This is a genomic window from Rhodococcus sp. IEGM 1241, from assembly GCF_033142365.1.
Taxonomy (GTDB): Bacteria; Actinomycetota; Actinomycetes; order Mycobacteriales; family Mycobacteriaceae; genus Rhodococcus_F; species Rhodococcus_F erythropolis.
The window spans coordinates 115343-480570 of the sequence record NZ_JAWLSE010000001.1; the positions used below are offsets into that span (position 1 = coordinate 115343).

The following is a 365228-nucleotide window of genomic DNA, read 5'->3' on the forward strand; positions in this document are numbered from 1 at the left end:
TTCAGGCTTCGTCCGTCGGGCGCGAACGGTGCACCGCCGCATCTGGCCTTGTTGAAATAGCCCAGCGCCATCGTCAGCCCGCACAATCCGACGACCAACGCCAGGATCGACGCCGGGGTCTTGCGGTCTGTTCGCATGATTCTCACCCTAGGGGGCGCAGTGGCTCGCGGGGTGATGCGTCTGCACCACGCGTCGCGCATCGACCTGGTGGTCTTCCCGGAGGGCCGGGACGATTTCCCTGGTCAAGGCCCCTCGTGTAACCTACGAGGGTTGCTGACGCAACGACCCTCCTGCCACGGATAGTCCGTGGCCGTTTTCACTTAGTCCACAGGAGGTGATGAGGTCTTATGCGTCATTACGAATTGATGGTCATCCTTGACCCCAGCCTGGACGAGCGCACTGTCGCTCCTTCACTGGATACGTTCCTCAATGTTGTGCGCCAGCACGGCGGCACGATCGACAAGGTCGATGTCTGGGGTAAGCGTCGTCTCGCCTACGAGATCCTGAAGCATGCTGAAGGTATCTACGCGGTGATCGACATCAACGCCACTCCCGCCACCGTCGCTGAGCTCGATCGTCAGCTCGGTCTGAACGAGTCGGTTTTGCGCACGAAGGTTCTGCGCCACAACAAGTAATTACTGTCGGTAGCGAGCTCTACTCTCGCGCCCAACGGTCTTACATCAATGCAGGAGGAACCACATGGCTGGCGACACCATCATCACCGTCATCGGAAACCTGACGGCTGATCCTGAACTTCGTTTCACCCCGGCGGGTGCCGCGGTTGCAAACTTCACGGTTGCTTCCACGCCCCGCACCTTCGACCGTAATTCCAATGAATGGAAAGACGGCGATGCGCTGTTCATGCGTTGCAACATCTGGCGCGAAGCAGCCGAGAACGTCGCGGAGAGCTTGACCCGTGGTTCACGAGTAATCGTGAGCGGCCGGCTCAAGCAGCGTTCGTACGAAACTCGCGAGGGCGAAAAGCGAACTGTCGTCGAGCTCGAAGTCGATGAAATCGGTCCTTCACTGAAGTACGCCACGGCAAAGGTCAACAAGGCCAACCGTGGTGGCAGCGGTGGAGGCGGCAACTTCGGCGGTTCCTCCGGCGGATCGGGTGGCGGACGTCCGAGCGCTGCACCTTCGGGTGGAGACGATCCTTGGGGCAGTGCGCCTCAGGCTTCGGGCTCCTTCGGTGGTGCGGGCAGCGACGAACCGCCCTTCTGATCCGTACCTGATCAGGAACATCCAGAAAAGAGCAAAGACATGCCGAAGCCGCCCTTGCGCGACAAGGTTATGAAGAAGAAGGTCTGCACCTTCTGTAAAGAGAAGAACACGCAGATCAACTACAAGGACACGACGTTGCTTCGTAAGTACGTCAGCGATCGCGGAAAGATCCGTGCTCGCCGTGTCACCGGCAATTGCGTCCAGCACCAGCGCGACGTTGCCATTGCCGTCAAGAACTCACGTGAGGTAGCACTGCTGCCTTACGCCACCGTGGCTCGCTAAGGAAAGGGAGGAAAGAACATGAAGCTCATCCTCACCGCTGACGTGGACAACCTCGGTGCGCCTGGCGACACCGTGGAGGTCAAGGACGGCTACGGCCGTAACTACCTGCTCCCCCGCGGACTGGCAATCGTCGCCACCCGTGGCGCCGAGAAGCAGGTCGAGGGCATCCGTCGTGCACAGGAAGCGCGCGCTGTGCGCGGCCTGGATCACGCCAAGGAGCTCAAGGCAGCTATCGAGGGCCTCGAGTCCGTAACGCTGACGGTCAAGACCGCCGGTGGCTCGGGCAAGCTCTTCGGTTCGGTTACCGTCGCTGACGTCGCTGCTGCGATCAAGGCTGCCGGTGGACCGGTTGTCGACAAGCGCTCCATCGTGTTGCCGAAGGCTCACATCAAGAACACGGGCAAGCACGCCGTGGTCGTGAACCTGCACCCCGATGTGGTTGCCAAGTTCAACCTGAACGTCGTCGGCGCATAGTCGACTGTTCGTCTCGTCGGGCCCCGCACACTTCGGTGTGCGGGGCCCGACGTTTTGTTTCGGGGTGCGGTGTGCCGCCTGTCAGCGTCCCGAATCGGACCTGGGGATAACTCTCACACTGTGATGTTCGACTTGGTGATCAGTGACGAATCGGGCGAGGCAACACGCCCGACACGCCGACGCGCCGACTGTGGAAAAACTATTTTCATCAACAGGCCTGTGAAATTGTGGATAGCCATCTACCTGGCCTTTTGTACTAACTATGCAAAGTAGTCCCCAAATGCTCCACAGGCGGTGCACACCGTGGGGCGGGAGTTTCCACAAAACATCCACAGGTTTATCCACAGTCCGGTTTGTATGCGGACCTACTAGTCCCTAACGTCATCTCGGCGTCTATCTACAGCCCGGCCGTCAGCGGCTAGGGGATGTCGGTGGGTGCAGGTACAAATGATGAGGGCGCTGCGGTTTCTGGCAGTGTCGTCGAGTGTTTTACGGGAAGGTCTCGCTTGTGGCTGTTGTAGATGATCGAGGACCTTCCGACTTCTCGGGGCCGGACTACCCGGGCCCTCCCGAGGCCGAGCCCGACCAGGAGTTCGGACGCCAGCCACCTCAGGACATGACTGCCGAGCAGTCGGTGCTCGGCGGCATGCTGCTGAGCAAGGACGCCATCGCTGACGTCCTCGAGGTACTGCGTCCAGGTGACTTCTACCGGCCCGCCCACCAGTCCGTCTACGACGTGATCCTGGACCTCTACAGCCGTGGCGAGCCCGCCGACCCGGTGACGGTCTCCGCCGAGCTCGACCGTCGAGGTGAGCTCCGCCGTATCGGCGGTGCCGCCTACCTGGTGACGCTGACCCAGACAGTGCCCACTGCCGCCAACGCTGCCTTCTATGCCGAGATCGTGGCCGAGAAGTCCGTGCTGCGTCGTCTCGTCGACGCCGGTACTCGCATCGTCCAGTACGGCTACGCCGGCACCGAGGGCCAGGACGTGGCCGAGGTCGTCGACCGCGCGCAGGCCGAGATCTTCGAGGTCACCGAGCGTCGAACCACCGAGGACTTCGTACCCCTCACCGAGCTCCTCCAGCCCACGATGGACGAGATCGACTCCATCGCCAGCCGCGGCGGAATTTCCCTCGGTGTGCCCACCGGGTTCAAGGATCTCGACGAGATCACCAACGGCCTTCACGCTGGTCAGATGATTATCGTCGCGGCTAGACCTGGTGTGGGCAAATCGACCCTTGGAATGGATTTTTTGCGTTCCTGCTCCATCACGCACGGCATGGCCAGCGTCATGTTCTCGTTGGAGATGAGCAAAACCGAGATCGTCATGCGTCTGCTGTCCGCAGAGGCAAAGATCAAGCTCGGCGACATGCGCTCCGGAAAGATGACCGACGACGACTGGACCAAGCTCGCGCGTCGCATGAGTGAGATCAGTGAGGCGCCGCTATTCATCGACGACTCCCCCAACCTCACCATGATGGAAATTCGCGCAAAAGCGCGGCGGCTCAAGCAGAAACACGACATTCGCCTGATCGTCATCGACTACCTCCAGCTGATGAGCTCGGGTAAAAAGGTCGAGTCCCGTCAGCAGGAAGTCTCCGAATTCTCCCGTAGCCTAAAGCTTTTGGCGAAGGAGCTCGAAGTTCCGGTTGTCGCGATCTGTCAGCTCAACCGTGGTCCCGAGCAGCGAACCGACAAGCGTCCGCAGGTCGCCGACCTTCGTGAGTCCGGATCGCTCGAGCAGGACGCCGACATGGTGATTCTGCTGTACCGCCCCGACGCGACCGAGCGAGACGATCCCCGTGGCGGTGAAGCCGACCTGATTCTGGGTAAGCACCGTAACGGCCCGACCGCGACAATCACTGTGGCGCACCAGCTTCACCTGTCCAAGTTTGTGGACATGGCCCGGGGATAGTGGCTGCCGCCATCGCCTGAAGGTGGGACGGATTTCAGATCTTGTGAGATCCTGCTACAAGCACCAATTCGATTCCACTAGTGCAAAATTCGGTTTGTCTACAGGTGGGGTAGTGCTGCAGTGAGGAAGACTGCGCCGAAGGCGATTCCGGCAATGCCGGTGAGGATCCCGACCACGCCGGCGGTGTTGTCCCCCGGATCGTGTCCGGGGGTGTCGGGTCGGCGCGCTGCCAGTGCGGTTCCGATGGCGGCGGCACCGAGGAGGATGCCGAGGCCGAACATCCAGAACGTCAGTATCGAGAGTGCACCGAGCATCAGCGCCATGTCGCTGTATTCGTCGCTGGTGATCGGACGGTGGTGATCCCACCAATCGGGTGGAGTGTGCGGGCGGGATTCGGTGTTGTCGGTGTTGTCGGATTGTTCGTGCGGGGGGATGGTGGATGCAGTCATGGCAGCTAAAGGGTTCTCGCGCTGATTCTTTCGTGTGGTGGATGGGCCGATCGGCCATACGGGTGCAGAGGGGATCGAACGGCGGTGGGGATCGAAAGGGCGGTGGGGTGAGCCCCGAGCACGCATCGTGTGTCTTCGGAACCCACCCCACCGTGGGAACGCTCGTCCGGCCAGCAGGATCAGGCTTCGACCTGCACCTGCTTTGTCGCTTCGATGGTTTCGGTACGTGAGGGCGGTCCGGAGGAAACCTCGATCCGCCGCGGTTTCGCCTTCTCCGCGATCGGCAACGTCACCGTCAACACACCGTTGTCGTACGAGGCGACGATCTGTTCGGCGTCGATGTCGTCGCTGATGGACAGCTGCCGTCTGTATGTTCCAGCGAAACGCTCACTCGCCAGCCAACTCACACCCTCTTCGGAGAGGGCCGTGCGATGCGCGGTCAACGTCAGGGTCGAGCCGTCGATGTGAACGTCCACCGAGCCTGGATCGACGCCGGGAAGATCGGCGTGCAGGACGTACTGGTCCTCGACCTTGTAGAGGTCCATCGGCATGAACCGTGGACTGCGTCCGTTGCCGGTTCCCCCGGCGAGGACGGACTTGGTGATCGCATCGATGTCGGTGAAAGGATCGAAACGAAGCACAGCAACACACCTCCCATGTCGTGAAACGAAAGGCCCCGCCACTGTGGCGGTCGACCGAACTCACTGTGCGAGAACATGATAACCACACGAATTAGCACTCTGCAACTGAGAGTGCCAGACTTTTTTAAGGAGTGTCTCGGTCGCGAACAAGGCGGCATCGGAGCAGGAACAACGGCGGTTGCCAACCCCATGTGGTTGGGGCGAGACGGGAATTGCCGGTGTCGAGATGCTGTCAGCTGCCGGTCGAGTTCGTGCGGGCTTAAGACTGCCGCTGCGCCCAGCAAGTTCGAGGTTCGCGTACAACGGCGATTGCTTCAAACCCGTATTCTTGCAATGTGTTTCGATTCCAAAACTGCCGCGTCTCGTAGATTTCGAGCAGACAGGCGCGTTCTTCCACGGTGAGTTTGCGCTGACAGCCCTAAACTGCGGAAACGGCGGGGGTGGCTGACTTTGATGCGTGGTCAGCCACCGCCCCGTTTTGCCCGGAGCCTGTCGTGATGAACGCGTATCGCCGATTTCGGGAGTGCTTTGTAGTTGTGTTCGGGGCGGTCTCGCCCTGCTCGGTTCTTCGCGGGACACGAAGCAATGCAGAGGCTGTTTTCTCTCGCCCTCCTCAGGCGGATACGAAGGTCAGTTAATTCCGACGACTTCCTGGGCGATCGCCGCAAGTCTTGCCTGTGCAGCGGATACGACGCCGTGTCGGTTCTTGTGCGCTTCCTCGTACGCAACGATGTCTCGTACCTGTGCGGCGTCGGTCAGTTCCTTGACCGCGGAGACGGCCTGGGCGACGTTGAGTTCGTCGAAGTCTTCGATGGGAAGTTCAGCGGGGTCGAGTAACCCACTCGACTTCCGTACCGAACGGAAGACATTCGCGGCACCGTCAGCACCTTCTCGGCGAGTGACTTTCTCAGCCGTGGCGATGGCCGCATCCCTACTGGCCGACAGTGTTTTCACAGTCACGTCACCGGCATATGCGCCCCAGCTGATCAGCTCACCCAATACCGGCGGCGAGGTGCGAACAGCGTCGATGGCACGGTCGAGACTGCGGGTGGACCAGGAGACCGGAACGTTGACCAGTCGAATGGCTGCTCCGGTGGCCGCTTGGAAGGGAGTGCGACGCAAAGCTGCCGGCCCGCCGAGTGCCTCCTCGGCAAGGACGGTGGTCAGCCAGTCCACAGTCGCGGAGTGTGCAGTGATGAGGCGGTCGGCCAACGCCGCGACGGTCTGATCGCCGCCGGCAGTGGCCAGGGCCTTGAGGTATCGGGAGCGGTCGAGGAGTTGATGTTCGAGCGCAAGGTCTCCCAGTACAGCTTCGTCGAAGGGCTGGGCCTGTTCGACCATCGCTTTCACTCCTGCTGTCGCTCGTCCGAGGAACGGACCGACCGATTCCGGAACGCCACCCAGATCGCGAATCGTGGACTCGATGGAACTGGCCCTTTCTCGACCGTTCTCTGCGTTTTCCGTGAGTTCGCGTCGAACCGCTTCGGTTCTGGCCTGAGCGACGCGTGTTTCGGCGACCTGGATCTCGGCATGTGTCAGACCGAGGATGATGCGCAGCTGGTTGATCAAGGTGGACGTGGTTTCGGAGTTGCTCATATCGGGGTCGTCCCTTCGTCGGTGCGTGCTTTACATGATGTTCAGCTTGTGCTCGACGAGTGCTCCGCGGACCGCGGATCCACCGCCGATACGCGGGCTACCCCGACCTACCTCCTAATAACCACCGCAACTTCGCTGCGGATGTCGAACCGCATCGACGAGTAATTGGGGCAAGGGTGTCGGGGCCGATTTCATGGTGGGGCGGCCTGATTCGTCCGCGAGGATCTCGCAGTCCCTGTACCACCGCGTGTGTAGGTCGTTGGATACCGCGGACCAACATTCCGGATTCGCCGTGCGGCGGACGGGGTACCTCCAATGCGTCGTGACCCCGCAACTGATATGTCGGCGAAACAGGCTGCCGAGCAACCCGTTCGAGTGTCGGCAGGTTGCCTGAAGCGACGACCGGTCGGTGTCGATGCAGAGAGTGGGATACCAGTGAACGTGGAAAGTTCCGGGCACGTTGATGCCGGCCAAGAGGGTACGACTGGATCCGGAGCGAGTCCGGACACCGCTGACGGGGCGAAAGAACTCGCGGACGAGATGGACAAAAGATACGAGCCTGGATCAAGAGAGACGGTCACGGTGCCCGGGACCGGCGGCACAGTCGCCGGGACAGCTTTCGCCGACCACGTCACGGAGATGTCGGACGAGAAGGTCGAAAACCTCGACGAACAGTTCTCGGAATTCCAGGCTCGTGCTGACGACAAGCATCATGAGGACTGACCCGGGGTCCATGCTCCGGTGTGCCAGATGGAATCGTGCGGAAACCCGACAGTCCAGGCGTCGCCGAATGCGGCGTTGATCAGATTGCCCGCCTTGATCTGGCTCGCGACGACCGTCTCGTGGTGGTCGAGAATGACTCCGACGTAACCGTTTCCCGATACCGGAGTCGCCGCCGAGGCAGATCCTGCGCCGGCAACCGCCACAGCTCCAGCAGCCGCTGGGATGGCCAGAGCGGCAACGAACTTGAGTGCACGTGTCATCGAAAGGGCCTTTCTTCGTTCGGATCTAGTCAGGAGCCGAATCCGGTGTCTCGAAACCAAAATAGGTGGAGGGGGCGTGCCAGTGAACGCCATTTGGCAAATAATCGGCAACCCTATGGGTTTACTTGGGAGTCAGATCACATCGGTGGGATTGTTTCGCCGCGGTCGGGGTGCCGGTTTTCGGTCGACCGGGTGTAGGACCTTGAGTCCGTGTGGGCGTCTTCCGGCTGCTTTCGGAGATACGTAGTGCGGCAGCCAGATTCGACAACAGTTCAAGTGAGGTTGCCGAGAGTCCGTTCGCGGCCCGGAGCAACTGTCTCAGTTCCTGGTCGGCGAGATGATCGACTATCTCCGCGTCCTCGTCGTGAACGCGCGCGCGATCGCCGGACCAGGGGATGGTGAAGAAATAGCCGGGAGGGACATCGAAGTAGTCGGCCAACGCCGACACCACCTCATCCGATGGGCTCGAGCGGACGCCGTGTCGAAGCTGGGAGAGATACGGTGTCGAGATTCGGTAGCCCCGTGCGAGAAGGCCGTTAGCCACAGCGACGTTCGTCAGGCGCCGATCGGAGCCGGAGAAAAGCTCGTTCAACCGGAGTTGAAAGACGTTCTCGTCCGTCGCACGGCCTACCATCACCGCTACCTCAATTCCCTCGTTCCTATCCTGTGCTTGCCGAAGCGGTGCAGGCTTAGCAGATGAGCCAGTGGCCACTGGTGGAGGTCAACGACACGACCTTGCCGATCGAGGTCTCCGGAGCGTCATCCAGATGTCCGCGTACGGTCGCTGTGGCTGTCGATCCTTGGAGGGTGACGTACGCGACTGCATCGAGTGTGGTTGCCGGCAAGACCTTTCCAGTGGTGGTGGTTGATACCTGCTTCTCGGCGCAGACGGTGGCAGCAGCGCTCTCGGTCGAGCCGGTACGGAGGGCATCGAGGTGAGATCGGATCACCGTGGTGATCTGCTCGGAGTCGGTGGGCATCTTCGACGACTGCCTGCCTTCGGTAGTGGGGTCTGCTGAACTGATCGTGCATCCCGAGAGCAGCAGTGCTGCAACGACACCGCCGAGGAGGATCGATTTCACCGATCGCCGGCGGTAGTGGTTTATGGGTGGATTCACCGAAACTCCTTCATTCGTGAACATGTTGCGCCCGGAAAGTCATCCAGCCGTCGGTCAGAAGACGAACGCGGCGGACAGCAGAGCAAGGCTGAGGACCGCGGTGGCATTGGCGGCGCGAACAAAGACGTACCGCTCCACATCCTCGGCGCCGAGACACAGCGCGGTCAGCTGCAAGGCCAGCGACAACATCCCGGTACCGAGCGCGCCGAGGGCGAACAATTGTCGTGCATCCATCAGCGGTATCCAATCCCGTTGCGGTCCAACGGCACAACGAGCAGGTCACATACGCGACCGTGAACTCGGCGAGAGTTCTCCGCACCAGCGGCCGAACTCCTGAACCGAGGATGCAGTCGAGAAGCTGCAGGGGGAGATTTCAGCATCTGGTGAGGACTCCCCGGCAAAATGCGACACAAAACGTCGCTACTTCAGGTGGTTGGGCCGAATCGCAATCCGCGGAGCAGTCGGCGGTAGGAGAAGCGGTCGTCCCAAATGCGAAGCAGGCCGTTTGCGAATGTGTAGTGGCCGTCTACGTCGAGGTGCATGGCAAACCATCCGATGCGGATGATCTCTCTTCGCCGGGAGGACACGGTGTTGTGGTCGGTGGTCATCGTGAGCACTTCCACGACCTCGTACCTGGTGATCAGGCGAGAGACGATCGTGAGCGCCCGTTCGACGCGTTTGCTTCCACGCACGCTGGGCAGGCCGGTGTTGCGCCATTCGATGTCGGGATCGACGAGTGCGCGCACGGCATCGGCGTCCATTTCCTCCAGTGCGATCATCAGGTCCACCACCCGCGATGTCAGTTGATCGTCGTTCAACAGGTACTCCGGTCGTCTGGAATTGTGTTTTCTCATCGGTGGATTCATGTGGTGACCGTCAGGCAGGGACTGTTGCTCCGCGAAACGCACAGGAGCATCTTGCCGGCGGCGCGCTCGGCTGGGCTCAACGAATTGTCACGATGATCGACGTCGCCGTCGCTGACGTGGACCATGCAGGTGCCGCAGAAGCCCTGACGACATGAATAGGGGGCTTTCGGGTTCACACGCAGGACCGCGTCCAGTGCGGTCTGGTCGGCGGCGACATCGATGACCTGACCGGTGCGAGCCAGTTGGATGCGGAAGGGTCGTCCATCGACGACCGGTGCGGCGGAGAAGCGTTCGGCGTGCACTTCCACACCGGGCTCGTTGCGCACACAAGCTGTGATCAGGTCCATCATCGGGACCGGACCGCAACAGTAGATCGCGTCGCCGCTGCGGACATTCGGCGGGAGAAGATCGTTCGCTGCGGGTAGGCCGTATTCGTCGTCGGTGCGGATGGTGACCCGATCACCAAACGGCGACAATTCCTCGAGGAACGGTAGTGTGCGGCGCTCGCGACCGACGTACATCAGCGACCAATCCAGGCCCATGCGCTCCGCCTCGCGGACCATCGGCAGTATCGGTGTGATGCCGATGCCACCCGCCACGAAGTGAACGCGCTTCGCGCGCTCGATTCGCCCGGGTTCGACGAACCCGAACGCGTTGCGTGGACCGCGAACGCCGACGACGGTACCGACTGGCAACTCGTCGTGCACCTCGTTCGATCCGCCGCCACCATCAGGAATCCGGCGTACCGCGATCCGGTAGCAGCGTCGATCGGCGGGATCGCCGCACAGCGAGTACTGACGTATCCGTCCCGAGGGCAGGTACAGGTCGAGGTGTGCCCCGGGATACCACCGTTCGAGGTCGCTGCCGTCAGGTGCTCGCAGTTCGAGACTGACCACGTCGTTGTCGGTGGCCACCGTCGTGCGCTCCGACACCGTGAGCGTTGTCTTGTACTCGTCGATCCGGTTTTCCGGTGGCTCGTCGCGATGAATCAAGACCGCCAACTTGACCTGCGTGGAGACCAGGACATCCAGAATGCGCAGAATCGAGTCGCGGCGCTTGCCGCGGCATAGGTCGACCGGGATCTCGTGGGGGGCCTGCCACCGCTGTGTGAGTTCGGGCGCGTCGGGTGTCATGTGTTGACCCGCTTGGCCGCTGGCGATTGCGCGACGTAGGCGAGGGCCTGGGCGGTGGACCCCACACTGTCGGGGTGAAATCCCGGCACGAACGTCGACACACCGCTCCAGAACCATTTCGATACACCAGGCACCAGTCCGCGGCGTCCGGCGCGGACGAATTCCAGTAGCAATCGCGGATAACCGATGTTCGGCGTGTTGGGGTCGTTGCGGCTCAGATACATCGCAGCACGGAGCAACCACCCCAAAAAGATTGGCCACGTGATGATCATGGAGATACAGCGGCGAAAGTAGCCGACTCCGAAGTACGTGGCGACCTCGTGTGCCACGGCACGATGCTCGACCTCTTCGGCCCCATGCCACCGATAGAGGTCAAGCATCTGCGGATCCGCGCCGAATTTCTCCAAGTCCGCGTTCAACGCCCAGTCGCCCACGAACGCGAACATATGCTCCGAAGACGCGCAAATCCCGAGACGCTCGATCAGGCGCTGCCGGATGGCCTGTGGATCGGAGTCGTCACCGATGCCCAAAGTTCTACGGAAGAAATACTGCATCTGGCGGTTGAACGGGGCCGGGTCGATCCCGTGCCGTGTGAACACCTGATTCATGACCTCGTCATGCGCCTCTGCGTGCAGCAATTCTTGGCCCATGAAACCGAGCATGTCCTCGCGAAGCTTCTCGTCGTGCACGTCCGGGAGAGCCTGCTCGAAGGCCTGGATCATCATCCGTTCGCCCTCCGGGATGACGAGGTTCATCGAGCCGAGGAGGTATGAGGCGATCGGCTCGTTCGGCAACCACACCAAAGGCGCTTTCTCCCAGTCGAAATCGACTCGCCGCGGACGGATCGCTACCCGGCCGGGCGGTGCGATCGGACGCTGTGTCAGTCCACTCGTAATTCGCATGACCACTCCTCTTTCATAAGTACGCAGCAGTACTTATGGGAGAGCATGGCGATCTACCCGTGGCTTGTCAACACCGGACTACGAAGGGTCGGACGAGAGATCCAGTACCCGTTCAAGGAAGGACATGATCGGCGCATGAAGATTCATGTACGAATTCGACCCGTCAACCACCTGGCGGTAGAACAACTCGTTGCAACCGCCGATCGCCGCGAGAAACACTTCACGCCCCGGGGCTTCTGAAGACTTGGACGAGTAGCCGACGAGCAATGCATCGGCGAGCAGTTCCACGTACTCGTTGCGCTTCGCCACCCCTGCCGGGCCGGCCACAGGTAGGTCCACCACCCAGGCTCGCACGAACTCCGGTTCGGACGAACACGTCTCGAGATACTTCTCGATTACAGCCGAAAGCTGTTCGTGTAGAGATAAATTGGCGGTCGAGCTTTGTGTCGAGGTGATGTTGGAGACGATCACCTCGATGCCGGCGTCGATCGCCGCGATCAAGCACGCTTCTTTGCTCTCGAACTGCTTGTAGAAAGCTTGACGAGACACCCTGGCACGCCCGACGACATCGGCGATCGTGGTCGAGGCGATCCCCTTCTCCGCCGTCGACGAGATCATCGCACGCAGAATGCGATCGCGTTGCGCGTCTTGGACCTCGTCCACAGCCAGTCGGCCGCGGCCACGCGGCAACCCGGGGAGGTCACGATCGAACGATCCAGCCAGCCTGCGCATACCGAAATCGTAGCCCGCCTGGCGCCATCGGTTCTCTCGCTCACCACGTCTGTGGACCAACAGCCATGCGAGTGGACCGATGTCGAGTGGAATTGCCCCCGAGGTGCTCTGAGGCAATCTCCCATCGCGACACGGTTGCGTCCAGTTCGTCGTTTCTCCGTGGTGGGGCTGCTCCCTGTGACGAGTCCAGCCGTGGTGCGGCGGAGGGCATCGAAAAGCCTCCTGCATCGACGAAGGCCGTCCGCTGTATTGCATGGTCGTGGAGTGTTGCCTCGTGGAGTGTGAGCACGGGTGTGACACAAGCGTTCAGGCCGTCGAAGACCTCGACCCAGGCGTCGCGATCGTGTGTGGCGAAGGTTCTGCCGAAGCGTTCGGACAAGTCGTCCCAGTTCGATTGGTCCCAGCGATTCGGCAACGAGGCGGGATCCAATCCGAGTCCGAACACGAAGCGGTCGTAGTACACGTCTTCGAGGGCCCCTACCGCCATGTACCTGTGGTCTGCGCACTCGTACGCGCGGTAGAACGGGGCAGATCCGTCGAGGAGGTTGGTTCCACGACGGGCTGACCAGCGGCCGGCGTGCTGCCACGATCGGACGAGCGCAGTCAACGAACTGGCGCCGTCGACCATCGCTGTATCCACCACCTGGCCTCGGCCAGTGCGTTCTCTTTCGTGCAGCGCGGCAAGTACTCCTACGAGCAGGAACATCGATCCGCCGCCGAAGTTCCCGACGTAGTTCAGCGGCGGTGACGGCGGCCCGGAAGCCGGTCCGAGCTGTTCGAGCGCGCCCGAAAGCGCAAGGTAGTTCAGGTCGTGCCCGGCTTCTCGGGCCATCGGTCCCTTCTGGCCCCAGCCACTCATTCGGCCGTAGATCAGCCGCGGATTGTCCTGCAGGCAGATCTCGGAGCCCAGGCCGAGCTTCTCCATCGTGCCGGGCCGAGAGCCCTCCATCAGGACGTCCGCTCGGCCGATCAGCCTGCGCACCTTGGCGAGATCTTCGGTCTTGGTCAGATCTGCAGTGAGTTCGGTCCGCCCTCGGAGCATCCCCGCATTCGCATCGTCGATTCCGTCATCTGCTCCCATCGAGATGGGGCGCACGATGCGCACGACATCGGCGCCAAGATCTGCCAACATCAGACCGGCGTGCAGTAGCGGCCCTATGGCCTCCATTTCAATGACCCGGATACCCGACAGCGGCCCGCCGTGCACGCCGCCGGTGGCTTCGTCCTGCATGATCACCCTCGCGCGGTCGGAGTCGGGACCGACTCGGAGCGTGCCGGCTCGGTACGAAAATCTGCCGGGTCGACTCGGTAGGTCATGGCCCAGTAGTCGTTGATCCGCCACGGAAGGACCGACACGACGCGACCGTCCGGGTTTCGGTACCAGTTCTCCATTGCCGGATGGGTCCAGACCATCCGTGCGTGCTGTCGGTCGACGGCCTCGTTGTATCGATTGTTGACCTCGGCCCGGCACTCCATCGCGCCGAGGTTTTCCGATTGCATCAACTTCAAGGCATCCATGATGTAGCGGACCTGACATTCCAGGATCGTGATGAAGCTCCCCCCATGTCCCAGGCCGGTGTTCGGTCCGGTCATGACGAAGAAATTGGGGAAGTCAGGAACTGTGATCCCCAGGTAGGCGCGCGCGTCGTGCTCGCCCCAGATTTCTCCGGTGGACCGGCCGGATCGACCGACGATGTCCATCGGGTAAAGAACGCGCACACTGTGGAAACCCGTCGCCATGACAATGACGTCCAGCTGGTGCTCGACGCCGTTCGTGTCGACGAGTCCAGAAGGTGTCAGGGCGTCGACTCCGTGGGGCACCAGTGTGACGTCGGGCTTACGAAGCATCGTGAACCAGCCATTGTCCAGCAGCATTCGCTTACCAAAGGGTGGATAGTCCGGAAGAGATGCCTCGATCAGATCTGTTCGATCACCCAGCTGATCGCGGAGATAGCGTTCGTAGAACTTGCGATGACCATGGTTGGTCGCATTGATCGAGGCGCTCGGCTCTGGCCAGTCGGGGTCGACCTGGAGGGACGAGTACACCTTGTCGTTGAAGATCCACGACAGACGCGCCCGGTACCACTCGCGATAGCCGGGGATGTTGTCCATCAGCCAATGGACGCCGTCGTCGATGGTCGTGAAGTAGTCGTCGTTCGGTGCGATCCACTGTGGTGAGCGCTGGAAGATCGTCAGCGATCCGACACGATCCGCGATGGCCGGGCCGATCTGCATAGCACTGGCTCCGGTACCGACGATGCCCACTCGCTTTCCGCGGAGCGACTCGGGATCGTCGAGCTCGCTCGGCCACTCGGCGGAGTGGAAGAGGCGACCACGGAAGGTCTCGATTCCCGGTAGATGTGGGATCTTCGGACGATTGAGCAGACCGACCGCGCTGATCAGGATGGGAGCCTCGAGGGTCTCCGGCGACTCGCCCGGTCGCTGGACGGACACACGCCAACTCTGTTTCGACTCCTCGAACTCGGCGCGCGTCACCTCATGACGGAAGCGGACATTGCGCCGGATGTCGTTGGCCTCCGCAAAGTCCTCGAGATATCCCTGAACCTCGTCGCGCTTGCCGAAGTGGGTCGACCAGTTACGAGGGAACGACGAGATCGAGTAAAGGTGGCTCGGTGTATCAACTCCGGCGCCCGGATAGCGGTTCTCCCACCATGATCCGCCGACGTCCTCGTTCTTCTCCAGGATCACGTGAGGGATCCCAGCGCGGGTGAGCTCGACGGAGGCCAGCATCCCCGCGATGCCGGCTCCGATCACGATGGCGTGGAGTCGCTCGTCGCACTTGGCGGTGGCAGGCTTGATCTGCGGACCATTGACTATCTCCGCCATCATCGGCGCGAAGTCCGGCGGTACGGTCTCGCTGCAGGTGAAGTTGAGGATTCGCTCTACTTCCGAGCTGTCCAGCGTCCGCCGGGACGGCTCGTCCAGCGTCCACCAGCGTTCCACTGCGTCGATCAACGCGCTTCGGATTTCGGACTGAACCTCGTCCGGAAGTCCTCCCGTGGAATTGTCATCCATGCCCCGACTGCGCGTGGGTTGATAGCGGGGTGCCACCCACCGCTCGTCGGCGGTCAGCTCCAGCAACACGGCGAGCATGGTCGGAACATTGCCCCGTAACACCGCCGAACGCAGGTGGTCACGGTCCAGGTCAGTGACGATAGTCATGCCATGCAGGCTAACAGTCGTTAGCAACACAGCCAAGTGCGATTTTAATATTCCAATTGTTGCTTGAAAACTTCGCTTGACCCGGGGTGATGCCGATGACAGTATGAGCCACATCATACTAACCGCGGTAAGCATTCAGGAAGTTGAGGAACCATGGATCTGTCGACAAGTGTCGAATCGGATGCCACTGATATGCGACGGAGTTCAGGTCCGCTTGTCCGATCCCTCACAGCGACCCAGTCGTCACCGCTAGGGCGAGCGACGTTGGGCGACCAGCTACGCCGCCACTCGCAGAGTCGATACTCGAAGCCGGCGATCGTGTCGTATGCCCCAGGTGGTCGACGCACCGTGACCACCTACGGTGCGCTCAATCAGGATGCCAACCGGGCATCCCACATGTTCCTCGGACTCGGTGTTTCCCGCGGTGACCGGGTCGCCGTGATGGCCCGCAATCGTGTGGAGTCGATAGTCGCCTACTACGGTGCTCTCAAAATAGGGGCGGTGTACTCCGGCATCAATGTCCTTTTCGGACCGAACGAAGTGACTCAACAGATCGGGCACCTCGAGCCCGCGGTTGTGGTCGTGGCCGCGGAATTCCTGCCGGTACTGGAAGAAGCGCTGGCGGGACTCGGTACCCGCCCCGAAATCGTTGTTCTCGACAGCACGGACGAGTTCGGCGGCCACTGCTTCGATCAACTCCTCGAGTCCTCGTCGCCGACAGAGCCGGATTGTGATGTGGACGAGCACGATCTCGCAATGATCGTGTACACCAGTGGAACCGAGGCGGCTCCGAAGGGCGTCATGCTGCCGCATCGCAACTACCTGGTCTCCACCGCACCCGCGTACACATGGGGACTGCGATGCCTGGACGATGACGTCTGGCTCTACGTCATGCCATTCCACACTATTGCCGGAATCGGCTCCCTGACCTCGCTCCTGCTATTGGGAGCGACGCTCGTGCTCCCGGCCAGCCTCGCGCCTGCCGACGCTTTGCACATGATCAAAACGGAGCAGATCACCGTCCTGGCTCAAACCCCGACCTTCTTCATCTCGCTCGCAGATCATCCTGACTTCGGTCCTGAGACTGTCGGGACCATCCAACGCTGCCTGACCTACGGAGGTCAGGTCTCGCCGCGAACGGTGGACGCATGGCACCACGCGGCGCCCGCATCGGTGTGGGGCACCTACTGGGGTCAGTCCGAGTTGACGCAGTTGGGCTCCGTCGGCTGGTTCAAGCGACTCGAGGACATTCCCGATCAGGATCCGACCTGGATCGGCAAGCCTGTAGGCCATCTCGAGGTCAAGGTGGTCGATGCCGACGGAAATGAAGCAGAGCGAGGTGAACTCCTCTGTCGCACGCCGTCGGTGATGCTGGGTTACTACAAGGATCCCGAGAAGACCGCCGCTGTCCTCGACGGTGGTTGGGTCCACACCGGCGACATCGTACGTCGCGATTCGGAGGGCAACATGTTCTTCCTCGATCGCAGCAAGGACATGATCAAGACGGGCGGCTACAACGTGTCCTCGCAGGAGGTCGAGCGAGTACTACAAGCCCACCCCGAGGTGTCGCGCGCCGCCGTCGTGGGACTTCCGGACGCCTACTGGTCCGAGGCGGTCACCGGCTTCGTCATCGTCGTAGACGGCAGCGATCTCACCGGCCAGGAGTTGCGAGACCACTGCAAGGCCGTGCTCGCAGGCTATAAGGTTCCAAAGGCGATCACGATTGTGGACGAGCTGCCCACGGACCCTCAGGGGAAGCTGCTCAAGAGAGAACTACGCCGCCTGTATGCAAAGGACTGAAACGCTGAACATCGATCCTGCCAGCAGCGCGACACCCGGATCCGGTCGACCACGGCTTGAAGGTCTTCCAAGCAGACGTGACGACATACTGGCCGCGGCGGCCGAATACTTCGCTGATCAGGGCTACCACTCGGCCGGTATGCGTGGCATCGCAGATTCGGTGGGAATCAAGGGCGCGAGCCTCTACAACCACTTCACCTCGAAAGAGGAGATCCTCTACGCGATCGCGCTCAAGATGACCCGGGACCCGGTCGACGAGCATTTACTCGTCCTCGACGAACCTGGAACACCGGCCGAGCGTCTCACCTCGCTGATCGATGTTCATCTGCGGCATCTAGCGATGAACAGGGTCGAGCATCTGGTCAGCCTACGAGAGATCTCGGCGCTTACCGACGAACACCGTATGAGGGTGCTCGAGTACCGCAAGTACTACCAGAGGCGTGTGCGCGATGTGATTGCTGCCGGTGTCCGCGCCGGAGAGTTCGAAATCGCCGACCCACAACGTGCGGCTGTTGCGGTGCTCGACCTCATGAATGGTGTGAGCTGGTGGCTTCGAGACGACCACGATATCGAGGCGCTGGTGGCAACCTACGTGGATTACATCGTCGTCGGAATTCTCCGTCACCGTCCCGGAACGCAGAGTGGTAACGGCGGTACGCCCAGCTGACGGTGACGGCCGTTCAGCTCGAAAACAGGTGATCCCCCTCCACCCGACGTGGAGGGGGATCACTTGTTTTCGGGCTCGATCAGAGTGCCCGCCGCAACAAAGGAACCAAAGCGTCCGGATTCGCAATGGGGTTCGGGTTGGTCCCGCACCAGATGTCCTTGAACGTGTACGTAGCCAGACTGGGGAGGTCGTTTTCGGTCAGCCCGACTTCTCCCAGCGATCTCGGCATGCCGAGCCGCCGGATGAGCGAGTCCGCCAACTCGTGAGCGGGCGTTTGCGGCGCACCCAAGGACGCACTGATCAGCGCCTGGCGATGCTCGTTGACCTCGCGGTTGTACTCGAGTGCGAAAGGCGCCATGACACACGAGGTGTACCCGTGCGGGACGTTGAACGAGCCGCCGAGTGCATGCCCGACGGCATGGCTGACGCCCATGTCGAGGCCTGCGACGATCGCGACCATTGACGACCATGCACCGACCTGGCACATCAGCCGCGCATCCACGTCGTCGGTGTTCTCCTTCACTCGGACGAGTCCTTCGGAGAGCAGTCGTATGGCGTTCATCGCCATCCCGTCGTAGTACCCGTTCGATTCGAGCGAGCCCAGGGTCTCGAAGGCGTGGTCCAGTGCGCGAACCCCGGTCGACAGCCACAGCCACTCCGGCGTGTGCAGCGTGAGTGCAGGATCGAGGATGACAGCCTTCGGGGTCATCGCCGGATGCAAGTAACCCTCTTTGACGTTGCTCTTCTCATCCGTCGACCCGGCCAACGCGTTGAACTCACCTCCCGCCAGGGTCGTGGGCGCCACCACTACCGGGATCTTCGGGGCGGAGAAGGTGGGGGCGGTCACCGATGTGTCGGGATTGACCTGCAGGTGGTAGGCGTCCATTTGCGATGCCTCGCGAACTCCGTGCTCCAGAGTGATTGCAAGGATCTTCGCCAGGTCCGTCGCCGATCCGCCGCCCACGCACAACAGCATGTCCGGATCGGCGTCGGCAGCAACTCGGGTGGCAGCAATGACGTCTTCGCGCGGTACATGGGGTCGAACCGCATCGAACAGTCCCACGAATCGATCACCCAGTGCCTCGATCACCCGAGCGATCTCGTCGGTCTGCGAGTTGAGCGTCCCGCTACATACGACGAAGACGCGGGTCGCCCCGAGCAATTCTGCTTCCTGGGCTGCGGCCTCCGCGACCGGAGCGCCAATGCGGACTCTCTCCATGGACGGCAGAGAGACAAGTGATGACTGCACGGCAATACCATCTTTCTTTCTTGATCCTCAATCCACCACGACGTCGTCAAGAGCGCTCAGCTCTCCCTCGGTCTGTTCAGGAGTGGGATAGAGCGTGGATCCGGCGCTGGGAAATGTCTCGCACCCCGTCGCAGGCTAACAGTGGTTACCCTATAGGAGATTTGTGGCGCACGCCACAATCGATTGTGTGCTTGGCTGGCGAAACCATGGGGCGAGGTGAGTTCAGGGGAGACATTGCAGGCTTGATCTGCACCTATCTATCAATCCCCACGGCTTAGATGAAGAGCGCTGTTGCATCTCCAGTGCCAGACAAGGATCGGTTACGGTGGATTCGATCCGCAAATTATCGAACTACCTAACCGCTGGTTGTCTGTTTCTGGAACCAGTTGCGTGATGGCGCGAGGGTTGAGTACTGGGATGATGTAGCCATCACTGACACTCTGGTGACGGACGCCGAATCCAGTGCGGCACCCTTCCCAACACTCAGGTGCATGGTGTCGACGGCGCGACATGCATCGACTTCGCCGTGGAGAAGCGCCTCGAACTTTCCTTGGTCGGAACAGCGGCACTGAGGTGAACAATTATCGCGAGGCGTGCCGCGGGTCGATCCGGCTGCAAAGGGACTTGGCATATCGGGGACGAAGGTTTCTTCTTCCGAGATTCACTCCGCCGAAGCTGACCATTGCAGTCGGTCCGGCAAAGTTAGTCGAGACCCTCGGCTTCTGCTGGGGCTTCGAGACTGGGCATACTCACGGTAAATCCGCTGCCGCCGCACGACGCGAACTGTTTCTTCGACTGGATGGACCGTCAGCTAGAGGACATGATTTTCGGGGTTCGATTACGTCCGTATCGAAAGGAGGTGCTGCGTTGTCTGCGTGAGCAAGGGGGCACCGAAGAGCAGAGCACGATGATGTTGCGTCACTTCGGTTCTAAGAGCGCGGTGCCACATCGGCAACCGCCCTTCTGCTTGCCGCGCCACACTCGCCGGAGGCTCTGGTTGTGTCACTCGCCCTCGATCAATGGATCTTCCAGTTCGAGAAGCGCGACCTCGTCCGGATGCAAGTTCTCGTTCGGATCCACGGATCGGGTCAACCGGTCGTTCGGACCCAATTCGTCTGGCACCTGGATGATCTGAAGACCTCGTGCCAAGATCTCGACTCGTCCACGGTTCTCGTTGCTCGTGATATCTGCTGCGAAAGCAGCAGCTACGGCGTCGCGTGCCAGAGCCTCCGCCAGGTCCCAATCATGGATGTAATCCTCGACCGAAAGGTTCGCTTCTCGCCGGCTCAGCGCGGCCGAAGTGCATCCTTGAAAGTAGAGAGCGACCAACTCCTGAGCGCCGTCCCACTCCGCCTCCAGGCCGAGGGCTACCGTGTTCTCCCGCAACGCGGATCGAAGGTCGAGCGCGTCAGCTGCTCTCATCGGGGGTGACGCGCGCACCTTGCTCACGTACTCCTCGAACCCGATCGCGGCGACAGTCCCGACGACATCGATTACTGCGGGCCAATTCGGCCCCAGATGGCTGGCGAGGTCGACGTCCGTGATGGTTGTCGACTCGATGTGCCGGACAAGCGAATCGAGCGAACGATCTGCGTCGTCGTAGAGTCCATCTCGTTGCGCCTGACGAAGCCACTCCGCTTCTGCGACTATCGCATCTCCGGGAATCGAACCGGCGTTCTCGAAAGCTTCATCAATGGATAGCTCAGTACCGACAGCGACTTGGGGCCCCCAAGCCGCTCCGTTGACTCGCAAGAGCTGCGCAGCAGTCTGTACCACGTTCGTCAAACGAACCGACGCGTCAGAAGAGCGACGCAACGTAGCTACATCGGGCCTCGACGGGATGGGTTCACACGCTGGATTGTGCCGTCCACGTTCCGCTTTCGTGATGGTCTCTTCGATATTCGCAGAGGATGGGCGTGCAGCGAAGATCTTCGATACACCGATAGCACCAGCAGTAGCCACAGCGATGATCAATCCCGCTGCAACGAATTTCGCCCTCCGGGTCGGTACCGCATGCATGCTCTTGATTCCCCTTCTGTGTGCCCCGGACGATGCGAGCGAAATATCGGATTCTATCGCGAACGCTATCGGGCGCGTGAGACTTCAGTGTTCGGTCAAGCGCAAGATTGTTGCGGGGATCGGGGCGCCATAGGGAGTAGGTGCCTTGAAAGGGTTGCCAGACGACTTCGACGATCGCACAGTCGGGACGGGCACGCCGGGCTCTCGTCCTTGCTGTAAGTCGAAGCCAAGAAATGTCGGTGGACGTAATGGGGGAGCTGCTGCGGGCCGACGGTGATGTTTTGGTAGCCCCATGGCCACAACGTCGAGTAGATCGTGTTCGGTGCCGATCGAAATCCTTGCGGTCGTCACTCTGATGACCCCAAGCAATTCGGAGTACACCTCCTTTCCTCGTCCTGGCGTCAATGATCGTCGGGATGCATCCGAAACGATCGAGCGGCGATGGCAAGCCGCGAGGCGATCTGGAAGAGCTCACCGTCACCGCACGACGCATCGAGGACGAGGTATCGGCGGCACGCGGGTCGACGAGCGCAACGGCAGGGGCATTCGCGAAGAACTGGCCGACGGTAGCGCCCAGTGGGTTCGGACGTAGTCAGGCGCTGACAGGATCCAGGAGGCCGGTAAGCCGTCCGGCAATCAGTGCTTCGGCCTCTGTGACAATTCGTTCCACCAATTCACCCACAGTGGGGACGTCGTGAATCAGTCCTTGCACAGTCCCCGCCGTCCAGATGCCAGCCTCCGGGTCGCCGCTGTCGAACACCGCTCTGCCCCGCGCACCGGCAACAAGATGTCGAACGTCTTCGAAATTGCCGCCACTGGAGAGAATTTCGATAACTTCTAGGCTGATGCTGTTGCGTGCTACGCGAGCGGTATTGCGCAGTGACCTGAAAATCAGTTCCGTGTCGACCTCCGAGGCAGCGACTATCGCCTGCTTGATGTTGTGGTGAATCGGGGACTCCTCGGTACACATGAACCGAGTGCCCATGTTGATGCCGTCGGCGCCGAGCGCGAGGGCCGCCACTAATCCTCGCCCATCGGCAAATCCACCGGACGCGATCATGGGAATGCTGATCCGCTCTGCTGCTGCAGCGATGAGGACGAGACCCGGTACGTCGTCTTCCCCTGGATGCCCGGCACATTCGAACCCGTCGATGCTGATGCCGTCGACGCCGAGGGCTTGGGCTTTGACCGCGTGGCGGACGCTGGTGCACTTGTGGAGAACCTTGATGCCGGCGGCGTGAAAGTGCGGCAGATGGGGTGCGGGAGATGATCCGGCTGTCTCGACAACTTTGACTCCGCAGTCGATGATCACGTTGCGATACTCATCGTAGGGCGGAGGTGTGATCGTCGGGAGGATGGTGAGGTTGACCCCGAAAGGTTGATCGGTGAGCTCGCGCGTTCGGGATATTTCTCGGGCAAGATCGTCAGGTGTCGGCTGTGTCAGAGCAGTGAGCATGCCGAGCGCGCCGGCGTTTGCAACTGCCGCTACGAGTTCTGCTCTCCCCACCCACTGCATGCCGCCCTGGACGATGGGGTGACGAACTCCGAACGTCTCGGTAAATGCGGTTGTCAGCACTGGACATCTCCTCGATGATGCATGGATATCGGTTTGTCAGTTACGTTGTTGCCAAGTGGTTTTCGGCCAGAGTGACGCATTCAGCCCATCGACGACGCCCACTCGTTCAAGGCCGGGACCTGCGAGGGACCAGTTCGTGCCATCGGAGGTTCGGCGCGATAGGGCATGGCAGGCGTCAAATATTGTTCGCCATGTTCGTTGGTGCCGGGGATGAAGGAACGGTTCGCAACCACGTCGTCGGCGCAGATCACCTGGTCGTAGTCACGCACAAGTGCGGCAACCACTCCGGCCGCAGTGAGATGCTCTACCGCTTCCGCGGCGCTACGGTGGCACAGCTGCTTCTCGATCGTGGCGACGAGGTCAACACGGTTTTCCACGCGCAGCGCGTTGGTGGTGAACCTCGGGTCGTCGGCCAACTCCGGCAGGTCGATTGCCTTGCACAGTTCGATCCAGGCTCGCGGTTGGTAGCCGCTGATCACCAGCTCGCCATCGACGGCACGAAAGACGTCTGCGGCAGGTGCGACGCTTGGTTGTCCGTTCCCTTTGCGGCTCATAGCCTTTCCAGACACTTGCCACTCGATCCAGTTGGCGGTCTGCAAGTGGATCGCAACGTCGAGCAGGGAAACTCGGACGGAGGAGCCCTTGCCGGTGCGATCGCGCCGCAGTAGCGCTGCCAGTACCGCTTGGGCGACGACGTAGCTCGTTGCATGATCTATGACCGGTGCGCCCACACGCTGTGGCGGGCCATCCGCCTCACCCGTCACCGACATCAGTCCGCTCTCTGCTTGCGCAGCGATGTCGAGCCCGGCGCGGGTGGCGGACGGGCCCTCCGCCCCGTACCCGCTCACCGATACGCTGATGATTTCCGGTCGCAGACGTTGGAGTTCGGCAGAGGAGAATCCCAGTCGATCAAGCGTTCCCGGGCGCAGATTGTGCAGCAGGATGTCGCTCGACGCGATCAGATCCCGAGCCCGCTGCAGATCGGCGGAGTCTTTGAGGTCGAGGCAGATTGAACGCTTTCCACGGTTGTACCCGTAGAAGATGCCGCGCGCGTAATCGGCGTCGATTTGTCGGGCCGGTTCACCGCCAGGGGGCTCGAGCTTGATGACCTCGGCGCCGAGATCGGACAACTGCTGCCCGGCGCTGGGTATTGCGATCAGTTGACCGATCTCCACTACTCGGACACCTGCCAACGGCAGGTCTACTTCGTCGGTCATCGAATGATCTCCACATGAGGCGAAGTGACATCCTCAGCGGGCTCCAGGCAGCGCGCCAACAGGATGCCTTCGGTGTGGTTGCAGGGGTTCAATCGATTTCTGTCACCTTCTGCTCCCCCGATTCGGATTGTCACGGTTCCATCGTCATTGCGCTCGAAGTGTGCGTCGTTGAGGTTGACGGTGTGGTCGCGGTACTCGAAGGACTCGAACCAGTGGTTGTACAGCATCACTCCGAAGTAGGTGCAGTCCGGGAGAGTGAATGTAATATCCACGGCAGTAGCGTCTTTCAGTGACCACCAGCCGGCAATGTATTGGTTGGAGCTGGTGCCGTAGAAGTCTCCCCACCCTCGTTGCTCCGAGGTCACGCGAATCTCGTTGGGAGACTGACTGAGTGTTTCGATGAGCTGAAGACTGCGTCGAAGGCTCACGTCCATGCCACGAGCAAGTTTCGTGAGGCGCTGGGCCAGCCACGCCGTGTCGAGATCGGGGCGTGCACCAGGCGGCGGACCGAGGCGCTCGATGTGGAGAACGGGATCGATCTCCGCGTTACGCGTCTTGTGATACACACGCACTACTACGTCGAAGCAGCGCTCATCCAGCCGAATGCCGCTGCGCCCCTCCAGCTCTTGTGCGACGAAGATCTCGAAGTTGCCGTCCGCGTCACACACCTTGTCGTCGATGACGATGTTGTCGGCGACCCGATCGGTCCCAGACGCGCCGACGCGATTGGCGAGGACGGCGACGTACGGCACTGTGCCACGGTTACCGTGAATACGGTATGTCTCGTTGGGGTCGATCATCGCAGTCCAGTAGTCGACGTCGATGCCGTCTCCCCAGAACTTTCGCATCGGTGACATCAGAGTGAAGAGTTCAGGTCGGAGCACGTCTTGGCGTTCGATATTCATCTCGGCGAGGTATCCGAACAGGCGAAGTGCGTGCCGTACGCCTTCGGCGCTGTCCAGCGGCGATCCGGTAGCGGCAGCGGTCGAACCGAATGTCGCAAGACTGTCGGTGACTGCAGACCAAGCCTCGGTGAGCTGCCGGCGATCGTGCTGGGACTCGGATTGTGTTGACTGGTCAGCGAGTTGTGTCATCGTTTCTTCTCTTTCGTAGTAGACGAACTGGATTGTGTATGGGGGGGGCGTTGGTCAGCAGAGGGGGTCGAAAGGGACGTCTGCGTCGGACTTGCCCGAGGTCTGGTTGTTCACCCATGCGACGTTCTGGGTCCATCGGTCGGCTGAAATCTCGACCGGCCAGAGGGTCTTCTGCGAAGCCCACACCTGGTTGGCTTTGTCAGCAGGAACATTCATTCGCTCGGTGAGAAGTTGAGCTCCTGCTTGCTCGTTCGCGGGATCGGCTATCCACCCTGCTGCGGCCTCGAGCGCCGCACAAACGGGGGCAGCAGCATCGGATTCAGCGAATGTGGCTGTCGTGACGAGCACCGTGCCCAGGCCGTATGAACTCACGCCGTCAGAGCCCACCGGGTCCACTTCTGTAATCGCCGTCATCGGAATTCCTTGAGCATCGAATACGGCTTGGCTGGCAGCGGTGAGAACGGCGGCATCTATGTCGCCCTTTCGTGCGAGTGGTATCTGACTCGCGGTGGGTGCCGCTGCGATGAATTGCACCGTGGAGGCGTCGATGTTTCGTTCTGCGAGAAGCTGATTGACGAATTGCTCGGCTGCGCCGCCACGTGACGGTATGGCGATCCGCTTGCCGGGCAAATTCTCGATGGTGGTGATGCCGCTGTCTTTCGTCACGGCGATGGCAAGATCGATCGACCCGTACGGGGACAGTGGCCGCAGACTCTGCCCTTGCTCTATGGCCGGCACGACGGTTCCGGGTGCACCGACCGCGAGATCTGTTGTACCGCCGATGAGACCGCTGATGAGTTCGGGCCCGTTCTTTCCGTCGATGAGCTCGACGTGGAGGCCTTCCTTGTCGAACATTCCTTGTTGGACGGCGACGTAGACAGGTAGGGACAAAGCACTCGCAGGGTAGACCCCGATGGCGACGCTACCGTCGTTCGGACGCCCTCCCCCTCCACACGCGGAAAGCAGTAGGGACGCTGCAATGACTGTGCCGACAAAAGGTCGAAGTTTCATGGGATTCCTGTTCCTTGATGGCTGGGCGCATCAGAAATCAAGCTGAGTTGGCTGGGCACATCAGTAATCAAGCTGAGTTGGCTGGGCACATCAGTGGTCGAGCTGACCACGCAGCCGGTTGAAGATTTCGATGTATCGAGGTTCGGCGGTGAGGGTTTCGAGTTCGCGGGGGCGCTCGATGTCAATGCTGACGTCGTCGATCACCTGGCCGGCCCCGAGCAGCAGAACGCGGTCGGAGAGACAGATGGCTTCGCCGAGGTCGTGGGTTACGAAGATGACCGTCCGGCCTACCTGGGATTGCCAAAGCTCGAGGAATTCTCGCTGTACTTCGACTCGGGTCTGCGCATCGAGGGCGGCAAACGGTTCGTCCATCAACAAGATGTCCGGATCCAGAGCCCACGTTCGGGCCAACGCGACACGCTGGCGCATCCCTTGGGAGAGTTGCCAAGTCCACAGCCGTGACGCCTCGGACATTTGAACGGCCGCAAGCCAGCGCGCGGATTGAGTTCGTCTCTCCGCCTTGGGTACTCCCCTCAATTCGAGACCGTACTCCACGTTCTTCTGCGCTGTTCGCCACGGGAACAGCGCATCTCGGGCCATCATGAAGCCCATCCGAGAACGAGCGTCGAATGGCGTTGTGCCGAGGACCTCGGTCTTCCCTTCTGTTGCGTCCACCAATCCAGCGAGCGCGTTGAGCAGAGTGGTCTTTCCGCAACCGCTCCTGCCGACCAGGCTGACGAACTGTCCGCGAGGGATTGTGAGGTCGAGATTATCGACCACAGTTTTCGCCGACCCGTCGGGCGAGGGGAAGGATATCGTCAGTCCGTCGAGTTGCACTGCGGGTGTAATCACATTGGTATCCATGATGATTCCTGTCATCGTCGAGCCGGCGGCTGCCACCGAAGGAGGTAACGCTCAGCGAAGTTCATGGCCTGGTTGAGGACGACTGCGACGATTGCGAGAAGTATGAGGATCGCGTAGACCGCTTCCATCCGGAACTGGGCCGAGTAGATCGACACAAGCTGGCCCAGCCCGTCCCGTGACGAGATCAGTTCAGAACCCACGACGCCAAGCAGTGAATAGATCAGCCCCAACCGAAGACCGGCAAAAATGCCAGGTGTCGCGACGGGGAGGAGAATGTGCCAGAACACCTGTGTCTTACTGGCATTCAGGACAGTGGAAAGTCGGAGCCATTCGTCGTCCACTGACTTCACACCGGCTCGTGCACTCGAGCAGACGATGAAGAATACGAGTGTGAACGCGAGAGCGACCTTCGCCGTCATCGTGATCCCGAAGATGACGATAAGCAGAGGTGCCAGCGCAAGACGTGGCATGGCATTCGCCGCATCCAGAAACGGACTCATGATGCGTTCGAGGGTCGGAAGCAGTCCGAGGGAGAGCCCTACCGCCACCCCGACTGCGCTTGCGAGGATCCACGCGATCACGACGGCAGTCATCGTGGCACGCAAGTTCGTCGAAATCTCCCCCGACTGCACTGCTGCGGTGAAGTAGTTCCAGGCTTCGCCTGGCGTTTTGGCCAGAACTGGCTCGATCCAACCTTGCGATGCGACGAGCTGCCACGCTCCGAGTAGGACCAAAAGCAGTGCGGCCTGGGCCAGTCGTACCCCGATGGTGCGTCGTGTACCGGATCGACGCTGTCGAGCGGGCTTCGGCTCAGAGCGTGCCCGCCTCGCGGAACGGGGTGACGTAGCGCCGGATGGCGAACTAGCGGTGATGGTTTCGGTCATTTCGGCGCCTTCTCCGTAGTGCTCACAGGCGGCGATAGGTGCTCGACAAAAGCAGACGGGTGCGTCTGGTCGAAGCTCCCCGGGTTGTTGCTCACTGCGTTCATATGTGAAGCAGATCACGGGATTCTTCTTCCCGTCTACGCCACATTCGAGAGGTATGCCATAGGGTTTACCTATGGCTGACGGGCGCAGAATCGGGCGCGCACGCGGACTTCCATGAGAAGGGAATCCCAATGGACCGGCGTCATCTGGAATACTTTCTCGCCCTTGCTGATCGGGGCAGCATTTCCGCTGCTGCTCGCGGACTGGGGGTCAGCCAGCCGACAATCTCGGAGGCTCTGGCCAGAATGGAGAAAGAGTGCGGCCTGACGCTCGTCCGCCGTGGCTCGCGGGGAGTCACCCTGACCGACGCTGGACGCGATCTCACAGGTCCGGCGGCCCAAGTACTTCGGGCATACCGGGATTTGGATCACGCTTTGCATCCATTGAACGTCGTGCAGCGGGGTCGGCTGACGGTCGTATGTCCGCGAACATTGGCGCGTGATCCGGCGGCCACGGCCCTCGGTGCGTTCAAAAGCAAGTTTCCCAATGTTGCGGTGACGATGCTCAGCAACGACACCGACGGAATCGGAACGGTGGTCGCCTCGGGTCAGGCTGATATCGGCCTCGGGGTGGACGAGGTGTTCGACGAGGGTGTTGAACGTATCCTTCTCGGCCGGCAACAAATCGTTGCGCTGGTGCCCGCCGCACGAAGTGAAGGCGAGGGGGTAGCGGCGTTGACGGATCTGTTGCGAATCGGATTGATCACCAGCCCGCGTGACGATGTCACTCGGCGACTGTTGGCGGAACGCCTGGGCGAAGGCACTGTGGACGGGGCGGTGGTTGCGGAGACTATCTCTGTGGCCTCGATGATCCCACTTGTACGCGCGGGAGTCGGCGTCGCCTTCCTTCCCGAATCTGTCGCCGATACAGTCGGAGAAGGTGTGGTGCTGTGTCGTACTCGGCCCCCGCTCACTCGTGATATCTGGATGTTCCACGGTTCGACGCCATCGCCTGCGGCACAAGCGTTTATCGAGACGACCAGCCGATTACGTGACGAAGGTGGAATGGGGAACGCCCGATGAGCAACTTCGGAGAGTCCGCGCCCCCGCGAATCGATCCGCGGCAGCTACAAGACTTCCTCGCGGTCGTCGAACACGGCAGTATCACGGCAGCAGCGGCAAACCAGTTCACAGGAACATCGAGCGTCTCTCAATCAATTGCGCGACTCGAAAGACGCGTCGGAGGACGACTTTTCAATCGGGGCCGGGCCGGCGCGACGCTGACTGCGCGCGGACGGAATCTCATCGATCCAGCACGCGAAGCGCTGGCCGCGCTCGACCGATTAGTGGTCGAGCGCGAGTTCTTACTGTCAGCAGTCCCCCACCTCAGTGTTGCCACGACAGCGAGCCTTGCGGACGATCCCACAGCGGTGCTGCTCGGAGCGCTGCGCTCGGAGGTGCCGAACCTGAGAATCACCATCTCGGTTCCGCCGGGGTCATCTGTGGCCGATGCGATTCACCCGGTCATGGCCGGCACCGCTGACGTGGCAATAATGGAGTCGCCGCCCACCGGCGTTCCCGGGACTCGAATGGTGCGCCTTCCGGACCACAAGTTGCGCCTTGTCTGCCCGCCCGGCACCCCGCCACCGGTGGGCGGGGTATTCATCGGCGAGGACCTCATGCGCATCGGCTTGGTCGTCGCACCGCGGTTCGAAACTTCCGATGTCTATCGCCATCTGCGTTCGATCGAACCGCGAATCGACCACGCCTTCGTGATGAGGTCACAGCATCGCGATGCCTTCGCGGATTTCGCATACGAAGGGATCGGTGCTGTCATCCTCGAACTCTCCAGTGCCGAGCGAGCATCCGAACGCGGCTGCACTGTGGGCGAGATACTCGAACTGCCGCCACGGAAGATCGCAGCCGTGGCAAAGGACGGCCAGAACACGCAGGTCGTCGAACATTTCCTACGGCTGTGTGCCGAGCAATCCGCGCGGAAGCCGTAGGCCGAGGCGATCTCGACTTCGCGCCCTGGGTGTTTGCGTCGGCCGGTCATTCGCCGAGAACGATGATTTTTGTCTACAGACACAACACTTCTGGGATAGTCCATTTCCTCGAACAAAGCCGACGGGTCACCCTGCCGTGAATATGTAATACACGTCACTCCGGATCAACTTCGAAAGGTTGACTTTCATGCGAAAGTCTCTGAAACATTTCGTGAATGCTGCAGCGGCGGTTGCGTTGTGCGCGACGCTAGGACTCACGGGCGCAACCGGAACAGCGGCTGCCGATACGCCCGGCATCCCGAGCGTCGGGCACGACTGGGCGAGTGCAGGGCCGTACACGCCGAATGTCTCGATCGGGCTGGTGCACACTCTGTACTACCCGCGCCAGCTCGGCGCGCGCGGCGAGAAGCACCCTGTTGTGATCTGGGGGAACGGGACCGGTGTGCTCCCCGGTGCGTACACCTCCTTGTTGCGCCACTACGCCAGCCACGGATTCATCGTGGTCGCCGCCAATACACCGGCAAGCAACTTCGCCATCACCATGCGGTCGGGAATCGACCTCATCGCGGACAAGGCGGCCAGCCCGTCGAGTGTCTTCTACGGCAAAGTCGACCTGGAACACATTGGTGCGGTGGGGCACTCGCAGGGCGGGTCTGCGGCGATCAATGCTGCGATCGACGACCGCGTCGACACTGCCGTCGCGATCCAGCCAGGCCCGCTCAATGATGTCGACCTCATCGACGAGCCGGTTCTGTATCTGGCCGGCCAGGCCGACGCAATCGTTTGGCCGGCGATCGTGCGGGCGATGTACGAGGACGCCGACCACGTACCGGCCGAGTATCTGGAACTGCGCGGCGCCACGCACTTCGGTACGGCGATCAACGGCGGCGATATGCGCGGGCCGAGCACGGCGTGGCTGCGGTACTGGCTACTCGACGATCCGAACGCCCGCACCGAGTTCTTCGGAGCGAGCTGCGGATACTGCACTGACACCCAGCAGTTCTCCGACTTCGACCGCAACGATCTGGCCATGCAGATCCCGGGGTGACGGTAAGTCGGGAGTTGTCAAAGACGGACGGCCTGTCCGTTCAGATCGGCGGAATTGAGAAGCTCAAATGACGACGTAGCCATACATCCGTTCGCCCTGAGCCACAGCTCTGGTCGCTAGTTCGGCGAAGGCGGTCAGGAACGGCACTGAGTCCTCCGACGGTTCACTCGTCTCGTCGATTGCCCAGGCCGCCGCAGCGGCGGCGACATCGTCAGCGTTCAATTCCGCTAGTGCATCGCGTAATTCGTCGGTAACCGTGAGCACGAGGGTGTCGCCGTCGTCGCTCATTGCGACGAGTTTCCCGCAGCGTGGACCTTTTGCGACCTCGTTGTAGGGGCGAGCGGTGAGGGCTGCCTCCAGTCGGCCGAGCGCGACAACTGGATCGACGCCTTTCGCCTGCAGAACTGGAGTCCCACCCGCAGCCAACTGAACCCGCGGGCGAGAGGCATCGTTCGCCTCGATCACCGCTGGTTCCAAGTCGACGAGTCCCTCGAGGGCGGAGGTGGCGTGCTCATCCGTGCGCGCGGTGAAGTAGTCGGTGATCGCAGACATGGCGCGATCATCCCACACACGATGCATTCCCACGTCCCGGAGTCCTTCCGCGACTTGGCTGATCGCCGTCAGGCGGGGCAGGAGTGTGCTTCCTCGATCGCCTTCGCGAAAACGCGGAGTCGTGGGCTTTCGAGATCGGTACGCCACACGAGGCCCAAAGCAGATTCGGGTAATCCGTTGATCGGTACGAATGTGATGTCCGAGCGCTGGCTGTATGCAGCGGTTGCCGCGCACAGGATGAGGCCGACCTGACTGAATGCGACCTGCGACAGGCCTTCCTGAACGGTGCTCGCCCCGCCCTGCGTGGGAATCGTGGCTCCGCCCGGCGTCGTGCTCGGGGAATTCACACGCTGCCAATAGTCGGGGGCGGGGCCGGTGATGGGTACCAGACAGATCTGCGCCAACTGCTCGGCGTCGATCACGTCCAGTTCACTGAACGGGTGATGGACTGAGACGGCCAGGGTCTGGGGCTGTCGAGAAAAGACGAGCCCGGTTGTCAGCTCGGGCTCATCTACGGGGAGAAGTGCCACTGCCGCATCGATTCGCCCGGCGAGTACATCACTGAACGGATCACCCAGGGGTAATTCTTTGATGGTCACGCAAGTTTGCGGATGTTGTATCTCGAAGCGAGAGACAGCAGCCGCGATCGAATCGTAAATTGCTCCTTGGAAACCCACCCGAAGCGGCGTCGGCATGTTCCGTGCTCTTGACTGAGCGTCCTCGATTACTCCGACAAGCGCACGATGCGCGGGAGCCAACGACGCAAGAAAATCGGCACCGAATTCAGTCAGGTGCACGCGGCGACTGGTGCGCGCCACCAGGCTGGTGCCGATACGGCGCTCCAACCCGCTGATCAGCTGACTGACTCGGCTCTGGGAGATGAACAGTCGTTCGCCGGTGCGACCGAAGTGCAGTTCTTCAGCGAGAACGAGGAAACACTCGATCTCACGCATCGGAGGCTCCGACATTTTCACTCCGACCCTCGACTCATTCGACCACTCCATCATGGCTCATCGATGAATTGAGCTAATGGTTGGATGAGCGATTCGCCGTTGATCCTTGGGCGTGCGGGAGCTTCTCTGGTTACATGCCACATTCCGCGCCCGGGCAGAACAGCCCAGCGCCCACGTCCTCAACCCACGCACACACCATCGAGAACCACTGGGCTGCGGTCGCCCTGATCGCAGCGTCCACCTTCATCGTTGTCGCGGCAGAGATGATGCCGGTCGGGCTACTCACCCCGATCGGTGCTGACCTGGTGGAAAGCGAAGGGACCATCGGGCTCTCACTGGCCATTACCGGATTGGTGGCAGCGGCCACTGCCCCGTTCGTGCCCATCGTGACCCGGCGCTTCGATCGTCGGTCGACGCTTATCGTTCTGATGCTTGTAGTCGCAGCGGCGAACGCCCTCACGGCTCTCGCACCAAGCTTCGCTGTTCTCGCTGGTGCTCGCGTCCTACTCGGTGTGAGCATGGGCGGAGTCTGGGCACTCGCCGCTAGCCTGGCACCCAAATTGGTGGGTTCCAGATCCGTCGGGTTGGCGACCACGATCATCTTCAGCGGAATCGCGGTTGCCTCAGTTCTCGGTGTCCCTGCGGGGACGTATATCGGAGCAGCGGCCGGGTGGAGCGTGGCATTCTGGACTCTCAGCTGCGCCGCGACGCTGATCGCGCTCGCCATGTTCGCTGTCCTACCCGTGATGCCAGCTGATCAAGCTTTGTCGCTCGGCAGTCTCGTGGTGGCTTTTCGGAACCCGGGAGTCCGGGTCGGAATCGCGATTACCGCGCTCATCGTCACCGCTCATTTCGCGGCGTACACCTATGTGCGTCCGGGGCTGGAGTTCTTCGCAGGATTGCACCCTGCGCAGATCGGCACGATGCTCTTGATCTACGGGGTTCTGGGCGTTGTCGGCAACTTCATAGCCGGGCCATCTGCCACCAAGTCTCCGAAGACTGTGGTCGTCATCCTCAGCGCGGGAGTAGCGATCACCCTTGCCCTGTTCCCGATCTCGGCTACCACCTTGATCACAGCTGCTCTGCTCATGGCGGCTTGGGGCCTCTTCTACGGTGGTGTATCGGTGAGTACTCAAACATGGATCGCACAAGCAGCTCCCGTTCACCGAGAGGCCGCTGCGGCTCTGTGGGTTGCAGTCTTCAATGCAAGCATCGCCCTCGGCGCGTTCGCGGGTGGACGCATTCATGACCACTCCGGTTCCGAAACGGTCTTCTGGACAGCCGCGGGAATCGCCACTCTCGCAATGCTGCTCGCCACATTCCGCAATCCCGTCGTGGCAAAGCACGAACTGACAACCTAGCCGCCGACACAAAACCTACATAGAGGCAGGACAACAGATATGCGCCAGACACCCGTTTCGACATTCATAGATGTGACCGAGATGCTCGAACGCTACCGGGACAAATCGCTGTCTCCGGTGGAAGTGCTCGAGTCCACCATCGAACGTATCGAGGCGCTCAACCCGACCTTGAATGCAGTGGGACACACTTTCTTCGATACTGCACGGGCACAGGCGAAGTCAGCGGAACGCCACTACGCCCGCGGCTCGGATGCCAGCCTCCCGCTCGCCGGTGTTCCCGTTGTGGTGAAAGAGGATGAACCGGTACAAGGCCAACCGTGGACTCAAGGGTCCAAGGTCTATGAGGACTTGATCGCCACCCACACTTCGGCTTTCGTGCAGCGGATCGTCGACGCCGGTGCCATCGTCCACGCGCGATCGACGGCGCCCGAATTCTCCTCGGCCGCGTTCACACAGTCCGAGTTGTGGGGCGTCACTCGCAATCCGTGGAACACGAAATACTCCTCCGGCGGGTCTTCCGGTGGATCGGCAGTCGCACTTGCCACCGGTATGACGCACTTGGCTACCGGTTCCGATGTTGCAGGATCGATCCGAACTCCGTCGTCACTCAACGGAATTGTCGGGTTCAAGCCACCGCATGGCCGTGTCCCCGTCGATCCGCCCTTCAATCTCGATCGCTACTGCCACTGCGGTCCGATGGCTCGCACCGTAAGTGATTGCCTCACAATGCAGTCGGTCATCGCGGGACCGACTTCCACTGACATTGCCTCGCATGTGCCGGCATCGCCGCTGCCCGGCCTCGCAACGCATTCGTGCGCAGGAATGCGTATCGCCGTGATCCCCGCGTTGGGTGACTGGCCGGTTGATCCGGACGTTGCCGCCAACACCGCCAAGTTGGTGGACACCCTCACTGCGCTGGGCGCACGCGCGGAGATCATCGAAGTCGACCTGTCACGCGCTGCAATCATGCGTGCGGCCGCCATTCACTACGATCACGTGTTCGGTGCATCGATCTCCGCCGAAGCGTCCGCGCACCCCGACAAAGTCACCGAGTACGCGAAGGAATTCGCGCGATGGGCACGCCGCACCCGTGGTGACGCGACTTTCCTCGACGGACTCGCGATCGAAGCCGAACTTTATTCGTCGATCGGATCCCTGTTCGACACCTATGACGCGTTGATCACTCCGGCAGTGGTGACCGACGGCTTTCTTGCCGGCGATGACTACGTCGGGCACGGAATCAATGTGGCTGGAACAGAATTGGGATTCTATCTTGAGGCCGTACCGGCCATCACCTTCAACATCCTGAGCAGCTGCCCGGTGCTGACAATCCCCACCGGTTTCGCTCGGAACGGAATCCCCACCGGTACACAGATAGTCACGCGGCCGTACGACGACCACACGGCCTTTGCCATAGGGCTCGCCCTCGAGGAGGTTCTGCCCTATCCCGGCAATCACCCGGACTGCCAGGCGGCCCCGCAGAAATTGTTCGGCGTTTGAAGCTAGCTCTGGTGAAGGGTTGACCAGAATATAGTTAGGTGCCATATTAGTTGCATGGCAGTGGACGGAACCGATCACGACTCACCCACGTTGGATCAGGCGCGGCGGCAGTTGGAGCATTACGGCCTCGGGTCCGATCCGCAGGCGGTGCTGGTTGCGGTGCGGCTGATTTCGGCGGGCGCGCGGCTCGGTCGAGCAACCGAGGTTCACTTCGCGAGGTATGGACTGTCGACCGGCCGTTACCGATTGCTTGCGGATCTGGAAGACCATGACGGGGAGAAATCTCCCTCGCGACTGGCCGCTGATCTCGGCGTCTCGCGAGCCACGGTGACCGGGCTGGTCGACGGCCTCGAGCAGGAGGGTTTGGTCGCTCGGCGTCCGTCCGCGGAGGACGGGCGTGGTGCGGTGGTCGTCCTGACTGCTCGCGGCGCTCAGCGTTTGCGTGACATGGCGCCCGAACACTTTGCTCGTCTCGAGGAAATGGTCGACGAGCTCACTGTCGACGAGCGTGCGGTTTTTCTGGATCTGCTCTCGCGGGTCGTTCGCGGTATCGGTGCGCTGACTGCGGAGTAGTCGGCTGGGATTCCAGGCATTCGTGTAGCGATTCTAATCGTCGTCAATTCTCGACAAAGGCTTCTCGCTCCATGCCCAAATAGTTAGCCACCTAATTATAAATGGAAAGTTGGTCTCCTTCATGTCCGGACTCACCCCGCCGATCCGTCGCGAAAACAAAAGGGAGATAACCGATTCCAATCGACGCCTCCCGGTTGCCGATCGTCGCGTCGCACGACCTTTCACCCTGTGGAGAGAGGTGCTGGTCGCCTACCTTGCCCCTGCGCTGATGGCGGGTGCGGGCGGAGTCGCATCCGGCCAATCGGGCCTCACGACGGCGGCATTTACGTCCATTGCGGGTACGTCGGCAGTGGTGGCGTTGCTGATCGGCTCCTGGCTGCAGCGTCGCGGGAGGTCACGGCCGTGGACCACGGCCCTGCCTCGCGTCATGGTGGCGGCAATTCTTGCCGTCGGAGCCGCTGTGATTGCTGGTCTCGTCGGGTGGTTCGGCTCCCGTTGGCTACCAGCTCACACGAGTGTGGTCGACACCGCTCGGCTTGCTCGCCTGCAACTCGATCTACCGATATCTGCCGCTGTGGCTGCCGTCATCGTCAGCTGGCGATGGCGCCGTCAGAATCCCTGACAGACAACACATGTCAAAGATCCCCGGCTTCGCGGGGAAGACCGAAAGGAACACGATGATCGTCATCATGGGAGCGTCCGGAACCACAGGCGGCGCGTTGCTACGCAGTCTCGCATCCTCGGGTGTGCCGAGCCGAGCGCTGTCCCGCGCCCCGGACAGGCTGCGCGCCCACCTCGGCGATTTGGCCGACGGTTTGGTCGAAGTAGTGCCGGCCGATGCCGCAGACCCAACTTCGCTACGCGCGGCTTTCGAAGGGGCCGAACAGCTTTTCCTCGCCATGGCCAACGGCCTCGAACAGGTCGAGTTCGAAACGCGTGTGATCGACATAGCCGCCGAGAGCGGCGTCGAACACATCGTCAAGATCTCCGACCCCGCCGCCGCGGCCGACTCCCCCATCGCGCTCTCCCGTGGCCACCACGCCGTTGGTGAACACCTGCGCGCATCCGGGATCCGCCACACTCTGCTCCGCCCCTATGCGTTCATGCAGAATCTGTTGCTCCTGGCTCCGGCGGTGGCTGCGCAAGGGGTGATTCTGGGCGCGATGCGGGACGCGCCGTGCAACTGGATCGACTGCCGAGATATCGGTGACGTCGCCGCGGCCGTGCTCACACGCGCCGACCTCGCCGGCGGTACCTACGTCCTGACGGGTAGCGAGGCAGTCGGCTACGGCGGCATCGCCGATTCTCTGACCCGCATGCTCGATCGCCCCGTCCAATATATCGACCTGCCACCGCACGAACTGCGGCAAAACCTCGTCGATCATGCCCACATGCCTCCGTGGCTGGCCGAGCACATTCTGGAGATCCAGCAACTTGCCGTCTCGCGCCCGGAGTCACCCACCAACACGGTGGCACGTGTCCTGGGGCGTGAGCCACGAAGCCTGGATGCGTTCCTGCGTGAGCATCTGGACCGTTTCCGCTGATTCACGCTGCGATAGCATTTGAAAGACCCCGCGACGATGGTGCCGGCCCCGCTGGCCGAGCAGTACAAGTGCTTAAAAGCAGTCACCGAAAGGGAACCTGTCCGATGTCAGTAGTTTCGGGCCGCCAGGTGCCATTCCACGCGCTAAACAAGCCTCGACGTCAAGTCCTATGATGACCGTTTCACATCTCCCGCAGATCGCCGACACCATGCAGTCGGGTTCAGAGACGGTCTCGCTACGCTGTCCAGTGCGGCGCAGACCTATGGGCGACCTTCGGCGGAGAAATCCCAAGTACTGGCGGAGCGAAATAGTGCCAAGGGAGAACTTTCTGCTGGTTAGGTTGATTGCGGGAGGGATTTGGGCTGGGCGGTGGGTGTGTCTTCGAGGCGTTCGGCGTCACGAAGAGACCATTGTTTTGCCATGACTTCGGGGCCGACGCCGTAGAAGCGGAACATGAGTTCGAAGCCTTGGGAGTCGCCGGTCTCGATGAAGTTCGCTTCGCGGCCTGGTAGGGCGTGCGGTCCGAAGTAGATGTCGACGGTGCCGTCGTCGTTGGTGATCAGTCCCGGGGTTTGCGATGACACGGAGTATTTGGTGTTGCCGCGGATGAAGCCGTGCGTTTGGGCGTCGTACATCGTGACCGACCAGTACTGCGAGACCGGGACGTCGGCGGGGACCGGCATGCGATAGGTGTTGGCAGAGTTGAAGAATGACCTGTCTTTGTCACGGAGATTGATGAGGTAGAACTGGCCGACACCGAGGTGTTTGAGACCGATGAACGCCATGTGGTAGACCACCGCACGGCTGGTGTACGGGTATACCTGGTCGTGGGCGGTGAACCCGTCGCGCTGTGCTTCGAGAAAGTCTTGGTTTGCGGGGAAGAACCACTGGGTGCCCGCGAAAAAGGGTTCGAAGGACTGTTCGTAGCTGGCGCGGATCCAGGTGTGTGCTTCGGCTACCGCGTCTTCGAGGATTTTGACGTGTCCGGGGTCGGGGTCGAAGGTTTTGCCTTTTTCGATGCCGATTCCGGCGAGCATTTCGGCAAATGCCCGATCACGCGCGAGCCATGGTTCGTCTTGGATGGCGCGGTGCAGCAGTTCGAAGTATCGGATGTCATACGGGATGGTCGTGTCGACGATCTCACCGTTGAGATCTCGCGCCCTTGTTTCGGGTGGGTTGTCCGCCTGTGTCAGGGGGTAGACGCGGATCCGTCGGCACAGTTCCAGTCCGCGGTCGAGCGCGTCTTGAGTCCTTTCGTCGAGCACCGATCGTAGGAGCGCGTAGGTGCGGTACGTTTCGGAGGGCAGGGTGATGTAGCCGTCGGGGATCGGGTTGTCCCAGTCGGGCGGCAGGATGAGATATTTTCCGCCGCGGCCCTGGTCGACACCGAAATGGCCGACATCTTCGAGAGGGATCTGCCACAGATTACAGATCGAGCCGTTGAGTGCCTGCCCTTCGTGTTCGGCGGGGATTTCGACAACGACGGGGCCGTCGTGGGTGTCGAAGAACGCGATGTAGTAGATGAGATCGGGGTTCGGGGTGAGCGTCTGGTTGCGCCAGTCGAGAAGACGTGACCAGTAGACGAATTCGTTGGAGTTCCCTCCTGCCAGCACTTCCCGCATCAGTTCGAAGTTCACAGCCGCCATGCCCCAGACTGCGGACTCCACCGCGCGTCTGTGGATGCCGCGGCTGATTATGTCGATCCCCGAATCGGTGGTCATCGCTACCCCTGTTCTGTTGCGAGGTCGAAATTGCCTGGCTTCCAACTGTTGTCGAATGCTTCTTCGGTCGGGCCGTAGATGCGGAAGTACACGAACCAGCCCGCGCCCGGGATCGTTTGGATCCACGGCGCATCCGCATCTGTGGGGGCGGAAGGAGCGAAATGCACGGTGACAGTTTCGCCGTCGAGGTGTTCGCGCAGTTCGAAAAGCGAGCGCAGTGCCGCATGTCCCTGTCCGGTGTCGATCTGGCTGCGTGTGCGGGCGTCGTAGGCGGTGATGCTCCAGAACAGGTGCGCCGGCACGGGGAGCGGCAGCGTCAGTGAGTAACTCTGTCCTCCATCGAGGTAGTGTCCGGCGCCGTCGCGGGCGCAGAACCAGTAGAGAGAGCCGCCGCCAGCCTTGCGTCGGAACATGGCCGGGGATGCGGCGATGGCTTGGTAGAACCAGGTTTCGCGGGCGGTGACGTCGAGCATTCCGTCTTTTTCGAATGCCGCGTTTTCTGGCCGCAGGCTGACCCATTCCCACGTCCGATCTGCCCACGCGATCCGATCGTCGCGGCGGTCGGCGAGTGACTGGACCCGCATCTGCGTATCGGCTTCGGCGGCGGCGCGTGCAAGGACGGAGAGGGTGTCGGGTTCGGTGGGCATCGGTTCGCCGGCCCGGATGCCGAGTACTGCCAGTTCGGCGACATACGCCGGGTCGAGGGCGGTGGTGCCCTCGTCGGTGAGATAGCTGTGCAGGCACTCCCAGAATTCTGGTGTTCCCTGTATCGAGTTCGGGCTGGTGTCCTGGGGGTGGCCGGTCAGGTCGATCCATGTCGGCTCCGCCCACGGCACCGACGGGTCGAGCGGGGAGACGCGGGTGTGCCGCAGTAGGTCGACAGCTTTGTCCAGGTCGCCGCCGAGCGGCACGGCGCGCAACGCGGTCAGTACGTGCCGCGTCGATGCGCGGACGGTGATCGCGTCCGCGATTTCGATGTCGTCGTGCTCGCGCGGCAGGACGAGGTAGCGGCCACCTTCTCCGTGATCTGCTCCTGGAATGCCGACGTCGGCGATCCAGGACTGATCGGCGTTCAGGATCGCGCCGAGTATCGGGCCCGCCGGGATCTCGACGATCATCGGCCCGAGCGCAAGATCGAGAACGACTGGTGCATACGGTGTGTCGGAGTTCAGTGTCAGGCCGACTTGTCCGGGCCGGGTGTCCATTGTTCCGAAGACTCGATTCGGCACGATTCCTACCGCTGCGCTCCCGCGGAGGATCATCATTCCGGAGGCGGCGGGAAAGAAGTGTTTGTAGCATGTGACGGCCCGCGCGAGGTCGGATGCTTCGTATGCTGCCTGGATGGTTTCCGCGGTGGGAAATCCGTCGAGGATCTTGCCCGCTGAGTCCTGCATGCACGTCTCCCTTGAAGAGGTAAGCACACCGTACCGTCGTATTATCGTCGGGTGCGCAGCTTTTCGCTGGACTGGCTGTCAGTGGTGGTGCGAGAGATTCCGCACTTAGGCTAAACCGGGGGCACGGTCAATCCGGGGAGGCGGGTCCGAGGCAGATGGACAAACCCGACAAATAGCGACTATGCGCCCCGCCTTCTCATGCTCGGTGACGCATGGAGCTTGGGGAAGCACTGATGATCGACGCGCAGACGTTTCGGTCTTCGCGCGCGATCCCTATGTCACGTGTTGTGAGGGGGATAAGCGATGGCTTTATCGGCGTTGCCATCGTGGAGCAGTTCACCCACTCGTGAGGCCATTGTGTATTTCGTCGAGGCAACTAACCAAGGGCAGCGCCTGTGCCGGTTGCCGACCGGGTGGCCGTGTTCGACAACGACGGCACGTTGTGGCCCAAAAGCCGATGCCGGTCCAGGTCCAGGTCCATTTCATCGTCGAGTATCGGCGCGAGCAAGCTGCATCCGACACCGCGCTTGCCGAGATCGAGCCCTGCCGCAGCGCAGTCGAGGGGGCTACGACTGGCTGGCACAGGCACGGGAGAAGCGAGCTGCGGGCGATGACGCCGATCTGCGGATCGTGATCGGTGCGATCACTCACTCCTTCGATCGGCTCAGTGTCACTGACTACGCGGCAGCCGTTGCCGAATTCACCCATACGGCACAGTATCTGACGTTGCGTCGACCCTACCTGCTGACCACGTACAAGCCTGTGGTCGAGTTGCTTCGCTTTCTGGAGGACAACGGTTTCAGCTGTCACATTGTCTCCGGCGGAGACCGGGACTTCATGCGTCCTATCGTTCAGCGTTGCTACGGGATACCACCTGAACGAGTCATCGGTTCAGCCCTTGGGGTGAGATACGAGAGCACCATCGGCGATGTGCGATATGGATCGTCCTTTGAGTTCATGGACAACGGTCCCGAGAAGCCGGCACGTATTTGGTGCAGGATCGGACGTTGCCCCCTGTTCACGGCAGGCAATTCCGACGGCGACGCGCAGATGCTGGATACCTACTCGCGGGGCACCGGCCAGGATTCGCCCTCGTCGTCCACCACGACGATCGCATCCGCGACGCCGCGTCTAACGACATCGGTGCGCATACGGTCCTCGGCGAGGCGTCTAGCCGCGGTTACACCGTGGCGAGCGTTCAACACGACTGGGCAACAGTCTTCGGCGCACCGGACCAACCCGGCCAACGCATGCACTATCACCTAGGACTTCGGAAATAACTACCGCGCGGATCGTGAAGACGTCCGCGCTGACGGAGTGTGCGTCGAAGGGATAACGGGTGAGCAACAAATCCTGCGATCAAGACTCTCGTGGCATCCAAAAGCGGGGGTGAGACGTGTTGGGAGATTGCAGTCTGCCCCGTGGGGGCTTCCCGTGCTCGTTACGCCAACTACCAGTGGGTAGCGTCCATGGGACGGTCACCCACCGATCTGACTCGTTGTTCTAGGCGTTGGAAACGAAGAAACTCGACCAGATTTCCCGGCGTCGGCCAGTTTGACGGTTGTCAGCTAGTTGCGTTCGAGTGGTCACGGAAAGTGTCGGGAAGAGAACGAGGCTCCCTTCCGAGCACCTCGTACACACCGTTTGAAATGTAGTCGTCACGACCCTTGGATATCGCCACGAACAAGTTGGACAACGACTTCACGAAGGTTTCTGGAATTCCTGCGCGCGTAGCCTCAGCTTGCCATTCGTCAACAGAAATCGGTTCGAATTTCCCTGCACCCGTGCCGGTTACATCGGCCAGGACCCGGAGGGCTTCCTCGAATGCGTAGGACTTCGGCCCCGACAACGGCAACGGCCCGCTCGGTGACGGGTCGTCCATTGCAAGGATGGACGACGCCACTTCTGCGATGTCTCGATAGTCGATGAACGGCTCCGAGCCGGTACCCGTTGGGAGCCTCAATGTGCCGGTGGCCTGAAGTTGTCCCGCAAACATACCCGTCGTGAAATTCTGCGCGAACCAACTCGGCTGGAGGAAAGTGCTCTTCACAACAGACTGAGCAAACGCGAATTCGGCTCCGACCGCTATTGCGTCACCACTGACGGAAGGGTTCCGAGCCGTCAGAACGACGGCATATTCCACTCCGCAGGTCTCCAACAGGTCGACGAAGGCCTCGAAATCCACCAACCTTTCGGGCAATACCACGTACACGCGCGAGACGCCTTCGACTGCTTGCCGCCACGTATCCGGACTGAACCAGTCGAAGGGCGTGGACGCAGACGAACGAGAGGCACGTCGCACTGTGTGTCTTTCGCGCTCCAGCGAATCCGCGACTATTCGACCGGTTTGGCCAGTGCTTCCAAGTACCAGAATCTCTCTACTTTGTGCCATGAACGAACAGTAATTTCGTCACCAGTCAGCTCACCATGCTCGCGGATTCAGGATTCATGTGATTGCGTTTCGCCCGACCAACTCTCCGTTGCCTAGAATCAGAAGATGCTCAGCCCCGTAGACAGCGCACTCTCTGCATTTCGAATTGTGAACTTCAGTGTCGCGAACTCCGGAACCGCGAACTCCGGCCCAGCCGACTTCAGCACTGTTGTGTCATCGTCGACATTGGATACGAGATCTTCGCGAAAGTTCCTGATTTTCAGCAACACTCAAGTATCGCTTGAGATCACATCTAGCGCTTCACACGAGGAAGTTAGAGCGCTCGGCGCGGGCGAGGTCGGCATCTTGTGTCTGGCAGACGAAGGTAACTTTCGATTGTCCGAATCGCATGATCATTCTGACCGAGCGAAAAAGTCGAGTCACCCACCCGTTCTCGTAATTTCCTTCAAGTCTGCGGGAAATCTGTATTCGATTCTGGAGCATCACCTTCCGAATCTACTGACATCGAAAAAATCGGAGGTGAGCACGGTTTCCCGTGCGCTGCAGTCGCTTGCTCGGGAACACGACAACTGGACCGATGGGAGAGGTTTTCCGTCCACGGCAGTCAGACTTCTCGAATCGATTATCTGCTTGATGCTCGCAGAGTGGTCCGCCGATTGGAGTGTGGGAAACCTGTCGCACGATCCCCGTCAATCGATCAGCGCCGTATTACGCGAGGTCTACTCGAACCCCGAGAAGAAATGGACTCTGCCGGCGATGAGCGCTATCGCCGGCATGTCTCGATCCATGTTCGTCTCCGAATTCAAGAGCTCCGTAGGTGAACCCCCGATACAACATCTGCGACGGTGGAGGCTGGCACTGGTCGCAGATTCGCTGATCGTGGATCCGACGCTCACGCTGGATCGTTTGGCGAAGAAGACCGGGTATTCGGATGCGTTCAACCTCAGTACCGCGTTCAAGACGTATTACGGAGTATCTCCGTCACAGTACTCGTCGCGCGTTCGAGCCGGATAGTCCCCAAACCGCACGTCACCCGCTGCGAACGAGTCGCGAGGTACCGAGACCTTCAGGCTGTGGAAAGCGTGGACGCACCAGATGTTGGTTATTGGCTATCGGAACCACCGTCGGGCTACTGCTGCCAACGACCATCTCATCTCCTCCGGTCATGTTGGAGGGTGCGCCGCAGGCGGCACGCGCTTCTCAACTCTCGTGACGAACTACTTCACGGAATTATTTTCTGTCGACTGTAGTGCCAGATGCAGCTCGCCTGTTCGACGTATTCGCGGGCTGTCGGCGTAGACGAGTCGGCGCGGACACGCCGTTCCAGCGCACTGAAACTACCTCTCAACGAAAACACGAACACGGCAAACCCTTTTGACGACCATAAGACCCCGATCATCTTCAGGACATCGCGCCGGGACATGGAATGTACAGGCCGCTATGTTCTTGCCGGTTACGTGCAGCGAGGGTGGCAGCCATGCAGTGCACCGGTGTCCGGTGCAGCCCCGGTCGATGGAGGTCGTCGCCCTCTTGAATCTAGGTTTACGCACATGGCACGAGGTGGAACCAGGAGTTCGCCGTCAAAGCACTGAGGAGCGTTCGGCTTAGTCAGCTCGATGATGCTTCAGTAACCCTTACGCATCCGGGAGATCGGGCTGCTGAGCCTAATTCAGCTGATCAGCTGGGCCGTTGCGTTTGACGTCGATGAAAGCTTGGTCACTCGCCAGACCCCATCTAGGACCGACGAAGACGGCGTCAGCTTCCGGGTTTCCGCCGACGAGGTGCTCGAGCCATGCCATGGACAAACTCGCGGCTGGATTATTCGGCAGATCGTCGTTGATGCTCAGGTGGGTGCCGTTCACCATGGGTGCGCTGTAGGCGGGCGCCTGGAACATGGTGGCGTAGGCCCAGTACGGCCACAGGAACGGTGGGGTGACCCAATCCCGGGTCCCTGTGATCGTGAGAGTAGGCACCGTGATGGCGGCTCCGATGGGGGCTTGGATTCCGGTATCGACGCTCAGCGCGCCGACGATACGTAGGCGAGGGTCGAGCAGTTGTTGAACCGGCGGGAGGTATGACGCCGCGTAGATGAGGGAACCTGCGCCCCCGGAATGACCACCCAGGATCACGCGGGAGAGATCGACCTTCCCGTGCAAAGGTGAGTCGGGGCGGTCTTCTTCTTGGATCAGTGCTTGTGTGCCCCAAAGGTGTTCAGTCGTGGTGGAATTGATGAAGTTGTACGGGATCGCAACGATGAATCCGCGGCTTGCCCACAGCCGCGCGGCGTCGTCGTACTGGCCGGCGTCGCCGTCAATGCCCGGTACCCAGACCAACGTCGGCGCCGGTGCCATTTCTTGCAGATCTGTGGGGTAGTAGTACAGGACACCGATTGGTGAATCGGGGCCGTGTGGGAATGCGTCGGTGCATCGCAACTGCTCCGGATCCTTCATTCCCACCACTGGCGCGAGCAGCTTTTGCAAACCTCCGTAGAGGTCGTTGCACGGTGTCAGTTGTTGCGAGACGGTCACATCGTGCGCACCAGGTACCGCAAATTTCTGGTGTATCGCGCCTTGGACGGTTGCCGGGTACACCGCTCCGAGAACGGGCCCGGGGCCCGGGACGGGTTGCTGTCCCGGAACGTCATTCGGCTCGCCGGATGCAATTCCGGCACCGGAGAGCGCCAGAGTCAAGCCGAGCGCCACTCCCAAGATCAATTTACGCATCGAGTGTCTCCCAATTTGTGTCGTCATCGTTCTCTCTCAACTTCTCTCAGCGTGGCCCGTGGGCGATGGCCGCCACTGCGGCCGCGATCTGGGCGCTGGCATCCACGACCGTGTTGGCCAGGTCCTCTGGTAGAGGCTTTCCGTTGCACCACAGAAGATTGCAGCCGGTATCGGCGTAATCCCCGGTGCCGAGCAGGATGGCCAGCACGTTGGCTGGGTCCGACCAGTACAGGACGTCTGCCGGCTCTCGGAACAGTGGGCCGGTCGCGTCGTTGTAGCGGTACGGATCATCGACCTGCACCGGCGGTAGATCTCGCACACTGGCAGTGATCTTGCGGACCAACTCCTGATTGTCAGGGTTGCCGGTGCCAACGAGGTTGGCACCCAAATTGTTCGGATCGATGCTGACCGGGATGCCTTGGCGGACGATAACCATGTCCCTGCTCGGCACTACCACAATGAGTTGTCCGAGCGCCCCTGAGAACGCATAAGTATCACGGGGGGAACCCGGCAGGATCGGGTGGTCGATGCGGCTCGCCGAGCGGCCCGAGAACGAAGGCCAATGAGTGTCACCGACATTGGTCCAGAGCAAGAATCCATAGCCGCCGTTCGCGTCCGTCGGTTGGGAAGCGTCGTGGACATAGGCGGGATCGATGAGGTGGTTCCCGTTCCAGCTTCCGTTCTGCAACATCAGTCGTCCCAGTCGAGCCAGGTCGTCTGCGCGCATCGCCAATCCGCCGCTGACCACGGTATTGCCGCTGCGGTCGCGCAGCCACACCCAGCTGTCGCGGCTGATGCCCACCGGGTCGAATACCTCGCGTTGCACAAAGTCCTGGAAATCCGATTGCGCGGTGATCTCGATGATCTTCGGCAGAAGCGCCAACGTGTTCTGCGCATACTGAAACTTCGTGTCAGCAGGGAAATCAACTGGTGCACTGAGCGTTTGGAGTATCTGATCGGTGCCGATGCCCGCACCCTCGGCCAGCCAGCTGAAATGCAGGCCTGTCGTCTGGGTGAGGATCTGGCGGATCGTGAGGGCGCCGTGGGCTTCGTCGGCTTGAGGGAAGAACTTACGGAGTGGGTCGTCGAGTTCGAAGAGGCCCATCGTGATCGCACGGCCGACCGCCACCGAGGCGACACCTTTGGTAGTGCTGGCCAACGGTATCGGAAGGTTTCCCGTTCCGGTGCGGTCTCCAGCGAGGCAGCCGTGCCGGTAAACCTGGATAGTGGCGCCGCCCTTCGCTTGCCCGAAATTCAGAGCCTCGTCCAAGGCCGCCGCATCGAACCCCAGCGCCTCCGGATTCTGGCGGGCGGCGAGTTGGCCGGGCGCAGGCTCCGTGCAGGCGGCAGATTGGTCCGCGGCGGGCGCGGCGCCGGCGGGGAAGGTGGCAAAGGTCGCCATCACGAGCGCGGCGCAGGAGGCCACAAGTGCCGTACGCCTGTGTTCCGGTACGCGCCCGAAACGTATGTTGCCCGACTGACGCGTCGGCACTTTCGCGGCCAGGGTCAACGATCGCCCACTCTTCACTGATCCTCCATAGCAGAATTCTAATCTTAGACACTTGCGTCTTACTTTGTAAGTTAGCTCACATTTACATTTCAGGCAATAGCTCGAACGGTCCTTCTTGTCGATGACTCGCTCCATGGTTCGCCGAATCGTCATCGCATCGCGGGGATCAAAGACTGATCGCGACACTCGTTCACGATGGCATTAATAGCATTATGGCTCAACACTATTCACTGTAATCGTGAGCTCCCCTTTTAGTGTCGCGCGCGAACGGAAGGACATGTCTTGTGGCTTGATCAACATGGACAGCAGGGTGTGTAGATCGGCAGGCTGAGTGGATGAAATCACCGATGGCCTTCGGGACCCTGACGGCCCCGAACAGCGCAACGCGAACCCCCAGCAGAATGTCGGATGCTTCCGAGCGCGGTGAGCCGTCGAGGATTCATCCGCGAGTGAATCGGCGCACGCTGTTTGCAGGGGCGGCGGCCCTCGCAGCCGCAGTCGCGGCCCCTGCAACTGCTAACGCCGGCGTTTCGTCAGCTTCCCCCGCGCGACCGGATTACCTTCTCGTACACGGTGGCAGCCATGGAGGTTGGTGTTGGCGCAAACTCGCGCCGATGTTGCAACGGGGTGAGAACCGAGTGATCACTCCGACCATCACCGGCGTAGGGGACCGATCCCACCTCCTCCACGCAGCGTTGAGCTACGAAGACGCTGTCAACGACATCGTTCGGACTATCGAAGCAGAGGAGCTCACAGACTTCGTGCTGGTCGGCCACAGCATCGGTGGCGCATACATAACCTCGGTGGCTGACCGGATGCCCGAGAAGATCCGTCGATTGGTCTACCTCGACGCTGTGGTCATCGAAAACGGCGAAACAGTACTCTCCACAATGCCACTCGGCAGCCAGGAGATACTTCGAACGCTTGTCACCGCCAACGGCGGGTACGCCGTCCCCGCACCGACAGATCCCACAATGTTCGGTCTGACCGATCGAAATGACATCGAATGGGCGAAACGGCAACTCACTGCGCACCCATGGTCGACCTGGAGTGACACAGTCACTCTCGCCGGTCCGGCTGGGGCTGGACTTCCACGGCATTACATCGACTTCACGGAACCCGCCTTCCCCGATATCCAGTCCTCGAAGCAGCGGGTACTCGACAACTCGAGCCAGTGGCAACTCGATCAAATCAATACCGGACACGACGGGATGATCTCCGCTCCCCGAGCGGTCGCAAAACAGATCCTGTCCTACGACCGCTGATTCGACCAGCGGCGAAACGTTGACAATTCAGATTGGAGACAGCACGCCATGCAGCGCGAAAACATCGCCCCACAACTCATTGTGGGAAGGTTCGGATACAACTCCGCAGTCAGAATCAGCGCACCTTCGGAATTTCTCTTCGTATCGGGTCATGAGGGACGCGGCAGCGTGGATGCGCACGGAGGCGCCGGCGACTTCAGAGCCCAAGTTGCAACGACCTTTGCAAATATCAACCACACCCTCGAAGTTGCAGGCTTCAGCTTCCGAGACGTGGTACAGATCCGCATCTTTGTCAGAGACATTGCTGCTGCAACCTCGAACTACGATGTCGTGCTTGATGCCCTTGAAACCTACCAATGCTCACCAGCCAGCTTGATGGCTGAGACCACCGGGCTCTCCGACCCGGCGATGCTGGTCGAGATCGAAGCCGTGGCAGCACGCTAGGGTGCCCGGATGAAATCGATGTCTTGCCACCCGATTCTCCTGAGTAGAGGCATATTCGGTATGCCAGATTCGACATAGCTTGCGCGTCTTCTGGCATTGGTTCGACGTTCGATTCAACGATAGATTCGGGGCCGGTAGACGGGAAAATCCCGATCGCTAATCATCTTCTCGTCTGCGAGACCTTTGCGGATGAAATTCCGTTCGGCGAGTGAACTTACGTGGTGGAGGAATAGTCGTGGCGAAGCAATACACTTTCGTTCTCGTGCATGGAGCTTGGCATACGGGGGAGCATTGGGCACCTGTGGCGGAACACCTGCTTGCGGCTGGCCATCGCGTGTACACACCTACGGTCGCGGGGTTCGGGGAATCGCAGGCCCGCGTCCGCCACTCGGACGGCGTCGATTCGATCGTTCAGTACATCACCGAGCGAGATATCACGGATTTCATTCTGGTGGGACACAGCTTCGGCGGCACGGTCATCTCCAAGGTCGCAGAGGTATTCCCTGACCGCATTCGGCGACTTGTCTATTGGAATGCCTTTGTTCCAATGAATGGCAACAGCATCAACGACGAGTCCCCGGCTCACTATCGAGAGATGGTGCGCGAAGGAGCGGTGGATGGAATGTTCTCCTTGCCTTGGAACGTGTGGAGGGAAGCGTTTTTGAACGACGCCGATCACGAGACAGCCATGAGCGCCTATGAGTCTCTATGTCCGACACCGGTCACTATGTTGGAAGACAAACTTGATCTCACGAAGTTCTACGAACTCGTCAACTCCGGGACGATGAGGACTTCCTACCTGAACTGCACGGAAGACACCGCAATGCCGCACGGCGAGTTCGCTTGGCATCCAAGATTTTCCAGTCGGCTCGGCCTGTGCAGGATCGTTCAGATGGCAGGAAGCCACGAAGCGATTTTCACTACACCAGCGACCCTTGCTGAAAAGCTGGTCGAAGCCGGGCGCGACTGACTCGTTCTGTGGGGGCCGATGTGCCGCTCTGGGACTACGGAGCGGCACCAACTACGGCGCCCACCAATGACGCAGCGGGATCCGAAGTCTCCGTCATCAAAGCAGTGCATATCTCCGCTAGCCGGTCTACGAGGTCAACACGGCGCCGAACGCTTCCGATACGGATAGCGTTGCCGATCAACGTCATTACTGCACTCACGGTGAACTTCGCCTCGGTCGCATCCAAGCCGGGGCGAACTTCGCTGAGCGCTCGAACCCACAACTCCAGGTAGTCCCGCTGAGCTTGGACACAGGCCTTTCGGGTGTTGTCGGGAAGCTCGGCGAGTTCCGTCGCCATCAAACCGATGAGGTGTCCGTCCTCCAAGGCAAACGCGATATGAACACCCAAGAGAATGTCGAGCGTCTCGCTCGAATCGCCTACTTGCGACAGTGCCTGCCTCACCGCAAGGTCACGTCGGTCGAAACCACGGGTGATTGCCGTGGACAGAATGTCGAGCTTTGTGTCGAAGTGGTTGTACACGTTCTGGCCTGTCGTGCCACAGGCAGCACCGATGTCCTCGTTGCTGACCGTTCGATACCCTCGTTCGTCGAATAGTTGAATCGCCGCGGTCAGTAGTTGTTCGCGTCGCGAAACGGGTATGGAGATGGCCTCTGTGCGCGCAGCGGGAACATTGGGGTCTGCAGATCCGATGGAGGACAGGGCAACACGCGCCGAAAGGTCGAACAGCAGTGCCTCCATCTGACGGGGTGGCATCGAGATTCGGTGACTCGACGAACTGCTGAACACCGCAAGGATCGAGTACGCCAGCAGTCGACTGTCGGAGTCGGAAAGGTCAGATCTGTGCACTTTCACCAACTTGGAGATACGAGAGGTGCTGAGTCGCAACTTCTTACGCAGCATCTCTCGTTGGTCGTCGTCCAGGTACCTGGCTTCACGCTGCCACAACAGCGGCAGCCCGCGGCGCTCGACCGACGTTGTCGACAGCGTAGTCAGTAACGTGTACAGATCCGTTGCGCTGCCGACAGATTCATTGAGAGACTCGATCCCGGCCAGAACCGCGTGGTAGAGCAGGCTGTTCTTATTTCGATAATGGCGGTAGAGCGCCGACGTGGTGATGTCCACCCGACCGGTCACATCCGAAACAGAAATGTTGTGATATCCGTGCTCCCGGAACAGCTCACTTGCTGCTGCCAATATCTGTTGCTTACGGTCGCGGGGTCGACGGACGGCAGTCATCGGTTCCCTTTCACGTGGCACGCCGTCATCCTATCGTCGATTCGGTCATTGCGTCAGATTCACAAAGCGAGTGTACTCGCACGAAGACGGCTCATTGCCATAAAAGTCGAGTTACCCACAATTCTTCTCCTTCGGGAGCGTCACGCAGCTACGTTCGACTCGTGGCTTTCCAGACGATCTCCTTGTCACGCTCGGGGTTGGCGAAAATCAAGGTTCCGAAAGCGAACAGGACCGCAACCAATCCGAAGGCCTGGAACGCAGTGGCATACCCGGCAGCCGGAGTATCGGCAGCGTCGACGATCCGCCCGGTCACGTAGGGGCCGATCAAACCCCCGATTCCCATCATCGCCATGAAAACTCCCAGCGTTCCGGCTGTCTGCCGGGGCGGACATATTTCAGAGATCGTGGCGATGATCAGCGGATAGCCGGACGCCAGGAACCCATATCCGACCGAAACGATCGCGACCGCCAGCGCAGGGGCCGATACGTAGGGCAAGAACACCATGATCATTCCGCTGACGAGCACACCCACCGAGGGAACGATGATTCGAATCAAGCGGGAGGTGGCGCCGCGTGAAGTCAGACGATCTCCGGACGAGGAGAGGATCAACATCAAGATCAGGCCCGCAATACTGGGGAACGCGAACATCGAACCAGCCTGCAGTCGGGTGTATCCCAAGCCCACTTCGAAGTACGACGGAAGCCAGGTCAGCACAACCGCGACGATGGCGTATATCGCCATCACCAGCATTGTGCAGCTGATGAACGTCCGCGTTCGGAAGATGCGTATCCACGGCACCGCCGGCTCGTCAGTCTCGGCTGCACTGACTCCCGCCTCTTCTCGACGCTTTCCACTACGGATGTAGGGGCCCTGCGACCACAGGGGCAGCCAGAGCACGCACCACAACACGCCGAGCACCGCCATGCAGACCACCGCCGCACGCCACCCCCACGTGACCGTCACGAAGGCAAGCGCCGGTGCCACGGCAATCTTCGCCAGCGAGGCCGACCCGGCGAGAAGCGCGCCTGGAAGCCCACGCCTCGCCGGCGGATGCCAGGAGAACGCGGCGGTGTGCGTCAAGGGCCCGCTCGGCCCCTCAGCCAAACCCAACAGCATGCGACTGACCACCAGCACAGCAAAACTCGCCGTGATGACCATCGGGAGCATTGCCGCCGACCAGAGCAAGGCCAACACTGCCAGCGCCCATCTCAGTGTCGTTATTCGGGCAATCGCGCCGGAAAAGAAGCCGCCGATCGTGAAGGTGAGGAAGAACAAGCTACCCACGAGACCGATCTGGGATGCTGTCAACCCCAGCTCCTTGGACAACGGTTGGGCAATGATGCCCAACACCGCCTTGTCCCCCCAGTTGATGACGGTCAGGAAAACCAGCAGCGAGGTCAAACCCCAAGCACGGCGACGTGATTCGGGAGCTTCAGGCACTGCTGTGCCCGAAGATGCTTGTTGGTGTGTTGCCACTTGACGAGGCGTTGCCTTGGGTGTTGTCCGGGGTGTTGTCACTGTCGGATCCTTCGAGGAGACGGTTTGATCAACGGGCACTGCCAGCGCAGTGCAGGGCAGACTTGCCGCTTGGTTTGGTGACACTTCGAGTTCACATCGATATTCGGGATCGAGATCCATCACGCTCCGCTTCTGTGGAGAGGACGCGTCAGTTTGGCCATTCTTTGAGAGCGAACCACCGAATAGCACTGCCAGATAAGCAAAAGCACACAGTTGGATGCCCCGCCTCCCTCAGGTTGACTTCTTCAGTTCAGCCGTCCGTGCGCGGGCATTCTCGTGCGATGTCTCTTCAAGGAATTACTTGATATTCACTTTGAGCTATTTTCTCCACTGTGTCAAGGGTCACTTCGAAACGCCGACGACACTGGTGACCTTGCCGAAAGGCCAGTTCCCCCGAATCTCACCCGCGCAATGCCCCAGCTCGTGCGGTGGCAATCGACAGCTTCCGGCGCCCGAGAGTGTCCGTCACTCGCCACCGGCGCCCCATCCGGTCAGGTTCGTACACCACTGTGAATGCAATGGAACAGCATCTGACCAGCAGCAACTGTGAAGATGCTTGACATACATACTTTTAGGGCCTAAAAGTGAATCATCAGTAATTGCGAATGAAGCTCCCGGAGCCACGACGCCTCGGGACATCGCAGCGTCGGAGCAACCGCCGGTCTGGAATACCGCCAATTACGTTTCGTTACAACACTCTTCACTCGAAAGGGAACACCGTGGGAAATGGGATCGCGGGAACTGGGACCGTGGGTAACCTGGAGGGAAAGGTCGCCCTCGTATCCGGGTCGGGCCGTGGGATCGGCCGAGAAATCGCACTCAAATTCGCCCGCGAGGGTGCAGTGGTGACAATCAACGACTTGGATCCCGAGGCTGCTGCCCAGACCGAGCACGACATCAAGGCGGCCGGCGGACAAGCAGTCAGCGTAGTGGGTTCAGTGTCCGAGGACGGTTTCGCGGAGCGGTTCGTCAGCACTGCGGTCGAGACCTTCGGCGGTCTGGACATCATCGTCAACAACGCCGGATATACCTGGGACTCGGTGATTCAGAAGATGACCGACGAGCAGTGGGACACCATCGTCGACGTGAATCTCAAAGCGCCGTTCCGCATCCTGCGTGCGGCGCAACCTTTCATCAAAGCCAATCCGACCGACTACCACCGCAAGGTGGTGAACGTGTCGTCGGTGTCGGGGTACTACGGGAACGCCGGCCAATCCAACTACGGCGCCGCCAAAGCCGGACTGATCGGACTGACCAAGACTCTTGCCAAGGAATGGGGTCGGTACAGGGTCAACGTCAACGCAGTGGCATTCGGACTGATCATCACGAGAATGACCGAGGTGTCCGCGGACGCGAACGCGACGTTGACGATCGACGGCCGCGAGATTCGCGTCGGCGTCAACCCTGACCGCTTGGCCGCCGCGTCGAAGATGATCCCATTCGGCCGAGGCGGCACTCCCGTGGAAGCCGCGGGGGCGGTGTACCTGCTGTGCACGCCCGAATCGGACTACATCAACAGTCAGTGCCTCGTCGTCGACGCCGGACGAGTCTGACCTGAAACACGTCATCTCATCACAGATTGTCAGGAGCGAATCATGAAACGTACCGTCTATGCCCCCGAGCACGAGGCATTCCGCGAGACCATCCGGACCTTCATCGCAAAGCAGGTTACGCCGAACTACCCGGAGTGGGAGAGCGCGAACCAGGTACCGCGTGAGCTGTTCAACCAGCTTGCAGAACTCGGCGCAACGAGTTTCGACATCCCCGAGGAGTTCGGTGGCGCCGGGCCCACCAGCTTCAAATTCCAAGCTGTCATGCAAGAGGAGACAGCCCGTGCAGCAGTAAGTTTCGGACACTACGGCGTGAGCATCGGCATCGTGCTGCCGTACCTGTTGCGCCTGGCCAACGACGAACAGAAGCAACGGTGGCTTCCGGGAGTGGCGAGCGGCGAGACCATGCTCTGCATCGCCATGACCGAGCCGGGGACCGGATCGGATCTAGCGGGCATCAAGACCACAGCGCGCTTGTCCGAAGACGGCACCCACTACATCCTCAACGGCGCCAAGACCTTCATCACCGGTGCCCGCAACTCGGAACTCTGCGTCGTAGCCGCTCGAACCTCCGCACCGTCCGAGAAAGACCGACGCTTCGGACTCAGCCTGCTGGTGGTTCCCACCGACAGTGTCGGCTTCAATTTCGGACGCAAGCTCGACAAGATCGGCATGAAGTCTTCCGACACCAACGAACTGTCGTTCACCGACGTTCGAGTTCCGGTCGAGAATCTCCTCGGCGAGCAGGACAAGGGCTTCTCCTACCTCGGCCAAAACCTTCCCCGCGAGAGACTTTCCATCGGTGTCGGCCAGACCGCCTGTGCGGCCTCGGCGATCGAGTACGCGTCGGAGTACGTCCGCCAGCGCCAAGTCTTCGGTAAGCCTGTTGCATCCTTCCAGAACACCAAATTCGTTCTTGCCGAATGCGCTACAGAAGTCGCGGCCGCACAGGCACTGGTGGACAAGGGACTAGATCTCGACGACTCCGGAGAGCTCACCGCCGCCGATGCTGCACGCATCAAGCTGTTCTGCACCGAGATGGCCGGCCGCGTGATCGACAAGTGCCTACAACTGCACGGTGGCTACGGGTACATCCTCGAATATCCGATCGCACGGTTGTACGCAGACACGAGAGTGTCGCGAATCTACGGCGGCACCAGCGAAGTCATGAAGACGATCATCGCCAAAGATATCGGTCTCTGATCTCTCACCGACTCGGACACAGGAGTTTTCATGCGTGATGCAGTTATCGTCGACGCGGTACGGACACCGGTCGGCAAACGTGGTGGTGGGTTGTCCACCACGCACGCAGTCAATCTGTCAGCGCACGTTCTGCGCACGCTGGCAGAGCGAACCGGGCTGGACCCCGCAATTGTCGACGACGTGATCTGGGGTTGCGTCGGAACCCTCGGCATGCAGGCCGGCTGCATCGCCCGGTCAGCAGTACTCGGTGCAGGATGGCCCGAACATGTCCCTGGCGTGACCGTCGACCGCCAATGCGGCTCTTCGCAGCAGGCCGTACACCAGGCGGCAGCCGGCGTGATCTCGGGCCAGTACGACGTCGCAGTCGCCGGCGGAGTCGAGATGATGAGCGTCATCCCCCTCGGCGCGGCTGCCCGTGCCGGTGACTACGGTCCGATGCACGGCCCACTCGTACTGGGGCGCTACAACATCGAGCGATTCAACCAAGGTCTCGGCGCTCAGATGATCGCCGACGAGTACGGCATCAGTCGCACCGACATGGACCGGCACGGCCTCGACTCGCATGCCCGCGCTGCTGCCGCTGTCGATGCCGGTCGTTTCTCCGGCCAGATCGCACCGGTCACGGTCACCGATGCCGAAGGTGGCACCCGGATCATCGAGGCGGACGAAGGTATCCGTCGCGGCGGGAACATGGAACGCCTCGCCGAGCTGCCGGTGGCGTTCGAGGGAACCGAGATCACCGCAGGAAACGCCTCCCAGGTTTCCGACGGGTCCGCCGCTCTCCTCGTGACGACCAGTGACATTGCGCGTGAACACGGTTGGACGCCGATCGCCCGCATTCATACTGCAGTGGTGACCGGTACCGATCCGGTGAGCATCCTCAAGGGCCCGATCCCGGCAACGGCGTTGGCGCTGAAGAAGTCCGGGTTGACGCTCTCCGACATCGGCACGTTCGAGATCAACGAAGCATTCGCCGCCGTGTCCCTGGCCTGGTTGCGCGAGACCGGAGCCGACTATTCGCTGATGAACCCCAATGGCGGCGCCATGGCCATCGGGCATCCCGTTGGAGGCTCTGGCGCGCGGTTGATGACCACGATGGTGCATCACATGCGTGACGAGGGAATCCGTTACGGCTTGCAGTCGATGTGTGAGGGCGGCGGCATGGCCAATGCCACCATCCTCGAGTTGCTCTGAATACGCCTCACACACAACGAATCAACCACCAAAGCACGAAGACCAGTAATCACAAGGGAGCACCGATGAGTCGCAAAGTACTAGTCGCCGGGGTCGGAATGATCCCGTTCACGAAGCCAGGGCGCAGCGAGCACTACTACGAGATGGGCGCGAAGGCCATTGTCAACGCGCTCGCGGACGCAGGAATCGGATTCGAGAAGATCGGGCAGGCTTACGCCGGCTACGTGTACGGGGATTCGACGAGTGGCCAACGCGCCATCTACGGCGCGGGTATGACCGGAATTCCGGTTGTCAACGTCAACAACAACTGTGCGAGTGGCTCGTCCGCGCTGTGGTTGGCCAGGCAGGCCGTCGAGTCCGGCGTCGTCGAATGCGCACTCGCCGTTGGCTTCGAGCAGATGCAGCCCGGGGCTTTGGTCAACCATTGGGGCGACCGCCCGGCTCCGATGGAGCGGCACGCCGAAGTCCTCGACCGCACCTACGGCATCGACCCCGCCAACCCGTCCATGGCGATGCAGTACTTCGGTGCCGCCGCGCAGGAGTACTCCAAGCGGTACGGGGTTTCGCCGGATTTGTTCGCGAAGATCTCGGTCAAATCCCGCAAGCATGCTGCCAACAACCCGTACGCGGTTTTCCGCGAGCCGGTCACCGAGCAGGAAGTGCTCGAATCAAAGGCACTGTACGGCGGGCTGACTCGTTTGCAGGCCTGCCCGCCCACCTGCGGAGCCGGCGCCGCCATCATCTGCAGCGAAGATTTCGCGCGTGCCCACGGCCTCACACCGGGTGTGGCGATCGCGGCTCAAGAGCTGGTCACCGACTTTCCCAGCGTCTTCACCGACGACGACGTATTCAAAGTCGTCGGCGCGGACATCACTCGAGTTGCTTCGCAACGGATTTACGAAAAGGCCGGAGTGGATCCGCGCGACATCCAGGTCGTGGAACTGCACGATTGCTTCTCGGTCAACGAAGTGCTCTCGTACGAGGCCCTCGGATTGGTAGAAGAAGGGTGCTCCGAGAAGTTCATCCTCGACGGCGACAACACCTACGGTGGCCGCGTTGTGGTCAATCCCAGCGGTGGCCTGCTGTCCAAGGGACATCCGCTCGGCGCCACCGGCTTGGCTCAGTGCGCCGAACTGGTGTGGCAGTTGCGCGGCACCGCCGACGCACGACAGGTCGACGGAGCAAAGCTCGCATTGCAGCACAACCTCGGTCTCGGCGGCGCCGGTGTCATCACGCTCTACGAAAAGGTTGCGTAGCAACCACTTCCACGAACACTTCAACACTGCAGCGCTGTAGCTCGGCGCGAAGAACGAAAGGAAACATCATGGGACAACTCGACGGACGCGTTGCCATCGTCACTGGGGCCGGCGCAGGTCTCGGCCGCGAACACGCACTACTCATGGCAGCCGAAGGCGCCAGCATCGTGGTCAACGACCTGCGCGGAGCGCAACAGGTGGCAGACGAAATCGTCGCTGCCGGCGGCTCGGCCATTGCGGTGGAGGGTTCGATCGCGGAGATGGCCGTCGGCGAGAAGCTCACCGAGGCAGCAGTATCCACCTTCGGCAACTTGCACTCGGTGGTCAACAACGCCGGCATCATCCGCGACGCGATGCTGTGGAACATGACCGAGGAAGAGTTCGACTCGGTCATCGCTGTGCACCTCAAGGGAACCTTCTCGGCTACGCGTGCCGCCGTACGGTACTGGCGCGACCAGTCGAAGGCAGGCGTGCAAGAGGCACGCAACCTGGTCAACACCAGTTCCGGATCCGGTCTGCACGGTAACTACGGACAGTGGAATTACTCCGCCGCCAAGGCCGGTCTGGCCATCCAGGCAGTCAATGCCGCTCGCGAATTCGAGCGATTCGGCGTCAAGGCCAATGCCATCGCTCCCGTCGCGCGCACCGAACCTGTCAAGGCCACGCCCGGCATCAAGGATTTGGTCGGTGAGCCCGTCGACGAGTCTGTCTTCGACCGCTACAACCCCGCCAACTGCTCGTCGCTGGTGGCATATCTGTCGAGCGCCGAATGCGCTTTCAACGGACAGGTTTTTGCCGTCTACGGCGGCTATGTGGGTCTCTACGGCGGCTACTCGATCGCCGACGAAATTCGTGAGGACCGACCGCTCGACATCGGTGAACTGACCAAGCTTCTCGGCGACGACACCTTCCTCAAGTCGGTCGAGACCCGGCGCGCCGGCATCCCGAAGATCGAAGGAGAAACCAAGTGAGTTACACGTTCCCGCTCGACTACAGCAAGGTCCAGGAATTCGTCCGGGCCGTGAAGGCAAACCCCGAACAGCATGCCGGTGAGAATGCGGTGATCCCGCCGACCATGCTCACCAGCGGCCGAATGATCTGGGAGCCCGCAGATCAATCCGGTTTCGCCAAGCTCGGATTTGACCGTCGTCGCATCCTCCACGGCGAGGAGGAGTACATCTTCCACGGCCCACTTCCACGAGCCGGCCAGAAGCTGACCGCCGAAACCACTGTCGGTGACCGCTTCGAAAAGCCCGGAAAACGCGGGGGCGTGATGACCTTCGCGAAGATGATCACCGAGTTCCGTGACGAGTCCGGAGAACTGATCGCGACGCAGAACAGCACGATCATCGAGACCGCCACAACGGGCGGCAAGGAGGAGGGGAAATGACCACCACGACCGAAACCGTCGTAGCCGGACAGCAGGCCGAGAGCAAGACCTTCCCTCCGCTGACACGCACCGACTTCGTCAAGTACCAGGGGGCCTCGGGTGATTTCCATCCCTTGCACCACGACGACACGTTCGCCCGTGAGACCGGCTTCCCGTCCGTGTTCTCCGTCGGCATGCTTCAGGCAGGCATGCTGGCCAGCTACGTCACCGACTGGCTGGGTGTCGAGAACCTGCGTCGGTTCAAGATTCGATTCGCCGACAAGGTCTGGCCCGGTGACGAACTCACCTGCTCGGCTGTCATCGTCGACACCTACGAGGCCGACGACGGCCGACGTGCTCGTGTCGAACTTGTCTGCGCTCGCCAGAACGGCGTCAACGCCCTCGTGGGAGACGCGGAATTCCTGATCGATTAACTCGTCGGGGTGTCGATTCGTCGACGCCCCGACCATCCGCCGTCTGCACCACCCGACTCGAGGAGCACGCGAGCCCATGCATCTGACCCACCTTCTGCACAGGGCGGTTCAACAACAGCCGCACCGACCCTTGACCGTCTGCGAGCATCGCGAGCGTACCGCTCCACAGATCGTTAACCGAGTGTCCAGACTCGCCGGAGCCCTGCGAGAGCGTGGCGTCGGTCCGGGTGACCGGGTCAGCATCCTGGCGTTCAACTCCGACCGCTACTTCGAGTCGTTGATGGCGACGTGGTGGATCGGCGCTGCCGTCAATCTCGTCAACCGCCACGGTTCCGTCCGTGAGGTCACCGACGCGGTCACCGGAGTCGGTAGCGTGTTTGTCCTCGTCGACGAGGAATGCCGGCTGCTGGTGACCGGACTCGACGCCACGGTCACACTCGTCTACTTGGGCGACGAGCCGTCTCCCGCCGGAATGGTGGGTTTCGAGGACCTGATCGTCGAAGGCCCCGAGGTTGGCGATGTGCGTGCCGGCGGCGACACTTTGGCCGCGTTGATCTACACCGGCGGAACCACCGGTACTCCCAAAGCCGTCATGCACTCTCATCGCAGTCTCTCGACCGCATTGCTGGGCGCTACTGGCTTCGCGCGGTCCTGCGAGATCGGTGGGATCACTCTGGTGATGGCTCCTTTGTTCCACATTGCCGCCCTGCTCGGCATGATGGCCCAGACCGTGGTCGGCGGCACAGTGGTGTTCGCCAACCGCTTCGACGCCGGCGACGTGCTCGACCTGATCTCGGGCCGAGGGGTGACCACCATGACCTCGATCCCGAGCATGTTGCAGATGCTCTACAACCATCCAGCCTTCCCGGACACGGACGTCACCAGCGTCAGATCGATTGTCTACGGAGCCGCCCCGATGCCCGCGGCCATCCTGGAACGCGCGATGTCGAGCTTCCCCAACGCGAACTTCGTTCAGGGATACGGCATGACGGAGACCGCGGTCATCGTCTCCCTGCTCGGCTCGGACCACCGGGCCGGTGGTCCTCGCCTGCGCTCGGCGGGCCGTGCAAGCCTGCACGCCGAAATCATTATCGTCGACCGAGAAGGCAACGAGGTCCCACGGGGGACCGTCGGGGAGATCGCTACCCGCGGCGAGCACATCATGCTCGGATACTGGAACCGCCCGGAAGAGACCGCCGAAGCGCTACGCGGGGGCTGGCTGCACACCGGAGACCTCGCGTACATGGACGACGAGGGGTACATCTTCATCGTCGATCGCGCCAAGGACATGATCATCACCGGCGGCGAGAACGTCTATTCGGCCGAGGTGGAGGACGCCGTCACCAACCACCCCGCAGTGTTGCGCTGCGCCGTCGTCGGTCTGCCCGACGCTCAGTGGGGCGAGCGCGTACATGCAGTGGTGGTCCTCAACCCACAACTGCATGCCACCGCCGAAGAAATTCGCGATCACGTCAAAACCCAAATCGCAGGGTACAAAGCACCGCGCACAGTTGCCTTCGTCGAAGCACTGACGACCACGGCCACCGGTAAGACCGACAAACGGTCACTGCGCGGCCTCTACACCTAGCCAACCCCGCGTCGTCCGCGGAACAAGGAGACTTCCCATGAAGCGCACAATCTTCGACGATCAGCACGATGCCTTTCGCGAGGTGTTCCGGGCCTTTCTACACAAGGAGGTCGTCCCGGAGTTCGCGAAGTGGGAGGAACAGGGCTACGCACCACGCGAGTTCTACCGCAAGCTCGGCGAATTGGGAGTCATGGGCTTCGACATCCCGGAGGAGTACGGCGGCGTGGGGCCGACGAGCTATCGCTACCTGATGATCATCGGAGAGGAAGCTGCGCTGGCCGGTGTCTCATTGGGCAACTACCACGCGAGCGCCGGAATCGTTCTGCCCTACTTGCTCACTCTCGCGAACGAGGATCAGAAGAAGCGCTGGTTGCCCGCCTGTGCGAGTGGGCAGGCCGTGCTTGCCGTGGCGATGACCGAGCCGGGTACGGGTTCGGATCTGGCCGCCATCCGCACCACCGCGAAGCTCTCCGACGACGGAGAAAGCTACATCCTCAACGGAGCAAAGACCTTCATCACCAACGCTTCTCAGGCAACACACATGGTTGTGGTCGCCCGTACCGGCGACCCAGGTGAGAATCGCCGGGGCGGGCTCTCGCTGTTTGTCGTCGACACGAAATCCGCAGGCTTCGACGTTGGTCGCCGGTTGGACAAGATCGGTTTGAAATTCAGCGATACCTGCGAGGTCTCCTTCACCAACGTCCGAGTGCCGGTCGCCGATGTACTCGGCGAGGAAGGAGCGGCCTTCGGCTACCTCGGAAAGAACCTGCCCCGTGAACGCCTCGCCATGGCGGCCGGAGGGTGCGCCACCGCGGCCGCTGCCATCGCCCACGCGGTTTCCTACACCAGCGACCGACACGTCTTCGGGAAACCGGTCGCGGACTTCCAGAACACCAAATTCGTTCTTGCCGACTGCGCTACGGATCTCGCAGCAGGTCAGACACTTGTCGATCACGCCGTCGCACTAGAGGACGACGGCGAGTTGAGTGCTGTCGATGCTGCAATCTGCAAGCTCTTCTGCACCGAGATGGCAGGGCGCGTGATCGACAAGTGTCTACAACTGCACGGCGGCTATGGGTACATCCTCGAATATCCGATCGCGCGGTTGTACGCCGACACCAGGGTGTCACGAATCTACGGAGGCACCAGCGAAGTCATGAAGACGATCATCGCGAAATCCATGAGCCGGTAGGAGACCCTATGGACGACCTGTTGCAGCTCACTCACGCCGGCAAGGCATTGGACGGGGCACCTGAATTTCGCGGAACCTGCTGTGCCGGTGGCCCAGATCGCGCCTACGGCGGTCACGTTGTCGCGCAGGCACTGCTCGCCGCCCAGCGCACCGTCGACCCTGCACGGTTCGTGAACTCGCTTCACGCGTATTTCCTGTCCATGGGTCGGCCAGGCACCGAGGTGCAGTATCAAGTGCGGATCCTCCGAGACGGTGGCACCTATGCACTACGGCAGGTGACCGCCTTCCAGGGCGGCAATGCGTTGCTCTCACTGACCGCATCCTTCAAGAAGGTTGAATCCGGTCCCGATCACCAAATCGCGATGCCCCACGTTCCCATGCCGGAATCGGTTCCAGCACAAGGTGAACTCGTGGATCGATTTTGGTCGGGTATCACGTCTTCGGTCATTCGCCAATCAGTGGAGGTGCGCCCGATAAGCAGCAATTCGGCCGACGAGAACGCGGCCGACCACGGCGGCGGCAGGGATCGCTGCATGTGGATTCGAATCACAGGAGGCGTGTCGAGCGATCATGGGATGCACTCCGCAGCACTTGCATTCTGCTCGGACCTCGCGCTGGCTCGAACCGTTGCCCTCGGTCATCTCGACCGCCAGGTCGGAGGAAAGCCGCACCAGAAGCTTTTTCTCACTTCACTCGACCACGCTGTGTGGTTTCACCGACCGTGCCGAACCGACGACTGGTTGCTGTTCGTTCAACGCAGCCCCACCTCGGGAGGCGGACGTGGTCTGGCCAATGGTGAATTCTGGACTCGCACCGGAGTTTTGGTTGCTACGGTCGCTCAAGAAGTTCTTGTCCGCGAGAAGCAGGCACTAACTGCCGACGCGCGGCCGATTCCCGCCGCGACCATGCAGGCTCGCTAACGACGTCAGGAGTAAATGTGCACGGAATGCCTTTCATGCCCGTATCTCTCGATTATCCGGACGTTGCGTTCGACGCAATTCTCGCCGGCTCGGCCCGTGCCTACGGAAGCCGTGTTGCTCTACGTGACGGTGACGATGCTCTTACTTTCACCGAACTCTACGACCACGCCCTCCGCATAGCGCAGGGATTGTCGGACAGGGGCGTTCAACCTGGTGACCGCGTCGTTCTCCTGATGCCCAATTCCTTGTGGTACCCGGTCGTCTACTTCGGAATTCTGTGTTCGGGCGCGGTGGCATGCCCGATCAACCACACTCAGCCGACGGACACACTGCGAGAATTGTTGGCTGAGTTTTCTCCTCGCGCCGCGGTGGTTCACCCGACCAGTGTGGCGGCATTCCGTGCGGCACAGAACTCGGACCTCGAACTCACCGTCATCGTCCCGCCGACCGCGGCCGCCCCGGAGAACTGCCCGTCGCAAGTCGGCGCAACCGGGGACGTCGATCTCACTCAGCTTCTCGAGTCGCCGGCCCTCACCCGAAGATTAACGAGTTCGCAAGGCGTCGCGCATCTTCAACTCACTGGCGGCACCACCGGCCGCTCGAAGGGCGTTCAGGTTCTTCATCGCAATCTGGTGGCCAGTACGATTCAAACAACCGCGTGGCGTAGCTCGTCTCTTCCGGAACGAGACGAAGGCGGTGGCATTCGTATGGTTCCGGTACCCGCTGCTGTACACGAGAATTCGGAACGAATGGGCGAAGGGGTCGTTGCCGTCGTCGCACCGTACTTTCACGGGTTGGCTCTCGTCGGACAGTGCAATCACGTACTTGCCGGTACTACTACTCTCGTGCTGGGCAGGTTCGATCCAGTCGAGTACCTCGCGACCATCGAGCGCTACAAGGTCGACAGATTGATCGGAGCCCCGGCGTTCTACCATCTGCTCCTCGAGGCCTCGACCAAGTCAGCTCACGATTTGGGTTCGGTGCGTTCGGTATTCTCAGGTGCTGCACCCATCGACACGACCACGTTGCGTCGTATGGGCGAGATCTTCGCGAACGCAAAGGTCATCGAAGGTTACGGGCTCAGTGAGGCTACAACCATTCTCACCAATCAGCTGAACAACCCAGATGCGCGATCACCGATCGGCAGCGTAGGGCTACCGGTCTTCGATACACGAATTTCACTGCGAGACATGGCAACCGAAGAAGAAGTCGCGACCGGCGAAGTGGGCGAGATCTGGGCGAGCGGACCGCAAGTCACTGCCGGGTACTTCGCCGCACCCGAACTGACAGCGCTCCAATTTCGTGACGGTTGGCTCAGAACCGGAGACTTGGGCAGATTCGACAGCGAAGGAAATCTGTTTGTCGTCGGCCGGAGCAAAGACATGATCATCTACAAGGGGTACAACGTATATCCGGTTCAGCTCGAGGAGATACTGTGCTCCCACCCCGGGGTTGCCCAGAGTGCAGTAATCGGAAGGTCGAATCCCGAGGTCGGGGAAATTCCGATGGCTTTTATCGTCAGATCAACTGATACAAAACAGGTTTCGGCCTCTGAACTGGTGGAGTATGTGAGTGAGAAGGTGGCCCCCTATCAGCGCATCCATACAGTCGAGTTCATCGAAGCGTTGCCCCTGACTGCGACGGGAAAGGTGCAGAAATCGCAACTGAAAGCTATGCAGTTCGATTCATGATTCTGACGGATGAGCAAGTGCTCTCACGACGTCCGAAAATGATCGATTTAGCATTGTTCCGCAACGAAAGTCGGCGGTTGAGCGCGTGCATGACAGTGCCGGCATGCAGTCCGAATTATCGGTTCAGTGAGCTTTTAGTGCGCACGCGCCGCCGTCTGCGAAGAGTTCACATCGAATCAGTGCTTCGGATCGAGGCGAGTGGGTGAAGCGAAAAGCCCAGCCATACCGCCTTTGGTAACTGTCTTGCTGCTACCTAATTGATCAGAAGGTTCCAATGTTCGCGAGCGATTCCGCCCCTCGCAGTAGGCCCAAAAATCGCAAACACCAGATCGTGTGTGCGGCGCGAGGTCGTATCGTTGCGGCTGGATATCGAAATGTCTCCATGACGCAGGTCGCCGGCGATGTAGGAATTACGGCGGGTGCCCTGTACCGTCACTTTCCCAGCAAATCGATGCTGCTGGTTGCAGTCATAGAGTCGAGTTTCGATTCTGTCGACCCGATGTTCGAGGGCTCTGACTCGCTCACAACAGCCTTGACCAAAGTATGCTCTTACGTCGCGCATCGACGCGATGTGGGAGTGTTGTGGTGGCGAGAGTTGCATCACGCTCCAGCTGAATTACACGGGGAGCTTCGCACACGTCTGCGTCGAATGGCCTCGGGTTTGGCCGAAGCGCTATTGAAGGAACGAAGCGATCTTCTGGCCTCAGAAGCGGAACAACTAGCGTGGGGCATACATGCTGTGTTGGTGAGCGCTAGTTGGCATTCCACCAGTATCGGTGCGACTGAACTCGCCGCACTCCTTCACAGCGCCTCTCAAGCGCTCGCTGCTGCGGAAATTCCCTCCGCGCGAAGTCTGCGCCGAGAATCGAGATTCGAACTGACCTCGAAACGCGAAAAAGTCTTGGCGCAAGCCATCGGGATCTTCGGCAGCGATGGTTTCGACATAGCAATGTCCGGCGCGGCATCGAAAGTGACTGGGGCGAATTTATTCAGCTATTTTCCAACCAAGGACGATTTGGCTCGTGCGGTCACGGAGCGGGTGATGCACACGCTATGGACGCTTCTCCATTCAGCCCTGGACAACGCTCACAGCCCCGCCCAGGCAGTGTGCACCTTGGTGGATGGCTATGTGTGCCTTGCGCTAGACAGAAAAATTCTCACTACACTACTTCTGGACGGCCCGCCCTCGATGAGTGCACGGGATCAACAGCAACAAACGGAGTTTTTCGCCGAATGGAGCGCCCTACTTACTGCTGCAAACCCTGAGATGACCGTCCGTTGTGCCCAACGGGCGTTGCAAACGACATTGGGATTTGTTCACACTGCCGTTCTTGTCGACCGTGTGGGTTTGTGCACTATTTCTCGGGAGGTGCTGGTCGCATTGACCCTGGCCGTACTCGCCAATGCTTGATCTGCCGGTTCAATTGGGGGCCGCTGCCTGTGGTGCTCGTGATTTACGGTTGGCGCGCCCAGTCTGCAGCTGCGCGATATGTCTGTGGATTCAGCGGCGGGCGATATCCATCTCAGACGGCGTGGTCTCGGTTCCCCTGTTCTGTAACTACACGTGATTGGTTGGATCCCAAAATCTTGTCCGCGGTAGCGCTGCCCGGCCGCAGCGGTGGAAGGACCTGAATCAGCGCTAGCACGATGATTGGGATGGCCGAAGATGTGTCACTCGTCGGGGGCGATCGTGATCGGGATGGCGCTCGACAAAGTGAGATACTCACGTCTAACATTGTTCGAACTCGGCGGGGAGACTGCCATCGAGCTGCTCCTCGAAGGGGATCGACAGACATGCGCGCTTTCAATTCATCAGTCACATTGACTGTGCCCAGTCGGATATCATTGGCTGATAGCGTATTTCGCTATGCCGACGAGTCGCCGGGCTTCGTCGCTTTCAGGAAACGCGGCGAGGACGGGCAGTGGGCCGATGTCACTGCGGAAGAATTCGCGGAGCAGGTCGCAGCTGTTGCTGGCGGGTTGATTGCCTCGGGTATCTCCCCGGGGGATCGCGTGGCGATCATGGCGTCGACGCGTTACGAGTGGGTGCTTCTCGACTACGCGATCTGGACCGTAGGCGCATGCACTGTCACCGTCTACGAGACCTCGTCCGCCGAGCAGGTGTCGTGGATCCTCAACGATTCCGGGGCCGTCCTTCTCGTCGTCGAGACCCCCGCTCACCGCGAACTCGTGCACACGATCGAAAACTCCTTGGGCAAGCTCGGCGAAACGCTACAGATCGATGCGGGCGCTATCGATGAACTAATGCGGCGAGGGAAGCTGACAGACCGAAAAGAAGTCGTCGCCAGACGCCGAACGGTGAGCGCTTCGACGCCCGCCACCCTGGTGTACACATCCGGGACAACCGGGCGCCCCAAAGGGGTTGTCTTGACGCACGGCAATCTGTTCGCCGAATCCATGGCTGCACGAAATGCACTGTCCGCGGCCCTGCGAGACGGAAGGCGCACACTCATGTTTCTCCCGCTGGCACACATCTTCGCGCGAGTGGTCTCGCTCAGTGCCTTCGATGCAAAAGTCACCGTCGGACACACTTCAGACTGGGCCACCTTGGTTGACCAATTCGCCGAATTCAAACCGCATTTCGTCCTGTCCGTGCCGCGCGTCTTCGAGAAGATCTACAACGGTGCCAGGCAGAATGCGCAGGACGCAGGGCGAGGGAACATCTTCGACGCAGCGGCAGATGTGGCTATCGAATGGAGCCGCTGCCGTCAGTCGTCTGCGCGCGTGGGGCCAGGGCTGGCGCTCAAACACCGGATCTTCTCCTGGGTCGTCTACCGGAGAATCAAGACAGTGCTCGGTGGTCAGTGCACCCACGTCGTCTCAGGCGGCGCACCACTAGGGGCACGCCTCGGGCATTACTTCAACGGCATCGGCGTCCCCGTACTCGAGGGCTACGGATTGACGGAAACCAGCGCCGCGATCACCTTGAACACGCCGAGCCATCACAAGATCGGTTCAGTGGGAAGACCTTTCGACGGTCATTCGGCAAAAGTTGCCGAGGACGGAGAACTCCTCGTCAAAGGTCCCGTCGTCTTCGACCAGTACTGGCGCAACGACGACGCCACTGCGGAGGCCTTTGACGACGGATGGTTCCGGACCGGAGACTTCGGGACCATCGACGAGCAGGGCTACGTCTTCATCACCGGCCGCAAGAAGGAAATACTGGTCACTGCTGCGGGAAAGAATGTCTCACCGGCGCCACTCGAGGACGCCCTCCGTGCCCACCCCCTGATCAATCAGGCAATGGTGCTCGGCGACGCACGGCCATTCATCAGTGCGCTGATCACGCTCGATTCCACGGCACTTCGGGCGTGGCGGGAGCGGAGAGGCCTGGGCTCGCAAGTATCCGTCTCCGACCTCGAACTCGTTCACGGTTTGCACGCCGAAATCGACAGCGCCGTATCGGAAACCAACAAATTGGTCTCGAAGGCGGAGCAGATCAAACAGTTCCGCATCCTCGACACCGAATGGTCTCAGAGTGCCGGTGAACTGACGCCGAAGTTATCGCTCAAACGTGACGTCATCCTCGCAAATTACGCGTTCGACGTAGAGGCGATCTACGCCTGAGGTCTCTGCGGCGCCCGCCGAGCCAGGGGACTACCATGAACGACGTGCAGGAGGTCAGTGGCGAGACTCGAAACTACGGCGGTCGACCCGTGTCGGCCCGACGTGCCGAAAGGCGACTGCAGTTTATTTGGGCTGCGCTGGCAGTCTTCTCGGACAAGGGCTACGCGTCGAGTTCTGTCGCGGACATCTGCACGGCCGCGAGCCTTGCACGACGACAGTTCTACGACGAGTTCGACAGCCGCGAAGATCTGTTGATCGCACTGTACGACCAGATTCAAAGCGACGCGCGGGACGCAATGCTGACTGCGATCGCCTCCGAAAACCCTGTGACGCTTGCCGATCTCGCAGAGACGGCGATGACAGCGTTCGTCGAGTCGATCGGCCACGATCCTCGGCGCGCCCAGATCTCGTACGTAGACATCGTCGGGGTCAGCCCGCGAGTGGAAGCACATCGAGTTGAACGGCGCACAGAATGGGCCGCGTTCTTCAAAACGACAGTTCAGAGTGCCGTGGGTGAGGATTTTGTTCCCCCCGGCGGATACGAAATGGCGTCGACGGCATTCATCGGCGCACTCATGGCTCTCGTGCATCAGTGGAGCACGGCACCCGCCCGTCCGCCCGTCGACGGCCTTGTCAAAGTCATGTCCACTATTCTGAGCGCTCTGATCGGTACGGACGTCTCGGTCAGTTAATTCGCGGTGGGCCTTCCGGTGCAGTGCCGGATCGAATTCGTATTCCGCGCCTCTTTCCCTTCCTCGGACCCCCTCTGTGTTCGGGCGCTTCTCCGCAGGCCGAGCATCTTCCTCGGCACTAGCTCGCCATGCAGGCACCCCTACGGACGCCAACTGTGGCGAATGCCGAGACGCGACCACCATTGCGAGTCCCGTCACAAATGCGCTACTTTGAAGGAAAGTTAGACAACAATGTCTTACACGGATGATCTGAGAAGAAATGCGCAAAGCTGCACTACTCCGTCTCGCGGCAGCGGGCATACTCGCTGCAGGAGCTGTTTCCATGACTCCTGCTCTCGCACAAGCGGAATCGCAGGACTTTTATCAACCACCCACGACGCTGCCGGAAGGGGAGGGCACGATGATCAAATCCGAGCCCGCCTCTCTGCTCGGCCAGATACCGGGCATCCCTGGCACATGGCCAGGCAATGCCGAGAAGATCATGTACACCTCCACGCTCGTGGACGGAACTCCCGTGGCCACCACGGGTGCAGCCATCACGCCGGCGTTTCCCTGGCGCGGTCCCGGTGAACGACCTACCGTCGTTGTTGCTCCGGGTACGTTCGGCCAGGGCGATCAGTGCGCCAGTTCGAAGAACCTTACGTGGGGCTTCAATGTTCAGGTCAGTCCTCAGTTGAGTTTGCCAGTGAACTACTCTCTCGCGGATGCGGATCTGCTGCTCACTGCAGGATTTCGCGTGGTCATGCCCGACTACATCGGGCTCGGCACCCCTGGGATTCACACCTACGTCAACAGAGTCGAGCAGGGCAACGCCGTCGTCGACGCCGCACGCGCCTCCAATCAACTGTGGAATCTGCCCGACTCCACACCGATCGCGTTCTGGGGCTACTCCCAAGGCGGCGGCGCCAGCGCATCCGCGGCGGAAATCGTCGGTGAACGCGCGCCGGAGCTGAACATGCTCGGAACGTACGCTGGAGCTCCTGATCCCGACCTACGCGAAGTCCTCCGCAAGGCAGATGGGTCACTGCTCACCGGAGCGGTCGGATACACCGTCAACAGCCTGTTGGCGCGGTATCCCGAACTGGGGCCGGTTCTTGACCGCCGTCTCAACGACAAGGGAAAGCAATGGCTGACGACCAGCGCGACACAATGCGTGCCGGACACCGGGCTGACATCGCTGGGCACCCGTACTACCGACTACACGGTCGACGGTAAATCCTTTTCACAGATCCTCTCGGAAGAGCCGGTACTCGCAGCCACTGTCGACGATCAGCAAATCGGACACACGGCCCCCTCTGCGCCGGTATACCTGCACACATCTACCAACGACGACATCGTTCCCGCGGATTCCGTTGCAGCGCTGAGGGATAGATGGTGCGCTTTGGGGGCGGCGGTTGAATACACACAAGACGACATGACACCCCCGCTGCTGCCGGGATCAACGCTCAGTCACGATTTCGGGACGGCAACCGGGATGCCTCTTGCGGCGAAATTCTTGTGGGACCGAATCAACAAGGTACCCGTCAACTCCGCGTGCGGTGTGTAACGGCCTGATCGACAATGGCGGTGGCACAGCTACTGCCAAGCATGAAGAACACCAACCGAAGGGAACGACATGAGTGACGTGACTGTTGTTTTGGTACACGGTTTTTGGGGTGGCGCGGCCCACTGGGGCAAAGTCATCGTAGATCTGCACGCCAGGGGATATTCGAATCTCCGCGCCGTCGAACTGCCTCTGACATCACTCGCTGACGATGCCGAACGCACACGCAAGATGGTCAAGCAAATTAATGGCCCAGTTCTGCTGGTCGGGCACTCCTACGGCGGCGCCGTCATCACCGAAATGGGGGACCTCCCCAACATCGTCGGACTGGTGTACATCGCAGCGTTCGCACCCGACGCCGGCGAAAGCCCTGGCGGTATCACCGAACAAAACCCGCCTGCCGCTGCCGCAAATCTGGCACCGGACTCCGACGGATACCTTTGGATCCTTCAGGAAAAGTACCGCGAAAGCTTCTGCCAGGATCTCGACGTCAGCGATTCACTGATCATGGCAGTAACCCAAAAAGCACCCTTGGCAAGTACTTTCGGTGACACGGTTACCACACCAGCGTGGAAGGTCAAGCCGAGCTGGTACCAGATCTCCAGTGAGGACCGGATGATCCATCCCGACAACGAACGAATGATGGCTGAGCGAATGAACCCCCGCAAACTTGTCGAACTGTCGGCTGGACACGCGTCCTTGGCGTCGCAGCCATCTGCAGTTACCGATTTGATCGTCGACGCGCTCGGCGAACTTCAAGTCTGACCCTTTCGATTGCTCATTTCCCCGAGCAGACGATTCGTCCGCTCGGGGGAATGTGTCAGAATCGCAACGCAGCACGGAGAAAAAGTAGATGCTGAACGAGGACGGATATGGCGTCTTCGGTACGAGATTGAACGCACTGTTCGACAGTCACCGACCCAGATTGACCAATGCTCAAGCCTGCGAAGCCCTTCGCAGGCAGGGCTACCCCATCTCGTTGCCCTATCTGTCACAGCTTCGCTCCGGCGTTCGCCGTGCCCCGTCAGCCCAGGTCATACACGCACTTGCAGTGCTTTTCGACGTCCCGCCCGACTACTTCTACGACCTCCGCTACGGTCTCGAATCAGACCAGGGGAAGCGGGACGATGCCCGGTATATCGAGCGGCTATCTCTTGAGGGGCCGCGCCGTCTACTGGGAATCACCAACGGACTCTCCCCGGCCTCTCAAGAGGTGCTGGTCAAGATGGCTGATCATTTGAGGAACGCCGAGGATGCGAATATCCGGCGACGCCGTCGTGGGCTGCCACTGCATCGACCGGAAGCTATTTGAACGTAAGGCAAGTCAAAGAACCGGTCGAGGGAGAATCGGCAGGCAGGCTCCCACTAGGTGCCGGTCTGACAGCGGTCTGACTGCGCACCGGTACCTAAGGCGTGTCTGACAAATGACGGGTCCAGGCGTGGTCGGGTGAGCAGCTCCTCACCGAGCTGTATCGAACGCGCCCCACCACCGAGGATGTCATCGTTTGCCATGGCGATCTGTGTCCGGGCAACGTGCTGCTCGACCCGTTGACGTGGCAGGTGACCGGGTTGATCGATGTGGGTCGATTGGGACGTGCGGACAGGCATCTCGACCTTGCTCTGACAGTGCGTCAGTTGAGGATTGAGGATGACCCTTGGTTCGGTCCCAGATATGTGCACCGGTTCAGAGAACGCTACGGCTCGGATAGGATCGACACCGAGAAGATCGCCTTCTACAGGCTGTTCGATGAGTTTTTCTGAAATGGTGCCCCATGGAAGGCAGGCCATCTACGGTGAACACGGTCGACCATCGCAGGCAATGTGGTCGAACCCGGGTTCTGCTACCAGAAGCAGTGGCGCAGGTTACCCGTCCTCAACGAGCTCGCCATCGGCTACCGAGCTGATACCGGCGTGAACATGTCATCGCCGGGCCCCGACATTTGTCAGGCACGCCCTAGATCTAGTTCGATAACTGTGCCACCCAGCTCAATTCTGATCGATGACTCTGTAATGCGCCACAGTGTCGCTAGGCCGTAGACAAGAGTTAAGCCCCCGCCGAGCCAAGTCACGTAACTGTCACGTCCCAGCATCGCCCCGGCGAAGGCGGTGATCACACCTGCGGCGGCCGGGAGAAGTGCGTTTCTCCGAAGCATGCGAGCACGCATATTCTCGAATTTCGGTGAATGCCCAAGCCGATATACAAAGTTCTCGAGACTTCTCGCCCACCTACCCGAGATGGCTACCATGAGGGCCGCGAGGACGATCAGAAGCGCTGCCAAAACGGTCACTGGATACCCTTCCCTCAATACGAGGATACCGTTCCTCGGCAATCGGAAATTCACAGTGACAGCGAAATACGGCGCGACCCGCAGACGATTAATGGAAATCCTCTGCCGCCAGCACTCTCACCACCCTTCGAATCGCCACATCGGTCAAGCGCACCTCGTGGATTGCGCACCAAGACAGCCTATTCGGAAGCCGAGATACGAGTCGGTTCGCTCTGCGAACACCGTCGGACCGAATGTAAAAACCGCGTACTCGCGATCGTCGAAAGTGAACTCAGCGGCTTCGTCCATTTCGTAATGCCGGCGCTTGCGAGTGATTCGCATTCGCCGCCTCTACGAACGTCGACCCGAGGTTGTACTCGCGACGTGGTCTCGACATAGCGACTCCAGCAATCCCATACTGTCGCGGATGCGGACGCCTCAAGGGACCGCAGCGGCAGAACATGTGGTCATCGTGTGATGAGGCACAGGGACCGGTGGTCTGGCTTGTGATTGAGCCTCTGTCCTTGGCATTTCCTAACTGGCAAGGTTAGGCAACGCAGTACGGAGCGCACGCGGCGGTTGGATCGAAGGCGAACTTTCATGACTGCTGCCACGTGTGTTCCAGGCATGTGCCGCCTCTATCGCATGACGCGGCGACGAATTCTGCGGATCCAACGACAAGGAATTACGTAAATGGTCCCCTCGAGCACTACCAAACCTCACTTCGATCGGTCGCGGGATCCGATAACTGCCGCTGCGGCGGTCGGCGCCGGCGTCTTCGAGTTGGGTATGCGCGCCTACCTCTGGGGGTATCCAGCGGTGATCACTGCCCGAACCAGGGATTATGCGACCGACCCGACGCGCGAAGACTCGTATCGACCGAACACGTTCTCGCACAGCAGCAAGCTCTTCGACCACCGTGAGCACATCATCGTCAAGCCCAACAACGACACCCTTTACTCCTGGGCTTGGTTGAACCTTGTGGATGGTCCGGTCACACTCACCGTTCCTCCAGTTTCCCGCTATCACAGCTTCCAGTTCATGGACGCCTACACGAACACTTGGGCCTACGTCGGAAGCCGGTCAACCGGCTCCGACGGCGGGACCTACGTGCTGATCGGCCCTGGGGGCGAAGCACCCGCCAGTGCCGATGTGCAGGTCTTCCGCGCCCCCACCGACCACGTGTGGCTGCTGGGGCGCACCTTGGTCGACGGCCCGGAAGACCTCGCTTCAGCTATCGAGATCAGTAATAGCTATACGCTCAGCGGTCCCGACTCCGTGACGTCCACCCGTCATGTGCCGGCGCTGTCGCCGCACACCATTCCCGAGTCTGGGCTTGGGTTCTTCGACGAACTGGCTGCGGTAGTGGCGTCCGATCCGCCTCCCGCCGAGGACAAGCCACTGTTGGACGAGCTCGCCGCGCTCGGTGTGGGACCGGGATGTGTACCGTCCGAGGAGATCACCGACCCGGTCGTCCGAACCGCGCTCCGCGCAGCGGTCGGTGCAGCGCACGGGTGGCTCGAGACATATGGCGGTGCAAAGAGGTCGGGGTGGACATATGGCACCCGCCTCGGCGCCTACGGCCGAAATCATCTGCTCCGCGCAGCGATCGCCCTGCGCGGTCTCGGCGCGCTCACCGCAGACGAGGCGATCTACCCGACGTCCAGGTTCGACGCCGACGGTAACCGACTGACGGGCGAGGAAACTTACCTCCTGCGGTTTCGCCCGAATGAGCTCCCGCCGCTGCGGAAAGATTTCGGATTCTGGTCGATCACGATGTATGACGAACGAAACTTCTTGGTGGACAACCCGATCGAGAGGTACTCGATCGGCGATCGCACGTCGGGCATCCGGTATGAAGAAGACGGTTCACTGGAGATCGTGATCTCGCACGTACGGCAGGGGAGCGCTGTGAACTGGCTTCCGGCGCCAAAGGGTCCTTTCGAAGTGACACTGCGCTGCTATTTGCCTACCGGCGCACTGCGCTCTGGTGAGTACGTGGTGCCACCGCTACGCAGGATTTGACCACCGTCAAGTAGCTGGTGTCTCCGACCAGCCCAGTGCCGGGTCCACCGCGATCGCGACGGTAATCAGATCGGCCGCGCGGTGGACGTCGAGGCCGGTGAGTGCGTTGATCCGCGCGAGCCGATTGTCCACGGTGTTCGGGTGCACGCCCAGCACGTCGGCGGTGATACGGCGGTCCATCGCATTGCCCAGATAGGTGCGGATAGTCTCGACCAGTTCTGCACGCACGAGCAATGGTGCGCACTTGGTGAGGAGAGTCGGCAGACCTGAGCTCGGGTGAGTCAGGTGCAACGACAGCGCGACCTCATTGATGCTTACCGCACCGGCCTGTCGCCCTATGCGTATCGCGGTGCGCAACACATCGCCGGCAACTGTTGCAGCCCTTGGAATGTCGGCTACCGTCTCTGCCGCTACGAACGCTAGAACGACGGGCCCGTCAGCGACCCTCTCGAGCTCTGCAGCCTTCTGGTCCCAGTCGAATCCTGTGGGATGCGCGATCAGTCGGGCTGTATCGGTACGTATGTCCATCAGACATACCGCAGGCATCTCCCGCGCGATGTATCCCCGTAGACGCCGCACTTTTCGCCGTGCCGCTAGTACGCGTGCCTCCGAGTCGAGGGCACTGGCCTCCGCGGCACACGCACCGATGTCGGCAATTGCCACGATAGGGCGGCTGGGTGCCTCCGCGGCTTCCGAAACAGTTGGTTGACCCGCGAACAAGCGGTCGATTACCTCCGAGTCCCGATCCGTGTTCGCTGCAGCAAGTGCCGTGGCGTACTGGATGTAAGCCGCTGCGCTGTCCCGTATCACCTCATCATGGACGCCGCGCAGTGAGCTGAGAACCCGCGTCAGATCTGGATCGGAATCTGGGATGCGTTGCCGCACGGCCTCGTCAAGCACCGCCGCCGCCACCTGCCAGCACCGCAGGTAGTCGCGAACAGGCAGCCCCTCGGCGGCCCGTTCACCGCTTCGTTCCAACACATCTGCCATCGTCGCCGGGAGATCCGCTTGCTCGCCACCAGCCAGACGCAAGGCCACGTCGATCATCACCCGAATGCTATGCGCACTGTCCCGGAACAGATGATCCGGAAGATCCACACCCGCGTACAGCGGTGAGCTTGCCACGTAGCGACTCATCGTCTCGTTACTCAGTTTCGGAGTGATTCGGCGCAGGCCTCGCAGAGTCTCGTACGTGCGGGCCGACAACGGCACCATTCCACTTTCCTTGTCTGAGTCGCTGCCAACCTGATTGTTTTTCGTGTCCTGAGGTGATGGCGTCGATTTGGTGCCTGACCTGTGGTCAGCGAGTAGCGGGGTCTTCGATCAGGATGGACTGTCCGGCTCAAGCTGGCTGCGTCTATGGTGCACCGGCCAGAACAGCCATTCTGACACGGGTGCTCGAACTCCCGGACAAACGCGTCGCGCCGCGCTGCCGAGTTAGACCCGTCGGACTGATGGAACCGTGTACTCCCCGTCGCGGATCGGTCGCTCGGGCAAGTAGAACCTGAGTGTGAGTTGGAATGGCCCGGCGGGCGCAGGGAGCCAGTTGGCGGTTGACGCCGGCGGCTCATGCGATATCTGGATCTCCAACGATCCGTCCGCCCCGTATCGCAGTCCCTCGGTCCGGTCCCCAATGGCAAATCGTTGGATCGGGTTCGCCGTCAAGAAGTCCTCCGAGTCGTACATCGTCAGCGACCAGAATCCGTCCACGGGCGGAAGTTCATTCACGGCGAATCGAAGGACATACCGGTTATGGCCGTCGAACCCGTTCCCGTCGCCGTCACAGCCGGCGTTCGCATAGACCGCCTCCTCAGCAGTGAGTGCGCCGAGCGCGTTCAAGGCCACAACCGCGCGCAAAAGATGGTCCCCGTCGTACCGGCCGATGTTGAGGTCGTAGCGCCAGTCGCCGCCACCGGCTGAGAGCCCGCGATCGCTGGCGACCAGGCAGGCATGCGCCGCCGTCACCGAAGCAGTAAGGACAGCGAGGACCAACGGATCCGTAATCTCGCTGCTTGGTACGTGGCCGACACCGATTCCTGCCGCGGCGAGACGCGCGACCAGTTCGGCGTCGGCAGCAGGGGGTGGGTTGGCCACTAACGCCGCACCCAATTCATCGAAGAAACCGATACCAGCGTCCTTCACCGTGTGCGGCGAGAGGGCTCGCGTTGGTGCAGAAGCCAGAATCCGCGGCGCGGTGAGATGGAACGAGTCAGCGATTCGCTTTGCTTCCTCCAGATCATCGGGACCCTCCACGAGAACCCGGCCGAGAACCCAGACAGTATTAGTCGGTGCGGTCAGAACGGTAGCACCGCCGGGTGCTCTCCCCGTCCACTCCGGACCCACGATGGTGTACCGACCCGCCTGCGATCCAGTGGCTCGGGTACCCACATATGCCCATGTTTCGGTGTAGTGGTCGAGCAGTTGGAAACTGTAGTACCGAGATACCTCTGGCACAGTCAGGGTGACGGGGCCGGCACGGAGGTCGAGCCACCCGTTCACGTAAATGGTGTCGTTGTTCGGCTTGACCACCTCGCGATCCCGGTCGGTCAGCAGTCGCGGAACAACGCGGAGCTCGTTGAGTCGACAAGGGTGCCTACGATTCGGATCGGTGAGCACGTTCCGAGTCCGCGCCATAAGAACCAGCGGGTATGCCCACAGGTACGCCTCAAAACCGAGACGAAAAGTGTCGGCTACGGTGGCGACCAAGCGATCGGTGCACTCGGTCCGACCTGTGCGCGCGTTCGTCGGTTCGTTCATTCAATTTGTCCCTTCCCGCTACGGTCGGTTCCTTGCGCCGTTCTGATCGAAGGCCCTTGGTCTCGATTCGCAAGATCGCCCTGTGTCACAGTCCTTTTGGCTTCGGAAGACCCTGAGACGCGAGCTTCACGACGACCTACACGCCGTATCGCTCACGATGATCACCCTGTACCCGACGACTCCAGCACGCTCGCCCCTCCTCAATGCTTCGCGAGACCACGAGCACCCAAACAAGCGTCAACTTGTCTGGCATCCTTTGTGAGAGCCGGCCGGGTTCGACGTGTACGCGGAAGAAGCATCCAACATTCGCGACACCACCAACAGTGCTGTCTGCCACATCCGGCTCGACGCGAGTCTGTGACCGATCACAAGAAGAACATTGGGAAAACCCTAAATCCACCTATTCCAGCAATGGTTTCGCGGCAAGCGATGGATACCCAGACGTGTACCACCTCATCAGCATCCGACAGAGTGCCCGCCGAGGATCATTTCCGCCCGACCCAAACGCCTCGCGCAGCGATGACACCGTTTCGAGATCGCAATAACCTGACCGACAAGCGTTGTCGAAGGCGAATTCGGTCCATCCGTCGCGGAATGCCGTGTCGCAGAACACACCCCGGTCGTCCGTCGGATCAACGAGCTCAAACCCATCCACCGAGTGGACCATCTGCTCGAACCTGTTCGGGATCAGGCCGATGCCCGGCTTCACGTCGAGATCCTGCAGCGTATTCGGCATGTATGCCTGCAGTCGCCGCTCAGCCACTCAATTGAGAGGTCACGTCCTAGTCGGTCCGCTTTGCGAACGCCGACGGTTCGAACGTGAAGACCGCGTACTCCCGGTCGTCGATAGTGAAGTGGGCCGCTTCGGTCATGCCATAGTGCCGGTGCACCGCAAGTGATTTCGCATTGGTCACCTCGACGAACGCCGAGCCGAGGTCGTAGTCGTCGACCAGGTCTCGGCACAGCGACTTCAGCAGTGCCGTCATCACACCACGGCCCTGGAACCGCCTGTCGACCGCGACCGGCCCATAAAGAAAGAATCGGGAATCGTCCGGCGCTAGTGCGCTGACCGCGTCGACAGTCTCCTTGGCCGGACCGGAGGTAAACAGCACCGGCGAAGAGGTCACCGCGAAGCCAGCGAATGACCCGTCCTCCTCGGCGACGAACACCCCCGAGCCTTCCTGGAGACCGGCAAGCATCGCCTCGTCCATCCGGCCCTGGACAAACCCGCGCTCGGCCTTCTCCTCATGCGAGAGTCCCTCACCGCGGGCCTCCTGCATCAGGGCAAGGATTGCGCCGAGGTCTGTGGTTCCGGATCTGCGAACGGTGATTGTCATGTTACTAATATTCCAGTTTCAAGAGGACCACCGGTGTCTGAGTTGGCCGGTGTCTGATTTTAAGATTTCGCGACCAACGGGGTGCGTTTTCTGGCGTATGCGAGCATACGCAGCAAACGCACCCCGTCTGGCGAGAGTGTTACGCGGCAGCTGCCGGGGCAGCAGATCCCGAAGCGGCTTGCTGTAGCAATTCCGCAAAGATCTTAACGATGCTGATGCTGTCGCTGATCGATCCCAAGGCACCCATGATGTCTCCTCGCTGTTGATTGTTTTTAGAGCATTTCGGCTCAGTACCTGGACCAGACTAGGACGGACATCGGAACATCGCTGGACCTCCATAATCCTGGCTGACCTTGATTTTCTGCTGCTGAGCAGTAGCGAAATCCGTCAATCCTTCTCATGATCCACGTAAATTGCAGTGCTGGAAGAGTGCTGCCAAACATGGGATTTCAAGGGATAAGTGAGCGAAAACACGGACACGATCGTCCGTATTTGATAGCTGTTTTCCTAAACGACGTTCGCTGTTCGCATAGGTTGCGGCTTCCATGGAAGCGGATGCGCAGTGACATCCGAAGTTGAATGTGGCCTGAATATCACTGGACTGCGTTGGACCGCGTGATCGGTTCGTGGCTCCTACGTCAGTGCGACCTGGTTGCCGCCGCCGCACGGGGAATGAAGGGCCTGCTCCCGGACAGAATCGCTGTCGTGAATGCCAGCCGAAATATTTCGTCGATAACTTTTTGTGCGCCTAAATATCTGCGCTGCAACAATGTTCGGCGGTTCACATCGGGACGGATTCAGGCGGGGCCGAATCTCTCCGGTGAGCCTGGTCGAGTTTTGCTTCGAGCTCAGTGGTCGGGTTGCTTCGGCGGGAGATCAACGAGCCCACCGAATCCTGATCGGACCTCGTACGGATTCCGGGTCGACGACTTCGCCGCCTTGGGTGATCTGCACTTCGCCGTGGGCCACCATGTGGCGGGCAGCCTCTCGGACGGGGTCCATCAGCGGACGCCAATTGTCGGGTGCCGCTGCGCGGGCCACGTCGGAGGGGCAGATGCTCGACTCGGCCGATCGGGCACTGAGTAGTTCGCGGATCTTCGCCGCCAGTTCTTTCTCTTCCACCGTATGACCTCAGTTTTCGGTCGTGACCGTAGGCCTTCAACAGAGTATGAACCTTCGGTTCGGCGAGTTGTGGCGAAGGAATGGTGCACATCGATAATTATTGACGGCGTGGAGAATTCGAGTGCAACGCGCCGCGACGTAGTCCGAAAGTCGTATTCGGCCAGATCCCAGGAGTACACGGACCTCTTCGGCTCGATGGATTCGACGCACATATCTGATCGGGACCTGGTGACCAGCTGGGCCGCCACTTTGACCGGCCCCGTGCTCGACGCCGGGTGCGGGCCGGGGCAGTGGACAGACTTCCTGGCCCAGAGCGGGCTGGCTGTGAGCGGGATCGATCTCGTGCCCGAGTTCGTCGAACGAGCCCGCAACCAATACCCGGATCTCTCCTTCGAGGTCGGGGGCTTCGAGGCATTGGACGCGAAAACGAATTCACTGGGCGGCGTGCTGTCCTGGTACTCGCTCATTCACCATCACCCGCAAGATATCGAGGCACCGCTCGCTGAATTCGCGCGCGTGATCCGCCCAGGTGGTGGGTTGCTGGTGGGCTTCTTCGAAGGCGTGACCGTAGAGCCTTTTGATCACGCCGCGACGACTGGTTATCGATGGCCGGTGACCGAACTTGCCGAGGTGCTGGTCACAGCGGGCTTCGACGTGATCGAGACCCATACCCGGACGGGGAGCGGCTACAGGCCGCACGGCGCAATCACTGCCAGCCGGCGCGGCGGCGAATAGCGGATCGAGACAGAGCTAGCAATCCTCTTTCATTCATTTCGTGTCAGTGGTGTGCTGGATGAGTCACTCCCCGGCTTTTTCAGCACCGGATCATCCACAGTTGAAAGAAGGCGCCATGACCACGATCCATCTTCACAAGACGACCACTGCGACGCCCGAACAGGTCCTTGCCGGCCTGACCGACTTCGGCCCGGGCCGTGAGGAAATCTTCGGCCGCAGTGCGGACAGCTACCTGAAAGTGCACCAACAAGGACCCCACGATGCTGATGTCACCGAGGGCTCCAGTGGTATCTGGGAGCGTCTGCACTACGACTGGACCGACCCGCACCGCGTCGTGATGACAACCACCGACTCCAACCTGTGGGGCGGGGCGTCGAGCCATACCTACACGCTGACCCGGCAGCCAACGGGTCTGACCGATGTCGACGCCGTCGTGGTCCGGGACGGCAAGAACCTCAAGGGAAAGCTCCTGGCGTCGGTACTCGGACTCGTCGGCACCCAAGTGCTGGGAAAGTCGTTCACGAAGTCCATCGATGCCATCGAAGCTCGCAACGGTGGCGCGAGCGGCGGCAACACACAGTGACAAGAACCTGACGGACTTGTCAGAGCGCTTCGAGGGCTTCCGTCATCTTCTTCACCGTCTCTGGTGCCACTTTGGCTTCGAATCCCGCCTTCAGGAGAGGCGACGCAATCTTGGCGGCACCGTTGAACTCGACGTTCGCGTGATATTCGATCTCGGTCGAGTTCGGACCCACCGAAGTCAAGGTGATGTCGTCGGTACTGGTGGCAGTCTTGTTCTTTCCTTCGAGAACAACGTGATTCAGCTCGTCGGTCACCAGCGTGTACGTCAGTTCCGTGGTGACGCCGAATAGCTTGGACACGTTGTGCCACTGGGTTCCGACGCCGACAGGACCGTCGGAGATCTGCGTGCAGCTCTCGGTGCCCGGATCCCACGTCGGCGCATTGGCGAAGTCGCGGAGAAACGCCGCAGCCTTTTCGATCGGTACCTCGGCGGTGAATTTGCGGGTGACGTCAACCATGCGGTGGGCCTTTCGGTTCATTTTTCGGCGGTAGTGCCGCGGTGAGAGTTCGTTCCGACGCCCGGGCTACCCAAACTCGACAAACGGTAACCGTCTTCAGAGGACTGCGCGGTCCAGTGGACGCGGAAGCGGATCGAGTGCGCCGGTCTCGCGCAGGCGCTCGTACGCCCGAACGACCCCATCGACAGCCCCGATCTGTAGCAACACGCCGCCGCCCGGTAACGCGGCAACGCCTGCTGCCAGGTCATCCGGGATCGCGTCAGCGCGAGCGGACGAGAGGTAACCGACTCGGCCGATCACGGGATCACCGACGCGATAGTCGGACTCGTCTTCGAGAGCATCGAGGATGTTGTCGTCGGTGACGTCTCCGAAGTCCGGTTCCCACTCCGCGGCGAGCATCCGAAGTAGGTCTGTCTCAGGAACTTCGGCGGTGTCCGGCGCGCTGACGGCAAGAATCATCGACTGAAGGACAATCTCCGGTTCGCCGCCCGCCAACCCGGAGAGTTCGAGCCCCCATTCGGGCCCTCCACTGGATGCGAGCCTCAATCCGATTCCCAGACGATCCGACCAGTCTTCGGCGGCCTGCGCGTTCTCGAGGACCTGTGCCAACTGGTCGACGGTCACGGCAGTAGCAGGTCCAGCGGAATGGATCTGTTGCCACGACCCGCCGACCACCTCGGGCAACAGGGATTCGACTTGTTCCAACGTCCGACGCCACCGGGAGGCCACGGCCTGCACCGATTCCGGCCGTCGTCCCCAGAAAACTCGAATAGCGCGTCGTGTCATCGAGTCCTCCGGTAAGGATCGTCCATGGGCAGCCATATTCCGTCTTCGTGGATTTCGAGATCAGTGACGCCGCGGGTGAGAGCGTCGACGGACGCGAGAACTGCAGGGCGCGTTTCGTTCTCACGGCACAGGAGTGACCACGTCCAGATCGCCGCGGGGTCGATCACCGGACGTGCAGTGAGATCGCTTGGCAGCGTGATGGTCTGCCCTTTGGGCGAGTTGACGACCGGACGGCCGACGGCACGGACGTGATCGAAGAATGCCGGACCGGTGATACCACCGTCGTTGATGCGCAGGATCTGTGCGCCGGTATCGCGAGCGAATTCTTCGGCGTAGACGTTCCACGAATACCAGGAGGTGGTGTCGTCGTCGACGAGTACGACGACGTCGCGTGCCCGCACCGGTGTGGTGTCCTCTCCGGTGGAGACCGCGTACAGCCGATCCGCACCGAGCAGTCTTGCGCTCAGAGCATGTTGGGCGACATCGGTTTTCCGCACCCAGGCGATCGCCAGGTCGAGGCTGCCGTCCGCTACCCGCGCGGCCTGCGCGTGCGAAGGCACCACCCAGGCGTCGACGTGCAGTTGCGCGACCCCTGAAGTGCGCGCGATCAGATCCGTGGGGAGCCAATTGACGTAGCCGATCCGGACGGGCTCCGCTCCGGACAGACGCTCCGCGCGGCGTCGCAGATTCTCGGCACTCTCGAGTAGCGCACGGACATCAGGGAGCAGGGCCGCGCCGGCTGGCGTCAGAGCGACGGAACGGCGGTCGCGGACGAACAGCTTGACGCCGAGGTCGCGTTCGAGTGCCATGATCTGCTGCGACAATGACGGCCCGGCTATCAGTAGCCGTGCCGCGGCTCGGCCGAAGTGCAGTTCCTCGGCGACGACCTCGAAATATCTCAGCTGACGCAGCTCCACGATCATTCATGCTACGTGCGGTGGGAGGTTGTGCCTATCAGTCAGGAGCAAAGCGGTCGTGGCGGTCCGGCGCGGCCGGGGCACACGATAAGACCATGACCACAGTCCACAACGGCGTCTCCCCGCGAGCGCACGCTGTCCAAGCTGCCGCTGCGCTGGCGGCGAGCATGGGAATCGGTCGATTCGTCTACACACCGATTCTGCCGTTGATGCACACGCAGGCCGGTCTGTCCGCCTCGCTCGGCGCCACCCTGGCGACGGCCAACTACATCGGGTACCTGATCGGCGCGCTCGCGGGAATCCTCATTCCCGGCGTGGTGCGCTCGGCAGCGGTGATGCGTACGTCGTTGGTGGTCCTCATCGCGACTTTGGCGCTCATGCCCACTACCCACGACGGATCCATCTGGTTCGCCCTGCGGCTCGTCGCAGGCATTGCCAGTGCCCTCGTCTTCATGATCGCCGTCAGCGCTTTGCACGCGCACCTTCGGGGGCAGTCCCAATTCCCGGCCGGATGGGGATTCGGCGGAGTTGGGTTGGGTATCGCCCTGTCCGGGGTCCTCGTGTTCGTCGTCCGCTTCGTCGGCACCTGGAGCACTGCCTGGCTGGCATCTGCGGCCCTTGCAGTGGTGTGTGCGGTCGCAGCCTGGGGATTGACGCCGGAACCGCGTCCGGTCATCACACCGGACGCGCCGGGAACTCCCAGTTCCCAACGCGGGTTCACTGCCTTGTTCATCAGTTATTTCCTGGAAGGCATCGGCTACATCATCGCGGGCACGTTCCTTGTTGCCGCAATCGATCTCGCCGCTCCAGAATGGGTCGGCAGCGGCGCTTGGATAGTGGTCGGTCTGGCCGCATTTCCCTCGTGCGCCCTGTGGGCTTGGCTCAGCCTGCGTTGGTCGAGGCCGACTCTGCTTCTCGTTGCCCTGTTGATTCAGGCGGTGGGCATAGCGCTTCCTGCTGTGATCGGAGGCGTCGGCCCCGCACTGATTTCAGCTTTCCTGTTCGGTGTCACCTTCCTTGGTATTGGGTCAATTGTGTTGGCAATCGGCGCGCACCTGCAGTTCCCACGCGCCGTGGCGTTGCTGACCGCTGGATACAGCGTCGGTCAGATTCTCGGCCCACTCGTTGTCACTCCGTTGCTGCGAGACGGGTATCGCGACGCTCTGCTGTTGGGTGCGGCCGTCGTTCTGGGCGCAGCAGTGGCCGCCGCGGTTTTGCGGTTCCGATTCCCTTCCGATCTCGATGCGGACCCTCGGACGGCCACCTCGACTGAGGAGGTAGTTTTTGATGTCAGATGACGAAACCGCCGGAGCACTACCCGACGTAGGACTGGAGATGTTCGAATGAGCGCACTCACAACCGATCTCGACCTGAAGGTCCCTGTCATCGCAGCCCCCATGGCCGGCGGCGCTTCCACACCGGCACTTGTTGCTGCTGCCTCTCGCGCAGGCGGTCTCGGATTCCTCGCCGCCGGGTACAAGACGCCTCAGGCTCTGTCCGACCAGATCGACACCGTGCGCGCCGAGGGAGTGTCGTTCGGTGTCAACGTCTTTGCGCCCAACCCGGTGCCTGTCGACGTCGATGCCTACCGTGCCTATGCCAGGGCGATCCAGGTCGAGGCGGATCGCTATGACATCACATTGGCTGACGGTGAGCCGGTCGAAGACGACGACTACTTCTCGGACAAGATCGATCTGCTCCTGGCCAGCCCGGTTCCGGTGGTCAGCTTCACCTTCGGCTTTCCCACACCCGGCGTCATCAAGGCGCTGCGCATTGCCGGTTCACTTGTCGTCCTCACTGTGACTTCGGAGGCAGAGGCACTTCTTGCCGTCGACGCCGGTGCCGATCTGCTTGTCGTGCAATCTTCGGCTGCGGGCGGCCACTCCGGAACGCTCACTCCCCTCCAGGTTCCGGCAGAAACACCGATTACCGAACTGATCGCTCAGATCCGTCACCGCACGTCGGTTCCGCTATTGGCGGCAGGTGGACTGGCGACCTCAGCGGATGTCGCAGCAGCCTTGCGTGCTGGAGCCGAAGCCGCGGTAGTCGGCACCGTACTGCTGCGCACCGAGGAGAGCGGCGCTTCGGCTCCGCACAAGGCAGCTCTGGCCGAGACGTCGCGTGGAAGCACCGTCGTCACAAGAGCTTTCACGGGACGTCCTGCACGAGCACTTCGGAACGAGTTCACCGATCGCTACGACGCGCAAGCACCCATCGGGTATCCGGCCATCCATCACCTGACCAACCCGATGCGCAAAGCCGCTGTTGCGCAGGCAGATCCCGAGCGAATGCACCTGTGGGCCGGCACTGGCTATCGCCACGCGACGGAGGAACCAGCCGGGGTAGTGCTTTCGCGATTGGCTAACCTGTGACGGCGCGGACACCGGAAGCCGGATTGCCGGAAGTAGTGACATACGACGGGTTGCCCGGGTCCGCCGGTGGTGCACACTCGCTTCGAGTCAAGCGTCCCGATGTTGCATTTCAGCGGCTGCAGACGTTCCTGGAATCCTGCACCGAACCAGTGTCGTTGCCGTCGTGGACGTTCGAGATCTACCAGAGTGGGCCATCCGAGCCGACCGCGCAGTTGTCATCGTTCGCTACCGAGCTCTTCGGTGGGCCCCGCTACAAAGCGCAAACCCATACCGAATGGAACGTCCCACCTGGTTCTGTCAACGAAGCGCTCGATGCCCTCGTTGGTTGCGATGCGGTCACAACCCACGGACGTTCTGTGGCGGCGCTGACCTGCAGCGCGCCCGTACGCCTGATCGACCCCAACACCCGCGCGCCGTACCCCGACATCACCCCCGACACGTTCGGCCGTTTTGCCGTGGATGGATACGGCCGGATTCTCGGCGAGTCAGGCATACGCGCAACCCTCGGCAACGCCGCATCCTCACTGTCCCTGTGGCTCAACCTGCCTGCAGACGAACGGTTGTCGTCCGGTGCTCGTCACCTACAAGACCATCTCCCGTTCCGGTTGTCCGCGAAACACTGGCGTCTCTGGCGGCCGAACCGGAGCGGAGACTCGTATCGTTCCAACAAGATTCCGTCGCCGGTTCACGACCACGTTTGAATCACGCAGCAAGCATTTTCATCTCGGGCAGAGTTCGCCGATCTCGGAGACAATGCGATCAGCGCTGCGAACCACCCATACCGCGCGTCCGCCACGCAATGTCGGCATCAAGAGTCGGTCCTTCTCGATGGGCCAGTGCACAAAGGGAAATCCGCCGGCCAGCTCGTCCTGGACTTCGCCGGCGATCAGGGCCGTCAACTCCTGTACAGGCTGTTCGATGTGCGGCCCGACGACCCTGACGCCGATCAGGGGACTGGTTCCTGCACTCTTGCCCTTTGGCCGTGGTCCAGCGTCGAGCGCGAGGTGGCACTGACCGTCATCGAGCATCGACACCGTCCACACGCAGTTCTGCATGTACGTATCAGGGCTGCTTTCACTATGGCACGTTGTCAGAATGCGTCTTCCTCGAGTTCCATGATCTCGTTGTCGAGGGAACCCAGGATTTCTTTCGTCGACGCCAGGATAGGCAGGATGTTCTTGGCGAAGTACGACGCGATGACCACCTTGCCCCGATAGAACGACCGGTCCTTTGCCGACGCGTCACGGTCCAAGGCCGCCAACGCGACTTCCGCTTGCACCAACAGGCGCCATCCGATGAGCAGGTCGCCTACCGCGTACAGAAAGCGCACCGAGCCGAGGCCTATCTTGTACAACTCGGAGGGTTGGTCCTGGGAAGCCATCAGATACCCGGTGAGCGTCCCGGCCATCTCCTGCACGTCGGTCAAGGCGGTCTCGAGTAGGACTCGCTCGGCCTTGAGGCGACCGTTCCCGGCCTCACTGTCGATGAACTCTCGTATGCGACCGGCTACGTGAGCGAGTGCAACGCCGCGGTCGCGTGCGATCTTTCGAAAGAAGAAGTCCTGCGCCTGGATCGCCGTGGTGCCCTCGTACAGGGTGTCGATCTTGGCATCGCGGATGTACTGCTCGATGGGGTAGTCCTGAAGATAACCGGAGCCGCCCAGGGTCTGCAGGCTCTCGGTGAGCAGTTCGTAGGCCTTCTCGGAGCCGACGCCCTTGACGATCGGCAGCAGCAGATCGTTGACCCGCGCCGCCAATTCGGCATCCGCACCCGAAACCAACTCGGCGACATCAGCATTCTGGTGTGCAGCGGTGTAGAGGTAGACCGCTCGGAGGCCTTCGGCGTAGGCCTTCTGCATCGCCAGGCTGCGTCGGACGTCGGGGTGGTGCGTAATGGCCACACGGGGCGCGGTCTTGTTTGTCAGCTCGGTGAGGTCTGCGCCTTGAATTCGTTCTTTTGCGTACTCGAGGGCGTTGAGATAGCCGGTGGACAGTGTTCCGGTCGCCTTGGTGCCCACCATCATTCGAGCATTCTCGATGACCTGGAACATCTGGGCGATACCGTTGTGGACATCACCCACGAGCCAGCCGACGGCAGGAACGTCCGTCGCTCCGAAGGTGAGCTCGCAAGTTGGGGAAGACTTGAGGCCCATCTTGTGCTCGACGCCGGTGACGTACACACCGTTGCGCTCTCCCAGTTCAAGTGTGTCCGAGTTGAAATGGGACTTCGGAACGTAGAACAGGCTCAAACCTTTGGTTCCTGGACCGGCGCCCTCGGGCCGGGCAAGCACCAAGTGGAAGAGGTTCTCGGCCGTGTCTCCGACGTCACCGCCGGAGATGAACCGCTTGACGCCCTCGATGTGCCAGGTGCCGTCGTCCTGCGCGATTGCCTTTGTTCGGCCTGCGCCTACATCGGATCCGGCGTCTGGTTCGGTGAGCACCATCGTTCCGGCCCATCCGCGCTCGAATCCTTCTTTGGCCCAGTGTTTTTGCTGTTCGTTTCCGATGGTGTAGAGCACGCTCGCCATCAGTGGACCCATGTTGAAAAAGCTTGCGGATCCGTTTGCCGCGACCAACATTTCGCCGATCGCCCAGACCAACGGCGCCGGAGCAGGAACACCACCCATGCCTTCTGGTAGGCCGAGTCGCGACCAACCGGCCTCGTTCACCGCCTCGACAGTCTTGCGTAGAGGTTCCGGGACCACAACTGCGTGATTGGGTGCGTCGAATTCGACAGGGTTCCGATCCGCGTCGGCGAAGGACGCGGCGACCGGGCCTTCTGCCAGTCTCGCTACTTCCGCAAGAATGTTGCGCACAGTGTCGGTGTCGAGGTCCCCGTATGCGCCGGCATCCAACAGTTCGCCGATCCCGAGCACCTCGAACAGATTGAACTCGATATCACGCACGTTGCTTTTGTAGTGACCCATTGTTCTCCGACCTTGGTTCGTCAGCAATACGATTCGTCAGCAGATACGGCTCGTCAGCAGTACACAAGAAAGCCTGCCCCACAAGGAATTCAGTACGCAACCGTAGGTAGAGACGGGTTTCGTTGCTGCAAAGTAGCGTCGAGCGGCTCTCATTGAAACATTCACTCGTACAATCGGTTTCCGCTGGTGGGGGTGCATATCAGTCGCGTAGCATCCTCTTGGGTCAAAGCAGCTGCGCACCAATCGAAGTGCCCATCCTCACCTTCGGTGTCAAACGCATTCGCAGTGATCAGTGAACATGCTGCTCGGTAAACCAAGAGTGCCTCTCGTTGGTAGCCGAGACGTTCCTCGATCGGCGTGTAGAGCCCAGTTCTGTCTCGTGAGCCTTTGGTATCGGTCAGAGGGTGAGTAGCACTTTGGTGGCGCGCCGCTCGTCCATCGCCTGGTAGCCGGCGGCGGCGTCCTCCAACGGGAGAGTGAGGTCGAAGACGATGCCCGGGTCGATCTGGTCGGTCATGATGAGCTCGATCAGTTCGGGTAGGAATCGCCTGACCGGCGCGGGACCGCCGAGCAGGCTCACCGTCGCGAAGAACAGGTTCATGCCGTCGAGCTCGACGCCGTGGGATACCCCGACGTAGCCGACATGTCCGCCGGGGCGGGTAGCTCCGATAGCCTGCATCATCGATTCTTGGGTGCCTACGGCTTCGACGGTCGAGTGGGCGCCGTAGCCGCCGGTGAGTTCCTTGATCTTCGCGATGCCCGCGTCGCCCCGCTCTTCGACGATGTCGGTGGCGCCGAATTGCGTGGCGAGTGCCTGCCGGTCGGCGTGGCGTGACATGGCGATGATCCGCTCGGCGCCGAGTTGTCTGGCAGCGAGGATCGCCAGGAGTCCGACTGCGCCGTCGCCGACGACGGCGACTGTTTTGCCAGGTCCGGCTTCCGCAGCTACGGCGGCGAACCAACCGGTGCCGAGTACGTCGGAGGCTGCAAGGAGGCTGCGGGCCTGCCGCTCGGTCGGCTCTCCGTGGACAGGGACGAGGGTGCCGTCCGCGAGCGGGATGCGAGCGTATTCGGATTGGGTGCCGACCGAGCCCATCATGACCTGGTGGATACAGCGAGACTGAAAGCCCGCCTCGCAGATTTCGCAGGTGTTGTCCGACGCGACGAACGAGCCCACGACGAAGTCTCCAACTTCGATGTCTTTGACCTCGGGGCCGACCTGTTCGACGACGCCCACGTATTCGTGTCCCATCGGCGTCGGGCCATTCAGCTTTTCGATGCCGCGATAAGGCCAGAGGTCGGAACCGCAGACGCAGGTGGCTGTAACGCGAATGATCGCGTCGGTCGGTTCGACGATCACCGGTGCATCGATCTCTTCGACCCGGACATCGCCGGGGGCATGCATGACGACAGCGCGCATGACGTGGCTCCTCACCATCGGTTTCTTCGTGTCACTTCAACCTGATCACGATTTGGCGGCGTGCGGGAGTCCCGCGCGATCTCCGACCACTGCGGCGACTGCCCAGAATGCGCCCGTCGCCACGGCTGTGAGGAAGCGGGCGCCGAGAATGAGTCCGAAGTTGGACGAGAGCGCGACGATGACGTGTCCGATCGCGAAAACAACCAGCGCCGAGCTCAAGGTCACGCGTCGAGGAACCCTGAGTGTCAAGATCGCCATCGCCGGCGTGCCGACGATCATTCCGATCGCGAAGACGGTGATCATCAGGCCGACGTTCGCGATCGACGTACCGAGGTCACCCGCGATTTCGGGAAGAATGCCGGCGACGACGAATTCGGTTGTGCCCATCAAGAAAACTCCGACGGCCAGCACGTAGATCACGAGCGGCAGGCGGCCGGTTTCTTCGACGGTCGGGGCGGAAATCATGAGGTGGTCAGTTCTCTTTCTGTTGACGACGCGCATGTCGTGGCGCACCCGTCCAGGGCATCACGCCCGTCGCCTGCGAGGGAGTCCCGGTCGTTGGGGGTACTCGAAGGGACTCCCGGTGTGGCCGATTGCGCGCTACCGTCGGCGCAAAGACTGCCTGAACCCGGGAGACGCGCCCATGACACGACGACAGATCCGAGGACTGGGCGCCGCCGTGCTCGTCTCGGCCTTCCTGACGGCCTGCGGTAGCGAGGATCCTGAAGGGCCCCGTCCGCAGGCAAGCACGACAACACGATTGGCGCCCGCCGCGGCCTTCGGTGAACCCGAGACCGTCGCCGACGGCTTGGACGCGCCCTGGTCGATCGCATTCCACGGCGACACACCACTTGTCAGTGAGCGCGACAGCGCGCGAATCCTCGAACTCGACGCCGGCGGAAACAGCCGCGAGGTGGGAGTCGTCGACGGCGTCAGCCCCAGAGGTGAGGGCGGTTTACTAGGGATCGCAGTACGTGAAAACCGCCTGTATGTGTACTTCACCGCGAACGGGGAGAACCGGATCGAACGCTTCGACATCATCGGTGCTCCGGGGGAATTCGCGCTCGGGCCGGCCGAGACGATTCTCGACGGGCTCGCTTCGGCCAACTACCACAACGGTGGTCGCATCGCGTTCGGCCCGGACGGGATGCTGTACGTGACCGTCGGTGATGCCGGTAGTCGAGACAGAGCTCAGGACCTCGACTCGATGTCCGGGAAAATCCTTCGAATGACTCCGGATGGCGATGTGCCGCTAGATAATCCATTTCCGAACTCGTTTGTCTACAGCTACGGCCACCGCAACTCCCAGGGCATTGCCTGGACCGAGGACGGCACGATGTACGCCAGCGAGTTCGGGCAGGACACCTGGGACGAGCTCAACAAGATCGAAGCAGGCGGAAACTACGGGTGGCCCGAGGTCGAAGGGATTGCGGGTGAAGACGGATTCATCGACCCGCTCCAACAATGGTCACCTGACGATGCCAGCCCCAGCGGAATCGCCATCCACGACGGCACGATCTACATCGCCAATCTTCGTGGTGAGCGACTCCGCACGGTGCCCTTGACCGATCCCGCGACCGCCGACGAGCAATTCGTCGACGAATACGGGCGCCTCCGTGATGTTGTAGTCGCACCGGACGGGTCGCTGTGGATACTGACGAACAACACCGACGGACGCGGCGACCCCAACCCCGGTGATGACCGCATCATTCGCGTGCCGTTGCGCTGATGTCGATTTCCGGCGAACGCAGTACTTCCAGCCCGAGGATCCTCGCCGAAGCCGGTGATTCACTAATATCGTTACGACAGATGACGCGGGTACGGATCGGAGAGACAGCATGGGGACTTGGGGTTCAGGACCTTTCGACAACGACGTAGCGGGCGACCTGCTCAGCGCGGTACAGGCGGGTGACTACGATATCGACGATTACGCACTCCACCCCGACGACGGCTACCTCGATGCCGATGATGCTCAAACAGCTATTGCCGTCGCCGAGATCCTTGCGGTTGCGCACGGGGTTGCGCCGGCGCCTGTGCAGCTGGCCGAGATTGATGCCGCCGGGTACGCCGGAACCTTGAGTCCGGAGCAGAAGGCATGGGTCCTCACCGCACTCGAGCGTGCCGTCGCAGACAGCGACACGTCGGAGTTGTACGAGTTGTGGGAAGAAAACGGTCCGGAAGACCTCGCGGCTTGGCGGGCACCGATCCTGGGCAGATTGGCGAGTCTCAAAACGGTGGGATGAGTGTCACTCGTCAACAGTCCCTTGGTTACTCGGATTTCGACGACGACAGACTCCCCTTGACATACCGGGTGGTGTCGTCGGCGAGGATCTCTGCCAGCCCACGTTCGATGCCGTCCAGGGCCTGCGCCGCGACATCGGCCGGATCGATCTTCTGTTCGGCCGGTACGCCCGCAGCCATGTCGGTATCCATGTATGCAACGTGCAGTGCCGAGACGGCGATTCCCCGCGGCGCCAGTTCTTCTCGAACGGCGTCGGTCATCGCCCACGCCGCTGCCTTCGATGACGCGTAAGACCCGAGCGCAGCCGGATGGAACCAGGACAGCACCGAAAGAACGTTGAGTACTGTTCCGCCTCCGTTGTTTTCGACGACCGGAGCAAACGCCCGGGTCACGGCAAGCGGGCCGTAGAAATTGACGTCCATCTCGCGGCGAACGTCATCGATGTCGCCCCCGATCAAGGGCGCCGAGGTAGAGATTCCGGCGTTGTTGACCACCAAGGTCACATCCGATGCGATTTGCGCTGCGGCGGTGATCGATTCGGCATCCGTCACGTCCAACCTCAGGGGGATGACGCCGGGCAGATCGACAGTTTCCGGATTGCGGGCAGCCGCGTACACCTTTGCGCCGCGCTCGACGAGCCCTGCTGCCAGATGGCGGCCGAGTCCGCGATTGGCTCCGGTGACGACCGCAACCGTCTTGTTCAGGTCCATGATTCTCCCAGGGTTGTGACTGTCGATGACATTTAGATTATGAATCAAATCTAAGTGTGAGCTAGGATAGATGTCAAGTGAAATCCAAACTGGAAGGCGTTGTGATGGGCCGCGTATCGCAGCAACAAGCGGAAGAGAACCGTCGGCGCGTCGTGGAAACCGCAGCTCGTCTGTTCCGAGAGAAGGGCACTCACCTCAGTGTCGCCGACTTGATGAAGGCGTCGGGGCTGACCCACGGTGGTTTCTACAAGCAGTTCGCGTCCAAGGACGCGCTCATCGACGAAGCGACCACTCATGCCTTCGCCGAACTGGCGCAGCTGCACGCAGCAGGTCTCGAAAGGCATGCAGGGCAGCGTGACGAGGCTCGACAAGCCCTGATCGACAACTACCTCTCCGTGGAGCATCGCGACAATCCGGCAGACGGATGTCCCGCCGCTGCCCTCGCCGCCGACATGGCACGCGAGCCTGCAGACAGTGAGGCCCGTCGGGTGTACGTCGAGGGGGTCGGTGATTTTGCCAAGGCGCTCGCGGATGAGGAGCATGACGGGCTCGTGCGTCTCTCGACCATGATCGGCGCTCTGGTCCTCTCGCGAGCCACCAAGGGATCGTCCCTCTCCGAGGAAGTCCTTGTCGCTGCTCGTGACGAGCTCACCGGGTAGTCCAGGATGATCCGCGTACGGCCCGCTGACCCGGCCATGCATACTGGCTGAGGTCTCTGTCAGCGATACCTTCGATTGCTTCGAGATCTGCAACTTCACTACCCGATGGCCGCAGGGAGAAGCGAGAGATGTTCACACCCAGAGAATTTGGCAAAGTCTCAGTGCTGGTACCAGAGAACGGTGGGACCGTCCCCTTCGGAAACACCGTGGTCGTGCACGGATCCGAACGCACGCTGGTGATCGACCCGTCCCTCTCCCTCGACCGAGATCCCGTGGGCGCAGACCTCGTCTTCATCAGTCACGGCCACGAGGACCACGTTGCCGGTCTCCGGCATTTTCAAGCACCGACGTACGCGCACAACCTCGACGCGCCGTCGGTCGCCTCCCTTGACACGATGCTCACAAATTACGGCCTCCGCCCCGAGGAGCGAGCTGAGGTCGAACATTCAATAGCAGCGCAGTACGGCATTCCCCCGACGCACGATGACGTTTCCGGGATCGCCGACGGCCACGTCTTCGACCTCGGAGACCGCACGGCGACGGTCATTCACCTACCTGGTCACACTCCCGGACATTGTGGCCTCCTCATCGAGCCCGACGGCTTCTTCTATGTCGCCGACATCGATCTCACCTCCTTCGGCCCGATGTACGGCGACCTGGGCAGTAGCGTCGACGACTTCCTCGCCTCCATCGACCGCGCCGCGGGCATCGACGCTCGGTGGTACGGCACCTTCCATCAAAAGGGCGTCGTCGAAGGCAGCGACGAGTTCCGTCGCCGGCTGACCGCCTACCGCGACAAACTGCTCAGCCGCGAAGAAAGACTCGTCCAATTTCTCGGTGAACCAAGGCAGTTGGAAGACATCGTCGCGCATCGCCTCGTCTACCGTCCGCACGTCAACGCGCCGTACGTCGATGCAGTCGAACGACGAACTGCGCAGCTGCACCTTCAGCGGCTCGTTGCGGCCGGTGCCGTTGTCACGCTCGAGGGCAACGTATTTCGGCGTGCATGAATGTGTCGTGTCATCCATTGGATGTGAACAGAGCGGGCAGAAGGGTGCAATTGTGGCGAGGGTAGTTATTGTCGGCGCGAGCCGGGGACTTGGTCGTGCATTGATCGAGGGCTTGAGGAGCGATGGTCACGACGTTGTCGGTATTTCTCGTCGGCGCCCTGACGGGTTCGACGTCTCCGAGTGGATCGAAGCAGATCTGACCGACCCTGTTGCGGCAGCGAACTCGATCGACCAGGAGCTTGTCGGAGGTGTAGACACCATGATTTGCAACGTCGGAATCTGGGAAGGGGACGCCTTCACTTCCGATTATGCGTTCACAGATCAATCCGACGTCGAAATGCTGGAAATGATCAACGCCAACATCACCGGCACGATCCTTTTGTCGAAGCGCCTGATCCCACGGATGATCGGGCGTCCTCGGCCTCGGATTTTCTTGACCGGTTCTACCTCGGGGCTCCCGCGAAGCGGTAGGCCGGAAGTTGCGTTCGGCGCATCGAAGTCCGCGATCAACGGCATTGCCGACGCGTTGAGAGAGGGCTACCGGAAGGACCGACTCGCAGTGACGGTCCTTCACCTCGGATATCTCAACACGGAAGATGGACTCGATGTGCCCCGAGACATCGCTGCTGCCCGCGGAGATGGGTCTCTGGTTCCCGTGCACGACGTCGTGGATACCGTGCGCTCCATCTCGAATCTGTCGTCTTCGTCATCGGTTCGAGAAGTGGTCCTTACTGCCATCGACGACACACGATTCTGAACGACAGCTACCGCTTCGGTCTGTGAATCCGATTGCCGAACAGATGTATTCAGAGAATATTGCCCTCGATAAAGATGAAGGCTCCCGCCAGGTACACCAGGGTGAGCCCCGTCAGGAGCCACGCCATGTACGGCCGGATGTAGAGGCGCCGCAGACGGTGCAATCGCAGGGAGGCTCGCAAGAACGCGCCTACGGAGCCGAGTAGCAGCATGAGGCTCGGGACGAAGACGGCCAGTCGGCGATCTTTCTGTGAGCACAGCAAGGTGTCGGTACCGAAGCATTCGCCCCGCCGGGAGCCCAACCACACGATCGCGACAACCAGTGCCGCGGTAGCCAGAACGACGGACAGGCCGTACGTCAGGGTTCGCCTGTTGATCTTTCGCTCTCGACGCTGAATTACATCTGGTGTATCAGAACTGTCGGTCATCACACCCCCTTTCGAACATCGCACCTTACTTCGTGGATCGACGGCGGGAGAGGGCGTACAGCACTACTCCGACCGCCAAGAGTAATGATGCGCGCAACCACGTTGCGGCGCTCTGCTGGGTGAGCAACGCAACGCACGTACCGAGGGCGAGGATCGGAAAGATGATCGGTGTCCGGAAATGGCTGTGTTGCACTGCGTCACGACGCAGAACCAGGACCGCGATGTTGGTGCTGATGAATACGAAAAGCAGCAGGAGTACCACCGTCTCTGCCAGGGCTGACAACGATCCGGTGACGCAGAGAGCCATGGCAACGGCTGTGGTTGCGATGATCGCCACCCAGGGGGTCCGGCGCCGCGGCAGCACGCGCGCGAATGCGCTGGGGAGCAACCCTTCCGACGCCATTCCGTACGTCAGCCTGCTTGCCATGATCATTGTCAGCAGTGCGCCGTTGGCGACGGCTACCAGAGCGATCAGGCTGAACAGGCGAGGCGGAACACCGATGTCGGCGGCTGACACCACTGCCAGTAAGGGGCCGGAGGACGCGGCGAGCTCGTCGGCGGGCAGCACCACCGAGACAGCCAGGCCGACAAGGACATAGGCGGCGCCCGCGGTCAACAGGGCTCCGAACAGTGCGCGTGGGTAGACCTTGCTCACGTTCTTCACTTCTTCGGCGACGTTCGCCGACGTTTCGAAGCCGACGAACGAGTAGTACGCGAGGAGCGCCGCTGCCAACACGGCGAGTGCAGGCGATCGACTGTCGTCGAACTCCACGACACGGCTCAAGGTTCCGTCGCCGTGCCCGAGAACTACGCAGGCGAGGACGACAACCATGACGAGGCCGGTGACCTCCACGACTGTCATGACGACATTTGCGCGCATCGACTCCTTGATGCCTCTGGCATTGAGAAGCCCCACCAGGAGGAGGAAGACGAGCGCGGCTGGAACGGTCGGGACGTCGATGAAGGCTTTGAGATAGTCACCCGAGAATGCGAGGGCGAGTCCTGCTGCACTCGTGACACCGGCCGCCAGCATCGAGAAGCCGACGAGGAATGAGATCAGCGGTTTCCGATACGCCCGTTGGGCGAATACTGCTGCACCGCCCGCTCGCGGATATTTGGTGACCAGTTCGGCATACGACGTTGCTGTCAGCAATGCCATGACGAGCGCTACGAGCAGTGGTACCCAGACGGCTCCACCAACTTCACCGGCGATGACGCCCACCAATGCGTAGATACCGGCGCCCAGGACGTCTCCGAGGATGAACACGAAAAGGAGTGGGCCGGTTATAGCCCGAGTGAGAACATTCTTACTGCCGCCTTCATCTCCGCCTGCGGTTTCGTCCACGTTCTCGGCACCCGCGGCGCGTCGCATATGCAAGGTTCGTCCTGTCTTCATGGTGACGTGCCGCCACCTCAGGAGCAGACATGTACCCATTGGTCGAAGTTTCAAACACGGGTCGGACGTGGATGCGTCGACGCGTGCCGTCCCGTGCTTTCCTTGTAGGTGACTTGCAGTAGGTGACTTGCCAGTAGGTGAATCGCAGAAGTAGTGACTGGAGGACGACGTGGCTGAATCGACGGTTGCCGCGGTGATGGACGAGTTGGCTGCGCTCGAGGATCCGAAGGTGCGCGCAGTGAACGAGAAGCACGGTGACGATCACGGTGTGAACCTGACAAAACTGCGGGCAGTCGCGAAGCGACTGAAGACTCAGCAGGAACTTGCACAACAACTTTGGGCGACGGGCGATACTGCAGCGAGGCTGCTTGCCCTCTTGATCTGTCGCCCGAAGGCGTTCGGGCGTGACGAGTTGGACGTCATGTTGCGTGAGGCTCGTACTCCCAAGGTGCATGACTGGCTCGTCAACTACGTGGTGAAGAAGAACCCGCACGCGGAGGATTTGCGGGTGGCCTGGACCGCCGACTCCGATCCCGTGGTTGCGAGCGCCGGTTGGGCCCTGACTACCGAGCGCGTAGCGAAGAAGCCCGAGGGCCTTGATCTTTCAGGATTGCTCGACGTCATCGAGGCGGAGATGAAGGATGCCCCTGATCGCCTGCAATGGGCGATGAACCACTGCCTGGCCCAGATCGGGATCGAACATGCCGAGTACCGGGCCCGCGCAATCGACATCGGTGAACGTCTGCGGGTGCTCGAGGACTACCCGACTCCCCCGAACTGCACCTCGCCGTTTGCGCCGATCTGGATCTCGGAGATGGTGCGTCGACAGAGCGAGAAGTAGGTCAGCTAGCGCGACGTTCGAAACTGCGTCCGGTATCGCTGTGGACTGGTGCCGACCAAGTCTCGGAAGCGTTCGCGGAACGTGGTGACGGCATTGAATCCGACTTGTCCCGCAACACGTTCGATGGAGTGGTCGGTGGTCTCGAGCAGAAATTGCGCTTGACGGAGCCGCGCGTGATGGAGCCACTGCAACGGCGTCGTACCGATTTGTTCCTGGAAGCGGCGGTTGAGCGTGCGAGTGCTCATCGTTGCCTTGGCTGCGATTGTCGTGATGTCGAGTTGCTCCCCGAGGTTCTCTTCCATCCAGTTCAGTAGCGGCCGAAGGGTTGTCCCGCTGGGCACGGGAGGTTCGTGGACGATGAATTGTGCTTGCCCTCCGGCACGTTCGAGCGGCATCACGCTCAGCCGCGCCGTGTCGGCGGCGACCGCGGACCCGTAGTCCTGACGGACCATGTACAGACACAGGTCGAGTGCGGCCGCGGCGCCGGCGGAAGTCAGGACGTGCCCGTTGTCTACGTAGAGAACAGCGGCATCGACGTCGATGGCCGGGTGCCGACGCGCCAACTCCGACGCAGCCGCCCAGTGCGTCGTCGCGCGAAGTCCGTCGAGCAAGCCTGTGTCGGCGAGTGTGAATGCACCGACGCACAGTGAGGCGATGCGCGTGCCGCGATCCGCGGCAGTTCTGAGGGCGTCGATGATCTCGGGGTCGATCGGCACGTCGAGATCGGCGGTGCCCGGGATGATGATCGTGCTTGCCTGGGCGAGACGTGACAGTCCGTGCGGTACTCGCATCGTGAACGTTCCGGTCTCCACCTCCTCGGTGAGCGCGCACACGGAGGTCCGGTACGCCGGTGCACCCGAGGGGAGCCTGCATCGTCCGAAGACTTCGAGGGGTGCCGCCAGGTCCATCGGCACCACCCCGGGCAACGCGAGAACTGCAACGTCATGCATGTCTGAAACGTAGCGTATGTGGCGCGAGATTCGGTGATCTCGTGTCTTGAAATATCCTCTCAACTGGTATTTCACAGAATGTGTGAGGTTGGCTGAAAGCCGTCGAAGGTTGGCTTTCAGCCGTCGCCATAGAGGTCAACTTCCTCCTACTGTCGTGGGAACAGCGACGTGCACAGGAGCGCGTCGCACAAAATCGGAGGTTGCAGTGCACGCGCAGATCGTGTTGTTCGACGGATTCGATCCCATGGATGTCGTGGGTCCGTACGAGGTGCTTTACGCCGGGGGTCTCGCCAGCGGTGGGGCGTTGAGTGTCGAACTCGTCAGCGCGGAGGGGCCTCGGACCGTCGTGAGCGGAAGTGGTGAACTCGAGATGACCGCCACTGCAACCCTCGATGTCGAACACGCGGATCTGATCGTCGTTCCCGGAGCATCGGGTCTCTTCGAACCCAATGCGGACCAGCCGGGTTCCAGCTTGCCGGAAAGGCTCGCGGCCACAACGGAAACCGAACTGCCTGTCATGATGCGCCGTGCACTCGACGATCCTGGTGTTCTCGTTGCGACCGTCTGTGGAGGATCATTGGCGCTGGCGATGGCGGGGCTTCTCGAAGGGCGTCGCGCCGTGACGCACCATCTTGCCGTGGACGCATTGGCGGCCGGCGGTGTAATTCCGATCCAGGCGCGAATCGTCGACGACGGTGACCTGATCACCGCCGGTGGTGTGACATCCGGTCTCGACCTGGGCCTGTATCTGCTGGAACGATGCCTCGGGCCCCGGATAAGTCTCGAGGTCGAAGCGCTCTTCGACTACGAGCGTCGTGGAACGGTGTGGTCGGCCAAGGGCGCCGAGCCTGTAATCACCTTCGCCCCGGACGCCGCGTGAATACGCTTGAGCGTACCGAAACGCGAGAAATCCCATGACCGGAATCCTGCTGTCCCTCCATGTGATTGCGGCGATTCTTGCCATCGGCCCCGTCGCTGTGGCAGCGAGTATGTTCCCGGTGGCGAGCCGCGCCGCGCTCGCCGATCCGGACAGCGCCAGTGTTGCGACGACGGGCATGCTGCATCGCATCGTTCGGGTGTATGCCACGATCGGCATTGTCGTTCCGATGCTCGGTGTCGCCACCGCCGTCAATCTCGGAGTGCTCGGTGACCTGTGGATCCTCACCTCGATCGCACTCACCGTCGTTGCCGCCGTGATACTCACCGCGGTGGTGCTTCCCGCCCAACGGCTGACAATGGCGGCGATCGAAGGAACCGGGTCCGTTGTGGACGTCGCAACGCGGCTCACCCGTCGGCTGGGCACCGCGACGGGAATCTTCAATCTGCTCTGGGTCGTTGTCGTCGTGCTGATGATCTTTCGGCCAGGATCGACAACCGGCGTGTGATCCGAGGCGACATTTCACGTGTCGGAGGCAGTGACGCTTGACCTTGACACAGTGACAAGGGTTCCACTGGTCGGTGAAGGAGGTGGTTGTCGTGAACACAACCAACCACGGTGGGCAGAATGCCCACCTCGTCGACGCCTTGGCCGCAGCCGATCCCTCGGTTCGACTGCGCGCCGCGCTTGCGGTCGGCACACGCCCGGATCCTCAGTTGACGGATGCCCTGATCGATCGGTGCGCCGTCGAGCCGGACTTCTTCGTCCGCGACATGCTGACCTGGGCGTTGTGCCGCTTGCCGGCTGAAATCACGGTGCCGAGGCTGATCCGTGAGCTCGGGTCCGATGGCTCGCAAGCCCGCAGTCAGGCGCTCCACACTTTGTCCAAGATCGGCGATCCGATCGCGTGGCCCGAGGTCTCTGCGCTGGTCCACGACCAGGACGACGAGGTTGCGCGCAGTGCGTGGCGCGCGGCTGTGGCTCTCGTGCCGGCGGGAGACGAGGGCGCACTCGCGGCCGATCTGGCCACAGAGCTCGGGCGGGGTGAACTGCAGATGCAGCTCAGTCTGAGCCGCGCCCTGACCGGGCTCGGCGAGGCCGTCCTCCCGGTGCTCGACGCGGCCGGTACGAGCCCGATTCCGCGTGTCCGAGCGCATGCTGATGCTACAAAGCAACTCTGGCACGACCCCGACGGTGGATTCGCTCTCTCACACGAGTTGGCGAAGCGCGTCGCGGCAATCGGCCCGGACGCGTAGGAAGGGGAGACGGATGTTGATCGGCGAGGTGTCGCGGCGTTGTGGTGTCAGCACACGGATGCTGCGTCACTACGACACTTTGGGGCTGGTGAAGCCGACGGGCCGCACGTCCGGTGGCTACCGCGAGTACTCCGCTGACGACATCCGTCGCCTCTTCCACGTCGAGAGCTTGAGGACATTGGGGCTCTCGTTGAACGAGGCCAAGCGTGCCCTCGACGAACCAGACTTCGCACCGGCCGATTTGGTGGGTGAACTCATGCAACACACTCGGCAACGGATCGCGGCGGAGGAGGAATTGCTGACCAAACTCGAAAGGGTCGACGCCACCGCCCCTTCGGAGTGGGACGACGTCCTGCGCATGGTCTCGCTGTTGCGTGCACTCGAATCCGAGTTCGCCGCCCACCGTCAGCAAGCGATTCTGTCGCAGGACGCAAATGCGGCATTGCCGGTCGACGCACTCGTCGAGGCCATCCTGTCGGAGAGGGATGCCAACGTGACGGGAGCATTGCAGTGGGCGTTGGCGAGGACCGAAGGTGCGGGCCTTGCAGGTCTGACGAAGGGGCTCGAATCGGAGGACGTCGAGGTTCGACGCCGCGCGACGTCGGCCATATCCGGGATCAACACCGAGGAAGCAACTCGGTCTCTGAAGCGAGCTCTCGATGATTCGGACGCGATAGTCCGCGCCGACGCCGCTCTCGCCCTCGGATCTCGCGGAGAGGCTGTCTCGATGCCAGCTCTCCTCGAGATGGTCGCAGACGGGCGGCGCGACGTCGAGGCAGGCGAGGTGCTCGGTCTTCTCGCTGAGCACTCACCTACAAGCGGCGAGGTCGTCGATGCCGTGCAGGCAAGGCTCGACGGCACTGACGACGCCCCGACGAGGTTGCGAATTACGCAGGCGCTCGCCGAGATTCCCGGCGCGGCAGCACGCGAAGCGCTCGCCAGGATCACCCACGACGACGACAAGACGGTCGCGTCCACGGCAGCAGCGATTCTCGAGATGCGCGATCGAGGACCACGTCGGCGCGAACGACCGCGCATCGGGGACTGACAACGGCGCAGCTAGTGCGGATCGCCCACGCAGAAAAGGTTTCCCGGCGGATCCGCCAGCACGTCCCAGGATGATCCACGCCTCATGCGCTCGAGATCGAAGTCGAGATGAAGTGTATTCCTCACTCGCGCTGCAGAATCGGTCCGACCACCACGTGGCAAGCGATGGTGATCAACGGATAGGGTTCTTACGTGGTGGATCAACGGCGACAGAGTTTGAGACGCAAGTACCTGAGCCTCGGCCTCGGCGAACTGGCCGCCGCGGCCGTATTTGCCGCTGTGGCGGTCGGTGTCGTGATGCCCCGGCTCGAAGGTTCGCGAGACTCCGCGGCGTTGTGGTCGGCGCTGGCCCCACTGCTTGTGATCCTCGTGCAAGCAGGTGTCTATTGGCTGCTTGCGCGGGGCTGGGTCGAGTTGGAGCCGATGCCGGCCCGCCTCGCAGCGCTTTACCGCGTGTTTCGGGTCCTCGATGTTCTCTTGTTGGCGATAGCTCTTCTCGGCGTTGTCATCTGGTTACCAGATCACTCCGGCGCGGCGGTGGGCGTCGTGGCGGTGTGGGCTTTCGGCGTCGTCGAGTACGTCAATTACTTCGTGGCTCGTCTCGCCTATCCGCTGCGGCGGTGGCCTTTCGAGGTCGGCAAGTGGCGGAGACCCCAACTTGTGCGCGACCTGAACTCGGCACGCTGACACCGGCAACCAAGTTGTCTTTGCTGTAACGGCAAAATTTGATGCGGGATCGGAGTGAGTTCGGAAGGATCGGTTCTGCCCATCCAGGAATGAAGCCTCTTCATCGTTCTTCGCCGAGGAAGGAGAATCACCATGGCAACCTCGCGTCGCAGCCGCCGAGATGCCCCACCACCCCCGGACAGGGAATAGCGAGGCAGCCACACTACGAGCGTTTCTCGACTACCTCCGTGATTCGATTGCCGCCAAGGTCGAAGGTGCTCCGGAACCTCAGGTGCGCAACACAATTGTTCCGTCGGGAACAACCTTGCTCGGGCTGGCCAATCATCTGACCTTTGTCGAACGATCGATGTTCCTTGCAGAAAACGTGACGGATTGGAAAGCGACGTTTCAACCGTCATCGGAAGACAGCGTGGACGGTGTCGTCAGTCGCTATCGCGAGACGGTCGAGCGCGCCAACGCAGTTCTCGACGGATGCACAGATCTTGCCGCGCCCATCCCGCGACCGGGGGCGAAACGACCCGCTCCCAGTGTCCGCTGGGCGCTCGTGCACATGATCGAAGAGACCGGACGCCATGCCGGGCACGCTGACATCCTCCGCGAATTGATCGACGGTTCGACCGGACGCTGACGCTGCAACGTGTTCGCCGATGCTTCCGCGCTTTCACCGAGGCGAATGTCCACGGCTGATCTCTGGGCCCACGAGTACAGCGTCGACAGTTCCGTCGGGAGTCGTTACTTCCCAGGGTAGTTCGGTGGCGGTCGAGGGAATGAGCCCGTCGATCCATTTGGCCACGACACCGACGATCACTTTCTCGAGTTCCACACGTGACCACTTTCGCGGTCGATGCGGAACCGGCGGTTCCCAGCCCTCCTCGCCCCAGATCACGCCGAATAGCTCTCTCTCGTAACCGATCTGCTGATTCAGACTGAATGCGTCGGGACCCTCGTATCGTGCCCAGACGCCGAATGTTCCCTCGCCGTCTTGGTCGAGCGAGACGTCGATGACGATCCCTTCGGTGCGCGGGGTTGCCGCGTTGTGGATCGCAGCCAGTCGATCGCTCACTACCCCCGACGCGGTATCGAGGACAGATCTCAATTCGTCACGGTATTCGGTAGGTTCCACGAGCTCAGCATATCGAAGGTATCACCCTGCAGGTCTTGCATCGATGAAGCTGGTTTCCTGAATTCGTCTGTAGCGGATAAGTTTCTACCCTGAGCGTCAGAGATGTCGTGCGACGAACTTTGCCAGCTTTTCGAGTGCCGTGTCGGTGGGCTCTCTCGGCTGAAATGGCAAGTCCCGCCCCCGTCCGGAGACGGGAGCGGGACTCGGGTATCAGCGAACTCGGCAGCGCGTCAGACAGCTTCCTTTGTTGCCTGCGCTGCAAGGGTGAGTGCGATGTCGACGATCATGTCCTCCTGGCCACCCACCAGACGGCGGCGTCCGGCTTCGAGAAGCAGTGTGCGAACGTCGATTCCGTAGCGCTCCGAAGCAGCCTCGGCGTGGCGCAGGAAGCTCGAGTACACGCCGGCATAGCCGAGCGTGAGGGTCTCTCGATCGACGCGGACCGGCCGATCCTGCAGCGGACGGACGATGTCGTCGGCGGCATCCTGTAAGGCGAACAGGTCGCAGCCGTGCTCCCACTCCTCGATGTTCGCGACGGCGATGAAGGCTTCGAGGGGGCAGTTACCGGCGCCGGCACCGTGACCGGCAAGCGAAGCATCGACGCGGGTGACGCCGTTCTGCACTGCGACAACGGAATTGGCAACCGAGAGCGACAGGTTCTCATGCGCGTGGATACCGATTTCGGTGCCGTCGTCGAGGATGTCGCGGTATGCGCGAACACGATCCGCGACGTCGTTCATCACCAGACGTCCACCCGAGTCGGTGACGTAGACGCAGTGCGCGCCGTACGACTCCATCAGCTTGGCCTGCTTCGCCAGTTCTTCGGCCGGCGCCATGTGGCTCATCATCAGGAAGCCCGAGACGTCCATGCCGATCTCGCGGGCGGTTTCGATGTGCTGCGCGGAGACGTCGGCCTCGGTGCAGTGCGTGGCAACGCGAACCGAGCGAACACCGAGGTCGTAAGCATGCTTGAGTTCACTGATCGTGCCGACACCCGGAAGCAGCAGCGTGGTGAGACGAGCGTGCTCGAGTACCTCGGCCGCTGCTTCGATCCATTCCCAGTCGGTGTTCGAGCCGGGGCCGTAGTTGAGCGAGCCGCCGGCGAGGCCGTCACCGTGTGCAACTTCGATCGCGTCGACGCCGGCAGCATCGAGAGCTGTGACGATCCGCTTGACGTCGGTGGGCGAAATACGGTGGCGGACAGCGTGCATGCCGTCGCGAAGGGTGACGTCCTGGACGAAGATCTTGCGGTTGCTCACTTGGTTGCTTCCTTCTGCTGGGCGATGCGCTCCGCGATCTGCATTCCGGCGGACGTCATGATGTCGAGATTGCCGGCGTACGCAGGCAGGTAGTGTGCAGCACCCTCGACCTCGAGGAACACCGACACCTGATGGGTGGGGCGATTGCCGTCGACGAGCAACGTCTCGACGGGCTGGTCGGCCGGGATCTCGGTGATCTGGACTTCCTGCTTGAGGCGGTAGCCCGGAACATAGGCGGAGACGTCGCCGACCATCTTCTCGATGGACTGACGGATCTCCTCGTGAACAGCCGGGTCCGGGGCGTCGACGAGGCAGAACACCGTGTCGCGCATGATGAGCGGCGGCTCAGCGGGGTTGAGGATGATGATGGCCTTGCCGCGGCGGGCGCCGCCGACAGCAACGATCGCCTCGGATGTGGTCTCGGTGAACTCGTCGATGTTGGCGCGCGTTCCGGGACCTGCAGACTTCGAGGCGATGGACGCGACGATCTCCGCATACGCCACCGGGACGACCCGAGAAACAGCCGCAACCATCGGGATCGTGGCCTGGCCACCACACGTCACCATGTTGACGTTGGGTGCGTCCAGGTGCTCGTCTGCGTTGACGGCCGGCACGACGTACGGGCCGATGGCGGCAGGCGTCAGGTCGATCATGCGCTTGCCGAGGGGAGCCAGCCGCGCGTTGTTGGCGACGTGAGCCTTTGCCGAGGTGGCGTCGAAGACGATCTCGATCTCGTCGAAGTTCGGCAGACCGATCAAACCCTCGACACCTTCAGCCGTGATCGGCACGTTCAGACGCGCTGCGCGGGCGAGGCCGTCCGACGCCGGGTCGATGCCGACCATCGCGCCCATCTCCAGGTAGTCGGAGTTGCGCAGCACCTTGATCATCAGATCCGTGCCGATGTTGCCCGATCCGATGATCGCGACCTTGACCTTGCTCATGCGTTGTCCTCTTCGCTGGAAAAACTGGTGGTGACGGAACCGAACCCGGAGACGGTCACGGTGACTTCGTTGCCTGCGGTGACCGGTGCCATGGGGCCGAGTGCGCCGGACAGGATCACCTGGCCTGCAGTCAGCGGCTGCCCCAACTCGCGTGCCGTGCGGGCGAGCCAGACGACTGCTTCGATCGGATCGCCCAGGCAAGCGGTTCCGACGCCGGTGGACACCTCGGTGCCGTCGACGGACATCGACATGACGACGCCGGCGGGTTCCACCTCGTCGAGGGTGCGGCGTTCGGTTCCCAGGACGTACACGCCCGAGGACGCATTGTCGGCGACGGTGTCACCGAATTTGATGTCCCACGACGCGATGCGGCTGTCACAGATCTCGATCGCTGCGACGGCGTAGTCGATCGCCTCGCGCACCTGCGCACTGTCCAGCGGTCCGTCCACGAGGTCGGCACCGAGCACGAAGGCAACTTCCGCTTCGACCTTGGGCTGGATCAAACGACTCATGGGGATGGTGCCGCCGGCGGGGAACTCCATGTCGGCGTACAGAACGCCGAGGTCGGGCTGGTCGACGCCCAGCTGTTGCTGGACTGCCACCGAGGTCAGGCCGATCTTGCGGCCTACGACGACGGCACCCGCCTGCCGACGGATTTCATCGACGCGGCGCTGGACAGCGTAGGCAGCGACGAGGTCGTCGGCGCCGATCAGATCGCGCACCGGTGCGCAGGGAGTACCGCTCGCGATGGCGGCTGCGAGGCGGTCAGCAGCAGCTGAGATGTCCGTCTCGCTCGCTGTACTGGTATTCGTGGGCTGGCTCATGGCCATTACTTTCGCCGTGGCGCCGAGATTGCGCCAGGGAACTGTCTCACTCAGCGATACGCTGGGCAGGTGACTGGCGGCGCAAACCTCGACACCGTGCTCGGCAAGGCGGTGACGATCCTGCGTGCCTTCCGGGCTGACGACCACGTGTTGCCTCTCGCCACCCTGGTCCAACGGACCGGACTGCACAAGGCAACGGTGCACCGCCTGGCCAACGAACTGGTCGCGAACCGGCTACTCGACCGAATCGACGGTGGCTACCGGCTCAGCGGCGGCCTCTTCGAACTCGGCATGCTCGCCTCCCTCGAACGCAGCCTCCTGGAGATGGCGATGCCGTTCCTCCAAGACTTGTACGAGCGGACCCACGAGACAGTTCACCTGGGGGTCCGCGACGGCCACGACGTCGTATACGTCGCGAAGATCGGCGGACACCGGCAAGCCAACTCGCCGTCCCGGACCGGTGGCCGGATACCGCTGTATTGCACCGCAATCGGCAAGGCACTCCTGGCATTCTCCGACAACGAGTTTCGTCGCGAGGTGCTGTCGGAACCGATGACGCGCCGAACCCCGCACACAATTGTTGCGCCCGGCATTCTCAATACCCAACTGAACCGAGTGGTCGAGACCGGTATTGCGTTCGAGCGCGAGGAATCAGCGCCGGGTCTCGCGTGCGTTGCGGCGCCGGTATTCGGGACCAACGACAAACCCGTCGCCGCCATCAGCGTCACCGGTCCCACCAGTCGCTTCGTTCCCGAGAGCCAAGTGCCTTACGTTCGCGCCGCTGCCGAAGGCCTACACAGCACCATCGCTCGCCGCGAACGATTGCGGTGATGTGGCCGTTCCGGCCCGGACGAGCCCGGTCAAGGCCTGCGGCAACGGCCCCTCGTGTAAGACGCCGAGACGTTGGGTTGCGCGGGTGAGGGCGACATAGAGTTCCGACGCGCCGCGTGGGCGGTCGGCGATGATTCGCTCCGGTTCCACGACGAGCACGGCATCGAACTCCAGCCCCTTCGTTTCCGAAACAGGCACAGCGCCCGGCACGTCCGCAGGTCCGATGACGATGCTCGTACCCTCGCGCCCGGCCTCGTCCTGATTGAATTCGCCGATGGCGGAGGCTAGTTCGTCGGCGAATATTTGTCTGGACCACGGCGCGATCCCGCAGGCGCGGACGGACTCGGGTGGCTGCACGTCCGGCGCGAACTCGGCGAGCAGGGCGGCGGCGACGCTCATGATCTCGGCGGGGGTGCGATAGTTCACCGACAGGGATCGGTAGATCCAGCGGCCGGGAACGTACGGCTCCATCATCGTCGCCCACGAGCGGGCACCTGCGGGTGAACGGCGTTGCGCGAGATCACCTACCACCGTGAAAGACCGGTCCGGGCAACGGCGCATCAGGACTCGCCAGTCCATCTCGGACAGCTCTTGGGCCTCGTCGACCACGATATGCCGGTACGTCCAGTCTCGGTCAGCGGCAGCACGTTCGGCGAGTTCCCGGGTATCGCGTTCGACGAAACGATCCGCCAGGTCCTCGGCGTACAGCATGTCCTGGGCGAGAAGGTGGTCCTCGTCGTCCATCAGATCCTCGCGGCTGATCATCATGTCCAGCACGCCCGCTGCATACGCGGCCTCGTCGCGGCGTTCACGTTCGGCACTCTGGTCTACGGGCTTGTCCCGGCCGAGCATGTCCACCAACTCGTCGAGTAACGGAACGTCCGAGACAGTCCAGGCGTCACCGTCCTGGCGAAGCAGCTTCTCGTCCGCGCCTGCCGCGCGTAGTCGCGCGGGAGAAGTAAACAGCTGTGTCAGTAGCTCTTTCGGAGTCAGGATCGGCCAGAGCGTGTCGAGCGCCGCGGTAAATGCGCTGCTTTCCACCAGCTCTGCGGTCAGGTCCGTCCGCACTTGCTCCCAGGCTTCACGGTCACTGCGTGTCAACCACCCCTTGCCGATCCGCGCTATCGCCCGTTCGGTCAGCGCCCAGGTGAGGATTTCGGTGAACACAGTGCGTGCGTCGTTGTGGGGGAGTCCGCTCGAACGGGCTTCTTCTCGGGCCCACTCCGCGGTTTCGGCGTCGATCCGCACCGTGACGTCCGCCAATTCGATCAACAGTGGGTTCTCGGGCAATTGCTGGTGATCGGCAATCGCTGCGCCGAGAACGTCCAGGATCTTCAGCGAACCTTTGAGCCCAGCGGCCTCCGGAGTGTCCTCGGAGGTGACGCGTAGACCGGGAACGAGATCACCGGTGGTCATGAACACCACGTCGGACTCTCCCAGCGAGGGCAGTACGCGGCCGATGTGGTTCAGGAACGCCGGGTTCGGCCCGACCACGAGAACGCCGTGACGTTCCATCCGCTCTCGCTGGGTGTAGAGCAGGTAGGCGACGCGGTGCAAGGCGACGACGGTTTTCCCGGTACCTGGGCCACCTTCGATCACCAGCACCCCGGGGTGTTCGAGTCGGACGATGTCGTCCTGTTCGGCCTGGATGGTTGCCACGATGTCCCGCATTCCCTCACCGCGGGGTGCGTTGACTGCCGCGAGCAGGGCGGAATCGCTGTGCGTGTCGTGTTCTACGCCGTCGGGGCGCCCGAGTACCTCGTCGGTGAAATCGACCACGCGTCGACTCCGGGTGCGGAACTGACGGCGTCGACGCATGTTCTCCGGGTTGGCAGCGGTGGCAACGTAGAACGCGCGAGACGCCGGCGCCCGCCAATCGAGCAGCACCGGTTCGTAGTCGTTGTCCGCATCGAGAAGGCCGATCCGGCCGATGTAGGAGGTCTCGCCCGAAAGCGAGTCCAACCGGCCGAAACACAGTCCGTTGTCGGCTACGTCCAGCCTTTTCACCTCTTTGGCAAGCGCGCGCACCTCGGCGTCGCGTTCCATGAGTGCATCGCCGTTTCCGCGCAGAGCGGTGTTGTACCTGCCTTTGACTCGGGCGCGCTCCGCATCGAGGCGCGCGTAGAGCCCCTCCACATAGTTCCGCTCGGATCGCAGTTCTTCTTCGTATCCCTGGGTTGGCACGTGCCCTCACTTCCGCTGGCTGTTCCGATCCCGTAGTCGGTCGTGCGGGATCGGAAGAGCCATTCTGCGGCACTACCCGGGCCTTGCCGCAAGGCCCCCAGTGGGATATATATTGATAGTGGAAGGGAGTGTCGATCCTCCCTCACAGTTCCTTTAACAGATCCCCCAGACTGACGTATGGCTCCCAGCCTGGTCGATGTTTGGACCCTGAACGCCACGGGTACAAATCTAGTGGCCGGTGTTCCAAAATCGGTTGCCCTCATGAACTTACGTGGATCGAGGGATTGTGAAGGCGATACTGGCAACGGCCGCAAGCATCCTTCTGGTGGTTGCCTTGGCCGTTGCCATCTTGCTTTTCCTTTCCGGATCTCCGCGCGAAGGCACCTCACACGAGCTTGCCGATACGGTGCACACGATCGGCGGAAAGCCGACCACCTGCAGCGAGTTGTTCGGCGAAACGTGCAGCTTCGCTTTGCAGTCGGACTACAACCAGTGGGGACAAGACCTCGACAGTTTCGTCAATGCGGGAACTCTCGGTCCCTTCGCCCGCAGCATCGGCTTCGTGGCGGAGGCAAAGCTGAGCTTGCAAGCATGCGAGATCAGCGCCGCAGCTGGTCGGACGATTCTCGATTTCTACACTCTCGCCGAGATCGACCACCCCACGGCAACAACCACCGACCTCTTCCCCTTCTGGAACGAGTCCCGCCAATTCCTGTGCCCGGTAAACAGTTTCTGAGAACGGTTGATCGCTACTTGAGGAACGACCTCGTCGTTCGGCTACGACGAGTCATGGTCTGCGCCTGGTCGGTGCACGGATGTTTATGCGAATTTCGACGGGGTAGGGCCTTCTGTGTGGGAGTCCTGCCTGTGTGGGAGCCCTGAGCGAGAATCCGAAACGTATTGGAGGGTCGACGTGCCAGATGACAAGAGCGGTCCCAGCGAGGGAATCAAAGGCGTAGTAGAGGACGTCAAGGGTAAGGCCAAGGAGGCCGTTGGTGCGGTTTCCGGAAACGACAGTTTGACCCGAGAGGGCCGCGCCCAGCAGGACAAGGCCGAAAGCCAGCGAGAAGTCGCGAAGAAAGAGGCGGAAGCCGAGAAGGCTCGCGCCGAAGCGGCCGCAGACGAAGCGCGACAGAAGTCCGAGCAATAGCCCTGACGCACTCGTCACCCTCGGCCTGGGATTGATCCCAGCCCGAGGGTGAGTCGTGGCTCCGCGTTCAGTTTGAAATCTCTACTTACTTAGGGCGTAACAAGATTCGTGCGCCCAGCATGACGATCAAGAGGAGCTGTTCGATGCCTTCATCTCAGTCCGTCCCAGGTGCACCGGCCCCGAAAGCGCCGGACCTGAAAGAATCGGTCAAGCCTCGACAGCCGTTGCCGCCCAAGGACGACCAGCGGCAGCCGGAGGTGCGTACCGTCGCGGGTGCCGAAGAGAAGGTGAAGGGAAATGGACGTGGCCAGCGGGGGGAGTACCTCACCACCGCCACCGGTACACGGCTTTACGAGACTGACCACTCACTGACCGCCGGCGAGCGGGGCCCGACTCTTCTGCAGGATCACCATCTGCGTGAGAAGATCACACACTTCGATCACGAGCGAATTCCGGAGCGTGTCGTCCACGCCCGCGGGGCGGCCGCGCACGGCACGTTCCTGGCGAATGGCGCAGCCGAAAACATCTGTAAAGCCTCGTTGTTCGCTTCAGGTGCCAGAACCCCGGTATTCGTACGCTTCTCGACAGTTCTGGGTTCACGCGGTTCGGCGGATACCGTCCGAGACACACGCGGCTTCGCCACCAAGTTCTACACCGACGAAGGTGTATTCGATTTGGTGGGCAACAACATCCCGGTGTTCTTCATCCAGGACGGAATCAAGTTCCCAGACATCATCCATGCCGCGAAACCCCACCCGGACCGGGAGATTCCGCAGGCGCAGAGCGCGCACGACACGTTCTGGGATTTCGTGTCGCTGCACACCGAAGCCACCGCGCACACATTGTGGAACATGTCCGATCGAGGCATCCCGCGCTCCTATCGCATGATGGAAGGCTTCGGCATTCACACGTTCAGGCTCGTGAATGCCGACGGCGAGACGAATCTGGTGAAATTCCACTGGAAGCCGGCCGCCGGAGTGCATTCACTCGTGTGGGAGGAAGCGCAGATCGCCGGCGGTGTGGATCCGGATTTCCATCGACGCGATCTTGCCGACGCCATCGAGGCGGGCGCATATCCGTCCTGGGATCTGGGCGTGCAGGTGTTCCCTGATACCGAAGACGAAATGTTCGAAGGCATAGATCTATTGGATCCCACCAAGATCGTGCCCGAAGAACTCGCGCCGGTTCAGGTCATCGGAACGATGACACTCGACGCCAATCCGACGAACTTTTTCGCCGAGACCGAGCAGGTTGCATTCCATCCGGGCCACTTGGTTCCGGGCGTCGACATCACCAACGATCGTCTCTTGCAGGCGCGTTTGTTCTCGTACCTCGACACCCAGATCACGCGACTCGGTGGCCCCAACTTCGACCAGATTCCGATCAACCGTCCTCACGCGCCTGTCAACGACATGCTTCGCGACGGCTTCCATCAGGACGGTGTGCATACCGGAGTCGCGCCGTACCATCCCAATTCGTTGGACGGTGGGTGCCCGTTCATGGCCTCGGCGGACAGCGCGGCCTATATCGAGGTGCCCGAGGAAGTTTCAGGGCGAAAGGTGAGGCAGGCGCCGGCATCGTTCGACGATCACTTCTCGCAAGCTCGACTCTTCTACCGCAGTCTCTCCCCTGTCGAACAGGAGCACGTTGCGCAGGCGTATACCTTCGAATTGGGCAAGTGCTACGAGGAGAACATCAAGACCCGGAATCTGGGCATCTTGGCGAACATCGACGCGGGCCTCGTGTCGATTGTCGCAGGAGGGCTTGGCCTTCCGGTTCCCGAACCGACGGAGCCGTTGAGTGATCCGGAGCTCAGCCCTGCACTGTCTCAGGTTGGAGCGGAATGGCCGGTAGACGGAAGGATCATCGCGCTACTGGTCGATGAGAACTCCGACCTCGACACCGTGGTCGCCATTCGAGACAAGATCTTCGACGCCGGCATGGTGCCGCTGATCCTCGGCCCGCACGGCGGAACCATCGGGGACGGTGACGACGCGGTGACGGTGCAGCGAACGTACCTCACAGCTCGTTCGATCGAATTCGATGCAATCCTGCTGAGCGGCGACGTTTCTCGGATCGGCGAGGGCAAGTTGGATCCACGGGTGGAGACTCTGCTGAACGAAATGTATCGTCACAGCAAGGCAATTGGTGGTTGGGGTGAGAGCATGAGTGCGCTGGCTGCCGCCGGCATCGACGAGTCTGCATTGGGAGTCGTCGTCGATGCTGACGCGGAAGGAGCCCTCGCCTCACTCGCTCAGCTTCTGAAGACACACCGCGTGTGGGGGCGTTTCGAGGTGCCGCCCACATCCTGAGTGCCGGCCACACCGTCGGAGTGAAGACGAGTGAAGGGACGAAAACAGTGGCTCGCAAGGACTCACAACCTCAACTCAAGGATCAAGAACTCTACGAAGAGCTACGTGAGAAGGGCGATTCCAAGGAGAAGGCGGCTCGAATCTCCAATGCGGCCGCCAATCGAGGGCAGTCGACTGTCGCCAAGTCCGGCGGACAATCTTCGCCGTACGAGGAGTGGACGGTCGACGATCTGAAGAAACGCGCCAAGGAACTCGATCTGCGCGGGTACTCGAAACTGAACAAGGGTGAGCTGATCGAGAAACTCCGCGATCACTGAGCCGGATTCTGCTCGAGTTGTATTCTGCTTGTGCAGAATACAACTCGAGCGTTCGGTTCAGTGCCCTTCTTGATCGAAGAGTTCCTGACCTTCCAGTCGCTTGACCCGACGGTGTTCCATCAAGATGGCCAGTGTTCCGACGACGAAGGACACGACGCACACCGCGCCGGCGATGACTGCCCATCCGCGAAATCCGTAACCTGCTGCCACCAAGGCCAATCCGAGTGTTGCCAGACCCAGCCCGATCAGCAGGTATCCGGGATAGTTGCGCCCGTCGCTGATTGCCTCCCCGACGTGCGATCGATTGGTGTGTTCGTCATTTACCGGTGAACTCCCGCTCATGTTGGTCACGGCGCACTCCATCCTTCGCTCATGAAGACTTGCGATTCTTCGCTCGTCGTCGGTTCACAGGGCAACTACCCGATCGATGGGTGAATGAAACAGATGGAGTAGTGCCGAAGTGCGGAGAAAGCCGTACGCTCGAAGTATCGGGTGTGGAGGAAAACCGGTGCGAGGAAGGCCTATGAATGGGAAGCCGACTCCTGACCTATTCTCGGTAGGTACACCGACTCTCGGTGTCGAGGAGGAGTTTTTGCTCTGCGATCCGCAGACTGGGCGTCCCAGTCTGCGCAACTCCGAGGTTGCTGCTGCCGGGCGAGAACTCGGTATCTCGTTGCAACTCGAACTCACACGTTGTCAGGTGGAGACTTCCACTTCGATCGGCAGCCACATTCGTGACCTTCGTGACCAACTCTGTGAGTCTCGTGCCCTCACCGCCGATGCCGCTGCCCGCGTGGGATGTCAACTCATCGCTGTCGGAACGCCTTTCTACGATCCACCGGTCGGCGAGATCACGCAGAAGTCGCGGTACCAACGGATGGCCGGTCAATTCGGTGCAATCACCGAAGGTGTGATGTGCGGTTGCCACATTCACGTGGGTGTCGAAGATCGAGAACGATCGGTCCAGATCATCAATCATCTGCGTCCATGGTTACCAACTTTGTTGGCATTGACGGCGAACTCCCCGATCAGCGGGGGACGCGATACCGGTTATGCGAGTTGGCGTTACGTTCTGTTCGGCAGATGGCCCAGTTCGGGTCCGCCGCCCTTCTTCGAGTCCGTGGGGCACTACGAAGATGCCGTTGCAGCGATGCTGGAGACAGGGGTCATTCTCGATCCGCACATGGTCTATTGGGACGTGCGCATGTCGGATCACCTTCCCACCGTGGAGATTCGGATCAGCGATGTGCCCGCCACCGTGGAGGAGACGATGACTCTGGCCACACTGGTGCAGGCACTCGTCGGCACCGCATCCGCTGCGATCACCAAAGGTGAGGTTGCGCCTGCCGTCGATCAGGAGCTACTCCGCGCGGCTTGCTGGCGTGCAGCACGCGACGGACTCGACGGCAGGTCGCTGGACGTGGAATCCGTGCGCTTGCTGACTGCACACCAGGCGGTTCGGCGGTTGGTGGATCATGTCGAACCTGCTCTGACCGCATTCGGAGAGTTCGAGCAGGTCACGGCTTCCTTGGACAAGGTCTTCAGCAACGGAAACGGGGCGATCGTGCAGCGCCGGCAACTCGCACGCCGGTCACGGGTGGCTGATGTGATCGACGAGTGCGCCCGACGCACTTTCGAAGGGTGCAGTTCACAAGGTGGCAGTGAGCTGTAGGGCACGGTCGGAATTGGCATTCCAAGACTTCCAATTTCTTATCGAGGTCACCGATCGGACAGCAGGAGGAGCAACATATGAATGGCGATCCACGACCCGAGCTTCCGTCGGACAAGGATCTCGACGATATGTGCAGGCAGTTGGCCGCAGTAGTAGAGGAACACGGTCTGTCGGTGGCGACGGCGGAATCGTTGACCGCCGGGAACATCGCCGCACATCTAGGAAAGGCGCCGAACGCCGGTTCCTGGTTTTGTGGCGGGATCGTCGCATATACCCGAGCGGTCAAGCATTCCGTTCTTCATGTTCCTGACGGCCCAGTCGTCTGCGAGGACGCTGCTCGGGTCATGGCACACAGCACTGCCACACTGTTCGGCGCGACGTTGGCACTGGCCGTCACCGGCGAAGCCGGTCCGGATACCCAGGAGAACGTCCCACCGGGAACTGTGTGGTTCGGAGTCGTCGACCACGGGACCGCTGAAACAGAGAAGCAGGTTTTCTCAGGTGACCCCGAAGCCGTCCTGGGGGCGACCGTCGAGCATGCGATCGGTCTACTTTTGCGTCACGCGTCCGGTCGTCGCACACCAAGTTCGACAGGCGTGGTGTAGTCGAGAATTCAACTGTTCGAACGATTCTTGTGATGTCCCTTGTGTTTCGCAGGAGCCTGAGCAGTAGGAATCAGACGGCCGTCGGCCGTGTATTTCTCGACTACAAGGTGCTTGCTGACGCCTCGATTGGCATCCACGGCGCACGCGATTGCTTCCTTGTCGGAGTCGAAAGGTTCCTCGGTCGAGGAGCCGTCGGGCATCGTGATCTTGTACCGATCCATACATCGACTATTGCGGGTAGATCCGCCTCCGACAACCTTTGCTCACGGAAATGTCGGCCAGGAGAACAGAAGGTCAGCGGGTCCAATAGTCTTCGGGCCTTCGACCTGAACGGAATCCGTAGTGTTCGAGCATCGCTGTCGATTCCGGGAAGTTCGCCGCCAGAGCTTCGGGCACATGGGCATCGCTTCCGAATGTCACCGCTTTGCCTCCCTCTTCGCTCCACCACTGGGGTATCCAGGACCACAGCCGTCGGGTGTTCATCTCGAGCGCCCGACCGCTTTCGGCGATGGCGCGCATCCCATTTCGGAATCCGTCCTCGAATCGGCGGGGATCGAAAGGTCCGGCGATTTCGGTCGGCCATGCACGCACTGCGTAGTCGATATGGGTGAACACCTCGAAGGTCTGAGAGCCAGCCACCATACGCGGGATCTCTTCGAGGTAAGCCCCCATCACTTCGTCGGCGCCCCACTTTCGAAACAGGGTGTTCGGTTCACTCCGATCGTCGCCGACTTCGAGCGTGTGCAAGGACCCCAATACCCGGTCGATCACACCGAGATCAAGGAGGTGCGACGCCTGCGCTTCGTGCAGGTGCGGTTGTCCGAACTCGACTCCGGTGAGAATCCGCAATTCAGGAAAACGGTGTCGACATCGTTCGATGCTGTCGAGATAGCCGTCGAGGTCGAGGATGGGTGCGCGGACGTAGCCGTCGGTGCTCAGCAGGTGATGTTGATGGGGCATCAGATCTGCGGCGGTTGTGCGCCACCGAGCATCGAAGTCGAGATGCTCGGTGAACACCAACGCGGGCAATCCGATTGCTTCGGCACGTGCGCAAGTCTGTTGCATTCGCCCGGAAGCGTCGGACTGTGGCCCGCCGGTATCCCACGACCACTCGCTGTGAACATGACTGTCCGCGGGTAGTTGCATGTTCAGTTCGTACCAGCTCGGGAGATATCAGTTCAAACCTTTTTGGTTTGGCCGAGGAATCGAACTCCTCGCGGCAACGTGGGCAGGGAGTTGAGGCCTACCCAGAAGGGCTTGTTGCTACCTTCGTGCGCCGTCGACACGGCACGCTCGTCGACATGTCTCGCTAGTTGACTCGAGAGGTTGTTTCGCGAGTTTGTTGCAGGGGGAACAGGTATGGCCGTAGAAAACCTAGGGTTCGTCGGGACGGATCGCGCGTTCCATTTGGACTTCAGAGAGTGCAAACCGAGAAGGACGGAATCCTGTCGGTGGGGTCATCTAGGATGCAATCCAAATACCGATGCTCATGTCGGGAGACGGAATATCGATTCGGGTGGCAGTCGGAATTAGGAATGCATCGTTTGTTGGCGGTTGGTTAGTCATAGTGATTGTCCGTCAGTGCAGAACTTCGGTTCCCGCATTGCGTCAGCTATTCGAACCGAATCCAAGCGAACTGCAATGCGGAGTTCCGGATGCCTTTCCGATAGGAAGAACAACCCGCGAAAGGGTCAGGAATGGTCGATGCTGGAGTGGCGCTGCAACACGCAGTGGAACGAGCCGTCGGTAGTGGCAATCGAGAATTGGAAGAACTCGACGCCTTGATCAGCTCTCTGGTCGAACAGTTTGCACTGCCTGCCGGAGCACATTCCGCGGCCACATCGGGAGCAGTTCTCAGCCCTGAGCTTGCCGAAATCGCAGACGGGTTCGAGCGCAGCCTTCGCACTCACTTAGCTGACCAGCGCCGTGTGTTATCGACATTCAACATTGCATTTTTCGGCAGAACCGGAGCTGGAAAGAGCACGTTGCTCTCAGCGTTCGGTGGGCTCGATGGTGGCTATGTCTCACCTGGTGAAAGCGATTGGACCACCGACGTCACAGAGATCGCATGGAATAGCTGCCGGTTATGGGATACGCCCGGGATAAATGGATGGGGGCGCACTCAGTCGAGGGTTGATCTCGAGGAAACCGCAAGGCGAGCCGTCGAGATTGCAGACGTGGTTCTCTTGTGCTTCGACAGCCAGAGTCAGCAAGATTCTGAGTTCACGAAAGTCGCTCAGTGGGTGCGTGCGTACGGAAAGCCAGCCGTGGCGGTATTGAACGTTCGCAACCTCCGCTGGCGACACCCCGCCAAGGTAGCGAGCCAATCTGCGCGCCAATCGCTGTCTCGCGCAGTTCGAGAGCATGTCGATTCGATCGCAACAGAGTTGGCCAAGATTGATCTTCCATTCGCCCCGATCGTTGCAGTTCAAAGCCGCCGGGCATTGTTCGGTCGCGCGAGTACTCCGTTCAAAGGCCCTGCGGGACGGAATTTTCTGTCGGATCGTGAGCAATTTGGCGTGGAATACCTCACCCACTGGTCGAACTTCGGGGTGCTGGAAGAACTACTCGCTGCGTCGATAGTCGAGGGTGGTGCCGAGCTACGGCAAACCTCGCTGCGCGAGGGCTTCCGTGGTGTGCTTGACCTGACGGCCGACAGGCTCGAGCGAATGATTGCGGGCATAGAACCAAGAGTTGCTGCCGCGGAGCGCCAGATCGACCAACTCCTGGACGTCTTGGGGTATATAGACGGCGATGAGCGAGCAAAGTATCTCGGCCGTGATGATGGTCTGGATCTCCTGTCCGCTTTGGAAGACACGCGTGGACAGACGTTCACAGCAACTCCCGAAGGCGCGCTCGATCGACATATGAGCCACCTGATCAAATCGCACCTGTCGGGACTTCGTGAAGCTTCTATCGCGAAATCAGACGAACTGGCAGCCACTGTTTTCGAGAGTGGCAACTCAATCGACGACGAATTGTTCAGTAATACAGTTTTCGCGATGAACGACATCCAAGCGGCAGTTGTGACGGTTTGGAACTCGAAGGCAGCATTCCTGATGAGGGAACTGAAGCTGGCGAGCATCGACGAGGCGCCCGACATCACCGAATCGTCGACCGATTCGGCGACCTTGGATGGCCATGCAGGTCGGATGAAGTCGAACCTGGCCAGGTCCATGAAGATCGCCGGGATGGCCGCCGGTGGTGCGGCGGGTGCCATCTTCGTTCCAGCCGTCGCGAACGTCTGGAATCCTGTTGGTTGGGCGGGGGCGGCCGTTGCAGTCGGGTTGGGTGGCGCATCCCAAGCCGGTCGCTACATCGGCGAACGGGTCGCCGCAAGCACTGAAAAGCAGGGCGCTCTGGCAAGATTCGATTTCGGGCGGCAATCCAGATCTGCAGTTCATCGGACTTACGATCGGATCGCGCAGGAACTGCGCGAGCATGGACGAGATCTGTCTTGGCAAGTGGCAGAGCCCGTTCTGTCAGAACTGCTGGGCGAAGCACTTGCGTTGCGAAAGGATCGGAAGGACGCAGCTCATCTGGCAGCTCGCCTCCGTCAGGCATCGGAGTCGCTTCCGCTGGCGATAGATGCAAAATCGGTTTTGGAACGTGCGCAAGCACGCGTCCTGGCCGACCATTCGGCGCTGCCGCCGGGCGAGGGTGGGGCTTCCGGAGCAGATGCGAGGGGCTCCGTATCCGGACGTAAAGTCTGGTTGGGTGAAGATTGGTTCGAGTCCGGATCCCTGGACAAGAATGCGGTTGAGACGGAACGACTTCCGGTCTTCGTAGAACGGGACAACGTGGATCTGTCGAACCTGAAGCAGGCACTTTTGAAAGCATGGGACCTACCCTCTGATTCGTCTGTCGCCGAACTGATCCGAGAGATCGAGGACGCGACCGTCCTTGATGCGCAGATGCCGGGTGCTTCGCACAGCCAGGTAGCAATCAAGCCGGCCATCGTCGTGCTGGGTGACTACAGTTCGGGGAAGTCCAGTCTGATCAAACGTTTGTTGGTGGAGATGAGCGGTCAGGTTCCTGCGAACCTCCGTGTACGGGGTGGTGCGGCGACAAGTGCGGTTGAGCGTTACGACCTCGGACATATCCAGTTGCTCGATACGCCAGGGTTTCAGAGTGGCAATCGCGAACACGACGCCTTGGCGTTGAAATCTGCCGGCGAGGCTGCGCTTGTACTCGTCGTATTGCACGTCAACTTGCTCATCGGCGACATGACCCTTCTCCAAGGGATTGTCGAAGGGACACACGAGACTGTTGCCAAAGGTACTCGAACGATCTACCTGATCAATCGATCTGATGAGTTGGGCGTCGATCCCACCGCCGCACCGGAGGACTTCCTTCTGCTGAAGGATCGCAAGAAGGCGGAACTCATTGCGGCGTTGGGTTCATGTGGGATCGAGGTGAACGCGAACCAGGTTCACGTTCTCTCCGGTGATCCGTTCGGAGAGATCGGCGCACGGACGGACGTGAGCCGCGAAGATTACGCGCAGCACCGCGACTGGGACGGTGTCGAACCACTCGTAAGGATGCTCGACTCTTACTCGAGAAAATCGGGGAGTGCCGGTGTGAGCGGAGCACAGCTCGATACAGCGTTGAATATGATGCTGCAGGGGCGCAATCGAATTGAGCAGAAGGTTGCAGAGGTGCGGGGTGAAGAGACGGCCCGAACCTCGCTGGAACAGTCAATTCGAAACTGCGAGCAGGATTCTGAGCTACTGGAGAAGTCGCTTCGGCAGGATGCGCATCGAGTCGTCGAGCCCTATGCGAATCGGTACACGGTTTATGCGGTTGAACAGGATCGTGGGGGTGTCGAGGACATTCCTGCCGCATTGAACGCGTTGTGGGCGAACAGCGACCTCGACTCTGATATCGATCAGTTCATGATCAAAGCTCAACAAGAAATCGAGACTTGGTTCCGTACGCACGCGTCGACAATCGGGCGTGAAATGGATGCGCTTGCCTTTACGACGGTGAGGCACCGAGCCGAGGATCCCGAATCAGAATTTATGGTGGTGGATGCGGGGAACATAGCTGCGGGGGCGGCCAAGGGCGGTTCTGCATTTGTGAGAGCGATCGCGAATCGCGACACGATTTACGCCATCGGCAAGGGCATCGGGGTGAAGTTCAAGCCTTGGGGAGCTGTGAAAGCCGCCGGCAGGGTCGCGAAGGTTGCCCCGATCCTGGCCGCAGCCGGAGTGGCTGCCGATGCACACGCGATGGTAAAGGGCGAACTCTCAACGAATGCTCGTGAGGAGCAAAGGCGTGAGGCGGCGGGGGTTATCGACGAGGCCGCAGCCGATCTCGTGCATCAAGTACTGAACGGCGTAGAAGAGGACGGGCCGATACCGCTCATTCGTGCCTCTGCAGCCTCTTTATCCGAATATACGAAGTTGCTCGAGAGTCAGCGACTAGTCGCGGCCGACGAAGAACGCGCGCTGATGGATACGCTCTCGAAGGTCGAACGGTTACTGTCCCAGGCTGAAAATCTGCGTGCATGCGAACGGAGCGGTGAATGAACGACATCGATGTGCTGAAGGTCAACGAATGGCTGGCGAGCCTGCCGGGTGGTTCACTCGCAGAGAACTATGCCGAACAATGGCAGCAATTCGCCTCGATCGATGCGCCTGTGATTACGATTCTCGGATCGTATGACACCGGCAAGAGCTCGCTTCTCCGACGTCTGTTGGTGGATAGTGAAGTGAGGGTGCCAGATTGGCTGACAATCAGCGCTCGGCACGAGACATTCGATGTCAATAGTGTAGAGCTGGCAGGCGTCGTTTTGAGGGACACCCCGGGTCTGGCAATTGGGGCGAAAGATGCGCGGGGCGTGATGAACACGCAGCGTGCAACCGAGGCGATAGACTTAACCGATATTGCAATTATCACCGTCACAACGCAATTGGCAACCGGCGAACATCAGGCTCTTCGTGAGATCGTCGGAAGTGGATGGACCTCCGATAGCCTTTGGTTCTCAATCTCCAGGTTCGACGAAGCAGGGATCGATCCGGATGATGATCTCGCGGGGTACAGGCAACTGGCGTCTCGAAAGACCGTGGAACTATCGGAATCGTTGGAGTTGTCGGCCGCGTATCCCATTTTTGTTGTCGCCCAAGATTTTGCTCAGATGGCGGGATCGACGAGGGACGTCGATGCTGAGGTTTGGGACGACTCACGTCAGTGGGACGGCATGGATGCTCTCTCTGCGGCGATCAAGAGAGTCGCGGCATCTGACTTTGCTGCGCTGAGAGCGTCGACGGAGCGACGGTACTGGCGCCAAACGGTTGTCAGAATTGTCGCTGAGCTGAGAACTCAGCTGGATGCTTGTGCACCGCTTGCTGCTCAGGCCGACGCGACAGCGGGTCGTCGTCGTCAATCACTTGTCGCACTCGAAAGTGCCGACTCCGCAGCCAAAGACGACCTACGCGGTGCGTTGGGTGAAGCTACCCGAAGGGTCGTAGAAAGCGGAGTGCTGGACCAATCGGAAGTGGTTGCGGCCCTAAGGCCCACGCTTGTCGATTGGTTCGGTAAACACCAACGCGAACTGGATCGATTGCGTCAGGACGTCGGGAAATCGGCGGAGCGCCAACGAAATCAGCCGTCTTGGGGGAAGCTTGAAGGGCTCGTGGCGAAGATCGCCGACAACAAGGAGCCCGCTGCTGCGATCCAACTCACCGCTTTTGCCCCCCATGTCAGCATGGTTGGAGCGTTGTTGATCAGACGCTTGCGCGACTTCGAGCGAGTCCAAAAGGGAGCATCTTTCGGGAAAGGCACAAATCGTGGCTCGGCCGGTCGACGCTCTGAGCCGAATGCGTGGTCGTTGAGCGACGGCGCCGATATTGCTGCCTTCCTGTTGCCGATAGTTGTTCAAATCGCCGCTTGGATTGACGAAGTTCGCATGAATCGGGCAGTTGCTTCGCAGGAGCAGAAGTCACGGGACGAGCAGCGGAGTAAGTTGACCGCCGCGGTGAGCGCAATTGCACTCGATTCGTGGAGTGAAGCTATTTCCGAAGTTCGGAACGAAATCGACGATGCCGGTGCGCATGCAGAACTATCTGAAGGGCTTCGTGATTCGATCGCAAAGTTGGAGTCCGCGATATCCGAGGGTGAGGGCTTGTTGTAGGCGAATCCACCTCGAGACGAGCAGCTAGCGGGCGCGGCAATCTCTTCGGCGGGTTCTAGGTCGAGCTACATGTTGGGTAGGACCACGACGAAGAACCAACCGCTCAGGGCAAGACCGATGACGCCGGTGAAGAGGCCGACTATTGCATCCCACGGCAGCTGGCGGGCATTCGAGAGCAGATGCCCGCCAGACTTCTTCGGGCGACGTCGGAGCGCAAAGATTCCTGTTGTAATCGCGCCCGCACCCAGAAGGATGCCGAAGCCGAAAGCCCAGAACAGGAGTACTGACAGCGCGCCGAGCATCTCCGACCTCTCACTCCAGCGTGCGACGCGCTGTGTTTCGGTCGGGGGAGGCCATTTGTGAGAAGGCGACAGAGCTGCACCGAAACGGCGGGTGTGATGACGAATTGACTGGTCGCTGAGAAACATTGTCCACCACGCCTGGAGTTGAGTCGATGTGCCGCCGGTATCTACTCGTCTACCCCTTCTCCGTGGATATATGCCGCTGAAGTCGGGGCTAGCTGGTTGCGTCGCGCAGCGGAATCTCGATCAGAAGCTCACTGGAACCCCGTACCTCTCGGTCGATTGATTCTCATAGGCGTGCAACAGCTCTCGCGGTTTCGAATTGCAGGAATGTCATTCGATGTGAACAAGACCTTCCAGGGCGTCGAGGACCCGGTCCAGCCCGAATTTCCACGCTGCCTCGGGGCTGTACGGGGTGTTCTTGGCTTCGCCGGCCGCTCCTCCGACTCGCTGCGCCAGCGGGAAGTTGTCGCCGAGATAGGCAGCCAGACGCTGGTTCCAGGACGACCACACCTCGGCCATGTCGGCCGCTCGGGGGTCGGGGCGCCGTGCTTGCGCCGAGGACCGGGCGAAGTCGGCGACAAACGTCAGCGCGGAATCCCGCTCGATGTCGCTCAGCCCGGTGCCGTCGAACGCGTGTAGTTCGTGGTCGTACTTCGCGATAGTTCCCGGACCCAACGCGGAGCGCTGATCGGTGATGTCCAGGAGCCACCAGTGCTCCGAGTAGAGGGCAAGTTCCTCCTCGGCTACCCGGCGCACGCGCTTGCGCCACGTCATGTTCCCGTACGACAGGCGCGGACTGTTGCTGCGCACGGTGTCGACCATGAGCACCAGGAGATCGTCACGGGACCCGACGTGGGTGTACACCGCCATGCCGGAGATTCCGAGTTCGGCGGCCAATCGGCGCACCGTTACCGCGTCCAGCCCTTCCGTGTCCGCGAGGGCGAGAGCGACGTCGACCGCCTGTGAGGTGGTGACCTTCGCGCGAGGGCCGCGGGCCCCGCCCTTCGGTGCGAGGGGGTGATCGCGCCACAGTAGGTCGATCAGTTCGCGTGCCATCTGCCGTCTCCAGAAATCGGGAATACCTCAACAGTGGTATACCTTATACGGTGCATACTGTATGCACTGCACAAGGTTTATGATCATGGAGGCCACGATGAAAATCACCAGCACTGCTCTGTCCTTGAACGTTGCCGACACGGACGCGTCGGCCCACTTCGCGAAAACCCATTTCGGCTTCACCGAGGCCATGTCCGACGATGGATTCGTTTCTCTGAATCATCCGGATGCCGGGGTCAACGTGGTCTTCCTGCGCACCGGTCTCGGTACGTTCAAGCCGGACTTCGTCGCAGGTTCGGCCGGGCAAGGCATGCTCATCGCATTCGTGGTCGATGACATCGACGCCGAGTTCGCCCGCATCGCTGCCGAAGGTGCCTCCGTCGTCACAGAGCCGGAGACCGAACCGTGGGGCGAGCGCTACTGCCAGTTCGTCGATCCCAACGGCATTGTGTGGCAGCTCGTTCAGTGGGTGTGAAGAACCCGAGCGCTCGGCTCGGCGGCGCGCGGCACAGAACGTAACCAGAGGGCGCGTTCGACGGACTGAGCTTGGAAGCGCTGCGGTGAGATCCCGTGCGCAGTGCGAAACGCTCGGCTGAATGCGGGCAGGTGCGCGTAACCCAGGTTCCTCGACACAGTGCCGGGTGCAACCCCGAGTTGGAGTTGGGTGCGTGCCTGGGTCATCCGTGAAAGCGATCGCCATTGCGGATACGTAATGCCGGTCTCGATACGGAACTCCCGGCGCAGCCTGGCCGCGTCGGTACCGAACTCTTGCGCCCACTCGTCCAGAGTGCGAGGGTCGGCCGGCCGGGCGGCGATTGTCGCTGCCAGTCGTGTGGCAATCGAATCGGTGGCAGACCCGTTCGAAACCGATTGTGCGAGAGGGCCGGTGGCGATGATGTCGAATGCTGTGGCGCTGTCGTGGCCGCGCGGGCGCAAGGGTGTGTAGGCGGCGACGAAAGTGTGCAGCAATGCCAATTCGTCATCGGGGGAGAACTGCACGGTCTCGAGGGCGTCGGCAGATACGGTCGACCCGTTCGAGGAGCGGAAGCCGAGCGGTAGCAGCAGTGAACCCGTCGGAACCGTGACGGTATTGAGGACGCCTGCAGGCAGAATCATGGCCTCGCCGGTGCGCAGTTCCCAGCTGCGGTCCGCGACGTTCACCCGGGCTTGGCCTCGGTAAACCCACACTGCGACGTGGGCGCCGTTGACGCGCGGCCACGTCGCGTTGGCCGGTATCGGCGGCGCAGTTTCTCCGGGCTGCCTGGGCTCTGCGAGCATGCGGACCAATGCTTGATCGTTGTCGGTGTCCACGCTGCGATCGGTTGGACCGGAGAGGGCCCGTCGACGGTAGTCGCTCGGGCTCTCTCCCATCTGGGCCCGGAACGCGCGGGTGAATCCGCTTCCTGTTTCGAAGCCGACTTCGTTTGCAATCCAGCCGATCTCGCGGTCCTGCTTCAGATACTCCAGCGAGGCGGCGATCCGAGTTCGTAGCCGCCAGCGCGTGAAGGTGAGGCCGGTTTCTTCCACGAAGTACCGCTGGAGCGTTCGAATGCTGATCCCGGCACGCTTCGCGAATTGTCCCTCGGTGTCGTCGGTGCCAGGCGTTCGCAAAAGGGCGTGCGCGATCTCGAACGCTTCCCGTGACTGCGGCAATCGCGGCAGCGAGGTGGCCCCGTCGTCAGCCCGGGCGATCATCTCGAACAAGGACGACGGGTGTGCAGCGTCGCCGCGCAGATAGCCCAGGTTGTGAACGAACTCGTGGATCAGTCTGTCTTCCCATCCGGGCGGAACGCGCAGGCGCGTCACGGTAGCCGGCCCGGCGCTGACGCCGTTCGAAGGCGGAAGCAGGATGGGAAACGCGACGGAATCCGAGTCCGTCTCCATTGCGTATCGCGCACCCGCCGGGATCCACAGCGATTCGCCAGCTGGTATCTCGTGGACCGTCGATCCGACTCTGACGCGTCCGCTGCCTGCAAGAACCCAGAACAACAGCGGCGAGCGGGCGGTGCTGGGCTCGGTGGCGCTCGCACGGACCGGCGCCAAACCGATCGCGTCCGGCTCTGATAGTGGTAACACGTTGGCGCTCCTGGACAACCCTTGCTACTTAAGTATGGCTAACTTTACCTCTGCTGTCTGCGTTCGCAGCGGCGCACTCTCGTACCTTCAGAAAGCCATACTCATGCGCAGATCACTTCGCCCGACGGCGGCAATACTCGCCGCGGTCGTCGCCCTCGCTCTTGCCGGCTGCTCCAGCTCGTCAGATAGCGATACCGGAACCGAGGACACCCAGAAAACCTCAGGTTCTGCCGAGGGATGGCCGCGCACCGTCGATCACGGCGACCGCAGTACCGAGATCACCTCGAAGCCGACCCGAATCGTGTCCACCTCGCCGTCGTTGACCGGCACGCTGCTTGCAATCGGTGCGCCGGTCGTCGCCAGCGCGGCAACAACGCCGTCGGGAATGACCGATGACCAGGGGTTCTTCTCCCAGTGGTCGGAGGTGGCAGCTGATCGTGGAGTCGAGGTTCTCTACCGAAATCTCGAGCTGAACCTCGACGCGATCGAGATGTTCGAACCCGATCTGATCATCGGGTCCGCCAACGGAGGTGACTCGACGCTCGACGCCTACGCGCAGCTGAGCGACATCGCACCCACCGTTCTTCTCGACTACGGCGCCAGCTCCTGGGAGGAGCTCGCAGATCAGCTGGGGACTGTCACCGGACTCGAGAGCGAGGCAGACAAGACCGTCGACGAGTACGACAGCTGGGTGACGACGCAGGCCGGGAAGATCAAACTTCCCGAGCAGCCGGTGACGGCGCTGGTCTACATGGGTGCCGACGGTGTCTGGACGTTCCGAGCCGACAGCCCACAGGGCAATCTGCTGACCTCGCTCGGCTTTACCTATGCCGAGCCCGCTGAGCAGTTTGTCGCCCCGGACAAGCGGGGCGCCTCCGGCGTCGCGATCGTCAGCTCCGAGAACATGTCTGCCGCACTCGACGGCTCGCAGACGCTGTTTGCCGTCTCGATGGGACCCAAGGATGTGGAGAAGCAACTTGCTGCCGATCCGCTTCTCGCGAATCAACCTGCTGTCAAGGGTGATCGGGTCTACGCGATGGGAACGGCGGCTTTCCGCCTCGACTACTTCAGTGCCAAGCAGACAGTCGAGTCGCTGGTGTCCACGTTCGGTGGATGACGGCGTGAGCGCTTCTCCACAGTTCCGGACCGAAGCACCGCTGCGGTCCGGGACAGCCGCGCGTGCGGGGTTGTTGGTCGTGGCCTCCGTGGTCGTGATCGTGCTGGCGTCCGTCGGTGGGCTTGTCCTCGGCTCTCGCAACATCCCCGTCGCCACCGTGCTCGATGCGATCCTTTCCTACGACACCGGCAACAACGAACACCTCGTGGTGATCGGATCACGCTTGCCCCGAACAATTCTCGGCCTGGTGATCGGGGCTGCGCTCGGGCTGGCCGGCGCGCTGATGCAGTCGATCACCCGCAACCCACTGGCCGATCCGGGGCTACTGGGTGTGAACGCCGGAGCATCAGCGGCAGTCGTGATTGCGATTGCCTATCTGGGGGTGACTTCGGTCGGCGGTTATCTGTGGTTCGCGCTCGCCGGCGCGGCCGTTGCCTCGGTGGGTGTGTACATGTTGGGGTCTGCGCATCGCAGCGCCGCGACCCCAGCGCGCATGGCGCTCGCCGGTGCCGCTGTGGCAACGGCGATCACGGCGCTCACCAGCATGGTTCTCATCAGCAATGAGGCTGCCTTCAATCAGTTTCGATTCTGGGCAGTGGGTTCGTTGCAGGGGCGCGGCGGAGACGTGATCGTCACCGTTCTTCCCTTCATCGCGATCGGTATCGTGTTGTCGTTGTTGCTGATTCGTCCACTCAATGCGATTGCTCTTGGTGAGGACGTCGCCAAAGGGCTCGGCGCCCGCACTGGTCCCGCCCGGGCCGGATCCGCTGTAGCAGTCATCCTGCTCGCGGGGGCGGCCACCGCGGCGGCAGGCCCACTCGGATTCGTGGGGCTGGCTGCGCCGCACATCGTGCGCAGCGTCGTCGGACCGGATCTGCGTCTTCTTCTGCCGTGCGTGCTCGTCGTCGCGCCGGCGTTTCTGCTCTTGGCCGACGTGCTCGGTCGCGTTGTCACCGCGCCGGGAGATCTGCAGACGGGGATCGCGGTGGCTGTGCTCGGCGGACCGTTGTTTGTCGCGCTCGTTCGTTCACGGCGGGTGGCGTCACTGTGAACATGATTGCAGCGCAGCCGGTCCCACCGCTCTTTCGCGGTTGGGTGGTTCGAATCGGGTCGTGGTCGTGGCGAATAGTCCCGCGAGCGCTGTTCGTTGCCATATCAATCAGCGCGGCATTGGCGGCGCTCTCGTTTGCCACGCTGATGTACGGAACCTTGGACCTGTCCTTGGGCGAGGTGTGGCGCGCTCTGAACGGCGAAGGCACCCCAGCGGCGGTTCGGTCCGTCCAGAATCGCCGTCTTCCACGGCTGATCACCGCGATCGGGGTGGGTGGAAGCCTCGGTGTGGCCGGCGCGGTTTTCCAGACGCTTTCGCGCAATGTTCTCGGCTCGCCGGACATCATCGGTTTCACCACCGGCGCTGCGACGGCGGCGGTGGTCCAGATCGTGTTCTTCGGCGGCGGGGTACTGCAGACCGCGGGCGCTGCTGTTCTCGGCGGCATGCTGACCGCATTGCTCGTGTACGCGCTGGCACGCAAAGACGGAGTCAGCGGCGGTCTTCGACTCGTCCTGGTCGGCATCGGAGTTGGGGCGATGCTGAGCGCCGTGATGTCGTTCCTGGTGGTACGCGCGGATATCGACGACGCCACCGTGGTGCAGCAGTGGACGGCCGGTTCGCTGACCGGGCGCGGTTGGCCACACGCGATCAGCGTTGCGATCGCCGTCGGTGTTCTCGTTCCTGCTCTCGTCGTGGTGTCCAGGCGCGTCACCATGATGGAAATGGGCGACGACGCAGCGTCTTCGCTCGGAATCTCCGTGGAGCGATACCGATTCGCCGGCATCCTGCTTGCGGTCGCGCTCACCGGAGCAGCAACTGCAGCTACCGGTCCCATCGCCTTTGTGGCGCTCGCAGCTCCCCAGATCGCACGACGGTTGGCTCGGCGCAGCGGTGTTCTTGTCGCGACCTCCTTCCTGCTCGGCGCGGTTCTGTTGGCGGGCGCCGACTTGATTGCCCAAGCGGTCGAGGTCGGTCTCCGAACTCCGGTCGGTCTTGTCACCAGTCTGCTCGGCGGTGCCTATCTGATCTGGCTGCTGGCCCGTCAGGCCTGAAAACCTTGCTACGAAAGAGATTCATGACTACAGCTACTCCGGTATCGCGGCTACAGGCCGAGAAGATCGAGCTCCGGTACGCCGATCGAACCATCGTGGATGAGTTGAGTCTCGAGATCCCCGACGGCGGTTTCACCGTGGTCGTCGGGCCGAACGGGTGCGGCAAGTCGACGTTGTTGCGTGCGCTCGGCAGAATGCTCGCGCCGCGATCGGGTCGGGTTCTGCTCGACGGTAACGACATTCGGTCCTATCGCACCAAGGTAGTGGCTCGGCGCATCGCTCTGCTGCCGCAGTCTCCGCTCTCACCCGGAGCGATCACCGTGGCAGACCTCGTGGCTCGCGGCCGATACCCGTACCAGAGCATGCTGCGCCAATGGTCACCCGAAGACGAGCGTGTTGTCGCCGAAGCGCTCACTGAGGTCGGAATGCGCGATGCAGCAGATCAATTGGTGGACGAACTGAGCGGTGGACAACGGCAGCGGGTATGGATCGCCATGACACTCGCGCAGCGCACCCCGGTGTTGTTGCTCGACGAACCGACCACCTTTCTCGACATCGCCCACCAGATCGAGGTTCTCGACCTGTGTTCCCAACTGCACCAGTCTGGTCGAACGTTGGTCGCGGTCCTGCACGACCTGAACCTCGCGGCTCGATATGCCACGCACGTAGTTGCCATGCGGTCCGGAAAAATCGTCATGCAGGGCAGTGCCTCGGACGTCTTCACCCCTGAGTTGCTGCGTGAAGTGTTCGACCTCGAGGCTCTGGTCCTCGAAGACCCCGAAACCGGACGGCCACTTGTTGTTCCGCGTGATCGAAGACCTGCCAGCCAGCTACCCGTCCACAACTGAACCATCGATCAGGAGATATCAATGACTACCGCATCTCGACCTGAAGAAACTGAAACCTCTGCGTCGGCAAAGGCGCCACGCGGCGAAGATCACGACCGCGGTCTCAACGACGTGGTTGCCGTCGTCGAAAGCGTCGAACGTCCGACCGAGAGCATCTTGCGCATCACCGCCCAGCTGACTTCGTCGGCGGACGACCCGAATTGGTTGCGTCCCAACGTCGCATTCCGCATCCAGTTGGGCCCGCAGTACGACGACGTCTCGCGTGTCTACACGGTGCGCACCTTCGATGCGTCGAGCGGTTCGATGACCTTCGACGTCGTGCTGCACGGTCACACCAGCCCGATGATGCGGTGGGCCGACGACCGTCGTGTGGGTGACACGTTCTCGCTCACCGGCCCTCGCCCGCACTTCCTCGTTCCCGAGATCGCTGGTCGCCGCGTCGCACTGTTTGCCGACGACACTGCGATACCTGCCCTCTATTCGATTCTGCTTCAGTGGCCCGAGGGTGTGACCGGTGTCGGTTGGGTCGCCACCGGTGACGCCGAGGCTTTCGCGGAACTGCCCGTGATCCCCGGCCTCGAATTGCATCATGTCGAGGATCGCCTTGCCGAGTATGCCCTCGAGCTCGAGAACCCAGGAGACTACGCGGTGTGGGGTGCCGGGGAACGGGACGAGATGCGAGCCATTCGAGCGCATTTCCGTAAGACAGTCGGCCTGGCGAAGGACGATGTAGTTGTCTTCGGGTACTGGAAGCGCGGGGTCAGCACTACCGAGATAGATCAGAACAGACTTCGGAACTACACGAGCATCCTCGAAAACGGCGGCACGCTCGCAGACATCGACGATCTCGCCATCGGGATCTGACCCGGCGGTTGGATACTTCAACTCGCCGCGTGTTCTTCCGGCGCCAGTGAATTGCCCGGTGCGATGTTCGAGCAGTTGTTCGGCGCCGGATTCCCGTTGAAACGGTCGTTGAGCCAGGTGATGGCGCCGGGGAGCCAAAGCGCGCCACCGGGAACGTGACTGATGGTGTCGTACTGGTCGTACTGGATCGACAAACCTGCGTCGCAATAACGAGTGGCGAGTGTGCGGACGTCCCCGGCAACCATGACTCCGTCGCCAGGGCCGACGCCGGGTCCACCTGGCTGGGTGCCCTCGAGGGCTCCGTTTGCGGCTTGAGCGATGAACATAGGGATGGTGGGTATCGGCGCGTTGCCCATGTTGATTTTGTTGGCGACGTCGACGTACTCGGGCACCGAGTTGGGGTTCGCATACTCTGGTTTGGCAAGGTCCTGCCAGGTCACCCCCGGGTACTGCAGGATGACGTTCCCGATCGAGGCATCCTCGATGCGAGGTAGGAGTTCGCGTCCGCGATCGCCGAGATACGGATCGAAATCTATGTCGTAGGCACGGGCAAGTCCGACGACTGCCATCCCGACAACGCCTGCCCAGCCGATGCTTCCGTTTGCGTACCGGAGGTTGTTCGCCGGGTTGACCAACAGTCCACCCTGGGCGGCGCCGATCAGGTCCTCGTTGATGTCCGGGGCGTAGTCCGGAGCGAGGATGGACGCCCAGCTGGTGGCGATTGCTCCGCCCGAGTATCCCATCAGGCCGATCTCGGCTGAGTCGGCAATACCTGTCTCGGGAGTGTTACGGGCGGCGCGAAGAGAGTCGAGAGTCATCATTCCGTATTCGGGTCCCGCCGCGAAGTCTGCGTTCGGCCCTTCGGTGTCGGGAATGACGACGGTGTAGCCCAGTGCCAGTAGGGGACCGAACATGGCAGCTTCGCCGGAAGCGAGAGTCCCGCCGAAGGCGACGTTCCGTCCGCTGGCGGTCAGGCTGCCGATCGGGGTGTCCCCCGCAACAGCTCGTGACGGACCGTCTTCCGGGTTCAGCGAATCGTAGGCCGACTGGAACGAGACAACTTTGTCCGGCTGGGCATTGGGTGGTCGAAGAATCGATGTGACATTCGCAGACGGCCGGCCGAGAGCGTCGGTCGACCGGTACAACACCTGCACGGCTTGCAACGGGGTCGGAATGTTGACGACGTGATAGGGCAAGGTCCTCGTTTTGAGAACGGCCCCAGGCTGATACGACGACAGCGGTGCCGAACCGTCGTACTGATAGAAGGAATCCGCCGACGGTTGCGCGGCGACAGTAGGTGCTGTGATGCCTGTGAGTGCAATGGCTGTCAGCGCCACCGCTCCCTGAAAGAGAATCCTCGATGCCACGATCGACCCTTCGGTTTCGTATGTCTCTCGGTACTTGACGGGCTGGTGTGATGACGACCACACGCTATCTTACTTTTGAGTAATAAACGAGAGGCTTGCGCTGGTTGTTTGAATCATGCGCGGACGCAATCAGATTGGGCTTGTTGTTGTGACCATGCTGATTCGGTCCAGGGCGCCATGTGTACGATACGACTAGTAGCTATCGCGACAAGTTGCTGCCTTGGGCTGTGCCGGGTCCTCCGATGCCGGGAAATGCTCTGTGCTGCAAGGTCTTGAAGGACTAAGGAGTGGACATGGGTAAGCGCGCTCCCGACGACGGCGTGTTTCGGGGATCGGGTGATGCCGAGACGGGATTGCTGACTCCTCCGAGCGGTGCACGTAGTGAGGCGGCCCACGAGAAGGCCCTTAGATCAGCAGAAGCTCTTCTGAAATCCGGTGGAATGAAGGCCGCGACCATCGATGCGATCTCCGAACAATCCGGTGTCAGCAAGGTGACTCTGTATCGGCACTGGCCGTCGCGGCAAGCTATCGCTGCTGAAGCATTCGGCGTGCTCATGGCTCGTCATCTGACATTTCCCGAGACCGATAGTGCGCAAGCCGATTTGAACGACTATCTAGGTGACATCGGAAAGTTCTACCGAGGTCCACTCGGGTCGATCTTTGCCGAACTTGTCGGCGCGTGTGCCAACGATCCGACGACGGCGGCATACTTCCGCACTTTCTTCCTCGACGAACGTCGTCGGGGTTTCGCCGCACTGATTCGGCGGTGTGTGGATTCCGGCTACTTTCGCGAAGACATCGACACCGAGGAAGCGATCGATCTGTTCTTCGGGCCGTTGATCTACCGGATGTTGGTCGGGCACGCGGGTATCGATGACAACACTGTGCGCTCGATCATCGATCACGCAGTTCGTGGACTCCGCAGTGGTGCATAAACGGGTTCTCCGTTGAGAATCCGCAGCGAAGGGGAGGGCGAATTGCCCTCCCCGCACTGCGATGTGCCTCAACACTCGGGTGTCAGCTGAGCATCTTCAGTACTAGCTGGTACTCACCGTTGATCTCGGCATTGCGAAGCGGCTTGGCGGCGTCGACCACGATTTCCGTGGCGTCGTCGTGCGCCTTCAGTAGGCCGATGGTCTCGGCAATGTAGTCATCAAGTGGCAGAGCTGATTCCGAGTTCTCCTGACCCATCAGCGTGGTGCGGACTCCTGGTGGGATGAGTTCGATGCACTGGATCGAGGTATCGGCGAGTTGTACGCGCATGCTCTCGGTGAAGAGATGAACCGCCGCCTTTGTCGCGTTGTACGTGGGCGTGACGGGCAGCGGGACGAAGCCGACGGCGGATGAGACGGTGATGATGGTGGCATTGGGCTTCGTCATCAGATGCGGGATGAACTGGCCGGCCAAGCGAATTGTTCCGAGAAGGTTTGTCGTGACGGTTCTCTCGGCGACGTCGAGGAAGTCCGGGTTCTTCAAGTCTTCCGGGTACATGATTCCCGACATCGTCACGAGGACGTTCAGATCGGGAAATGCCTCGGTGACGGATTCATGCGCCGTTCGAATGGATTTCGGGTCGTCCACGTCGATAACGACCGTGCTGATGCCCGGGTACTTGTCCGAGATCTCTTGCAGCAGAGCGGATCGACGCCCTCCGACGATTACCTTGTTCCCCTCGTTCTGCAATCCCACTGCAAGTGCGAGGCCGATACCGGAAGTTCCGCCGGCAATGAAGATGGTATTTCCCGAGATTTTCAATTTGTGCTTCCTTGGTTTGTCGTGGGCGTCGACGTGGCGACAGTGATGGATTTGAGTTGGGTGTATTCGTTGAGCGTCTCGAGGCAGAACTCTCGCCCCAGACCGCTTTCCTTGAATCCCCCGAAGGGGATGCCGCCTCCCAGATTGAAGTACTGATTGATCCAGACGCAGCCCGCATCAAGACGATCCGCGGTTTCCATCGCGTTCTTCAGGTTGGAGGTATAGATCCCAGCAGCGAGACCGTACGGAGTGTCATTGGCTTCTGCGATCACGTGCTCGTAGTTGTTCCATCTGAGGACGCACAGGACAGGTCCGAATATTTCGTCCTGTGCGATTCGCATCGAGTTGGTGACCTCGAGAATCGTCGGCGCGACGAAGTTTCCGGCTTCGAATCCCGGCACTTCTACCAGATCTCCACCTGTAAGTAGTTGTGCGCCTTCGTCGATCCCGGATTTGATCATGGAGATCACACGTTCGGCGTGTTCCTGGTGGATCAATCCGCTCAGTTCGGTGTCCTCGTTCAGTGGCGGCCCGACTCGCAATGATCGGAATCCTGCGACGAGTTTTTCCACGAAGGTGTCATAGATATCCTCGTGGATGAAGAGACGTGTTCCGGCCAAGCAGGATTGGCCGTTGCACATGAGGACACCTGCGGTGGCATCGGCGACCACTGCATCGATGTCCTCGATATCAGGAAACACGATGCTGGGACTCTTGCCGCCGAGTTCGAGTGTGGTCGAGATCAGCCGTGAGGCTGCGGCGTGTGCCACGAGTCGGCCGACTTCGGTGCTTCCGGTGAAAGCGAGTTTGCTGACCTTCGGATGGTCTATCAGGGCTGCGCCGGCTTCCTCGCCAAGGCCAGGGACGACATTGAAAACGCCTGCGGGAAACACGTCGGCGGCGATCCTGGCCAGCTCCATGACGGAAACGCAAGCATTTTCATCAGGTTTGAGGACCACTGTGTTTCCCGCAGCGAGAGCAGGTGCAATCTTGAACGCCGTCATTACCACGGGATCGTTCCAGGGAATGATCTGTCCACATACGCCCAATGGCACTCGCTTCGCGACCAGGTATCCCGATGCCAACTCGCGGCCGAAGCCATGGTGGGCCAGCGAGATTGACGCAAAGTATCGCAGGTGTGAGACGGCGGCTCGATAGTCCTCGCGCATCTCCCTGATATGGCGCCCGGTATCCATACATTCGAGCTGGGCAAGCTCTTCGGCCCGATCCTCCACGAGCGCGGCAAACTGCAAGATTTTGGCGGATCGTTCTTCAGCGGTCAGGTTCGCCCATGCAGGAAATGCCCGCCTGGCGGCTTCGACCGCGTCGTCGATCTCTGTGGGCCCGCACCGAGACAGTGTGGCGAGTAGAGCGCCGGAAGCGGCGTTACGGGCCTCGAATGTGGATGTGCCCATGGCTCGGAACGCTCCGTTGATGAACGCACCGTATTCACGAACTGCTTGACCCTCCATGGAACCTCCTAGATCGGTCAATCACTGACTGACGAAGTGTACTGTACGTTTCGTACACTTGTCGATGGTCGGTTCTCGGACCGGCCTCTCGTTCGCCGCTGGTTTCCGTTGGCTACTCTCGCTTTGATCAACTCGAGAATGCGGCGGTGAGAGGTGGGGGTGGTGACGGCGAGGATCACCGAGGGCGTGTTCTTCACTACGCCGCCGGATCTGCCGCGAGGTCGGCATGAACTGAGCAGGGATGACGTACTGACTGCGCAGCGCGAGCGGCTGATGATCGCCACGACGGAACTGATGGCGGACTCGGGTTATCAGGGCGTCGGTGTGCGTCAGATCGCCAAGCGGGCAAGAATTTCGCCGGCCGCGTTCTATGAATGTTTTCCTGACAAGGATGCGTGCGTCTTTGCTGCGTACGGCAGGTTCATCGAAGTTCTGCTCACTCGTATTCGCGGGATCTTTCCGGTCGGTTCCTTTGCTTGGGACCGCCACGCCATCGCTGATATCGTCGAGGGTTATCTGACTGCGCTGAACGCAGATCCCGTTGTGGCTCGGGCATTTCAAGTAGAGATGGATGCTCTCGGGCGACGCGCGCGCGTGCAACGAAGAGCTGCACTGGTCGGGATGTCCGAAGTGCTGAAAGCGGAGCGTGAGCGAGCGCCGGGCAATCCGCGAGTCCCGCTGAGCGCTTATGTCGGAGCGGTGTATGCCATTCGGCAGCTTGCATCCGATGCGCTCGACGAGCCGGAGAAGGGGTCGATCGTAGCCCTGTCGGCCGAGGCTGGCGTGTGGATCGAGGCCATGCTTTCCGCCGTGTCGAACTGAGCCTGGCTGGCCGAGAAGTGCCTGAAGGGCACGTCCCGAACAAGTTCTGCGTGACTTGCGTCATACGAACCTGTATAAAAGAAACGTCTGTAACTTTTATAGTTCGAACAGAGAGATTCCTTCATGATCCTTCGTCGCGTGATACCCGCAATCGCGGCTTCCGCACTGCTCGCAATCTCGAGCCTCGCTCAAGCGAACGCGGAACCATTCACTGGTTCAACCGGTTCCGTGGGCTCTCTCGGCTCGACGGGTCCTGTTGCGGGATGTCCCGAGTCGATCGATCCGGCATCATTCGCCACGGCTGACGATCTGCGTGACCTCAATGCAAAGATTGCAGGCTTCGGCCTCCGATCGACGGCAAGCGCTGAGCACGAGAGCATGATCGACTGGGTCGAAGACAGCATGCGTGCACTACCTGGCGTCGCGATTGATTCGGACGACTATCAGATCAAGCGCTGGCAGCCGTCACCGTTGGCGTCAGATGGTCCTGGCCGCGACCTGGTGGCTGCCGGCAAGCTGGCTGTATTACAGCCGGATGCTGCACCGGAAGTACTACGGACAGCAGGCGCGGTCCCGTACTCACTGCCCACGGGCGAGGAAGGCCGGACGGCTCCACTGGTCTATCTTCCACCTGGAACCGCGATCACGCCGGAGAACTCGAAGGGTCGCATCGTGATTCGCGATGTCCAGAGCCCAGCAGTGCCGTATGCGACTTTTGCTGCTTTCTCGCATTACATGACTCCCGACTTCCCGCTGGCGGGTAACTACGAACGGCCGTTCACTGCGGCGCTCGAAACGGATCCATTGGCAGCAGGACTCGCGGGTGCGGCCGGGCTCATTCTCGCGTGGAACGTTCCTGCAGAACAGATTCAAGGCTACTTCGATCCTCACACCGGCACACACTTCACCGTGCCCGCGGTATGGGCAGGCGTCGACGAAGCTGTCCGACTCAAGCAGTTGGCGGAATCCGGAACCGAGGCGAAGATCTCTGTTCTCGCGGACGTCGACACGGCTCCCACTCGAAATCTGATCGCCACGATTCCCGGGCAGAGCCAGGAAAGAATTGTGATCAACACCCACACCGACGGCGCAACCTGGGTGCAGGAGAACGGCAGTGCTGCGGTTCTGGCACTCGCACAGTATCTTTCGCGTCTGCCACTCGAATGCCGTCCACGTACCTACGAGTTCGTCTTTGCCAGTGCACATCTGCATATGTCTCGAGAGGGAACAGATCGGTACGCGACGGAGCTGGACAAGGAATACGACAGCGGATCCGTCGCCTTCGACTTCTCTGTCGAGCACATGGGTACGCGGGAGATTCTGCCTGTCGATCGCACAGATGGACCCGGCCAGAGGCTTGAATTCACCGGGGTCGGTGAGCCGTACTCGTGGTTCGCCGGAAGTGAAAGTTCGTCACTGGTCGCCGCATTGGTGGCAGCGGTCAAGTCTCATCCGCTCGACCGGACGGCAGTTCTGCGGGGCTTCGACCGGCCGCAGCCTGCCCGAGTTCCCGTGTTCTGCAGCTTCGGAGGCCTCGGCACGAGCTTCCATAATCGCCTGATTCCGACCATCGGAGGAATCTCCGGTCCCTGGTCGCTGTGGGCTCCGTCGTTCGGCGCCGACGCGATCGACTTCGAACGTATGCATCAGCAGACGCTGGTCATGGGTGACACCCTGCTCGCGCTCGACAGCACTCCCCGTGAGGAACTCGCGGGTGGCTATCCGGCGGAGCGAGCAGCGCGTGCGGCCGGTGCGCAGACATGCACTCACTTGCTGCCTCCGGAAGATGCACCCATTCCGCAGTGATAACGATGGGAGCGGCTGAGCGATAGTGGTTGTCGCTCAGCCGATTTCCTAGACGACCGGCAGATTTTTCATGGCCTGTGAGACATAACCGGTGCCGATCTTGACGCCACCCAGCCACTCGGTCAGACGAACTGCCTCGGCGTCGAGCGACCGTTGCGCATCGGCGGACACGGATTCGAGTACTCGAACGTGGACCACTCCGGCGGCGTCTTGGATCCAGCAGCCCACGACACGACCGTCGACCCAAGCTGTGGTGCCGGCATTACCGCGGGTGTCGAAGAGTTGGTTGCGGTGCGGGCCGAGATAGAAGTCACGGTTCTTCCACCCCATGATCGTCGGGTCGAGCACCGGTAGGAGTGCCGCCCAAGGACCTGGATCACACACCGTGGCGACGTCATCCGGTAGTAACCAGCCGGTGTCGCCACCGTCGAGTGAGACTGCAACGGCTTCGAGTTCGGCGAGGGCTGCCCGGACGACCGTCTTGGTCGAGCCCAGCCACCAGACGATGTCGTCTTCCGTCCCCGGTCCGAAGGAGTGGAGCCAGCGTCGGACTATTTCTCGGTATCCGTCTGCAGATTCGAGATCGATGGGGGCGTCGTCGAGCCAGTGTCGAGTGAGAGTCCACAGTGGGCGTGAGACGGGGAATCGGGCGGTGTTGGCGCCGCGCATGATGTCTGCGGTCGCCCCGAGGTGCGTGAGAACCCTGGGTGCCGACCAGATTTCGCCTGCCGAACCCTCGACCTTGACGTCGATCATCGGTACTGCCTGACGGACCTCGAGTGCAGAAAGGCCTTCAGGGGCATCGGTGAGCAGTGTCAGAACCTCCGCCCGCGCGCGATCGAGCCAGTCGTTGCCGTCGACGGCGATTCCGGCCTTGACGACATCCTTGGCCATTCGTGCGCGCTCGGTGTTCGCGACGCGGGCGGACGCACTCGACCACGCGGCCGGCAGCAAGTCTCGGGGAAAGGTGAAGAGCGTGCGGCGCATTGCCAATTGCTTCACGAGACTGCGTTGGTCGTACAACGCGTTGTCGACGTCGGCGGCGTCCAATGACCGAACCCTCGCCCAGCAAGACAGATAGACAGTCGCTGATTCGGTGGCGTGCAGTACCGTCATCGCCCGCGTTGCAGCTTCCGGAGAATCGACGCGGAACGAAGGCGCCAGCGCATGACGTACTCCTATGCGTGCACGGCGTTCGTCGTCGGAAACATGGCGCATCAGGCCATCGTGCCACAGGCCAAGTGCGTCGTATCGGCTAGTTGCGCGAGAGTTCGATTGCGCCAGTAGTCGTCGTGTTGGAGATGTGTGATGGCCCCGGGCGTGGTCGCGAAGGTCGCAAACCCTGTGGCTTCGACGGGGATCTGCAGCCAAGCGGAGACGACGAATGTGTGTGCGAATCCGTGTGTTACGACGATGTGATCGTGATCGAGTTCGGTCATCAGTTCGCGAATGCACTCGCCGACCCTTGATGCGATGTCGCGGCGGGTTTCGGCACCGGCAACGGGGCCACGGTGATCGAGGCGGTTGTTGTCAGGAGCCGGAACCTGCCGCTGGGTCAGCCACGAGTTCGGGCGCCCTTCGGCTTCTCCGAAGCTGATTTCGCGCAATCGAGAGTCTGTTGTCGCCGGAACATCGAGCGTCCGGGCGATGATCGCGGATGTCTCGGCGCACCGTTCGAGGTCGGAAGAGGTGATGCGGATCGGGCGCGAAGTTCCTGTGCGTCGACGTTTCAACTCTTCGGCGATCAACTCTGCATCGCGCCTGCCGGCGGGCGTGAGAACCGAATTGTGCCAACCTCCGACGATGTCCTGTGCTGTGTGTTCGGCATGAGGATGAGTGACGACGTAAAGATCCTGCACGAGACCCCTTTCGTTACCCGACCGTTTCGGGCAACAGTATTCCAGGATTGAGGATTCCACGCGGATCCCAGGACGATTTGATCAGCTTCATGGCGGCGATGTCGGTTTCCGTGCGCCCCAGCGCTATCCACGGTGACTTCGCGCGACCGATCCCGTGCTCGGCGCTGATACTTCCGTGATGGGCGGAGACGAGTTCGAAGACCGTATCGGTCAGTTCGTGGGCGATGCTCGGTTCGGCGTCAAGAAGATTCACATGGATATTCCCGTCGGCGAAGTGTCCGAACAACATTGGACGCACATGGACGAATCGTTCGGTGAGTACTTCGCGGAGGCTCTCGATGAACATGCCCATCACGGACAAGGGGACGGAGATGTCGAGTTTGACCACCGGAGTCGTCGATGAAGCGCTGATGCTTTCGGTATGGCTTTCTCGCAGAGTCCACAGTTTTCGAGCGGGGCCAGGCTCGACTGTCGCGTCCTCGATGAGATCGGCAGAGGCGGAGAGAACTTCGAGGAGTGACTCTTCCGTCTCGCGCGGCGATGACACCTCGATCAGGGTGTACATCGGTGACGGTGTGCCGAACGGGCGACGGGCATCGGTGTGTGCGCAGACGAGGGAGATGCCGTCATCGGTCATGATTTCGGCGGCTTCGACGGTCAACCCGCTCTGGCGCACTCGATTACACAGCTGCAGCGCTTGATCGACGTCGCGCACACCCGCGAGCACGACCTGGGTGTCGGTCGCCGGGGTGACCAACTTCATCAGGACCTTGGTGACAATCGCGAGCGTTCCCTCACTGCCCGCAAGAAGCCCTGGGATGTCGTATCCGACATTGTCTTTGACGAGTGGAGTCCATCTACTCAGTACGGAACCATCGGCAAGTACTGCCTCGATCCCGAGTATCTGTGCCCGTGTATTTCCGTATCGGACCATGCGGGTACCACCGGCGTTGGTTGCGACGATGCCGCCGAGGGTCGCGGATTCCTTTGATGCCAAATCGATTCCGAATCGGAGGCCATGTGCGGAGGCCGCCAGGTCGGCGCGAGCGACGGTCACGCCCGCACCGGCCGCGATTGTCCGGCCGATGGGGTCGACGGTCTCGATCGAATCCAAACGCCTGGTGCTCAGCACCACTGATCCAGCCGATGGTATTCCGCCACCGACAAGTCCGGTATTTCCACCTTGTGGGGTGATGGGAATCCCGGCCTCGAAGCAGGTCGTGACGACGGCGGACACTTCGGCGGTGTCGGCCGGACGGACCACAGCTATTGCGTCACCGATCCAACGTCCCGTCCAGTCCCGTGTGTAACCCTCGATCAGCTCTGGATCGGTGAGAACATGCGCTTCGCCGACGATCTCTGCGAGCGCGTCGAAGAACCTCGCGTCCGTTGCAGATTCGCGTGCTTCGACGAGTGTTCGGGAGCTCATGTTCAACCTTGTGATCGTTCGGGGGACAGTTTTCGGGAGACGAGCGGTAGAGCAATCTGCACTCGATCCTCCGACCTCAGGTGATGCGCTGTCCAAGACCAAGTAGTGACACCACCATCTGTTCTTCTTATAATCGCCGTATGAACCTGCAGCGCGCCCGCTATCTGATTGCTCTGTCGGATCACGGCAGCTTCACTCGCGCCGCCGCGAACGTCCACGTGGCGCAATCTGCACTCAGTCAGCAGATCAAGGTTCTCGAGCGCGAACTCGGCGTTCCTCTGGTGGATCGCCGAGGTCCGCAGTTCACTTTCACCGACGCGGGGCGGGTAGCGGTACGAGAGGCACGCTTCTTGCTCGGGTGCGCAGACCGGGCGGTCGAACGAATTCGATTGGCTGCACGCGGTGTGGACGGGGAACTGCGCATCGCGTACACCCGTTCGTGGGCGGGTGGCACCGTCGGAGATCTGGTCAGCACTTATCGCAAGCTCTATCCAGGCGTCGAAGTTGTCGTGCACCGGGGCACTTCGGCGCAGACTGTCGACCTCGTCCGAACCGGAGCCGTCGACATCGCGGTTGTGCGACCGCCGCTCGATGACGACGATCGTGAACTTCCCCTGATCGTCCTCGACACCGAACCTATCCTGGTCGCCGTTCCCGTGGATCATCCGTTCGGGGATCGAACGACACTCGAACTCGGAGATCTGGTGGACATCCCCGTCGTATTCTGGCCCGAGGCGAATGCACCCGGGATGTATTCGCGGACGCTCGAACAGCTTTGGCCCGACAGCACTCCGAATATCGTTCGATTCGAGGCTGACGACGAGCAGGTTTTGCACGCCGTCTCGGACGGGGTGGGAATTGCGCCGATCCCGCAGGGGCGGGCCCGGATGCTCCGAATCCCGGGTATTCACCTGTGTGAGATCGCCGGCGTGCAGCCGACTCTCGAAGTTGCCGTGACCTACCGTCCGGACAACCCGAATCCCGCGCTTGCACCCTTCGTTGCGCTCGCCGAACGCGAAAGATCGTCAACCACTGTGTAGCACAAGTGATGCGCGGTGGGCCCTATCCGCCATCGAGGACCAGCATCATGGCCGTTGCGCGTGCCCGGTTCTCGATGGTGTCGACGTGGAATCCGACGTGCTGGGACAGCTTTGCCAATCGGTGCGCGACGCTGCTGTGATGAAGATGCATGGAATCGGCTGCGGCCCTCAATGTTCCGGATTGCAGGTATGCCCTCAAGGTTTCGAGTAGTTCTAATCCCTGTTTGGTATCGCCGATCTCTACGGCAAGAACCAGATCCGGTATTCGCGAGTGATCGATGTGTGATCCCGGTGCCAGGAGGTTGAGGGCACCGAGATCGTCAGCGTTCACGATCGGTGTTGTTGCTGACGCCTGTGCGCGAGCGAATCGTGCAGTGCTGAGTATTGTATTCACTTCGGAAGCGGAAGCAGCCAAAGATATTCCGGCGCGAATGGATGACGACAGTGCTGACTCGGACAGCTCGGGTGTCGGTGCGAACGAACCCGCCACGAGATTCAGATACTCGCCATCAGCTTCTATCCCAACGGCTTTGCCAGGTGTGCAATCTTGCGAAATAACAAGGTGTGCAGTGCCGTCGGCCGTGTCTGAGACTGCCTTGGTTGCCATGACACGGACTGGGGTTTGGGGTTCGATACCGAGACCGGCGCAGGAGGTGAGCACCGCGAGTTCATCCATCGGGAACAACAGATTTCGAGTGTGCTCGGCTTCGGTAGGCAAGCGTCGGGGTTGCAGGATTATCGCTGCGGTCAGGGCCATTCGGTCGACGAGCATTTCGTCGAGCGGCAAGTGCGCACCAGGACGCTCGATCCATACCTTCCCGAGAACCTCGTCGTCTACAGCGATGTCCCTGGCCATGCTCGGAGGGAACTGGGGTTCGGGTGACCATCGGCCGCGTGGGTCACATCGGCGCAAATTCTTCTTGCTTCTACCGTGTTCCACGATCTCGATACCTACAACGCAGTCCGCCAACTGCGCGCTCGCGCGAAGCAGAGATGCAGTGTCGGAGCCGTGCCGCACGAGCGTGTCGAAGTAATCGATGACACGTACCAGGCCTGCCGAGTCTGCATCGAGCTCGGCAAGCCGGTACATCAGTCCTTGCATCTCGCAACGCTACGAGACAGGCGACAGCGAACGCAACCCTCTCCGGAGCGCAGTGAGGGCTTCGGCGGCACCTCTTTCGCTGACCGCTGCGGTCGCGACTAGCGCCGACCCGTGAAAGGTTCCGGGGAAGGAGTGCAATTCGACGCTGACTCCCGCTTGCAGCAGTCGAAGGGCGTATTCGATTCCTTCGTCGCGGAGCGGGTCGAGTTCCATGGTGGACAGGTAGGTCGGCGGCAGACCGGTGAGGTCGGTCGCCCGGGACGGCGCAGCGTAAATGGAGACGTCAGGATCTTCGGGACCTGAATACGACTCGCCGAGGTAGTACTTCCACGACAGGATGGCGTTGGGGCGGTGCCACAACGGTGTGTCGACGAAGTTCGTCATCGAGACCGTCGCCAGACGGTCGTCGAGTTCAGGAATTTCGAGGAATTGGAATGCCACAGGCACAACGCCCTCGTCGCGGGCTTTGAGGACAGTGCCCGCGGCCAATCCGCCGCCTGCACTCTGCCCGCCCACTGCGATGCGGCTGGGATCGATTCCCAGTTCCTCGGCATGGGCATGGATGTAGAGGAGTGCGGCGTAGCAGTCGTTGACGGGGCCGGGAAAGGAGGTTTCGGGGGCGAGGCGGTACTCCACGTTTGCAACGGCGAATCCGAGTTCGCGCGCTACCTCGACACAAAATGGATCGCTGGACTCTGCGGTGCCGATTGCGAATCCGCCGCCATGGATCCAGAGCAGAACGGGGACAGGGCCGGCGGTGTTGTCCGGGGTGAAGAAACGAATCTTGACCCCCGGATCGCCGTCCAGGCCAGGAGCGGACAGTTCACGAAGCGAGACTCCGTCGAATGACAGGTCGGCCAACATGGCGCCGATCAGAGCGTCGTAGGTGGCCCGCGCGTTGGGGAGGTCAGCGAAGTCCACCTTCGGGAGCATGGTGAGCGCTGCAGCGAGTTCGGGGTCGAGAGTGGGGAATGTTGTCATGCACTCATCATCTAGCCTGAATGTGGCCTACGTCACCAGTGGTTTGTAGGAAATCGGAGAGTCTTCTACCGACGCCCGTCGGATCTCCCTAGGATGACGCCGGTGGACAGAGTACATCTAGGGGTGGGTTCGAGCCATTCGGAAGTTGGGTCCAGGATTGGTGGACGCCCGCCGCAGGTTTTCACTGGTCAGCCGATTTTGCAGACGCATGAGTATCTCTTGACGCTCGGGGCGCACACGGCTCCGTGGCTCGGTGCGCGAGAGCTTTCCGTCTTCATCCGTCGGGGATTCTCCATCGGCGACGACGACCTCGAATACCCGGACATCGGGATCAGGGCAGTCCTGCACCCGCCGTCATCACGAAGTGCGGAATCGGCCGGCACTCACGAGGGCTTGGGGAGCGCGGCGTTGATCAATCTTCCCGCAGACGACGTAGTGATGCCGTTGGTGTTGATCGCGCCGCAACCGGTACTCATACAAAATGAACCGTCCTACGCCGATGCCGTCGAGGCGGACGGGCATCGCTTCCTGTTCCAGATCAATGAAGAGGGATGGCCGGTGGTTGCCGAGCCGCAACCCGAGTTCGTCGAGGAATACCTGTTTGGCTACGGCTCGGTGTATTTCTACGGGAGCGCTGACGCGGCCGGGCTCGCCGTTGAAGTCGTGCCGGGATTTCTCGATTTCTGAGCTGCCAGACGACCCTTCTGCCGATACCGTGGGCAACGTATTCGACCGGCGGATTTGTCCTTCGAAAATTAGTTTCGGAAGTTTGTCGATCGGCGTCTTTGCCGTTCGACGTGTAGGCAGAGGGACCGAATGAGCGGTCCACAAACGAAGGAGATTCTCATGAAGTACATGCTGATCATGCGTTCCACCGACGAAGCCATCGAAGCATCCAAGGACATGGACTTCGACGAGATCATCGCCGCGATGGGGCAATACAACGAATCCTTGATCAAGGCCGGTGTGCTGCTGGCGGGTGAGGGATTGGCGATGGAGGAGGGATTCATCGTCGATTTCGAGTCCGATCCGCCGCTGGTCTCCGACGGCCCGTACGGCGAGACGAAGGAGTTGTTCTCGGGATTCTGGATCATTCAGACGTCGACCAAAGACGAAGCCTTGGAATGGGCGAAGCGCTGCCCGCTCGGGCCGGGAAGCAAGCTCGAGGTGCGCCGTGTGAGCGAGATGTCGGACTTCGATCAGGACAACGAATACATCCAGAAGGAAGCCGGCTGGCGCGAAGAGCTCGGTACCGATCGTCCGGTCGCAGGCTGAACCATGACCGACGAGGCGGTGCGAGAAGAAACGAGAAAGGCTGTCGACGCGGTCTGGCGAATCGAATCCGCGAAGATCGTCGCCACGTTGACTCGCACCGTCGGAGATCTTGATCTCGCCGAAGACCTGGCAGCGCAGGCTCTGCTCGAAGCTGTCGAGCAGTGGCCTGCCACCGGAGTTCCCCGAAATCCCGCTGCCTGGCTGACTTCCGTTGCGACGCGTCGAGCAATCGACGGGTGGCGACGACGTGAGAGGCTGGACGAGCGCTACGCCCACTTTGCGCGTGAACTCGAGAACGACGCTTCGCATTTCGACGACGTCAGCTGGGATCCGGATCGGATCGACGACGATGTCCTTCGCCTGATGTTCATCGCCTGTCACCCGGTGTTGAATCGAAAAGCGCAGGTGGCCTTGACTCTTCGGGTTGTGGGCGGGTTGACCACCGAAGAAATTGCGAAGGCGTTCCTGACGCCGACCGCGACAGTTCAGCAGCGGATAGTCCGTGCTAAGAAGGCGTTGACCGCTTCGAAAGCGGTTTTCGAAGTTCCCGGACGAGAAGAGTTTTCGAGCAGGTTGAGCGCCGTCCTCGGAGTCCTGTACCTGGTGTTCAACGAAGGTTATGCAGCCAGCTCGGGGGACGAGTGGATGCGAGCGGACCTCAGTGCTGAAGCTCTGCGGCTCGCGCGAATACTCGCCGAATTGGTCCCCGGGGAATCCGAGGTACACGGCCTTGTCGCGTTGATGGAGCTGACAGCCTCGAGATTCGGCGCTCGGACAACCTCGACAGGTGAGCCCATCCTGCTGGCGGACCAGGACCGGACTAGGTGGGACCGCCTACAGATCTCGCGTGGGCTTGCGGCGCTGGAACGAGCTGACGCCGTCGGGCGTGGACGTGGCCCGTACGGTTTGCAGGCAGCGATAGTCGAATGTCATGCGCGAGCAGCAACTTTCGATGACACCGATTGGAAGAAGATAGTCATCCTCTACGAGGCTCTGGCGCAACTGGCCCCGTCGCCCGTGGTCGACCTCAATCATGCGGCGGCGGTATCCATGGCATACGGTCCTGGCCCTGCGCTCGAATTCGTCGACAAGCTTGTCGCTTCAGGTGAATTGACGGGCTACCACCTGCTTCCCAGTGTTCGGGGGGAGTTGCTCAGTCAGCTCGGCCGATCCGAGGAGGCTAGAACCGAACTCCTCGAGGCAGCGAGGCTGGCCGGAAACGAGCGTGAGCGTGCAGTATTGGTCGCGAAAGCAGATGCGCTGCTGTCGGATCAGTAGTCACGCGATTGGTAGTCAGGGCTGAGTCGGATCATCATTCGGCACCATGGGCGGCATCCCGACTCCGTACGGATCGAGCATGTCCGATACACGTCGACCCCACCGTTCATGCGCGGACTGACGGGTCATTCCGGCAGCGCGGCCGATGGTTGCCCATGTTGCGCCGAATCTTCGCAGGCTCATGACGCTTGCCGTCGAATCGATGCCTGCGGCGAGCTGGATCCGGAAACTTGCCAACTGCCAAGCCATCTGACGCTGCGCCGGGATGTCGGTGTCCTGTTCTGCCTCCCATTCGGGGCTACCAGGTAATGGATCCGTTCCGACAATCTTGTCCGCCTGCGCGCCGGCCTCGGCGATTCCGGCGTTGACCGTCGAAGTTGCGGCGGTCTCGATCTTTGCGGTCAGGGCGGTCTCGATCAGATCTTGCATAAGAAGTTCTCCATTCGTCAGGTTTAGCCTGACAGTTTCAATCGAATGTTGTCAAGAGGTACCTGACGGATTCCATTTGATTAATGCACGATCTATTTGTGTACTATCTAAATGGCCTTCGGTTCTGTTGGCCGACGTCGAAGGGGTTGCTGGTGAAGATCGTGGTTCTGTCATTCCTGATGGCGCTGACCTTGATGACGGTCGGGATCATCGCGGCGCGCAACTGCAGCACTCGACCTGCCGTGACCGGGGCAGTTACTGCGGCGTCGACGGTTCTTGCTGCCGCCTGGACACTTTTTGCCGTGGCCTTCGTACTGACCTGATCGCACTTCGGCGTGAGCGCGCCAGCGTCGGCGACTGAACTGCGCAGCAGGTCAGGTACGTTTTGTCTGCAGCGCGATGCCGCATACCCTGGCAGGCGTGGCAATTGCTGAAACAGACAGGAACTATGGAGGAAGGTCGGTCGCGGCACGCAAGGCCGAGCGCCGTTCCCTCTTCTTGAATGCTGCTCTCAGTGTGTTTGCCGACAAGGGGTATGCCGGAAGTTCGGTGGCGGATATCTGTGCGTCCGCGAGTTTGGCCAGAAGGCAGTTCTACGACGAGTTCGGTAGCCGCGAGGATCTACTCCTGGCGCTGTATGACCAGATTCAACTCGACGCCAGAATTGCAATGGTCGACGCACTCGACGCGGAGCCTTCGGTCAATCTGCGGGACAAGGCAGCAACGGCCATGGCTGCCTTCGTCGAGTCGGTCGGAAGTGACCCGCGACGTGCACACGTTGCCTTCATCGACGTCGTGGGTGTCAGTCCTCGGGTGGAAAAGCATCGTGTGGACCAACGTTCGGTTTGGGCAACATTTTTCGAGTCGATCATCAAAGGGATTGTGGGCGACGATTACGAACCGCCGGGTGGTTACCGGTGGGCGTCCACTGCCTTCATCGGTGCGCTTACCGCGCTGGTGCACCAGTGGAGCACTACGGAGCCTCGTCCCCCTGTGTCGGTACTGGTGGATCTGATGACGGTGCTCCTGAACGCGTTGATTGACGACGCGCCCCTTCGTGCCGGCGAATAGGTCACGAACACCGGGGATTGTAATCCAGCCCACAACGCTCTACTCTCGTCCTCAATATGTTAGACACTCGCATCTAACTTGTGCGCCCGTGATGAGAACTGCGGCAACACAAGGCAATCTGTGCTTTTTCGGGGAGGAATTGGTATGGGACGACGCTGGACAACTGACCGACAACGCGGGGGCTTCGCGATTGCCGTGATTGCAGTAATCGGGCAGATCGCACTTTCGGCACCTGCCTCAGCGGCACCGGACGGAGGTGTTCCTACCCAAGTTCAGGTCCAGCCTGCCCTGCCGCCTGCGGTTGCGCCGCCATTGCCTGCGCTGGACCAGGCCTTTTATGAACCGCCCGCCGGGGTCGTCGAATCCAAGGAGCCGGGTGAGATCATCGCCGCGCGTACAGTGAATCTCGGTACTCTCAATCTGATTCCGACCAATGTTGATGCGTGGCAGATCTCATATCGTTCCAATAACGCTGCGGGTGAGGCGATTCCGGCTGTCACCACAGTGATCAAGCCTCGCGGCGACACTCGCGACGGCGGGCCGCGTCCGCTGCTGTCCTTTCAGATGGCCGAAGACTCGCTCGGAAGTTACTGCGCACCTTCGTATGTCATGCAGCAGGGCGCATTGCCGTGGCTGGTGACGGGCGCTGCCACTGGTGGGGCGCAGTTCCTCGAAGTGCAAGCGGCGCTGGCGCAGGGCTGGGCACTATCGGTGCCCGATCATCAGGGGCCGAATTCTTCTTTCGCGTCCGGCCCGGTAGCCGCGCGGATCACGCTCGACGGTATTCGTGCCGCCGAGAACTTCGAACCGATGGAGCTGCAAGGTCGGTCGACTCGAGTAGGGCTGCTCGGGTACTCGGGCGGGTCGATTCCTACTGGTCACGCGGCTGAAATGCGGCGCACCTATGCCCCGGAACTGAATGTCGTCGGAGTCGCCGAAGGCGGTGTTGCAGCCGATCTCGGTGCTTTGCTCGACAATGCCAACAACGCTCTAGGGGCCGGGATCGTCGCTGCCGGTGTCATCGGAGTGAGCCGAGAAGATTCTGAACTCGCAGGCTTCATAGATCAGCACATAAACCCCTCCGGCCGAGCGCTTTTCGCTGCCAAAGACAACCTGTGCATGCTCTGGACGTCGGCTGCTGTGCCCTTCCTCAACATCAAAGGTTTCCTCGATGTACCGGGAGATCCCGTCCAACATCCCACGGTGAGAGCCGCGCTCTCTCGAGCTGCCATGGGTAAGTCCGTTCCTGACGTGCCGATGTACATCTACCAGTCGAATCCCGACTGGTTGGTGCCTGTGGGCCCGGTGAACAAACTCGTCGATACCTATTGCCAAGATCCTTCTGCGAGTGTCGTTTACACAAGAGACCACTTCAGTGAGCATGTCAGCATGGAAGTCGTCGCATTGCCGAGTGCTCTGCTGTGGCTTCGTGATCGGTTCGCCGGCGTCCCGGCCCAACAGGGGTGCAGCACCTTCGATGCTGGATCGATGGCGCTTGATCAGAGAACGTGGCCGGTCTGGGAAGACGCAGTGGGCGAACTTGTCGCAGGCCTGTTCGGCAAGCCGATCGGAAACTAGCGGGGGACGTGATGTTGTGGTGAGGAATTCTCCCACGGGCAAGGTGTTGCACTGACTGGACGTTGTTTCACTGATCGGGCCTTGACAATGGAGTCTTGTCACAACTGGCTTCTTGTCACAATTGGGTTCCTGTCACCGACGAAAGGTTGCGCGATGACAAAGCTGTTGTTTGCAGTCACTTCTGCAGATCACTGGACGCTGAACGACGGGACAGCCCACCCAACCGGATACTGGGCGGAAGAACTGGTCGAGGCGCATCGCGTTTTCGTCGAGGCCGGCTACGACATCGTGATCGCGACGCCTGGCGGTAAAGCCCCCGTTGTGGATGAGGGAAGCCTGGCGCCCGAGGTCAACGGCGGGCAAGAAGGCGCTGATCGTATGCGCAAGTACATCGCCGATCTGCAGCCGGTGCTGGATTCGCCGGAGATTCTGGAGAACGCCGATGCTGCCGACTACGATTTGGTCTTTGTGCCAGGTGGACATGGACCGATGGAAGATCTTGCGGTGTCGGCATCCTTCGGCGAGCTTCTGGTGAAGTTCTTGGATGCCGACAAGGTGGTTTCGGCGGTCTGTCACGCACCGGCGGCACTTCTGCCCGCCCAGAGATCCGATGGAAGCTGGCTGTTCGACGGCTATCAGCTGACGGCGTTCACCAATGAAGAGGAGACGCAGGCTGGTCTGGCGGACAAGGCTCCGTGGCTGCTCGAAACTCGGCTACGCGAGTTGGGTGGCAAATTCTCGAAGGCTGACGCCTGGTCGCCTTATGTCGTGGTGGACCGGAAGCTGTACACCGGCCAGAATCCGGCTTCGTCGAAGCCGCTCGCCGAGCGGATCGTCGCCGACTTGGGCTGAACGATCACCGGCTAGGCCTGAGCACGGCTTTCGGCACCGCATCGAGGACTCCTTCGATGCGGTGCGGGGCCGTGTTCTGTTGTGCCTGAGGTTCGTCCTCAGGTTTTGAATGTGGTGTTCGCCGGTCGGGGGTGCTGCTGCGGGTCGATCGAGGGTGGTGGGATGAACCACGGTTTGTTGTCGACCCCGATGCGGATCACCCACTTCCCGACGAACCCGGATTTCCGGTGCATTAACCGATGATGTGAACGGCACAGCAGGACAAGGTTGTTCATCACCGTCGGGCCGCCGTTGGCCCAGTGCCGGATGTGGTGCGCGTCAGTCCAGGCGGGCACGCATGTGCATCCGGGGAACGCGCAGCCTTTGTCTCGGGCGATCAACGCCACTCGCTGCTCCGCGGTGACCAACCGTTTCCCGGGTTTCGCATCCAACGGCGCCCCGTGGTCGTCGAGCAGCACGGTCGAGAGGAAACAATCACACCCGAGAAGCCTGGTCTGCGAGACGGACAGTGGTCCGAGCCACGGCATATGTCCGACATCAAGATCCGACACAGCCACTCCACCACGAGAAGCAGCGGGTGTTGCGGCGCAGTCACGGTGCTCCGCGAGATCGCGGGCGTTGATGTGCACGTTCACGTGCGGGCGTTGGCCGCCGTCGGTGCCGGTTTTGGCGCAGTCCAGATAGCGGCGGATCAGTTCGGTGAACCCGTCCGCGGTCCGTTTCGCCGCCGACCGGGAATCCGGGGTTCCATCGGGTGCCGGGGTGGGCATCGTCAGATTCGACAATGCCGACAACAACATTTCCCCGGTGAGGGCATCGAAATCGCCGCGCACCACCACCCGACCGTTCAATGTCGACGCGATCCGGAGCTCGTTGCGGTCGATGTCTTCGGCGGGTGGAATTTCATCGGATTCGAACACTCGCTCTAACGTCGCGATGACGTTCCGCACCTTCGTGGTCGTCGACTCCACGCCCGAAGCAGCAGCCAACAACAAATCGATGCACTTCGGTAGCGCTTCCTCCGGCATCCCCTTCGGTGGTGATTCGCAGAACGCCACGATCAACACGGCATGCTCGAACGAGCAGTCCCCGACATCGAACCGAGCAGCCACCGCGGGAAACGGCCGCAGCGCTGCACCGAGGGCGGCGATCTTCTTCCCGTCCCGGACCTGCAGCATCGTGTTGGCCGCCAACCACGAACCGACCCCGCGGCTGGCGATCACCTGATCATCCGGGCGCACCGAGAGTTCGTCGACCACCGCCACACGAACAGCCTCGAGACGAAGAATCTCCGCGCTCGCCGACACCGCAGCAGCACGCAACTCAGAAGCAGACAACTGCCACAGGCGTCCGCGCAACCCCACCGCAGAACCAGACACCACATCCGATAACAAGACACTCATTGAATCCCCCGATCCCCACCCCCAATAATACTCGAACATCAGTTCGAGTCAAGAGGTTATGTGAGGGCGCGAATGAGTGGAGTGGGGTCTGCGACTACGAACAGATGACCGCCCCCGCTGACCTCTTCGAAGCGAGAGTGGGGGATCATCGAGTGGGCCCAGCGGGCAACTTCGATGGGTACGTTCCTGTCGTCGGTTCCGTGCAGGAAAACCGTTGGTACCGAGATGGATTGAAACAACCCTGGCATCTCGCGGCGGTACCGAGCCAAATCGACAACCCCTGCGGATCCGCCCTGTGCGATCCCTTCGGATGAATCCAATTGGAGAGCAGGGCGATGCGACTCGTCGGTCATGACGGCCTGATCGGCGGCCGGCCAGATCGAGACGGAGTCGCTGCGCAACTTGGAGAACACTCCGGTTCCCGCAAGCATTGCACCAGCCATGCGGGGAGCCCAGTTGGCGGCAAAGTAAAGCGCGGATACCAGTTTTATCCTGCGCCGCAAAGTATCTCGTGGGGCTCCGGGAATCATGGCGCACGCCAGCACCAATTTCGAGACTCGTTCGGGAACGGCCGCAGCGACTGTGAGCGCGTACCCGCCGCCTCCGGAGAAACCCATCAGTGTGGCCGAGTCCAACTCGAGATGATCGATCAGAGTGACGTAGTCGTCGTCCCAGGAATGAAATCCCTTGTCCGTGTGTGGATCTGTGCGACCGAAGCCGGGGCGATCGGGGACGATCAGCCGTAGACCCGCCGTCGCAGCCGCGTTGTCGAGCGAGAGCCCCTCGTATCGGCTGCCAGGTGATCCATGAACCACGACTACCGGCCGGCCAGTCGGATCACCGTACTCGCAGAACGCGATACGGCGCCCCGAGGTGCCACGAATTTCGGTTGTCGCCACGCTACTTGTCATGTTGTGCTTCCTCGCTGCGCGATCGACGCCACGCCATCCAGAATGAGCGTGACTCCGAATTCGAACCTTCGGGCGGGATCGTGATGAAGCGCGAACACCGATGCCTCGCGTCGATCGGCGGGTGCACTGTCGAAAGCTCCGCGTCCCAATTGAATTGCGACGTGTCCGGTCACGAAATCATGCACGGCGCCGTACGCGTAAGTGGCCTGTTCGTCATCGAGGCCGGCCTGCGAAAGCGCTCGCACGACTCGGTGGGCGGTATCGTCGGCGCCGGGCGCTTCCAGTGATGCCTGCCGATGGGCTTCCAGAACGAGAGGATGCTTCATCAGAAGGTCATGTAGACCGTAGGCGAACGTGCGGGCAACCCCGCGCCAGTCGGTCGGCCAGTCGATCGACGAGACGGCTTCTCCCACGAGGGTGGAAATCAGGTCTCGCCTCAACGCGTCGATGCCGCCGGTAGTGCGGTGGACGGACATCGGCGATATGCCCAGTCGCTCGGCGAGCACTCGAAATGAGACCGCGTCCAGGCCGTCCGTATCGGCGATCTCGGCCGCAGCATCGAGTATCTGTCTGTGACTCAATGCTTTTGGTCGACCGGCCCTTGCGGAGCCGGCGGATTCGGATACCATGCTGACAACAATAGCGATACGCGTATCGAAATTACAAGTGCCGATTGACCTACAAGGAGTGCTGCCCCATGACTGATCTCCATCAATTGTCCGCTGTCGAACTCGCCGCAGTGATCGCCGCCAAGCAGGTCTCGATCCCCGAGGTGGCACGGTACTTCGTCGATCGTGCGACCACTTCCGATGACGTGGGTGCATTCACGACGATCGCCGGGGAACATGCGATCGAACTCGCCGAGCAGGCCCAGCGAAGGTTGGACGAGCGGGACGCCGGACCGCTTCCGCGCCTGTTCGGCGTCCCGACGGCCATCAAGGACCTCGACGCGACTCGCGGCATCCGCACGACCTTCGGGTCGGCGCTCTTTCGGGACTTCGTGCCGGACGCCGATGACGAGATCGTCGAGGCGATCCGAGAAGGTGGTCTGATCGATATCGGCAAGACGACGGTGCCCGAGTTCGGGGCAGCGTGTTACACCGAGCCGGAAGTTGCTCCGCCCGCGCGCAGTCCGTTCGATCGCACACGAAGTGCTGCCGGTAGCAGTGGTGGCGCCGCGGCCGCCGTCGGCGCTGGTCTGGTGCCGTTTGCTCAGGGAAGTGACACCGCCGGTTCGTTGCGTTCACCGGCAAGTACGTGCGGAGTCGTGGGCCTCAAGCCGAGTCGCGGTCTGATCACGATGGGGGTGGCAGGTCACGACAACTTCGGTTTTGCGAGCAAGGGGCCGATCGCCCGAACGGTTCGCGATACCGCTGCACTGCTGGATGTTCTGGCGACGCGACCTGGCGCCGGGACGATTCACCCGCCCCGGCCGAAGTCGTTCGAAGAGTTTGTCGTCCAGGCAGAAGGATCGCACTCTCGCCCCCTGACCGTCGCCCTCGCTCATGGCTCGGTATCCGGCGGCACGGTGGACCCACGAGTCTCCGAGGCGGTATCGAGGGTGGGCGTCGTTCTCGAGAGCCTGGGACACAACGTGTTCGAACGTCCTCAGGCCCGAGACGACGCCTTCGTCGATGCCTTCACCACGATGTTCTCGTCCTTGGCCGGCACCAAGCCCATTCCCGAAGAGTACGAACACCTTCTCCGTCCGATAGTGCAGCACTTACGTGTTCGAGCAAACGAAGTGCCGTCGGGCGATCTGGCCGCGGCAATCGGAGTTGTTCAGGCATGGGCGCGGCGGTGGAGCCTGGATTACGCCGACGCCGATCTTGTTGTCACCCCGACGGTGACAACACCGCCGTTGGCAGTCGGTGAGCTACGTAATGACGAAGACCCCGCGACTGAACTGATCGACATGGTCGCTTTCACGGGAAACACCATCGTCGCCAACGCAACTGGATTCCCGTCGATCAGCTTGCCGCTCGGTTGGACGGAAGACGGTGTTCCACTCGGCGTGATGATCTCGGCGAAATGGGGTTGCGACGCAGAATTGCTCTCTGCCGCTGCAATGCTGGAGAACGCGATGCCGTGGAAGGATCGATACCGATTCGACCGCGCAACCGTGCTCTAACCCGGGAGCGACGTCCGCCCGCCGGCCGATGCAAACCCCAACCACGTGTGGCGGTTACCCCACCAACACCACCCGACTTTCGGGGCGTTGCGGTTGTCTTTGCCGTCCCGGCCGGTTCCGTTGCTGATCCACACAGCCGGGGTTCTGGTGTCGAAAGTTCCGTCAGGCTTACGCAATCGGGAGCCGATGGTCATGAAGCACTTTCCGCGTTCGAGGACGTCGGGGCGCTGCAACAGCCAGTGAATGCCTTCGGTGAGGGTCAGCGGCGTACGGTCGGCATCGACGATCGCGGGAAGCGCTTCGTCCGGGCTCCAATTGGCCAGGTGATCCCCGCGGTCGACTTCGCCGAGCAGATACATCGCGGTATCAGGCAACGCGGCCGGCTCGGTAGGAGCGAACAGATCGACGTCGGCCATGTCGACGACAATGAAGCCCCGCTTGTTCTTGTGCTCGAGCAGGGGAGTCAAAATGGAAGCTGGAGCGAGTTTTTCGTGCACGGTAAGCAGTCCAGCCTCACCTTTTCCGGCTGCGGCGGCTGCCCTGACGTCGCCGGCAGAAAGCCCGGTCATCTCGTGTACCCCGAGTTCGATCAATCGCTCGGCCTGCTGATCGATGGGCGGGAGGTCGAAGTGCATACCTGCGATCCTACCGATCGTGAGCAGGCCGAGCGGTGGGATCGGCGGTGAGGGAAGTCGGCCACGAGACGCCCAATGCGCGCATGATGAACGGGACGGTGGTCGCCACGACAGTGTCCACTCGGTCGCCGGCCATGAGCATCGGGCGACGGCTTTCCACGCAGGCGAGGATGAGTTGCGCGGACGCGGCAGCATCGGAATCGACAAAGACGCCGGCGTCGACACCTTCCTGGACGAGCTGTTCTACCAGAACCGACAGCGGGACAATATGTTCGAGGAAGCTTTCGCGATCCTGCGCGGACAGCAATTCGACCAACGCGATTCCCGTGAATCGCTGCAGTGAGAACTCGACGAGCGTCAGTTTGACGAGGATTTCGATTCGGTCGACAGGATTCTCGCGATCCGCGAGTTCACGCTCGGCCAGGAGCAGGAATCTGTCCATCTCGCGGGTGGACCAGGCAAGCAGTAACGCAGATTTGTCGGGGAAGTAGTTGTACACCGCTGTCCGTGAGACACCGGCTGCCTGGGCCACAGTCTGCAGCTTCACGTTCTGCCAGCCCTGCTCGTGAAGTTCGCGAATGAACGCGTCCAACATGGCTTCTCGGGTCGCGATCTTGTGTTCTGCGGTTGTCGCGCCACCGGTCAGCTTCGGCATGGTCGATCCTCCTGTGTCTGATTCATGGTCACGGGGAGGTCGAACAGATCCGCAACAAGGCGTGGATCACCCTGCCACATCGAGACGGGTACAAGCATCATCTGCTGCGCGATCGAGCGTACGGATCGGCAGACTTCCTGCGCTTCGGCGGCGGTGAGCGTCGTGCGTTTGCGCAATCGCTCCATCTCCGCGGCAGTCAGATCGGTGATCCATTCTTCGGCCGCAAGTGAGAGGGGTGAATCCGGTGTCACGGCCGATCCAACTCGGCACTGGAGAACCTCGAAGTCATCACGGACAGCATGACGACGGCGACGACCGAAACGGCGTGTGCCGCCGCCAGCCAGAGCGACTCGGGTGCATGTTTGTGGAGGGTCGGCGCCATCAGCATGGCCATGAGGAGGGCGAGACCCGACAACATCGCGGGGCCGTTGGGTCGGCCGACAAGCAGGCTGACCAGGAGAACGAGCGCGACAACGCTGCAGGCCACGTCTACGGGCGGGTACGTGGTCGGGACGATTCCGCGGATGGTGTCGGTTAGGTTCAGCCCGATCGACACCAATTGTGCGAGGCCCGTCGCGCCGGCCAGCCAGGCCGTCCACCGCAGTCCGTGAAGACCGGCTTTCCGCACCACGGTCAGAGGCTCCTCCGAAGATCCCCATGCTGCGGACGTCGGTGTTGTCACGGGCCTTCTCCTTTTTATGACGAGGTGTCGTCATAAAGTATCAGCGCTGGAAAAGTGGGTTTCCGAGGGTAGGTAATTGGCTAGTCCTGAGGAGACAGGCACGGCACTGTCAACAGTTGAATATCCGACGAGGCGAACTGCGGGAGGTGGCTCGATGACGACCCCTGTCCGCACGGATCGGCCCTCGTCGAAACAGAGTTGGTTGGCGCGCGCGGCATTTGCGGCGCTGGTTCTTGCAGTCGTGGTGCTCCTGATTTTCGCCGGACTGAAAACCTTGACCATGCTGATCCTGGGGATCGGTGGGGTGGTCGTGTGCGTCGTAGCGGTGTACTGGTTTCTGACCACTCGCGGATTCCTCCGCTGGATCTCGTTGGCTGTGGCGGTTCTGACGCCGATCGTGGTGCTCGCCTTCCTGATCCGAGAACGGCTCTTGTGGGTGGTGCTGCTCTCGATCGGATTGTTCGTCATAGCCGGTATCTGCGCCCGCGCCGCTTTGGAGGGGGAGGAGAAGGAACTGCCGGTGGTCGAGCGACCGGCGCCGCCGCCCGCCAAACCGTTCTTCGTGATGAATCCGAACTCCGGCGGTGGCAAGGTCGAGAAGTTCGACTTGAAACGCAAGGCCGAGGAACGGGGGGCCACGGTCGCACTGCTCGAGGGGCCCGAGAAGATCGACGTGACGGCCTTGGTCAGGCAGGCGGTCGCGGACGGCGCCGACCTACTCGGTGTTGCCGGTGGCGACGGAACTCAGGCGTTGGTTGCCGCTGTCGCGGCCGAACACGACCTGCCCTTCCTGGTCGTCAGCGCCGGGACGCGCAATCACTTCGCCGCGGATCTGGGTCTCGACCTCGACGATCCGTCACGGTGCCTCGACGCGCTTGTCGACGGCGTCGAGGTGACGGTGGATCTGGGTAATGTCGGCGGTCGAACTTTCGTCAACAACGCATCGTTCGGGGCATACGCCGAAGTTGTCCAGAGTCCGGAGTACCGCGACGCCAAGACCAGCACCTTCCTGCAGAAACTCCCGGATCTGCTCGCCGGACGCGCCGGAGCGGTGCTGACCGCGCGCTCCCCGAGCGTGTCCGCGGTGGGTCCACAGGCGGTTCTGGTCAGCAACGGACCGTACGAGATGAACGACCTGGCGGGGCTCGGTCATCGCCCGCGATTGGACCGGGGCACTCTCGGGATCGTGGCGATCTCCGTCGGCAGCGCCCGTCAGGCCGTCGGGTTACTCCATCGGGCGCATCAACGAGGCCTGGCTCAGGGCACCGGATTCGAGGTGATCATCGACGCCGACACCGACGAGATTCCGGTCGGCGTCGACGGCGAGGCTCTGGTGATGCCGACTCCCGTCAGGTGCACGGTCAGCCCGCAGGCACTGAGAGTCAGAGTCCCCCGAGACCGTCCGGGCGTCCGTAGGCCCAGGCATGCCTGGGATCTGGTCCGATTGCGAGAGTTGGCTAAGTTCACGAAATCCGGCGCATGACCTGGCGATAGCCTTGCATGACTGCCAGCAGAGTGAATCCGGCAAACATGTCCGATTTGCACCGGATGCTGGCAGCATTGAGGGCCGGTACGGATCCTCGAGGAGCAATCGAATGACGATCACACCCAGCGAAGCGCCGGTAGTCGAGACAACGTACGGGCCGGTTCGTGGATCCACGGAAGGTGCGGTATCGAGTTGGAAGGGGATCCGCTACGCGGCACCTCCGGTCGGGTCGTTGCGTTTCCGCGCACCCGTTCCGCCACAGCCGTGGACCGAGATTCAAGACGCAACAGAATTCGGTCCGTGTGAACCGCAAAGTCGACTTGCGATGATCCCGCTCGGTGAGAACGTTCCGATGGATGAAGACTGCCTGTTTCTCAACGTATGGGCGCCGGGCCCCGTCGGCTCTGATGCGCCGGGTAAACCGGTCATGGTCTGGATTCACGGCGGTGCGTACTTTCGCGGAGCATCCAGCCAACCACTTTTCGACGCAACCACATTGGCTGAGAACGGTGACGTTGTCGTCGTCTCGATCAACTACCGCATCGGTGTGTTCGGCTTCGTCGATTTCTCGTCCTTCAACTCGGAAGAACACACCTTCGAACCCAATGTCGCTCTCCGCGACATGATTGCAGCGCTGCAATGGGTTCAAGGCAACATCGCGGCCTTCGGTGGTGATCCGAATCGGGTGACGTTGTTCGGCGAGTCGGCAGGTGGCGGCGCTGTGACGACGCTGATGACCGTGCCGTCCGCCCGTGGCCTGTTTCATCGCGCTATCGCCGAGAGTTCCCCCGCCACTTCGGTGTACGGGAGTGAACGTGGCGAGATCGTCGCGAAGCTGTTTCTGGAGATCTTCAGCGGCGGTGGCGATCTGGGTCTATTGCGGTCCACGTCTGCCGAAGACATGATCGGGCCGTCAGACGAACTGTTTGCTCGCGTCCCTCAGGAGACGCCCGGCACTTTGGCGTTCGCGCCGATCGTCGACGGTGATCTGCTCCCTGATTACCCGGTGCGCGCGTTCCGTCACGGCAGTGCACACCCGATTCCGCTGATCATCGGAACCAACAAAGACGAATCTTCGCTCTTCCGGATGATGAAATCGCCGTTGATGCCGATCGATCCCGTCGTGATCACGTCGATGTTCGCGGAGATCGCCGACGAGCACCCTGGGCTCGAGCTACCCGATCATTCGCAGATCGAAGGCGCGTATTCGGGGCTGTCCAAGCTGGGCGCTGGTCTCGGGCTGACCCGTGACTTCGGATTTCGTTTGCCCACGCTGTGGATTGCCGAGGCGCACAGCAAGATTGCACCGACCTGGTTGTACCGATTCGACTACGCGCCGCCGATGCTCAAGGCGCTGAAAATTGGTGCGACCCACGGGACCGAACTTGCCTACGTCTTCGGCAACATCAATCACGGAGCGCGGGACATCACCTACAAATTGGGTGGGCTGAGCGCGGCGCGTCACGTGTCAGAGCGCATGCAGGCGAGGTGGCTGGATTTCGCCAGAGCTGCAGGTGATTACGGCACCGGGGCCGATCGTGAACTGGGTGCGGACCCGGGATGGCCAACTTACGACACCGACACACGCTCGACACTGTTGATCGACAAGCACGATGCCGTCGTCGCTGATCTGGATTGCGAAATCCGGGAGGCGTGGGGCGACACGGTGATTGCATTCACCTGATGGTTCCGGTCTACTGCAGTGTGGCGAGATAGTGCGAGACGGGTCCCGCTGTGAGCATTCCGCTTCCGGCGCCGGCAATTTCGGCGGCGGCAGGTAAGAGCGCCGCTCGAGCACGCTCCTTGACTCGACTGTCGCCGACTGCAGTGGCCGCCGCGGCAGTCAAGCACCACAGTGCCTCGGAGAGTAGGTCTTTGGGCGGGTCCGGCAATGCCTCGACGGCCTTCGCAGCTTCGTTCGCCTGCCCCTGTGCGATGAGCAGGTGTGGCCGGGCCCAGGGTTCGTACGGGCCCCACTGCGTAGCCGGGTCGAAAATTGCCGGCAGTCCCCGCCACACACGGAGGGCGAGAATTGCGAGAGGGAGTATGCCGTCCTCGAGACCCGGCATGCCGGAACCGGAAAGGTTCACCGCCGCAGCTTCGTACAGCTTCTCGCAGTGCGCCGCTTCTGCGCCGGTAGTGGCCGTTCGCATAGCGCGAAACCAGGTGGTGAACACCGCTGCCAACGGCCGTTCGTGACGTCCGGCCAATCGATCAACTGTCTCGGCGTGTAGCTCGGCTGCGTCGAATTGCCCCAGTGCGCTGAGGGCTTGCATACGGATGAGATGTCCGAGAATCTCGAAGGTGGACAGTCCGTGTCGAGCGGAGAGGTCGACCAGTTCACGGCCGATGCCGTCGCGCTCGGAGGCCAGACCGGTAGTCCAGAACGTCTGCATGAACAATCCGTTCAGAGCGAAAGCCAGGAGACCTGGATCGTCGAGAGAACGACTGATCTGCACTGCAGCGCGGGCACATTCGAGCCCACGATGACCGGACAGTCCGCGCGATTCGAGTGCAATTGTCGCCAACAGTCTGGCCCGAGCGGGTTCGTTGCCGACCGGAAGTCGATCGAGGGTGCGCTGAGCGGCCGCGACGATCTGCGCAGCCTGCCGAGGATCGTCGGATCGTGTCCAGATTCCGGGCACGTCGTAGTTGCCGATGATCCGTGCGGTGAGTTCGACATCGTCCAATTGTTCAGCGGCACCGATGATTGTCAGTCGTTGGTTTCGGGCAGTCTCGAGTCCGCTTCCGCCCGTAACTGCCAAACTTCGGAGGAGACCGACGGTTGACTCCAATCTCGATTTCGATCCTGCCGCTACGGTCCGGTCGTACGCTGCCGAAACCTGAGTGAAGATCTGTTCTGCCGCTACAGGATCCAGGTGGTTTTCGCGGCGGAGAATGTCGGACTCGAGGTCGGTCAGTCGTGGCCCGGGGTCGATGCCCAACTCTTCGGCGAGTAGCTCGCGTGCGCGACGTAGGACTGCCAGAGCATCGCCTTGACGGTTGGACCGGTACAGCGCGAGAGCGAGTAGTCGCCAACCGTCCTCGCGCCAAGGGTGTTCCGTGACGTGGGCGTCCAGATCGGGAATCGCTTCGGCAGTTCGCCCGAGATCGAGTTGCGCGGATGCGAAGCGTTCGACGCCAGTCAGACGCAGTTCCTCGAGGCGTGACCGCTCAGATCGAGCCCACGGTTCTTCGGCGAACTCCGCGTAGGCCGGCCCTCTCCACAGTTGGAGCGCGGTTCGGAGCAGTTCGAGTGATTGCGCCGGCGTCGAATCGGCGGCTTCACGTACCAGTCTTTCGAATTCCCAAGCGTCGACCGCGTCGGGTGCAGCACGAAAGGCGTAGCCAGGGCCTTCGGTGACAATGACTTTCGGCTTCGTTCGCGGGGCACGATCCGGTTCGAGTGCGCGCCTCAGTGCGGAAACGAACGTACGTATTGCACTGGTCGCCCCGGCCGGAGGATCGACCCAGAAGTCGTCGACAATCACGTCCACCGGAACAACACGTCCTCGGGCAATGATCAGACGAGCGAGGACCGCTCGGTGTCGTGGACCTTTCAGATCGATCAACCCTGACGAATTGTTCCACGCGACCACGGGTCCGAGAACTCCAAAAAATGTGTGGTCTCGCATTTCCCCACGTTATCGCGCTCATCGAATGCTCATCGACTACGGCGAGGCTGATTGCCATCACCCGAACTATTGCCATCACCCCGACAAACGAGAGCGACCGATGACGATCACCATTCCAGGCTTCGACTATCAGCAGATTTCCACAACAGACGGGGTGCGGCTCAACGTCGCGGTCGGCGGAAACGGAACACCACTCGTCCTTCTTCACGGTTTCCCCCAGACACACCTCATGTGGCGTCACGTCGCCACTGTGTTGGCGTCGGATCACACCGTCATCTGCCCGGATCTCCGCGGATACGGAGCCAGCGACAAACCGGTCGAGGAAAACCCGGACACCTACTCCAAAAGAACAATGGCTGCCGACATTGTCGAGGTGGCGAAGAAGCTGGGACACGAGAAGTTCGCCCTCGTCGGCCACGATCGTGGTGCGCTGGTTGCCGTCAGAGCTGGGCTGGACCACCCGGATGTGATCACACAGCTCGGTTCGCTGGACGTGCTCCCGACCTTGGATATGTGGGACATCCTGCACGGATCGAATGCTGCTGTGGCGTTCCATCTCTATCTCATGGCTCAGCCACCCGGTCTCCCCGAGCAGATGATCAGCGCCAGCGCCGACGTGTTCTTCGAGCACTTTCTCGACGTGTGGACGCAGAACCGCGAAGCGATTCCGGTAGACGTGCGGGCGGAATACCTGCGCGCCTCACGGGAGGCGGTGCCGTCGATCGTTGCCGATTACCGGGCGTCGGCAGGCATCGACGTCGAACACGATCAGGCCGATCGCGATGCTGGCAACCAACTGCACATGCCGGTCACGGTCATTCAGCAGGACTGGGGTTCGATGCTCGGCTACGACGCCGAGGCCCTGTGGAAAGCGTGGGCGCCCGATCTCGAGCACCGCACGCTGTCCGCAGGTCACTTCATGGCGGAAGAGGCGCCTGCCGAAGTGGTCGAGGCGATCCGGACCCTACTCGAGAGGTAGTTTTGACGCTTCTCGGCTGTCGAGGTACTGGCGAGCGCATCACGTGCGTCGCGAATGGACGAGGGGGATCGATGGGTTTCTCGCTGCACTTCATGCGTATGACGAAGGACGTGCAACTCGATGTTGATCGGGCGGCGGTCGCCGCTTTCCTCGATCAGCACGGGCTGCGCGTGGTCGAGAGCCCGTACGGAGGCGAGATCGTCGACCGTGACGACAGGGCATTGACGATCGACGGGGCCTTCTCCGACCTTCATCTCGACTCGCTCGAGCAGAGCGATCCACTCAGTGGTGGAATCTTCCACGCGACGCTGTCGCCTGCCGAGTGCGCGTTCGTCTACGACCTCTGCGCGGCCGCTGGGTTCCTGATCGTCAACCCTCAGGGTGACCCGACGTTTCTCGTTCCCCAGCGCAATCACGAGCCCGACGACGTTTCCGAGTTGGAGGACGTCGTCTGGGTCGAAAGCGCCGAGGAACTGGCGCGGGCGCTCACCGGTGGTTTCCAGGCGTTCCGCGAGTTTCGGGACCGCGTGACAGGACGAGCCGCCGGTGCCGAATGATCGGGGCCCCGTCGGGTTGACGAAGGTCGGGTTCTACCGCTTGACCCCGGCCGCCAAGTCGTCGACCAGGACCTTGGCGGTCAAGGCGTATCCCGCGGCCTTGTAGTAGTCGAACGGAATCACGCGACCGGCCTGTGCGGCGGGCAGGCGCTGCCACGTCGGCGAGGTGTACACGCTGCCGGAGGCGCTGCGATCCAAGGCGAAGATGACGTCGGCTTCTTCGAGACGGTTGAACTGCTCCGACCCGAGCATCACGCGAAGGTCGGGGCCTTCACGGAGCACCTCGAACCCGAGGTCCTCGGCGACGGCGGTGCGGAAATCGTTCTGGAACCACGCGATCTGATCCTCTGCGGCGGCAACGAAGGCAACCTTCTTGCCGGCCATCAGCGGTTCGACGGTCGGGCGGACCTGAGCCACATGGGCGTCGTACTCGGCGAGTACTTCTTCGGCGCGATCGCTGCGCCCGATACCGGTGAGGAAGTCCGACATGACTTTGCGCCACTCCGGGGTGAAGTCCTTGCCGACGGGCAGGACCGGTGCAATCTGCTGCATCCGGTCGTTGCCGTACGACCCGGTGTCCCACCAGCCGGCGCTGAGGACGAGAAGGTCTGCGCCGAGGGTCGAGATGTATTCGAAGTTGGGATCCGAAGCACCTTCGGCGAAAATCTCGACACCGGTGGCATCCGGGACCTCGCGGCGAAGGTGTTCGGCGGCGCCGGTCGGGTAGGCGGTCACCGGGTACCCCGCAAGGATCGACAATTCGAGGCCGTCGCGTGGATCGAGGGCAACGACGTTCTGGGGGTCCGTCGGAATGATCAGCTTCTCGTCGCCGCGTGTGAACTCGAAGGTCTCCGCGTTATCGGGCGTCGAACTTTCCGTGCTGCTGCAGGCGGCGAGAAACGCGGCCGCAGCGACGCCCGCGCCGACGCCGAAGAAACCGCGCCGCGTCAGGTTGTCCACGATCGCCCAGTAGTCGCGATCGGTCGTGGAGGGAGAAAGAAGTCGAGTCATATTTGTTAGGTTAGCCTTAGGGGTTGCCTTCGGGAATGGCGAAACAGCTCCCATGAGCGCCAAGAAATACGGCGAACACGCCAGCGCGCAGAGTGTTGTCGGCGTCACCGGCCCGCCTGAATCACAACCCACTTTCGACCTTTGACGTGCATGACGTCACAACCGGCCGCCTCCTCGATCGCGATTTGGCCCTGATGGCGCCGACTATGCTGGGTGCACCAGCAGTACGATTTCGGAGGTTGCAATGCAGATCACCAGCGTCGGCCACGCAGGATTTCACATCCAGACCGAGGCCGGATCCATCCTGTGTGATCCATGGGTGACCCCGACGTATTTCGCGTCCTGGGTGCCGTTCCCCGACAACACCGAGCTGGACTGGGACGCGCTGGGCAATTGCGACTACCTCTACGTCTCGCACCTGCACAAGGACCACTTCGATCCGAAGAACCTGATCGCGCACGTCAACAAGGACGCCACCGTCCTGCTCCCCGATTACCCGGTGCCGGACCTCAAGCGTGAGCTCGAGAAGCTCGGCTTCCACAAGTTCTTCGAGACGGAAGACTCCGTCAAGCACACCGTCAGCGGTCCCAAGGGCGATCTCGACATCATGATCATCGCTTTGCGCGCTCCCGCGGACGGTCCGATCGGTGACTCAGGCCTGGTCGTCTCGGACGGGGAGACCACCTGTTTCAACATGAACGACGCCAGGCCCGTCGACCTCGACCCGCTGACCGACGCCTTCGGGAAGGTCGACATCCATCTGCTGCAGTACTCGGGCGCGATCTGGTACCCGATGGTCTACGACATCCCGAAGGGCACCAAGCGCAACTTCGGCAAGCAGAAGCGTCAGCGCGGCATGGACCGCTGCCGCAACTACATCGCCCAGGTCGACGCTGCGTGGGTTGTCCCGTCGGCCGGCCCGCCGGTCTTCCTCGACGACGACCTGCGTTACCTCAACGACGATCACGGCGACGAGGGAAACATCTTCCCCGACCAGATCACGTTCCTCGAGCAGATGCGCATCAACGGCAACGATCGTGGTCTGCTGATGATCCCCGGCTCGGCCGTCGAACTTCGCGGAAGCGAGAAGGTCGCCCTGACGCATCCCATCCCGGAAGCGGACGTCGACAAGATCTTCTCGAACAAGGCCGAGTACATCGAGAAGATGGCGCAGAAGATGGCACCGGTCATCGCCGCGCAGAAGGCTACGTGGGCTCCGGCCGAAGGCGAGCCGCTGCTCGACGGTCTGAAGGCCAAGTTCGAGCCGATCATGGCGCAGTCCGATCTGATCTGCGACGGAATCGGCTACCCCGTCGGACTCGTGATGGGAGAGGAGACGGTCGTCCTCGACTTCCCGAAGCGGATCGTTCGCGAGCCCATCGACGGAGAAGGTAAGTACCGCTACGGCTTCCGCATTGCTCCCGAACTGGTTCGCACCGTTCTGCGTGACGACGAGCCAGACTGGGTGAACACCATTTTCCTGTCGACACGCTTCACGGCGTGGCGCATCGGTGGGTACAACGAGTTCCTCTACACGTTCTTCAAGTGCCTCACCGACGAACGCATCGCATACGCCGACGGCTGGTTCGCCGAGGCGCACGACGACAGCGCGTCTATCGAGTTGGGTGGCTACGAGATTCAGCGTCGTTGCCCTCACCTCAAGGCTGACCTGTCGAAGTTCGGTGTCGTCGAGGGCACCAACCTCACCTGTGATCTGCACGGCTGGCAGTGGGATCTCGAGACCGGCCGCTGCAAGACGTCCAAGGGCCACGAGCTGCGCACCAGCAAGCTGAGCTGAACCGAGCTCGTCGGGTGACGGGATACAGCAGGTCGCTGATCGGCCTGGCGACAGCGCTCGCCGGGTTGGCCGGTTACGTCGACGCGCTCGGATTCATCACGCTCGGTGGGCCTTTCGTTTCGTTCATGAGCGGCAACATGACGCAGGCGAGCGTCGCATTTGCAGACGGGGTGTGGTCGACCGCGCGGGTGGCAGGCGGCATCATCGTGCTCTTCCTCCTGGGAATCGCGCTGGGAACCGTCGTCACCCACTTCACGGAGCGGTACTCCGTCCGGACCCGCAAGGTCACAGTGCTTGCGGTTGTGGCTGGACTGCTGGCCATCGGTTCGGTGATGAGCAGCCTCGACGTCACCCCAGGCGCGATCTCGGCGATGGCCCTGGCGATGGGAGCCGTCAACTCGGTGTTCCAACGCGACGGTGAGGTGACGATCGGTGTCACGTACATGACCGGTGCGCTGGTCAAGATGGGCCAGCGTCTCACCGGAGCCTTTCTGGGCGGCCCGAAGTGGGCGTGGCTGCAGCACTTCGGGATGTGCGCGGGGTTGATCGCGGGCGCGGTAGTCGGTGCGCTCGTTCATCGGTGGATCGGCCTTCACGCTCTGTGGCCTGCTTCGGCATTCACGGTTCTTCTGATCGCCGTCGCGTGGCGGGTCTCGCCCCCGGCACCGGCACAGGTGTAAAAAGAGCGGGGTACACAAGCCGGAGTGCGGGGGAACTGTGGATGCTCTGATCATCGTTGTGCTGGGACTACTCGGAATCGTCGCCGCCTCGACGCTCGGGGCGCGGATCGGAGTCGCGGCGCCGCTGATTCTGGTGATGGCCGGGATCGTTGTCAGCCTCCTCCCCTTTGTCCCAGCAGTGGACATCGATCCGGAATGGATTCTCGCGGGTGTGCTTCCGCCGCTGCTGTACTCAGCTTCGGTCTCGATGCCGTCGATGGAGTTTCGGCGTGAATTCGGTGCTATCGGTGGGCTCTCAGTTCTCCTCGTCGTGGTGAGTGCGCTGGTTCTCGGTGTGTTCTTCTCGTGGGTGATACCAGGACTCGGCATCTGGTGGGGCATTGCACTCGGCGCGATCGTGAGCCCGACGGATGCCGTCGCGACGTCCATCGTCAAGAAACTCCCGGTCTCGCCGCGGGTGGTGTCGATCCTCGAAGGCGAAAGCCTGCTCAACGACGCTACCGCTCTGGTCCTGTTGCGTACTGCCATCGCCGGAGCGGCCGCGTCGGTATCGCTGTGGAGTGTGTTGGGCAAGTTCGCTTTTGCCGTCGTCGTGGCCGCGGTCATCGGTGTTGTCGTCGGCAAGGTCAACCTGATGGTTCGTGCCCGTGTCACCGACTCGACGGTCAACACGGTCATCTCGTTCACGGTGCCGTTTCTGGCCGCGATCCCCGCCGAAGAGTTGGGTGCATCGGGGTTGGTTGCTGCCGTCGTGGCCGGGCTCGTCACCGGCTACGACGCTCCTCGGAAGCTTTCGCCGCGTCATCGGTTGTCGGACTCCCAGAACTGGCGCACAGTCGAACTGGTCCTCGAAGGTGCGATCTTCCTGGTGATGGGCCTCGAACTCTCGTCGATAGTCGACGATGTCCGGGTCGACCACGAGGGAATCACCACCGCAGTCTTCGTCGCTGCGGGTGCACTGTTCCTCACGATCTTGGTTCGGGCTCTGTACGTCGCGCCGCTACTGCGAGCACTCCAAGCGCGGGCGAACTTTCGCGAACGCATGAAACCCAGACTCTCCGACATCGCGAATCGTCTCGAAAATCCAGAGGATTACCCACCGGACGAAGGGCGGCGTAGCAGGCGCCGGGCGCCTTCGGCGAATCAGATGGAACGGTTCAAGATTCGGGTGCGGCGGACGGTTGCCGATATCGATTACTACCTTGCCGCGCCGTTGGGATGGCGTGAAGGGACGATCGTCATCTGGGCCGGTATGCGCGGAGCGGTCACTCTGGCTGCCGCGCAGACTCTTCCGGAAGACACTCCGAGTCGATCGCTTCTGATCTTGGTGGCGTTCCTGGTCGCAGCCGGCTCGTTGATCCTTCAGGGTGGGACGTTGAAGCGCGTCGTAGTGGCGGTCGGTCCGGCAGCGCAGGACCTCACCGATTCCGAACTCGACGAACATCGACGTTTGCTCGCTCTACTCGAGGATGCTTCTGCGAGTTTCGTTCCACCCGAGGGGCAGTCGAAGAAGAAGACCCGGCTCGACGTGATCGACGCGCAGCGCCAAGCGCTACTCGACGCGCGGGACGACGGCCTGTTCGACGCACGGATGCTCGGATCGGCACTGGCCGCGCTGGACGCCGATCAGATCAGCCTCGAACTCAAGGGCGGTCCGGACGGTTGATCACGTGCACAGTCTCTTTCGAGCAGACGTCATCATTGCCCGCGTGATCACGCCGTGCAGTACCTGAACTGGTGCGAAGTAGATTCGGCCCGCGCGGTTCTTCAGCTCCACGGCAGTGACGACGTGCAGGAGACCGGCGTCGTTGTCGGCCTGAACCGAGGCGACGAATCGTAGGTGTTTCTCGTCCGCCTCGATGAGGGCCTCTCCGTCGGCGATCTTGTCGACGGTAAAGGTGTCCGGGCGTCCCTTGGCGATGCCGAGCAGTCCGACTACCCGCTCCCTGAGCCAGAACATCGCGAGGACTGGTGCGGGGACATTCCTGACGTCGAAGACGGCCTGCGCCCACTCCTCGGATGTATGGGTCGGAACAGACGGGATGGTGATCGTGGTGGCTTCTGCCCAGTCCGGTGCAGGCATTGCCTTGAATGCGAGTGTCATTTCATCCTCCGTACGGTGCCGTATGGAACTTACCCATACGGTACCGTACGGAGGTGACGAATGCCCGCGCCCGACTCTCCCGCGATCAGTGGATCGATGCTGCTTTCGAGGCTCTGACCAGCCACGGGCCAGGTGCCGTCGCTGTGGAGAAGGTGGCACGCACGCTGGGATCGACCAAGGGTTCCTTCTATTGGCACTTTGCGAACCGTGACGAATTGCTGCAGGCTGCGCTCGATCGATGGGAAGTTCTGGCAACCGAGCGACTGATCTCTTCCGTCGAGGCCTCCGGCGAACCGGCAGAGGTGAGGTTGCGTCGCCTGGTCGACGCGGTCACAACCGGACTGGCCGGTCGCCGTGCGGAGTTGGAACTGCTTGCCGGGATCGACCATCCTGTGGTTTCGGCGGCGGTTCGACGTGTCACCGAGCGTCGAGTCGCCTACATCGTGACGTTGTTGGTCGATCTGGGGATGGACAGGCAGAAAGCGGAACATCGTGGCGTACTTGCCTATTCGATGTACCTGGGGCAGATGCAATTGGTGCACAGTGCGCCAGATGTGGTTCCTGGCAGCGGTGCGGACGCTCACGCGCTCGCCGACGAGTTCGTGAGCATGGTTCTGGCCGGGTAAGTCCGCCATCGAATGCAGCGTGATCTGCGCATCACCCTGCGCTTTCAGGTGAGGGACCACACATTGCGCGTAACCCATAGTTACAGATACTTTGAGGTCAGCTGAAGTGGGGTGCCGGATATGTCGGCATTTCCCGGAGGCGCAAAACCGTTTCACGACAGGAAGAAAGGTGACTCACCATGAGCGTTGTGCTTATTTCGTTGCTGGTCGCCGCTGGACTCACCGTGCTGGCCACCAGTGACGGTGCCGGTCTGGACTTCGGGAGTCGGCAGCTGAACCGCCAGTTGAAGACCCGCACGCACCGGTAACCCCGGAAATCGGCCGGCTCCACGCGATACTTCGCGGAGCCGGCCTTTTGCGTTGTCCGGTCAGTTCACCCCGAGATCTGCCAGCCAGGCCCGCGTGCTGCGGGCAGTGATACCCAAGGCAGCAGTAGAACCCGTCGCGGAGTCGAACGCGACGCTGTCGGCAGATTCGAGTCCCGTGTAGAGCTGGGAAACCCCGGCTGCTGCACCCGCTCCGATGATCGGCGCAATCGATGCACCGAAGGCATCGGGTGTTACGGCTTCGAAAGTTACCGCGCGCGAGAAGTGTTCGGCGAATGCCTCGGCCAATTCGATACCGGTGATCGCCGGAATCTGTCCGATGTCGACCGCGTCCGGTGCTACGTCGAGAGTCAGGGCCGCGACGGCTGCATCAGCGACGTCGAGATGTGAACTCCATGCGACCGCGAGATCGGCACGCAGTGGGTAACGCAGGACGCCTTCGTCTTTCACTCCCGACAGCACAGTGGGCAGAAGAAGATTCTCGAGGAACAAACGTGGGGTCAGAACGGTCACCGCGATGCCTTCGGCGCGAAGTCCGTCGACGAGCTCGGAGAGAACGGGTGTGTTGGGACCGGCAAGCGGCGAAGTAGCGTCGCCGATCACCGTGCCGCTGGTAGAGATCACGAACCGCGAAGGGCGCGCCGCTCTCGCTGCAGCCAGAACATTGTGGGCATAACCAGCTAGCGTCTCGGTGTCGCCGGCGAGTGGCAGGTGAAAGAACACCCCGTCCGCCCCGCGATAAGCGTCGGCGAGAGAGTCGACTGACGCATTGTCCGCGACGACGGTGTTCGCACCCTCGAACGTCTGGTCAGGGTTACGAGTAATTGCTCGGACTTCGGCCCCTGCCGATCCGGCGAGAGCCGCGACCAATCCTGCGAGAACGGGAGAGCCCTGTGCGCCGGTGGCGCCATGCACTGTGTAAGTCATGACGCCTATAGTTCACATCGGGAACCAGTTACTTCAAGTGAACTAATGGGGAATCGATGAGTGAATCAGGTCACGTGCTTCCGGAGTGCGGCGTCGCGCGCTTCCTGCTGGTCCTGGACGGGCCGTGGGCAACGCTGATCGTTCGTGAGCTCACGCACGGCCCCATGCGCTTCACGGAACTACGACGCGCTTTGCCCGGCATCAGTCCAAGGACACTGTCGGCCAGGCTCAAACGTTTCGAGGAGTTCGACCTGGTGACCCGGACTGCTTACGCCGAGGTGCCGCCGCGAGTGGAGTACGAACTCACCGCGACGGGGATGGAACTGCGCTCCGTGCTCGAAGCGATGGTCGAGTGGGCGGATCTGGCACTCCCCGTTTCCTGAGGTGCCCTCAGCGCGGGCCCGAAAGTCCAACTCGCAGAGCGCCACAGGCCTCGAACATCGCGTCTTGTCCGGTGTGGCCGACGCCGGTGGTGTTGACGAAGGCATGGATCAAACCGCTGTGACGCCTCAGTGCGACCGGGACTCCGGCCTCTCGCAGCCGGTTCGCATACGCTTCGCCCTCGTCGCGTAGTGGGTCGAAACCGGCGACCGCAACGTACGCGGGCGGTAGGCCGGCCAGGTCCGGAGTGAGCAGCGGTGAGACTCGCGGGTCGAGAGCCGAAGTGCCGCCCGACAGGTAATGGGCTGCATACCAGTCGAGTTGGGCGTCGGTGAGAAAGAAGTCGGTGCCGAACATCTTGTGCGACGGGCGCTTCGACGAAAGGTCCACCCAGGGAAAGAAGAGCAGTTGGAATGCGGGTTTGACGTCGTCTTCGGTCGTGGACTGCGCGACGACGGCAGCCAGGTTCCCGCCGGCGCTGTCTCCGCCCACTGCAATGGATTTCGGATCGGCGCCCAGTTCCGCGGCATGTTCGACGCAGTACCGGAATGCGGCGACGGCGTCGTCGACCCCGGAGGGAAAGGGGAACTCCGGTGCCAGCCGGTAGTCCACCGACAGCACACTGACTTCGCCGTGGCGGGCCAGGAAGCGGCACACACTGTCGCCGCTCTCGAGGCTGCCGAGGACGAACCCGCCGCCGTGGAAGTACACCAAAAGTGGAGCGGGCGTGGAGACCCCGGCGGGGCGATACAGCCGAGCGGAAATCGCGTGGTCCCCGGCCGGGATCTCGAGGTCGCGAACCGTTTCGATGTCGATGGGCGTACCGCCGAACAGTCGCGATTCGGCGTCGATCTGAGCTCGTCCCTCTTCGACCGGAAGATGCTCGAAGCTCGTACCTTCCACTGCCGAGAGCAATCGCAGTGCAAGCTGGATCTCGGGGTGCAGAGTCTGTCCGTCGATCTCCTTCGGCTTGCCACCGAGAATGCGCTGCGCGCCGGTCGGTAAGGCGCCAACGACATCGAGCACCACCCGCGCAACACGATCTTGGACAGACATCTTCTCCGTGGACATACTCGCCTTCCGTCGGCTGATCACCCGTCGCTTGTACGTTACGAAAGAACTGGACAAGTATCCAGGAACTTCGACGCTCGCGATCAGCTTGCCGGCGTCACCGTGACTGTGACGGGGCCCGCGTCGTCCGCGGTTTCCACTGTGAGAAGACGGCTTTGGGGGTTCCAGTTCACGATGTCGGCGCCTGCGACGTCGACGCCGCCGGGAAAGCCGCTCTCGGGTAGGTAGATCTCCGTCGGCGCCGTCACCGCGGGGTTCGGGGTGAACGTCAACTGAAGGCGGTCGACGCTCGAGGACCATTCGGTGGGTGTGCCAGCGACGGCACGCGGATACGGCTTGTTCAGGGTGTCGACGAGGAGTGTCTGTGTTCCGTCCGGCAGGTACGGGCCCCAAGGCCCGGGATCACTGGACCAGTACGAGACACCCGCGCCGAGTTCTCGGGCGGTCGTGTAGACGCGGTCGATGTAGTCGGTTGCGCCGGGCAGTGTTGTGTCGAGCCCGAATTCGCCGAGAATGACCGGGACGCCGCCGAGTACGTTTCCGGCGATGTGTTCGACGCTGTCGCGCCAGGTGTCGATGGTCGCGTCGGTGAGTGTGCGTGAGAGGCCGGAGTATCCGTCACCGAGGTCGAGGGGCAGTGGGTACAGGTGTGGGCAGTAGGCGATTCGCTGTTCGCCGGCTCGTGGGTCGTTGATCTTCGTCAGTCCGCTGGGGACACCTTGGTTGACGCCGACGGCCTGCGGGGCCACGCACACCCAGCTGTCCTGATCAACTTCCCTGATGGCGTTGGTGGTTCGCTGATACAGGGCAGCGAGGGGCCCGCCTTCGAATGCGGGGCCTTGGAGGGAACCGCCCCACGGCTCGTTCATCAGGTCGTATGCCACGACGGTGTCATTGCCTGCAAAACGTTCGGCCACCGCCTGCCATGCGTTCGCGTAGTGCTCGACCAGTTCGGGGTGTTGGCCGGTGGTGTTCCAGAAGTTGTCGAATGCGCGCATCACGCCGGGTTGGATGTAGTACAGCTCCCAGCGGTCTTGAGGGCTGACCGGAAGGCCGTCCATGTATGTCGCCCAGGCCGGGGCACCGTTGCCGATGTTGCCGGCGCCGTTGCCGCTGTTGCCCTCTGGTGTGATCGCGCCGGAATAGACGTCTTGATGCATGTCGAGCATGACCTTGTAGCCGCGCTCGGCATACCAGCTGACCCGGTCCTCGACGCGGTCGAGATACTCCTGGTCGTACTGTCCTGGTTCCGGTTCGACCGAACGCCAGGAGATCAGGAACCGCACGAAATTTGTTCCCATGTCTGCATGTTCGCGCTCGAGGTCGGCTTCGGTGAACTTCGGCATGCCGTCGGGTGCGCTTTTTGCGCTCGACGCCGTGTTGAACCCTCGCAGGATCAAGGAGCGGCCGGCGTCATCGGTCAGGTACGACGGCGACATCGAAGTGCCACCGGCGCTCCCCGACGTGGGCAGGCTACCTTCGGCAGCGGCGATTCCGCCGCCCAGTATCAGTGAGCCCGCGACTATCAGTGCTGAGAGCGGGATACGGCGCACGGAAACTCCTCCTGGATGTGTGGATGGATTGACTTGTCCGACTGGGGATTCAGCCCTGGTCTTGATCACTCGGTGTCGATTCACGTCGGTTGGCTTACGCTGGTACGCCCGTTTTCGATGTGTCCGACGAGCACGCGCTTGAATTCAAGATCTTCGTCGACCGTCACGGTGGCCTGATACCAGCCGTCCACCGACGCCACCGCCCACCGGCCGCGTGCGCCGGCAGCGAGCTTCCGTCGGTCTCCGTCGACGTCGACGGAGAGTGCACGACTTCCGGAATTGTTCGCGGTCAGTACAAGCGCGCGCGACCCTGCGTCGATGGTTGTCGAGACGTCGAGCGAAGCTGCCGCACTGTCTGTAGCTCCACTGAACTTGCGCCTGAAACCATTGGGACCCAACAGGGTCAGGCTGTAGACGCGATCACTGAGCGCAACGGTGTCATCGATCTCGCCCAGGAGGTCGTAATGCCGTGGCTCGTCGAACTCACCTGCGTACGGGTACAAGGCCAGGTGAGTTGATGCGGCGCCGGCATTGACCAGATGGACCGTCAACGAGCCGGTTTCCGGGTTCACCGTCGTGTAGGCGTCGGGCTGATAGGGAAGGGCCCGTGCTGGTCGAGTGCCGCTTTCCTGCAGGGGCATTCTCTGCTCGGTGGGTGGGGTCGGTGTCCACCGCGGTTCCAGAGGCGGAGTGGGCTGCGGGCGCGCCAAAGTCGGTCGGCTACGCGGGTTGGCGAAGTCGAACGCCGACGTCAGGTCGCCACTCACCGTGCGTCGCCACGGATCGATTTCCGGCTGCGTGATTCCGAACCGCTTCTCCAGGAATTGCGTGACGGACGTGTGGTCGAACACTTGTGAACAAACGAAACCGCCAACAGTCCACGGCGAGATGATCGTCATCGGCACCCTCGGGCCGAGGCCGAGCGGCTGATTGCCGACCCATTCGGTTTCGACCGAGCGCGGTGGTCGAGGTGGCGGTACATGGTCGAAGTACCCGTCGTTCTCGTCGAAGTTGACGATCACGGCCGTCTTCGCCCACAGATCGGGATCGGAGGCGACGGCGTCGAGCACTTGATAGAGCAGTGTTGCGCTCGCCGCAGGTGACGATCCCGATGGGTGCTCCGAATCCACTTCGGACGGAACGAGATAACTGACTTGCGGCAGTCGGCCCGACTCGACGTCCTTCCTGAACTCGGCGGCCAGTGTGCCGGGCCGGGATCGGTACAGTGCGCGATCGTAGAGTTGGCGATCAGCAGGCGACAGTTGGTCTGCAGCATTCTCGAGGGCCAGTACCGCTGCGTCCTGGACCGGCGCCGGCATCGACGGCAGGGCGAGATAGAACCCGGCCAAGGTCTGCAGTTCGTAGGGGAGCAGGCTTGGCCGACCAAGCAGCCCTGCCGCCACTTTCTTGAAGGCAGTGAAGTATTCGAGGTTGTTGTCTCCGAAGTTGTCCCACTCTTGGTAGGTCTTCCAGGAAATGCCGGCGGACTGCAACCGCTCGGGAACCGTCGTCCATCCGTAGCCGGCGTGCCAGGGGTTGTAGGCCGCATTGGTTACAGCTCTTCCCTCGGGGCCGGGCGGATCCGAAGGCAGGACCGATTCGGTCGGATTCGGCGAAAGTGGCTCGTATCCGGTGTATCCAGAGACCCAATAGTTCCGGTTGGGGCTCGTCGACGTCGGAACGGAGCAGTGGTAGGCGTCGCAGATTGTGAACGAGTCCGCCAGTTCGTAATGAAAGGGTATGTCTTGCCGGTCGTAGTACGCCATCGTCGTACCGGTTTTTGCCGCAATCCAACCGTCGTGCCAGCCGTCGGCGAGTGCGGCATGTCCGCCCGCCCAGCTGTGATCCAGCCCGGTGACGTTCTGGGTGTCCATGCGTTGTGCTGCAGCGGAATCGCGGATGGGGAAGGGGAGCACAGGACCGGTAGGTCCGGGTTGTTCGAAGACGCTTTGGCCGCTGCGTAGACGCAACGCATTCGGATCCCCGAAGCCGCGGACACCCCTCAGAGCGCCGTAGTAGTGGTCGAAAGATCTGTTCTCCTGCATGACGAGGACAACATGCTCGATCGAATCGAGCCCGCCGGAGTTTGCGGGTGTCGCCAGTGCACGTTGAAGCGACGGCGGCAGAAGGGAAGCGGCGGCGACTGCAGTCGCACCGACCCCGGCGGCGAGAAACGACCGTCGAGAAAAGGAATTCCTGGACACTTGTGCTCCATCGATCAATCAATCAGTGCTATGGCTACGGCCGCGACATGCTGTTGCCGCTGCTCCGAATCGGTGCAGCGGCAACAGTGTCGAGAGAAATGCGATCAGGAACCGAAGAGACCGCCCAGCGAACCGAGGCTGCCCGAGCCGCCGTTTCCGCCATCATCAGGCGCAGCAGAAACCTTTACGACGGATTCGTCCGACGCAGACTGCGTGAATCCGCTTCGCCCGGCGTATGCCGCCTTGATCGGATGGTCGCCCGTCGATGCGAAAGTGTGCGTCAGTCGCGCCACACCATCGACTCCGACGACAACGGGTTGTCCGATGGGTTGGTCACCGTCGAAGAACTGAACCGAACCCCCGCCCGGATTAGGACTGACCGTTGCGGAAAGTTCTGCCGCGACATTCTGCTTGGCCGTCGCGGGAGCTGCCAGTGAGGTCGAGGTGGTGACATCGGACGGCGCAGGATCAGACACGGTGACCGTTTGGGCTGATGCCATCGACGGCATGAATCCTGTTGCGCCGGAGTAGTAGGCCGACACTGCATGAGATCCGGCCGAGGTGAATGCGTGTTCCAGAGTGGCTTTTCCGTCAGCGCCCACCGGGATCGGGGCACCGATATTTGCAGCGCCATCCTTGAACTGGAGAGTGCCACCAGTGGGGGTCGGCGTGACCTGCGCCCTCAGCGACACCGATACGCCCGTCTTTGCATCGGTAGGAACGTTCACGGCAGTGTCGGTCTGCTTGACGACAGGTGCGGCAGTCACCGTGACCATCGCCTCTGTCGAGTTGGAACTCTGGAATCCGTTGACTCCCTGGAACGTTGCGGAGACCCGCGCGGTTCCGGCGGTGAAGAAGGTATGCGGTAGCCGGGCAGTGCCGTCGGCACCGGGCGTGACAGGTGTACCGACGTCAGCGCCGTCCACCCTGAACTGCACGTTTCCGTTGACCGGAGCCGGATCCACCTTTGCGACAAGCTCTGTCGGTGTGCTGGCTTGGATCGAGTCGGGCATCTGGATTGTGGTGGTTGTCGGTTGGCTGACGTAGATGGTGGTCAGGGCCTGCCCACCGGCGTTGAGGCCGGAGTTCCTGTTGTCCCGCGGGGAGCAGTTGTAGCGCTCCCAGTAGTTGACTGTGAAGACATCCTTCTCGCGCTGGACGAATGTGAGCGCATTTCGGTCGTCGTCGTAGTTGGCGGAGCCGGGATCGGAAACTCGCAGCGAAGGCTTGATCTCGCTACCAGCCGCACCGGCTTTGACTGTGACGTCGACTGCGGGGAGTCGGAACTTGGTGTTGGCACCGACGATGATGCCGTCACTCGATCGAACCGCGGAGGACGGACCGTTTCCGATGGTCCGATTCGATCCGGAGATACGCAGGTGCGTACCGGATGCCGATGGATTACCGCCGTCGTCGATCTGTGTGACTGTTGGAGTGGCACTGTCGGATCCGAGGCCGTACGCACTGTCCGCCACAAGCTGGGAACTCACGAATTCGACGCCCGACGGGATGTCGAAGTCGTACTTGATCCGGGCCCAATGCACGACTCCACGGCTGGCATGGCCGCCGCTGTTTGCCTTCATCTCGTTCGGCTGCACGCGGTAGGTGACGGTCTCACCTGGTGCCGCGGTGGTCGGTGCGGTGATGGTGACCCCCGAGCCGAGCGTCTCGTTGAATGTGATCGGACTTGCCGCACCGTCCATCTCGCGCACATGGCATGCAGTTGTGAAGGCCACGCTCGTGGTCTCGGGGGCAGCAGAGGCGGTCCCGCCGCCGACGATGGAGAACAACCCGCCTGCCAGTACCGAGACGGTTGCAATCGCAGAGCCGCGTAACAGTTTCGAGTTCATCGACGAATCCTGGTTTCTGTTCACAGTTTTCACGACCCGAATCCCGGGGTACCAAGGCTGCCGAGGCTACCGGTGCCCGGCTCGGGCTCGGACGGTTCGACGACGTTGATCGTCACGGCGCCCGACATCGACTCCATGAAGCCTGCAGATCCCGTGTAGTACGCCGTGATGTTGTGGTCGCCCACTGTTGTCATCGTGCGGTTGGCCTTCGCGACGCCGTTGACGACGGCCACCGGAGCGCCGAGGTCGACCCCTCCGTCACGGAACTGCACTGTTCCTCCCGACGGCCACGGAGTGACCGTCGCCGTCAGTTCCACGGAGTCACCGACGACAGCTTTACCGGGTGCGTCGATTCGCGTCTGTGTCTGAGCGAGGCTGGAGTCGACATTGATCACGGCGAGCGGCTGGCCGCCTGCGTTCAATCCGGCCGAACGATTGTCGCGTGGTGAGCAATTGGTGGTCAGCCAGTATTTGACGCCGCCGAGCAGGGTTTCCTGTTGCAGGAAGGTCAGGTAGTTGGCGGCACTGTCGTAGGAACCGGAGTTGGTGTCGGAAACGCGGAGCATGGGCTTGATCTGGGTTCCCACAGCCCCTGACGTGACGGTGACGTCGACTGCCGGGAGCTGGAACGTCTTTCCTCCACCGACCTCGATTCCGCCGCCGCCGTTGTCGTCGGTGTTGGGTCCGTTGCCCGCCGTGATGTTGTTGCCGGAGATACGAAGATGCGTCCCATTCGGATCGGGTGAACCGGCATCGTTCACCCGCGTGATCGTCGGGGCGACCCCACCCAGATTCGAGCTGGTGCCGGCCACGATCTGCGCCCCCACGTAAGAGGTGCCTGCAGGGATGTCGAAATCGAACTTGAGACGTGTCCAGTTCACGACGGACCTGAGGTCGTAGCCGTCATTGGGGACCGTCATCGGCTTGGGGGCGAGTCGGTAGGTGAAGGTCGAGTTCGGCGGAACCACGGTCGGGGCACTGATCGTGACGCCGGAATCACGCGTCTCGTTGTGTGTGATCGGACCGGGGAACTGCCACCCGTGACACGATGCCGTGAACGGAAGGTTCACATCAGCGGCGGATGAAACTCCCGCTCCGCCGACGACCAGGGCAACGCATCCGGTCAAGGATGCGGCCACCCCTACTCCTCGGCGCATCAACGTCGACACCATTCACATTCTCCTTGAGTAGCGCTCGAAAAGATCGAGCTCTCGGCTTGAAGCCGGGTCCGGGAACCGGCCTCGAGCTGACAGAGAAGCGAATACGTCTTCGTCGTTTGCTCACCACCAGCTCAAACCCTGGAGAGGAGTAGAACACAGAGCGAGCCGCGAAATATGCGATTCGGACAAATTGTTGGACAAACGTCCAACCGGCGAAATTTCTCCACTTGTCTGACCGCTCTGCACTGCTTTGACGTGGCGTGAAGTGGGCCCGGTAAACGGTCAGGCGATCGCGCGGCGCATCAGTTCTGCCGTCTCCTTGTTGAATGCGACCAGTGTGACCGTCTCGACCTCGGTCTTCGCCGTGCGAATCGCTGAAACGGCCTGTCGGACCGCATCTTCCTTCGGCCAGCCGTAAACCCCTGCCGAGATCAACGGAAAGGCGACGGTTCGTGCGCCGATCGAGTCGGCAACGGCGAGACTGCGGGTGTACGCCGACCGAAGCAATCCGGATCGGTCCTCGGAGCGCGAATACCTCGGGCCGACGGTGTGAATCACGGCCTTGGCGTGGAGCTTTCCCGCGGTGGTGGCCACGGCCGCACCCACCGGGAGGCCGTCGGGAAGGCTGGTGTTGCGCAATACCTCGCAGGCCTTCAGGATCTCCGGTCCTCCGGCTCGGTGGATCGCGCCGTCGACACCGCCACCGCCGAGGAGCCTGGAGTTGGCCGCATTGACGATGGCGTCGACGGTCAGCGTCGTGATGTCACCTTCGACGACGGTAATAGCGGGCATGGATCCTCCTGTGTTTCCGACGGCTGTGTTTCCGACTGCCGTGTTCCAGAGTTCACGCTTCGGGCGAGCCCACGGCATAGCCGAGCGTACGTCGTAGGGGTCACGTCCGATCAACATCGAGTATCGCGCCGCAACCGACGGTGTGCGACTGTGCGCCTGAACGCAATGAAGGAGTACGCGCTTTCCCTCGGCCCGCAACGCCTGGACGGTGCGCGCTGCGTCGTCGAGAACGAACTCGAGGTTGGCGTTGGAATCGTGACCGTCGTCGACCAACCAGAACTCGACGTGATCGGAGCTGACCTGCCGTGTTCCCATGCGGCACAGGCTGACCACGGCGTCGTAGTCTGCAGTGGACACTGCATCGACGCCGCCGAGCATGACGCCGTCGTCGTGCGGATGCGTGGTCAGGTGGTGGGTTCCGCGGAATTTCGAGTAATCGGGTTCTGCCGTCGACGGCCATCCGTTCTTGTCGTCGGTACCGCCGCGAGCAGTCTTGATCGCCAGGCGAACCAGATCGGAGGAACGGTATCCCGGCCAGCCGTGCATGATTCGGCGCCAGCGGGCGGGAACCGCCGACGCTCCCCAACGGGCGCCGAGAAGGCCACCCGCGATGGCCGCAGTCGTGTCGGTGTCCCCGCCGGCTCGTACGGCTGCTTCCAATGCGTACTGGAGGTGGCGAGCGTCGGCATTGTCCGTCGAAGTGATAGCCCACCAAGCAGTCTGAAGTGCATGCACCACCCAACCGTTCTTGGAGAAGTCCTGCGGATTCCCGGTTTCGGCCTGATCGAGCAGCGGGCCCCAGTATTCGGCGACGTCCTGATCGGCAACGGAGAGGAAGCCGCGAACACCGTCGAAGTTGCCGGCGACAACGGCATGGTGGATGGCATGGGTCCACAACTCGCACGCCTGTCCGGCACGCGGGTCGTCGTGCGTGAGTGAACTGATCCGGTGCGCTGCCGACCTGGCACCTTCTGCATCGTCCAAGTAGGAGAGGGCGACGGGAGCAGTCCGCATGAGCGAGCCGTTGCCGGCCTTGCGGCCGCTGATCGCCCGCGCACGATCCGCCATCGCCGCTGCGCTTTCGGAGCGGGCAGACAACACTGCTCGCGTCTGGTTGCCGATGTCCGCGGGCTTCGAGTCGTACCACCGGATGAACTGTGCTGCAATGGCATCGAGACCGTCAGAGCTTCCGATGTCGATTCCGGTAGCGGCCACCTCGGCGATCGCAACTGCCATCGAGGTGTCGTCGGTCCATTCTCCCGGCGCCCAGTCGAACGGGCCGCCACCGATCATGTCGATCGTGACCTCGGCCTTCGTGTAGGTGAATTCGTAGCCGGCGCCGAGTGCGTCTCCTGCTGCGGTGCCGAGCAGAACGCCGGCCGCTCGATCGGACTGCTGTGCGGTGAGTTTCATAGCCACCTCTTCGGTTCGCGATGATCGTTTGATCAACTTTGCGCTAACCATAGATCATGTTTGAGATAACATGCAAGGGTGAATAAATGGACAGGCACGAGCGGCAAGGGATTGACGGACTATCCGCGTCCGTCTGTGGCAGTGGACGTCGCGGTGCTGACCTACAGCGGTGGATCTCTGAAAGTTCTGGTGGTTCGGCACCGTCTCGGTGCGCTGGCGCTACCGGGAACATTTCTGCACGAACGCGAATTGCTCACGGCCGCAGCCGATCGTGCCCTGTCGGTCAAGGCAGAATTGACCCAGACGAGCTTTCACCAGTTGGCGATCTTCGACCGACCGGACCGCGACGACCGTGGATGGGTTTTGTCGGTCGCGCATACCGCGGGCCTACCGGAATCGGCACTGCCCGATTCGACGCTTCTCGTCGATGTGTACGACGACGAGGCAGTGAGGGGACTCGCGTTCGACCATGCCGACATGGTGCGACTCGCGGTCACGGACCTACGCACGAGGTATGCGTCGTACGTGGATCCGGACGGATTGTCGGGCGGGACGTTCACCGTCGCCGAACTTCGGGGACTGTACGAGGTGATCTTCGATCGTCCGTTCCAGAAGGACAGCTTCCGCCGGCAGGTGTTCGACGCGCTCGAAAGTACCGGCGAGATGAGCAGACCAGGTAACGGCCGACCCGCCGAGACGTACCGGAGGCGGGGTGACGGCGCACTGACTGCGCAGGCAATGGCATTTTTGACCGGATGAAGTGAAACGAATTCTTGCAGTTCTGCTGACCTGACGCGCTGAGCTGGGTAATGTCCGGTTGATGGGTGCAGTTTCGAATGAAGCCGAGTCCAAGATTCCGACTGTCGTGTGGGGTACCGGCAACGTCGGGCGTGCATCGATTCGCGCTGTGACAGCCAATCCGGCCCTCGAACTTGTCGGCGTCATCGTTGCCAACCCTGCAAAGGTCGGGCGAGACGCCGGTGACCTCGCCGATCTGGGAGTGCACCTGGGCGTCGCGGCTACCGACGACGCCGATGCCGTGCTCGCAGCGTCCCCCGGCGCGGTGGTCTACGCGGCGTCCGGCGACATTCGGCCCGACGACGCGGTTGCCGACATCACGCGGGCGCTGGCCGCTGGAGCTGTAGTGGTCACGCCGTCGGTATATGCGCTGTACGACCCGAAATCTGCGCCTCCCGAACTTCGTGATCCCGTTGAAGCTGCTGCCAAGGCGGGCGGCGGCGCTCTGTTCGTCTCCGGTATCGACCCAGGCTGGGGCAACGACATCCTGCCGATTCTCGTCAGCGGGCTCGCGGGGACAATCGACCAGATCCGGTGTCAGGAAATCTTCGACTACACGACCTACGAACAGCCGGATTCGGTCCGCTACCTGATCGGGATGGGTCAGCCGATGGACTACGAACCTCCGATGGTCGCGCCCAGTGTTCCCACCATGGTCTGGGGCGGGCAGATTCGGCTCATCGCCCGAGCGCTCGGGGTGGAACTCGACGAGATCCGCGAGACCTTGCTGCGCCGCCCGCTCGAGGAAACCGTGTCGACCGAACATATGGGGGAGTTCGCGGCCGGCACCCAAGGCGCACTGCGATTCGAGGTTCAGGGAATCGTCGGCGGGGAACCCCTGATCGTGATCGAACACGTCACGCGTATTCATCCGTCCTGTGCCCGCGACTGGCCGCTCCCGCCCGACGGAGGCGACGGCGCGCACAAGGTGATCGTCGAAGGACGACCACGAATCGAGATCAACGTCGAAGCCACCGATGAAGGTGGAAACCGCGCGGCCGGTGGAAATGCCACGGCCGTAGGACGTCTCGTCAACGCAATTCCGTGGCTATGTCAGGCTGAACCCGGCCTCTACGACGCGCTGGACGTTCCGCTCACACCCGGCGTCGGCAAGCTCGGTGCCCGAAACTCGGAGGTACTCACATGAATATCGACATACCCGAAGGCAAGAACCCGATCGGCTACGTGTGGGGCGAGATGGTTCCCGGCATCGGGCCCGCGGCCGCCGGTTTCTCCCAAAAGGTCTACACGGACGGCACTCTCGGACTCCGTGAGTTCGAGGCGGCCAGGCTTCGGATCGCTCAGATCAACGGGTGCATCTTCTGTCAGGACTGGCGCACCGAGCGTGACGGCGAGACTGTGGAGTCGACGTTCGATCAGTCTGTCACCGACTGGCGCACCACAGATGCCTTCGACGACAGGACGCGCCTCGCTGCCGAATACGCCGAGAGATACGCCCTCGACCACCACGGGCTCGACGACGAGTTCTGGGAACGCATGACAGCTCACTACTCCCAGCGAGAAATCGTCGAGTTGAGCATGTGCCTCGGATCGTGGTTGGCCTTCGGCCGGCTCAACCACGTCCTCGGCCTCGATACTCAATGCGTGTTGCCCGGCAACTGAACCTAGTTGCCCAGCGTCGTCAGATCCGGGTAGTTCGAGACCTCCCAGCCGCCGTCGACGACCAGACTGGTTCCGGTGATGTACGAGGCGTCGTCGCTGGCGAGATAGAGGCAGGGGCCCGCGATCTCGTCGGGAGTTGCCGCTCGGGACATGGGGATTCGGCTGAGAAACATGTCGCGGGCGGGTTCGTAGTTCATGACCGGCGCGACCAGTGGCGTGTCGACCAGGCCGGGTAGAACGGCATTGACCCGGATCCCCGACGCAGCGAGTTCGATCGCGGCATTCTTGCTGAACATCTCGACCCCGGCTTTGCCTGTCGCGTACGCGCTCCCGTAGGGGCTCGGTACGTGCGCGTTCAATGAGGACACGTTGACTATCGCACCACCGCGACCGTGCTCTCGGATATGCCGCGCTTCATGTTTGGTGCAGAGGAAGACGCCCTTCTGCACCAGGTCGATGGTGAAGTCCCAGTCGGCCTCGTCGAGGTCGACGATCTGCCCCACCCTCGACGCCCCGGCAACGTTGAAAGCCAGATCGATACCGCCGAATTCCGCTGCCGCAGCGGCAATTGCCTCGGCAACATCGGATTCCTTGGTGACGTCAGCGGGAACGGCGAGGAAAGACGCGCCGTGCTGGGAGGCTATCTCCTTCAAACCCTCTGCATCGATGTCGATTCCGGCTACCTGTGCGCCTTCGCCGATAAGTCGTAGTGCGATGGCTGCACCGATACCTGATGCTGCGCCGGTGACAACCGCGGTTTTGCCGGCAAATCTGGACGTGTTAATGGGCACCTGCTTTCAAGAACTTTCCGGTTCGGCGGTTGCCGAGAACGGGTGCTGCTTCTCCGTCGCCGAAGACGTACTCGCCGCCGACGAACACTGCGGTGACGGTCTGATCATTGCGATTGACCATGCGGGAGAGGTTGTCGTACTCCACGACCGGACTTTCGGCGTACGCCTCGAGTGAATCGTCGAGATGGGCGGGATCGATCACAACCAGGTCGGCGCGGTCACCTAATCGAAGGTGCCCGGCATCGACGTCGTACCACTCGGCCAGTTCGCCGGTGAGGCGATGCACCGCTGCCTCGACGGTCATGAAGGGACGGCCGACCTTTTGGGCATCGTAGACACGTCGTAGTAGTCGTAAGCCGAAGTTGTAGAACGCCATGTTGCGCAAATGCGCTCCGGCGTCGGAGAACCCGAGTTGGACACCGTTGTCCTGGGCGAACTTGTCCAGAATCTCCGGTCGGTGGTTCGAGATGGTTGTGCGCCAACGCACTTTCGTGCCGTGTTCGAGGACCAGATCCAGGAATGCATCGACAGGGTGGAGGCCGCCTCGTTCGACGCCGACCTGCCCGAAGCTCTTGCCGACAAGGGATTCGTCGGGGCAGGAAACTATTTCGGCGTCGAAGAAGTCGCGGTGCCAGACTTTGACGCCGAATTTTTGATCGTAGTCCTTGCGGAACTGTCGACGGTACTTCTCACTCTGCATCAGGACGTTGCGTTCCATCTCGTCGGTCAGATGCAGTGCTGCAGCGCCGGATCCGAACTCCTCGAAGACAACCAGGTCGATGCCGTCGGCATATACCTCGAAGGGAACTGGCAGGTGCTGCCAGCGCAGGTCGCCGCCGAGTCGATTGACCAAGTGTGCCAGTGGGCCGAGGATCACCACGGCCAACTTGTTGGACTTGATGTCGGCCGCCGAAAGCATGCTCGTCTTGAGTCGCTTACGCCAGATACCCGCACTGGAGAACGCCATCGCTCCGGTACTCATCGGGTTGGAGAGGTCAGGTCCGGCCTGAAATACCCGTCCTCGGCGGCGCAGGATCGCATTGAGTCGGCGTCGTTCTTTCGTGGTTGCATACGTCGACGGCAGCGTGCGTGAGCGGCAGGTCTCACCGTCGAGTTTGTCGAACAACAATTGCTGACTGGACATCCCGACGAATCCTGCGTCGAGAGCTTCGGTCAACTGTGCTTCCATCGACGCGAGTTCGGTGTCGGTGGGGTGCACGTCCTTCCTGGTAGCACGATCCAGTCCCATCTCGGCGGCTCGCATGTCGGAGTGTCCGATGAAGGCTGCAATGTTGGGACCTAGCGGAAGCGCCTCGAGTGCAGCAACACACTCTCTCGCGGAGTTCCAGGTCTTGGCCCGCGTGAGTGATTCGACGACGTGCTTGCGTGGGATAGCTTCGACGCGGCCGAAAAGGTCGCCGGCGTCCGACGGGCTGGCGTGAATGGTGGACAGGGAACACGATCCGACAAAGATCGACGTGACCCCGTGTCTGAGAGATTCGCTCAGCGCCGGGCCTTCGAGGATCTCGACGTCGTAGTGAGTGTGGATGTCCACGATGCCCGGGATCACCCACTTGCGCCGCGCGTCGATGACACGGGGACAGTCGGTTTCGTCGAGTGGATCGAGGGAGATGGCAGTGACCAGCCCGCCTCTGATACCCAGATTGCGGACAGCTGGTTTCGCCCCGGTGCCGTCGAACCACAGACCGTTGTTGATCACGGCGTCGTAGGTCATGAGATAGCCACCTTTGCGCGTATCGTCTTCCCGGTTGCATTGCGAGGCAGAGGAGTTGTGCTCAGTTTCCACTTCACCGGCACCTTGAAGTAGGCCAGTCGTTCGGCGACATAGTCGCGTAGTTCTTCTTCGGTCGCCGCTCCCTCGCTGCGAAGAACGACAACGGCCGCCACTTCTTGGCCGAGGTCTGCCGAATCAATGCCGATCACAGCGCATTCGAGTACCGCGGGATGCTCGTCGATAGTCTGCTCGATTTCGAGAGGGTAGACGTTCTCGCCGCCGCGCAGGATCAGATCGGACCGGCGGCCCGTCAGGCGGAGTCGGCCGTCTTCGAGAACTCCGAAGTCGCCGGTTCGGAGCCATCGGTCGGGACCGATGGCGGCAGCAGTTGCAGTCTCGTCGTTCCAGTATCCCGACATCACATACGGACTGCGAGCGCAGATTTCGCCCTCCTCGCCGTCGGGAACCGCAACACCGAATGGATCACGGACCTCCACACTCACACCGATGATGGGCCGTCCGAGAGTTCCGGGGAACGCGGCGAGTTCTGGTGGCGTGGCAACCGAAATGCCGGTGGAGGATTCGGTGAGCCCGTAACTGTCGACCAAGGTGTGCTGCGCAAAAGGCAGTCGCGCGCGCAGGCGGTCTTGCAAAGCCGGAGATGACGGCGCAGACGCGAGTGCAAAGGCGCTCAGTGAGGTCAGGTCGTACTTCTCGAGACTGCCATGTTCGAGGAGACGGGTTGCCATGGTGGGGACCACCGCCCAGTTGGTGACCTTCTCGCGTTCGACAAGGGAAAGGACTTCGTCGACGTCGAAGGTGCCCTGATGGATGACCACCGCTCCGCCCGTTGCGAGTCGTGGGATCGCCAGGTTATGCAGGCTTGCAATGTGAAACAGCGGCGCGGTCAGCAGATACCGCAAGTCACTGGGTCGGCCGTCACTGGGTCGGCCGGTGAACGCCGCAGCGAGGCGATCGCTGTAGCGGTGGTAGTCGATGACGGCCAACACGTTTCGATGAGTGTGAACAGCTCCCTTGGGGCGGCCGCTGGTTCCGCTCGTGTAAAGAATGACGGCCGGATCGTCCTCGTCGACGGACGTGCGGGACAGTGCCGAACCCGAATACTTCTCCATCAAGGCCGGTAGATCTTCTTCCATCGTGAGCACGGGAACATCGGTGTTCACTTCGGAAAGAACTTGTGCGCGTTTGGCGTCGGCGATCACCACGGTGGGAGTGGTGTGATCGATGCCGTATTGCACTTCACGGGCCACCCACCACGAGTTGAACCCGACGGCGATGGCGCCAAGCGACTGAGCCGCCCAGAAGGTCATCACCCATTCCGGCGTATTGGCGGCGAGGATGCCCACCCGATCGCCCTTGCGAACGCCGTAACGCTCGCGCAGCGCAGTGGCCAATGCTGCTACGGCCTCGCCGTGCTCGAGGTAGCTGAAGCGTCGGTCCTTGGTCACCAGGTAGTCGCGTGATCCGTAATCGAAGGATGCGGCGAGCACATCGCCGAGTGCCTTGTCACGGTTCTTCATGACGGGCATCGAGCTGCCGAGTACATCCTCGACTTGCATCTCGAAAGGCCCACCGGGGCCGGTCAGCCCAGCCATGACGGACGCGATGAATGCTTGTGTATCAGCGGAAGTAGTCACGTGAAGTGCCTTTCGAAGATTAGGGTACGAGCACTGCGCGTCCGGTGACCTTGCCGTGTTCGAGACGGTCGAGTGCGTCTCGCGCATCGGCGAGGTCGAAGCGGGCTACTTCTACCGTTACCAGACCGGCCTGTGCCAGGGCGATGGAATCGACGAGGTCGTTTCTGGTGCCGCCATAGGATTTCCGGATCGATGCGCCCCACGGCCAGCCCGGTCCGCCGGCAGCTTCGGCTGTGATTCCCGGGTTTCCGCCTCCGAGACCCACCATGCGATACGCGCCGTTCGGCGCAACCGCTTGAACGGACATCTGTGCAGTTGCGTCGATACCGACGAAGTCGAAGATGACTTCTGCGCCTCTGGCCGACGTGAGGTCGAGGATGTGCTGCGCGGTGTCCGGTCCCGATTCGAGCGTGATGTCGGCGCCGCAACGTTTGGCGAGATCGAGTTGATCCTGTCCGACATCGACGGCGATGATGCGCACGGCACTGATTGCCCGAAGTATCTGTACTGCAACGTGACCGAGTCCGCCGACGCCGATCACGACGGCGGTGGCACCGGGCTGGAGATGTTCGCGTGCGCCGCGAATGGCGTGGTAGCTCGTCAGTGCTGCATCGGCGAGTGGTGCGGCCTGCAGGAAGTCGAGGTCTCCGATGGGTACGAAGGAGCGAGCCGGGATCTTGACGTACTCGGCCATTCCGCCTTCGGGACCGAGCCCGGGGCAGGGCGGCATCGCGGTGCGTCCAGCGGCGAGGCACATGTTCTCGTTGCCGCTCATGCATTCTCGGCACTGTCCACACGACCAACAGAGGTAGACGACGCCACGCTCTCCGACGGAACGGCCGTCGACGCCACTCCCGACGGCTTCGATCGTTCCGGCAATTTCGTGGCCGATGGTCAGCGGTTCTTCGCGCATCTTGTACGGAAAGTGCAGGAGATGCAGATCGGAGTGGCAGATTCCCGCTGCGCCCACCCGAATCAGCAGTTCCGATGGACTGATCTCGGGGATCGGCACGTCGTTGATCTCGAGGAGACCAGGCCCCATGAGCTGAGCTGCCTTCATGAACTGACCTCGCTGATCTCGGAGTTGTACGCAGCGCTCAGATAGGCGTTGCTGCGGTCGGACCCGATCAGACCCGGTGCCATCTTGTTCATGACGTAGGCGAAAGTCATCCGACGGTCCAGATCGTTGACCAGCATCGAGCCGCCGATACCGGCCCACCAGCAGGCGCGTCCGTCGGGAACCAGGGGTGCGGTATCCGGGTGCGGCAGTCCGTATCCGATGCCGAACTTGAGCGGAGTCATGATCCCGAGGTCGATACCGTCGGCTTGGATCTCGAAGATCAGGTCGATGGTGCTCTGCGAGAGCAGCTTCTGGCCGTCGAGCACACCACCGTTCGAGATCACGGATTGGATCCGAGCGATAGAACGTGCGTTGCCGTGGCCGTTGACTGCGCCGATCTCGGCCTCCCGCCAGGGCGCGGTGTTGACCTCGGGGTAGTCGAGCAGTGGGCAGGTCAGGGTCTTGATGAAGATGCTGTCCTGGTCGAGCGAGGACAGATCGAACTCCAACGCGGGCGGCGGAACCATGGTGGCTATTCGACCGAAATGCTCTGCGGACGTGCCGATGTGGAAGTCGGCTCCCAGTGGACCGGCAAGCTCTTCGGCAAAGAACCTGCCGAGGGTCCGACCGTCGATGCGACGAATGACCTCACCGACGAGATGGCCGTAGTTGATCGCGTGATAGCCCGACGCCGTACCTGGGGTCCACCAAGGCTTCTGGGTAGCGAGGCGAGCGGTGGACGTCTCGAGGTCGTAGATGTCCTTCAGCTCGATCGGGCGCTCCCAACCGGAGACGCCAGACGTATGCGACAGAAGGTGGCGAACTTCGATGTCTTCCTTGCCGTTTATCGCAAATTCGGGCCAGTAGTGAGCAACCTTCTGGTACACGTCCAATTGGCCGCGTTCGACCAGCAGGAGCGCACACAGAGCCGTCATGGTCTTGGTGATGGAGAAGGTGTTGACGATGGTGTCCGGACCCCAAGGAGTGGTACGGGATTCGTCGGCGTATCCGCCCCAGATGTCTACTACGGCTTCTCCGTCGACGGTGATGGCGATGGAGCCACCCAACTCCTCACCGGAATCGAGTTGAGCCTCGAAGGCGGCGCGGACGGCTTCGAACTCGTTGTTGCAGTGACCGTTCACCGTGCTCATGCGCGATCCGCCTTCTCGAGTTCGTGTGCTGCTGCGCGCGCCGCGACAGGTAGCTTGTTTCCCGAGGCCGCGGCACGCTTGGTGCCCTTGGCAATTTCCTTGTTCATGTTGCGGACGTACGGGTCGAACTCGAGCTGAATGGTGTGGCGCGGTGACTTGTAATAGGGGGCGAGGAAGTACGCCTCGTCGGCCTTGGTGATCTCCTGCATCTCGTTCGCGGACGGCAGTTGGTATTTCCCGGTGAGGTAGGCCGCGACGAGCTTGCTCTGCTGCTCGGCGAAGTTTACGAGCGTCGGCATGGGCTGAGCGAGTCCCATGAAGAAGAGGTTGTCGATTCCGGGCTTCATCATGCGTTTGAAGAGTGGGAATCGGTTGTCTTTGTCCGGCAGCAGGTTCGGGTCGTCGAAGAAGGGGAAGCTGATGTTGTAGCCGGTGGCGCAGACGACCACGTCGACGTCCTCGGCGGTGCCGTCGGCGAAATGAACCTGCTTTCCGTCGAGTTTGGTGATCGCCGGCTTGAAGGTGATGTCGCCGGACCCGGCGCGTCCCAAGAACTCGCCACTGGCTGACGGATGTGCCTCGAAGGGGCGGTGATCTGGCTTGGGTAGTCCGTAGCCCTCCATGGTTCCCAGGTTCTTGCCGAGGAATCGACGACTCAGGAACAGGCGCAGCCCCCGAGGCATCCAGGGCGGGGTGATCAGTTTGTCTCCCGGCACGCCGCCCAGGTATTTCGGCAACACCCACACGCCGCGGCGCGCCGAGACGATGAGCTTGTCGGCGAGGTATCTCTGCCCCAGTTCGGAAGCAATGTCCAAGCCGGAGTTCCCCATTCCGACCACGACTACTTTCTTGCCGCGCATGTCGATCGGATCGAACGGGTCGTTGTAGCTGTGGCTGTGCATGAGGACGCCGTCGAACTCGCCTGGGTAATCCGGGATGTTGGGATCCCAGTGGTGACCATTGCAGACCATCAGGACGTCGTAGGTACGGACTTCGCCGTCCGAGCGCGTGATAGTCCACAGTCCGTTTGCATCACGCTCTGCGGCAACAACACTGGTGTTGAAGATGATCGACTCACGTAGGCCGAAATGCTCGACGTAGTCCTTGAAGTACTGGAAGAGTTCGGAATGGTGGGGGAAATCGGGAAGGTCGGCAGAGACCGGGAAGTCCTCGAATGCCAAGCGCCACTTCGACGTGTCGATATGCAGGCTCTGGTAGCAGGCCGACATTCCGTTGGGGTTCTTGTAGTACCAGTTTCCGCCGACCTCGTCGGACGCTTCGTAGCAGTCGAAGGGTATTCCGTATTCCTTCATTCGCTTGGCCGTCGTGATTCCGGTAGGCCCGGCGCCGATGATGCAGACGCTCGGCAAGGGGGAGGGGCTCATTCGCCATCGCTTTCTGTTCTGTCTCGGGCGTGCGCGAAGAAGAATCGAAGCCCGAGAAGTGACTTGAGTCATAGTGCGCCATTCGCTGACGATGTGTCAATGAATGACGCAATGTTTTTTGATGACGGTGAGTCGGTGATTTGCCAGGAAGTCGAAATGCGAGCAAGGTGGGCGACGTGAGCACGACTACCGATGGCCCGAAGAACAGGCGGGGAACCCTTCGCGACGAGCAGAAACGCGCGACGCGGGCCAAACTCGTGGACGCCGCACGCACTCTGTTCGAGGAACGGGGATACGCGGCTGTCACGGTCGACGACATCTCCTCGGTCGTCGGATGCAGTAGAGCCACGTTCTACGTGCATTTCGCCAGCAAGGTGGAGATGCTCAAGACGATCGGCGCGGCCGGGATGGCGGCGAGTGCGTTCGCTTTTTACATCGATCTCGATCGGGTCCTCGACACGAACTCTCGCGTGGAGTTCACTGCGTGGCTGGAGCGTGCCTTCGACTGGTTCGACGAGAACAAGCGCCTGCTGCCGGCGTGGGACGAGGCCGTGGCACTCGAACCGGAGTTCCGCGAGACGGCGCGAGACGGTATGACCGAACTACCGAATGCCATGCCCAAGTATCTGGGTCGGTGGCCGGTGGAACAGCATGACGAGGCGAGGTTGCGCGTCGAATTGCTCGTGAGCCAGCTGGAGCGATTCTTCACACGCTGGGCCGTGCAGGGGACGATCGACGTGACTCGGGTGCAGGCGGCCGAGGTTCTGACCGACATCTGGTTCCCGGCCCTGTCGCCGGAATCCAAGGGCGGCGACGAGCGGTAGATGTGAATCCGACGGAGGTTCACGGGTCGATGAGTCCTTCGACCGTTCCTCGCCATCCGCGGCGCTGGTAGTCCCGGGGCGACATGCCGTGAGCCGCGATGAAGACCTTGGTGAATCCGGACGCGTGCGCGTAGCCGAGTCGACGGGCAGCCTCCCCGGCCGCGAGGCCCTCCTCGAGATAAGCGCGGGCGAGGGTCATCCGCAACTGACCGCGCCAGCGCGGGAAGCTCTGGCCGGTGGCCGCTACGAAGTCTTTGAGGAGCATGTCCTCGTCGACGCCGAGCCGAGCGCTCCAATCCGGCAGCGTGCGCGAATCGGCGGGGTTCTTCCGGAGTGCGGCAAGGATCGTTTCGACTGGATCGGCCTGATCGCCGCTGGGTAGGGGTGCTGCCGCGGCACTTCGAATCAGCCTCGCGATCCGGGCGGGGTCGTGGATCTCGGGGCGCAGGTGGGTGTAATTGGCGACCACCGTGTGCAGCAGATACGCCTGCGCTTCGCGCGTGAAGTGCAGCACACGTGGGGGCGGTGCGGTGACGGGAGAGGCACCCGGCTGGGATCCGAGGGGGAGTAACAAAGAGCCTTCGGCGATCTCGACGCTGTTGCGCACTCCAGCGGGAAGCCACATCGCGTCACCCCGTCTCAGATTCCAGGTTCGGTCGCCGAAAGTGACCCGGGCGGAGCCTCGGTAGATCCAGACAACGACGTGAAAGTCGTTGACCCGTGCCCACGTTCCACTTGCGGGGATCGTCGGGGGTGCTGGTGCCGATCCTGACCGGGCGCCTCCTTCGGACAACAATGCAACGCCCTGTGCCAGGGTCTCGTCTTCACGGGGCGGCGTCGGGCGCCGGTTGGCGCGTGCGTAATCGGTGGGTGTCATGCCGGTGTGTTCTCGGAAGGCGCGGGTGAAGCCCGCGGGTGTCGCGAATCCGACCTGGCTACCCGTCCAGCCGATTTCGCGGCCGGCGGCCAGATATGAGGTCGCTGCCGCGATCCGGGCCGAAGTACGCCAGCGCACGAATGACAATCCCGTTTCCTCGGTGAATCGGCGCTGCAGGGTGCGGACACCGATCTTGAGTTGCTGGGCGAACCGGGAAAGTTCGGTGTCGTCGGATGGCGTCCGCAGCAGCGTGCGTGCGATCTCGAGGGTTTCGGCCGAGCGTGGCAAGCGCGGTGGCGAGTATGACGGGGAGTTGTCGTCCCCGTCGGAGTGAACACCCGCGACAAGCTCGATCAGTCCGGCTCCCGCTGCCGTCTCACCCCGAAGAAATCCCAAGTTGTGCGCGAATTGGTGGACGAGCCAGTCCTGCCAGTCTGCTGGGATCTCGAAGTCGATGACCCGGTTCAACGCGGGCGGCAGGTCGGCCGCGGGCAGTGGGATGGGAAATGCGACCGCGCCCGGATCGACCCGGATGCTGTACGCGATTCCCGCCGGTACCCAGATTGCCGCCCCCGCAGTCACACTGCGGGTACGGCCGCTGATCTGCAATTCTGCGCGCCCGGTATGTACCCAGAACAGCAGTGGCTCGCGTTCATTCGCGGTCGAGGCGAGCCGAGCAGCGGGGATCTCGGGGACTTCGCCTGCGGGGAACACCAACCGTGGTCCCACGATGCCCTCCCGACGTCGATGCATTCTCTTCCAGCCGACCGATGAGTGTAAGAAGTCGGCACGCACGGATAACCCTAACTGATTAGGGCAGGCTAGCTTTATTTATTGGCCCTCCCGTCGTGATCGAACGTGGGCCGGACCCCCGTCTGTGCGCTTCCGAGGAGACTTTCCGTGCCCCGAAACACCCGTCCGACAACGGCGTACCCCGTTACCTTGCGTGAACTCGAGGTACATCGGGTGACAGAGGTGACGCCGGGCATGCGGAGAGTGACGCTCACCGGAGCCCAACTCGACACCTTCACCAACGCCGACGGAATTGCCGAACCCGCCTTCGCGAGTACGGGCTTCGACGACGACATCCGGTTGCTGTTCACCTACCCCGGCGAAACCGACCCGGTCCTGCCGGTAATGGTCGACGGCAGTGTGACTTTCGCTGCGGGGCGCCGTCCGCTTGCCCGCGCATACACCGTGCGCCGCTACGATCCGCAAACAAGGGAACTCGACGTCGATTTCGTTGTTCACGGCGACGGAGTGGCTACCACCTGGGCGCGGGACGCCAGCCCGGGCGACCGAATGCACATCGCGGGCCCCTCTGTATCGCAGGGACTCCCGGAAGATCACGAGTATCTGCTGGCCGTCGGTGACGAGACCGCGTTGCCGGCGATCGCACGTCTGCTCGAGGAATTGCCCGCCGATGCCAGGGGGCATGTGTTCGTCGAAATTGCGGACTCGGCTCACATCCAATCGGTGCGCGAGTTGTCCGGGGTGAGTGTCACGTGGTTGCCGCGCGAGGGGGTCGAGCCCGGCGCTACTACTTTGTTGCTCGACGCGGTCAGTGCTGCCGAATGGCCTGACGGACGCGTATTCGCTTGGCTTGCAGGCGAACAGGCGACGGTTCGCTCGCTTCGGCGTCATTTGATTCGTGATCGAGGAATTGCGAAGACCCACATCGATTTCACCGGCTACTGGAAACGCGGCGGGGCCGTTCGGGCAGATTCCTGACCTGGCTCCATCGCTCACCCAACACCCTTCACCTCAGCAACACCGAAAGTGCTCGATAACACCGAAAGGCAGAAATGACAGTCCTGCGCACCAGACGATCACGGATCACCGGACTGATCGGGGCCGCGCTCGCCGCAGCGCTCCTCGTAGCCGGGTGCTCGGCCTCGGCCGAAGACTCGAAAACGGCATCCTCTCCCGGTTCGGAGGGGAACGCCCTGCCCGCTGCGGAAGGAACGACCACCTACCCGCTGACCCTGGAATCGCCATACGGTACAAGTATTCTCGAGAAGCGACCGGAGCGGATCGCCGCCATCGTGCCCAACGCCGTCGACACGGAAATGCTCCTCGCGCTCGGCGTCAAACCTGTCCTCTCCTCGTCGATGGTGAAGGAATCGGCTTCCCAGTCGTACTTGTTGCCTTACGACGCAGAGAATCTCGACACCTTCGAGTTCGCGATGGGCGGAACACTTCCCGTCGAAGCGATCGCCGCGAGCGAACCGGACCTCATCGTCGCCGTCGGCTGGGCTGACGGCCTGGGTGGTTTGTCCATGGGCGACTACTACGAGCGTTTGTCCTCCATCGCACCGGTTGTGACGAGCCCCGACACGAAGTCGCGGATGCTCGTGCCGTGGAAGGAGTCGATCCGTGTTCTGGGCGAGACCCTCGATCTCTCGAATGCGGCTGAAAAGGTTGTGGCAGAGCATGATCAGTACTTCGCCAAAGTGCGTGAGGAGAACCCGCAACTCGCGGGTCTGACTGCGACTTGGGCGATCTTCTACGGCACCGGCAATGGGCTGCAGTATCTTTCAGCGCCAGGTTCGGCGCCGGCAACATTCCTGGGTGAGCTTGGTTTCGCCGAGAATCCGCGTGCGAAGGAGTTCGTCACCCAGAGCACGGTCGGAGAGGAACTTCTCGAGAACATCGATGCGGATTTCCTGCTGATCGGTCGCAGTGCCGCAGGCAGCGAAGAGGATTTCGACAAGCTGACCGGCGGGAAGCTCTTCCAAGCACTCGGCGCTGTGTCCTCCGGTCATTGGGTTGGCCTGCCTCCTCGCACCGCCGACGGCGGCGACGTTCTGTGGGCAATCACGAGTGGTGGTCCGATCGGAACGATGTGGGCGGCTGAACATATCGTGCCGCTCATCAGCGCGAAGCTGTAGGCGTACAACTGGAGAACGGAAAGCACCCACCCGTCGCCACATGATTGTGTGGCGACGGGTTGTTCGAACAGAAGGTATCCCGGGTTGGGGTCACCGATGGACGAAAAAAGTCGCGCAACCTGGGGTGATCGGTCCGGCGGTAAAGGTGTGCGATCTCGTTCGCCGTCCGGGCTGCATTGGAGCCGCCCTGTTATAGCGCTCGATGGGGTGCGGTGTGCCCAGTCGGAGTGCGGTGGCGCGGTGTGCGACGATCCGCGGGTGGGAGAACAGGCGGATCGGCTTGCTCGTGGCGAGTGGTATCTCGATGATGACGAGCTGCGGGAACGGCGGCTCGAGTGTTGGCGTCGGCTCGACTCGTTCAATGGGGCTGCGGCGGACGACGATGCTGTCCGCTCACGGGCTCTCGCCAGCCTTTTTGGTGAGGTAGGTGACGGAGCTTTGGTGGTGCCGCGGTTCCAATGCAGCTACGGACACAACATTCGGCTTGGAGCCAACGCATTCGTCAACGCGAACGGGTTCTTCATGGATGATGCGCTGATCACGATCGGTGCGGACGTGAGGATCGGGCCTGGAGCCCAGCTGATGACAGCGTTGCACCCTGTCGATGATCATCGACGGCGCAGCGAGGGATGGGAGCGAGCCGCTCCGATCGTCATCGGCGAGAACACGTGGCTCGGTGCCTCCGTCACCGTCGGTGCAGGAGTTTCGATCGGTCATAACGCCGTGATCGGTGCCGGAAGTGTGGTTTTGCATGACATTCCCGATCACGTCGTTGCTGCTGGATCGCCTGCAAGGGTTGTCCGTCGTACACCTACCGAAGTAGAAGGACTGCAACGCGGGCACTAGGGCTTGCGATGTCAGAGCGTGATCGTGCGGGTGGGCTCCCAGATGGCGGGGTCGCGGTGGGTGACGACGAAGACGGTAGCCGCCACTTCCCGCACGGCGCCGGCGATGCGGCGCTCGGTGCCCTCGTCGAGAGCCGAAGTAGCCTCGTCGAGCACCAGGACGGGAGCGTCTTTGAGGAAGGCGCGAGCGATCGCCACCCGCTGACGTTCGCCACCGGAGAGAGCGGTTCCCTGGTGACCGATGTCCTGATGAATGCCGAGCGCCGAGCGGTCGAGAACGGCGCCGAGGGCAGCGCGCCTTGCGGCGTCCTCGATCTCGGTTTCGGTAGCGCCCGGTCTTCCCAGTCCGATGTTCTCGCCGAGCGTGCCCGAGAACACGAGTGGATCTTGTGGCACGTAGCCGATGTGAGCAGCCAGGTCGTCGTACGGCAAGTCGCGCAATGAAACTCCGCCGAGAGTGACGCTGCCTTCGTCCGGGTCGTCGAAGCGCATGAGCAGCCCGAGAAGGGTGCTCTTCCCCGTACCTGAGCGCCCTGCGACGAGAACACGCTCACCGGCGGGGATCTCCGCGTTGATGCCGCGCAGAACCGGAGCGTGGTCCACTCCGACGACCTTGATGTCAGTTCCAACAGGGAGCGCGGCGTCCTGGGGCGCGGGCTCGGGTAGTGCGGGAGCCGAAGTCGCGGCGCGGTAATCGCGAACCGTTGCGCGCAGTTCATTGACTCCGATTCCGGCCAGAGCGAGTTCGTCGAGCGGGGCAGCGGCGCGGGCGGTGAGGATGACGAGCGCCAGAGCGGCTGCGGGATCGTCGAATCCGGTGGCGGCGAGGAAGATCACTGCGCCTGCCAGCGGCACAATGGTGGCGATCGCCGAGATGAATGTCGCTGGTGCCGCGGCGAGATTGGTCCGTGCAAGCGCGGTTTCCTGATCCCGCCAACTTCGCTCGATACGTTCGACGGAACGTGTGGGACCGGCTGCCGTGCGCAGTAATTCGAGATGATCGGTGAGCTCGAGAGTCGACTGCGTTGCTGCGAGTTCGGCCTCATGCCGGCGAGCGTCCGCTCGGCTGAGAGCGCGTTGGGCGAGCGTCTGAGCCGCGAGCGACACGGCGAGCAGTCCGCCGACGAGCAGCATGACGCCGGGCCCCGCGACGACCGCGACTCCAGGAAGTAGGAGCAGCGGTATCAGCGGCGTAACGAGGAAGGTCTGAAGTTGGTGCGCGGGAACGCTCATCAGTGACGGGATTCCGCGCCCGGCGACGGTGGCGAGCAGCGCCCGGTTGTCGTCCGTGAACCACGACAGCTTGGTGCGGGCGAAGGCGTCGCCGAGCGCATCGTAGAGATCGCCGACGAGTCGAGCCCCGGTGAAGTAACCACCCCGCGAGACCAGGACGGTCACGAAGAGAGCGATTGCGGCCGTGGCCAGCACGAGAACCGGCGACCGGTGATCAGCGATCGAGAGGGCGAGGGTGGTGTACGCGATCGCCTCGAGGACAGCAACGGACACCCAACCGAATCCGATGGTGATCAAGCGGCGACGGGCTGCATTGGCGCTGTTCATTATTAGGCTCCAGTCAGTGCGGCATTACGCGAGGCGGCGTTGTGCGAGTTGGGACTGTCGAGGTCGAGTCGATCGTCAGCGTCGTCTGCAAGAGCAGGGTCGTGGGTGACGATCACGATCGTCTTTCCTTCGTCGTGCGCGAAGTGGCGCAGTTCCTTCAGCAGTTCGGCCGCTGTCCGATCGTCGAGCGCACTGGTCGGCTCGTCGAGCAGCAGTACTGCTGCGGGCGAGAGGAATACCCGAGCGAGCCCGACTCGCTGACGTTCTCCGCCGGAGAGTGAAGTGGCGTCGGTGTCGAGGCTGATGTCGATCTGTGCCCGGCGTAGTGCGGCGGTGTATTCCGCGTCCGTTGTATCGGGGGCGGCCAGTGCGATGTTCTCGCGCACCGTGGCCGGCAACACGTCTGCGCCCTGGGGGGCGAGCAGAATGGACTGTAGCCGCAGGTTCTCGTCGATCGTGACGACGCTCTGGCCCGCGTAGCGGACGGTACCGAGTTCCGGGATCTCGAAGCCGGCCAGTGCTTTCAGGAGCGTCGACTTGCCCGCTCCACTCGGTCCCGTGATCGCAGTGATCGCTGCTGGGCGGAATGCATGCGTGACGCCGTCGACGACTCTGCGGTCCGCGATCATGACAGTCAGGTCGACGATCTCCAGGCGGTCGGAGGGACTCGACGCCGGAATGGTGAGTGCTTCACCGGCAGGGAGGGTGGGTTCGTCCAGGGCAGCAGCGAGCCGGACTGCAGCAGCGCGTCCAGCCGCGACGTAGTCGAGGCCGTGCCCGAGCCGCAGGGCCGGTGTCACGATTGCGAGACTGAAGAGAATAGTGGCAGCCAACGTCGTTGCATCCCAGCGATATCCGACGGCATAGGCGATCGCGAACGTGGCCGTCGCCTGCATGAGGGCAACCGCGACGGCCGCGGGGGTAGCCACGAGTCGAACGCGCTCCTGCATTCCCCGGGTGAACCGTGCTGTCGATTCTGCATAGTCGGCGGCAGCGCCGGTCTGCGCGCCGTAGATCCGGCAGACGTGGATACCGCGGGCATAGTCGTCGACAGCGGTCACGATGTCTCCCATGACATCCGCACTTTCGGCGCTGTGCCGAGCGGCCATTCTGGGGATCACGAACAAGTAGAACAGTGCTGCCACGATGCCGGGAGCCAGAGCGAGTAGCGCCACGGGGCCGGCTGAGGCAACCAGCACCGCGATCGTGACCGCCGGGACCACGATCAGTGTGGCGAACTCGGCCGGTAGATGCGCAGTCATATGGTGCAGCGCCGAGATGTCGGCCGAAACGAGCCTCCTCAGTGCGTCTCCGCTGTAGCGGGACAGCGTGCTTGCGGGCAGTCGAACGAGATGAGCTGCGAGCTGGCGTCGAAGCCTGGCCTCGAAGAGCGACTCGGCGTGATGCGAGAGCCACGACGACGTGGCCGCGAGCGTTACCCCGGTGAGCCACAGCCCACATGCCCACCCGGCCCAAGTCATCGACGGTTCACCGATGAGTTGCACGACGCTCCAGAGCGCACCGAGCATCGCGACCCCCGACGCTGCCGCCGCGACCACCCCGGCGGCCAATGCAGGCAGCGCCGGGCGCAAAGCCGGGACCAGCGACGGTTCGACGCGAGGGCGGGGCATGGATAACTCCTTGAATCAGCGTCCGGGTGCAGACACGACAAATGACCGAAACCCAAGGCTAGGCTTCGGTCGTCACGTCCAGTTATCGCGATGCGCCGATTTCTTACACCCGAATGGGTCGTACTTCGGTCTTCAGGATGCGGCCGAAATGGAACTCATGACGTCTTCCCATACGCTCATGACCGCGGATTCGGTTGGGCCAGTCTGAGTGAACACGGCTACGCACTTGCGGCGGAAGTCGTACACCTCGACAGACGTCGTCAAACCGTGCACTCCGTGGGTGCGGGTCAGCCAACACTCCGAGACGCCGTTCAGATCGATCATCGTTCGGCAGGTGTCCGAGGCTAGAGTCAATGTCCCGCCGAACATGGCTGCGGCGTCGAGATCACCGCGGTGGATCTGCAGGCAGCCGTTGCCGGCGACGACTGTCGTGACGGGCAGTTGATGGTAGGACAGGTGCTCCATCCCGGCAGCCATGAGGTGAGGATCGATTCTCCGGTAGCCGAGGGCACCCAAAGCGACCAAGCCGCTACGACGTTCGGTGCCGCTGTCCGCGAGAATGAAGTCGAGCTGTGTCAGCTGATCGGCCTCGGCCCAGAATGCGGGAGTATTCGATGTCTGGACGGGAGTGTTTGTTTCCCTTGCAGTGCTCGGCACAGTTCGCATCGCTTCGAAAGCGAGACGATCCGATGCCGGGGTCAAATACGTGGTGTGTGAACTTGATCCGTGGGTATCGAACATCCGAAGCGTCGGGGGCAGGTGCTGTTCTGCGTCAGTGGTCACCACCGAACCGAGGGTAGAAGGGTTCAAACGTAGAGAGACGAGTCCGGGCGTGCAGACCAGCGGATCGCCGGGAACTGTTGGAACGGCGTACTTGCCCGAGTCGTTGACAGCCACCGGACCTGCAACGGTGATTGCTACGGCGTCGTCCAAGAGTGGCAGCATTTTGCCGACTACCTCAGGTGCGGTGTCGATCAGTCCGCCGCGGAACCCTGGACGCGCAAGCAGTGCGTCCAGGTCCGACATGCGCGCCAAAGCTGCGCAACGGCATTCGCCACGGTGCGGGCACATCTCAGTAGACATCCCGTAGATACCGCTTCGATCGTTTGAGGTTGTTGACGTAATCCTCGGCGGCGTCCGCATCCAACCCACCGTGCTCGGCGACCACCTCGTGCAACGCGTCGTCGACGTCCTTTGCCATCCGGGTCGCGTCGCCGCAGACGTACACGTGCGCACCGTTTTCGAGCCAGTCGAACAAGCCTCGGCCCTGCTCGCGCATACGAGTCTGGACGTAGACCTTCTCGGACTGATCACGCGAGAATGCCAGATCGAGACGCGTCAGGACACCGTCACGGGTCAGACCGTTCAACTCGTCCTCGTAGATGAAGTCACTCGACTGATGCTGATCGCCGAAGAAAAGCCAATTCTGCCCCGACGCGTTGCGTGCGCGACGCTCGTGCAGGAAAGCGCGGAAGGGTGCGATACCGGTGCCGGGTCCGATCATCACGACGGGAGTAGTGTCATCGGCAGGTAGGCGGAACGAATTGTTCTTGGAGACAAAAACTCCGACCCGATCTCCCTCGCCGACGCGGTCCGCCAGGTACGTCGAGCAGACGCCGCCGCGGTCCCGCTCGCCCGAGCGGTAGCGCACACTCGCTACCGTCAGATGCACGGTGCCGTCGTGGGCCAGCGGGCTGGAGGAGATCGAATAGACCCGATGTTGCAGCGGGCGCAGAAGTGCAAGCAGATCTTCGGGATTCAATCGAATGCTGTTGTCCAACTGCAGGAGATCGAGAACGTCCTTGCCCCACAGCCACGCATCGAGCGCTTCCCGATCTTCCGTGTCGAGAATGTGCTGCAGTTCGGCGTCGCCACTGCGTCGGGCGATGTCTTCGATCAAATCGCGCGAGGGAATCGAGATCTCGTAGTCGCTGGTCAACACCTGGTCCAACGGTGCGGACGAGCCGTCCTTCGCGGTGACGACGTAGTCACTGCTCGCACCGAGCTGAAGGATGATCGCCTCGACGAGAGCGGGGTCGTTGATCGGGCGGATGCCCAATCCATCTCCGGCCTCGTAGTCCAGACCGTCCTCGCCGAGCGCAAAGGTGAAGTGGCGGACTTCCTTGGCGGAGTCCTCGCCGGACAACAGTCGGTTGGCGAGGACGGTTGCAGGATAAGGGTTCTTGCGAGTCCACTGGGACTTGGTCTTCGTCGGAGTGGACGCAACCGGCGAGGCAGCGGCCCCCGCATCACCGTCGACACCGGCTACCGCAGCGACCGCCCGAACGATCCACTCGGCCGCCGGATCCTCGTAGTCGACGTCGCAATCGGTGCGGTCGACAACCCGGGACCCGCCGAGTGCTTCGAATCGGGCGTCGATGTTCTTTCCCGACTGGCAGAACCCGTCGTAGCTGGTGTCACCGAGTGCGAGTACTCCGAAGTAGAGACCCTCCAGCCTGGGCGCACTCTCGGATTCGACTGCATCCCAGAACAGCTGCGCGTTGTCAGGCATCTCGCCCTCGCCGTAGGTGGAGGTGATGACGAGCACCCGGCGCATGGCGGAAAGTGCATTGATATCCACGGTGTCCAGACCCGCGACAAGTGGTTCGAGACCGTGGGCACGAGCAGCTGCGGCCGCGTCTTCGGCCACGGACTCCGCGTTGCCGGTCTGGCTTCCGTAGAGGATGTGCACTGCTGCGCCGGCAGTTCTCTCCACTGTCGCTGTTGCAGCACCGGTTTGACCGGGCATGACAGTTCGTGAGTGTAGACCGGCCAGGAATCCGGAAAGCCACGCGCGTTGGTCGCCGTTGAACGGTGCGTATTCGGGGATGTACGGGATTTCCATTTTGAAGCTCACCTACGTTCGGGGGAGGAGGTCAGGACACCAGGTCGGGGATCGTGCGCGAAGCGAACAGTTCGTCGAAGTTCGGCAGTGATCCGAGCTTGTCCCGATTCTTGTTGTCTTGAAACAGAATCCAGCCGTACGTCGCCGGGCTGTCCATGGCCAACACGTTGCGCAGGCTCAGCGCCTGTTTGTAGTCGTCGACGCGCTTGGCTGCAATCAACGCAGCCAACTGTTCGTCGTCGTAGCCGGCGAGAATCTCTTTCGAGTACTTGACCAAGTGCTGGACGATTGCGAAGTCCTCGGTCAGCACCAGGTTTCGGGCCGCCTTCTGCACTGCTGGATCGTCGGGCCCGGACGCACCCGGCGTGCGGGCGGCGGCGAGTTGTTGTGCGAAGTGAAGCACGGTGTACGCACTGAGCAGCGCATACATTGTCGCGGTATCGGTCTCGCCATAGGCGGGGACTGCTCCGTTCAGTGCGGGGCGCCCATCGCGCACTGCGAGTTTGAACGTGCGGACCTGACGTGCTGCGATGGCGGACGCCAATTCTTCGAGAAGCTCTTTGTGCGACTTCGCAGCCAGGATTGCATCGCTGTCCTGGTAAAGCATCAATGCCTTGGGCATGGCGTAGACGAACGAGTGCTGTTCGACTTCCCAGTTCTCGAGCAGTCGGGTTCCGAGTGCGGATCCCGTTGCTTCCACATGCAGTTCGAGCAGGAGTTGTACCGCGTGGTTGTGGACGGCGGCCAGAGGATCGGTCGCAGCGGTGATCGAACCGAGCAGTACGGAATCGGTACTTGCTCGCAGTGCCAGTTCGCCGCGAGGGTCGTACTGGTAGAAGAACCCGCCGCTCATGCCGTTGCCGACACCCTTGCCGAACTCGCCGAGATTCACGACAGCACCGTTGGTCATGTACTCGCCGGCGAAGTCGCCGACACCTTCGACGACAGCACTGGCGCCGGAGTTGCGAACTGCAAAGCGATCGCCTGCTTCACCTTCGACGAACACTCGTCCGCCGGTGGCGCCGAAGAGCGCGAAGTTGCCGATCAACACGTTTCCGCCGGCGTCACTGGAGCCGCCGCCTGGGCTGCGCACGGCAATCACGCCGCCGCTCATGCTCTTTCCCACACCGTCGTTACATGTCCCGGTGTGTTCCAGGTGCATGCCGTCGTTGCAGAATGCGCCGAACGACAGGCCAGCAGATCCGGTCGTCAGGACGCGCACGCTGCCCGGAGCCAGATATCGTCGCCCACGCTCGTCAGTCAGTACCCCCGGAGCGAGAAGGCCGGCCGCTCCGTAGTTGAGTTCGCGTTCGAGGTCGATCGCCAACTGCCCACCGACGCTCTTGTTCCGGTTACCCAGGTGCAGTGCACCTTCGGCGAATTCAGGTCCGGACACGGCGACCGAGGCCTCGCCACGGTTGAAGAGCACCGTGCGAACCTCGTCCATGATCTTCTCGTCGAGCGCGTACTCACGCTCGAGGTACACGGGATTGTCGACGGTGATGTTCGGGGCGGACTCGAACATCGCGTCCAGTTTCAGATTGCCGACGATGGACGGGTGATCGAGCAGATGCAGGAGATCAGTTCGACCCCGCGCTTCCTGAAGGGATCGCATTCCCAGATTCGCGAGCAGTTCCCGAGTTTCGTGAGCGATGTTGAGAAGGTACTGCGCCATGGCGCGGGGATCGCCGTCGAACAGTTCCGGGTTGGTGGTCAGACCGGCCGGACACTTGATGTTGCAGTTCTTGGCCATGACGCAGCCCATCATCATCAGCGCAGACGTACCGAACTCGAAGCTGTCTGCGCCCAGTAGCGCGGAAGTGATGATGTCGCTGCCGGTCTGATGCGCGCCCGAGCATCGCAGAACGACTTTCTGGCGAAGCCCGTTGGCACACAAAGCTTGATGGACCTCCGCGATACCGACCTCGGCCGCACGACCCGCGTACTTGAGGCTGGTCACCGAAGCGGCGCCGGTGCCACCGGTGTTTCCGGCGACGTTGATGACGTCGGCGCCGGCCTTGGCGACACCGACGGCGATGGTGCCGATTCCTTCCGAGGACACCAACTTCACGATCACCCGGATGCGCGCTGCCTTGCAGTCGTGGATGAGCTGAGCGAGGTCCTCGATGGAGTAGGTGTCGTGGTGCGGCGGCGGCGATACCAGTTCGACGCCGGGCGTTCCGCCGCGGGCAGCAGCAATGTCGACGGTGACCTTGGCGGCCGGAAGCTGCCCGCCCTCACCGGGTTTTGCGCCCTGGCCGAGTTTGATCTCGATCTCTTCGAGCATCGGGTCGGCGAGGTATCCCGCCCAGATTCCGAAGCGTCCGGATGCAAACTGCTTGATGCGCGACGCACGAATCGTGTTGTAGCGCGAAAGGTGTTCGCCGCCTTCGCCGCTGTTGGACATCGCGCCGACCATGTTCGTGCCGTGTGCGACGGCTTCGTGCGCCGGAGCGTTCAGTGCGCCATGACTCATGGCACCCGACGCCAACTTCGGGGTGATGTCGCTGGCGCTCTGTACCTCGGAGAGAGGAACACCTGCCGGTGCGACCCTCAGCTTGGACAGGAACTCTGCCCCGATGCCGGTTGCCCTCAGCGCAAGATCCGGTGTGATGGCTTCAATGGTGATATCGGCGGCAAAGGTGGCGCAGAGAGCGTCGCCGAGCGCTTTTGCTCGCGCGCTGTCACCGGCCAGTGGACCGTCCAGGCTAAGCGTGTACCGGTCGTCTGCGGCGGATTCACACTGGACTCCGCGCATCACGATCGTTGTGTTGCCGTGCACCGAGAATCGGCTGATCTGCTCGGCGAACTCGGCTGTCGTGACCGCAAACGTGACGTCGCCGGGAACAGAGATGACGTCGCGCAACGCTGCGGGCCGACGCGATCGTTCCGCGGCCATCACAGTCGAAAAATCACGGTACCCGGCAGTGATGTCGAAGTCGTCGATCTGTTCGGTGGTCAACCGGTCGAAACTCGTTGCCCGGTAGGCCCCGGCGTCGAGGCGGAATGCATCGTCGAGTCGCCCGAGCGGAAGCAGGCGTAGAGCATCGAATTGTTCGGTACCTGAGGGACTGTCGAACGCGATCTTCTCTTCGGTGAGTTCGACGTACTTGCGGACTGCGGTGGTACCGAACGAATGCCCCGCGCCGTCTGCGCGCTCCTTGAACAGGCCGAGCAGTGGCAGGTCCTTTTCACCCTCGACTTCACTTGCACGCTCGTGCCACTGCTTCGAGGTCACCGCGACGGTGTCGAAACCGACGCCACCCACCGGTGACTTCATGTTGGGGAACCACTGGCGCAGAACAGGGTCGGACGTATCGAGGAAGTTGGGTTCGAAGAATTCTCCGCCGATGTAGCTCTCGACAGTGCACAGGCCGACGCGTCCCATCGTCTTCATGAGGGACTTCTCGGCAGCCTTCGCGAAGCGTCGGAAGGCGGCATCCGGGTCGGCAGCGAACTTCTCCTCGGCTCGCAACTGAACGGACAAGGGGTAGACAGCGGAAGCACCGAATCCGAGCGCAGCGGCAACGTGGTGCGAGGACTCGATCTGGCCACTCTCCACGATGAGAGAGACACGCAATCGCAGGCCTGCGTCGATGAGGCGTTGGTTCAGTGCTCCGACGACCATGATCGCGGGAAGCGTTGCGCGCTCATGAGATACGTGCCGGTCGGTCAGGACTGCGATTCCGCCCTGTTCGGCCGCGAAGGCGACAACCGCGTCGCCGAGCGCGGTCATCGCGTCAACCATCGCCTGCGCGTCACCCGCGGCGGGGTAGAGCATTTCGAATCGGCGATGCGGGGTGTGCTTCTGTTCGCGGATCTTGAGCATGTCCAGATGCCCGAGGATCGGCGACGAGATGACGATCTGCTTGGACTGTCCGGCGGTCATCTTCGCGCCCAATGCAACCCGGAGGGTCATGCCGTCCGCTTCCCGGATGCTGTCCAGCGGAGGGTTGGTGACCTGGGCGAATCGCTGCGAGAAGTAGCGTGCCACACCGCCTTCACGATCGGAAAACGCGTTGATGGCGTTGCCGTAACCCATGGCCGATACCTTCTCGGCTCCGTGCGTGAGCATCGGATCCATCAGGAATTTGAAGCTCTCCTGATCCAGGGAGTACGCCATGTAGCGCTGATGAACCTCGAACGTTCCGTTGTAGCGCGTCGGTGAGCTGACCTTCTCCGCAGGTACGGCGGGAATGTCTTCGATCAGGATTCGCGATTGCTCCAGCAGAGACCGGTAGTCGCGTTGTGCGGCGATCTTTTCCAGAGCTTCACGGGCAGTGTAGGTATGGCGATCGCGATGATCGAAGTACAGCATTCCGCCGGCCTCGACGCGGCCACGGTGGATCACCGTCTCGGGTGCGAACGCGATCTGTCCGGCTTCGGAGAATGCGCACACGTAGTCGTGTGTCTCGATCGTGCGAAGTGGACGCAGGCCGAGGCGGTCCAGGCGGGCGCCGATGATGGTGCCGTCGCCGAACACGAGCGCTGCCGGTCCGTCGTTCTTCTCCTCGTACAGCGAGAAGTACTCGAACATCGCACGCACCGCGGGGGAGAGAGTGGTGTCGTTTTCCCAGGCAGGGGGCATCATCGAGACCACAGCTGTCACCAAATCGACGCTGTCCTCGATGACGCGTGCTTCCAGAGTCTGATCGAGTCGGCAGCTGTCGGACTGACCGGGCGGACGGACGATCGCACGTCGTTTTGCACTGGCCACCGCAGCTTCGGAGAGCCGATTCTTCTTGTCCGTGTTCAGTTCTCCGTTGTGAGCCATGAACCGGAACGGCTGCGCCATCGTGGGATGCGGGTCCGTGTTGGTCGAGAACCGCGTGTGGAAGTACATCGTGTGGACAGCGTGATCGGGGTCGACCAGGTCGCGGAAGTACGGGATCACTTCGTCGGAGTTCAAGCGGCCCTTGAGAACCTGAGTCCTCGCGCTGAGGGACAGTGGGTACAAACCGCGTAGTGCAGGCGTGTTGTACGCGATTGCCTCGATGGCGAGCAGGGCCTCGTGTACGAGGCGATCTACTACCGCAGGCTCGGGACGCGGAGTGGGGACCTCGAAAATCCACTGCCTGACCGGAAGTTGATGCGCGATCGCGGCCGGCCGAATCGCCGAGTTGTCGACCGGGACGTCGCGCACTGCGAGAGTGGTGAAACCGCGATCGAGAAGTTCACGTTCGACCAGGGCGGCAGCGCGTGCATGCTGGGCGTCGTCGTCCGGAAGGAAGAAGTTGCCGACGCAGAAGCGTCCGGCGCGAAGGTCGGGGCGCCCGGTTACCTTGCGGAAGAACCGGAGGGAGAGGTCCACCGAGACGCCGCCGCCGTCGCCGACGCCCTCGGAGGACATACCGCCGCGGTGCGGAACCGAGCAGAGCGCTTCGCTGCCCTTGATCAGGACATCGTGGGTCTGCACGCCGTCCTTGCGCGTGATGAACCCGACCCCGCAACTGCTCTTGTCATCTGCGGGGTCGTACAAACCGACGATGGACGTGCTCACTGCAGCAACCTTCTCCCTGTCCTGGTTGCCCGGAGATTGATCGACCGGGCAGATACGACGGCATGGTTTCCGTCAGGGCAGGGCGTCGCTGCTTCGATGAAGCGGCACCCGAATGGGATCAGACTACTGAGTAGAGGCTTACCTTAGTCAAGTTTGCTGGGTGTGACTTGGATCTGAGCAGGTCAGAGGGTTGCTTTGTAGGCAAGTGCGTAGGCGATCTTGCCCGGCTTGTCGTCTGTGTACGGCTTCGACAGCTTTGCGAACTCGCCCTTGGACTCCGCTTTGCCGTCGTTCCAGGCCGGCAGGACTCCGAGATCGGCGGCCGTGAACCCGCTGTCGACGACGGCATCACCCGCCAACGCGGTCTGTGCTTTGGTCACCGACTTCACGGTGGCCAGGTAGCTGGAGAGGTCGTCGCGATTCCAGTTGGTGAGGTCGACGGGCGCGGCGTCGCGGACCCACGCACCCCAGTAGAACTCCTGGAACGGAATCGTGCCGGCGGCGAATCCGATGTCGCGGGAGAAGTACATCAGGCTGCGGTACTTGTCGTCGGCGAAGTTGGCCAGGCCGACGCTCTTCGGCAGGGACTGGACCGGTACCTGGTTTCCGTCCACGTCACGCGACCAGACCCACTTGTTCTTTTCCATCTCGGTCCAGAAGGCGCCTTCACTCAGGCCGCTGAGGTTGCCGAGAACCCGCAGTCGCACGTGCAGGTCGGGGCCTCCGTCGGCCGTCTCGATGAAGGACGTGAGGGTGTGGTGACCGTCGGTCAGGTAGAGATCGCCGCGGGGTCCGACGACCACGGTCTTCATGGGCGCGATGCTCTCGGCGGTTTCCTGACCCACTGGAAGCTGGCAGGTGAAGGACGACGGGTCCTTCAGCGTCGAGGCGGGAGTAGCGGTCGCAGCCTGGATCTGGCCGTTCGCCTCGCACCAGTCGTCGAACTTCTTGTTGATCGTGTCTTTTCCGAGCGTGTATCGCCCGAGCTTGTAGTACACCTCGTCGTAGCCGAGGGAAGGCTGCGTCGCATGAACGTCGCCGATGCGCACGTCCAGAAGGTCACCTTCTTTGGCGCACAGGTACTCCGAGCCGCCGGCGGAGCCTGAGAACGAACCGGTGGAGATTCCGCCACACGCGAGGGGAGCGGCGACAGCGGGTGTGCTGACCAGTGTTCCGGCGCCGAGCAGTACCAGTGTTGTGAGTGCCGAGATGGCGGAACGACGCATGTGGGGATCTCTCCTGAGGATGGGTTCGCACGTGAAGAAGCTTGCGTCACAGTCGCTCAGGGTGGTTTCGGACTTACTGACAACAGACGTCCGCGCGGTGGCTACCAAGTGAATTCACGTCGTAGCCACCGCGCGGTGAGCCTGTTGGTTGGTCAGCCCTGCAGTTGGTCAGCCCTGCAGTTGATCAGCCTTTGTAGTTGTAGAAGCCCTCGCCGACAGCGACGCCGAGCTTGCCTTCGTCGATGTAGTTCTTCTTGATGTAGTCGGCGAACGCGCGCTGCTTCTCGCCGCCCTGGGAGGAGATGTTGTAGACGGTGGTCAACCCGACGACATCCATGATCTGGAAGGGGCCGAACGGGGCTCCGGTGCCGATACGCCACGTCTTGTCGACCATGTCGGGATCGGCGATGCCGTCGATCAGCAGGTCGGATGCTGCATTGAGGAGCGGGACCAGGAGCGAGTTGAGTACGTAGCCCGCCTTCTCCTTCTTGAGTTCGATCGGCACCATGCCGATGTTCTTCGCGAATTCGACGACCTCGCGGTACACGGCGGGGTCGGTGGACTCGGTGCCCATGACCTCGGCAGTGTTGTTGACCCACAAGTGATTTGCGAAGTGCAGTGCGAGGAACTTCTCGGGGCGGCCGGTGAACTCCTTGAGGTCGCTCGGCAGAAGCGTCGAGGAGTTGGTTGCGAACACCGTGTGCTCAGGAGCTACTGCGGCGAGCTTCTCGTAGGTGTCGCGCTTGATGGCGATGTCCTCGGGAATTGCCTCGATGACAAGATCGGCCTTGGTCACGGCTTCGGCGAGATCGTACGAGTACGTAATACGTTGTAGCGCTTCGTCGGCCTTGCCTTCCTTGGCGCCCTCGACGTTTTCGGCCTTGTAGGCCGCGGCCAACGAGTCGAACCGAGCCTTGGCCTTTTCGATGACCTCGGCGTTGATGTCGTACGCGACGACGTCGAATCCGTGATAGGCGGTCTGATAGGCGATCTGCGAGCCGAGAACTCCGGTACCCAGAACGGTGATCTGCTTCAGTTCAGTCATTTTCGATCCTCAATCCTTTTCGGTGGGTAGTCCGGCAAGCGTCAATCGAACTTGTGCGGCAACGATGTTCGTGAGTTCGTCAGCCGTGATCCGGTCCAATGCCGCGCGGGCTATTTCGAAGTGCAGCACGTTGGAAATCGTTCGCGCTGCAGTGATGGTTCGGGTGGTGTGGTTGGGGTGCCCCTCGAGCAAGATTTGCGCAATCCGCGTTTGCAGGCGCTGCGAGAGTTCCAGACCTTCGGCCCGGAAACACTCGCTGGGCTCGCCGAACAACACTTCGCGTTGGTAGATGCCGGTGTTCTCGTCGTTTCGGCGACTCGCGATCAGCAGGGGTGAAACCAGCTCGAGCACACGATCTTCTGTGCCCGTCGATTTGGCCTCACGCTCTTCTCCCAGTTCGATTTGCTTGCGGTACTCCGCGTTGTACACCATGAGCAGTAGCTCGGCTTTGCTTGCGGCGTAACGAAAGAGGGTGCCACCGGCTACATCGGCGCGATCGGCAATTTCTTGAGTTGTGACTGCGCTGTAGCCCTTTTCCGCGAACAGTTCGGCCGCGGCGTCGAAGATGCGTGTCTGCTTCTCGAGTTTGTTGCGTTCACGACGACCCAACTCTTGGTTCGATTTCGTCATCCCGCTCACCTCGTCTCATTTCGGATCACGCTCATAAATGAGTCTACTCCGAAATATTGAGAGGGTGGGGTCTCCTCCGTCACATCACCGCAGTCCGCTGACCCAACCGGCGAACACGTCGGAGAACACGTCTGCTTCGCACGCATGCGCCGATTCGGGGTAGGCACATTCGGGGTATCCGGCGACGACGGCGGCAAGTTCGGCATTGCAACACTGCGCCAAGAGGCCGCGCAGGAGATCCGCGGCCGACCAGCCGGCGATGGATGCTGCTGGGATCCCCTCTTCCTCGTACACCTTCACCAGATCGTCATGCCTCCAGGACAATTCCTCGGCCACCAGTGCATCGGGGTTGAAAGACATGGCGCGGTCGAGTGATCCGCGCAGAAGCGAATGTGGATCGTCCTCACCGCGCAGCCTGCTCGCGAGGTCGGCCGGTGCCTTCTGCATGACGAACATCCAGGGTTTGCCGTCGGGAAAGACTCCGCCGAAGCCTGCCACGTTGAATGGCAGGTGACTACTGAGAAAATCTGTCTCCACGTCGACGTGCTGATCGTCTCCGAGGTGAATGAAGTGGCCGGACGCGATCTCCTCTCCGGTTGAAGGCTCGGCCCACGTGTTGTTCCACAGGTCGGTCATCCGACTGCCGTCGGGAAAATCGAGAACCTCGAAGAGGAAACCCATGTCGTCACCACTCTCCGTCGAAGTGGGTGGTTACTCCACCGGTGAGTCGAGAAACCGTTTGAGCCGAGGTCGCGAGGACGACTCGGCTTGTCTCGAAGGTCATCTCGTCGCGTTCGGTGTCCTCCGATTCGGGATCCTCGGCGAGTGAGAAGTCGAGTTCCACCTCTCGATCGGTGCTGGAACAGACCGAGATCATCAGCCCGAGTCGTTCGTCGGTGAACGCCGGAAGCGATTTCTCGGGATGAAAGTCTGCGGCCGCGTGAAAGAAGAACGCCGCCAGCCGTTCGACGAATCCTTCGTCGGTGTGTCTGCTGAGATACTGATTGAACCGATCGGGGCTGAGCAGGCCTACGTCGAAAACGAGTGTGGGTACGTCGGATTCGAAGACAGCGGCGGGTACCGCATGACTGCGAAGGAATACCGCGGCGCCGCCGTACCCCGGCAACCTGAACCCATCACGCATCTGGTGTACTCCCGTCGCAGAGGTGTCCTGTCCACGCTAGGCCATAGCCCGGACGCGTGCTGCTTACCGGACACGTCGGTTGATGGAAGAATTACCGCCCATGAGCGCTGTCCTGTACCCGCCCGTCGAACCGCACGAGTCGGGACTGTTGGAAGTGCCCGATGGTCAGAGCCTCTACTGGGAGACCGTCGGTAACCCGGCCGGTGTCCCGGTTCTCTATCTCCACGGCGGTCCCGGTGCGGGATGCACTGTCGGCGCCAGGCGTTTTTTCGATCCCGAAACCTTTCGCGCAGTTCTGTTCGATCAACGAGGCTGTGGGCGCAGCCTTCCTCTCGCGAGTAGCCCGGACGTCGATCTCACCGTGAACACGACGGCGCACATCCTCGACGACATCGAGCGTCTTCGTGAACATCTCGGTATCGAACGATGGATCGTTTCCGGCCTTTCTTGGGGCGTCAGTTTGGGTCTGGTGTACGCCCAAGCGTTTCCCGAGCGGGTGATCGCGATGGCTTTGGGCGCGATCACCGGCGGGACGAGAGTGGAAATCGAATGGATCACCCGTGCTATGGGCAGGATATTTCCGCGTGAATGGGAAGAGTTCGTCGCGCCGCTGCCGGTGGAAGAGCGTGACGGGAACGTCCCGGCGGCATACGCGCGACTGCTCGCCGATCCGGATCCTGTTGTGCGGGAAAATGCTGCGGTGCAGTGGTGCCGCTGGGAAGACGTACATGTCTCGCTGATGCCGGGGTGGACTCCGAGTGTTCGATACCAGAATCCGGACTTCCGTCGGGTGATGACCAGGCTGGTCACGCACTACTGGGCCACCGATTGCTTCCTCGCGCCGAATCAGATCCTGGACGGAATGGACCGTCTCGCCGAGATTCCCGCGATTCTCGTGCACGGCCGGTATGACATTTCCGGACCACTCGACACTGCCTGGGCGATCCACCAGCGTTGGCCGGGCAGTGAGTTGGTGGTGCTCGACGACGCCGGGCATGGCGGGGGTGGATTCAACGAGGCAATCGTGGAAGCGCTGAATTCACTGGCTCATTCGGTCTGATCGAGTGCTCCGGCGTGCGCCGCAGCGAGCGCGCCGGCAGCAGCGCGATCGGCAACCGACTGGTCGACAGGTAGATCGGCGACCAACAGGCGATAGTAGATGGGCGCGGCGACGGCCGCCAGAAGATCAGCAGCTGAGACCTTCTCGGAGATTTCCCCGCGTTCGACTGCTCGGCGGACCACGATGTCGGCCAGTTCATAACGTGCGGAATAGAACTCGCGCTTGAGTCTTGCCACTTCTGGCGTACGAACCGCGTCCGAGAACAGTGCAGCCACCAACGCGCCGCCCGACTCGCTTGTCACCAGTGCGACTATCGATCTGGCCATCTCGCGCAGGTCGGATTCGATGGAACCGGTATCCGGGATGGGGACGGTAGTTGCCGATACCTCGACGGCCGCGTCGGCCACCAGTTGGGACAGCGTGCTCCATCGCCGGTAGATCGTGGTCTTGTGGACTCCGGAACGGGCGGCTATGTCCTCGATGGTCATCGCTGCAAATCCGCGTTCGGACAGTTCGGCCGCGGTGGCCGCCAGGACGGCCTCGCGCACCCTGGCGCTACGCCCTCCGGGCCGTTGTGGTGTCGAGGTCATGGGTCAACCTTATCGCAACAAGGTGTTGTGTTAGCTGGAGACACGTGGTTCACTGAGCTAATGCAACTGATCGTTGCGTTAGAGATGAATTGAGGGGTGTTTTCCCATGTCATACGAATTTCCTGTCGATCACCGAGGCCTCTTCGAAGAGCGCACAGGACAGTTTCTGAGCTTCGGGCTCCCCGTCTCGGATCTCGAGGAACTGCGCGCGTCCATCAACTCGACCTGGGCCGACGCGCCGGGTGGTTGGTCGTACGAGTGGTCGGCGCTGGCGGCGAAGTACTCCGCGGCCGGCAATCATTCCCTGGCAGCGATGATCTACGGAATCGCCAAGTTCCCGGTGCTGGCCAACGAATCCCGTCGACGGGCTCTGCGCAATCAGGTGGACGAATACGTCAAGGCAGCACCAGGATTCGGGCTCGAGTTCGAGCGTCGAATCCTCTCCCTGCCCTACCGAAACGGCGAGATCGAGCTACCGGTACACATCCTCTCGGCGGACGGACGGTACGAAGACGCACCCGTCCTGTTGCTCAGCGGCGGCGTCGACGGCTGGAAGATGGACATGCATCCGTTGGCCAGCGCGTTCGCGAAGAACGCCGGGGTGACGGTTGTTGCTTTCGATCAGCCGGGAACTGGTGAATCACCCGTTCCTCTCGATGCTTTCGGCGACGAGGTGATCGACGGGCTCGTATCGACGGCTCGCGCTCTCGGCAACGGGCAGGTGGCGCACCTGGGAGTCTCCTTCGGTGGCAACTTCGCCGTGCGCTCGGGGTTGACCGGCGCCGTCGATGCGGTGATCAACATCGGTGCCCCGGTCAAGGGTGCGTTCGAGACCGCGAATGCCGAGCGCCTGGTCTACGGCATGGGCGACATCGTCGGAAACGCACTGGGTTTCGATGCCCCGGCAACCAAAGAGGCGCTGGTACAGGGTCTCCGTGCGTTCGATCGCAGTGTCTTGATGACCGCCGACGACGGCCGGACCCCGATGCTTGTGGTCAACGGGGCCGACGACGTTCACATCCCGCTCTCGGACACAACACTCTTCGAAGAGCGCCCGAACACGCAGGTACACGTCATCCCGGATGCGGGGCACTGCGCAGTGACCAAACTGCCCGAGTTGACGCCGATGATGATCGACTGGCTACGAGATGCCCTGTCAGGAACCGCTCCACGAACCGGTAGATGATCCGCCGCCGAAGCTGGCAAAACGATACGTCGCAAGAACGGCTTTGTGATCGGTCGGCCACGGCGTCGGTGAAGCGATGAAGTTGTCCTGGGAGTTCTCCTCCACTCTTTTGTTGTGCACGATCGTCTTTCGGGGTCCGATGATTCCCACAGATCCCAACTTCAGGTCGGAAGCGCGGTCGGCGAAGATGTAGTCGATCCGATCGCGTTCGTCTGCCTCGGGTGCCCAGGTGAGCTGTGAGGTGTCGACGTCGGGATTGTCGGACGGCCAGGTGAAGCCCGGGTGTGTAGCCGGGTTCGGGTACTTGCTGCGGTATGCATCGACAAATCCGGCTTGGTCGAGCAGACGAGTGGATTCCCACGGAATGACGACACCGTTGTGGTCGAACAGATTTCGCGTGCCGTCGGTCCAGTCCAGGGCCGACGGTTCGTTGAAATCGCCGCCGAGGATGACGGACCTGCCCTTCGCCCGTTCTGCGGCCGCATCGTCGATGAACGTCGAAATTGCCAGGGGTCGTCCCGAATTGACGTTCACACGCTGTACCGTCTCGGGGTCCGTGACCGGACCGGACGGCATCTTGTTCCAGCCGAACTCGGAGAACTCTCCAGGCGTGGGAACACCCGCGCCGTATCCGCGCGGTAGATAGGTTGCGTAGGACGTGTAGGCCAGATGTGCCGAGTAAGCAGCGATTTGTTTGCCGTCGACCGTCACGACTGCCTTGATCATCGAGTTCAGGTCGGCTGTTTCCTCGATCGGAAACTTGGAGAGAATCCCCACGTCGGAGGACGCTGCTCCGTAGAAGGTGGTTCCTGATTTGGTCAGCATGTCGGCCAATACAGTTGTCGCAGTGCCGGCTTCCGACAGGAGAACTATCGACGCCTGGGTCGAGATGATCATGTCGGCGATCAGCTGCAGGCCACCGTTGATCTTGGTTCCGCCGTGCCAGGTATTGAGGGAGAGCACTTTGACCTCCTGCGCGGGGTTCGCCCCCGCGACGGAGGTATTGGCACCCAAGGTAAATGTGCTTGCGGTGACTGTCCCTGCGGCTACCGCCATCGCCTTGACCATCTGGCGGCGCGTCAATCCATTCATCAGATCCCGGCTCTCGTTGTCGTGTGCTCGAACCCCCGGAAGATGATTACCATCGCTACCTAAACGGACAGTTAACCAATTGCAAAATGGCAGATTTCCACAGAACGCCGCGCGGGCAATAGTCTTCTGGTCGTGGTACTCAGTGAGCGTTTCCCCGGTAACAAGACCTTCGCGAAGGTTCGTGTCCTGCCGCCGGTGGTGAAGTTGCTCCTTCTTTCGATGGTGCTGTTCAACATCGGGTTCTATCTGGTTGTCCCCTTTCTCGCGGTGCACCTTTCGGAGGACCTCGGATTCGCGGCCTGGATTGTCGGCCTGGTCCTCGGACTCCGGATGTTCAGTCAGCAGGGCATGTTCTTCATCGGTGGAAGCCTCGCCGACAGGTTCGGCAAGCGTCCGATCATCCTGCTGGGCATCGCAGTTCGCGTGGTCGGCTTCCTGATGCTCGGATTGGCCGAGAGTATGGCGGCGGTGATCGTCGGTGTGCTTCTGGTCGGGTTCGCCGCGGCTCTGTTCGCGCCCGCAGTGGAGTCGGCCAACGCCGAATACGGACGCGAACTCGAGACCTCAGGAGTCATGCGTCGTACGGATCTGTTTGCAGTGGAACAGATGTGCAGCCGTCTGGGAACCGTGATCGGTCCGGCGTTGGGTGCTGCTCTGTTGATGTTTCCGTTCTCGTGGACGGCGTCGAGCGCGGCGTTGCTGTTCGCGATCATGTGGGTCGGGTTCTTCATCTGGTTCCCGCGGCCGGGCGATGCACACGACGGCCCGGTGTCGACCTATACGCTGCGCGACGTCTGGCGAAGCGTGCTGACCAACAACAACTTTCTGCTCTTCGCGACGCTCTGCAGTTTTCAGCTGGTTGCGTACAGCCAGTTGTACCTGATGCTGCCGGAACAGCTCGAGCGCAGTATCGGTTCACAGTCGGCGCTGGGATGGTTCTACGTGGGCGCAGCGGTGTTGGTGATCGTCGGGCAGGGACCGACGGTCGCGGTTGCCCACCGCATCGGGCATCGACGCGCGATCACCTTCGGGCTTGTGCTCATTTCGGTGTCGTTCCTGGTTCCGCTGGTCACCGGCGTCGAATCCGCAGTTTCGGCGTCGACGCAGATAGTCGGTCTGGCGGTGTGGATCGGGCTGCTGCACCTGGGACAGATGTTGATGGTGCCGCCGATGCGAGACACCATTGCCATCCTCGGTCGTGAAAGCAACCTCGGAGCGCACTTCGGCATGCTCAACACGATCGGCGGTCTGCTCGCGCTCCTGGGAACCGTGGGAGTCGGATTCGTGTACGACCTAGTCGACAACGGCCACGCAGCGCCGGCGTCACCATGGGTGATCGTTTCGGTCTGCGTGGCCGTGTCGGCTGTGGTGTTGTGGGTGTGGTCCGGTCGAACGAAGGTTATCGACCCGCGATCGTCTGATTGATCTTTGCTACAAAATCTTCCAGCACAAACGGAATGGTGAGCGGGTTCGGCATGGACACCGCGTCACTGACGATGGGGTCCAAGCTGATCAGGCCGCCGGTCTTGACCACGTTCAGATTGGTGAACGCCGGCTGCGTCTGCATCTCGGGGCGCGCCTTTTCGTAGTTGTCGAAGAGCAGGTAGTCGCACTCGAGGAGGTCGTAGTTCTCGGCGGAGATCTCGTAGTTCAGCTTGCCCGCGAACCGATCCTTCAGTGCGGCAGGAGCCGTGAATCCCAATTGCGTGAGCAACTGAGCGCGCGCTGCCTCGGGGCTGAACGCCCGCAGATTTCCGTCGCTCCAGCGAATGACGAGAGCTGCTGTCTTGCCTTCGAACTGGGGGTTCTCCGCGCGGGTGCGAACGATGAGGTCTTCGACTTCCTGGACCTCCTGCTTTGCCTGCGCGGGAACGCCCACAGCCGTACCGATGCGGGTCGTGACTTCCTGCCAGGGCAGCACCCAATCCGTCTGATCGGCGGCGTGAAGCACAGTCGGCGCGATGGCGCTGAGCTGCTTGTACAGATCCTCGTCGATCGCGTTGTTGACGGCGATGATCAGGTCAGGCGCTGCTGCCACGATCGTTTCGATGTCGAAATCGGTGGTGGCGTTGGCCAATGGTGTCGGCTCGGCGCCCTGGACTGCCGAGTCGGCCCAGACTCCGATTCCGTCGTCGGTCGATCCCTTCCACACCGGGACCAGGACGGGCGTCAGCCCGAGGGAAAGCAGAACGTCTGCGTCGCCGATACCGACCGCTGCGATGCGGCTGGGCGCCTGCCCGATGGTGGTGGAGCCGAACTTGTGGTCGATCGTCACCGGGAAGGCGTTGGCCTCGGCGTGAGCACCTTCGGTGCCGGGAGTGGATTCGTCCTTCGCGCTGTCGCCGCAGGCAGCAAGGGCAAAACCTGCTGCTGTGGCGAAGGTGACGGACAGCATGGCACGGCGGCTCAACATTGGGTTCACAGCAACCTCGGGTTTCATGGTTATGGGACCCTAACCATAGTGGAGCGGCAGTGTCGGCAGTGTTTGTTAGTCTCCGCCCATGACGGCGGTTCTCGACTACACATCAGCAGGACCGTTCACCCGCATCGACGGAGTGGACCCGCTCGCCCTCGAGTCGCTCCCCACCGACCCCGTGCAAATATGCCGGGTAGTGCCGTACCTGGTGGTCCAACCCACCGATGCGCGGTCGCTGAATCTGCCCACCGACCGATTCGACGAAAACCAGATCCGGCCGGCAAGCGTTCTGCTCCAACGCTTGCTTGCGCTCGATCCGGCACCGGTGACCTCCGCCCGAGAACCCGACAAGCGGCTCGTCGGAACCTGTCGGCACTTTGCTGTTTTGAGTTGTGCGTTTCTGCGCCACCGTGGAATTGCCGCTCGCGTCCGTTGTGGTTTTGCCACCTACTTTCAACCGGGACAGGGCGTGGACCACTGGATCACCGAGTACTGGGACGACGCCGGCAAGCGGTGGATCCGCATCGATTCGGAGATCCTCGGACAGAACGTCCTTCCTCGCGCTCATAACCTGCAGCCGGGAGAATTCCTCAGTGGTGGTGAGGCGTGGCTGGCGTATCGACGCGGCGAGATCGACGGGTCCCAGTTCGGGGTGTACGGCACCCAGAACTGGGGGCCGGCCGAGATCCGAGGCAACGCAGTGAAGGATCTTGCCGCGATGAACAAGGTCGAAACCCTGCCGTGGGACGAGTGGGGTCGTATGACTGACGCCTACGACGGAAAGACCGGCGCCGACTACGACCTACTGCTCGACGATATAGCCGAGGTGTGCGCCGGCGACGATCCAGTTGCCGTGCGAGCGCTGTACGAGCACGAGGATTTGTGCGTGCCGGACAACCTGATTCGTTTCTGAGATGCTGGTGCGATGAATCCGGAGCATCGCCAACTCGAGTACGGACTTCGATTCGACTGGGGCCTGCGCGGCGCCGAAGCAATTGCTGTCGGCGTCGATGTGGCAGTGGTGGTAGATGTCCTCTCGTTCACGACGACGCTGAGCGTCGCCGCCGACGCGGGAATCGACGTACTTCCCTTTTCCTGGAACGACGAGAGGGCGGTCGATTACGCGCGTGATGCCGATGCGGTTCTTGCAGTACGACGGAGTGTGGCCAGGGACGGACAGATCAGTCTGTCTCCCAAGACGATTCGCGAGGCGGAGGTGCCGAGTCGGCTGGTACTGCCGTCGCCGAACGGGTCGACCATTGCGTTTGCGTTGGCGTCCGAGGTTGCGGTGTGTGTCGGCGCTTCATTGAGGAACGCTTCCGCCGTCGCTGATTGGATTGTGCACGAACATGGTCCGGGATCGCGGGTTGCGATAGTCGCATCCGGGGAGAAGTGGCCCGGTGGAGAGTTGCGTCCTGCAGTGGAGGATCTGTGGGGCGCCGGCGGGGTTGTCACGGCGTTGACCGCGGCTGGTTGGGAAGGTTCCCTGTCGCCCGAGGCACAGATGGCGGCGGATGCCTGGACAGCGGTGTCGGATTCGTACGAGGACCGCCTGCGGGACTGTGCCTCAGGGCGCGAGTTGATCGTCATGGGGTTTCCACACGACGTCGCCATCGCCTCGGAACTCGACGACAGCGACACCGTACCTGTTCTCGAAGATCGTGTGTTTCGAGGTCAGCGCACCGGGCGTCGATTGAACAAACTGCGCGCCCAGAGGTAGGAGAGGAAGGTGATTGCGACGCACCATCCGATCGCGAGTATGGCGTTGTTCCCGATCGCTTCGCCGAGAAGAAGTCCTCGAAGAGTCTCGATGATCGGAGTGAACGGCTGATACTCGGCAAACCATCGCAACACGGTCGGCATCGAATCGGTGGGGACAAATCCGCTTCCCAGGAAAGGTAAGAGGATCAACACCATTGGAAGATTACTGGCCGTCTCGACGCTCTTGCTGACGAGGCCGAAGGCAACGGACAACCAGATCATCGCGATGGAGACCAGGATGAGTAGAGCAAACGCGGCGGCCCACTCCACGAAGCCTGCAGTAGGCCGGAAGCCGACGGCTATCGCCACGCCGATGACTACAACGAGGCTCACGATCGTCTGAAGGAGACTGCCGAGAACGTGACCGGTCAGGACGGACGTGCGCGTGATCGCCATCGTGCGGAATCGTGCAATGATCCCCGCGGTCATATCGGTTGCGACGGAGATGGCAGTACCTTGTGCCGCTGATGCCACAGTCATCAGAATAATCGCCGGTGCAACGTAATTGACATACTCGGCTCGGCCGCCACCGCCTGGGCCGAGGCCGTTCCCGAGCGTTCCGCCGAGCACGTAGACGAACAGCAGTAGGAAGACGACTGGCATCCCGACAAGCATCACCGTCATCGACGGATATCGAAGGATGTGTCGAATGCTGCGACGCAGCATGGTTTTCGAGTCCTGATAGGCAAGCGTCATGGTGGTCATCGCGCGTCGGTTCTTTCGGTGGCGGTCAGAGTCAGGAACACGTCGTCCAGGTCCGGTGTGTGCACGGAGAGTTCCTTGACGTCGATCGAGTGAGCGTCGAGTTGGTCGAGAAGAGAGCGCAGCGAGCGGACACCGCCGTCGCTGGGAACCTGCAGGACATAGGCGGCATCGTCACGGGTAGACTCGTCGAAAACAGCAGCAGCAGAGTCGAGTTGGTCTCGGTCGATGAAGTGAAGACGAATGTGGCCGCCGGGAATGCGTCGTTTGAGTTCCGCTGCCGTACCTTGGGCGACTATCCGTCCCTGATCGAGGACGGCGATGTGGTCGGCCAGTTGATCGGCTTCCTCGAGGTACTGCGTCGTGAGGAAGATGGTGACACCGCCCTTGACCAACTCCCGGATGATCTGCCACATGGTGCGTCGACTCCGGGGATCGAGGCCGGTGGTGGGCTCGTCCAGGAAGATGATCTCCGGTCGTCCGATCAACGTCATTGCCAGGTCGAGCCGTCGGCGCATGCCGCCCGAGTACGTCGACGCGAGTTTGTCCGCGGAGCCCTGCAGATCGAACATCTCCAGGAGTTCGTCAGTGCGAGTGCGGCGTTCGTCCTTGCCGAGGTGGTGAAGATCGGCCATGAGGAGAAGGTTTTCCTCGCCGGACAGGTAGTCGTCTACCGCCGAGAATTGTCCGGTGACACCGATGCGCGAACGCACCGCGTCAGGATCGTCGGAAGGGTTGTACCCGGCGATGCGGATGTCGCCGCCGTCTGCGGGAACGAGGGTCGAGAGGATTTCCACGATGGTGGTCTTGCCGGCGCCGTTGGGGCCGAGCAGTGCAAAGACGGTTCCGCGGTCGACGGAGATGTCGATTCCGTCCAGTACCGTCTTGTCGTCGTAGGCCTTCTTCAGACCCGTCGCGGTGATGGCTGGTTTACGGGACATCAGCGTTCCTTTCGCTAGATCTTCTTGTTGGATTCTTCTCGGGGCTCCGAACGTCGAATGACGATGTCGCCGTAGCTGGTTTGTGCCCGGACGTCTACCCGGCGTTCAGTGGAAGCCGGACCGTGCGTGGCATTCATCTGGTTGTCGACGCGGCCGAAGGACGTATGCGCGTCGAATCGTGCGGCGGTTCCGGATCGAACGCCGATATGGATTCGCCCGGCGGCCGTCTTGGCGGATACGACTCCACTCTCGATGGTCTCGAAACGGATGTCGCCGTTGGCGGTTGCGGCGCTCGCGTCGGATTCGGCGTGCTCGACGGCGACGCTTCCGTTGGCGGTCTTCGCCTTCAGTGCGCCGGTGATCGTGCCGATGTTGATGTCGCCGTTGGAATTCTTGACCTCCGCGTTGCCGTCGACGCGGCCGATGCGGATGCTTCCGGACCCGGTGCTCGTGTCGATGTCACCGGCCACATGCTCGACGATGATCGCTCCGGCGCCGGTGCTGACGTTGAGCGGTCCGGTGGTGTCCAGTGTGCAATCTCCGGCCGAGACCTTCACGCGTGAGCGTCCGAGAGTGCCTTCGGCGCGCAGGCTGACAACTGCGGCAGTGCCTTCGAGTCCCGAGCCGGAGGGAAGCTGAACGGCGATGTCGACAGATCCTGTCTTCCCGAAAATGCCGAGGCCGCGCTGTTTCGGAGTCTTGATCTGTAGCCGGCCACCTGCGAATTCGACGCGCGTTTGTTCGGCGACTCGAACGTCTACCTCGCGAGACGAGTTGCTGGGCAACACTTCCACGACAGTGTCGTTGCGGCTGCTCGCAGCGATCCGGATGTGTCCGACTGCCACGTCGAAGTTCAAGGTGATGGGGTCAGGTGTGCTGAATGTAGGCATGGTGATACTCCCGATGAGGTTGTCTCGGTTGGTGATAGAGGGTCGTGCGAAAGGTGAAGCCGGTGTCAGTGCACCCAGCCGCTGAAGCTTTCGGAGCCTTGGGACGTGCGCTGTCTCGGAGTGCTTCTGCTCATGCCGCCTTCCAGCGCAGTTGCAGCCGAGCGAACCAGCCACGCGTTCACGGAGATCCCGGCTTCCTTGGCCGCCGCCTCGATCCGGTCTTTGAGGTCTTGCCCCAGCCTCAGGTTGATTCGAGTCATCGAGGCGTCGTCGGACTCCGTGACGGGGCGCGGAGCCGGAGTCGGTTCCTCTTCGGCGGGGGCCGGAGCCGGTTCGCTGATGGCTGGTGCCACCACGAATTCGGGTTCGCGTCCCCGTAGGCGCAGGTCCACCGAGCCTGGGGCGAGGTCACGCGTGATCTCGGCGGCTGCCGCAGACAATGCGTCGAGAAGGGTGAGTCGCACTGCTGATTCCAGCGGTGCGGTCAAACGATCGGCGAGGGCCTTTGCGTCTTCTCCGCCTGCTTCGGCCGCCACCGCGAGTTCGTGGCGAAGGTTGTCTACGTACGGTGTCAAGTCCATGGCATCACTATGGCACCACTTTGGTGCCATAGCAATAGTTTGGTGGCACATTCGTGTGAGTTTGATGAGAAGTGCCAGCTCATCGGGGTGGTTGGCGTTTCGATTCTCGGCAGGCTGGCACACTCGTAAGGGTGAGTCCTGCCGAACCCAACCGTCGCCGCCGTATCTTGCTCTGGATTGCCGGGGTGCTCGGCGTCGTGATCGTGGTCGGGGCGGTTGTCGTCGCGGTCGCGCCTTCGCGGTATCTGCCCTGGGACACTGCCGAGTTCCCGACGGTCGACGCCAGTTCGGTGACTGCGGACCAGGCTCGAGTGCTCGAACTGCTGCAATCCGAGCACGAGCGGGACCGTCCGGGCACTTTCTATTCCGACGGTATCGACGAAGAATGGTGCGCCGATTTTGTCAGCTGGATAATGAGGGAAGCGGGTCGACCGTTGTCGAACCCGAACTCCGGAAGCTGGCGTATCCCGGGGGTGTACACCCTGCAGGAGTACTACCAGGGGATCGGCGCGTACGCCGAGAACGGCAGCGGGTACACCCCGAGCGTGGGTGATGTGGTGATCTACGACAGTTCGAGATGGGTAGGTCAGCACACCAACATCGTTGTGGCAGTGGACGGTGACTCGGCGATCACGGTCGGCGGCAACGAGTTCGGCAAGGTGCGGGTCCATGATCTGGACTGGCAATCCGACTCCGCCGTCGTGGGGTTCGGAAAACTTCACCCCTGATCGCTGTGGTTCGAGGTCAGGGCAAACCATCGAGCGGATGCACGTGCCTCGCCGCCGGCGTCGATGTGCAGCGTGTTCGTGCCGGTTCGCACGCTCACCTGCTCACCTCTCTTGACGGGCTGGGTGTACTCGAGGATCGCGCGAAAGGGTTCGCTTCGTAATTTTTCAGGCAGTGCATCTTCCACGGGTTGCCAATAGATCGCGTTGTTCACGTGATCGAAAGGGTCGAAATCGCTCGAGCGCAACGGGAATGGAGAATCCGCGTAATCGTCGGTGTCGGGGTCGATCCACCGACGCCAGTGAAGATGCTCATCCACGGCCGTCGATGCCAGGGCAGCGGTGAACTTTTCACTGATGGTTGCCGGCATTCCGGTTTTCGGGTCGATGTTGATCCAGAATGCCTCGGTCTCGATCAATCCACCGCTGTCGGACCTGATCCGAACCCGCATCGAACACCACTTGCTGGAGAGTCCGGAACACCAGCGCTGCAGATGAACTCGATCCGGCCAGACGACGGGTTCGAGTACGTCGATCACCGTCCTTCGCACCATCCACAGCGGGTGTGTATCCATGGCGCCGCGGTCGACGAGATTGTCGAAGCCCGCGTCTTGGAGGTAGCGCGCGATCGCGTCGAGGCGCAGTTGCTTGTCGGTGTGGATATCGCCCGTACGCACCGGCCAGGAGGCCTGGAAGATGCTGCCGGTTGTCGGTAGTTCGGCCATCGCTACGTGATCGTCGACTTTTGTACGGTTCATCGGATGTGGGCTCCCGGTGTTCGCTTACCCGGTCGGGTGGCTTCACGCTTGCGTTACCCGCTGGCAGGATCTTGAACCATCTGAGTTCACTGTTTTCTGAATACAGATTTCGATGTACTGTCGTACGTATGGATGTCGAGGGCGTAGATGTGGTGACCAACGTGGCGGTGCTTGCGAGGTTCGGGCATGCCTTGTCCGACGAGACTCGGACACGGATACTGCTCGAACTGAAAACTGCCCCTCGGTACCCGTCCGACCTCGCTGAAACACTGGCTGTGACCAGGCAGAAGCTGTCCAATCATCTGGCTTGTCTGCGCGGTTGTGGCTTGGTAGTGGCCGTCCCGGAAGGGCGCCGGACCAGATACGAACTCGCCGACGCACATATCGGTCAGGCCCTCGACGACCTGCTCGGGGTCGTACTCGCGGTGGATCCGTCGTACTGCCCGGACAGTGAATCAGAAGGATGCTGCTGATGGTTGCGCCCGTTGACGGTGGCGGCCTCTCGACTGCCCGGCGTGCGCTCTTGTCGAGACGAATTCGCATCTTCGTGGCGATCACGATCAGCTACAACGTCGTCGAAGCGATCATCGCGCTGGCGGAGGGCACACGGGTGTCGTCCGCAGCACTGTTCGGTTTCGGCCTCGATTCGGTGATCGAAGTGTCCTCGGCGGCAGCGGTTGCCTGGCAGTTCTCGGCTCCGGATCCGACGAGCCGTGAGAAGACGGCACTGCGAGTGATCGCATTCTCGTTCTTCGGGCTCGCTGCGTACGTCTCGTTCGACGCGATTCGGTCGCTGTTCGGTCTGGGTGAAGCGCAGCACACGAGCGTCGGAATAGTATTGGCTGCAGTCAGTTTGGCGATCATGCCGGCCCTGTCCTATGCGCAACGCCGAGCAGGTAGGGAGTTGGGTTCGCTTTCGGCGGTCGCGGATTCGAAGCAGACGCTGCTCTGTACCTACCTTTCTGCGGTCTTGCTGGTCGGTTTGCTGCTCAACTCGGTGCTCGGCTGGTCGTGGGCGGACCCGATTGCGGCACTGGTGATCGCCGTCATCGCCGTGAAGGAAGGCATCAACGCGTGGAAGGGTGATCCGTGCTGCCCGGTTGTGGCGGTGCCCGAGAGCGGTGACGAGTGCGACTGCTGCTGAGTGAGCACAGGTCCAGTTGAGTGAACACCGTCTGCAGCGCGTCGGAGAGGGTGCTCACTCGATGAAAGGGGTGCTCGGTTAGGTTTGCGATGCCGGCAAGCGGGTACGGGTCGGTGACCTGCGGTTCATCCGCGACGGGTGATGTTTTCGCTTCCCAGCCCCTCGAGACTGAGTATGGGAAGTGCATTCTGTCGAAAGGAACGCTGATGACTGCTCCACCGCGGGAACCCGCGAATCACCCTGTCCGGCAGGGTTTCGCGGTAGGTACGACGTTTGCAGCAGCAATTCTGCTGCTCACCGCAGGCATTGTCGCTCTGCTTCAGGGCATTGCGGCGGTCGCCGACAACAATCTGTTTGTCGTGGGTATCAACTACACGTACAAGTTCGACATCACGACGTGGGGCTGGATCCACATCATCTTGGGCATCATCGGAATCGTGGTGGCTCTCGGCCTCTTCACCGGTGCAGTGTGGGCCAGGGCGGCGGCAATAGTTATTGCGTCGCTCTCGATCATCGCCAACTTCTTGTGGATGCCGTACTACCCGCTGTGGTCGATCCTGGTCATCGCGCTCGACGTCGTTGTGATCTGGGCCGTCGCGACCTGGGACACAGACAGAGTCTAGGCGCCGAACGACTCGAGAGCAGTTGGTCCCGACCGAATCGACTCGGTCGGGACCATCGCTCGTGCGCGGGGGACGACCCGACGGAGGGGCGGATCGGATCATTCTGTTCGGATCAGTCTGGGAGCCTTCGCAGTTCGGCAACGGTCAAGCCGAGGGAATCGAGGCGGGCCATGATGCTTCGCATAGCAGTGTGATCCGCGACGGGCCCGTACAAACTGGTGAATCCGCCGGCGGCACTGGCAACGCTGAGTTCGGGAAACGCCGCTTTGACGCGGTCCGACACTTCGCCGTCGATGAGGAATTGATACCGAGTGGGAGCATTCATCAGTGTCCGCTCCATTTCGTAGGGCCATGAGGTTCGGTCAGTACCGCGTCGAGCCTCGAAATCACGTGTCGTCAGGGGCAATCGGCGTCGCCGCTCGATCCAGGACTCCGTATCCGTGAGATCCAGTCTTGCTCCCACACGCTTCCGAGGCGTCATCCCCAACGGGTGAATGTCATCGCGGCTCCATTCATCCCTTTTGTGTGAGGCTGCGAAAGAACGTCACCCCTAGTGTCGACCGGGAGAGAGAAGAGGTCGGCATGGGATCTGTCATCGGGGATCTTCTACCCTTAGCGGTCGGTGTTGCGGTATCGCCCATCCCGATCATCGCGGCGATCTTGATGTTGTTGTCCAAGCGAGCCGGTAGCACCAGCGTCGGATTCGCCCTGGGCTGGATACTCGGAATAGTTGTCGCCACTGTGATCTTCGTGCTCCTGTCCAGCAAGCTCGGCGACTCCGAAGGCGATCCCTCTGCGACGGTGTCGTGGATCAAGCTGGCGTTGGGTGTGTTGCTACTTGCGTTCGGAGTGAAGCAATGGCGTGGGCGCGGTGGCGAGCATGAAACCCCGAAGTGGATGCAAGCCATCGACGACATGACCGCTGCCAAGGGCATCGGCTTGGGCTTCGCGCTGGCAGCGATCAATCCGAAGAATCTGATGATGTGTATCGCGGCTGGAATCTCGATCGGCTCTGCGTCATTGGGCTCCGGTGAAGTAGTCGTCGCGGTTCTGGTTTTCACCGTCATCGCTGCCTCGACAGTGTGCGTGCCCGTGATCGGTTACCTCGTTGCCGCGGAGCGACTGCGCGGTCCGCTGGCCAAGCTGAAGGTGTGGTTGCAGGACAACAACGCCACTGTGATGAGTGTGTTGATCCTGGTTATCGGTGTTGTTCTCATCGGTAAGGGCATCGGCGGTCTCTGACAACGGGAGGTAGTTATGGGATCGCTGCTACTGCAACAGATCCCGCTGGCACTCGGTATCATCATGAGCCCGCTGGCGGTTGTCGCCGTTGTCGCCGTGCTCTTTTCCGAACGAGCGCGTCTCAACAGCATCGCGTATCTGATCGGGTGGTATCTCGGAATAGTTGTCGCCCTGGCCGGGTCGTACATCATCTTGACCGCACTCCAAGTTCATCAGAGAACACACCCACCCCTGTGGGTGCCCATCCTCCACCTCGTTCTCGGCGTGACGTTGCTCGCGGGTGCCTGGTTCGTCTACACGCGTAGTCGGCGCGGAGTACAGGCGATGGCGGCTGCAGTGGCTCCGGGAGATGTTGTCGCGGCCGCGCCTCAACTGCCGAAAATGCTCCAGTCGGTGGAACACTTCCAGCCGATGCGATCGGGTGTACTCGGGTTCGCGCTGTTCGTTCTCAATCCCATCGACATGTCCTGTGCGATTGCCGCTGCCATGAACTTTCGCCTCAGCACCGTGGCGCCGACGTCGCAGATCGTCTCGGCCGTGATCTTTTCTCTGGTGTCCGTGACCTCGGTCGCCGTGCCGGTCGCCCTTCTCCTGATCAAGAAGGAGGAGGCCACCGAACCGCTGCAGAAGATCCGCACCTGGATAGCCACCAACACGCACTTGCTGAACGTCGGGCTCCTCGTCCTGATCGCGGCGATGCAGATCAGTAAAGGGGTGCAAGGGCTATGAGTGCTCCGCACACACGGACGTGGTGGGTCTTCGGATCACTGTCCGACTATCAGCGAGGCTGGCTTCGACCAGACATCATCGCGGGCCTCACGGTGTGGGCTGTCCTTGTCCCGGAAGCGCTCGCGTACGCCACCATCGCCGGAGTTCCGCCGGTGGTCGGGCTCTATGCTGCAGTTCCGTCACTGATTCTGTATGCAGCAGCTGGTAGTTCGCGGCATCTGATCGTCGGACCGATGTCGGCCACTGCCGCGTTGTCCGCGGCGATGATCGCGCCACTGGCGTCGGGAGACGACACCAGATTTGTCGCATTGTCGGTCGGGCTCGCGATCGTGACCGGACTCGTCGGATTGCTCGCAGGATTCATGCGCCTCGGATTCATCGCATCCTTCATCTCCGAGCCGGTTCTCAAGGGATTCATAGTCGGTTTGGCACTCACGATCATCATCGGTCAAGTACCAAAACTCCTGGGCGTGGACAAGGGCGAGGGGAACTTCTTCGTCCAGGCGTGGACGGTGATCAAGGAACTTGGCGAGGTCGACGGTCCGACGGTGGTCATCGGATTGCTCAGCTTGGCAATGGTTCTGGGAGTCAAGCGATGGCTCCCGCTCGTGCCAGGTTCGCTTCTGGTTGTGTTACTGGGGATTACCGCAGTGGCGCTGTTCGGACTCGACGACCGTGGCATCGACATCGTCGGACACATCGATTCGGGCTTGCCGACTATGGGCCTGCCGAGTGGAGTAGGAGCCGAGGACTACCTCGACCTCGTGGGGCCGGCCGTCGGTGTTCTACTCATCGGTTTCGCCGAAGGTCTCGGCGCTGCAAAGACATACGCGGCGAAGGCCGGATACACGATCGACGCCAATCGGGAACTGGTAGGACTGGGGGCCGCCAATCTCGGATCGGGCCTTTGCTCGGGAATGGTGGTCAACGGCAGCCTCTCGAAGACGGCTGTCAACGGGGGAGCGGGTGCCAAATCACAGGTCAGCGGGTTGGTGGTCGCCGCATTGACGCTGCTGACACTGCTGTTCCTGACTGGGTTGTTCGAGAAACTACCGGAAGCGACGCTATCGGCGGTGGTCATCGCCGCAGTGATCGAACTAGTGGATTTCTCTTCTCTCGCAGCGCTGTACCGGGTCTGGACGAAGCGATTGGGCAGCATCTACGGGCACGCCGCTCGGGCCGATTTCGCTGCCGCTGTCGCGGCGATGTTCGGAGTTCTCCTGTTCGATACCTTGCCCGGTCTGATCATCGGAATTGTCGTCTCGATGCTGCTGCTCCTGTATCGAGTCTCCAAACCGCACGTGGCCGCTCTGGCCAAGGACGGCACGCGTTGGGTCGACACGAGCAGCCATCCTGATCTGAGGACACTCGACGGCGTCGTGGTGGTCAGGGTCGAATCCGGACTCTTCTTCGCGAATGCCGATCACGTGCGTGATCAGATCACCGGCATGGTGACCACCGGGACCACGACGGTCATTCTCGACGCCGAGACTTCACCGTTCATCGACGTCAGCGCGGCCCAGATGTTGGCTCAGCTTCGAGATTCGTTGGCTCGCAAGAATGTGAGCTTCCGGGTGGCCCGCGACATCGGTCAGTTCCGCGATGTCTTGTCCGGGGCTGACGAGGGTGCGCTGAAGGTCGACGTCTATCCGACCGTCTCGCAGGCCCTCGAGGGTCGGGACAACACTTCAGCGTGAGGTCCGCAGCCAGATTCCCAGTGGCCCCGCATCTTTTGCGACCGATCCGACGATCGACGACGCGACCACCACGATGGCAGAGAAGATGAACAGCCACCCGATCACGGTGAACATCACGCCGAGAAGGCCGAACTCGTCCTGAGACGTCTTGGTCATCCGCGGCAGAAACAGAGTGCCGGCCACGTGCAGTCCGGTCAGACCCGTCGCGGTGAGCAAGCCGGACCCGACACACATACGAGTGGTCATGCGATTGGCGGTCAACAGCATGGGCACGGCAGTCCAGACCAGTGCCCACACTGCGTAGACCGCAACAAATTCCAGGAGACTGCCCACTCTCGGAACGGCATTCAGTTCGCGGCACAGCGCAGCACCGACCACTGACGCGGCGACGACGAACACGACCGCGATCCACCGCCATGCCTGGCGAAGTGTCGCTGTCGGCACACTCCAGATTCGTCCGTACATCCGGCCAAGGGCGCGAGCGTATGACGTGGAACTGATCAACAGCATGAGCAAGCCGACAATGCCGAACGCGGCCGCAGTGGAGGTGTCGGTCATCACGGCGTCGGGAAGCTGCACCCCGAGGTCGTCTCTGGCGACATCGGCCAAGGGCTTCAGCTTTTCCAGGGTGGACGCTGCGATCATCACCGGCAGCAAGGACGTGAACGCCTGGGCTGCCAAAGTCATGGCGCTGTCGACGAGTCCGACTTCGAAGACGTCGATCGTCGCGTCGGTAGCCAACCGTCGGCTTGGTGTGCGTCTCGCCCAGACGGTCATTCGATCGCGCGTATCGGAGTACAGCTTCGGGGGCATGGAAGCAGTCTTGCTCAGATGAGTCCGCCGCGACGCGCAGCCTTGAGTGCGTCGCGTCGGTTACTTACTTCCAACTTCCGATAGATCCCGCGTAGATGCGTCTTGATGGTGTTGACGGACAGGAACAGCGTGTCGGCGATCGACTCGGTGGTGTCTCCCGAGGCCAGTTCGCGCAGCACGGTGTATTCGCCCGGTGTGAGGATCGGTGCACTCACCAGCTCTTGTGGACGAATGCGGTTGCGTACCTGTTCGGCAAAAGCCTCCTGATCGCCGAAGTGCCCACTGAACTCGTCGAAGATCGGACGCAGTGACGCGCCGTAGTCGAGGAAAGGTCGCAACAGCCCACCGGTTTCTGCGGCTCGCAGGGCTTTGTGCAGCGAACGAAACGACTTGCGCTCGTGACCGGTGGCAGCGTGGATCCCAGCCTCGAGTGTCCAGGCGTAGACGGTGTGGGCGAGCACAGGCTCTTCGGTGGATCCGAGGGCTTCGGAAACCTCGACGAGTGCTTCTGCGAACTTGTTGGACGAGAAAGCCACGGCAGCTCGCGCCAGGTGTATCTCGGAAGTCTCGCCGAACTGATCAGCCGCATCGCGCACGAGTCGGCCGGCCCATTCCACTTCGCCGACCGACAGGCATGCGTTCACGACCGGTGGGAGTAGGGCAAGAGTCGCCAATGAGAAGGTGCGCAGTGCGATCGCGCTGAGCATCGCATCGCGGACGTCGGCAGCGGTCGACCGTCGATCGGCCGCGTCGCCGAGACTGTGGAGCCCGAACGTGACGACGGTGTGCCACCCGAATGCCGGGACGCTGGCGCCGAGAACATCTGTGCTCCGGTAGTTTCCGATAGTCGGTATGCGGTACGGAAGTTCGCTGGTGGCGCAGAGATATGCAGCGAAGGCCACCACGGACGCGGACAACTCGTACTCCGCCGTCGTTGTGATTCGGTGTTCGACCGCGTAGTCGATGGCGTAGGTGGAGTGTGCCCTCATCGCCTCGATGTCCCCGCTGAGTGAGGCGACGAATCCCAGCCCGGTCAGTGCCTTCAGTACGAATCGCGACCTGCCTCGTAGTGTTCCGAGCGCGACCGCCTGGGTGTATTCGACAGTTGCCCTGTCGAACTCGCGTTTGAGTAGGAGGGCCGTCGCTACCTCGAGGTGAGCGTAGGCTTCGACGTCCGAGTGAGTGCTGTTCTGGCGCCGCACCAGGCGCGAAACCAATGGTTTGTTGTCGGAAGTTGGCGAAGCACAGGAGATTTCCAGACTCATCGCCAGGAACAGTGGCTCGTCCGCAATAGGCGGATGAGTTGCCTCGAGGAGATCGAGGCACGTTGTCGCAGAGGTCATGTCACCGGAATGGAGGGCGGCCGCAGCCAGGACCAGGCGGGTGATCGGAGATTCGGAGACCTGCGTCGTTGCGGATTCGAGCACTCGGACGACGTCTCCGCTGTGCCCGTCGAGTACGAGGCCCAGTCCGCAGCGCTCGAGAAAAGCGAGGATGCGGCACGGGTCGCCGATCGACACCTCGAGTTCGAGCGCCTCGAGTTCGAAGTGATGACTCTCGAACCAGGTTGCTGCTCGAAGGTGCGCGCGATTTCTCTCCTCGTGATCGACCCGACGGAACTCTGCGCGGAGGTGTTCGAGGAGAAGGGGGTGGTAGCTGAACCACGTGGTGTGGTCAGCGGAGTCGGTCCGCGTCACGGGGAAGTTGTATTGAATCAGAGCGTCGATCTCGGACCGAGCATTCGAATCGGTCAACGTTTCTGCGAGTTGAGCAGAGAACGAATCGACGACGGATGTCCGCAACATGAATGTCGTGACATGCTCGGGCAAGGATGTCAGGACCTCGTCGACGAGGAAGTCGGCGATCGGGCGGGGCGTATGGGTGAACTCGTTCAATGCATCACCGATGTCGCTCCGGCCTGCCAGGAACGCTGCGGTCAGGCGAACAACAGCGCCCCACCCCTTGGTGAAGTTCTCGACGATTGCGAGCTCGTCGTCGCCGAGGGCGATGTCGTATTCGCCGAACATCGCAGTGATCTCGGTGCGGTCGAAGGCGAGATCGGTGGATGCGAAGCGAGTGAGTCGGCCATCGAGCGCGAGACGATGCCAGGTGAGCGGAGGTTCGTATCGAGCAGCGACGATGATCGACAGATTGTCCGGGGTGTGCGTGAGTATCTGGTCGAGAAGACCGATCGACATCGGATCGTGAAGTGTGTGAACGTCGTCGAGAATCAGCGTCGTTCGGCGATCGTGAGCTTCGACGGTTTCCGCGAAGTGCGCGAGCCACTGTTCGACGGGTCGTCTCGATCCCGCCTGTGCCGGGAACCCTTGCCCGGTGGGCGCGCGACCGGCCGGGTCGAGAGGCGTCGAGATGGCCTCGGCGAGGGATTCGCACAGCACCGACACGTTGTTGTCGCGCTCGGCCAACGTCAGCCAGGCGAGGTCCACGTCAGGGGACGCCCGCGAATACTCACGAGCCCAATTCGCCAGCAGCAGGGTCTTTCCCGCTCCGGCCGGTGCAGAAAGCAGCCCGACGGACCCGGGCCCCGAGCCCTCGGTAGTGGTGGACGCGGTGAGTTTCTGGTGCAACCGGGGACGTGGAACCAGTCCCTTGATTGCAGAGGGTGGGTGAAAGCGCCCGCTGACAGGCGCGTCCGACGCGTGAGTGTGCCCGACGCGGTGAGACGCGTCGAGCGTCACTGCAGCGGCATCACGAAATGGGCTGCTCATCCGACTCCTGTTCGACTGGCTGCACTGGACGTGACCGCTGGATCGACATACGTAACGAGTTAGATGATGTGAAACTACCCAATTCGGACACTTGTTAAGCGTCCAAATCAAAAGATTCGGACCAAAGTCCCTGATTTAGCGAGGGGTGCGTTCGAACTACGACGGCGTCGCCAGTGCTACCGCCTGAACGGCGGGGTGCGAGCAAACCTCGAATATCGGTCGAATGCCTTTTCCAGGCCCAGGAGATCCGGATCTGACAACAAGGCCGCCAGAAGTACACGTGCCTGCCCGGCCCGAAGATCGGTGGAAAATACAGCGCCTGCGGCGATCAAGTCGTGGCCGCCGCCACCACCTCCGTAAACCGGGGAGATTGGCCCCGAGGGCACACGAGTTGTCACTACCACCGGAATGTGAGCGCCTACGCAGTCTCGGACGGCCTCGACGATCGTCGGATTGGCATTTCCCGAACCGAGTCCGTCGAGAACGAGTCCATTTGCCCCGGCGCTCACGCAAGCGTCGATCTGTACGCGGTCTGCCCCGGGATACACGGCGATGATGTCGACGCGGGTGTTCGAAATCGGATGCCACGGCAATGGTTCGGGAGTGCGCAGCAGGGCCGGATCGATGCGCAAGGAGTGGAAGGCATCAAGTGCCGTCGTGTCGGCCTTTCGCGTACCTGCTGCCGGGTGGACCGAACCGCCGAAGGCGATGAGGACACCACGTCCCTGCGACGAGATGTCGAGTCCGGCCGCGATCGCCGCGGCCAGATTCGAACGAGCGTCGGACTCGGGATGGTCGAAAGTGCGCTGCGCCCCGGTGAAGACCACCGGACGTCGGTCGTCGTGGTGCAGGTCCAACAAGAACGCAGTTTCCTCCATCGTGTCGGTGCCGTGAAGCACGACCACCGCGTCGAGTCCAGGATCCTTCAATTCGTCGGCTACGGCGTCGCGAACACGATCCATGTCCGCGAAGGTCATGCTCGAACTGTCCTTCGACATCACGTCCACGACTCGAAGATCGATGTCGGTCTGCTCATTGCCGAGCAGATCTGCACCGGTGATTGCGGGCCGACTGATTCCGTGCGCATCTCGGGTGCTGGCGATGGTGCCACCAGTGGTGACGACTGCGACTTTCGACACTGAGGTCCTTTCACGTCAAGCTGTGGGGCGATGGATGGCCAACTCGCGAATGCGATTCCTGGCGCCGTACCAACCAATCATCAACAGCGGTGCGATGATCGCGATGGAGCCGACGGTCCATGTTCCAACAGGGTTGTCGAATGCCATCAATACGATAACGACCGCAAGAAAGACCAGTGTCGCGATCCCGGTGTACGGTGCGCCGAATATGCGGAAGGGAGGGCGGGTGACTTTGCCTTGTTTCGCAAGTTGCCAGAGCTTCAACTGGCACAACACTATGACTGCCCACGCACTGATGATGCCGAGGGCTGCAAGATTGAGGACTATTTCGAAGGCTTGCGCTGGGACAACAGCATTGAGCCCGACGCCGAACAGGATGACCACGCCGGTGAGTGCGATTCCCCCGTACGGCACTCCGGCTTTGTTCATTTTGGCAGCGAAGGCAGGCGCCGAGCCTGCCATCGCCATCGAATGGAGTATTCGTCCGGTCGAATACAATCCGGCGTTGAGGGAAGACAAGGCTGCCGTGAGAACGACCAGATTCATGATCGCATCCGCGCCTTGGATGTTGATCGAACCGAAGAATGTGACGAATGGACTTTCACCGGCGTGGTACTCCGTGTACGGGAGCAACAGCGAGAGCAGTAGTACCGATCCCACGTAGAAGACGAGGATCCGAATGATCACTGTGTTGATTGCCTTGGGTATCACCTTCCGGGGATTTTCGGTCTCTCCGGCCGTGGTTCCCACGAGTTCAATTGAAGCGTAAGCGAACACGACGCCTTGAATCACCACGACTGCCGGCAGTATTCCGTTGGGGAACAGCCCGCCATTGTCGGTGATCAGGCTGAATCCGGAGGAATGCCCTTCGATGGGCGTGCCGAAGAGTACGAAATAGACACCGAACCCGAGGAATGCGGTCAACGCAACGACCTTGATCAACGCGAACCAGAACTCCAGCTCTCCGAAGACTTTGACGGACACCAGATTCAGTCCGAGAACCAACACCACCGCGATCAGAGCGAACATCCACTGATCGATGTGCCCCAGTGGCGCCCAGTACTTCTTGAAGAAGTTCATGTACAACGCCACAGCCGTGACATCGACCACGGCAGTCATTGCCCAGTTCATCCAGTACAGCCAACCCGCAGCGAAAGCCATCTTCTCGCCGAAGAATTCGCGTGCGTAGGAAACGAAGGATCCCGAAGTCGGTCGGTGCATCACCAGTTCGCCGAGTGCCCTCAGGATCAGGAACGCGAAGAACCCGCACAGCGCGTACACGAGAACCAAAGCCGGGCCCGCCTGTTGGAGTCGCCCTCCCGCACCCATGAAAAGGCCTGTTCCGATCGCACCACCGATCGCGATCATCTGAATCTGTCTGGGGCCGAGCGCCTTCTGATATCCGAGATCCTCTTCAGCGGCAACCTCGGCGTGGGGTGTCTCTTCCCGTTCGACGGTCATCAAACCTCCTCCGCAACGGCGGTAGCATGAGGCTTCTCGCCCGCAACGCGGAGATTGGCGAGATGTTCGGGGCTGAGCAACCGATCGAGTTCCTCGCGGTCGAGCAGGCCCGCTTCGATCACGAGATCGGCGACGCGACGCCCGGAAATCAACGCCTCCTGGGCAATCCGTGTGGACGCGGTATATCCGATGTAGGGATTGAGCGCGGTGACGAGGCCGATGGAATCTTCGACTCGCGCGCGCAACAGTTCGGTGTTGGCCGTGATACCGAGTACGCACCGGTCCGCCAGAATGCGGCAAGCCGCACCGAGGTGTCGCATTCCTTCGGACAGTGAGTGCACGATGATCGGCTCGAAAGCGTTGAGTTGGAGTTGCCCGGATTCCGCAGCCATCGTAATCGTCACGTCATTGCCGATGACTTCGTACGCGACCTGATTGAGGACCTCGGGAATTACCGGATTGACCTTGCCCGGCATGATCGACGAACCTGCCTGCACCGGAGGCAGATTGATCTCGTTCAATCCGGCTCGCGGACCAGAAGAGAGCAGCCGAAGATCGTTGCACACCTTGGACAACTTCACAGCGACCCGCTTGAGTACGCCGGAGAGGTGGACGAACTGGCCCACGTCTTGGGTCGCTTCGACCAGATCCGTTGCCAACACCAGCGGCAGCCCGGTTAGTGCGCCCAGGTCGGAACAGGCCACCTCGGCGTAGCCGGCAGGTGCGTTGAGACCGGTGCCGATAGCAGTGGCGCCGAGGTTGATCTCGTGAACGAGAAGAGCGGCCTCAGCCAGGCGCGCTCGATCCTCCTCGATCATGACCGCGTAGGTGCCGAACTCCTGACCCAGAGTCATCGGCACGGCGTCCTGCAGTTGGGTGCGTCCCATCTTCACTGTGTCGGCGAACTCGAGAGATTTGGTCGTGAACGCATTCTGGAGTACACGAAGTGCATCCAGCAGGTCCTCGATCGCGAAGATCGTCGAGATGTTGACGGCCGTGGGGTAGACGTCGTTGGTCGATTGGCTCAGGTTCACGTGCTCATTGGGGTGAAGTCGTTCGTAGTCGCCGCGCTGGTGGCCGAGGATTTCCAATGCGCGATTGGCGATTACCTCGTTGGCATTCATGTTCGTCGACGTTCCGGCACCACCCTGGATGACGTCCACTACAAACTGTTCGTGCCACCGGCCGTCCACGATTTCCTTGCATGCCTGTGAGATGGCCTCGGCTCGCGGGCCGTCGAGGATGCCCAGCTTCTCGTTTGCGCTGGCTGCGGCCCATTTGACGTAAGCGATGCCGCGGATCAGATGCGGGTTCGTGGCAATTGTTCGACCAGTGATCGGGAAGTTCTCCATCGCGCGCAAGGTGTGGATTCCCCAGTACGAATCGGCTGGAACTTCGCGATCGCCGAGCAGATCGTGTTCTGTTCGCGTTTCGAGCACTTGATCAATTCCTCGTGTCTCTTCGCGCAAGCATCACTCTGCGCGGTGGGTGTATTTCGGGATCGCAGCGCTGACGGACAAGTAGTAGACCCGCCCAGCTATCGGGCTATCAGGCTGTCTGACAGGTCTAATTGTTACCTCGCTCACTCCTGCACGTCAACCCGTCACCAGGTGCGATGTTTGACGCGGGACTTCGGCAGTCGCAACAATGACGGCATGAACCTGTCAGACAGCTGGGCCACCAGGCGACCAGTCGCCGCGCGGGTGAGTGCTGCCGAGGCAGTCCTCGCAGACCTTCGTGCCGCAATAGCCTCCGGCGATCTGGCAGTCGGAGAGCGTCTCCCGTCCGAAGCGTCCCTGGCCGAAAGGCACGGGGTCAGTCGATCGGTTATCCGCGAAGCCCTGCGCTCGTGCCACGCTCTCGGGCTCACCGAGACAAAATCCGGGCTCGGCACCTTCGTCGTCAGTGATTCGATAGCGCGAGACCTCGATTTCGGCAGCTATGCGGCCAACGAATTGGTCGAAGCACGGCCTCATGTCGAAATTCCGGCCGCAGGATGGGCTGCCCAACGGCACACCGCGGAGGAACTGGCAGCCCTCCGCGGACTGGTACAGCAGATGCGTGACGAGGACGATCCGCTCGTATGGGTTGCACTCGACGCCCAATTTCACGGACTGATTGCAAAAGCCAGTAGGAATCGTGTCTTCGAGTCGGTAATCGTCGATATCCGTGAAGCGCTGACAAGGCAATCCGAGACTCTCAATCTTGTTGCAGGTCGCCAGGAAAAGTCGAACGAGGAACACGAACGAATAGTCGAAGGAATTGCATCCGGGAGTTACGACCACGCCTCCAGGGCGATGGCCGAACACCTGGACGCCGTCAGGGTGACGCTCGAAACACTTGTCCAAGAAAGTGATTCGCTGTGATGGTGCGGCCGCGCAGGTCTGTCCTCGCCTGCGCAATCTTCGCGGCATCGGTGACCGGAGCGTTGGCTGGTTGCAGTTCGTCCGACACCCCGCTGACGCCGACCACCGCGGCGTCAGCGACAACAACGGCAGCTGTACCGCCTACGGGTGTAAAGCCATCGTCGACGCCGGAATCCGAACGCGCGCTCTTCGATGCTGTGGACCGCAATGATCCCGCAGCTGTTACCGCTGCCCTGACTGCCGGCGCGAACATCGAAGCGCGCGGCGATGGCGAACGGACTCCACTCGTCGAGGCCACAAAGAACAACGCCGTCGCTGCGGCTTCTACGTTGATTCTTGCCGGAGCTGACGTGAATGCGAAGGACTCCATGCAGGATTCGGCCTTCCTGTATTCCGGAGCCGAGGGATTGAACGAGATTCTGGCACTGACGCTCAGCCATGGCGCGATGTCGACAGCGTGAACCGTTACGGCGGTACGGCTCTGATTCCCGCGAGTGAACACGCGCATGTCGAGACCGTCCGGATGCTGATTGCTGCCGGGGTACCGGTCAATCACGTCAATGATCCGGGGTGGACGGCGCTTCTCGAGGCCGTTGTGTACGGCGACGGCTCGGCGCGCTACGTCGACGTGATCACTCAGCTTCTCGACGCCGGGGCAGATCCCTCGATCCGGGATGCGTCGGGAAAGACCGCATTGGACAATGCCGAAAGCCGTGGTCAGTCAGACGTTGTGGCGCTGCTGCAATCGCGGAGCTGACGCCAACGAGTCGGGCTGACTCCGTAGGCCTGCCGAAACCGTCGGCTGAAGTGTCCGGCATCGACAAATCCCGCACGGCGCGCAATGGTGGCGATCGGCAGGTCGACGGTAGCGGGTCGAGCCAGTTCGTCCCGAGCCTTCTGCAGGCGCTGGGTGATGATCCACTGCTCGAGCCGGAATTCGTTGTCTGAACAGATCTTGTACAACTGACGCAGTGAGATGCTGTGGGCGTGGGCAATTCGTGCAGGATGCAGCGCTGGATCGTGAAGGTGTTCGCGGATGTATCGGCGGATCGATGTCAACGTGAGTGCCGATCTCGGAGCGGAGGCGTCGGGATTTGCATGCGCGATCGATGCGACCAAAGCGCGCGCCAGTTCGATCGAGGCCTCGCCCAATTGTTCGGCGGCAGGATCGGTCTCCAACTGATCGGCGCTGCCGAACAATTCACGAACGTGCGCGATCATCAAGGGGTACAGGTTGCTGTGGTGAGGTCGCGTGGCAGCGTCACGGATGGAGTCGATCGGTAGTCCCAGCCGATCCATCGGAACGTAGAGGCACTGGGAAGCACCCGTTTCCGTCCAGGAGAAATCGTAGGTCGACGTCAGGTCCGTCATGAGTAGTTCACCGGCCGGGACTCTGCGTTGTTCATCGTGCTGATCTAGATGACCGATTCCGCTCTCCTGCAGGGCAATCGCGAGAACCGGCATCGACGCTGATCGCACGTGCCGCGGTGTTCTGGTCAATCGCATCCCCGTCGACTCGGAGCGGAACAGTGATGCTGCGCCCAGATTCCACACGTTCATCCGGGCGCTCACGCCCGCCGGATCCTCCAAGTGGATCGCACAGGGAACCGATGCGCGTCCCATCGCGTCGACGAAGGCGTCCGTGCGTTGGTCAGGCTCCAGCACGGAAGTATCCAGGAGCAAAGCCATGCAGCCTTGATACCCCGGGATGTGGACGCTCAACCAGAATTTGTGCACCGTGAGACCAGAAGTCTGCACGGACAGTCACGTCCGTCGCAGCAGGTATTTCTAGGATCGAAACGGGCGTGTCCCGGCCTACCGCAGTTTCTCGCTTGCCTACGAGAGTGAAGGAAACGCATGAAGATCTCACGTGTATTCACAGCAGTTCTGGCAATGCTCATGACAGTCGCGGCCGGACTGATCTTCGGTTCCGGTGCTGCGGTGGCAAGCCCCAAGCCAACTGTCGTTCTGGTTCACGGCGCCTTTGCCGACGCCACCAGTTGGGACGGCGTTGCCGCCGACCTACGCTCGCGTGGCTATCGCGTCGTGGTGCCGGACAATCCTCTGCGCGGGCCGGCTTACGACGCGTCCGTGATCGAGAAGACGGTTGCGGACATCGACGGCCCCGTCGTTCTCGTCGGGCACTCGTACGGCGGCGCGGTGATCACCAATGTCCACGATCCGAAAGTCCAGTCGCTGGTCTACATCGCGGCGTTCGGTCCGGTGGAGGGTGAGCCGGTACAGATCACGATCGACCCGATTCGATTCCCTGGCAGCCAATTGCTTCCTCCGGCTCTGGGATTGAAGATCGTCGACGATCCTCACGCGATCGGCGGGAAGAACGTCGATGGCTACGTCACGGACGAGTATTTCCATTCCGTCTTCGCTCAAGACGTTTCCGACGAGACGGCGGCAACCATGTTGGCTCACCAGAAGTCCGCCGCTTTGTGGGCGAACCTCGAACTCGGCGGGCCACCGTCGTGGGCGAACACACCGAGCTGGTATCTGGTCGCCGGTGAGGATCGCGTGATCCCAGCTTCGGCGCAGCGGTTCATGGCAAACCGGATGGGCGCGAACACCAGCGAACTCCCGACCTCCCATGCCTCGCTGGTCTCACAGCCAGGGGCAGTGGCAGACGTGATCGTGGCGGCCGCTCACGGGTGAGTGTGCGACCGCCACGAAAGTAGAACAGGGTCAGGCGGAAACGATTACCGAGGAGCCGTGTCCGAACAGACCTTGGTTGGCGGTGATACCGATGCGGGCGCCTTCGACCTGACGGCCTTCGGCTTGTCCGCGCAGCTGCCAGGTGAGCTCGCACACCTGCGCAAGTGCCTGTGCGGGAACGGCTTCGCCGAAGCATGCGAGACCGCCGGACGGATTGACCGGGATGCGCCCCCCGATACTGGTGTCACCCGCACGCAGAAGGTGCTCGGCCTCGCCCCGCTTGCACAGCGCGAGGTCTTCGATCCAGTCCAGTTCCACCGAGGTAGCGAGGTCGTAGACCTCGGCGACGTCGACGTCTTCGGGAGAGATCCCGGCTTCCTCGTACGCGGCGTAGCCGATGGATTCCTTGAACGTGCGCTCCGGAGCCGGGACGGCGGAGCTGGAATCGGTGGAGAAGTTCGGCATATCCATGATCGTCTGCGGGAACGTCGGCGTGACCGTCGAAATAGCCTTGATGCGAACAGGTTCCGCGATGCCCATCTTGCGGGCGTATTCCATCGACGTCAGCAAGATTGCGGCGCCGCCGTCGGACGTCGCGCAGATGTCGAGCAGGTGAAGGGGATTGGACACCACGGGGGAGGCCAACACGTTCTCGACGGTGACTTCCTTGCGGTAGCGCGCATTCGGATTATTGAGCCCGTGCTTGGCGTTCTTGACCTTCACGTTGGCGAAGTCCTCCGCGGTGGCGCCGTAGAGGTCGATGCGACGACGCGCGTTGAGCGCGAAGTACGCCGGGTTGGTCATACCCATGAGGCGGAAGCGCAACCAGTCCGGGTCGTCCCAACGCTCACCGGCGACGGGAGCGAGGAAACCCTTGGGGGTGGTGTCGGCGCCGACGACCAGGGCAACTTCGCTGAGGCCGGCCAGAATTCGTGCGCGAGCGGTGTCGAGTGCCTGGGCTCCCGTCGCGCACGCTGCGTACGACGTGGCGACGCGAGCGCCGTTCCAGCCGAGTGCCTGTGCGAAGGTGGCTCCGGCGACGTATCCGCCGTAACCGTTGCGGACTGTCTCGCCGCCGACGATGAAGTCGACGTCCTGCCAATTCACGCCCGAATCGGCGAGCGCGGCGCGAGCGGCGGCAACGCCGTATTTCACGAACGACTGGCCCCACTTGCCCCAGGGGTGCATACCGACACCGAGTACTGCGACGTCCTTGCTCATGACTGCGACTCCTGATCAGCTGCGGCGACAGGCTTCCAGCGCCACGTCGTACGTACTCCGGTTTCGTCGGTGTACAGCGGCTCGACAACCAATTCGACGGTATTGCCGACCTTGAGATCGTCGACGCCGAATCCGTCGGCCACCTGGCCGAGGATGACGATCCCCTCGGGCAGCTCGACTGCGGCGAGAGCAAAAGGCTCGTACGGATCCGAGCGCGGGATGTACGGCGGCGGGGGCTGGTACTGCGCGTCGGTGTACGACCAGACAGTGCCGCGGCGGGAGAGTTCCACGTCGTCGAACTCCTCGCTGAAGCAGCTCGGGTTCTTGCAGAACGTCGCCTCACGAGGGAAGGAAATGGTGCCGCAGGATTGGCACTTCGTGCCGATCAGAGCAGGTTCGTCGCCGGTGGTGAACCAACCCTCTACTGCAGGCGTCACACTCCCGTTCGGCGCCGGCGTTGCAGTCTCGCTCATGCAATCCTCATCTGGTTGGCGAGCCTGATCCGGGGGATCGTGGGCCCGCTGTGCCGCTTACTGGAACAGGTTGCAGTATTACACGATTTCGGCCGCTGACGGGCAAAAATTTTCGCTGAGTGGGACGCTGCCGGAACGCAGACGGCCCCGCCGGGCAGACGAGTCTGCAGGCGGGGCCGTGTGCGTGAAAGTAGCTGTTTACCTGTAGCGGATCAGCGAGCGCGAACGGATCGACCGAATCGACGCGCCGGTTTCACCCGGGCCGCAGCGTCGAGGATGGAGGTGATCTCGACCTGATCCAGAACCTTTTCGCGGACACGGTCGTGCGCAGCGCCGCGTTCCAGTTCCGCCTTGTCGATGGCGTGCCATCCCTCGCGGTCAACTACGTCGGACTGTCGCGCCCGGACCAGACGATCGACTGCGGAGTCGTCGGCGACCGGGTTGGTCAGGCGTCCGTCGTTGAAGTCGTCGACGAGCATCCTGATCGTTTCCTGCGCGCAGGACTTGTTGGTGCCGATGAACCCACTCGGTCCGCGCTTGATCCAACCGGTCGCGTAGACGCCGGTTGCGGGATCGCCGTTCGGAGCTTCGAGGACGCGGCCGTTCTCATTCGGAATGACCGAAGCACGCTCGTCGAACGGGACGCCGGTGATGGGCACTCCGCGGTAGCCGATCGAGGTGAGGACCAAGCCGGCATCGATGGTCTCGGTATCGCCCGTCGCCTCGATCTGCACGGTTCCGTTGGCGTCGACCAGGGCGTTGCGAGCGAACTCGATTCCACTGACCTGATCGTCGCCGGTGATCGACGTCGGCGTGAGCAGGTAGCGCAACGTGATGCGCTTGTTGCCGACGTCGACGTGATCGCGGTTCTTCAGGGCTTCGAGTAGACGCAACTTCTGCTCGACGGCATGCGGAAGCTCGCCGCGTTTTGCCAGTTCTTCGGTGGCCGAGTCGAGAACCATGTCGTCGGGTCCGACAGAGAGTTCGATGTCCGGCAGTGCCATCAGGCCGGTGAACTCGGGGACTGTGAACGCGGACTGTGCGATTCCGCGTCGACCCACGATGACAACTTCTTCGACGCGACTCTTCCGCAGAGCGGCGAGTGCGTGAGCGGAGATGTCAGTGCTCGCCAACTTCTCGGGATCGGCCGTCAGAATGCGAGCGACGTCGAGCGCGACGTTTCCGTTTCCGATGATGACCGCGCGGCGATGCGAGAGGTCGAAGACGTCGTCGGCGTGATCGGGGTGGCCGTTGTACCAGGCCACGAAGTCGGTGGCCGATGCCGTGCCAGGCAGATCAGCACCCGGAATGCCGAGACCACGGTCGGACGAAGCGCCGACTGCGTAGAGCACCGCATGATGATTTTCGAGCAGTTCGCTGTGCGAGATGTGCTTGCCGATCTCGACGTTGAGGTAGAACTCGAAACCCTTTTGTGCGGCGATCTTGTCGAACAAGCGAGTGACCTGCTTGGTCTTCTGATGGTCCGGAGCAACGCCGGCGCGAACCAGGCCGTAAGGCACAGGAAGGCGATCGAAGACGTTGACCTGCACGTCAGGCTGAGTCAGCAACTCGTCCGCGGCATACATCGCCGACGGTCCGGAACCGACGATCGCAACGCGCAACGGCGGTCGGCCCTTGTCGACGTGGGCTGCCGGAATGACCTTGGCGAGAAGCGGCCTGGGCCGCTCTTCCTTGTAGAAGTCCGCATTGATGGACAGGAAGACTCGCTGCGGGTCGGTCAGCTTCGACTCGGGGACGATGGCGTCGACCGGGCAGGCCGAGACACATGCGCCGCAGTCGACGCAGGCCTGCGGATCGATGTGCAGCATCTCGGCGGTGAGGAAGTCCGGCTCGTCCGGCGTCGGATGGATGCAGTTGACCGGGCAGGCGTAGACGCACGAGGCGTCGCTGCAACAGGACTGCGTGACTACGTGTGGCATGGCGCTATGAGTCCGATCTCGACTGTCCGGGAGCTACGCGGCGGCGTTGTGCGAGCTGCGGTGAGGTTCGCTACGGAAGCGTGATGCGCGGCCGTCCATCTTGCAGGCCTTCCACACCAGGCGCGAGGCACGGTTCATCAGGCCGGTGTCGGTGGCCAGCATGCGGACGTCACCGAAGTAGTTGCGCAGGGTCTGGCGCGACTCGGGCAGATCCCAGAACAGGTCCTTCTTCACGGACTTCGGGATGTCGAACTGCTTCCAGAAAGACTTCGGCGGGATGACGATGGCGTCACAGAGAATGCGCATGACGATCGGGAACAGCAGCGAGAGGACGAACCGGTTCGGGCGTGACATCAGCGGGATGCGACGGCTCAGAAGCTTGTGCGCGAACGAGATGTGACGCGCTTCCTCGGCTACGTGGATGGCCATGACCGACTGCATGATCGGGTGGATCTGGCCGCCGGCGCGCAGGATGCTCTTCTGAATGTGGTCGATCGGCTCTTCGCCGGCGAGGACACCGACGAAGAACAGTTCGGGGAACGGACCCGCAGCGAGGGGAATGAAGGGTGCAAGCATCTTCATCGGACGGCTCATGCCGGGAGCGTCGGCACCGATGCGGTTGACCATCTCCTGGAACATCATCGTGTGGTTGCACTCTTCGACCGACTCGTGCGTGCAGTAGCGCGCCTCGGCCGAATCGTTGGGGAGCGAGAAGACGTACTGCATCATGCCGCGGATCAGAATGTTCTCGAACTGGAGACCGACCTTCGCGACATTGGCCTGGCGCCACATGCCGATTTCGATCTGCCTGGCCTCGGACTGCGACTGGTACCAGGGGTGAGCACCCAGCGGGTCTGTCTCGGCCGGGAGGATCCAGCGGCGATCGTTCGGGACGACGGCAAACTCGGGGGAGTCCCAGTCGATGTCGAGGTACGGGTCGAAGTGCTTGTGCACCGAGCCCTCGGACAGGAGTCGAAGCGTCTCGTTGTACGAGTCGTCGGATGCTTCTCCGCGCTTGTCGAGCGGCGATGTGAGCGTCATGGCGTCTCCTCTTCGTGTCGGTCACCGCTGGTATTTCTCGCGGTGTTCGGTGGAATCGAGGGCCGGTTGTGTGATCGCTGGCACTCGGTCTGGGTTTAATGTAACCCGAGGTATCAGGAAAAGCTAGTGGCAGATACTCCTGGATCTCGACGAATTCTTGACACGGTCGAAACGGCGCCATAACTTACTTTTGAGTAATTTCCGCGGTGCGCTCGAAGTTGGCTGTTCAGGGATGGGTTCGCACCGAAACGCACGCGAAGATCGAACCGAGGCCGATGTGATCAGAACGCTGCTCAGCAATATTGCCTTGAGTCCGCCGACGCGTCTGCGCTCTCTTGTTCCGTCACGCGGTGTCACGCTCTCCGACAAGACGATCGTTCTGACAGGAGCTTCCTCGGGGATCGGCGAGGCCACTGCTCATCTCTTGGCTCGTCGGGGAGCCGAGATGATCCTGGTCGCGCGCGGTGAGGAAAACCTCGAACACGTACGGGACGAGATCCACCGCAGGGGAGGGTGGGCGCACATCGTGCCTGCGGACCTCTCCCGCGGTGAAGCCGTCGACGAACTCGCGGAGACGATCGCGGATCGATTCGGGTCGGTCGACATCCTCGTCAACAATGCGGGTCGCTCGATCCGGCGTACCGCGTTGGATTCGGTCGACCGATTCCACGACTACGAGCGCACCATGGCACTCAACTACTTCGGACCTACACGACTGACGTTGCGTCTGCTGCCCGCGATGCTCGAGGCGAAGTCCGGACACATCATCAACGTCGGAACCTGGGGAGTCACTGCCGGCGTGATGCCGAGGTTCAGTGCCTACCACGCGTCGAAGTCTGCTCTCAGTGCCTTCGGCCGAAGCCTCGGCGCGGAATGTCACGGCACCGGTGTCGATGTCACCACAGTGCAATTCCCACTCATACGAACACCGATGATCGCGCCGACGGCGGATTACGTGAGCCAGCCGGCGCTGACGGCCGATCAAGCTGCATCGTGGATCTTGAGGGCGATCAATACGCGTCCCGTCGAGCTGTATCCACGGTACGCGGGGCTGTTACGAGCGATTGACGTTGTATCCCCTTCTGCCACTGACGCTCTCGTGCGAAGGGCCGGGATCTGAGGGGTTGGGATCTGACCAGAAACGTGCACCAGCACCGGGGCATGGTTCGTCCCCGGTGCTGATGTATTCGATTGTCGCGATTCACGCCGCTGTGGGTGGGCTGTTCCCGCCGATCGGCTGTTGATACGGATCAACCGACATCGGTGGATAGAACACCGTCTTTCGATCCGGACCGATCTCCACCCGCCATTCCGTGTGGTGCATCGTCCGGTGGTGATGACCGCACAACAAGATCAGATTGTCGAGATCTGTTGGGCCACCATCGTTCCAGTGAACGATATGATGGGCATCGCACCACCCCGACGGAGTCCCGCATCCCGGGAACGCACACCCGCCATCACGAACTGCCAACGCCCGCCGCTGCGGCACCGTTGCTGTTCTCGCTTCCTTACCGCAGTCGAGCGGAACACCATTTTCATCCAACAAAATTCGGGTGACGGTGCAGTCGCAGGCCAACATCCGGGCAGTGTCGATACTGATCGGGCCCACCCAATCCGTCCACGCAAACCCCAACTCCTCAGTGGACGGCAACAGGTCTTTCAACGCCTGCAGGTCCGTCATGTCTTTCGCGGACGCGGTGACCGTGATGTGTGGTTTCACGCCGCCTTCGATCGGACCCAACCCCGCCCGCTCGTACCGGCGCAATAACTCGCAAAACCCGTCCGCCCGTCGTAATGCCGGCGTGCGGGTGTCCTTGACACCGTCCTTCTCCGGCGTCGGAGCCGACAGGCTCGACAGCAGCGTGATCAGACGCGCCCCGTTGACCGCATCCAGATCCCCCTTCACAGTCACTCTGCCGTACAAGCCTTTCGAGGCGTAGAACTCATTCCGCTCCGAATCTTCCCCGACCGGAACACCGTCCTCACGCTTGCCATATTGCTTCTCGATCCGCCGGATCGCCGCCCGCACCGCATCACAATCGGCAGTGTTCTTCGACGCCAGGCCAAGCAGAATCCCCCGGGCCTTGTCCACATCCGCCGGGGTCATGTTCTTCGGCGGATGCTGACAAAACGACGCCACCTGCCGCGCCTTCAACGCATCAACATCACCCCGGTGAAACGCATCCGCGACAACGGGTTCGGGCATCAACAACCGCGCCAAACCGACCAGCAGACTGCACTCGCCAATCTCCAGATTCGTCGAACCGTGCAACCACTGCGCGATCGCCCGAAAACCCTTCCCGCCGAGAACCTCCCGGGAAAACATCTCCACGATCAGCAACACCATCCGCGACTGCAACTCGTGCCGGACACGCACCAGATCCAGAACCTCACTCTTGAGGCCCTCGCCATCCAGCTGCCACGCATCCCGACTATTCATGCCGAAAGTTTAATCGAACACAGTTTCGAACACAAGAGGTTGTTGATCGAAAATTGCTGCTATCAAATCGATTTCGACAATTCGGACATTCGGTTATAGGGGGTCGTCGACGTAGTCCACGTGCGCCGACGAGTGCGAGCGCCACCATCAACCCGGAGCGCAACAGCATCACGTCGGAATTGTCTGAGCCCCAGCACATTGTGTAATCGGCGTCGATCATGTTGCCGCTTGTCCCCGGCAAGCGTATGGGTCCAGCCGAGCACCAGGCCCAGGAGTGTCATCGCCAGCGTGATGGGAACGAAGACCACCAGGACCCGCAAGGAATACCCTCGAACACGGCCGGTGGATTCGCGAAGATCGACGAGTAGTGGAAGCGCCGGATACGACGGACACCGATTTGTTACTCATCTGTCTGGTGTCGAGTGCGCATCTGCAGTCCCGAGCCAGAACCAATCTTCAGCGCTTCCGGCGGCCGAACAATACGCCGACAGCCGAGATCATGATCAGCGCCACAAGAACGACGACGATGTACGACCTGTCCGCGGCCGGTGCCACCGTTTCGCTTTCTTTGGTCACTGCATCAGTGAATGTACAGCTTATGCCTGGAGGGAACCATCCCCAGAAGTCTGTAATTCCTACCCCCACCCTCTCTGCACGCTCAGGAAGGAGATAATTGAATCGTGACGGGATTCCATAATGATCGATGCACCAACTGGGTTGATGTTGGAGTCGCAAAGAAAATACGTCCAACAAGTAGACAATGGCTACTGCGATCAGTGATACCGCCATAGCCGCTTGACTCACTCGTAATAATCGCATTTTCACGACTTTCCCCCAACAGTCACGTCATCATGAGGTGACGATGGTGTTCGTTGCTGCGATCCACCGAATCCAGCCGTGCTCAAAATTGACCTGTCGACTTTGAGAGTCGCCGAACTCTCCTGACGTAGGTAGTCCAAATCGACCATTCTCGTAGCCCTGCCTCCCGTACTCGGCAAAGATAGCACCGTGGACACTTTCTCCGTTCCGAGAAACAATCGATCGTGAGATCGGGGAAGTGGTTACTGCTAGTCCGCGACAAACAGCTCGCTATCCTCATCGAATGGATCAGGCAGTGTCGAACTCGCAGGCAACGAGAAGGTCCGGTGCTCTTCGTTGGGTTGGTTTGGTAAACGCACTTATCGCAGCGTCGGCGTCGGCGATGTATGTCGCAGCGAAATGCCATCTCACCTGGCCCGAACCTGGGGATAGTGCACTCTCGATCGCCGGTGCGATCGTTCTCTGGGTCCTCACCGCGACTGTTGCAATCGTGCTGCTCGGAGTGTGCTGGTGGCAGCGACGCCGATGGTTGTGGTCCGGTGTCGCTGTTCCGGTTCTCGTGGTGATCGCGCTCGGGATCGCGGCCGCGGGGCAGCCACATTTCGATCAGTATCGGGCAGACTTCGAAACCGTTGCACAGCAACTACTTCAAGAACCTGACGATCCCTATTCCGATGGGTATCATCGTGATCTACGAATCGGCAGATTCGATATCTCCTATGCCAACGTCAGCAGTGAAGGCCACGTCTATTTCTATGACGCACGAGATGGATTGGACATCTTGGACAATCCAGGCTGGGTGTACGCACCCGATGGCGTGTCCGACAAGACCTTCAATCAGCTCCAGTTGGAAGACATCGGGGGCGGATGGTACCGATTCCCTCATCTTGTCGTTGACAGCTATTGAAACTCAAACCACCCGACCAGCATTCCGGAGGCGAAGGGAAGTAGGAGTACGAAAAGCGTCGTGAAGGTCAAGGCGGTGTCGGTGCGGCAACTGCCACCTCCGTCGTACCAGCGTGAGCAGATGTCCCCGAAGTCCCAACTCTCGCCGAACGCTGAACGAACCAACCTGAAAACGCGGCTGTCAGGATCAGGAGGAATATCACCGCCGCTGGCCGCCCGATCTGCCCTCGGCATTGCCGCCAGGTCGCGCACATCATCGGCAAATACAGCTCGGTGAAGTGCGGATGCGTCTCATGATGAAACAATACTGTTCGTCTGGTGATCCGCACGGATTCCGAAAGCCGATACCCCGGACCTTCTCCGAGGTATCGGCCTGAGGTCAGAGGCAGAAGAAACTGAGCGAACTGATTGCCGCGTTCTGCTCGAGCTGGCCTGCGTCTCCGACGTTGCCGGCGGCGACTGACAGATCTTGAAGGGAGAGAATAGCGTCCATTGTCATTTCCTTTGTTGATCGGCGTTCTTGCCGATGGATTTGATCGATCGAGTTTGCTTGCGGTGTTGATTCAATTCCAGGTTTTTCGCCTGGTACTTCTGTGCTCCAATCTGCCGTGGGTGAAAACTTCCGAACAATTAGGCGATGTGGCAGTTCGACGCGCACATCAGTGGAAACGACTGTCGGGCAGTTGCCGATCCGGTATGTCGGAGCGACGCCAGTATTCCTGCAGATCCGGTTGCCCAGTCTGTCGAGAGTCTCAGGTTCTGTTCACCTGGAAAGTGCAGTCCTCCTGCGTGATTGAGGCTGTGTAAGCCCAGAAGCTGCAACTGCTGGGCAAGCGTCTGCTCACAATCGGCGCCGGCATATGGACTCTTGGAGAGTTCGCCGAGGAAGAGAATCAGCCCGGCTCGCCCGTTTAGTAGTCCGGCTTGGGCAGTGAATTCGACGGCGGCAGCGCGGGATATGGCAAGTAGCGCAGACGCGTAGCGCGGCTCGTCGACATGTCGAACAAGTTGAAGAAGTACCAGGCCCACGCCGACGGATCCCGATCCGAGGTACGGCATTGTCCGGCGCTCCTCTCTCAGCTGCATCGAACCGTCAGGGCACATCTGCATCACGGACAGGTCGATGTCGACAAGCTGTCGCGCGTGTTCCAGCGATCGAGGATCACCGGTCCGTTCGTAGTGGCGAGTCCAGAACAGCGCTTGCCCGCTCGGCCCTCTCATCAAGCCTCCGCGACCCGTTGTCGCCCAAGATGTTCCGTCGGTGAAGCGGACGTGTGCGCGAGCAGCCGGAAGGCGATCCCGCAGAGTTTCGGTGACGAGAGCGAGAGTTGACGATGCCGCCGGACATGACTCCGATTCCTCGAGTAGAAGGCACCCGATTCCGGAAAGGCCGCCGAAGAGGCTGGAGTCGAGATCGTCGAGTGGGACTCCACGCAAAGTCTCGACCCATCTGTCGGCAGTCGAGTGTCGTCCTAGCTGCCGAAAGGTATGCACCGCACCTGCGAGCCCGTCGAAGAAACCGAACCGTGGTTGCGTATCCGAATCAACTTGATGTTCAGTCCATTCCAGAACTGTCTCCAAGGTGTCGGTGGGAAGATCATCGGCGAGTAGGTTTCCGCACGAGCCGTGAGCAATGCCGTAACCGTTCACTTCGAACTGGGCGATGTCACCGGGAAAGAGTCGATCAGCGCGGGAGAGATCAAGTGTGGTGAGGATGCCGCAGCGCAATCGAGCGTCCATACGTTGCAAGGTTTCCCTCGACGACGTGTCCCAACGATGCGGGTGATCCGCCGGTTCCGGCGGCTGTGCGTCGAGCATCGAATAGAGCGAGGCACAGAAGGCACGAGGAAGATCGAATCGAGACACCGCGTAGCCGATGAGTTCGGGAATCTTGTTGCGGTCGAGGGGGAGCAATGTAGTAAGTGGGACAAAGAGTCCCAGCCCGATGCATCCCAAGGAGTATCGATCTGCCTCGATTCCTGTCAACTGTTGCGGTGCGGTGTACCCGGGAGCCCCGGTGGACCGGGGCGGTTGCTCGTCGATGCTGTGGGCCATCTCGAAATCGATGATCCGAATACCCGACGGTGAGCACATCACGTTGCCGGGGTGAAGATCGGCATGAACGATTCCGGCGTTGTGGAAGCTCTCGACTGCGGTAGTCAGCTGTTGTGCAATACCGAGCGCCCAGGTTCTGTATTCCGTTCGGGAGCTGAGTGTCTGATCCGCGCGTATCAGCGGATAGCGGAGCGCAATCTCCTGATTCAGGGGAGCGCCGGATGCGCGCTCGGTGACAAGAAAGTGGTGTCCTTCGCGCTCGAACAAGTTGAGCGCGGAAGGTGAGTACGGGTTGTCGGCAAGGTGAGTCAGCGTGTCGTACTCGTTGCAAATGCGGTCGATTGCGTACCGGCCGTTGGCGTCCGGGGCGGTGAAGGGCCGACCCTCTTTGATGACCAGATTGATGCCGGCGTCGTCCAGCGCGGAGTAGATCCCCCCGCTGTTGCTGAAGTGCAGGGCTTCAGTGATCGAATAGGGGAAGGCGTCGCGTGATTTCAGCTTGTCTTGCTGCGCGCGAACGAAGTCCGGGATTTGTACCCAGTCTGGAGTTCTGAAGGAAGTGCCGCGCAGATCGGGTTCGAGCGATCCGTCGGGGCGCCGTATTGCCGGGACGCGATCGCCGAATGAATCGTTGGTCTGCATGGGCAGGTACGCGCCGTACCGTAAGTAGAGTGGTCCCCGGTTCCATCGCACATCGCTGAGGATGTATGGCCCGTCGGCAGCCCTGACAAGCTCGTCCAGTTCGGTGATGACACGTTGTGTGGCAACGCTATCCGCCGGATAGATCGTGATGAATTTTCCGCTGGATGTTCGATTGGCCTGCTTGCTGTTGGAGAACCTGAGGTCTGCTGCCGTCCGAAGAAATTTGAAAGGCACCAGATTGTGGCCGCAATACGCGGAGACGGTATCGAGCAGCTCCTGCGCGTTGGCTTGGGTAGCGGAGCAGTGAATCTTCCATCCCTGTTCTGGCAGCACGCTGTCAGGCGGTTGGAAGTAGTTCCACGGTCCGCTTTGGGGACCGCGCCGCCAGAGTGACCAGCCCACCGACTTTGCAGGCTTAAAGTGCTGGTCAGTCAGTGTGTCAGGTCGAGTGACCGTTCTGATTCGGTCGTAGAAATGCGAGTCGGCACGTGTGAATGCAACGTATCGCAGGTCCACGCTCTACCTCCGGGTCAGTCCCCCTGCGGTTTGTCATCGATTGGTGCCACGCCCCGAATCCCCTGTGGCTTGGATTGCTTGTGGCGGAAGGTTATCCGATTCCGGACATTTCGGGCGAAGATTGAAAACCTATCATTCGAAAGTACTAATGAAGGGCGTGGGTCAGGGGTTCCTGATCGCCCAACTTTTCATCTGCCCACATCGGCTTCGAGTTCGGTAGCCCTCTCTTGACGGACGGTCCGACTCGGTGGTAATTGTTTAGCGAGCGCTAAGTCAGGGTGCTCTCACGATCTCGGTTCGGCATCCGGTGCCACGAACTCGGGTGCCGGACCGCCCCAGCAATGCACGTCCTCGAAGGGAACGAAGATGACCAAGGCAGTGATCGTCGATGTAGTCCGGATCGCGTCCGGCAAGGGAAAGCCGGGTGGAGCACTGTCCGGGACGCACCCTGTCGAACTGATGGCCCACGTTCTGCGTTCCATCACCTCGCGAAACGGCCTCGACCCCGCCCTGGTGGACGACGTGATCGGCGGTTGCGTCGGCCAGGCCGGTGAGCAGGCGCTCAACATCACCCGCAGCGCGGTCCTGTCGGCAGGGTTCCCCGAGTCGGTACCCGCCACCACGATCGATCGCCAGTGCGGATCAAGTCAGCAAGCTGCGCACTTTGCGGCGCAGGGCGTGATCGCCGGGGCCTACGACATCGTGATCGCGGCAGGCGTCGAATCCATGAGTCGTGTCCCGATGGGTACCACGACGATGGGGAAGGATGCTTCCGGTCCGGGCATCGCGGCTCGCTACCCCGAAGGCCTGGTCAACCAGGGAATCTCTGCAGAATTGATCGCCGCCAAGTGGAAGCTTGACCGCGACGCTCTCGACGCATTCTCCGCGCAGTCCCACCAGCGGGCAGCAGAGGCAGCGGCGAAGGGGCTCTTCGACAAGGAGATTCTGCCGATCTCGGTGACCAACGCCGCCGGTGAGACCGTCTCGCATATCTTCGACGAGACGGTTCGCGCGTCTACTACCGCCGAGGGACTCGCCGGCTTGAAGCCGTCGTTCTACTCGGAGAAGTACGCGCAGCGCTTCCCCGAAGCGCAGTGGTCGATCACTCCCGGTAACTCGTCGCCGCTCACCGATGGCGCGTCCGCAGCACTGATCATGAGCGAAGAAATGGCGTCGAAGCTGGGGCTGACCCCGCGAGCTCGTTTCCATTCCTTCTCCGTTGCGGGCGACGACCCGATCTTTATGCTCACCGCACCCATCCCAGCCACCCACAAGGTGCTCGCTCGCGCGGGTTTGAGCATCGACGACATCGACACCTACGAGGTCAACGAGGCCTTCGCTCCCGTCCCGCTCGCCTGGGCTCACGAGTTCGGCGCCGATCCGGCAAAGCTCAACCCGTGGGGCGGCGCGATTGCACTCGGCCATGCCCTGGGGTCCTCGGGTACTCGACTGTTGACCACGATGGTCAACCACCTCGAGGCCACCGGCGGACGCTACGGTTTGCAGACCATGTGCGAGGGCGCCGGCATGGCCAACGCCACCATCATCGAACGCATCTGAAACACATAACCTTTCGAAAGGAACTCTCATGATCGTCAACGACAGCGTCGCCGTCGTCACCGGTGGAGCATCCGGCCTCGGCCTGGCTACGACCAAAGCCCTTCTTGCCGACGGTGCCAGCGTCGTCATCATCGACCTTCCGTCGTCCAACGGTGAAGCCATCGCCAAGGAACTTGGCGACCGGGTCCGCTTCGCGGCTGCAGACGTCACCGACGAGGCTGCGGTCACCGCTGCACTCGACGTGGCCGAGTCCCTCGGACCCCTGCGCGTGGCAGTCAACTGCGCCGGAATCGGCAACGCAGTCAAGACGGTCAGCAAGAAGGGTGCTTTCCCGCTCGACGCATTCAAGAAGGTCATCGACGTCAACCTGATCGGCACCTTCAACGTTCTTCGTCTTGCTGCGGAACGTATTTCGAAGACCGAACCCATCGACGGTGAACGCGGCGTCATCATCAACACCGCCTCCGTCGCAGCCTATGACGGTCAGATCGGGCAGGCTGCGTACTCCGCGTCGAAGGGTGGCGTCGTCGGTATGACGCTCCCCATCGCCCGTGACCTCGCGTCGCTGCTGATCCGCGTCAACACCATCGCTCCCGGCCTGTTCAAGACCCCGTTGCTGGCCGGACTGCCTGAAGCAGCTCAGGCGTCGCTGGGTCAGCAGGTGCCTCACCCCTCTCGCCTGGGCGATCCCAGCGAGTACGGCGCGCTTGCTGCGCATATCGTCTCCAACCCTATGCTCAACGGTGAGACGATCCGCCTCGACGGTGCAATCCGTATGGCACCGCGGTAATTTCGGCTATTCATGACTGGCGAGGTGGAGCCCGTGAATTCGGTGGCAGTGGACTGGAGGACTTTCCCGCCGCTGGTGATGACCGACATCCTGATGGCTTCGCTCGAGCTGTTCGACGAGAACGGTTACCACGGCACGACGGTGCGGCAGATTGCCAACCGTGTCGGGGTAACCGTTCCCGCGCTCTACTATCACCACGCGAACAAAGAGGCAGTCCTCGTCGCTCTGTTCGAGATCTCGATGAGTGAGCTGAATACCAGAACCGAAGCGGCAGAGGTGGAAGCCGGCGAAGATCCGGTACGACGCTTCGCCTTGGTGGTGGAGGCGATTGTTCTCTACATGACCCACCGGTCGCGGCATGCTGCGTTGGACACCGAGATTCGGCATGTCTCACCGGAAAGCCGAAGTCGATACGCCGCCAGTCGTAAGCGGCTCGAGTTGCTCATGCGCAGGATCGTCGACGACGGTGTGGCATCGGGAGATTTCGCGGTCACCGACACCGAAGAGACCGTCCGGGCCATACTCGGTATGGCGCAGTCACTGCCGCGTTGGTTCCAGACCGGCGGGCCGATGTCGCCGACGCAATTGGCGCAGAAGTACGTCGACATCGCTTTTCACACGGTCGGTTATCGTCCGTAAAGTGCATTGCTCGTTAAACGAAGGTGGGCAACAGAGTGAAAACCTGTTGCCCACCTTCAGTATTCATGCTTCAGCATTCACTCCGTGTCAGAGGCGAGTGACTTCGAGTCCGCCTTCGTGGTAGTCGGCCCTCAGGCGCTTCTTGTCGAACTTGCCGACGCTCGTCTTCGGAACTTCCTGAACCACAGCCCAGTTCTCGGGGAGCTGCCACTTGGCGACCTTGTCCGAAAGATATTGCTGGAGTTCGGACATCGTGGTCTCGGAACCGGCGCGCAGAACAACCGCGACCAACGGGCGCTCGTCCCACTTCTCGTCCGGCACGCCGATGACGGCAGCTTCGGTGACGTCGGGGTGACCCATGACGGCATTCTCGAGGTCGACCGATGAGATCCATTCGCCGCCGGACTTGATGATGTCCTTGGAGCGGTCGGACAGGCTCAGGAAGCCGTCGGCCGTGATGGATCCGACGTCACCGGTCTTGAGCCAGCCGTCGTTGAACTTGTCTTCCGCATCGACGCCGTAGTACGACCCGGTGATCCAGGGGCCGCGCACTTCGAGCTCGCCGACGGAAACGCCGTCGTGTGCAACAACTTTGCCGTCATCGTCGATTAGACGTGCCTCGACGGATGCCGGGAAGCGGCCCTGAGAGTAGCGGTACTTCCACATCGCGTCGCCGGTGACACCGGCCGGCGGGCGGGCAACGGATCCGAGTGGGGAGGTTTCGGTCATGCCCCAGGCGTGCAGGACGGAGACGTTGTGGTCGGCTTCGAATGCGTGCATGAGGGCAGGCGGTACAGCGGAGCCGCCGATCAGAACCTCACGCATCGAGGAGATGTCCTGTGGGTTCTGCTCGAGGTAGAGGTGCAGGCCCTGCCAGATGGTGGGTACGGCCGCGGCGAACGTCGGCTTCTCGCTGGCGATGATCGCAGCCAACGGAGCAGGCTGGAGGAAGCGATCGGGCATGATCAGCGAGGCGCCGATCATGAACGCAGCGTAGGGAAGTCCCCACGACATGGCGTGGAACTGAGGCACCACGGCGAGTGCACGATCGCCCTGCGCGAGGTTGGGGCCGTCGCTCATGCAGACCTGCATGGAGTGCAGGTAGATCGAGCGGTGGGAGTAGACGACGCCCTTGGGGTCGCCCGTGGTGCCGGACGTGTAACACATTGCGGCAGCACTGAGTTCGTCGACCTCGGGCCAGTCGAACTCGGTTGGCTGATCGGCGATCAAGCCCTCGTATGTGTGAACCTGCACGCCCTCGGGAGCTTCGAGTCCCGCAGTGGAGGAACCGGTGACGATGATGTGCTTGACGGTTGTCAGCGACGGAAGCTGCGGAGAGAGAAGCGGAATCAGGGACGGATCGACGATGATCACGCGGTCCTCGGCGTGATTGGCGACGTGGATCAACTGCTCGGGGAACAGGCGAATGTTCAGCGTGTGGAGCACAGCACCCATCGAGGGGATCGTCAGGTACGCCTCGAGGTGCTCGGAGTTGTTCCACATGAACGTGGCGACTCGCTCGTCACCCTCGACACCGAGTCCGCGCAGGGCGTGCGCAAGCTGTGCGCAGCGCTTGCCGACGTCTGCGTATGACACACGGCGCGGGCCGGACTCGGTCCACGTGACAACCTCGGAAGCGCCGTGAACGGAGGCACCGTGGCGGAGAAGTTGAGCAATGGAGAGGGGGGCGTCTTGCATGGTGCTCAGCATGGGCTGCTCCTGTGTGGTGTGTGAGACCGGTGCTTTTGCCCACGGGCCCTCACAAACGATGTGCTGTGGCTGCCAGATTAGTCACAGCTGCGAAGTGCTCGCTAGTGACCCACTGCACTAGCGAAAAACCACGCTATGAGTAGCGCTCCCGGATCGACCACTCCGCGAGCGGCTTCGCCCACATAACTTGCACGTCCGCGGTTCGCGAGCATGGTTTCGGTCGACTCCGCGCCGGCCGCCGCCGCTGCCGCTGCGCTGGCCAGAGCAGCGTCCCGATCGGCTCCCGAGTTCACGGATTGCTCCAACGACTCGACCGCCGGAACTATCGCGTCGACCATCGTCTTGTCGCCGACGCGTGCGCCGCCGAGCGAGGTGATGTTGTCGAGCCCCGCCCGTGCTGCAGTCGCGATCGCACCGAGGTCGAGTTCGGAGTCCGCTGATTCTGCGGCGACGCGGAAGAAATGCCGGAACCAGATGCCGAACAACGCGCCGGACGTACCGCCGGCGTGACCGAGGTACGCCTGGGAGACTGCATCGAATATCGTTGCAGTGGAATAGGTGTCACGGATCGCCGAGATGTCGAGCTGATCCAGTGCGGCCACCATGTTGGTCCCGAAGTCGCCGTCTCCTGCTCGTCGGTCGAGATCGGTCAGGGCAGGTTCCTGCTCCAGTACCTTCGCGGCCCAGTCCGCAATCCAGCCGCCGACGAAGCTGCTTTCGGCAGTGCGTGAGGTGTCGGGTGTGAATGTGGGACCGAATGATTCACGCTTGCCCATGCCGCTGTACTCACGTGCCATAGCATTCGGCCAGGCGGGCGCTTTTGTTGGTGCGTCCCATAATTCGAGGATTTCTTTGTTTGTGCGAACAAGGGTGATGGATGCTCCGGCCATGTTCAATGCAGTGACGAACGTTCCGATCAGCGTCCGCTCGATGTGAATTCCCTGGTCGGCCAGATAATCTCCGAGTTCGGCGAACAGTAGTTGCAGCTCCATTGGGTGGGTGGCTCCCAGCCCGTTGACGACCGCAATGACGTGATCACCTTCGGCGAGACTCAGGGACTCGATGATCGGATCCGTCAGCCGTCGCACCAATTCCGGTGCGGGCAGGGCGTCCACGCGTTCTGTGCCGCGTTCGCCGTGGATTCCGATACCAAGTTCCATCTGCCCGTCCGGTAGGTCGAACGACGGCTCGTCAGCCCCCGGCAAGGTGCATGGGCGAAGAGCGACGGCCATGCTGCGAGCCGAGTGCGCGACGTGTTGTCCGATCCGGGTCACCTCGGCCAGGTCGTCACCGCGGGCGGCCGACGCGCCGCAGACCTTCTCCACCACGATCGTTGCCGCAGTGCCGCGTCGCCCCGGGCCGCTACCGTCTGCGCGTTCGGTCGCGACGTCGTCGTCGACCAAGACGACGTCCGTGTCGATCTTGTCCTCGCGGAGTAGTTCCCGTGCGATACCGAAATTCATCACGTCGCCGGTGTAGTTCTTCACGATGTGCAGGACGCCGCCACCGGCGTCGGCAGCTTTGGATCCTTCATGGATCTGCAGTGCGTTGGGTGAGCTGAAGATCAACCCGGGACAGACGGCCGTGAGCATTCCTTCGCCGATGAATCCGGCGTGCATGGGTTCGTGACCCGAGCCGCCGCCGGAGACGAGCGCGACTCGCCCGCGCGGAAGGGGCTGTGCACGAGTGAGGTATCCGGGATCGGGGTTCCACGCGATGTCGTCGGTGGATGCGATCAACCCGCGGAGTGCGTCGGGAACAAATGTCTTTGCGCTGCGCATGAACATCACTTCAGAGTAGGTCTAACGTCGAGTTCGGGCACGGATCGTGATCGACGAGAGGTGGACGGCGTGAAATTGGGGTTGGTACTTGCCGGTGGCGGCGTTGCGGGAATCGCCTGGGAAACCGGTCTTCTGTTGGGCGTTCAGGACAAATCGCCGGACGCTGCCGCAGCGCTGCTGGCAGCGGACGTATTGATCGGCACTTCTGCAGGTTCCACCGTGACTGCTCAGATTGCGGGCGGCGCGACACTTCAGGAGCTTTTCGACGCACAAACGGCCGCTGCGACCGGTGAGATCGATCCGGAGGTAGATGTCGAGGTCCTCGGTCAGATGTTCGTCGACGCGATCGCGGGCTCCGCGGATCGGTCCGAACAACTTCGTGCGCTCGGCGAGGCAGCGATGGCCGCCGACACCGTCGAACCCGCCGTGCGTCGTGCGGTCATCGAGGCAAGGCTGCCCGATCGGTTGTGGCCCGAGCGGGAGTTGCGCATCCCGGCGATCAACGCACAAACCGGTGAGTTGAGGGTGTTCGGCAGTGCTGACGGCGTAGAACTGATCGACGCAGTCGGAGCAAGTTGCGCCGTACCAGGGGTGTGGCCGGTAGTCATGATCGAGGGCGACCGGTACATGGACGGCGGAATGGCAAGTGGCTCGAATGTTCATTTGGCTGCCGACTGCGATGTGGTCGTGGTTCTTTCACCTGCTGCCGATCCCGCCCCGAATCTGCTGGGCGGCAGCCTACGAGAGGAAATCGACGCGATGACGCAGTCACGGGTACTGGCGATCTTCGCCGACGACGCCGTCGTGGAAGCGATCGGAACCAACTCTCTCTCGCCGGCGACAAGGCGCCCGGCAGCTGAACTCGGACGCGAACAGGGTCGCCGAACAGCTGACGAGATCGCTGCGTTTCTGGTGACGGCATGAGCGCCGCACGGATTGCCGTGGTCCTGCGCCCGGAGCAATCCCCGGAAGATCTGGTTCGGCATGCGGGGTATGCCGACGAAGTCGGTATCGACGAGGTCTGGCTGTGGGAGGACTGCTTCTTCGGCGGAGGAATAGCCACTGCTGCAACTGTATTGGCTGAAACCACGCGCCTGGGAGTAGCGATCGGTGTGCTGCCGACTCCGATGCGCAACACCGCGATCACGGCGATGGAGATTTCGGCGCTGGGCAGAGTTCATCCGGATCGACTGCGGGTTGGCTTCGGCCACGGTGTTCAGAGTTGGATGCGGCAGATCGGCGCCAAGGTCGAATCGCCGTTGACCCTCCTCCGGGAGCAGTTCGGAGCACTCGAGCGATTACTGCGCGGTGAGTCGGTGACGGTATCCGGTCGATACGTGAATCTCACGGACGTCAAGCTGGCGTGGCCGCCCGAGAAGGTGCCGCAGTTGCTCGTCGGTGCCACGGGGCCAAAGACTTTGGCGCTCAGTGGTGAGTTGGCGCAGGGCACCGTGCTCTCGGGTGGGACGACCCCGGAAGGCGTTCGCCGGGCGATCGCTCATATCGGAGCGCAGGATCTCGAGGTGGTCGTTTACGTCATCTGTGCATTTGGTTCCAGCGGTCGTGAGCGCGCCCTTGCCGAGGCAGCAGCGTCAGGGTGCGAGTCGCCGGAGGAAGCGATTGCCGTGGGGACCGCGGCCGACGTTGCGGCCGCAGCAGTGCGATGGGTGGACGCGGGTGCAACCACCGTGGTACTCCAACCGACCGTTGACGAGCCGGACGTCCGTGAGTTCATTCGCCTTGTCGCGCAGGAGGTTCAACCGCTGATGGTGTAGCTCAGGCGGCTAGTCGGGACAGAACGTCGTCGATGTCGGCAGTGCTCACGTCTCGATGTGTCACGAACCGAACCTTCCCGGCGACGGTGACTGCACCGACGTCGACAGCGGCGAGCTGAGCAACGGTGGCCGACGGATCGGCTGTGGCGGCGAGAACGATGTTGGTTGCGGGTTCGTCGACAGCCCAACCGCGTTCACGAAGGCCCGACGCCAGGCGTTGCGCATTGTCGTGATCGTCGGACAGGCGAGCTTGTGAGCGAAGCGCGACGATGCCGGCTGCGGCAAGCACCCCGCCCTGGCGAACGCCGCCGCCGAGCATCTTGCGGATCCTTCGGGCTTCGGTGATCAATTCAGGTGATGCGGCCAGAATCGAGCCGACCGGCGCACCGAGTCCCTTGCTCAGGCACACCTGGACGGTATCGGCGCCGGAAGTCAATTCGGTGGGCGAAACATCGAGTGCAGCAGCGGCATTCCAGAGGCGGGCGCCATCGAGGTGAATCTTCAAGCCGCGTGATCTCGCCGCGTCGACCAGTTTCGTCCACTCCGTCGGATTCATGACGGCGCCGCCGGCGAAATTGTGGGTGTTCTCGAGACAGAGCAGCGTGGTGTTCAACGTGAAGTACGGGCCGGGGGAGCCCGCCGCCTTCACGACGGTCTCGGGACTGGGACGTCCGGGTCCGCCGTCGTGCGGCAGCGCCATCGGCATTCCCTGTGCGAGCCAAGCAGCGGTGCCCAACTCTGACCCCAAGACGTGAGAGTGTTCCGGTGCGAGGAACTGATCGCCGCGGCGAAGGTGCAGCATCAGCGCAATCAGGTTGCCCATCGATCCGCTCGGTACCCACAAGGCCGCCGGAAAGCCCAGAGTATGTGCGACCTCTTCCTCGAGCGCCGCCATGGTCGGGTCGTGATCGAGGACGTCGTCACCGACCTCGGCGTCAGCCATCGCCTTCCGCATCTCCGCATCAGGCTTGGTGACGGTGTCCGAGCGTAGGTCGATGTACGACGAAGTCATGGCTCATTCGATCAAGCCGCGTGTTCCGGCGTCAAACCGCGGCCTTTGCTGGACGGCTATTCCGGCCTGATAAATCAATATCGCTGAGGATGCCTTCCGTGTGATGATGGGCGCCGGCAATCGTCGGTGAAGAGAACAAGAAGTGGAAGGGACAGGCATGCGCGACTCGAAGCAAGCGTTGCACCTGCGCGGGCAATCACCCCGCGGCATTTCCCTTCCTGCATTCGGGGAACAGAGTGGCGCTGGATATATGCCGTTCCCCGTTTCTTGTATTTGCTCCTGACCCGTCTTCACGTCCAGGAGTTCCACTCCTCGACATGAACTGAGACGTCTCATGCGGAACCCGAACCGCGCATCTACCGCCGCTTCTCACAGTTGGATGAACCGGTCCGTCCGGGTACTCAACGCAACGTACGAGTACCTCGGTGAAGTGAGCGCCGATCGTGCGGTCGTCCTGATCGCCACCGGTTCTGCGCAGTCCACCGAAGACGTGATCCCGATATTTCCGGTGCGCTCCAAGCACGTCGAGATCCCACTGCCTCGGACGATCCTGCTTGCCGAGTACGTGTATGTTGCCCACCGGGTTACGGTCACCGATTCCAGCCGAGCGACCTTCGCCGGCATCTTCGACCGGGACGGTCGTCAATGTGCGTACTGCGCCGCCAGAGCAACGACCATCGACCACGTCCAGCCGCGAAGCCGCAACGGGCCCAACACGTGGGGGAATCTGGTGGCGTGCTGCAGTTCCTGCAATCAGCGCAAAGCGGATCGCACACCGGCTGAGGCCGGCATGCGGCTGCTGTGGGAACCGAAGGCACCTCGACGCATCGAGAAAGTGCAGCAGAAGATCTGGCGTGAATTGAGTCGGACGTGACGGTCGAAAGGAGTAAGTGATGTGCGCTGACGAAATCTCGAATCTGGCTGAGCTTCTGCCGATCTCGGACGACCGAACCTGGTGGCAGGCGGAATGTCGAGGAGACCCCGAGCCGGACCGCTGGTTTCCCTTTCCGTCCGAAGGATACGACTACGCGACCGACGTGTGCAACAGGTGCCCGATTGCGGAATCGTGTCGCGAATTCGCCTCTGCCACTGGCCAGACCGGAATCTGGGGAGGAGTGAAGTTCGAGCAGGGCAGGATCGTCGCGGCGTGAGGGATCAGATTCCCGGCTCCGCGGCGATCGTACCGGCCGATACCGCCCGGCACAGAGCGTCGTGGTCACGTTCGGTTTGATCGGCGTAGAGCCGTGCAAACCGGGTGAGGGCGGTGTCGACCGTGTCCGAGGTTCCCAGGTAACCGGAAATCAGTGACGCGCCACTGGTTCGTGCGTGACCCTTGGCCAGTAGGCGACCGCAGATCGCGACATAATCGGTCAAGGCTGCTGCATCGATATTGTTCAGGTCCACAGAACCTTTCATGTTCCGGAACTGACGGACGTAGTACTGGCGGTCGTCCACGGTGCACCACCCGAGCAGTGGATCACTGACTGTCTGGAGAGCCTGCTGGTATTCCGCGACGCGTCGTCCTTGATGGTCGTGCCAGGCCGAGTCACCGTGCACGAAGGGTGCAACGACGGATCGGCGAGCCTGCTTGAGCTGCAAGAAGATGACGTCGTCCGGGATGCTCCCTTCACACAGGGCGACATACGCACGCAGAGCGACGCTTCCGACTCCGACAACCCGGTGCGCAACGTCGATGACGTTGTATCCCGAGACGACTCGGCGCCAGTGTGGTGCAAGGGTTTCGAGATACTCGTCCAGACCCTCCAGGAGGAAGTCGGTGTCCTGCGGCGTGAGTCGTGTTGTGAGCGGCGGGTTCTCGACCAACTGGCGCCGTCCGTGATCCTCGACGGTGAACCGGGGTACCGCGTGATCGCTCGTACGCCGTCGTGCGCGCTCCGCGGCGCGGCGGATCTCGGCCAGCAACCCGGGATCAGTGACGTGGTCGGTGAGTCCGTCGAGATCGACCCGGTCGAAGGAGCGATCGAACAGTGGACGCTCGGAAAGCTTTGCCAAGTGGAGGCGATATGCGGATACACACGAGGTTGTTGCTGCTTCGCATTGAGCTTCGGTGAGACCGTTCTGCCGCCCGGCCACCCAGATGCTCGCAGCCAACCTTCTCAGGTCCCATTCCCAGGGACCCGGATGTGCTTCGTCGAAATCATTGAGGTCTATGACAAGTTCGCGTTCCGGGGACCCGTAGAACCCGAAGTTTCCGACGTGCGCATCCCCGCAGATGACGGGAGTGATGCCGGTGGACGGGAGCTGCGCCATGTCCTCTGCCATCAAGCCGGCGGTACCGCGCAGGAAACCGTACGGTGAAGCGACCATGCGTCCCACACGAATCGGAACCAACCAGTCGAGTCTTCCCTCGTGTGCCGTGTTGACCTGATCGACCGGATCGCGTCGGTTGGGCGGGGGCGTCCAGTCACCGAGCGACGATCGTGCTACTCGCTTGCGCAGGCCCTTCCCGATTTTGCGACGCTCACTGCGGGGCGTCTGACGCGCCCGCAAAGTCGCCCTGCCGTCCGGTTCGTTCTCGAGAGCCAGCTGACCGGCAGGACTGTTCACCGGGTCCATGTCGGGCTCTCTTTCGTCGGGCGTGCGAAACTCGCGCTCGATCCTATGCCCGCTGGATTGCGCGCCGCGCGACGAGTTCCTTAATTACCCGCCTGGGCAATCAACTCGACAGCGCGGTCGGCGCACAGTTCCGGGTCCGGCATTCTCCCGATACCGAGGCATTCGACAACGGCGAACGACGTATCCGGTGTCGTTTCCACGCCGAGCGCCCACCCGAAGTAGTGATTCCAGGCGAGTACAGCTCGGTGGCCACTGTGCTGCGGAATCTCGCTGCCCAGAACGAGTACTGCGTCGAACGCGGGGCCGTCGCACCAGATGACCGATTCGGCGAAGGTGGAGCTGGCGACGGCGACTACGTACCTGTGACAAGTCGATTCACTCGGAATGGCGATGTGTGCACGCATGGTCGCTCCTCCGGCTCGGTTGCGATCGGAGGGTTCCCCGTTGCCGGCGCCGAAAAAACGCTTGGCAGATTACGTCCCGGCCACAGATCTACGACGCAGACGGTGTCTGAGATGTTTTTGTGCTGCCCGCGCGACCGAGCGAGTCGAGAGATACTGCTCGGCGGGTATCAACCGGGAACCGAACAAGTAGAACCTTTGGGCTTCGTCGTGGTCATGGGTGGCCGCGGAGATGAGCAGACGTTCGATCGCGGTGAACTTTCGCCCTCCGGCGTAACCGCTCATGTAATCGATGTGTTTCGTCATACTCGCTCTGGCACTGCGGTATTCGGTCAAGGCAGCATTCACGTTCCGATGCGAGTCGAGTGTGTGTGACGTCGTCTCCGTCAGCATTTGGGCGGTCGCGTCGACCAGCATCTGAGCGGTCTCCAGTGCCCACGAGCATCCGATGCCCCATAACGGGTCGTTGGTTGCCGCGGCGTCGCCGATGAGTGCGAACCCGTTACCTACCGGGTCGGTGAGGGTTGTGGAGAAGTGTTTGGTACCAACGATCTTCCCGAAGATGTGCTCTCGGCGAACTGGCGGAGCGCCGGGTAATGCGTTGGCGTACGCGAGGAAAGCAGTAGACAGGTCGTCAGTGAACGGGCCGAGCTTGTCGAGGGCAGGGAAGACGACCAGCACGCTGATTCCGCCGTCGTTGGGGAGCAGATAGGCGACGTCGGGATCCATGAACCACGACAATGAAGATTCTCCGTCGGGTCGTTCGAGTCCGTAGAGTTGAGCGAAGTAGCTGAAGCGCCCGTTGGACGCACTCACCGAGTCGCAACGCGCGGATCGTGCGACGGTCGAATCCTTGCCGTCTGCTCCGACGGTCAATCGTGCTTCGACAGTGAAGGCCGAACCCTGTTCGGTGCCGTAGACGCCTGCAGTAGTGCCGTTCTTGGTCAGTAGTCCGGAAACACGATGTCCGAGAAGAAGGTCGACGTTCTGGTAGTCGTTCGCGAGTTGGCGCAGGAGGGGGTCGAGAGTTTCCCTTCGGACGTTGAATCCAGGCGGCGGTGAGTTCTCTGCAGCATCAGGGGTGATCATTCCCCACGGGGTCCAGAATTTCGGAACGGTTTCCACCATTCCCAGGGCGAGCAGTTTTTCCGTGGCGCCGAGTCGTTGCAAGATCGGGGCACCGCAGGGTTGTAGGTGGTGAGTGCACAGGACTTTGTGCGCCCGGATGTCGGAGCGAGCGTCGAGAAGCGCTATCCGCAGACCCTGCTGGGCGTACATGATTGCGGCCGCGCATCCCGCGATGCTCGCGCCGACAATCACAACGTCATAGTTTTCCCGTGCCTTCGAAGTCACTCGATCAGTTTAATGCATAAGGTTATAACTTAAATTTTTACTGGATTTAGTCATCGTGTTCGGGCGTTAAGTCCCGAACTGCAGCCCGGATGGACTGTTCACGAAGCTCGTTCTCTCTGCGCAGTTCACGACGCCGACGACCGGCCTCGAATCGCTGCCTCGCGATTGTTCCGGTCGGCCGGAGTTGGGCTACCTCGGCCGGTTTTCCGTCGCTGCCCATTGCGACCATCGTGAAGTAGCAACTATTGGTGTGTCGAGATTTTCCGAGAAGAATGTCTTCGGTTTCGACGCGTATTCCGATTTCCATCGAGGTGCGCCCGGTGTAATTGACGGAAGCGCTGAACGTGACGAGTTCTCCGACATGCACCGGTTCGCGGAACACCACACGATCCACCGACAGGGTCACGACGTACGTCTGGGCGTATCGACTCGCGCACGCATAGGCGACCTGGTCGAGAAACTTCAGAATCGTTCCGCCGTGAACGTTGCCCGAAAAATTGGACATGTCCGGCGTCATGAGGACGGTCATGGACAACGTTTGTTTCGATGCTTGCTGCGATGCTTGCTTCAATTCGGGCAGGGAGTTCGATTCGGACATCGAGCGGGCCTCTTCGGGTCGGTGGACGGTGAAGAGACCGTATCCGGCAAAGAGGGTTACCCGCGCGTTCGGAAGAACGCGGTGTCAGAGTTCGGGACAGTGCCAACGTGGAGGATGTATTCGCTGGTGGCGACGGGGCCGGCCGCGCTCGACCTGAGATAGGGCTCGAGCGTCGAGCGGAGGTGCGCTGACATCGAAGCCCAATTCCCGGTGCTTCGAACGGCCTCGCGAAAGTTCTTCAACGCCGGTGCCTGGTCGCACAGTTCCTCGACGGGATCCGATCCGGCTGGTAGTTGCCACTCGAGCAGGTGGGAGGCCGAGCTCACCGACTCCAATCCAGCTGCTGCCTTCTCGAATTCGCTCGAGCTCGACCATGTCGTCGGTAGTGGTGTGATGCCATTCCACGCCGAGGCGGCCTCTCTGCGGAGTGCTGCTGCCCACCCGTTCTCCGACCACGTCGCGACGCAGATCTTTCCGCCTGGCCGGGTCACCCGCATCATCTCTGCGAGGGCAATCGAGGGGTCGGGGCAGAAGATGATCCCGAAGATGCTGACGCAGGCGTCGGCACTCGAATTCGGCCAGGGTAAAGACTGCGCATCGCCGATCGTGAAGGTGGGTTGGGTAGTGCCGGGGTGGGGAATCCAGCGTTCGCGTGCGACCTCGAGCTGGCTGGCGGAGAGGTCGAGTGCGTGGACCGTCATGCCTGACTGAGCCGCCGGGAGCGCAAAGTTCCCGGTTCCGGCGCAGACGTCGTACACCGTGCTCACATGCCCGATCGAGCGCAGTGCCTCCGTCGATGCCGGTGAGAGTTGCTCGGCAAGAGGCGAATACGTCGTACCATTCCAGTTTCCCTGATTCACGCCAAGCTCCTTTCGACTGCGTCGATGACCGTGTCGAGCGCTGCGCCCGCTGCGCGCGCTGCTTCGTCGGGGTTGCGTTCCTCGATGGCTGCGATCAAGGGTCGGTGCTCGTCGACGTGGAAACCTGGACCGACACTGACGGCGGACAGCGAATCCGTCACGGCGGCAAGGACTCCCCGGTAGACGTCGATCAGTGCGGAATTGTGGGACGCCTCGACGATCGAAAGGTGCAGGGCCATGCCGGCTTCGGCAGTGAAGCCGCCGACGTGACCGGGGTGGGCATTCCAGGCTGCATGTATCCGCGCGAGATCTTCGGGGGTGTGGCGCTGCGCTGCAAGTCGCGCGGCTTCGACCTCGAGTCCGCGTCGCAGGCTCAGTACGTCGAGAACGTCACCTCTGGCGAGCCTGCGCCCGAGTAGTCCTTCGACCGGCGACGCCGCCATGACGTACACGCCGCCACCGTGACGAACGGACAGAACTCCGGCGTGTGCAAGCGCCCGTACCGCTTCGCGCATGGTGTTTCGGGCGACTCCCAATTCCTCGACCAGTGCGGTCTCCGGCGGGAGTTTTGATCCGACGGACCATCGGCCGATCGATATCGCCTCCTCGATCGCCGCAGCGACGATGTCTACCTTGCGTCCGGAGTCGGACATGTGTGCCACCTCGGGTAAGTGAGTCAATGACTTTGTCCGAGGTTAGCGTGCTCTCACGAGTGGGTCAATGACTTGGGAATTATCCGCGTACGTCCAGGCTGCGGGCGTAGTGCTCCTTGAAAACCTCGAGATGCGCCCACGATTCCAAGCCGCTGACACCGTCGATGCCCCGGATTCGCTCGGACAGGGCATGGAGGTCGTTGGACGAGTTGGCGGCGACCGTCGCGATCACGTCGTACCGTCCCAGGGTCCGCGCGAGGAATTCGATTCCGGGCAGGGACTCGATCTCCGATACCGCGTTGTCGTCCCGTGAGCCCAGATTGACGCCGATGCCCATCGCCAGCGTCCGGCCACCACCTCGCCGCTTGACGACAGCGCCGACGCGCAGTGCCGTGCTCGCGATCAGGTGATTGACGCGATTGCGCACAGCGCTCGGCGACAGGCCGGTGTGTTCGGCCAGCTCGAGAAATGGCATGCGCCCGTTGCGTTCGAGCAGTTCGATCAAGGTGACGTCCGTCGAATCGAGTCGGATGTCGGCTTGTAAAGCGGTTTCGGGCATGAAAATTCCCTTGATGACGTCGACGTAGACCAGCGTGCTCACGGATCTGACGCCACGCTGTGAGCGGAGTTCGGCGATGGCGCGGTACAGATCGTCGTGGCTGGGCACCCGAAGTTCCGCGATCACGTTGTACTGCCCGCTGACTGCCGAGATGTAGACCGCAGCCTCGGATTCGATCAACGCGTCCAGTACCGGGGTCATCGGTCCGGACACGGCGATCGACACGTGTGCGAGTGCCTTCAGGCCGAGAAGTTCGGGGTGTGCGACGGCAACCACGGACACCGTTCCCGAGTCGAGTAGTGCCTGCACCCTGGTGGACACTGCCGCGCGTGGGGCATCGACCGCCACGGACAGTTCGCGGTACGTCGCTCGCCCATTGCGTTGAAGAGCAGCTATGAGCTTGGAATCGAGATCGACCGTCATGGATGCCCCAACTTTTCCAGAGATTTTTCTGTATGAGCTTCCTATTAGAACAGTCGCATGTGGGCATAGATGATGTGGATAAGTGCAGAAATGCTCGAAAACTCGTACAAAAAAGTTGTGTACCACCTGGTCTGAAACTTTGATGCATTGCATAGCTCCAGGTCAGGGCGTAGTTTTCGCTCAACACGCAGTGACCTGCACCACCATCTCGACGAAGGACCACCATGCGCAAGTTGCACACGCACGAAGCCTCGCCGCTCGACGCCACCGCCACGATCTTCACCGGCGCCAAGATCCACACCGTTGACCACAGCACGGCGGGAGCCGAAGCGTTCCTGGTGTTCGGAAACCGCTTTGCCGCGGTGGGGACACTCGAGGAATGCCGCACGGAGGCGCGACGCCTGAGCACTCGCACGACCGCGGTGGTCGAACTCGACGGCGCCACCGTCGTCCCCGGATTCGTCGATCCGCACGCACACCCGTTGATGTACGGACAGATGCTCAGCTGGGTGGACTGCGGGCCGGAGAAGGCCCACTCGATTCCCGGAATCATTGCCCTGCTTCAGGAAGCGGCACTCACAGCTCCTGCAGGTGTCCCGATTCGCGGATACGGCTATGAGCACCGCAACCTGATCGAAGGGCGTCATCCGCTCAAGGCAGAGCTCGATCAGGTGGCCACCGATCGCGAGGTCTACCTCATGAACGCGAGCGGTCACGGCGGCGTCGTCAACTCCTTCACTTTCGACAAGCACGGCATCGATGCGAGCACTGAGAACCCGGCCGGTGGCGAGTTCTTCCGAGACGCAGACGGCGAGTTGACGGGCGAGCTGTCCGACGCCGCGTGCAACATCCTCACCGGTGTCAACGGTGTGAAGGTCGGCCATCACGGACCCAACTTCCATCTCGAGGACGAGCCGGAAGAGCACCTTCGCCAGCTGTCGGTCGCTCAGGACAAGTTCCTGGCCGGCGGCGTCACCACCATCGGCGACTGCCAGGTGACGCGTCGTGAATTCGACATGTACCTGCGACTGGCCGAGCAGGATCAGCTCAAGACGCGCGTCAGCATGTACATGCTCAGCCATCTCCTCGATCACGTCATCGACACGGGAATGCATGGCGCTTTCGGCAATTCGCGGCTCGCGTTCGGCGGCATCAAGTTCTACGCCGACGGCACTCTCGGCGGCTGGACCGCATACTTCCCCGACGGCTACGTGGGCGACCCGTGCCGCACCGGGCAGCTCTACCATGAGCCGGCGGACTACTCGGAGCTCATTGCCAAGGCACACTCCGTGGGTCTGCAGACCGCCACGCACGCACAGTCGCCGACCGCCATCGACATGGTGCTCGACGCCATCGAAGCAGCGCAGAAGGCTCACCCCGACGCCGACGCGCGTCACCGCATCGAGCACTGCGGACTCCCGACGGCCGAGCAGATCGCCCGGATGAACCTGGCCGGTGTCTACCCGGTGAACCAGCCGCAGCACTACTACAACTGGGGTGAGGGCGTCACCGCGGCGATCGGCACTCCGGGCGAGCGGTTCAACCCGCTCGGGGAGTTCATCGCTGCCGAGGTTCCCGTGACCATCAGCTCCGACGCCCCGGTCGCAGAGCCCAAGCCGCTCGAGGCCATTCAGGCGGCCGTCACTCGTGTGACGCGTCAGGGCCATCAGCTCGGCTCCGATGCACTCCGCATCTCCGCCGACCAGGCACTGCAGGCTCACACGCTCAACGGCGCGCGTGCGCTGGGTCGTGAAGCGGAACTTGGCAGCATCTCGGTCGGCAAGCGGGCCGACTTCGTGATTCTGGGCGCGGATCTCCTCGAGGTTCCGGCCGACGCGATTGCGCAGATCGAGGTCCGGGAGACCTGGATCGACGGCGAACTCGCACATTCAGGTTATAACCACCTATTGTCGAGCACTTCGACCACCGAGGAAAAGTAATGAACCGAGAGCAACAGATCGTGAAGGCCCGCAAGGCGGGATTTGCAGCCTTCGTCGGTACAACCATCGAGTGGTACGACTTCTACGTCTATGCCACGGCAGCCGCCCTGGTGTTCGGTGACATCTTCTTCCCGCCCGGAACCGATCGCCTGACCGGCGTTGCGGCGGCGTTCGCGACGTATGCCGTCGGGTTTTTCGCCCGCCCCCTTGGTGGAATCGTGTTCGGCCATGTCGGTGACAAGATGGGCCGACGCACCGCCCTTGTTGTGACCCTGACGCTGATGGGTGCAGGAACATTCCTCATCGGCATGTTGCCCACGTACGCGTCGATCGGGTTCTGGGCGCCGCTGCTGCTGGTCGTGCTCCGCTTCGTCCAGGGCTTCGCCGTTGGCGGCGAATGGGGTGGCGCAGTCCTGATGGCCGTCGAGCATGCTCCCGAGGACAAGAAGACCTTCTACGGCGGATTCGCTCAGCTGGGCAACCCGGCCGGCGCCCTTCTTGCCACCGGTTTCTTCAGCATTCTCTCCACCTTCGGCGACGACGCTCTGCGCGAGTGGGCTTGGCGTCTGCCGTTCCTCTGCTCGGCACTGCTGATTCTGGTCGGCTTGGTCGTTCGCCTGAAGGTCGAGGAGTCCCCGGTCTTCGAGTCCGAGGTGAAGTCCGCGGACGTTCCGGAGATGCTGCCGCTCAAGTACGCGCTGGTGACCAACTGGCGTCCGATCATCCTCGGTATCGGCATTCTGCCGGTCGCAGTCGGCGGCTACTACCTCGTGACGACCTTCATCACGGCATACGCAACCGACCCCGACGTCGGCTTGTCGGAGACGCTGATTCTCAACGCGCTCAGTGTCGCTGCAGTGGTCGAGTTGATCGCGACCCTGGGAGTTGCGTGGCTCGGCGACAAGGTGGGGCGCGTCCGCGTGGTCATCTGGGGTCTTGCTGCGGTCGCAATACTCGCAGCGCCGCAGTTCCTGGTGCTGAAGTCCGGATCCGTGTTCCTGATCTTCCTGACGTTTGCGGTCATGCGACTGGTGCTTGCTGCCACGTATGGTCCGATCGCCGCCGTTCTCTCGCAGATGTTCAAGCCGCAGGCTCGTTACACAAGTATCTCGTTGGCGTACCAGGGTGCCGGCGCGATCTTCGGCGGATTGTCTCCGCTGGTCTCGACGCTGATGTACAAGGCAACCGGCAGCATCTGGCCGGTCATCGCACTGCTGATCGGCATGTGCATCCTGAGCATCGTCTGCCTGCTCTTCGCTCCGCAGCACGTGGACGAGGCGACCGACACCGACGGTGTGCGGCAGGACCTCAACAAGGAATCGGCCTCCGCCTGACTGCCGAGAATCGGCTTCCGCCTGACTGCCGAGAATCGGCTTCCGCCTGACAACTGAAAACACGAAGCTGGGGCAGTACACGATTTCCGTGTACTGCCCCAGCTGTCGTTTCAGGTCAGTTGTCGTTCAGCGACTGTTACGCGCCGACGAGATGGCGGTGAAAGTGATCGCTGCGTCGGTGGGCCTGGCTGAGATTCCTGATCTCGCGAAGCCAGAAGTGAGACGCCAGCGCGTTGTTGTTGCCGTAGCCGGTGCCGGAGGTGTCCTCGTCGATCAAGGCGACAAGCGCCTTGATCAGGCTGGTGACCTTGAGGTTGTTGGTCTGAGAATGTCGTACCAGCAGGTCGGCGGCTTCGTCGGTGCTGCAGCGGTAGAGCGTGCAGACAATTTCGAGAGCCCGTTCGCGGAGACGGCCCGAATTGGTCGGGATCCGTAGTCCGTTTGTCGGGACACTGTTCGTCTGGTTGTTCGTGTCGTCGGGGTGAATCATGGTGTTGTACAAGGTATTCCTTTGAACCACATGGGTTTTGGGCCCGTGCGGTGTGTAGCGCATGTTGATACTGGTGCAGTCGGTACGCGATTGGCGGCGGACTCTGTCGGAGCCTTCGGCCTGGTCAACAATCTGCGGGACTGATGAAAGTGCGTAGTGATCAAAGGCGCGGATTTGCACCGAACTGGAAGTCTGCCCCTGGAACGAATATTGGAACTGTCGTTCCGGGCGAAGCGACCGGCTGCCTGACTGACGGCTGCCCTCTGATAACCCCACCGTACGTCATGGAGTTGGTTTCAGCTAATCCTTTTGCGGGCGATCATGCTCACAGTAGGCGGTTTCACCTGCTCAAGGAGTGTTTACGTGATCGATTATTGCTTGCTTGGTGATAGCCCAGGCGTTGGTTGTCGGGTTTCCGAAGTCGCCGTGGCCGACGCCGGGAAGTTCGATCAGATCGACCACGTCGCCTGCTGCTCGTGCGGCACGGGCATAGCGCCGGCTCTGTTCGACCGACACGACCTTGTCGCCGAGTCCGTGGATCGCCGTGACGGGGAGCCCGGTGGGGAGATGTTCGATCGGTGACGCGATGCGGTAACGGTCAGGGTGATCGACCGGCATGCCGCCCAGAAGATTTCGAACAAATCGATCTTTGCCCGCGGTTGCGGCGAGTGTCATGTCGAAGACGCCGGCCATGATCGTCGCCGAACGAATCGGCACGGTGAGGTCAGGCGCGGGAGCATCCGTGTCCTGTTGTGGTCGCGACGCGACCCACGCGGCCAGTTGTCCGCCCGCGGAGTATCCGGCGATGTGCACGCGACCCAAATCCAGTCGCCCGGAGGCCTTTTCCTGAACGATGCCGGCAAGCGCGTTGGTCGCCGCAACGGTATCGGAGAGAGTAGTCGGCCAACCGCCCTGCCCACCTATACGTCTGTATTCGATGTTCCAGACCGCAATTCCGTAGGGGGTCAGCGTTTTTGCCCACGCACCCGCGTACTCCAGATTGCTCTTCTGCGCCCAGCCGCCGCCGTGGATCAATACGACGACTGGCAGGTCGCCGTCCGATCCGGGTGGAAGATACAGATCGCCGAAAGTATCTGCGGCAGCGGCGTAAGCGATGCGTACCGCAGGGACATCGCGGTCGAGACCGGTGGCGCTGGCGACCGAGATCACGAGCGTGAAGATGCAGACGAGCGCTACGGCGAGGTACCTGGCCAAGCGGTCGCGGGAGCGGTGCGCGATGGCTTGATTCCTCTCGGTCTGCGACGGACGATTGTCAGGAAATCAGTCTATCGGTGCCGAGTGAATTCATGGGGTGAGCGAATTTGCGGTGCTTGCTCGTATTCGTAGTTCGCTACGGGTGTGGGTCGGCGCAGAGGGTTCGTCACCGTCGATCAGGGCGAGCAGTGCATCCACCGCCAAAGCTGCTTGTTCTTCGGGGAAGAAGTCGACGGCGGTGATCGGGGGATCGGAGATCAGTAGAGCGGGCTCGTCACTGTCCTGGGCGATCAAGATACTTCCGGGAATTGACAGGCCGAGATCGAGCGCCGCTCGTGCAGCGGCGGGGGCGCAACCGAGGATGACCGAGAGGATCGCGTCAGGGGGATTCTCGGATGTCAGTGCTTTGTGAGTCGCCCCGTATGCCGCGGAGACGAGTTGTTCGACGGAATTGACGCCCTCGAACGACGCCAGGTCGTCCGTGGCTCGGGGCGACACGCCGTGGATGCGGCACCATTCGAGGTAAGCGATGGTCGTTGCGCGAGTCCATGCCGAATCCATTCCGGGATTGAGGACAAGGATATCCGTTGCGCCCTGTTCGGTGAGGTGGTTCAAGAGCGTTTCGGTCGTGGCGAAGAGATCCGGCGAAATACTCCATCCGAATTGCTCAGGGTTGCCGGGACCCACTACGACAGAAGGTATTCCGAGTTTCTTCAAGATGTCGACGCGAGGGTCGTGCATCATCGGGTCGACGACGATCACACCGTCCATCTCGATGCGACGCAGTCCGTTCGGGTCCTTCATCGACGGCAACAGCAGGAGTGAGTGATCGGCGTGGAACGCTGCCTGTGTGGCGGCGGTCGCCACACGGCCGTACCAGTCGAAGTTGAGGTACTCGGCCGAGGAAGGCTCGTCCGGAGCCGGGAGCATCAACCCGAGGGTGGCGGTTCGACCCGAGCGAAGGTTTTGTGCCGACCGATTGGCTCGGTAACCCAAGCGATCCGCAACCTCTTGAACACGCGCCCGGGTGGCAGAGTCGACTCTGCCCTTGCCGTTGAGTGCGTAGGAAACTGTGGACACGGCGACGCCGGCGGCTGTCGCGACATCGCGAAGCGTCGGGACGTTCGGCGTGATCATCGGGGTCGCGTCCTCTAGTTGCTGGGCGGTTTCTACTCAAGAGTAACGCCCAATCGTTTCGGCAGGGGGAACCTGGCGGACGATTGTTCAGTCGGAGAAATTTCGCCGAATCGTTTCATCAGAGCTATTGACTATGCCGAAACGTTTCGGCACTCTCGTAGAACACCGGGACAACTTCGAGTGAAATTCGGTCGACCTCGGGCACCCTCATTCCCAGTCCATGCGCCTAAATACGACGATCCACGGAGTTACCCCATGAGAGAGAAAACCCGTCCACGTCGCGCGGGTGCTGCTGCCGCGTGGTCGGCCACTGGTGGTTTGGTCGAACGGCCGGGATTGATTCCGGGTGCACCTGAGATCTGGGTCTACACAGACAAGTTCTCCTACTTCGCCGGCGACACCGTCTCGGTGCGGGTCCACACCACCGCTGACGAATACGACATCGAGGTGGTCCGTGACGGCGCGCGCCCACAGAGCATCGTCAAGTACATCGGGCTACCAGGAAAACAACAGTCGACGCCCGACGACGCCTATGCGACCGGGTGTGATTGGTCGGAATCCGTTGCCTTCACCGTTGCACCGAATTGGGCTTCGGGGATGTACCTGATCCTGGTTCGAATGCGCCACGAAGGTGTGGTCGTCGAACGTGAGGGCTTCTTCATTGTCAAGGCACGTGAACCCGAGCACGCTGACATGGTCCTCATCCACACCACGAGCACGATGTTGGCCTACAACGACTGGGGCGGAGCCAACAATTTCCGTGGTGCCCCGGACGGTTTCGGCGACGTGGCGACACCGATTTCGTCGACGCAGCGTCCCATCGCGCGCGGGATGTTGCGCAAACCCGAAGGTGCAGCGCGAAACATTCACACCGATATGCCGGGAATCGGATGGGTTCCGCGGCACCCGCCGTACGAATGGGCCTGGGTGAACGGATACTCGCGCCATCACGCCGACGCATTCTGGGCGACGTACGAACGCCCGTTCACGGTGTGGGCGGAGGAGCAAGCGTTTCTCGTACACCACATCACCCAGCACGACCTACATGAGGATCCTTCAGCGCTGCGCGGATATTCGTGTGCAGTCGTCGTCGGTCACGACGAGTACTGGTCGTGGGAAATGCGTGATCGTCTCGACGCATTTGTCGAAGGAGGAGGCGGCCTGGCGCGATTCGGCGGGAACTTCCTGTGGCAGGTACGCATCGAAGGTGACGCGCAGATTTGTTACAAGAACCCCTTCGACGATCCCATACGAGAAGTAGACCCCACCCGCGTCACCACGGCATGGGATTCCCCCGAGATTGCTCGGCCGGGCGCGTGGACGATGGGTTTGACCGCGATGGCGGGGGTGTACAACCGTTACGGTGCAACAACTCCGAGGTCATCCGGCGGCTTTACCGTATACCGGCCCGATCATTGGGCATTGAACGGAACCGACCTGTATTACGGTGACAACTTCGGAATCGCGCCGGTCTGTATTGCCGCCTTCGCAATGGACGGTGCGGACTACACGTTCAGGAAGGGTCTGCCGTACGCCACCGGTGTCGACGGTGCACCAGAGGATCTGGAAATCATCGCAATGGCGCCGGCAGTTTCGGGGTCACGGGACAACTGGAACGGCACCGTTCCGATTGGTGCGCCCTTCGCCGAGTTGTCGGGAATCTTCGAAAGTGCCTATGGGAGAGAACTCCCCGAGCATCTGCGCGAGTTCGAATACGGTTCGGGAATGGTGGCGACACATCAGCGCGGTCTCGGAACCGTTTTCAATGCCGGGACGACCGAGTGGGTCAGTGGACTGATTCACCGGGATCCTTTCACCGAACGAATAACCGCAAACGTACTGAATCTGTTTGCTGCGCAACTGTCGAGTTTCACTGAGGAGACAAACTGACGGCGACGACCAGCGGTAGAGTTTGTTGCCCCGAGGATGATGGCGAAAGAGGATCCATACGTACGTATGTATGGAGATCTGAAATCGACTTGACCAGGGTTTTTAATCCAAACTACCGTAGTCTTCGCCGTTCAGTTGGATGACGGGTGAGTGTGGGGAGCTGCCAACCTCGGCAGTCACGTGCGGATCTCGACGATCAGATCCGCACGCGACCTGGCCGCTGCGATCATGTCGGCGTTCGGTTGATCCACCCATCTCACCCAGTCCGCGGCCGCTTCGGAACTCCTCCCGAAGCGGCTGTGGCGTTTCACCAACCGCTGCGTGCGTGTGGCCTCCGGAACCTCGAGGTACCAGACGGTGTCGATCGCCGCTCGTACTTGTGGCCAGCTGCCGTTTGGTAGGAGGAGGTAGTTTCCCTCGGTGACGATCAACGGTGTTCGAGGCTCGACAGCGGTTGCGCTACCGATTGATTCGTCGATCTCGCGATCGAAGACGGGCGCGTACACAATGGAGTCTGCCGATCGGAGGCGGTGTAGAAGCGCCGCGTATCCGTCGGCGTCGAAAGTTTCCGGAGCGCCTTTTTGTCCACGCCTGCCGAGTCGGTCGAGTTCCCGATTGGCAAGGTGAAAGCCGTCCATCTCGACGACGGTGCAGAGTGAGTCCAGTTTCTGCGCAATTGCCTGTGAAGCCGTCGATTTCCCGGCTCCAGGGGCTCCCGCGATGCCTAGGATGTATCGGCTGTTGTCGGTAATCAGTGACGCGGCGCGTGAGGCAAGTTGATCGAGCGTCAGCGAGACGGTCGGCGGTGAGGTCCTCACTTGTTGCTCCGATCAGTCCGAGGGCCGGTGGATCGAGGGTACGCCGGAGGTCTTCGACCATTGACAGTCTGAATGGACTGTGAAACTGTGAGCCATGCCACTCGAGAGGCTGGAGGTGTGACCGTGACCCTGCGTGACGCGCAGCGCGAAGCCACGCGCCACCGGATTCTCGATGCGGCAACGGATTTACTGATAGCGGACGGGTATTCGTCGTTGACGACGCAGTCGGTTCAAACGGCTGCCGGAGTCAGTCGGGGTGCTCTCCTGCACCACTTTCCGAATATGCAGGAGCTCACTGCCGCGTTGGTGTCGAACATCGTCGTGCGGAACGAAGCGGCGGTGAGGTCGGCGATGTCTCGACAAGACCCGTCGGTGGATACGATCGAGAACTCGATCTCCGCTTTGTATTCGGCGTTGACTCAGCCGCCGTTCCAAGCGGAACTCGAACTGTGGTCGGCGGCTCGGACGGATCCGGTGTTGGCGGAGGTTCTCCGCGAATCGGAGCGCGTCGCCGGGCGGGATTTGCAGCGAGTTGTCCATGATGCGTTCGGGCCTGAAATTGTTGCTTCCGAGAACTATTCGCAAATTGCAGATCTAACCGTGCTGATGCTCCGTGGTTTGGCGTTGTCCCGGGCGGTACACAAGAGCGATGCCTCTGCGCGTCGTTCGATCAGTCAATGGGCGGGCGTCGTTCGCCTGCTGCTCACCCAGAACTAGCGCAACTCGTTTCGTTCGAGATGCGCTCGATCGACAGGACCGATGATGACAGATTTTGCGACCCTGAAATACGAGACCTCTGGTGGTAAGGCGTACATCACCCTGAACCGCCCCGATCGGCTCAACGCAATCGACGATCGGATGCCGTCGGACATCCGAAATGCAGTTGCGGCGGCCAATGACGACGACGACGTTCGCGTGATCATCTTGCAAGGCGCAGGCAAGGCGTTTTGCGCCGGGTACGACCTCAAGAAGTTCGCCGAAGGAGATCTCGACGGAAAGTGGAATCAAGGCCCGGTGTGGGACCCCATCAAGGACTTTCGGGGCATGAAGCAGAACACCGATGACTTCTTCACCCTCTGGCGATCGCTCAAGCCGACCATCTGCAAAGTTCAGGGTCATGCAGTCGCAGGCGGAAGCGATATTGCGCTGTCCTGCGACATGCTGATCATGGCTGACGACGCCCGCATCGGATACCCGCCTGCTCGCGTCTGGGGTTGCCCGACCACAGCTATGTGGGTGTACCGCCTCGGGGCGCAACGCGCCAAGCGAATGTTGTTGACGGGAGACACCATTGACGGTGTCACCGCCGCCGATTGGGGATTGGCGCTCGAATCGGTGCCGGCCGACGAACTGGACGCTGCGGTGGAGGCGTTGGCGGATCGCATCGCCGGTGTCCCGCTCAATCAATTGGCAATGCAGAAGATGATGATCAATCAGGCGTACGACAACATGGGGTTGCAGGGCACCCAGGTGCTGGCAACCCTGTTCGACGGAATTACGCGTCACTCGCCGGAAGGGCGCTGGTTCAAGGATTTTGCCGAACGCGACGGATTTCACGCCGCGGTGCAGTACCGCGATTCCGGCCGCAAGATTCCAGACGGAGGCGGGCCGCTCCCCGAATCCGACACCCCTTCACGATAGAAAGTGGATGTGAGATGAGCAGTGTTCTCGAAACGTCGTACTTCCCCGCGGACGTGTCGGACCCGATAGTGGAACAAACGGTCGGCGGGCTGCTCCGAGAGTGCGCCGCGGACTCGCCGAACCTGGTTGCTATCCGAGAAGTAGTTCCGGCGCAATCGCATTCGTTGTCCGGTGCCTCCGAGACGGATCGCACCTGGACCTTTGCGGAACTCCTGGGTGAAGCGGAGGGGTGCGCGCACTACCTCTTGTCGCAGTTCGACCGCGGCGACCGGATAACGGTCTGGGCTCCGAACATTCCGGAGTGGATGATTCTGCAGTACGGCGCCGCGCTCGCCGGAATGGTTCTGGTGACTGCCAATCCGGCGTTGGGCGCCGAGGAGTTGGCGTACGTCTTGTCGCAGTCCCAGTCCCGCGGGTTGTTCCACACCGGAAAGTTTCGCGGCGGTGACATGGCGGCGGTGGCATCCGAGGCGATTTCGATTGCGGGAGCAGAAGTTCTGGCAGTGAACTTCGAGGATTGGGATCGTCAGGTTCGAGGTTGGGCGGGCGAACGGGGCGCACTGCCCGAAGTCTCTCCTGACGACAATGCGCAGATCCAGTACACGTCGGGAACCACCGGAGTTCCCAAAGGTGCGCTGCTGCATCACCGAGGACTGGTCAACAATGCCGATTTCGTCAGTCGGAGAGGTCAATTCCCCGAACGGGGGTCGGTGGTGTCGGCGATGCCGCTGTTTCACACTGCCGGGTGCGGCATCCTGGTTCTCGGTGCCGCGCAGCGAAGAATGTCCATCGGTCTGATCCAGTATTTCGATCCGACTGCGGTTCTCGATGCGGCGGAACGCTTTCGGGCCGACGTGGTCAGTGGAGTCCCGACGATGCTGATCGCGATGATCAACGACGCCAGCTTCGCGAGCCGCGATTTCTCGACCTGTTCGGTGGTCGTGTCGGGTGGGTCGTCGGTCCCGCCCGAACTCGTGAGCACGGTGGAATCGGCCTTCGGTGCGGGGTTCAGCATCGTCTACGGGCAAACCGAGGCGAGCCCCGTGATCACGCAGACCAGCCCCGCCGACACCCCCGAAGACAAATCGGAGACGGTCGGTCTCGCGTTGCCGCAGGTCGAGGTGAAGATCTCCGACGTGGTGACCGGGGACAGCGTGCCACTCGGCGAACAAGGTGAGATCTGCGCGCGCGGGTACCTCGTCATGACCGAATACTTCCGCAACCCGGAGGCTTCGGCCGCCACCGTGGACAAGGACGGTTGGTTACATACCGGCGACTTGGGGACGATGGATCAGCGTGGATACGTCCGGGTGACCGGCCGGCTCAAGGACATGATCATCCGCGGCGGGGAGAACATCTATCCGCGAGAGGTCGAGTCCGTGATCTTCACACATCCGAAGATCCTCGATGTAGCGGTCGTGGGTGTGCCTGACGAGGTATGGGGCGAGCGGGTGGTTGCCGTCATCAGGTGGAAAGACGAGTCCGACCAGCCGACCGCAGCCGAACTGGTCGAGTTCTGCACCGAGCGACTGGCACGCCACAAAGCACCCAAGGAGTGGTTCAGTGCAGAAGCATTTCCTCTGACCGGCTCGGGCAAGATTCAGAAATATCGAATTGCGAGCCTGGTCGGCGAGGGCGCCTACGGCGTCGTCAGCTGACCCGAGCCCCTAGCACGTCGGAGCGATTCTGTCTGGGTTATCCCCGTAAATCGCTTCGACGTGCCCTGTTTATCCTGGTGTCGTGAGTTCAACCTTCGGTGAAACCGGACACAAAGCCACCTCCAGCCGCATTCGCGCCACAGCCTTTGCGTCGAAGGTGATGGCCGCGTCCGACGCTGTGAAGTTCATTCACCCCGGCGACACGGTCGCGATCAGCGGTTTCGCAAGTGCCGGTACTCCCAAGGTCATCATTCCGGCGCTGGCCGAGCGCATTCACCACACCAGGGGCAACGGATCGAACTTCACGATCAATCTCCTGACCGGCGCGTCGGTGTCCACCGAGACCGAAAGGCTGCTCGCCGAGGTCGACGGAATCGCGCTGCGTATGCCGTATCAGTCCGAGGCCACCGCGCGTCGCCGCATCAACGACGGTCGCATGGACTACGTCGACATCCATCTCTCCCACGTTGCTCAGCAGGTGTGGGAGGGCTACTACGGCAACGTCGACGTCGCGGTCGTCGAAGTCGCCGGTATCACCGAATCAGGTGAACTGATTCCCTCCGCGTCGATCGGCAACAACAAGACGTGGCTCGACGTCGCAGACAAGGTCATTCTCGAAGTCAACTCCTGGGTGCCCGAGGCGATGGAAGGCATCCACGACGTCTACTACGGCACCGCGTTGCCGCCGCATCGCAAGCCTCTCGAGATCACCCGCGTCGAAGACCGGATCGGCCAGACGACATTCCGAGTGGATCCCGCGAAGGTTGTGGCCGTTGTCGAGACCGACTGCCGAGACAGCGCGAGCCCTCTCACTGCACCCGACGCCGTCAGTGAGGCGATCGCCGGCCACGTCCTGGAATTCTTCGACTTCGAGGTGCGCGCCGGACGGATGCCGGCGGATACCTTGCTTCCGCTGCAGGCAGGCATCGGCAATGTTGCCAACGCGGTGCTCGGCGGTCTCGATCGGGGGCCGTACCGCGGCCTGACCTGCTACTCCGAGGTCATCCAGGACGGGATGCTCAAGCTGATCAAGGACGGAACCGTCGCGCATGCGTCGTCGACGGCTTTGGCGCTCACCGACGAGGGCATCGAAGAACTGACCGCGAACATCGACTTCTACCGCAACCACATCACGCTCCGTCCGCAGGAAATCAGCAACCACCCAGAGGTGGTGCGCAGACTCGGAATCATCGCCATGAACGGCATGCTGGAGGCCGACATCTACGGCAACGTGAACTCGACGCACGTCATGGGGACGAAGATTATGAACGGAATCGGCGGCTCGGGGGACTTCGCCCGCAACGGCTACGTGTCCATGTTCCTGAGCCCGTCGACGGCCCGCGGCGGTGAGATCTCGGCGATCGTGCCGATGGTTCCGCACGTCGACCACACCGAGCACGACACGCAGGTGATGGTCACCGAGCAGGGGTTGGCCGATCTGCGCGGTCTGTCTCCGCGGCGACGCGCGCGCCTGATCGTCGACAACTGTGCTCACCCGGAGTTCCGGCCACTGCTCCGCGATTACATCGCTCGCGCCGACGCTCAGCCGGGCGCGGGGCAGACGCCGCACATCCTGGGCGAGGCATTCTCGTTCCATCAGCGGTACATCGACACGGGTTCGATGCGCTTGTCCTGACCTTCCGATCGGTGCTTGTACGATCTTCGGACGCCGAGCAAATCAGGAGTGAAGAGCGACATGGCTCGACCGTCGAAACCGTTGATCAGCCGAACCACCGCAGTTGCCGCAGCAATCTCGATTATCGATGCCGAGGGCTTGGACGCTTTCAGCCTTCCGCGTCTGGCTAAGTACCTCGACGTCAAAGCTCCGTCGTTGTATCACCATTTCTCCGACAAGAACGAGATTTTGACGGAGGTTGCGCGAGCAATCGTGTTCGAGACCAGGATTCCGCGTCAGCCCGCGTCAGGTGATTGGCAGGACTGGGTTGTCGCGTACGGCTTGAACTTTCGGGATGTGATTCTGCGTCACCGCAATGCCGCGCCTGTGATGTTGCAGTTTCTTCCGCGAGACCTCGTGACTGACATGTTCGAGGCTGCAGCAGATTACCTCGAGGGTTCGGGAGTTCCTGTGCGGCTGCATGTTCAGATCCTCGACGGCCTCGAGAAGCTGACCTTGGGTGTCACCCTCACTGAGGCGATGAGGCCCGAGGCCAAGCGTTCCGCCGTTTTTGCCAACGTAGATCGAATTGCCCATCCGGTTCTCGACGCCGCGCTGAAGTCGAATCAACGTACGCCCAGGCAGTTGTACGAACAGATGATGCGAAGTTTCCTCTACGGGGTTCTTCACGCCGACCAGGTGGATAACTCGATCTGATCAAGCGGCAGGTACAGATGCCTTTTCGCCGTCGACGGCAAGGGCGACTGATTCCTTGGTATTGCGAACCTGCGCGTATGCGATCGTTGCGGCGGCGAGCAGGGTCGGTACGACGAAGAGGAAGAAGATGGATTCCGTCGTCCAGGATCGGTCGACGAGTAGACCGATCCCCAACGGCGTCACGATACTTCCGATGCGGCCGAGTCCCGCTGCGATTCCGAGAGCGGAGACACGTGCTTCGGGGCGGAAGAGGATCGGCACCATGACATACAGGCCGGTGTAGGCCGCGGTCATACACAGCCCGAGCAGAGCTGACGCCACCAGCGCGGGGCTGAGTTGAGTCGAGACCAGAGCGAGGACGCCGAACAGTAGCGAGCCGGCGAGGATGAAGCCCATGGTGATCCACATCGAGGCGAATCGAAGGGCCAGGCCGGCGAAGACCAGCGTTCCGAGCGCGCCGCCGAGCGAGAACATCAGTCCACCACTGATTCCGGCGTTGTTGGACATGCCGGCAAGCTTGAGAAGTTTCGGTGTCCAGGTATTGCCGAAGAAGTATGCGATGTTGACCAGGCCGAAGACGATGCATGTCGTCGCCAGGGCCCAGGACTTCAGGTGAGCCGATCCGGAGACGTTCGGTGACCGCCGCACAGGTGTCGTGTGATTACCCGTGGCCGGGACTCCGGTCAGTTTCATCTTGGAAATCAGTTCGTCCAGCTTCTTTCGCGACGACTCGGTTCCCTTGGCGGCGAGGAAGTCCGGCGATTCTGGGATTCCGAAATAGGCCACACCCGCCATTATTGCCGTGACGACCGCGCCGAGCAGGAATGCGGAGTGCCAGCCGTACGTCGACATCAGCACCGCTGCTCCGGCGCCGCCGAGTACACCCCCGAGTGGAATGCCGATCGCGAACAGCGCGATGAGCGTCGAGCGCTTGCGTGCAGGTGCGTACTCGCCGACGATGATCGGCGAACTCGGGATGATGCCGCCCATACCGACGCCGGCCAGCAGACGCGCAAGCGCAAGTTGTGTGACGTCGCCGCTCGCTGCGGACAGTAGAAGACCGACTGTGATGACGACCAGCGAACCGATCAGCAGGGGGCGGCGCCCGTATCGGTCGCCGACCGGTCCCAAGGCGATCGAGCCGACCGCCATGCCGATGAGGCCGGCGCTGAAAAGCATGCCGGACTGGGTGCCGGATATTCCCCAGTCGTCCGTGATCGGCAGTATGGCGAGTGACATCGAAAGGATGTCGTATCCCTCGGCCATGTTGACCAGCGTGCACAGAAGGATTACCCGTATTTGGAGTCTGCTGAGTGGAGACGCATCGATCAGTTCGCGTGCTGAAGCCATCGTGTTCCTTAGTCGGAAGGGGTGGTTGCGGGTGTGACTTGGCTTGTGCGCTCGGGTGATGTTCACCAGCAGCAGTTTTCGAGTGGACACTGAATCGATGTGCCTCAAGTCACATCGGTTAATCTAACGCAGTTCGGTTAAATGGTCAACGCATGCGCCTTCGGTAAACCTAATGGCGTATGGTTTAGTGTACGAGACGGGATGATTCTGCTGAGTCTGTTCGACTGTTAGCTCTATTCTGTTGTTGTGCAACAGTTTTGCAGTTGTCGATGGTTGACAGGTCGGCCGGGGGAGCTTACGTTTCGCCGAGATGTAAACAGTTACTGACAACTTCCTGGGGCGCTGCGGCCCGCAGGAAGGAAGGAATGGTTTCCCATGGCCCTCTCCGATTTCTTCGACCAAGGGTGGAGCGTCGATCCCGCTGCCATCGCATATCGTCACGGCGACGTCGACTGGACGTTCGAAGAAGCAGGTTCGCTGTCCTGTCGTGTCGCGAACGCGTTGCTGCGAGACGGAATGAAGCCGGAAACGAAGATCGGCGTTCTCTCTCCCAATGATCCAGCGGCGTGGTTATGCGTCATCGCTGCCTGGCGTGCCGGTGGAACCTGGGTGCCTCTCAATCCGAACAGTCCGATCACGGACAGCATCGGATTCGTCAACCAGTTCGATTGCGAGATTCTCTTCTATCACCCTGCGCTTGCAGCAGCTGTAGACGAGATTCACGCTGCAGTCGGCGACCGCATCCAGTACATCCGCCTCGAAGGAGAAGCGGGCGCCGCCGAGTGTGTTCGTGACTACGCCCGCGCATTGACGGACTGGCTCGGCGATTCTCCGTCGACGCATCCGAGGGTCGACGTTCCGCAGGATTCCGTGGCGATGATTTCGCCGACCGGCGGTACGACAGGCGCTCCCAAGGGCGTGATGAACACCCACCGCAGCTTCTCGATGTGTGTTGCGCAGCTGATGCTTGCCATGCACTATCGCGCCGACGAGAAGGTGGTCAACCTCGCGGCTGCCCCCATGACGCACTCCGCCGGAATGCTGACCCTGCCGGCAACTGCCCGCGGCGGCGCCGTCGTCGTGTTGAAGCGGCCGGATCCGGAGACCCTGCTCGAGTCGATCGACCGATACAACGTCACCGACCTGTTCCTGCCTCCCACCGTGATCTACCGGTTGATCGAACATCCGGATCTGGCGAACTACGATCTCACGTCGCTGCGGTACTTCCTCTATGGTTCTGCCCCGATGTCGGCCGAGAAGCTGCGCAAGTGCTTGAAGGTTCTGGGTCCGGTGATGATCGAATGCTTCGGCCAGACGGAAGCTCCCGGCTCCATCAGTTTCCTGCGCCCCGAGCAGCACTTTGTCGACGGCGAGATCGCCGACGACGCCCGATTGCTGTCTTGTGGTCGGCCGTCGCCGTTGATCAGAGTCGAAATCCGCGACGACGAAGACAACGCGCTTCCGAGCGGTGAGCGTGGCGAAATCTGCGTACGCGGAGACCTGGTCATGAAGGGGTACTACAACAACCCCGAGGCGACCGCCGACACCATACGTGACGGTTGGCTTCACACCGGCGACATCGGATACCTCGACAACGAAGGGTTTCTGACGCTCACCGACCGCAAGAAAGACATGATCATCTCGGGCGGATTCAACGTCTTCCCAGCTGAGGTCGAGCAGGTGATCTGGTCGCACCCCGCTGTGCAGGACTGTGCCGTCATCGGCATTCCGGACCCGGAATGGGGCGAGGCCGTCACCGCTGTCGTCGAGCTCAACGAGGGCGCAGAAGTAGGTGCCGACGAGCTGATTGCTCTGTGCCGCAACAAGCTCGGAGGTGTTCGTAGTCCCAAGCGAATCGACTTCGTCGAACGACTCCCGCGCAGCGTCAACGGGAAGGTCCTCAAGAAGGATCTCCGAGAACTCTACTGGGCTGATCAGGCTCGACGAGTCTGAAGAACAGGACTGACGAATAATGCACCCTTCATTCGACGATGCCGCCCTGCGATGTGAAGGCACGAGCATCAGACTGCTGGCTTCGCAGTGCAGTCGGTGCGAGAACATCAGCTTCCCTTGCCGTGAGCGTTGCGCCAAGTGCTACGCCCCGGCGACCCAGATCGAACTGGCCGAGTCCGGTACCGTCTTATCGCATTGCACTGCAGCATTTCCGATTGCCGGAGCGCAACCTCCCGTGACCATCGCGCAGGTGCGTATCGGTGACGCCGACATCGAAATTCTGGGAGTCAGTGCCGATCCCGTTCGAATCGGTGATGTGGTTTCCGTTGTTCCCCGGAGTGCGGGCACGGAAGACTCACTGTTCACGACATACGGTTTCGAAAAGGAGTCGCGCGATGCGTGAGGTATACATCTCGGGCGTCGGAATGACGCCGTTCGTTTCCAAAACGACGACACCGCCACATGTTCAGGGTGGACAGGCGTTGAACGCGGCCCTCGGGGATTCCGGACTGGACTGGGCTGAAGTCGGCCTGCTCGTGGTCGGTGCCGTCGGTACCGGAATGTCGACCGCTCCGCTGGTTCTGCACGAAATGGCGTGGACCGGGATTCCTGCTGTTGCGGTAGAGAACGCATCAGCCACCGGCACAGCGGCTTTCGAGCAGGCCCGCGCTGCTGTGGCATCGGGGCAGGTGGAAACTGCCGCGGTGGTCGGAGTCGGAAGCCTCGGTGCTCTCTTGATGAGCCGCGCCGCCGAAGGGGAACGTGAACCGGACTTGATTTCTGTATCCGGCATGGCAGTTCCTGCTGTTCCGTTTGCGTTGATGAAGCAGGCCCGCATGCATCGACACGGCGAATCGGCCGACGCCAGCCTCCTGGTGGTGGAGAAGAACCTCTTCAATGCAAGCCGAAACCCCATGGCGCAGCGTAACAAAGCATTGACGATGGACGAGTTGAAAGCTGCACCGATGCTGGTGGATCCGCTCCGGCGCGTCGAATCCTGCCCGATCGGTGACGGCGCAGCAGCAGTCGTCATCACCAGCAGAAAACTCGCGAACGCCAGTCGGGCAGTCCGAGTGGCTGCCGCCGTAGCGGAGACAGACAAGTGGCACGGGGCTGCCGCGTTCATGCCTGATCTCGGTGTGACCAAGCGGGTCTCCGCCCGTGCCTACGAGCAAGCCGACATTCGCCCCGACAACGTCGACGTCGTAGAGGTTCACGAGGCTTTCAGCGTCGAAGAACTGCAGTACATCGAGGATCTCGGGTTGGCGGCGGAAGGGAAGGCGTCGTTCGCGATGGCAGACGGCGATTTCCACATCGGAGGCCGTGTCGCGGTCAGCCCCAGCGGTGGACTGATCGGCCGTGGGCATCCCGGTGGAGCGACCGGCCTGTCCCAGTTCGTCGAGATCACTCAGCAGATTCGTGGGCAGTCCGGGGTCCGTCAGCACGACGGTGCGCGGATCGGATTCGCGCAGATGATCGGAGCCGGCGGAGTGAGTTACGCGCACATCCTGGTCGGCGAAGACTAGCGGTTCCGGTACGACAGTCCCCCCGCCTTCGGAACGTGGTGGAAGAATGCGGGGGGTGAACGCAACCGGAGTACCCACAGAAGTGCTTTCCCGGGTAGCCGCGGCAGGGGCGGACGACGCCGGTGGCCTACCCGTCGAACTGCTGGGTGATTTCCTGGACGTGCTCAGTGTCGCCGTATGCGAGGGGAAGCCGCTGCAGCGTCGTCAGCTGCATCGTTTCCGCGCCCGTGGTGAAGAAGCGGCGCAGCAGGGTGTTGCCCTGCGAGCCTTGCTCGATCTTTATCTCTCCTCGGCCTGGCGCCTGTGGCGTGAACTCCCCGCTGTTATTGCGGCACAATCGGATCCGACTGCCGTCGTCTCGGCCGGCGAAGTCATGCTCCGTGCCGTCGACGATGCCGTCGCCGAACTGGCCGAAGGATTTCAGTTGGCCAGGCGTTCTCTGGTCCGCTCGCAGGTATCGGCACGCCGTGAGTTCGTCGACGACCTGTTGACCGGTGGAGCCGATGTCGTCGGATTGTTAGGTCGTGCTTCGGGATTCGGTCTCCACCTCAGCGGTCCGCATGCCGTCGCGGTGGTGACCGCGACGCGCGAGTTCACCGACGACAATCCCTTGGTGCGGGCCGTCGAACGTGCCGTGCTCGGCAGCAAGGGTGACGCCGACGCGCTGGTTGCCAGCAAGAGCGGCAAACTGGTCGTCGTTTTCGCGGCGCCGGACCGTGATGCCGTTGATCACGTGCTGGCGGGTATTCGGTCGGCTCTCGGACCGGGAACCGATGACGACGGGCGAGTTCAGTTGCAGCGGCGTGCTTTGGACGGCACCTGGCAGATCGCTGTCGGGCGCCCTCGCACCACCGCTTCGGGCGTCGTGGCGTCGTACCGGGAGGCGCTCGACGCACTGGACCTGGCGCAGCGCCTGTCGTTGACCGCACCGATCATCGATGCTCGTGACCTGCTGGTCTACCGCGTTCTGGTCAACGACAGGCCGGCGGTCACCGACCTGATCCACACCCTGCTCACGCCGCTGCTCGAGGCGCGCGGCGGCGCTGGGCCGATGATCGACACCCTGCTCGCGTACTTCTCCGCCGGCGGCAATACGGCAAAGACCGCCCGAGACCTGCACTTGTCGGTCCGGGCGGTCACGTACCGCTTGGACCGTATCCGTGAACTCACCGGCCAGAACGTCAACGACCCCAACGACAGCTTCGCGCTCCACGCTGCCGTGTTGGGCGCGAAGTTGCTCGACTGGCCGGCCACGGAGCTGGCCTGATCAGCTGGTGCGCGCCCGTTCCTCGTAGGCAGCACGGGCCGCGGTGTCGACGTCGCCGAGAAACTGCGTCTCGACGCCGAACAGTCGGCTCAATGCCTCGTAAGGCCGTCGGGGCACGAAACCCTGTGCCTGGACAAGCAGTCCGGACACTCGCGTAATGCGCACGCGTGGTCGAGGTTTGGTGATCAAGCCGACGATTGCTTCGGCGATTTCCTCCGGCTGAACCTCACGGAAACCCTTCATTCCCGAAGTCCCGGAAGTGAGTTGGGTGTTGGTGAGCGTCGGCAGTACGGACGAGACGTTCACTCCGGTGCCACGAACTTCCTTGCGGACAGAATCGGTGAAGCCCAACACCGCATGCTTGGCGCCGCAGTACGTCGACAGACCGGGGCACGGGAGTTCGCCGGCAAGCGAAGCGATGTTGATGACGTGTCCACGTCCGCGTGGAAGCATCCGTCGCAGTGCGAGTTTGGTTCCCGTGATCACGCCGAGGACGTCGATCTCGATGATGCGTCTGGTCACGGTGTCGTCCTCGTCGACGATCCGTCCGACCGGCATGATGCCCGCATTGTTGACCAGTACGTCGATCGGGCCGAGTTCACCTTCGACGGTGTCGAGGAAGTCGAAGAACGACGCGGGGTCGGTGACGTCGAGACGCCCGAACGTACGGATGCCCAAATCTTTTGCAGCCTGCGCGAGAGTGGCTTCGTCGATGTCGCCGATCGCGACCCTCGCGCCCAGGCTGATGAGCCGTTTCGCGGTGGCGTATCCGATGCCCCTGGCGCCACCGGTGATGACCACTACCTGACCGTCGAAAGGCTTGTTCATATCGCGAGCGTCTCCAAAAACTAGAGGGATGGGATTGCAGTGACGTAAATCTGCAGCGACGTGAAACTGCAGTGAGATGTGATTGTGGACCAGTTGAAGTTGGGTAGATAGGCCTTGTTGGCCGAACCAAGGCGATAGATTTATGACTAAGTCACAATTCGGGGAGGCGCCATGGAAACATCGGAGTTGGACGGCTGGATTGCGAATCTCGCACCCATCTATCTCCAGCCGGAGGTGATCGACGGTTTCGTCCAACGCATCGACGACGCCATTGCCGAGGCCAATCCCGAGGTAGCGGCTGATCGGGAGCTACGACGCGATGTGGATGCGAGCACCGCGGCGCAGCTCCGCGTCATCGTGGCGGCGATCGCGGGCGGTTCCCAAGAGGTCACGCCGCCGGCGGAGTCGGTTGCGCTTGCACTCACCGTCGCTCGGCGCGGTATGGATCTTCGGGTCCTGCTCAAGATCTACGGCGCCGGACGCCTCGCGATGCTGGGTTTCGTCGACGAGTCGATAGAGGCACTCCCGATCGGTCCGGAACTCAAACGCGCACTTCTCGTTCGAGTGTGGGGTTCGGCGATGAGATGGCTGGAAGTGACCACCGAATTGTTGGTCGCGACGTACGCGAAGGAGCGGGAGAGCTTGGCGCGCGGCGCTTTTGCGCGTCGGTCCGAGACGGTGCACGCGATTGTCGCGGGCGAAGCCCTTCACTCCGACGAAGCGTCCCGGATCCTGGACTATCCGATGCGGCGCCACCACACGGCGTTTGTTCTCTGGACGGACGACACCGACCCGGCTGCAGACGTATTGGCGCGGTTGGACTCGTACGCCCGTACCTTTGTGGACGAGTCCAATGGCGAGCGTGTTCTGACTTTGCCTTCGGGCGCGCGTGAGCTGTGGTCGTGGGTCGCGCATTTCGACGGCCAGGAGTGGGCGTCACATGTTGATGCCCGGCATTCGGATCTTCGCGTTGCAGTGGGAGCGAGCGGTTACGGAATGGAAGGATTCGCTCGCAGTCATCGCGAGGCGCTCGCCGCGCAGCGCGTGGCGGTCCGTTCCGGGGGCTCGCCGGGTATCACCGTCTACGAGGATGTTCAGGTTCCCTGTCTGCTCACCGAAGATCTGGGCGAACTGCGTGAGTTGGTGGCTCGGGAACTGAAAGGCCTGGCCGGCGCGGACGGCGTCACGACGCGCATCCGTGACACCGTCCGGGTCTACTACGAGAACAACTGCACCGCGGCCGCTACTGCCGCAGCCCTCGGCCTGCACAAGAACACCGTGCGGTATCGACTCGATCAGGCCGAAAAGCTACTGGGTCGCAGCGTCGACCAGCGTCGGCTGCCGACGGAGTTGGCCCTCATCGCACTGGAGAGCTACGGAGCCACCATCGCGCCGGCGCCGTGATTCGCTACTGCATGTCATCGAGTCCGGGGAGCGAGTAGCCGGAGTTGTCATCCCAATCTGCGGGGGTGTCGTCGAGTGAAACGTCCCAGTCGGCGTCGGGCACCGCTCGCCGGAGTTCGGTCAGTGCGTTGAACCAGTAGACGAGTGACGGAATCACCTCGGTCGGATCGCTCGAGATCTTGGTCGAGCCGTTGAGCAGAGTGTTGGGGATATCCGACGGGTAGAGGTCCAGGACCTCGTAGTCGAACGGAAATTCGTCGTTGTGGACGGCGATGAGTCGGTCGACTTCGGCCTTCTCGTCGTCGGTCAGCGGTGTGGAGCGGACGGCGGAGTAGTACAACGAGGTGCTCATGTTTGCCAGGCTAGAACAAGTTGCCTTCCAACGGCGGTTTCGGATGCAACACCTTTAGATTGCATGATCTCGGCAACTTTAGATACAAAAGTCGTCGATATTTCGACAGGGATGGATAGAAGTCGGCAAGGAACACTGGAGAAGACGGCGAGACGGCCGTCCGAACCCAGTGAAGGAGCTCCCCGTGACCGCAGTCATCAGTGCCATTCGGGTAGGTGGTCAGCGATGAACGTTCCCATGTGGGCGTGGGCCGCGTTCGCCGCAGTCATCGTCGTCATGTTGCTCATCGACTTGCTCGCCCACCGCGGCGCGCATGTCATCGGCTTCAAGGAAGCGGCCTGGTGGAGTGCACTCTGGGTCGGTTTGTCTCTCGTGTTCGCGGTGGTTGTCACCCTGACCTTGGGGGTGAACTCGGGCGTCGAATTCACAACAGCCTGGCTGTTGGAGAAGAGCCTCTCGGTCGACAACCTCTTCGTGTTCGCCCTGATCTTCGGTTACTTCAAGGTGCCCCGTGAGTACCAGCACCGTGTGCTGTTCTTCGGTGTCATCGGCGCCCTGATCTTCCGCGGAATCTTCCTCGCTGCCGGCGTTGCCGTGGTCAGCAAGTTCACGGCCGTCCTGTTCGTCTTCGCCGCCATCCTGCTCTACAGCGCTTACAAGCTGCTCAAGGACGACGACGAGAGCTTCGATCCGGGTACGTCGCTGGCAGTTCGCCTGCTGCGCAAGATCATGCCGGTTCGCGAGGAATACGCGGGAACCAAGTTCTTCGTCAAGGAAGCCGGAAAGCGCGTCGCAACACCGCTGTTCGCCGTCGTCGTCGCCATCGAAGCCGCCGACCTCGTGTTCGCAGTCGACAGCGTCCCGGCAGTCCTGGCAGTGAGCGACGACCCGTTCATCGTGTACTCCAGTAACGCGTTTGCGATCCTGGGTCTGCGTGCCCTGTACTTCCTGCTCTCGGGTCTGCTCGAGAAGTTCCACTACCTCTCCAAGGGTCTGTCGATCATCCTCGCCTTCATCGGCGTGAAGCTGATCATGCAGGCCAGCCACAAGGTGATCAGCACGTCGATCCCCGAGATCCCCTCGCTGGTCAGCCTCGCGGTGATCATCGTGGTCTTGGCAGGCTCGATCATCCTGAGCCTCAAGAAACCGCTACCGCAAGAGCCTGAGGCCGAAGAGGTTGCGTCCGGTGATGCACCGGTCGACCTCGAGAAGACAGGCCCGAATGGGGGCGTCGAGTCTTCCGACATCGCGCTTGCTGCCGGCGAGCACGACGACGATGACGACAAGGTGGATGCTCGCAGTAGGAGCTGACGCCTGATCGGCTGAACCGAATCGAAAAGGGAGACCACACAACGAGGTGTGGTCTCCCTTTTCGTTTCTCACGACTTCTCGTAACCAAACAGACCACTGATCGGGAAGGTGTGTTCTCACTCGGCCGCGCGCGATCTACCTTGGCGGATGCCCGACGTCCGAGATCAGGAGTGCACATGACAATTCACGCGGAAGTCATCACCATGCTGGCCACGCTCAACGCCGCATTTCCGGATGTCACCAGCTTCGAGCCGTCGGAGTTGCGCGCTCTGCTTCGGAATCGACGCGCCCCGTTGGAGCGGCTTCCCGATTTGCGTACGGTCGAAGATCTCGCAATCGAGGGCCCCGGTGGAGATCTGGCGATCCGCGTCTACCGCCCGCACACTTCCTCCGACGCCGGACCGCTGGTCGTCTTCGCTCATGGCGGAGGCTTCGTGTTCTGTGACCTGGACAGCCATGACGAATTCTGCCGGTCCATGGCGGAAGGGGTTGGCGCCGTCGTCGTCTCCGTCGATTATCGTCTGGCCCCTGAGTACCCCGCGCCGGCAGCACACGACGACGTCTACGCCGCATTGGAGTGGGCGACGAAACACGCGGCACAGTACGGCGCAGACCCGAGCAAGATAGTCCTTGCCGGCGACAGCGCGGGCGGCAATCTTGCTGCGACAGTAGCCATCGCCGCTCGCGATCGTGGGGGGCCGGCGGTTGCGGCGCAGGTTCTCATCTATCCGGTGATCGACGACGATTTCGACACCGAGTCCTACCGTCTCTACGGTACCGACCACTACAACACGACCACGGCCATGAAGTGGTACTGGGACCAATATGCTCCCGAACGCCGAGATGACGTGCGGGTGATACCCACTCGGACAGAGTCGTTCGCAGATCTTCCAGCTGCTGTTGTCGTGACAGCCGAGCTGGATCCGCCGTGCTCGTCCGGTGACGAGTACGCGAAACTGCTTGCCTCGGCCGGCGTCCCCGTGCAGCATCATCGCTTCGACGGGTTGTTTCACGGGTTCCTCACTATTCCGTCATTGTCGCTCACAGAGCCGGCACGCCAGAAAGTTTGGGCGATGATCCGCGAGGTATCAGCCGCCGCTCGATAGGATCTCGTCGCCCAGTTCGCCGAAGGTATGGCAGATTCTTTCCCGCACAATGACTTCGGTGCATTCAGGATCGAACCATCGATCAACGACGCCCCAGTGGATCGGATGATCGAGGTATTGGGTCTGCAGTGATTCGAGGTCGGTGAACTCCTGCTCCCACACATGGGTCCACGGTGCTTCGTCACATGCGGGTGTTGCGCCGGTCGCCGCACTCACCCGACTGAGTCGCCAGGCAGCGATCGAGGAGATATGCCCGGGCATCTTCAGCAAGTCGCTTTCGAAGCGTTCGATTTCGTCCTCGGAGGTAGTGGGTTCAACGCGAATCAGCAACGCTCGATACACCCCGTTCGGGCCCGTGGCGCGCGAGCGACCCTCGGTTCCGGAAACGTACTCGGCGCCGTGAAAGCGTTCGATGGCATCGTGGTGAAGTTCGGCGTCGACGGAATCGCTAACGGCCCGCCACGCGGCTTCATTCGCGAACTGAAGATAAACGATCAGATCTCCGCCGTTGATGGCGCCGGGCAGAGTAGCGGTGACGAGATGGCGAACTGCGCCCGACGATTCTGCCACTGCTGCAATGGTGTTCACCGCATTCGCCCAGCCGTCCGAGTCCGGGCTGTCGGCAGCAAAAACAACCCTCGTGACGTTATACATCGGCCAGTGCCTCGACGTCGTCGGCAGCAGCAGCCATGGTGCGGCTACGTTCGCAGATGAGTGGTTCCATGGCATCCCACCACTGCCGAAGCGTGGTGTCGCCGCGACTCAGGCGAGTCATTGCCCACCAACCGGAGGTTCCGTCGACGGTCCACGTGATAGTCACGACGTTGGGTTCGTACTCGGACCACAACGGCGGACTGACAAGTATGTTGTCGAGGGTCAGGCTGCGTCGCCGGGCGTTCGGCAGGTAGCCGGCACGCCATTCGTCGACGAACTTCTGCCCGCATCCGGGATTCGTGACGATCCGGTCGATCACGTAGAGAGTCTCACCTGCCATGTGCGCAGGCTACGGTGCACCTAACCCTCTGCAGTACTTCCGATCTCACGCAGCGGGAGGTTGTTCGGAAGCGGACGGGGAGTGTGCCGGTCGCAGCCCCAGCCACCCCACAAGTCCCACCAGAACGAAGGCAACGCCCGCGGTCGCGAACGTGACGGTGAAGGCAGATTCGCTTGGCATCGCCGGAACACCTTCGGGGAGGTTCGCGATTGTCATCGACGCCAGAATCGTTGTCACTACTGCGCTGCCGATGGCGCTGCCGGTGGAACGTGAGATCGAGTTGATGCCGTTGGCGATGCCGCTCTGATGATGCGGCACATTGGACATGATGATGGCGGGCATGGCTGCATAGCCGAGGCTGAGGGCGGCGCCGATCACCATGCCCGCACCGATGACCGACGCGGTGTGCGTGTGGTCGAACGCGAGCCACGCAAACGGCACCGCGCCCAGGATCGCAGTGAGTCCCAGAACGAATCGCGGCCCACGGAGTCTGATGAGACGACCGCCGATCGGGGCGGCGATCAGCGAAACTATCGCGCCAGGCAGCAGGAATTCGACCGACGCACGCAGAATGCTCGCGTCGAAGCCGTATCCGGTGAGATCGCGGGGAAGTTGTGCGAGATACGAGATCCCGAGGAAGTTCGCGAACATGCCGAAGCCCACCACGACGCCGGCAAGATTTGCCATCATCACCGGGCGGTGGACGAACATCCGCATGTCGACAAGCGGCTCGTCGACGATCTTCTCGATCCACACCCAGACTGCGAACATCACGATCGAGGCCACAAAAACACCGACGGTCAAGGGCGACAACCACCCCCATTGGTGGCCTTGAGAAATCGCCAGAAGAAGCAGAAGTAGTGCCGCGCCCAGACTCAGCGCACCGATGAGGTCCACGCGCCCACCGCTTTTGTGCGTGGTGGGCGGGACCAGCGTGGCGACGGCAATCAAGGCCAGTACTGCGAATCCGGTGGCCATCCAGAAGGCGTTGCGGTAGTCGGCATCCGGAGCCGATGTGAGCAGACCGGTGGCCACGAGGGCGAGACCGCTGCCGAACGCGAGAGTTCCGCTGACCAGGGCCATGGCGCCGGGAAGCTTCTGTGGTCGTATCTCTTCGCGCAAGACCGAGAGTGCGAGAGGGAAGATCGCGGTGGCTGTTCCCTGGAGTACACGGCCGAGGATCAGCAGTGGCAGATTGTGCGCCAATGCCGCGACAATCGAACCGATCACCATGACGACGAGGACGCCGACCAAGGTGCGCTTCTTGCCGTGCTGATCGCCGTAGCGTCCCAGCAGGGGAGTGAAGACGGCAGCGGAAAGCAGGGTCGCCGTCGTCACCCAACTGACGCCGGCGGACGAGGCTCCGAGGTCGGACTGAATCCGTCCCAGGATCGGAACCGGCAGCGTCTGCATCATCGAGACGATCATCGCTGCCAGGCTCAAAGCGCCGATGATCACGGCCTCCCGGCGCGGCGATCTTGCTACGGACTGGTCCGGGGAATCGGTGGCAGTTGGCGTAGCGCTGGGGCTCGCGGCACTGCTCGTCGTAACTGTGTTCGTCAACGGGTCCTTCTCGGGAACAACAAGAGAAAATGCTTAATGTGGCGAAGTAATTTTCTCTGGATGGTAAGTCCGCGAGATCGATCCCGTCAATGCTGGTCAGCGACCGAGTGGGACGTGCCCTGTGAATTCGTTCTAGAAGGGGTATACCGGGAGTGCACTTTGCGCCGTCACCCATTGTGTTTCCGTGAAGGCATCGAGGTTTGCACCGATACCGCCGACACGGCCGCCGTTACCCGAAGACGCCATGCCGCCGAAAGGGATGACGGCTTCGTCGCCGACCGTCTGATCGTTGATGTGTACCAGGCCGGTGGGAATCTGTTGGGCGAGTTCGAGTCCGCGCATGGCGTCGGAGGTCAGAATGCCCAGCGACAATCCGTACTCGGAATCGTTGGCTATGGCGACGGCTTGTTCGACGGTGGCGAAGGAGGTCACCGGTGCGACCGGCCCGAAGACCTCGTCGGCGAAGGCAGGCGCGGTGAGTGGGGTGTCGGCCAGCACGGTGGGCCGGTAGAAGAGATCCTCGTAGGTGCCGCCGGCAGCCAGTTTTGCTCCGGCCGCGATGCTTCCGGTGACCAGAGAGTGGATGTGGTCGCGTTGTTTGGCGTCGATGATGGGTCCCAGTGCGACCTGACCGGTGAACGGGTCGCCTACCGGAAGCTTGTCGGCGTGTTCGGCAAGGAGTGCGGTGTAGTCGGCGGCGATACTTTCGTGGACCAGTTGGCGGCCGGTGGTCATGCAGATCTGTCCCTGGTGCATGAACGATCCGAAAGCGCCGACAGATGCGGCCTTTTCGAGGTCGACGTCATCCATGACGATCAGCGCATTGTTGCCGCCGAGTTCAAGATGAGCGCGCTTGAGATGGCGGCCCGCCAGTTCGCCGACCGCGCGTCCAGCTCGGGTCGACCCGGTGAATGCGATGACGCGAACGCTCGGATGAGCCACGATTGCCTCACCGGCGTCAGCGCCGCCCGGCAGCATGCTGAACACTCCGGCGGGCAAGCCTGCTTCTTCGAAGATGCGAGCGAGAACCACACCGCCGCAGATCGCCGTGCGCGGGTCAGGCTTGAGAATCACCGAATTGCCCAGCGCCAGTGCGGGAGCGACTGCACGGATCGACAAAATGATGGGGAAGTTGAACGGCGCGATGACGCCGACGGTTCCGACGGGTACGCGACGAGAGAAGCTCAGCCGAGGTTGCTCCGAGCGCAGAACCTCACCGACAGGGTGTGCGGCCAAAGCTGCTGCGTTGTAGCACTCTTCGGCAGCGGTATGGGTTTCCAGCCCGGCCTTGGCCGGGATGCTGCCGGCCTCGCGGATTACCCATTCGCCGATTTCGTCGGCGTACTGCTCGAACAGTTGACCGGCGCGGCGTAGAACGGTGGCTCGTTCGGTATATGGCCTTGCTGCCCAATCCTTTTGAGCTGCAGTAGCTTTTGTTGCAGCGGCTGCCACGTCGTCGGGTGTTGCCATGCCGACCGTCGTCAACTGCTTGCCGGTGGCCGGCTCGACGACAATACGATCGTCGGCGCTACCGCGAACCCATTCGCCGTCGAAGATCTTCGATTCCCACACAGGTTCGCTCAGCAAACGCGTCATGGCCGCTCCTCGGTAAAGGGATGCAACCGCGCGCCGCATCACATGGTTGCCCACCACGTTGCTCTGTGAGGGGGTCGATCGCCATCACACTTTCACTCAGTGAAAGACGGATTCATGGCGTCCTTGAGTGCTTGGATCAGATCGGCGAACTCGGTGGAGTGGGTAGCGCCGCTGCGGGTCACACCCGAGACGGGAATGCGCAAGCGGCCGTGCGATTCTCGCATGAAGCTGATTCCAGCGCGCGGAGATTCGCCTGCGGTGATCGAATAGAGCAGGGTCCAGGCGCGCGGGTTGGTGATCACGTCCAGCGTGGCTGTGTGATCGCTCGGAATTGCGGGGCCCAGTTGGACGCGTCGATCGATCTCGCGGAATGCGTCCTCGACCACCTTGTGAATGAGCACCTGACTTTGGCGCGGCGGCAGGAGCAGGGGATATGCGGCCAGATCATTGAGGTCGACGCTTTGCTGGCCGGCTAGGGGGTGACGGCTCGACATGACGACCAGCAGATCTTCGACGCCGAGGTCCAAGGGTTCGAGTCCGGGGCGGTCGACGCCGCCGCGAATCAGGGCGATGTCCGCGTCACCGGAGGCCACAGCATCCATGCGGTGGGCAAAGCTCTTGATGACGAACTCGACGTCCAGGTCCGGATGAAGTTCGCGCACGTGTGCGATGGCGTCCAGCGTCTGAGCGGCAAAGCTCATGTTTCCGGTGATTCGGATCCGGGCTCTCGGGTCTCGTGCGACGGAGTACGCCATCGTTTCGAGACTGAGGACTTGCTGCGCGATGGGCACCAGTCGCGATCCTGCCGGGGCCAGGCGAACCGCCCGGGTCGAGCGCTCGAAGAGTGTCGCCCCGAGCTCCTTCTCCAGTCGTGCGACCTGATGGCTGATCGCCGACTGCGAGATGAAGCAGCGTTCGGCAGCGCGACTGAAGCTCAGTTCCTCGCTCACGACGAGAAAGTACTTGAGTTGGCGGAAGTCCATGAGGACAGCTTACTTATGAGCAATCGAGATAACAGTCTTGCGAATACTCCAGCTAGCTGGACCCGACCCATGATCAGTCCATACCGTAATAGTCATACTTTCAATTTGGTTGAGGAGTTCGTTGTGGATAGAACAGCTGCGGGTCGCGCCGACATCGACGCGACTGGACACGAGAAGACTCAGGTTGTGATCGTCGGTTCGGGATTCGGAGCCCTCGCCGCGGCCAAGACCCTCGCGAAGTCCAAGACGCCGTTCGTTCTCATCTCCGCCACCACCGAGCACCTCTTCCAGCCGCTGCTCTACCAGGTGGCGACGGGTGTCCTGTCGGCCGGCGAAGTTGCTCCGCCCATCCGCACGATCCTGCAGAAGTACCCCAACGCCGACGTCCGCCTCGGCCGCGTCGTCGAGGTCAACGCCGAAGAGAACACCGTCGTCTACGAAGCCTCGGGCACCCGCCACACGCTCGGGTACCGCTCGCTCATCGCAGCCACCGGTGCCACGCAGGCGTACTTCGGTCATGACGAGTTCGAAAAGGTCACCTACAAGCTCAAGACCGTCGAGGACGCCGAGGTACTGCGTAAGCAGATCCTGCGTTGCTTCGAGGAAGCGCACACCACCAACGACGCGCTGGTTCGCCGTAACCTGCTGAGCTTCGTTGTCGTGGGTGCCGGCGCGACCGGCGTCGAGCTCGCCGGACAGATCAAGGAACTGGCGCGTCGCTACTTTGCGAAGGCCATCAACAACATCAGTGCCGACGAGGTCACGGTCACCATGGTCGAGGGCGCCGGCGTTGCGCTTCCGGCCTTCGGCGGCAAGCTCAGTGAGTACACGCAGGCCTCGCTCGAGAAGTCGGGTGTCGAGGTAGTCCTCAACACCATGGTCACCGCCATCGACGAGCACGGTGTCACCGTTTCTTCGGCAAAGACCAAGGAAGAGAAGCGCATCGACGCCGAGACCGTCATCTGGTCGGCCGGTGTACGCGCCAACGACTTCGCCGCAGTGCTCGGAGAGGCAACCGGTTGTGAGAGTGACCGCGCAGGTCGTCTGCTCATCAATCCGGACTTGACCGTCGGCGGGTTCGCCAACGTCTTTGCCATCGGCGACATGACTTCGCTCAACGGTCTGCCCGGTCAGTCGCCCGTTGCGATGCAGGGTGGCCGTCACGCCGCGAAGACTGTGAACGGAAAGGTCAAGGCCGGAACGCCTTTCAAGTACTTCGACAAGGGCAGCATGTCGATCATCAGCCGATTCAGCGCTGTATGTCGCGTCCGCAAGGTCGAGTTCAAGGGCACGATCGCCTGGTTCATGTGGCTGGCCGTGCACGTGATGTATCTGGTGGGCTTCCGCAACCGGTACGTCGCTGTGATGTCGTGGTTCGGTTCGTTCATCGGTCACCGTCGTCCGCACTTCCACTACGCGCAGGAACCGATGAAGATCGAGGCCGCGCCGCCGGTGACCGAACGCGAACCGGAATTGGCGCACTCCGCGTAGCTCCGCACCGCCTGAACACGTTTCGCCTGATGCCAGTCACAGTGGATTCTTAGTGGCACTGCCCTGTCACACTGTGTGAATGGCATCAGGCGACCGTTCGTTGATCGGCCGGGCATTTATCGTGCTCGGTGCCTTCGACGCGAAATCGCCGCGGTTGACGCAGTCGGAGATTAGTCGTCGCAGCGGTTTACCTCTGCCCACCGTTCATCGGCTGTGTGGGCAGTTGGTGGCTGAGGGCGCACTCGAGCGTCGGAGTGACGGCAAGTACCAGGTCGGAGTGCGGTTGTGGGAGATCGGCGCTCTTGCTCCCGGCGCTCACGGCCTGCGGCAGGTGGCGTTGCCGTTCCTCGAGGACCTGTACGAGGTCACCCGGGAGAATGTGCAGTTGGTCGTTCGTGAGGGTACCGAGGCGCTGTACCTCGAGCGCTTGTCCTCGCGTAGTGCTGTCACCGTTGTCGGTCGGGCCGGGGGAAGATTGCCGTTGCACGCGTCCAGCGGTGGATTGATTCTCCTCGCGCACGGCGGAACCGAGCTTCTCGACGACGTCCTCCAGGCCGGTCTCGAGTCGTTCACTCCCAAAACCATTACGTCCGAGCGGATTTTGCGAGCAACTCTCGACGAGATCAGACGCACCGGATTTGTCGTCTGCCGTGAGTATCTGAACGTCGGAACCCTTGCCGTCGCCGCTCCGGTCCGCGAAGCCGGCGGCAATGTCGTCGCAGCGGTCTCGACAGTTGTTCCGGTGGAGCAGGATCCGGCTCCATTACTGCCGGCCTTGGTCGCGGCCGCCCGTGGAATTTCACGCGGGCTTGGTGGCGGCGGACTTGGATAGCTCGTATTCGGTCTTTCACTGAGTGAAATTACAGCTGTTCAGGGGAGTGATCGTGGTCGATGGTGGTCTCAATCGTCACTCACCTCAGGAGTTCTCTGTATGTCTTCTTCGCGCACCCAGGTCGGAATCGTCGGTGGTGGTCCCGCCGGGTTGATGCTCTCGCATCTGTTGCATCTGAAGGGAATCGATTCGGTAGTCCTGGAATGTCGCACCCGTGAAGAGGTAGAAGGCACCATTCGTGCCGGCGTGCTCGAACAGAACACGGTTGATCTCATGGTCGAGACCGGACTCGGTGATCGACTGAAGCGGGAGGGCCTCGAACATCACGGAATCGAGCTGCGATTCGGCGGGCGAGGGCACCGAATTGCGTTCGACGAATTGACCGACGGGCGCGCCGTCACGGTGTATCCGCAGCACGAGGTGCTCAAGGATCTGATCGCGCGACGTCTCGCTGACGGCGGGGACATTCGGTTCGGAGTGTCCGACGCGAAAGTGCACGATCACGAATCGGATCGCCCGAGCATCACTTTTGTCGACTCGGACGGAAACGACCAGAAGCTCGAGTGCGCCCTGGTGGCCGGTTGCGACGGATCACGTACGCAAACGCGAAAGCTGATTCCCGAACCGTCGATCCGAACGGATCATTTCCGCCAGTATCCCTTCGCGTGGTTCGGCATCCTGGCCGAGGCTCCGCCGTCATCGGAAGAATTGATCTACGCCAACCATGAGCGTGGGTTTGCACTGATCAGCACGCGGACCCCCGAGGTGCAGCGTCATTATCTTCAGGTCGATCCGGACGACTCCGTGGACAACTGGTCCGACGATAGAATCTGGGACGAGCTGCACATGCGCGTCGACGGCGACGGAGCAGAGATCAAGGACGGCAGGATCTTTCAGAAATCGATCCTTCAGTTCCGCAGCTTCGTATGCGAACCGATGCAGCACGGCAACCTGTTTCTTGCCGGCGATGCGGCGCACACCGTGCCGCCGACCGGTGCGAAGGGTATGAATCTCGCGATCGCCGACGTCTACGCTCTGGCGAAGGCAATGGACAGTTTCTTCACCTCGTCCGACCGAAAGATGTTGGACGGGTACACCGAAACGGTGCTGCCGCGTGTGTGGCGGACGCAGCACTTCTCGTGGTGGATGTCGTCGATGCTCCATCGCTTGCCAGACGACAGCGGTTTCGGACATCGCCGTCAACTGGCCGAGTTGGACATGGTCACGCGTTCGGTCGCCGGACGAACGCTGATCGCCGAGAACTACGTCGGAACACCCTTGATCTAGAGAGTTGTCGCAGATTTTGCGGTGCGTAATCAGTGGAGCGGGGTGCCTTGATGGTGTACCAGTTGCCATCCGGCCGGGGCGCGGCGCCACAGGGATGTGCGCCGCGCTCGACGCACGCCACGGAGTGAATCCCACTGTGTCAGGACGTATCCGTCGTCGATGATTCGACCGGTCAAGTTGTGAACTTCGATGCCGTCGCCGTCGATGGGTTCGTTTCGCAGTGATTCAACGGTCGACGGTAGGTCCCGGACGCTACCCGACGCACCTATCTCGGTGAAGTCTTTGTGGGGTCATGAATGCTCCTCTGCCTTGCGCATAGGTCGGGCACGATGTCGATCGTGATCATCGCAGAGGTGGGCGTTGAGTTTCCAACATCCGTTCTCGGAGACTGTCGTAGATAGGTGCCGACCCTGCCGCGGTGGCGACGAATACCGCTGCCGCAGTGGCAGCGAGCATCGGGACGAGCGTCGACGTCACCGCTGTCATCTCGACCACGATCACGATGCCGGTGAACGGTGCGCGCACTACAGCGCCGAAGAAGGCAGCCATGCCGATGGTGGCCATGGTGACCGTGAGCCCGGCGTCCACTCCGGGCACGAAGCTCGACAGTCCGGTGAAGATCGACCCCCAGAGTGCACCGAGTGCAAGTAAGGGAGCGAACAGTCCGCCGGGGGTTCCAGCGGCATACGAGAGCGGGCCAGTGAAGAACCGAACCGCCAAGTACAGCAGCAGGATCGGCAGTACGAAGGTCCTTCCGCCGACGATCATCTGTGCAAGAACGTCGCCGCCCCCACTGGCCAGCGGGTCGAGGAACAGCGTCAGGCCGATGGTGGCGCCGATCGTTGCGCCGATGACAGTCGGCGGGATCCTGTCGAGTCGTGCAACGGCGTCGAGTAGACCCAGAATCAAGCGGTTGTAGGCGATACCGAGTAGCCCCGTGAGGATTCCGAAGACGACAAACAGTGGCAAGAGTGCGAGTTGAGGCGTCGGGACGGTGCCGACCTCGAAATCGGGTTGGTCACCGATGACAAGTCGTGCACAGCCCACCGCGACCGAAACGCCGAAAAGAGTTGGCAGCACGGTGCGCAGCCGAAATGAGTGCGTCACCTCCTCGCAGACGAACAGTGCCCCGGCGATCGGCGCGTTGAACGCGACGGCGAGTCCTGCTCCGGCCGTGGATGTTTGCAGCATGGCGACGTCCGGTTCGGCAAGGCGGGCCCGCCGTCCCGCTTCTGCCCCGATCGCCGCACCCATGTGTACGGTGGGGCCCTCGCGGCCGAGAACCAGACCGGAGCCGATCGCCAAGAGGCCGCCGATGAATCTGGCAGGCACGAGATTGATTCCCGGCGGTTTCGCTTCGCCGCGGGACACCGCCTCGACGTGCTGGATGCCGCTTCCCTTTGCGAGGGGGACTCGTCTGACGATCAGTACGGCCAGCACGGTGCACAAGGCCACCAGGACGACCGGCACGAGCCACCCGACGTACGGAACGTGATGCGCCCAATTCACGATCGTCCGACGGAGTTCGTCGGCCCTGATCAGACACCAACGGAACGCGCCGCCGACAAATCCGACCCCGACGCCGGCGACCGCAGCGAGAAGGCACAGCAAACTCAGTCCGCGGTTGGAGTCACGCGGTTCGGTGCCGCCGTCGTCCTCGGTCATCGTGATCAGCCCTACCTGATGGTCACAACTCGCGACAGGTGAATTGAGCTTGCTCACCTTGGACGGTAACCCATCCCGATACCGCAGTGTCGGATCGAGGTTGTGCAGCCGAGTCACAATTCGACAAGCAGGCTGATTCCGAGAACCGCCATCATCACGGCGATCAGAGCGTCGAGAATCCGCCAGGCGTTGGGTTTCGCAAAAAGCGGCGTCAGCAGACGTGCGCCGTAACCGAGGGCGCTGAACCAGACCACACTCGCGGTGATGGCACCGGCCGCAAGCCACCAACGTCCGATTTCGCCGCGACCGTTGGCAATTGAACCCATGAGCACCACGGTGTCGAGGTAAACGTGTGGATTGAGCCAGGTGAGAGCCAATGCCATCGTGACGGCGGCCAGCCTCGAACCGTTGCCGTGCTGATCCGGCGCCAGCGTCTGGGGTCGAAGCGCCCGCTTGGCGGCGAAGATTGCATAGCTGAGGAGGAAGACCGCACCGGCGATACGAACGAACGTGATCAGCGACGGTGCGTGTTCGAGGAGGGTCCCGATTCCGCTGATGCCTGCAAGGATCAGAATTGCGTCTGACAACGCGCACACTGCGACGATCGGGAGTACGTGCGATCGCGTTAGACCTTGGCGAAGAACAAACGCATTCTGGGCGCCGATTGCGACGATCAATGACAGTCCGACTCCGAAACCGACGAGGGCCGACGCAGGGTCGTTGGTGCTGAGCATGTTGTCGAGCCTGCCGCTCAGATTTCATTCAGTCCAGCTAATGATTTTTAGGCAGCATCAGAGTAGCTTCAGATTATGTTGGATTTCGAGCAACTGAGGGCATTGCACGCTGCGGTCGACGAGGGAACCTTCGAGGCGGCGGCGCGGAAGCTGCACATCACGCCTTCGGCGGTCAGCCAACGAATCAAAGCTCTCGAGACCTCAGTTGGCCGGATCCTGGTGCAGCGCACCAAACCCATCCAGGTCACCGATTCCGGGAGAGAAGTCCTGCGTCTTGCCCGTCAGATAGACGCACTGTCGCGTGACACCGTGCGAGAACTCGGTTTGGAAAACGGTTCGAACACCTTCGCCCGCGTCTCGATCGCGGTTAATGCCGATTCGCTGTCCACTTGGGTTCTCGGGGCCCTCGCGGAGTTCACGCAAGAAGTCAGTTTCGATTTTCATCTCGACGATCAAGACCACACCACCGAACTGCTGCGCGACGGTTCGGTCATGGCTGCTGTCACGTCTGTTGCGTCACCGATTCAAGGGTGTACCTCCAGTCGGTTGGGCATCATGCGGTATCGGCCGATGGCGAGCGCAGAGTTCTGCCGTCGCTGGTTCGCAGATGGTGTCACGGCCGAATCTCTTTCGGAGGCGCCGCTGGTGGTGTTCAATCGCAAGGATCTGCTGCAGGATAGGTACCTCGATCAAAAGGTCGGCCACCCGGCAGATCCGCCTCGCCATCTTGTTCCGTCATCGGCAGACTTCGCGGACGCCGTCAGACGGGGATACGGGTGGGGGTTGATACCGGACCTGCAGTGCGGCGAAGACGATCGCGGCGGAGTGCTGATCGGATTCGATCCGGACTTCGTGGACGACGTTCCGCTGTACTGGCAGCAGTGGAAACTGTCGTCACCCGTCTTGCGCCGGATCTCCGAAGTGGTGACCCGACGTGCCCACGAAGTGTTGCATCAGCCCTCGATCTGATGTTCGCCGCCCTTGCGGCGTTGTGCTCAGGGAACAAAGAACCTGGATAAGTTGATCCCCTGAGACCGTTTCTTCGGCCGCAGGACGCCGATAGTGTTTTGAGTCACACACGAATGAAAGGTGCTGACTCTCGTGGCGGACATCGGATATCTGGCTTGGGATCTTGCGGAGAAGTACGGGAAGAATCCGTGCCTGCGGGACGACCACGTCGAACTCACGTATGAAGAGTTCGCAGAGCGTACGGAAGCTGTTGCCGCGCAATTGGCCGGACTCGGAATCGGACTCGGTGACGTGGTGGCGATCATGCTGCCCAATCGCGCCGAGTTGCTGATCGCGATCATGGCTGCCTGGCGCATCGGTGCTGCAGCTACGCCCATCAATCCGATGTTCACCGCGAACGAAGCGGATTACCAGATCGCGGACTCCGGGGCCGAGTTGGTCATCACCGCTACTGCCGATGCGCCCTCGGGTGGCCGTGCGGTGTTGGTCGTCGACGATCTGGCGACAGTGCCGCCGACCGATCCCCGACCCGGAATCGATGTTGCAGCAGACGATCTGGCGTTGCTCATCTACACCAGCGGCTCCACCGGACGGCCCAAGGGAGTGATGCTCACGCATTCCAACCTGCAGTTCATGGCTTCGTCGATGGGCAAGAACATCGGTGTTACCGGCGCGGATCACTGCCTGCTGATTCTGCCGTTGTTCCATGTCAACGCGATCTGCGTCAGCGCCCTGACGCCCTTGCTTGTCGGCGGACAGGTGAGTGTCACCGGGAAGTTCTCGGTTTCGAGATTCTTCGACGACGTTGCGCGGCTTCGCCCCACGTATTTCTCGGCGGTGCCGGCAATCTACGCGATGCTGACCTCGCAGCCGGAAGACGCCTCGATCAATACGTCATCTTTGAGGTTTGCCGTGTGCGGTGCGGCGCCGATCAGCAAGGAACTCCTCGAACGCGCGGAGCAGCGTTTCGGTTTCGTGATCGTGGAGGGTTACGGACTCACCGAGGGGACCTGTGCGTCGGCCTGTAATCCTGTGGAGGGTGTGCGCAAGCTCGGTACGGTCGGCCCGGCGTTGCCCGGCCAGCAGATTGCCATTCTTGCCGAGGACGGAACCTTTGCTCCCGTCGGAATTGCCGGAGAGGTGGTCATCAAGGGCGGCAACGTGATGCGTGGCTATCTGGGCAAGCCGGAGGAGACCGCGAAGACCGTCAAGGATGGTTGGTTGCATACCGGCGACGTCGGGGTCCTCGACGAAGACGGCTACCTGACCCTGGTCGATCGCATCAAGGACATGATCATCCGTGGGGGCGAGAACATCTACCCCAAGGAGATCGAAAATTCGCTCGCCACACATCCTTCCGTGCTCGAGGCCGCCGTCATCGGCGCTCCGCACCAGGTCTACGGAGAGGTGCCAGTTGCCTATGTCGTTGCCTACCCCGACGCGCCCGTCACCGAAGGCGAACTGCTCGAACATGTCACGGCCTTGCTCACCCGAGTAAAGGTGCCAGTGGCGATCTACGTCGTCGATACGCTTCCCCGAAACCCGGTGGGCAAGATCGACAAACCCGGAATGAGACGAGCTTTGAGCGCAACTCCCGCTCACTAGTCCCTTCCCCGTAATACCAGCACAACTCGACTACGTGCGTCGAGTCGATCCGTCATGCCCACATTCCGTATTTCAGGAGCACATCATGGGATTCAAAGAAGGAAACTTCCCTCCCGTCGATCCGGCAACCTTCATGGACAAGCCGTTTCTCGAGCGTCTGCGTGACATGTCCACGCACTGGGTGGATTACGGCTTCGGTACACCGAAGATGGTCCACACCGTCTACATCATGAAACTGTTGTTCCTCTACCTGGCAGCTGGAACAGCCGTTGCCACTTTGACTTCCGGCCTCTCGTGGTTCGACATCGGATCATGGTGGAACCAGCCGATCGTCTACCAGAAACTCATCATCTGGACCATGATGCTCGAAATCCTGGGCCTGGCAGGGTCTTGGGGTCCATTGGCCGGCCACTTCAAACCGATGACCGGTGGAGTTCTCTACTGGATCCGCCCCGGCACGATTCGCCTTCCACCGTGGCCGGGCAAGGTGCCGCTCACCTCGGGTGACACCCGCACGGTGTTCGACGTCTTCATCTATGTCGCCGTAGTCGCCAATCTTCTTGTTGCCGCGGTTCTTCCCGGCGTTCACACCACAGGAATCGATTCGGCAATCGCCGACAATGCCGGACTGGTACGCCCGACGGTCTTGTACTCCTTCCTCGTGCTCATGGTGATTCTCGGGTTGCGGGACAAGGTGCCCTTCATCGCTGCCCGTAGTGAGCAGTACCTGCCGGCGATCTTCTTCTTCACGTTCCTGCCCTTCGTCGACATGATTCTGGCGCTCAAACTGCTGATCGTCATGGTGTGGATCGGTGCCGGTGTCTCGAAGTTCGGCCGTCACTTCTCGCTGGTGGTCCCCCCGATGCTCAGCAATACGCCGTGGATCCCGTCGAAGAAGATCAAGCGTGCGCACTACCGGAATTTCCCGGAGGATCTGCGGCCCTCGCACCTCGGCGGCGGGGTCGCACACGTGGCCGGAACGATGGTCGAAATCGTCACCCCGTTGATACTGCTGTTCTCGACGAACAAGACACTCACCATCCTCGCCGTGATCCTCATGGTCGGATTCCATCTCTTCATCGCGTCGACCTTCCCGCTGGCCGTTCCGCTGGAATGGAATCTTCTGTTCGCTTACGCCTCGGTCTTCCTGTTCCTGGGCTTCCCGGCGTGGGACGGCTACGGCCTCGGCGCCATGTCTTCACCCTGGATCACAGCGGGAATTATTGCAGCCCTTGCTTTCTTCCCCATTCTCGGAAACCTTCGACCCGATCTGGTGTCGTTCCTGCCGTCGATGCGTCAGTACGCCGGCAACTGGGCATCTGCGACGTGGGCATTCGCGCCGGGCGCCGAAGCAAAGATCGACCAGTACATCAAGCGTCCGTCGCCGGATACGCGTAATCAGTTGATGACGATGTACCCCGAAGATGTGTCCGATGTCGTTCTGCATCAGCTGTTGGGCTGGCGTTCCATGCACAGCCAGGGGCGTGCACTGTTCTCACTGATGATCAGGCACCTCGGCGACGACATCAACACGTACTCGCTGCGGGAAGCCGAGTTCATGTGCAACTCCATCGTCGCCTTCAACTTCGGTGACGGGCACCTGCACGATGCGAAGTTGATCGCCGCCATTCAGCGTCGCTGCAATTTCGCGCCCGGCGAGTTCCTGGTGACCTGGATCGAATCGCAGCCCATCCACAAGGGAACGCAGGAGTACCAGGTGATCGACGCAGCTCTCGGCGTCATCGAACGAGGTACTTTCAAGGTCGCCGACGCAGTTGCCGAACAACCGTGGTTGCCGAACGGGCCCATTCCGTTCGACGTTCAGTGGACACTGGACGTACGGGCCGACCGCGCGGCAACAGATCCGCAGGTTGTCTCCGAGCCGAAGATGCGTACGAGGGCCAGCGGTAGCGAGCAAGAGGTGAGTAAGTGACAAAGGCCGTAGTCGTCGGCAGCGGGCCCAATGGGCTCGCTGCCGCGGTACACCTCGCACGTAGCGGTGTGGACGTGCAGGTGCTCGAGGCTGCCGACCAGATCGGCGGAGGCACCCGCTCCGGTCCGATCGACGTGCCGGGGTTGATTCACGATCACTGCTCGGCATTTCACCCGATGGGTATCGGCTCGCCGTACCTGTCCAAGCTGGACCTCGAGCGATACGGGCTGATCTGGAGATGGGCAGAGGTGGACTGCGCGCATCCGCTCGACAACGGGGACGCCGGTGTTCTGTACCGCTCGCTGGAGCAGACGGCGGCGGGACTCGGCGCGGACGGACCTCGATGGCAACGGATGTTCGGTGACTTGTCGACGGGATTCGATGCATTGGCGTCCGACCTGATGCGCCCGATCGTCAATGTCCCGCGGCATCCGCTGCGGCTCGCAGCTTTCGGTCCGCGAGCGCTGCTTCCGGCAACCGTGACCGCGAAGTTGTGGAAGACCGACAAAGGGAAGGCGCTGTTCGGCGGGGTTGCCGCGCACGCCTTCTATCCACTCAACCGTCCGGCCACCTCGGCGGTGGGATTGATGATCACTGCTGCTGGTCACCGCTACGGTTGGCCGGTTGCCGAGGGAGGTTCGCGTTCGATCACCGATGCCATGGCCGCGATGCTCCTCGATCACGGCGGCAAGATCGACACCGGCATTCGGGTTCGCACGGCCTCCGAGATTCCGGACGCCGATGTTGTTCTGCTGGATGTCAATCCGGGGGGTGCGCTCGAAATACTGGGCGATCGACTCCCTGGCCGAGTGGCGAGAGCCTATCGAAAGTTCAAGCAGGCTCCCGGAGCGTTCAAGGTCGATTTTGCGATCGAAGGTCATGTGCCGTGGACCAATCCGGATTGCGCTCGGGCCGGAACTGTCCATCTGACAGGTGGTTTCGACGAAATCGTGGCCGCTGAGCGTGAGACGAATTCAGGCCGCATGCCGGACCGACCGTTCGTGCTCCTCGGTCAGCAATACCTGGCTGATCCCACCCGATCCGCCGGGAACGTTCATCCGCTGTACGCCTATGCGCACGTGCCACACGGATATGCCGGCGACGCTACGGAGGCGATCATTCGTCAGATCGAGAGGTTTGCGCCAGGATTCCGGGATCAGATCGTCGCGACATCGAGCAGTGGTACAGCTGACCTGGCACAAGACAATCCGAATCAGGTAGGCGGCGACATCATCGGAGGTGCCAACACCGAACTGCAGGTTGTCTTGCGTCCGCGCGTCGCAGTCGATCCGTACAGCACGGGGATCGCGGGCACTTACCTGTGCTCGGCCTCGACCCCGCCGGGTGCCGGAGCACATGGAATGTGCGGGTACAACGCGGCCGAATCGGCTCTGAAGTACCTGCGACGAAAGGGTGCGGAAGTTCTGTGAGTAGTCCATCGCACAAGGAGCGAGGCGCCGGCGCGATGCGGCGCCTCGCCCGAGTGCCTGCAGCCGCGGAGCCGGAAGTGCTTGCGGTGGTTGCCGAGTTGGCCCGACGACTCGACGAGCGCAGTGCCGACATCGCGCGTGAGATGGCCTTCATGATGGCTCACGAAATCGACCAATTGGATGCAGACGCCAAATTGCTCGAAATGCTCGAGGCCAGCGTGCAGGGAAACATCACGACGATCATCCACGTACTGGCCAATGACATTCCGATCGATCATCTCCAACCGACTACTGCCGCAGTGGAATACGCTCTGCGTCTGGCGCAGCGGGACGTTCCGTCCAACTCTCTCGTTCGGGCCTACCACATGGGCCAAGGCGATCTGATGCGGATCTGTCACGACGAGATCAGCACACTGGATATTCCGGCGCGACTCACTTTGGCTGTCCTGAAACACACTTCGGATGTGGTCTACAGCTACATCGACTGGATCACGCTCTACGTCTTCGACGCGTACGAGCGGGAACGCAGTCGATGGATGGCAGCGCAGGGAAACCTCCATTCGGCCGCGATCCACGCCCTCCTGTCCGGCACCAACGCAGATACCGCTGCTTTCGAAGCGGAGACCGGGTACCGCCTCGGTCAGAACCACGTCGCCCTGGTGGTCTGGTCGACGTGGGATGCGGACGTCATGGGCATCAACACGCTCGATCGACTCGTACGTGATCTCGGCGCAGCGGCGGGAGCGGACAAGCCGCCGATCATCACCGCCATCGATCGACGCACGGTGTGGGCGTGGCTGCCGTTCGGTCGCCGGGTGCCTGCGCCGGATCCGGAGGTTCTCGCTGCGGCAGTGCCGTTGGACGGCGGAGCGCGGGTGGCAATCGGACTGCCAGGGTCAGGGGTCGAAGGTTTCAAGCGATCTCACGAACAGGCAACCGCCGCCTATTCGGTTGCTGCCGTGCCGGATACGCCGCAACGGCCGGTGGTGAGCTTCGGGGACCGCGGCGTCGCTGTGGTTTCACTTCTGTCCGAGAACATCGATTCTACGAAGTCATGGGTCTGGGAGGTGCTAGGCCCGTTGGCGGACGATACGCCTTCTGCTGCATCCTTGCGGACGACGTTGAGTGTGTACTTCGCCCACGGAGAAAGCCATCTGCACACTGCCAATCACATGAATCTGCACCGGAATACCGTGAAGTATCGCATCAACAAGGCGCTCGGGGATCCAGTCGCTGCCGGCCGAGACAAGTTGGATCTCGCTCTGGCCCTGCAGGTTTGTGAGTTGTTGGGTAGATCGGTCTTGCGCCCCGCCAAAACGTCGTGAGTTGTGGACGCGACACGGCCTGTGGGCTCCATATCGGGGTTTGATGTCCGATGCGGAGCCTGGCCGTGTTCTGTTGTGCCTGAGGTTCTTCTCAGGTTTTGAAGGTGGTGTTCGCCGGTCGTGGGTGCTGCTGCGGGTCGATCGAGGGCGGTGGGATGAACCACGGTTTGTTGTCGACGCCGATGCGGATCACCCATTTCCCGACGAACCCGGACTTGCGGTGCATCAGCCGGTGATGTGAACGGCACAGCAGGACAAGGTTGTTCATCACCGTCGGGCCACCGTTCGCCCAGTGCCGGATATGGTGCGCATCCGTCCAGGCCGGAACACACGTGCAGCCGGGGAACGCGCAGCCTTTGTCTCGGGCGATCAACGCCACTCGCTGCTCCGCGGACACTAATCGCTTTCCGGGTTTCGCATCGAGCGGCGCCCCGTGGTCGTCGAGCAGCACGGTGGACAGGAAACAGTCGCAGCCGAGAAGCCTGGTCTGCGAGACCGAGAGTGGTCCGAGCCAGGGCATGTGCCCGACATCGAGATCCGACACAGCCACTCCGTCACCAGAAGCAGCGGGTGTAGCGGCGCAGTCCCGGTGCTCCGCGAGATCGCGGGCGTTGATGTGCACGTTCACGTGCGGACGCTGACCACCGTCGGTGCCGGTTTTGGCGCAGTCCAGGTAGCGGCGGATCAGTTCGGTGAACCCGTCCGCAGTCCGCTTCGCCGCCGACCGCGAATCCGGCGTTCCATCGGGTGCCGGGTTGGGCATCGTCAGATTCGACAGGGCGGAGAGCAGCATTTCGCCGGTGAGGGCGTCGAAATCGCCGCGCACCACCACCCGACCGTTCAACGTCGACGCGATCCGGAGCTCGTTGCGATCCACATCTTCGGCGGGCGGAATCTCATCCGATTCGAAGATTCGCTCCAAGGTCGCGATAACGTTCCGAACTTTCGTGGTCGTCGCCTCCACCCCGGACGCGGCAGCCAACAACAAATCGATACAGCGAGGCAACGCCTCCTCCGGCATCCCCTTCGGTGGTGATTCGCAGAACGCCACGATCAACACGGCATGCTCGAAGGAGCAATCCCCGACATCGAACCGGGCCGCCACCGCGGGAAACGGCCGTAGCGCTGCACCGAGGGCGGCGATCTTCTTCCCGTCCCGAACCTGCAGCATCGTGTTCGCCGCCAACCACGCACCCACTCCGCGGCTGGCGATCACCTGATCATCGGGACGCATCGACAACTCGTCCATCACCGCCACCCGCACAGCCTCGAGACGCAGAATCTCCGCGCTCGCCGACACCGCAGCAGCACGCAACTCAGAAACAGACAACTGCCACAGACGTCCGCGCAACCCCACCGCCGAACCACAAACGACGTCAGATGATGTGTTGATACTCATTGAATCCCCCGATCCCCACCTCAGATCATATTCGAATATGTGTTCGAGTCAAGAGCTGATTCACTAAAGAATCGGCCTGACTCTGCGATGTCAGCGGGTTGTCATACTGTGGTCGAGTGACTTCGCCGTGGACAGCTGGGCAGGTGGCGTCGGTAGCTCCCGACGCCGCATCGCTGGCCGCTGCGCGCAAGTTGGCTGGTTCGTGGAGCCATGCCGGCAGTAGCGGTCTCGCGCTCTGGGGGCTGTGTCAGGGAAGCGGCTCGAAGCCGTATCAAGCAGTGGTTGACCTGCGGGGCCCTGCATACAAGTGCTCGTGCCCCAGTCGAAAGTTTCCGTGCAAACATGCTCTGGGGCTGCTGGTGGAATGGTCGGAAGGGCGTGTGCCGTCGGCGGACGAGCCGGCCGACTTCGCGGCAGAGTGGTTGTCGCGCCGCGAGGAGAAGACCGAGAACACCGGCGAAAGCGGCGACGAGGCGCCCAAGAAGTCTCCCGACCCGGCGACAGCGCAGAAGCGCGCCGACCGCGTTGCGAGCGGGCTCGTCGAATTGGACCTGTGGATCACCGATCAGATCCGCAGTGGTCTGGCGGCGATGGACACATCCTGGGCGGGCTTCGACGCGGTAGCCGCTCGAATGGTGGATGCTCAGGCGCCCGGTATTGCAGGCACGCTTCGAGCATTGGCGGGAATCGTTGCGTCTACGGAGAACTGGCCCGAGAAGGTCCTCGACGAGTTGGCTCGGTTGCACCTGCTGGTCGCTGCGCATCAGAAGCTGTCCGAGTTGCCGGAAGATCTTGCCCATTCGGTGAAAGCGCACGTCGGCTATCCCGTCTCAACCGAGAGTGTGATGGAATCGATTCCGGTGAAAGAGAACTGGATGATTCTCGGTTCCGGGATCACCGAGGAGAAGCGACTGTTCACCCGAACCGTGTGGATGCTCGGCAGGAATTCGAAACGGTGGGCCATGCTGCTCGACTTCTCCCACGGGTCACCCAACTTTGCCACCGAAACGCCGCCAGTCGGGTTTCTGCTCAATGCCGATGTTCATTTCTATCCCGGTGCCGCGGCATTGCGGGCGCGGATGGGGGCAACGCACGGTGAACCGGAGCCCTTCACAACCATGCCGTTCGGAAGCATCGACGCTGCGTTGCAGCAGTTTACCGATGCCCTCGCCGCAGATCCCTGGTTGCGCTCGTGGCCGGCAGTGATCAGTTCGGTGGTCCCGTCGTTCGTCGACGGTTCCTGGTTTCTCGTCGACGAATCGGGCACAGCGCTTCGGGCAGAGGGTGATTCGGATCTTCTGTGGAAGTTGCTCGGTATTTCCGGCGGTTACCCGGTCACGGTCTGCGGAACGTGGAATGCGCTGGCTCTTACTCCGATCTCGGTTTTCACAGGAGGGCAGGTGATCGTGCTGTGAGCACATTGATCTCGGTTGCTCTTCTCGGGACTGCCAGAACCTCGACAACATTCGAGGAGCTGCCGGCCGAAGTGCGAGGCCATGCCCGCGAACTCGACGGCGATCCTGCCGAGATGCTTCTGGCAGCAGCAGCGTTGGAGAGGGCATACCGCCGTGGCGGTGCGGGCTCCACCACGGCGGCCGTGCCGACACCTGCTCCAGACGATGTGCGATTCACGCTGCCGGAATCCTCATCGGCGCACCTGCTGTCGATGCTCGCGGCCAAAGCGACCTTGCTCGACGAATGGTTCGCAGTCGCGTTGGAGCGCAACTACCGTGCGCCTGATCATCTGGTCGCCGAGTTGCTTTCCTTTGCACGTGCGAGCGAAGCTCACCGGGAGAGCATCCTGCAGATAGTCGGCGAGCGTGGCCGATGGCTAGCCGCGCAAAACCCTGAGTGGAGCAAGCTCGTCCGAACCAGGGATGCAAATCCGGATGTCTGGCGTCACGGAAGTTCGTCCCAGCGCACGCAGTGGCTGATAGACACTCGCCGAACAGATCCCGCGCTGGCACTGGCCGAACTCAGAAAATCGTGGGGCACCGAGCGGGGCGAACAGAAGGCTGCATTTGTCTCGACTCTGGCAATCGGATCGAGCGCCGACGATCAACCATTGTTGGAGGAAGCCCTCGACGACCGTCGCAAGGACGTGCGACGCGCAGCAGCGGAGGTGCTCGGACGTATTCCCGAATCGGAGTTCGGGGAGCGAATGGCTGCGCGGGTTCAGAAATGGGCGCGGGTGGAGCGGAAACTGCTTCGATCCACGTTGGTCATCCTGCCGCCTGAGGAAGTCGATGCGGCGTCGAGGCGAGACGGCATCGAAGATCGGCCGAATCCACACACCGACTATCGTGCCGAGTATGTGCGTCAGGCGATCAGTTCTGCACCGTTGTCTCTGTGGAACAACATGATCGGTGAACCCGGCAAGGTCATGGGGATGAGCGTTGACGAAGGCTGGGAGCCGATCCTTCACGACGCTTGGTCCACCGCTGCAGTCGCGCAGAACAATGCGGAATGGGCGCTGGAACTCTTTCGCATACGCGGCACGGCCACCGATCGACGCCTACTCCGGTTGGTGCCGGCCAAGGCGTTGGCTGACCTGTTGAGGTCTGGAAACGGCGACGCCAATGTTCTGCACCCGGGTCGGGCAGCGATCTACGACGCTCTGCCAGGTCCATGGCCAGATGACATCACCCGGGCAGTCGTGGCCCAGTGGGAACGAGTTGCGGCCAGACGTGCCGATGGGGGCGCCAAGGCCGGCGAATTCTCGCGCTACAAATACAGCGCATCGCTACGCCTAGCCGAGAGTCGATTTCCCTACAGCGCAGTAACTTTGCTCGATCGGGCTGCGGAACGTGCACGTGACCCGGACTGGCGGCAGACCTTCGCCAGAACTGCCAGCGCCATCACCCACCGCAAGACCCTGCTCGAGGAGCTCACATGACTGACAGCGCAACCGTGCCCACCACAGAACCGGCAAAGCTGATGCGGCCCCACGCAGAGCAGGAGTACGCACTCGAACTCGAAGCACTGGCCGCGCAGGACACCCGCCCGCGTCCACCGTCGTGGAACTTGTCGCCCTGGGCCGTGGTGACGTATCTGTTGGGTGGCACTCTCGACGACGGAACGGTCATTTCACCGAAGTACGTCGGTCCACGGCGGTTGATGGAAGTGGCCGTCGCAACTCTTGCCACCGACCGGGCGCTACTGCTGTTGGGCGTGCCGGGTACAGCCAAGACCTGGGTCTCCGAACACCTTTCGGCTGCAATCTCGGGTGCGTCGACGCTCCTGGTTCAAGGCACGTCGGGTACGCCCGAGGAAGCTATCCGCTACGGCTGGAACTACGCACGCCTTCTCTCGGAGGGGCCGACCGCCGGTGCGCTGGTGCCGTCACCTGTGATGACCGCGATGGAAACCGGGAAGATCGCCCGCGTCGAAGAGTTGACGCGTATTCCGGCCGACGTGCAGGACGCCCTCATCACCATTCTCTCCGAGAAGACGTTGCCGGTGCCGGAACTGGGCATCGAGGTGCAGGCAGCCAAGGGCTTCAATCTGATCGCTACCGCCAACGATCGCGATCGCGGTGTCAACGATCTGTCGTCCGCACTACGTCGACGGTTCAACACAGTTGTTCTCCCGTTGCCGGCCAGCGAGGAGGACGAGGTGGCTATCGTGGCACGCCGAGTCGAACAGTTGGGCGCAGCACTGGAATTGCCGACAACCCCCGCAGCAGCCGAGGAAATTCGCCGGGTCGTCACCGTGTTCCGGGAACTGCGATCAGGCACGACCACCGACGGCCGCACCAAGTTGAAGTCCCCGTCCGGAACTCTGTCGACGGCGGAGGCGATCTCGGTGGTCACCAACGGTTTGGCGTTGTCTGCGCATTTCGGGGACGGCGTACTGCGGGCATCCGACGTCGCTGCCGGAATCCTGGGTTCGGTGATCAAGGATCCGGTCGCAGACAAGGTTGTGTGGAACGAGTACCTCGAGGCAGTAGTGCGTGAACGCGGCGAGTGGTCCGACTTCTACCGGGCGTGCCGCGAGGTCACCGGGTGACCATCTTGATTCCGGACCTGCGTGTCCGGGTCTTCGGTATCCGTCACCACGGCCCGGGATCTGCTCGTTCGGTTCGGCAGGGCCTGGACGAGTTTTCCCCCGACGTGGTCCTGATCGAAGGTCCTTCGGATGCAGACCCGTTGGTGATGCTGGCGGCATCGGAGTCGATGGAACCGCCGATTGCGTTGCTCGCGTACGCCACTGGCGAACCGTCGAAGGCGGCATTCTGGCCGTTTGCGGTGTTCTCACCCGAATGGCAAGCGCTGCAGTGGGCTGCGAAGAACGGTGTGCAGGCAAGGTTCTGCGATCTGCCTGCGTTCAACGTGTTGGCGGATCAGGGGATTCGTACTGTCCGCGAGGGCGATCCTCTGTCTGAACTGGCCGCGGCCGCGGGTTTCGACGACACCGAACGCTGGTGGGATTCGGTGATCGAATCAAGTTCGGGCGCAGATTCTTTCGATGCGATCACCGAGGCGATGGAGGCGCTGCGTGAGACGGTGCCGATCGACGAGGAGACAGCGCATCGCGAAGCATATATGCGGCAGGTGCTGCGAAAGACGTTGAAGGATGGCGCCGAGCGGGTAGCGGTCGTCTGCGGCGCCTGGCACGCGCCGGCGTTGGTCGGAGCCCTGGGGCCTGCGGCACCCGACGCCCGCATTCTCAAGGGGATGTCCAAGGTCAAGACCTCGCTGACCTGGGTTCCCTGGACACATTCACGCCTGGCGTCGGCATCGGGTTACGGAGCCGGAATTACCTCGCCGGGCTGGTATCACCATCTGTTCACCGCGAACGACAAGACGATCACGCGGTGGCTCACCAAAGTTGCGAGGGTGCTCAGGGACGAGGACCTTCCGATCTCGAGTGCTCACGTCATCGAAGCTGTCCGATTGGCAGATACGTTGGCTGCACTGCGTTCTCGCCCGCTGGCCGGATTGTCGGAAGTTGCCGAGGCTACGAGGTCGGTAATGTGCGACGGAAACGACGTTCTTCTGGATCTGATCACACGAAGACTCGTTGTGGGCGAAGCCCTGGGCACGGTGCCCGAAGAAACTCCGACGGTTCCGCTCGAAGCAGACCTGCGAGCACGTTCGAAGACTTTGCGGCTCAAACAACAAGCGGGAGCCAAGAATCTCGATCTGGACCTGCGACGCGATATCGACGTCGAGCGTTCCCAGTTCCTGCACCGACTGGGGATCCTCGAGATCGATTGGGGAACCCCGGCCGACAGTGAGGTCCGTTCCACCGGAACTTTCCGAGAGACTTGGGCGCTGCAATGGAAGCCCGAATTCTCGGTCGCGGTGATCGAGGCGTCGCTGTGGGGTACGACGGTGGCCGCAGCGGCGGCATCACGTGTCGTCTCGAAGATCAACGAGCCGGACATCACTCTCGCGTCACTGATCGGACTACTGGAGAACTCACTGCTCGCAAACCTCCCGGCAGCTTTGTCTGCGGTTTTGGAGAGTGTGAAAACAGTTGCGGCACTAGACCATGACGTGTCACATCTGATGGCGGCGCTACCGACGCTGACCCGAACGCTGCGATACGGCGATGTGCGCGGAACCGATGTGACGGCGTTGATCGACGTCGCCGACAGCTTGTTGATCCGGATCTGCACCGGCCTCGCAGTCGCCGTCACCGGACTGGACGATCCCAGCGCCGAGGAGTTTCGCGATCACCTCGACAAGGTTCACTCGGCAGTCATGGTCCGTGACGATCGCGATGCGAGCGCACGGTGGCTGCAGGCGATGGCCGGCGTGATCGACCGTGACGACGTCAACGGTTTACTCGTCGGACGGATGGTGCGGCTACTGCGCGACAGCGGTTCGATCACGGAAACCGCTGCAGCCCAGCGCTTGTCTCGGGCCCTGTCCGTGGGCAGCGCGCCGACCGCCAAAGCCGGGTGGGTCGACGGGTTTCTCGGCGGCGGAGGGCTTGTGCTCGTTCACGATCGAGCGTTGCTCACGCTGATCGACACGTGGGTCCGCCAACTTCGTGAGCAGGACTTCATCGACACGCTTCCGTTGCTTCGACGCACGTTCGGAGCCTTCGAGGCAGGGGAGCGTCGAGCGATCGGTCAGGCGGTCAGAGGTGGACGACGCGTCGAGACGACAGTGGAGACCGATACTCGACGCGGCCGAGCGGCAATGGCGGTCGTTGCCGAGATACTGGGAGCGCGCGTATGAGCGACGACGATCAGCGCCTTCGGCGCTGGAGATTGATGCTCGGGGAATCCGCCGAAGAATCGACGGGAGGGCTGGGCCAACCGGGCGACAGTCGAATGGATGCAGCTCTCGCAGCGCTCTACGACTCGTCCGGCCCGACCAAGGGGCGCCGCCGCTCAGCCGGATTGGGGGCGTCAGCGCCGTCCGTCGCCAGATGGCTCGGCGATATCCGGACGTACTTTCCCAGCACGGTGGTGCAGGTGATGCAGAAGGACGCAATCGACCGACTGGGTTTGGCGCAGTTGCTGCTCGAACCGGAACTGCTCGATGCCGTCGAGCCCGATGTACATCTGGTCGGGACGCTGCTGAGCCTCAACCAGGTCATGCCGGAGGCCAGCAAGGCCACTGCTCGAATGGTCGTCGGCAAGGTGGTTCGGGAAGTCGAAGAGCGAATCGCGCAGAAAACGAAGGCCGCGGTGACCGGGGCACTCAATCGTTCGGCCAGAACGTCGAATCCGAAGTTGCGTGACATCGACTGGGACAGAACCATCCGAGCAAATCTGTCGCACTACCTGCCGGAGTATCGAACCGTCGTCCCCGAGCGGCTAGTCGGATACGGCCGCAAGTCGAAATCTGTGCAGCGCGACGTGGTCCTGGCGATCGACCAATCGGGTTCGATGGCGTCCAGCGTCGTCTACGCGTCCGTGTTCGGCGCGGTGTTGGCGTCGATGCAAGCGCTGAAGACTTCGCTCGTGGTTTTCGACACCGCCGTCGTCGATCTGACGGACAAACTGTCCGACCCCGTCGACGTCCTGTTCGGGACCCAACTTGGTGGGGGCACGGACATCAACCGCGCAATCGCGTACAGCCAGTCGCTGATCTCGCGTCCTGCCGAGTCGATGTTTGTTCTGATCTCGGACCTCTACGAGGGCGGTATTCGGAACGAGATGCTGCGGCGCATGGCGGCCATGAAGAATGCCGGCGTTCAGGTTGTGGTTCTGCTGGCGCTCTCGGACGACGGCGCTCCATCGTTCGATCACGACAATGCAGCGGCGCTGAGTGCCCTCGGGATTCCCGCGTTTGCGTGCACGCCGGACAAGTTTCCGGAACTGCTCGCGGTCGCTCTGGAACGCGGCGACGTGTCGGCCTGGGCCGATCAACTTGCACTCGAACAGCGCTGACTCGAACGGCACTGACTCAAACAGCCTCGAACAGCCTCAAACAGCACTGACCGGTCTGCTTCGAAGACCTGAGCACCGGGTACACCCGCACGATGGGTGACGGACAGGTTGCTGGTTCGACTACGCAGGCGGGTTCGGGGCTGGTTCTCACGGTGTTGGCGAGCAGCCAGTTCCTGATGACCCTGGACAGCTCGGTCATGAATGTTTCGATGGCGACCGTCGCCGAGGACGTCGGCACGAGTATCACCGGCATTCAAACCGCGATCACGCTGTACACCCTGGTCATGGCGACTCTGATGATCACGGGTAGCAAAGTCGGTTCGATGATGGGCCGTCGCCGAGCCTTCGCACTCGGCTTGGTCATCTACGGCGCTGGTTCGCTGACGACTGCGCTCGCTCCGAATCTCGTGGTCCTGTTGATCGGGTGGTCGTTCCTCGAAGGCGTCGGCGCGGCGCTCATCATGCCCGCGATCGTTGCGCTCGTCGCCACCAACTTCCCGGCGGAGAAGCGTCCGGCGGCCTACGGCCTCGTCGCTGCAGCAGGCGCGATAGCCGTGGCAGTGGGGCCGCTGATCGGCGGCGCGGCGACGACATTTGCGTCGTGGCGTTACGTGTTCGTCGGCGAAGTCGTGATCGTTGTCCTGATCTTGCTGGTGCTCAGCAAGGTGGTCGACGTCCCACCGTCGAAGTCCCGCCTCGACTACTTCGGTTCGATCCTGTCCGTGGTGGGACTGGGAATGATCGTCTTCGGTGTGTTGCGTTCGAGCGAGTGGGGTTGGGTACAGGCCAAACCTGGCGGGCCGCAACTGGTGGGGTTGTCTCCGGTGGTGTGGCTGCTGATCGTCGGGCTCCTTGTCGTTTACGGATTCCTGCGATGGGAGGGTCGCCTGGCCGCTGCGGGGAAGGAGCCTCTGCTCGATCCGGCGATGCTCCGAAACCGCGAACTCAGTGGCGGGCTGTCGATGTTCTTCGCGCAGTTTCTGGTGCAGGCGGGCGTGTTCTTCGCGGTTCCTTTGTTCTTGTCCGTAGTTCTGGAGCTCAGCGCTCTCGAGACCGGAATTCGCATCCTGCCGTTGTCGGCGGCGCTCGTCGTGGCGGCGATCGGTATTCCGAAGCTACGGCCTACCGCGAACCCGCGACGCGTGGTCCGAGTCGGATTGTTGGTCATGGTCGTCGGCATTCTGATGCTCGTGGCAGGCATGGACCCCGGCGCCAATGCGGCGATCGTGATGATTCCCATGCTGTTCATGGGTTTCGGCTTGGGGTGCCTGTCTTCGCAGCTCGGAGCCGTCACGGTGTCCTCGGTCCCGGACGAACGCAGCACCGAGGTCGGCGGGTTGCAGAACACCGCCACCAACCTCGGCGCATCCTTGGGAACTGCCCTGATCGGATCGGTTCTCATTGCCACACTCACGACGTCGGCGATCGCCGGAATCGAAGACAATCCGGCGGTTCCGACATCGGTGCAGCAGCAAGCGAGCACCGACATGGCCTCGGGCGTGCCGTTCCTGTCGACGACGCAACTCCGATCCGCTCTCAGTGACGCCGGCGTCGCCGAGTCCACGGCGGATGCGATCGTGGACGTGAACGAAGAAGCCAGGCTGGACGCGTTGCGTGTCGCCTTTGCCGTGGCAGCGCTGCTCGCAATCGCCGCGTTGTTCCCGACCGCTCGAATCCCCCGCGTCGCGGTCGGCGACAAACGTGGTTCGAGCTAAGAATCAGCAATCGCGGATCGACCTGGACGATCGACGGAACGACCTCTGGATATAGTGATCTGCGCACAATCGATTCGTCAGATGGCTACCGTTGTGAAGGAAACAAGCAGCGAGTCTGAAACACTGACGTTTCACCGGATAAGGGTTCGGTGGGGAGCCAGGGGAGGTTCGGATGGCCAGGCGAGCGGATTCGACGCCCGCTGATGGCGCCTGCGCTGGTGTCGGGATGCCTCACTGATGAACCGTCTGAGTCGATTGAGTCGGCAAGATCCTGCTTCGGAGACCGACTGCAACAGCCTGTTTCGCCGTCAGATCGACGAGGCTGCGGCCGTCGCGCCGTTCGCCAATCTTGCGTACATGGCGAGTTTGGTCGTGATTCTGACCTACACCGTCCCGCCTGGACGTCAGACGCTCAGGTGGTTGGGCGGCGCCCTCATCTTTCTTGTCCTCGCGAATTCGATTCGAGTATGGATACCGCTTCGCTGGCGACCGTCGAAGCACACACCGCGCTACGACTACGTGGGTCTGCTCGTCGAAGTGATCGTTGTCGCGACACTCGACGTCGCACTTTTTGCCCTGCTCTTTCACGACATGGACGTATCCCGCGACTTGGTTCTGATCGCGACGATGGCAGGAATCATGGGCGCCGGGACCGTGACGTTCTCCAGTCTGAGATCGGTGAGCCTGACCTGGATCTACATTCACGGCCTCGGCGTCTTCACTGTTCTCATCGTCCACGCCGAACCCCACTTTCGCGTACTTGCGATTCAGTTGTGCATCTACATGTTTGCGCTCACCGTAGGGGCGGTCTATCTGTCGGCCTCGTTCCAGAGACGTTGTCTCGCAGAGTTTCAGGCGGAATCCGAGCGTCAGACTGTGGCGTTGTTGCTCGACGGTTTCGAGGGCGGTTCCCGCGACTGGCTGTGGGAGTGCGACACCAACGGCCGGTTCTCCCACACCTCGGCACGTCTCGCCGAGGTCGCAGGTATGACGGTGGACGAGTTGCAGCAACTCACCTTCGGGCAACTCCTCACCAGACTCCAGATCGCGTCGAGTCCGGAGGGGCGTGCGGCCGCGGCCCAGATGATCGACAAACTCGAATCGAGTGCCCCCTTCCGGGACACCGTCGTGCCGGTGCATGTCGACGGTAGGCGACGCTGGTGGTCTCTTTCCGGTAATCCACGGGTCCTTGAATCCGGCGTGATTCTGGGTTGGCGCGGTGTCGGTTCCGACATCACGGAGAGGTATGTCCACGAGCAGGAGATCCTTCGGCTTGCGGCCACCGACTCGTTGACCGGGTTGCCGAACCGTCGTGCGTTCGGTGTGGCGCTCGAGGAAGCGATCAATTCTCGGGCGCCGGACAAGCAGGTTCTCGTCGGGATTCTCGACCTCGACAATTTCAAATCGGTCAACGACACCCTTGGACATCCGATCGGGGACCAATTACTTCTCGAAGTCACGAAACGCCTGCGCAAGGTCGTAGGTTCGGACATGTGCTCGCGGATGGGCGGCGACGAATTCGGGCTGATCGTCTGCACGTCGTCGCGCGACGATCCCGGGGTGATCTTCGATCGGTACCTGGAAGTGCTGCACGAACCATTCTTCGTCGAAGGCAATCGAATAGAAGTGCGGGCCACGATCGGTTACTCCAGCGCGCCCGAGGATTCAACAGACGCCGACGGATTGGTGATGCTGGCGGACCTGGCTCTGTACGAAGCGAAGTCGACGGGGCGCAATCGAGTAGGCAAGTTCTCACCGCTGCTGCGGGCGAGGGCATCGGCGCGGGCGACTGCGCTCCACGAGCTGGACAGAGGGATCGAGGAAGGGCAGTTCGATCTCCACTATCAGCCTCAAGTCGATACTCAGACCGGTGAAGTGGTGGCCTTCGAGGCTCTTCTGCGGTGGAACCATCCCAGCCGCGGCCTCATCGGGCCCAGCCAGTTCATCTCGGTGGCGGAGGAAACCGGAATGATCATTCCCCTCGGTGCGCAGGCAATGGCGATGGCGACCGCGGCTGCTGCGGGGTGGCCGACCGGAATCGGCGTCTCGGTCAACGTTTCACCAGTGCAGTTGGTGTCGCGAGAGTTCGGTGCGATGGTGAAGAAAGCTCTGACGGATTCGGGCTTGGCGCCGCATCTGCTGCAGCTCGAAATCACCGAGACAGGTGTTGTGGACGATCGCGCGATCCGGGATCTCTACAAGCTGCGTGAGCTCGGGGTTACCGTCGCACTCGACGATTTCGGGACCGGCTATTCTTCCTTCGCCACGCTCCAGAGACTTCCAATCGACGTTCTCAAGATCGATCGCATGCTGGTCACCGACTCGGACGATCCGAAGATGTCCGTGGTGAAGTCCATCGTCGAATTGGCCGCGGCCCTCGGTATGAAATCGTTGGCCGAGGGCGTCGAGACCATCGAGCAGTTCCGCCGCGTTCAGTGGGTCGGGTGTGACCTGGTCCAGGGTTATCACATCAGCAAGGCTCTGACCGCTGAGCGCGTCGATGTGTATCTTGCCGCCACGGACACGGAAACCGGGCGCAGCGTCCACCCACTTACGTGGCTGTGAATCAGATCTGAGCCGAGCGGATCGTATTACCGCCTGCCGCTTTCGCTTGATACATCATCGAATCCGCGACATTTGTCGCCGCCAGGATTGCGGAAGCACCGCCGCTCCACGCCTTCGATTCGGCGGTCATCATCACAGCTCCGACACTCACCGTTGTGGGGATCGCGTCGGAACAATCCGACAGCGCCGCGTTTATCCCTTCGATCAACAGGGTTGTCGATTCGGGATCACCGGCAATGACAGCCAGATATTCTTCTCCGCCCGTACGAGCGATGATTCCGTGTTCGCCGAGATGTGTGCTCAATCGGTTCGCGGTTCTTCTGATGACATGATCGCCTTCGGCATGACCGTGAAGATCATTGACCGTCTTGAATTTGTCGATATCGACGACGACGAAAGCGAGAGACGAAGAATCGTCTCGGGTGCTCTCGAAGAGATCGCCGACTGCCCCTTCCAGTCCCCGACGGTTGAACAGGCCAGTGAGGGGATCCAGGTCCGAATACTGGGCATCGCGGTAGAGAGTGCGCCAGGTCAGGTGCGCAAAAATGGGAACGAGTGTGACAGCTCCGAAAAGAACGGTGCCACGGGCCAGAAGCGTCGTGATATCGACGTCGCCCTCTAGATAGGCAAGAACAAAAACGGTAGTCGTGATGGTCGTCGACCAAACGACATGAGCGACAAGCCACCTTGCGCTGACAAAGAGCGTCGCAAAGGTTCCGGTGACTGCGAAGACGGTGCAACCGAACGTCGCGGACGAGCGATCCGGCACCAGAAGGACTGCGGCCGCGATCCCGAGATCTGCGAATATCCCGAATGCAAGCAACCCCCGGCGTCCGGGAAATGGTTGTGTGAACCAGCACGCGGCGATTCCCACACACGTGCAGATCATGAAAATCGAAAGAGCTTTGCCGAGAGTGGTCGGCGGCGTATCCGGGCCGATCAATTTGTAGAACGCGGAGAGTCCGAAGATGATCGTCATCATTCCGAGCAAGGTTCGGAAGATCGGAATGATTGCTCGGCCGGATCTCTGGTGCTTTATCCACTCGTAGTCGTGTGGTTCGTTGAACCATTCGTGAAGTGTTCGCCAAGAACTGTGCCCTTCGGAGGCGATGACAGGGCTCGGCATGCTGTCTATTTTGCCTTGAATTTAGGTAAAGAGAAAATCTGTGTTCGACCGGTTCCACCGGTTCGATTTTTTTCGGGGAAGAGGTTCTCTTATCGAGTCGAGCGCTTACTCGATGCTTGTTTCGAGCGTTGTCGGCACTGCTTTGCTTGTTGGCCGAGATAGTCCCGAGCTATCCGACTTTTCAAGTACAAGACCTTTTCATGCGCTAGGCGACGAGGACGACACCCAGTAGGACCCAGAGTGGGCGAAATTTCGTTGGGACGGATAGCCGGATTTCAGATTTCCAGTTATTTCGCGAAACTGCCGAGGAACCGCTGCAACAGTGGGTTGTAGATCTCGGGTGCTTCCCAGAACGCTGCATGCCCGACTCCCGGGATCACGTGATACGTGCCCTCCCAGAGATTCGCGAAGGTCAACGACGCGACATACGAAGTGTTCACGAACGGGTCCTCGGCGCCGTCGATCACCGCGAGAGGCACAGACGCCGTTGCAACCAGGGCCTTCTGATCTGATTCGCGGCCCGCGCCGAATGCGTCGAACATGATCTTGCGAGCGCGCCCGTCCGTGCGTATCGCGGCGTCGAGGGCTGACTGCTCGAAGGGAACGGCGGTCATCCGTGCGTAGAGTTCGGCTTCCTGCGCGGTGATGACCTCGGTGCCGCCGATGGACAATCCGTCGCCGGCATTGAATGCGTCGCCGAGCGTCTCGGGATTTGCCGGTGGCGTACCGGTGATGACGACTCCGGTGAGCCCGGGGAATTTCGCGATCAACTCGAGGGCGATGTGTCCGCCGAGCGACCACCCGACGACAACCGCTCGTTCGACGCCGAGTTCGGCCAGAACATCGACGATGGCGTCGGCGTAACCGTTCTGCGTGTACGCGGCTTCGGGTTCGCTCGCGTCCTCGGAGTCGCCGTGGCCGAGCAGGTCCAGAGTGATCATGCGGTAGTCGCCCGCCCAGCCGGCGTCGACCTGATGACGGAAGATGGAGCGGCTGGCCGAGTTTCCGTGGATGAAGACAACCGGGAAACCATCGGTGGCACTGTCGTCGACTGCCATGACGCCATGCCGGGTTTCGATCTTGGTGGTTGTCATCGGAATCCTCATCGTTCGAAGTGCACGGTCAGCGGGTATCCACGCTACCGGGCATATGCGGCATAGAGTTCACCCGTGGACTTCGCATTGCGCTCGTGCAGTTGGCACGGTCACGAGACCTACGCTCCGGACGAACCTGAGCTGCGGGGGCGACTACATGTGGACACTGCGGTGGGCCAGGCATGGCGGTGCCTACGTTGCGGCAACTTCGTCCCGGGAGCGCCGCGAGCGTCCGGGCCGGCGGACGCCGCTCCCGAGGTTCCGCGGGGACGGCTGCTTCGCGACCGGTTGATCATGCGACTTCTTGCCACCGAGAGAATGTTCCGCGCTCTGGGGTTGGTTCTTCTGGCGATCGGGGTGTTCAAACTCAGATCGTCGAAGGGGCGCGTCGAGGACGCCTTCGAGAACGAATTGCCGTTGATCAGACCATTGGCCCGCCAGCTGGGTTGGAACATCGACGATTCCAAACTGGTCCATCACATCGAGCAGGCGTTTTCGTTGTCGGCGACGACGCTCACCTGGATCGCGGTCGGTCTGTTGGTCTACGCGGGCCTGCAAGTGATCGAGGCCGTCGGGCTGTGGATGGTCAAACGCTGGGGCGAGTACTTCGCAGTGGTGGCGACCAGCTTGTTCCTGCCCCTCGAAATCTACGAATTGACCGAGAAGATCACGTGGTTGAGGGCCGGGCTGCTGCTGGTGAACGTCGCCGCCGTCGTGTGGCTGATCTGGAGCAAGCGGCTATTCGGTGTCCGCGGCGGCGGCGCGGCGTATCACGCCGAACATTCGGAGGAGAGCCTGCTGACGGTGGAGCGGGCCGCGGTCAAACAGGCTTCGTGAGACCGGCTTTCGACGCGGCAGCACCAGCCAGTGTTGCTGCCCCGATCGTGATCATGGCGGCGAGGAGGATGGCTGCGGGTTCACCGTCGCCCATCACCCCCAATTGAGTGCCCACCGTCACTGCGGCAACCGGTACTCCCAGTTGTGCGGCGGACAGCACGCCGAGCGGGAGCGGAAGACCGAGGACGCGTATCGCGGCGTGAACCACGAGAGTTGCTCCGCCCAAGACCAATCCGAGCCAGATGGCGGACGGATGGGTGGCGAGGTCGCGCAGATTGATCGCCGCTCCCAACCAGACGAAGAAGAGGGGCGCGAAGAAGCCGTCGGTGATCGCGAAGAGTTGTTTGGCGAGACGGCGGGGTTCACCGATCGCGGCCAGGACAAGTCCGAAGGCGAAGCCCGCGAGCATGATCGACACGTGAGTGCTGGAGGCCAGCGCTGCCAGAGAAAAGAGGATCACCAGATTGATCCGGAGTTCGAGTGCAAACTTTCGTTTCTCCGAGAACTTGTGGAGCCTTCGCCAATGGCCGGACCGGTGGAAGGCTCGCAGTACGAAGAACAAGGCAACCGCACACGCCGCCACCGCCAGTGCGCCGACACCGGCACGAGGGGCATTGTCCGGATCGATCACCAGAGGCAGCGCGACAATGCAGACGGTATCCGCGATCGCGACCTGGGCAGTCATCTGCAGAACCGAGGTTCCACCGAGCCCCAGCGAATCGACGATGGGGAGAATCAACGCCGCGGACGACGACGCGATCAGGACCGCGTACAGCGCGGCGTGACCGGTGCCGAATGCCGTCGCCGCACCGTAGCCGGCAACAACCGACAGGAGTCCGACGACAACCGAACGAACGGCACCCTTGCCGATTGCCGCACGAACTGCCGGATCGCGGACCGGGACGTGTGAGCCGGCCACCATCATCGTGAGCGCGAACCCGATATCGGCCAGGAACGTGAAAGTCTGGTCCGAAGAGTCGAGCAGCCCGAAACCGGTGACACCGAAGACGACGCCCGCGGCAAGTTCGCCGACCACCACGGGGACATGCCAACTGACGCGAGCGCCGAGCAGCGGACCGAGGATGCCGGCCAGCGCGACGAGGGCAAGGATGCCGAAGGTCATCGACGACCTACGGCGTCACTGTCGAGGGAGCGATCTTTGCAGGGATGCCGGTGTTCTCGTCCACGTGGTAGCTCGCACAGACACGGTGGTAGCCGTCGGCGATCTGCGCCGGTACTCCGGCGCGGAAGTCTCCCTGCACCAGCAGGATCGGAGACAGCGCGATCCCCTTGCGGATCTTCTTCAGGTCGGCAGCAACGTGCGGGTTGTCGACCGGGAGCAGGGGTAGCCCGGCGGCCCGCAGGATGTCCTTGGCCTTCTTCGAGACCAGCGTCGCCGTCTTGAGGGCGTACACGAGAGCTTGGACCTGAACCGGTGTCGCGCCCAACTGGAGGTAATCGCGGGCCGCCGGGTAGTCGTGCTCGTCCGGCAGGTCCTTCCAGAGAACGGCAGGAGCCTTCTCGGCTACCTTCGGCTCTGCTGTCTTGGGAGCCTTCGGCTGGGCTGTCTTGGGAGCCTTCGGCTGGGCTGCCTTCGACGTTTTGCTCTTGGCCATCTGTGCTGTTTCCTTCAGTGTCGGTCCGCGAGTGGAGCTGGTGCAGAAATCGTGCACTATCAGCGCCGCAGGCACCACATCGGAGCTGTTTGGCCCCCTAGGCGGCGGGTAATCAGCAGACTGCGGGGGAACGAGCAGGAGGCGAAGCAATGAAGCGGATTCTCGCAGTGCTCGCAGCGCTGATCCTGGCGGTGTTCGCACTGACCGCGTGCAGTGACAACAACGATTCGTCGGACAACGATTCGGCCGATCACGACGGCATGGCGATGACCAGCATGGCGATGACCAGCATGCCGACCAGTATGTCGATGCCGAGTATGCCTCTGGGTATGTCGACGCCGGGAGCGTCGTCGATGGGAATCGTGATCAGCGGTTTCGGATATTCGACGCCGGAGTCGGTGATGCCCGGACAGGTACTGACCATTCAGAACAACGACACCGTCGAGCACTCGGTCACGTCCGATACCTCAGGGTTGTTCAACGAGGACATCGAAGCGGGTGAGACGGAAACCATCACGGTGCCGAACGAGCCTGGAACGTACACGTTCCACTGCACCTACCACCCGAGTATGCGCGGCACCTTGACGGTCAAGTAGAGGTCGTCCCCGTCCGGCGTAGCTTTTGCTGCGGAAACTTCGGCGGCGCGCACCCGATCAGGCTGGTGGAGAACAGATCCGGGTGTACGGTTTTCAGGTGCGCCGGAGAATTGCGATCAGTGTCGTCACGCTCGTGGTTTGTGCCCTCGGCTTTTCGCCGCCGGCGCTCGCGGATTCACCGAACGGCTCGTATTCGTCACAGCTGCTGTACTTCTCGGTCGATGTCGGGCCTGAACTCTCGACTCCGTGCACCGTCGTCGGTGAACTTTTTGTTCCCGACGGCGTCGATGCGGACAACCCAGCGCCCGCGATCCTGACCACCAACGGGTTCGGTGGTTCGTACAAGGACCAGATTCCCGCGCTGCAGAACTTCGCCGAGAACGGGTATGTCGGACTGACGTATTCGGGATTGGGTTTCGGTGGCTCGAGTTGCAAGATCACACTCGACTCTCCCGCGTACGACGGCGTCGCCGCCTCCCAGTTGGTCAGCTTCCTCGGCGGCCAAGAAGGGATTGCCTTCACGGATCAGGCTCTGACGCAGCCCTATCCGGCGCTCACCGCGGTGGTACAGGACTCCGTCGATCACACCGGTGCACCGTCGACGAACGACCCGCGGGTCGGAATGACGGGTGGCTCCTACGGCGGCGGGATTCAATTCGCCGCCGCGAGTGTCGATCCCCGTATCGACACGATCATCCCCATGATCACCTGGAACGATCTCTCGTATTCTCTGGCGCCCAACAGCACGGGAATCATCTCCGGTGTGTCGACAGCGGAGCCGGGAGCTGCGAAGGTGCTCTTTGCATCGCTGCTCTTCGGCGCGGGCATCGCGAATCCCGGTGTGGACGGCTACATCGCAGATCCCGCACGGCTACCCGGCTGCCCGAACTACGTCCCTTACATGTGCAACGCGATCGCCGAGGCGGTGGTGACCGGCGACATCGGACCGCAGGTAGTGAGTGAGCTCCGAGCGTCGTCGGTCTCGTCGTTCGTCGACCGGATCAACATTCCAGTACTGCTTGCTCAGGGACAACAGGACACCCTGTTCGATCTGAACGAGGCAACCGCGACTTACGACGCGCTGAAGGATCGTGGCGTCGATGCCAAGATGATCTGGCATTCGTGGGGGCACAGCCATTTGGCCGCTGCGCCCGGCGAATTCAGCTTCTCCGCTCCCGACGAAGACGCGCAATACGAAACCGGTCGCTTCATGGACTGGTTCGATCACTACCTCAAGGACGAGAACACGGAGACGGGACCGGAATTCGCGTATTTCCGTAACTGGATCGACTACGAGGGAAACGCGGCGCCGGCATACGCGACGTCCGACACCGTCGATGTCGGGACCGCCCGCGCCTTCCATCTGTCCGCTGACGGGGGACTGCTGCCGGACGGCACGCCGGTGATACCTGGTCCGAAGACGATCGTCACGGCACCGGGTGGGCTGCCGACGGGCATAGAGCCGCTCAATATCAATCCGGCCGGAAACATTCCGAATGCACAGATTCCGGGAACCGAGGCGCTCTGGACCACTGCGCCGATGACCGAGGCGATGGACGTGGTGGGAGCCCCCACTGTGACGCTGCGTGTTGCGGCGCCCGGACAGCCGGTGGTGTTCGCGAAACTCTACGACGTGGCCCCGGACGGAACTTCCTCGCTGATCAACGGACTGATTGCGCCCATACGCATCAGTGATCCGTCCCAGCCGGTCCCGGTGACGATGCCGGCGATAGTGCATCGATTCGAGCCAGGGCATTCCGTGCGTCTCGCGATCACCGGTGGCGACATCAGTTTCCGTGGGGGACTGCAAGGTATGCCGGTGACGATCTTTGCCGACGGTTCCGGCCCCCTCGAACTTCCCGTCGTGAGCTGAAACACCGTGGGCTGAATTTCAGCGAGAAATGGTTCGACTGTCGCCGCGGAACTCGGCCACGACGGTGTTGCCGTTGCGAACGGTCACGTCGTAGATCCCACTTCGACCGCCTCGTGCCTTCTCGGTGGCGATCGCGGTCAAGGTGTCGCCCAGACGGGTCGGACGTAGAAATCGGATGTCCGCGCGCGCTGCAACGGCTGAATCCTCGTAGCCGTTGCAGGCGAGCGCAAACGCGGTGTCCGCGAGCAGGAAAACATAACCACCGTGTGTGATTCCGTGACCGTTCACCATGGTTTCGCCCACGGTGACGGTCACGGTTGCGCTACCGGGCGCCAGCTCGGAAATGTCGATACCGAGTGCCTGCGACGCCTGGTCCGCGTCGAACATCTCTCTGGCGGTGATGCTTCCTGTACTCACGAGACAACTCCTGTGGGATCGGAGAATTGCAGGGGTCTAGAGGACCGAGACAACTTCCTGGACGTACATGTCGACTGTGCCGGTGGCAAAGTTTGCGACATCTTTTCCAGCGGCGCCCATCTCCGGGGACTTCAGGCCGCTCTGCATCGTCTCGAGATCGGGAAACACCAGGTTGGCGACGGCGTAGAAGACTGGATCGGAGCCGTCAAGCGTCGAGCACTTGCTGAACGTGAAGTCCGAGAGTCCTGGCACTGCGCTGGCGAGCGGGACGTGGATCTCGTTGTAGTACTTGTCGAAAGCCTCCGGATCGGTGGGGCGTCCGTAACATACTGCTACTCGATAGGTCATGTGCTTTCAATTCCCTTCGGGGCGAGTCTTGGCTACCAGAGTCAGGACGTCGTATGTCGCGACCGGATCGTTGTCCTGGTTCGTCACCACGGCATCCCAACGAACCTCACCGTAGTCGGCGCTGCTGCGAGGTGTGATGGTCTTGGCTGTGAGGGTGACCGTCAGGCTGTCTTCGGCTTTCACCGGGGTCAGGAACCTGAGGCTGTCCACGCCGAAGTTCGCGAGAACCGGGCCGGGAGCCGGGTCGACGAACAGACCGGCAGCGAGTGAGACAACCAGATAGCCGTGTGCGACGATGCCGCCGAACAGCGGGTTCGCCTCTGCGGCGACAGGATCGGTGTGTGCGTAGAAGGTGTCACCGGTGAACTCTGCAAAATGATCGATGTCTGCGAGTGTGACCTGGCGCGGACCGCCGACAACGGTGTCGCCGATCTTCAACTCGGCAAGACTCTTTCGGAATGGATGTTCGGATCCGGTCGTGCGCGCTGACCCGGTGAACCAGCGCTCGCCGACCGCGGTGAGCACGTCGGGTGTGCCCTGCACGGCGGTGCGCTGCATGTGGTGCAGAACTCCGCGGATGCCACCCAGCTCCTCACCGCCGCCGGCACGGCCCGGACCGCCGTGAACGAGGACTGGAAGGGGAGAGCCGTGGCCGGTGGATTCCTTGGCGTCGTCGCGGTTCAGGACGAGCACTCTGCCGTGAAAAGCTGCGAGGCCCAGCACCAGTCGACGTGCGATGTCGGTGTCGGCAGTGACCACCGAGGCGACGAGGCTTCCCTCGCCACGGGCCGCGAGTTCGATCGCATGATCGATGCCGTCGTATCCGATGACGGTGCTGACGGGTCCGAAGGCCTCCAGCTCGTGTACCTCGTGCGCATTCTCTTCCGCCCGGAGGAGGACAGGGGAAAGGAAGGCCCCTGACTGGCCGTCGGCACCGATCACGTCGACGTTGTCCGGGTCTCCGAATACGATAGTTGCCGACTTCGTCAGACCGCGAATGGATTTCAAGACTTCATCGCGCTGCTCGATGCTGGCGAGCGCACCCATCGTGACGCCGTCGGCATCGGGGTGTCCCACGACCACTTTGTTCAGTCGCTCGGATGCGGCATCGACAACGGCGTCGACCAGCGAGACCGGCACCAGGGCGCGCCGGATCGCCGTGCACTTCTGACCCGCCTTGACTGTCATTTCGGTGACGAGTTGTTTGACGTACAAATCGAATTCGGGCGTTCCTGGTACGGCGTCCTCGCCAAGGATCGACGCGTTGAGTGAATCGGCCTCGGCATTGAAATGGACGCCCTTGCCGACGACGTTCGGGTGAGCACGCAGCGTTGCGGCGGTGTCGGCGGATCCGGTGAATGCCACTGAGTCCTGCCCGTCGAGGTGATCGAGGAGGCCCCGTGCACTACCGGAGAGCAGTTGGACGGAACCCTCCGGGAGCAAGCCTGATTCGATGATGCGCCGGAAGACGAGTTCGGTGAGATATGCCGTGGAACTGGCAGGTTTGACGATGGACGGCACACCCGCGATGAATGCCGGTGCCAGCTTCTCCAGGAACCCCCACACCGGGAAATTGAAGGCGTTGATCTGTACGGCGACGCCGCGGCGTGACGTATAGATGTGTTGCCCGAGGAAAGTTCCGCCCTTGCCCAGAGCTTCGACGTTTCCATCCAGAAAGACTGTGCTGTCGGGCAATTCGCGCCGAGCCTTGCTCGCGTAGCTCAGCAGGGTTCCGAATCCACCGTCGATGTCCACGCCGGAATCTCGCGTCGTCGCGCCGGTGGCAGTGGAGAGTGCGTAGAACTCGGCTTTTCCTGCCATCAACGTGAGGGCGAGAGCCTTGAGCGCGCCGGCACGTTCATGGAAGGTCATCGCAGACAGTGCAGGCCCGCCGACCTCGCGTGCGTACGTAACCATCTCGGCGAGGTCGACGCCGGTTGCGGAGATCCGGGCCACCTCCGATCCGTCCACTGCGCTCGGCAACGGGGTACCTGCGTCCGGTGCGGTGTACCAGCGACCGGCTACATAGCTTTCCAACAGTCTGCTCACGACAACTCCATCTCACCGTACGTTCGGTCGGTAATTACGATCGCCCGGTAACGCCGCGTTGTCAAGGATTCGGCAGAACTGCCTGGAATCAGGCCTTGCGAAGTCCGTCGAAAGTGACGGCGACGACCGCGTCGGCAATGTCGGAGACGGACTCGCCCGCTCGGGGTTTGTACCACTCGATCAGTGAGTTGACGGTGCCGAACATCAGCTTGCTGGCGAGGGCCGGTTCGATGTCCGGGCGCAGGTCTCCCTCCGCTGCGGCGGACGAGACGAGGCCTCCGACGAAGTTGTCGAATTCGCGTCGACGGGCGAGTGCGGCCCGCTCGACCGTCGTGTTGCCGCGGACGCGCAGGAGCAGGGTGACGTACGGAAGCTCTGCGACCAGCACCTCTACGCTGCGCCGGACCAGGTATTCGAGCCGGTCGATGTACGGACCGGTGGTGGCGCCTTCTTCGGTCGTGACCGCAAACAGGGCGTTGAGGGCACGCGAAAGTGCGAGTTCGAGAAGTTCCGACTTGCCGGACACGTGGTGGTAGATCGAGGACTTCGTGATGCCGAGCTTCTTGGCGAGCACCTCCATGCTGGCGCCGTCGTAGCCCTTGTCGTTGAACACCTTTACAGCCACGGCTAAGAGCGAATCGAGGTCGTAGCCGGGACGTCCGGGGAGGCCGGTGCGTCGAGTGGGGCGTGCCGTAGTCATGCCCCCATCTTCTCAGTTCGGGCAAAGCTGTGCACCAACCTCGTTTTCACCCTTGCCAAACGACCGAATGTTCGGTTATTAATGTAAGAGAGCGAGAAGGAGCGAATGTGAACACCCTGCACGTGGACGAGCGCGAGGATCGCGTCGTGGTCACCCTCGACAGGCCCGCGCAACGCAACGCGATCAACGCGGAAATGATCGACGAACTGCATCAGGTTTGTGGACGCCTCGAACGGGATCCGAAGCTGCTCCTGCTTGCCGGGCGCGGAGACCACTTCGCGGGCGGCGCTGACATCGCGGAGCTCCGAGCGCGCGGACGAGAGGAAGCGTTTGCGGGTATCAACCGGACCCTGTTCGACCGTATCGGAAAGCTCCCGCTGCCCACCGTGGCCGCCGTGAGCGGCTATGCGCTCGGCGGCGGGGCAGAGTTGACCTACGCCTGTGACATTCGCGTCGCGACAACGACGGCGGTCTTCGGTAATCCCGAGCCCAATCTCGGCATAATGGCAGCCGCCGGCGCCAGCTATCGGCTGCCGAAGCTCGTCGGAGTCTCGATCGCGAAGCAAGTGCTCCTCGGTGCCAGGAACCTCGACGCCGAGCAGGCGCTACGAGCGGGCCTGGTTGTCGAGGTGACCGAACCGAACTGCCATGTCGATGCAGCGCATCGGCTGCTCGACCGTATTTCCCGACTGTCCCCGCTGGCACTGCGATTGACGAAGATCATCGTCGACGCGCCGGGATCGCATCCGTTTGCCGACGACATCGCCCAAGCTGTCCTGTTCGAGAGTTCGGACAAGCACGATCGCATGACGGCCTTCCTGGAGAAGAAATCATGACTGAAGCAGTTGCACCGAAGACCGTCGGAGTCATCGGCGGTGGACGTATGGGTGCAGGTATCGCCCAGGTGTTCGCCGGTCTCGGCGGGGCGGTCACCATCGCGGAGAGCGGCGACGCCGGGGCAGCGTTACAGCGTGTTTCCACCGGCCTCGACCGCGCCCACGAGCGAGGGAAACTCGGCGACCAGGATCCCGCGACGGTCCTCGCGCGCGTGAGCGTCGTAGGCGCAGTGAGCTCCTTACCCCCGTCGCTCGACCTGATCGTCGAGGCGGTCCCGGAAATTGCGGCCCTCAAGGTCGAGGTGCTCGCCGCTGCGGAAACCGTTGCCGGAGAACGCACCGTGATCGCCAGCAACACCAGTTCCATGTCGATCGCCGAACTCGGCGCAGCGCTGACGGATCCGAGCCGGTTCATCGGTATGCACTTCTTCAATCCAGTCCCGGCATCGCTGTTGGTCGAGATCGTCCGGGCACCTCAGACCCGCCCCGAGGTTGTCGACTCGGTACGGGCATGGGTGTCGATGCTCGGCAAGGCCGAGGTGCTCGTCAACGACTCACCTGGTTTTGCAACCAGCCGGCTTGGCGTCGGTCTCGGGCTCGAAGCCATCCGCATGCTCGAAGAAGGTGTGGCGGACGCGGAATCGATCGACCGGGCCATGGAATTGGGGTATCGGCATCCGATGGGGCCGCTGCGTTCGACAGATCTGGTCGGGTTGGATGTGCGGCTGGCGATCGCCGAACACCTCGCGAGCACTCTCGGTGATCGATTTACACCTCCAGCATTGTTGCGAGAGAAGGTGGCTCGCGGCGAGTTGGGGCGCAAGACGGGACAGGGTTTTCACACATGGAGCTGAACCGAACTGCCTGCGAAAGGAACATCGATGACTGACGTGATCCGCTTGGAGATCGAGCGAGGTTTGGCGACAATTACTCTCGACCGACCTGAGGCCGCCAATGCCGTTAACGGCGAAATGAAGTCTCAGCTGCTCGAAACATTGCTGCAGGTCCGCGCGGACGCAGAGGTTCGAGCGGTGTTGATTCTCGCCGAAGGCAAGAACTTCTGCGTCGGTCAGGATCTGGGCGAGCACGCCGCAGCATTGGATGCTGATCCGGCGCACGCGATGGATACCGTCGCCGCGCACTACAACCCCATCGTCACGGCGCTGTCGACGCTCTCTGTCCCGGTAGTGGTGGGTATCGGCGGGGCCTGCGTCGGGGCCGGGTTGGGAATCGCGTTGGCCGGAGACATCCGGGTCGTGGGGGCCCGCGCGAGCTTTGCGACGGCATTCACCGGCATCGGTCTGGCCAGTGACTCCGGGCTCAGTCATGCGCTCGTGCACGCGCTCGGACCTAGCCGTGCCAGTGGCCTGATGTTGCTCGGCGACAAGTTCGACGCACAGAGCGCACTGGAGTGGGGCTTGGTTCATCGCGTGGTGGCCGACGAGGACGTCGCAGCTGAGGCTCGGGTACTCGCGCGTCGGCTTGCCGACGGACCCACCGCGGCCTTCGCCCACGTGAAATCGCTGATCCGTGCCGTTGCTCCTGGGCTTTCCCAGGCGCTGGAGGCGGAGGCGAACGCGCAGGTGGAGCTGGGTTCCACGGCAGATCATCAAGGCGCAGTCACGGCTTTCCTGTCGAAGCAGAAGCCGGTTTTCGAGGGCCGCTGATTTCTGGTGCGTCGAAAGATTCTCTTGTGCGCTGGGACACCTCGGTGCATACTAGTTACCAACCGATCATTCGGTAATAAAAGGTAGGTACGATGACCAACGTGGAAGCTCCACAAGACCTGCAGAACCTGTTCGACGAGACGATCGCGGCAGACCAGCGCATCGAGCCTCGCGACTGGATGCCGGACGGCTACCGCAAGACTCTGATTCGTCAGGTTGCCCAGCATGCCCACTCCGAGATCATCGGAATGCAGCCCGAGGGAAACTGGCTCACCCGTGCGCCTTCGTTGCGACGCAAGGCGATCTTGATGGCGAAGGTCCAGGACGAGGCCGGGCACGGTCTGTATCTCTACTCCGCGGCCGAGACGCTCGGTGTCGATCGTGGCGATCTGACCACCAAACTGATCGAGGGAAAGCAGAAGTACTCCTCGATCTTCAACTATCCGACGCTGACCTACGCCGACGTGGGTGTGATCGGCTGGCTGGTCGACGGAGCCGCTATCTGCAATCAGGTTCCGCTGTGCCGCAGCTCCTTCGGGCCGTATGCGCGCGCGATGATCCGTGTGTGCAAGGAGGAATCGTTCCATCAGCGGCAAGGCTTCGAGTTGTTGGCGACGATGATGCGCGGCACGGAAGCTCAACGTGCGATGGTGCAGGAAGCCGTCGACCGATGGTGGTGGCCCGCTCTGATGATGTTCGGGCCGCCGGACGACGAATCGCCGAACACCGAGCAGTCGATGAAGTGGCGCATCAAGCGGCACACGAACGACGAACTGCGGCAGCGATTCGTGGACATGTCGATACCGCAGGCCGAGGTACTCGGTGTGACCTTCCCTGATCCCGACCTGCGCTGGAACCCCGAGCGTGGCGCACACGATTTCGGCGAGCCGGACTGGAGCGAATTCATGGATGTGGTCCGCGGCAACGGAGCGGCGAGCGTCGAGCGGATCACCAATCGGAAAGCCGCACACGACAACGGGGCCTGGGTTCGCGACGCCGCCCACGCCTTTGCACAGCGCGAGAGACTCGCGCACGATCGCACGACTGGGGAAATATCATGAGCGAGAACGATCAGGTGCGGGGCGAATGGCCTTTGTACGAGGTATTTCTGAGGGGAAAGCGCGGACTGAACCACGTGCATGTCGGATCCCTGCGCGCGGCAGACGACCAGATGGCGCTACGCCACGCGCGCGACGTCTACACCAGACGTAACGAAGGCGTGAGTATCTGGGTCGTGCCATCCGCGAAAATCGTGGCTTCGAGTCCGGCAGAAAAGGATCCGTTCTTCGCGCCGAGCGGCGACAAGGTCTACCGGCACCCGACCTTCTACGACATCCCGGACTCCGTTCCCCACATGTGAGAATCACTTCGACTTCGAGGACCAACAGATGAACGATTACGACAGTGCCTACGACGGCCTGGTCGACGGTGACGGCCACGGTCAGTGGGCGTTCGGAACCAGCTTCGACGACCCCCTCGCCGGAGTCGACACCACGGTGCCCGGCGACGTCGATCTCGGTGCGCTGGCGCGCTACTGCCTCATGCTCGGTGACGACGCGCTCGTCAGTTCGCAACGACTCGCCGAATGGTCCACGCGAGCACCGGAACTCGAAGAAGAGGTAGCTCTCGCCAACGTCGGCCTGGACTTGATCGGGCAGGCCAGGCTGCTGCTGGCTCGCGCGGCAGCAGCCGATTCCACTGTGGTTCCGTTCATCTCCGATACGTCACCGGTGCCGGCCGAAGATGCGCTCGCCTTCTTTCGTGATCAGTTCGGTTTCCGCAACGTGAGACTGGTGGAACTCGCCAACGGCGACTTCGCGCACACGGTCGTTCGGCTACTCGTGTTCTCGACCTGGCGGCTGGCGCTGTTCGATCGGCTGCGCATGTCGCGCGATCCGGTTCTCGCAGCTGTGGCGAACAAAGGTGTCAAGGAACTGACCTATCACCGCGACTACGCGGCAAGATGGGTCGTCACCTTGGGCGCCGGCACGGCAGAATCCAAGCGTCGGACGGCCGACACTTTGCTCGAGATCTTCCCGTTCGTGGACGAACTCTTTGTTCCCACTCAGGACGAACTCGTTTTGGCAGAAGTTGGCGTCGGAGTGGATCCGCGTACTGTTCGGCCGGAGTTCGACGCTGTTCTTGCCCAGGTCCTCCATGCGGCCGAAATGGAAGAGCCCCCTTCACGTTTCTCCGGTTTCGTCGGCGGCCGCGGCGGACGTGCCGGACTGCACACCGGGGCGCTGGGACTACTTCTTGCCGAAATGCAGAGCGTCGCTCGGGAGCACCCGGAAGGGGTGTGGTGACCGTGGCTGCCACCACCGTCTCTTCCGCGCAGGAGATCGTCGCCTCGGTGATGGATCCGGAGATGCCACTGCTTACTCTGGCCGACCTCGGCGTCATCCGATCGGTCGACGTCGAAGCGAACTTCGTCTGTGTGACAATCACTCCCACCTATTCTGGGTGCCCCGCAATGGCGACGATGCGAGACGACATCGAGCACAAACTGACCGACGCCGGATACGGCAGCGTCCAGATCAAGACTCAACTGTCGCCGCCTTGGAGTTCGGATTGGATCAGCGAAGAGGGGCTCGCGAAACTTCGGACGGCTGGGTACTCGGTGCCGGGGGCAGCGCCGCGCCGCACCTCGGGGCCGATCGCATTGACCTTGACGGCCAAGCCCCGCGACATCCTCTGCCCCCAGTGCGGTTCGGCAAACACCAGACTGAGTTCGGAATTCGGTGCGACCCTGTGCAAAGCGCTGTATCGCTGCCTCGACTGCCTCGAGCCGTTCGATCACGTGAAGGAGATCTGAACAGATGAGTACCGCAACGACGAACCGGAACAAACCCTTTCACCCGTTGACGGTCGCCGGTGTCGAATCACTGTGCGACGACGCAGTTGCCGTCACCTTCGACGTGCCTGCCGATATCGCCGATCAATTCGATTTCGGCGCCGGGCAGTCACTGACACTGCGGCGGATGATCGACGGCGTCGAACACCGTCGTTCCTACTCGATCTGTGCACCGGTAGGGGCGTCTCCACGTGTGGGGGTTCGCGAAGTAGCAGACGGGCTCTTCTCCACCTGGTTGGTGCGCGACGTCAAGGCCGGGGATCAGATCGACGTCCAGGGCCCTTCGGGCAATTTTGTCGCCGATCCGGCACTGGGTGGACGGCACGTTCTGATCGCGGCGGGCTCTGGCATCACGCCCATGCTTTCCATCGCTGCAACACTTTTGGCGAACCCCGAGGCCGATGTCACCCTGCTGTACGGGAACAGGCGTACTCGTTCGGTGATGTTCGCCGAAGAAATCGCCGACCTGAAGGACCGGTACGGTGCACGCCTGGACGTCATTCACGTTCTCTCTCGCGAGCCGAGAGAGGTCGAGTTGTTCTCGGGCCGTCTCGACGCCGACCGGTTGCGTGAGATCTTCACCTCTCTCGTGCCGTGCGACCAAGTCGACGGATTCTGGTTGTGTGGCCCCTTCGGGATGGTCAACGACGCCCAGGAAGTGCTGGCCGGCTTGGGAATTGCCAAGGATCGCATCCATCACGAGCTGTTCTACGTCGACGACGTCGCTCCGCCGGTTGCAGTGCATCGTGAGCGCGGAATTGTCGGACCGAGCAGCGAGGTGACTATTACTCTCGACGGTCGATCGACCACCGCGACGTTGCCACGCGACCAGTCGATTCTCGATGCGGCCGAACAGTACCGCTCGGATCTGCCCTTCGCGTGCAAGGGCGGAGTGTGCGGAACCTGCCGCGCCAAGGTCACCTGCGGTGATATCGAGATGCGCAGGAACTACGCCCTCGAAGACTACGAAGTCGCCGCGGGTTTCGTGCTGACCTGCCAGACCTTTCCTGTCGGTGAACAGATAACAGTCGATTTCGACGCCTGACCGCCCGCACAGCGCCCTCACTGAGCCCACCGGAGACAATCATGACCGAACTCGCCACTGCTACTTCGCAAGAAATCGAATTTGCCAGCCGGGACCGCATTTCGACGCTCCAACTCGAGCGGATGCAATGGTCACTGATGCACGCGTACACCAATGTTCCGCACTACCGCAAAGCTTTCGACGACGCCGGCGTCCACCCGAGTGACTTGAAGGATCTGAGCGATCTCGCGAAGTTCCCCTTCACCACCAAAGCGGATCTGCGTGAGAACTATCCGTTCAAGATGTTTGCGGTGCCCCAGGACAAGGTCTCGCGAATTCACGCGTCTTCGGGGACCACCGGTCGCCCGACGGTGGTGGGGTACACGAGCAACGACCTGAACAACTGGGCCGATCTCATCGCGCGCAGTCTCTCGGCCGGCGGCGTGCGGTCTTCGGACAAGGTGCACGTGGCTTACGGGTACGGTCTGTTCACCGGCGGGTTGGGAGCACACTACGGTGCGGAGCGTTTGGGCTGCACGGTCATTCCCATGTCCGGCGGCATGACCGAGCGGCAGATCCAACTGATCGAGGACTTCGAACCCGACGCGATCATGGTGACGCCGTCGTACATGTTGACCATCGTGGATGCGATGATCAAGAAGGGTATTGATCCTTCGAAAACCTCGCTGCGGGTTGGAGTTTTCGGAGCGGAGCCGTGGACCGAACAGATGCGTACCGAGCTCGAACAACAACTCGACATGCACGCCGTCGACATCTACGGACTCTCCGAGATCATGGGCCCGGGCGTGGCAATGGAATGTGTGGAAACCAAAGACGGGCTCCATATCTGGGAAGACCACTTCTACCCGGAGATCATCGACCCGGTCACGGGTGAGGTGCTGCCGGACGGAGAGGAAGGTGAGCTTGTTTTCACCTCGCTCACCAAGGAAGCGCTGCCTATCATTCGCTACCGAACCAGGGACCTGACCCGTCTGTTGCCCGGGACGGCGCGCTCGATGCGACGGATGCAGAAGGTCACCGGCCGGACCGACGACATGATCATCCTGCGTGGGGTCAATCTGTTCCCCACACAGATCGAAGAACTGATCCTGACGGTCCCCGCCCTCGCGCCTCAATTCCAGTGTGTGCTGGAGCGCCCGGGTCGTATGGACACCCTGACAGTTCGCGTCGAGGCTCGCCCAGACGCGGCAATTTCGGACCATGCGGCAGCGTCGTCTGCATTGCAGAAGCTGGTGAAGAACAAGATCGGTGTCACGGTCGAGGTAAACGTTCTCGAACCCGGCGGACTCGAACGCTCGATCGGTAAAGCGCGTCGGCTGATCGACCAACGCCCGAAGGACTGAAATTACTCCAGGGCCATGCGGGTGGCGAAGATTCCGAGAATGCCACCAGCTAGCCACTTCTGAGCCCGCATCCACACCGGACGTGCCACGAGGAAGGTCGACACGGCCGCCGCACAGCACACGATCAACGCGTTGACGGTGACTGCGACCAGGATCTGCACGCCGCCGAGTACGAGTGCCTGTTGCCAGACCGGGCCCGCAGTGGGATCGACGAACTGGGGGATCAGGGCCGCGTACATCAGCGCAATCTTGGGATTGAGCAGATTGGTGGTCAACCCCATCCCGAACAGACGGCCGCTACCGTGGCGGTCGACTTCGCCCACCTCGAAGGCGGACTTTCCACCTGGTCGGAGCGTCGACCAGGCGAGATAGGCCAGATACAGGGCGCCGCCGATTTTCACCGCGGTGAACACCGTGGGTACGGCGAAGAGAACCGCTGTCAGTCCAGCGCACGTGGCGGCGAGGTAGACCAGGAAACCGGTTGCGACTCCGCCGAGCGAGATCAAGCCTGCCCGGCGGCCCTGGCTGATGCTGCGTGACACCAGGTAGATCATGTTGGGGCCCGGTGTCAGAACCATCGCCAGGGCTATCAGCGCGACTCCCGTCATCGACGCTGACGTGATCATGTCGGTCTCCCACTACTCGGTACGTATGTTCCGTCGAGTACACAAGGGATTACCGTGGCGCGCCAAGGTCCAGTTCGCAGGCAGTGGTCCGCTCAGGTGTTGGCCCAGCTGTCGGGCCCGAATACCTCGTAGTGGATATTCTGCGCCGGGACGTCCCTTTCGAGCAACGATGCGCGCATCGCCAACATGAACGGCATCGGCCCGCAGAGGAAGGCTTGGGTATCGGGCTCCACTGCAATGTCTTGCAAATCCGCCCGTCCTTCGTGAACAGATCCGAACGCCACGTGCGTGCCGAGATCCTCGTACCAACGATGCAAAGTTGCGGCGGGAATCTTGTCGACGAGTGTGCTGAGTTCCGCGCGGTGAGCATGGTCCGCGATGGATCGATCAGCATGAATGACAGAGACCGAACGCTCAGCGCCGGTGTCCACGAGATGATTGAGCATCCCGATCATCGGTGTGCAACCGATTCCGGCCGACGCGAGTAGGAGAGGTGAGTTGTCATCCGGCATGGTGAGATCACCGAAAGGCGTGGTGACGGAGAGTTCCTGACCTTCGAATACGTTGTTGTAGAGGAAGTTCGACACTTCGCCATCAGGAGTACCGGAGATTCGCTTGACGCTGATCCGCCAGTCTGCGCTGCTCGGTATCGAACACAGGCTGTATTGGCGGATCTGGCGAGCGCCGTCGGGCAGCGTAACCCCGACCGAAAGATACTGTCCGGGTGCGAAGGTGGGGAGTGCACTGCCGTCTAGCGAAGTGAGCGTCAGGGAGACGGTATCGGCGGACTGAAGAACTCGTTCGCTGATCCTGACCGTGCGCCAGACGTCACCGGCGTCGACGCCGGCGAGTTGGTAGAGGCCACGCTCCATCGTGATGAGGGTTTCCGCCATCAGCCAGTAGACTTCGTCCCAGGCTGCTGCGACGTCGGGAGTGACTGCATCGCCTAGTATTTCGACGATCGCGGCAAAGAGGTGTTCGTGCACGATTGCGTACTGGTCGGGCGTGATTCCCAGCGACGCATGCTTGTGCGCGATGCGTGAGAGTATGAGATCGACCTTGGCGCTGTCCGGCTCGAGCTGAAGCGTCGCGAATGCCGCGATGGCGCCGGCGAGAGCCTTCTGCTGTTCGCCCTGTTTCTGATTGCCGCGATTGAACAAATCACGTTCGAGTTCAGGATGTGCGTCGAACATCTTGCGGTAGAACAGGGTTGTGATATCGCCGATGGCGGCGCCGACCACGGGAAGGGTGGCGCGAATGACCTCGGTTGACTGTGGGGAAAGCATGAGCTGCTCCGTTCGGTCGAAATTCGATTGATCAGCCTGCTTCGTCGCTCCGGGTGGTGAGGCGTAGCAGGACAGTTTTGGACGGCTGCCGGATGACGTCTTCGATCGTGACCGCGTCGAGTGAAACGAAAAACGCTTCCTGTGCTTCGCGCAAAGCGCTCCGAAGGAGGCAGCCGCCGCGAAGTGGGCACGGTTTGTCGCCTTCGCAGTCGACGACTTCACCCGGGCCTTCGAGGCGTCTGGCCAGCCAGCCGATGGTGGCGGTGCGGCCGAGTTCGGTGATGGAAAGCCCACCGCCGCGACCACGCCTGGTTGTGACGATGCCAAGCTCACCGAGCCGTGTAACCACCTTGGTGGCATGGGAGTACGACACGTTGAGCTGCTGCGCAACATCCCGGGTACTGGGGGAGGCATCCGCGTCGAGTACGGCCAACCGCATGACGACGCGCAATCCCAGATCGGTGAACTGCGTCAGTTGCATGATCTGAACCTACATAATTCGCATCTGAGATGACTATTTATGTGAGGGGGATCTCGAGGTGCCCCAACCAGGGCGAACGGTACGTTCGGCGCCTCCAGTGCGCTGAACGTGCCGTTCGCTCAGAGGCGGGCGGCCGAACCCCCGGCAACGCCGTCGAGAAAGTGGGGTGCTCGCCAACCCCGCGCCGCAAAGTCGCGGCTCACCGACGCGATGACCTCCGCATGACTTCCTTCCGGAACCAATGCGATGGCCGAACCTCCGAATCCGCCGCCGGTCATCCGCGCACCGATCGCGCCGCCGCGTCGTGCTGCGGCAACGGCGACGTCGAGTTCTTCACACGAGACCTCGAAGTCGTCGCGCAACGACGCGTGGGAGTTGTCGAACAGCTCGCCGACGTCGCTGAATCTGTTGCTGCGCAGAAGCTCTGCGGTCTTCCGTGTCCGTTCGATCTCGGTCACGACGTGCCGTGCCCGCGCCCGGAGGATCGGGTCTCGCACTGTTTCGGCTTGGTCTGCAGTAGCCTCTCGCAAGCTGCCGACGCCGATAGCTGCTGCTGCATCGACGCATTGAGAGCGTCGCAACCCGTACTGTCCGTCTGCGAGCGAGTGTTTGACCCGAGTGTCGATGACGATCAGTTCGTACCCCGCACCGTGGAGTTCGAAAGGGATGGGTTCGGTGGATCCGTCCAGGCAGTCCAACAGGAGCGCAGTCGAGGGTCGGGCAAAGAGGGCAATGGTTTGATCCATCCCACCGGTCGGTACGCCGACGCCGTCGTTCTCCGCCTGGATGCACACCTGTACCAGCTCATCGCGGGTGAATGGTGAATCGTGAAGTTCATTGACGGCCAACGCAACCGAACAGGTGAGGGCAGCGGAACTCGACAGCCCGGCCCCGACCGGTACCGACGAGTCGACTGCCAGATCGATTCCTCCGAGCGGGAGGCCTCGGCGCGCAAGAGACCACAGAACGGCTGTGGGGTAGGCGGCCCATCCTGCTGCTATGTCGCCGATGGGCCCGGTGTATGTCTCGTCGGATTGCCGACTGTGCACGCGGACGACCCCGTCGGTGCGCAGTGCGACGGCAACCAGCGTTCGCTGCTCGAGAGCGACCGGTAGGCACAATCCACCGTTGTAGTCCGTGTGTTCACCGATCAGGTTGACTCGACCGGGTGCCGCCCAGGCTCCGGTTGCCGGATAGCCATAGGCGTCGTGAAACTGTTGGAGCACAGATGGTTTCGAGACGGTATCCACTATTTCAACTCCCGTAGGCGGGCCGCGACTGCCTCGGGAATGGTGTCGTTCACCCAGGCGCCCATGGCGGACTCGGACCCGGCGAGGTATTTGAGCTTGCCTGGTGCGCGCAAGATCGAGAACAGCTGAAGATGCAGTCGACCCAGAGGTCGGTCGATGCGGACGGGAGCTTGGTGCCAGGCCGCGATGTACGGTACCCGATCGACGCCCGGATAGAAGCGATCGATACGGCGCAGGAGATCTTGGTAAACGACCGCAAGCTCCTCGCGCTCTTGGTCGTTCAACGAGGGAAGGTCCGGGACGTCTCGGTGCGGTGCCAGGTGAATCTCGATGGGCCATCGTGCGGCGGTCGGGACGTAGGCGCTCCAGTGATCGCCGTCGTAGATCAACCGGGCCCCGTCCTCGCGCTCGAACGCCAGAACATCGGCGAGCAGTGAGCGACCGGTGCGCTCGAAGTGTTTGTCCGCCTGCGTCAACATGGATCGGGTGCGTGACGTGACATACGGGTATGCGTAGATCTGTCCGTGCGGATGGGTGAGTGTCACCCCGATTTCTTCGCCGCGGTTCTCGAAGCAGAACACCTGTTCCACAACCGGATCCGCCGACAACTCCTCGGTCCGAGAGATCCATGCACCCACAATCGTACGCATGCGTTCGAGTGGAAGCTCGCCGACGGACGCCGTGTGATCGCTCGAGAAACACATCACTTCGCAGTGGCCGACAGCTGGGCGATCACCCACACCGTCTCCGGGACCGTCAATGGCTTCCTCGGGTGCCGCGGCAAAGCTCGGAAACCGATTCTCGAACACCGCGACGTCGTAGTCTCCGTCGGGTATCTCTGTGGGCGTGCGTGTTTCGTTGGTCGGGCACAACGGGCATTCGGCGGCGGAGGGGAGATGTGTCCGTGTCATGCGATGCGAAGCCATGGTGATCCACTCCCCGGTGAGAACGTCGAACCTCATCCGAGACGAGTGGTCGAGAGCCGGCAATTCGCGGGAATCTCGCGCAGAGTGGGCGCGGGTACGGCCGGCATCGTCGAAGTAGAAGATCTGACGCCCGTCGGCGAGGGTACGACGGGTCGGATCCGGCTTGGGTGTCATGCGTCGACTTCCCATTCCAGAACACCCTTGCTGACAACGGGTTTCCACACTCCGATCGTGGATCCTGTTTCCAACGCTGCGGCATGGGCGCCCAACATGACCGAGATGGACGCCCAGATCGGACCGCCGTTGTCAGTGGCGTCCGACGCATACTCGGTCACACAATGATGGAGTGCGCCGTTTCGTGTGTCCACGAAGTAGTGGTACTCGTCCAGTCCGGCAAAGGGAAGGAACGAGGGGATGAACATGGTTGCGGCAGTGCCTGCGTCGCGTTGATCGTGTCGATCCATCTCGTCCTCGGCGTAGAGGTCCGGATTCTCGTAGATCGTCTCGTCCCACGTTTCGAGCAGAGTGAGTCGAACTTCGGTTGCGACGTCGATGGGGTAGAAGAACTTGTCGGGAAGCACGCTGCCGAGAAAGAGCCCGGTCCGGTCGTCGTGGGTCAGGCTGCCGTTGTGCACCCGATACAGCTCGCGAAGTTCCTGGGGCCACGTGACGCCGGTCGACGCTTCGAATTCCTCGATAACGGCGTCACCGAGCCCTGGCTGAAACGCTGCAGCCGTCACCGGTGCGTGTGTACGGCACCACGCTTCGATTCGGCTCCATTCGTTTGCAACGCTCATGGGCTTTACGATACGTCCGAGTCAGGACCCGTGAATCAGGTACTGCAGTGTGTCCACGAGCTTTCGGTCCGAAGCCTCGGACTTTCGGCCGGTGATTCCCGATCGGAGAATTGCAGAACCCTCGAGCAGGCTCACGATGGTCTGCGCTGCCGCGCCCAGGTCCGCCGCATCCAGATCCGGTTGCGCACACGCAACAGCGCGCTCTACGTGTGCGATGTACTGCGCGTAGAAGTCTCGAACCACGACCGCCACTTCTTGGTCCGCCGCCGCAATGGCCCATACTTCGACGTACAGACGCACCGTGGCCTGGTCGTCCTGTTCTCCGAGCAGGACTCCGATGAAGTGTTCGGATTCCTCACGGGAAAGACTCTGATCCGTATCCGTGACGACGGCAAGGCGATCCAGTGAGCGGGTCAATGCCCGTGACATGACTGCGCGGATGAGATCTGCACGGGTGGGGTAGTAGTGCTGCAGGTGCCCCACCCGCACTCCGGCTGCGGCTGCGAAATCGCGCATCGCCGAGTTGGCATTGCCCTGCGTGGCGAGGACCTGTTCTGCTGCGTCGAGAAGTGCTTCCGCGCGGGCGGCGCCCTTGGAGGGGGTCATGCCCGCAATACTGCCACCCCGAAGCTCTCCAACTCGGAGACGGTGCGGCGCGGGTTCGGAAGCGACTCGGGGAAAGCGACTCCAGGCTGGGCATCGTCGGCCAAGGCTTGTCTGACGGCAAGCGCGCCGCCCACCGCGGTGAGGTGAGCTTGGCCCTGCGGGTCGACGATTGTTGCGCTTGTCGTGCCGCTCGGGCCGGTGACGTCGATGCGTACTTGCGCGCTCCCGCCCTTGCCAGGCGAGTACAGGAGTCCGCGTCGTAGCGGTGTGAAGCGGTCGCCGCGACCCCAACGGAACAGACCCACCTTCTTGGCGACGAGCAGCGCAGTTGTGGATGCATGCGAACTGAAACCTATTCGAGTGCTGGCAGTTTCGGCGCCCAGGGTCATGGGGAACGTGAATTGTTCCGGAGTGTCGATTCTTCCGACCTTGGTGCGCGATCCGGGGAAGTCGACCCAGCGTGTATCCGTCAACGGGCTGACGGTGATCGGGTTTCCTTGCTGCATCACCTCGAAATCCTGGCCGAGACGATCAATGAAGTCGACGGAGTCGAGCCCGGCAATGTCGTTGACGTCGTAGCGAATCGAGACGTCGATCGTGCTCGCGCCACCCAGTTCCTCGGCCAGCGCTGCGGCGACGACATTGGTGACTCCGCCCATCCATCCAGACGACAGGTACACCGGTGCGCTCGGCGACTTCTGACCCGCCAGAGTGGCGGCGCGAGCGACGCGGGTTGTCCAGCGGGTGATGTCCACGTAGGGAATCCCGGCCTCGACGGCGGCGCACAGGACACGATCGTGGGGATCGTTGACCGTCGACACGACCGCGCGTACGGACGCGTCGAAGGGCGTCGGGTCGAGGAGGTCCCAGCGGCGAACGGAAGCGCCGTGACGGCTGGCCAGTTCGTTGCCGCGCTCGGGGGTGCGTCCGGTGAGGAGTAGTGGGAAGTCGGGGGCGAGCAAGGCGGTCAGGGCGCTGCCCACGGTTCCGTATCCGCCTGCCACGAGGATGGGGCCGTCGGCTGAATACTGCAATGAATCGGTCATGCACTCAACTCTAGGTCAAATGACCTAAAACGTCGAATGGAGTCTTTCCAGTGCTCAGTCCCGGTGTCGCACGATGTTGACGACGTTGCCGTCGGGTGCGCGGACGAGGAATCGGCGAACACCCCACTCTTCGGTCGTAATGGGGTGCACGATTTCGTATCCGAGTCTTCGGGCCTCTTCGTAGGCGCCGTCGACGTCGTCCGTGTGGACGGAGATGACCGAGTCGTCGGCTGCAGTGGCGTCGTGCGTGACGAGTTGTACGTTCGCGCCGGTGTCGGGAGAGGTGTAGCGAGCGACCCACCCCATGTTGAACTCTTCGGTGCTCAGGCCGAGATAGTCGGAGTAGAAACTCTTGGCGGCTCCGACATCGGCGACTTTGAGATTGGCGGTGATGCGTCGTGCACGCATGTGGTTCTCCTACCCTCGGCAACAGATGTGCTCGATGATCGTCCGAAAGCGGGGTCATGTCGACTGTGCCGTCCGAAGATGCGGGCTAACTGGCTGATTCGATCTGTCACTGCGGATCGAACGAGCCCACGGTGCCCCACCGCGAGAAGGGAAGGACGATCAATTGAACCTTGCCGATGACATTGTCGATCGGGACCGTTCCGCTGCGTTCGTCATCGAGATGGAAACGTGAATCCTTCGAATGGGCGCGGTTGTCGCCCATCACCCACAGGTTCCCGTCGGGAACCGTGACAGGCCCGAAATACGGTCCTTGACAAGAGGTACCGTTGCCCGGAATGCGATTGTCGATGTACGGCTCGGTCAGCGGCTTGTCGTTCACTCGAAGCCCCTCTTCCTCGGACAGGCACTGCACGGTTTGCCCACCGACCGCGATTACCCGCTTCACGAGATCGTTCTCATCCGGCGGGACCAAACCGACGATGGATCCGAGTCCTTGAAGTGCCCGGACCACCGAGTTGTCCGATCGAATGGATTGATACTCGTCGTTCCAGGATTCGGGTCCCTTGAACACGACCACATCCCCAGGCTGTGTATCCCCGAATCTATAGCTGATTCTGTCGACAAAAATCTTGTCTCCCGTGCAGCCGGTGCATCCGTGAAGCGTCGGTTCCATGGACTCCGACGGGATCAGAAATATGCGTCCGACGAAGTTCTGGATGACAACACTCAGGACAAGTGCGACGACAACGAGGATGAGAATCTCACGCCACAGTGGACGTTTTCTCGGGTGATCAGCCGTCGTCGGTTCAGTCGAGTCTTCGTGGGCGTCGGATTCCGTCACATTCCCGACAATAGATGGCGCAACCAGTCGGCGGCCCGATACCGACGTTCTCGATTCGAGGGTCTGCTTTGTCGGCCGATTTGCTTCAGTATCGGATCACATCACCCACACGGATCTGGTCGGGATCGGCAATCCACGCATTCATGACCCAAACATCCTGCCAACGAATACCTTTCGCAGCAGCAAGGTTGAACAACGTATCGCCCTCGGAGACTGTCACAGTGTCGCCCGCTGAACCTACCGACGATCGAGCCGAGGTTGTCGAATCAGGGGTGGTGCCGCCCCAACCTAGGTAAGCGCCACATACCGGCCACGCGCCGATGCCTTGAGCTGAGAGGGTTGCTTCCGCGGCCGCGACTTGATCGGCTGTCGACGCCAAGTCGGCGCGAGCCGGTGCACCTGCCGGTTTGTATGCATCCCACGTCGACTGCGTGAATTGAAGTCCGCCGTAGAAGCCGTTGCCGGTGTTGATGTTCCAGTCGCCGGAACTCTCGCACATGGCCACCTGCGACCAGTCGTGCGCACTGGCTACGCCGGTGTTGACGATTGCGCCGCCAATTGTCAGAACGCCTGCTCCTGCGGCTATCGTGACGAATCGTTTGGTGTGTGAACATTTGTTTTTCCGGTGGTTTCCCATGATATTTTCCTTGATCGGTCTGACGGGACAGGGATCTCGGCTCGGCGTGCGGATCGAGTGTTCTGCTGCATATCGCGGTAGACGAAATCGTCAGTGCTGAAATGTGATTGAGGTGGACAGACTGTGAAGGCCTCGTCTCCAGATTGCAGTTCGGAGGCGTGACTAGATTCGCGGTCTCACACGCTTGCCGACAACGGCTCAATTACCCGGTTACATACCTGTTTTGGGGACCGATACAAGACGTCGGTGTACTCGGTGCTGAGCGGAAACAGGTAGTTGAACAGGCCATTCGACCCATGTGCAGACGAGCGCCGATTGGCATGCTGAAACAACACCGAAACAGGGTCTCTCCGAGATTCAAGCTTGCGGCACGCCGGCGCCTCCTGTTGATCGATTGGCGCACCCTTATGAGGGAGATGTGTCGCGCCCCGGGCCGCTGTCTGCGCCCCGGGATGAGCCCTCCTGCGGAATCCAGAGAATCGGATACCGCAGGAGGGCATTCTCTCGACCTTCGATTGACCGCACGAAAACCGGATGTTTGGGGGACAATGATCTGGGGCGATCACCTGGGGCGAGAAGTCGAGGAGATGTACATGTCCGAGGCCAAATCCGAAAGCACCGAGTCTCTCGCTGGAACGACACCGCCGGCAAAGACACCGCCGGCCAACACACCGCCGACGGAGCCGTCGAAACAATCGGTGCTCAGGCGGTACTACCCGGCTGCGGTGCCCGTCATCCTCGGCTTGATCATCTATTTCATGCCGGTTCCGGACGGTGTGGATCCCAAGGGCATGCACATGCTCGGAATCTTCGTCGGCACCATCGTGGCGTTGATTTTGCAACCCCTGCCGACGGGTTCGGTGGCGCTGGTGGGCCTGTCGATCGCCATGATCACCCAGACCGAGACGCCGACAGAAGCGTTGTCCGGCTTCAGTAACACCACGATCTGGCTGATCGTCGCATCGTTCTTCATTGCCGAAGGCTTTCTGGTCACTGGACTCGGCAAACGGGTTGCGCTCATGTTCGTGACCAAACTCGGCAAGTCGAGCCTCGGATTGTCGTACGGAATGGCGTTGACGGACTTGATACTTGCTCCGGCGACACCGTCGAACACCGCCCGCGCCGGTGGCGTCGTCTATCCGATCATCGTCTCACTGAGCAAGTTGGAGGACTCCAATCCCGAGCCCGAGGATTCTCGCAAGAAGCTCGGAGCATATCTGCTGCTCACGTCGCTGCAAGTCAACGTCGTGACCTCCGCGATGTTCATCACCGCCATGGCGGGTAACCCCGTCGCCGTCGATGCGGCTGCCAAGATCGGCATCGACATCTCGTGGGGCAAATGGGCGCTGGCAGCATCGGTTCCGGGAATTGCGAGTCTCATCGCGATCCCGTGGGTGATGTCGAAGATCTTCCCGCCCACGATGTTGAAGACTCCGAAAGCACCCGAGCAAGCCAGGGAGGAACTGCGCAAGGCAGGTCCGATCAGCCGCAACGAGAGGATCATGGCCGCCACCTTCGTTCTGCTGCTGGTGCTCTGGTGCCTGGGCTCGCAGCTCAACGTCAATGCCACTACAACAGCATTTGTCGGAATCGGCATCCTGTTGGTGACCAAGGTGCTGACGTGGAACAACCTGGTCCACGACACCGGGGCGTGGCAGACGCTCGTCTTCTTTGCCGTTCTGGTCGGTATGGCAAGCCATCTCGAAGAACTCGGCGTGATCTCGTGGATCGGAACCCAGGTCTCCTCGAGTGTCGACGGTTTGCCGTGGATCTGGGCTTTTGCGATCCTGACCTTGGTGTACTTCTACGCGCACTATCTGTTTGCGTCGAACACCGCGCAGATCGTCGCGATGTACGCGGTGTTTCTCGGCGCGGCGGTGGCAACCGGTGCACCGCCGCTGTTCTCAGCCCTGGTATTCGGCTTCATCGGCAGCCTGTTCGGCGGTATCTCGCACTACGCGTCCGGTCCGGCCGGAGTGATTTACGGTTCCGGATACATCAAGACCTCGGAATGGTTCCGAATCGGTTTCGTGATGAGCGTCGTGATCATCCTGATCTGGACGATCATCGGCGGCGCGTGGATGAAGCTGATCGGCGCCTGGTGACGATCAGTTGTCCTTGCGCCGCAATCCGAATCGCATCGATTCCTTGTTGACAGCGGCAATCGCGGTCAGCGGTATCTCCGCGGGACACACCTCTGCACATTCACCGTAGGTCGAGCACGGCCCGAAATCGGCCTCCATCTGGTGCGACATCGCTCGGGCCCGCTTGCCACGTTCGTTGCGGCCCTGCGTGACGAGGGACAGGTGGGTCAGTTTGGACCCGGTGAAGAGGTGCGCGGCACCGTTGGGGCAGGCTGCCACGCAAGCGCCGCAGCCGATGCACGCGGCGAAGTCCAGTGCAGCTTCGGCACTTTGATGCGAGAGTGGCTGACTGTCCGCGTCTGGTGCAGTTCCCGCATTGACCGATACATAGCCACCGGCTTCGAGGACCCGGTCGAGAGCCGAACGATCGACCACGAGGTCGCGGACCACCGGAAAAGCGGCGGAGCGGAACGGTTCCAGTTTGATTCGGTCACCGTCGGAGAAGCTGCGCAGGTGCTGACGGCACGTGGGAGTGTTCGCAACCGGCCCATGGGGAACGTCGTCGACCGTGATGCCGCAGGATCCACAGATCCCTTCTCGGCAGTCGGAATCGAAGGCGATGGGTTCGTTGCCGCTCTCCACGAGTTGGTCGTTGAGTCGGTCGAGAAGTTCCAGCAGTGACATCTCCACTGTCGCGTCGTTTACTTGGTAGGTGTCGAATGCACCGGACGAGTCCGGTCCGGATTGGCGCCACACGTCCACGGTGATTTTCATACGTAGTTCCTCGTCTGCAGTGGAACAGCGGTGAAGGACAACGGCTCGTCGTGTCGAATGTGTCTGCCGTCCTTGGCGGTTTCCCACGCGGAGACGAAGCACCAGTCCTGATCGTTTCGCTGCGCTTCGCCGTCGGGAGTCTGATGTTCGGCACGAAAGTGGGCTCCACAGGACTCGTCACGATCGAGAGCGTCGACGCACATCAGTTCGGCGAGTTCGAGGAAATCGGCTACCCTGCCGGCCCTTTCCAGCTCCTGGTTGAACTGGTTTCCGCTGCCGGCGACTCGTAGGTTCGACCAGAAATCGCCTCGTAATGCTCGGATTTCGGAGATGGCCTTGGTCAAGCCTTCGGCCGTTCGGGTGACACCGCAACCCGCATAGAGGATCTCGCCCAGTTGTCGATGAAACCTGTCGGGGCCATGTGTTCCGCCGACCGAGAGCAGCAGGTCCACCCGACCGCTCACGTCACTGAGCGTTGCCGTCACAGCGGGATCGGAAAGTTCGAGAGTTGCGGATCCGAGTAGCGGCGCAAGATAATTCGGAATCGCGTACGGGAGGGTGAACCAGCCGTCAACGCATGCCGAGAGCAACGAATTGGCGCCGAGGCGGTTGGCCCCGTGGTATCCCCACCCTGCCTCACCACCGACGAACAAGCCGGGGATGGAAGTCATCTGGTCGTAGTCGTTCCACAGTCCTCCCATGGTGAAGTGGGCTCCGGGGGCGATGCGCATCGGCACCGTATAGGGGTCTTCGCTGGTGGCGTCGCGATACATCGAGAACAGATTTCCGTATCTCTCCTCGATGGTCTTGCGGCCGAGCCGTGCCAATGCGTCGCGGAAATCAAGGTACACACTGTTTTTCAGAGGGCCGACGCCGTGACCGGAGTCGATTTGCTCGCGGGCGGCCCGTGAAGAGACGTCGCGGGGAGAGAGGTTCCCGAACGCCGGATATTTGCGCTCGAGGTAGTAGTCGCGCTCATTTTCGGGAATGTCGCCTGGTTCGCGATCGTCTCCGGGCTTGGCCGGTACCCAGATCCGGCCGTCGTTGCGTAGTGATTCGCTCATCAGAATGGTTTTCGACTGCCACTCGGAGTTGACGGGAAGTGCCGTCGGATGGAATTGGATGAACGAGGGTGAGGCAATCAGCGCGCCGCGTCGGTGCGCTCGCCATGCGGCGGTGGCGTTGGAGTTCTTCGCAAGTGTGGACTTGTGGAACACGGTGCCGTACCCACCGGAGGCCAGTACGACGGCATGGCCTGTGGTGGCGCCGATCTCACCGGTCACGAGATCGCGTGTGACTATCCCTTGTGCTCGGCCGTCCGAAACGATGAGATCGAGCATCTCGGTTCGGGTGTGGAGGTTGACCGTTCCGGCTGCGATCTGACGTTGCAGTGCCTGCGACGACGCTATCTGCAACTGCTGGCCTGTCTGCCCGCGCGTGTAGTACGTGCGCGACACCTGTACGCCGCCGAAGGATCGGGTAGCGAGAGTGCCGCCGTACTCACGGGCGAACGGTGCTCCGATGGCATTCATGTGATCGATGACGCGTACGGATTCCTCTGCGAGTCGGAAGCAGTCGGCCTCGCGGCCGCGGAAATCGCCGCCCTTGACGGTGTCCTTCACGAAGCGGGCGAGACTGTCGTTGTCCACCTTTCGGGCACGAGCGGCGTTGATGCCGCCCTGCGCGGCGACGCTGTGTGCACGGCGCGGTGCATCGTGGAAGGTGAAGGATTCGACGTGGTAGCCCAGTTCACCAAGTGAGGCGGCGCAGGCCGCGCCGGCGAGTCCGGTACCGACGACGATGACCGTGAACTTGCGCCGGTTGAGCGGGCTGACGAGCTTGTAGTCGAGTTTGCGAGTGGGCCAGGCTGTCTCCGGATCGCCGGCCGGGACCTTACCGTCCACCGGCGTCCCGATGCTGCGCAGATCGTCGAGTTCGAAGCTGTTCACTTATGACGCTCCTGTCTTCGAGATGACGCCGGTCATCACCGCGATGGGGATCGACATGTTTCCGACCATCACGACGAGCGCAAAGATTCCGGAGAGTGCAACGGCAATCTGGCGCAGCCGTTGGCCGGTCACGCCGAGATCGTTGACCGCACTCCAGAGTCCGTGCGCGAGATGCATTGCCAGCAGAGCCATCGCGACGATGTAGAACGACGCCACCAGTGGACGCTCGAAGCTGGCGATCAGGTTGTCGTATGCGTAACTCTGCGTGCGCGTGGCTGCTTCGTACTCGGCGCTGCCGATGGGTCGGGTTCCGGTCGTGAGGTCGAGTATGTGGAAGATGACGAACAGCAGCAGCACTGCTCCGGTGACGGGCATTGTGCGCGCGGTAAAGGACTTGATTCCCAAGCCTTTACGTCGAAACTTCCCTCGAGCTCGGCGGCCACGGACGGTGAGCAACCAGGCGCACCAGACGTGTGCGACCAATGACGCGAGCAAAACGATGCGAAGAATCCACAGAAGTCCCTCGTATGGCAGGAAGGGTTCGAACACTGTGCGTAGCCAGTGTGCGTAGTCGTCGAAGTGATCGGCCCCGGTGTAGACCTTCAGGTTTCCGATCATGTGGACGAGCACGAAAGCGGCGAAGATCAGTCCCGTCACGGCCATCAGAATTTTGCACGTGATATTGGACGGCCGCGGTCGAGCGCGAGGTGAATCGCCGGTAGCTCGCGATACACGGGTCGGAGCACTCACAGACAAACCTCCCACGCCAGACTTGCCGGACAGGTGCCGTCAGCCTAAGCCCGATCGAGGTTTTCGGCCAACGGATCGGTGCCCGACTTGTCTGTTAATGCAGGTGAATGGGAGTGTAGGGGTGCTCATTACCCGAAAGTAAGGAACCTGTGAACGATGTTTGACTCGACGTGGCGACGGTGGTCATGGCGCGCCGGAACGGCATCGGCCCTGGCAGTGGCCTTGTTTGCGGTGGGGTCGCCGGCTGGTGCGCAGGAGACCGTCGACCTGGCCGACGTGTTCAACCCGTTGGTCGTGAAGGCACTTCAAGGCGCTGATATCTCTACCGAATTGACGCCACTCGGGCTCTCGTCCGACGATCCGTGGTTCGACGAGCCCGAAATCGAGCCCGGCACCGCCCCCGGAACTCTTCTCAAAGCGCGTCCGGTCAGTGTTCAGGTCTACCAGGTCCGCCCGGACGTGGTCTCGGCTCACCAACTCATGTACACAACCACTGATCACTTCGGTCGCCAGGTGATCAGTACCGGAATTCTGATGATTCCCGAGGACGGAACTGCGCCAGGCGATCGCAAGATCATCGGATACGCCGAAGCGAACGACAGCCTGGGGGCGAACTGCGCACCAAGTCACCAGTGGACCGGCGGCAATCAGAGCGACCCGGCGATGTTCTCGGCGCTCGGCCCGGTGGCCCAGATGTTCGGTCACGGCTGGGCAGTGATGATGAGCGACGTCGGCAACGACGGCGACACTGCTCCCCATCCGTTCTCGATCGGACAGTTCTCGGGCAAGGCAACGCTCGACGGCGTTCGGGCAGCACTCGCGCTTCCGGACGCCGGCCTCGAATCAGACACCCCTGTCGGCATCTACGGTGTCGCCGGCGGCGGTGTCGCAGCGGGCTTTGCCGCGGAACAGGCGCATGACTACGCGCCGGAACTGAACGTACAGGCCAGCGCCATCCAGGCGATGATGATCGACCCGGCAACATTCGAGGAGACGGCGGCCGGTGGGATCGGTTCCGGCTTCGTCTTCTCGAGCATTCTCGGATTCGACGCGGGCTACCCCGACGTTCGGCTCGATGATCATCTCACTCCGATCGGTCACAACGTCGCCGCAGCATTCCGCGCGTCCTGCCAGGCGCTCTACCTCGGACTCCCGTTCGTTCCCTTCGACGTCCTGCTCACCAACCCGGCGCCCCGAACGATCCCGGCACTGGCCGCGGCGTACGCGGACAACACGTTGGGAAAGCAGGCGCCGGCCTCGAAGCTTCTGATTTCTTCCTGTGAGGACGACTTCCTCGTTCCCTTCAGTGAGGCAGAGCAATTGGCGCAGACATATCGAGCAGACGGCGGCGACGTGGACCTGCTCCCGTCGCAGTGCGGGCCGCTCGATTACGTGACCAACCTGTACAAGACGGTGACCGATCAGCTGGGTATGCAGGACATCGCCTGGCTGGCGAAGACGTTCGACGAAGCCGAAGGGAAATGAGTATGCGGAAGTCTTTGACACGCAGGGATTTCGCGCGCACAGTTCTCGTCGCTTCGGCAGGCATCGGCGGTGCGGTCGTACTGGGAGGCCGGGCGTCTGCGGGTACTGGTGAACTCGACAGGTACCTCGACCTGGAAGCGGTGAACGCAAACGCCGAAGCCGCGGGGGGTCTGCATCCTTCACTGCCGTCGGATTCCGCGACGCTGCGGAGTTTGGTCGATACCGCCCGAGCATCGGGAGTGGCTCCGCACCGCTATCAGACACTGCTCAAGCAGTACTGGCTCGCAGTCGGGACGGAGTCGGCAGGTATCGATCTCGCTTCGTGGACTCCCTTCGACGGTGTGCACGCGAATCTCGGAAACCTCACCAACACTTTCCAGTTCTACGAGCGACTGCAGCTCGAGCATCAAGAACTGCAGTGGGCAGGCATGGGCGGAATGGTCGGGCCCGCTTTTGCCGGTGGACTCCTCGACTTGGACTACGGGCGGGTTGTGCTGGAAGTCCAAGCGATCAGCGAAGCGATGGCACTGGTGTGGCGAGAGATCGACCGCATCGGGTCGCCGGTCGCAACGTCGATGGGAGCACCCGAGGACGTTGCGGCGCTTCTCCAGGTCGGCCACGACATCCGCCCCGAGGACGTGATGTGGTTCCAGGGGAAAGTGATTGCGATGAGCAAACACATCTTCTCGGATCTGATTCCCATGCACATGGCGTGGGTTCACGACGGTGTCGACGGCATCGCCGAACTCGATCGGGCAGGGCTGCTCGACGAGAACGCCCGTATCGCGTGGGACAACATTGCTTCGGGGACACCGGAGTCGGTCTTCGACGGCAATGTGCGTCTGCTGCGCCGTGAGCAGTACCAGTCGGTGGGTGATCAGTGGGACGAGGCGAAGGCCTACCGCGGCAGCGTCGGTCGCTCGTTGACCTACCTGACCACCTTCGCCGCATCACCGTCCATGCCTGGCGTCGTACCGCCGCGTGAGTCGAACCCGCTCTCGTTCGCGGTGGGCAATGCCGTTGTGCAAACACCGCTTCCGGACTTCAACTGGGCGGACCGGGACGGTCGTTGGACCTACATCAACGGTCAGCTGCTCCCGGTCTACAACAACCTGATGAACAATCAACCGGAACTGTGGCTAGCGACGCTGGCAGCGCCCGTCTCCGTTCGGATAACCGAGCAGAGAATGATCGCTCGCTTGCCGGACATGTTGCGGTCCATGCTGGCAACTCTGGCGATCACGGTCAACTGAACTCGGCGGTGGGGGGGGGGGGGGGGGCGGGCCGCCGCCCCCCGCCGCACGGGATTGGCGGGGCGGGCAGCCGTCTCTGCAGAGGACGCCTCGGTTTGGTCGCCTGAGGTCGCTGGGTATTATAAAAAAAGATTTAATGTCAAC

At 61.7% G+C, this 365228-nt stretch carries 338 protein-coding genes and 3 pseudogenes (1 of these 341 cut by a window edge); 170 read left to right on the forward strand and 171 right to left on the reverse strand.

Annotated elements, in window-relative coordinates; genetic code table 11:
• On the reverse strand, positions 1–137 hold the beginning of the coding sequence (locus tag R4P70_RS00505) for a glycosyltransferase family 87 protein (RefSeq protein WP_007735530.1). Its footprint begins 1219 nt before the window's first position; 137 of the gene's 1356 nt are visible here — the first part of the coding sequence; its start codon is at positions 135–137; the stop codon falls past the left edge of the window.
• Between the two features lie 210 nt (positions 138–347).
• Here R4P70_RS00505 and rpsF point away from each other — a divergent pair, with 210 nt between their 5' ends.
• From rpsF to dnaB, 5 genes are all read left to right on the forward strand, one after another.
• The gene (rpsF, locus tag R4P70_RS00510) at positions 348–635 is read left to right on the forward strand and encodes a 30S ribosomal protein S6 (protein ID WP_003941237.1); all 288 of its coding nucleotides are present in this window, start codon (positions 348–350) and stop codon (positions 633–635) included.
• Positions 636–699: 64 nt separating this feature from the next.
• Entirely contained in the window at positions 700–1224 is a 525-nt protein-coding gene (locus R4P70_RS00515) for a single-stranded DNA-binding protein (protein ID WP_317830186.1), read from the forward strand.
• 39 nt (positions 1225–1263) lie between these two features.
• Positions 1264–1506: a 30S ribosomal protein S18 gene (gene rpsR / locus R4P70_RS00520; RefSeq protein WP_003941245.1), complete on the forward strand. Its 243-nt coding sequence runs from the start codon at positions 1264–1266 to the stop codon at positions 1504–1506.
• Positions 1507–1524: 18 nt separating this feature from the next.
• On the forward strand, positions 1525–1980 hold the full coding sequence (rplI, locus tag R4P70_RS00525; RefSeq protein ID WP_007735531.1) for a 50S ribosomal protein L9: 456 nt from the start codon (positions 1525–1527) through the stop codon (positions 1978–1980).
• A gap of 508 nt (positions 1981–2488) precedes the next feature.
• Positions 2489–3895, forward strand: coding sequence for a replicative DNA helicase (gene dnaB / locus R4P70_RS00530; RefSeq protein WP_019746049.1), 1407 nt, complete (start codon positions 2489–2491; stop codon positions 3893–3895).
• Between the two features lie 98 nt (positions 3896–3993).
• Here the strand turns inward: dnaB and R4P70_RS00535 are convergent, their stop codons facing one another.
• The 3 genes from R4P70_RS00535 to R4P70_RS00545 form a co-directional block, all read right to left on the reverse strand.
• Entirely contained in the window at positions 3994–4344 is a 351-nt protein-coding gene (locus tag R4P70_RS00535; protein ID WP_317830187.1) for a hypothetical protein, read from the reverse strand.
• 179 nt (positions 4345–4523) lie between these two features.
• Positions 4524–4985, reverse strand: a complete 462-nt coding sequence (locus R4P70_RS00540; protein ID WP_317830188.1) for an Hsp20/alpha crystallin family protein — start codon at positions 4983–4985, stop codon at positions 4524–4526.
• A 630-nt stretch (positions 4986–5615) separates the two neighbouring features.
• Positions 5616–6581 carry a ferritin-like domain-containing protein gene (locus tag R4P70_RS00545; RefSeq protein WP_317830189.1) on the reverse strand — a complete coding sequence of 322 codons (966 nt, stop codon included), beginning with the start codon at positions 6579–6581 and terminating at the stop codon, positions 5616–5618.
• Between the two features lie 435 nt (positions 6582–7016).
• Here R4P70_RS00545 and R4P70_RS00550 point away from each other — a divergent pair, with 435 nt between their 5' ends.
• Positions 7017–7304 carry a hypothetical protein gene (locus R4P70_RS00550; RefSeq protein WP_252858563.1) on the forward strand — a complete coding sequence of 96 codons (288 nt, stop codon included), beginning with the start codon at positions 7017–7019 and terminating at the stop codon, positions 7302–7304.
• Here R4P70_RS00550 and R4P70_RS00555 read toward each other — a convergent pair.
• The 10 genes from R4P70_RS00555 to R4P70_RS00600 form a co-directional block, all read right to left on the reverse strand.
• Positions 7292–7564, reverse strand: a complete 273-nt coding sequence (locus tag R4P70_RS00555; protein ID WP_021333223.1) for a hypothetical protein — start codon at positions 7562–7564, stop codon at positions 7292–7294. The genes R4P70_RS00550 and R4P70_RS00555 overlap by 13 nt on opposite strands.
• A gap of 121 nt (positions 7565–7685) precedes the next feature.
• Positions 7686–8198, reverse strand: a complete 513-nt coding sequence (locus R4P70_RS00560) for a helix-turn-helix domain-containing protein (protein WP_021333224.1) — start codon at positions 8196–8198, stop codon at positions 7686–7688.
• A gap of 55 nt (positions 8199–8253) precedes the next feature.
• Positions 8254–8682 (reverse strand): hypothetical protein, encoded by a 429-nt coding sequence (locus R4P70_RS00565; RefSeq protein WP_134771733.1) that lies wholly within the window; start codon positions 8680–8682, stop codon positions 8254–8256.
• Positions 8683–8736: 54 nt separating this feature from the next.
• Positions 8737–8916, reverse strand: coding sequence for a hypothetical protein (locus tag R4P70_RS00570; protein ID WP_021333226.1), 180 nt, complete (start codon positions 8914–8916; stop codon positions 8737–8739).
• 191 nt (positions 8917–9107) lie between these two features.
• Positions 9108–9500 (reverse strand): limonene-1,2-epoxide hydrolase family protein, encoded by a 393-nt coding sequence (locus R4P70_RS00575; RefSeq protein WP_232816828.1) that lies wholly within the window; start codon positions 9498–9500, stop codon positions 9108–9110.
• A gap of 44 nt (positions 9501–9544) precedes the next feature.
• Positions 9545–10681, reverse strand: a complete 1137-nt coding sequence (locus R4P70_RS00580) for a PDR/VanB family oxidoreductase (RefSeq protein WP_069145296.1) — start codon at positions 10679–10681, stop codon at positions 9545–9547.
• On the reverse strand, positions 10678–11583 hold the full coding sequence (locus R4P70_RS00585; protein ID WP_021333229.1) for a metal-dependent hydrolase: 906 nt from the start codon (positions 11581–11583) through the stop codon (positions 10678–10680). Before R4P70_RS00585 ends, R4P70_RS00580 begins: the two co-directional genes overlap by 4 nt.
• 78 nt (positions 11584–11661) lie before the next feature.
• Positions 11662–12315, reverse strand: a complete 654-nt coding sequence (locus R4P70_RS00590; protein ID WP_021333230.1) for a TetR/AcrR family transcriptional regulator — start codon at positions 12313–12315, stop codon at positions 11662–11664.
• Between the two features lie 40 nt (positions 12316–12355).
• A complete protein-coding gene (locus R4P70_RS00595; protein ID WP_031331408.1) occupies positions 12356–13546 on the reverse strand; it encodes a CaiB/BaiF CoA transferase family protein in 1191 nt (396 codons plus the stop codon).
• A gap of 2 nt (positions 13547–13548) precedes the next feature.
• Positions 13549–15498, reverse strand: coding sequence for a flavin-containing monooxygenase (locus R4P70_RS00600; RefSeq protein ID WP_021333232.1), 1950 nt, complete (start codon positions 15496–15498; stop codon positions 13549–13551).
• 192 nt (positions 15499–15690) lie between these two features.
• On the opposite strand from R4P70_RS00600, the gene R4P70_RS00605 reads away from it, so the two are divergent.
• Entirely contained in the window at positions 15691–17298 is a 1608-nt protein-coding gene (locus R4P70_RS00605) for a class I adenylate-forming enzyme family protein (RefSeq protein ID WP_069145297.1), read from the forward strand.
• Positions 17285–17965 carry a TetR/AcrR family transcriptional regulator gene (locus R4P70_RS00610; RefSeq protein WP_069145298.1) on the forward strand — a complete coding sequence of 227 codons (681 nt, stop codon included), beginning with the start codon at positions 17285–17287 and terminating at the stop codon, positions 17963–17965. The genes R4P70_RS00605 and R4P70_RS00610 overlap by 14 nt, the downstream gene beginning before the upstream one ends.
• A gap of 79 nt (positions 17966–18044) precedes the next feature.
• On the opposite strand, the gene R4P70_RS00615 is transcribed toward R4P70_RS00610, so the two are convergent.
• The 8 genes from R4P70_RS00615 to R4P70_RS00650 all read right to left on the reverse strand — a co-directional run bounded on the left by R4P70_RS00615 (position 18045) and on the right by R4P70_RS00650 (position 27879).
• Positions 18045–19214 carry an iron-containing alcohol dehydrogenase gene (locus R4P70_RS00615; RefSeq protein WP_031331412.1) on the reverse strand — a complete coding sequence of 390 codons (1170 nt, stop codon included), beginning with the start codon at positions 19212–19214 and terminating at the stop codon, positions 18045–18047.
• Between the two features lie 1002 nt (positions 19215–20216).
• On the reverse strand, positions 20217–20990 hold the full coding sequence (locus R4P70_RS00620) for a hypothetical protein (RefSeq protein ID WP_021333236.1): 774 nt from the start codon (positions 20988–20990) through the stop codon (positions 20217–20219).
• 835 nt (positions 20991–21825) lie between these two features.
• On the reverse strand, positions 21826–22809 hold the full coding sequence (locus tag R4P70_RS00625; protein WP_021333239.1) for an NAD(P)H-dependent flavin oxidoreductase: 984 nt from the start codon (positions 22807–22809) through the stop codon (positions 21826–21828).
• Between the two features lie 80 nt (positions 22810–22889).
• A complete protein-coding gene (locus R4P70_RS00630) occupies positions 22890–24026 on the reverse strand; it encodes a CaiB/BaiF CoA transferase family protein (RefSeq protein WP_069145301.1) in 1137 nt (378 codons plus the stop codon).
• On the reverse strand, positions 24023–25120 hold the full coding sequence (locus R4P70_RS00635; protein ID WP_019746017.1) for a hypothetical protein: 1098 nt from the start codon (positions 25118–25120) through the stop codon (positions 24023–24025). The genes R4P70_RS00630 and R4P70_RS00635 overlap by 4 nt, the downstream gene beginning before the upstream one ends.
• A gap of 54 nt (positions 25121–25174) precedes the next feature.
• Positions 25175–26131 carry an ABC transporter substrate-binding protein gene (locus tag R4P70_RS00640; protein WP_317830190.1) on the reverse strand — a complete coding sequence of 319 codons (957 nt, stop codon included), beginning with the start codon at positions 26129–26131 and terminating at the stop codon, positions 25175–25177.
• A gap of 90 nt (positions 26132–26221) precedes the next feature.
• Positions 26222–26995 (reverse strand): ABC transporter ATP-binding protein, encoded by a 774-nt coding sequence (locus tag R4P70_RS00645; RefSeq protein ID WP_317830191.1) that lies wholly within the window; start codon positions 26993–26995, stop codon positions 26222–26224.
• Positions 26996–27006: 11 nt separating this feature from the next.
• Positions 27007–27879 (reverse strand): ABC transporter permease, encoded by an 873-nt coding sequence (locus R4P70_RS00650; protein WP_020909703.1) that lies wholly within the window; start codon positions 27877–27879, stop codon positions 27007–27009.
• Between the two features lie 233 nt (positions 27880–28112).
• Here R4P70_RS00650 and R4P70_RS00655 point away from each other — a divergent pair, with 233 nt between their 5' ends.
• From R4P70_RS00655 to R4P70_RS00665, 3 genes are all read left to right on the forward strand, one after another.
• Entirely contained in the window at positions 28113–29003 is an 891-nt protein-coding gene (locus R4P70_RS00655) for a LysR family transcriptional regulator (protein ID WP_317830192.1), read from the forward strand.
• A complete protein-coding gene (locus tag R4P70_RS00660) occupies positions 29000–29926 on the forward strand; it encodes a LysR family transcriptional regulator (protein WP_317830193.1) in 927 nt (308 codons plus the stop codon). Before R4P70_RS00655 ends, R4P70_RS00660 begins: the two co-directional genes overlap by 4 nt.
• Positions 29927–30113: 187 nt before the next feature.
• Positions 30114–30974 carry an alpha/beta hydrolase family protein gene (locus R4P70_RS00665; protein WP_020971333.1) on the forward strand — a complete coding sequence of 287 codons (861 nt, stop codon included), beginning with the start codon at positions 30114–30116 and terminating at the stop codon, positions 30972–30974.
• Between the two features lie 63 nt (positions 30975–31037).
• Here R4P70_RS00665 and R4P70_RS00670 read toward each other — a convergent pair whose 3' ends face one another.
• Together R4P70_RS00670 and R4P70_RS00675 are read right to left on the reverse strand one after the other, a co-directional pair.
• Entirely contained in the window at positions 31038–31553 is a 516-nt protein-coding gene (locus tag R4P70_RS00670) for a hypothetical protein (protein WP_317830724.1), read from the reverse strand.
• A 41-nt stretch (positions 31554–31594) separates the two neighbouring features.
• A complete protein-coding gene (locus R4P70_RS00675) occupies positions 31595–32494 on the reverse strand; it encodes a LysR family transcriptional regulator (RefSeq protein ID WP_317830194.1) in 900 nt (299 codons plus the stop codon).
• 119 nt (positions 32495–32613) lie between these two features.
• Between R4P70_RS00675 and R4P70_RS00680 the strand changes: the two genes are divergently transcribed.
• From R4P70_RS00680 to R4P70_RS00700, 5 genes are all read left to right on the forward strand, one after another.
• Positions 32614–33840, forward strand: coding sequence for an MFS transporter (locus R4P70_RS00680; protein ID WP_317830195.1), 1227 nt, complete (start codon positions 32614–32616; stop codon positions 33838–33840).
• A 39-nt stretch (positions 33841–33879) separates the two neighbouring features.
• Complete coding sequence (locus R4P70_RS00685) at positions 33880–35340, forward strand: amidase (protein ID WP_317830196.1); 1461 nt, start codon at positions 33880–33882, stop codon at positions 35338–35340.
• A 54-nt stretch (positions 35341–35394) separates the two neighbouring features.
• Complete coding sequence (locus R4P70_RS00690) at positions 35395–35913, forward strand: MarR family winged helix-turn-helix transcriptional regulator (protein WP_003943230.1); 519 nt, start codon at positions 35395–35397, stop codon at positions 35911–35913.
• 121 nt (positions 35914–36034) lie between these two features.
• The gene (locus R4P70_RS00695) at positions 36035–36535 is read left to right on the forward strand and encodes a hypothetical protein (protein WP_069145316.1); all 501 of its coding nucleotides are present in this window, start codon (positions 36035–36037) and stop codon (positions 36533–36535) included.
• Positions 36536–36545: 10 nt separating this feature from the next.
• On the forward strand, positions 36546–37457 hold the full coding sequence (locus R4P70_RS00700; protein WP_317830197.1) for an NmrA family NAD(P)-binding protein: 912 nt from the start codon (positions 36546–36548) through the stop codon (positions 37455–37457).
• A 335-nt stretch (positions 37458–37792) separates the two neighbouring features.
• Here R4P70_RS00700 and R4P70_RS00705 read toward each other — a convergent pair whose 3' ends face one another.
• The 4 genes from R4P70_RS00705 to R4P70_RS00720 all read right to left on the reverse strand — a co-directional run bounded on the left by R4P70_RS00705 (position 37793) and on the right by R4P70_RS00720 (position 42964).
• Positions 37793–39178, reverse strand: a complete 1386-nt coding sequence (locus tag R4P70_RS00705; RefSeq protein WP_317830198.1) for a DUF1254 domain-containing protein — start codon at positions 39176–39178, stop codon at positions 37793–37795.
• A gap of 2 nt (positions 39179–39180) precedes the next feature.
• Entirely contained in the window at positions 39181–40572 is a 1392-nt protein-coding gene (locus R4P70_RS00710) for a DUF1214 domain-containing protein (RefSeq protein WP_317830199.1), read from the reverse strand.
• 376 nt (positions 40573–40948) lie between these two features.
• Entirely contained in the window at positions 40949–41161 is a 213-nt protein-coding gene (locus tag R4P70_RS00715; RefSeq protein ID WP_317830200.1) for a hypothetical protein, read from the reverse strand.
• A gap of 975 nt (positions 41162–42136) precedes the next feature.
• A complete protein-coding gene (locus R4P70_RS00720; protein WP_317830201.1) occupies positions 42137–42964 on the reverse strand; it encodes a dTDP-4-dehydrorhamnose reductase in 828 nt (275 codons plus the stop codon).
• Between the two features lie 519 nt (positions 42965–43483).
• Between R4P70_RS00720 and R4P70_RS00725 the strand changes: the two genes are divergently transcribed.
• Positions 43484–43978, forward strand: a complete 495-nt coding sequence (locus R4P70_RS00725) for an AraC family transcriptional regulator (protein WP_317830202.1) — start codon at positions 43484–43486, stop codon at positions 43976–43978.
• 650 nt (positions 43979–44628) lie between these two features.
• Here the strand turns inward: R4P70_RS00725 and R4P70_RS00730 are convergent.
• Both R4P70_RS00730 and R4P70_RS00735 read right to left on the reverse strand, forming a co-directional pair.
• A complete protein-coding gene (locus R4P70_RS00730; protein WP_317830203.1) occupies positions 44629–45687 on the reverse strand; it encodes an alpha/beta hydrolase in 1059 nt (352 codons plus the stop codon).
• A gap of 46 nt (positions 45688–45733) precedes the next feature.
• A complete protein-coding gene (locus R4P70_RS00735; protein WP_317830204.1) occupies positions 45734–47215 on the reverse strand; it encodes a serine hydrolase domain-containing protein in 1482 nt (493 codons plus the stop codon).
• A 383-nt stretch (positions 47216–47598) separates the two neighbouring features.
• On the opposite strand from R4P70_RS00735, the gene R4P70_RS00740 reads away from it, so the two are divergent.
• The 3 genes from R4P70_RS00740 (at position 47599) to R4P70_RS00750 (ending at position 49876) form a co-directional block, all read left to right on the forward strand.
• On the forward strand, positions 47599–48462 hold the full coding sequence (locus R4P70_RS00740; RefSeq protein ID WP_317830725.1) for an alpha/beta hydrolase: 864 nt from the start codon (positions 47599–47601) through the stop codon (positions 48460–48462).
• A 48-nt stretch (positions 48463–48510) separates the two neighbouring features.
• On the forward strand, positions 48511–48906 hold the full coding sequence (locus R4P70_RS00745; RefSeq protein WP_317830205.1) for a RidA family protein: 396 nt from the start codon (positions 48511–48513) through the stop codon (positions 48904–48906).
• 235 nt (positions 48907–49141) lie between these two features.
• Positions 49142–49876: an alpha/beta hydrolase family protein gene (locus R4P70_RS00750; protein WP_317830206.1), complete on the forward strand. Its 735-nt coding sequence runs from the start codon at positions 49142–49144 to the stop codon at positions 49874–49876.
• Positions 49877–49910: 34 nt separating this feature from the next.
• Here the strand turns inward: R4P70_RS00750 and R4P70_RS00755 are convergent, their stop codons facing one another.
• Both R4P70_RS00755 and R4P70_RS00760 read right to left on the reverse strand, forming a co-directional pair.
• Complete coding sequence (locus tag R4P70_RS00755) at positions 49911–51134, reverse strand: TetR/AcrR family transcriptional regulator (protein WP_317830207.1); 1224 nt, start codon at positions 51132–51134, stop codon at positions 49911–49913.
• A 127-nt stretch (positions 51135–51261) separates the two neighbouring features.
• Positions 51262–52632 carry an MFS transporter gene (locus tag R4P70_RS00760; protein ID WP_411742452.1) on the reverse strand — a complete coding sequence of 457 codons (1371 nt, stop codon included), beginning with the start codon at positions 52630–52632 and terminating at the stop codon, positions 51262–51264.
• A gap of 749 nt (positions 52633–53381) precedes the next feature.
• Between R4P70_RS00760 and R4P70_RS00765 the strand changes: the two genes are divergently transcribed.
• The 19 genes and pseudogenes from R4P70_RS00765 (at position 53382) to R4P70_RS00855 (ending at position 75144) form a co-directional block, all read left to right on the forward strand.
• The gene (locus R4P70_RS00765) at positions 53382–54185 is read left to right on the forward strand and encodes an SDR family NAD(P)-dependent oxidoreductase (RefSeq protein ID WP_317830208.1); all 804 of its coding nucleotides are present in this window, start codon (positions 53382–53384) and stop codon (positions 54183–54185) included.
• Positions 54186–54227: 42 nt separating this feature from the next.
• Positions 54228–55385, forward strand: coding sequence for an acyl-CoA dehydrogenase family protein (locus tag R4P70_RS00770; protein WP_317830209.1), 1158 nt, complete (start codon positions 54228–54230; stop codon positions 55383–55385).
• Positions 55386–55415: 30 nt separating this feature from the next.
• On the forward strand, positions 55416–56579 hold the full coding sequence (locus R4P70_RS00775; protein ID WP_317830210.1) for an acetyl-CoA C-acyltransferase: 1164 nt from the start codon (positions 55416–55418) through the stop codon (positions 56577–56579).
• A 65-nt stretch (positions 56580–56644) separates the two neighbouring features.
• Complete coding sequence (locus tag R4P70_RS00780; protein WP_317830211.1) at positions 56645–57835, forward strand: lipid-transfer protein; 1191 nt, start codon at positions 56645–56647, stop codon at positions 57833–57835.
• A gap of 68 nt (positions 57836–57903) precedes the next feature.
• Positions 57904–58806 (forward strand): SDR family NAD(P)-dependent oxidoreductase, encoded by a 903-nt coding sequence (locus R4P70_RS00785; RefSeq protein WP_317830212.1) that lies wholly within the window; start codon positions 57904–57906, stop codon positions 58804–58806.
• The gene (locus R4P70_RS00790; RefSeq protein ID WP_317830213.1) at positions 58803–59225 is read left to right on the forward strand and encodes a MaoC family dehydratase N-terminal domain-containing protein; all 423 of its coding nucleotides are present in this window, start codon (positions 58803–58805) and stop codon (positions 59223–59225) included. The genes R4P70_RS00785 and R4P70_RS00790 overlap by 4 nt, the downstream gene beginning before the upstream one ends.
• Positions 59222–59638, forward strand: a complete 417-nt coding sequence (locus tag R4P70_RS00795; protein WP_317830214.1) for a MaoC/PaaZ C-terminal domain-containing protein — start codon at positions 59222–59224, stop codon at positions 59636–59638. The genes R4P70_RS00790 and R4P70_RS00795 overlap by 4 nt, the downstream gene beginning before the upstream one ends.
• Before the next feature lie 76 nt (positions 59639–59714).
• Positions 59715–61226: an AMP-binding protein gene (locus tag R4P70_RS00800; RefSeq protein ID WP_317830215.1), complete on the forward strand. Its 1512-nt coding sequence runs from the start codon at positions 59715–59717 to the stop codon at positions 61224–61226.
• Positions 61227–61263: 37 nt separating this feature from the next.
• Positions 61264–62418, forward strand: coding sequence for an acyl-CoA dehydrogenase family protein (locus R4P70_RS00805; protein ID WP_317830216.1), 1155 nt, complete (start codon positions 61264–61266; stop codon positions 62416–62418).
• Positions 62419–62426: 8 nt separating this feature from the next.
• Positions 62427–63338: an acyl-CoA thioesterase gene (locus R4P70_RS00810; RefSeq protein WP_317830217.1), complete on the forward strand. Its 912-nt coding sequence runs from the start codon at positions 62427–62429 to the stop codon at positions 63336–63338.
• Positions 63339–63373: 35 nt separating this feature from the next.
• Positions 63374–65029, forward strand: coding sequence for a class I adenylate-forming enzyme family protein (locus R4P70_RS00815; protein WP_317830218.1), 1656 nt, complete (start codon positions 63374–63376; stop codon positions 65027–65029).
• Positions 65030–65303: 274 nt separating this feature from the next.
• Complete coding sequence (locus tag R4P70_RS00820; RefSeq protein ID WP_317830219.1) at positions 65304–66440, forward strand: TetR/AcrR family transcriptional regulator; 1137 nt, start codon at positions 65304–65306, stop codon at positions 66438–66440.
• Between the two features lie 383 nt (positions 66441–66823).
• Positions 66824–68617, forward strand: coding sequence for a long-chain fatty acid--CoA ligase (locus R4P70_RS00825; RefSeq protein ID WP_317830220.1), 1794 nt, complete (start codon positions 66824–66826; stop codon positions 68615–68617).
• 35 nt (positions 68618–68652) lie between these two features.
• Positions 68653–69309, forward strand: coding sequence for a TetR/AcrR family transcriptional regulator (locus tag R4P70_RS00830; RefSeq protein WP_317830221.1), 657 nt, complete (start codon positions 68653–68655; stop codon positions 69307–69309).
• Between the two features lie 322 nt (positions 69310–69631).
• Positions 69632–70855, forward strand: a complete 1224-nt coding sequence (locus R4P70_RS00835; protein ID WP_317830222.1) for a lipase family protein — start codon at positions 69632–69634, stop codon at positions 70853–70855.
• Between the two features lie 69 nt (positions 70856–70924).
• Positions 70925–71617 (forward strand): alpha/beta hydrolase, encoded by a 693-nt coding sequence (locus tag R4P70_RS00840; RefSeq protein ID WP_317830223.1) that lies wholly within the window; start codon positions 70925–70927, stop codon positions 71615–71617.
• 88 nt (positions 71618–71705) lie between these two features.
• Positions 71706–72164: a transcriptional regulator gene (locus tag R4P70_RS00845; protein ID WP_317830224.1), complete on the forward strand. Its 459-nt coding sequence runs from the start codon at positions 71706–71708 to the stop codon at positions 72162–72164.
• A gap of 128 nt (positions 72165–72292) precedes the next feature.
• A pseudogene (locus tag R4P70_RS00850) lies at positions 72293–72613 on the forward strand (phosphotransferase); the annotation flags it as partial.
• Positions 72614–73812: 1199 nt separating this feature from the next.
• A complete protein-coding gene (locus R4P70_RS00855) occupies positions 73813–75144 on the forward strand; it encodes a DUF1254 domain-containing protein (RefSeq protein ID WP_317830225.1) in 1332 nt (443 codons plus the stop codon).
• A 6-nt stretch (positions 75145–75150) separates the two neighbouring features.
• Here R4P70_RS00855 and R4P70_RS00860 read toward each other — a convergent pair whose 3' ends face one another.
• From R4P70_RS00860 to R4P70_RS00880, 5 genes are all read right to left on the reverse strand, one after another.
• Entirely contained in the window at positions 75151–76359 is a 1209-nt protein-coding gene (locus tag R4P70_RS00860; RefSeq protein ID WP_317830226.1) for a helix-turn-helix domain-containing protein, read from the reverse strand.
• A gap of 222 nt (positions 76360–76581) precedes the next feature.
• On the reverse strand, positions 76582–77901 hold the full coding sequence (locus R4P70_RS00865; protein ID WP_317830227.1) for a DUF1254 domain-containing protein: 1320 nt from the start codon (positions 77899–77901) through the stop codon (positions 76582–76584).
• Positions 77902–78301: 400 nt separating this feature from the next.
• Positions 78302–78637, reverse strand: coding sequence for a hypothetical protein (locus R4P70_RS00870; RefSeq protein ID WP_317830228.1), 336 nt, complete (start codon positions 78635–78637; stop codon positions 78302–78304).
• Positions 78638–78683: 46 nt separating this feature from the next.
• Positions 78684–79238, reverse strand: coding sequence for a GNAT family N-acetyltransferase (locus R4P70_RS00875; protein ID WP_317830229.1), 555 nt, complete (start codon positions 79236–79238; stop codon positions 78684–78686).
• An 876-nt stretch (positions 79239–80114) separates the two neighbouring features.
• Positions 80115–80360 carry a DUF3253 domain-containing protein gene (locus R4P70_RS00880; RefSeq protein ID WP_019745995.1) on the reverse strand — a complete coding sequence of 82 codons (246 nt, stop codon included), beginning with the start codon at positions 80358–80360 and terminating at the stop codon, positions 80115–80117.
• A gap of 108 nt (positions 80361–80468) precedes the next feature.
• Between R4P70_RS00880 and R4P70_RS00885 the strand changes: the two genes are divergently transcribed.
• Both R4P70_RS00885 and R4P70_RS00890 read left to right on the forward strand, forming a co-directional pair.
• Positions 80469–81095, forward strand: coding sequence for a class I SAM-dependent methyltransferase (locus tag R4P70_RS00885; RefSeq protein WP_019745994.1), 627 nt, complete (start codon positions 80469–80471; stop codon positions 81093–81095).
• Positions 81096–81210: 115 nt separating this feature from the next.
• Entirely contained in the window at positions 81211–81678 is a 468-nt protein-coding gene (locus R4P70_RS00890) for a hypothetical protein (protein ID WP_020971317.1), read from the forward strand.
• 19 nt (positions 81679–81697) lie between these two features.
• Here R4P70_RS00890 and R4P70_RS00895 read toward each other — a convergent pair whose 3' ends face one another.
• From R4P70_RS00895 to R4P70_RS00905, 3 genes are all read right to left on the reverse strand, one after another.
• Positions 81698–82135, reverse strand: coding sequence for an SRPBCC family protein (locus R4P70_RS00895; RefSeq protein ID WP_007735601.1), 438 nt, complete (start codon positions 82133–82135; stop codon positions 81698–81700).
• A 96-nt stretch (positions 82136–82231) separates the two neighbouring features.
• Positions 82232–82921, reverse strand: coding sequence for a hypothetical protein (locus tag R4P70_RS00900; RefSeq protein WP_019745991.1), 690 nt, complete (start codon positions 82919–82921; stop codon positions 82232–82234).
• Positions 82918–83838 carry a LysR family transcriptional regulator gene (locus R4P70_RS00905; protein WP_019745990.1) on the reverse strand — a complete coding sequence of 307 codons (921 nt, stop codon included), beginning with the start codon at positions 83836–83838 and terminating at the stop codon, positions 82918–82920. The genes R4P70_RS00900 and R4P70_RS00905 overlap by 4 nt, the downstream gene beginning before the upstream one ends.
• A 95-nt stretch (positions 83839–83933) precedes the next feature.
• On the opposite strand from R4P70_RS00905, the gene R4P70_RS00910 reads away from it, so the two are divergent.
• Genes R4P70_RS00910 through R4P70_RS00920 form a run of 3 tightly spaced genes read left to right on the forward strand, consistent with a single transcriptional unit; the run spans position 83934 to position 86911 of the window.
• On the forward strand, positions 83934–85136 hold the full coding sequence (locus R4P70_RS00910; protein WP_317830230.1) for a YbfB/YjiJ family MFS transporter: 1203 nt from the start codon (positions 83934–83936) through the stop codon (positions 85134–85136).
• A 45-nt stretch (positions 85137–85181) separates the two neighbouring features.
• Entirely contained in the window at positions 85182–86210 is a 1029-nt protein-coding gene (locus tag R4P70_RS00915) for an NAD(P)H-dependent flavin oxidoreductase (protein ID WP_317830231.1), read from the forward strand.
• Positions 86207–86911 (forward strand): hypothetical protein, encoded by a 705-nt coding sequence (locus R4P70_RS00920; protein ID WP_080910248.1) that lies wholly within the window; start codon positions 86207–86209, stop codon positions 86909–86911. Before R4P70_RS00915 ends, R4P70_RS00920 begins: the two co-directional genes overlap by 4 nt.
• Positions 86912–86929: 18 nt before the next feature.
• Here the strand turns inward: R4P70_RS00920 and R4P70_RS00925 are convergent, their stop codons facing one another.
• The 4 genes from R4P70_RS00925 to R4P70_RS00940 all read right to left on the reverse strand — a co-directional run bounded on the left by R4P70_RS00925 (position 86930) and on the right by R4P70_RS00940 (position 91021).
• Positions 86930–87265 carry a hypothetical protein gene (locus tag R4P70_RS00925; RefSeq protein ID WP_317830232.1) on the reverse strand — a complete coding sequence of 112 codons (336 nt, stop codon included), beginning with the start codon at positions 87263–87265 and terminating at the stop codon, positions 86930–86932.
• A gap of 35 nt (positions 87266–87300) precedes the next feature.
• Positions 87301–89136: an acyl-CoA dehydrogenase gene (locus R4P70_RS00930; RefSeq protein WP_021333262.1), complete on the reverse strand. Its 1836-nt coding sequence runs from the start codon at positions 89134–89136 to the stop codon at positions 87301–87303.
• Positions 89137–89533: 397 nt separating this feature from the next.
• Positions 89534–90556: a zinc-dependent alcohol dehydrogenase family protein gene (locus R4P70_RS00935; RefSeq protein WP_317830233.1), complete on the reverse strand. Its 1023-nt coding sequence runs from the start codon at positions 90554–90556 to the stop codon at positions 89534–89536.
• A gap of 45 nt (positions 90557–90601) precedes the next feature.
• Complete coding sequence (locus tag R4P70_RS00940) at positions 90602–91021, reverse strand: MFS transporter (RefSeq protein ID WP_317830234.1); 420 nt, start codon at positions 91019–91021, stop codon at positions 90602–90604.
• Positions 91022–91199: 178 nt separating this feature from the next.
• Between R4P70_RS00940 and R4P70_RS00945 the strand changes: the two genes are divergently transcribed.
• The gene (locus R4P70_RS00945; protein ID WP_317830235.1) at positions 91200–92285 is read left to right on the forward strand and encodes a PQQ-dependent sugar dehydrogenase; all 1086 of its coding nucleotides are present in this window, start codon (positions 91200–91202) and stop codon (positions 92283–92285) included.
• Positions 92286–92394: 109 nt separating this feature from the next.
• The gene (locus R4P70_RS00950; RefSeq protein ID WP_153212879.1) at positions 92395–92799 is read left to right on the forward strand and encodes a DUF4259 domain-containing protein; all 405 of its coding nucleotides are present in this window, start codon (positions 92395–92397) and stop codon (positions 92797–92799) included.
• Positions 92800–92824: 25 nt separating this feature from the next.
• Here the strand turns inward: R4P70_RS00950 and R4P70_RS00955 are convergent, their stop codons facing one another.
• On the reverse strand, positions 92825–93508 hold the full coding sequence (locus R4P70_RS00955) for an SDR family oxidoreductase (RefSeq protein WP_317830236.1): 684 nt from the start codon (positions 93506–93508) through the stop codon (positions 92825–92827).
• A gap of 77 nt (positions 93509–93585) precedes the next feature.
• On the opposite strand from R4P70_RS00955, the gene R4P70_RS00960 reads away from it, so the two are divergent.
• From R4P70_RS00960 to R4P70_RS00970, 3 genes are all read left to right on the forward strand, one after another.
• The gene (locus R4P70_RS00960) at positions 93586–94167 is read left to right on the forward strand and encodes a TetR/AcrR family transcriptional regulator (RefSeq protein ID WP_317830237.1); all 582 of its coding nucleotides are present in this window, start codon (positions 93586–93588) and stop codon (positions 94165–94167) included.
• Positions 94168–94295: 128 nt separating this feature from the next.
• Positions 94296–95177 (forward strand): MBL fold metallo-hydrolase, encoded by an 882-nt coding sequence (locus R4P70_RS00965; protein WP_317830238.1) that lies wholly within the window; start codon positions 94296–94298, stop codon positions 95175–95177.
• 52 nt (positions 95178–95229) lie between these two features.
• Positions 95230–95934, forward strand: a complete 705-nt coding sequence (locus R4P70_RS00970) for an SDR family oxidoreductase (RefSeq protein WP_317830239.1) — start codon at positions 95230–95232, stop codon at positions 95932–95934.
• A 49-nt stretch (positions 95935–95983) separates the two neighbouring features.
• Here the strand turns inward: R4P70_RS00970 and R4P70_RS00975 are convergent, their stop codons facing one another.
• Positions 95984–96361 (reverse strand): hypothetical protein, encoded by a 378-nt coding sequence (locus R4P70_RS00975; RefSeq protein ID WP_020971303.1) that lies wholly within the window; start codon positions 96359–96361, stop codon positions 95984–95986.
• Positions 96362–96386: 25 nt separating this feature from the next.
• A complete protein-coding gene (locus tag R4P70_RS00980; protein WP_411742453.1) occupies positions 96387–97757 on the reverse strand; it encodes an APC family permease in 1371 nt (456 codons plus the stop codon).
• A gap of 169 nt (positions 97758–97926) precedes the next feature.
• Here R4P70_RS00980 and R4P70_RS00985 point away from each other — a divergent pair, with 169 nt between their 5' ends.
• Entirely contained in the window at positions 97927–98598 is a 672-nt protein-coding gene (locus tag R4P70_RS00985; RefSeq protein WP_080910254.1) for a DNA alkylation repair protein, read from the forward strand.
• Between the two features lie 5 nt (positions 98599–98603).
• On the opposite strand, the gene R4P70_RS00990 is transcribed toward R4P70_RS00985, so the two are convergent.
• Positions 98604–99548, reverse strand: coding sequence for a GlxA family transcriptional regulator (locus R4P70_RS00990; protein WP_019745972.1), 945 nt, complete (start codon positions 99546–99548; stop codon positions 98604–98606).
• A 205-nt stretch (positions 99549–99753) separates the two neighbouring features.
• Here R4P70_RS00990 and R4P70_RS00995 point away from each other — a divergent pair, with 205 nt between their 5' ends.
• The 6 genes and pseudogenes from R4P70_RS00995 (at position 99754) to R4P70_RS01020 (ending at position 104043) form a co-directional block, all read left to right on the forward strand.
• On the forward strand, positions 99754–100428 hold the full coding sequence (locus R4P70_RS00995) for a DJ-1/PfpI family protein (RefSeq protein ID WP_021333271.1): 675 nt from the start codon (positions 99754–99756) through the stop codon (positions 100426–100428).
• Positions 100429–100462: 34 nt separating this feature from the next.
• Positions 100463–100933 carry a DUF2269 family protein gene (locus R4P70_RS01000; RefSeq protein WP_308371560.1) on the forward strand — a complete coding sequence of 157 codons (471 nt, stop codon included), beginning with the start codon at positions 100463–100465 and terminating at the stop codon, positions 100931–100933.
• A gap of 82 nt (positions 100934–101015) precedes the next feature.
• On the forward strand, positions 101016–101681 hold the full coding sequence (locus tag R4P70_RS01005) for a HEAT repeat domain-containing protein (protein WP_317830728.1): 666 nt from the start codon (positions 101016–101018) through the stop codon (positions 101679–101681).
• Positions 101682–101694: 13 nt separating this feature from the next.
• Positions 101695–102729 carry a HEAT repeat domain-containing protein gene (locus R4P70_RS01010; protein ID WP_019745968.1) on the forward strand — a complete coding sequence of 345 codons (1035 nt, stop codon included), beginning with the start codon at positions 101695–101697 and terminating at the stop codon, positions 102727–102729.
• A gap of 191 nt (positions 102730–102920) precedes the next feature.
• Positions 102921–103415, forward strand: a complete 495-nt coding sequence (locus R4P70_RS01015) for a hypothetical protein (RefSeq protein WP_317559094.1) — start codon at positions 102921–102923, stop codon at positions 103413–103415.
• A 132-nt stretch (positions 103416–103547) separates the two neighbouring features.
• A pseudogene (locus R4P70_RS01020) lies at positions 103548–104043 on the forward strand (DinB family protein).
• A 33-nt stretch (positions 104044–104076) separates the two neighbouring features.
• Here R4P70_RS01020 and R4P70_RS01025 read toward each other — a convergent pair.
• The 4 genes from R4P70_RS01025 to R4P70_RS01040 all read right to left on the reverse strand — a co-directional run bounded on the left by R4P70_RS01025 (position 104077) and on the right by R4P70_RS01040 (position 107562).
• Complete coding sequence (locus R4P70_RS01025; RefSeq protein WP_070385078.1) at positions 104077–104538, reverse strand: DUF6389 family protein; 462 nt, start codon at positions 104536–104538, stop codon at positions 104077–104079.
• A gap of 230 nt (positions 104539–104768) precedes the next feature.
• Positions 104769–105797, reverse strand: coding sequence for a 4-hydroxy-2-oxovalerate aldolase (gene dmpG, locus R4P70_RS01030; RefSeq protein ID WP_020971280.1), 1029 nt, complete (start codon positions 105795–105797; stop codon positions 104769–104771).
• Complete coding sequence (locus R4P70_RS01035; protein WP_020909649.1) at positions 105794–106738, reverse strand: acetaldehyde dehydrogenase (acetylating); 945 nt, start codon at positions 106736–106738, stop codon at positions 105794–105796. Before R4P70_RS01035 ends, dmpG begins: the two co-directional genes overlap by 4 nt.
• Complete coding sequence (locus tag R4P70_RS01040) at positions 106735–107562, reverse strand: 2-keto-4-pentenoate hydratase (protein WP_024487713.1); 828 nt, start codon at positions 107560–107562, stop codon at positions 106735–106737. The genes R4P70_RS01035 and R4P70_RS01040 overlap by 4 nt, the downstream gene beginning before the upstream one ends.
• A 69-nt stretch (positions 107563–107631) precedes the next feature.
• Here R4P70_RS01040 and R4P70_RS01045 point away from each other — a divergent pair, with 69 nt between their 5' ends.
• On the forward strand, positions 107632–108393 hold the full coding sequence (locus R4P70_RS01045; RefSeq protein ID WP_020909647.1) for an IclR family transcriptional regulator: 762 nt from the start codon (positions 107632–107634) through the stop codon (positions 108391–108393).
• Here R4P70_RS01045 and helR read toward each other — a convergent pair.
• Positions 108355–110577 carry an RNA polymerase recycling motor ATPase HelR gene (gene helR / locus R4P70_RS01050; protein ID WP_317830240.1) on the reverse strand — a complete coding sequence of 741 codons (2223 nt, stop codon included), beginning with the start codon at positions 110575–110577 and terminating at the stop codon, positions 108355–108357. The two genes, R4P70_RS01045 and helR, sit on opposite strands and share 39 nt — an antisense overlap.
• 271 nt (positions 110578–110848) lie before the next feature.
• Between helR and R4P70_RS01055 the strand changes: the two genes are divergently transcribed.
• The 4 genes from R4P70_RS01055 to R4P70_RS01070 all read left to right on the forward strand — a co-directional run bounded on the left by R4P70_RS01055 (position 110849) and on the right by R4P70_RS01070 (position 114356).
• Positions 110849–111313, forward strand: coding sequence for a hypothetical protein (locus tag R4P70_RS01055; protein WP_317830241.1), 465 nt, complete (start codon positions 110849–110851; stop codon positions 111311–111313).
• A gap of 177 nt (positions 111314–111490) precedes the next feature.
• Positions 111491–111727 (forward strand): CsbD family protein, encoded by a 237-nt coding sequence (locus tag R4P70_RS01060; RefSeq protein ID WP_003943084.1) that lies wholly within the window; start codon positions 111491–111493, stop codon positions 111725–111727.
• A gap of 143 nt (positions 111728–111870) precedes the next feature.
• Positions 111871–114039: a catalase gene (locus R4P70_RS01065; RefSeq protein ID WP_317830242.1), complete on the forward strand. Its 2169-nt coding sequence runs from the start codon at positions 111871–111873 to the stop codon at positions 114037–114039.
• A gap of 47 nt (positions 114040–114086) precedes the next feature.
• Positions 114087–114356 carry a Rho termination factor N-terminal domain-containing protein gene (locus tag R4P70_RS01070; RefSeq protein ID WP_317830243.1) on the forward strand — a complete coding sequence of 90 codons (270 nt, stop codon included), beginning with the start codon at positions 114087–114089 and terminating at the stop codon, positions 114354–114356.
• 57 nt (positions 114357–114413) lie between these two features.
• Here the strand turns inward: R4P70_RS01070 and R4P70_RS01075 are convergent, their stop codons facing one another.
• Complete coding sequence (locus R4P70_RS01075) at positions 114414–114719, reverse strand: hypothetical protein (RefSeq protein ID WP_317830244.1); 306 nt, start codon at positions 114717–114719, stop codon at positions 114414–114416.
• Between the two features lie 160 nt (positions 114720–114879).
• Here R4P70_RS01075 and R4P70_RS01080 point away from each other — a divergent pair, with 160 nt between their 5' ends.
• Positions 114880–116028, forward strand: coding sequence for a glutamate--cysteine ligase (locus R4P70_RS01080; RefSeq protein WP_317830245.1), 1149 nt, complete (start codon positions 114880–114882; stop codon positions 116026–116028).
• A 77-nt stretch (positions 116029–116105) separates the two neighbouring features.
• Entirely contained in the window at positions 116106–116633 is a 528-nt protein-coding gene (locus R4P70_RS01085; RefSeq protein ID WP_317830246.1) for a CinA family protein, read from the forward strand.
• A gap of 8 nt (positions 116634–116641) precedes the next feature.
• Here R4P70_RS01085 and R4P70_RS01090 read toward each other — a convergent pair whose 3' ends face one another.
• A complete protein-coding gene (locus R4P70_RS01090; RefSeq protein WP_019745952.1) occupies positions 116642–116854 on the reverse strand; it encodes a hypothetical protein in 213 nt (70 codons plus the stop codon).
• Positions 116855–116927: 73 nt separating this feature from the next.
• Positions 116928–117779 (reverse strand): PHP domain-containing protein, encoded by an 852-nt coding sequence (locus R4P70_RS01095; protein ID WP_317830247.1) that lies wholly within the window; start codon positions 117777–117779, stop codon positions 116928–116930.
• Between the two features lie 551 nt (positions 117780–118330).
• Between R4P70_RS01095 and R4P70_RS01100 the strand changes: the two genes are divergently transcribed.
• Positions 118331–122164 (forward strand): GTPase, encoded by a 3834-nt coding sequence (locus R4P70_RS01100; protein WP_317830248.1) that lies wholly within the window; start codon positions 118331–118333, stop codon positions 122162–122164.
• Positions 122161–123768, forward strand: a complete 1608-nt coding sequence (locus R4P70_RS01105) for a GTPase domain-containing protein (protein ID WP_317830249.1) — start codon at positions 122161–122163, stop codon at positions 123766–123768. The genes R4P70_RS01100 and R4P70_RS01105 overlap by 4 nt, the downstream gene beginning before the upstream one ends.
• Before the next feature lie 65 nt (positions 123769–123833).
• On the opposite strand, the gene R4P70_RS01110 is transcribed toward R4P70_RS01105, so the two are convergent.
• Positions 123834–124070 (reverse strand): hypothetical protein, encoded by a 237-nt coding sequence (locus R4P70_RS01110; RefSeq protein ID WP_020971272.1) that lies wholly within the window; start codon positions 124068–124070, stop codon positions 123834–123836.
• 333 nt (positions 124071–124403) lie between these two features.
• Positions 124404–125129 (reverse strand): TetR/AcrR family transcriptional regulator, encoded by a 726-nt coding sequence (locus R4P70_RS01115; protein WP_211918419.1) that lies wholly within the window; start codon positions 125127–125129, stop codon positions 124404–124406.
• Between the two features lie 97 nt (positions 125130–125226).
• Between R4P70_RS01115 and R4P70_RS01120 the strand changes: the two genes are divergently transcribed.
• Positions 125227–125604: a VOC family protein gene (locus tag R4P70_RS01120; protein ID WP_031331446.1), complete on the forward strand. Its 378-nt coding sequence runs from the start codon at positions 125227–125229 to the stop codon at positions 125602–125604.
• Here the strand turns inward: R4P70_RS01120 and R4P70_RS01125 are convergent.
• Positions 125592–127205 (reverse strand): helix-turn-helix domain-containing protein, encoded by a 1614-nt coding sequence (locus R4P70_RS01125; protein WP_317830251.1) that lies wholly within the window; start codon positions 127203–127205, stop codon positions 125592–125594. The two genes, R4P70_RS01120 and R4P70_RS01125, sit on opposite strands and share 13 nt — an antisense overlap.
• 103 nt (positions 127206–127308) lie before the next feature.
• Between R4P70_RS01125 and fepB the strand changes: the two genes are divergently transcribed.
• Genes fepB through R4P70_RS01150 form a run of 5 tightly spaced genes read left to right on the forward strand, consistent with a single transcriptional unit; the run spans position 127309 to position 132137 of the window.
• Positions 127309–128322, forward strand: coding sequence for a Fe2+-enterobactin ABC transporter substrate-binding protein (gene fepB / locus R4P70_RS01130; RefSeq protein WP_317830252.1), 1014 nt, complete (start codon positions 127309–127311; stop codon positions 128320–128322).
• A gap of 4 nt (positions 128323–128326) precedes the next feature.
• Positions 128327–129373: a FecCD family ABC transporter permease gene (locus R4P70_RS01135; protein ID WP_269586542.1), complete on the forward strand. Its 1047-nt coding sequence runs from the start codon at positions 128327–128329 to the stop codon at positions 129371–129373.
• 2 nt (positions 129374–129375) lie between these two features.
• Entirely contained in the window at positions 129376–130425 is a 1050-nt protein-coding gene (locus R4P70_RS01140) for a FecCD family ABC transporter permease (RefSeq protein WP_230091031.1), read from the forward strand.
• Positions 130426–130448: 23 nt separating this feature from the next.
• A complete protein-coding gene (locus tag R4P70_RS01145) occupies positions 130449–131273 on the forward strand; it encodes an ABC transporter ATP-binding protein (protein ID WP_317830254.1) in 825 nt (274 codons plus the stop codon).
• Positions 131274–131294: 21 nt separating this feature from the next.
• Positions 131295–132137 (forward strand): siderophore-interacting protein, encoded by an 843-nt coding sequence (locus R4P70_RS01150; RefSeq protein ID WP_317830255.1) that lies wholly within the window; start codon positions 131295–131297, stop codon positions 132135–132137.
• Between the two features lie 17 nt (positions 132138–132154).
• On the opposite strand, the gene R4P70_RS01155 is transcribed toward R4P70_RS01150, so the two are convergent.
• Positions 132155–133504, reverse strand: coding sequence for a lipase family protein (locus R4P70_RS01155; protein ID WP_092765722.1), 1350 nt, complete (start codon positions 133502–133504; stop codon positions 132155–132157).
• A 293-nt stretch (positions 133505–133797) separates the two neighbouring features.
• Between R4P70_RS01155 and R4P70_RS01160 the strand changes: the two genes are divergently transcribed.
• Positions 133798–134439: a TetR/AcrR family transcriptional regulator gene (locus R4P70_RS01160; protein WP_021333298.1), complete on the forward strand. Its 642-nt coding sequence runs from the start codon at positions 133798–133800 to the stop codon at positions 134437–134439.
• A gap of 82 nt (positions 134440–134521) precedes the next feature.
• On the opposite strand, the gene R4P70_RS01165 is transcribed toward R4P70_RS01160, so the two are convergent.
• Together R4P70_RS01165 and R4P70_RS01170 are read right to left on the reverse strand one after the other, a co-directional pair.
• Positions 134522–135259: an SDR family oxidoreductase gene (locus R4P70_RS01165; RefSeq protein WP_172933147.1), complete on the reverse strand. Its 738-nt coding sequence runs from the start codon at positions 135257–135259 to the stop codon at positions 134522–134524.
• Complete coding sequence (locus R4P70_RS01170; protein ID WP_172933148.1) at positions 135256–136731, reverse strand: aldehyde dehydrogenase family protein; 1476 nt, start codon at positions 136729–136731, stop codon at positions 135256–135258. Before R4P70_RS01170 ends, R4P70_RS01165 begins: the two co-directional genes overlap by 4 nt.
• Positions 136732–136893: 162 nt before the next feature.
• Between R4P70_RS01170 and R4P70_RS01175 the strand changes: the two genes are divergently transcribed.
• The gene (locus R4P70_RS01175; protein ID WP_133727338.1) at positions 136894–137553 is read left to right on the forward strand and encodes a TetR/AcrR family transcriptional regulator; all 660 of its coding nucleotides are present in this window, start codon (positions 136894–136896) and stop codon (positions 137551–137553) included.
• 123 nt (positions 137554–137676) lie between these two features.
• Positions 137677–139359, forward strand: coding sequence for a hypothetical protein (locus R4P70_RS01180; RefSeq protein WP_172933149.1), 1683 nt, complete (start codon positions 137677–137679; stop codon positions 139357–139359).
• A gap of 48 nt (positions 139360–139407) precedes the next feature.
• Here the strand turns inward: R4P70_RS01180 and R4P70_RS01185 are convergent, their stop codons facing one another.
• The 3 genes from R4P70_RS01185 to R4P70_RS01195 are packed head-to-tail and all read right to left on the reverse strand — an operon-like array spanning position 139408 to position 142647.
• The gene (locus R4P70_RS01185) at positions 139408–140577 is read right to left on the reverse strand and encodes a winged helix DNA-binding domain-containing protein (protein ID WP_317830256.1); all 1170 of its coding nucleotides are present in this window, start codon (positions 140575–140577) and stop codon (positions 139408–139410) included.
• Positions 140577–141218: a histidine phosphatase family protein gene (locus R4P70_RS01190; protein ID WP_172933151.1), complete on the reverse strand. Its 642-nt coding sequence runs from the start codon at positions 141216–141218 to the stop codon at positions 140577–140579. Before R4P70_RS01190 ends, R4P70_RS01185 begins: the two co-directional genes overlap by 1 nt.
• A gap of 13 nt (positions 141219–141231) precedes the next feature.
• Positions 141232–142647 (reverse strand): FAD-binding oxidoreductase, encoded by a 1416-nt coding sequence (locus R4P70_RS01195; RefSeq protein ID WP_172933152.1) that lies wholly within the window; start codon positions 142645–142647, stop codon positions 141232–141234.
• A gap of 140 nt (positions 142648–142787) precedes the next feature.
• Between R4P70_RS01195 and R4P70_RS01200 the strand changes: the two genes are divergently transcribed.
• Positions 142788–143687 carry a LysR family transcriptional regulator gene (locus R4P70_RS01200; RefSeq protein ID WP_153212904.1) on the forward strand — a complete coding sequence of 300 codons (900 nt, stop codon included), beginning with the start codon at positions 142788–142790 and terminating at the stop codon, positions 143685–143687.
• A gap of 22 nt (positions 143688–143709) precedes the next feature.
• Here R4P70_RS01200 and R4P70_RS01205 read toward each other — a convergent pair whose 3' ends face one another.
• Together R4P70_RS01205 and R4P70_RS01210 are read right to left on the reverse strand one after the other, a co-directional pair.
• Positions 143710–144789, reverse strand: a complete 1080-nt coding sequence (locus tag R4P70_RS01205; RefSeq protein ID WP_317559111.1) for a helix-turn-helix domain-containing protein — start codon at positions 144787–144789, stop codon at positions 143710–143712.
• A 9-nt stretch (positions 144790–144798) separates the two neighbouring features.
• Positions 144799–145770 (reverse strand): alpha/beta hydrolase, encoded by a 972-nt coding sequence (locus tag R4P70_RS01210; protein ID WP_172933153.1) that lies wholly within the window; start codon positions 145768–145770, stop codon positions 144799–144801.
• Positions 145771–145989: 219 nt separating this feature from the next.
• Here R4P70_RS01210 and R4P70_RS01215 point away from each other — a divergent pair, with 219 nt between their 5' ends.
• From R4P70_RS01215 to R4P70_RS01225, 3 genes are all read left to right on the forward strand, one after another.
• Positions 145990–146457, forward strand: coding sequence for a hypothetical protein (locus R4P70_RS01215; RefSeq protein WP_242459892.1), 468 nt, complete (start codon positions 145990–145992; stop codon positions 146455–146457).
• A gap of 159 nt (positions 146458–146616) precedes the next feature.
• Complete coding sequence (locus R4P70_RS01220) at positions 146617–147045, forward strand: YciI family protein (protein ID WP_007735729.1); 429 nt, start codon at positions 146617–146619, stop codon at positions 147043–147045.
• Positions 147046–147048: 3 nt separating this feature from the next.
• Positions 147049–148323 carry an RNA polymerase sigma factor gene (locus tag R4P70_RS01225; protein ID WP_317559112.1) on the forward strand — a complete coding sequence of 425 codons (1275 nt, stop codon included), beginning with the start codon at positions 147049–147051 and terminating at the stop codon, positions 148321–148323.
• A gap of 15 nt (positions 148324–148338) precedes the next feature.
• Here the strand turns inward: R4P70_RS01225 and R4P70_RS01230 are convergent, their stop codons facing one another.
• On the reverse strand, positions 148339–148752 hold the full coding sequence (locus tag R4P70_RS01230) for a hypothetical protein (RefSeq protein ID WP_046379562.1): 414 nt from the start codon (positions 148750–148752) through the stop codon (positions 148339–148341).
• A gap of 152 nt (positions 148753–148904) precedes the next feature.
• Between R4P70_RS01230 and R4P70_RS01235 the strand changes: the two genes are divergently transcribed.
• From R4P70_RS01235 to R4P70_RS01250, 4 genes are all read left to right on the forward strand, one after another.
• Positions 148905–149075: a hypothetical protein gene (locus R4P70_RS01235; protein WP_021333309.1), complete on the forward strand. Its 171-nt coding sequence runs from the start codon at positions 148905–148907 to the stop codon at positions 149073–149075.
• A 76-nt stretch (positions 149076–149151) separates the two neighbouring features.
• A complete protein-coding gene (locus R4P70_RS01240; RefSeq protein WP_081051136.1) occupies positions 149152–149823 on the forward strand; it encodes a TetR/AcrR family transcriptional regulator in 672 nt (223 codons plus the stop codon).
• Between the two features lie 144 nt (positions 149824–149967).
• Positions 149968–151401: a lipase family protein gene (locus tag R4P70_RS01245; RefSeq protein WP_182261828.1), complete on the forward strand. Its 1434-nt coding sequence runs from the start codon at positions 149968–149970 to the stop codon at positions 151399–151401.
• Between the two features lie 153 nt (positions 151402–151554).
• Positions 151555–152253, forward strand: coding sequence for a type 1 glutamine amidotransferase domain-containing protein (locus R4P70_RS01250; RefSeq protein WP_283567293.1), 699 nt, complete (start codon positions 151555–151557; stop codon positions 152251–152253).
• A gap of 98 nt (positions 152254–152351) precedes the next feature.
• Here R4P70_RS01250 and R4P70_RS01255 read toward each other — a convergent pair whose 3' ends face one another.
• From R4P70_RS01255 to R4P70_RS01265, 3 genes are read right to left on the reverse strand one after another with little or no spacing between them, the layout of a single operon-like run.
• Positions 152352–153656 carry an HNH endonuclease signature motif containing protein gene (locus tag R4P70_RS01255; protein ID WP_317830257.1) on the reverse strand — a complete coding sequence of 435 codons (1305 nt, stop codon included), beginning with the start codon at positions 153654–153656 and terminating at the stop codon, positions 152352–152354.
• A 56-nt stretch (positions 153657–153712) separates the two neighbouring features.
• Complete coding sequence (locus R4P70_RS01260; protein WP_317830258.1) at positions 153713–154567, reverse strand: alpha/beta hydrolase; 855 nt, start codon at positions 154565–154567, stop codon at positions 153713–153715.
• Positions 154564–155196 (reverse strand): TetR/AcrR family transcriptional regulator, encoded by a 633-nt coding sequence (locus R4P70_RS01265; protein WP_232253178.1) that lies wholly within the window; start codon positions 155194–155196, stop codon positions 154564–154566. The genes R4P70_RS01260 and R4P70_RS01265 overlap by 4 nt, the downstream gene beginning before the upstream one ends.
• A 68-nt stretch (positions 155197–155264) precedes the next feature.
• Here R4P70_RS01265 and R4P70_RS01270 point away from each other — a divergent pair, with 68 nt between their 5' ends.
• Positions 155265–156698, forward strand: a complete 1434-nt coding sequence (locus R4P70_RS01270) for an amidase (RefSeq protein ID WP_029256604.1) — start codon at positions 155265–155267, stop codon at positions 156696–156698.
• Here R4P70_RS01270 and R4P70_RS01275 read toward each other — a convergent pair.
• From R4P70_RS01275 to R4P70_RS01290, 4 genes are read right to left on the reverse strand one after another with little or no spacing between them, the layout of a single operon-like run.
• A complete protein-coding gene (locus R4P70_RS01275) occupies positions 156695–157333 on the reverse strand; it encodes a DUF5701 family protein (RefSeq protein ID WP_317830259.1) in 639 nt (212 codons plus the stop codon). The two genes, R4P70_RS01270 and R4P70_RS01275, sit on opposite strands and share 4 nt — an antisense overlap.
• A 10-nt stretch (positions 157334–157343) precedes the next feature.
• On the reverse strand, positions 157344–157988 hold the full coding sequence (locus R4P70_RS01280) for a TetR/AcrR family transcriptional regulator (protein ID WP_019745915.1): 645 nt from the start codon (positions 157986–157988) through the stop codon (positions 157344–157346).
• On the reverse strand, positions 157976–158239 hold the full coding sequence (locus R4P70_RS01285; protein WP_019745914.1) for a hypothetical protein: 264 nt from the start codon (positions 158237–158239) through the stop codon (positions 157976–157978). The genes R4P70_RS01280 and R4P70_RS01285 overlap by 13 nt, the downstream gene beginning before the upstream one ends.
• A complete protein-coding gene (locus R4P70_RS01290; RefSeq protein WP_024487580.1) occupies positions 158236–158670 on the reverse strand; it encodes a hypothetical protein in 435 nt (144 codons plus the stop codon). The genes R4P70_RS01285 and R4P70_RS01290 overlap by 4 nt, the downstream gene beginning before the upstream one ends.
• Before the next feature lie 154 nt (positions 158671–158824).
• Here R4P70_RS01290 and R4P70_RS01295 point away from each other — a divergent pair, with 154 nt between their 5' ends.
• A complete protein-coding gene (locus tag R4P70_RS01295) occupies positions 158825–160153 on the forward strand; it encodes a diacylglycerol/lipid kinase family protein (protein WP_317830260.1) in 1329 nt (442 codons plus the stop codon).
• 112 nt (positions 160154–160265) lie between these two features.
• Complete coding sequence (locus R4P70_RS01300) at positions 160266–161840, forward strand: carboxylesterase/lipase family protein (protein ID WP_020909603.1); 1575 nt, start codon at positions 160266–160268, stop codon at positions 161838–161840.
• Between the two features lie 10 nt (positions 161841–161850).
• On the opposite strand, the gene R4P70_RS01305 is transcribed toward R4P70_RS01300, so the two are convergent.
• A complete protein-coding gene (locus tag R4P70_RS01305; RefSeq protein WP_069145350.1) occupies positions 161851–163791 on the reverse strand; it encodes a BTAD domain-containing putative transcriptional regulator in 1941 nt (646 codons plus the stop codon).
• Positions 163792–163891: 100 nt separating this feature from the next.
• Between R4P70_RS01305 and R4P70_RS01310 the strand changes: the two genes are divergently transcribed.
• Both R4P70_RS01310 and R4P70_RS01315 read left to right on the forward strand, forming a co-directional pair.
• Entirely contained in the window at positions 163892–164770 is an 879-nt protein-coding gene (locus R4P70_RS01310) for an alpha/beta hydrolase (protein WP_317830261.1), read from the forward strand.
• A gap of 71 nt (positions 164771–164841) precedes the next feature.
• Positions 164842–165327, forward strand: coding sequence for a hypothetical protein (locus R4P70_RS01315; protein WP_020971240.1), 486 nt, complete (start codon positions 164842–164844; stop codon positions 165325–165327).
• Positions 165328–165360: 33 nt separating this feature from the next.
• Here R4P70_RS01315 and R4P70_RS01320 read toward each other — a convergent pair whose 3' ends face one another.
• Positions 165361–166338 carry an ABC transporter substrate-binding protein gene (locus R4P70_RS01320; protein WP_060937769.1) on the reverse strand — a complete coding sequence of 326 codons (978 nt, stop codon included), beginning with the start codon at positions 166336–166338 and terminating at the stop codon, positions 165361–165363.
• A gap of 244 nt (positions 166339–166582) precedes the next feature.
• Here R4P70_RS01320 and R4P70_RS01325 point away from each other — a divergent pair, with 244 nt between their 5' ends.
• The 3 genes from R4P70_RS01325 to R4P70_RS01335 are packed head-to-tail and all read left to right on the forward strand — an operon-like array spanning position 166583 to position 170482.
• On the forward strand, positions 166583–168136 hold the full coding sequence (locus tag R4P70_RS01325) for an MBL fold metallo-hydrolase (RefSeq protein ID WP_317830262.1): 1554 nt from the start codon (positions 166583–166585) through the stop codon (positions 168134–168136).
• Positions 168137–168150: 14 nt separating this feature from the next.
• On the forward strand, positions 168151–168816 hold the full coding sequence (locus R4P70_RS01330; protein WP_019745905.1) for a YoaK family protein: 666 nt from the start codon (positions 168151–168153) through the stop codon (positions 168814–168816).
• 37 nt (positions 168817–168853) lie between these two features.
• On the forward strand, positions 168854–170482 hold the full coding sequence (locus R4P70_RS01335; RefSeq protein ID WP_019745904.1) for a cation:proton antiporter: 1629 nt from the start codon (positions 168854–168856) through the stop codon (positions 170480–170482).
• Here the strand turns inward: R4P70_RS01335 and R4P70_RS01340 are convergent, their stop codons facing one another.
• Positions 170483–170920: a DUF2867 domain-containing protein gene (locus tag R4P70_RS01340; protein WP_019745903.1), complete on the reverse strand. Its 438-nt coding sequence runs from the start codon at positions 170918–170920 to the stop codon at positions 170483–170485.
• Positions 170921–170973: 53 nt separating this feature from the next.
• Between R4P70_RS01340 and R4P70_RS01345 the strand changes: the two genes are divergently transcribed.
• Positions 170974–171546 carry a TetR/AcrR family transcriptional regulator gene (locus tag R4P70_RS01345; protein WP_021333326.1) on the forward strand — a complete coding sequence of 191 codons (573 nt, stop codon included), beginning with the start codon at positions 170974–170976 and terminating at the stop codon, positions 171544–171546.
• A gap of 179 nt (positions 171547–171725) precedes the next feature.
• The gene (locus R4P70_RS01350) at positions 171726–171854 is read left to right on the forward strand and encodes a hypothetical protein (RefSeq protein ID WP_003943237.1); all 129 of its coding nucleotides are present in this window, start codon (positions 171726–171728) and stop codon (positions 171852–171854) included.
• A 60-nt stretch (positions 171855–171914) separates the two neighbouring features.
• Here R4P70_RS01350 and R4P70_RS01355 read toward each other — a convergent pair whose 3' ends face one another.
• Entirely contained in the window at positions 171915–172799 is an 885-nt protein-coding gene (locus tag R4P70_RS01355) for an SDR family oxidoreductase (RefSeq protein ID WP_046379550.1), read from the reverse strand.
• Positions 172800–172855: 56 nt separating this feature from the next.
• On the opposite strand from R4P70_RS01355, the gene R4P70_RS01360 reads away from it, so the two are divergent.
• On the forward strand, positions 172856–173182 hold the full coding sequence (locus tag R4P70_RS01360; protein WP_019745900.1) for a winged helix-turn-helix transcriptional regulator: 327 nt from the start codon (positions 172856–172858) through the stop codon (positions 173180–173182).
• A gap of 7 nt (positions 173183–173189) precedes the next feature.
• On the opposite strand, the gene R4P70_RS01365 is transcribed toward R4P70_RS01360, so the two are convergent.
• From R4P70_RS01365 to R4P70_RS01390, 6 genes are all read right to left on the reverse strand, one after another.
• The gene (locus R4P70_RS01365; RefSeq protein WP_081098286.1) at positions 173190–174251 is read right to left on the reverse strand and encodes an alpha/beta hydrolase; all 1062 of its coding nucleotides are present in this window, start codon (positions 174249–174251) and stop codon (positions 173190–173192) included.
• 83 nt (positions 174252–174334) lie between these two features.
• Positions 174335–175804 (reverse strand): cellulase family glycosylhydrolase, encoded by a 1470-nt coding sequence (locus tag R4P70_RS01370; protein WP_133727324.1) that lies wholly within the window; start codon positions 175802–175804, stop codon positions 174335–174337.
• Positions 175805–175884: 80 nt separating this feature from the next.
• Complete coding sequence (locus R4P70_RS01375) at positions 175885–178008, reverse strand: phosphocholine-specific phospholipase C (RefSeq protein WP_317830264.1); 2124 nt, start codon at positions 178006–178008, stop codon at positions 175885–175887.
• Positions 178009–178112: 104 nt separating this feature from the next.
• Entirely contained in the window at positions 178113–179858 is a 1746-nt protein-coding gene (locus tag R4P70_RS01380; protein ID WP_317830265.1) for an Ig-like domain-containing protein, read from the reverse strand.
• Positions 179859–179887: 29 nt separating this feature from the next.
• Entirely contained in the window at positions 179888–181030 is a 1143-nt protein-coding gene (locus tag R4P70_RS01385) for an Ig-like domain-containing protein (RefSeq protein WP_046379547.1), read from the reverse strand.
• A gap of 270 nt (positions 181031–181300) precedes the next feature.
• Complete coding sequence (locus R4P70_RS01390) at positions 181301–183223, reverse strand: O-acetyl-ADP-ribose deacetylase (RefSeq protein ID WP_317830266.1); 1923 nt, start codon at positions 183221–183223, stop codon at positions 181301–181303.
• 78 nt (positions 183224–183301) lie between these two features.
• Here R4P70_RS01390 and R4P70_RS01395 point away from each other — a divergent pair, with 78 nt between their 5' ends.
• From R4P70_RS01395 to R4P70_RS01405, 3 genes are all read left to right on the forward strand, one after another.
• Complete coding sequence (locus R4P70_RS01395) at positions 183302–183982, forward strand: NrtR DNA-binding winged helix domain-containing protein (RefSeq protein WP_317830267.1); 681 nt, start codon at positions 183302–183304, stop codon at positions 183980–183982.
• Positions 183983–184043: 61 nt separating this feature from the next.
• Positions 184044–185168 (forward strand): dihydrodipicolinate reductase, encoded by a 1125-nt coding sequence (locus R4P70_RS01400; RefSeq protein WP_279218187.1) that lies wholly within the window; start codon positions 184044–184046, stop codon positions 185166–185168.
• Complete coding sequence (locus R4P70_RS01405; RefSeq protein ID WP_003943220.1) at positions 185165–185644, forward strand: carboxymuconolactone decarboxylase family protein; 480 nt, start codon at positions 185165–185167, stop codon at positions 185642–185644. The genes R4P70_RS01400 and R4P70_RS01405 overlap by 4 nt, the downstream gene beginning before the upstream one ends.
• A 2-nt stretch (positions 185645–185646) precedes the next feature.
• Here the strand turns inward: R4P70_RS01405 and R4P70_RS01410 are convergent, their stop codons facing one another.
• Genes R4P70_RS01410 through R4P70_RS01435 form a run of 6 tightly spaced genes read right to left on the reverse strand, consistent with a single transcriptional unit; the run spans position 185647 to position 193424 of the window.
• Entirely contained in the window at positions 185647–186435 is a 789-nt protein-coding gene (locus R4P70_RS01410; RefSeq protein WP_029256589.1) for an SDR family NAD(P)-dependent oxidoreductase, read from the reverse strand.
• Positions 186425–188170, reverse strand: a complete 1746-nt coding sequence (locus tag R4P70_RS01415; protein ID WP_317830268.1) for a hypothetical protein — start codon at positions 188168–188170, stop codon at positions 186425–186427. The genes R4P70_RS01410 and R4P70_RS01415 overlap by 11 nt, the downstream gene beginning before the upstream one ends.
• Complete coding sequence (locus R4P70_RS01420) at positions 188167–189828, reverse strand: class I adenylate-forming enzyme family protein (RefSeq protein ID WP_205907079.1); 1662 nt, start codon at positions 189826–189828, stop codon at positions 188167–188169. The genes R4P70_RS01415 and R4P70_RS01420 overlap by 4 nt, the downstream gene beginning before the upstream one ends.
• A gap of 19 nt (positions 189829–189847) precedes the next feature.
• Positions 189848–190888, reverse strand: coding sequence for an NAD(P)-dependent alcohol dehydrogenase (locus R4P70_RS01425; protein WP_020909584.1), 1041 nt, complete (start codon positions 190886–190888; stop codon positions 189848–189850).
• Entirely contained in the window at positions 190885–192039 is a 1155-nt protein-coding gene (locus R4P70_RS01430) for a serine hydrolase domain-containing protein (RefSeq protein WP_317830270.1), read from the reverse strand. The genes R4P70_RS01425 and R4P70_RS01430 overlap by 4 nt, the downstream gene beginning before the upstream one ends.
• The gene (locus tag R4P70_RS01435) at positions 192036–193424 is read right to left on the reverse strand and encodes a flavin-containing monooxygenase (RefSeq protein ID WP_317830271.1); all 1389 of its coding nucleotides are present in this window, start codon (positions 193422–193424) and stop codon (positions 192036–192038) included. Before R4P70_RS01435 ends, R4P70_RS01430 begins: the two co-directional genes overlap by 4 nt.
• A 167-nt stretch (positions 193425–193591) precedes the next feature.
• Between R4P70_RS01435 and R4P70_RS01440 the strand changes: the two genes are divergently transcribed.
• On the forward strand, positions 193592–194248 hold the full coding sequence (locus R4P70_RS01440) for a TetR/AcrR family transcriptional regulator (RefSeq protein ID WP_019745884.1): 657 nt from the start codon (positions 193592–193594) through the stop codon (positions 194246–194248).
• 19 nt (positions 194249–194267) lie between these two features.
• Here the strand turns inward: R4P70_RS01440 and R4P70_RS01445 are convergent, their stop codons facing one another.
• Positions 194268–195854 (reverse strand): helix-turn-helix domain-containing protein, encoded by a 1587-nt coding sequence (locus R4P70_RS01445; RefSeq protein WP_031333866.1) that lies wholly within the window; start codon positions 195852–195854, stop codon positions 194268–194270.
• A 171-nt stretch (positions 195855–196025) separates the two neighbouring features.
• Between R4P70_RS01445 and R4P70_RS01450 the strand changes: the two genes are divergently transcribed.
• From R4P70_RS01450 to R4P70_RS01460, 3 genes are all read left to right on the forward strand, one after another.
• The gene (locus R4P70_RS01450; protein ID WP_031333865.1) at positions 196026–196856 is read left to right on the forward strand and encodes a siderophore-interacting protein; all 831 of its coding nucleotides are present in this window, start codon (positions 196026–196028) and stop codon (positions 196854–196856) included.
• A gap of 74 nt (positions 196857–196930) precedes the next feature.
• Entirely contained in the window at positions 196931–198016 is a 1086-nt protein-coding gene (locus tag R4P70_RS01455; RefSeq protein ID WP_317830272.1) for an ABC transporter substrate-binding protein, read from the forward strand.
• A gap of 258 nt (positions 198017–198274) precedes the next feature.
• Entirely contained in the window at positions 198275–198862 is a 588-nt protein-coding gene (locus R4P70_RS01460; RefSeq protein WP_317830273.1) for a sugar O-acetyltransferase, read from the forward strand.
• Between the two features lie 11 nt (positions 198863–198873).
• Here the strand turns inward: R4P70_RS01460 and R4P70_RS01465 are convergent, their stop codons facing one another.
• From R4P70_RS01465 to R4P70_RS01510, 10 genes are all read right to left on the reverse strand, one after another.
• Positions 198874–200421, reverse strand: a complete 1548-nt coding sequence (locus tag R4P70_RS01465; RefSeq protein ID WP_317830274.1) for an ABC transporter ATP-binding protein — start codon at positions 200419–200421, stop codon at positions 198874–198876.
• Between the two features lie 2 nt (positions 200422–200423).
• Positions 200424–202052: an ABC transporter ATP-binding protein gene (locus R4P70_RS01470; RefSeq protein ID WP_317830275.1), complete on the reverse strand. Its 1629-nt coding sequence runs from the start codon at positions 202050–202052 to the stop codon at positions 200424–200426.
• Positions 202053–202184: 132 nt separating this feature from the next.
• Positions 202185–203078, reverse strand: a complete 894-nt coding sequence (locus R4P70_RS01475) for a hypothetical protein (RefSeq protein ID WP_317830276.1) — start codon at positions 203076–203078, stop codon at positions 202185–202187.
• A 46-nt stretch (positions 203079–203124) separates the two neighbouring features.
• Complete coding sequence (locus tag R4P70_RS01480; RefSeq protein ID WP_317830277.1) at positions 203125–204897, reverse strand: sulfite reductase subunit alpha; 1773 nt, start codon at positions 204895–204897, stop codon at positions 203125–203127.
• Between the two features lie 31 nt (positions 204898–204928).
• A complete protein-coding gene (locus R4P70_RS01485; protein ID WP_317830278.1) occupies positions 204929–210397 on the reverse strand; it encodes a glutamate synthase-related protein in 5469 nt (1822 codons plus the stop codon).
• A 182-nt stretch (positions 210398–210579) separates the two neighbouring features.
• Positions 210580–211623 (reverse strand): ParB/Srx family N-terminal domain-containing protein, encoded by a 1044-nt coding sequence (locus tag R4P70_RS01490; protein WP_021345944.1) that lies wholly within the window; start codon positions 211621–211623, stop codon positions 210580–210582.
• 184 nt (positions 211624–211807) lie between these two features.
• Complete coding sequence (locus R4P70_RS01495; protein ID WP_317830279.1) at positions 211808–212668, reverse strand: 3-hydroxyacyl-CoA dehydrogenase; 861 nt, start codon at positions 212666–212668, stop codon at positions 211808–211810.
• Positions 212669–212677: 9 nt separating this feature from the next.
• Positions 212678–213298, reverse strand: coding sequence for a TetR/AcrR family transcriptional regulator (locus R4P70_RS01500; RefSeq protein WP_029256575.1), 621 nt, complete (start codon positions 213296–213298; stop codon positions 212678–212680).
• A gap of 84 nt (positions 213299–213382) precedes the next feature.
• Entirely contained in the window at positions 213383–213979 is a 597-nt protein-coding gene (locus R4P70_RS01505; protein ID WP_046379528.1) for a hypothetical protein, read from the reverse strand.
• Between the two features lie 4 nt (positions 213980–213983).
• Complete coding sequence (locus tag R4P70_RS01510) at positions 213984–214442, reverse strand: hypothetical protein (RefSeq protein WP_019745870.1); 459 nt, start codon at positions 214440–214442, stop codon at positions 213984–213986.
• 100 nt (positions 214443–214542) lie between these two features.
• On the opposite strand from R4P70_RS01510, the gene pip reads away from it, so the two are divergent.
• Positions 214543–215502 carry a prolyl aminopeptidase gene (gene pip, locus R4P70_RS01515; protein WP_317830280.1) on the forward strand — a complete coding sequence of 320 codons (960 nt, stop codon included), beginning with the start codon at positions 214543–214545 and terminating at the stop codon, positions 215500–215502.
• On the opposite strand, the gene R4P70_RS01520 is transcribed toward pip, so the two are convergent.
• The gene (locus R4P70_RS01520; protein WP_020971207.1) at positions 215490–216092 is read right to left on the reverse strand and encodes a TetR/AcrR family transcriptional regulator; all 603 of its coding nucleotides are present in this window, start codon (positions 216090–216092) and stop codon (positions 215490–215492) included. The two genes, pip and R4P70_RS01520, sit on opposite strands and share 13 nt — an antisense overlap.
• 106 nt (positions 216093–216198) lie before the next feature.
• Here R4P70_RS01520 and R4P70_RS01525 point away from each other — a divergent pair, with 106 nt between their 5' ends.
• Positions 216199–217278 (forward strand): alpha/beta fold hydrolase, encoded by a 1080-nt coding sequence (locus tag R4P70_RS01525; RefSeq protein WP_133727307.1) that lies wholly within the window; start codon positions 216199–216201, stop codon positions 217276–217278.
• Here R4P70_RS01525 and R4P70_RS01530 read toward each other — a convergent pair.
• The gene (locus R4P70_RS01530) at positions 217249–218370 is read right to left on the reverse strand and encodes an endonuclease/exonuclease/phosphatase family protein (RefSeq protein WP_317830281.1); all 1122 of its coding nucleotides are present in this window, start codon (positions 218368–218370) and stop codon (positions 217249–217251) included. The genes R4P70_RS01525 and R4P70_RS01530 overlap by 30 nt on opposite strands.
• A 132-nt stretch (positions 218371–218502) precedes the next feature.
• Between R4P70_RS01530 and R4P70_RS01535 the strand changes: the two genes are divergently transcribed.
• On the forward strand, positions 218503–219795 hold the full coding sequence (locus tag R4P70_RS01535; protein WP_317830282.1) for an MFS transporter: 1293 nt from the start codon (positions 218503–218505) through the stop codon (positions 219793–219795).
• Here the strand turns inward: R4P70_RS01535 and R4P70_RS01540 are convergent.
• Entirely contained in the window at positions 219770–220783 is a 1014-nt protein-coding gene (locus tag R4P70_RS01540) for an ABC transporter substrate-binding protein (RefSeq protein WP_223257822.1), read from the reverse strand. The genes R4P70_RS01535 and R4P70_RS01540 overlap by 26 nt on opposite strands.
• Before the next feature lie 88 nt (positions 220784–220871).
• On the opposite strand from R4P70_RS01540, the gene R4P70_RS01545 reads away from it, so the two are divergent.
• Entirely contained in the window at positions 220872–221699 is an 828-nt protein-coding gene (locus R4P70_RS01545) for a transglutaminase-like domain-containing protein (RefSeq protein ID WP_317830283.1), read from the forward strand.
• A 12-nt stretch (positions 221700–221711) separates the two neighbouring features.
• The gene (locus R4P70_RS01550; protein ID WP_317830284.1) at positions 221712–222506 is read left to right on the forward strand and encodes a 2-phosphosulfolactate phosphatase; all 795 of its coding nucleotides are present in this window, start codon (positions 221712–221714) and stop codon (positions 222504–222506) included.
• Here R4P70_RS01550 and R4P70_RS01555 read toward each other — a convergent pair.
• The 4 genes from R4P70_RS01555 to R4P70_RS01570 all read right to left on the reverse strand — a co-directional run bounded on the left by R4P70_RS01555 (position 222461) and on the right by R4P70_RS01570 (position 225661).
• Positions 222461–223252 (reverse strand): ABC transporter permease, encoded by a 792-nt coding sequence (locus R4P70_RS01555; protein WP_317830285.1) that lies wholly within the window; start codon positions 223250–223252, stop codon positions 222461–222463. The genes R4P70_RS01550 and R4P70_RS01555 overlap by 46 nt on opposite strands.
• Positions 223249–224190, reverse strand: a complete 942-nt coding sequence (locus tag R4P70_RS01560; protein WP_020971200.1) for a daunorubicin resistance protein DrrA family ABC transporter ATP-binding protein — start codon at positions 224188–224190, stop codon at positions 223249–223251. Before R4P70_RS01560 ends, R4P70_RS01555 begins: the two co-directional genes overlap by 4 nt.
• 14 nt (positions 224191–224204) lie before the next feature.
• Positions 224205–225080, reverse strand: a complete 876-nt coding sequence (locus R4P70_RS01565) for a DUF4097 family beta strand repeat-containing protein (protein ID WP_317830286.1) — start codon at positions 225078–225080, stop codon at positions 224205–224207.
• Between the two features lie 65 nt (positions 225081–225145).
• Positions 225146–225661: a toxin-antitoxin system HicB family antitoxin gene (locus R4P70_RS01570; protein ID WP_029256566.1), complete on the reverse strand. Its 516-nt coding sequence runs from the start codon at positions 225659–225661 to the stop codon at positions 225146–225148.
• Between the two features lie 131 nt (positions 225662–225792).
• Between R4P70_RS01570 and R4P70_RS01575 the strand changes: the two genes are divergently transcribed.
• Entirely contained in the window at positions 225793–226389 is a 597-nt protein-coding gene (locus R4P70_RS01575) for a CHAP domain-containing protein (RefSeq protein WP_317830287.1), read from the forward strand.
• Here the strand turns inward: R4P70_RS01575 and R4P70_RS01580 are convergent.
• Entirely contained in the window at positions 226380–227144 is a 765-nt protein-coding gene (locus tag R4P70_RS01580) for an acyl-[acyl-carrier-protein] thioesterase (RefSeq protein ID WP_070795487.1), read from the reverse strand. The two genes, R4P70_RS01575 and R4P70_RS01580, sit on opposite strands and share 10 nt — an antisense overlap.
• Positions 227145–227272: 128 nt before the next feature.
• On the opposite strand from R4P70_RS01580, the gene R4P70_RS01585 reads away from it, so the two are divergent.
• The 3 genes from R4P70_RS01585 to R4P70_RS01595 all read left to right on the forward strand — a co-directional run bounded on the left by R4P70_RS01585 (position 227273) and on the right by R4P70_RS01595 (position 228911).
• A complete protein-coding gene (locus R4P70_RS01585; protein ID WP_020909557.1) occupies positions 227273–227617 on the forward strand; it encodes an ArsR/SmtB family transcription factor in 345 nt (114 codons plus the stop codon).
• Positions 227608–228288, forward strand: a complete 681-nt coding sequence (locus R4P70_RS01590; RefSeq protein WP_021345930.1) for a cation transporter — start codon at positions 227608–227610, stop codon at positions 228286–228288. Before R4P70_RS01585 ends, R4P70_RS01590 begins: the two co-directional genes overlap by 10 nt.
• Positions 228289–228494: 206 nt before the next feature.
• A complete protein-coding gene (locus R4P70_RS01595) occupies positions 228495–228911 on the forward strand; it encodes a hypothetical protein (RefSeq protein WP_020909554.1) in 417 nt (138 codons plus the stop codon).
• Between the two features lie 112 nt (positions 228912–229023).
• Here the strand turns inward: R4P70_RS01595 and R4P70_RS01600 are convergent, their stop codons facing one another.
• A complete protein-coding gene (locus R4P70_RS01600) occupies positions 229024–229236 on the reverse strand; it encodes a hypothetical protein (RefSeq protein WP_078377385.1) in 213 nt (70 codons plus the stop codon).
• A 257-nt stretch (positions 229237–229493) separates the two neighbouring features.
• Here R4P70_RS01600 and R4P70_RS01605 point away from each other — a divergent pair, with 257 nt between their 5' ends.
• Genes R4P70_RS01605 through R4P70_RS01615 form a run of 3 tightly spaced genes read left to right on the forward strand, consistent with a single transcriptional unit; the run spans position 229494 to position 232579 of the window.
• Positions 229494–230153: a GAP family protein gene (locus tag R4P70_RS01605; RefSeq protein ID WP_020971194.1), complete on the forward strand. Its 660-nt coding sequence runs from the start codon at positions 229494–229496 to the stop codon at positions 230151–230153.
• 15 nt (positions 230154–230168) lie between these two features.
• Positions 230169–230882 (forward strand): GAP family protein, encoded by a 714-nt coding sequence (locus R4P70_RS01610; RefSeq protein ID WP_019745851.1) that lies wholly within the window; start codon positions 230169–230171, stop codon positions 230880–230882.
• The gene (locus R4P70_RS01615) at positions 230879–232579 is read left to right on the forward strand and encodes a SulP family inorganic anion transporter (RefSeq protein WP_195790919.1); all 1701 of its coding nucleotides are present in this window, start codon (positions 230879–230881) and stop codon (positions 232577–232579) included. The genes R4P70_RS01610 and R4P70_RS01615 overlap by 4 nt, the downstream gene beginning before the upstream one ends.
• Here R4P70_RS01615 and R4P70_RS01620 read toward each other — a convergent pair.
• The 5 genes from R4P70_RS01620 to R4P70_RS01640 form a co-directional block, all read right to left on the reverse strand.
• Entirely contained in the window at positions 232571–233392 is an 822-nt protein-coding gene (locus R4P70_RS01620; RefSeq protein ID WP_020909552.1) for a hypothetical protein, read from the reverse strand. The genes R4P70_RS01615 and R4P70_RS01620 overlap by 9 nt on opposite strands.
• A 14-nt stretch (positions 233393–233406) precedes the next feature.
• Positions 233407–236121 (reverse strand): LuxR C-terminal-related transcriptional regulator, encoded by a 2715-nt coding sequence (locus R4P70_RS01625; protein ID WP_317830289.1) that lies wholly within the window; start codon positions 236119–236121, stop codon positions 233407–233409.
• A gap of 176 nt (positions 236122–236297) precedes the next feature.
• Positions 236298–237260, reverse strand: a complete 963-nt coding sequence (locus R4P70_RS01630; protein WP_279219389.1) for an asparaginase — start codon at positions 237258–237260, stop codon at positions 236298–236300.
• A gap of 15 nt (positions 237261–237275) precedes the next feature.
• The gene (locus R4P70_RS01635) at positions 237276–238721 is read right to left on the reverse strand and encodes an amino acid permease (RefSeq protein ID WP_019745846.1); all 1446 of its coding nucleotides are present in this window, start codon (positions 238719–238721) and stop codon (positions 237276–237278) included.
• Positions 238721–240160 carry an aspartate ammonia-lyase gene (locus tag R4P70_RS01640; RefSeq protein ID WP_021333371.1) on the reverse strand — a complete coding sequence of 480 codons (1440 nt, stop codon included), beginning with the start codon at positions 240158–240160 and terminating at the stop codon, positions 238721–238723. The genes R4P70_RS01635 and R4P70_RS01640 overlap by 1 nt, the downstream gene beginning before the upstream one ends.
• 216 nt (positions 240161–240376) lie before the next feature.
• Here R4P70_RS01640 and R4P70_RS01645 point away from each other — a divergent pair, with 216 nt between their 5' ends.
• The 3 genes from R4P70_RS01645 to R4P70_RS32670 are packed head-to-tail and all read left to right on the forward strand — an operon-like array spanning position 240377 to position 241844.
• A complete protein-coding gene (locus tag R4P70_RS01645) occupies positions 240377–241087 on the forward strand; it encodes a FadR/GntR family transcriptional regulator (RefSeq protein ID WP_019745844.1) in 711 nt (236 codons plus the stop codon).
• Positions 241087–241548, forward strand: a complete 462-nt coding sequence (locus R4P70_RS32665; RefSeq protein ID WP_411742461.1) for an ankyrin repeat domain-containing protein — start codon at positions 241087–241089, stop codon at positions 241546–241548. Before R4P70_RS01645 ends, R4P70_RS32665 begins: the two co-directional genes overlap by 1 nt.
• Positions 241545–241844 (forward strand): ankyrin repeat domain-containing protein, encoded by a 300-nt coding sequence (locus R4P70_RS32670; RefSeq protein WP_411742454.1) that lies wholly within the window; start codon positions 241545–241547, stop codon positions 241842–241844. Before R4P70_RS32665 ends, R4P70_RS32670 begins: the two co-directional genes overlap by 4 nt.
• On the opposite strand, the gene R4P70_RS01655 is transcribed toward R4P70_RS32670, so the two are convergent.
• On the reverse strand, positions 241805–242776 hold the full coding sequence (locus R4P70_RS01655) for a helix-turn-helix domain-containing protein (RefSeq protein ID WP_046379512.1): 972 nt from the start codon (positions 242774–242776) through the stop codon (positions 241805–241807). The two genes, R4P70_RS32670 and R4P70_RS01655, sit on opposite strands and share 40 nt — an antisense overlap.
• Before the next feature lie 168 nt (positions 242777–242944).
• On the opposite strand from R4P70_RS01655, the gene R4P70_RS01660 reads away from it, so the two are divergent.
• On the forward strand, positions 242945–243751 hold the full coding sequence (locus R4P70_RS01660; RefSeq protein ID WP_046379511.1) for an alpha/beta fold hydrolase: 807 nt from the start codon (positions 242945–242947) through the stop codon (positions 243749–243751).
• Positions 243752–243781: 30 nt separating this feature from the next.
• Here the strand turns inward: R4P70_RS01660 and R4P70_RS01665 are convergent, their stop codons facing one another.
• From R4P70_RS01665 to R4P70_RS01680, 4 genes are all read right to left on the reverse strand, one after another.
• The gene (locus R4P70_RS01665) at positions 243782–244972 is read right to left on the reverse strand and encodes a lipid-transfer protein (protein WP_020909545.1); all 1191 of its coding nucleotides are present in this window, start codon (positions 244970–244972) and stop codon (positions 243782–243784) included.
• Positions 244969–245445, reverse strand: coding sequence for a Zn-ribbon domain-containing OB-fold protein (locus R4P70_RS01670; RefSeq protein ID WP_019745839.1), 477 nt, complete (start codon positions 245443–245445; stop codon positions 244969–244971). The genes R4P70_RS01665 and R4P70_RS01670 overlap by 4 nt, the downstream gene beginning before the upstream one ends.
• A 212-nt stretch (positions 245446–245657) precedes the next feature.
• Entirely contained in the window at positions 245658–247385 is a 1728-nt protein-coding gene (locus R4P70_RS01675; RefSeq protein WP_317830290.1) for an FAD-dependent oxidoreductase, read from the reverse strand.
• 33 nt (positions 247386–247418) lie between these two features.
• Positions 247419–248426, reverse strand: coding sequence for an AurF N-oxygenase family protein (locus R4P70_RS01680; protein ID WP_003943163.1), 1008 nt, complete (start codon positions 248424–248426; stop codon positions 247419–247421).
• A 232-nt stretch (positions 248427–248658) separates the two neighbouring features.
• Between R4P70_RS01680 and R4P70_RS01685 the strand changes: the two genes are divergently transcribed.
• A complete protein-coding gene (locus R4P70_RS01685) occupies positions 248659–249546 on the forward strand; it encodes an SDR family oxidoreductase (RefSeq protein WP_019745837.1) in 888 nt (295 codons plus the stop codon).
• A gap of 81 nt (positions 249547–249627) precedes the next feature.
• On the opposite strand, the gene R4P70_RS01690 is transcribed toward R4P70_RS01685, so the two are convergent.
• Complete coding sequence (locus tag R4P70_RS01690) at positions 249628–250866, reverse strand: HNH endonuclease signature motif containing protein (RefSeq protein ID WP_317830291.1); 1239 nt, start codon at positions 250864–250866, stop codon at positions 249628–249630.
• Between the two features lie 1102 nt (positions 250867–251968).
• Between R4P70_RS01690 and R4P70_RS01695 the strand changes: the two genes are divergently transcribed.
• Positions 251969–252592 (forward strand): hypothetical protein, encoded by a 624-nt coding sequence (locus R4P70_RS01695; protein WP_041815383.1) that lies wholly within the window; start codon positions 251969–251971, stop codon positions 252590–252592.
• A gap of 629 nt (positions 252593–253221) precedes the next feature.
• On the opposite strand, the gene lanKC is transcribed toward R4P70_RS01695, so the two are convergent.
• Entirely contained in the window at positions 253222–255804 is a 2583-nt protein-coding gene (lanKC, locus tag R4P70_RS01700) for a class III lanthionine synthetase LanKC (protein WP_317830292.1), read from the reverse strand.
• 366 nt (positions 255805–256170) lie between these two features.
• Here lanKC and R4P70_RS01705 point away from each other — a divergent pair, with 366 nt between their 5' ends.
• From R4P70_RS01705 to R4P70_RS01715, 3 genes are read left to right on the forward strand one after another with little or no spacing between them, the layout of a single operon-like run.
• Positions 256171–257364 (forward strand): thiolase family protein, encoded by a 1194-nt coding sequence (locus R4P70_RS01705; RefSeq protein ID WP_020971181.1) that lies wholly within the window; start codon positions 256171–256173, stop codon positions 257362–257364.
• Positions 257365–257392: 28 nt separating this feature from the next.
• Entirely contained in the window at positions 257393–258154 is a 762-nt protein-coding gene (locus R4P70_RS01710) for a 3-hydroxyacyl-CoA dehydrogenase (RefSeq protein WP_003942978.1), read from the forward strand.
• 12 nt (positions 258155–258166) lie between these two features.
• Positions 258167–258793 carry a TetR/AcrR family transcriptional regulator gene (locus R4P70_RS01715; protein ID WP_029256551.1) on the forward strand — a complete coding sequence of 209 codons (627 nt, stop codon included), beginning with the start codon at positions 258167–258169 and terminating at the stop codon, positions 258791–258793.
• An 87-nt stretch (positions 258794–258880) separates the two neighbouring features.
• On the opposite strand, the gene R4P70_RS01720 is transcribed toward R4P70_RS01715, so the two are convergent.
• The gene (locus R4P70_RS01720) at positions 258881–260503 is read right to left on the reverse strand and encodes a long-chain fatty acid--CoA ligase (protein ID WP_019745828.1); all 1623 of its coding nucleotides are present in this window, start codon (positions 260501–260503) and stop codon (positions 258881–258883) included.
• A gap of 101 nt (positions 260504–260604) precedes the next feature.
• A complete protein-coding gene (locus R4P70_RS01725; protein WP_021345909.1) occupies positions 260605–262290 on the reverse strand; it encodes a dihydroxyacetone kinase family protein in 1686 nt (561 codons plus the stop codon).
• A gap of 54 nt (positions 262291–262344) precedes the next feature.
• Here R4P70_RS01725 and R4P70_RS01730 point away from each other — a divergent pair, with 54 nt between their 5' ends.
• Both R4P70_RS01730 and R4P70_RS01735 read left to right on the forward strand, forming a co-directional pair.
• Complete coding sequence (locus R4P70_RS01730; protein WP_020909535.1) at positions 262345–263208, forward strand: patatin-like phospholipase family protein; 864 nt, start codon at positions 262345–262347, stop codon at positions 263206–263208.
• The gene (locus R4P70_RS01735) at positions 263205–264059 is read left to right on the forward strand and encodes an LLM class flavin-dependent oxidoreductase (RefSeq protein WP_020909534.1); all 855 of its coding nucleotides are present in this window, start codon (positions 263205–263207) and stop codon (positions 264057–264059) included. The genes R4P70_RS01730 and R4P70_RS01735 overlap by 4 nt, the downstream gene beginning before the upstream one ends.
• A gap of 1 nt (position 264060) precedes the next feature.
• On the opposite strand, the gene R4P70_RS01740 is transcribed toward R4P70_RS01735, so the two are convergent.
• Positions 264061–265071 (reverse strand): threonine aldolase family protein, encoded by a 1011-nt coding sequence (locus R4P70_RS01740; RefSeq protein ID WP_020909533.1) that lies wholly within the window; start codon positions 265069–265071, stop codon positions 264061–264063.
• A gap of 334 nt (positions 265072–265405) precedes the next feature.
• On the opposite strand from R4P70_RS01740, the gene R4P70_RS01745 reads away from it, so the two are divergent.
• Together R4P70_RS01745 and R4P70_RS01750 are read left to right on the forward strand one after the other, a co-directional pair.
• The gene (locus tag R4P70_RS01745; protein ID WP_031333862.1) at positions 265406–265945 is read left to right on the forward strand and encodes an HNH endonuclease; all 540 of its coding nucleotides are present in this window, start codon (positions 265406–265408) and stop codon (positions 265943–265945) included.
• Positions 265946–265964: 19 nt separating this feature from the next.
• Positions 265965–266222: a WhiB family transcriptional regulator gene (locus R4P70_RS01750; RefSeq protein ID WP_003943196.1), complete on the forward strand. Its 258-nt coding sequence runs from the start codon at positions 265965–265967 to the stop codon at positions 266220–266222.
• A gap of 4 nt (positions 266223–266226) precedes the next feature.
• On the opposite strand, the gene R4P70_RS01755 is transcribed toward R4P70_RS01750, so the two are convergent.
• The 7 genes from R4P70_RS01755 to R4P70_RS01785 all read right to left on the reverse strand — a co-directional run bounded on the left by R4P70_RS01755 (position 266227) and on the right by R4P70_RS01785 (position 272495).
• A complete protein-coding gene (locus R4P70_RS01755) occupies positions 266227–267648 on the reverse strand; it encodes a DUF2252 domain-containing protein (protein ID WP_317830293.1) in 1422 nt (473 codons plus the stop codon).
• A gap of 80 nt (positions 267649–267728) precedes the next feature.
• Positions 267729–268052 carry a DUF6292 family protein gene (locus R4P70_RS01760; protein WP_317830294.1) on the reverse strand — a complete coding sequence of 108 codons (324 nt, stop codon included), beginning with the start codon at positions 268050–268052 and terminating at the stop codon, positions 267729–267731.
• Positions 268053–268121: 69 nt separating this feature from the next.
• Positions 268122–269402 carry an NAD(P)/FAD-dependent oxidoreductase gene (locus R4P70_RS01765; protein ID WP_283307919.1) on the reverse strand — a complete coding sequence of 427 codons (1281 nt, stop codon included), beginning with the start codon at positions 269400–269402 and terminating at the stop codon, positions 268122–268124.
• Positions 269403–269448: 46 nt separating this feature from the next.
• A complete protein-coding gene (locus R4P70_RS01770) occupies positions 269449–269931 on the reverse strand; it encodes a hotdog domain-containing protein (protein ID WP_166655080.1) in 483 nt (160 codons plus the stop codon).
• A gap of 125 nt (positions 269932–270056) precedes the next feature.
• Complete coding sequence (locus tag R4P70_RS01775) at positions 270057–270860, reverse strand: class I SAM-dependent methyltransferase (protein ID WP_317830295.1); 804 nt, start codon at positions 270858–270860, stop codon at positions 270057–270059.
• Positions 270857–271513, reverse strand: a complete 657-nt coding sequence (locus tag R4P70_RS01780; protein WP_317830296.1) for a FadR/GntR family transcriptional regulator — start codon at positions 271511–271513, stop codon at positions 270857–270859. The genes R4P70_RS01775 and R4P70_RS01780 overlap by 4 nt, the downstream gene beginning before the upstream one ends.
• A gap of 79 nt (positions 271514–271592) precedes the next feature.
• Positions 271593–272495: an Lrp/AsnC family transcriptional regulator gene (locus R4P70_RS01785; protein WP_020971171.1), complete on the reverse strand. Its 903-nt coding sequence runs from the start codon at positions 272493–272495 to the stop codon at positions 271593–271595.
• 224 nt (positions 272496–272719) lie between these two features.
• On the opposite strand from R4P70_RS01785, the gene R4P70_RS01790 reads away from it, so the two are divergent.
• Together R4P70_RS01790 and R4P70_RS01795 are read left to right on the forward strand one after the other, a co-directional pair.
• Positions 272720–274435 (forward strand): amidohydrolase, encoded by a 1716-nt coding sequence (locus R4P70_RS01790; protein ID WP_317830297.1) that lies wholly within the window; start codon positions 272720–272722, stop codon positions 274433–274435.
• The gene (locus R4P70_RS01795) at positions 274435–275769 is read left to right on the forward strand and encodes an MFS transporter (RefSeq protein WP_020909524.1); all 1335 of its coding nucleotides are present in this window, start codon (positions 274435–274437) and stop codon (positions 275767–275769) included. The genes R4P70_RS01790 and R4P70_RS01795 overlap by 1 nt, the downstream gene beginning before the upstream one ends.
• Positions 275770–275905: 136 nt before the next feature.
• On the opposite strand, the gene R4P70_RS01800 is transcribed toward R4P70_RS01795, so the two are convergent.
• The 3 genes from R4P70_RS01800 to R4P70_RS01810 form a co-directional block, all read right to left on the reverse strand.
• Positions 275906–276271, reverse strand: coding sequence for an ANTAR domain-containing protein (locus tag R4P70_RS01800; RefSeq protein WP_047888277.1), 366 nt, complete (start codon positions 276269–276271; stop codon positions 275906–275908).
• Between the two features lie 336 nt (positions 276272–276607).
• Positions 276608–277474 carry an alpha/beta hydrolase family protein gene (locus tag R4P70_RS01805; RefSeq protein WP_080910325.1) on the reverse strand — a complete coding sequence of 289 codons (867 nt, stop codon included), beginning with the start codon at positions 277472–277474 and terminating at the stop codon, positions 276608–276610.
• A gap of 90 nt (positions 277475–277564) precedes the next feature.
• On the reverse strand, positions 277565–278611 hold the full coding sequence (locus tag R4P70_RS01810; RefSeq protein ID WP_070385036.1) for a LacI family DNA-binding transcriptional regulator: 1047 nt from the start codon (positions 278609–278611) through the stop codon (positions 277565–277567).
• Positions 278612–278866: 255 nt separating this feature from the next.
• Here R4P70_RS01810 and R4P70_RS01815 point away from each other — a divergent pair, with 255 nt between their 5' ends.
• Positions 278867–280501, forward strand: a complete 1635-nt coding sequence (locus tag R4P70_RS01815) for a N,N-dimethylformamidase beta subunit family domain-containing protein (protein WP_317830299.1) — start codon at positions 278867–278869, stop codon at positions 280499–280501.
• A 176-nt stretch (positions 280502–280677) separates the two neighbouring features.
• Here the strand turns inward: R4P70_RS01815 and R4P70_RS01820 are convergent, their stop codons facing one another.
• Positions 280678–281319 (reverse strand): nucleoside/nucleotide kinase family protein, encoded by a 642-nt coding sequence (locus R4P70_RS01820; protein ID WP_317830300.1) that lies wholly within the window; start codon positions 281317–281319, stop codon positions 280678–280680.
• 117 nt (positions 281320–281436) lie between these two features.
• On the opposite strand from R4P70_RS01820, the gene R4P70_RS01825 reads away from it, so the two are divergent.
• From R4P70_RS01825 to R4P70_RS01845, 5 genes are all read left to right on the forward strand, one after another.
• Positions 281437–282036 (forward strand): TetR/AcrR family transcriptional regulator, encoded by a 600-nt coding sequence (locus tag R4P70_RS01825; protein WP_021331692.1) that lies wholly within the window; start codon positions 281437–281439, stop codon positions 282034–282036.
• 45 nt (positions 282037–282081) lie between these two features.
• On the forward strand, positions 282082–282960 hold the full coding sequence (locus R4P70_RS01830; protein WP_020971163.1) for a crotonase/enoyl-CoA hydratase family protein: 879 nt from the start codon (positions 282082–282084) through the stop codon (positions 282958–282960).
• Between the two features lie 14 nt (positions 282961–282974).
• Positions 282975–284618, forward strand: coding sequence for an AMP-binding protein (locus R4P70_RS01835; protein WP_182261546.1), 1644 nt, complete (start codon positions 282975–282977; stop codon positions 284616–284618).
• Positions 284619–284700: 82 nt separating this feature from the next.
• Complete coding sequence (locus R4P70_RS01840; RefSeq protein WP_317830301.1) at positions 284701–286254, forward strand: acetyl-CoA hydrolase/transferase family protein; 1554 nt, start codon at positions 284701–284703, stop codon at positions 286252–286254.
• A gap of 60 nt (positions 286255–286314) precedes the next feature.
• Positions 286315–286950: a TetR/AcrR family transcriptional regulator gene (locus R4P70_RS01845; protein WP_031333860.1), complete on the forward strand. Its 636-nt coding sequence runs from the start codon at positions 286315–286317 to the stop codon at positions 286948–286950.
• Here the strand turns inward: R4P70_RS01845 and R4P70_RS01850 are convergent, their stop codons facing one another.
• Positions 286951–288300: an MFS transporter gene (locus R4P70_RS01850; RefSeq protein ID WP_020971159.1), complete on the reverse strand. Its 1350-nt coding sequence runs from the start codon at positions 288298–288300 to the stop codon at positions 286951–286953.
• 375 nt (positions 288301–288675) lie between these two features.
• On the opposite strand from R4P70_RS01850, the gene R4P70_RS01855 reads away from it, so the two are divergent.
• The 4 genes from R4P70_RS01855 to R4P70_RS01870 all read left to right on the forward strand — a co-directional run bounded on the left by R4P70_RS01855 (position 288676) and on the right by R4P70_RS01870 (position 293046).
• Positions 288676–290253 carry an AMP-binding protein gene (locus R4P70_RS01855; RefSeq protein ID WP_317830302.1) on the forward strand — a complete coding sequence of 526 codons (1578 nt, stop codon included), beginning with the start codon at positions 288676–288678 and terminating at the stop codon, positions 290251–290253.
• 235 nt (positions 290254–290488) lie between these two features.
• Positions 290489–290656, forward strand: a complete 168-nt coding sequence (locus R4P70_RS01860; protein WP_003942869.1) for a hypothetical protein — start codon at positions 290489–290491, stop codon at positions 290654–290656.
• Positions 290649–291779: a thiolase family protein gene (locus tag R4P70_RS01865; protein ID WP_003942932.1), complete on the forward strand. Its 1131-nt coding sequence runs from the start codon at positions 290649–290651 to the stop codon at positions 291777–291779. The genes R4P70_RS01860 and R4P70_RS01865 overlap by 8 nt, the downstream gene beginning before the upstream one ends.
• A gap of 55 nt (positions 291780–291834) precedes the next feature.
• A complete protein-coding gene (locus R4P70_RS01870; RefSeq protein WP_021345888.1) occupies positions 291835–293046 on the forward strand; it encodes a PucR family transcriptional regulator in 1212 nt (403 codons plus the stop codon).
• On the opposite strand, the gene R4P70_RS01875 is transcribed toward R4P70_RS01870, so the two are convergent.
• Positions 293047–293874: an SDR family oxidoreductase gene (locus tag R4P70_RS01875; protein WP_019745803.1), complete on the reverse strand. Its 828-nt coding sequence runs from the start codon at positions 293872–293874 to the stop codon at positions 293047–293049.
• A 171-nt stretch (positions 293875–294045) separates the two neighbouring features.
• Here R4P70_RS01875 and R4P70_RS01880 point away from each other — a divergent pair, with 171 nt between their 5' ends.
• A complete protein-coding gene (locus R4P70_RS01880; protein WP_019745802.1) occupies positions 294046–295278 on the forward strand; it encodes a PucR family transcriptional regulator in 1233 nt (410 codons plus the stop codon).
• Positions 295279–295282: 4 nt separating this feature from the next.
• Here R4P70_RS01880 and R4P70_RS01885 read toward each other — a convergent pair whose 3' ends face one another.
• The gene (locus R4P70_RS01885; RefSeq protein ID WP_020909514.1) at positions 295283–295630 is read right to left on the reverse strand and encodes a hypothetical protein; all 348 of its coding nucleotides are present in this window, start codon (positions 295628–295630) and stop codon (positions 295283–295285) included.
• Between the two features lie 225 nt (positions 295631–295855).
• On the opposite strand from R4P70_RS01885, the gene R4P70_RS01890 reads away from it, so the two are divergent.
• Together R4P70_RS01890 and R4P70_RS01895 are read left to right on the forward strand one after the other, a co-directional pair.
• Positions 295856–296941, forward strand: a complete 1086-nt coding sequence (locus tag R4P70_RS01890; RefSeq protein ID WP_019745800.1) for a TerC family protein — start codon at positions 295856–295858, stop codon at positions 296939–296941.
• Positions 296942–297117: 176 nt separating this feature from the next.
• Positions 297118–298047 carry an alpha/beta hydrolase gene (locus R4P70_RS01895; protein WP_020971152.1) on the forward strand — a complete coding sequence of 310 codons (930 nt, stop codon included), beginning with the start codon at positions 297118–297120 and terminating at the stop codon, positions 298045–298047.
• Here the strand turns inward: R4P70_RS01895 and R4P70_RS01900 are convergent.
• The 5 genes from R4P70_RS01900 to R4P70_RS01920 form a co-directional block, all read right to left on the reverse strand.
• Entirely contained in the window at positions 298030–298701 is a 672-nt protein-coding gene (locus R4P70_RS01900; RefSeq protein WP_084325884.1) for a Dabb family protein, read from the reverse strand. The two genes, R4P70_RS01895 and R4P70_RS01900, sit on opposite strands and share 18 nt — an antisense overlap.
• Positions 298694–299041, reverse strand: coding sequence for a hypothetical protein (locus R4P70_RS01905; protein ID WP_020909511.1), 348 nt, complete (start codon positions 299039–299041; stop codon positions 298694–298696). Before R4P70_RS01905 ends, R4P70_RS01900 begins: the two co-directional genes overlap by 8 nt.
• A 45-nt stretch (positions 299042–299086) precedes the next feature.
• Positions 299087–300604, reverse strand: a complete 1518-nt coding sequence (locus tag R4P70_RS01910) for an MFS transporter (RefSeq protein ID WP_020909510.1) — start codon at positions 300602–300604, stop codon at positions 299087–299089.
• A 132-nt stretch (positions 300605–300736) separates the two neighbouring features.
• Complete coding sequence (locus tag R4P70_RS01915; protein WP_317830303.1) at positions 300737–302200, reverse strand: benzaldehyde dehydrogenase; 1464 nt, start codon at positions 302198–302200, stop codon at positions 300737–300739.
• Between the two features lie 92 nt (positions 302201–302292).
• Complete coding sequence (locus tag R4P70_RS01920) at positions 302293–303183, reverse strand: LysR family transcriptional regulator (protein WP_003943104.1); 891 nt, start codon at positions 303181–303183, stop codon at positions 302293–302295.
• Positions 303184–303306: 123 nt separating this feature from the next.
• Between R4P70_RS01920 and R4P70_RS01925 the strand changes: the two genes are divergently transcribed.
• The 3 genes from R4P70_RS01925 (at position 303307) to R4P70_RS01935 (ending at position 306793) form a co-directional block, all read left to right on the forward strand.
• Complete coding sequence (locus R4P70_RS01925; protein WP_019745793.1) at positions 303307–304674, forward strand: NAD(P)/FAD-dependent oxidoreductase; 1368 nt, start codon at positions 303307–303309, stop codon at positions 304672–304674.
• Positions 304675–304753: 79 nt separating this feature from the next.
• On the forward strand, positions 304754–305506 hold the full coding sequence (locus tag R4P70_RS01930; protein WP_019745792.1) for an IclR family transcriptional regulator: 753 nt from the start codon (positions 304754–304756) through the stop codon (positions 305504–305506).
• A 99-nt stretch (positions 305507–305605) separates the two neighbouring features.
• Positions 305606–306793 carry a 4-hydroxybenzoate 3-monooxygenase gene (locus R4P70_RS01935; RefSeq protein ID WP_046379489.1) on the forward strand — a complete coding sequence of 396 codons (1188 nt, stop codon included), beginning with the start codon at positions 305606–305608 and terminating at the stop codon, positions 306791–306793.
• A 29-nt stretch (positions 306794–306822) separates the two neighbouring features.
• On the opposite strand, the pseudogene R4P70_RS01940 reads toward R4P70_RS01935, so the two are convergent.
• The 3 genes and pseudogenes from R4P70_RS01940 to R4P70_RS01950 form a co-directional block, all read right to left on the reverse strand.
• Positions 306823–307068, reverse strand: a pseudogene (locus tag R4P70_RS01940) (DUF4440 domain-containing protein); the annotation flags it as partial.
• Between the two features lie 67 nt (positions 307069–307135).
• Positions 307136–308458, reverse strand: a complete 1323-nt coding sequence (locus R4P70_RS01945; protein ID WP_046380081.1) for a ClC family H(+)/Cl(-) exchange transporter — start codon at positions 308456–308458, stop codon at positions 307136–307138.
• Positions 308459–308571: 113 nt separating this feature from the next.
• A complete protein-coding gene (locus R4P70_RS01950) occupies positions 308572–309192 on the reverse strand; it encodes a LysE/ArgO family amino acid transporter (RefSeq protein ID WP_317830304.1) in 621 nt (206 codons plus the stop codon).
• 75 nt (positions 309193–309267) lie between these two features.
• On the opposite strand from R4P70_RS01950, the gene R4P70_RS01955 reads away from it, so the two are divergent.
• The 5 genes from R4P70_RS01955 (at position 309268) to R4P70_RS01975 (ending at position 316454) form a co-directional block, all read left to right on the forward strand.
• Complete coding sequence (locus tag R4P70_RS01955) at positions 309268–310161, forward strand: LysR family transcriptional regulator ArgP (protein WP_020909504.1); 894 nt, start codon at positions 309268–309270, stop codon at positions 310159–310161.
• A gap of 132 nt (positions 310162–310293) precedes the next feature.
• Entirely contained in the window at positions 310294–311766 is a 1473-nt protein-coding gene (locus R4P70_RS01960) for a class I adenylate-forming enzyme family protein (protein ID WP_317830305.1), read from the forward strand.
• Between the two features lie 85 nt (positions 311767–311851).
• Entirely contained in the window at positions 311852–313699 is a 1848-nt protein-coding gene (locus R4P70_RS01965) for a DUF3556 domain-containing protein (protein WP_317830306.1), read from the forward strand.
• Complete coding sequence (locus tag R4P70_RS01970) at positions 313696–315129, forward strand: phytoene desaturase family protein (protein ID WP_021331705.1); 1434 nt, start codon at positions 313696–313698, stop codon at positions 315127–315129. Before R4P70_RS01965 ends, R4P70_RS01970 begins: the two co-directional genes overlap by 4 nt.
• A gap of 35 nt (positions 315130–315164) precedes the next feature.
• The gene (locus tag R4P70_RS01975) at positions 315165–316454 is read left to right on the forward strand and encodes a PucR family transcriptional regulator (RefSeq protein WP_019745783.1); all 1290 of its coding nucleotides are present in this window, start codon (positions 315165–315167) and stop codon (positions 316452–316454) included.
• Positions 316455–316545: 91 nt separating this feature from the next.
• Here the strand turns inward: R4P70_RS01975 and R4P70_RS01980 are convergent, their stop codons facing one another.
• On the reverse strand, positions 316546–317853 hold the full coding sequence (locus R4P70_RS01980; RefSeq protein WP_317830307.1) for an HNH endonuclease signature motif containing protein: 1308 nt from the start codon (positions 317851–317853) through the stop codon (positions 316546–316548).
• Between the two features lie 116 nt (positions 317854–317969).
• Between R4P70_RS01980 and R4P70_RS01985 the strand changes: the two genes are divergently transcribed.
• The 7 genes from R4P70_RS01985 (at position 317970) to R4P70_RS02015 (ending at position 329484) form a co-directional block, all read left to right on the forward strand.
• Positions 317970–319268, forward strand: coding sequence for an SWIM zinc finger family protein (locus tag R4P70_RS01985; protein ID WP_317830308.1), 1299 nt, complete (start codon positions 317970–317972; stop codon positions 319266–319268).
• On the forward strand, positions 319265–320749 hold the full coding sequence (locus R4P70_RS01990) for a DUF5691 domain-containing protein (protein ID WP_283384252.1): 1485 nt from the start codon (positions 319265–319267) through the stop codon (positions 320747–320749). Before R4P70_RS01985 ends, R4P70_RS01990 begins: the two co-directional genes overlap by 4 nt.
• On the forward strand, positions 320746–321861 hold the full coding sequence (locus tag R4P70_RS01995; protein ID WP_020971138.1) for an ATP-binding protein: 1116 nt from the start codon (positions 320746–320748) through the stop codon (positions 321859–321861). Before R4P70_RS01990 ends, R4P70_RS01995 begins: the two co-directional genes overlap by 4 nt.
• Positions 321858–324044: a DUF5682 family protein gene (locus tag R4P70_RS02000; RefSeq protein WP_317830309.1), complete on the forward strand. Its 2187-nt coding sequence runs from the start codon at positions 321858–321860 to the stop codon at positions 324042–324044. The genes R4P70_RS01995 and R4P70_RS02000 overlap by 4 nt, the downstream gene beginning before the upstream one ends.
• Positions 324041–325204 (forward strand): VWA domain-containing protein, encoded by a 1164-nt coding sequence (locus R4P70_RS02005; protein WP_046379481.1) that lies wholly within the window; start codon positions 324041–324043, stop codon positions 325202–325204. The genes R4P70_RS02000 and R4P70_RS02005 overlap by 4 nt, the downstream gene beginning before the upstream one ends.
• Positions 325205–325296: 92 nt before the next feature.
• Positions 325297–326919 (forward strand): MFS transporter, encoded by a 1623-nt coding sequence (locus R4P70_RS02010; RefSeq protein WP_020971136.1) that lies wholly within the window; start codon positions 325297–325299, stop codon positions 326917–326919.
• 237 nt (positions 326920–327156) lie between these two features.
• Entirely contained in the window at positions 327157–329484 is a 2328-nt protein-coding gene (locus tag R4P70_RS02015) for a putative bifunctional diguanylate cyclase/phosphodiesterase (RefSeq protein ID WP_256063948.1), read from the forward strand.
• Between the two features lies 1 nt (position 329485).
• Here the strand turns inward: R4P70_RS02015 and R4P70_RS02020 are convergent, their stop codons facing one another.
• Together R4P70_RS02020 and R4P70_RS02025 are read right to left on the reverse strand one after the other, a co-directional pair.
• Positions 329486–330610: a GGDEF domain-containing protein gene (locus R4P70_RS02020; protein WP_317830310.1), complete on the reverse strand. Its 1125-nt coding sequence runs from the start codon at positions 330608–330610 to the stop codon at positions 329486–329488.
• Between the two features lie 287 nt (positions 330611–330897).
• Complete coding sequence (locus tag R4P70_RS02025; protein ID WP_317830311.1) at positions 330898–331704, reverse strand: alpha/beta hydrolase; 807 nt, start codon at positions 331702–331704, stop codon at positions 330898–330900.
• A 75-nt stretch (positions 331705–331779) separates the two neighbouring features.
• Between R4P70_RS02025 and R4P70_RS02030 the strand changes: the two genes are divergently transcribed.
• Positions 331780–332541, forward strand: a complete 762-nt coding sequence (locus R4P70_RS02030) for a DUF2127 domain-containing protein (RefSeq protein ID WP_031333849.1) — start codon at positions 331780–331782, stop codon at positions 332539–332541.
• On the opposite strand, the gene R4P70_RS02035 is transcribed toward R4P70_RS02030, so the two are convergent.
• Both R4P70_RS02035 and R4P70_RS02040 read right to left on the reverse strand, forming a co-directional pair.
• Positions 332525–333664, reverse strand: coding sequence for a cation:proton antiporter (locus R4P70_RS02035; RefSeq protein ID WP_317830312.1), 1140 nt, complete (start codon positions 333662–333664; stop codon positions 332525–332527). The genes R4P70_RS02030 and R4P70_RS02035 overlap by 17 nt on opposite strands.
• A gap of 7 nt (positions 333665–333671) precedes the next feature.
• Entirely contained in the window at positions 333672–334034 is a 363-nt protein-coding gene (locus tag R4P70_RS02040; protein WP_317830729.1) for a hypothetical protein, read from the reverse strand.
• Positions 334035–334306: 272 nt separating this feature from the next.
• Between R4P70_RS02040 and R4P70_RS02045 the strand changes: the two genes are divergently transcribed.
• Positions 334307–334753 (forward strand): cupredoxin domain-containing protein, encoded by a 447-nt coding sequence (locus R4P70_RS02045; protein ID WP_080910340.1) that lies wholly within the window; start codon positions 334307–334309, stop codon positions 334751–334753.
• Between the two features lie 82 nt (positions 334754–334835).
• Positions 334836–336626 carry a CocE/NonD family hydrolase gene (locus R4P70_RS02050; protein ID WP_397509835.1) on the forward strand — a complete coding sequence of 597 codons (1791 nt, stop codon included), beginning with the start codon at positions 334836–334838 and terminating at the stop codon, positions 336624–336626.
• Positions 336627–336644: 18 nt separating this feature from the next.
• On the opposite strand, the gene paaI is transcribed toward R4P70_RS02050, so the two are convergent.
• The 4 genes from paaI to R4P70_RS02070 all read right to left on the reverse strand — a co-directional run bounded on the left by paaI (position 336645) and on the right by R4P70_RS02070 (position 340140).
• Positions 336645–337013, reverse strand: a complete 369-nt coding sequence (gene paaI / locus R4P70_RS02055; RefSeq protein ID WP_317830730.1) for a hydroxyphenylacetyl-CoA thioesterase PaaI — start codon at positions 337011–337013, stop codon at positions 336645–336647.
• Between the two features lie 66 nt (positions 337014–337079).
• On the reverse strand, positions 337080–337391 hold the full coding sequence (locus R4P70_RS02060) for an EthD family reductase (protein WP_003943191.1): 312 nt from the start codon (positions 337389–337391) through the stop codon (positions 337080–337082).
• 6 nt (positions 337392–337397) lie between these two features.
• Positions 337398–339440 carry a phenylacetic acid degradation bifunctional protein PaaZ gene (gene paaZ / locus R4P70_RS02065; RefSeq protein ID WP_317830313.1) on the reverse strand — a complete coding sequence of 681 codons (2043 nt, stop codon included), beginning with the start codon at positions 339438–339440 and terminating at the stop codon, positions 337398–337400.
• 88 nt (positions 339441–339528) lie between these two features.
• Positions 339529–340140, reverse strand: coding sequence for a TetR/AcrR family transcriptional regulator (locus R4P70_RS02070; RefSeq protein WP_019745762.1), 612 nt, complete (start codon positions 340138–340140; stop codon positions 339529–339531).
• Positions 340141–340247: 107 nt separating this feature from the next.
• Here R4P70_RS02070 and R4P70_RS02075 point away from each other — a divergent pair, with 107 nt between their 5' ends.
• The 9 genes from R4P70_RS02075 to paaK all read left to right on the forward strand — a co-directional run bounded on the left by R4P70_RS02075 (position 340248) and on the right by paaK (position 347885).
• Positions 340248–340976, forward strand: a complete 729-nt coding sequence (locus tag R4P70_RS02075) for an enoyl-CoA hydratase/isomerase family protein (RefSeq protein WP_029537162.1) — start codon at positions 340248–340250, stop codon at positions 340974–340976.
• Positions 340973–341830 (forward strand): 3-hydroxyacyl-CoA dehydrogenase family protein, encoded by an 858-nt coding sequence (locus R4P70_RS02080; RefSeq protein ID WP_317830314.1) that lies wholly within the window; start codon positions 340973–340975, stop codon positions 341828–341830. The genes R4P70_RS02075 and R4P70_RS02080 overlap by 4 nt, the downstream gene beginning before the upstream one ends.
• Before the next feature lie 27 nt (positions 341831–341857).
• Positions 341858–342643 carry an enoyl-CoA hydratase/isomerase family protein gene (locus tag R4P70_RS02085; RefSeq protein WP_097386718.1) on the forward strand — a complete coding sequence of 262 codons (786 nt, stop codon included), beginning with the start codon at positions 341858–341860 and terminating at the stop codon, positions 342641–342643.
• Between the two features lie 92 nt (positions 342644–342735).
• Positions 342736–343704, forward strand: coding sequence for a 1,2-phenylacetyl-CoA epoxidase subunit PaaA (gene paaA, locus R4P70_RS02090; protein ID WP_317830315.1), 969 nt, complete (start codon positions 342736–342738; stop codon positions 343702–343704).
• Entirely contained in the window at positions 343701–344003 is a 303-nt protein-coding gene (gene paaB / locus R4P70_RS02095) for a 1,2-phenylacetyl-CoA epoxidase subunit PaaB (protein ID WP_019745757.1), read from the forward strand. Before paaA ends, paaB begins: the two co-directional genes overlap by 4 nt.
• Positions 344004–344031: 28 nt before the next feature.
• Positions 344032–344949: a 1,2-phenylacetyl-CoA epoxidase subunit PaaC gene (paaC, locus tag R4P70_RS02100; RefSeq protein WP_317830316.1), complete on the forward strand. Its 918-nt coding sequence runs from the start codon at positions 344032–344034 to the stop codon at positions 344947–344949.
• A 50-nt stretch (positions 344950–344999) separates the two neighbouring features.
• Positions 345000–345458: a 1,2-phenylacetyl-CoA epoxidase subunit PaaD gene (gene paaD, locus R4P70_RS02105; RefSeq protein WP_069145762.1), complete on the forward strand. Its 459-nt coding sequence runs from the start codon at positions 345000–345002 to the stop codon at positions 345456–345458.
• 4 nt (positions 345459–345462) lie between these two features.
• A complete protein-coding gene (gene paaE, locus R4P70_RS02110; RefSeq protein ID WP_021345849.1) occupies positions 345463–346542 on the forward strand; it encodes a 1,2-phenylacetyl-CoA epoxidase subunit PaaE in 1080 nt (359 codons plus the stop codon).
• Positions 346543–346583: 41 nt separating this feature from the next.
• A complete protein-coding gene (paaK, locus tag R4P70_RS02115; RefSeq protein ID WP_019745754.1) occupies positions 346584–347885 on the forward strand; it encodes a phenylacetate--CoA ligase PaaK in 1302 nt (433 codons plus the stop codon).
• Between the two features lie 2 nt (positions 347886–347887).
• Here paaK and R4P70_RS02120 read toward each other — a convergent pair whose 3' ends face one another.
• The 11 genes from R4P70_RS02120 to R4P70_RS02170 all read right to left on the reverse strand — a co-directional run bounded on the left by R4P70_RS02120 (position 347888) and on the right by R4P70_RS02170 (position 356789).
• Complete coding sequence (locus R4P70_RS02120) at positions 347888–348511, reverse strand: LysE family translocator (protein ID WP_019745753.1); 624 nt, start codon at positions 348509–348511, stop codon at positions 347888–347890.
• A gap of 92 nt (positions 348512–348603) precedes the next feature.
• The gene (locus tag R4P70_RS02125; RefSeq protein WP_020971120.1) at positions 348604–349797 is read right to left on the reverse strand and encodes a globin domain-containing protein; all 1194 of its coding nucleotides are present in this window, start codon (positions 349795–349797) and stop codon (positions 348604–348606) included.
• Between the two features lie 31 nt (positions 349798–349828).
• Complete coding sequence (locus tag R4P70_RS02130) at positions 349829–350278, reverse strand: RrF2 family transcriptional regulator (protein ID WP_003943059.1); 450 nt, start codon at positions 350276–350278, stop codon at positions 349829–349831.
• A 119-nt stretch (positions 350279–350397) separates the two neighbouring features.
• Positions 350398–351528 carry a galactokinase gene (gene galK, locus R4P70_RS02135; RefSeq protein ID WP_317830318.1) on the reverse strand — a complete coding sequence of 377 codons (1131 nt, stop codon included), beginning with the start codon at positions 351526–351528 and terminating at the stop codon, positions 350398–350400.
• Positions 351528–352628, reverse strand: a complete 1101-nt coding sequence (galT, locus tag R4P70_RS02140; RefSeq protein ID WP_060937833.1) for a galactose-1-phosphate uridylyltransferase — start codon at positions 352626–352628, stop codon at positions 351528–351530. Before galT ends, galK begins: the two co-directional genes overlap by 1 nt.
• Positions 352625–353251 (reverse strand): SMI1/KNR4 family protein, encoded by a 627-nt coding sequence (locus R4P70_RS02145; RefSeq protein ID WP_042953173.1) that lies wholly within the window; start codon positions 353249–353251, stop codon positions 352625–352627. The genes galT and R4P70_RS02145 overlap by 4 nt, the downstream gene beginning before the upstream one ends.
• Before the next feature lie 21 nt (positions 353252–353272).
• Positions 353273–353857 carry a TetR/AcrR family transcriptional regulator gene (locus tag R4P70_RS02150; RefSeq protein WP_019745748.1) on the reverse strand — a complete coding sequence of 195 codons (585 nt, stop codon included), beginning with the start codon at positions 353855–353857 and terminating at the stop codon, positions 353273–353275.
• Positions 353854–354903 (reverse strand): saccharopine dehydrogenase, encoded by a 1050-nt coding sequence (locus R4P70_RS02155; RefSeq protein WP_317830319.1) that lies wholly within the window; start codon positions 354901–354903, stop codon positions 353854–353856. Before R4P70_RS02155 ends, R4P70_RS02150 begins: the two co-directional genes overlap by 4 nt.
• 54 nt (positions 354904–354957) lie before the next feature.
• On the reverse strand, positions 354958–355311 hold the full coding sequence (locus tag R4P70_RS02160; RefSeq protein WP_317830320.1) for a VOC family protein: 354 nt from the start codon (positions 355309–355311) through the stop codon (positions 354958–354960).
• A 106-nt stretch (positions 355312–355417) separates the two neighbouring features.
• Entirely contained in the window at positions 355418–356152 is a 735-nt protein-coding gene (gene lepB / locus R4P70_RS02165; protein WP_317830321.1) for a signal peptidase I, read from the reverse strand.
• An 85-nt stretch (positions 356153–356237) separates the two neighbouring features.
• Entirely contained in the window at positions 356238–356789 is a 552-nt protein-coding gene (locus tag R4P70_RS02170; protein WP_317830322.1) for a transglycosylase family protein, read from the reverse strand.
• A gap of 593 nt (positions 356790–357382) precedes the next feature.
• Here R4P70_RS02170 and R4P70_RS02175 point away from each other — a divergent pair.
• Positions 357383–358894 (forward strand): anion permease, encoded by a 1512-nt coding sequence (locus R4P70_RS02175; protein WP_317830323.1) that lies wholly within the window; start codon positions 357383–357385, stop codon positions 358892–358894.
• A gap of 3 nt (positions 358895–358897) precedes the next feature.
• On the opposite strand, the gene R4P70_RS02180 is transcribed toward R4P70_RS02175, so the two are convergent.
• From R4P70_RS02180 to R4P70_RS02190, 3 genes are read right to left on the reverse strand one after another with little or no spacing between them, the layout of a single operon-like run.
• Positions 358898–359647, reverse strand: coding sequence for a succinate dehydrogenase/fumarate reductase iron-sulfur subunit (locus R4P70_RS02180; protein ID WP_020909463.1), 750 nt, complete (start codon positions 359645–359647; stop codon positions 358898–358900).
• Positions 359644–361596, reverse strand: coding sequence for a fumarate reductase/succinate dehydrogenase flavoprotein subunit (locus R4P70_RS02185; protein WP_256063928.1), 1953 nt, complete (start codon positions 361594–361596; stop codon positions 359644–359646). Before R4P70_RS02185 ends, R4P70_RS02180 begins: the two co-directional genes overlap by 4 nt.
• Positions 361597–362346, reverse strand: coding sequence for a succinate dehydrogenase cytochrome b subunit (locus R4P70_RS02190; protein WP_041816310.1), 750 nt, complete (start codon positions 362344–362346; stop codon positions 361597–361599).
• Between the two features lie 156 nt (positions 362347–362502).
• Between R4P70_RS02190 and R4P70_RS02195 the strand changes: the two genes are divergently transcribed.
• Positions 362503–363831 carry a lipase family protein gene (locus tag R4P70_RS02195; RefSeq protein ID WP_317830324.1) on the forward strand — a complete coding sequence of 443 codons (1329 nt, stop codon included), beginning with the start codon at positions 362503–362505 and terminating at the stop codon, positions 363829–363831.
• A gap of 2 nt (positions 363832–363833) precedes the next feature.
• Positions 363834–365084 (forward strand): Tat pathway signal protein, encoded by a 1251-nt coding sequence (locus R4P70_RS02200; protein WP_317830325.1) that lies wholly within the window; start codon positions 363834–363836, stop codon positions 365082–365084.
• The last annotated feature ends 144 nt before the right edge of the window (positions 365085–365228 follow it).

What these genes read in the sequence shown, in the direction of transcription:
- rpsF (WP_003941237.1), top strand. Translation starts at nt 348, where the DNA reads ATGCGTCATTACGAATTGATGGTCATCCTTGACCCCAGCCTGGACGAG.
- R4P70_RS00515 (WP_317830186.1), top strand. Translation starts at nt 700, where the DNA reads ATGGCTGGCGACACCATCATCACCGTCATCGGAAACCTGACGGCTGAT.
- rpsR (WP_003941245.1), top strand. Translation starts at nt 1,264, where the DNA reads ATGCCGAAGCCGCCCTTGCGCGACAAGGTTATGAAGAAGAAGGTCTGC.
- rplI (WP_007735531.1), top strand. Translation starts at nt 1,525, where the DNA reads ATGAAGCTCATCCTCACCGCTGACGTGGACAACCTCGGTGCGCCTGGC.
- R4P70_RS00535 (WP_317830187.1), bottom strand. Translation starts at nt 4,344, where the DNA reads ATGACTGCATCCACCATCCCCCCGCACGAACAATCCGACAACACCGAC.
- R4P70_RS00545 (WP_317830189.1), bottom strand. Translation starts at nt 6,581, where the DNA reads ATGAGCAACTCCGAAACCACGTCCACCTTGATCAACCAGCTGCGCATC.
- R4P70_RS00555 (WP_021333223.1), bottom strand. Translation starts at nt 7,564, where the DNA reads ATGACACGTGCACTCAAGTTCGTTGCCGCTCTGGCCATCCCAGCGGCT.
- R4P70_RS00560 (WP_021333224.1), bottom strand. Translation starts at nt 8,198, where the DNA reads ATGGTAGGCCGTGCGACGGACGAGAACGTCTTTCAACTCCGGTTGAAC.
- R4P70_RS00570 (WP_021333226.1), bottom strand. Translation starts at nt 8,916, where the DNA reads ATGGATGCACGACAATTGTTCGCCCTCGGCGCGCTCGGTACCGGGATG.
- R4P70_RS00580 (WP_069145296.1), bottom strand. Translation starts at nt 10,681, where the DNA reads ATGACACCCGACGCGCCCGAACTCACACAGCGGTGGCAGGCCCCCCAC.
- R4P70_RS00585 (WP_021333229.1), bottom strand. Translation starts at nt 11,583, where the DNA reads ATGCGAATTACGAGTGGACTGACACAGCGTCCGATCGCACCGCCCGGC.
- R4P70_RS00590 (WP_021333230.1), bottom strand. Translation starts at nt 12,315, where the DNA reads ATGCGCAGGCTGGCTGGATCGTTCGATCGTGACCTCCCCGGGTTGCCG.
- R4P70_RS00595 (WP_031331408.1), bottom strand. Translation starts at nt 13,546, where the DNA reads ATGCAGGACGAAGCCACCGGCGGCGTGCACGGCGGGCCGCTGTCGGGT.
- R4P70_RS00600 (WP_021333232.1), bottom strand. Translation starts at nt 15,498, where the DNA reads ATGACTATCGTCACTGACCTGGACCGTGACCACCTGCGTTCGGCGGTG.
- R4P70_RS00605 (WP_069145297.1), top strand. Translation starts at nt 15,691, where the DNA reads ATGCGACGGAGTTCAGGTCCGCTTGTCCGATCCCTCACAGCGACCCAG.
- R4P70_RS00610 (WP_069145298.1), top strand. Translation starts at nt 17,285, where the DNA reads ATGCAAAGGACTGAAACGCTGAACATCGATCCTGCCAGCAGCGCGACA.
- R4P70_RS00630 (WP_069145301.1), bottom strand. Translation starts at nt 24,026, where the DNA reads ATGACCGACGAAGTAGACCTGCCGTTGGCAGGTGTCCGAGTAGTGGAG.
- R4P70_RS00635 (WP_019746017.1), bottom strand. Translation starts at nt 25,120, where the DNA reads ATGACACAACTCGCTGACCAGTCAACACAATCCGAGTCCCAGCACGAT.
- R4P70_RS00640 (WP_317830190.1), bottom strand. Translation starts at nt 26,131, where the DNA reads ATGAAACTTCGACCTTTTGTCGGCACAGTCATTGCAGCGTCCCTACTG.
- R4P70_RS00645 (WP_317830191.1), bottom strand. Translation starts at nt 26,995, where the DNA reads ATGGATACCAATGTGATTACACCCGCAGTGCAACTCGACGGACTGACG.
- R4P70_RS00650 (WP_020909703.1), bottom strand. Translation starts at nt 27,879, where the DNA reads ATGACCGAAACCATCACCGCTAGTTCGCCATCCGGCGCTACGTCACCC.
- R4P70_RS00655 (WP_317830192.1), top strand. Translation starts at nt 28,113, where the DNA reads ATGGACCGGCGTCATCTGGAATACTTTCTCGCCCTTGCTGATCGGGGC.
- R4P70_RS00660 (WP_317830193.1), top strand. Translation starts at nt 29,000, where the DNA reads ATGAGCAACTTCGGAGAGTCCGCGCCCCCGCGAATCGATCCGCGGCAG.
- R4P70_RS00665 (WP_020971333.1), top strand. Translation starts at nt 30,114, where the DNA reads ATGCGAAAGTCTCTGAAACATTTCGTGAATGCTGCAGCGGCGGTTGCG.
- R4P70_RS00670 (WP_317830724.1), bottom strand. Translation starts at nt 31,553, where the DNA reads ATGCATCGTGTGTGGGATGATCGCGCCATGTCTGCGATCACCGACTAC.
- R4P70_RS00675 (WP_317830194.1), bottom strand. Translation starts at nt 32,494, where the DNA reads ATGTCGGAGCCTCCGATGCGTGAGATCGAGTGTTTCCTCGTTCTCGCT.
- R4P70_RS00680 (WP_317830195.1), top strand. Translation starts at nt 32,614, where the DNA reads ATGCCACATTCCGCGCCCGGGCAGAACAGCCCAGCGCCCACGTCCTCA.
- R4P70_RS00685 (WP_317830196.1), top strand. Translation starts at nt 33,880, where the DNA reads ATGCGCCAGACACCCGTTTCGACATTCATAGATGTGACCGAGATGCTC.
- R4P70_RS00690 (WP_003943230.1), top strand. Translation starts at nt 35,395, where the DNA reads ATGGCAGTGGACGGAACCGATCACGACTCACCCACGTTGGATCAGGCG.
- R4P70_RS00695 (WP_069145316.1), top strand. Translation starts at nt 36,035, where the DNA reads ATGTCCGGACTCACCCCGCCGATCCGTCGCGAAAACAAAAGGGAGATA.
- R4P70_RS00700 (WP_317830197.1), top strand. Translation starts at nt 36,546, where the DNA reads ATGTCAAAGATCCCCGGCTTCGCGGGGAAGACCGAAAGGAACACGATG.
- R4P70_RS00705 (WP_317830198.1), bottom strand. Translation starts at nt 39,178, where the DNA reads ATGACCACCGATTCGGGGATCGACATAATCAGCCGCGGCATCCACAGA.
- R4P70_RS00710 (WP_317830199.1), bottom strand. Translation starts at nt 40,572, where the DNA reads ATGCAGGACTCAGCGGGCAAGATCCTCGACGGATTTCCCACCGCGGAA.
- R4P70_RS00720 (WP_317830201.1), bottom strand. Translation starts at nt 42,964, where the DNA reads ATGGCACAAAGTAGAGAGATTCTGGTACTTGGAAGCACTGGCCAAACC.
- R4P70_RS00730 (WP_317830203.1), bottom strand. Translation starts at nt 45,687, where the DNA reads ATGCGTAAATTGATCTTGGGAGTGGCGCTCGGCTTGACTCTGGCGCTC.
- R4P70_RS00740 (WP_317830725.1), top strand. Translation starts at nt 47,599, where the DNA reads ATGTCGGATGCTTCCGAGCGCGGTGAGCCGTCGAGGATTCATCCGCGA.
- R4P70_RS00745 (WP_317830205.1), top strand. Translation starts at nt 48,511, where the DNA reads ATGCAGCGCGAAAACATCGCCCCACAACTCATTGTGGGAAGGTTCGGA.
- R4P70_RS00770 (WP_317830209.1), top strand. Translation starts at nt 54,228, where the DNA reads ATGAAACGTACCGTCTATGCCCCCGAGCACGAGGCATTCCGCGAGACC.
- R4P70_RS00775 (WP_317830210.1), top strand. Translation starts at nt 55,416, where the DNA reads ATGCGTGATGCAGTTATCGTCGACGCGGTACGGACACCGGTCGGCAAA.
- R4P70_RS00780 (WP_317830211.1), top strand. Translation starts at nt 56,645, where the DNA reads ATGAGTCGCAAAGTACTAGTCGCCGGGGTCGGAATGATCCCGTTCACG.
- R4P70_RS00785 (WP_317830212.1), top strand. Translation starts at nt 57,904, where the DNA reads ATGGGACAACTCGACGGACGCGTTGCCATCGTCACTGGGGCCGGCGCA.
- R4P70_RS00795 (WP_317830214.1), top strand. Translation starts at nt 59,222, where the DNA reads ATGACCACCACGACCGAAACCGTCGTAGCCGGACAGCAGGCCGAGAGC.
- R4P70_RS00800 (WP_317830215.1), top strand. Translation starts at nt 59,715, where the DNA reads ATGCATCTGACCCACCTTCTGCACAGGGCGGTTCAACAACAGCCGCAC.
- R4P70_RS00805 (WP_317830216.1), top strand. Translation starts at nt 61,264, where the DNA reads ATGAAGCGCACAATCTTCGACGATCAGCACGATGCCTTTCGCGAGGTG.
- R4P70_RS00810 (WP_317830217.1), top strand. Translation starts at nt 62,427, where the DNA reads ATGGACGACCTGTTGCAGCTCACTCACGCCGGCAAGGCATTGGACGGG.
- R4P70_RS00815 (WP_317830218.1), top strand. Translation starts at nt 63,374, where the DNA reads ATGCCCGTATCTCTCGATTATCCGGACGTTGCGTTCGACGCAATTCTC.
- R4P70_RS00820 (WP_317830219.1), top strand. Translation starts at nt 65,304, where the DNA reads ATGTTCGCGAGCGATTCCGCCCCTCGCAGTAGGCCCAAAAATCGCAAA.
- R4P70_RS00825 (WP_317830220.1), top strand. Translation starts at nt 66,824, where the DNA reads ATGCGCGCTTTCAATTCATCAGTCACATTGACTGTGCCCAGTCGGATA.
- R4P70_RS00830 (WP_317830221.1), top strand. Translation starts at nt 68,653, where the DNA reads ATGAACGACGTGCAGGAGGTCAGTGGCGAGACTCGAAACTACGGCGGT.
- R4P70_RS00835 (WP_317830222.1), top strand. Translation starts at nt 69,632, where the DNA reads ATGACTCCTGCTCTCGCACAAGCGGAATCGCAGGACTTTTATCAACCA.
- R4P70_RS00840 (WP_317830223.1), top strand. Translation starts at nt 70,925, where the DNA reads ATGAGTGACGTGACTGTTGTTTTGGTACACGGTTTTTGGGGTGGCGCG.
- R4P70_RS00845 (WP_317830224.1), top strand. Translation starts at nt 71,706, where the DNA reads ATGCTGAACGAGGACGGATATGGCGTCTTCGGTACGAGATTGAACGCA.
- R4P70_RS00855 (WP_317830225.1), top strand. Translation starts at nt 73,813, where the DNA reads ATGGTCCCCTCGAGCACTACCAAACCTCACTTCGATCGGTCGCGGGAT.
- R4P70_RS00860 (WP_317830226.1), bottom strand. Translation starts at nt 76,359, where the DNA reads ATGGTGCCGTTGTCGGCCCGCACGTACGAGACTCTGCGAGGCCTGCGC.
- R4P70_RS00865 (WP_317830227.1), bottom strand. Translation starts at nt 77,901, where the DNA reads ATGAACGAACCGACGAACGCGCGCACAGGTCGGACCGAGTGCACCGAT.
- R4P70_RS00870 (WP_317830228.1), bottom strand. Translation starts at nt 78,637, where the DNA reads ATGCCGAATACGCTGCAGGATCTCGACGTGAAGCCGGGCATCGGCCTG.
- R4P70_RS00875 (WP_317830229.1), bottom strand. Translation starts at nt 79,238, where the DNA reads ATGACAATCACCGTTCGCAGATCCGGAACCACAGACCTCGGCGCAATC.
- R4P70_RS00890 (WP_020971317.1), top strand. Translation starts at nt 81,211, where the DNA reads ATGACCACGATCCATCTTCACAAGACGACCACTGCGACGCCCGAACAG.
- R4P70_RS00895 (WP_007735601.1), bottom strand. Translation starts at nt 82,135, where the DNA reads ATGGTTGACGTCACCCGCAAATTCACCGCCGAGGTACCGATCGAAAAG.
- R4P70_RS00900 (WP_019745991.1), bottom strand. Translation starts at nt 82,921, where the DNA reads ATGACACGACGCGCTATTCGAGTTTTCTGGGGACGACGGCCGGAATCG.
- R4P70_RS00910 (WP_317830230.1), top strand. Translation starts at nt 83,934, where the DNA reads ATGACCACAGTCCACAACGGCGTCTCCCCGCGAGCGCACGCTGTCCAA.
- R4P70_RS00915 (WP_317830231.1), top strand. Translation starts at nt 85,182, where the DNA reads ATGAGCGCACTCACAACCGATCTCGACCTGAAGGTCCCTGTCATCGCA.
- R4P70_RS00925 (WP_317830232.1), bottom strand. Translation starts at nt 87,265, where the DNA reads ATGCAGAACTGCGTGTGGACGGTGTCGATGCTCGATGACGGTCAGTGC.
- R4P70_RS00930 (WP_021333262.1), bottom strand. Translation starts at nt 89,136, where the DNA reads ATGGGTCACTACAAAAGCAACGTGCGTGATATCGAGTTCAATCTGTTC.
- R4P70_RS00935 (WP_317830233.1), bottom strand. Translation starts at nt 90,556, where the DNA reads ATGCGCGCTGTCGTCATGCATGCCCCCGGCGATGTCCGGGTCGAAGAG.
- R4P70_RS00940 (WP_317830234.1), bottom strand. Translation starts at nt 91,021, where the DNA reads ATGATTTCCGCCCCGACCGTCGAAGAAACCGGCCGCCTGCCGCTCGTG.
- R4P70_RS00945 (WP_317830235.1), top strand. Translation starts at nt 91,200, where the DNA reads ATGACACGACGACAGATCCGAGGACTGGGCGCCGCCGTGCTCGTCTCG.
- R4P70_RS00950 (WP_153212879.1), top strand. Translation starts at nt 92,395, where the DNA reads ATGGGGACTTGGGGTTCAGGACCTTTCGACAACGACGTAGCGGGCGAC.
- R4P70_RS00955 (WP_317830236.1), bottom strand. Translation starts at nt 93,508, where the DNA reads ATGGACCTGAACAAGACGGTTGCGGTCGTCACCGGAGCCAATCGCGGA.
- R4P70_RS00965 (WP_317830238.1), top strand. Translation starts at nt 94,296, where the DNA reads ATGTTCACACCCAGAGAATTTGGCAAAGTCTCAGTGCTGGTACCAGAG.
- R4P70_RS00975 (WP_020971303.1), bottom strand. Translation starts at nt 96,361, where the DNA reads ATGACCGACAGTTCTGATACACCAGATGTAATTCAGCGTCGAGAGCGA.
- R4P70_RS00980 (WP_411742453.1), bottom strand. Translation starts at nt 97,757, where the DNA reads ATGAAGACAGGACGAACCTTGCATATGCGACGCGCCGCGGGTGCCGAG.
- R4P70_RS00990 (WP_019745972.1), bottom strand. Translation starts at nt 99,548, where the DNA reads ATGCATGACGTTGCAGTTCTCGCGTTGCCCGGGGTGGTGCCGATGGAC.
- R4P70_RS01000 (WP_308371560.1), top strand. Translation starts at nt 100,463, where the DNA reads ATGACCGGAATCCTGCTGTCCCTCCATGTGATTGCGGCGATTCTTGCC.
- R4P70_RS01010 (WP_019745968.1), top strand. Translation starts at nt 101,695, where the DNA reads ATGTTGATCGGCGAGGTGTCGCGGCGTTGTGGTGTCAGCACACGGATG.
- R4P70_RS01035 (WP_020909649.1), bottom strand. Translation starts at nt 106,738, where the DNA reads ATGAGCAAGGTCAAGGTCGCGATCATCGGATCGGGCAACATCGGCACG.
- R4P70_RS01040 (WP_024487713.1), bottom strand. Translation starts at nt 107,562, where the DNA reads ATGAGCCAGCCCACGAATACCAGTACAGCGAGCGAGACGGACATCTCA.
- R4P70_RS01065 (WP_317830242.1), top strand. Translation starts at nt 111,871, where the DNA reads ATGCCTTCATCTCAGTCCGTCCCAGGTGCACCGGCCCCGAAAGCGCCG.
- R4P70_RS01075 (WP_317830244.1), bottom strand. Translation starts at nt 114,719, where the DNA reads ATGGAGTGCGCCGTGACCAACATGAGCGGGAGTTCACCGGTAAATGAC.
- R4P70_RS01080 (WP_317830245.1), top strand. Translation starts at nt 114,880, where the DNA reads ATGAATGGGAAGCCGACTCCTGACCTATTCTCGGTAGGTACACCGACT.
- R4P70_RS01085 (WP_317830246.1), top strand. Translation starts at nt 116,106, where the DNA reads ATGAATGGCGATCCACGACCCGAGCTTCCGTCGGACAAGGATCTCGAC.
- R4P70_RS01090 (WP_019745952.1), bottom strand. Translation starts at nt 116,854, where the DNA reads ATGGATCGGTACAAGATCACGATGCCCGACGGCTCCTCGACCGAGGAA.
- R4P70_RS01095 (WP_317830247.1), bottom strand. Translation starts at nt 117,779, where the DNA reads ATGCAACTACCCGCGGACAGTCATGTTCACAGCGAGTGGTCGTGGGAT.
- R4P70_RS01100 (WP_317830248.1), top strand. Translation starts at nt 118,331, where the DNA reads ATGGTCGATGCTGGAGTGGCGCTGCAACACGCAGTGGAACGAGCCGTC.
- R4P70_RS01105 (WP_317830249.1), top strand. Translation starts at nt 122,161, where the DNA reads ATGAACGACATCGATGTGCTGAAGGTCAACGAATGGCTGGCGAGCCTG.
- R4P70_RS01110 (WP_020971272.1), bottom strand. Translation starts at nt 124,070, where the DNA reads ATGCTCGGCGCGCTGTCAGTACTCCTGTTCTGGGCTTTCGGCTTCGGC.
- R4P70_RS01115 (WP_211918419.1), bottom strand. Translation starts at nt 125,129, where the DNA reads ATGGCACGCGAACTGATCGACCTACTGTGGCGCGATCACCCCCTCGCA.
- R4P70_RS01120 (WP_031331446.1), top strand. Translation starts at nt 125,227, where the DNA reads ATGAAAATCACCAGCACTGCTCTGTCCTTGAACGTTGCCGACACGGAC.
- fepB (WP_317830252.1), top strand. Translation starts at nt 127,309, where the DNA reads ATGCGCAGATCACTTCGCCCGACGGCGGCAATACTCGCCGCGGTCGTC.
- R4P70_RS01140 (WP_230091031.1), top strand. Translation starts at nt 129,376, where the DNA reads ATGATTGCAGCGCAGCCGGTCCCACCGCTCTTTCGCGGTTGGGTGGTT.
- R4P70_RS01145 (WP_317830254.1), top strand. Translation starts at nt 130,449, where the DNA reads ATGACTACAGCTACTCCGGTATCGCGGCTACAGGCCGAGAAGATCGAG.
- R4P70_RS01150 (WP_317830255.1), top strand. Translation starts at nt 131,295, where the DNA reads ATGACTACCGCATCTCGACCTGAAGAAACTGAAACCTCTGCGTCGGCA.
- R4P70_RS01160 (WP_021333298.1), top strand. Translation starts at nt 133,798, where the DNA reads ATGGGTAAGCGCGCTCCCGACGACGGCGTGTTTCGGGGATCGGGTGAT.
- R4P70_RS01170 (WP_172933148.1), bottom strand. Translation starts at nt 136,731, where the DNA reads ATGGAGGGTCAAGCAGTTCGTGAATACGGTGCGTTCATCAACGGAGCG.
- R4P70_RS01180 (WP_172933149.1), top strand. Translation starts at nt 137,677, where the DNA reads ATGATCCTTCGTCGCGTGATACCCGCAATCGCGGCTTCCGCACTGCTC.
- R4P70_RS01185 (WP_317830256.1), bottom strand. Translation starts at nt 140,577, where the DNA reads ATGCGCCATGTTTCCGACGACGAACGCCGTGCACGCATAGGAGTACGT.
- R4P70_RS01195 (WP_172933152.1), bottom strand. Translation starts at nt 142,647, where the DNA reads ATGAGCTCCCGAACACTCGTCGAAGCACGCGAATCTGCAACGGACGCG.
- R4P70_RS01200 (WP_153212904.1), top strand. Translation starts at nt 142,788, where the DNA reads ATGAACCTGCAGCGCGCCCGCTATCTGATTGCTCTGTCGGATCACGGC.
- R4P70_RS01205 (WP_317559111.1), bottom strand. Translation starts at nt 144,789, where the DNA reads ATGCAAGGACTGATGTACCGGCTTGCCGAGCTCGATGCAGACTCGGCA.
- R4P70_RS01210 (WP_172933153.1), bottom strand. Translation starts at nt 145,770, where the DNA reads ATGACAACATTCCCCACTCTCGACCCCGAACTCGCTGCAGCGCTCACC.
- R4P70_RS01220 (WP_007735729.1), top strand. Translation starts at nt 146,617, where the DNA reads ATGAAGTACATGCTGATCATGCGTTCCACCGACGAAGCCATCGAAGCA.
- R4P70_RS01225 (WP_317559112.1), top strand. Translation starts at nt 147,049, where the DNA reads ATGACCGACGAGGCGGTGCGAGAAGAAACGAGAAAGGCTGTCGACGCG.
- R4P70_RS01230 (WP_046379562.1), bottom strand. Translation starts at nt 148,752, where the DNA reads ATGCAAGATCTGATCGAGACCGCCCTGACCGCAAAGATCGAGACCGCC.
- R4P70_RS01240 (WP_081051136.1), top strand. Translation starts at nt 149,152, where the DNA reads ATGCCGCATACCCTGGCAGGCGTGGCAATTGCTGAAACAGACAGGAAC.
- R4P70_RS01245 (WP_182261828.1), top strand. Translation starts at nt 149,968, where the DNA reads ATGGGACGACGCTGGACAACTGACCGACAACGCGGGGGCTTCGCGATT.
- R4P70_RS01250 (WP_283567293.1), top strand. Translation starts at nt 151,555, where the DNA reads ATGACAAAGCTGTTGTTTGCAGTCACTTCTGCAGATCACTGGACGCTG.
- R4P70_RS01255 (WP_317830257.1), bottom strand. Translation starts at nt 153,656, where the DNA reads ATGAGTGTCTTGTTATCGGATGTGGTGTCTGGTTCTGCGGTGGGGTTG.
- R4P70_RS01260 (WP_317830258.1), bottom strand. Translation starts at nt 154,567, where the DNA reads ATGACAAGTAGCGTGGCGACAACCGAAATTCGTGGCACCTCGGGGCGC.
- R4P70_RS01265 (WP_232253178.1), bottom strand. Translation starts at nt 155,196, where the DNA reads ATGGTATCCGAATCCGCCGGCTCCGCAAGGGCCGGTCGACCAAAAGCA.
- R4P70_RS01270 (WP_029256604.1), top strand. Translation starts at nt 155,265, where the DNA reads ATGACTGATCTCCATCAATTGTCCGCTGTCGAACTCGCCGCAGTGATC.
- R4P70_RS01275 (WP_317830259.1), bottom strand. Translation starts at nt 157,333, where the DNA reads ATGCACTTCGACCTCCCGCCCATCGATCAGCAGGCCGAGCGATTGATC.
- R4P70_RS01280 (WP_019745915.1), bottom strand. Translation starts at nt 157,988, where the DNA reads ATGCCGAAGCTGACCGGTGGCGCGACAACCGCAGAACACAAGATCGCG.
- R4P70_RS01295 (WP_317830260.1), top strand. Translation starts at nt 158,825, where the DNA reads ATGACGACCCCTGTCCGCACGGATCGGCCCTCGTCGAAACAGAGTTGG.
- R4P70_RS01300 (WP_020909603.1), top strand. Translation starts at nt 160,266, where the DNA reads ATGACGATCACACCCAGCGAAGCGCCGGTAGTCGAGACAACGTACGGG.
- R4P70_RS01305 (WP_069145350.1), bottom strand. Translation starts at nt 163,791, where the DNA reads ATGCGAGACCACACATTTTTTGGAGTTCTCGGACCCGTGGTCGCGTGG.
- R4P70_RS01310 (WP_317830261.1), top strand. Translation starts at nt 163,892, where the DNA reads ATGACGATCACCATTCCAGGCTTCGACTATCAGCAGATTTCCACAACA.
- R4P70_RS01315 (WP_020971240.1), top strand. Translation starts at nt 164,842, where the DNA reads ATGGGTTTCTCGCTGCACTTCATGCGTATGACGAAGGACGTGCAACTC.
- R4P70_RS01320 (WP_060937769.1), bottom strand. Translation starts at nt 166,338, where the DNA reads ATGACTCGACTTCTTTCTCCCTCCACGACCGATCGCGACTACTGGGCG.
- R4P70_RS01325 (WP_317830262.1), top strand. Translation starts at nt 166,583, where the DNA reads ATGCAGATCACCAGCGTCGGCCACGCAGGATTTCACATCCAGACCGAG.
- R4P70_RS01340 (WP_019745903.1), bottom strand. Translation starts at nt 170,920, where the DNA reads ATGACACTCGCATTCAAGGCAATGCCTGCACCGGACTGGGCAGAAGCC.
- R4P70_RS01350 (WP_003943237.1), top strand. Translation starts at nt 171,726, where the DNA reads ATGAGCGTTGTGCTTATTTCGTTGCTGGTCGCCGCTGGACTCACCGTG.
- R4P70_RS01355 (WP_046379550.1), bottom strand. Translation starts at nt 172,799, where the DNA reads ATGACTTACACAGTGCATGGCGCCACCGGCGCACAGGGCTCTCCCGTT.
- R4P70_RS01360 (WP_019745900.1), top strand. Translation starts at nt 172,856, where the DNA reads ATGAGTGAATCAGGTCACGTGCTTCCGGAGTGCGGCGTCGCGCGCTTC.
- R4P70_RS01365 (WP_081098286.1), bottom strand. Translation starts at nt 174,251, where the DNA reads ATGTCCACGGAGAAGATGTCTGTCCAAGATCGTGTTGCGCGGGTGGTG.
- R4P70_RS01380 (WP_317830265.1), bottom strand. Translation starts at nt 179,858, where the DNA reads ATGAACTCGAAACTGTTACGCGGCTCTGCGATTGCAACCGTCTCGGTA.
- R4P70_RS01385 (WP_046379547.1), bottom strand. Translation starts at nt 181,030, where the DNA reads ATGGTGTCGACGTTGATGCGCCGAGGAGTAGGGGTGGCCGCATCCTTG.
- R4P70_RS01390 (WP_317830266.1), bottom strand. Translation starts at nt 183,223, where the DNA reads ATGAAACTCACCGCACAGCAGTCCGATCGAGCGGCCGGCGTTCTGCTC.
- R4P70_RS01400 (WP_279218187.1), top strand. Translation starts at nt 184,044, where the DNA reads ATGGGTGCAGTTTCGAATGAAGCCGAGTCCAAGATTCCGACTGTCGTG.
- R4P70_RS01405 (WP_003943220.1), top strand. Translation starts at nt 185,165, where the DNA reads ATGAATATCGACATACCCGAAGGCAAGAACCCGATCGGCTACGTGTGG.
- R4P70_RS01415 (WP_317830268.1), bottom strand. Translation starts at nt 188,170, where the DNA reads ATGACCTACGACGCCGTGATCAACAACGGTCTGTGGTTCGACGGCACC.
- R4P70_RS01425 (WP_020909584.1), bottom strand. Translation starts at nt 190,888, where the DNA reads ATGAAGGCAGCTCAGCTCATGGGGCCTGGTCTCCTCGAGATCAACGAC.
- R4P70_RS01430 (WP_317830270.1), bottom strand. Translation starts at nt 192,039, where the DNA reads ATGAGCACGGTGAACGGTCACTGCAACAACGAGTTCGAAGCCGTCCGC.
- R4P70_RS01435 (WP_317830271.1), bottom strand. Translation starts at nt 193,424, where the DNA reads ATGAGCCCCTCCCCCTTGCCGAGCGTCTGCATCATCGGCGCCGGGCCT.
- R4P70_RS01455 (WP_317830272.1), top strand. Translation starts at nt 196,931, where the DNA reads ATGACAGTCCTGCGCACCAGACGATCACGGATCACCGGACTGATCGGG.
- R4P70_RS01465 (WP_317830274.1), bottom strand. Translation starts at nt 200,421, where the DNA reads ATGAACAGCGCCAATGCAGCCCGTCGCCGCTTGATCACCATCGGATTC.
- R4P70_RS01470 (WP_317830275.1), bottom strand. Translation starts at nt 202,052, where the DNA reads ATGCCCCGCCCTCGCGTCGAACCGTCGCTGGTCCCGGCTTTGCGCCCG.
- R4P70_RS01475 (WP_317830276.1), bottom strand. Translation starts at nt 203,078, where the DNA reads ATGTCGGACCTGGACGCACTGCTTGCGCGTCCAGGGTTCCGCGGCGGA.
- R4P70_RS01480 (WP_317830277.1), bottom strand. Translation starts at nt 204,897, where the DNA reads ATGGAAATCCCGTACATCCCCGAATACGCACCGTTCAACGGCGACCAA.
- R4P70_RS01490 (WP_021345944.1), bottom strand. Translation starts at nt 211,623, where the DNA reads ATGCGTCGTTCCGCCATCTCGGCACTCACAACACTGGTACTGCTCGGC.
- R4P70_RS01495 (WP_317830279.1), bottom strand. Translation starts at nt 212,668, where the DNA reads ATGACTGAACTGAAGCAGATCACCGTTCTGGGTACCGGAGTTCTCGGC.
- R4P70_RS01500 (WP_029256575.1), bottom strand. Translation starts at nt 213,298, where the DNA reads ATGACGAAATCGAACCAAGAGTTGGGTCGTCGTGAACGCAACAAACTC.
- R4P70_RS01505 (WP_046379528.1), bottom strand. Translation starts at nt 213,979, where the DNA reads ATGGGTTTCCTCTTCGAGGTTCTCGATTTTCCCGACGGCAGTCGGATG.
- R4P70_RS01510 (WP_019745870.1), bottom strand. Translation starts at nt 214,442, where the DNA reads ATGCGTGATGGGTTCAGGTTGCCGGGGTACGGCGGCGCCGCGGTATTC.
- pip (WP_317830280.1), top strand. Translation starts at nt 214,543, where the DNA reads ATGAGCGCTGTCCTGTACCCGCCCGTCGAACCGCACGAGTCGGGACTG.
- R4P70_RS01520 (WP_020971207.1), bottom strand. Translation starts at nt 216,092, where the DNA reads ATGACCTCGACACCACAACGGCCCGGAGGGCGTAGCGCCAGGGTGCGC.
- R4P70_RS01525 (WP_133727307.1), top strand. Translation starts at nt 216,199, where the DNA reads ATGTCATACGAATTTCCTGTCGATCACCGAGGCCTCTTCGAAGAGCGC.
- R4P70_RS01530 (WP_317830281.1), bottom strand. Translation starts at nt 218,370, where the DNA reads ATGAATGGATTGACGCGCCGCCAGATGGTCAAGGCGATGGCGGTAGCC.
- R4P70_RS01540 (WP_223257822.1), bottom strand. Translation starts at nt 220,783, where the DNA reads ATGTTGAGCCGCCGTGCCATGCTGTCCGTCACCTTCGCCACAGCAGCA.
- R4P70_RS01545 (WP_317830283.1), top strand. Translation starts at nt 220,872, where the DNA reads ATGACGGCGGTTCTCGACTACACATCAGCAGGACCGTTCACCCGCATC.
- R4P70_RS01550 (WP_317830284.1), top strand. Translation starts at nt 221,712, where the DNA reads ATGAATCCGGAGCATCGCCAACTCGAGTACGGACTTCGATTCGACTGG.
- R4P70_RS01555 (WP_317830285.1), bottom strand. Translation starts at nt 223,252, where the DNA reads ATGACCACCATGACGCTTGCCTATCAGGACTCGAAAACCATGCTGCGT.
- R4P70_RS01560 (WP_020971200.1), bottom strand. Translation starts at nt 224,190, where the DNA reads ATGTCCCGTAAACCAGCCATCACCGCGACGGGTCTGAAGAAGGCCTAC.
- R4P70_RS01565 (WP_317830286.1), bottom strand. Translation starts at nt 225,080, where the DNA reads ATGCCTACATTCAGCACACCTGACCCCATCACCTTGAACTTCGACGTG.
- R4P70_RS01570 (WP_029256566.1), bottom strand. Translation starts at nt 225,661, where the DNA reads ATGGACTTGACACCGTACGTAGACAACCTTCGCCACGAACTCGCGGTG.
- R4P70_RS01580 (WP_070795487.1), bottom strand. Translation starts at nt 227,144, where the DNA reads ATGAACCGTACAAAAGTCGACGATCACGTAGCGATGGCCGAACTACCG.
- R4P70_RS01585 (WP_020909557.1), top strand. Translation starts at nt 227,273, where the DNA reads ATGGATGTCGAGGGCGTAGATGTGGTGACCAACGTGGCGGTGCTTGCG.
- R4P70_RS01590 (WP_021345930.1), top strand. Translation starts at nt 227,608, where the DNA reads ATGCTGCTGATGGTTGCGCCCGTTGACGGTGGCGGCCTCTCGACTGCC.
- R4P70_RS01595 (WP_020909554.1), top strand. Translation starts at nt 228,495, where the DNA reads ATGACTGCTCCACCGCGGGAACCCGCGAATCACCCTGTCCGGCAGGGT.
- R4P70_RS01600 (WP_078377385.1), bottom strand. Translation starts at nt 229,236, where the DNA reads ATGAATGCTCCCACTCGGTATCAATTCCTCATCGACGGCGAAGTGTCG.
- R4P70_RS01605 (WP_020971194.1), top strand. Translation starts at nt 229,494, where the DNA reads ATGGGATCTGTCATCGGGGATCTTCTACCCTTAGCGGTCGGTGTTGCG.
- R4P70_RS01610 (WP_019745851.1), top strand. Translation starts at nt 230,169, where the DNA reads ATGGGATCGCTGCTACTGCAACAGATCCCGCTGGCACTCGGTATCATC.
- R4P70_RS01615 (WP_195790919.1), top strand. Translation starts at nt 230,879, where the DNA reads ATGAGTGCTCCGCACACACGGACGTGGTGGGTCTTCGGATCACTGTCC.
- R4P70_RS01620 (WP_020909552.1), bottom strand. Translation starts at nt 233,392, where the DNA reads ATGCCCCCGAAGCTGTACTCCGATACGCGCGATCGAATGACCGTCTGG.
- R4P70_RS01625 (WP_317830289.1), bottom strand. Translation starts at nt 236,121, where the DNA reads ATGAGCAGCCCATTTCGTGATGCCGCTGCAGTGACGCTCGACGCGTCT.
- R4P70_RS01635 (WP_019745846.1), bottom strand. Translation starts at nt 238,721, where the DNA reads ATGACCGTCGAACGGGAAGAGACACCCCACGCCGAGGTTGCCGCTGAA.
- R4P70_RS01645 (WP_019745844.1), top strand. Translation starts at nt 240,377, where the DNA reads ATGAACCTGTCAGACAGCTGGGCCACCAGGCGACCAGTCGCCGCGCGG.
- R4P70_RS32665 (WP_411742461.1), top strand. Translation starts at nt 241,087, where the DNA reads ATGGTGCGGCCGCGCAGGTCTGTCCTCGCCTGCGCAATCTTCGCGGCA.
- R4P70_RS01655 (WP_046379512.1), bottom strand. Translation starts at nt 242,776, where the DNA reads ATGGCTTTGCTCCTGGATACTTCCGTGCTGGAGCCTGACCAACGCACG.
- R4P70_RS01660 (WP_046379511.1), top strand. Translation starts at nt 242,945, where the DNA reads ATGAAGATCTCACGTGTATTCACAGCAGTTCTGGCAATGCTCATGACA.
- R4P70_RS01665 (WP_020909545.1), bottom strand. Translation starts at nt 244,972, where the DNA reads ATGAGCAAGGACGTCGCAGTACTCGGTGTCGGTATGCACCCCTGGGGC.
- R4P70_RS01670 (WP_019745839.1), bottom strand. Translation starts at nt 245,445, where the DNA reads ATGAGCGAGACTGCAACGCCGGCGCCGAACGGGAGTGTGACGCCTGCA.
- R4P70_RS01675 (WP_317830290.1), bottom strand. Translation starts at nt 247,385, where the DNA reads ATGCCACACGTAGTCACGCAGTCCTGTTGCAGCGACGCCTCGTGCGTC.
- R4P70_RS01680 (WP_003943163.1), bottom strand. Translation starts at nt 248,426, where the DNA reads ATGACGCTCACATCGCCGCTCGACAAGCGCGGAGAAGCATCCGACGAC.
- R4P70_RS01685 (WP_019745837.1), top strand. Translation starts at nt 248,659, where the DNA reads ATGGGTTCGCACCGAAACGCACGCGAAGATCGAACCGAGGCCGATGTG.
- R4P70_RS01690 (WP_317830291.1), bottom strand. Translation starts at nt 250,866, where the DNA reads ATGAATAGTCGGGATGCGTGGCAGCTGGATGGCGAGGGCCTCAAGAGT.
- R4P70_RS01695 (WP_041815383.1), top strand. Translation starts at nt 251,969, where the DNA reads ATGGATCAGGCAGTGTCGAACTCGCAGGCAACGAGAAGGTCCGGTGCT.
- R4P70_RS01705 (WP_020971181.1), top strand. Translation starts at nt 256,171, where the DNA reads ATGACCAAGGCAGTGATCGTCGATGTAGTCCGGATCGCGTCCGGCAAG.
- R4P70_RS01710 (WP_003942978.1), top strand. Translation starts at nt 257,393, where the DNA reads ATGATCGTCAACGACAGCGTCGCCGTCGTCACCGGTGGAGCATCCGGC.
- R4P70_RS01715 (WP_029256551.1), top strand. Translation starts at nt 258,167, where the DNA reads ATGACTGGCGAGGTGGAGCCCGTGAATTCGGTGGCAGTGGACTGGAGG.
- R4P70_RS01720 (WP_019745828.1), bottom strand. Translation starts at nt 260,503, where the DNA reads ATGCTGAGCACCATGCAAGACGCCCCCCTCTCCATTGCTCAACTTCTC.
- R4P70_RS01725 (WP_021345909.1), bottom strand. Translation starts at nt 262,290, where the DNA reads ATGTTCATGCGCAGCGCAAAGACATTTGTTCCCGACGCACTCCGCGGG.
- R4P70_RS01735 (WP_020909534.1), top strand. Translation starts at nt 263,205, where the DNA reads ATGAGCGCCGCACGGATTGCCGTGGTCCTGCGCCCGGAGCAATCCCCG.
- R4P70_RS01740 (WP_020909533.1), bottom strand. Translation starts at nt 265,071, where the DNA reads ATGACTTCGTCGTACATCGACCTACGCTCGGACACCGTCACCAAGCCT.
- R4P70_RS01745 (WP_031333862.1), top strand. Translation starts at nt 265,406, where the DNA reads ATGCGGAACCCGAACCGCGCATCTACCGCCGCTTCTCACAGTTGGATG.
- R4P70_RS01750 (WP_003943196.1), top strand. Translation starts at nt 265,965, where the DNA reads ATGTGCGCTGACGAAATCTCGAATCTGGCTGAGCTTCTGCCGATCTCG.
- R4P70_RS01755 (WP_317830293.1), bottom strand. Translation starts at nt 267,648, where the DNA reads ATGGACCCGGTGAACAGTCCTGCCGGTCAGCTGGCTCTCGAGAACGAA.
- R4P70_RS01760 (WP_317830294.1), bottom strand. Translation starts at nt 268,052, where the DNA reads ATGCGTGCACACATCGCCATTCCGAGTGAATCGACTTGTCACAGGTAC.
- R4P70_RS01770 (WP_166655080.1), bottom strand. Translation starts at nt 269,931, where the DNA reads ATGACCGTCCTCATGACGCCGGACATGTCCAATTTTTCGGGCAACGTT.
- R4P70_RS01780 (WP_317830296.1), bottom strand. Translation starts at nt 271,513, where the DNA reads ATGTCCGACTCCGGACGCAAGGTAGACATCGTCGCTGCGGCGATCGAG.
- R4P70_RS01785 (WP_020971171.1), bottom strand. Translation starts at nt 272,495, where the DNA reads ATGACGGTCGATCTCGATTCCAAGCTCATAGCTGCTCTTCAACGCAAT.
- R4P70_RS01790 (WP_317830297.1), top strand. Translation starts at nt 272,720, where the DNA reads ATGCGCAAGTTGCACACGCACGAAGCCTCGCCGCTCGACGCCACCGCC.
- R4P70_RS01795 (WP_020909524.1), top strand. Translation starts at nt 274,435, where the DNA reads ATGAACCGAGAGCAACAGATCGTGAAGGCCCGCAAGGCGGGATTTGCA.
- R4P70_RS01810 (WP_070385036.1), bottom strand. Translation starts at nt 278,611, where the DNA reads ATGATCACGCCGAACGTCCCGACGCTTCGCGATGTCGCGACAGCCGCC.
- R4P70_RS01815 (WP_317830299.1), top strand. Translation starts at nt 278,867, where the DNA reads ATGAGAGAGAAAACCCGTCCACGTCGCGCGGGTGCTGCTGCCGCGTGG.
- R4P70_RS01830 (WP_020971163.1), top strand. Translation starts at nt 282,082, where the DNA reads ATGACAGATTTTGCGACCCTGAAATACGAGACCTCTGGTGGTAAGGCG.
- R4P70_RS01835 (WP_182261546.1), top strand. Translation starts at nt 282,975, where the DNA reads ATGAGCAGTGTTCTCGAAACGTCGTACTTCCCCGCGGACGTGTCGGAC.
- R4P70_RS01845 (WP_031333860.1), top strand. Translation starts at nt 286,315, where the DNA reads ATGGCTCGACCGTCGAAACCGTTGATCAGCCGAACCACCGCAGTTGCC.
- R4P70_RS01850 (WP_020971159.1), bottom strand. Translation starts at nt 288,300, where the DNA reads ATGGCTTCAGCACGCGAACTGATCGATGCGTCTCCACTCAGCAGACTC.
- R4P70_RS01855 (WP_317830302.1), top strand. Translation starts at nt 288,676, where the DNA reads ATGGCCCTCTCCGATTTCTTCGACCAAGGGTGGAGCGTCGATCCCGCT.
- R4P70_RS01865 (WP_003942932.1), top strand. Translation starts at nt 290,649, where the DNA reads ATGCGTGAGGTATACATCTCGGGCGTCGGAATGACGCCGTTCGTTTCC.
- R4P70_RS01875 (WP_019745803.1), bottom strand. Translation starts at nt 293,874, where the DNA reads ATGAACAAGCCTTTCGACGGTCAGGTAGTGGTCATCACCGGTGGCGCC.
- R4P70_RS01880 (WP_019745802.1), top strand. Translation starts at nt 294,046, where the DNA reads ATGGAAACATCGGAGTTGGACGGCTGGATTGCGAATCTCGCACCCATC.
- R4P70_RS01885 (WP_020909514.1), bottom strand. Translation starts at nt 295,630, where the DNA reads ATGAGCACCTCGTTGTACTACTCCGCCGTCCGCTCCACACCGCTGACC.
- R4P70_RS01890 (WP_019745800.1), top strand. Translation starts at nt 295,856, where the DNA reads ATGAACGTTCCCATGTGGGCGTGGGCCGCGTTCGCCGCAGTCATCGTC.
- R4P70_RS01895 (WP_020971152.1), top strand. Translation starts at nt 297,118, where the DNA reads ATGACAATTCACGCGGAAGTCATCACCATGCTGGCCACGCTCAACGCC.
- R4P70_RS01900 (WP_084325884.1), bottom strand. Translation starts at nt 298,701, where the DNA reads ATGTATAACGTCACGAGGGTTGTTTTTGCTGCCGACAGCCCGGACTCG.
- R4P70_RS01905 (WP_020909511.1), bottom strand. Translation starts at nt 299,041, where the DNA reads ATGGCAGGTGAGACTCTCTACGTGATCGACCGGATCGTCACGAATCCC.
- R4P70_RS01915 (WP_317830303.1), bottom strand. Translation starts at nt 302,200, where the DNA reads ATGACGCGTTTGCTGAGCGAACCTGTGTGGGAATCGAAGATCTTCGAC.
- R4P70_RS01920 (WP_003943104.1), bottom strand. Translation starts at nt 303,183, where the DNA reads ATGGACTTCCGCCAACTCAAGTACTTTCTCGTCGTGAGCGAGGAACTG.
- R4P70_RS01930 (WP_019745792.1), top strand. Translation starts at nt 304,754, where the DNA reads ATGGCATCAGGCGACCGTTCGTTGATCGGCCGGGCATTTATCGTGCTC.
- R4P70_RS01935 (WP_046379489.1), top strand. Translation starts at nt 305,606, where the DNA reads ATGTCTTCTTCGCGCACCCAGGTCGGAATCGTCGGTGGTGGTCCCGCC.
- R4P70_RS01945 (WP_046380081.1), bottom strand. Translation starts at nt 308,458, where the DNA reads ATGACCGAGGACGACGGCGGCACCGAACCGCGTGACTCCAACCGCGGA.
- R4P70_RS01950 (WP_317830304.1), bottom strand. Translation starts at nt 309,192, where the DNA reads ATGCTCAGCACCAACGACCCTGCGTCGGCCCTCGTCGGTTTCGGAGTC.
- R4P70_RS01955 (WP_020909504.1), top strand. Translation starts at nt 309,268, where the DNA reads ATGTTGGATTTCGAGCAACTGAGGGCATTGCACGCTGCGGTCGACGAG.
- R4P70_RS01965 (WP_317830306.1), top strand. Translation starts at nt 311,852, where the DNA reads ATGGGATTCAAAGAAGGAAACTTCCCTCCCGTCGATCCGGCAACCTTC.
- R4P70_RS01975 (WP_019745783.1), top strand. Translation starts at nt 315,165, where the DNA reads ATGCGGCGCCTCGCCCGAGTGCCTGCAGCCGCGGAGCCGGAAGTGCTT.
- R4P70_RS01980 (WP_317830307.1), bottom strand. Translation starts at nt 317,853, where the DNA reads ATGAGTATCAACACATCATCTGACGTCGTTTGTGGTTCGGCGGTGGGG.
- R4P70_RS01995 (WP_020971138.1), top strand. Translation starts at nt 320,746, where the DNA reads ATGACTGACAGCGCAACCGTGCCCACCACAGAACCGGCAAAGCTGATG.
- R4P70_RS02005 (WP_046379481.1), top strand. Translation starts at nt 324,041, where the DNA reads ATGAGCGACGACGATCAGCGCCTTCGGCGCTGGAGATTGATGCTCGGG.
- R4P70_RS02010 (WP_020971136.1), top strand. Translation starts at nt 325,297, where the DNA reads ATGGGTGACGGACAGGTTGCTGGTTCGACTACGCAGGCGGGTTCGGGG.
- R4P70_RS02015 (WP_256063948.1), top strand. Translation starts at nt 327,157, where the DNA reads ATGAACCGTCTGAGTCGATTGAGTCGGCAAGATCCTGCTTCGGAGACC.
- R4P70_RS02020 (WP_317830310.1), bottom strand. Translation starts at nt 330,610, where the DNA reads ATGCCGAGCCCTGTCATCGCCTCCGAAGGGCACAGTTCTTGGCGAACA.
- R4P70_RS02025 (WP_317830311.1), bottom strand. Translation starts at nt 331,704, where the DNA reads ATGACAACCACCAAGATCGAAACCCGGCATGGCGTCATGGCAGTCGAC.
- R4P70_RS02035 (WP_317830312.1), bottom strand. Translation starts at nt 333,664, where the DNA reads ATGACCTTCGGCATCCTTGCCCTCGTCGCGCTGGCCGGCATCCTCGGT.
- R4P70_RS02045 (WP_080910340.1), top strand. Translation starts at nt 334,307, where the DNA reads ATGAAGCGGATTCTCGCAGTGCTCGCAGCGCTGATCCTGGCGGTGTTC.
- paaI (WP_317830730.1), bottom strand. Translation starts at nt 337,013, where the DNA reads ATGTTCGACGCGGACCAGGCGTCGCAGGCACTCGGTATCGACATTTCC.
- R4P70_RS02060 (WP_003943191.1), bottom strand. Translation starts at nt 337,391, where the DNA reads ATGACCTATCGAGTAGCAGTATGTTACGGACGCCCCACCGATCCGGAG.
- R4P70_RS02070 (WP_019745762.1), bottom strand. Translation starts at nt 340,140, where the DNA reads ATGACTACGGCACGCCCCACTCGACGCACCGGCCTCCCCGGACGTCCC.
- R4P70_RS02080 (WP_317830314.1), top strand. Translation starts at nt 340,973, where the DNA reads ATGACTGAAGCAGTTGCACCGAAGACCGTCGGAGTCATCGGCGGTGGA.
- R4P70_RS02085 (WP_097386718.1), top strand. Translation starts at nt 341,858, where the DNA reads ATGACTGACGTGATCCGCTTGGAGATCGAGCGAGGTTTGGCGACAATT.
- paaA (WP_317830315.1), top strand. Translation starts at nt 342,736, where the DNA reads ATGACCAACGTGGAAGCTCCACAAGACCTGCAGAACCTGTTCGACGAG.
- paaB (WP_019745757.1), top strand. Translation starts at nt 343,701, where the DNA reads ATGAGCGAGAACGATCAGGTGCGGGGCGAATGGCCTTTGTACGAGGTA.
- paaC (WP_317830316.1), top strand. Translation starts at nt 344,032, where the DNA reads ATGAACGATTACGACAGTGCCTACGACGGCCTGGTCGACGGTGACGGC.
- paaD (WP_069145762.1), top strand. Translation starts at nt 345,000, where the DNA reads ATGGATCCGGAGATGCCACTGCTTACTCTGGCCGACCTCGGCGTCATC.
- paaE (WP_021345849.1), top strand. Translation starts at nt 345,463, where the DNA reads ATGAGTACCGCAACGACGAACCGGAACAAACCCTTTCACCCGTTGACG.
- paaK (WP_019745754.1), top strand. Translation starts at nt 346,584, where the DNA reads ATGACCGAACTCGCCACTGCTACTTCGCAAGAAATCGAATTTGCCAGC.
- R4P70_RS02120 (WP_019745753.1), bottom strand. Translation starts at nt 348,511, where the DNA reads ATGATCACGTCAGCGTCGATGACGGGAGTCGCGCTGATAGCCCTGGCG.
- R4P70_RS02125 (WP_020971120.1), bottom strand. Translation starts at nt 349,797, where the DNA reads ATGCTTTCCCCACAGTCAACCGAGGTCATTCGCGCCACCCTTCCCGTG.
- R4P70_RS02130 (WP_003943059.1), bottom strand. Translation starts at nt 350,278, where the DNA reads ATGCAACTGACGCAGTTCACCGATCTGGGATTGCGCGTCGTCATGCGG.
- galT (WP_060937833.1), bottom strand. Translation starts at nt 352,628, where the DNA reads ATGACACCCAAGCCGGATCCGACCCGTCGTACCCTCGCCGACGGGCGT.
- R4P70_RS02145 (WP_042953173.1), bottom strand. Translation starts at nt 353,251, where the DNA reads ATGAGCGTTGCAAACGAATGGAGCCGAATCGAAGCGTGGTGCCGTACA.
- R4P70_RS02150 (WP_019745748.1), bottom strand. Translation starts at nt 353,857, where the DNA reads ATGACCCCCTCCAAGGGCGCCGCCCGCGCGGAAGCACTTCTCGACGCA.
- R4P70_RS02155 (WP_317830319.1), bottom strand. Translation starts at nt 354,903, where the DNA reads ATGACCGATTCATTGCAGTATTCAGCCGACGGCCCCATCCTCGTGGCA.
- R4P70_RS02160 (WP_317830320.1), bottom strand. Translation starts at nt 355,311, where the DNA reads ATGCGTGCACGACGCATCACCGCCAATCTCAAAGTCGCCGATGTCGGA.
- R4P70_RS02170 (WP_317830322.1), bottom strand. Translation starts at nt 356,789, where the DNA reads ATGGGAAACCACCGGAAAAACAAATGTTCACACACCAAACGATTCGTC.
- R4P70_RS02175 (WP_317830323.1), top strand. Translation starts at nt 357,383, where the DNA reads ATGTCCGAGGCCAAATCCGAAAGCACCGAGTCTCTCGCTGGAACGACA.
- R4P70_RS02180 (WP_020909463.1), bottom strand. Translation starts at nt 359,647, where the DNA reads ATGAAAATCACCGTGGACGTGTGGCGCCAATCCGGACCGGACTCGTCC.
- R4P70_RS02195 (WP_317830324.1), top strand. Translation starts at nt 362,503, where the DNA reads ATGTTTGACTCGACGTGGCGACGGTGGTCATGGCGCGCCGGAACGGCA.
- R4P70_RS02200 (WP_317830325.1), top strand. Translation starts at nt 363,834, where the DNA reads ATGCGGAAGTCTTTGACACGCAGGGATTTCGCGCGCACAGTTCTCGTC.